Origin of the sequence: Ulvibacter sp. MAR_2010_11 (assembly GCF_002813135.1) — a bacterium.
Classification (GTDB): domain Bacteria; phylum Bacteroidota; class Bacteroidia; order Flavobacteriales; family Flavobacteriaceae; genus Altibacter.
The window spans coordinates 57,501-518,873 of record NZ_PHTY01000001.1 but is presented as its reverse complement, the minus strand read 5'-3'; the positions used below and the strand labels follow the sequence as shown (position 1 = coordinate 518,873).

Sequence of the window (461,373 nt, the reverse complement as noted above, 5' to 3'; positions counted from 1 at the left end):
GACGATGCGGTGAAATTCAATCTGGCGGTTTCCTTGCATTCGGCCATTCAGGAAAAACGGGAACAAATCATGCCGTTTGCAAAAAGTTTTCATCTTACAGACTTACAAGAGTCGTTGGAATATTGGTACGAAAAGACCAACCGCAAGATTACTTACGAATATGTGGTATGGGAAGGTATCAACGACAGTAAAGAGGATATCGATGCCCTGGTGCGGTTTTGCAACTATATACCCTGTAAGGTCAATATTATAGAGTACAATCCCATCGATGACGGACAGTTTCAGCAAGCATCCAACTATGCCATTCAAAATTACATCACTGCTCTGGAAAAAAACAGAACCCCTGTGACAGTTCGCAGAAGCAGAGGTAAGGACATTGATGCAGCCTGTGGACAGTTAGCCAACAAACACTAAAAAAAAAGCGGCTAGTAGCCGCTTTTAATTTATAGAGTAAGAAACTTATTACTTCTTTACAATTTTGTAAGATCGCTTTTGTCCGTCAATTATAACACTCGCAATATAAACACCACTTGTAAGTGCCGAGATATTTACAGCTTCAGTAGTACCGCTCAATTTTCTTGAAAGAACTTGTTGCCCAAGAACATTGTATAACTGAACACCATCCATTGGAAGGTTCGCTCTTAGGTTTAATTGATTGTTGGCATCTACAAAATAAGTAAATCCTTTAAATACATTGTCATTTACACCCAATGTAGTTGCTTCTACAATGAAGTCATCCATTTGAAATACAAATGAGTCCTGAGCTACATAATGTATCGCAATATAAATAGGCATTCCATCATACGCAGAAAGGTCGTAAGTATACTCAGTATACACATCAACTGGTGCCTGAAGTTCTCCTCCACTAAGATTAACTGTAAAATCTCCTTCAGCAGTACCGGTAGTAGATAATAACACCTCAAATCTTTCTAAACCAAAATCCGCTGTTAGCGATTTTGCATAGAACGTAAAAGAAGATCCGGCTGCCCCACTAAGATCGATTTGTGGAGTAATTATATAATCGTCATTCAATAGACTTGTCGCTGCAAACATGTATAATCCTTTTTCTCCTGTACGTACCTGCCAGGCTGTATCTCCCGAAGCATCCGGTGTTGTCATTGATGGATTAAAGACAATTGCAGTACCTACATAAGCTTCATTAGTAAAGTCATAATTTGTTGAGCCATACGTTGGCGAAGCATCGTTATCAATTTGTGACCATGTCCCGATAGCGGCAATTTCAAAATCGGAATAGGATTCAAAACTGTCTTCCCAAACAGTTACTTGCGAATTCATAGCAAAAGCAGCAAAGAAGGCTGCCAATAAAGTAATTTTTTTCATAGTTTTTTTTAAGATTAATAATTTAAAATTTACAAGAAGCGAATTTAAAGAATGAGAACTAAAAATCATTATTTATTTACGGTTTTAAGTTAATTTTGGGAATTACATGAAAATAGTCTCACAAATAAAATTACCCATAGAGTACGAAATGGAACTTTTCGAGAAAAAGTTTACCGTTTCCATGTCTTCCAAAGTTTCCCTCCTCAACCGTATAACGCATTATGTTGTAAACCGAAAAGGAAAACAAATGCGGCCCATGTTTGTGTTCCTTATCGCCAAAATGACCAATCACGGAGAAGTAAATGACCGCACCTATCGCGGAGCTTCAGTGATTGAGTTAATACATACTGCCACCCTCGTACACGATGATGTAGTTGACGACAGCAATCGGAGGCGGGGCTTTTTCAGTATCAACGCTCTTTGGAAAAATAAAATTGCGGTGTTGGTGGGCGACTATTTGCTTTCGAGAGGGTTGCTACTTTCCATCGATAACGGCGATTTCGATTTGCTAAAAATTATTTCGGTGGCAGTGCGTGAGATGAGTGAAGGTGAATTGCTTCAAATTGAAAAGGCCCGAAAACTCGATATCACCGAAGAAGTCTACTTTGAAATCATACAGAAGAAAACCGCTACTTTAATCGCTGCCTGTTGTGCCATGGGGGCACAATCGGTAAATGCTTCAAAAGAAGAAGTTGAAAACTTGCGAAGATTTGGAGAATTGATAGGCATTGCTTTTCAGATTAAAGATGACCTTTTCGATTATGGAAAGGAAAAAATTGGCAAGCCAACGGGAATCGATATCAAGGAGCAAAAAATGACGCTTCCGTTAATTTATGCGCTCAATCACGCTTCGGCCAAAGAGAAATCCTGGCTTATAAATTCTGTCAAAAACTACAATAGGGATAAAAAACGAGTGCAGGAAGTAATAGATTTTGTGAAGAAAACCGGCGGACTCGAATACGCGGTGACCAAAATGAAATCCTATCAGGAAGAGGCATTGCAGTTGCTTCAGTCGTATCCGCCCTCAACCTACAAAGATTCTTTAGAGTTGATGGTAAATTATGTGATCGACCGAAAAAAATAAAGAGACCTTTTCAGAAAAAACAACCCCAAAACTTTTTTACCTTCAGGCAACTATTTTATAACAAGCTGCGTCTATAGAAATGGAAGCATGTGTAAAGCGAAGTGCATTTGAAAATTATATCGTTACATAAAAACTATACGAAACTTATTGCCAAGGCGGGAAAAGGGAACAGACGTGCACAACAGGAGTTGTTCGAACTGTTTTCACCAAAGATGCTAAGTGTTTGCAGACAGTATGTAAAGAGTAATGATATTGCTGAAGAGGTGATGCTCACCGGATTTTTAAAAGTATTCACCTACCTGCATTCGTATAAGGCGCAAGGCAGTTTTGAAGGCTGGATTAGAAGAATTATGGTGAACGAGTCGATTTCGGAATTGCGGAGGAATAAGAAATTCGACTTTAAGGACGAAGCCGAAATTGAGAATTCCATTGAGCACGTGGCTTATATCGAAACCGAATTGGAGGTGGAAGAAATTCAGAAAATGATCGATTCCCTTCCCGATGGCTACAAAACAGTTTTTGTGCTGTATGCCGTTGAGGGATACAAGCACAGTGAGATAGCCGAATTGCTCCAAATAAGTGAGAGCACGTCCAAATCGCAGTTGTTTAAAGCCCGAAAAATGCTTCAGGCGAAAGTGAAACAAAATAATATAAGTTATGGCACCCATTAAGTTAGAAGAAAATATTAGAGAAAAGCTGCAGGAACGGGAGTTACAACCTTCAAAAGGAGCGTGGAACACCTTGCAGAACAGATTGGATGGTGAAGAAACAAAGGGAGGCAGTAAAGTGATGTGGTATGCCATCGCGGCGAGTATTGCGGCACTGTTAATCATTGGAGCGTTGGTTTTTAGTCCTTCCGAAATTGAATCGAACGAAGTAATCGCTACCGAAAATATTTCGGAAGAAGCAGAATCACAGACAAATCCTGAAACTAGTCCTCAGGAAATTCCTTCCGAAGCAATTGCCTTGGAAGAAGATACCTCTGAAGCAACGGTTTCAGATAAAAAGGTCCCTACCGAAATACAACAAGTTCAGAAAAAACAACAAACTAAGTATAAAGAAGACATAGCTGTAAATACACCTCTTAAACAAAAAGCTGAAGTGGCAAATACAGCTATTGAGAAACAGCAAGGAATCTCTTTTGAAGACAGTAAAGTAGAAGAAGTTGTCGCAAAGTTGAAGGAAATTCAAAAAACAAATCAAACCATTACAGTCGGAGAAGTGGATGCACTTTTGGCCGTAGCACAACGCGAAATTCAAAACCAACGAATCCTTACTGCCGGTACACAAAAAGTAGATGCGACTGCATTATTACTGGATGTAGAACTGGAGTTAGAGCGTAGTTTCAGAGACAAGGTATTTGATGTGCTGGGTGACGGATTTCAAAAAATACGCACCGCTGTAACCGAAAGAAACAATTAATTTATTCATTCATCAATCTGTTCCCGAATCCCGGGAACCTAAAAATCACTAACATTATGAAATTAGTTACATTTTGCATCGCTGCGGTGCTCTGGGCACTTGCTATGTCTTATTCGATGGCACAGGAGACCTCCACCGGCGAAATTGAAGTATTAAAAAACGCAAAGGAAAGCATTGTAAACGAAGAAAAGGATGCACTTAAGCGGGAGGTGGAAACAATTAACCTACGCCTGGAAAACAATGAGATTACCATTGTCGAAGCCGAAAGGTTAAAACAGGAAGCCGCCGAAAAACGTGCGTTAAACATCGAAAATCGTCTGGCGATTATCGATAATAAAGTGGCGCTTTTGGAACGCAATGCCAACGATTCTTTGGCTGAAAATAATGATAAACTAACCATTTCCATCTTTGGAAAAGGTAATATTCTGGACATAAACTACGACGATGACAAGGTAAATTACGACCGACGTACCTACAGCGACTTTGTATTTGCTGTTGGATTAAACAATGTGATTACTCAAGGGGAATCGTTGGGAGATTCCGACTTTAAAATTGGTGGAAGTCGTTTTGCCGAAATTGGCTGGGCCTGGAAAACCCGCGTTTTTAAGGAAAGCAATTGGCTGCGTATAAAGTATGGTTTCTCGTTTCAGTTTAACGGATTAAAGCCAACGGACAATCGTTATTTTGTGGATACCGGAGCTCAAACCCAATTGATGGAATATCCTCTGGATCTGGACAAATCGAAGTTTAGAATGGACAATCTGGTATTTCCCGTGCATTTCGAATTTGGACCTTCCAGAAAGATGGAACAAAAGGATTATTTTCGATATTCCACCTATAATCAAATTAAGGTTGGACTGGGAGGATATGCCGGTTTTAACCTGGGAGCCCGACAGAAACTTAAATTTACAGAAGACGGAGAAGATGTGAAACAAAAGTTGAAAGCCGATTACAACGTAAACAAATTTGTATACGGGGTGAGTGGTTATATTGGATGGCGCGAAACCGCTTTGTATGTAAAGTATGATTTAAATCCTATTTTTAAGGACAATCCGGTAGATATGCGCAATATTTCGCTGGGACTGCGTTTCGACATGGACTAACACTCCCTGTATAATGATAGTAAAAAAGGTTTCAAGTTATGAGGCCTTTTTTTGTTTTCTGAAGAGTGAAACCCTTAAATTTGTGTATCTTTTTTTTCTGAAAAAAATTCCGATTGATTTCAAAAACCACCATAGATAATGTGTTCGAAACTGCCCGAGTAGAGGAGGTTATTGGGGATTTTGTACATCTTAAAAAATCGGGTAGCAACTACAAAGGTCTCAGCCCTTTTAGTGACGAACGCACTCCCAGTTTTATGGTTTCGCCCGTAAAGCAAATTTGGAAGGATTTTTCCAGCGGAAAAGGAGGGAATGTGGTGGCTTTCTTAATGGAGCACGAACATTTTACCTACCCTGAAGCCATAAAATACTTGGCGAAAAAGTACGGTGTCGAGATTGAAGAAACAGAGCAATCGACCGAACAAAAGGAACTGGCCAACGAACGGGAGAGTCATTATTTGGTAAGCGAATTTGCCAAAGACTATTTTCACAATACACTTTTAAAAACTGAAGAAGGCAAAGCCATTGGGCTCAGCTATTTTAAAGAGCGAGGTTTTACCGATGAAATTATCAAAAAGTTCGAGTTGGGCTATTCCCCCAATGCCTGGGATGCCTTTACCGGTCATGCGGTAAAAAAGGGCTATACGCTCGATTATCTCGAAAAAACGGGGCTCACCATTGTAAAGGAAGAAAAGCAGTTTGACCGATTTAAAGGACGGGTGATGTTTCCTATTGTGAGTTTAAGCGGTAGGACGTTGGGTTTTGGAGGTCGAATTTTAACGAGCGATAAAAAAGCGGCAAAATACCTTAATTCGCCCGAAAGTGATATCTATCATAAGAGCAAGGTGTTGTACGGTATTTTTCATGCCAAACAAAGCATTGCAAAAGAAGACAACTGTTATCTGGTGGAAGGATATACAGACGTAATACAAATGTACCAGGCCGGAATTCACAATGTGGTTTCCTCTTCGGGGACAGCGTTAACGCCCGAACAGATTCGCTTAATTAACCGTCTTACCAAGAACATTACCTTATTATTTGACGGCGATGCGGCCGGAGTAAGGGCTTCCTTGCGTGGAGTAGATCTTATTCTGGAGCAAGGGATGAATGTCAAGATTTGCACCTTCCCTGCAGGCGAGGATCCGGATAGTTTCGCGAAAAACAATTCGCTGGAAGAGATCACTGTGTATCTGGAAGAAAACTCCGGGGACTTTATCAACTTTAAGGCTTCGCTATTGGCTTCGGAGGCTAAGAATGATCCGGTAAAGAAGGCGGATACCATTCGGGATATGGTAGTGAGTATTTCTAAAATCCCGGATGTGATTAAACGAGAAGTTTATATTCAGGAGTGTTCCCGGATTATGGACATAAGTGAAGAAGTGTTGTTTAACACGCTGGCGCAAATACTTCAGAAGGAAAAAAGAGATGCCTCCAAGAAACCGCAAACCACTAGACAGGAGTTTGAAGTAATTCCATCGGAAAAACATACTTCCGAGAAGGTTGATGTGCAATACGAATTGGAGCGAAAAATCATCGAATTACTGTTGTTGTATGGTACGGTTGAAGAAGATTTTGAAGATTTAATACTCGAGGCCGATGAAAAAGGTGGAATTGCCTTTAAACCTGAAATTGTAAAAGCAAAGGTCTTCGAAAAGATTTATTTGGACCTGCAAGAAGATGAAATTGAATTTGCAAATGAAAGTTTTAAGGAGGTCTATTTTGAAATTATCAATAAATTAAATCAGGATTCCGACTTTCAAATCAATACCCTTATAAACGAATTGGATGCCTCAGTGGCTGAAACAATTTCAGACATATTAATGGAGGAAGAAAAATATCAGTTACACAACTGGGAGGGGAAGGAAATATATGTAAAGGAAAAGAATCAAACCATACCCCAAATTGTTAGTGAAACAATTTTGAATTTAAGAAGACATCTGGTGTCTCAAAAAATTATGGAACTGGCAGTCGAGCTGAAGGATGACACTACAGAAGAGAAGAGTACGGTGCTTGAAAATATAAGAGATTACAATACCCTACGCACAGTACTTTCAGAAAAATTAAACAGGGTGCTCTAATTACCCGAATTGAAACATTCTTGACTGATGTATTAAATCGGCCAGATTATCCACTTTCAATTTTTTCAGCAAACGAGTTTTATACGTACTTACCGTTTTTTCGTTAATGTTAAGTGCATTTGCAATGTCTTTATTGCGTTTTCCGCTGGAAAGCAAATTCAATACCTCAATTTCGCGTGAAGATAATTTTTTATATCGGCTAATAGCGCTGGTCTCACCCACATTCCTGCTGGTGAAAGTAGAAGTCAATTCTTCGTTTAAGAAAATGCCTCCTTTGGAGATTTGTTTTAATGCTTTTAAGAAAACTTTGGTTGATGCCGTTTTGGGCACATATCCTGCGGCTCCCGATTTGATAGAACGCAGAGCGTAAATTTCTTCAGGATGGGTAGAAAATATAAGCACCCTCATTTTAGGAAATTCGGTTTTAATACTTCGAAGCGCATTAATTCCGTTTATGTGCGGCATATCGATTTCCATGATAAGGATATCGGGTTCGCTCTCTTCTAAACATTTATATAATTCGTCGCCATTATTTGCCTTACCAATAATGGTGTAGTTGGCGTTTTTCTTCAGCATACACGCAATACCTTTGCGCGTAACCGGGTGATGATCTGCAATAAAGATTTTCTTCATTTTATAGTCTTTTACTATGCGAAAGACACTTAAAACAACTCCAATGCTAAAAGTGTGAGGTTTTTGTAATATTTATACTACAAATCAAATCTAAAAAAAAGATAAATCACTTAAGATTAAATTCGTTCAACTTCAAGAAAACTCGTTAAATAACTGTTATTCTCTGAATGCAGGAGGGATTTCACATACAGGAATGGGTACCATTTTATGTTGGTTGGCTTTATTGAGCTTTAAATAGAGGTCAAAAACCGTTCTTTTGCGCCCGGAAAAGTCATTATTCGATTTTCCTTCTGCTTGCATTTGCATGGCCCATTCCAACTCATCGTAGCTGGCACCAATTTGATCTTCATCGGTCCTGCTATCACCAAAAAGTCCGTCGGTTGGTGCCGCTTTTAAAATAGATGCAGGCACCTTCAAAAAACGTCCAATTTCATAGACTTCACTTTTTAGCAGAGAAGCGATTGGGCTAAGATCCACACCGCCATCGCCGTATTTTGTAAAAAAGCCCACCCCGAAATCTTCAACTTTATTCCCGGTTCCGGCAACCAAATATCTGTGAAGCCCGGCGAAGTAGTACAAGGTTGTCATACGTAATCTCGCTCGTGTATTGGCCAAACTTAAGTCTAAAAACCGATCGTCTTCGGTAGAAGGAGCTTGTTTTTTGAATTCTTCAAAAACCGGGGTGAGATCCACACACACATCACTTACGTTGGCGAATTGTTTTTTTAATAGTGCAATATGTTCTCGGCCACGTGTCACCTGACTTTCGGCCTGATGTATTGGCATTTCGACACAAAGCGTTCTCATTCCCGTTTTAGCACATAGAAAAGATGTCACAGCCGAATCAATTCCGCCGCTCACACCAACCACAAAACCATCCATATTGGCTTTTACAGCATACTCTTTTAACCAATTGACAATGTGATTTGCTACTTTTTCGGTTTGCATTTTGCTACGTTTAAACGATAATAATAATACCTTTGCATCGCAAAAGTAAGCTAAAAGTAAAATTTAAAAAAGGGAATGACGTTAAACACTAGCCAAACCACTGTTGTGATGAAAATCTACCTTGTACTGCTCGTAAGTCTGTTGCTATTGTCATGTGATTCGAAATCGGATGTCGAAAAAGAAATCGAAGCCATTCCCATGGAAGTAACAATAGATCGTTTCGACAAAGTTTTTGGTGCGGCATCTGTTGAAAACTTGCAGGAATTAAAACAACAATATCCTGTATTTTTCCCGGCGCAATATCCCGACAGTCTTTGGATAGCTAGACTTCAGGATACTTTGCAAAAAGAGTTGCATGCGGAAGTGGTAAAACAATTTCCCGATAATTCGCAGCTTGAAGATGGGCTTACCTCCCTGTTTAAACATATAAAATTCTACTTTCCGCTTTTTACCACACCTATTGTATATACCACAACTTCCGATGTGGATTATAGGAACAAAGTGCTGCTGAGCGACAATAAACTGGTCATTGCATTAGATACTTATTTAGGTTCCGAACATCCCTTTTACGATGGTATTCAAAACTATACAGTTAAGACGATGAATGCATCGCAAATTATGCCGGACGTAGCTTCGGAATATGCAAGACGTCTCGTTTCAAAGCCTGCAGATAGAACGCTTTTAGCGCAAATGATCTACTATGGAAAAGAATTATATCTCAAAGATCTTTGGTTGCCCGAAACCAGTGATGCCGATAAGATAGGTTTCACCGAAGCGGAATATCTTTGGGCGCAGGACAATTCACTGGACATGTGGCGTTATTTTGTGGAGAACGAACTTTTATACAGCACCGATACCAAATTACCTCCCAGATTTATTAATCCGGCACCGTTTTCCAAATTTTATCTCGAAATTGACAACGAATCTCCCGGAATGACCGGGCGCTTCCTGGGGTGGCAGATAGTGCGTTCCTATATGGAAAATAATACTGTGAGTGTGCAACAGTTGATGATGTTGGACGCAGACGAAATATTTAAAAATTCAAAATACAAACCAAAGAAATAATGGCCGAACATACTTCCGAAATTAATATCAAAGTAGCGCTCGACGCGAATAAAATTCCTGAAAAACTGCAATGGTCTGCCAAGGATGGCGGCGTAGCCAATGAAGAAGCCAAAGCCGTTTTCTTATCGGTTTGGGATCACAATAGTAAGGAGGCACTGCGTATTGATCTTTGGACCAAAGACATGCCGCTGGACGAGATGAAAATCTTCTTTCATCAAACACTTAGTGCGATGGCCGATACTTTTCAACGTGCTACAAACGATGATAAAATGAGCGCTACCATGCGCGATTTTTGTGATTATTTTGCTGAAAAATTGGAGCTGAAAAAATAGTGAAGTAGGGGTTATTTACTCTTTCTGAAGCACCGGCAGCAACTTTTACGAAGCGTTTAAATCCTGATTAACGCTGTCTATGTATTGAAGCAATTCATCTCGGCCTTCACTGCTACTTGCCGAAGTCACAAAATAGGAAGGCATTTCTTCCCAGGTTTCCAGCATTTTCTGAGCATACGCTTCGATATTCCGAAGCAAGGCATTGGGTTTTAATTTGTCGGCTTTGGTGAAAACAATGGAAAACGGCACCTGATTTTCTCCCATCCACTGCATAAATTCCAAATCGATAGGCTGAGGTTCGTGGCGACAATCTACCAGGACAAAAGCCAGCACCATTTGTTCTCTTTTATTGAAATAATCGGTTATAAATTTCTGGAAGGTTTTCTTGGCACTTTTGGATACTCTGGCATAGCCATAACCCGGTAAATCGACCAGATACCAGTTTTTATTTACCAAAAAATGATTTATTAACTGTGTTTTTCCGGGGCGTCCACTGGTTTTAGCCAGATTTTTGCGTTGCATCAACATATTGATGAGCGAAGATTTTCCAACGTTAGAGCGCCCAATAAAGGCATATTCTGGGAATCTGTCTTTGGGGCATTTGGCAACATCGCTGTTGCTCATGATAAATTCTGCCGATTTGATTTGCATGGTAAATAATTAAAACTTTCGCTCTTGCAGCCAGGCGTAAAGCAAATCGTTAAATTCGTTAGGATGTTCCATCATTGCTGCATGCCCGCATTTGGCAATCCAGAATAAATCGGAATCGGGTAGTAATTCATGAAATTCTTTGGCAACGGCCGGAGGTGTAACATTATCGTCTTCTCCCCAAATAATACAGGTAGGGGTATTCATATGAGGAAGATCCTTCGACATATTGTGTCGAATGGCACTTTTGGCAATGGCAAGAGTTCTAATTAATTTGGTTCTGTCGTTGACAGTGGCGTACACTTCATCGACAATTTCTTTGGTTGCTATTTTTGGGTCGTAAAAAACATTTTCTGCCTTTTTCTGAATATAATCGTAATCTCCGCGCTTCGGATAACTTTCACCCATGGCGCTCTCATACAGACCCGAACTTCCCGTAATAACAAGTGCTTTTATTTTTTCAGGGTACAATTTTGTGCAAAGCAGGCCAATGTGTCCTCCCAATGAATTTCCCAACAAAATAACATCTTTATAGCCTATGTGATCAATAAATTCTGAAACGTATTTTGCAAAGTTCTTTACATTGGTTTTTAGCAAAGACATCTTGTAGATAGGCAATTCAGGGATTACAACTTTATAGCCTTTAGGTGGAAAAAAACCGGTCACTCCGTCAAAATTACTCAGACCTCCCATAAGTCCGTGTAACACAATTATTGGGGTACCTTCCCCTAATTCTACGTAGCTGAATTTACCTTCTTTCTTTAATTTATTCGTCATTCCGGTTAATGCTGTTAACAAAGGCAAAAGTAAACAAATTTATTTCACTGATTCAATTTTAAATGGGCTTCAAAAAATTGCAAATACAATCTCATACGTTTAGTGGGTGGTAAAACTTATCAACAATGTGGTAAAATGTGGTAAAATGTGGGAAAAGTTCTCTATATTTGAATTTAAAATTTACCAAAACAACACCCTTAATGCTCAACCTAATAGGGACATACGAGTGCAAAGCAGATGTAAAAGGAAGGCTCATGATGCCCGCTCCTCTTAAGAAGCAACTTACTCCGGTTATGGCAGACGGCTTTGTGATAAAACGCGCCGTATTTCAGCCGTGTTTGGAAATGTATCCTATGGACGAGTGGAATGCTTTAATGCAGAAAATGGGGCAGCTCAATCGTTTCAATCGCAAGAACAACGATTTTATAAGACGTTTTACGGCAGGCTTAAAAACGGTGGAGTTGGATGCAACAGGTAGATTACTAATCCCAAAGGACCTCTTGTCTTTCGCGGGTATATCTAAAGAAATTGTAATCTCTTCGGCCATAAATATCGTAGAGATTTGGGATAAAAATAAATACGAACAAGCAATAAATGATGCTGCAAACGATTTTGCAGATTTGGCTGAAGAAGTAATGGGAGACGCAAGTGATGCTGCTAATGGAATATCATAGACCGGTATTATTGGAAGAAACGGTTGATGGCCTTAACATCCACCCCGATGGGGTTTATGTGGATGTCACTTTTGGCGGCGGGGGTCACTCGAAAGAAATATTAAACAGACTTAGTGAAAAAGGGAAATTAATTGCATTCGATCAAGACAAAGATGCGCTTAGGAATGTTATCGACGACAATAGGTTTTTATTGGTTAATGAAAACTTCAGATTTCTTAAGCGCTTCTTACGTTTTTACGGACACAAGCTTGTAGACGGAATTTTAGGCGACTTTGGTGTTTCTTCACATCAATTCGATATCGCCGAACGCGGATTTTCAACGCGTTTTGAAGCAGATTTAGACATGCGTATGAATCAGGGTAGTGCTTTTTCAGCCTACGATGTGGTGAATAAATACGAAGAAGCTCAACTGCGAGGTGTGTTGTTTCAGTACGGCGAATTACGTGCTGCTGCGGGAATGGCCAGAGTAATTGTTGATGCTCGTGCGCAGGAGCCCATCAAATCCAGTGATCAATTAAAAAAAGCATTGGGAAGATTTCTTCCGAAGCACAGAGAGAATAAAATTCTGGCGCAAATCTATCAGGCTATTCGTATTGAAGTGAATCAGGAATTGGAAGCATTAAAGGAATTTTTAATTCAAACTGAAGACGTGCTTCGACCCGGAGGTAGACTTAGTTTGATCTCGTATCACTCTTTGGAAGATCGTTTGGTAAAGCGATTTATGCGCAACGGTTTGTTTGAAGGGGAGGTCGAAAAAGATGTTTTTGGAAGGGCTGAAGTTCCGTTTAAACCCGTTGGGAAGTTTATAATTCCTTCAGAAAAAGAAATTAAAGAAAATAGCAGGGCTCGCAGTGCAAAGCTGCGAATTGCCGAAAAATTATAGTAAATAATTCGAATCTGCGCTCCACAAATAGTAGTTGAGCGGAGCCGAAACGATAAAAATGAAGAAGAATTTTTACAACCTCATAAAAGGTAAATTTTTGGTGAGCGACGACGCTTTTAAAAACTGGCGTCTCATTATTTTCTTGTCGGTGCTCGCCTTGATTATGATAGCAAGTTCACACAGTGCCGATAAAAAAGTACATCGCATTGCGCAGTTGAACAACGAGGTGAAAGAGTTAAAGAGCGAGTATGTAGATATACGAATGCAGCTCATGCAAACCAAAATGGAAAGCAAAATAATTGCGGCAATGGCGAAACGAGGATTAGAAATATCGGTCACGCCGCCTCAAAAAATCAAAATCACAACAAAAAAGTAACGCGGTGGCAGTAGAAGAAAAGAACATATTAAACCGCCTGTATTTTGTCGCCGGATGTATGTTCATCTTTGCGATAGCCATTACCGTGAAACTGGTAAATATTCAGTTTGTTGACGGCGATAAATACAGGGAGCTCGCGTTAAAAAATACAACCAAGAACTTTGTAATTCCCGCAAACAGAGGGAATGTCTACGCCGATGACGGAAGTCTTTTGGCAACTTCAGTGCCCAAATACGATATCCGATTTGACGCTGTGACGGTTTCTTCCGAAAACTTTAAAGAAAATTTAGTCCCGCTTTCCAATGCTTTGTCTAAAGCCTTCGGCAAACCCAGTTCGTATTATCAGAATAGTTTCAGAAAAGCTCGCGCCAATAAAGACCGCTATATGTCGGTTGTGAAAAATTTAGGCTATTCAGATTATATAAAAGTGAAAAACATGCCACTTTTCAAGCTAGGGCCTTATAAAGGCGGAATCATAGTCGAACAGCGCACTGTAAGAGAGCACCCCATGGGGAAAATAGCTGAAAGGACTGTTGGGAATCAGCGAAAGGACAAGCCCGGGTACTATTCGGTCGGACTGGAAGGTGCTTTCGACGAATTTTTAAGAGGCAAGGAGGGGCGTAGACTGAAACAAAAAATTGCAAAAGGACAGTGGAAGCCCGTATACGACGACAACGAAATTGAACCCCTGGACGGTTACGACATTGTTTCTACCATCAATGTAAACATTCAGGATATTGCCCATCATGCTTTGTTAAAGCAATTGGAGTACTACGAGGCCGAACACGGGACCGTAATTGTGATGGAAGTAGCCACCGGTGAAATTAAGGCTGTTTCCAATTTGGGGCGTACAAGTGACGGGACGTATTACGAGAAATTAAACTACGCCATTGGCGAATCCCACGAGCCCGGATCAACCTTTAAGGTTATGGCGTTGATGGCTGCTTTGGAAGACAAGGTTATCGACACCAGCACGGTGGTAGACACCGGAAAAGGCGTAAAAGTATTTTACAAACGTAAGATTTATGATTCGCATCGGGGTGGTTTCGGAAAGATTTCGGCGGCTAAAGCATTGGAAGTTTCTTCCAACATTGGCTTGGCTACGCTGATCGATGAAAACTATTCGAAAAATCCGAATAAATTAATTGACCGTCTAAAAAGCTGGCATCTCACCGAACAAACCGGAGTGGCCATTAAAGGCGAAGGAGTTCCTTTTATTCCCGAGCCCGGACATTCAAAATGGAGTAAAAATGCCTTACCGTCCATGGCCTATGGCTATAACCTGAGACTTACACCGCTTCAAACTCTCAATTTTTACAATGCCATTGCCAATGATGGGGTGATGGTGAAGCCCAGATTTATAAAAGAAGTAAGGGCGATGAATAAAAAAGTGGACGTGTACGATACAGAGGTTACCAATCCGAGGATCTGCTCCGATAAAACCATAAAGGAAATACAGGAAATCTTAAAGAATGTAGTACAACGTGGCACCGGAAAATCGTTGTATTCACCAGATTTCTCCATGGCGGGAAAAACAGGAACGGCTCAAACCGAATATTGGATGGCCGACTGGGCGTCGAACCGACGCTATGTTTCGTCGTTTGCGGGGTATTTTCCTGCCGATAACCCCAAGTACTCCTGTATTGTGGTAATACATAAACCCAGTATTAAAAAAGGCTATTACGGAGCAGATGTTTCGGGTCCTGTTTTTAAAAGAATCGCGCAAAAAATATTTACGGATGCACCTCTACTAATTGAAGTTGCCAACGTAGATGCCGAAGACCCCTCAATGAAAAAGGATTTTGATGGCTATTATGCCAAAGCACAAACCCGCTTTCAAAAAATGCCCAATGTTGCCGGAATGGCAGGAATGGACGCAGTCTCCCTCCTGGAAAATTTAGGTTTAAAAGTGAAAATTGTTGGAAACGGCAGTGTTACATCTCAATCTATTCCATCGGGAGAACCTATTAAAAAGGGCTCACAAATAGTATTACAATTATCATGATAGTATTAAAAGACATACTGTACAAGGTAACTATCGAAAAGGTGATAGGAAATACTTCTGTGGCAATTCGGAATATAGAATTCGATTCCAGAAAAGTAAGTCTGGACGATGTCTTTATCGCAATTCACGGAACAGTTTCAGACGGACACGACTTTATAAAAAAGGCTGCAGATCAAGGTGCCATCGCCATTATTTGTGAAACACTTCCCGATGCTATTATCAACGGGATTACCTACGTGCAGGTAGAGGACTCACATCGTGCCCTGGCAATTATGGCAGCCAATTACTACGAGAACCCTTCCGAAGCACTTAAGTTGGTAGGTGTTACAGGCACCAACGGAAAAACTACAGTCACTTCCTTGTTGTATAGTTTATTTAAGTCGGCCGGATACGAAGCAGGCTTGCTTTCCACCGTAAAGATAATGGTGGGAGACACACAATATGCCGCTACACATACTACTCCCGATTCGCTAACTATTAACAGGTATTTACGCGAAATGGTTGATACCGGTGTGAGTTTTTGTTTTATGGAAGTGAGTTCTCACGGAATCCATCAAAAGCGTACCGAAGGCTTGCATTTTGCGGGTGGAATTTTCACCAACCTGTCACACGATCATTTAGATTATCACAAAGATTTTGCAGAGTACCGGGATGTAAAAAAATTATTCTTCGACCGTTTGCCGAAAACGGCTTTTGCACTTGTGAATACAGACGATAAGAACGGCGTAGTGATGCTTCAGAATACGCAGGCTAAAAAATACACCTACGCTTTGAAATCGTATGCCGATTACAAGGCGCAGATTCTTGAAAATCAGTTTACGGGTTTGTTGCTGAAAATTAACAATCAGGAATTATGGGTAAAACTAATCGGAAATTTCAATGCCTATAACCTTTTGGCAATTTATGCTACCGCCGAATTACTCGGGTTGGAAACCTTGGAAGTGCTTCAGTTAATGAGTGTTTTGGAGAGTGTGGATGGGAGATTTCAATATTCAGTTTCAGAAAAAAATATAACCGCCATAGTTGATTACGCACATACGCCCGATGCCTTAAAAAATGTGTTGGAAACTATCAATAGTATTCGCACCGGGAACGAGGAATTGATCACGGTGGTTGGCTGTGGTGGCGACAGAGACACCACCAAGCGACCTAAAATGGGCAACATTGCTGCGAGTCTTAGCACGAAAGTGATTTTTACCAGCGACAACCCCAGAAGTGAAGACCCCAACACCATCATAGAACAAATCGAGGCCGGTGTTCCGGCAGAGCATTTTAAGAAAACCCTTTCCATAGCCGATAGAAAACAAGCCATAAAAACTGCCTGTCAGATGGCTTCAGGAGGAGATATCATTTTGGTGGCCGGGAAAGGTCATGAAACCTATCAGGAAATAAAAGGAGAGCGCTTCGACTTTGATGATTTTAAAATTGTAAACCAACTAATTAACGCCCTAAATAAATAGTATATGCTGTATTATTTGTTCGAATATCTAGAGAAAACGTATCAATTGCCGGGGGCGAGTCTGTTTCAGTTTATCACTTTCAGAGCGTCATTGGCAGTAATCTTGTCTCTAATTATTGCAACGGTTTACGGAAAGAAAATAATTAAATACCTGCAAAGAAAACAACTTGGAGAAACCATTAGAGATTTAGGACTTGAGGGGCAGAACGAAAAGGCCGGAACTCCCACCATGGGCGGAATTATTATCATTCTTGCCACAATTATCCCGGTCTTGCTCTTTGCAAAGTTGGAAAACATTTATGTGATTTTACTTTTGGTAACCACGCTGTGGATGGGTACTATCGGGTTTATAGACGATTATTTAAAGAAGTTTAAAAACGATAAGGCGGGATTGCCGGGTAAGTTTAAAGTGATTGGTCAGGTGGGGTTGGGAATTATAGTGGGTGCAACCATGTTTTTTCATCCGGATATTACGGTAAAACGTGAAAAAGTAAATCCGAAGCACGATTCCGAATTAATCACCCAAAGTTCACCAAGAGAATTCTATCCCGAAGAAAAAACATTATTAACAACCATTCCTTTTGTCAAGGAAAACGAATTTAATTACGAACGATTAATAGCCTGGGCAGGTGATGATTATAAAAAATATGCCTGGCTTATTTTCATTCCCATTGTCATCTTTATTATTACGGCGGTTTCTAATGGTGCCAATCTAACCGATGGTATCGATGGTCTGGCTGCAGGAACTTCGGCGATTATTGCGATTACACTCGCCATCTTCGCATGGGTTTCGGGGAATGTGGTGTTTTCAGACTATCTCAATATTATGTACATCCCCAACACGGGCGAGATGACCATTTTTATAACAGCCTTTGTGGGAGCGCTCATCGGATTTCTATGGTACAATGCCTTTCCGGCACAGGTATTTATGGGCGATACAGGGAGTTTGACTATTGGAGGTATCATAGCCGTGATCGCAATTGCGATTCGGAAGGAATGGCTTATCCCTATTCTCTGCGGAATTTTCCTTATGGAAAACCTCTCGGTCGTGATGCAGGTAAGCTGGTTTAAATACACCAAAAAGAAATTTGGGGAAGGCCGAAGGATTTTCAGAATGTCACCCTTGCACCATCACTATCAAATAAAAGGATTTCACGAAAGTAAGATAGTAACACGGTTTTGGATCGTGGGAATTTTTCTCGCGATTTTAACAATAGTCACTCTAAAAATAAGATAGAAGTGGCAGAACGACTGGTCATATTGGGCGCGGGGGAAAGCGGAGTGGGAACGGCCATTCTAGGAAAAAAGAAGGGGTTTGAAGTGTTTGTGTCAGACTTCGGAAAAGTAAAAGAGCATTACAAACAAGTTCTTATACATAATGAGATTGAATGGGAAGAAGGCGGTCATACCGAAGCGAAGGTGCTTTCAGCAACTATAGTTATGAAAAGCCCCGGAATTAAAGATACGGCTGCAATGGTTGTTAAGCTGAAGGCGAAAGGTATTCCTGTAATTTCTGAAATTGAATTTGCTTCAAAATATACAAAGGCAATCATAGTAGGGATTACGGGAAGCAATGGAAAAACCACCACAGCAACACTTACGTACGAATTGCTTCGACAAGGCGGATTGAATGTGGCTTTGGGCGGAAATATAGGAAAGAGTTTTGCCGAAGAAGTCGCCGAAGACGTGTACGAAAATTTCGTACTGGAATTGAGCAGCTTTCAGCTGGACGGCATCGAAACTTTTAGACCGCACATAGCAGTATTAACCAATTTAAGCCCGGACCATTTGGATCGATACGATTACAATTATGAGAATTATATCGCTTCAAAATTCCGGATTGCAATGAATCAGACGCCCGAGGATTATTTCATTTACGACGCAGACGATGCGGAAATAAACAAATGGCTTCAGCAGCATCCCATACAATCACAATTACTCCCTTTTTCATTAAAAAAGGAACTGAAAAAAGGAGCATTTATAAAAGACAACAACATAATACTAACAATAGATAATACAAATCTCACTATGCCAATCGCAACACTAGGATTACAAGGACAGCACAATTTAAAGAACGCAATGGCCGCCTCGACGGTAGCCACCCTGCTAAAAATCAGGAAAACCACCATCAGGGAATGCATGGAAAGCTTCCAAGGTGTAGAGCATCGCTTGGAAAGAGTGCTTAAAATTAACAAAGTGCTTTATATAAACGATTCCAAGGCAACCAATGTCAATGCGACGTTTTATGCCTTAGACAGCATGGAAACTCCAACAGTTTGGATTGTTGGAGGCGAAGACAAGGGTAACGATTATAGTGAGTTGTTGCCGTTGGTAAACGAAAAGGTAAAGGCCATTATTTGTCTGGGGGTCGACAATCAAAAAATTATAAATGCCTTTGGTAATGTAGTCGACATTATGGTGGAAACCCAATCGATGCAAGATGCTGTTCAGGTGGCATATAGAATGGCAAGTCGAGGAGAAACTGTGCTGTTGTCTCCGGCTTGTGCAAGTTTTGATCTTTTTGAAAACTACGAAGATCGCGGACGTCAATTTAAAGATGCCGTTCGGAATTTATAAAAATGAAATGATTCATGCAGCAAATATTTAAGCATATACAAGGTGATAAAACCATTTGGGCGGTAGTAGGCCTGCTCGCCTTGTTTTCCTTTTTACCCGTCTACAGCGCCAGTAGTAATCTGGCCTATTTGTACGGGGACGGAAGCACATTGCCTTTCTTGCTGAAACATTTTGCACACTTATTATTGGGCTTCACCATTTTATACGGAGTACATAAAATTCCCTATCATTATTTTAGGGGTCTGTCCATTATCGCACTGCCGGTAGTCGTTTTGTTGTTGATTATCACTTTGGCCGAGGGAACCACCATAGACGGTGCCAACGCCAGTCGTTGGATACGGGTTCCTTTTGTGGGCGTGACTTTTCAAACTTCTAATCTCGCAGGTGTTGTTTTATTAACCTATGTAGCCCGATATCTTTCCAGAATAAAGGATAAAACGGTCACTTTTAAAGAGACCCTATTGCCCTTGTGGTTACCGGTGTTTTTGGTCTTGGCATTAATTTTACCTGCGAATTTATCGACAACGGCTATCATTTTTACCATGGTGGTAGTATTGGTATTTATAGGGGGCTATCCTTTTAAATACCTCTTGATTGTGTTGGGAGCGGGACTGCTTTTACTAACAATGTTCGTGCTTACAGCCAAGGCTTTTCCGGGAGTTTTTCCGAACAGGGTAGATACCTGGATGAGTAGGATTGAGAATTTCTCAAACGGAGAAGACACCGAAGCCGATTATCAGATTGAAAAGGCAAAAATAGCGATCGCTTCCGGCGGAATTACAGGTCTGGGCCCGGGAAAAAGTATTCAGAAGAATTTCCTGCCGCAATCGTCATCCGATTTTATCTACGCCATTATCGTGGAAGAATTCGGGATGCTGGGCGGCTTGTTTTTACTATTCCTATACCTCTTGTTGTTATTTCGTCTGGTCATTGTTGCCTATAAAGCAACTTCCATGTTTGGAAAATTACTGGTAATTGGCGTAGGTCTACCCATAGTGTTTCAGGCGCTCATTAATATGGGAGTGGCGGTGGAATTGTTTCCGGTAACCGGAAAAACCTTGCCGTTAATTAGTAGTGGAGGTAGTGCCATTTGGATGACCTGTTTGGCGCTGGGAATGATTTTAAGCGTTAGCGCCAAAAGAGAGGTTGTAATAGCTGAAGAAAAAGAACAAAACCCTTTAGATGTATTAAGTGAGGCTATTTAGAGAATAGATAAAAGAGAATAGAGAAAAGAGAAAAGAGAAAAGAGAAAAGAGAAAAGAGAAAAAATGGAGGATATGAAATATAAAAACTATTTGGAATTACTGGAGTCGGTCTTACTTCTTTTTTCTAGCAGTGGAACGGTCTTTTTTCTTAATAGTGATATTTAACTAAGAAATGAAAAATTTACAGAGGACATACAAATTCATAATAAGCGGAGGAGGAACCGGAGGTCATATCTACCCGGCGGTCGCGATTGCGAACGAATTAAAAGTGCGCTATCCCGATGCTGCTTTTTTGTTTGTTGGGGCTCAGGACCGAATGGAAATGGAAAAGGTGCCTCAGGCCGGATATGCGATCGAAGGACTTTGGATTTCCGGATTGCAGCGAAAGCTTTCGCTTAAAAATTTAGCCTTTCCGTTAAAACTTGTTTCCAGTTTGTTAAAGTCGAAAGCAATTCTTAAAAAATTTAAACCCGATGTAGCCATAGGAACCGGCGGATATGCGAGTGCGCCTTTGCTACGTGTTGCTTCAAAGCAAAATGTTCCATGTCTCATTCAGGAGCAGAACAGTCATGCGGGCATTACCAATAAATGGTTGGCAGGGAACGTGAAGAAAATCTGCGTGGCTTACGAAGGAATGGAACGGTTTTTCCCTTCTGAAAAAGTGGTGCTAACCGGAAATCCGGTGCGGCAAGATTTATTGGACGTGACTACTAAGCGAGCTGAAGCAATTCAATTTTTCAATCTGAAGGCGAATAAGAAGACCCTTTTGGTATTGGGCGGAAGTCTGGGCGCAAAAAAAATAAATGAACTAATTGAAAAGTCATTACCGTTTTTTGAAGGAAAAGAGGTTCAGGTGATATGGCAATGCGGGAAATATTATGAGGCGGAGTATTCCGGGAAAGGAAGTGATAGCGTACAGGTACATACGTTTTTAAATAGAATGGATTTGGCCTATGCTGCAGCCGACTTTATCATCTCCAGAGCCGGTGCCTTGTCGGTTTCTGAACTTTGTTTGGTAGGGAAACCGGTACTGTTTATTCCGTCGCCCAATGTGGCCGAAGACCACCAAACCAAGAACGCCATGGCAATTTCAGAAAAAAATGCAGCGTTATTATTAAAGGAAAGCGAATTGGAAAGCAGGTTTGAAACTGAGTTCTCTGCCTTATTGGCTTCAGAAGAACAACAAAAAACCCTTTCAGAAAATATCAAAAAACTGGCACGACCCAACGCTACCAAAGCCATCGTAGCCGAAATTGAAAAATTATTGAAATCGAATTAATGAAAGAAATCCGGGACATACAATCTTTTTACTTTGTAGGCATTGGCGGCATTGGCATGAGCGCTCTGGCACGCTATTGCAAGCTGTTGGGGAAGGATGTTTTCGGATACGACAAAACACCCAGTGAACTAACCGATGCCTTGCAGCAAGAGGGGATTGGGGTTACGTTTACAGATTCGGTTTCGGAAATTCCTGAATTATTCCGGAATAAAGAAAAATCGTTAATCGTGTATACACCTGCCATTCCCAGAGCAAGTAGTATTCTGACTCATTTTCAGACCGAAAACTATTCCGTAGTAAAAAGAGCGGCGCTGTTAGGAGAAGTAACCCGAAATACGTTGTGTTTGGCGGTTGCAGGAACACACGGCAAAACAACTACTTCGGCAATTCTGGGACACCTTATGGCGGCCTGTAATATGCCGGTAACAGCATTTTTAGGTGGAATCGCCGAAAATTACAATTCAAATTTTATAAGTAAAGGCACCGAAATTACTGTAGTGGAAGCAGATGAATTTGACAGATCGTTCTTAACACTTCGCCCGGATATTGCCTGTGTGACCTCCATGGATGCAGATCATTTGGACATTTACGGAGACTCTGCTACTATTGAAGACGCCTTTAGAAGTTTTGCAAATTTATTGCCCAATAAACAGCATTTACTCTTTAAAAAGGGATTGCCTTTAGAAGGACAAACAGTGGCTGTGGATGAGGAAGCCGATTTCGAAGCACGGAATGTCCGAATCCATGACGGCAGCTATATTTTTGATTTGAAAACACCTCATGAAACCATAAAAGACCTTGTTTTTAATCTCCCCGGACATCACAACCTACATAATGCGGTAACAGCTTTGGGCATGGCCATTCTTTCCGGTATCCCAACACCCGGTCTGCCCGAAGCTTTACAAAATTTTAAGGGAGTGCAACGTAGATTCTCCTATCGAATTAAAACCGATGATTTGGTGGTGATAGACGATTACGCGCACCATCCTACCGAGATTGACGCCCTGTATCAGGCGGTGAGTGAAATGTATCCCAACGACAAGAAATTAATTGTTTTTCAGCCGCATTTGTTCAGCAGAACCAGAGACTTTGGAAGCGGTTTTGCCCGAAGTCTGTCGCAGTTTGACGAGGTGCTGTTATTGGAAATTTATCCGGCACGCGAAGAACCAATTCAAGGAATCACTTCCAAGTGGTTGTTAGATCAGGTTTCCCGGGAAAGTAAGGCTTTGATTTCAAAAGAAGCATTAGTGCAAAAAATGAAGGCATCGGGCGCCCGCATTCAATTGTTGGTAGGCGCGGGCGATATTGGTGCAGAAGTGCAAAAAATAACTAAAAAATTGAGCGATGAAGATTAATTGGGGACTCATAAAATTTTTGGTGCTAAGCGGATTTATCGTGTTTCTTTTCAGCTTTACAAAACGCCGAAATGACATCCGGAAAATCACGAAAATTGAGGTTGAATTTATCGATGAAAGCGACCCGTTTATCACGGTTAGCACGGTTAATAAATTGTTAATACAAAATACTGATAGCGCTACCAGTATCGATAAAGAAACTTTAGTTTTGAAAGAGATGGAGGATAGGCTCTTAAAAAACCCTATGATCCGTGATGCTGAAGTGTTTGTAACGGTTGATGGCGCCTTAGGTGCAAAAATAGAGCAACGTAAACCAATTGGACGCGTCGCTGCTTCGCCTAATTATTATTTAGACGCCGATGGCAAAAAGATGCCATTGTCGTGGGTTTATTCGGCAAGAGTGCCATTAATTACAGGAACATCCAATTCCAATTTTGAAGAAGTAACGCCCCTACTTTTAAAAATTAACAAGGATCCCTTTATGAAAAACAGTGTGGTGGGATTGCATGTAAAACGGGATGGAACCATCGATTTGAAATTGAGAAAACACGATTTGTTAGTACAATTTGGCAAACCTGAAAACATGGAGAAGAAGTTTCAGAATTTTAAGGCCTTTTATAAGAAAACAAAGGAAGACAGTACACTCACAATTTACAGTTTTGTGAATTTGGAGTTTGAAAATCAGGTAGTAGCTACAAAAAAATAAGGAATGGAAAAAGACAACATTGCTGTAGGATTAGACATTGGAACCACAAAGATCGTTGCCATGATCGGCAAGAAGAATGAGTACGGGAAGGTCGAGATTTTGGGCATTGGTAAATCCAAAAGTCTGGGGGTGCATCGGGGTGTTGTTAATAATATTACACAAACCATTCAGTCTATACAGCAGGCTGTGCAGGATGCCGAAACCTCTTCAGGGATGAAAATCCAGGATGTGGTGGTAGGGATTGCAGGTCAGCATATACGAAGCCTTCAGCACAGCGATTATATCACCCGCAGCAACAGCGACGAGGTGATCGACGAAGAAGATATAGACCGACTGTGTAATCAGGTGCATAAGCTGGTGATGCTTCCGGGGGAAGAAATAATTCATGTGTTGCCACAGGATTTTAAAGTGGATGGGCAGGCTGAAATTAAAGAGCCTATCGGAATGTACGGCGGAAGACTGGAGGCAAATTTTCACGTAGTGGTAGGACAGGTTTCGTCTATCCGAAACATTGGAAGATGTGTAAAAAGTTCGGGACTGGAGCTTTCCGGAATTACGTTGGAGCCTTTGGCTTCGGCGAATGCGGTTTTGAGTCAGGAGGAAAAAGAGGCAGGAGTGGCGTTGATCGATATAGGAGGGGGAACCACAGATCTCGCCATTTTTAAAGACGGAATTATACGGCATACGGCTGTGATTCCTTTCGGTGGAAATGTAATTACAGAAGACATCAAGGAAGGCTGTTCCATTATTGAAAAGCAGGCCGAGTTGCTAAAAATAAAATTCGGTTCGGCATGGCCGGGAGAAAATAAAGACAACGAAATCGTTTCAATTCCGGGTTTACGTGGAAGAGAACCGAAGGAGATTACACTGAAGAATTTGTCGAAAATTATTCACGCACGCGTCGTGGAGATCATCGAACAGGTGTATTTGGAAATAAAAAATTACGGTCACGAGGAGCAAAAAAAGAAACTGATTGCAGGGATTGTGTTAACAGGCGGTGGCGCTCAGTTACAACACATCAAGCAATTGACCGAATACATTACGGGAATGGATACGCGTATTGGGTATCCCAACGAGCATTTGGCGGGCGATACCAATACCGAAACCACCAGCCCGATGTTTGCAACGGCGGTAGGATTGGTGTTAAACAGTTTACAAAGTAAATCGAAAACACCACAACCCAAGTCGTTTGCCGAAATGGAAGCCTCGAAAGATGATAAGGATACAACAGTTGCCCAAACTGAAGACGAAGAAACAGACGATACTCCAAAAGAGCGAAGACGCTTTTTTGACAAATGGGCCGAGAAGTTTAAAGAATTTTTAGACAACGCGGAGTAGCATTCGGGACAACCGAAGATTGAAAAAAATAAATTATAAAACCTCACAAAAACAACAATATGAGCAGCAACACAGAATTTGACAACATTTCTTTCGATCTGCCAAAAAATCAATCCAATGTGATCAAGGTCATTGGTGTTGGGGGAGGCGGAAGCAATGCTATAAACCATATGTTTAGTCAGGGCATAAAAGGTGTAGATTTTGTTATTTGCAACACCGATGCCCAGGCCCTGGAGAACAGCCCGGTACCGATTAAAATACAGTTAGGCGTTTCGCTAACTGAGGGATTGGGAGCAGGAGCAAACCCAAAGATTGGGGAGCAATCTGCCGTGGAGAGTTTGGAAGAAATTAAAAACATGCTTACCTCAAATACCAAAATGATTTTTATCACGGCCGGTATGGGAGGTGGAACCGGAACGGGAGCTGCGCCTATCATTGCTAAGATGGCGAAGGAGATGGACATTCTTACCGTGGGAATTGTTACGATTCCGTTTCAGTTTGAAGGAAAATTACGAAACGACCAGGCGCATATTGGGGTTGAAAACCTGCGCCAGAATGTAGATTCATTGGTAGTGATAAATAACAACAAACTACGCGAGGTATACGGAAATCTTGGCTTTAAAGCAGGATTCTCAAAGGCCGATGAGGTGTTGGCAACAGCGGCGCGTGGTATTGCAGAAGTAATTACACATCACTACACACAAAATATTGACCTTCGGGATGCAAAAACGGTGTTGTCCAATAGTGGTACCGCCATTATGGGAAGCGCCAATGCAACAGGAGGTAACAGAGCTCAGGAGGCCATTAGTAAGGCTTTGGACTCACCATTGTTAAACGACAACAAGATTCGGGGGGCGAAAAATGTGTTGTTATTAATTGTTTCGGGAAGTGAAGAGATTACCATCGATGAGATTGGTGAAATTAGTGATTACATTCAGGATGAGGCGGGTCACAGTGCCAATATCATCATGGGAGTTGGCGAAGACGAATCTTTGGAAGCGGCTATTGCTATTACGGTAATCGCTACCGGTTTCAATGCCGAGCAACAGAATGAAATTGTAAATACCGAATCTAAAAAGATCATTCATACCCTCGAAGACGAACAACGTGCCGAGCAGGTTTTAACCGCCAAGGCTACTGCAAGTCCGGTGGAACTGCCTGCAAAGGCAAAGCCTGAAGTAAAGGCGGCTACACCGGCTCCGGTTATAAAGCATACTTTGTTTGAAGAGGAAGAACCGGCACCTCAAAAGGAATTTCCTTTTGAAGGCTATATAGAAACCTCCCAGCTTATTAAAAATCTGGATGTAAAATACGAGGTGATCGATATTTTGCATTTGGCCGAATTCGAGCAGGTTTTCATCAACGAGATCGATGTAAACGAGTTTGTGATTTTAAAACCGAAGTCGGAACCAAAAAAAGAAGCAGATTTTGTGATCAAAGAAGTAGCTTTTGAAGCCGAAGAGGAAGATTCGGAAGAAGAGGAAACTGCTTCGGAAATAGTTCAGGATAACGACGATCAGATTTTGATGTTCGATTTACCGTTGCACGCGCCTTCAGAAAAGAAACCACAGCCAAAACAACAGCAAGAGCAAAAGCAAGAGGAACCGGAAATTATGACTTCCCGCATTGAGGAAATTGAGGTAAAAGATCATGTAGAGGTTGTTCCAATTACTGAAGTTTCGGGGGAAGGCATTAAGAGATACAGCCTGGACGATTACCAGGAAATGGAATCCATGTTGAATGCGGCAAAGCCTGTTAAGAAAACGGAGGAAATAGCCGATGAGGAGATCGTTTTTGAGAAGAAGACCATCGATGCACCTGCAGCGCCCGAAACCGACTCGAACGAACCTGCCGATCCGTTGAATGCACCGATTTCTAAAATATTACGCGATCGCAGTGAGGAGCGTAAAAAGACCATGAAGGACTTTAATTACAAGTTTAGAAACAGTGCGTCCAAGATTGAAGATATAGAAAAGCAACCTGCGTACAAGCGGATGGGAATTGATTTGGACGATACCAAAAAGAGCGACACCAATTTGTCCCGCACTTCGGTGAATACCGATGACGATGACGATATCGAATTGCGTTCCAACAATTCGTTTTTACACGATAATGTAGACTAATCCAAACTGTAACACTTTTACATCCGGATGTTTTTTCTGAAAGCATTCGGATTTTTTTTAGGGGACTTCTGCTTTTGCAATAAGGGTAGATTGTCTATCTTCGCAGTCTCATTAAAAATGTTGCATGAGTTTACAAACGCAGATAATGGATGCCATGAAAATGGCGATGAAAGAAAAGAACACGATTGCTTTACAAGCCTTACGTGCGGTGAAATCGGCCATCCTTTTGGCGCAGACTGAAACCGGTGCCAGGGAAGAAATAGCTGAGGCAGACGAATTGAAGTTATTGCAAAAGTTGGTAAAGCAGCGGAAGGACAGTGCTGCAATTTATACCGAGCAGGGGCGAGCCGATCTGGCCGAACCTGAATTGGCGGAAGCAGCGGTGATAGAGCAATTTTTACCGGCTCAGTTAAGCGAGGCAGAAGTTGCAAAAGTAGTAGATGAAATCATTGCCCAAACCGGTGCCTCTTCCATGAAGGACATGGGGAAGGTAATGGGAATGGCAAACAGCAAACTAGCCGGCAAGGCCGATGGAAAGACGATTTCTACGGTGGTGAAGGCTAGACTATCTTAATAGTGATTTTATAATATAGAAGAGATTCCGTGTCAAGCACGGAATGACAAGGCCGCGTGGCGCAACTGAATAGCGCATCAGATTTCGGCTCTGAGGGTTGGGGGTTTGAATCCCTCCGCGGTCACTACACTCACTAAGTCCTGCAACGAAAGTTGCAGGACTTTTTGTTTTCCGCAGCAGTGGAAGCGAAGCTTCAGCATTGCGGAGGAAAACAAAAAGTTCAACGCCGTAGGTGATGCAGACTTAGTATTTGCTAAGGGGAGCGTAGTAGGGATCTGCAATCCCTCTTTCCGCAGCAATGGAAGCGAAGCTTCAGCATTGCGGAGGAAAACAAAAAGTGCAACGCCGTAGGTGATGCAGACTTAGTATTTGCTAAGGGGAGCGTAGTAGGGATCTGCAATCCCTCTTTCCGCAGCAATGGAAGCGAAGCTTCAGCATTGCGGAGGAAAACAAAAAGGCGCCACGCTAGAGGCGTGGCAGACTTGGTATTTGCAAAGGGGAGCGTAGTAGGGAACTACAATCCCTCTTCCGCAGCAATGGAAGCGAAGCTTCAGCATTGCGGAGGAAAACAAAAAGTGCATCGCCGCAGGTGCTGCGACTTAGTAATTGCAAAGGGGAGCGCAGTAGGGAACTACAATCCCTCTTAATTAAGAAATGGAAGCTACGCTTCCAAATTTCGGAGGAAAACAAAAAGTGCATCGCCGTAGGTGATGCAGACTTAGTATTTGCTAAGGGGAGCGTAGTAGGGAACTACAATCCCTCTTCCGCAGCAATGGAAGCGAAGCTTCAGCATTGCGGAGGAAAACAAAAAGGCGCCACGCTAGAGGCGTGGCAGACTTAGTAATTGCAAAGGCGACCGCCGAGAGAAATCCAATCCCGATCCCGCTTCAAAATTTCGGAGGAAAGCAAAAAGGGCATCGTCGAAGGTGCTACGGACTAGATAGTTATAACAGCATTAGCTCTCAATTAGAATTAACAACTATTGTGGAAAACCGTAATAATCTTCATAATCGATTATTTAAATTGCCAATTGGGAATAAACCGAAAAGCCAGCCATAATCTGAAGTAGGTAAAATCTAATTTAAATAAGGATGAAAAGAGTATTATTAACAATTGCTATCTCATTTTCCTTTAGTCAGTTTCTATCGTCGCAAATTAATGCAACAACCCTCGATGGAGATAAAGTTCTATTAAATGAAAATGGAACTTGGACGTATGTTGAAAATGACACTCATGATGCTACAGAAAATACTGAGTTGAGTTCAGATTGTTCAAGCTACATTAGCACCGAAACTGATAAAATGACTGGAAAATCTTCAACAGGAGCGAATGAAAAATTAATAATATCAGAAGATGGTGGAAAAACTGGATTTGGTATTCTTATGTTAAATAGTTCTAGTTCAAAGTCGTTAATATTATCTATTCAAGCCGTTGGCGCTGGAAGTTGTGTTGATGATGACAATAAAATAAATATTCTTTTTCGTGATGGTTCTCGACTTGAACTCGTAAATGATGGAAAGTTCAATTGCGATGCGAAAATGACTTTATATTTTGGCGGAGTATTTGGCAAGAAAAAACAATTGGAGGAGCTAGCTGCAAAAGAAATCGAAACCATGCGCGTTTGGACATCAAAAAGTTACGTTGAAAGGGATTTTTCATCTGCCCAAAGCAAACAATTTATGAAAACAATAAGTTGTTTAATCGCGGCATGAAAACAACTCGTAATATTAGCTGTATAAGAAGTTCTAAGAGCACTGCGATTAGAGCAATTTTTAAATTAAAAATTATTTTTAACCTACATAAACAACCAACTGCAAATTGTATGTTAAAATTTAATATCTTAGCGTAGTTTAGTTTACTAAATTCTCTCCCCTTTTAATTTTAAGCCCGCATTTAATTAATAAAAAACGCACTTTAGTTAATGATATAATTATTTAGGCTTAATACTGAAAATTTAAATATGACGACAGAAATAATTCTACTTATAGCGCTGATAATTTTACAAGTTGTAAATCTGATTGTTTTTTTATTCAAAAAAATGAAACTTGATTTTGATATTGAGGGTCACTTCGGTGAAACAAAAAATTCCCTCGTGAAATTTGATTCATCATTAGAAAAAACTGATAAATCAATGAAAGATGAATTTCAAAGAAATAGAGAAGAATCCAATTCGTTGTCAAAAAATCAAAGAGAAGAATTATCTAAATCTTTAGATGCTTTTAAAGAAGGGTTTGAAACAAACACCAAAAGACTTAATGACTTTTTAAAAGATAGATTTGATGCATTTAGCAAGCAACAAACTGAAATTAATCAAGAATCCGAAAAAAGGATTAAAGAAGTAAAAGAAACAGTTGAAAATCAACTTAAAGAAATTAGAGAAGATAATGCAAAACAGCTCAATGAAGTTAGAAAGACGGTAGATGAGAAGTTGCAAAAAACTTTAAATGAGCGCTTAACTCAATCATTCGAAACAGTTGGAAAACAATTAAAATCTGTTCAAGAGGGTTTAGGAGAAATGAAAAATCTAGCATCCGATGTTGGAGGATTAAAAAAAGTACTCAGCAATGTAAAAATGCGTGGAGGAATTGGAGAAGTTCAACTTGCTATGCTTTTAGAACAAATACTTGCACCAGACCAATATGAATCAAACGTAAAAACAAAAAAAGGTAGTTCTGCCACAGTGGAATTTGCTATAAAATTACCAGGGAAAAATGAAGATGATTCGGTTGTTTGGCTTCCAGTAGATGCTAAATTTCCTAAAGATGTATATGAAAAGCTACAAGAGGCCTATGAAGATGGAGATTTGGACAAAATTCAATATGCTCAAAAAGAATTAGAAAATACAATTAAAAAAATGGCTAAAGACATTAGCGAAAAATACATTGACCCACCAAATACAACAGATTTTGGAATTATGTTTTTACCATTTGAAGGGATTTATGCAGAAGTAGTAAGAAAGGCATCTTTACTTGAAATCTTGCAAAGAGATTATAAGATTATAGTAACGGGTCCTACAACATTAGCAGCCATATTAAACAGCCTACAAATGGGATTCAAAACTCTCGCGATACAAAAAAGGAGTAGCGAAGTTTGGCACGTTTTAGGTGCTGTTAAAAAGGAATTTGAAAATTTCGGGGATATGATGTCTAGAGCTCAAAACAACATAAGAACAGGTTTAAATCAATTGGACGATGTAATGGGTAAAAGGACAAGAGCTATTCAGAGAAAATTAAAGAATGTTGAGATATTGGATGAGATTAGTACAACCGAAGTATTTCCTGAGTTAAAAGAAGGAGTGATTGACTTTGATGCTGAAAACGAAATTAATTCTAATAATTAAGACTGCGATTAAGTTTAATAATTTGGCTTATGTATAACCGTATAATGTTGGCTTATTTTCAGTTCTAAGTTTCATATAATTTAATGCCAAGAAAAATCGAACTATGACTACAATAGGATTTAATTTTACATCTTCAGACATATATTTTGTGGTGGTTAATGGAACTACAAATGCACCAAATTTTAAATTAAAAAACAAAATTATTCTTCCTGCGAATCATACTATTCCAGAATTGGTAGAATGGTTTGAGAGTGAATTAACGGCAATACTAAATAATGTAAATCCTGATAGAGTAAGCTACAGGCTAACAATAAATAATGTGACAAATAACTATGTTCATTGCGTTTATTATGCTCAAAGTATTTTGAATTTACTTTGTCATCGAAGGCAAATTTCAATTTGTCATACTTCGCCAGCGTCGGTTAAACCAAATAAATTTAATCAACCAAATGGAACTAATCTTGAAACCTATGTGGACAATGTTTTGGGAACACACCCACCTCATTGGAATAAAAATATGAGAAATAGCGCATTAGTTGCAATGCTTCAATTATAAATTATGGATATTGGAAAATTCACAACTATCGGTTTTATAGGAGGCGGAAATTTTGGAAAAGTTTTTCGTGCAAAGGATAATTTATTAGATGTTGAAAGAGCTATCAAATTAATTAGCGTTCAAAATCCTCAGCAATTTATTGATGCGATTAACGAAGCACAAATTTTGGAAAAATGCAGACATCCTAATATTGTTGATGTCAAGGAAATTGATATACACCAAATTCAAAATAATCCAGTTCCTTGTATCGCAATGGAATATTTATCAAAAGGTAGTGCACAAGGGTTTTTAGAAAAAAACTTTGTTACAGTTAAAAAGGCAATTAAAATCGTTTCCGATGTTTTATTTGGACTTGAACACGCTCACAACGAAGGTATTTATCATAGAGATATAAAACCCGCCAATATTCTTTTTGCTGACAATTTAAGCGCAAAACTTTCAGATTTTGGATTGGCTTATGGATTGGCCAATCAACCATTTAATTTTGCTGGATATAATTCACATTTACCACCAGAAGTTTTAGAAGGAGTTGTTCAAGATGCATTAAGTGATATTTATTCCTTAGGCATTACTTTCTACAGACTTATAAATAATTTACCACATTTAAGTGTGCCTTACAACAATGACGCAGAATGGTTGGATGCTGTTAAACGTGAAAAATTTCCAAAAAGAGAATTTGAACAACATATTCCAAGTTCAATACTTCGAGTTGTACGCAAATCGATGAAACCAAATCGGAATGATAGATATAATACTTGTTTAGAATTTAGGCAAGCATTACAAAAAATTCCATTAGCAATAAATTGGACATTTATAGCTGACGGAAATTGGAAAGGAAAATGTGGGAATGACCAATATGAGTTGAAAAGATATAATAAAAGAACTGGATTTTTCATTGATTTCTTTAAAAATGGTAGAAAGGACAACAATCATTGTTGTTCACGAATACCAGACGAATCAACAGCAAAAAAGGAGTTTTTTAAAATAATTCAAGAAACGACAATGAGGATATAAGTACTAAAGCCAACAATGGCTATAAGTAATTGTTTATAATCACCAACTACAATTCCCCCGTTAATTTCTTTCCCAAATCCCTTTCGTATTAGTAACATATTTATAGTATCTTGTCACCTCCTTTTGCCAAAACAGTAGCAACTAACTTTACGAGTGGAACTAACTGAAATTTTAGGATATATAGGAGCCTTACTAATAGGTGTTGTTTTAGGACTTATTGGCGGCGGCGGCTCCATACTTACCGTTCCCATCTTTGTTTATTTATTGTACATCAACCCGGTTACCGCAACTGCCTATTCACTTTTTGTGGTGGGGATCTCGGCTTTGGTGGGGGCGTTCCAAAACATGAAACGCGGGCTGGTCGATTTTAAAACTGCCTTTGTTTTTTCGGTGCCGGCCTTTATCGCCGTTTACATTACCCGAAAATTTATCGTGCCCGCCATCCCCGATCAGTTGTACGCCATAGGCGATTTTAATATTACCAAGGATGTGACCATTATGGTGTTTTTTGCCATCATCATGGCACTGGCGGCCTATTCCATGTTACGATCCAATAGCATCAAAGAAGAGGGTACTAAATGCTCTCCTTACAGCCTGCCGCTTATTATTGTGGAAGGCTTTGGTGTGGGAATGCTCACCGGGATCGTAGGCGCCGGCGGCGGCTTTCTTATTATTCCTGCCCTGGTTTTGCTCGCCAAATTGCCTATGAAAAAGGCAGTGGCCACCTCCTTGTTGATCATCGCAATTAAGTCGTTGATAGGTTTTATTGGGGATGTGCAGAACATGGACATCGACTGGACCTTCCTGCTTAGCTTTTCTTCCCTTTCGATTGTTGGAATTTTTATTGGAACCTCCATGAATAGGTTTATCGATGGTCAAAAATTAAAAAAGGGTTTTGGCTGGTTCGTACTGCTTATGGCAGTGTATATTATTGTGAAGGAGATAACTTCCTAAGGGTGAAGGGTGAAGGGTGAAGAGTGAAGTGTGAAGTGTGAAGTGTGAAGTGTGAAGGGTGAAGGGTGAAGGAATCGGTTAATTAGCGGATTAGCGAATTGGCAAATCAACGAATCAACGAATTGGGGAAAGAGGGAAGAGCCAATAGCGAAAAGCCAAGAGCCTAAAGCCTATAGCCAAGCTCCAACTATCTAATAATCCAATAATCTAACAACCCGCCCGAACTTACCATTCAGGCAGGTCTAATTCTAACAATCAATCTAACCATTCCGAACAATACCCAAGGCGGGTCTAAGAATCTAATAATCTAATTATCCAGATATCCAACGATCTATCGAGCTAGTTCGAGGATCTTCTCCACCGTACTCTTATTATTCACTCCCAGGCCTTCTTTTTGATGCACCAATTCGCCCGCTTCATTAAAAACGCTGATGATGTTTGAATGGGAAAAGTCCATGGGCGATATCTTCTTATAGTTTACGGCAAGGACGGCTGCAAATTCACGGGTATCGGCTTCGGAGCCTCGTAGAAATACCCATTGCGGAGTGTCCATCTCATTTTCGATGGCGAACTTTTTTAGACGCTCGGGCGTATCGGTTTCGGGATCTATACTCACCAGAATGTATTTTATGTTCCCTTTTTTTTCCTTCGGAATTTGGGCTTCAATAGCTCTCATGTCGGCAACCAATCTGGGACATGCGGCCTGACACGAAGTATAGATCATGACCATGACCAGCACATTTCCCTGTAACGATTTCAGTTCGATATCCTCATTGTTCTGAGTAGTCCAAACCGAAGGGAGGTTGTAAATGGAAAGATCACTAATAACGGTATCTTTGTTCACTACTTCCGAAATATCCTGCGACTCCTTATTGTTGCAAGCTCCCACAAGGAGCGCAATTACAAAGATGTATACTATACTTTTTTTCATATAACTATTTTTTCTGAACGCTTTAAGGTTCAATTTCAATATCATTTGCACATCGGAAGCCTAGATTTTTGATCGCGTAATTGGCTTTTATACTTCCTCTGAAGGCGTAGCGCATAAAGGCTGCATAATTCATCAAATCGGTAGCACCTACCGCCGCACTTCCGCAGAACAAATTGGCATCCTTGTCTACATCCTTCCTCGATTCCCCCGAAAGCAACACCGAATTGAAGTCGGAAGTCCATTCCCAAACCAGTCCGTGTAAATCGTAGATCCCCCAATAGTTTTTAAAGGTGGAACCGATAGGTTGTTGCAAATTGTGTCGGGTTTCGTACCATCCCAGGATGTATTGGTTATACGATTTGTTTTTTCGTGCGTCGGGGACATTTTCATCGGCCATCGCGGCAAATTCCCATTCGTCCATACTAGGAAGCCTTTTTCCCTGACATTCACAATATTTTTTTGCGGCAAACCAGGAAACATTGGTTACCGGGGCATTTGGCAATAATTGCCCGTAATTTTCATCGCCTTGCCATCCTAGTAGATAATTCCCGTCGGCAAACAAACGCTTTACTTTGGATTTTTTCCATTGGGGAAACTCTTTTACAAACTTGAGATATTCTTGATTGGTAACGGGATAAACATCCATATAAAACGATTCAACCTGTACCAAAGAGGTATCGACACCATAGAGCGGAAGATAATTTCCACCTTCCACTACTACCATGTTTTCAGGCTGCGGGGATGCTGTGTGTGAGATACAAACAACTAGAAGTACGAATATATGGATGCTTAGATTTTTCAATTTTTCCTGTTTTATTAATGGCTGTTTCTGCGGCTTTTTACCATGGCCGGAGTCACTTCTTTCTTAGAATTTCCCCAACTGTTATAGATATAGGTAAGCACATTGGCAACTTCATCGTCGTTTAAGCTTTGGCGTGTCATCACACTCTTGTACTTTTCTCCGTTCACCGTAATTTCTCCGGTTAGTCCGTTTAGAATAATATCGATGGCGCGGTTTGCGTCAGCATTCAAGTAATCTGAATTTGCCAAAGGAGGGAAGGCCTTGGGAACACCTTGACCGGCAGCCTGATGACAGGCAAGACAGGTTTGTGAATAGGTAGCTTTCCCAAACTGCATCATTTCTTCAAAGGATCTTGCCGGAATTTCGGACTCAGCGATTTCTGTACTTTTTGGCATTCCCTGAATTCCACCACCTTCCGGCTGATAAATTCCTTCTTCCTGTATTCCCGAGTAGATCTTTAAATTTTCTTCTCCCTGTACATTCAGCATTCCCAAAGCTCCCTTATTAAAGGCTCTGAAAATGGAATGGTCTACAAGAATAAAGGTCCCCGGAACATCCACTCTAAACTCAACAATCGCAGCGCCACCGGCGGGAATAAGCGTAGTCTGTACGTTTTCGTTGATCAAATCTCCGCCTTCCACATGTACTTTGTCGAAGATCTCTCCAATAACGTGAAACGATGAGACCAGATTTGGTCCGCCATTTCCAACGAACAGACGCACTGTTTCACCCACATTGGCCGTAATGGCATTGTCGCCCGTTAGTCCGTCTACCTTCCCGTTAAATACCACATAATCTGCATCTTCATCTACTGCTTTTTGCATATCGAAGGGTTGTAATCCTCTTTCTCCATTTTCACCGGCGGTATAAAAATCGCCCTGCATAATGTAATACTCTTTGTCTACTCTGGAGAGCCCGCCTTCGGGTTCAACCAAGATAAGTCCGTACATACCATTTGCAATGTGCATCCCAACGGGTGCGGTTGCACAGTGATACACATACAAGCCGGGATTTATTACTTTAAAGGAAAATTTCGCTTCGTGTCCCGGGGCTACAAAGGAAGAAGTTGCACCACCTCCCGGTCCCGTGACCGCGTGTAGATCTATGTTGTGCGGCAATTTGTTATTGGGGTGATTTTTTAAATGAAATTCTACTTCATCGCCAACGCGGGTTCTAATAAAGCTTCCCGGAACTGTGCCGCCAAATGTCCAAAACACATAGCGGACGCCATCGGTAATTTCACTTTCCTCTTCCAGGATCTCCATATTCACAATTAGCTTTTTTGCTTTTCGTTTGCCTACCGGAGTGGGAACGAAAGGCGGGGAGGTCAATTCGGCAATCATTTCTCGCGTTGCCGGAATGTCTTCGGCGTCGTCATAGGTTTTCGGATCCTGATCATTGACGCATGAGGTAACCATGCCCAGCGCTAAAAGGATTGCCAGGAACGGTAAGACTGAATTTTGGTTAGATTTTACTTTCATAGATAAAACATTTAAAGGTTTATTGGTTTTTTTCTGAACTGAACAAAACAGGATGGATGGTTACCATAAGCCAGGCCCAGTTGTTTGTGTTGTCATCAAAATTGTTTTTTATAATTCGCATGCCTTCCGAAGCAAATAGGTGAGAATACCCTGCCTGGAATGTTATTTCCTTACTAAAATCGTACGAATACACCATGTCGATTTCGGTGCCCAGTTGTTTCGATGTGCCTGTGGAAATTTCAGCAGCGCCCGAAAAATTATGAAGCGCAATGTCCAACTTCGATTTTTGATTGACCGGAACTTTAAATCTTGCATATAGGTCGATGAGCCCCACATTGTTTAAATGATTTCCAACATAGAAATAATCCATATAGCCGTTAAACTTATGATTAGTTCCAAATTGAGGGGTAAATGCGTTATTTGTAGCGTCGTTTGGACTTCCAAGATCGTTTCCGCTAATAATCTCTCCGCCTAGGATGGCTGTAGTTTCCTTGAATAGTGTATACCCTGCTTCAAGTCCGCCCAAATAAGCATCGAGGTTATTGTCTGCTATATCTGTCCCAAATTGATAAAATGCGTTGGCCGACAAGGAAAACTTTCCTTTTTTATATGTTAGATGAGTGCCCGCCGTATTGCCATAACGGGTTTCGTTTTTCGATGGGTCTTCTTCGTCCAAGTACTGAAGACCGGAATTTAGGAACAGTACACTTGCGGAAATTGTTTCCCAGTCTTTATGCATCCATAAATAGAAAAGACTCTTATAGGTATTGGTAGTTAAAACATGGCCGGTTAGTTTTTCGCTATCCTGATTAAAAGCGTAGCCTATATCGGTTTTAAATGTGTCTTTGGTATAGCGAATCAGAGCCAGATCGTGACTTCGCGCCTGTTGTGCCCAGCCTACATTTCCAAAGATCCTGTGATCGTCGTATACTACTTCCTGCCGACCAATTTTCAAGGCAAATTCCGGTGAAAACTGTAGCATTCCCCAGGCTTCATGCAATGAGATTCCATTGTTATCGCTTGTGTTTAGTTGAGGCACATCACCCCAAACTCTCACGTCCTGCAGACTGATTCGAAATTTTAATTTTTCTGTGGTGTATTCCGAATTCAAGCGGGTGCGTTGTGAGACAAAAGTGGCGGGATCCTCGTTGTTGGGAAAGAGTGATTTAAAGCCATGTCTGTATTCAAAGCGGGGTCGGAGCTCCGTATCGAGAAGGAACTGTGCCTTTATTGAAGCAATCTCAGCAAACAAAAGAAACAACAATATGAAATTTACTTTTTTCAAAAGCGTCAATTAGTGATTAGCGACTACAAATGTTGAACTTTATGCCACTTTATTCTATGACATTTATCATATGCAATTAGAAAACATCTTGCTTTTTATAAAGAATTTCAGCACCGTATTTTAATCGATAAGGTTCTGCGTTATGTCTTTTTATTTTTTTAAATTTTATTTTTTCCTACACAATCAAAATTGTGTATTTTCACTTTTCAGAATTGTACTAAAAAATGAAGAAGATTTTAGGAATAGGATCGCGTATCGATCACCCCGAATACGGCAAAGGCGTTGTTACCAACGTAACTGCAACCATGTATTGGGTAACCTTTATTGAAAACGGATTGGAAACCATAGCCGTGGATTCCGATTTTGAAGTGATTGATGCCGCCGAAGATGAGGTGGACAGCGTAAGTTTTTATGAGGTAGAGAAAAGTCTGCGTGACATCCTGAAAAAATGGAGCGATGTAAGCGAATTAGTTCCTCTTGCCGATAAATACAAGGGCGGCACCATGGTGTTGCAACCAAAGGATGTGAGTCTCTCCAACAAGGAAATTCCCATAGATACCTTCTTTCATAAAATTGTGATGCTGCGCGACAGACTACGCGTAATGGAGCAAAAGATCAATTCGAGTAATTCGCTGGACGATCAGGACAAGGTAGACTTACAACAGTATATTACACGTTGTTACGGAAGTCTTACTACTTTTAACGTGCTGTTTAAAAACAACTCTCAGCATTTTAAGGGTGAAAGTGCAAAAGATTAATATATTTAAATAACAAAAGAACATACAAATTCATGGAGCAAATACAACCACAACAACACATTAGCGTAGCGGGACTTACCGACGAAAAAAGAGTAGCATTCTATAGAAAAACATACACCCATCTTGCCTTGGCGGTGTTGTTATTTATTTTGGTAGAAATGATCTTCTTCCAGATTCCTGCTTTGTTGCAATTTGCACTGTCTTTAACACAGGGGTGGTTATGGTTGGTGATGCTTGGCGGATTTATGTTGGTGACCAATTACGCCGAAAAAATGGCGTTGAACAGCCACGATATCAACAAACAATACCTCGCGCTGCTGCTCTTTGTAATTGCCGAAGCGTTTATTTTTATTCCCTTGATATTTATTGCAATGTCCATCGCGGCCGACGGCGGAATGGAGATTTTAAATCAGGCTGCTATCATGACATTGTCCTTATTTTCGGGACTTTCGGCGATAGTTTTGCTTACCAAAAAGGATTTTTCGTTCCTAAAATCCATGCTTGCGATTGGCTTCTTTATTGCTTTGGGATTAATCGTTGCAGGAGTATTGTTTGGCTTCAATCTGGGATTGTGGTTTAGTGTGGGGATGATCATTCTGGCTTCCGGCGCTATTTTGTACCAAACCTCCAATATGGTGCATAAATACAGCGAAGACCAGTATGTGGCTGCTTCATTAGGCTTATTTGCTTCGTTGATGTTATTGTTCTGGTATATTTTAAGCATCCTTTCGAGAGATTAAATAGTTTTTACCGGCGTACTAAAACAGGGTTTTAAAGCGTTTATAGTCAGTGAGATAGTTACCGACCATTAAATTATTGCTATATTCCCATCCCAAATCTGAATGATGCTACTATTACAACCCGATGAAAATGCCACCTGGTTAGCACCTTACGCCTATACAATTGTGCTGCTGGGCTTTGCTTTCTTCTTGTTCAGAGTATTCGAGAATTGGTATGCTTCGTTTTATGACAAACCGCTTTACAGGCATTATTTTGTATACAAACGCCTTTCAGCCTCACAATTAAAAGTATTGGAGGAGGAATTTATGTTTTACAGAAAATTATCTCCAAGACACAAAAAGCAGTTTCAGCATCGCCTCCTATGGTTTCTAAAGAACAAAAAATTTGTAGCAAGAGAAAATCTGGAGGTAACCGAACGTATGAAGGTATTGGTTTCGGCAGTGGGTTGTATGCTGGCCTTCGGAAGAAAAAATTACGAATATCCACTTATCGAATTCATTTTGCTCTATCCGAAAGAGTTTTACAGTGCGCTCAATGACTCCTATCACAAAGGCGAATTCAATCCTCGGGAAAGAGCGTTAGTCTTATCCTGGAAAGATTTTGAAGAGGGGTATAAAATAACGGATGACAACCTGAATTTGGGAATACACGAATTTATGCACGCCATGCAGTTGGAAGCCATTCAGAGTAGAGATATCGATTCTTCCCGTTTTGGGAAACAGTTTCAGAAAATATTACAACACCTTACCACAAAGGAGGTAAAAGACAAGCTGGATGAAACAAAGTACTTTAGAGCGTACGCATTTACCAATCAGTATGAATTTATGGCGGTCTTAACCGAATATTTTATTGAATCTCCCTCCGAATTTAAATCCCACTTCCCAACGCTGTACGATCACACCCAAAAACTGCTCAATTTCAGATTTGCGGGCTATTAAAAAAGGCTTATCCGCTAGCGGACAAACCTTTGTAAACTGATCGTTATTTGATTGAAATTTATTTCTTTTTAATGATAATCTTTTGCGTCGCTTTTGTCCGATTGTACTTAGCTACCAGAAAGTACATGCCTTCAGCATATCCCGAAGCATCCCATATTTTAGTTTCGTTTAAAGAGATGGTATCTACAAGTGAGCCTGCATTATTGTACACCTCTATAGTGTCGTAGAAGGTAGTGGCAGGGGTATTTATTACAAATTTGTTTCCTACGGTAGGCGTGACAAAAATAGTGGTCATTTCATTTTCGGGAACCGATAAGGGAATATCCTCTCTAATCACAATGGCATTGGGGGTAAGCAGAATTCCCGGTTCTACAAAGTTTTCAATAAAATTAAAATTACTGTCATAGCGTCTTACCGAACCGTCACTACCAACACCAATTAAAATATCACCATTCGGAAAAAAGTCAAAACCTTCACAGCCGTTCACCCCGGTGATCAAGTCGCTCACAAAAGTACCTGTGGCATCAAAGCGTTTTACAATTCCGCTGTTGTAGTTAAAAACAATTAGATTGCCGTCGGCTTCGAACCAGATATTGGTGGGGCCTTGTAATCCTGTGCTAATAAAGAGTCCGAGATCTGCGCCTGTGGTGCCATCAAATTTTCGAATGGAAGAACCGCCATAGGAAGAAACGTATAAATCGCCCGCACTGTCCCAGTCAATACCAATACTTTGCGGGACTCCAACTTCTGTAAATTCGTCCACAAAGGTTCCGTCCAGATCATAGCGCAACACCTTATTGATAGTATTGCTCCATTGCAGTACATACAGCAATCCGTCCGGGCCCACTTTCATACGTGTTGGTCCGCCGGTTCCTTCCGCAAAGTTTTCAATAAAATCGCCAGTTGCCCAGTGATGCTTGGAAATAATTCCCGCGGCCGACAAATTTGAGATAAGCACTGCTTCTTCGCTGTCCAGAAAAACAATGTCCTGTGGCCACACAATGCCGTCGTCTACACTTATTAAAGCGCCTTCGTAGTTACCGGTTGCATTAAATTTTGCAATCTGCCAGGGTCCGTTGTTAAAATTTGCTGCGTCACTTACATATATCGCCAGATCCTGAGAGAAAATAACCGTGCTCAATAGTAAAGAGAAGCAGGTTAACATTGTAGTTACATTTTTCATAGTATTAGAATTTAGTTATTACCAAGCACTAAATTCTACATTATCTTCCAAAGAGGGGTTTACTTTTATAATAGCTAACTCATTTACAGGTAACTATTCGTCGGCAAGCCTTTCCTTGTATTCTGAAGGGGTACAACTATATTTATTTTTAAAAGCCTTATAAAAGGTTGCCTTATTGTTGAAGCCCACATCAAAATAGATGTTTTTAATATATTCGTCACTTTGTGAACGCAGCAGCTGTTCGGCCTCCCGAAGTCGATATTCATTGACGAAGCTGTTGAAATTTTTACCCGATTTTTTATTGATAACCTTAGACAGCAGATGCGTGGAATACCCAACCTGATCGGCCAGATGTACCAGCCGTAATTCGTTGTCGGTATAGGGTTTTTGTTTCGCCATATACTGTGTAAGATTTTCGAAAAATTCGTTTAGAAGCGAGGCTTCAAAAGATTCATCCTTATTTTTTATAGGCAAAAAAACATGTGCAAAGAGTTCTCCATCGAAAATTTTAGGCTGTTTCATTATAAAATACCCAATGGTATAGATAGAAATACTCATCATCATCGAAATCATATAATCCCATTGTGAGTTGAAAAATGAAAAATTTACAAGCACATAGTAGGAAACATAGGCAAGTATAAAGAGCATATACAGGGTAATAAGTACTTTGGCCCATTTGTGACGTACTTTCCCGAATTCTGAAGTGAGCTCCTTGTGCTTTGCAATCAATAAAAGTATGAGTATAGCATAACCTACCATATGTGCTACAATAAGCCAATACGCATTTACAAGAGGCTGCATTGGGATACTCATTGTAGTAATTCCCGCATATTTTAACCAAAGAATCACGGTTGGTATCATCAATACCATTGAGGGTATAAAGTGCAATGCAAACCATTTAGGGATGGTGTGTTTGTACAAATTCAGAAAGTACAGATATAACAGCGGACCGGTAGCATAATAGCATACAGGAGGAAATTGAATTAGAAACGGATACCGCTGATCGTAATGGGTCCAATACAAAACATATTGAAACAGAATAAGGGAAAAGGCGAGGATTAAAAAGGCAATAGGGTAGTTTTTCCTAATGCCGGAGGTCATTAAAATTACGAACAGGAACAACCCCATGGCTACTGCCAGCAAGAATATCGAGGTCCAGGTATCTAAAGATGGTTCCATAAAAGAAATAGTAAAACTATGTATTAGGAACTGTTAGAAGGTAAGTTATTATAATAATTAACCTTCAGGGGTAAAAATAGCTACGAATTGGCCAGCTTTTTTAAATCTGCAATGGTTTGAGACGGATTCGAAGCACTAAAAACATAACTCCCCGCGACTAAAACATCGGCACCGGCTGTCACAAGTTGAGCCGCATTTTTATTGGTGACACCGCCATCGATTTCAATTTTTGTGGAGGCGCCTCTTTCGGTAATCATGGCTTTAAGCTGTCGCACCTTGGCGTAGGTGTTTTCAATAAAACTCTGCCCGCCAAATCCCGGGTTTACACTCATCAAGCACACCAAATCGATATCCTGAATGGTATCTCGCAGTAATTCTACACTAGTATGCGGATTTAAAGCGACTCCCGCCTGCATGCCTTCGGCTTTAATAGCCTGTAAAGTTCTGTGTAAATGAGTGGAAGCTTCATAATGAACTGTAAGTACATTCGTCCCCAAGGCAGCAAAAGTCTTGATATAACGATCGGGCTCAACAATCATGAGATGTACATCCAGGGTTTTTGAAGCATGTTTTGCAATACTCTTTATTACCGGCATCCCAAAAGATATATTAGGAACGAAAACACCGTCCATAACATCCAGATGAAACCAATCTGCATCGCTGTTATTAACCATTTCAACATCGCGTTGTAAATTGCCGAAATCGGCTGCTAGAATAGAAGGGGCAATAAGAATTTTACTCATGGAGCGTATAAAAAAGGATTAATTAGTCGGGTTATTTTACTGGAAAAAGGAGTCTTTGTATTAAAAAAATCTAAATACTTTTTGATTGCAGTCAAATCGGATTTTGTTTTTACAACATTAAAACTTGAGCTATAGCCTGCAAAAATAGGAAAATTTATGTCGTGGTTTATAAGGGTTTCGATATTATGATGTCTACGGTCCTCAATAATCGTGTTATACAGTTCATTTATTTCCTTTTTGTCTCCCTCGAGTACCTGGAAAAAATTTCCGAAGCCATATAAAAGAATTCCGGTGATTCCCTTTCTGCAATTATTAAGCTGTGTAGTTTCAAAGACAGCGTTGATGTCTTCCTCTGTGAAACCGGTACTTAATTGACTTACATAGCAGATGGTATGATTCATAATTTTGCTTTTCATCAACAAGATACAAAAAAGTAGTTAGCTGTATATTCGGAGAATATTTGTAAAAATTGACAAGAAAAAACCTCCGGTAATCAGCCGGAGGTCATTCATCAATCAAAAAACGAACAGTTATTTTTAACTGTTTGTAACGGTTATCGGGTTACCCCAAATATGTTTTTAAGATTTTACTTCTGGACGTATGCTTTAAACGTCTAATAGCCTTTTCTTTAATTTGTCGCACGCGTTCACGAGTAAGGTCGAAAGTTTCGCCAATCTCTTCCAAAGTCATAGGATGTTGATCTCCTAAACCAAAGTACAAGCGAATTACATCGGCCTCACGAGGCGTCAATGTTTCCAAAGCGCGCTCAATTTCGGTACGAAGCGATTCGTGTAATAAGGCACGATCCGGATTTGGAGATTCACCACTTCGCAATACATCGTAAAGGTTAGAATCTTCACCTTCCACCAAAGGTGCATCCATTGAGACGTGACGTCCCGAATTTTTCATGGACTCCTTCACATCGTTGATAGTCATGTCCAATTCCTTTGCAATTTCTTCGGCAGAGGGCGGACGTTCGTGTGCTTGCTCTAAAAACGCAAAGGTTTTATTTATTTTATTGATACTTCCAATCTTATTCAGCGGCAAACGTACAATACGAGACTGCTCCGCCAATGCCTGCAAGATAGACTGTCGAATCCACCAAACGGCGTACGAAATAAATTTAAAACCACGGGTTTCATCAAAACGTTGTGCAGCTTTGATTAATCCTAAATTCCCTTCATTAATTAAATCGGGCAATGTTAATCCCTGGTTTTGGTATTGCTTTGCTACCGAAACAACGAAACGCAGGTTTGCCTTGGTTAGTTTTTCCAAAGCGCGTTGATCACCCGCTTTTATACGTTGTGCCAACTCTACTTCTTCGTCTGCGGTAATTAAGTCAACTTTTCCAATTTCCTGGAGGTACTTGTCTAAAGAAGCTGTTTCCCTGTTGGTAACTTGCTTCGTAATTTTAAGTTGTCTCATTAAGGTTTGTCCTTTATTCTAAGTTAAAATTTGCTTGTGCATTTAGTTATACGTAAAAAAGCACTTAAATGTTACAAAGGATTGCTTTTATTTTCAATGATGCTATCTTTTTCAATGGTTTTAAGAGAATCATGCACTATTATTTCACGTTGCTGCGGTTCTTTAACCAAACTGTCAATAACACTTTTACGCGTAGTCTCAATTTGGATGCCATCCTTACTATTAAAATATACATAGGTAGTAACCGAATCCTTTTGTTTGGTTTTTGCAGGTTTTAAAGAATGAACCACTTTTTTTTCTGAATTCACAGGCTTACTTTTTTCTGAAAGCTTTAAAGTAGTAGTCGCTTTTGTTTCTGAAGATAGGTTTTGCTTTGAAAAGTTATCCTGAATTTCTTCGGAAGGAAATTCTGAAGCCTCTATATTCGAGATTTCTTCAGGGATATTTACCAGATCCTCATCATTCTCGACATTTCCAACTCCCTCTGAAGTATTTTCCTGAGTTTCTAAAGTTGTAGTAGTGACCAAATTTTCATTGGGACTCCCGGGCGTATCCTCCATAAGCGGAACTGCAATTGTAAGTAACAACAGGGTAACCAAGCCAACACCTCCAAATAGGAAATACAAAAAGCGTCTACGTTTTTTTTCGTTCGCATCCAGGCTTGCATTAATTTTGTCCCATAATCCATCATTGGGCGTCTTTGTGGCTTCTCTTAATTTTTGCGCTACAAGAGCACCAATGTCTTTTTTCTTTTCCATTAGGCTTTCATTTTAATTGCGGGGCTGTTTAACTGCATTATCTTATCTCTAAGTATCATTTTTGCTCTGTGATAATTAGATTTGGAGGTGCTCTCAGAAATTTTCAACATTTCAGCCACCTCTCTATGCGAATAATCGTCCATTTGATACAGGTTGAAGACCCAGCGGTATTGATCGGGTAGTTCCTGGATAAGCTTCAAAATAATATCTAATGGCAGGTCTGCCGGTTCAATTTCAAGAGTAGGATCTTCCAAAAGGTTGTCATTAATTTCTACCGGTATTGCCTTTTGTTTCTTGTATTTGTCGATGGCTTTATAGATGGTGATACGTTTCATCCAGCCTTCAAAAGATCCTGTACTTTTATATTTTTTAATCGTACTGAAAATGGTGACAAAGGCATCGTGCAAATTGTCTTCGGCATCGGCTTCATTTCTGCAGTATTTCAAGGAAAGTAAGAACAACGAATCCTTATAACGAAGGAATAGCTCGTTTTGGGCTTCCCGGTTATTTTCTTTACAGGCATTTATAAGTGCGTCCAGTTTCAAATAGCGTATACCTCTTTATAAATATTTTGACTAATTACACGATATGGCTTCAATGTCGAAGGAAATAATTCCAAGCAAATCGCCTGCGGTCAATGTTTCGATTCGTACAAATATAGACTGCGGATTCACAATATTGGTATACTGCTCTGCCGAAATTTCATGGGCATTGTTTTGAGCATCCATTTCGGTTTCAAAATAAGTTAACCGCACTGCCGAAGTACCGTCGTGATTTCCGGGAATACCGTTGCATACCGAAAACTCCTGCAATTCGAAATTTGCAAAGCCGGGGTTGGCTTCCTCTTCGCACACCTTATAAATTCCTGTATCACAATTAAAACTGCAATCTTTCTTTATTAGGGCCTTTTTGTCCCCAACACCTATTTCCAAAGTTTCATCATTTAGAAATAGTACTTTCCAGTCCTCGTTCCAAAAGTTTTCCAGAGTATCATCGGCCACTAGAGTCGTATTAAGATGCAGCTCATACCCAATATGAAAACTCACCCAGGTGCCAAAATAGATACGGTTTTCGGTGTGATATTGAATGGTTCCGTTTGGATTCATTGTAAAGTAATCTCCCTCAAACGGATTGGGAGAACCGGGTAGTGGATGCACTTTCCAAGCACAATTAATAACCGTATTGTCACAATAGCCCTTTTCTTCTTCCTTGATACAATTGTCTATGGCCTCCTTTAGTTCATCATTGTTGTTAATCTCTAACAGGTCTCCACTTGCAAATGTTCCTGTAATGGGATAATTAAGACTTATAGAATACGAATCGGGTAAATTTCCCAGTATTTCACTGAAAGCTTCATCGCTTGTGACCGAAACCACCTCGATATACTCGGTGTTTTCATCAAAAATAAAGAACGCAAAAGGATAGTTGAAATCGATACAGTTGATAGGGTCATAGGTAAAGTCATCCGAAATACGCTCCATAAACACATATAATTCTGAAGCCACCTCAATGGTATCGGTATTGATGCGTGCTTCGGATATAGGTTCATTGTCACAAGAGAAAAATATAAAAGAGAGAAATACGAATGCGAGAATCCTTTTCATTGCAGTTTTATTAAAGTTATATACCATATAGTCTGAATATAGCGAAAAGGCTGCGTTCTTCGCATAAAAAAACGCCTTCATTACTGAAGGCGTTCTATATTTCAATTAATTTGTTTGGAATTAATCTCTCTTTTTATCTCTGTCACGGCTGCGATTGTCACGTCCGCGATTGTCTCTACCTCCGCTACGTTTATCGTCGCGTGGTGGTCTTTCTACATATCCTTCCGGCTTTGGAAGTAATGCCTTACGAGATACCTTGTCCTTACGCGTTCTTGCATCTACACCAAAGTACTTCACATCAAAAACATCGCCCATGTTCACAACATCGCTCACATTTTCGGTACGTTCCCATGCCAATTCAGAAACGTGTAATAACACTTCATTTCCGGGAGCATCCATATACTCTACAACTGCACCAAAATCTAACATTTTGATAACTTTCACTTCGTATACACTTCCTACTACAGGCTTGAAAGTAAGAGAATCTATCTTCGCAAGTACGGCATCAATTCCTGCCTGATTGGTTCCTAGAATTTCAACAATTCCTTCTTCCGTTACAGGATCTTCATTGATCACAATGGTAGTTTTGGTAGTTTTCTGTAATTCCTGAATAACTTTTCCACCGGGTCCAATCAAGGCTCCAATAAATTCATTCGGAATTGTAACTGTTACCATCTTCGGTGCATGTGGTTTCACATCGGCATTTGGTACCGCTATTGTTTCCACTAGTTTTCCTAAGATATGCAATCTACCTGCAGACGCTTGTTTTAAAGCGTTTACTAAGATTTCATAGGAAAGACCTTTTACTTTGATGTCCATTTGGCAAGCGGTAATACCGTCTGCCGTTCCGGTTACTTTAAAGTCCATATCTCCCAAGTGATCTTCATCACCAAGGATATCACTAAGTACGGCGTACTTTCCGGAATCACCATCTGAAATTAATCCCATGGCAATACCTGAAACCGGCTTAATTAATTGAACTCCGGCATCCATAAGTGCCATAGTCCCCGAACATACTGTTGCCATAGAAGACGAACCATTAGACTCTAATACTTCCGCAACTACACGTACAGTATAAGGGCAATCTGCAGGAATCATTCCTTTTAAAGCACGTTGTGCCAAGTTACCATGTCCTACTTCTCTTCTTGATGTTCCGCGAATTGGTCGGGCTTCACCGGTTGAGAAAGGAGGGAAGTTATAGTGTAAATAGAAAGTTTCTTCTCCTTCAAAGGATGGCATATCAATTTGGTTTGCTTCTCTTGAAGTTCCCAAGGTTACTGTTGCCAATGCCTGAGTTTCTCCTCTTGTAAAGATGGCCGAACCATGTGTAGAAGGTAAATAATCAACTTCACACCAAATATCACGCACCTCATCGGTCTTACGTCCATCAAGACGTAATCCTTCGTTTAAGGTAAGATCACGAATCGCAGCTTTTTCAGCCTTGCCGTAGTATTTAGAAACTAAACCTCCAATATCTTCCAATTCTTCTTCCGAAAAACTAGCTTTTATTTCTTCTTTTATTTCTGAAAAGGCAGCGCTTCTTTCATGCTTAGCAGATCCTGCTTTTGCAATAGCGTACACCTTGTCGTAAGCCATTTTATGAATCTTCTTAGCCAAATCTTCATCCTCTCTTTCGGCCGGATATTCACGAACTTCTTTTTTTCCGAAAGCTTCTGCAAGCCTTATTTGTGCAGCACACTGAACTTTAATATGATCATGGGCAAATTTAATTGCTTCCACCATTTCTTCTTCCGAAATTTCTTTCATCTCACCCTCAACCATCATTACTGAATCTGCCGAAGCACCAATCATCATATCGATATCCGATTCCAACAATTGAGCTCTGGTTGGGTTGATTACAAATTTTCCATCAATACGGCCTACTCTGGCTTCAGAAATAGCACATTCAAATGGAAAATCTGAAAGTTGTATTGCAGCAGAGGCTGCCAATCCTGCCATAGCATCGGGCATTACCTCGTCGTCATGAGACATCAATTGAATCATAACCTGTGTTTCGGAGTGATAGTCTTTTGGGAAAAGGGGACGCAATACACGGTCCACCAAACGCATGGTCAATACTTCGCCGTCGCTTGGTCGTGCTTCTCTTTTGAAGAAACCACCCGGATAACGACCCGAAGCTGCAAATTTTTCACGGTAATCTACCGTTAGGGGTAAGAAATCTAAATCTTTCTGCTCGTAGTTTGAAACTACGGTGCATAGCAACATACATTTTCCGGATTGAACCACTACAGAACCATGGGCCTGTTTGGCTAATTTTCCGGTTTCGATGGTGATTTCTCTACCATCACCAAGGTCTATGACCTCTTTAAATACTTTAGGTATCATTGTTTTTCATTTTTGCCCATACAGTATGAGCGTTTACATTTGGTCAACAACCGTCAATCGGTTGTAAGTTGTGTTGTTGTGTGTGTGGTTTGACCAATGAAAAACCTAAGGGTAGCTTTTCTATGTGTTTCTGAAGCAAAAAAACTTCAAAAAATAATAATAAAAATAAATAATAAAGGGGCGTAATCGCCCCTTTGATAAAATTACTTACGTAATCCTAATTCTTTAACGATAGCACGGTATCTCAAGATATCTTTTTTCATTAGATAGTCTAAAAGAGAACGACGCTTTCCTACCAGTTTTACCAAAGAACGCTCTGTGTTGTAGTCCTTGTGGTTTGCTTTAAGGTGTTTGGTTAAATGTTCGATGCGATATGTGAATAACGCAATCTGTCCTTCCGCCGAACCAGTGTCAGTCTTAGACTTTCCGTGTTTTGCGAAGATTTTTTGTTTTTCTTCAGGTGCTAAATACATGCCAATATTATTTAAATGATTTTTATGTACCAATTACCACTTTGATAATCGAGCGGCAAAAGTACAAAATCTATTTAAAATAAGTACTTTACAATTTGGATTTATTGCTAAAAAGATAAGAAATTAAACTTTTTGACGTTTGTAGTATCATAGTAACACAAACATCAAAACAAACTTATGAAACTCTTAGTAAAGAAATTTGCCCTATTTTCTTGTTTGGCAGCAAGTATTTTAATTAGTAGTTGTAGTAATACCGACGACAGTGGTGACGTGGCAGTAGATTATTCTGCCGAAAACTCCACCCGAGCCGCACAGGCCGACAACGTGATTGAGAATACGCTCAATATCATGGAAAACGGTTATGTTGAAGCGGAAGAAGGCAGATCGATTGCCAATTCGTTTTTCCCCGCATGTACCGTAATCACAATTATTCCCAATGGAGAAGGAGGAACCATCATCCTTGATTTTGGAACCGGTTGTACGCTAAATAATGGTAGCGTAGTTACCGGAAAGATTAATCTGGAATACGGTGGAATTGTTAGCGGAACTCGAACCATTACCTATACTTTTGAAGAATTTACGTATAACGGACATGGAGTTACAGGGGGTGGTGAGATTGTGAGAGAGATTGAAAATGCTAACGGATTTCCGGCCTCTACGGTAAATGAAACCATTACGGTACATTTCTCGAATACAGAAATAACCGCAACCCGAGTTGGTTTACGAATGGCCGAATGGATTGAAGGAGTTGGCAGTGGCACATGGGAAGACAATGTGTACCGTATTACCGGAAACTGGGAAACTACTTTTTCTAACGGATTCAGTCGAAGCGGCGAAGTAACCGAACCTTTAATCCGAAAATTATCCTGTGTCTATTTGGTGAGTGGAACACTGGATATCACACAGCAAAGTATTACCGGAACCCTCGATTTTGGAGATGGAACCTGTGACAATGTTGCGACCTTTATTTTTAACGGTCAGGAATACACCATTATTCTGGGACTATAAATTATAATGGACATATACTAAAAAAGCCGCTCAACTGAGCGGCTTTTTTTATGCTGTTTTTTCTCTTAAAGGCCTGTTGAGGACCAAATCGAGGTATAAATTCAGTTTGCGTTTTAAATCTCTTCTATGAGTAATAAAATCTAAAAAGCCGTGATCTAATACAAATTCGGCGGTTTGAAAACCTTCTGGCAATTCTTTTCCTGTAGTATCTCGCACCACACGAGGTCCCGCAAAACCAATTAAGGCACCGGGTTCGCTAATATTAATATCACCTAACATGGCAAAAGAGGCTGTTGTACCTCCGGTAGTTGGATCTGTACACAATGAAATATACGGGATACCTGCATCCGACAATTGGGCTAGTTTCGCACTGGTCTTGGCCAATTGCATTAAGGACAGGGCTGCTTCCATCATTCGGGCACCACCACTTTTGGAGATGATAAGGAACGGAATCTTCTTTTTTAAAGAATAATCGGCAGCGCGGGCAATTTTTTCACCTACAACACTACCCATAGAACCTCCAATAAAGCGGAAATCCATACAGGCGACTACCAGGTCTTCTCCCATAGATTTCCCAACTGCAGTGCGTACCGCATCCTTCAATCCGGTTTTTTCCTGCGCTTCCTTTAAACGATCGGTGTATTTTTTACTGTCTTCAAAGTTGAGCGGATCTTTAGAGGTTAACCCTTTGTCCAATTCCTTGAATTTATTGTCATCGAATAAAATTTCGAAGTATTCTTTACTGCCAATCCGAACATGGTAACCATCTTCCGGACTCACATAGAAATTAGCTTCCAGTTCTTCCGAATCGACAATTTTTCCTGTTGGGGATTTGTACCAGAGTCCTTTGGGGACATCCTTTTTATCTTCAGTTGGGGTCTGAATTCCTTTTTTTGTTCGTTTAAACCAAGACATATTTTTTTCGGTTGAGGGAGTTTTTAAGTGTATTGAAAAATCCCGGTTATAGGGTATTTACATTGTTCAGGTCGTGAAAGGCCTGTTCCAATCGTTTTTTAAAGGTCATCTCGCCTTCGCGCATCCATTTGCGAGGGTCGTAGTGTTTTTTATTAGGTACATCGGCACCATCGGGATTTCCTATTTGTGTTCTAAGATACTCAATATTATTTGTCATATAGTCACGAATTCCTTCAGTAAATGCAAATTGAAGGTCGGTATCGATGTTCATTTTAATAATACCATATCCAATCGCCTCTCTAATTTCGGCTAAGGTAGAACCGCTTCCGCCGTGAAAAACAAAGTCGATAGGATTGTGACCTGTTTTGAATTTTTTCTGAACAAATTCCTGAGAGTTTTTTAGGATAACCGGAGTTAATTTTACATTTCCGGGTTTGTAGACCCCGTGTACATTTCCGAAGGCAGCCGCAACCGTAAATTGGTCGCTAACCTTCATCAATTCCTCATAGGCATAGGCAACTTCTTCAGGTTGGGTATATAATTTTGAAGAGTCTACGTCACTATTATCAACGCCGTCTTCTTCGCCACCGGTAATACCCAATTCAATTTCCAGCGTCATACCCATCTTACTCATACGTTCCAAATAGCGCTTGGAGATTTCAATATTTTCTTCGATGGGTTCTTCGGAAAGGTCCAGCATATGAGAGCTGTATAAAGGTACTCCTGTTTGTTTGAAATGTTTTTCTCCCGCGTCCAGTAAACCATCAATCCATGGCAATAAACTTTTGGCACAATGGTCTGTATGAAGAATCACCGTTGCTCCGTAAACTTTGGCCAATTCGTGTATGTGTAAGGCACCTGTAATTCCTCCTGCAATCGCTGCGCGCTGCCCCTCGTTAGAAAGTCCTTTTCCGGCATTAAAATGTGCGCCACCATTCGAAAACTGAATGATAACCGGCGCCTTTAAGGCAGCAGCAGTTTCCATTACCGTATTCACGCTGTTGGAACCAACCACATTAACGGCAGGCATTGCAAATCCTTTTTCCTTGGCGAATTTGTGTATTTTCTGAACTTCTCTTCCCGTTGCAACGCCGGGCATGATAGAATGACTCATAGATTTGTAAGGTTTAATATGCGCCAATTAACGCTTTTGGAGGCGCTAATGGTAAGATTTCTTTTTTGTATCCGTTTTCGTAAACGCAATAGCAAAAATAACAAATTTTAATGGTTTAGAAAGGATAGTTGATTCCTATATTATAGACTGCATTAGGAAAATTATAATCTTTAAACCAACGTTCTCCAACCGGTCTGCCCGGGTCGTGGGTTTTAAATCCAATATCGAAGCGAAATACAAAGAATCCGAAATCGTATCGCAATCCAAATCCGGATGCAACTGCAATTTCCTTTAAATCCTGAATCCCGTCAAATCTTGAAGCGGGATCCTCAATATTGTCGAAAACGTTCCAAATATTTCCGGCATCTACAAAAAATGCCCCTTTTAAGGCTCCCAAAATAGTATATCTGTATTCGCCATTCAAAGCGATTTTAAAATTGGCTTCATTAAAGTCGAAGATTCCACCACTGCTTCCGGGTCCCAGGTCGTATGCACGCCATCCACGATTGTCATTGGTTCCTCCGGCAAAGTAGCTTCGGGTGAAGGGAACACTATTGCTATTGCCGTAGGGGACGGCTAATCCACCAAAGACTCTAAATGCTAGCACATTTTTATCGTTCAGTTCCCAGTGTTTTATGTATTCACTTTCCAGTTTAGCATACTGTGAGAAAACCACTCCAAAGGTTTTATAATTTCCATTGGCGTCTTTTGGTAAGCCTGCGATACCTGCAATTCCTGAAAGAACATTACCGGCAATTTCTGCCTTCCAACGAAATCTGGAAAAAGTATTATCCTGTAAGCCCTCTCTGGTATCGCGTGTCCAGATAAAATTGGAAGCGAAAATAAGATTGTTTTCCGTTAGACGGAATCGACGCTCGGAGATACTCAACACCTCATCATAAAAATCTGAATTCTGGTTTGTAGGATCCAGAAAATCATCGATAAACTGATTGGCTTCATCCGGAATTTCCAGCACCGGATTTGCAGGATCGCTAAACGTATAGCCAACATCTTGTGCGATTTCATTAAGACGATCATAAGAGCTGGGATACACATTAAAATAGTTATCCACATCCAAATTACGTACATACTGAATGTTCATAAGGTCTAACTGATTGCGTCGAATCTTTGACGGCTTCCAGCGATAATTAAATATGGCATTCACGGTTTGTCTATCCAACCCTATATTATTCTGAGCACTGGCACCAATACTAAAACTGGTGAAGGGCGACATATACTTTGGAATAAACTTGTCTGTGTTTATCGGAAAAAGAATTCTTGGAAAGGAAAGTTTTATATCGCCTCCAAGCTCTGAGGTATTAAAAAAACTACTGCTGCCATCTCCGGCATCCTTAGAGGAACCCACACTTCCTCTCCCCGAAAGCTCTAATGTTTCTGCACCTCTAAAAACGTTTCTAATTAATAGTGTAGAACTAAAGCCCATCCCAAATTGCTGTATTGGGGAAGGGAAGGGGATGACATCGAAATCTACTCCCAGGGTATATTTTTTCTGAGGGGTGAGTAAAATTGTGGCAATAAGACCTGTTCCGGTCGTATCTGCAGGATCTTCCTGATAGGAGATGTTTGGGTATTTAAAAATACGCAAATCACTTATTTGAGTATAGGTCAAAGTCCTGTCGATATCCTTAAATATTTTATTGGGGGATATTGAAATTGCGTCGGTTATGGCTTTGGGGTTAAATTTAAGGGCGTCGTAGCTGTACAATTTGTAACCATTGTGCGAAGCCGAGTCTTTAAATTGTTCGTTGCGTCTGGTAAATGAATAATCTGTAACCACACGAACTTCATTGATGGTATGTATTTTAAAGGGTTCGGTGTGGCTACTGTCTTCTTCGCTAATTTTCCGATCGGGAATTATGTAAGTAATATTGGCTTTGTGTCCCGTGTTTACGGTATCTGCTTCAAAACCTACGTAGTCCTGATCGAAATAATACAATCCCGAATTTCGAAACTGAATAGTCAATCGGTCGCGTTCATTCACAAAATCATTGGCGGCATACTGTTTGCCGGACTTGATAAATGTACTGGTTCTGGTAGCTTTGAATAAGGAATCAACCACCGGAGAACTAATATTTTCACTGATACTATCTACAAAATAGGGCTGATAACGCTGCACATTGTAGGTAATTGAAGCTCTTTTGGGCCTCTTCTCGTTTTTATTGATGGTGTAATCGGCTTTGGTATTAAAATACCCGAAACTCGAATAGTAGCGTTTCAAACGGTCGAGCGATTTGTTTATTCGTGATTCACTAATTACAACCGGTTCGTCTCCCGATTTCTTAAGCCATTTATTTAATCCCACATAACTATAGCCCAATTCGTCTACCTGCTTTTGAGAGAGAAAACGTACCAGGCGTTCTTCTCGTTTAGGATTTTTATGTAACCATTTCTGGAAGGTTGAATCGGGTTGAGGATCTGCGAGATTGTAAATATGAATACCTATTGGAATTCCTAATACCTTGGTGTTGGGTTTTTGAGCTAACTGACTGTATACCTTTGTGTCTTTGCTTTTTACACTATCTACGATTATTGTATTATCAGTAAGTAAAAATTTATCGTCTGCAACGCGTTTCACTGCGTCACAAGATAAAAGAAAGATAGTTAATCCTAAAATTAATGATATTTTTGTGAGGCTTTGGGTCAATCGTATAGGTTTACTTAAGTTCAAAAATAGGATAATTTTGGTAAGTAAAAGTCAAATAAAATTAATAACGAGTTTACAGCAAAAAAAGTACCGCGATAAAACAGGATTATTTGTTGCTGAAGGTCCAAAAGTTATTGCCGAATTGCAAACAGCAGGTCTTAAACTGTACGCTCATTTTTCAACCGAATTTACAAACACCGCTTCAGAAAAAGAAGTGAGGATATCTGAAGCCGAGCTTCAAAAGATTAGCTTTTTAAAATCTCCCAATACTTCCCTGGCTATTTTTGAAATCCCAAAACAAAAAGAGATTCAAACCAACGGCCTGCAGATTGCCTTAGATGCAGTTAGGGATCCTGGCAATTTGGGAACCATTATTCGATTATGTGATTGGTTTGGAGTTACGCAACTCATTTGTTCACCGGATACGGCAGATTGTTTTAATCCGAAGGTAATTCAAGCGACTATGGGTTCTATAGTAAGAATTCAAATTGTGTATTGCAGCCTTTCGGAATATATAAAGAACTCCCCGCTACCGGTCTACGGTGCCTGTATGGAAGGAACAAATGTATATAGTGCAAAATATCCCGAAGAAGCGCTAATCGTGATGGGAAACGAAGCCAATGGCATTTCGAAGGAAATTATGGGGTTATTGCATGAAAAAATTACGATTCCTCAATTTGGAGTGCGGCAGGATACCGAAAGCCTGAATGTGGCCACTGCAACTGCAATTCTGTTAAGCGAATTCAGAAGGTTTACTGAAAGGTAAAGTTTACGAAAATACCCCGAGTTGATAATTGGTCGATGTTACTTGTCCATGGACTGTTAGGGTCTTCATCTCTAACCAACTCGTCGCTCATGGCAAAAACACCACGTACGGAAGGTGTGAATTTGAAATAATACAGATATATATCAATACCAAATCCCAACTCGTAATAGCTGGTGCCGTTCGTCATTCTAAATTTCCCAGAAGAATTATCATCCGGATTTTTTTGATCACTGGATAGGTTTAACGAGGTGGAAACACCGCCTACGATAAAGGGGCGAATGTTATTAAGGCGCTTGGTCGATAATTTTATTAGTAAAGGAACATGGATGTAAGTAGATTTCACCTCTCTTAGAAAATCCCTTTGCTCTTCGAAATTTGGAAAGGTTAAATTACGCTGAGTGTAATACAATCCGGGCTCAAGACGAAGATTTACATATTCGTTAATTCGCATGTCTCCAACCAGTCCTACATTAAAACCCGATTGTGCTTCAACAAGCACATCGGTGTTCGCATCTGTATCTTGATTGATATAATCAATTTTAAAATCATAGCTGTTAAAGCCTAAAAAATAACCCCAAGTAAGAAAACGTTTGTCAAAATCTTCCAAATTAGCCAACCGTTCTTTGCTGAACAGCTGTGCGTGAGCACTTTGCGCAAACACTAATATTGCTAATACAAATAGTATCTTCTTCATAATTATTTTGTAGCTGTATAAATAGTAGCCACCCCGAATGTTTGTGGTTTATTTTTCACCTCTATAAACCCGATTTTTCTTAAAATATTGTTGAGCGTTTCTCCGTAAGGGAAAACAGAAGCACTTTCACATAAATATTTGTAGGCGACTTTGTCTTTTGAAAAAATTCTGCCTATTAACGGAAGCAATCCTTTCGTATAAAAGTAATATCCTTGCTTGAACGGAAATTTTTTCGGAATTGAAGTCTCCAAAATTATAAATAGCCCGCCCGGAGCAAGTACTCTATAAATTTCAGAAAGTCCCTTTTCCAGATTTTCAAAGTTTCTAATTCCGAAGGAAACAGTTATTACTTCAAAAGAACCATCGACAAAGTCTAATGCTTCGGAGTCACCTTTTATAAACTCAATCTTATCATTTAATGGTGTGCCTGTTACTTTTTTCCGCGCCATTTCCAACATTCCTTCCGATAAATCCAACCCTACAATTCGCGAAGCGTTTATTTTTTCAGCAAACTGAATGGCAAGGTCCCCCGTTCCTGTAGCGATATCAAGTATCGAATTTGGATGTCTTTCCGCCACCATTTTTAACACCTTTTTGCGCCAGGAGGTATCTGTTCCCAACGAAATCACACGGTTAAGTCCGTCGTAATTCCCCGAAATAGTATCGAACATTTTCTCAACTTGTTTCTTTTTGTTGAGGTCGGAATCTTTATAGGGTGTTATTTTTTCAGTCATAGCAAATAGCGTGCAAAGCTACCAATTTTTTGCAATTTCAATGTAATTGAAGCCGAAATAGATTTTCTGAAGCTTTTCACTAATTTTATTAAATTTCAATACCTTTGCCCTACTTATTGCTTACAAATAGTTATGACAAGCGTATAGGAGATGGCCGACTTCGTTTTTAAAATGAATCTCCTATTTATTCCATCTCATTTAAAAAAACAATAAGAAACAAACGATGAAAATTATTATTGCCGGTGCCGGCGAAGTTGGATTTCATTTAGCAAAACTCCTTTCTTTCGAGTCCCAGGATATTACACTCATAGATACAAACAGAGATTCTTTGGCCTATGCCGATACGCATTTGGATATTCGGGTGGTTAGGGGTGATGCAACCTCTATTTCTGTATTGAAAGACTCCAAAGTGGCGGGAACCGATCTTGTGATCGCAGTAACCTCCAGTGAAACGACCAATATTACTGTCTGTGTATTGTCCAAACAATTAGGAGCCAAACGAACCATTGCCCGTATTTCGAATACCGAATTTATAGACAATAAGGAAGAGGTGGGATTTACAAAATTTGGAATAGACGAACTAATTTCTCCCGAATCTCTGGCGGCAAACGAAATTGAATTACTTCTTAATCAAAGTGCCTTTAACGATACTTATGAGTTTGAAAGCGGCGCATTAACCATGATTGGCTTGTCCTTGTCGCGTACTGCGGCTTTTGTGGGTAAAACGGTTCGGGAAGTTGGATTTCAGTACCCCGAATTAAAATATGTCCCCATTGCAATACAGCGTTATGGAACACAATACACTCTAATTCCGCGAGGAGACACTCAATTTAAGGAAGGAGATCAGGTCTATTTTATAACCACCAAAGCGGGAGTTGAGCATATTTATAAGCTTACCGGGAAAGTACGGCAGGAAATCAAGAACGTAATGATCTTGGGTGGAAGTAACATTGGACGTAAAACCGCTCGTGACCTTTGTGAAAGTAGCTTTAGAGTAAAACTCATTGAAAGCGATAAAAATAAGGCCTTCGAAATAGCCGATGAGATTCCCAGTTGTTTGGTAATAAACGGGGACGGACGCAATGTCGATTTACTTATGGAGGAATCCATTCAAGATATGGATGCCTTTATTTCGGTAACAGGAAACAGTGAAACCAATATTATGTCTTGTTTGGTTGCCAAATCGAAAGGTGTAAAAAAAGCAATTGCGCTGGTTGAGAACATGGATTACTTTCAGTTATCGCATTCCATTGGTATAGATACCCTTATCAACAAAAAACTACTGGCGGCAAACAATATTTTTCGCTATGTGAGAAAGGGAGAAGTCGTTGCAATGACCAAATTAAACAATATGAATGCCGAACTCCTTGAGTTTATTGTTTCTCCTACATCCAAGGTCTGCGATTCTCTAATTAAAGAAATTGAATTTCCCCGCTCTGCCATCATTGGTGGAGTTGTAAGAAACGGCGAAGGTTTAATTGCTTTGGGTGATTTCAGAATAAAAAGCGGGGATCGTATTGTAGTGTGTTGCTTGCCGCAATCCATTTCCAAGGTTGAAAAACTTTTTGTGTAATGCGCGCTATCTCTACCATTAATTTTAAGATTATTTTTCACCTTATGGGCTTATTGCTCACGGTTAACGGTGCATTTATGCTGTTGGCTGCCGCGGTGAGTTTTCTCTATAATGATGGGGTGGTGTATGAAATGTTTATGTCCGGCGTAGTAACTCTTGTGATTGGAGGAGCTATTATGCTGGTTACCCGAAATCATCGTAAAGAAATACAAAAAAGAGAAGGGTATATTATTGTTACTTTTGGATGGATTTTTATGTCCTTGGCAGGAACTTTTCCTTATGTGTTTACCGGAGCAATTCCGAGTTTTACGGATGCCTTTTTTGAAACCATGAGTGGATACACCACAACCGGAGCCACAATTTTAAACGATATTGAAATAATACCTAAAGGGGTATTGTTTTGGCGCAGTATCACCCATTGGATTGGTGGGATGGGGATTATTGTATTGGCAATTGCCATTCTGCCTTTACTGGGAATTGGAGGCATGCAGTTATTTGCTGCCGAAGCTCCCGGCCCCGGAGGCGATAAGTTACATCCAAGAATTACTGATACGGCCAAAAGGTTATGGTTAATCTATGTAGGATACACTCTTGCCGAAACCTTGCTCTTAAAATTGGCAGGGATGAGCTTTTTCGACGCTATAAATCACTCTTTAAGTACTTTGAGTACCGGAGGATTTTCAACAAAGAATGCCAGTGTCGCGCATTGGAATGACCGACCCCTCATACAATATATCATTATTGTTTTTATGTTTTTGGCAGGGACAAATTTTGTACTTAGTTACTTTGCTTTTAAAACCAAATTCAGAAAGATTTTCAGGGATGAAGAATTTCGACTTTACTCCTTGTCGATCATTATATTTACTGTAGTTGCGGCGCTTATTATTTATTTTCAAGCCGATATGTCTGCTTCAACCATTGCACACCCTATGGTGTATGGAGAATTTGAAAGTGCCGTAAGACATGGTTTATTTCAGGTATTGACAGTGGTGACCACCACAGGGTTTATAAGTGCCGATTTCACGCTATGGACGCCCTTTTTAACGCTATTCTTCTTCGGTTTGATGTTTCTGGGGGGGTCTTCCGGATCTACAGCCGGGGGTGTAAAAATTGTACGTCACCTCATCATGATAAAGAACGGGATTCTCGAGTTTAAACGCACCCTACATCCGCATGCTATTTTACCCGTTCGTTATAATAATAAAGCGGTACAACAACCTATTGTATTCAATATTCTGGGCTTTTTTATTCTGTATATGTTATCCTTTATCGTTGGTGTTTTGGTGTTCTCGTGGATGGGCTTAGATTTTAGTACGGCCCTGGGAGGTGCAGCGGCTACGCTTGGGAATGTGGGTCCGGCCCTGGGAGATTTGGGACCTGTAAATACTTATGCAAATCTGCCGATGATGGCAAAATGGTGGGCTACTTTTTTAATGCTAATTGGTCGTTTGGAACTCTTTACCGTACTTATTCTATTAACGCCATTCTTCTGGCGAAACAGGTAGATTACAGCACCACTTTAATTTGTTTGGCAAGTGTTTTTGCTCTTGCTGTAACTTCCGAAATGTCTTTCTCTAAGGAATCGTATGTAACCACAACGCCCATTCTTCGGTAGGGACGGGAAGTAGGTTTGCCAAATATTCTGAAATCGCTTTTTACAGCTCCCGAAACCTTTTCAATACCTTCGTAGGTAGGATTTTCAGAATGGCCTTCAGCCAAAATAACAGCTGAAGCACCTTTGCGCTCCAGTGTAATTTCAGGAATAGGAAGACTTAAAACAGCGCGTAAATGCAATTCAAATTCATTAAAATTTTGAGTATTGGCCAGCGTCACCATTCCCGTGTCGTGCGGTCTAGGAGATAATTCGGAAAAATAAACACCCTCATCGCCTACAAAAAATTCGACACCCCAGATACCTGCACCTCCAAGGGAAGCCGTGACTTTATCGGCCATATGCTTTGCTTCCTTTATAGCCGCGTCCTCCATAATTGCAGGTTGCCAGCTTTCCATATAATCACCGCGTTCTTGTCTGTGACCAATAGGAGGACAAAATAGGGTAGGACCGTTGTTTTGTGTTAAGGTGAGTAAGGTAATTTCGTAGTTGAAATTAATAAAAGCTTCCACAATTACTTCGGCAACATCGCCTCGAGACCCTTCCTGAGAATAGTTCCATGCCTTTTCGATATCTGCTTCGGAAGAAATTGTACTTTGACCTTTTCCGCTGGAAGACATAAGAGGTTTTACCACGCAGGGAATTCCAATTTCAGCAACAGCTTTTTTTAACGAAGTGGCCGAGGTTGCATACCTGTAGTTTGCAGTTTTCAGTCCTAATTCTTTGGCTGCCAAATCCCGAATCGCTTTTCGATTCATGGTAAAGTTGGCTGCTTTGGCTGAAGGCACTACCGTAATTCCCAACTTTTCGTAATTGTATAATTTTTCGGTGCGAATAGCCTCGATTTCGGGAACAATAAAATCGGGTTTATGTTTTAGTACAATGGCATCAAGCGCATCACCATCCAACATATTAATTACTTCATAGCCATGAGCCACTTGCATGGCAGGTGCGTTTTTATAGCTGTCAACAGCTATGACGGTTTGGCCAATGCGCTGCGCAGCGATCACAAATTCTTTCCCTAATTCGCCGCTGCCCAGAAGTAAAATTGTTGCCATTTTTGAGAATTTATGCGGTCAATGCTGCTTTAATTCGGCGCATCGCCTCTTTAATATCTGCCTCGGAAGCTGCATACGAGATTCTTATACAGTTTGCATCTCCAAAGGCTTCGCCCGTAACAGTAGCAACGGTTGCTTCTTCCAGGAGGTACAAAGAAAAGTCGGAAGCCGAATTAATTTGTTTCCCGCGAAGGGTTTTTCCGAAGTAATAGGTAATATCGGGAAATACATAAAATGCACCTTCAGGTTCGTTGGTTTTAAATCCGGGGATTTCTGCAAGCAGATTTAAAATAAGGGTACGTCTTTCTTTAAACGCATCGACCATATACTGAATCTTACTCGGTGGATTTTCCAAGGCGGTAATCGTAGCACGTTGGGCGATACAGTTAGTTCCGCTGGTAATTTGTCCCTGCATTTTATTACAAGCACGCGCGATCCACTCGGGACCACCAATGTATCCAATACGCCAGCCGGTCATTGCATAGGCTTTCGACACTCCGTTTACTGTGACGGTTTGGTCATACATATCGGGGAATTGTGCCATAGAAGCATGATTGCCCGTAAAATTGATGTGTTCGTAAATTTCGTCACTAATCACAATAATATTGGGGTATTTCACCAATACATCGGCCAATGCCCTTAGTTCTTCCTTGCTGTACACCGAACCACTTGGGTTACAAGGAGAACTGTAAATCATCATTTTTGTTTTGGGGGTAATAGCTGCCTCCAATGCTTCAGGGGTTACCTTAAAATCCGATTCGATTGAGGAAGGAATTTCAACAGGAACTCCACCTGCCAATTTGCTGATATCTGCATAACTCACCCAATACGGAGCAGGTAAGAGCACTTCATCGCCATCATTCAGTAATACCATCGCCAAATTCGCCAGGGACTGCTTTGCACCGGTAGATACCACAATTTGAGAAGGGGTATAGGTAAGTCCGTTATCCCGTTTAAATTTGGTGATAATGGCATTTTTTAAATCCCCGTAACCATCGACCGGGCTATAGGCATGGAAATTATCCTTTATCGCCTGAATAGCGGAATCTTTTACAAATTCGGGGACCGTAAAATCGGGTTCTCCCAAGCTTAAACCAATAATATCTTTGCCTTCTTCGCGCAGTTCTCGCGCTTTCGCTGCCATAGCAAGCGTGGCCGAAGTTGCCATTTCGTTAACACGATTCGAAAGTTTTGGGTTCATAGGTATTATGCGGGAACTACAGGTTTTAGCCCCATTTCTCTAAGATGTTTAAAATGTGCGATAATCGCTTTGCGGGTAGTTTTGTATTCGTTATACGGTAAATTGAATTCGCGTGCCGTCTGTTTTACGATTTCTGAAATCTTTGTATAATGCACGTGACTGATATTTGGAAAGATATGATGCTCCACCTGGTGATTTAAACCTCCGGTAAACCAATTCATGATTTTATTTTTTGTCGAAAAATTTACAGTGGTGAACAACTGGTGTATTGCCCAGGTATTTTTCATCGTTCCTGAAGGATCGGGAAGTACCATATCGGCTTCTTCTACCACGTGTGCCAATTGAAAGACCACACTTAATATCATCCCTGCTACATAGTGCATTATAAAAAACCCAATTAAAATTTTCCACCAGGCTATTTCAAAAAAGAGAATTGGAATTGCAATCCAAACTCCAAAATAGATAAGCTTTGTGATAATTAATATACTCCATTGTGCTACGGGTTTCGGGAACTTCCCAAAAGATAGTTTTCTGGAGAGATAGCGCTTCGTTTGCTGGAAGTCGGTAGTAAGAGCCCAATTAAAAGTGAGCAGCCCGTATAAAAATACACCGTAGTAGTGTTGAAATTTATGGAATTTATACCATTTTGCGTGCTTCGAAAATCGAAGAATTCTTCCAGCTTCCAAGTCCTCATCGTGGCCATGAATATTCGTATAGGTATGGTGAAGGACATTGTGCTGCACTTGCCAGTTGTATACATTCCCGGCCAGAATGTACATACTGCTCCCCATAACTTTATTGATCCATTTTTTGGAAGAATAGGCGCCGTGATTGGCATCGTGCATTACATTCATGCCTACTCCTGCCATTCCAACACCCATTACGATTGTGAGCAGCAGTTGTGCCCACCATGGAAAGTCCAGCGTTAGAATAAGGAAGTAAGGGGAAAGGAACAACGAAAACATAATAACGGTCTTGAGATGTAATCTCCAGTTGCCGTTACGTGATATTTCATTATCCTTAAAATAATTGTTTACACGCTTGTTGAGGGTTCTAAAAAACTTGGCTGAGTCAATTCTTGAGAAGGTAATCTGTGTGTTGCTCAAAATGTGTTTTGTTTAAAATGCGGATTTCACGTTTAGGAAAACGCAAAAATACGCATCTTAAGTCTAAATTTGCCTTTGAAAATCATAAATTTATTAAGGAACCGCTATTTTAGCTGTTCAAAACTCATAATGGAATCACTTCTCGACTATTTCCCGCATCTATCTGATATTCAGAAACAACAGTTTGCACAATTGCAAGAATTATACAAGGATTGGAACTTGAAAATTAACGTTGTTTCCCGTAAAGACATCGACGAATTGTATTTAAGACATGTCCTTCACTCTCTGGGAATAGCCAAAATAGTTCAATTTCAACCCAAAGCTAAGATTTTAGATGTTGGTACCGGTGGCGGATTTCCGGGAATTCCATTGGCAATACTATTTCCGGAAACACATTTTCATTTGGTAGATAGTATTGGTAAGAAAATTAAGGTAGTTGAAGAGGTTAGCCGTGGTTTGGACCTTCAGAATGTAAAAATTACCAATGCAAGAGTAGAAACACTGTCCGGTCAATACGATTTTATTATAAGCAGAGCCGTCGCGCAAATGGACACCTTTGTGCACTGGGTGGATAAAAGGGTTGCGAAGAAAAGCATTCACAATCTTAAAAACGGTATTTTGTATTTAAAGGGAGGCGATTTAACTGAAGAACTTTCCTCTTTTCCAAAGGCAACTATTTTCCCATTGCAAGATTATTTCAGCGAGGCATTTTTTGAAACAAAAAGTGTGGTACACCTTCCGTTGAAGTACAAGGGATAATAATCAATAAAAAACTCCGACGATTTCGTCGGAGTTTTTAGAAAAAAAGTAGTTATGAATTAGTTGGATATTACTAATCTTTCAACTTTCACAGCATTATCGATTGTAATTTTTACAAGATAAGTTCCTGTTTGTAATCTTGAAACTTCTATTTGATCACTGTTTGAAGAAACAGTTTTTGAAGCCACTTCTTGCCCCAGTAAATTATAAATGGTTACTGTTGCGTTTTCAGCATTTGCGATGTTTAAAATGGCGCTTGCCGGATTAGGATACAATACAATTCTTTCTAATGCACTTTCTCCTGTACCAAGAATATCACCCGATGAGAAATATCCTGAATCTCCCGATCCGTAATTTCCATTAGAGCTGTACATCACTTCATTAGCTGTATCGTATAAAACAATGGATCCTCCACCGTTATTACCCGAATCATATACGCTAAATCTGTAACAATCGGTTGTGAATTCGAATGTTTCATTGATCGTTTCATTGTTTCCGTAAGGTCCTCCGCTGTAAACAGTAGCACCGGCAGAATTTACAATGTCCCAAGTACACTGACTTCCTTGGCTTCCGGTGTTTAAAATCATGGTTACAGTTCCAACAGCCGCAGGTGCGTTGTCAAAGGTTCCGCTCACGGAATTATTTGAATTATTATCGTCGTTTTCCAAAGTGACTTCCACTGTATTTACAGGCTGTGTGGTATAGGAAACAGCCGGTAATTCAACAGTTTCATTCTGCAAAGAAGTTAGGTTACCGGTCCAATTGTATGTTTGAGTAGCACCACCATTTACAGAATAGTTAATGGCAAGGGCCGTCAATGGATCAGCTCCCACATTTTGAATATTTACCTTAGGCGTAATATCAAAACCACATTGCACATCAATGTCGTCTACATACCTTGCGTAAACGTCATTTGCGTTTGCAAACCCTGTATAGGTTGGAAAGGCACCGGCTCCACTTGGAATTTCACTTTGTGTTTCACTTACAAAGGCAACAATTTCCATATCTGCCAATTCGGTTGGCACGTTGTTATACATAGCAGGAATAGTATACGTAAATGTCTGGTCAATAAATGATCCTGTAGTAGTAGGAGATATAGAAACTCCCCATTGCCCTGTAATAAGTTTTACCAATCTATGCATATGTACATACTCGTTACCCATATTTCCACCGGTTTGTGGTCCTAATGTATTATTTTGAAGTAAGGCCACATTCAACATGTTTGTTGCTTGCGGGCTGTTTCCTGTGTAATACGCTTCCACATGAACAGTAAGTTCATTGGTAGAAACATCGATTTCGGCTTCAACCGCAACATTTACATAGGATCCTTGTCCCAATGTTGTATTGGCGGCACCGGTCCATGACCCTCTTCCCATTACAGGAGTGCTCCCGGAAAAAATATGACGATTAACCATCCCTGAAGGGTAGCTGTTTGCGCCAAAATAACTTCGGATACCTTCTCCGTCCGGAGTTCTAAAATCAGGCTCATTGCCACTCGGAACAGCAAAGCCACCTGCATGTATATTAATTAAAAATACATTACCGGGGTTGTTGTCCTGTATTGCTTTTGCGATGGCATGACCATCAGGGCACCATACACAATGTAATCCTGTAAATTCTTCCAGGACTACTTTTTTATTTTCGGGTGTCGTACTTACAATTGTTTGACCATACGAAAAGGTCGCCAAAAGCAAAAATATTAGGGAGGTGGGTAATTTTTTCAGCATTTTATCTAAATTTTAGTGAATGTTATAATTTTTTTGAAATGTTTCAGTTTTTTTTGAAAAATAAATCATTATAGTGGCTAAATATACAAAGATGTTGTTAATATACAAGGCTGAGTAAGCTGCTGGAATGCGATTGGACATGGTAAATTTTAACTTTCATTTGTAAAAGCTTTTTATCAGTGCTATCCCATTAAAATAATAGGATTTCAGAAAAAAAATAAAATTATTGAATTATTGTTGAATTTTCGCTAAAAACGCAATAAACTCTTTAAAATAAAGGGGTTAAGACTGCTTAAAATTTAAAATATTATTGTGAAGATGTCAATAAAAATGTATTTTAGCCGAATATGAATCAACCAACTTGGTTAAACAAAAATGCTTTATTAATTTAAATTTTATAAAATGAAAAAAAATTTACTAGTGCTATCCCTATTATGTAGTGTGTTTGTAATGAATGCACAATTCACTGTAGAAGATTTGGCGGGAAATCCCATTGTGGAAGGTGATATTGTTGCGTATAATTCATTAGATTTTGAACATGCAGCGTTAGAATTTTTCGTTAACAATACCTCTGCTACCGAAGAGATTAATATGAGAATTGAATTTGTAAGCGCCACCAACGCAGACGGTTCACAAATGGAATTGTGTTTTGGAGAATGCTACACAGGAATTGCGATAGGTACAGTTTACCCTATTGGTTTGGATATGATTATAGCTCCGGGAGGACAAACCGGACCAGGTAACCATATGTATAACGCAGATCCGGGTGATGGATCCAGTCAGTTAGATTATGTGTTTCGTTTCTTTCAAGTAGATGCAGGTGGAAATGAAATTGGAACTCCAATGTCTATGACCTACCGTTATGATCCTCTTTTAGGCGTAAACGATGTTGAACCGTTGCAGGTTGCTATTGTTTCAACGATTGTTGCCAACGAATTGGTTGTTAATGCTCAGGAAGACTTAGATGTTGTTATCTACGATTTACAAGGACGAAAAGTACTCGCTCAAAGTATTAGTGTTGGACAACAGGCTATAAATGTTTCAGGATTAAGATCTCAATTGTATCTGGTTCAGTTTAGCAACAACAAGGGAGTTTCTCAAACTTCGAAAATTGTAGTTAGATAAAAAAGTAAACTCATAAAAAAACCCGATAACTCTTCGTTATCGGGTTTTTTTATACTACTATTTTAGTTAAAATGTAACCACCAAATTGGCACTTACCCCTGTGTTTTCCGGAACAAATCTACATACTCCGCCTACACAAATCAATCCTCCTCTTTGGCGTCCGTAATTGAGTCCGAGACGAGCACTTCCTTTTGAATAGCTTCCTCCTATATTGTAGTAATGGATTTCTCCTTCACCTCCGTAATTCCATGAATCTGCCACATAGAGTCCTAAACGCGAATTAAAATTGTATTCTATCACACCGGCTGCCCAGTTTTTTCTGTCTTGTTTGCTCCATAGGTGCTGTCCTACAACACGTAATGATTTACCTCCATCAAATTGATAGGTGCCTTCTAAAACACCTATTTTGGCCTTTATGTCACCTTGTACTGCCACAGGACCACCCAAAGTCACACCTTTATCTACAATAACATCCTGAAAGGTAACCACCGAGCTGAAAGCGGGAGTCCATCTCTTTTTAATTTCGGCACTCCAGTCCCGATACAATCTGGGTCCTTTGCCTATAAATTTTGCTTCGTACCAACGATTAGGAATATTATATTCGGCATCTAATCCGGCCCAGTACGAAAAATTAAGCGCCAACTTTGTTCCATATTTTCCACCAATGGCAGTTCCTTTTTCAAAACTGTAAAACAAATCGGTTTGGGAACCTACTTCCCCCGATCTTTGATCAAAACTTTCTATAATGAGCCTAGGTTGTGCATTGTACACATAAATATTGGTTAACAGGTAATCCTGTTGCTTGGTCAACGCAGGTACATAATTTATGATCTGTTCGTTGAAAACGTTTCCTTCTGCCAATCGGTCACTATAGAAACTAAAATTTTCTAAGCGTCTGAAGGTGCTGTTTACCCCAATCCCTTTTTTTGCAAATCCAAGATTTACCTGCAACGCAGTTCCATCGTATAATTTATTAGAGACGAGCGCTCCTTCGTTTGCAATTACATCGGGATCCTTGGTAATGGCTTCAACGCCACCGTAGAAATTATCCCAAACAAAGTCCAACCGTCCGCCATAAGCATTTACAGAGCTCGGAATGGCTTCGTTCGTTCCTCGATCCTGGTACCTTCCTACATAACTGGCTCCTAATTTTACGTCTACAGCTTCAATTGCAAGTGCAGAGCTTAAATCGAAGTTTGCATCCACTCCTTGGATTACCCCTTCAGAAACCCCAAATCCATTGCGTTGCTGACCGTAAACTCCGGTAAGTTCAACGTCCTTTGTGGCTTGAAAATTAATTCGAATCCCCTTTAAGGCATTATTAATTCCTAATTGTCTGTCCTCCCATGAGCGTAGAATAAGTCCGCTGCCAAACTGCTCATAAAAATAACCTCCGGTAATATCGAGGGTTTCATTTTTAAAATTTAGGTAATAGGTTCCAATACCGTTTCCATCGTCGTAAATTGGAGAATATCCAAGCAGTGAAGACGGTAAATACGCTTCGTATTGAATCCCGGCTGTGAATTTTCCTAAACTGTAGTTTAAGTGTACATAGTTGTTTGCTCTGAATTGGTCTTCAGGGGCTACAAAATTAATTCCATCGTCGTCTAAGAGCCATTGCGAATTCGATTCCAATCCGCCAAAAAAGTATCCGTTGTCTTGTGAGTAGGTAAGCCCACTATAAAAAATAGTGACGCAAATAATTAAATATTTCATTCAAATAGGTTTGGTTGGTTAACTGGAATTATTTAGAATATTCCTTTATTTTTTGGTATAGTTCAGATTCGGCACCCGCAGTATAGCCGGAATGTCTATAGACAATCTGATTGTCTTTTATCAATAAGGTAAGCGGCACAGTAGCTGCTCCCAATGCGCGTTTTAGATCGTTGTTAGAATCGAGTAAGATAGTATAATCCCATCCTTTTCCATTAATTAACGGCTTTACACGTTTTACGGTACGGCTGTCATCCACTGATACAGCAATTAACTGAACATTGGTTTCATCTTGCCATACGTCATACACTTCACTAATTGCATCTAATTCCTTTAAGCAGGGTACACACCAGGTAGCCCAAAGAGAAACTACAACTACATTGTCTTGGTTGGTCGCATCTTTAATATTAATGGTGCTTCCGTCCATGGTAGTAAGATTAATATTAGGTAAATCGTTCTGTGCAAATGCATTGAGCGTAAGTAAAAAAGAGAGGATTACTACAATTTTATTCATGATATTGGGTTTATTGATTAGGCAATAATAGTTAATTTTCTTTGAAAAGAAAGCGATAAATTTCTATAAGTCAATTTTTTCACTTCTAAATACATATTCTTTTAAAAAACTAGTATTATTGCATATACAATTTAAATGCCAGAATAATGAAAACCTACCATTTTACTAGACTTTCCCTTGTTTTAATTATATTTACTTCTCTTTTTTCTTGTAGTAAATCTGAAGAAAATGTACCCTTGGAAGGAGGGGGGAATTTTGCCAATTTGATCATTTCAAGTGACTCTCCCGATAATGTATTAGTATTGAACGAAACCATTAATTTGATGGTCACAGGTGATGATGGAGTGGAGTATACCAATGAGGCTACTTTTTATGTAAATCAAACTGAAATATCAGGGTCGAGTCATATTTTTGATGCAGAAGGTTCCTATGAAGTTTATGCTTCTTATTTGGGGATAAACAGTAATACTTTAAGTTACGAGGTAATCGATGCCGCCGAACGCACCATTTTTGTTGATAATTCGAAAGCGTTAAGAAATCAAACCATCACCTTTTCTATGGTAGATTCAGATGGGAACGATGTTACGCCTGAAGCAACCTTCTTTGTAAACGAGACCGCTATTTCGGGAAGTACCTTTGTTTCTGCTTCCGAAGGAAATTTTACAGTCTACGCACAATACGAAGTTTCCGGAAATACTCAAAACACAGCTTCAAAGTCGTTTGAAGTATTTATTCCGGTACGCAAAACCGTTTTAGAAGATTATACAGGGACCTGGTGTGGTTATTGCCCAAGTGTTGCTGCTGCTATTGTGGAGGCTCATGCCGCCTCAAGCAATTTGGCCATTGTCGCAATTCATGAAACCGCAAATAGTAGCCCCGATCCTTATCATTTTCCTCAGGTAGATTTGTTACAAGCCGAATTTGGTGTCAACGGACTTCCGGCTGCACGAATTAACAGAACGACTACCTGGAGTAATCCCTATGATGTGAATGATGCAATTGTCACCGCAGGTGAAGCAACCAATTTGGCCATTGCAATCGATTCTCAACTCAACGGAAGTACACTTTCAGTCGATGTAAAAGTGATTTATGAAGCAGGTTCTATTCAAGGTGATAAGTTGGTTTTATACCTTACGGAAGACGGTTTGATTCACGACCAGGTGAATTATTATGACACCGACCCTTCCAGTCCTTTTTTCAATCAGGGGAATCCAATTCCCGATTTTGTGCACAATGAGGTGTTGCGCTTGTCGTTAACCAATATTTTCGGGGATGAGATTACTGCCACCAATGCATTCGATACCTACACCAAGAATTTTAGCATTGCCATTCCTTCCGATTACAATACGGCAAACCTAAACCTAATTGCCATGGTTGTAAGCGCCGATAATACGGCACGGAATGCACAATTTGCCGATGTGAATGAAGACAAAGAATTTGAATAAGATAATTTGAAAGTATAAAAAAACCCAAAGCATTTGCTTTGGGTTTTTTTATGGAATTACCTTAGGTTTATCCTAAAAACGGATACTTATAATCTGTTGGTGTAACAAAGGTTTCCTTTACCATTCTAGGTGAAATCCATCGGTATAGGTTTAATTTGCTTCCGGCCTTGTCGTTGGTTCCGCTGGCGCGAGCTCCTCCAAAAGGTTGTTGTCCAACTACCGCCCCTGTAGGCTTGTCGTTGATGTAAAAGTTTCCGGCAGCATTTTCCAAAATCCGAACCGCTTTTTCCAAAGCATAGCGATCCTCGCTAAATACAGCTCCGGTTAAAGCATATTCTCCTGTTTCATCAACCAGATGTAATGTTTTTTCCCAGTCTTTGTCTTCAAAGACATAAATGGTTACAACGGGACCAAAAAGCTCGGTACACATGGTGGTGTACTTCGGATCTGTAGTAACAATAACCGTTGGCTCAATAAAGTAGCCAACCTTTTTGTTATAACCTCCTCCAATAATAATTTCGGCTTTCTTGTCTTTCTTGGCCTGATCAATATATTTGGCAAGCTTGTTAAAAGACCCCTCATGAATAACTGCAGTGATGAAATTCCCCATATCTTCCGGGGAGCCCATTTTAAAGGTGCCTACATCGGCAATGAGGTTCTTCTTTACCTTTTCCCAAATGCTTTTAGAAATATAACATCTACTGGCTGCACTACACTTCTGCCCCTGGAATTCGAATGCACCACGAGCAATAGCCGTAGCTACTTGTTGCGGATTGGAAGTTTTATGTGCAACGATAAAATCTTTTCCACCTGTTTCCCCAACAATACGAGGATAGGTTTTATACGTATGTATGTTGGTTCCTATTTTTTGCCAGATATCCTTAAATACGTGCGTAGAGCCGGTAAAATGAATCCCACTGAAATCGGGACTCGCCAATACTGTGTCGGTAATCATAACCGGATCACCCATCACCATATTGATAACACCTGCAGGAACCCCTGCTTCTTTAAATACGTCTAGAATTACTTTTGCAGAATACACCTGACTGTCACTTGGCTTCCAAACCACAACATTCCCCATTAATGCAGCACTGGCGGGTAAGTTTCCGGCGATGGCTGTAAAGTTAAAAGGGGTAATTGCATAGATAAATCCTTCCAGAGGGCGATATTCCAATCGGTTCCAGGCACCCGAAGTGGATTCAGGTTGTTCGGCATAGATTTCAGTCATAAACTGAACATTGAATCTCAAAAAGTCGATCAATTCGCAGGCTGCATCAATTTCAGCCTGATAAATATTTTTTGACTGCCCCAACATGGTGGCGGCATTAATACGAGCGCGATACGGACCAGCAAGCAGCTCGGCTGCACGAAGAAAAATAGCAGCACGTTGCTCCCATGGCGTGGTTGCCCATGATTTGCGAGCTTCCAATGCACTCGAAATGGCATCGGTAATGTTTTTCTTTTCGGCCTTGTGATAGGTGCCTAAAATATGTTTGTGATCGTGAGGCGGCGACATGGTAGCCGTCTTGCCTGTTTTTATATTTTTTCCGTTGATGTACAAAGGCACTTCTACGGTACTGTCGTACATTTTTTTATAGGTAGCCGAAACTTCTGTGCGCTCGGGTGATCCGGGCGCATAATCCTTAACGGGTTCATTAATGGCAACGGGTACTTCAAAAAATCCTTTTCCCATGGGTTACTAGGTTTTAGTGTAATTAATATGTAAGAATACCTTTTTGAAAGCTTCGGTATTCGGAGGTTGCAAAGGTACAAATTTAGAAGTACTCTACCCCAAAAACGGCACGACAAAAACAGGAAACCAATTTAAGTTGAAAATTTTTCAGAAACAATTACAGTTATTTTTTATACTGATCTACTCTTTGTAAGTTTCCACTTCGATTAGAGACAATATTTTTATGTGTACCGTAACGTTTTTTCCGAAGTCAACTACGAACTTTATACTCACTTCCAACAGAGATGAATCCCCCGGAAGGAGTACATTGGCGCCGCATATTTATAGCCTGCAGGGTATCGATTTGCTTTTTCCAAAAGATGAGGTTGCCGGAGGCACCTGGATTGGGGCGAGTAGTAGAAAACGAATAGTTTGTTTAATGAACGGGGGGTTTACAGCCCACCAGCGAGAAGCGTCGTATAGAATGAGTAGAGGAATCATTGTCACCAATTTGTTGACTGCTGAAGATGCAGTGTCGAAAATCGAGTCCTTTGATTTTACGGGGATTGAACCTTTTACCATTATTTTGGTGGACTGGGAAAAGGAGCTTCGATTGTATGAATTGGTTTGGGATGGTGAGCAGCACCATTTAGCTGAAAAACCGCTGGCACCGCAAATTTGGTCGTCATCTTTGCTGTATACTGAAGATACTAAGCGCAAAAGAGAGCAATGGTTTTCACAGTTTTTATTCGAAACTGTAAATCCTTCCGAAGCAGAAATCCTTCATTTTCATAAAACAGCCGGTGAAGGAAATATAGCTTCCAACCTGATTATGAACAGAGACTTTGTAAAAACCAAGAGCCTAACTCAAATTGTAAAAAACGATACCATTGCCATGCGGTACGAAGATTTACAAACCAATACCGTTACAACTCAAACTCTTCAATAAAAAAAGCTACTAATTAATAGCGAAAGGGGCACTTAGTTTGAAAGAGGGAATAGCAACTCGAAATTTTCGGGTGGTAGCAAAGTTCACCATGGCGTAATATCCTTTCATCGCGCCAAATGGAGAAAGTAACAGACATCCGCTGCTGTAGGAATGTTTTTCGCCCGATTGCAAAACCGGTTTTTTGCCAATTACACCTTCGCCTTCCACAATTTCTTCATCGTTTAGGGAGTCTTTAATTTTCCAGTGTCTATCGGTAAGTTGAACGGCATCTTTACTCTGATTTTCTATGGTAACGGTATATCCAAACGCATAATGCATTTTATAGTTTTTATAAAATGTGCCTTCAAAAGTGGTTTCTACCGAAACCTTAATGCCTTGTGTTACTTGTTGTACCATTTTAATAGGCTGCGGCAGATATTGCAAAAAACACCAAGGCCGCAAATGTTGAACTTATCCAAAAAACGATGTTTAAAAATACAAATTTTATTATTGTAATCAAACGGTTCTGCTTGTAGAAGTTACGCAAGGCTTTGTAGAAGTAAAATGGCCCTATAAGTGCAAATACAATCCCGCTGAAAACACCGTCATTGAGAAAAGTATCCGGTATAAGGCAGATAAGAAAAGCTAAAAACAAAAAACTAAAAATATGGAAGATAAAAATCATGTGTTCCATATAGGTGTATTTCGATTTCGAATAGATGAGCCAAAAGAAAAATGCAAAAAACGGCGCAAAGAAAAAGAGGAAAAAAGGTGTTTTTCCCATCATATAGTTTAAAAAGCCGAAGGGATCATCAGCTATCCGGTCGAAGGCACTATTTTTATTGTAAACCCACCTGTTAAAAGAGGTATTTCTATGTTTTAAACTGTCAAGGGCGACATCTGCATTTTTGATGTCATGCAATTTATAAAAATCACGATACATAGAAAACCGTTCTACGAGTCGGTTGCTCCAGTCCAAAGTGTCTAAATCTGTTTCTGAAATATATTCGAACACTTTTTCTGTCTTCTTTGGCGTTTCGGCAATGGTATCACTGTTTATTTTAAAGGTATTTCCCGAAATTACCAATGTGTCTAAGGAGCCATTTCCGTTGGGAAATGTCAAATTCTTATTTTGAAGAGAGTCCAAAGAAACAGGATTGCCATTATTATTTAAATTTAAAAAAGGGCTTTTCCCCGATGAAAAAGTGGTTATCAATCCTTGTAGTAAAAAGTAAATTATAGAAACACTCAAAAAAAACCGAAAGGGATTGGCATATTTAAGACGCTTACCGCCTACATAGTTGAAAGTGATTGTTCCGGGTTTAAAGAGTAAATCCTTTACCGTATAACGCAGACGGGAGTCATAGACTAAAATACTCCCCACAAATTCACTGATAAAATCTCGTACCGAAAGCTGTTTGCTGGTATTTAGCTGAGAACAATACGAACAATACCGATCGCTTAAATCCAGTGACTGACCACAATTAAGACATTCGGTTTGTCTGTATTTAAAGGCTTTACGACTGTTGCTTTTTACGGGTTTGTTAGTTTCCATCCTCCCGTAAAGATACTATGTTTTTCAGATTAATTATTGGTAATTTCTTTTGAAGTACCCACCCCAATTCCAATAATCCTGTCGTAGCGCCCGCCTAAATCCCGATAATATACCAACACGGTATATTCATTCTCTGTTTGCCAATAATTACCATCGATTGCTCCTTCATCTATAGAACCATCGCGGTCTACCAGCACATATTTATAATCGTAATATCCTTGTTTAAAAAGTCTGGAATTTCTATAGGTATCACTGGATGAGTCGTATTCCATATAGGTAGTCCCGTCGATGGTCCAATTATTGAAATTGCCGTAAATATGAATTTCCTTATTGCCGATGTCTTCAAAATACTGCAGATTAAAATGCAAACGAACGTATTCGGCTTCGATATTTGGGTTTTGGGCATCGATATTGCGAATCACAAAGTTTCCGTTAATATCGGGATTATAGGTGTAAGGCCTGTCTCTTCTGGATGAGTTGGTATATAAAAAATTTTCATACACATCAGCCAGCTCCACTCTTCTAATTCCGTAGGTGGCTGAGCGCACATCTTTATTATCGAAACTTAAAAACTCGTTTCCACCCCAAAATGCAGCTTCTTTGTCGTAGCGGTAAATTAACTCACTGCCAATGGTATATTGGGGCTTTAAATTTGTGATGGCCGTTTTCAGGTTGCTGTTTTGTAATATCAAAGTTTTAACCGTCTGTTTCGGATTGATTAGCAATAACGTAGGCGAGTTAATCTTAAACTGGACTACTTGCCTTTCTTCGATATAATTAAGATCCCGGGAGCGTTTTATTTCAACATCTACTCCAACAACTTTTTCTAATACCATAAATTTTCTTGAGAAGACCACCTCATTGTCATCGTTGTAAATGCTCAACAGGTAATTACCGCTTTTGGTAAGTCCACGGGTTTCCCTGTTCGGGATACTTAACGTATAGTGTGAAAAAATTTGAAGGGTGTTTAATGAATTTTCATAGGATTCAATGCGAACTTCATCAAATCCGTTTAAGTATTCGCCTTTTGAAAGATCGCTGGGCGTCCAATCAAAATTATAATGTGTAATAGTATAATAATAGTCTTCTTCGTTCCCGTTCAAGGCATCAAAAGAGAGTTGTAATCGCTCTCCTAAGTTAATTATGGGCAACTGACTTTGAGACGTAGTCCCGCTAAACTGAATGGTACTTATGTATTCTGGGGCAACACGTTCCTGTACCTGTCCCTGGACAAAGAGTACGCAGCCAAGAAGTAGTACAAAAGCAATTAAATTTTTAAACATACAGATAATTTTGTGGAGTTAAAGATAAACAATTTTTATGCCCAACTTTTATATGAAATGAACCACGCGGGATTTAACTGAAAATTATATCCAATTATTATGTGGTGCTACATTAAATTTATAAATTTGCACTCCCGAAATCTGTTCGGAAATAAAAAGAAATTTTTAATACAATCATCCTATGTCCAAAGACATTAAGATTAAAAAAGGTCTTACAATTAGGTTGAAGGGAGAAGCAGACAAAACGCTGTCCAATGCACCGCGATCAAGAACCTTCTCAATTAGACCTTCTAACTTCCATTTAATCACTCCCAAAATGGTAGTGAAAGAAGGAGCCAAATTACAAGCCGGAGATGTGGTGTTCTATTCAAAAGCCAACGAAGCAATTAAATTTGTTTCGCCTGTTAGCGGAACACTTACTAAAATTGAAAGAGGAGCCAAGCGTGTCATTACCGAAATTATTATTGAGGGCGATCAGCAGGATACTTTTAAAGATTTTGGCGTTGTAAATCCCGGCAGCATGCAACGAGAAGAGGTAAAAGCACATCTTTTGGCAAGTGGATGCTGGTCTTTTATAAAACAACGTCCTTACGATGTTATCGCCAATCCCGAAATGCTTCCCAAAGCAATTTTTATTTCGGCATATACTACAGCGCCTTTGGCAGCAGATTGTGATTTCGCTTTGCGCGGAAAAGAAAAGCAATTACAGGCGGCGGTTACGGCATTGAGCAAGTTAACCGATGGTGCTGTACATGTTTCGGTAGGAAACAATGGGGTTTCGCCTTTTGAAGGTCTGGCGGATATTACCATCCATAAAGTTTCCGGACCACACCCGGCAGGAAATGTAGGGGTGCAAATCGCCAAAATTAATCCTGTGAACAAAGGAGAATCTGTTTGGACGGTTGCAGCTCAGGACTTGGTAATAATAGGAGAGCTGTTGTTAACCGGAAAGTTTAAAGCCGATCGTGTAATTGCTTTGGCGGGTGCTTCGGTAAAAACACCAAAATACTATACCACCAAAATTGGATCTGAAGTTGCGACGTTTATCTATGATTCGGGTCTTTCCGAAGAAAACGTACGGGTAATAAGCGGCGATGTTTTAACAGGTTCTAAAATTTCGGTAAAAGGATATTTGGGCTATTACGCATCTACGGTTACCGTAATTCCCGAAGGGGACGATTACGATTTTATGGGATGGAATAAACCTGTTTTTAATAAAATATCTACTTCAAGAGCCATGACTTTTTCTTGGATGCTTCCGAAGAAAAAATACAATTTGGATACCAATACCAACGGAGAACACCGTGCTTTTGTAGTAACAGGAAATTATGAAGAAGTTTTCCCAATGGATATTTACCCACTGCAAATTCTAAAAGCCTGTATGGTTGAAGATTTAGACGCAATGGAAGCCCTTGGGATGTACGAAGTTGCCCCCGAAGATTTTGCACTTACCGAATTTATATGTGTGTCTAAACAACCACATCAGGAGATTATTCGAAAAGGTCTCGATTTAATGTATAAAGAAATAGGATAACGCTATGGGATTGAAACAAAAATTACATACGCTAAAAGAAAAATACAAAGGGACCAAGATGGCTCCGGCCTTTAATGCCTTGCACACCTTTTTATATCTGCCTAATGAAACCACCCATTCGGGAGGACACGTACGAGCGGCGGACGATTTAAAGCGTACCATGAATACGGTAATCATGGCACTTATTCCTTGTCTTATTTTCGGAATATTTAACGCAGGTTATCAGCACAACTTGCAGGTAATGCCCGAAATCACCAGAGCCATGGGCTTTTTTAGCGGGGAGTTCTGGAATATGGACAACTTTAGCATTGGCGCCTGGAAAGTACTTCCCATCGTACTTATTTCTTACGGAGTTGGTCTTGGGGTAGAATTTTTATTCGCAGTAATTAAAGGCCACGAGGTGGAAGAAGGATATTTGGTAACCGGTATGCTGGTTCCTTTAATTGTTCCTATAGACATCCCACTTTGGATGCTAACCATTGCTGTTATTTTTGGAGTAGTGATAGGAAAAGAAGTGTTTGGTGGTACCGGGATGAACATACTAAACCCCGCCTTGACGATTCGGGCTTTCTTATTCTTCGCTTATCCTACCTGGATGAGTGGTGACAAAGTTTGGGTTCACGGTGCAGTAGATACCGTGGGTCAACCCGATGCTATTACAGGTGAAACTATATTGGGAAGTCTGGCTCAAAGTCAGCCCGCCGGATACGATGTAATGGATATGTTTTTAGGGTTTATTCCCGGATCTATTGGGGAAACATCGACACTTTTAATACTGTTAGGAGGACTGTTCTTAATTTTTACAAAAATTGGAAGTTGGAGAATCATGCTATCTGCTGTCTTGGGAGCTCTGGCCATGGGACTTATCTTTAACGGTGTTACCGATGCAGGATGGATTACCGACACTAGTAAATTCTTTGCATTGATGGATGTCGACTTCTGGCAACATTTAATAATTGGAGGATTGGCCTTCGGTATAGTTTATATGGCTACCGATCCGGTTACGGCTTCACAAACCAATAAGGGAAAATGGATTTACGGTTTCCTTATAGGGTTTATTTCCGTTTTAATTAGAGTCTTTAACCCGGCCTACCCCGAAGGAGTAATGTTGGCGATATTACTAATGAATGTCTTTGCGCCAACCATAGATCATTATGTGTTGCAAGGAAACATTAAGAAAAGAATGAAACGTCTAAAAGTTAAAAAAGCGTAAGCATGGCAATTAACACAGATAAAAATAGTTACACCATCCTTTTTGCCATCATTATGGTGCTGGTTGTTGGGACGCTTCTGGCAGGATTTGCCAGCGGTCTAAAACCTTTGGTAAAGGCGAATGAGCGTTACGAAAAGCAGCAAAACATTTTGTACGCGATGGGGGTGAACAATAATGAAGGTCCCAACGATGTTGAATTTATTCCAACAAATATTGTTGAAGCCGAATTTGACAAGTATATCACCAAACAAATCGTGATAGAAGGAGACAAGGTTACCGAAGATAATCAAGCCTTTCTAATCGATCTTAAAAAGGAAGAGTCGAAGGCAAAAGATAAGAGTTATACCAGACGCTTACCCCTGTTTATTGGACAAAAGGACGGGAAAGACGTATATGTGATTCCGGTGCGAGGTAAAGGACTATGGGATGCTATCTGGGGCTTTGTGGCTGTCGATAAATCAATGACTGTTCAAGGAGTGTATTTTGATCATAAAGGTGAAACTCCCGGTCTAGGGGCAGAAATTAAGCAACGTTATTTTATGGACGATTTCACAGGCGAAAAGTTCTTAAACGGTGAAGCTTTCGAAGGAATTAAAGTAGCGAAAGGAAATAACGATCCGAAAAACACCGATACTTCAGACAATGAAGTGGATGCTCTTGCGGGAGCCACGATTACCGGAGATGGTGTTTCAGCTATGCTGAAAAAAGATATTAGAATGTACGTGCCTTACTTTAAAAAATTAAACCAATAAGCGATGGGACTATTATCAAAGAAAGACAGTAAATTAATATTAGACCCGTTAGCCGATAACAATCCTATTACTATTCAGGTTTTGGGAATCTGTTCGGCCTTAGCAATTACAGCGCAATTGAAGCCTTCCATTGTTATGGCAGTATCGGTAGTTTTTGTACTCGGTATTGGTAACGTGGTTATTTCCTTGATGCGAAATATCATTCCGTCAAAAATTAGAATTATAGTGCAATTAATCGTAGTTGCAACATTGGTAATTATAGTAGATCAGGTACTGAAAGCATTTGCCTACGAATTGAGTAAGGAACTATCGGTATTTATCGGTTTAATTATTACCAACTGTATCATCATGGGACGTTTTGAAGCATTTGCCTTGGGTAACGGCCCCTGGAGATCTTTTCTCGACGGAATTGGGAACGCTGCCGGTTACGGAGTAATCCTTATTATAGTAGGATTCTTTAGAGAATTGTTAGGATCGGGAACCCTATTCGGATTTAAAGTATTGGGTGATCCTGTTGAAAAATCGGGGCTATATGCCATTGGTTACGAAAACAACGGATTTATGGTATTACCTCCTATGGCATTGATCGTTGTGGGATTGATTATCTGGGTACAACGCAGTAAGAATAAAGCACTAATCGAAGAACATTAAAAACAGGTCTAAGGTAAAAGGTGTTGGGTAAATGATAAAACTCAAAACCCCGAACCCATAACCAAAAAATATATGGAACACATAGAATTATTTTTTAAGTCGGTTTTTGTAGACAACATGGTATTTGCCTATTTCTTAGGGATGTGCTCGTATCTGGCTGTTTCCAAAAAAGTGAGCACCGCTGTAGGTCTTGGAGCAGCCGTAATCTTTGTATTAACGGTCACCGTGCCTCTTAACTGGTTGTTGGATCAATACATTCTACGTGAAGGTGCCTTGGTATGGTTAGGTGAAGGATACGCAGATTACGATCTAAGTTTCCTTTCGTTTATTCTCTTCATTGCAACCATCGCAACCATGGTGCAATTGGTAGAGATAATTGTTGAAAAATTTTCACCTTCCTTATACAATTCATTGGGTATATTTTTACCATTAATCGCGGTGAACTGTGCAATTTTAGGAGGGTCTCTTTTTATGCAGTCTCGTGATATTGAAAGTTTAACCTTGGCACTTAACTACGGATTTAGCTCCGGAATTGGTTGGTTCCTCGCCATTGTAGCTATTGCGGCTATTCGTGAAAAGATTAGATATAGCAATGTACCGGCTCCGTTACGCGGATTGGGAATTACATTTATTATCACAGGATTGATGGCCATTGGTTTTATGAGTTTTGGTGGTATGTTGACAGGAGGAGACGAACCGGTGGAAGCTTCAGAAATTCAAGCAGCACAGGTAGAAACCGATTCAGAAAATACAAAAGAAAATATAGCATCGAACGAAACTGTTGAGGTTTCAGAAATAACACAACAATAATATGTTTTTAGCAGCAAGCACCCTCGGAGTCGTAATTGCAACGGTAGTGGCGTTTTTGGTTTTAACCCTGCTTTTAGTGGCGTTATTACTATTTACAAAACAAAAATTATCACCTTCAGGTCCGGTAAAGATTACTATCAACGACGAAAAAGTTATCGAAGTTGCCTCGGGAGGGACCTTACTTTCTACCCTGGGAAGTCAGAAAATATTTTTACCATCAGCCTGTGGGGGTGGTGGAACCTGTATTCAATGCGAATGTCATGTCTTAGAAGGTGGAGGGGAAGCCTTACCTACCGAAACGCCTCATTTTACCCGAAAGGAATTAAAAGAAGGAGCACGTCTATCCTGTCAGGTAAAAGTAAAACAGGATATGAATATTCATATTCCTGAAGAAGTCTTCGGAATTAAAAAATGGGAAGCTACCGTAGTGAGAAATTACAATGTGGCATCGTTTATCAAAGAATTTGTAGTGGAGATTCCTGAAGATATGAACTACAAGGCCGGTGGATATATTCAAATTGAAATTCCGCCGTGTGAAGTTAAATTCTCCGACATGGACATTACGGCGCATCCCGAAGAACATGAAACGCCGGATAAATTCCAGGCAGAGTGGGATAAATTCGGATTGTGGCCATTGGTTATGAAAAATAACGAAACGGTAGAAAGAGCGTACTCCATGGCTTCATATCCTGCCGAAGGACGTGAAATTATGCTGAATGTACGTGTGGCAACTCCGCCGTGGGATCGTGCTAAAAATCAGTGGATGAGCGTAAACCCCGGGATTGCTTCTTCGTATATTTTCAATGCGAAAAAGGGCGACAAAGTTACTATTTCCGGGCCTTATGGGGAGTTCTTTATAAATCCTTCCGAATCGGAAATGCTATATGTGGGTGGAGGAGCAGGAATGGCACCTATGCGTTCACATTTGTATCATTTGTTCAGAACCCTTCAAACCGGAAGAAAAGTAACCTATTGGTACGGTGGACGTTCCAAGCGCGAATTGTTTTATATAGATCACTTCAGAAATCTGGAAAAGGATTTCCCAAATTTTAAGTTCTATATGGCACTTTCTGAGCCCTTACCCGAAGATAACTGGAAAGTAAAAAAAGACATCAATGCCGAAGGAGATGGGTTTGTAGGATTTATACATCAGGTAGTAATAGACAATTATTTAAATCACCACGAATCTCCGGAAGACATCGAATTGTACTTCTGTGGACCTCCTTTAATGAATCAGGCCGTGCAGAAAATGGGTGAAGATTTTGGCATTCCCGATGAGAATATCCGCTTCGATGATTTCGGAGGATAATTAAATCTAACTCAAAGATTTTAAGCCGTTTCAATTCATGAAACGGCTTTTTTATAGGCAAAAGTTAAAATAATCTGCATTTTGTCGATAAAAATTGTGTAATATCTCTAAAACCCTACTTTTGATATAGATACACATACCACAAGTGCTTGAATTATCCCCAATAATAGCATACTTATGAAAAAAATTACACTCCCCCTTCTGTCATTGTTCTTTTTTCTTTGTGCCACAGTTCAACTTTCGGCTCAGATAAAAGAAACAAAATCTGCCACCACCCCTACCATCAATTTAGAAAAATTGGTTAAGCATCCAGGCAACGATTACGTTGTTACTGCAGAGCATACCAGTACTATTAGTGGCATTCATCATATGTATTTAAGACAGGCTATTAACGGACTTGAAGTTTTTGGCACAGAATCTAGTCTTCATAGAGCTGCCAATGGTAAATTAATCGCGTCGCATAACAATTTTGTGGGCGATATTCAGAGTACTTTAGTGTCGGCTACCGCTAATCTTTCAGCCGAACAGGCTATTGCATCTGTCGCTCAACAAATGGGGTATACTCTCTCAAATATAGAGCGATTAAAAAACTATGGTGGAATAAATCAAAAGTCTGAATTTAATACTGCAGGAATTTCAGCAACAAATATTCCGGTAAAACTCATGTATTATTATCGTGAAGGAATAGGAACCACGCTGGTTTGGGAGATTTCAGTGGAAGAGATAGCTTCGGCAGATTGGTGGAATTTCAGAGTAGACGCTTCCACAGGTACTATCATTGACAAGGATAACTTAACAATTTCTTGTATTTCAGAAGAATTCCATAGTAAACATGCTCATAATTCAGCAACAAAGAACACCACTAACATAGTAAACGAATCTCCGGTATATTTTTCAGTAGCAGATGAGCCTTCATCGGTTATTATTGGAAGCTACAATGTCATTGCAATGCCATTGGAATCTCCAAATCACGGTTCCAGAACCATGGTTGCGAACCCTGATAATGCAATTGCGTCGCCTTATGGTTGGCATGATACCAATGGAGTATCGGGAGCAGAATCGCAATACACCATAGGAAATAATGTAGACGCCTACGACGATACCTCAAGTACTATAAGTGGACAAGGTTCAGGAGTAAATTCGGAACGTGCTTTTGGTGGACCAACGCTAAACTTCAACTATCCTTTTAATCCCGACGTTACTGTTGGTGATGGAAGTATTGATGCGGCTGTAACCAATCTGTTTTATTGGAATAATATTATTCATGATGTTACCTATCAATACGGTTTTAATCCGGCTTCCGGGAATTTTCAATTAAATACCTATGGAAATGGAGGAATTGGAAACGATTCAGTAAGAGGTGAAGCTCAGGACGGGTCAGGTACGTGTAATGCAAACTTTGCCACTCCTACAGATGGTAACAGACCACGAATGCAAATGTATGTATGTAATTCCAGAGACGGAGATTTTGATAACGGAGTGGTTGTTCATGAATACGGTCATGGAATTTCAACCCGTTTAACAGGAGGTGCAGGAACGTCTTCTTGTTTAAATAACCAGGAACAAATGGGTGAAGGATGGAGCGATTTCTATGGTTTAATGCTTACTATGGAACCGGGAGATCAAGGAACTGATGTAAGAGGAATTGGAACCTGGTTGGTAGGCGAGGGTGCCGGAGGTCCCGGAATTAGAACCTACCCTTATAGTACCAATTTTGGTGCTAATCCGCTTACCTATGCCGATATTAATGCGGAAGCAATTCCGCACGGAACAGGATCGGTATGGGCGACAATGCTTTGGGAAATGACATGGGAATTAATTGGCGAACATGGTTACAGCCCCGATTTATATACGTTTACGGGAAATGTAAATACGGACGCCGGAAATATTATGGCGTTGGCCCTGGTGACCGAAGGCTTAAAATTACAACCCTGTAGTCCGGGTTTTATAGACGGTAGGAATGCAATTTTACAAGCAGATACGAATATTTACGGTGGCGCCAATCACTGTGCCATTTGGAGAGCATTTGCAAGACGCGGACTCGGTAGCAGTGCAAGTCAGGGTAGTACAAACAACGTAGACGATGGAGCACAAGCTTTCGACTTACCTTCCAATATTGCTGGTTTCGAAAATTCTATCGATAGTGCCTGTTTAAACGGCGGAGTTTTAACCGGACTTACAGGTGGATTCCCCGCAGGAGGCACATATGCAGGCCCCGGTGTTTCTAATACCGGTGGAAATACCTATAGTTTTAATCCGCTAACAGCGGGAATAGGAAGTCATAATATCACGTATACAGTGAACGATTTTTGCAATTCGAATTCAAGTACTGTATTTACTGAAGTTATAAATGTACAAGATGATACTTTGGCATTAATCTGCCCTGCCGATATCATAGCAGAATCAGACTCCAGTTCTGTCTGTAGCGCACAAGTGGTATATGCTTATCCAAATCCTTCAGGAGATCTCTGTAACAGAACTCCCACCGATGTGAGTCAGAATACAAATCCTACCATCAACTCAGGATTGGATTGTACCGATACTGCCTCGGGGCATTTGCGAAGATTTAATCTTTCAACTTTAGGCGTTACCCGTGATTATACCATTGACGGTATCGATGTAGGAATTAATAATAATGCGGCCGGAATTGCTAACATTACTGTTAATATTTATATAAATAGTCAGTTAAACGGAACACCCATCACTTCTTTGGCAGTTCCTTTATCTGTAGGGATTACACCTTACGCATCGGTATCTTCTATTGTGCCGGCTGGATCCGGATTTACCCATACTGTACCAATGAATGTATTTTTACCTGCGGGGACCATTTTTATAGTGGAAGTATTATCACCCTCTTCAAGAAACAATTTAATAGCTTATAACAGTGCAGGTTCAGGCAACCCGGCTAATGAAACAGCCGTAGGGTATCTCAATTGTGTGGGCGGCAACTATATTGCGCCTAGTGCTGCAGGATATGGATATCTAGCGGTCTTAATTGAAGTATCAGGGCAGGAAAGTAACGAGTATACAACTACACAAACAGCAGGTCTGGCGACCGGGTCTGTATTTAGTGCAGGGACAACTACCAATACTTTTATGACTTCAAGAATGAGTGGCGGTAGCAGTAGTTGTTCGTTCGACGTTACGGTAATTGGCAAAACAACCATTTATTCGGGTGGTGTTTGGAGTCCGGTTTCTCCGGGAGCCGGTTCTAATGCAAGATTCAGTCAAAATTATAATACCTCAAGTGGAGATATTACGGCTTGCTCGTGTGAAATTGACGGCGGAAGAACAGTAACGGTTGCTGCAGGCGATTTTCTGGATATTTACGGAACTATTACCGTGAATGGCAACCTCGTTGTTGAACATACCGGAAGTGTTCGTCAAACCGACGGATTAGCACCGGTAAATAACAATAGCAATGGCATTGATGTTGAACTCACCACACCGGTATTACAAACCCGCGATTTTATGGTAATGGGGAGCCCAATGACCGCCGAAACACGCAATGGCGTCTTTACTAATGCATTTTTGGTACTCAATCACACTCCCGGTAATTTTATTCCCCACCCGGCGGTACCTGCCGGTGGCACCAATTTTGCCGATGACGATGGCAACTTCTGGAATGCCTATGGTGGTGGAATAAATGTAGGGGAAGGATATATTGTACGACCTCAATCGGGGTATACAGACCCGGCAAATACAACCTACGATATGACCTATTCCCTGGGAACACTGAATAACGGAGATGTGGTTCGTCCGGTAATTTTTAATGGATTGGGAACAAACCCCGACGGGACACCCAACGTGTTTTCGAATCCGTATCCTTCAGCGATTTCCGCTTCACAATTTATTTCAGCAAATCCGTTGGTAACCAGAGTCTATTTCTGGGAGCATTTAACGCCGCCATTACCATCAACTCCGGGTGCAGGAAGCATCAACTTTAGTATGGATGATATTTCGATGTACATCGACGGAGGCGCCTTACCTGCAGCCAGTGACCCGGGAACAAGTACAACACCTAATGGTGTAATTTCCACCGGTCAGGGCTTCGGAATTAAAGCTTTTGGTGCGGGAAATGTCACTTTTACAAACAGTATGCGTCTCACTACAGGAAATACAACCCTTAGAACTCCTTTAGAAATTGAAAGTATTTTACTGAAAGTGAGAAACGAGCAATACAATATTGGTAGTCATGCGCTGGTAGCTTTCAATCCATTAGCAACACCTAATCTGGATCCTAACTACGATGCAGACAGGTTGGCAACAACAATTTCACTGTATTCGCATTTGGAAGATGGTTCAGAGCAATTGGGGATTCAGAGTAGGGAAGTTTTTGACAGTAGTATAAAAGTATCTATGGGCTTTGCGAGTCAGGTGGATGCAGATACAGCGTTTACCATTTCAATCGCCAATTTGGAAGGAGCGGCTATAAGTAATGCCACGGTATATTTGATAGACAATCAGGAAAATAGCATACATAATTTAAGCGACGGTAATTATGAGTTCAGAAGTGCTAAGGGAACATTTAACCAACGCTTTACGCTGCTATTCGAGTGGGAAGAGATTTTAGGAAATCAGGATGCGTTGTTGGATAATATTGCTTTGTATCCCAATCCTACAACCAATATTTTACACATATTTTCACCTCAAATGCAGGTTGAAAGTGTTGTGGTGTACGATGTGCAGGGAAGAAAGGTACAAGAGAAGTCCTTTACTTCTCAAGGGCAATATCAAATAGATATGTCTATTCTCGATTCGGCCTTGTATTTTGTGAAGGTGAAGACAGAAAACGGTTCTGTTACCAAACGAATCATCAAAGAATAAATTCCTAACATAGTAATTATTTGCCGCCTTTCGTTTTTATGGAAGGCGGTTTTTTTTATTTCTGAAACGTTTACACAATTCTTCTTAGTAATTTTGCTGTTTGGAATTTTTACGAAGAATGAACGAAGAACTTACCTCACAAGAATTACATAACCTGGCGATGAATATTGTTGGCAAGGACTTGGAAGCAAACGGATTTGAATTTTTAGGAGTGAATTCGAAACTGAAAAAGGATCCGCAGTTTGTCGCCTTGAAGGATAAAGTCCTTCACTTTGTTATTGTTCGCGCGATTTCTTATCCCGAAGATGCAAATGTGTACGACCCTGTTTTTATGCAGACTATCAAACAACACGCCCAGAAATTTGAGGCTAAAACCTATTATGCAGGCGTTGGCTTGGGCCACGGAAGTGATTATGCCAAACCGGTTATAAAAGATGAAGACTACACAATGGTCTATAACGGATTACAAGAAATACTATGAAAAAACTGATTTTTATTTTTTTGGGATGCGTACTTATTTCCTGCGGGAAAGAGGAGAAAGAAGTGTTCTCGCTCCACGGAGATGCCTTTGGCACGACCTATAGCATTCAGTATTATTCGAATAAACTAATTGATGCCGAACGCGGAATAGATTCTGTAATTCACGCTGTGAACAAGTCGGTTAGCACCTATATGCCCAACAGCGATATTTCAAAAATAAACCAAGGAGATAGCACGGTGGTGGTCGATTCGATTTTTAAACAAGTTTTTCGTATTTCTGAAACGGTTTATACAAATTCACAAGGCTATTTTGACCCTACCATAGGAGTGCTGCGAAATGCCTATGGATTTGGAGATACCAAACCTTTGAAGAAAATGGATAGTATCACTTTGGATTCGCTAATGCAATATGTTGGCTTCCGAAAGGTGTCTCTTTTGAAGGATGGTAGAGTTGCCAAAACACACCCCGAAATATACTTCGATTTTAATGCAGTTGCCAAGGGCTACGGAATTGATTGTCTTGGCAGGTATCTGGAATCTCAAGGAATTACAGATTATTTAATCGAATTGGGAGGTGAAGTATTGGCCAAAGGATCAAATCTTTTGAAACATAAGCCATGGATTGTTGGGATTGAAAACGTTGACTCAAATTTAAGCAACCGAAGCTACGAGGCAACCATTCAATTAGAAAACAGGGCTATGGCGTCTTCGGGGAATTATCGGAAATTCAGAATTGACAGTCTCACAGGAAAGAAATATGTTCACACACTAAATCCATTAACCGGCTCAGCCGATCAGAGCGATGTTACCAGTGCCACGGTGGTTGCCGCAACCTGCGGTGAAGCCGATGCTTATGCAACTGCTTTAATGGCGCTGGGCTTGGAAAAATCGAAATTACTACTGAAGGAAACTGCAGGTATTGAGGCCTATCTCACCTTTATGGATTCGATGCATAAGCCGCAGGTATACATGACTGAAAACTTCAGGAAATTACTGGTCGATTCACTTGGTACAAACGGGAAGTAACTCACCTTTGGCAAGTCGGTAACGATCGATATCTGCTGCCGACAAGGACTTTGTATAATCCACTGCCTCCACTTTAAAGCCAACGCTTGCTAATTTCTCGAAATAATCGATTCCATACACTCGCACATGATCGTACTGCCCGAAAATTCGGGCGCGTTCCTTGGGATCGGTAATGGAATCGTCTTCGAAAGTCACGGAGCGTTCGGCATCGTAAGGAACTTGTAGAATAGCTGTACCTCCCGGGGTCAACACCCTGTATAATTCTTGCATAGCCTTGGTATCATCGGGGATATGTTCCAATACGTGGTTGCAAATAATAAAATCGTAGCTATTATCTTCAAAAGGAAGGTTACAAATATCTGCCTTTATATCGGCGATCGGAGAATTGAGATCGGTTGTAGTATAATCTAAATGCTTCATCTTTCGGAAGCGGCTGTAAAAGGCCTGTTCGGGTGCAAAATGCAACACCTTGTGCCTTTCAGAAAAAAAAGAAGTCTCATTTTTCAGAAACAACCAGAACAATCTGTGACGTTCCAATGAAAGTGTTCCGGGAGATAATACATTCTCACGTACTTTTTCGTAGCCGTAGGGTAAAAACTTTCGGTACGACTTTCCGTCAATGGGATCGGTGTATTTAGTGCCTCTAAGAAAAAAAGCGACTATAGGTCGTACCACAAAGCTCATTCTGATTAAAAAAGTTCGGGGAAATAAATTTAGAAAAAATTTAAAGAGTTTTTGCATTGTGAAATCAATTACAATACAAGTTCCTTCTGCCTGAATTCATTTTCTTCATCACTTTCAATTCCCAGTGCATCGTAGATATATCCGAAGGTTGAAAGCAGTTCGGGTTTTCCGTTTACCAAAGCCACATTATGTTCAAAATGCGCACTGGGTTTACGGTCCAGGGTAAGAATGGTCCAACCGTCTTCCAGTTGTTCAATTTTTCGCGTCCCCATATTAATCATGGGTTCAATTGCCACAGTCATTCCTTCAATAAACTTCTTGCCTTGTCCGCGACGTCCGTAATTGGGCATTTCGGGATCCTCGTGCATTTTTCTGCCCAAGCCGTGTCCAACCAATTCTCTCACGACCCCGTAACCATGTGCTTCACAATACTGTTGAATGGCATAACCAACGTCTCCGTTTCGGTTTCCTGCCTTAAATTCACGAATCCCTACATAGAGCGATTCCTTTGTAATTTGAATTAGTTTTTTAACAGCGGGAGCAACTTCGCCCACTTCGAAGGTATAAGCGTGATCCCCGTAAAAGCCGTTTTTTATAGCGCCACAATCTATCGAGATGATATCTCCTTCTTTTAATGGGATGTTATTAGGAAAGCCATGAACCACTTGTGCATTGGGACTCATACAGAGTGTGTTCGGAAAATCGTACAATCCCAAAAAGCCCGGAATGGCACCCAAATCACGAACATGCTCTTCTGCCAACTTATCTAAATAAAGTGTGGTAACGCCCGGTTTCACTTCCTTTGCGAGTATCCCCAATGTTTTGGATACAATTAGGGCTGCTTCGCGCATTAACTCTATTTCTTCGCTTGTTTTAGGTATAATCATTGCTGTTTTTTAAAAGGAAAACCATCCTCTTTTTCTTTTTTTATACGTTGAATCATCGGGTTTTTCTTCGCCAATCATATCCAGATAAATTTCTCCCCAACTTTTAAGTCCACCAATATTGCGATCGTCAATAAAGAAGTCGGCGTTAATCTTTCTACTGTATTTAGGATCAAATTCTTCTTCAGGAAAACTTTTATTCACGGCATAGAAAACAATTCCATTGTCTTTGCAAAATGCAACTGCTTCGTCTAATGCCTTTCCGTTTCTATACGTCCATAAAATCAACCGATGCCCTTTTTCCTGCAGTTTTTTCAAAGTATCAAAAGCAAAAAGTACCGGCTTACCAATCTTGGGATATTCATCTTCTACAATAGTACCGTCAAAGTCTATCGCTATGGTATAAGTCTCGTGAATCATACGTCATTTAAAAGCGCAAAAATACAAAGAATATTGGCATTTTTAAAGTTAAATGCCTGGAAGAACCAATCAATGCAATAAGTAAATCGCTACAGTAGTGAACTTCTTGTCATCACATCAGGTTTCTCAATTCCCATTAAATTAAGGATGGTAGGGGCGATATCTCCCAAAACTCCTTCCTTAATCGATTTAAAATCGTCGTCTACAAGAATGAGCGGCACCGGATTGGTGGTATGTGCCGTGTTGGGAGATCCGTCAGGATTTCTCATGGTTTCACTGTTTCCGTGATCGGCCAAAATAAGAACGCTATATCCGTTGGCTTTAGCAGCTTCAACAATGGCTTCACTACATTTATCAACCGTTTCGCAGGCTTTTATGGCGGCTTCAAAAACACCGGTATGACCTACCATATCGGGATTCGCAAAATTCAAGCAAATAAAATCGGCTGTTTGACCATTGATTTCCGGTAGAATTTTATCGCGAACCTCGTAGGCGCTCATTTCGGGTTTTAAATCGTAGGTAGCAACTTTTGGAGAAGAGCATAGGATTCGTTTTTCACCTTCGAAAGCAGCTTCCCTCCCGCCGTTAAAAAAGAAGGTAACATGTGGGTATTTCTCGGTTTCGGCGATACGAATTTGCGTTTTTCCATGTTGTTCCAACACCTCGCCTAAGGGATTAATTACATTGTCTTTATTATAAACCACCTTAATTCCTCGAAATGAGTCGTCGTAATTGGTAAGCGTGACATAGTACAAGGGCAGGGTTTTCATTCCGAAGCCTTCGTAATTATTTTGTGTCAATACCTCGGTGAGTTGGCGGCCTCTGTCGGTTCTGAAATTGATAAAGATAACCACATCATTTTCTGAAATAGTGCCTACCGGACTACCGTTTTCAGTCATGACAATGGGTTCTATAAATTCGTCGGTGATTCCGTTGGAATAGCTATCTTGAATACTTTGCACTATATTTTCTGAAGAGGTTCCCTTTCCAAAGCGAAGTAAATCGTATACTCTTTTAACCCGTTCCCAGCGTTTGTCTCTGTCCATGGCATAATACCTGCCAATAACCGAAGCAATTTTCCCTGTGGTTTTTGAAAGATGTTGTTGTAAATCGGCAATGTGATGCACCCCCGATTTTGGATCGACGTCGCGTCCGTCGGTAAACGCATGCACAAAGACATTGGTCAACCCGAAATTATGTGTTGCAGTTAGTAAGCCCTTTAAATGACTTATATGCGAATGCACCCCCCCATTGGAAACCAATCCCAGAAAATGCACTTTTTTATTGTTGTCTTTAGCGTATTGAAAAGCGGCTTTTAGCGTTGGTTCGTCTTTTAATGTGTTGTTTGCAACAGCTAAGTTTACCTTTGCCAAGTCCTGATACACGATTCGTCCCGCGCCTAAATTCATGTGCCCTACCTCACTGTTTCCCATCTGCCCTTCGGGCAAACCAACGTTCATTCCATGGGTTAACAATTGTGAATTCGGGTACTTTTTATACAAGGAATCGATAAAGGGAGTATAGGCTTGGGCTATCGCCGAAACGGAAGGATCCTGGGTAATTCCCCAACCGTCAAGGATTAACAAAAGGACTTTTTTATGCATGGGGCAAAGATAAAAACAAAATCCCGCAAGGCGGGATTTAATAAAGGATTAAATACAATTTTAACCTCCGTATTTTTTGATTGCGGCCTTAATATGTTCTATTCTATTTTCGGGATCCGGATGCGTACTTTGAAACTCGGGGGCTCTACTTGGGCCCGCTGCAGCTTTTAAAATTTTCATAACGTCGATCATTTCATAGGGGTCGTAACCGGCTTTTATCATAAATCGAACGCCTAGATCGTCACTTTCCAATTCGTCATCCCGTCCGTTCCCCAATAACACATTTTGACCAATTCCGGCAACAATTCCACCGGCATCGGCTCCCACCGAGGCTCCTTGAGATATGGTTTGCCAAAACTCACTATTGGCAATGCGTTCTGCCGAATGCCTGCCTAAAACATGACCTACTTCATGACCTAATACTCCGGCCAACTGATCTTCGTTCTCTAGTTTTGATAGCAGGGCGTAGGTGATAAATATTTGTCCGCCGGGCAACGCAAAAGCATTGATGGTTTCGGCATCTGCAAGTAGGTGAAAATCGTATTGATAGGGTGTTTCTCTCGCTACTGTATTATCCACCAGTTTTTTTCCAACCATGTCTACATAGGCCTGCATACGCTCGTCCGGGTATAGGCCGCCGTATTCCTGTGCCATTTGCGGTGCACTTTGAAGTCCGATGGCAATTTCCTCTTCAGTTGTCAAGGAAATAGTTTGTTGCTTCTTGGTATAAGGATTTTCTTCGGTATTTGCACATTTCTTAAAAAATGCAAATGCGATGATGGCAAGCCCTATAAAAATTCGGATTTTCCAGCTACTTCTTCTCATAATTCAGCAGTTAATTCCTTAAAGTTACTAAAGTAATTCGGGATTAATATCTAAAATATTTTCAGAACGATATTGAGCGATAAATGCTTCCGAAAAATGCTCGGCTCCTTCTATTTTTTCTTCTAACAAAATTTGTTGTACATCCAATTCCTTGTATGCCTGAAGCATTGGTTTTGATACCGGTGCATAACTAAAGTGCCAGGGCTCATATTTAAAACCTTTTCTATTAGCATTGTTGGTATAAACTTCAAAAAAACCAAAAGCATTGGCGTTTTCATGCAACCAGTCTTTTAATTTACAGAAAGGCCCGTCTCCATGAAAATGTTGAGGTTGCAGCACACTCTCCGGGCGAGGCGCATTCGCATCAATTAGATCCAGGTCGGTTCCCCAATGGTGTCTGGAAGTACCCGGAATTGTCGAATACTCTATTATTTTTTTTATGGCGTCCATGGGAGTTGCACCCAGACCGGTAAAGCGTTTGTACTTACCTTCAAAAATTTCTTTTTGCCGTTCAAAACTTCGATAAGCCGATACAACTTCAATTCGAATCCCATGTTGTGCAGCTTCGGTGCTCATGTTTTGTAAGGCTGTTTTGGCGTCTTTGTGCATTTTTGAAGTATAGGTAGCTCCAATAATATCGGGATTACCCTTTCCAATTAGCTGGTCACGACTATAGGTTTGTAGTAATGTGTTCATGGAAAAACCCGGAAGGACAGCCGCCGAAACTCCCAGAATTGCAGTAGTTTTTATAAAATCTTTTCTTTTCATAGCCAAAAATAGGGAGTTATTAAAAGTACAATTATTTTAGAAACCTTTTGCCAAATCGGTTCCGGATTCTACTTCGAAAGGTTCATCATTAGGCTCAAAAACTCTTGCGCTTAAATTGCCTTGTAAGATTATCTCTTCTTTGCGCACTCTTAACCAGCTTCCTTCGCGTAGTCCTATTACCGGAACGCTATTTTGAGTGTGATATTCTTTTATTCGGGTTTCGCGTGTTTCCCCCATATGCTTGCTGGTAGTATCCGGGTCGAGGTAATGCGGATTCAAATTAAATGGAATTACGCCTAGCGTTTTAAAGGAGGGAGGATACACAATGGGCATATCGTTGGTGGTTTGCATGGTGACACCGGAAATATTACTACCGGCACTGGTGCCCAAATAAGGGAGACCATTAAAAATAGCTTCTCGCAAGGGTTGCATTAATTTGAAATTATACAACTGCGATACCAGTAAAAAAGTATTACCCCCACCTGTAAATACACCTTTGGCATCTTTGAGGGCTGCTTCGGTAGTAGGATAGGTATGAATACCCACCAGTTTTTTGCCGATTTTAGCAAATGCTTCGGAAGCTTTTTGTGTGTAGTCATCGTGTGAAATGCCTCCGGGGCGTGCATAAGGAATAAAGAGTACTTCTTCGGTTTCAGAAAACAATTGAGCAATTTCATCCAAAAGATAATCGAGATAGTTTCCGCCGAAAACGGTGGAGGTACTGGCGATAATGAGGTTTTTCATAGCGTATTTCAATTTGTAAATTTAACAAATACTCTGCTAACCTTAAGATTTTAGTAAGAAAACAAACTGTACTTTTAAGGTATGTATAAATTACTACTTCTTGTTGTACTTATATTACTTCCCATTAGTGTTTTCTCACAAGAAATTGAGCGTGTGAAGATTCAAGGGCTAATTACGGCTCCTCAAGGGGAAGATGTGGAAGGAGTGAGTGTGTATAATATTTCGGCACAAACCGGAACTATTACCAATGCTGAAGGTGCCTTCGAAATTGAAGTTGCCGAAAATGACCGAATTCAAATTACAGCTCTGCAGTTTCAGAGCTTTACGGTGATTATTGACCGAGGCGTCGTAGCAGTAAAAAGAGCCACCATCTATCTCAACCCGGCCGTAAATCAGTTAAAAGAAATAACCGTGCGACCCTACGATCTTTCCGGGAATATTGTTGCCGATGTAAACAGAATTGATACCTACGACTATCGTAAACAATGGGATTTATCGTATGAAACGATGGAATTCAGATATGAGTTTTCGGACGATGCGCTTACATCAATTAAAGGAAATAAGGCCGAAGAAGCTTTTTATAACGGACAAAAACAGGCGAGCCTAGATTTTGTGGGTTTGACCAGTTTGTTGTTTTCGGGTAAAAGGAAAAATAAATCTCAGGAAGCAGTCCAACGGAAAGCGCTTTTAAGAGCCACGCGAGAAAGATTTAGCAATGATTACATCACAAAAACCTTCGAAATTCCCGAAGATAAGGTCAACGACTTTTTTTATTTTATAGAAGATAAAGCTATTGAAACCAGACTGTTGAAAACAGAGAATGAATTACTTATGATAGATTTTTTAGCACAGCAAAGTGTCATTTACAAACAACAACTTGGGAAAAATTAAAATTGTACTTTTTTATGGCTTTTTGTGTCTAGCTTCTACAATCGGGGCACAGGAGCAATTGCTTCACGGTAACATTACAAACGACAAGGAGGTAGAAGGTATTCATATTATGAATAAAACCACCCAATACAACAGCGTTACCGACGAAAACGGAAATTTTAGTATAATCGTAAACAAGCAGGATACCATTTATATTTCGTCGGTGAATTATGTTCCGGACCGAATTGTAATTTCGGAAGAAATCTACGAAAAAGGCTTGCTTATAATTACACTCGAAGAGCTGGTAAACCAGTTGGATGAAGTGTATTTGGGGCCCAATCTAACCGGAAATATTGTAACCGATTTAAAAAATATTAAAACCGAAAAGCCTCTCAATTTTGATGATGTGGGTATTGAAGGATTTAAAGGTGAACCCGAGGAAAAAATAGTTCCCATGGTGCCATATGTTGGTCTGGCAACGGCTGTCGATCTTGAGGCAATGTATAAGCATCTAAGCGGATATTTCCGAAAACTGCGTCTAAAGCGGGAATGGGAAGGTGAGAATAGGATCGTTGCTCAAATCATCAATAAATACACAGACCGTTTTTTTGAAGAAGCCTTTCACATTCCGAATAATAGACTCTACGATTTTTTGCTGTTTTGTATTGAAACAACCGATTTGAAAAAAGATTTCGAAAATGAAAATTATGCGCTGGTGCTTCAAATATTTCAGGAACAGGGCGAAATATATGTCGAACGTTTTTCAGAAAAAGAGGAATGATAATTGTAACATTGCTCCAAAAATAACGTCAAACACACTTTGAAAATCTCCGAAATTCATGAATTTATTAAGAATTGCAACGCTACTACTTCTTTTTACCATAGTTACAGCAGCTTCAGCACATAAGTTTTATGTGAGTATTACCAAAATTGAATACGTACAAGAAAAGCAATCGGTTCAAATTATCACCAAAATATTTATAGACGATTTGGAGGACGTCTTGCAACAACGCTACAAACCAACCATTTCTTTAGCCACTCAAAATGAAACTGCCGAAGATCTGGCTTATATGAAACAATACATACTTCAGAAATTGCAAATTGAGGTAAATGGAAAGCCTGCAACTCCTAAATTTATTGGAAGCGAATACGAAACGGACGTTGTCAAAGTCTATCTCGAAATTACCGGCGTGCAAAATTTAAAAACATTGGAAATTGAAAATTATCTGTTACTCGATATGTTCGATGAGCAACAAAATATTGTCCACTTAAAAACTTCAAAAAGCAGGCGAAGTCTTGTCCTGGATAAAGACAATCCTAAAGGAGTGTTAAACTTCGATTAATCGATTAAATAAATACTTATTAGACCTATTTTTAGCAACTCTAAATTAATTAAACCAGACTACATATCATGAAATTAGTAAAGTACCTATCCTTAGTAACGTTGTTCCTCGTTACGGGAATGAGTTATGCACAGGATGAAAGTGAAACTCCAAAACGTGAACCGGGACATTATAACAACAATCGTTTTAAGCAATTGTATGAAGAGTTTTCTACTCCCAATATGTTCAGAACAGCAAGTGGTGCTCCCGGACCAAATTATTACCAGCAGCAGGCAGATTATGTGATGGACATCGAGCTGGATGATAAAAACAAAATTATTACTGGGTTTGAAACTATTACCTATTCTAATAATTCACCCGATGTATTAGAATATCTATGGGTGCAATTGGATCAGAATGTACGTGCCAAGGATTCGAAATCTCCTTTAATTGAACCCAGTGGGGCTGTTCCTGCCGATATGGCCAGCAGATTTGTAGGCCAATACATGGGATCACCCTTTGATGGAGGTTTTAACATTCAGGAAGTAAAAGATACAAAAGGCGCAAGTCTTCCCTATACCATCAACCAAACCATGATGCGGGTAGAAATGCCCAAAAATTTAAATCCGGGTGAAAAATTCTCATTTTCCATAAAATGGTGGTACAATATTCCAGATCATACCATTGACCGTGCCCGAAGTGGGTATGAAGTATTTGAGGACGGAAACCGTGGTTATGTAATTGCACAGTTCTATCCAAGAATGGCGGTGTACAACGATGTAGAAGGCTGGCAAAATAGTCAGTTTTGGGGTCGCGATGAGTTTGCATTGCCCTTCGGAAATTTTGAGGTGAATATTACTGTGCCTGCAGATCATATATTGGATGCTACAGGTGAACTTCAGAACAGGAAAGAAGTTTTTACAAAAGAAATGATGAATCGTTATGAGCAAGCGAAGAAGTCGTACGACAAGCCTGTTCTTATAGTTACTCAAGCGGAAGCGGAAGCCGCTTCCAAAGGCTTTTCAACGGCAAAGAAAACATGGAAACTCAAGGCCGAAATGGTACGTGATTTTGGTTTTGCAACCTCACGAAGATTTATTTGGGACATGATGGCCGTGAAGATTGGGAATCGAGATGTGATGGCAGTATCTGTCTATCCGCCGGAAGGGAATCCGCTTTGGGAAGAATACTCTACCAAAGTTGTGGCGAGCACCTTGAAAACTTATAGCCGAATGGCATTCGATTATCCTTATCACAAGGCGATATCAGTACATGCCAAGAATCAGGGGATGGAATATCCTATGATTTGCTGGAATTACGGAAGACCGGAAAAAGATGGGACTTACAGTGATCGTACCAAATACGGCATGATGAGTGTGATTATTCATGAAGTGGGACATAACTATTTTCCAATGATTGTAAATAGTGATGAGCGCCAATGGACCTGGATGGATGAAGGATTAAATACCTTTGTGCAATACGTTGCCGAACAAGATTTTGGTGAGTGGTATCCCGATGCTATTGCACCTAATAAAAAATATCCTTCACGTCGCGGCCCTGCCAAAGAGATTGTAGATTATATGGCCGGGGATCAGAAAACACTGGCGCCAATTATGACCAAGGGTTTAAATACCTATAATTTTGGAGCAAACGCCTATTCTAAACCGGCAACCGGATTGAATATTCTGCGTGAAACCATTATGGGACGGGATTTATTCGATTACGCTTTTAAAACCTATTCGCAACGCTGGATGTTTAAACATCCTACCCCTGAGGATTTTTTCAGAACCATGGAAGATGCTTCGGCTGTAGATTTGGATTGGTTTTGGAGAGAATGGTTTTATACCACCGACTATGTAGATATTGGAGTTAAGGAAGTTAAGAAGTTCTATGTAACTTCAAAAATGAACAAGCAGGTAAGAGAAATGATAGCCGCTCGCGGGATGAAAGAAAGTGATCTACCGCCTTTGGTGTATCTGGTGGAAGAGGGTAGTGAAGATTTCGAGGAAGGCATGCGTACTTCAACTTTGAACGATGTGAAGACACTTCAGGAGTACATTATGGATAATATTCCGGCCGAAGACAGAGCAAAACTTAAAAATCCGAAGTACTTCTACGAAATAACCTTCGAAAAACCGGGAGGCATTCCAATGCCCATTATAGCCGAATTTACCTATAGTGACGGTAGTACCGAAAGAATTACCTATCCTCCTCAGATATGGAGAAAGAATGACGAATCGGTTGGAAAGGTAATTGCTTCAGAAAAGGAAATTACAAAGATCGTTGTGGATCCGGATGAAGAAACAGCAGACATTGACGTTACCAACAACACCTGGCCAAAACGGAAACAGTTAGGAGAGTTTGAAAGTTTCAAAGAGAACGTAAAAGGGCAATAGCCTGACAATAATTTTAGAAAAGCCCTGTTACTTTAATGGGGCTTTTTTATTTTAGGCTCTAAACTTCCTTATATTTGCAGTATGATAGCAACTAATTTCTTTCTATTTATAAGCGGTGCAGAGATAGCATTTATTCTCTTCGTAGTGCTTATGGTTTTTGGAGCCGACAAGGTTCCTGAAATTGCTCGTGGGCTAGGGAAAGGAATGCGACAGATTAAAGATGCTACCAACGATATAAAAAGTGAAATCTCTAAAAGTGCCGAAAAGCAAGGTATAGATTTAGATATTACCAAGGATGTTAGAAACGAAATAGACAAGGTTAAAGAAGATGTAGAAGATTCGATAGGTCCCGTAAAAAGAAAGTTCTAAATGTTAGAAGTCCTTAAAGAATGGGATCGTGAGTTGTTTATTTTTCTGAATAGTTTAGGAATTGAACAATACGATGGATTTTGGCTCTTTGTCACTCAAATAAAATCCTGGATTCCACTTTTTGCTTTCCTGGTTTTTCTTATTTTTTATTATTGCCGTGGGAAACAAGGATTTATAGTTTTTGGTTTTCTATTGCTTACATTTAGTGTAACCCTTTTTGTCACCGATTTCACCAAAGAACTGGTTGGAAGATTACGACCCAATAATGTGGAGGCCTTTGCCGAATTGATACGTGCGCTTCAAAAGCCAACCACCTTTAGTTTCTTTTCCGGTCACGCTTCTTCAAGTTTTTCAATCACAACATTTGTAGTTCTGGTGTTGCGAAAACATACAAAATGGATCTATTTTGTGTATCTCTGGCCTTTGATTTTTATTATGAGCCGAATTTATGTGGGGGTACATTACCCCAGTGATCTATTTGTTGGGGCGCTGGTGGGAACAACTTTTGCAGTTGTATTTTATAGGTTCTATAGCCACCTAACTGCCTATCTGTTCAGACGTACGGTAACCGACATGGAAAAAGGCTCGGAAAATTAATTCCCGAACCTTTAGGATATGTAATTACTTACATGAAAAAAAGCGGTAACAAAACCCTCCCCAAAGCTGCTTACGTCTTGAAGAGGGCTTTGCTTTATTTCTTAATGATTTCCACACTATTCAAAGATACAGCGCAACTATGAAAAATTTGAGTGTCAAAACCCTGTAATTGTAACCTTATTATTCCTGAACCATTTCAAGGAAAATGCGGTATTCCTAGGGATGATTGTATCATAAACCGTGAGGTGAAACAACCCAATTTAATAGGGGATTTCCCCCTATTTAGCGAGACGTCAAATTGTTAAAAGGCTGATAATAAATAAGTTAAGATGTAGTTATAGTTTTGGAAAATTGTACGGTCTAATTTTATAAAGATTTAATACCTAATTTTACATAAACCATAAAATCAGTGTATTATGAAATCAAAAGCCCTATTCCCCTTAGCACCTTTTGCATTAGTTGTTTTTATTGTAATAGTTTTTTCCTGCGATCCACAGGTTCCACCTCCTCAACAAGTGATTAGTTATCAGGATGCTAATGTGTTGGAAGAAAATTTTAAAACTACCAGAGCTGCTATTATTAATGACTCTCTTGGATATGAGGATACCAGAGAGTTTTGGTTTTCTTTAGATTCGCTGAAGAAGTATATCGAATATGTCGAGTATGAAGCACGTCAGCAGGGAATTGAACAGCTGGGACTCCGTGTTTATTTTGCCTCATATCCGCAGAATAGCAATTACCCCGATCCCGGATTTGCTACTGTGCTCTTTGTCCCAACAAAGCAGGTCGAGCCGTCCCCAATAAGACAAGGCTTTTTCCCTATGGTTCCAATAAATGAGAATATCCAAACAATTGATGCATTTAATTTTGGGCATGGAGGGAAACCTCCAACAGATTTGTAATCATGGAGATAAAGTACCTGTTATATATAATAACCTTATTAGAGTTGCTTGCAGCCATAATGGCTACAATCCATTTTAAAAAATACAGAGCTTCTTACGAAAAGTATTTCTTGTTTTTTATGTGGTATACTTTTCTGGTAGACTTAACAGGGGGCCTCATTGGCGATGTATTTTTAATGAATAATGCATGGTTATACAATGCTTTTATTATTACCAGTTTTCTATTTTATTTTAATTGGTATTATACCATATTAAGACGTTCAAATTTTAAAAAGGCGGTTATTGCTTTTACGATTATTTTTTCTGTTGTCGCTTTGTTTAATTTGTTTTTTGTAAGCTGGAAAGCATACCATAGCTATACATTTTTTACGGGAGCGGCATTTTTATTAGTGCTTACACTATTTCATTTTCATCAATTGTTAAACAGTAATGAAGTATTAATAGTTAAGCATAAACTTAGCTTCTGGATATCGACGGGATTGTTGCTTTTTTACATGGGGATGATACCTCTAATTTATTTGCTGAAGTATATAGGAATTGAACATTTAAGTTACCTATTTATATTAATAAGCCTGAATGTTATTCTATACGGCTGTTATACCATCGGATTTATATGGACGAAAAAGAAATACAATCATTTTTAATAATCTTTTCAGTAATAGCACTTGGTTTGGCACTTACTGTGATTGTGCTATTTGCGGTATTTCAGAAACGGAAAAATAAACTTATCCAGGAGCAACAGGAAGCGGAAAGACGATTTCAGGAAGAGATAATTGAAACACAAATAGAAATTAAGGAAGATACCTTACGGAATGTAAGTTGGGAATTGCACGACAACATTGGTCAATTACTTACGCTTGCTAAAATACAATTACAAAATTCTAAGGGCAGCCCGGAAGCCATTGAAGAAGCCGTTGCAACTATTGGTACAAGTTTAAACGAGTTACGCAACCTCTCCCGACTCATCAACCCAAATACGCTGAGCAACCTTACATTGGTGGAAGCGTTACAACAAGAAATAGAACGATTTAATCGTTTAAAGTACCTGGAAGCCTCAATAGAATACACAGACACCTACTTCTTTATCGATAATAAGAAAGAGATTATTATCTTTAGAATGCTTCAGGAGTTTTTTACAAATACAGTGAAACATTCAAAAGCTTCCAAGATTATGGTAGACGTTGCTTATAGCAACAAAATATTATATATAAATGCTCAAGATGATGGAGTTGGTTTCGACACTTCTCAAATTTCAACCAAAAGAGGTATTGGCTTAAACAACATTAAAAACAGAGCCAAGCTTATAGGAGCCGATGTAAAAATTACCTCTGAGCTCGGAAAAGGTACCCGACTTTCCCTCACCTATAAAATTGATTAATCATGAAGTATTCCGTAGTAGTAGTCGACGATCATAACCTTCTTTCACAAGCCATTGGAGGATTAATTGAAGATTTTGAACAATTTAAAGTGCTGTATCTGTGTAATAACGGACAGGAATTAATCGAAAAACTAAAAATCCCGAAGAATATTCCTAATGTGGTCCTCATGGACGTAAATATGCCCATTCTTAACGGAATTGAAGCCACCGAATACCTTAGGGAACATTTTCCCGATGTAAAAGTGCTGGCACTTTCCATTGAAGAAGATGATAATACCATTTTAAAAATGCTTCGGGCAGGGGCAAAGGGCTATTTAATGAAGGATGTAAAAAAATCGGAATTGGAAAATGCATTGCTGGAAGTCCTTAGTAAAGGATATTACCATACCAACACGGTTTCCAAACTATTGGTAGATTCCTTAATTCCCAAAGAAACCTCGGTTTCTTCCTTAAAAGAACGCGAAATAGAATTTATTAAACATGCCTGCACCGAAAAAACCTATAAGGAAATTGCAGACGACATGTGTCTTAGCTATAAAACCATCGAAGGTTATCGCAATGTGCTGTTCGAAAAACTAAACCTGAGAAATCGCACGGGATTGGTGATCTACGCTATTAAAAACAAAATATTTGTACCGTAAATTAGCGAACTCGGGATATGGTCAAACCATCTCTAATGGGCAACACCACTGTTTCCAACAAGGGGTGATCATTAAGCAATTTGTTGTATACAAGCAATGCTTTGGTATCTAAGTCGTCTTCTTGAACAGCTTCAATTACCTTGCCGCTCCACAATACGTTGTCACTTAAAATCACAGCTCCTTTGGATAGCTTCGGAAGGACAATTTCCAGATAATTGGGATAATTGTTTTTGTCGGCATCAATAAAAACCAAATCGAAGGTTTTGGATAGCTTCGGAATAATCTCCAAAGCATCTCCCGTATGCTGAAAAATTTGCTTTCCGTAAGGCGATTTGTCAAAATACTTCCGCTGAAAATCGTACAGCTCTTCGTTAATATCTATGGTATGTAACTCACCTGAAGCTTGCATTCCTTCGGCCAAACACAATGCAGAATAGCCGGTATACGTGCCTATTTCGAGAATATTTTTAGGATGTATTAATTTCGAAAGCATGCTCAACACGCGTCCCTGAAAGTGCCCACTCAACATTCGGGGTTGCAGTACTTTTTGCCAGGTTTCACGATTTAGTTCCTGCAACAATTCAGGTTCCTGCTGTGTATGCGCGACAACATATTCGTCTAATTTTTTCGGAAGAAAATCCATTAGCCTAAAATTCTATCTACCAGTTTTTTCTTGGCCGCTTTATCGTCCCCACACAACCACTGAATGACATTGTCATGCCAAATAGCGTCACATTCCTCCTCATTTAAGATTTTACGTTCCATCGCTAAATCCAATATCTTTCCGGGGTAGGAAGATTGTTGTAGACTTTCCATTTCTCCCAAAGGATACGGATCGTCAAGTCCCATTAAAACCTGCTTCACACCCTGATTTTTCACTAATAATTCTAACGAACCGGTATCGTGCACCAGCGTGTCGAAAAAGATGTTTTTATGTCCCACACTTTTCCGTGGATGTGTTTTTCCTTCAAAAAGATCGGGTCGCCCGTCAAATCCCTGTATTCTTCGACCCAGATTTATCTGCGCCAATTGCCCACCGTGTGCAAAACAGGTTCGCATGTTCGGGTATTTGTCGGCATAACCGTTCAGCGTTAAAAAATGATAGGCATCTGCACATTGCGCCAACATCCAGATTAGGTGAAAACGCCAGGAAGTATTTTCAAGTTTTATAAATTTTTCACCATCGTAGGGATGAATTTCAACCGCCAAATTATATTTATCGGCCAGTTCGAATATAGGTTCGTTTTCTTCGTCAAAAATACAGCGCCAGGTGCCAATGGTGTCCATATAATGAGTGGGCAGACACAGCAATTGCAAGCCTAAAACTTCTACACAACGCTCGATTTCCCACTGAGCGCCACGCACAAATCCGGGATGTACCACAAAACCGCAGGTGAATTTTGAAGGATGCTCTTTCTGTACCTTGGCGTTGAAATCGTTCTGAAACCGCAACGCCTGCTTCATTTCTTCCACCCGCAAACCGTTTCCGTATAATTGCGACAAATTTAAAACCACCGCATGGTCTATCTTAAATCGCTCCATCCACTCCAGTTTCTCATCTAAGAAGAAACTGGAATCGGTTACAGGCCTACTCCAATCCTTTTGCAACATGAACTTTCGGTCCTTGTCTACCCAAAAAATGCCCTTGTCCTTCATAAAACTCGGGATTTCTTCGGGATAAGGTAGTAAATGTGAATGGCCGTTGATGCGAAGTTTAGGTTTCATAGTCTTCCGGTCGTGCTCCGGTATCTTTTTATAACTGATTCATTATTTTTTTGGGCGAGCCCCGCCTGTGGCGGGTCGGGCTTTTCGCTGTATTCCCCAACTCGGTTGGGGGATGCCGCTTCAATCCCTCACGCAAACTGTTGGATAAAGTTACAAACTTTTAGTTCGTCCACCGTCTACGGGCAGATTTATTCCGTTGATGTAACTCGCAGCCTCACTTGCCAAAAAGGCAACCGCATTGGCAATTTCACCGGGTTGTGCAAATCTACGGGCCGGTACAAGACCTTTCATAAAGGCACTTGCCTCTTTCTCGGTCTTGCTCATTTTTTTGGCCGCATTGGCAACAATATCGTCCAATCGGTCGGTTGCTGTAAAGCCGGGAAGTACATTGTTAACGGTAATTCCAAAAGGTCCCAACTCGTTGGCCAGGGTTTTGCTCCAGCTGGCAACGGCACCGCGAATGGTATTGCTCACCCCCAAACCGTCAATAGGCTGCTTCACCGAAGTAGAAATAATATTGATAATCCTTCCGTAGTCATCCTGTTTCATTCCCGGAACAACAGCCTGCACCAAGATCTGATTGCACACCAAATGCTGTGAAAAAGCTTTGGTAAATTCGGTGACATCGGCTTCAAAAATAGAACCTCCTTTCGGACCTCCCGTGTTATTCAGCAAAATATGAAATACCTTTCCTTCGGCTGCCTTTGTCACCTTTTCGCGCAGCGATTCCGGATCGTTGAAATCGGCTACCAGATAATTGTGTTTTTGTCCGTCCTGGAACGGTAATTCCAACAAAGTCTCCTTAAGTTTTTCCGCATTTCTTGCAACCAATGTGATGGTGGCTCCCATTTCGGCTAATTGTATGGCGGAAGCTTTTCCAATTCCCGCGGTACTTCCGCAGATTAATGCATTTTTATTTTTTAAGTCTAAATTCATATCAGTGTCAGGTCGAGCGCAGTCGAGACCTATTTTTGTTTTCTACTAACCCCTCGACTGCGCTCGGGGAGATATGCTACTCGTATTTTTCTTTCAACTTTTGCTGCTCACTGCTCACTGCTCACTGCTCACTACTCACTGCTCACTCATACTTAATACACACATTCTTCGCTTCGGTGAAAAATCGCAGTGCCTCAAATCCGCCCTCACGTCCTACACCACTGTCTTTCATCCCGCCAAATGGGGTGCGCAAGTCTCTGTTCAGCCAGGTATTTACCCATACTATTCCTGCTTCTATTTTTTTGCTCATTCGCATCGTCCGATTTAAATCGGCGGTCCAAAGCGTAGCCGACAAGCCATATTTCACTCCGTTTGCCATTTGCAGGGCTTCTTCTTCGGTTGTAAAGGGCATGATTGTAACCACAGGACCAAAAATCTCCTCCTGATTCACACGGCATTGATCGTCATAGACTTCAATAATTGTTGGCTCCAAATAGTATCCTTTTTCAAAACCGGCAACTTTTACCGGTTTTCCACCACTTAGAATTTTTCCACCTTCTTTTTCCGCAAGAGCGATGTAGGACTGTACTTTCTCCAGATGTGGCTTTGAAACCAACGCTCCCATATCGGTTTTTGCATCAAAGGGATCACCTATTTTTAGTTGCTCCACCTTGGTTATAAAATCCTTTTTAAATTTTTCGTAGATGCTCTGCTCAACAAAGATTCTACTTCCGCAAAGACAAATTTGCCCCTGATTGGCGAAGGAAGATTTCACTGTTATCGCGAGCATTTTATCGTAATCGCAATCGGCAAAGATGAGGTTTGGGTTTTTTCCCCCTAATTCCAACGACAGTTTTTTGAACATAGGAGCGGCCGTTCGTGCAATGTGTTCTCCTGTAGCTGTGCCTCCGGTAAAAGAGATTGCTTTTATGTTGGGATGAGCCACAATGGCCTGTCCCGCCGAAGGACCGGTCCCATGTACTATGTTTAACACGCCTTTCGGTAAACCGGCTTCGGTACAAATTTCTCCTAAAAGAAAGGCTGTCATGGGTGTAACTTCACTGGGTTTTGCAACCACAGTATTTCCTGCCGCAATCGCCGGAGCTATTTTCCAGGTAAATAAATAAAGCGGTAGATTCCAAGGGGAAATACAACCCACCACACCAAGTGGCTGTCGCAGGGTAAAATTCATGGTGCCCAAACCGATGCTTTCATGTGCCTCACTGGCAAACTGTGTGATGGCATTCCCAAAGAACCGAAAATTACTGGAAGCTCGGGGAATATCTACCGCCAATGCCAAACTCAGGGGTTTGCCATTGTCCCTGGCTTCTGCCTCGGCTAAGGGTAGTAACCTCTTTTCGATTAGGGTTGCAATCTTCAATAATATCTTGCTCCGCTCTTCAATTGAAGTATTGGACCATCCGGGAAATGCGGCTTTTGCCGCTTCGTATGCCTTGGCAATATCTTTGGCATTCGAATTTGCAATAGTGGAATACACCTCCCCTGTAGCGGGATTGTAATTATCCAGCCATTTCCTTGAAAGGGGTTCGCAATAGTTGCCGTCAATATAATTGATAATTTTTTGCATAGTTTGTATTACTTTTCTTCAGGCGTGGCAAATATTTTTTTAAACGCATCGTAGACTGCCAAATGCAGTGCATCACCGTGGTTCGAATCTTGTAGAAAATTAAAATATAATGCAGTATTTTCAACCTTAAGCTGCGTTAATTTATTCTTTAACTGATACGCCATTCGTTCCATATTCGGTCCTTCCTTACCAACAGCAATGTAAATAGACTTGGCACCCTTATACGACTTTGGCTTGAATTGTAACAAAGTTTCATCATCCCACCATAGACTCGGACTCACGATGATATAATTGTCGAACATCTCGGGTTTTTTGAATAAAATTTCGGTAGCCAGAAGTCCGCCTAAAGATTGACCAATCAGTGTTTTTTCATTGGTGATATGGTAATTTTTTTGAATAAATGTTTGCACCTCGGTTTCGAGGAAGTGTATAAAATTTTCGGATTCGCCACTCAAGGGGAACTCGAGTTTATCTCTTGTACTGTTGGAAGGAAAGGTAAAATCTCTTTTCCTGTTAACATTTACAATTCCAACAACGATACTTTCAGGAATCATATTGATCCAGGAAAAGGAGCCAAATTGCACCAAGCCGGCTATATGAATAAAATCTTCATCGGCTGAGCCGTCCAAGAGGTAGATTACCGGATACTTTTTATTTGCATCGTTACCATAGCTTATAGGTAAATAGATATTGAGCGAACGATCTTCAGAAAGGGTTTCGGAGTAAAAACGAACCGTTTCACCAATGCAAAAATTTGTTTTGGAAATAGCTTTTTCAGCATTGTTTTGCGCAAACAGGCTGCTTCCCAAAAGAAAAATACTAAAGACTATTATTTGAATGCTTCTTTTCACTGTAGCATAGTATTAATTTAGTTCTTTTTCAGTCATATCAATTATTAATATTTTTCACAGCTCACAGCTCACAGCTCACAGCTCACAGCTCACAGCTCACTACTCACTACTCACAGGCTTATAAGCCATTGCTTTTATTTCAACTACCAAATTGGGGTGAGGTAATTGGTGTACTGCCACTGTAGTACGTGTAGGGCCGGTCTCCTTATTAAAATATTCGGCATAGACCTCATTGTAGCCGGCGAAATCGTTCATATTTACCAAAAAACTGGTAATATCTACTACATCGGCCATGGTGGCACCTTCGGTTGCGAGATAGTCTTTTAAATTTTCGAGTACCGCTCTGGTTTGTTCTTTAACATCTAAGCGCATGGTTCCCATATCGTCTACTTGATGTACTCCTGCAAACGTATTATCGGGCAATCTCGAACTGGTTCCGCTTACAAATATAAAATCACCTACTCTTTTTACGTGAGGATATGCGCCCCTTGGGGTTGCTTTTCCTGCTACTAATCTGCCTTCCATATTACTTCTAATTTTAGTACTCTACAATTATTTTAAATTCCTAACTACCGCATCGTCATGGAGAATTTCGTTGGTCACTCCTCTTACCACGGCTAATTTTTCTTTTAGGCTTAGACTTTCCGGAAGTTTATTGTCCTCCAGTAAATTTAAGATTGCCTTGTCCTGTGCCCTCCCTTTTTTCATGGCTTCCTCGTACGAAATAGCATCATTAAAGGTAACCAAAGAATATTTAGAGTAATATTCCTCGGGGAATTCGGCTTCGAATGCAGTTTCCAATTTTCTTTTTTTCTGAAATAATTCGCTAGCAGTGTGTTCCTTCATCTCATGAAAATTATCCACTGCCAAATCGGCTATCGCATCGGTATCTTTTTTGCGCAACACTTCATATTCAGCAAAAAGGTCATTCCAGTTAATCGCTCCGTTTGCTTCATAGGAATCTAAAATTTTATCGAACACAACCACATCTTCGAAAGAAGCATTCATTCCTTGTCCGTAAAAAGGAACAATGGCGTGAGCAGCATCTCCTAGCAATAAAGTTTTTCCGTAGCAACTCCAGGGAGAACATTTAATTGTTCCCAATGGACCTGTTGGATTTGCAAAAAATTCTTCGGCCAGATTCGGCATCAATTCCACAGCATCAGGAAACTCCTTACTAAAATACTCCATCACCATTTCGGGCGTGGTGAGATTATCAAAGCAATAATCGCTATTGGAATACGGAAGAAATAAGGTTACCGTAAAACTACCATCCAGATTGGGTAATGCTATAAGCATGTCCTCACCCCGTGGCCAGATGTGCAGGGCACCTTTATCGGTGCGATACCCGTTGTTATTGGCTGCCGGAATTTCGAGTTCTTTATATCCATGTGTGAGCCATTGTTGTGAAAAACTGAACAAAAATTTTCTGTGTTCGAACATACTCTTCCGAACTGTAGAACCTGCGCCATCGGTTCCCAAAACAATATCGGCACTTACTGTTTTCTCAGTTCCCGATGTGTAATCTTTAAACAAAGCCGAAGCTTCTTCCAAATTCACACTTTCACAGCCGTGATTAAAAATGAGCTCCACATTGTCCATGGCTTCGGCAGCATCTATTAAAAGCATATTCAGTCCCGGGCGGGAAATAGAATTGATATACTCATCTTTTCTTCCGCTGTATTTACTTAAAAATGTATTCCCCGCCTTGTCGTGAATCATTCGACCATACATGGGAATACACAATTTTTTTGCTTCCAATTCTACTCCTGCCAGTCGCAATCCTTTAAGTCCCCGATTACTTAACGCCAAATTGATAGATCGTCCTGCATCCTGCGTTACTTTCCGTAAATCGGGGCGTTTTTCCACCAATGTGACCTTGTAGCCTCGTTGCGCCATGCGCAGCGTGAGTAAACTTCCACACAGTCCGGCGCCAATTATAAGTACGTGTTCTTTTTTCATTATTGAAGGACTTGTTTTAGTTTTTCTGAAAATCTAAATACATCTTCAAAACTATTGTATAATGGGGCAGGAGCAACCCGAATCACATCGGGTTCGCGCCAGTCGCTTATCACTCCTGAAGCGGTTAGTCGCGTATGTACTTCCTTGTTAGCTTGTTTCACCTGTATAGATAACTGGCATCCTCGTTCTTCCGGATTTCGTGGCGTGATGATGTTAATTCTGTCATCATTCATAGCATCGATAAGAAATTCGAGATAGCCTGTGAGTTTTACGGTTTTTTTCCGAAGGTTTTCAAATCCTGCCCTTTCAAAAGTATCCAAGGAAGCACGTATGGCTGCCATGGAAAGAATAGGCGGATTGCTCAATTGCCAACCTTCGGCACCCGGCAAGGCATCAAACTCATGACGCATATTAAATCGGGTTTGCTTGTTGTGTCCCCACCATCCAGTAAATCGCTTAAGATTTGTGTTGTTGGCATGGCGCTCGTGTACAAAACAGCCACCCAGACTTCCGGGACCGCTATTTAAGTACTTATAGCTGCACCAAACTGCAAAATCGGGCCCGGTTTCGTGTAAATTAGGTTGGATATTCCCAACCCCGTGTGCCAAATCGAAGCCAACCATACAACCGTATTTATGACCCAGTTCTGTAATTTTTTTTAATGGAAAGGATTGTCCGCTGTAATAATTAGTACTCCCAATCATAATCAACGCAACCGAATCTCCCTCTTGTGTCATTAATTCTTCCAAATCTTCGAAACGACACAATTCTTCTCCTTTTCGCGGTTTCCATAACAGTAATCCTTCTTTGGGGTCGAAGCCGTGAAATTTCAACTGACTCTCAACTGCATATTTATCACTCGGAAAAGCATCGCTTTCCACGATAATTTTAAACTTGGTTTTTGTGGGTTGGTAAAACGAAACCATCATTAAATGCAAATTGGTGGTAAGCGTATTCATTACCACTACCTCATTAGGTTTGGCCCCAACAAGTTGCGCCATATTTTGGGCGAGAAATTCGTGATACGGCAGCCATGGGTGGTCCCCTTCAACATGGCCTTCCACGCCAAGTGTAGCCCAATCTTTCAGTTCGTTTTGTATATACTGTGCGGTAATTTTAGGTTGTAATCCTAAGGAATTTCCGCAGAGGTAGATTAATTCATTTCCCGACGCATCTTTTGGAATGTGAAAATCGTTTCTGAAATCGGCTACAGTATCTTCAGCATCACAGCGTTTGGCGAATTCTAAATTATTTTGAAACATAGGTTTGGATTCATTTTTTCAGCGCCTAACAAAAATAGGAATTAAAATTTGAAGTTTTTGTGAAAAGCTCTGTTGTGATTATTTGACAGTTCCTTGTATATTTGGTAAAATGTTTATACCATGAAGAGAATCCTACTTCTCATCTTATTTTTAATTTTCACTTCAAGTTCATTCACACAATCGATCGCAAGACAATGGAATGAAGAAGTTTTAAACGGAATAAGAAACGATTTTGCCCGCCCTACAGTTCATGCACGTAATTTGTTTCATTCTTCGGTGCTTATGTACGATGTATGGTCTGTTTTTGACGGTTCGGCCGATACTTTTTTCTTAGGCAAAACAGTCGGTAATTATACCTGTCCTTTTTCGGGTTTCTCGCCTACCGAATCTATTTCCGAATCACGCCAAAAGGCGATGAGTTTTGCTGTCTACAGATTGATGATGCATCGGTTTAAAAACTCACCAAGAAAAGAACTCATTTTGCCGCGGATTGAAGCTTTAATGGAAAATTTGGGATACAACACTGCCAATACTGCTACCAACTATGATACTGGTGATGCAGCGGCGTTGGGAAATTATGCCGCAGCTCAAATGATTGCATTTGGTATGCAGGATGGTGCCAATGAAGGGAATGATTACGAGTATCAGTTTTACAATCCAATTAACGAACCTTTAAACACGGACGTTTCGGGAAACCCCGATATTACAGACCCCAACCATTGGCAACCGCTAAAAGTAGAGGCCTGGGTGGATCAAAGTGGAAATACCATACCAGGTGGTCAGCCGCCCTTTCTGGGTCCGGAATGGGGTGCGGTTACTCCTTTCTCACTCAAAGAAGAGGATAAAACTACCTATTCAGTTTCCGGTCATAATTTTGATGTGTATCACGATCCCGGAAATCCATGGTATATTCAAGAAGGAATGGGCATAGACGATCCTTATAAATGGGGCTTCGCACTGGTGGCCGCCTGGGGTTCGCATTTAGACCCCGCCGACACTACAATGATAGATATCTCGCCTCGAAGTCTGGGGAATTTCCCCTTCGAAGATTTTCCCACAAACTTTGATGGGTTTAAAAGCTTTTATGATTTCCAAAATGGAGGGACTCCCGATAACGGCAGAGATGTAAATCCGGTTACAGGATTGCCCTATGAAGAACAATTGGTGAAAAGAGGTGATTACACACGTGTTTTGGCCGAATTTTGGGCAGACGGTCCCGAAAGTGAAACGCCTCCGGGGCATTGGTTTACAATTTTAAACTATGTAAGCGATCATCCGCAGCTTCAAAAGAAATTTAAAGGAGAGGGTCGCGTTATGGACGATTTGGAATGGGATGTAAAATCGTATTTTATTTTGGGAGGAACCATGCACGATGTGGCTGTAACCGCATGGGGTATTAAGGGGTATTACGATTATGTTCGACCTATTAGTGCTATCCGTTATATGGCAGATCGAGGGCAATCGTCCGATCCAACCGAACCCAGTTACAATCCGCATGGGTTGCCATTGATTCCCGGATATATAGAAGTGATAAAGGCAGGTGATCCGCTGGTAGGTGCGTTTGAAGAAAATTTGGGAAAAATGAAATTGTATACATGGAGAGGCCCGGATAGAATCATCGATCCAAGTATTGATATAGCCGGAGTAGGTTGGATTATAGCTAACGAGTGGTTTCCGTACCAGCGACCTTCGTTTGTGACTCCTCCCTTTGCAGGGTATATTTCGGGACACTCTACATTTTCCAGAGCTGCCTCCGAAGTTTTAACACTGTTAACCGGAGACGAGTATTTTCCCGGAGGAATGGGAACTTTTGATATCCCGAAGGATGAGTTTTTGAAGTTTGAAAAAGGGCCTTCTACAAACTTTCAATTGCAGTGGGCTACCTATAGAGATGCGAGCGATCAAACCAGTTTGTCGCGTATCTGGGGAGGAATTCACCCTCCAATAGATGACATCCCCGGACGTATTCTAGGTGAGGAAATTGGTTTGGAAGCCTTTACTTTTGCTGAAACCTACTTCACCAAAAAAATTGGAATGGAAGGGGTATTGTATCCTAATCCGGCGAACGAGCAGTTAACTGTTTTTTATGAAACAGAAGTACCAACCAATTTATATATATATGATATTTTACGCAGAATCGTGATTGCGTCCCCGGCAACGTTCGATGCAGATCATCGATTTACCGTCGATGTTTCAGCCTTGAGTCAGGGAATGTATTTTGTGGTTCTCCAACAGAAGGATAAAAATATCTGGGTTCAAAAATTGATGAAAGACTAGTTATTTGACCGAAATATCAGTAAAATACAATTTAAAATTCCCTGTACTGTCTCTACGCGTCTTTGCCAGAGTAAGCTCCGAAAAGGTTTCGTAATCTTCCCATGTTGTTACCACTGAAGGCAGGCTGTCATTTCGTTTTCTAAATACCCACTCCTTTATGGTAAAAGTGTCCGTATAATAGAAATCGTAGGCGTCGCCGGGAGTATAACCGCCTTCGTTGCTATAAACTATGGTTAGCTGATGCATTGTGTCTTTAGAGATGGGCGCAATTGCTTTTTCTCTTTCCGAAAAAGTGGTGCCCTTATCCCAGACCAATTTAAAAGGAGCCAGTAGCCAATACGAATCGTTTATAAAGATGGCATCTGCCTGTTGGGATAAAGAATCCAGCGAGGCACGATTAAACGCAAGGGTGTCTTCTTTTGTAATTAAGGTAACGTCATTGGTCTTAGGAAGCCACATCCAGGATCGTTCATAATGATTTTCACCTCGATCTACATTAAAGGTAAATTTTAATTCTGAAATAGTTGACCAATGCTGTATGCCGTTCTTATGAGCGATGGCTTCAGCGGTAGTGAGATTTTTTTCTGAATCGACATCGGCTGCTTCCGAGGTTTTTGTTTCGTTTTTGCAGCCAATAATTAATGACAAAAAGGGTAATAGGATGAGGACTTTATACATAGCTGATGGTTTTCAGTAAAAGTACAGAAACTATTTCTGCTTCGATAATTTTTGTAAATTTAAGCTATGGATCGACACAAAGAATATTCGAATGGAGAGGTAACGGTTCTTTGGAAGCCGGAAGTATGTATACACTCTGCCAAGTGCGTGGGGAATCTTCCCGAAGTTTTTAAGCCGAAGGACAAGCCCTGGATTCAGGTGGACAATGCGAACACAGATGCCATCATGGGCACTGTTAAAAAATGCCCAAGCGGTGCTTTGAGCTATTATATGAATGCTGCCGGAAAACCAAATATCGTGCAGGAAACTGTTTCAGAAAACGTAAAGATTGAAGTATTAAAAAACGGACCCTTGATGGTTCACGGCAAGCTTTCTGTGACGCATGATGACGGACGTATTGAGGAGAAACCGCGTGCTACAGCGTTTTGCCGATGCGGAAGAAGTGGAAATAAACCATTTTGTGACGGCACACATAAAACTTAATGATGGATGTAAGCATTTCAGAAAATAAAGACAAGAAACGATTTGAAACTAAGGTTGAAGGAAAAACAGCTTTCATTGAATACATTCGAGCGCAGGAAAGTGTTTATTTAACCCATACCGAAGTTCCTAAAGAATTGGAAGGAAAAGGAATCGCCTCCTCAATGGTCAAACAAGTTCTCATACAAATAAAGGAAGAAGGAAATAAACTGGTGCCTCTTTGTCCTTTTGTGGCAGCATATGTAAAAAGACATCCGGAGTGGAAGGAAATTTTAGCAAAAGGCTATAATGTATAAACGCCCTTTTAAACTAAACTAAAAGGGCGTTTACTTTGCTGCAGATTAAAAACTAATCTACAGCATCTTCAACATCATCAGCGACATCTTCAATTTTATCACCAACAGATTCTTTTTCGCGACAACTGGTAAAACTGGTGGCAAGTAAACCTGCTGCAAAGAGTACCAAAATTACTTTTTTCATAATAAATTGCTTTAAGTGTTTATTTTACGTTTTTCACGGCTTACGTCCTGTTGCCAATCGGTATAGAATACCAATAATAGCTAAGACCAATAGAATATGGATAAGACTTCCAACGGCATCGCCGAATCCGAAATATCCAATAAGCCAGCCAACTAGTAAGATGACAACGATTAACCAAATTAAATCTCTCATAATGAATGGTTTTTATAATTAGTAGTTCTAAAGTATCAACTTTTAATAAATTTGATGAAAAGTTTAACCATAATTAACCTCAAGTGTTAAAATTGTATCAAACTCATATTGCAAGTGTTTATGTTAAGTAAAAAATTAGTATGATGGATGTAAATAAAGCTTTCGAAATTAATAAAGACACCTGGAACAAACGCGTTGCTATACATGCTGCCAGCAATTTTTATAATTTGGAGAAATTTAAAAAAGGAGTCACTTCCTTACATAGCTATGAACTGGAAGCACTAGGTGCAATTACAGGAAAATCCGTATTGCATTTGCAATGCCATTTTGGACAGGATACGTTAAGCTTGAGTAGAATGGGAGCCAAATGTACGGGAGTAGATATTTCGGAAGTAGCAATCTCCTTGGCCGGAAAATTAAATACCGAATTACATCTCGATGCCCGCTTTGTATGTTGCAATGTGCTCGACACTTCTTTATATATAGAAGAAACTTTCGATATTGTAATTACCAGTTACGGTACCATTGGATGGTTGCCCGATTTGAAACCCTGGGCCCAAATGATTTCTGAACGCTTAAAACCCGGCGGCATGTTTTATATTGTCGAATTTCATCCTATTGCCTGGATGTTCGATTATACAGTTTCCCCCCCACAATTAAAGTACGGTTATCAGCAAAAGGATGCAATTTATGAAGAATACGAAGGAAGTTATGCCGATAAAAATGCCAAAATAACCAGTAAGGAATACGGCTGGAATCATGGTCTGGGTGAAATAATTACTTCGTTAAGTGACGCCGGTCTGCAAATTGATTTCTTACAAGAACACGATGCGTCGCCCTATAATATCTTTCCCGGATTAGAAGAAAATCCAAATGGATTGTTCGAACTTCCCTTCAAACAATATCCTCTAATCTTTGAAATTAAGGCAGTAAAACCTTTGCAATAATTAATGCCCGGCTGTTTCTTTTAGCAACTCCGGAAATTTCTCCTGAAATTTTCGCAATCTGGGAATGGACACATTTTGAATGTATGGGTTGTTCGGATTTAGTTTTTCGTAATCCTGGTGATATCCTTCGGCATCCCAAAATTTTTGAAAGGGAAGCACCTGTGCCGCTACTTTCTGATTTCCCAAAGCTTCATTTAACAACGCAATTTTCTTATCAATTATGCTTTTTTCTTCATTGGTTTGATAAAAGATAATCGAACGATATTGAGATCCTCTGTCCGGGCCTTGTCCGTTTACCTGAGTCACATTCTGGGACCCGAAATACACATCGACCAGTGTTGCAAAACTTACAATCTTTGGGTCGTAAATTACCTCAACAGCCTCTGCGTGACCTGTCCGGCCTGTATTGCTGCTTTCATACGTAGGGTTTTGAGTGTGTCCTCCGCTATATCCTGAAATCACTTCTTTTACACCTTTTACACTTTCGTAAACAGCTTCCACACACCAGAAACAGCCGCTAGCGAAATAGGCACGTTTCATACCGTTAATGGATTCAACCTCAATGGGCGCAATTTCCTTTTGGGCCATTGCTTCTTCTACCTTATTTTTTTCATTGGAAGGTTTACAGGATCCCGATAAGGTGACCAATATGACAGATATAAATAAGAGGATGTGATTTTTCATAATTTGAATTTTTAAGGCTGTCGAAAAAGAGTCGAAATCCTTTCAGGGAAGCTAACAAAAAAAGCCCTCACATGGTGTGAAGGCTTTGTTATAATTTTTGGGAAGTCTTTATTTTACTTTGGCAAAAAGCTTCTCCATTTTTTCTTTTTCTTCAGTGGCCAATTCCGGGTCTACCAAAATTCGTCCGCTGTGCTCATCGGTAATAATTTTTTTACGCGATGCAATTTCCATCTGTACTTGAGGTGGAATGGTAAAAAAGGAACCTCCCGAAGCACCACGCTCAACCGCTACAACCGCAAGACCATTTTTTACATTGGTTCTAATACGTTTGTATGCTTTTACCAAGCGCTCTTCGATTTGCTTTTCGAAATCTTCCGATTTCTTTATAAGTGCTTTTTCTTCTTTTTCGGTTTCTGAAAGGATTTCGTCCAACTCACCTTGCTTGTGCTTTAAGTGATCCTGACGCTCTGTTAATCGTCCTTTAGTTTCGTCGATAACAACTTTCTTCTGCTCGATCTGTGCTTTAAATTCTTTGATGTGTTTTTCGGCCAATTGAATTTCTAATTCTTGAAATTCAACCTCCTTACTTAGTGAATTGTATTCACGGTTGTTACGAACATTGTCTTGCTGAGTAGTGTATTTTTTGATAAGACCTTTGGCCTCTTCAATAAGGTTTTTCTTTCCCTTAATCTCATCTTCAATCACCCCAAGATCTGTTTTCAATTTTTCAAGACGCGTATTCATTCCTGCTACTTCATCTTCTAAATCTTCAACTTCCAATGGAAGCTCTCCACGTACATTTCGAATTTCGTCAATGCGTGAATCGATTAATTGTAAATCGAATAGTGCTCTTAACTTCTCTTCTACAGTATGTTCTGTTTTTGTTGCCATATTTTAAAAATAGCTAATAGGATTGGTATTTATTTCTGATTTAACGACTCTAGCTGCCGATAAAGCAGGTGCAAAATTAGTGATTTTTTTGTTAAGCACGGCAACTAATAAGTCTTTTGTGTATTGTTCACTTTCGTAATGCCCGATATCGGCCAAAAGAATCGATTTTTCGGCCTTAAAAAAGTCGTGGTATTTAAAGTCGGCGCTTACAAAAACATCGGCTCCCGCTTGTTTGGCAGCTTCTATAGCAAAACTTCCACTTCCTCCCAAAACGGCTACTTTTTTTATGTTTTTATTCAGGAAGGCAGAATGCCTTATACTCTGTGTATTCATGGTCTTTTTAAGATGCTGTAAAAAAGCTTTTTCAGAGAGAGGAGTTTGTAATTCCCCAACCATTCCCATGCCAATATGCTGATTGGTATTTTCGAGAGTTGTAATCTCGTAGGCGACTTCTTCATAGGGATGCGACTGTGATAGCGCTTTCAGTACAGCCTTCTCTAAGTGCTTCTGAAATGTAACTCCAATTTGTATTTCTTCTTCAAAATGAGTCATGCCTCGCTCCCCGATTTTTGGGTTGGAAGCTTCATTTCCGTGGAAACTGCCTGTTCCTTTAAGTGAAAAACTACAATTGGAATAATTGCCAATTTCCCCCGCACCTACTGCAAACAGTGCCTCGCGTACTTTTTCGGCTTCGGTGACAGGCACGAAAGTGATTAACTTTTTTATGGTTCCCTTTTGTGGAAGAAGAATGTGCTTATTGGTAAGATTTAGTTTTTCACAAATCATAGCATTTACGCCATTCCATGAGTTGTCCAATGCTGTGTGAATCGCAAACAATGCGATATCGTTTTTAATGGCTTTTTCTACTACACGCTCTACATAGGTTTTTCCGGTAATTTTTTTTAATCCTGAAAAAACAATGGGGTGAAAACTAAAAATTAAGTTACAATTGGTCGAAATGGCTTCATCTACAACACTTTCCAAGGTGTCTAATGTCACCAAAATACCTGTGACATCAACTTCAGAATTACCAACTAAAAGTCCGGTGTTGTCAAAATCTTCAGCATAGCTCAGTGGAGCAAAATCTTCCAGTAGCTGTACAACTTCTTTTACCTTCATATAAATTAATTTTGGTAAAGATAAGATTATGATTGTTAGTTGAAAACTAATTAGTTTCAGTTATTATTTCTGAAATAATACCAAAGCGATTTACGTTTTGTTGGGAATTAGTACTTTCGTTGCATGAAGTTACTACGCAAACTCCTTTTTCCTTTTGCAATTTTATACGGAGGAATTACCGCCTTGCGAAATTATGCCTACAATAAGGGTTGGTTGGAAAGCCGCACCTATAAAATACCAATCATCTGTGTGGGGAATTTATCGACAGGAGGAACCGGTAAATCTCCCATGATACAGTATTTGGCTTCTTTTTTAATGGATGAATACAAGGTGGCAGTTTTGAGTAGGGGTTACAAGCGTAAAACAAAGGGTTATCGTGAGGTTTCACTAAACAGTAGCGCTTGGGAAGTAGGAGATGAACCGCTTCAAATGAAACAGAATTTTCCCGAAAGTATTGTAGCCGTTTGTGCCGATAGGAGAGAAGGCATTGAAAAATTGCAAAAACGAGCAGATATAATATTGTTGGATGACGCCTTTCAGCACCGAAAAGTGAAGGCATCGACCACTATTCTTTTAACTTCTTTTCCCGATCTATACATTGAAGATTATATGCTGCCAACCGGAAATTTACGTGAATTCCGAAGCGGCGCCGACAGAGCAGATATTATTGTGGTTACCAAATGCCCTGAAGGAGTGGCATATGCGAAATTGCAGGAAATTCAGTTTCGGATGGATTTGAAGCCGCATCAAAAAATCTATTTTTCCCGGATAGGATACGATGATTCTATTTATGGTAAAGCTGAAATTCAATCTTTGGACTACCTAAGAAACAAACCGTTTACGCTGGTAACCGGAATTGCAAATCCGAAGCCTCTGGTAGATTTTCTTACGCGAAAACAGTTTGTATTTACGCACGAAAAATTTCCCGATCACCACGATTTTAGCGATGCTACTATTGAGAAGTTAAAGAAAAAGGAAATCGTACTTACAACCGAAAAGGACTATATGCGGCTACAGCCGAAATTGGAAAAGTTCGCATTGTATTATTTGCCTATAAAAACGGTGATTTTAAATGAGCAGGAGGAATTCTTTGTGGAAACCATTTTTGATGCTATAGACAAGCACCGCTACAATTAACTATCTACCGGAGATTTTCTTCCTGCAAGCGTTCGGAAGATTTTTTCGAAAAACTCTTCAGTTTTAAATGGCTTCGGAATAATTTCATTAAATCCGGCGCGATAGAAATCGTCCAGATTTTCATCTATGGTGACTGCCGTAAGGGCTATAATTGGGAGTTTTTTGTTGAATTCACGAATCTTCTGAGTGGCTTCAATTCCGCTTATTCCCGGCATGTGAATATCCATTAAAATTACATCGAAGTTATGTTCTTTCACCAACTCGATAGCTTCCATCCCATTGTCGGCCACCATACATACCATTTTATTCTTTTCGAGGATCTTTTTAGTAATCATTTGGTTGATTTTATTGTCTTCAACCACCAAAACACGTCTGTTTTCAAGCGCGTCATAATCGATCTCGTAGGTTATATTATTTGAATTTATACTATCCGAGCTGTCTTCCGAAACTTCAAAATTGATGTTAAACCAGAACTTGGAACCTTTGCCCAACTGACTTTCCAGTTGAATCTTGCTTCCCATTAATTCCAGAAGGTTTTTCACAATGGAAAGTCCCAGACCGGTTCCGCCAAATTTTCTGTTAATTTGAAGCGATGCTTGAGAGAAAGTTTCAAAAATACTTTTTTGCTTCTTTTTGGAAATTCCAACTCCATTGTCTTCAATTTCAAAATGAAGTGATACTTTATTTCCCTTTTGATCAATTTTTCCAATGCGAACAAAAACATCACCGTTTTGAGTAAACTTGACTGAGTTTCCAATTAAATTGATAAGCACCTGAGACAGCTTTAAAGGATCCCCCACAAGTTTATCGGGAATGGATTCGTCGTACTCCAAATGCAGGTTGTTCTTGCGATCGTCTGCAGATTTTTTTAGGGCAATAAGCACATCGTTGATACGTTTTTTCAACGAGAAGTTAGTTTTTTCTATTTCAACCTTATTGGCTTCCAGCTTGTTAAGGTCCAGTATGTTGTTAATAAGCGAAAGCAGGTATTCCCCCGAAAATTTTAACGAATTTAAATGCTCCTTTTGGTGTGCCAACGGATTCTCTTCCATTAATAGATGGGTAAGACCGGTTACGGCGTACAACGGAGTTCGCAGTTCATGTGTAATTGTAGATAAGAACTGTGCTTTTGCCAAAGATGCTTTTTCTGCCTTTTCTTTTGCGAGTAAAAGTTCGTTGTTTTTGTCCTGCAGCAATTCGTTTGCTTTTGCTCGTAAATTGTTGTTTTTGTAAAGAGAAAGCGTTAAAAGTGACAAAATTACTATGAGTGCGATACTCAGGCCTGTTGTCATCTTACCGAAGTTAATCGATTTTTGTTTTTTATCGAGATCGTCTTTCTGAGCAAGGATAATATTGGTTAGGTCACCCACACTTGTTTCGGCATCTACCCCCTTTGAAATTGCATTGAGATAAACCTGATAAATAGAATCGTTTCTGCGTTCATAAATTTCGAGATTTGCTTCTGCCTTAATGTAATCATTTTGTTTCAAGGCTATGTAGGAAGCAATTTTATAACTGTCTATTTTAAGTTTTGTATACCCATTTGCATCACTAAGCGCTATTGCATTTTCTAATGAAAGCTTGGCCTGCGACATCGGGTTGTAGGAAACATCACCTGGCTGTAAATATAACAAAGCTTCCGCTCTGTGGAGGTGCGAATTGGCTTCAGAAAAAGGAAGCTTATTTGTTTGAAAAAAGGGAATAGCAGCGTCGAAATAGTTCACCGCGATTTTGTAATTCTTCTTTTTTAATTCCAGATTCCCCAATGCCAGCACAACATTGGCTTGATTTTTTTCATCACTTCGTTTGGTAAAAACCTTATCAGATTCTTTTAGAAATTTTTCAGAATTAGCAAAGTCGCCTGTTTGAGTTAAAATAATACCGTACAGATAGTAGGCAATCGCTAATTTTTCCTCTTCATCTTTTTGACCGAGGATAAAAATTGCCTTATTGGCTTCGGAAGCCGCCTTATCAAAATTTTGAAGGGAATAGTTCAATTGGGCAACACTTAAAAGGATTTCCGCCTTCAGCATCATATCGGTAGAAGTGGAAAGAAATTTATTTGCTTTGTTCAGGTTGACGATGGCCGTCTCAAAATCCTGATTCTTTAGAGCTGCTCCTGCTGTAGTTTGATATTTTTTGACAAGCGCAATCGTATCCTGTTTTGCACTCTGTGACAAAAGGTTGTGAGACAGGAACAAACAGCAGAATACGGGGAGTAATATGTTGTATTTTAATGAGATACTAGTCATTAATCTTATGTACTTCAGCGATAAATATAGTCATTTCCTCGATACCGAAGATTATTTTTGTGGAAATTGTAGGATTAAATCTACAATTCTTGAGGAATAACCTGTTTCATTGTCATACCAGCCAATAATTTTCACCATTTTTCCTATTACCGAAGTCATTTCAGCATCAAAAATACAGGAGTGTGTATTCCCTACAATATCGATAGAAACTATTGGGTCTTCGGTGTACTGTAAAATGTTTTTTAAGTTTGTTTCTGATGCTAATTTAAAGGCGTTATTAATAGCTTCAATAGTCACCTCATTTTTTACATTTATTGTCATGTCGGTTAGCGAACCATTGGGCACCGGAACACGAATACCACATCCACCAATGGCCGAAGCCAATTCCGGGAATATTTTGGTGAGGGCTTTTGCAGCCCCTGTTGTAGTAGGAACAATAGATTGTCCGGCAGCCCGTGCCCTACGTAAGTCTCTATGCGGTTGATCGTGCAGACTTTGATCTGTTGTATACGAATGTACAGTGGTAATATAGGCTTGCTCCACCCCACATAAATCGTTGATGATCTTAAGCATGGGAGCGGCATTATTTGTGGTGCAAGAAGCATTAGAAATGATGGTATCTTCGGCACTTAAAATCGAATCGTTTACGCCCAGAACCACTGTTTTTATATTGTCGTCTACCGATGGAACTGATAAAATCACCTTTTTACCGCCATTTTTAATATGGTTTTCAAGCTGCATCCGGGTTTTAAATTTCCCGGAACACTCAATGACAATGTCTACATTTCTCCAGTTAATTTTTTCTATATTTCGTTCCGAAGAGAAACGAACCGATTTCCCTGCAACGCTAATCTCATTTTCGGAATAGGAAATTTCTTCCCTCAATATTCCGTGAATACTGTCGTATTTCAACAAATGACTTAGGGTTTTTGTGTCTGAAATATCATTTACCGCAACAACTTCTATTGAAGGGTGATGCAACAACAGCCTAAAGAGTGTGCGACCAATTCGCCCGAAGCCGTTAATTCCAATTTTTATGCTCTTTTCCATTGACTGAAGCTAGGTAAGATGCTTTTGCGCTTTATAAGACGACCGAACCAAGGCACCACTTTCAACATGACGGAAGCCCATTTCGTATCCAATTTTTTCAAAGCGTGCAAATTGATCGGGGTGGATAAATTCCTTTACGGGAAGATGTCTTTTTGAGGGTTGTAAATATTGGCCCAGCGTTACGATATTTAAACCTACTTTCCGAAGATCTTCCATAGTTTGTAATACCTCTGCTTCGGTTTCGCCAAGTCCCAACATGATGCCACTTTTAGTACGCTCAATCCCTTGATCTTTTAAATACCGAAGTACTTCGAGGCTGCGTTCGTATTTCGCCTGAATACGTACTTCGCGTGTCAATCGCTTTACCGTTTCCATATTATGTGAAACCACTTCGGGTTTTACTGCAATGATTCGGTCAATATTTCGGGTGACACCTTGAAAATCGGGAATTAGTGTTTCCAAAGTTGTTTCGGGATTCATTCGTCGGATAGCTTTTATAGTTTCAGCCCAAAGAATAGAACCCATGTCTTTTAAATCGTCTCTATCTACCGATGTAATCACCGCGTGCTTAATTTCCATGAGTTTGATGGAGCGTGCTACTTTTTCGGGTTCATCCCAATCCACTGTTTCAGGTCTTCCTGTTTTAACGCCGCAAAAACCGCAGGATCTTGTACAGGTATTTCCTAAAATCATAAAGGTGGCGGTACCTTCGGTCCAGCATTCACCCATATTGGGGCAGCTTCCGGAGGTGCAAATGGTATGTAATTTGTATTTATCGACCAATCCGCGTAACTCGGTGTATTTTTTACCGGTAGGCAGCTTTACCCTTAGCCATTTTGGTTTGGGTGCAGGTTTTTGAATGTCTATAATTTCTGAATTCATAAGCTGGACAAAGATACTAAGATTCCCTCTAAAAATTGCATTATAAGGTGGTGAGATACCAAATACTAAAAGCAATTAATATCACGATAGAGACTATACTATATCCCTTCATAAATTTTGAAGGCCTCGCTGCTTCGGGCGTATGCTTGCCGGTGAGCAGTTTATAACTGATAATAGCGTAAAACGGAGCTGTTAAAAAGGATAGGATGGTAGCAACTTTTATAAGCAGTCCCATTTCAGATATAAAAAAGAAAAAGATAGCCAAAGTACCGAATACCAAAATTAAAAGCCACAACAAATATCCGCGTTTAAATAGTTTCCCCGAAAGAATTTCGGTGGTGCTCTGCATCACGCGGGGTGAGGCATCCAGTGTTGTGAGAGTAGTACTAAACATTGTGGTTAAGGCGGCAATCCCAATAATTATTTTGGCTCCGTCACCCAAACTGAAGGTGTACATCGAAATTAACTGATTTGCAAATGTACCGGCTTCCGAAGAAAACCCATCGCCGCTTCCATACATCACCAAAGCGCCCAAGGCCAGAAAACCTATCGCCAGAACGATAGTGGTAAAAAATCCCACATTAAAATCGAAACGAGATTGTCGCACAGTAATGGTTGGATCCAGCTTCTTTTTTTCTACGGTCCAAATAGATTGCCAGATAGAAATATCGAGGGGGGCGGGCATCCAGCCCATAAAGGCAATTAAAAAAGCTACGGAAAGCGCATCGGTTGGAATCACCTGTGTAAATGTAACTACCATCTCGGGTTGAATAGCCAAACCAACGGCAATAAGCGTACTAATAGTTAGACATAACACTATAATTTTCATCAGGGAATCGAGAATTTTATAGCGTCCAATAATTAGAATCGCAAAGCAGATGGCCGTGATTATCGCTGTCCAAAGTACTATAGATCCGCTTTCGAAGAGTGAAGCGGCAATTCCTGCCGTTACAATAGTTACGGCAGTTTGTATGGTAAACATGGTGGCGAATGAAATTACGAAATAGGCAATCAAAACACCTTTTCCTAATTTTTCATAACCCTTAAGCAAACTCTCGCCGGTAGCCGAAGCATATCGCGGTCCAAATTCGAAGAAGGGATACTTTACAGCATTGATGAGTAACAAAGCCCACAACAACCCAAATCCGAAATCGGCTCCCGCTCGTGTAGACTGTACCAAATGTGAGACCCCAATGGCCGCTCCGGCAAAAAGAAAGCCGGGGCCTAATTTTTGCACCGCGCGTATCACGGGGTATGATTTTGTGTGATAATTTCGGCTAAAAGTTTCTTGGCGCGTAACAAGCGTACTTTTACGTTGTTAAGTGGTTCTTGTAGCGATTCGGAGATTTCGTTATAGCTCATTTCCTGAAAATAGCGCAGATTGATTACTTCCTGATAATGGGGTTTTAGTTCCTTTATAAATTGCAGTAGTTCGGCTAAATTTTGTTCGGTAATAAGTTTGTCTTCAGGTGTTGGATTGTGATCGGCAATTTTTTTGATGTGTTCCTCACTGGCATCGGTAGTTTGGGCGTAAATAGACGCATTTTTCTTTCGGGTTTTGTCTATTTGGATGTTTTTTGAAATTGCAACGAGCCAGGTTCCAAAGGTGTAATTTTCATCGAAAGTTTCAATTTTATCGAAGGCTTTCGAAAAGGTTTCGATCGCGATGTCCTCGGCTTCGTATTCGTCTTTTACGCGTTTAATTTGAAATCCATAGACTTCATTCCAAAAATAATCCAGCAAAAAACTGAAAGCACTTTGTTTGCCTTTTTTCGCCTTCTGAATTTGATGCAGAATTTCTTCCTTAGTTATTTCCAACGCGTCGATTTTGATGTGCTACCGGAAATAAAGATACTCAATTGTGCGAATACTAAAAACAGTTCTAAAAATGGAATCCAGGCAATAATATCATTCTCTTTTAATTTTTTTGCCGATTTCCCTACAATGATCCATTGCGCAGCAAATCTTATCACAATAAGCAATAACGGTAGTCTCCAATCTAAAAATACTAAACACAAAATTGCAAGGGGCCAAAACAGAAAATTGGTTAGGTAGTACAGCGCTAACAGTAATCGATGTTGGGTTTTGTATAATTTAGCGGTAGTAATATGTCTTTTCTTCTGAAGCATCCAGGTCTTCCAGGTTTTTTTAGGTAAAGAATAAGTAAAAGCATTTTCAGCAACACAAATTGCCGTATTGTTTTTGGTTGCCACTTCATTTACAAATAAATCGTCGTCCCCTGAAGCAACTTTTATATGCGACATAAAGCCGTTGGTGCTATGATACAAATCGCCTGTGTAGGCGAGGTTTCGACCAACGCCCATATACGGGATTCCGCATTGAGCGTACGAAAAATACTGAACCGCAGTCATTAGGGTTTCAAAACGAATTAGTCTATTAAGAAATGAAGTTCCCTTTTCATAAGCTCCGTATCCTAATATAAGTTGTTTATCTTCTGTAAAGTGAGTTGCCATTTCTTGAAGCCACACGTCGCTTGCCGGACGGCAATCGGCATCGGTAAAGACCATTCGCATGTGTTTAGCCTTTTTAATACCCAGTGTAAGTGCATACTTTTTATTGGCCCAAAAAGCTTCGTTATTTTCAACATTTACAATTTTAATGCGTGCATCGGTTTCGGCAAATTGCTCCATTACCTCCAAAGTATCGTCGTAGGAGGCGTCATTAATTAGAATTATCTCAAAATAAGGATAGTTTTGCTTCAACCAAAGCGGAATGTGTTTTCTTAGATTTTCGGCTTCGTTCTTTGCACAGACCAATAAGGAAACCGGGAAAGCGGTTGAGGTATTTTTTTCAAAAGCATTAAAAAAAGAAAATTTGGAAAATAAGAAGTAGTACAGACAGTTTATTACAACAACTGCAGCAAATACGTAAAGTAGCACCATAGGCTGCTCGAGAATTTATGTTATAGATGAGGTTCTTCGGTACAAGATTCAAACTGGTCGGGCGTTTTTCCGCAGAACCCACACGCTTCACCATCCTTGTTTAAAAACGGACTCTGACTTGCGCATGTTCCGGCAAACTTTCCGTCTTTTTTACCCCAAATCTTAATTGCAATTCCTGCGACTGCAAGCAGCAAAACAATAAATGTGATTATAAAAAGTCCCATACCTTTATTTTGAAGTACAAAAATACAATCTTTCTTGGTGATGTGGAGGTAATTTGACTATTTTTAGCATTAATTTTTGAACAATTAAGATATGAATTATATAAAACGATTTCTGTGTATTTGTGCTGTATTGGCAGTTGTTTCAGCTTGTAAGAACGATGCAAAAGACACAAATGCCGAGACTATGGAAACTAAGGCCGACACAGTAGCACCTAAGGTGAAAAAAATTCCTACCGAAGCCGAAAAAGCCCAAACCAAAAGTGTGATGAGTAAGGTGATGGTAACTCCCGAATTGAAGACTTTTGCGAGTTTTTTAGTTTCCGCGGGAATGACAGATATTTTGATGAAAGAGCAGGGGCCATATACAGTTTTGGCACCTACCACCGCGGCTTTCGATGCCATGGAAAAAGCCAAGCGGGAAAGTTTCTTAAATCCTAAGAACAAGGAAGCTTTGGTTGCCATGTTGAAAATGCACATTGTGGAAGGAAATCACGATTCGGTTTCTCTGGTTCAAAATATTAAAACGAACGGTGGAAGTTATGTACTAACTACCATATCCGGAGCGACCTTAAAAGTAACAAAGAAAGGTAGTGATATTGTTGTTACCGGTATTAATGGCGAAAAAGGAATTGTTGGGAAGAGTGATATTAAAGCGAACAACGGCGTAGTGCATACTTTGGACACTGTGTTTTTAGCCGATTAAAACACATTCACTTCGGGCTCAATGTAGATCCCGAATTTTTCTTTTACCGCCTTCTGAATTTTTATGGCGAGCTCCCAAATTTCATTTCCGGTGGCATCACCGTGATTTACAAGCACCAACGCCTGATTTTTATGCACTCCCGCATCGCCAAAGCGCTGTCCTTTAAATCCCGCCTGTTCTATTAACCAGGCAGCGGGAATTTTAAATTCGGTCGCTGAAACTTCATAAAAGGGAGCATCCGGATATTGCAGTCGGAAGCTTTTAAAAGTCTCACCATCAACTACAGGATTTTTGAAAAAACTTCCGCTATTCCCCAATTCTTTCGGGTCGGGTAGTTTGGATTGTCGAATGGCAATTACCGCTTCCGAAATATCTTTAATGGTAGGGATATCGATGTGCTTTGCCGCTAGATGATCTTTTATCGCCCCGTAGGAGGTATGCAAAATATGTTTCCACTTTGAGAGGGTAAAGGTCACGGAAGTGATAATATATTTCCCTTTAATTTCGGATTTAAAAATTGAGTTTCTGTAGTCGAATTTACATTCCTCCTTACTGAAAGTTCGTTCCTGTTGTGTTTCAATAGCAACAGCAGTACAACTCTTAAAAACATCTTTAAGTTCGACGCCATAGGCACCAATATTCTGAATAGGAGCAGTACCTACATTTCCGGGGATGAGCGATAAATTTTCAACTCCTCCATAATCGTGTTCGATGCAGTATTGCACAAATTCATGCCAGTTCTCGCCGGCCATTACCTGCATGGTAATGAAATCGTCATCTTCGGAAACCACCGAAATACCTTTTAAATTGATATACAAGACAAAGGCGTGAACATCTTTGGTGAGCAGCATATTGCTTCCTCCACCTAAAATAAATAGGGGTTTGTTTTTTGCTTCGGCAAGTGCTTCTTTTAATTCGGGAACCGTTTGTATTTCAGCAAACAAATCGGCTTTACAATCAATTCCGAAGGTATTGAATAATTTAAGTGATTTGTTGTGTTCAATTTGCATTAATCGCGGTATTGTTCCAGAGCAACTTTTAAGATTTCAACGGCCCTAATCAAACTCTCTTTTTTAAGGACATAGGCGATACGCACCTGATTTAAACCAACCCCGGGACTGGAATAGAATCCGGCTGCCGGAGCAACCATCACCGTTTCGCCGTTGTGATCGAATTTTTCCAGAAGCCACTGTGCAAAGGCGTCACTATTTTTAACTGGAAGTTCTACAATACAGTAAAACGCTCCTTTTGGCATCCCAACTTTTACACCTGGAATGGCTTGTAAATGTTTAATTAATGTATCGCGACGCTCCTGATACTCGGAAATAACCTCGTCGAAATAGCTTTGAGGCGTTTCCAAAGCAGCTTCACTGGCAATTTGCGCAAAGGTTGGCGGGCTTAAACGTGCCTGGGCAAATTTTAGAGCCGTATGCATTACCTCTTTGTTTTTAGAAACAAGACACCCTATTCGCGCTCCACACATACTGTAGCGTTTCGAAACCGAATCGATAATAATACCGTATTCGCCCATCCCTTCCTCTTGAAGGATAGAATAGTGTTCGAAGCCATCGTAGGTGAATTCGCGATACACTTCATCGGATACCAAAAATAAATCGTGTTTTTTAACGATGGAAGCGAGGGTTTTAATTTCTTCTTTTGAATAAAGGTAGCCTGTGGGATTTCCGGGATTACAAATAAGGATGGCCCTGGTTTTCGGGGTAATTAATTTTTCGAATTCTGAAATAGGAGGTAAGGCGAAGTTGTTTTCAATTTTTGAAATAACGGGAACAATAGTAACACCCGACGCCGTTGCAAAACCGTTGTAATTGGCGTAAAAAGGCTCAGGGATGATTATTTCGTCACCCACATCGGCGATACTTCCCATTGCAAAAAGGAGTGCTTCACTTCCACCGGTGGTTACTATAATATCGTTGGCTTCAACGATTATTTCATTATTTTTATAGTAGTTCGCTATTTTCTTTCGGTAGTCTTCCGAACCTTCCGATCGTGAATAGGCCAGTACTTCGAGACTATGAGTTGCAACTGCATCCATGGCAATTTGCGGTGTCTTAATGTCCGGTTGACCAATATTTAAATGATAAACGGTTTTGTTCTGCTTATATGCTTTTTCGGCATAGGGAACCAACTTTCTAATAGGTGATTCCGGCATGTTTTTTCCTTTATTCGAAACTGAAGGCATGGCTAATATATTAGGAAACAAAGTTGCGAAATATATTTTATAAATCCATACTGTATTGCGCTACTTTGGGCAATTTTTTATATCTTCAATTCCATTGAAAAAGAATTTTAAAATATTGAAGATTGCCCTACTACTGGGAGTATTTTTAGGGGGTATAGCCACTGCATTTTCTCAAAGTGGATTTTTCCTTCCGGAAAATAAAGTAAAAGATCGTGTTGCATTCGAATTAGTCAATAACCTTGTGGTAATCCCTGTGGAGGTGAATGGCACAAAGCTTTCATTTTTATTGGATACAGGTGTAAACGCCACGATTCTGTTTGGAGTGTCGCAGGATGATTCGTTGGAATTAAGGAATACAAGGCCGTTGAAAATTAGAGGATTGGGAGATGGCGGGAGTATTGATGCTCTGCGTAGTAAAAACAACACTGTAAAGATTGGAGATGCTGTAGATAATGATCATACGATATATGTAATTTTTGAACAAGCATTAAACCTGTCACCGCGAATGGGACTTCCTGTACACGGCATACTGGGATATGATTTCTTTAAAAAATTTATTGTAAGAACAGATTATATTGGAAAGCGAATTGTCTTTTATAATCCTGAAAAATACACCCCTAAAATTTGTAGTAATTGTGAAGTTTTTAATCTCACAATGCATGAAAACAAACCGTATGTGGATATTACAATTTCTTCAGAAACATTTCCAAAAAAGGCAACATTATTAATCGACAGCGGCTCCAGTGATGCCTTATGGCTTTTTGATGAAACAGGCATTATAACAGAATCCCCGAAAAACTATTTTGAAGATTTTTTAGGACTGGGTCTAAGTGGAAATATCTTCGGAAAAAGATCCCGACTCAAAGAAGCGAGTTTAGGTGACTTTAAGCTTCGCGATGTTCATGTGGCATTCCCAAACAAAAACGCTACAGACAGTATCAGTTTTTACAAAGAACGCAATGGAAGCTTGGGTGGCGAAATTCTAAAACGTTTTAGCGTGATTATGGACTATCCCAACCAGAGAATGATTCTCAAAAAGAATGGTAATTTCAACGATTCTTTCCACTATAACATGAGCGGTATAACCGTAGAACACGATGGTTTGGTAGTAGTAAAGGATGAAAAAGATAAATTCAACAACCTTATTAATACACAGGATGTCAATGAAACAAATGGTGCTGTTCGTATTTATACCCAAAAAGTATACAGCTTTTTTCTCGCACCAAAATTTGTAGTAGCCGATGTGAGAGGAGAGTCGCCGGCAGCATTGGCCGGAATTGAAAAGGGAGATGAAATTATTAGTATAAACAATACGCTTGCCTATAGATACAAACTATACGAATTGGTCGAACTTTTTAGCTCGAAAGAAGGAAGAAATATTTCATTGATAATTGAACGAAACGGCATTCAATCTAAGGTGCGATTTACTCTTAAAAAAATTATATAAAAAAAATCCGTGTTATCGAAAGACAACACGGATTCTATTTATTTGTTATAATCGTTATCCGGTTTTCTCCAAAACGCTTTTTCCTTCCTCCAGCACTTCACCTTTAATTTTAAGCGCCTTAATTGGTTCATCTGCGTTCGAATATACTGTGATTGTCTTTCTAATAGGTCCAACACGATTTGTATCATACTTAACCTCAATTGAGCTTGACGCACCCGGTGCAACGGGACCATCCGGTTTTTTGGGTACTGTACATCCACAACTTGATTTCACATCTGTAATTATCAATGGAGCATTCCCGGTATTTGTAAATTCAAATACACGAACACCGTCACTACCTTTTGCAATGTTTCCGTAATCTACGGTATCGGTCTTAAAGCTAATCTTGGCCTGCGCTGCAGCGGCAAAGCTAATCAACGATATACACGCTATAAGCACTAATTTTTTCATAATTTCTAACATTTTAGAATAGCTAATGTAAGTATCTTTCTTACAAACTGCAAAATAAGTTATTCACTTTCGTAATCTTGCAGATATAACTACTTTTGTAGATTATAGTTCAAAAATCAGACCAAAAATGGCTTTAGAGGCAAAATATAACTCTCAAATAGTTGAAAATAAGTGGTATAGCTACTGGATGGAGCATAACTATTTCCACAGTGAAGTAGACGAACGAGAGCCGTATACCATCGTAATACCCCCTCCAAATGTTACCGGGGTCTTACATATGGGACATATGCTGAACAATACACTTCAGGATGTGTTAATTCGTCGTGCCCGATTAAAAGGATACAATGCATGCTGGGTACCGGGAACCGACCACGCCTCAATTGCTACCGAAGCTAAGGTGGTTGCAAAATTGAAGGAGGATGGTATCGCGAAGGAAGATCTATCACGGGAAGTGTTTTTGGAACACGCCTGGGATTGGACCCATAAACACGGTGGAATTATCCTGGAGCAACTTAAAAAATTAGGTGCTTCCTGCGATTGGGAACGCACTAAATTTACTATGGATGACGATATGTCAGCATCTGTTATCAAGGTGTTTGTCGATTTATACAAAAAAGGAAACATTTACAGAGGCTATCGCATGGTAAATTGGGATCCTCAGGCAAAGACCACCTTGTCTGACGAGGAGGTAATTTATCAGGAAAAACAAGGAAATCTCTATTATTTAAATTATAAAATTGAAGACAGTGATGCTTTTGTAACCATTGCTACAACACGCCCTGAAACAATTTTAGGTGATACTGCCATATGTATCAACCCTGCAGATGAGCGTTTCAGACATTTAAAAGGGAAAAAAGCGATTGTTCCTGTTTGCAATCGCGTGATTCCAATAATTGAGGACGAATATGTTGACATCGAGTTTGGAACAGGGTGTTTAAAGGTAACTCCTGCTCACGACGAAAATGATAAAATGCTTGGAGATAAGCATGGTTTGGAAGTAATCGATATTTTAAATGATGATGCGACTTTAAATAGTTTTGGACTGCATTACAAAGGCAAAGACCGATTTGTAGCCAGAAAAGAAATTGTAAAGGAACTGGAGTCGATGGGTGTTTTAATCAAAACCGAATTACACACCAATAAAGTTGGAACCAGCGAACGCACCGGAGCCATTATTGAACCTAAATTAAGCGATCAATGGTTCTTAAAAATGAAAGAACTGGCGCAGCCTGCCCTTGATGCCGTACTAGAGAAAGAGGTCCAACTTGTACCCGAAAAGTTTGTAAACACCTATCGCCATTGGATGGAAAATGTTCGGGATTGGAATATTTCTCGTCAGTTGTGGTGGGGACAGCAAATTCCGGCCTATTATTTCGGCGACGGAAAAGAAGATTTTGTAGTTGCTGAAACTTTAGAGGAAGCTGTTCTGGAAGCTCGGAAAAAATCGGGAAATTCAAACTTGGAAGCTGTCGATCTAACACAGGATCCCGATGCGCTTGACACATGGTTTTCTTCGTGGTTATGGCCAATTAGTGTCTTTGGAGGTATTCTGGAACCCGATAACAAGGAAGTAAATTATTACTATCCAACAAACGATTTGGTTACGGCTCCCGAGATTCTATTTTTTTGGGTGGCTCGTATGATTATTGCCGGGTACGAATACCGGAACGAAAAACCATTTACCAATGTGTATCTCACTGGAATAGTGCGGGATAAACAGCGTAGAAAGATGAGTAAGTCTTTGGGAAATTCACCGGATCCTATCGAATTGATAGAAAAATACGGTGCCGATGGCGTACGGGTTGGAATGCTGTTAAGTTCGCCTGCCGGAAATGATCTTATGTTCGATGAAGATTTGTGCAAGCAGGGAAGCGGTTTTGTTACCAAAATTTGGAACGCCTATCGTTTAATTGACGGCTGGGAGGTTTCTGAAGCTAAGGGTGAAACCGATACAGCTTCCGTGGCAATAGCTTGGTATCGGAACACATTTCAGAAGAGTTTGGCTGAAATTGAAAATCATTTCAGCAAATACCGAATTAGTGATGCCTTAATGGCCACGTATAAATTGGTGTGGGACGATTTCTGTTCCTGGTTTCTGGAAATGGTAAAACCTGCTTATGGCGAGCCTATTTCGGCTAAAACCTACGCTGAAGTTATTTCGATATTGGAAGATAACTTAAAGATACTGCATCCGTTCGTTCCTTTTATTTCGGAAGAAATTTGGCAACATATTTCAGGAAGAAATACAAACGAAGCTTTGATAATTAGTGCTTGGCCGGAAATAACTTCCTATGATGAAAAATTAATTGCTTCGTTCGATTTTGCTTCTGAGGTAATTGCGGGGATTAGAACCATTCGGAAAGAGAAGAATATTTCGTTTAAGGATTCTATAGACCTTTCGGTTATTAATAATGATAGGGTTTCAGCAGATTTTGATACTGTAATTTGTAAGCTCGGAAATGTTTCAAAACTGGAATATAGTTCCGAAGCAGTTGAAGGCGCTTTGACATTCAGAGTAAAATCCAACGAATATTTTATTCCTATTAAGGGCGCTATAGACATCGATGAAGAAATTGCAAAACTTAGTGAAGAATTGAATTATACACAAGGATTTTTGAAGAGTGTACAAGGAAAGCTTCGCAATGAACGCTTTGTGAGTGGAGCGCCGGAGCAAGTGGTTGCTATGGAAAAACAAAAGGAAGCCGACGCCATTGCTAAAATCGAAACGCTTAAAGCAAGTTTAGCTAATTTAAAGTGAGCAGTGAGCCGTGAGCAGTGAAGGGTGAAAAGGAATTAGGGAATAGGGAAAAGGGAATAGCGAAAAGGGAAAAATATTTTACTTACAGCTTACCGCATTCAACTTTCAAATCCCAAATCCCAAATCCCAAATCGTAACTTCCGAAGGGTGAGTGGTGAATTGGGACGAATAATATAATTTTGCTCACAGCTCACAGCTCACAGCTCACAGCTCACAGCTCACAGCTCACAGCCACTCCTCACTTTCGATACAAAAAGTATTGTTTTACCGCTTCTATGTACAACTCTTTAGCTTCGTCGGTGGTTAGTCCACGGGTTTGGAAAAGGGCGTTGGTTTTAAAGGCTGAAACTAAAGGATTGCTACTGTTACTCCTGGGACTGTCCTGGGAGTTGGTGGCACGTTTATAATAGGCATATAATTTAAGTAGCACATCTGCAGGAAAGGGATCTGTATGATTGTTAATGCTGTCTACAGCATTTCTAAAGGCGATATCTAATTCTTCAGAAGTCATTTTGATGCAATACTGGTAATCCCTCCTTTAACCATTTGATTGAGCTTTACATCTATTGTGCAATCCAAAGGTAAAAATACATCCACACGAGATCCGAATTTAATAAATCCACTGTCTTCAGCCTGTTTAACCTCCTCACCTTCTTTGGCGTAATTTACAATCCGCTTCGCCAATGCACCGGCAATTTGACGGTGTAAGATGTCTCCAAAGGTATTGTTGTTAACGACCACAGTTGTCCGTTCATTTTCTTCGCTCGATTTGGGGTGCCAGGCAACCAAATATTTCCCCGGATGGTATTTGCTATACACTACTTTTCCACCAACAGGATAGCGAGTTACATGCACATTTATTGGCGACATAAAAACGGATACCTGAATGCGTTTCTCGTTGAAATATTCCTTTTCAAAAACCTCTTCTATCACGACCACCTTTCCATCTACGGGAGATACAAGCTGTGATTCACTGGCAGTAAAGTTTCTTTTTGGATTTCTGAAAAATTGTAGTACCAACACCAAAAGGACGATAAAAATAATAATGACTCCTCCTTTAAGCATTGTATTCACTACAAAAAAATCTACCAAAAGACTCAGTATCACAATAATGAAAAAAGTGATGAGTATAATTTTGTGTCCTTCTCTATGAAACATAATCCATAATTTCTAAAAATGCATAAATAAAGGGAGCAGAGTAAATAATACTGTCCAATCTGTCGTACAGCCCTCCATGTCCCGGCATTAAAATACCACTATCTTTTACCCCTGCCTGGCGTTTAAACCTGGACTGGATTAAATCCCCTACAGTACCAAAAGCAGTAATGATAACGGCCATTGCTATCCAGGAATTTAAAGTAAAAAGTTGTGTATACTTAAAGATAAAAAAACCTGCACATACAGAGCCGGCTAAACCTCCTAAAAATCCTTCTACTGTTTTTTTAGGGGAAATTCGCTCCAGCAATTTGTGTTTCCCGAAATTCTTTCCAATTAAATAGGCAAAACTGTCATTAGACCATACTAAGATAAATATTCCTATGATAATTTCAGGAACAAATTCTTCGTTGCTAAATGGAATGAGGGTAATGAAAACAAATCCACTAATGATATAAAGTATGATTGTAACGTATTTCTTCTTTTCAAACATCGGAATTTTGTTAACCCAAAGAATATCTTTCAGTAAAAACAGATTGACAAAACCGGAAAGTATTAGGAACAAATACACAGCATCAATATCAAAAACGCGATAGCTTAAAAAATACATTCCCGCCGCTAACAATACATAAGCCAGATAGCTTTTTAAGTGTACTAATTTTAAAAATTCATAGACGGTAATAAGACCCAGAAGAAAGAAGAGTCCCATAAACCATTCGCGCGAGGCAAACATTGAAATGATGATTATCGAAATGTATAATGCACCCGATAGAGATCGCACAATAATTTCCTTCATAGATTATAGGTCTTCCAGTAGCAGCAAATATAGGTTTTTTGTGCTACTTCCATAACTCATGAAGTCCTTTTCTTTTTCGGTTTCGAAGTCTTGAATGGTGGTAATGTTACTTGGAATATGGCTTCTGCTCTGGTTTTTTATATTGCGAAGCCCTTCACTAATGTTGTCCACTAACTGACTGGTAGTCGCAAAAATCACAAAATTAGAAGGCAACTCTTTTAGTTTCTTTTCTTTTATTTGATTGGAGCAAAGTAAAATGGATCCATTATTGGCAACCAACGATTCACAAGTGGAAAGAAAGAAGGTTGCAGTTGTTTTTTTGATGAAATTTAAATTGTAACCCTCAAAGCGAGAAATTAATTGATCGTTAATGCAAAAGACATCTTGCTCGTACCAATCGTTCTCCAGTAAAATATTGTCAAATGCATCCAGAACTTCATCCAAATTCTCACAGTATAAAAATTTTCCACCATTCTTGTTGAAATTAAAGGTGAATTTTTCGTCGGTGGGTAACTTCTCTTCTGGGTAATATTTGCTCTGGTCAGATTTGGATTTTTCTTCTGACTTATAATTAGGATTTAAAAGTCTTTTAAACAGACTCATGTATAAGTTTTTTGAGGAGTGTTAAAACGTTATTCATCAAATATATAAAATCTAAACTGAAGTTCTGTCACCGAAAAACTAAAGTTTACAAGTTAAACGCAAATGGCGACACTATGTTGTAGCCACTTTTTCTTCTTCAGTTTTGTCGAAAGGTCGGTTGCCAAAAATTCGCTGAAGGTTATCCTTAAAAATAACTTCTTTCTCCAGCAATTCATTGGCAAGCAAAGTGAGTTTGTCTTTATTTTTTTCTAACAATTCAATGGCTCTTTGATACTGTGCTTCAATCATCCTGGATATTTCTCGGTCGATCATTTCAGCAGTTTTTTCACTATACGGCTTTGTAAAACCATATTCATTTTGTCCGGAAGAATCGTAATAGGTGAGATTTCCAATTTCTTCGTTTAAACCATAAATAGTTACCATGGCACGAGCCTGCTTCGTTACTTTTTCCAGATCGCTCAAAGCTCCCGTTGATATTTTTCCGAAGATTACTTTTTCGGCAGCACGTCCTCCCATTGTAGCACACATCTCATCCAACATTTGCTCGGGACGTACAATAAGACGCTCTTCCGGTAAATACCAGGCTGCACCCAATGACTGTCCGCGAGGCACAATGGTTACTTTAACCAAAGGTGCCGCGTGCTCCAGCATCCAACTTACAGTGGCATGCCCTGCTTCGTGAAACGCAATGGCTTTCTTCTCGTCGGGAGTTATAATTTTATTTTTCTTTTCGAGACCTCCCACAATTCGGTCAACTGCATCGAGGAAATCCTGCTTGTCTACAAATTTCTTTTCTTGTCTTGCAGCAATTAGGGCTGCTTCATTACAAACGTTTGCAATGTCTGCACCCGAGAAACCCGGCGTTTGTTTTGCGAGAAAATCAAGATCCAAAGAATCGTCAATTTTAATAGGACGAAGGTGTACTTCAAATATTTCTTTTCGCTCCCTCACATCGGGTAAGTCAACATAAATCTGTCTGTCGAAACGTCCTGCGCGCATCAAAGCTTTGTCCAATACATCGGCACGGTTGGTAGCAGCCAGTACAATTACATTGGTATTGGTGCCAAAACCGTCCATTTCGGTAAGTAATTGATTTAAAGTGTTTTCACGCTCATCGTTCGATCCTGAAAAGTTATTCTTTCCTCTGGCGCGTCCAATGGCATCAATTTCATCGATAAAAATAATGGCCGGCGATTTTTCTTTGGCTTGTTTAAACAAGTCACGTACTCGAGATGCTCCCACACCCACAAACATTTCAACAAAATCTGACCCCGAAAGTGAAAAGAAAGGCACTTTGGCTTCTCCCGCAACGGCTTTCGCCAATAAGGTCTTTCCGGTTCCCGGAGGTCCTACCAATAATGCTCCTTTTGGGATTTTACCTCCCAAGGCAGTATATTTTCCCGGTGTTCTCAAAAAATCTACAATTTCCTGTACTTCTTCTTTCGCACCTTCCAATCCGGCAACATCTTTAAAAGAAGTTTTAACATCGGTTTTTTCGTCGAATAGCTTGGCTTTCGACTTTCCAATATTAAAAATTTGTCCTCCGGCACCGCCACCGGCTCCCGATGACATCCTCCGCATAATAAATATCCAGATTCCGATAATCACAATAAAGGGCAGTAGCGTAAGGAGTAATTCTCCCCACATATTGCTGTCTGTATTCCAAACAATTTTCGTGTTTATACCGCTATCGGCCTTGATCTGGTTGATATCGTTTTCAAAATTTTGAAGATCACCAAATTCAAATTCGTAGGTAGGATCGTTCGCCCCGGCAGGGAAAATAGAATTTCCATTCTTCTTCGAGTGAACTTCTTTGGTTCTCGCTTCCGGTGTTAGGTAGACCTTGGCAATTTTTTTATTGACGATCTCTATCTTATCTACATCACCATCCTTTAAAAACTTTTGAAATTCAGATTGTGTAGTTTTAGCAGGTTGTGACCAGCTATTACCACCAAAAAATTGTATACCTAAAAATACAAGTATGATTGCGGCATATATCCAATAAGCATTGAATTTAGGTTTTTTTATTTCGGGTTTTTTATTTTCTTCGGCCATGTGGCTTGGTCTGTTTTTTTAATAAGTTGTTTCTATTTTTACTGATTTGGCATCACCCCATAATCCTTCGATATCGTAAAACTCACGGATGTGTTTCTGGAAAACGTGAACTACCACGTGAACATAGTCCATAAGTATCCATTCGGCATTATCACTTCCTTCGACATGCCACGGTTTTTCCTTGATGGATTTGCTCACTATTTTTTGAATTGAATTTACGATGGCATTTACCTGTGTGTTCGAGGTACCATCGCATATAATAAAATAGTCACATACTGTATTCTCTATATCTCTAAGATCCAGAATCTCAATGTTCTGTCCCTTAACTTCTTCAATTCCTGTTATAATTTGTGTTACAAGTTGATCTGTCCCGACTTCTTTTTTCGACATTAATAGTATTTATTTGCACAAAGTTATTACTTTTTTGTTTCTTGAAACGCTTTGTGAACGTATTAGTAATACAATCTTTTACCAATTGAAAATAATCAAACTTAATGCCATTGATTCCACCAACACCTACCTAAAAGAATTAGGCAAGGATTTGATGTTGGAGGATGGTGTTATTGTTATAACCAAAAAGCAGACAAAAGGAAGGGGGCAGATGGGGGCACACTGGCAATCAAAATCGGGAGAAAGCCTTACTTTTAGTATGTTTAAGCGGTTTAGTAGCTTGCCAATTGAGCACCAAGCCGGTATTACTTTTGCAGTAGCGCTAGGGGTGAAATCGGCACTTAAAAAGTTGCAAATTCCCGGAATTTCGGTGAAATGGCCTAACGACATTATGTCATACCAAAAAAAGCTGGCAGGAATTCTTATTGAAAATCAGTTTAAAAGCAATGTTATTTCCTCGTCGGTGATTGGAATTGGCCTGAATGTAAATGAAACAAAATTTGAAAACTTACCACAGGCAACTTCTATGCGATTAAATACGGGTGTAGTCTATAACCTGGATGAAGTGTTGACAGAAGTTTCAGAAGCGGTGATGATCGAATTACAACGTGTTGAAGGTGGTGATTTTTTAAAGTTGAAAAGTGATTATGAAAAAGTACTCTTCAGAAAGAATAAGGTTTCTGTTTTTGAAAATGAAGCGGGACAACAGTTTAACGGAATAATTAAAGGGATTTCCGAAGAAGGTTTCATTTTAATTGAAGCCGAAAACGAGACACTTCAGCAGTTCCGTTTAAAAGAAATAAAAATGCTTTTTTAGGAGTTTTCCAGATTGGTGGCCAACGTTTCTAAGAATTTGGTGATAGGGCCTTTAATCATCATCGCCATCATAGGATTAAAATCGCCTTCAAACTGAAGCTCTGCCTGTGAAGAATTTTCATCGATGGGCTCAATATTTCCTACCAATGTAAATGGAATTTTATCACTTATAGCTCCTAAAGTAATTTGAGTTGGAGCATTAATTTCTTTTACTTCCAGTGCAATTTCGGGCATTCCTTTTAATGCAAATACAAAGGCATCTTCTCTAATAACTTCGAACTTACTGATGTTTTCGGGCATTAATTGTTCAAAGTTTTCAACCTTACTTAGAAAATCACAAAGATCTTGAGCCGATTTCTGAACCGTTATTTTTTTACTTTTTAATTCCATGATTTGGGTTTCAAAATGTTTTTTGGGTATACTTGACAACAATTATGCCTCGTTTGCCTTCTTTACTTCTTTGGGATTCCAGTTGCCGGGATCCTTTCGCCATTGTGACAAGAGTTTTGCCTCTCCTCCCGAAATATATCTGAATTTTTCAGCCTGTTTTAAAAGGTTGTCGTAATTACTAAGTGTATTTAGCGTAACATCGGCCTTTTTAAAATTTTCTTCAGCCACTGCAAAACCATACGTAAAAATAGCCATCATGCCTTTTACATTTACATCGGCCTCACGCAAAGCCTCCACTGCCAGCAAGCTGCTCATTCCGGTACTTATTAAATCTTCCACCACTACAACTGTTTGGTGGGGCTCTATATATCCTTCAATTTTATTTTGTCTTCCGTGTTTTTTGGCTTCCGGTCTCACATAACAAAACGGCAGATTTAGGTAATCTGCTACCAGAGCACCTATCCCAATGGCGCCTGTTGCCACACCCGCGATTGCATCGGGTTTTCCGTAAATTTCTTCAATTTGAGCCGCCATCTGCTCACGAATAAAGTTGCGAATGGCTGGATATGAAAGGGTTACGCGGTTATCGCAGTAGATGGGAGATTTCCATCCCGATGCCCAAGTGAAAGGGTTTTGCGGTTGTAATTTAATTGCATTAATTTGCAATAATAATTCAGCCGTTTTTTGAGCTGTTTCTTTGTTTAAAATCATAGTGCAAATGTATAAAGTTTTTGTCAATGATATTCCTATAATCCTGTCGACAGAGAAAAAAATAGGGAAACAGTACACGGCCATCCCATTAAAACTTGCCAAGTTCAAAAAGTTGATCAATAAGATTAACAATGGGGAGTTGGTGTATGTGAATTTGTATCACAAAAACCCCGAAAAGCTGGAACAATTTCTTCGCAAAAAGCTCCCGGTTGTAGAAGCCGGTGGCGGAATGGTTTTTAACGATAAACGGGAAATACTCTTTATACGCCGAAACAAAAAGTGGGATTTGCCTAAAGGGAAGGTTGAAAAAGGTGAAACCTACGAGGAAGCGGCCCTACGTGAAACCATCGAAGAAACCGGAGTGAAGGATCTAACTATTAAACGGTTTATTACCAAAACCTACCATGTCTTTAAGCGGAATGAAAAGTTTAAGCTGAAAGTTACGTATTGGTATGAGATGCATTCTAACTACGACGGACCATTAATTCCGGAGCCCTCTGAAGGCATTAAAAAAGTCCGTTGGAAAGATTTTGAAAAAACACAAAAAGCGCTGCAGGATTCTTATGAAAACATAAAGTTGCTTTTCCCGAAGGAATATCTAACCACCCACCCTAATGATAGGATATCGCAGATGTGATGTTTCGTAATACGGCGATTGTTTGTGTATCCAGTCTAATTGTGCATACCAATTTGCCGCAAAATCGGGTTCTGTCGCTATTTTTGTTTCTAATTGTGCCTTTATCGTCGGATTTTCAATTAAGAACGTTTCGGCCATATCTTCCCACACATAGGGAGAAAAACCCTCCTTTTGTTGTAAAATAGTATCGAAAAAATTCCAGTTAAAGAAGGAGTCGGGTGCCGAAGGTTCGAGCGTTTCCAACAAATACCGAACTCCGTCTTGTTGAGTATTTACAACAATGTCTCCTTTTTTTACAACAACTTCTTCAGTCGTGGTGGTAACTTCGGTATTGTAGTGTAAATAATGCCCTTCGTAAGGGGAAGACACCGTTTCGAAATCTTTAATTCGATAAACCTGTGCAGTGATCGTTGTATCCTTCCGGATTGTTTCAAAACGAATTCTATTCAGTTTTAATCGTTCAACTACATGCCAATAGCCCTTCGGAATTATATATTTTTCAGGAATGGTCACCGAAGCGGAAGGTGTAAAGTAATTACTATAATTTACGTCTTTGGTAAAAGGTTTGTTTCGATCGTATTTTAGGCGATTGGCTCCCGTAATAGAACTGGGTATCATTTCCCCTTCATATCCTTTAAAAGAAATCACTGAGCTTTGTGTGCTATCTATCTTCCAGCTTAGCGGATATTCGGTTCCGGGTTTGTAATGCGTGAGCTCATTTTTCCGAAGCTCTTTGATCACTTCAGCATCAGCATCGGTAATTTCAATAAAGCTTTTCATAAGTTCGTAAGTGCCCTCTACACGTTGTTTATAGGGCTTAAGCATGTGTGTTTCCACCATCATCCCAAGGGTATTGTATAATGCGGCATAGCCTGTAGAATATCTGGGGCCATCCAAAAATTGGGAAAAACCGCTTTCCGGAGTTCGGTTAAAAACGTTAACATAGGGTGTAATGTCCCATTTCTTTTGCTGAAGGGAATCTTCCAGTTTTGGCATCAAGGAAGTATGCAGGTAATTTCCCAAATCCCCACCTAATTTGTTGTGTTGCGTAAAAAGATGTGTGAGCGTATACTGGTAATCGGCTCCGTTGCTTACATGATTGTCTATAAACAGGTCGGGATTCACGGTTCTGAACAAATCGGTAAAGGCTTTTGCATTTTTTGTATCGGTTTTAATAAAGTCTCTGTTGAGGTCGTAATTTCTGGCATTGCCTCTAAATCCATAAGCAACAGGTCCATTTTGATTTGTGCGTGTTGTACTGTTTCGTTGCAATGCGCCTCCAATATTATAAATAGGAATTACAGCGATGATTGTGTTTTTTGGTGCCGGTATTTTTCCTTCGGCCAAATCCCGAAGCAGCATCATGGAAGCATCAATACCATCACTTTCCCCGGGATGAATTCCATTATTGATAAGGAGTATATTTTTTTTAGACTCTGCAAATTCCGACTCGAAGGTTCTTTCTGGATTGAAAGTTACTAAATGCAAGGGTTCACCACTGTCTGTTTTGTCCATGGTATACATGGCAACAGAATTGTATTTCTCAGCAAGATTTGTGTAGTAAGTGACTATTTCTTCATAGGTAGCGGTTTCGGTGCCATTGGATTTTTCAAAAACCGTGGTGGTGTCAAATTCTTCCGACTTTACATTTTTACTACAGGAAACAGTAAAGGAAATAAAAATTAATAAAACTATTTGTTTCACATTCCTAAAGGTAATTGTATGCAACATATACAGGATATATAGGGTAAAAGAGTATTAAAAGGCGAAAGATTTAACACAAAAAAGATTGTTTTAAAGTTCGCTTTCATATATTTGTTAGACAATATTAAACTTTAAAAATACAAATTATGAAAAAAATTACATTATTAGTTTCTTGTATACTAGTGTCCGGGTTTGGTTTTTCCCAGACTACTATGACAGAAATTTATGGGGAATCAGACCCTGTAATCGTTTCAACACAAACAATTGAAAGAGCTCCATGTAATCAAAACGTAGCTTCAAATGCTTTGGAAAATGGTCTATTTTTTGGCGGAGCCACTAACCAAGCTTTGGCGATTGACATTGATGTGCCTGCGGATATGACTTTTTCGATTGAAGAAATTATTCCAACATTTGCAGATGAGCAAACCACCATGCAATTTGTTTTTTATACAGATTTAGCGGGTTTACCGGATACAGTAATAGAAACTGTAGTTGATTTTACTGTTACCGATGACGTTATTACCGGTAATAACTTTGGATTCGATTTTCACCAGTATACTGTATTGTTAGATACTCCTTTCGCATTGGAAGGTGGTCCGGCAGGTACTAAATATTGGATGGAAATTATTTGTGATGCTGTTGCTTGGGAGTCTACTTCTGCAAGTGCTACAGGTCTTCCGGGTGCTTTTAAAAATGATAATACTGCTCAAGTATGGACAATTGGAACTACAGACTATGTTTACGAATTAAACGGTGATTGTTCTCCAACTTTAGGCGTTGGTGAAACTTTGGCTGAAGTTGCTGTAATTTATCCTAACCCTGTTTCAAATACTCTTACTATCCAAGTACCTGCAACTGTTGAAATTCAACAAGCGGTGCTTTATGATATATTAGGTAAAAATACAGGTGTTCAATTGGTAAACGGTACTATGAATACTTCAAGTCTTGCTCGTGGAGTTTACATGTTGAACATTAAATCTTCTGCCGGTGACCTTACACAAAAAATTGTGAAGCAGTAATTCTGTCGAACAAAATAACAATAAAAAAAGCCTCGCAATTTGCGAGGCTTTTTTGTTTTTATCATAGCGTCCTATTCTTTAGAAATAGCACATAAAAAAAGCAGACTCTTAAGAATCTGCTTTTGTCAAATTGAACTTGATTCAGTTTCTAAAAAATGTTTTCCTCAGTTTTAAAGGATTCTGAATTAAATTCAGGATGACAAATTTTACAGAAGGGCTTTTATCCATTCATTGAGATTAAAAACTCTTCGTTGTTTCGGGTTTGTTTTACACGGTCGTTTATAAACTCCATGGCTTCCACAGGATTCATATCGGCCAGATACTTACGCATTACCCACATTCTTTGTATAGTGGCTTCATCAAGCAGTAAATCGTCTCTACGTGTACTTGAAGAGGTAAGGTCGATGGCAGGGAAAATTCTGCGGTTAGAGATCTTTCTATCCAACTGAAGCTCCATGTTACCGGTTCCTTTAAATTCTTCAAAAATAACCTCGTCCATTTTCGATCCGGTTTCAGTAAGTGCCGTAGCAATGATACTTAAGGATCCTCCATTTTCAATGTTACGGGCAGCACCAAAGAAACGCTTAGGTTTGTGCAATGCGTTGGCATCCACCCCTCCACTTAATATTTTTCCACTTGCGGGTTGTACGGTGTTGTAGGCGCGGGCCAAACGTGTAATTGAATCTAAAAGAATCACTACATCGTGACCACATTCTACCAATCGCTTTGCCTTATCGATAACCAGGTTCGCAACACGAACATGTTCGGTAGCTTCCTTGTCGAAAGTAGAAGCAACAACTTCACCACTTACGTTTCGTTGCATGTCGGTAACTTCTTCCGGGCGTTCATCAATTAAAAGAATAATTTGATATACTTCCGGGTGGTTAGCGGCTATTGCGTTTGCGATGTCTTTTAAAAGCATCGTTTTACCGGTTTTAGGCTGAGACACAATCATACCTCGTTGTCCTTTTCCAATTGGAGCGAACAAATCGATGATTCGGGTGGATATAGTGCTTTGCTTTCCGGCTATATTAAATTTTTCGGTTGGAAATAAAGGTGTTAAATGTTCAAAAGAAACACGGTCTCTCACCACGTTCGGATTTAAACCGTTTATTTTGTTCACTTTAATAAGTGGAAAATACTTTTCACCTTCCTTTGGAGGTCTTACTTCTCCCAATACTGTATCTCCGGTTTTAAGTCCGAAGAGTCGTATCTGCGATTGCGACACGTAAATATCATCGGGAGATGAAAGGTAATTGTAGTCACTGGAGCGCAAGAAACCGTAGCCATCCTGCATAATGTCTAATACACCTTCACTTTCAATAATACTGTCGAACTCAAAATCGGGTTCTTTGTATCGGTTTCTATTGTCCTTGTTGCCGTTATTTCGGTTTTCTTTCGGACTGTTGTGCGGAGTACTATGTTTATTGCCGTCTTTCTGTCGGTTGTGATCTTTTTGATGTTTCGGCTTACTTTCAGCTACATTCCCTTCTTTGTCGGACGACGATTTTTTGTCATCTTCTTTTGGCTTTTTCGCTTCCTGAGGTCGGGGTGTGTTTTTCTGATTTCGATTGTCGGTACGCGGAGGTCGTTGTCGGTTGTCTCGTTGTTGCGGTTTTTTATCGTCCTTTTCTGTCTTCACAGGTTGTTCAGATGTCACTTTTTCGGGAGTTGATCTCTCTGAAGTAGTTTTCTCTGAAGTTGTTTTCTCGGCATTTACTTTGGCTGCAGGAGCTTCAGGAATTACTGCTTTGATCGCTTTTGGATTGGCAGCTTGATAATCGAGGATTTGATAGACAAGGTCTAATTTTTTTAAGCTTTTGTATTTTGGAACACCTAAAGCATTGGCTATTTCCTGAAGTTCAGGTAATAGTTTTGTTTTTAATTCTGAAATTTCAAACATTTAAAAAATGTATAAGTTTAAATTGATACTAGATAATTTTCTGGGTAGGTAATTAGTTGAAAATTTTATCGAAGACTAAGTAACCGTTGTTGAAGTGGTTACGAATTGATACTGCAAGTATACAACAATAAATTAAATTTTGCATTTAATTTTTTTAAAAAGAAACGCTATTTTTGCATCCAATAAGAAGCTACTTTCATGCTACAGCGTATTCAAACAGTGTATTTAATCCTATCGATTCTCCTAATGGGAGGGTTGTATTTGTGGTTTCCTACCCTGCGTGATGCTTCAGGTGTTGCGGTGCTTCTGCCTAGTGACCCTTTGGCATTCTTACTTATTTTTGGGGCTATGGGTCTTATTATTATTTCAATTTTAAGTTATAAAAAGCGGCAATTACAATTTGTATTAAACCGTTTGTCGATCATATTAATCTTTGTATTACTGGGAGTTTTCGTGTACAAGTCGCTAAATGTATCCGGAGAGACTTTGGTCTCAGAGAAGGGTATTGGGGTGCTTTTTCCCGTCATTTCTATCGTTTTTTTAGTGCTGGCCAATAAGGCCATTAAAAGGGACGAGGATCTCGTAAAATCTGTTGACAGGTTACGTTAAACTACATCTTAGTATATTTTAGTGCGAAGCCCTCAAAGAATGCCATCTTTGGGGGTTTTTTCGTTTTTTTTGATAGTGAAGGGTGAAGGGTGAAAGGTGAAAGGTAAAATGGATTAGCGAAATAGCGAATTGACAAATTGTTGAAGAAAAGTTAGAAAAGAATAAAGAATAAAGAATAAAGAATAAAGAATAATTTAGTTTTACTCACTACTCACTACTCACTACTCACTACTCACTACTCACTACTCACTACTCACTACTCACTACTCACTACTCACTACTCACTACTCACTACTCACTACTCACTACTCACTACTCACTACTCACTACTCACTACTCACTACTCACTACTCACCGCTCACCACTTTATATTTAATTTTTAGTCATGAACAGTGAATAGAGTTTATTTCTTAAACTCAATCACCTCCAGATTCTGAATTTTCTCACCATCAATCTCAAATCGTAGCATGGTGCGTACCTGTTGAAATCCGTGTTTTCCAACCGCGCCGGGATTCATGTGTAGTAGCCCGGTTTTTTTGTCATTCATAACCTTAAGGATGTGCGAATGCCCGGTGATAAAGAGGCGCGGCGGATTGGCATAAAGTGTTTCCCGTATCTTCGGACTGTATTTTCCCGGATAACCCCCAATATGTGTAATCCAAACATCAACTCCTTCACAAAAAAACCGATTGTGCAAGGGAAATTCATTTCGTGCCTTGGCATCGTCTATATTGCCGTAAACGGCACGTAAGGGTTTTAGCTTCTTAATGTTGTCGGTCACGGCAAGATCACCAATATCTCCTGCATGCCAAACCTCATCGGCCTGCCCAACATACTGCAGAATTTTTTCATCTATATAACTGTGGGTATCGCTTAGGAGAAGAATTTTTGTCACTTTTTTAAATTTTTGTTATTACAAATGTAATTGTTCTTTGGCGTTTCTTTTTTAAAGCCGGCACCCGTTTTTTAAAGAATAATTTATGAGGCTGAACCCTGAATCGTAAATCGTAAATCGTAATTTTGTGTTTTTAAAACCAAAGTGTGCGATATTTTATTGAAATAGCCTACAACGGAAAAAATTATCACGGCTGGCAAATTCAACCCGATGCTGTTAGTGTTCAGGAGGTGCTTGAACAAACACTATCCACCTTGCTTAGGAAAGACATTAAGGTCACCGGAGCTGGAAGAACCGATACTGGAGTACATGCCAAACAACTCTTTGCGCATTTTGATGAGGAAGTGATTGAAGATATTCCGGACTTGATGTACAGGCTTAATTCGTTTCTTCCGAAGGATATTTCGGTACAGCATATTTTTGAAGTAAAAAAAGAGGCTCATGCACGTTTTGATGCGGTTTCCCGTACATACGAGTACATAATTAGTTTTAAAAAAGATCCTTTTCTCGACGAATTCTCCTATTATATTCATCATAAACCGAATGTCGATATAATGAATGAGGCAGCAAATTCGTTATTAAACTATAAAGATTTTCAATGCTTTTCACGTTCTAAAACCGACGTAAAAACGTATTATTGTAAGGTGCAAAAAGCAATTTGGACTGAAAGAGATTCACAATTGATTTTCACCATTGTGGCCGATCGGTTCTTGCGAAATATGGTTCGTGCCGTTGTAGGAACCCTGTTAGAAGTAGGCTTTGAAAAAATTTCACTTTCACAATTTCACGAAATTATTGAAAGTAAAGACAGAAATAAAGCAGGAGCATCTGCTCCCGCTCATGGATTGTACCTTACTGAGGTTACCTATCCGGAACATATAAAAATTAATTCATAAAAAAGAAGTAGTCCCTGCAGTTGTAAATAGATGAAAGAGTCCGGTAATGCATTCGATTTTAAATTGTTTAAGCGTCTTTTGGCGTTTACCAATAAGTACAAGCTCATTTTTTATTTTGTAGGTTTCGCCGCCATCGCCATGTCCGGCTTGGCTATTTTAAGACCGTATCTGCTTCAGCGCACCATAGATGAATCTGTAGTGCCTCAGGATGGGGAAAGTCTGGTGTACTTTATCTCCCTGATGTTTGCGGTTTTATTATTGGAGGTGATTTTTCAGTTTGCCTTTATCTTTTATGCCAACTGGCTGGGGCAAAGTGTTATCAAGGATATGCGTGTTAAACTCTTCAAACTTATGACGAGCTTTAAGATGCAATATTTCGACAAGAGTGCAGTGGGACGCCTTACAACCAGAGCGGTAAACGATATAGAAACCATTTCGTCCATCTTTAGTGAAGGTCTCTTTATGATAATAAGTGACCTCTTAAAAATGGTGGTTATTGCAGGCTTTATGCTGTGGCAAAGTTGGGAATTATCGCTTATTGTTTTTGCAATTTTACCTTTGATACTCTATGCTACGCGTGTCTTTCAACGCGCTATGAAGATAGCTTTTGAAGACGTTCGAAATCAGGTAGCCAATTTAAATTCGTTTGTTCAGGAGCGTATCACGGGGATGAAAATCGTACAGATCTTTACGCGGGAAGAAACCGAATTCAAACACTTTAAAGAAATAAATGAGGAACATAAAAAGGCATGGGTGAAAACCGTTTGGTATAACTCTATCTTTTTTCCCATTGCTGAAATGTCCTCTTCCGTGGCCATAGGATTGCTTGTTTGGTACGGCGGACTCAATGCGGCGGAAGGCGGCGGGATTACCCTGGGACTCATTGTAGCCTTTATCGAATTGGCACAAATGCTTTTCAGACCACTACGCCAAATTGCCGATAAGTTTAATACACTGCAAATGGGCATGGTCGCTGCAAACAGGGTTTTTGCAATATTAGACACCAAATCACACATTGCCAATGAAGGACAAGTAACTTTGGAACAAACAAACGGATTCATTGAATTTAAAAACGTTCGATTTGGGTATATCGAGAATGAAGAAGTTATAAAAGATATTTCATTTACGGTGCAACCGGGAGAGACCGTCGCCATTGTAGGAGCTACAGGCGCGGGTAAATCGACTATTATTAATTTGTTGAACAGGTTTTACGAAATAAACAGTGGCGCAATACTTATTGACGGTACCGAAATAAAGGACTACACATTAAGCTCTCTCCGCAGTCATATTGCTATAGTGTTGCAGGATGTTTTCTTGTTTGCAGATACTATATTAAACAATATTACGCTTCAAAACCCCGATATTTCTGAAGAAGAGGTTATTACTGCCGCCAAAGAAATTGGAGTACATAAGTTTATTAAAACACTTCCGGACGGATATCATTACAATGTAAAGGAACGCGGAACCATGCTGTCTTCGGGGCAACGACAGTTGATTGCCTTTTTGCGAGCTTATGTAACCAAGCCCAGTATTTTGGTTTTAGATGAAGCAACGTCTTCGGTTGACTCTTATTCCGAAGAAATGATTCAGACTGCCACCGAAAAAATCACCCGAGGAAGAACTTCTATCGTAATTGCGCATCGTTTAGCCACAATTAAAAAGGCCGATACTATTTTGGTGATGGATGCGGGTAAAATTGTAGAGACAGGAACTCATAAACAATTGCTTAAGAAGCAAGATGGTTACTATCGCAAACTCTATGAAGTCCAGTTTATGACCGAAGAAGCGGTGTAAGATACATTTTGAGCGGCTCTTTGCGCTTCAATTACCTCTTTAAATGCTCCCGAATTATACATAATTACTCCGGCAATTACCGAAGTGATCACAAAGAAAATTCCCAGAATTAAGAAAAAGAGCAGCGTTCGTAATAGTATCCCCTCCATTGATAAACCGTACAAATGCTTAAGGCAATACCCCGAATAAATTATTTGCATTGGAATTAAAAATAACGCCATCGATCCAATAGAAACACCGAAAAAAGCACAACCAATCGTGATAACGGAACTAATAATCGAAATTTGAGAAAGAATATAAGTAAAGACTACCAATAGCTCTGCATAGTTGAATTTTTTATTTCTCCAAAACACCAACTTTGCTAAGAAGGCATATAATGGGACATACAACATCATAATCAACGATTGGTATTCGTTGATAAATTCCAGATTTTTCTTTGAAAATTCTTCGGTTCCTTTGGTAGTTACAGAAGATAGATCGAGTACCTCTGGGAAGAATTTATTGAGTAGAAAAATTTGCAATCCCGATAGCGTTAGTGCAATGGCAAAGTACCCAATAACATTGACATATTTTTTACGAACACCTTGCAGATATCCCCCAATAACATCATTTGGGCGGGAGAAGAGGGCAATAAAGGTTTGTAAAAACTTATTGTCGTAATTCAAGAATTGCGCACTGAAATCGGTTAGCAGATTTCTAAAATTGATGCGCTTCCTTATTATTTTTCCACCACAATTCGGGCAAAAGAAATGGCTTTCTAAAAGGGGAGTGCGACAATTTTTACAATCCATAGAGTTAATAGGTCAGATCTTTTTCAAGCTGTTTTTGCAATTCGGAGAGGTCTTCAAACAAAACGAAGTCCCCATCTTTTAGATAGGAAATTTGTCCGTTTTCTTCGGAAACTACCAAGCAAACTGCATCAGTTTTTTCGGTGATACCAACTGCGGCACGATGACGCAAACCAAAGCGTAACGGAATACTTCGGTCATTGGAAACCGGTAAAATTACACGTGTGGCGGTAATCATATTCTCTTCGATAATCATAGCGCCATCGTGTAACGGACTGTTTTTAAAAAAAATACTTTCAATAATGGGCATATTAACCTCCATCTGCATCTCGTCTCCGGTGTTTTTTACAAAATCCAAACTGTTGTTGCGCTGGAACACAATAAGGGCCCCTGTTTTGGTATTTCCCATTCGTCGGCAGGCATCGATGACAACCTTTACATTGGTTCGTGTCCCGCCTTCACTGGAGAGCAATTTAAATTGTCTTAAAAATTTCTTTCGGGCGCTAAAATTTGTAGACCCGAGCATCAACAAAAATTTTCGGATTTCCTGCTGAAAAACTACGATTAGGGCAAACATTCCAACACCGAGAAAGCCTCCAAGAATTTTACTGAAAAGTTCCATTCCCAGTAGTTCGGTAAGCTTCCAGATACCGTAAATAATAACAATACCTACAAAGATATTAATAGCGACAGTACCTTTTACCAAGCGATAAATGTAGTACATCAGGAATGCCACAAGGAGCACGTCTATTACATCAATAATCTTTATTTCAGTAAAATCTAAGAATTCCAATTTGTCCGGGCTTTTTGTAAATGTAGTTTAAAATTATAGAAAATTATGCTTCGTTTTTAAGGTTTTGGAGTAATGCAATACACTCATTTGCTTCTTTTACATCGTGAACGCGAAGCAAAGAAACACCTTTATAAAGAGCAATGCTATTTAGTACTGTTGTGCCGTTAAGTGCATTGGTGGCTGTGGTTTCAAGCGTTTTATAAATCAGTGATTTTCTGGAAAGCCCTGCCAAAATTGGAGTATTCAGCTGCTGAAACAATTCCAAATGATTCAGTAGTTCGAAGCTTTGAGACCGGGTTTTGGCGAAGCCAAAACCCGGATCGACTACAATATCATTAATACCCGCTTTTCTCGCTACCGCAATTCTTTCTGAAAAATAATTCAGCACTTCGGTCACCACGTTTTTATAATTTGTGTGTTGTGTCATATCCTGTGGTGTACCTCGAATATGCATTAAAATATAAGGAACCTTTAGTGTGGCAACGGTGGGGATCATTTCAGAATCTAATACACCTCCCGAAATATCATTCACTATTGCGGCTCCCGCTTCAACTGCTTTTTTGGCGACCTTACTTCTATAGGTATCGATAGATAGTACGGCTTCAGGAAATTTTTTAAGTATTGCTTCAATAGCCGGCTGGATGCGTTCCAGTTCTTTAGTTTCTGAAATGTCTTCGGCACCGGGACGCGAGCTGTAACCACCAATGTCCAAAAACGTAGCGCCGTCGCTAAGCATCTGCTCTGCCTGCACTAAAATGTTGTCTCTTGAAGTTGTTTTTCCGCCGTCGTAAAACGAATCGGGGGTCACATTAATAATCCCCATCACCTTAGGGACGGAAAGGTCGATAAGTCTACCTTTACAATTGAGTGTTTGCAATTTTTTAAATTGATTTATTTACCCGAAATTTACGCAAAATAGTAGAAACGAAATGTCGGATACTTCAAAACAATACAATGCCGTAATTGAAACCTGTAGAGCATTGTTTATCAATAAAATGAAAGACTACGGAAGTGCCTGGCGCATTTTACGACTTCCGTCTTTAACCGATCAGATCTTTATAAAGGCTCAGCGCATTAGAGGCCTTCAGCAGAATGCCGAACGAAAAGTGGATGAAGGAGCCATAAGCGAGTTTATCGGAATCATCAATTATTCGGTCATGGCATTGATTCAACTGGAAAAAGGGGTTGTAGAACAGCCGGACCTTTCCCTTGAAGAATCTATTGAATTATACGACAAGCAGATTGCCATCACCAAACAACTTATGATGGATAAAAATCACGATTATGGCGAGGCATGGCGCGATATGCGGGTGAGTTCGCTAACCGATTTAATTCTTCAGAAATTATTGCGGGTTAAACAAATTGAAGACAATCAAGGAAAAACATTGGTAAGCGAAGGCATTGATGCCAATTATCAGGATATGATTAATTATGCGGTTTTCGCCTTAATACATTTAAAAGAAACAGAATGAAAGTACTCGTTGGAATCTCAAGAATATTTGTTGGAATATTATTTCTCATTAGCGGATTAATAAAACTAAACGATCCCGTTGGCTTTTCGTTTAAACTGAAGGATTACTTCGCACCCGATGTACTCGATATGGAATTTCTGGTTCCCTACGCCTTAGTCATTGCCATCTTTGTAGTAATTTATGAAGTGTTATTGGGCGTCATGATCATTATTGGATATGCCAAAAAGTTCACACTTTGGAGCTTATTGCTAATGATTGTTTTCTTTACATTTCTTACTTTTTATTCGGCCTACTTTAACAAGGTTACCGATTGTGGATGCTTCGGAGATGCGTTAAAATTAACTCCCTGGGAATCGTTTACCAAAGACGTGATATTACTGGTCTTGATTCTTATTCTTTTCTTCGGAAAAAAGTACATTCAACCTTTCTTTACCAGCGGAACCCGTAGCCTTATTGTATTTGCTTCGTTTGTAGGCTGTTTGGGAATAACCTATTATGTGCTTCAGCACTTGCCAATTATCGACTTCCGGGCTTATAAAATAGGTTCAAATATTTCTGAAGGGATGACAGTTCCGGAGGGAGCTCCCATTCCAATTTTCGAATATAACTGGAAGTTTAAAGTAAACGGAGAAGAAAAGATTATCACTACAAACGGCGATTATCCAACTCAGGATGGGGAATTTATAAGTGTGGAGACCAAAGAGATTCAGGCCGGTTATGAACCGCCGGTGCATGATTTTAGCATAGAACGCGACGGAGAAGATTACACCACAGCGCTTTTAAATGAAGATAAATTGATTGTAATAATTGTCTACAATCTTGCAATGTCCGAAAAAGAAGGGTTTGCAGCAGTTAAAGAAGTTACAAACGAGGCGTTAAAAAAGGGATATAAGGTAATAGGCATGTCGGCTTCTTCACAGGAAGTGATGGATGGAGTCGCCAGAGAAAACCAATTTAATTTTAACTTCTATTTCTGTGATGAAACTACGTTAAAAACAATTGTACGCAGCAACCCCGGAATTTTGGAACTGCGAAAAGGCACCATCACACAAAAAGTGCATTATAACGATGCAAAAGATTTAAAACTTAACTAAGGTGACAGGATATCTGCTGCAAAAATTGGGCTATGCCTTGCTTACGTTATTTGGAGTAGTTACAGTTATTTTTTTGTTGTTTACCATTCTTCCCGGAGATCCTGCGCGTATGATGCTGGGTCAAAATGAAAATGCCGAACAAATTGCGGTGGTCAAGAAAAAGTATGGCTTCGATAAACCCATCGGACTCCAATATTTGTATTATCTAAACGATTTGTCACCACTTTCTTTTCACAGTGCCAACAGTGATGACTACACCTATCTTTCGGAAAATAAATACAAAGCGACACCGCTGTTTACCATGGGAGAGACACATGTGGTTGTAAAAGTTCCTTATTTGCGGGAATCTTTTCAGAAAAACGGTAAAAAAGTGAGCTCCGTAATCGCCGAAACTCTTCCTAATACCTTTGTTCTGGCAGTTTCAGCCATTACAATTGCGATGATTTTAGGGGTGCTGTTAGGAATTATTTCGGTGCTTTTTAAAGACGGATGGATAGACAGAGCCATTCAGCTAATTAGCACGCTGGGAATGAGCGTGCCGTCTTTTTTTAGTGCGATTATCTTTGCCTGGATCTTCGGATTTCTATTGCATGAATACACAGGTTTAAACATGACAGGAAGCCTCTATGAAGTTGACGATTTTGGCGAAGGAGCCTATATTCAATGGAAAAATTTACTACTTCCGGCCATAGTTTTGGGAATACGTCCGCTCGCGGTTGTGAGTCAGTTAATGCGTAACTCTTTACTGGAAGTTTTGCAACAGGATTATATTCGTACTGCCAAGGCCAAAGGCTTGTCGTTTTATACCATAATAAAAAAACACGCTCTTAAAAATTCGCTGAATCCGGTGGTAACTGCAATTTCGGGGTGGTTTGCCTCCATGCTTGCCGGAGCGGTCTTTGTGGAATATATTTTTGGATGGAATGGCTTGGGAAAAGAAATAGTTGACGCCTTAAACACCCTCGATCTGCCCATAATAATGGGCGCTGTATTGGTGATTGCCACTTTGTTTATACTAATCAATATCTTTGTAGACGTAATTTACGGATGGCTGGATCCTAAAATTAGCAGGAAGTAGCAATAGCCAATAATCTAAGTATCCAAAATACTAAAATACTAAGTTATGAGAAAGAAAATTGTTGCCGGTAATTGGAAGATGTATAATGACCTTTCGGAAACCACTATTCTTTTAGCCGCACTGAAAGAACAGGTGTTTCCTGAAGATGTAAATGTTATGGTGGCACCGGCCTTTACAAATTTACAGTATGCCAGTGATACCTTACGCGAACATCCTGTCACTGTTGCCGCGCAAAACATGCATCAGTCTGAAAAAGGTGCGTTTACCGGAGAAGTTTCGGCTGTTATGCTGAAAAGCATCGGGGTTGAAACCGTTATTTTGGGTCATAGCGAACGTCGTGCCTATTTTAATGAAAACAGCGCACTGCTAGCTGAAAAGGTTAATTCGGCCTTAAGCAACAATATGACTGCTATTTTTTGTTTTGGCGAAGAGTTGGTCGATAGAAAGGCAGGAAAGCACTTTGATGTAGTCCGCGAACAATTGGAGGACGGCTTGTTTCATATTTCCGAAAAAGACTGGAAACACATTATTTTGGCTTACGAACCGGTTTGGGCAATAGGCACCGGAGAAACAGCTTCTCCCGAACAAGCTCAGGAAATACATCAATTTATTCGTAAAACCATTTCAGAAAACTATTCAGAAGCCATTGCAGAAAATGTTTCTATTTTATACGGAGGAAGCGTAAAACCCGCCAACGCCGAGGAAATATTTGGTCAAAAGGATGTAGATGGCGGACTCATAGGCGGCGCCTCTCTGGATGCCGAAAGTTTTATTGCAATTGTAAACGCTTTTTAATGTCGCAAGTCTATTTAGAATATCAGTTTACTGTGAAACCGCTTCAGCCGGGCACCGAAATATTAATAGCACAATTGGGTTTTTCCGGATTTGAAAGTTTTGTGGAAACAGAAGAGGGGGTAACAGCTTATATTCAGAAGGATGAATGGCATGAGGATATTTTAGAAGGAATTCAAATACTCACTTCGGAAGAATTTACAATTCAGTTTACCTTTTCAGAAATAGAACAGGTAAATTGGAACGAAGAATGGGAAAAGAACTTTGAAGCCATCGAAGTTGACGGTACCTGTGTGGTGCGGGCGCCTTTTCATCCCAAGAGGAATGTGGCGTATGAGATAATTATAGAGCCTAAAATGTCTTTCGGGACGGGGCATCACGAAACTACTTTTTTGATGCTTCAGTATCTCTTGGAGCACAATTTCAACGATAAAGCGGTATTAGACATGGGCTGCGGCACGGCTGTGCTGGCAATTTTAGCTGAAATGCGAGGCGCTAAATCTATTGACGCCATAGATATTGATACCTGGTGCGTTGAAAATTCGGAAGAAAATGTGGCGCGGAACAACTGTATGGGAATTACAGTGCATTTAGGAGATGCTTCAATCATTCCGAAGCACAAGTATAATGTGGTAATTGCGAACATCAACCGGAACATTTTGTTAGGGGATATGGCAACATACCGTGATAGTTTATTACCTAACGGAACCCTATTTTTAAGCGGATTTTACGAAGAAGATTTGCCAATCATTTGTGAAAGTTGCAATAATTTGGGTTTTACCTTCGTTGATAACAAGAAGAAAAATAACTGGATTGCAGCAAAATTTGTAATTTAGAGTTTTACGATTTGTTATGAGTACCAAAGAAAAAATACAGGAAGATGTATTGTACGCCGAAAAGGAAGACAGGCAGAATGAGATTGTCCTTTACAACGACGATGTAAACACCTTCGACCACGTAATTAATACACTTATCTACGCCTGTGAGCACACGCCGGAGCAGGCCGAACAATGTTCTATCATTGTACATTACAAAGGAAAATGTACCGTAAAAACAGGGTCTTACGACGAATTGGAGCCACGTTGCAGTATGCTGTTGGATGCAGGGCTGAGTGCCGAGCTAGTGTAAGAAATCAACCACTAAATTTGCCTACAGATACGATGTAGCATACTTTTAGCTCATAAAATCTTTTTGAAGCTGTATTTTTTAAAATCCGTTATGATAATTGCGTAATAATATTTTATATTTGCACCCTCTTACGCGGCAATGTCCAAAATAAGAAAATCAAGGCCTCGTGGCGCAACTGAATAGCGCACTTGATTACGGCTCAAGAGGTTACAGGTTTGAATCCTGTCGAGGTCACGAATAAATCAAAAAAGCAAGCTAAAAAACATAGCTTGCTTTTGTTTTTTAGCGCTTTTTTGATTTTCAAAGCGGAGCTTTGTCAGGACGGCCGCAGGCAATCCTGTTTGATTTTCAGCGCGGAGCGCTAAGGATCACGAAGTAATCCATCAACTCTTCTAAATTGAGACTATAGCTTGCTTTTGTTTTTTAGCGCTTTTTTGATTTTCAAAGCGGAGCTTTGTCAGGACGGCCGCAGGCAATCCTGTTTGATTTTCAGCGCGGAGCGCTAAGGATCACGAAGTAATCCATCAACTCTTCTAAATTGAGACTATAGCTTGCTTTTGTTTTTTAGCGCTTTTTTGATTTTCAAAGCGGAGCTTTGTCAGGACGGCCGCAGGCAATCCTGTTTGATTTTCAGCGCGGAGCGCTAAGGATCACGAAGTAATCCATCAACTCTTCTAAATTGAGACTATAGCTTGCTTTTGTTTTTTAGCGCTTTTTTGATTTTCAAAGCGGAGCTTTGTCAGGACGGCCGCAGGCAATCCTATTTGATTTTCAAAATGGAGTTTTACGAGGAAGCACGGAGCGATTTCACAAAAAAAAACCGAAACAATTGTCTCACTTGCTTTTATTGGTTAACTTTCGTCATGGTTGCAATAGAACAGTACATACGGGACATTCCCGATTTTCCGAAGCAGGGTGTTGTTTTTAAAGACATTACTCCCTTATTGGCCAGTGCTGAAGCAACCGCATTTTGCCTTTCAGAATTATTAAAATTTATTGAAGGGCAAAGAATAGATAAAGTTGTGGGAATCGAGTCCCGAGGATTCTTTTTTGCAACCTTGTTAGCCAATGAACTGCAGGCAGGATTTGTGCCCATCCGTAAACCGGGAAAACTTCCCTATAATACCCTGAAACAGCCCTATACTCTCGAATACGGGATGGATGCGCTGGAAATTCACGAAGATGCTATACAAAAAGGAGACAAGGTACTTATGCACGACGATGTGTTGGCAACCGGCGGGACGGCTCGTGCAGCCTGCAAACTCATAGAAAAACTGGGAGGTGAAATTGTACAATGCAATTTCCTGATTGAATTGTCTTTTTTGAAAGGCGCAGAAAAGCTTAATAAATATGAGCTTCGGGCAATGCTAACCTATTAGTCCAACGAATTTTTTGTCACCCATAATTTAAAGGCAAATAAGGCCATCTGAAACTTAGAGGCCTTGGCTAGATCTACACCCTTTTTAGTGAAACTGGGAAGAACAGCCTTGTTGATTTTTGCCAGGACTTTAAAAAACGATTTCTTCATTCTATAAATTTACAAATAAAAAAGTCTCGTAAAACGAGACTTTTCTTGAGAACAAATTTTTGGCTATTGTAAATTCAGTCGAATGGGTTTTATAGGCTTGCCATCCGATTTTATGTTTGAAACCGATTCGGAGCCGTTTTCGTTTTTCATTTTAATTTTAATGGAAATAATATCACCATCACTATTTCGCTTAACGTTTTTATAGCTGAACGTAATATTCCTTTTGGCCAAACCATTTTTTAAATCCTCCAGTTCACTATCTGTTGTATTGCTGGTAATACGTATATTTCCTCGTCTGTTTCGGTCTCTGTCTACATAAAGTACATCATCAACATCTCCCGCTACAACTACATCACCTAGATCTTCTACATCAGAAGAACTTGCAATGGCATATTTGCGATCTACCATAGCTTTTGCCCGCTCTTCTTTTCTAATTTCCATACGTTTTTTGGCCAATTGGGCACGTTCTTCAGCTCTCGCTACTCGTTTGTCGGTTTCCTCCAAACTCAATTTGCTGTCTTTTTTACGCTGCTCTATTCTTTCCACTCGCGCTTTGGTTCGCTCTGCCGCACGAACGTCTCGTTCGGCCCGGCGTTTTTCGATGTTTTCACTTCCAAATCCGATAGAGCCATCGTCGGTAAGATAGATGTAGAAATCATCAATTGGACCGTCCTCACTTACAGAATAATTTCCGTTGGTTCCTTTGTTGTCGCTATAAGTTACCGAAATTGCTGTAAGTTCCCCATTCGCGTTAAATTGTAAATTACTGTAATTAAAGTTGACGTTGTGTTCTTCTTTCAACGTCTTTTTATGAATTTTAAGATCGGCTTCGGTGGTGTTTTTTGTAATCCGAATATAGATATCGTACACCGGTTGGGTGTTTTTTGAAATTATTGAAGCTAAGCTTTTTTCTTTTTCTGAAGCAGAAGGTGTTACCATTACCGGTAACTCTTCTTCGTCTTTTGGCTGGACAACAGCTTCAGTTTTATCGCTTTCGGCAACAGTTTTTTCTGAAACTAAAGGAATAGCATCGGTGGAAACCGCATCGGTTTCTGCAGGGATAATTTCCGAAGTCGTAGTTTTAAACTTTACAACTTCATTTACATTGAAACTCCAAAGAAATACCGCCAGTAAAGGCAAAATAATGCCGAGTTTCCATACATTGACTTTTTTTGAGGTGCTTTTGTTTAACATAATGATTCGTTTTTTGATGAATGATTGATAAAAATTATTAGTCAGCGCCGGAACAGTGGAGGGTGATGAAGCCCTAACCAGCGCCAATTGATATGCTTTTTTGGAAGGTACCTGAGCTGCAGTTTTGTTATCGGCAATAAACTCAAGATTCTCTTCAATACTATTCTTATAGAGCCATGCAAACGGATTCACCCATTGCAAAATACCGAGCAGGTTTGCAAACAGGATGTCCAGCGTATGCCATTGGTGCGTATGAATTTGCTCGTGTTTCAAAATCATTTTCAACTCATCCTCGCTGTGTAAAGTAGGGTTATACACAATGTATTTAAAGAAGGAAAAAGGAGAAATGTTTTGGGGTACCCTAACGTGAATTGCTCCCTCAATCCTTTCAGAAACAGAGCTGCGAATTATATTTATCAGGAAAATAAGTTGATATATAAATCGGATGAATAGCACAAGCACTCCCAAAAGGTATATCGTAAGTAAAATCTCCCACCAATAGATGGCTACAGCTTCATTTTGCTGAATGATATGTGTAAGAGGAACCGATTCGGTAATTTCCAAGGGCTCTATTACAGGAGCTTCAACATAGATAACTTTATTAAATTCGACCCAGGGGAGGAAGAAGGCAGTTATTCCGCCTAAAATAAGAAACTGACGCTTGGCCGAAAAGAGCGTGTTATTTTGAACAAATAAATAGTATACAAGATAAAACAGCATTATGATTCCGGCAGATTTCCCTAAATAAATAAGTAGTTCCATATTATTTTTGATTTTCTATAATGTCTAAAATCTCTCGTAATTCTTTGGCGCTTATTTTTTCATCTTTCGCAAAAAAGGAGACCATGCTTTTATAGTTGTTGTCGAAATAGCGCTTCATTGCCAAATTCATAAAGGTTTTCGTATAGGCTTCTTTGCTTACCAAAGGATAATACTGGTGGGTTTTTCCATAGGCGATGTAGGACACATAGCCTTTTTCTTCCAAATTTCGAACGATGGTTGACACCGTATTGTAATGATTTTCACCCTGAAGTTGGACTACAATTTCTTTTACAAAGGCTTTTTCTAATGTCCAAAGCGCTTGCATTACTTCTTCTTCTTTGTTTGTAAGCTGTTCCATAGCAATTTTATTATTCTTTATATAATTCACCATTAATATAAATGGTTCCCCCAAGTTCTTCGATGGTATATCCAAACCAGCCCTTTTTATTCTTTTTCCATGTTTCCTTGTGTTTCTGCGTTGTGACCACGGTATCCAGTGTAATCCCGTCTCTCTGAAACATCATACGCTTCCAATATTGAGAGGTATACACAAATATGCTATCACGTTTTAAATACTGAATACTGTCAATCTCCATCTTAATAACAAGCGTAGTGTCAATAATTGACCAATCTCTTAGAGCGTATTCACGTTGTGTTTCTCTGGAAATTTCTTCTCCGCTTTCGTCATATATAATAAGGTCTTCGGGGAGTCTGTCCATATAGCCATCAATGTCTTTGTGAATAGTTGCATTAATCCCTGCAGCCAAATCGGTTTCTATTTGTTTTTTGATAGCTTCTTTTTCGGCCAAAGACAGATTCAAATTCTCAGATTTTTTACAACCCGAAAGGAGTAAGATAATTCCGCTGGCAAAAACTAGTATTTTGTTCATATACATTATTTAATATCAAACATAAAACTATTTTTATAGTTATACAACTATACTTGTAGTTATTTAACTGGATTTTTAGTTTTTTATTGTCTGAAGCTTGTTTTCTGGAAAAAATTTGGTTCGTGTATGGAAAATCAAATTACTATCTTCGTGGCTTAATTTTTTTTATGAGCATACTTTACATTTTTTTGGGTTTACTATTATTGGTAGTAGGGGGCGAGTTTTTAGTGAGATCCTCCGTTGCGCTTTCTTTTAAGCTCAAATTGTCAAAAATGGTAATTGGTTTAACGGTTGTTTCCTTTGCAACTTCGGCACCCGAATTATTAGTAAGTGTGCAGGCCGCATTAGATGGATTTAGTGATATTGCATTGGGAAATGTTATTGGTTCAAATATTGCAAATATTGGTTTGGTGTTGGGAATCACATCTATTATAACGCCTTTGGCAATCGATAAGGATTTTTATAAATTCAATTGGCCGGTGATGATGTTCCTATCGGTTGTTTTTTATTTCCTGCTCAAAAGCGGACAGCAAATCGATAGAATGGAAGGAGGCGTTTTGTTTTTACTTCTTTTTGTCTATTTGTTTTTTCTACTTCGAAGAGCGAAAAATGCTCCCGAAACCAAACCAACCGATGATAGCATCGATGAAGGTCTCTCTAAAGCCACTAATTTTAGAATTGTTATATGGTTGCTTCTAGGTGGTATTGCACTTTATTTTGGAAGTGAGCTACTGGTGAAAGGGGCTGTTGATATGGCAACTGCCCTTGGTGTGAGCGAGCGGGTAATTGCAGTAACCATGATTGCAGTTGGTACCAGTGTGCCTGAATTGGCAGCTTCAGTGATTGCTGCTCTCAAGAAGGAGAAGGCCATATCGCTTGGAAATTTAATAGGCTCTAATATTTTTAATATTGCGTCGGTATTGGGAATTACGGCGCTTATTCAGCCTATTGCTCTAAAAAGTGAATTGGTGCTAACCAATGATATCTTTTGGATGCTCGGTTTTGCTGCTATTCTTATTCCATTAGCCTTTATTCCAAAACGTTTTGAAATTGGACGTACAAAAGGACTTATTATGGTAGCGGCCTATGCAGTCTTTATCGGGATGGCTTTTTTAGGATAATTCCGTCTACTTCGACTATAATTCATTTATAATTTTAATATTTTAACTAACCCCTATCAAAACAGGGGGTGTTCGGCATATATATACTATTTGAACACATAATTGAAGATAAAATAGGGGGTTATAAACAACAAACATGAAATTATTAATAACTTAACATAAAAAAATAGGGGGTGATTTCAAAAAAGATATATTTTTGCACTGTTTAAATCTATCTAATCACTTTTAAAGTCTTTTTTTATGTCAACATTACGTTTTCAAGCGCTTAAAGAAACCTTAAACCGAGTTCCAGTTAAAGTGGAAGAACCCGAAAGGCGTTCCGCTATTTTTGGTAAAAATGTATTCAACGAGGCAGCTATGCGTCAATATCTTACCAAAGATTCTTTCAATAGTGTTATGGATGCTATTGAAAACGGATCGAAAATCGCCAGACCTTATGCAGACCATATTTCTACCGGAATGAAGGAATGGGCAATTGCAAAAGGGGCCACGCATTACACACATTGGTTTCAACCCCTTACCGGAGCTACAGCCGAAAAGCACGATGCTTTTTTTGAGACTTTGAGTAACGGACAAGCAATTGAAAAATTTGGAGGCGGACAACTTGTGCAGCAAGAGCCTGATGCATCAAGTTTTCCAAACGGGGGTATTAGAAATACCTTTGAAGCCCGAGGCTATACGGCCTGGGATCCAACATCGCCTGCATTTTTATACGGTACCACACTTTGTATCCCTACGGTATTCGTAGCATATACTGGTGAGGCCTTAGATTATAAAACACCGTTATTACGTGCGCTTCAAACGATTGATACAGCTGCAACAGCTGTTGCAAAGTATTTTGACAAAAATGTCACTAAGGTGATTGCAACCTTAGGTTGGGAGCAAGAATATTTCTTGATTGACAAAGCCTTGGTATCTGCACGCCCGGATATCGCTATAGCAGGAAGAACTCTATTGGGACATGCTTCGGCAAAAGGTCAGCAGTTAGACGATCATTACTTTGGGTCTATTCCGGTTCGTGTACTAAATTATATGCGTGATTTGGAAACCGAATGTATGTATTTGGGAATTCCGGTGAAAACACGTCATAACGAAGTAGCTCCCAATCAGTTTGAGTTGGCGCCTATTTTTGAAGAAACCAATTTGGCAGTAGACCACAACTCCTTATTAATGGATGTAATGGACAAGGTTGCAGATCGGCATAATTTTAAAGTACTCTTCCACGAGAAACCTTTTAAAGGAGTAAACGGAAGCGGGAAGCATAATAACTGGTCTCTGGCTACTAACACCGGTATTAATCTTTTGGGACCCGGGAGTACGCCTATGAAAAACCTTCAATTCCTGACCTTCTTTATTAATACGTTGAAGGCGGTAAATGAATATGAAGAATTAATACGAGCCTCTATAGCAAGTGCAAGTAACGATCATCGTTTGGGTGCGAACGAGGCTCCACCGGCAATCATTTCGGCTTTTATTGGTAGCCAGCTAACCGAAGTGCTGGATGAATTGGAAAAAGTAACCAATGGAAAGTTATCTCCACAGGAGAAGACAGATCTTAAACTAAATGTGGTTGGCAAGATTCCGGAAATTCTTCTGGATAATACCGATCGAAACCGTACTTCTCCATTTGCCTTTACAGGAAACAAATTTGAATTACGCGCTGTAGGTTCGAAGGCCAATTGTGCAAATCCGATGACTGTGTTAAACGCCATTGTAGCAAGACAACTAATGGATTTTAAAGTAAAAGTTGATGCACTTATCAAGGATAAGAAGATGAAAAAGGACGATGCCATCTTCAACGTACTAAGAGAATATATTAAGGACTCTAAGAGAATTCGTTTTGAAGGAGACGGATATGGCGAAGCCTGGGAGAAGGAAGCTAAAAAGCGAGGCTTGAGTAATCATAAAACCACTCCCGAAGCTTTAAAGGCCAAGGTTTCAAAAAAGGCAATCGACCTGTTTGAAGGACTTGGTATTATGAGTAAGGTAGAAATGGAAGCTCGTTATGAAATTGAAACTGAAGAATATGCACTACGTATTCAGATTGAAGGAAGAATTTTAGGAGATATTGCAAGAAATCATGTAATTCCTACAGCAATTCGTTATCAAAATGTTCTCATAGAAAACGTTCAGGGCCTAAAAGAAATCTACGGAAAAGACTTTAAAAAGCTTGCTGGTGAGCAAATGGCTTTAATCGAACAAATCTCCGGTCACATTGCAAATATCAACAAAGGAATCACCGATATGATTAACGAACGCAAGAAGGCAAATACAATTATGGATGCCGAAAAGCGAGCGGCTACCTACTGTAACAAGGTTAAACCGTATTTTGATGAGATTCGATATCACTGTGATAAACTGGAGTTGTTAGTCGATGATGAGATCTGGCCTCTAACGAAATACCGTGAATTACTGTTCACCAAGTAAATTTAACAAAATTTTAACATATTGAGTAAAGGTCGTTTTTTGTGTCATTAAACGACCTTTTTTGTATGTAAGTCGATTCCTACTAAATACATTAACCAGAAAATTCCTACAAGTGCTTCATTCCCAATTAAATACGTGTATCCACGTATGTTTTTATATGATTTTATTTTCGATATTTGACCTATAGTTCAATTCAATGTAAAACAAAGGTTGGACTTTTTACTCCTCATTTTTTACCATACCTGATTAAGCTATTATAGTCATATACGTATGACTTGTTGTATGGTGTTTTTTTTGAAATTTTAAGTATTCCCACATGAAAAAAGAGCAATGTTGTTCTTTTTAAATGAAGTGCGTTTAAAGGACGCAGATGTAACGTAATAAGATCATTTGCATAATGATTTAGTAACGCGTACAAGTGGGAAAGTAATTTTTCACCAACTAATTTTGATAAAAATTTTATTAACCAATATTAATCTTTAAATCTTTTAAATTATGAAAAAAGTAGTTTTGAGCGCTTTAGCGCTAATGATCGCAACCGTAGGGTTTGCACAATTCAATGACAGTGATGTACTTCAAATTGGAATTTTAAACAATTCTGATGTTGACCAAACCGGATTATTAAACGACGCTGACTTGATTCAATTTGGAATCTTAAATGATTCTGATGTTGACCAAGTTGGAGCTTTTAATGGTTCTGCTACATTACAAATTGGATTAGCTAATGAATCTGATGTTACTCAAACAGGCATTGGAAACGGTTCTTTAGTTATACAACTAGGTGCCGGGAACGATTCTGATGTTGATCAATTGGGTATTGGAAATGGTTCAATTGTAGCTCAGGTTGGATTGTTAAACGAATCTGATGTTACCCAAGTTGGTTTCTTTAATGGTTCTGCTGTAGTTCAATTAGGAGCTTTCAACGATAGTGATGTACTTCAAATTGGAGCATTTAACGGTAGTGGAGTATTACAGTTAGGGATTGCGAACGATTCTGATGTTGTTCAGTTTGGTTTAGGTAACGGTAGCTTAGTTGGACAATTTGGTATCTTAAACACTTCCAATGTACTTCAAGTTGGAGCATTCAACGGTAGTATTGTTGGACAGTTTGGTTTAGGTCATAACAGTAATGTTGTGCAATTCGGACTTGGAAACACTTCTAGTGTAACTCAGTCTAACTAAAACAAGTTTTAAACAGCGCTTTCGGTAAGAAAGGACTGTTTAAATTTAAAAAGGTAATTAGTATAGAAGTGCGGAAACGTGCTTCTATACTAAACTTTTAAACAAGAATATCAATTTAGTAATTCAAAAATGAAGATTTTAGTCACTATATGTACCGCACTTTTAGTATTGCTCCTTAGCAATAGTATAACAGCACAGACATATAATAATGGTGCCAATCGAACTTTTGATCCTCAAAACAGAGCGCAAGCTGTTCAGCTTAGCCTGTTATCTTCCCAAGTTATTGCTCCTAATAACAACTTAAGCGTATCTGCCGCTAATAATATTTATATCCTTCAAGTCGGAAACTATAACAATATTGTTTCAAATACACATTCCCTTAAAAGTGACATTAATTTAGTGCAGCATGGCAATAGTAATGAAATGCTTCTAAATGTTACTTCAAAAATAATTGATGAGGATGTGATTCAGTTCGGTAATAATAACAAATTTATTGACTTAAGCTCAAGAGCTACCACATTCCATTCGGCTGCCGTATTGCAAAAAGGAACTAATCAAAATTTAATCTGGTACGGAAGTAATTCTATTTCAGAAAAAATGGTCGTTACCATGCAGGGTAAAAATCAAACGATTTTTGTTCGAAACATTAAAAGATAAACTATTATTTTGCTTACAATTAAAACATATATAACCTTCATAGGATGTCTGTTCTGTATTATATCGACAGGGTTTTCACAAATCTACAATACCGAGATTGAAGCTACAATAAATCTTGAAAAGAATACCGAATTTATTGAGATCACCGGTTCGGCATATAATAAAACGGAAGTTAGTCACAGTTTGAGATATGTTCTTTCAGTTATAAAAAATAATCCGCTAAATTCAAATAGATCTAAAAACGACCAGAGTGGTCGCTTGGTTTTAAAGGGAGGTGAAAAACAAAACTTATCAAAAACCACCATTAATGCCAATGAAACCGATAGAATTATTATTCTCTTGTTGGTTTACAACTCGAATGATAAATTGCTTGGGAAAGACAGAATTGTAATTAACGGTACTGCTGAAGACAAAGCTGCGGAAGAGCAAAAAATAATTTTAGAGCGGGGAATTTCACCAGACGGAACTCATAGAAACGATGATGGAGTAGTATTAACAGGAATAGTAATTGAAGATACTAAGACTAAACCCGGGAGAGATTTTTACAAACTTTTTTCTCAATTATATATTTCATATAATATTAATGGAGATAAAATTGTCGCTATAAAAGAGACATTGGCCTTGGCAAATAACACTAAAATTGAGATTTTAGTTGATAATAACAGTGTTTTGGAGTTTTTTGTAAGACCCCAAAACGATTTCTTGAAGGCAATGGCAGATGAGTCTATTAGAAGAGTAGCACTTTATCTTCAGCAATTGAAAGAAGAAAAAAATTATGTCAAACGATTTTAAAAATGAAAATATGAAATCTATCATTCTGTTTCTTTTCTTAGCGGCAACATCCTACGGGTTTGGACAACAATTGGTATACACTCCCAAGAATCCAGCTTTTGGTGGAGATCCATTTAATTATACATGGTTGTTAAATTCGGCTAATGCACAAAATTCGTTTGAAGATCCAAACAGTGAATTTGGTAATTTGGGAGATTTTGGCTCATTAAACGATAGCTTAAATAACCAATTATTGCAAAATCAATTTGGAAACCAAACTCCTCAAGTTGGTACTTCCACAAATGGTAATCTTGAATATGAAGTATTCGAATCTAATGAAGGGTTGATTATAAATATTCTAGATATAACAACAGGAGAGCAAACTCAAATACTTATTCCTAATTAGAACTACTCTATGGTAAAATTCTCAAAAATAGTATTGATCTTTTGTATGCCTTTCCTTTTAGGGAGCTGTGGTGCCTATTTCAATCAACCGCTGGGAAATCAAGAGGCCAGAATATCGGAATACACGAATCAGACAAAAAAATTATTAGACCTTCCGGCTCCTGCCAAACGAATTGAGGTGGGGGTTTATAATTTTAAAGATCAAACAGGTCAATATAAAAATATAGAAAACGGTAGTACCTTTAGTACTGCTGTAACTCAAGGAGCAACTACCATACTTATTAAAGCACTCGAAGATTCTAAGTGGTTTGTTCCCATAGAACGGGAAAATCTTCAGAACCTGCTCAACGAGCGTAATATTATTCGAACCACCAGAGACGAATACAGAGCAAACCCTAACGATCCTCCTCAGAAGTTAAATCCCCTGTTATTTGCCGGGATGCTTTTGGAAGGCGGTGTAATTTCATACGATTCGAATATATTGTCGGGGGGTGCCGGAGCCCGTTATTTTGGTGTTGGAGCTTCTACTCAATATCGCCAGGACAGGATTACGGTATATCTTAGAGCTGTTTCTACATCAACAGGGGCAGTTATTAAAACAGTGAATGTTTCTAAAACCATTCTTTCACAAGCAGTAGATGTTGGAATTTTCAGATATGTCAACTTTCAACGCCTCCTGGAGGTTGAAACGGGATACACTAAAAATGAACCTACCCAAATGGCCGTACAGGAAGCTATTGAAAAGGCGGTTGAAGTTCTTATTTACGAGGGAATCAAAGACGGTATTTGGTCCACAAACGAAGGAGAAGAGAAAGATAAAGAGTTAGTGGAACAATATTTACTCGAAAAGGAGTTGGAAGAGTCTACTACTCTTTATGAACGGAAATATTTGAAACACGATTATAGACATACAGCCAATGTTAATTTTGGATTGGCTTTGGTAGATGGTGACTACAATACAGGGTATTATGATTTCAAAGCGGGATTAGGTTATAAATACAGAATATTACCGGCTTTGAGTTTGGGAGCCGATTTGCAAATATTTAAATTAAATTCGACTGCCGAAACCAATCATTGGTGGATAAGCGAAAGCCTGAATCTGGAATACAATATACTACCTCACGATAAACTATCGCCCTTTTTATATGCCGGACCGGGAGTGTTACTTTTTGCAGACGATTCTCCGAGTTTATATTTGCAACGATGGGATGCATTTTTTAATCTGAAATTTGGTGCCGGTGTGGAATATGCAGTCTCGGACAGAGTTTCTTTTGTCTTAAATGGCGAATGGAATGCAACATTTAATGATAAAATTGACAACCTCCCCCAGGGTAGAAGAGATGATTACTATTATACGTTCGGACTCGGACTAAACTATCATTTCGGATCCAAAAAAACTAAATTAAAAACTAACCAATAATACAGCAATGATGAAAGGAAGTAGAACATATGTTAAACTCGTAGGAGTGCTCTTGATTCTTTTATTTTCTTGTAATGAAGATAGAATTGGTGAAAACGAATATGGAATTATAAAAGGTACCGTTGTAGCGGTAGGAAGTAATACGCCGCTGGAAAACGTAAAAATATCGACTCAGCCCGCATCAAGTACTGTATTTACAGATAGTGCCGGGAAATTTAGAATAGAAAATGTTCCTGTAGGAGAATATGCAGTCGAAGCACGAGTAGATGGTTATTTGGCCGATTATGAAGCGACCACGGTTGTAGGTAATGCCGAAGTGACTGTTGTGTTCGAATTGGAGATTTCTACAGCAAATAACAGACCGCCAACAGCTCCCGTACTAACGGCACCTTCCGAAAACGAAGTGTTACAAAGCATTGAAGCGGTTTTCGAATGGACCTCAACAGATCCTGAAGAAGACCCGATTACCTTTACACTTGAACTTCGAAATGACCAGAATGAAGATGTATTATTATTTGAAGATATCACCGAGCCTACCTTCACCTATTCTCCCTTATTACTTGGCGCGAAATATTTTTGGCAGGTAAGTGCGACAGATGATATTAATCCTGCGGTGCTAAGTCCGGTAGGTACATTCGAAGTAATTTCTGCTCCGGTCGATAACAGATTCTTGTTTGTAAGAAATATCGATGGTAACAATGTAATTTTCTCTGCCGATGAAAATGGAGACGAATTTCAATTAACTTCCCAGAACCAAAATAGCTACAGACCAAGAAGAAATGTGGCAGCCAATCGAATTGCCTATTTCCAGGCAGATGGAGCCAATATAGATATTTATACCATGAAACGAGATGGTTCAGACAAGGTTAGGGTAACCTCGACGGTGAAGCCGCAAGGTTTTAATTTGAATGAAATTAACTTCTCATGGCCTGCAGGAAGTGATAAGATTTACTTCCCACGCTTTGACAGATTGTATAGTATTAATGTAAACGGTCTGGGATTACATCAGGAGTACCGCACACCGGATGGTTCGTTCATTTCAGATGTGGATGTTAGTGAAAACGACGATTTAATAGCCTTGAAAACCAACAACCCCAATGGCTACGATATCACAATCTACACCATCAATTTTGCAGGGGTAGTTCAGGATACAATTTTAACAGGTGTTCCGGGTGCTGCCGGCGGATTAACATTGTCGGTAACCAATCAGAAGTTAGTTTATTCTTACGATGTTTCCGGTTTTGAAGGAATCACATACAGACGACTAGACTCCCGATTATTCGTATACGATTTCGTAACGGCTATCAGTACCGATGTTTCTCAGGAAAAACCTAATGGGACAAACGATTTAGAGCCGATATTCTCTCCTAATGAGGCGTTTATTATTTTTACGAATACTTCCAACGATGGAATTTCTCAGAAAAATGTCTTTAGACTGGAAATAGACACAATGGAAGATGATTCGAGAGAAATGTTATATGAAAATGCGTTTATGCCAGATTGGGAATAAGTCATAACTTTTTATAAATACAGAAAAGCTCACCTTTGTGAGCTTTTTTTTATTGCGTACTTTTGTAATCTAAATTTTTTCCATGAGTCAGGAAATTTCCAAACGATATGCACAAAGAGGTGTTTCGGCAGGTAAAGAAGATGTCCACAATGCTATTATAAATGTAGACAAAGGCCTGTTTCCTCAAGCTTTTTGTAAAATTGTGCCCGATTATCTTTCGGGAGATAAAGATTATTGTTTGGTGATGCACGCCGATGGGGCCGGCACCAAATCGGCTTTGGCTTATATGTATTGGAAAGAAACCGGCAATGTTTCAGTTTGGAAAGGGATTGCCCAGGATGCGCTCATAATGAATATAGATGATTTGTTGTGCGTGGGAGCAGTGGACAACATCATGCTTTCTTCAACCATAGGACGTAACAAAAACCTTATACCGGGTGAAGTAATTTCGGCTATTATTAATGGAACTGAAGAGCTTATTGGCGACTTAGCCAAATTTGGAGTTCAAATTCATTCCACAGGAGGCGAAACAGCCGATGTGGGAGATTTGGTAAGAACTATCATTGTAGATTCTACTGTAACGGCCCGTATAAAACGCAGTGAAGTTATAGACAATGCCAATATCAATGCAGGAGATGTTATTGTTGGATTGGCGTCATTTGGGCAAGCGACCTATGAAACCGAATACAACGGTGGCATGGGAAGCAACGGATTAACTTCGGCACGGCATGATGTTTTTGGAAAGTATTTGGCAACAAAATTCCCTGAAAGTTATGATCATTCAGTTCCCGGTGATTTGGTCTATTCAGGGTCGAAAAAACTTACAGATAGTATTGAAAACAGTCCGTTGGATGCCGGTAAACTAGTGCTTTCGCCTACCCGAACCTATGCGCCTGTTATAAAGGAAATACTTTCAAAATACAGCAACAAGGAGATTCACGGGATGGTGCATTGTAGCGGGGGAGCGCAGACCAAAATTCTACATTTTGTAGAAAATCTGCACATTGTAAAAGATAATTTATTTGAAGTTCCACCGCTCTTTAAATTAATTCAGCAGGAAAGTAAGACCGACTGGAAAGAGATGTATCAGGTGTTTAATATGGGACATCGAATGGAACTATATGTCCCCGAAGCCATAGCACAAGATCTCATCGCTATTTCAAAATCATTTAATGTCGATGCTAAAATCGTGGGGCGCGTGTTGTCTTCAGAAAAGAAGCAACTTACTATAAAATCTGAGTTCGGGGAATTTAAATATTAATGTATAACGTCCAAATATCGACTTATCACAAATTTTGCTATTCCTAGCGTACATAAACAGCTGGAATAATTCAGAATTCATTTGAACAATCAGCTATTTTTGTTCCGTGAAATTATCGTAAATTTGCACCTGCCTACGCAAATAGATTGGCGATTCAACGAAATATGTTAGAGAAACTTCAGATTGTAAAACAACGCTTTGATGAGGTGAGTGATTTAATCATTCAACCCGATGTTATTACCGATCAAAAAAGATACATTCAGCTTAATAAAGAATACAAGGATCTTCGCTTATTGATGGACAAAAGGGAAGAATACATTACCCTTACCAACAGTATGGAAGAGGCCGAGGAAATTATTTCGGACGGAAGCGATGCCGAAATGGTAGAAATGGCCAAAATGGAAATGGACACGGCAAAAGTTCGTATTCCAAAACTGGAAGACGAAATTAAATTTTTACTCGTGCCTAAAGACCCGGAGGATGCCAAAAATGCCGTTATGGAAATCCGCGCCGGAACAGGGGGAGACGAGGCGAGTATTTTTGCGGGCGATTTATTTAGAATGTATTCCAAATACTGTGAAAGCAAAGGTTGGAAGACGAGTGTGGTCGATTTTAGTGAAGGAACTAGTGGTGGCTTTAAAGAAATTCAATTTGAAATTGAAGGGGAAGATGTATACGGAACTTTAAAATTTGAAGCAGGAGTGCATCGTGTTCAGCGTGTACCTCAAACCGAAACACAAGGACGTGTTCACACCAGTGCTGCTACAGTTATGGTGTTTCCTGAAGCGGAAGAATTCGATGTAGAAATCGATCCGAAGGAAGTTCGGGTAGATTTTTTCTGTTCCTCAGGGCCCGGAGGTCAGTCGGTAAATACTACTTATTCGGCGGTGCGTCTAACCCACCTTCCAACAGGTTTGGTCGCTCAATGTCAGGATCAAAAATCGCAACATAAAAACAAGGAAAAAGCCTTTAAAGTTTTGCGTTCCCGTTTGTACGATATGGAATTAGCCAAAAAACAGGCCGAAGACTCTATAAAACGTGGTTCCATGGTGACCAGTGGTGATAGAAGTGCGAAGATTAGAACCTATAACTATCCGCAAGGTCGTGTTACCGAACATAGAATTGGCCTAACACTCTACGATTTAAGTAATATTATCGATGGTGATATTCAAAAAATTATTGATGGCTTGCAATTGGTAAGCAACACCGAAAAGTTAAAAGAATCCGGGGAGACATTTTAATATAGAGAATTAGTGAATCAGCAGATTAGCGAATTAAGGAGGTTAGCAAGAATCAAAAGCAGACCAAATTATTGAATAATTATGCAAAGAATCAAATCTAAGCTACCTAGAACCGAAAACCAATGACCCAGAACCAGAACCTCCTTATACAACAAATACACAAAAAGAAATCCTTCTTATGTATTGGATTGGATGTGGATCTGAATAAAATTCCAAAACACTTACTTTTAGAGGAAGATCCAATATTTTCTTTTAATAGGGCGATTATTGATGCAACCCATCATTTGGCGGTTGCCTACAAACCCAACACGGCTTTTTACGAGGCGTATGGTATAAAGGGGTGGGAAGCACTTCGGAAAACAATTAATTATCTCAATAAAAAGTATCCCGAAATTTTTACCATTGCCGATGCCAAACGAGGTGATATTGGCAATACTTCAAGTATGTATGCCAAGGCTTTTTTTGAAGATTTAGGATTCGACTCGGTTACGGTAGCTCCCTATATGGGGAAAGATTCGGTAGAGCCTTTTCTGGCTTTCGAAGACAAGCATACCATACTGCTGGCTCTTACATCCAATGAAGGAGCTTTCGATTTTCAAACCAAAGAAATCAACGGCAAGGAAGTTTATAAAACAGTTTTGGAAACGTCTAAAGACTGGAAGAATGCACAAAATCTCATGTATGTTATTGGCGCAACCAAGGCAGAATATCTGGTTGAAGTCCGAAAAATAGTCCCTGATAGTTTCTTATTGGTTCCGGGGGTAGGGGCACAGGGTGGAAGTTTAGCTGAAGTTTGTAAATACGGTATGAACAGTAATGTAGGGCTGTTAATTAATTCTTCCCGCGGAATTATCTACGCTTCCAAGGACCCAAATTTTGCGGAAACTGCAGCTACTGAAGCCGAAAAATTGCAAAAGCAAATGCAAGTTATTTTAGATGCAGATTAAAGATCAGCTAAATAGAACGCTTACCTTTTCAAAAACACCCAAACGGATAGTCTCCTTAGTTCCTTCCCAAACCGAATTGTTAGTCGATTTGGGTCTAAAACCTAATTTAGTTGGAATTACCAAGTTTTGTGTACATCCTGAAACGCTACGGAAAGAAATTACTGTTGTAGGGGGCACCAAACAGGTTCATTTTGATAAAATAGAAGCGCTGCAACCCGATGTTATTATTTGCAATAAGGAAGAAAATACAGAAGAAATTGTTTCAACCCTGGAGAAAATTGCTCCTGTTTGGGTAAGTGATATTATCACGATCGAGGATAGTTTGGAAATGATAACCAGGCTCGGCACGATTTTCAACGTTCAGAAAACAGCTCTAGAGTTGGTTGCTGAAATTGTTGCAGCACAAGAAGATTTTTTAAAATTTATGATTCTTAAACCATCTAAGAAAGCTGTCTATATTATTTGGAAGAATCCATATATGGCGGCAGGGCAGAGTACTTTTATCAATTGCTTATTAGCCTTAAATAATTTTGAGAATTGTGCAATCGAATTTTCTTCAAGATATCCCGAAATACCTCCGAATTTTTTAAAAGAAGCGGATATTGTGTTGCTGTCTTCCGAACCTTATCCCTTTAAAGAGGAGGATGTATTCGAATTGCAAAAGCAACTCAATGTTGAAGTTCGTTTGGTAGATGGTGAATATTTTAGCTGGTATGGCTCAAGGTTAAAAAATGCTTTCGCCTATTTTAAAACCCTGCATTAATTATTTATTTGTCTCCATACTTCAATGTGTAGTACTGTATTTCTTCAAAAACTTTGGCAGCCTGTCTGTGCAATTTGTCACTTTTCGACTTGTTTGTCAATGCTGTTCTATAGGATTTTTTCATAAGCTGAGCGTATCGTTCTTTTAATCGTTCCAGCCTTGTTTTTCTTTTAAACCATGCGTGCATTTTCTTCTTCATTTTGTGCTATAAAATTAAGAGGAAAAGCAAGAATTAAGTACTAAGGTTAGGTTAATTCTATCATAATTATAGTGGTGAAAACCCGACTGGTGTTAAATGCTTAACGTTTTCTTAGTCCTGAAGGGCAAATACTTGTTTTAACAGGTTAGTGGTTCTGGAGGATAGTTTGGTTCTTATGTTTTTTTCTTCAACTCCTATCATGGTATAGACACCTTTTAAGGCTTCATTGGTCACATAATCTGTAAGATCCGGGTTGACTTTGTTTACAAATGGAATAGAATTGTATTTGGTAATAATATTACTCCAAACCTGATCGGCTCCTACTTTTGCAAACGAATTTTGTATCACAGGATTAAATTTTGAGTACAAGGCCTGATTGGTTTTTCCTTGTAAATAAGAAGTAGCAGCAGTGTCGTTCCCTAATAAAATGTTTTTGGCATCGGTAAAGGTAATTTGCTTAACGGCATCCACAAAGATGGGAGTTGCCCCTTTTACAGCGTCTTCGGCCGCTCTATTTAAAACTTTTAGTCCTTCATCGGCCAAACTGCTAAGGCCAATATCACGTAATGTTTGATCTACTTTTTGTAGTTCTTGCGGCAGTAAAATTTTGACCAACTGATTCTTATAAAAACCATCCGTTTGGGTAAGTTTAGTTACTTGCTTGTCAATACCAAAGTCTAACGCCTGACGTAAACCATTGGCTATCATGGTGGGATCCATACCTTGTCCGGTGGGTAAGGTGTTTACTACCTGTTGTAATTCGGCACAGGAAACAGCTACAAAGCAAAGGCAAATAAGGGATAATTTTCTTAAAATCATGGTGTAAGGATTAAATCAATGGTCTTCAAAGATAACTGAAACAGGAACAAAATCTAGATGTAATGTTTACTTGTTTGTCGAAATAGTATTGACAAGATTCATGCCGCTATTTCTAGTACGTTTTTCGTAAATTTGCATTCTATTTTAATTACCTTTCTGAATGCAACAAATAACACCTTATATTCCAAAGCATAAAGTCCGAATTGTAACCGCTGCCTCCTTATTCGACGGGCATGATGCCGCTATCAATATCATGCGACGTATTATTCAGTCTACCGGTGTGGAAGTGATCCACCTGGGTCACGACCGAAGCGTTGAAGAAGTTGTTAATACTGCAATTCAGGAAGATGCCAATGCCATAGCTATGACATCTTACCAAGGTGGTCATAACGAGTATTTTAAGTATATGTACGACCTTTTAAAGGAAAAAGGTGCGGAGCATATTAAAATTTTCGGCGGTGGCGGTGGTGTGATCTTACCTTCAGAAATTAAGGAATTGATGGATTACGGGATTACCCGAATCTATTCCCCGGATGATGGACGCGAACTTGGTTTACAAGGAATGATAAACGATCTGGTAAAAACTTCAGATTACGCGATTGGCGACCAATTAAATGGTGAAATCGATCAGCTTTCAAAAAAGGTTCCAGGTGCTATTGCTCGAATAATTTCTTCAGCAGAAAACTTTCCGGAAGTTGCAAAGGAAACCCTTCAGAAAATTCATAAAAAAAACGAAAAAGCAAGTACTCCGGTACTGGGAATAACGGGAACCGGTGGCGCCGGGAAGTCCTCTCTTGTCGATGAACTTGTACGCAGATTTTTAATTGATTTTCCTAAAAAAACCATCGGACTTATTTCCGTGGATCCTTCCAAGCGGAAGACAGGAGGGGCGTTGTTAGGCGATCGTATTCGAATGAATGCCATCAACTCACCGCGAGTCTATATGCGCAGTTTAGCAACCCGACAAAGTAATTTGGCACTTTCTAAATATGTTTCGGAAGCCATTGAAGTATTAAAGGCAGCCGAATATGATATAATTATTCTGGAAACCTCCGGAATTGGTCAGAGTGATACCGAAATTTTGGAACACAGCGACGTTTCATTGTATGTAATGACTCCCGAATTTGGAGCCGCAACTCAGTTGGAAAAGATCGATATGCTCGATTTTGCAGATTTGGTAGCGATAAATAAATTCGACAAACGCGGTTCGTTGGATGCATTACGCGACGTAAAAAAGCAATATATGCGTAACCATCAATTGTGGGATACACCACAGGATGAGTTGCCGGTCTTCGGAACGATCGCTTCCCAATTCAACGATCCCGGAATGAACAAGCTGTACAAGGCTGTGATGGATGAAATTGTTGAAAAAACCGGCTCCGATTTAAATAGCAGTTATACGATTTCGGAAGAGATGTCGGAAAAGATTTTTGTAATCCCTCCGGCACGTACCAGATATCTTTCTGAAATTTCAGAAAACAACAGAGGCTACGATAAACGCGCCAACGAACAATCTGAAGTTGCGCAAAAGCTTTACGGAATTTATAAAACAATCGAATCTGTTGCCAACGCCGAGTTGAAATTATCGAAATACGGAATCGATGAGGAGAGTATTCAAAAGGCTACGACCGATAAAAATAAGGATTTCCTCAAATTATTGGTTGCGGAGTTTGATCGTGTAAAACTGGGATTGGATCCTTACAATTGGGAAGTAATTACCGGCTGGGACGATAAAGTCAACAAATACAAATCGCCCGTCTACACCTTCAAGGTGCGGGGCAAAGAAATAAATATCGATACTCATACCGAGTCCCTGTCACATTCACAAATCCCAAAGGTTGCATTACCAAAATACCAGGCCTGGGGGGACATCTTGCGATGGACATTACAGGAAAATGTCCCGGGAGAATTTCCTTTTACTGCAGGATTGTATCCTTTTAAGCGTACCGGGGAAGATCCGGCGCGTATGTTTGCGGGGGAAGGTGGTCCCGAACGCACCAACAGGCGTTTCCACTATGTGAGTCTGGGATTACCGGCCAAACGATTATCTACTGCTTTCGACAGTGTGACACTCTACGGAAACGACCCCGACCATCGACCCGATATCTACGGAAAGATTGGAAATGCAGGCGTTTCTATCTGTTGTTTGGACGACGCGAAAAAGTTGTATTCCGGTTTCGATTTGAGTCATGCCATGACTTCGGTGAGTATGACTATTAATGGTCCGGCGCCTATGCTACTCGGATTTTTTATGAATGCAGCCATCGATCAGAATTGTGAAAAATATATTATAGAAAAGGGACTTCAAAAAGAAATAGAAGCCAAAATTGAGAAAATTTACAAAGCCAAAGGTGTCGACCGTCCTGAATACCAGGGAGAATTACCTGAAAGTAACAATAGATTGGGCTTGATGCTACTTGGTGTAACCGGAGATGAGGTCTTGCCAGCAGATGTGTATCAGAAAATCAAGTTTGAAACCTTAGAGCAGGTTCGCGGTACGGTGCAAGCCGATATTTTAAAGGAAGATCAGGCGCAGAACACCTGTATTTTTTCAACCGAATTTGCCCTGCGATTAATGGGCGATGTGCAGGAATATTTTATCGAGAAAAAGGTGCGTAATTTCTATTCGGTTTCTATTAGTGGCTATCACATTGCCGAAGCAGGCGCCAACCCAATTACCCAATTGGCGTTTACCTTGTCTAACGGATTTACATACGTGGAGTATTATCTTTCCCGAGGGATGGATATTAACGATTTCGGTCCTAATTTATCGTTTTTCTTCAGTAATGGAATCGATCCCGAATATTCGGTGATAGGCCGTGTAGCACGTAAAATATGGGCAAAAGCATTAAAGGAAAAATACGGTGCAAATCCGAGAGCACAAATGCTGAAGTATCATATTCAAACTTCGGGACGATCGTTACACGCCCAGGAGATCGATTTTAATGACATAAGAACTACGCTGCAAGCCTTGTATGCTATTTACGATAATTGCAATTCGTTACACACCAATGCATACGATGAGGCCATTACAACGCCAACCGAAGAAAGTGTGCGCCGCGCTATGGCGATTCAGCTGATCATCAACAAAGAACTTGGATTGGCGAAAAATGAGAATCCAATTCAGGGTTCTTTTATTATTGAAGAACTAACCGATCTGGTAGAAGAAGCTGTTTTAAAGGAATTCGACAGTATTACCGAAAGAGGAGGTGTTTTGGGAGCTATGGAAACCATGTATCAACGCAGCAAGATTCAGGAAGAGAGTCTGTATTACGAAACGTTGAAGCACAACGGAGAATTTCCGATTATTGGTGTAAACACTTTTTTAAGTAGTAAGGGTTCGCCTACCGTTTTACCTGCGGAAGTGATTCGCGCCACCGAAGAAGAAAAGTTATATCAGATAGAAACGCTGGAAAATTTACATAAAGGCAATGCCTCCCGAACCGAAGCAGCCATCAAGAAAATCCAACAAGCTGCCATTCACAATGAGAATATGTTTGAGCAGTTGATGGAAGCTACAAAGGTGTGTTCTTTGGGTCAAATTACTTCCGCCTTGTTTGAGGTAGGTGGGCAGTATAGAAGAAATATGTAAGCAGATCGCCAAATTTTTCAATTGAAATGAAGAAAAATTTGTGCAGGCTGCTTATCCCGATGAGCGAAGCGAGATCGGGATCTCAATCTGGTATTGCGACGTATTAATGCCAAATTTTTCAAATGAAATGAAGAAAAATTTGTGCAGGCTGCTTATCCCGATGAGCGAAGCGAGATCGGGATCTCAATTTGGTAGTGTGACGCATTTATGTCAAATTTTTCAAATGAAATGAAGAAAAATTTGTGCAGGCTGCTTATCCCGATGAGCGAAGCGAGATCGGGATTTTATCAATGTATTTGTGATGTTTAAATGAAGTAAGAACTCCTTACAACGTCAGCATCCAGGTGCGCTGCAGTTTTCTGAATTTTTTTAATTCTCCTCTAAGAATAGGAAGAAATTCCTTCCCGTTGCTATTTGCTTTTTCAAGACGTTCACAGTTTCGGTACAACGAATTAGCAAGTCTGTTTACCGAAGCAGCATATTTATATTTTTCTTCTGAAAAAGTTTCCCGCTCGGCTTTTAAGATTTCCGGAGCCAAAGAAACGGATTGTTGAACAATGTCTCCTGTGAAATAAATATGGGTATCTTCCTCTCCATTCGTATTCAAGGGAGCCAAATCATGAACCATATAAGAAGAAATATGTCGCGAAAGCGTAAAGATTTCCATAGCCTTCTTGTAGATAGGCGAATGCGGAAAACTATGCGAAATATGTGGTATCATTATTCTAGTATGTGTGGGGTTTCACAAAACACCCAAATTTAAGCACAACGACACATTTTTAACTTTAGAAATTAAAGTAATTATGTATATTCGCTTTAGAAATTAATTTTTTTAGTTAAATTATCATTAAAATGAATATTGATTCACTTAGTTGGAAAATTTTGCATTGCTTACAGGAGAATGCACGCCAGTCCAATGCGGCAATTGGAAGGCAGGTAGGTATTAGTTCCCCGGCTGTAAGTGAGCGTATTAAAAAGATGGAAGATGCCGGAATTATCAACAGTTATAAGACGGCAGTTTCCCCTTTTGAAACAGGATATCAATTAAAGGCAATTATCACTCTTCGTGCGTTTATGGGAAAATTGCGACCGTTTTTAGAAAAGGTAAAAACCTACGACGAGGTACTCAATTGTTATAGGATTACCGGCAATGAAAATATTGTTATGGAAGTAGTGCTAAAAAATCAAAAACATTTGGAAACTTTTATTGATCAACTTATAAGTTATGGGGAAACAAAAACACAGATTGTATTGTCCCATGTGGTTTCCAATAATCCCATAAAACCTATCAAATAACTTTATTTTTTTATAATGAGATGCGGGACATCCTCCAGCTTCCAATCTATAACCAATCCCCCTGCAAGGGATTGTGCAATTTCTTTGCCGTATAACAATTCACATAAATACAAGGCAGCTTCAAAACTCTTTGCGCCTCCGGCTGACGTTATGTATTTATCGTCGTGTACAAAAAGAACATCTTTTCTGATATCTAAACCGGGAAACATGCTGCGCATAGCATCGATATCACTTGGGAAGGTCGTAGAAACAGTTCCTTCTAAAAGTCCGGCTTTTGCTAAAACAAAGGCCCCGTCACAATGGGAAGTCACAAATTGAGCTTCTATAGCTACCTTTTTTACAAATTGCAGCATGGCATCGTCGTTTAAATCGGTGTCCATATGATGTTCGGCACTGGGAACAACCAGAATGTCTATTTTAGGGAGACTGTCTGTGGTATAATTGAAATCGGGCAACAGCCGTAGTCCTTCGAAAGTTCTTACAGCGGCATCGGTATTTGCAACTGTAAACACATTCATGGCTTTGATATTTTCTCTGAAAACAGTATGCTGAAAAATATCGTAAGGCGCAGTAAGTTCGGTATTATAAACACCGTCCATAATTAAAAATGCCACATTGTATCGCGACGAATCCAGCTTCGGAAATGTCTTCTCAACAAATGTGTTTTCTGTAGGACCCTGAGGAGTTTCCTTTTTTGCTTCAGAAGGATTTCCACATGCAATCATTCCGAAGAAAATAAAATAGAGTATATATTTCATAAATTAATTTTTGTACATGTAAGTCGGTCTAAATCTCATGGGTATTAAATTTAGGTGATTTTTTCAGCAATTTGTACAACCATAATGTAAGCAAGGCAATTAGGCTCAAAAATGCGAACAATATATACCATGTATTATCGAAGCCAATTGTATCTACCAGGTTCATTCCTCCGTTATGCCCGAAGATGTGCGCAAAAGAAAAACTCATGCTGTACAATCCCATGTAGCTTCCTTTTCTGCCCTTGGGCGCCATTTCTAATGCCAAGGCGTTCGAGAAGGGAGAGCCTATCATTTCACCCAGGGTCATTAGTAACATCCCAACCACCAGAATTCCGCTCCAGCTGGTTAGATTTAGTACAATAAAACTAATTGCGATAAAGACGATTCCCCAAAAAGTAGCCATTGTCTTGGTTAATTTCTTTCGTTCCAGCCATGTTATTAATGGCATTTCAAAAATTACAATCACTGCTCCATTGATAAACAACAACCAGCCAATTAAATCCTCAGTTAAGAAATGTGCCTTTTCGTAATACAAAGGCATTACCGAAAAGTACTGAACAAAAGTGGTCCCGTTAGCAATCATTATTATAATGAACAACACAAACAACCCATTTAGGTAGGGAGGAACACCTTCTTTTTTATTAATCGTAATATCCGGTTCGGGATCTTTCGATTTTTTTGGTTTTAACCAAATGAATAACCCGAATGAGGCAAGCATACAAGTAAGTCCATCTATCCAAAATAGGGAGGTATAACTGATGGTTGCAATAATAATCCCTCCAATAAGCGGTCCTATCGAAAATCCAAGATTAATAGCGAGTCGAATAAGGGTAATACTTCTGGTCTTATTCCCGGGTTTACTATAGGTGTCTGCTGCCACAAAAATGGCAGGACGGTAGGCATCCGCCACCAAAATCAATGAAAAAATCGCCGCACAAAAACCGTAAAAGGTATCTATAAACTGAAGGAATATAAATCCTACGCCCCCGAGAAATAAACTTAGGATTATTACCTTATAAAATCCTATAGTGTCTGTCAATTTACCTCCAATCCAGGTTCCGGTTAGGGATCCCAGTCCGAAGCACGTCATTATCCATCCTACCTGAGGAAGCGTAAACCCCTTCGCGTTCACCAGATAAAGTGATAGAAAGGGAATTACCATGGCGCCTGCACGGTTAATAAATGTTACGAGGGAAAGCAACCAGATCTCCCGGGAGAGCCCTTTAAAATTGCTTATATAGTTGGTATATAGTTTTCGCATTGGTTTAGTCACAAATGTAAAACGTCCCGCTGGAAGGCGGGACGTTTTTATATTGAATTAATTTATTTCAGTATAATTAGTACATACATCGCCTGTGTTTCGAAGGTGAATCGACACAATTCTGTAGGGTCATATATGTTCTTTTTTTCATGTTCTTTGAATGAGTGAAGCAAATGTAATAAAAAATTTGAATGGATTGCAAAGATTTTTATTTAGTCATAAAAGTTATATTTACTCAAATTTAAGTTTATGAAACGTCTTACAATTCTATTCCTTTTTCTGGCTATTTGCTCAACCTATGCGCAAAGTGAGCGAAAAATTATAAAAGAAATCAAGAAACATCAGGTTTCAGAAAATAATGAATTTAAAAATCCTGAAACCACTATTCTGGAACCGAAAGATTTCAAAAGCTTTAAGGGACTAGAGTTTTATCCCATCGATTTGAAATACAGAGTTACTGCAAAATTTGTTCGTACTCCCAACGAAACTCCTTTTCTAATGCCAACCACAACTGAAAGATTACCCGAATACGTTAAATACGGGGAGGCTCATTTTAGCCTTGAGGGGAAAGAACTCGTTTTGGAACTTTACCAAAGTACAACCCCTTCAGAGGACCCTAAATATGTGGATTATTTGTTTTTACCTATTACCGATTTAACAAGTGGTGACGGTTCGTATGGTGGAGGTCGTTTCTTAGACGTATGGATTCCCGATGGAGATAGCCTTGTATTGGATTTCAATAAATTGTACAATCCGTATTGCGCTTATAACAAAAGGTATTCGTGTCCTATTCCGCCAAAGCAAAACGATTTATTGGTTCGTATTGAAGCCGGGGTAAAGGAATTTGAGCACCATTAAAAAAATTTCACAACCCACATCCCAAAAAAGACAGCTGCAAAGCCAACTACAAAACTTGCAAGGGTATACAAAGCAAAAGACATAAAATCTCCCGATTTTAAGAAGAGATGATTTTCATAGGCAAATGCCGAAAACGTAGTAAAGCCTCCACAAAAACCGGTTGCAAGAAATACCATGGTATTTTGGGAAATGGCATTGGTTTTAAGTGCCAAGCCTAAAATAATTCCAATTAGCAAACTTCCAATAATGTTCACTGCAAAAGTTCCGTATGGGAATCCGTTTTGGGTGCTGTTTAAATAATTGCTCATTGCATAGCGGAGGGAACTTCCCAGTCCGCCACCCAAAAAAACCAAAAGCAACTGTTTCATCAATTAATTTTCAGGATTCACTGGAGGTATAATAGGGATGTATATCTCGGTCACCCAATCGGCCGGATTCGGAACTTCTCCCGGATCGGTTGAATATACTTCGAACATATTTGCATTTAGATCTGCCTGTAAATTGTTTTCAGCCAGGTACATCTTTGCTTTTTCATACGCCTTTGAAAGATGGTCGTATTTACCCTTTAAAGTTGTTTTAAGTGTTGTAGTTGGTTCCATAAAACCACATAGCACCGGACTTCCGGAAGGTGTAATTACTCTTTCTTTTACAGGAATTGCTGCTGTAAAAATTACAGTACCGTTGGCTTCATCTATCTGATTGTAGATGGTGAATGGCATCCCTGCCATATTCAATTTATTTTCATCCATATATCCGGCAACCTGTCCCATCATGGAACCCATTTTTTCACCAATCTCATTCATCTTCGAAGCGGTTGTATTGTACATATAATAACCACCTCCGTATTGTGTGACACCATCCACATTGATTGTAAAGCTTTCCATTTCGGCTTTTACAACGGCATCAATATCATTTAGGCCTTGTTGAAACATTTGCTTTATTCCGGTTTCCATATCGTCCTCCTGAAATGCCATAAATACCTTTTCCATAAAAGACTGTTCTCCCTTCATACCCCAGGTAACCTTAGTTTGACCGGGGGTTTCGGTTTCTTCAAAACGCCAGTAAACATCGCTTTCGCTATCGCCAATCGGGGTGTTAAAAGTTATTTTCTGATCTATTTCTTTATTCGGAATAACACGTATCGTTTTCATGGAACCGTTTCCTACTTCCATATGGTCACTACTCCAGGAGTAGGAAGCGCCTTCGCCTTCGGTTTTTTCAGCATAATTAATAACAATAGCCGAATCAATCTTCATCCATGGACCCCATTCCTGCCAATTTTTATAATCCTTAATGTTATTGAAGATTACAGGAGCCGGAGCATCCATGACTTTACTTTCAGAAGCATCGAAACTACCATCCTTTGTACCAAAATAGATGGCTCCGCCAATTATGGCGATGAGGATTAGAAACAAAAGATATTTTAAGATTTTCATAGGGATAGCTGTTGTTGGTTATTTGTGCTAAGATAATCATTTTTAACATTTAATATTTTGTTACATTTGCTGAAAACCAATAAAACTTAAAAATGAAGAATACTTTTTTTATAGCTGTGGCTATGAGTGGGTTACTTTTTATGTCTTGTGCAGATGATAAGAATAAAAAAGACACTCAAGATGTTGCTAACGTAGAAGCTGCCGAGTTTGATTATAACGTGACTCAGTTTGCCGATGTTAAAATTTTACGATATCAAATTCCGAGTTGGGATAACCTTACTTTGAAAGAACAAAAACTGGTGTATTACCTTACTCAAGCAGGTTTGGCCGGAAGAGACATTATGTGGGACCAGAATTATCGTCATAACTTGACCATCAGGAAGGCACTGGAGAATGTTTATACTTCGTATCAAGGGGATAAAACCACAACCGACTGGAAAAATTTTGAAACCTATTTGAAACGAGTGTGGTTCTCTAACGGAATTCACCATCATTATTCGAATGACAAACTAAAACCCGAATTTTCTTCAGACTATTTGAAGACTTTATTAACTGAAACAAGCACTGTTCTTGAAGGAGAAGCTTTCGACGTAATTTTTAATGACGCCGATATGAAGAAGGTAAATCAGGCGAAAGGAATAGACAATGTGGCACAATCTGCCGTGAATTTCTACGGACCTGATGTGACCAATAAGGATGTGGAAACTTTTTATGCAAACAAGAAGTCACCAAACCCTGAAAAGCCACTTTCTTACGGACTTAATTCTCAATTGGTAAAAGAGAACGGCGTGTTGAAAGAACGTGTTTATAAATCGGGAGGATTATATGGTGCCGCTATCGATAAGATCGTGGAGTGGTTGGAAAAGGCAAAAGGTGTTGCTGAAAATCAGGCGCAAGGAGATGCTTTGGGCTTGTTAATTCAATATTACAAAACAGGAGATCTTCAAACCTGGGACGATTATAATGTTGCGTGGACTTCAGCTACCGAAGGAAATATAGATTATATCAATAGTTTTATCGAAGTGTATAACGACCCGCTGGGATACAGAGGTTCTTACGAAACAATTGTACAGATAAAGGATTTCGATATGTCACAAAAAATGGCAGTATTGTCTGAAAATGCGCAGTGGTTTGAAGACAACTCACCTTTGATGGAAGAACACAAAAAAGACACTGTTGTAGGCGTTACTTACAAGGTGGTACATGTTGCCGGTGAGGCGGGAGATGCTTCTCCAAGTACTCCAATTGGAGTAAACCTGCCAAACGCAAACTGGATTCGTGCAGCGGTTGGAAGTAAGTCGGTTTCTCTTGGAAACATTATCGAAGCCTACAACAATGCTGCGAGCTCAGGTCGTTTAAAGGAATTTGTTCACGACGAAGAAGAATTGGCTCTGGAAGAAAAATACGGTCAGATAGGAGACAAGTTACATACCGCCTTACATGAAGTAATAGGTCATGCATCGGGACAATTAAATCCGGGTGTTGGTGAAACCAAAGAAACATTAAAGACGTATGCGTCCACTTTGGAAGAAGGACGTGCCGATCTTGTTGGATTGTACTATTTATACAACCCGAAATTACAGGAATTAGGTTTGGTTGACGACTGGAAAAAAGTGGGAATGGCTGCGTATGATGGCTATATCCGAAATGGATTGATGACTCAATTAATTCGTTTGAATTTAGGTGATAATGTTGAAGAATCGCACATGCGTAACCGTCAATGGGTTTCTGCCTGGGCTTTTGAAAAAGGCAAAGCAGACAATGTAATTGAAAAAATTACGCGTGATGGAAAAACCTATTACAACATCAACGATTACGATAAATTACATGAATTATTCGGACAATTACTACGTGAGACACAACGTATTAAATCGGAAGGTGATTATGCAGCAGTAGAAGCTTTGGTTGAAGGTTACGGCGTAAAAGTAGATCAAGCTTTACATGCTGAAGTATTGGAACGCAACAAGCAATTTACAGCTGCACCTTATAGCGGATTTGTAAATCCGTTGCTAGTGCCAAAGATGAACGACGAAGGAGATATTGTAGGTTTTACAGTTGAACAACCTGCAACTTTCGAGGAGCAGATGTTGATGTACGCGAAGGAATACAGCAATCTTCCTACGAAGAATTAACTAAGTAAATAGCTCTAATAAAAAAAGGCAGACCGGTTACGGTCTGCCTTTTTTATTGGCGTTCAAATAACTATTCGCAATTAAGGCTGCCGTTGAGGTTGTAGTTAGGTCCTACCAGTTCAGTGCCCTCAGCAAGACGCATGGAGGCATTAAAGGAAAAGTCATTGCCATTCCATGTCCCTGACCCACTTTCCGATACATAGGTTTTATCAGTTGTGCCATCGTAAACAATTACAATTGGACAATCATTACAGTTGTTGGTTTGAAAATATTCAGGAGTAAAATTGAAGTCCCCGGAAACATTAGTCCAATATACACTCAATGTTATCCCAACATTACTAATGGTCAATGTGCCTTCAGTGTCGCATGATGTCTGTCCGGTAAACGTGCCTAAAGATTCAAAAGTGTAAGTGCCTTCTCCGGTATTTCCTCCTTGGCCACCACATTCCGGACCGTCATTTTCTATACAGATAGCTAAATTTTGTCCACCACCAAGAGAAGTAAATTCTCCGGTTGTTACTTCTCCGTTTTCCCAATTGACCGTATAAGTATAATTAGTGTTCTTGTTTAAAACAAATTTAGCCGATGAACAATCTACAACAGTAATATATTCCCCATTAAGGTCTAAGATTCGAATGGTATTACAAAACACCTCAGATGTTTCATTATCTGCGTTGGTAGGAATACTCAAATACTGTGAATAGAAGGCGGCACATAAAGCGTCGTCATAATAGTGCTGATTTAACGGGCTTAAAGTAATACCGTTGATTGTTACTGAAGCCACACAGCTTTCATTGTGAGAAAATAGTACGGTCGATTTGTTCAATTCTGAATATCCGCCGTCCGGAGCTGTTTCTACAACAGGTATAATTGAACCCCCTGCGGATAACGGCTTTCCGTCTTTATAGGTTCCACTGAACGAAAAATTTTCGGAAGCAGTATTTAAAGATCCTGAAAAATTAGTAGTGCCTTCAAAAAGTCCGTCACTGGAAGTCACAGAAATTTCATATTCCGAATCTTCACTTTGAGCACTCCCTCTAATAGTACCTGAAACAGATTCCAGCTTGAAAGTACCGTTCGTTTCAATAGTAATTATTCCTTCAAACGGGTTGCTTATATCCGGGGTACTCATGGTCCCGGAGAATACATACTGCAAGGTTTCTGAAGGATTATCATTTCCGCCATCCTTTGAACATGCAACGAGTAGTAGACAGCATACTATGGTTACTATTATATTTTTTTTCATAATTGTTTTATAAATTTTATTTGATTTTTATTTTAGTAAAGCTGGTAAGTAAGACATACGTCTTCAGACACCGTAAAATTACCACTCCAGTTATAGCCATTGCAGTTGGCTGTAAAAGAGTAATTTCCAACGGCTAGGTTATTAAAATTACCGCCGGCACTGGAATTAGAACAATTTGGTGTACTTCCATAATACCCGGTTATGGTCGAGCCGCCCACACCCGAAACTGTTACTGAAATAGGACCGCAACCCAAATCGGTGTTAGTCCAGAAGATTACATCTCCTGTATTACTTCCACCACCTCCGCCTCCGGAGCTGGTTAGTTCTTGTCGCAGGCATCCGTTTTCTGTAATGGTGATAGATCCGGACCAATTCTGACTGGAACAGGAAGCTGTAAAACTATATACACCCGGGTTTAGATTATTAAAATTTCCGCCCGAACCGGTATCAGTACAATTAGGAGCCGACCCGAAAAAACCGTTAATCGTAGTACTTCCTACCCCTGAAAGGTTTACTGTAATGGGGCCGCAACCAAAGTCACTATTTACCCAAAAGATCGCATCCCCTGTGGCATTACCACCGCCACCTCCGCCACCGATGAGTGGTAAATTTTCGACAAGGATTACCTTACAATCTTGTGCTTCCAGATTGATGATGCCTTCTCGTACCGGGCTACCACCGTTACCTACAGCTCTAACAGTATGATTGCCGGAGGCAAAGATACTACCCACTGCATTTGGGTTTCCACATTCCAATCCGCCGGGGAAATAAAAGCTTAATCGGCCAACAAATTCACCATCTACGTAGATATCGAATTCATTATTCATGTCAATTTCAGAACCAACATCAAGCTGTCCTTTTTCTCTTCCACCGTAATAATACTGGCAACTACCATTGTCTGAAACCGCGTCGGAGTTGTAACTGTAGCTTAACGGATCTGTACAGCCCGTGATATCGTTCTCCTCTTTTTCACAAGAAACAAAAAGGGATGTAAGTAATAAAAGTGTAAATAATGGTTGTAATTTTTTCATAAGTATTGTGATGATGTTTAAAGATCAATGATAGGGACAAATTATTTCCCTCGAAATACTCCTTTATAAGTATTTCAATTCTGGAAAAAGCGAAGCAATTGTCAAGGATTACTTATGGAGACACAACCAATAAACACTGAAGGTGATTTTGCAGCAGTCGAAGCTTTAGTTGAAGGCTACCGTGTAAAAGTGGATCAAACGTTACACCCTGAAGTAATGGAAAGTAATAAGCAATTTACAGCGGATTTGTACATCCGGTAATAGTACCCAAGATGAACAATAAATGAGATATTGTAGGGTTTAATGTTGAACAACCTGCAACTTTCGAGGAGCAGATATGGATGTACGCGAAGGAAAACACCAACCTTCCTGCGAAGAATTAATATACCTCTAAGAGGTCTCATTAAAAAAAGGCTGCCAAAGGGCAGCCTTTTTATTACAACAATGTAATAGGCTTATTTTACACGTGCTTGAAATTCGGAAATTACATCGGAGTATGACCGTAATACACGATCCCAAACTTTATATAATTCATCACTTTTCACACTAGTAAGCGCCGAACCGGAAGCTTCACTAATAAGTTTAGCTTTAAAGACCAGGGGGTTTGAAGAAGACTCTTTTACAATAATTCTGGTTCTTACCGTATTCTGTTGAAAGGTCTTTAAGGACCAAGCAGTACGAAGATATCCCGTATCCTTATCGGTCATTTCAATAACATCAATATAACCAAGAACAATTTGATTAATTAATTTCCATGCGGTTTCCTTATCCATCGAATTAACAACCAGCTCAATATCGATATTGGCAATATCTGTTTGAATCGAAGCATCATAGGAATCATCTCGTTTCATTTCGAAATACTTTGATTTTTCCCAAATGGAGGTCTTGTTATTACAAATTTCAAGTTGTTCTTCTAAGTATCCCACTTTTCGTATAGAAATGTTTACACAAGCATTTCTTTCAACATTGATTTCTGTATTGCCTTTGGCAATCATTCTTCCATTCACCCAAATTTCTGCATCAGATTGGGAAACACCAATGGCTACTTTTTTTCCGCCTACTACTTCTGAAAATGCTTCGGTAGTTGTGAATGTTAAAAAACAAAGAGTCAATAGAAGTGTTAGTAGTGTTAATTTTTTTTCCATTTTTTAAAAGTTTAGTTAGTTAAATTTCTTTACTTATTTGGATTGAAATTTATAATTGTAATAATCTTCTTTGAGGCTTTAAAATACCCCCCTTTGCTCCTCACCCAAGGGGGAAATTTATTCAAACAAACTACAATCACAATCTGTTCCTACTACTGTAAAATTGATGTAATTATTGCGGCTATTCAATACCCGGTAAGGGGTATTTATTAAAGAAGCCTCTATAAAAGAGGCTTCAATAAACTTGGTTAGTTAATAATTAGTTCAAGAATGAACTAAAGCGTTAATTGAAATTGAAGGCATTGATTTTCAGTAATTGTGAAAGAACCCTGCCAGGTATATCCACTGCAACTAGCATCATAGTTATAATTCCCCGGGTTAAGATCATTAAAGTTTCCACCCGCCGATGAATTATCACAGCTTGGCGCTGAACCAAAATATCCTGATATTGTTGAACTTCCAACCCCTGATACGTTTACAGAAATATTTCCACAACCAAAGTCTTGGTTAATCCAAAATTTCACATCACCTGTAGTTCCACCCCCACCACCACCGGAGCCCGGAAGTAAAAGTTGTTTCAAACATGTATCAGCCTCAATTGTTACGGTTCCGGACCAATTTGTGTCTGAGCATGAGGCTGTATAAGAATAGACTCCGGGATCTAGATCGCTAAAATTTGCACCACCACTGGCTCCACAATCCGGAGTTGATCCATAGTATCCTGTGATGGTATTGCTACCAACGCCTTCCAGATTTACATTAATTGGGCCACAACCAAGGTCTTCATTTACATAAAATATTAGAGCACCTGTATCATTCCCATTGCCTCCACCACCTGAACCGCCACCTCCGGAATCTGAACAGTCAACCCCATATCCGGTAACTATTACATCGATGGAACCATTGGCATCCAGATTTGCTTCTAAAACAAATTGAACCCCATTTATTGCTATAGTACAAGTATTTGGCGGTATATCTCCCAGATTATGAGCAAACAACGTAATATAATTGAAGCCATTATTAGTAAAGTCGTAGTCCACGGTAATAGGATTGCTGGGTCCATCTAATACTTCTTGATTGATAATGGTGTTGCCATTGGCAATAATGGAAATAATATCGCCATCAATTTGCCCGTGATCCCAAACTTCAATGGTAGTTATCCTACTGGAAATTTCTATACAGCCTAAATAGTTATTTGGTCTTCCTGAAGTGGATGCCGGAATAATAGAGGTCTCATTTACTTCTATTTCCGGTTCACTGGTTTCTTCTTCTTTCTCGCAAGAAAAATTTGCAAGGATAAGGGTAATCAAAATAAGGAGCTTTAATTTTTTCATAATTGAATATCTTATATTAGTTGTTGTAAAAATAGCTTTGCACACACTCAAAAAAAATACCCGATAAAGGGTATATTTTTTAAAATGATGACCTTTGTGAAGGCGTTTTTATTGCTCTTTTTTTTTGAACTAATGTAGCGGGAGTTCTATTATGACCGTAGTTCCTTTTCCCGGGGTACTGTCGATTTCGAAAGATCCGTTTAAATGCTCTATACGTTTTTCTATACTTGAAAGCCCCATTCCTTTTTTGGTATCAATTAATTGTGGTATGAAACCAACACCTTTATCTTCAATAATGATGGTAAGCATCATTTTATGTTGAGTGAGAGAAATATTTGCCTCCGCAGCCTGAGAGTGCTTAATAATGTTTGTGACCAATTCTTGAATTATTCTGAAAATCGTAACTTCAGTGGTCGTATCGAAATTATGAGTTACTCCAAAATCCTGAACTTCGATTTTTAATTTACCATGTGCTGAAGCATTCTTTGCCAAAGAATATATGGCAGGTAGTAACCCTTCTTTTGCCATGACGCCACTGTTCTTTAAATGTGATATAGAACGAACCTCGGCATAGGCCTGATCAATTAAAGAGCTCGTCTTGTTAAAAAGCTCTTCCATTTTAAGAATTTGATCTTTGTTATTGGCAAGATGATTGAACTGCAATTTTGCTGCTGAAAGCGTTGCGCCAAGGCTATCGTGCAAATCCATAGCGAGACGTTTACGTTCTTTCTCTTGCCCTTCAATCATGGCGTCAATTGTAGTAAGTTCTTGTTCTTTAAGAAGTTTTTCCTTTTTTTGAATTTCAATTTCTTTCTCCCGTTCAACAATACGTTGTTTAAGTTTGATTCTGGTAAAAATATAATAAGCAATAAAGCCCATTAGAATTAAGAGTCCGGAAAAAGCAACAAGGACGATTTTATTCTCTCTCTTTTTAATTTCAATTTCTTGATCAAAAACCATATGTTGTTTTAATATGTTTTCATGGTTGATGATACTATCTGTACTCCTTTCTTTTTCAAATTCTATTTCTTGAATTCTTTTATTCGTTTCAACAAGTTTAAGACTATCCAAGAGTTTAATAGATTCTTCATGGTGGTATAAAGCTTTATTGTAGTCATTTAAGGCTTTGTAGCCTGTATAAAGAAAGTAGTTTGCCCTATTTTGTAATTGTATACTTTTTACTTTTTGGGCTGTCTCTAATGCTTTTTTAGCAAACTTTATTAGTTGTGGGTATTTTTTTTGTGTGTAGTATAATTGGGCAATAGCAATTAGAATATTGGATTGGGAGTAATAATCATCCAGTTCTTCACTAATAGCAAGACTTTGTGTAAAATAATTCAAGGCTTTGTCATATTCCTTTCTTTTGGTATAATTAAGACCAATATTTTGAAGCGTGATGGATTCTCCCACCTTATCATTTAATTCTAAGTTTAACTCCAGACTTTTTACATAGTAAGATAAGGCCTCATCAACTTTAAATTTATCATTATAAATATTTCCAATATTGACAAGTGCTCGAGATTCTGCACTTTTATCTTTAATGGCAACGGCTATTTGCAAACTTCTGTTATAATAGTCTAAGGCTTTGTCAAAATTCCAAAGTGTTTTATAGACACGTCCAATATTATTAAGGGATGTTGTAATTCCGCCTGGATCATTGAAGTTTTCGTACAGTTTTAAAGCTTTTTGGTAAGACTCTATGGCTTTAATATTATCTCCATAGACCGTGTATACATTTCCTTTTAATATATATACATCTGCCTGTTGAGTAGCCAGTTGTCTTTCGATAGTGAAATTGTCTAATTTCTCAATCAATTGTAAAGCACTATCGGGTTTTTTATATTGATATTCATTAAATATTAAGGTGCTGAGTGCATTTGCTCTAACTGTATCTGCAAGCGAGGTGTTTTTCCAAACTCTAAATAAGGAATCCTTTTGCGTTTGACTGTGCACGTTAATTCCAAACAGCATTGTAACTATAACTACGATCTTTATTTTCATGGGTTATTCAAAATCATATTTTTTTTCGATGGCATAGCGTAACAATTCTCCTTTTCCTGAAAGCCCTAGTTTGTGAATCATGTTCTTTCGATGCTTTTCTACCGTAGAAACAGCCGTAAAGCGAATATTCGCAATCTCACTTGTAGATTTACCTTCTCCAATCAATTTTAAGATTTCTTGTTCACTTTTAGAAAGGATAGGTTTTGAATTACTAAACAATGCTCCTTCTTTTATGGAATCAATATTTAATGAAGCATCAAAAAATTCATTTCCATTGGCAACCGTTTCAATAGCCTTTAAAACTTCTTCTAAAGGGGAGTTTTTTAGAAGATATCCCGAAACTCCAGCTTCAAGCATCTGACTTACGGCATCTTCTTGATCGAACATAGAAAACGCAATTACCTTAGTGTTTGGAAATTGCTTTTTAATGAGTTTTGTAGCAACGATTCCATCCATTTTTGGCATTTTAATATCTGTAAGAACAACTTTAGGCTGTTTTTTTTGTACTATTTCCCAAAGTGCTTCTCCATCATTTGCTACCCCAACGATTTCGATATGTTCTTCATATTTTAAAAGAAGGGTAATACCATCAACGAGCGATTGATGATCTTCAGCAATAGCTAATGTTATCATTATGAGATTTCAATTAAGATGCTTATTTCATTGTTGAAGATATTTTCCACTTTTTAGGCTTTTCCTTGATTTTTAATAGGTTGTTCGGCTGCTGTTAATTATAAGCCACTAAAGATATTAAAACAAGAATAAAGAGTGGTTCAATAAAACCGATTCGCAGAAATTACACATGTGATTTCTTTGATGCAATTTATAATTTTCTTATAAACTTAAAATACCCTTTACCGGGTATTCTTTAATCTTAAATATAGTCTTCGAAAATAATAAGAGTCCAAAAGTGGATTTTAATCGGCAAGAAAAACGATAGGAAGTGATTTACCCCTTTAAATAAGACTTTATAGCTATTAATGCTAACACAAAAACAATAAACCCTATCAAAACCCAAAAACTGCCCTTGTAATGTTTCTTATGCAATTTTTTATCTTTTCGGTAGCTGAAAATCATTAAAATTACAAACCCGATAAGAAAACATATCGCGAAAATTAATTGGGAGGTGCTAAACATAAATTGTAGATTTACGAAGACAAAAGTACAATCTTAAAACCACACTATGAAAAACAAAATTGCGGCTGTTAGAGAATTTCACGATGCCTTCAAATTGGGAAGCAGAGAGACGCCCAAGGCCGACCTGGGTGAACCAAAAAATTTGTTGCGATACAAGTTAATGAGGGAGGAAAATGAAGAATATCTTGAGGCCGCTAATAACAACGATCTTGTGGAAGTTGCCGATGCTTTGGGCGATATGTTGTATATTTTGTGTGGAACAATTATTGAGCACGGCATGCAGCACAAAATTGAAGAAGTCTTTACTGAAATTCAGCGCAGTAATATGAGTAAGTTGGGTGCCGACGGAAAACCAATCTACAGAGAAGACGGCAAGGTATTAAAAGGCCCAAATTATTTTAAACCCAACATTCAGGCAATCCTCGATAAATAAATATATAGAGTTGCTTTTTTGAAAGTATCGTGCAATAGTTAGGAAATTCGCTTAGTTATACTTCGTAACGCCATCCAAAAGGATCTTCGCTTCGATTGTACTGGATATCCATCAATTCCTTCTTAAATCGGGTAGCATATCCGTTTTCCTGCTTTTCAAGATCAAATACCTTCTCTTTATATCCGAAAGCACTCACCGGACTAATTACTGCGGCTGTTCCCGATCCGAAAATTTCTTTTAGTGAACCGTCCTTTGCAGCGGCAACGAGCTCAGTCACACTCAAAGGGCGTTCTTCGACCGTTATCCCGTCATGTTTTGCTAATGCAATCACACTTTTTCGAGTAACTCCGTCTAATATACGATCCCCGGTTGGTGCCGTTATTAAAGTGTCGTTTATTCTGAAAAAGACATTCATGGTTCCTGCCTCTTCCAAATATTCATGCTCATTGGCATCTGTCCAAATTACTTGTTGGAAACCCTTTTCACGCGCCAGATTGGTTGGATAGAATTGAGCGCCGTAGTTACCGGCTGCCTTTGCAAATCCAACGCCTCCATTGGCGGAACGGCTGTATTTTTCGGCTATAAGAACACGTACATCTCCCGAGTAATAGGCATTCACAGGAGAGAGTAAAATAATGAATTTGTATTCATTTGAAGGTGATGCCGAAACACCCACTTCGGTAGCCATTGCAAACGGTCGCAAATAAAGTGAATTACCAACACCCGGCTTCACCCAGGCACTGTCCAATTCGAGTAATTTATGCAAGGCCTCAAAAAATAGATCTTTCGGAAATTCAGGTATCGCCATTCGTTTGGACGATTTATTAATTCTGATAAGGTTATCTTCCGGCCGAAACAAGAATACTTTACCATTATCATCCTTAAAGGCTTTCATTCCTTCAAAAACTGCCTGTCCGTAGTGAAATACTTTGGCAGCCGGTGAGATTGTTAAAGGGCCGTATGGTCTAATAATTGGATTTTGCCATTCACCGTTTTTAAAATCACATTCGAACATATGATCTGAAAAGGATTTCCCAAAAACCAGGTTATTAAAATCAACTTCATGAATCCGGGTCGACGCTATTTTTTTAATGGAAACTTTGTCTTGGGTGATACTGCTCATAGGAGGGATTGTTTAGCTTACAAAATTATATAAAATTTACTCCATATAAAACCGAAAAAAGTAATAAAATTGCAGTATCTTATATATTCAATGATTTTTGAAATATTTACTATGAAAAAACTATTTATTATCGCAGCCCTTACATTACTAATTGCAGGATGTAACGAAGATAAGAAAAAGGAAAATACAATGGACGCCAACGCTGTTGCCTATCAGTCGTTTGGTGATAAAATTTCGGACGAAGGAGTGCTTTCAAAGGCTGAAATTATTGAAAAATACAAAGGCCTACAAGCAGGCGATACTGTTACGGTTAAATTTACTTCGGAAGTAAAAGAGGTATGCCAAAATAAAGGTTGTTGGATGCGAATGGATATGGGAGAGGAAGAGGCCATGGTGAAATTTAAGGATTATGGATTTTTTATGCCGAAAGATATTGCGGGGCAATCGGTTATAGTTGAAGGAGTTGCCTTTGTTGAAGAAGTAAGTGTCGAAGAACAGCGTCATTACGCCGAAGATGCCGGAAAATCCAAAAAGGAAATCGAGGCGATTACCGAACCTAAAAGAACCCTTTCTTTTATCTCTTCGGGAGTTTTACTTCCTGATACTAATTTAGGCGAGCCCGAAAAACAATAAGTTTTGAAACGTGAGATTCGTATTACCGGAGATGGATCGGTTACCATTCATCTTCCGGAATGGAACGAACAATATCACTCTATCCACGGTGCCATCGCCGAAGCACAACACGTTTTTATTAAAAACGGATTGCATTTTTATGCGGCTCAAAATCCCGGGCAACCGGTTTCAATATTGGAAATAGGCTTCGGAACAGGGTTGAATGCTTTTCTCACTTTATTGGAAGCAGAAAAGTTATCGCTATCTATAAATTATACAGGAACCGAAGCTTATCCTGTAGCACCGTCCGAAATAGTCCAATTAAATTATGCCGAAAATCTAAATGCTTCGGCACACCATTTTAATAAGCTTCACGAAGTTCCATGGGAAACCACTTCAGAAATAATTAAGCAATTTAATCTCACAAAACAGAAGCTGTATTTTTCAGAAATCAACGTCTTTAAACACTACGACCTAATTTATTTTGATGCTTTCGGAGCCCGTGTGCAACCCGAATTGTGGACCGAAGCTATTTTTCAAAAGATGTTTGATGCATTAAAGGAAAATGGGGTTTTGGTAACGTATTCGGCTAAAGGAAGTGTGCGACGTGCCATGCAAGCTGTAGGGTTTACCGTTGAGCGATTGCCCGGACCTCCGGGAAAGCGAGAAATGTTACGCGCTTTAAAGCGGGATTAATTAATTTTGCATTGCTGCTTTTCGATTTTTTTTTAGAGTCATAATATTCCGTTAAACCTTAAGCCGGTTTGTATTTCAAATTGTATCTTCTGGTAAAAATTGAGCATGAGAATTTTAATTACCGGGGCTACAGGTTTGATTGGAAAAGCATTGAGTGAAAAATGCCTCAGAGAAGGAGTAGAAGTACACTATCTAACTACCCATAAGAAAAAGTTGGAACACACCTCCAATTACAAGGGGTTTTATTGGAATCCGCAAAAGCAGGAGATTGACACTGCGGCATTTGAAGGAGTTTCGGTAATTATTAACCTTGCAGGAGCATCTATTTCAAAACGTTGGACCAACGCATACAAAAAAGTTATTCTTGAAAGCAGAGTAGAATCGGCGAATCTTCTATACAGTACACTTACCTCGATGAAGCATGACGTGAAGCATTTTATTTCGGCGAGTGGAGTAGGAATTTATCCGGCTTCAAAAACAAAACTTTACACTGAAGAAAATATAGAAGTTGGTGACACTTTTTTGGCCGAGGTTGTAGTTGCATGGGAAGCTGCAGCCGATCAATTTAAAACATTGGGAATGGAAGTCTCTAAAGTAAGAACGGGGCTGGTATTAGCTTCCAACGAAGGAGCGTTACCGCAAATTGCAAAACCTATCAAGATGGGTTTGGGAGCAGTATTAGGTAGCGGTGAGCAATGGCAATCCTGGATTCATATTGAGGATATCGTAGAAATTTACTATCACATACTGCAAAACGAACTCGAAGGAATTTACAACGGAGTTGCACCTAACCCTGTCACGCACAAAAAATTGACAAAGCACATTGCATTGCGATTAAACAAGACAATTTGGCTTCCTAAAATTCCGGGTTTTTTGCTAAAAATTGGTCTGGGAGAAATGGCAACTTTGGTATTGGACGGGCAACTGGTAAGTTCGCATAAGATAGAAGAAAACCGGTATATCTTTCGCCATGCCAAAATAGAAACTGCATTAGAAGATTTGTTGTAAAAAAGTATGGGGCGGCCAACGGCCGCCCCATACTTTTTAAATAGATTAAGCAATTTTATTTTGAAGCGACCAAACGAATGGTGATTTCAACATCATCGTTAATAAATTTATCTCCTAAATTATCAAATACCGATTTAGATCCAAAATTTACATCCCATTTGGTTCTGTCAATTACAAATGGCTCGCTGATAAGTTTTACCATTGTACCATCGCTTGAAATTGTAGCAGGAAATTCGATAGCGTGAGTTTTATCTTTGATAGTAAGATTACCACTCACGTATGTTTTTCCTTCTTTTTCGGATGTTCCTGTCATTTCGAAAGTGGCAGTTGGATACTGATTTACATTAAAGAAGTCACCCTCTTTACCGGCAACAGTTCCTTTTAAGTGTGCTTCTAAGCTTTCTTTCGACTTCCCATCCAAATCAAGATCTGTAATGGTGTTCATATTGATTATAAAAGTTCCGGCTTCTACATTTCCTTCTTTCACTGCAAGGGTTCCCGATGCAAGTTGAACGGTACCGTGATGTGTTCCGGTTGGCTTTTCACCTTTCCAGGTTATTTGAGAATCTTCAAGATTAACACTATAATTTACAGCCTCGGCCGTTGCTTCGGCAACTTCTTGTGCAGCACCCGCCATGGCATCATTTCCTTTTTCTTTACATGCAACAAATGCGATAAATACAAATGCCGTCAATATACTTTTCAAAACAATTTTTTTCATTTTTAATTACGTTATATGGTTAAAGAGGCAAAAGTACCTATACCATTTACCAATCTATCTTAATTATATACTAAATAATACTGTGACATTTTGACATTTTATAAGAAATGGCAGTACTTTTGCTCCCCACAGAATTAAACAGAAAAGAATCTCATTTATGAGCAGAAAAGATAAAAATAAGGAAGTTGCTGTAGAAGAAAAAGTTCAGACAAAGGAGCAGGCAACATCAGATATAAAATCTAAAAAGGAAAAAGTAGATCCGGTAAAGCAATTGCAAATGGAGTTGGAAGGAGAAAAGGATCGCTACTTGCGTTTGTTTGCCGAATTTGAAAACTATAAAAAGCGTACCGGTCGCGAGCGCATCGAATTATTTAAGACTGCCGGACAGGACGTAATCGTGGCATTACTACCAATCATGGACGATTTCGATAGAGCGTTGAAAGAGATTGAAAAAGCAGAAGATGACAATCTTTTTAAAGGAGTGGAATTAATAAGCAATAAGTTTCGCGAGACAATGCGCGCAAAGGGTCTGGAAGTGATTGGAACACAACAGGGAGATATTTTTAATGCCGATTTGCATGAAGCGATTACTCAAATTCCGGCACCAAGCGAGGATCTTAAAGGGAAGATTATAGATGTGATTGAAAAGGGATACACATTGGGCGAAAAAATAATTCGCTATCCTAAAGTGGTTATAGGACAATAATATGAAGCAAGATTATTACGAAATATTAGGTATCTCTAAGGGTGCTTCGGCAGCTGAAATTAAAAAGGCCTACCGGAAAAAAGCAATTGAATATCATCCTGATAAGAATCCGGGAGATGCCAAGGCTGAAGAAATGTTTAAAAAGGCAGCCGAAGCTTATGAGGTCTTAAGCGATCCCGATAAAAAGGCCCGTTACGATCAATTTGGCCATCAGGCTTTCGAAGGCGGTGGCTTTGGCGGCGGCGGCGGAATGAACATGGACGATATTTTTAGTCAGTTTGGTGATATTTTCGGTGGAAGTTTTGGTGGTGGTAACTTTGGAGGTTTCAGTGGTTTTAGCGGAGGTGGAAGACGTACTATAAAGGGAAGCAATTTGCGTATTCGGGTGCAACTTTCATTAGAAGAAATTGCAAATGGGGTAGAGAAAAAAATTAAAGTTAAACGTAAAAAGGTTGCTCAAGGAACTACCTATACTACCTGTGGCACCTGTAATGGTCAAGGACAGGTTACGCGTATTCAAAACACCATTTTGGGACGCATGCAAACTTCTGCGACCTGCAGCACTTGTGGTGGTAGTGGACAAATTATAGATAAAAAACCGGCCAATGCCGATGCGCAAGGAATGTTGGCAACCGAGGAAACGGTTTCAATAAAAATTCCGGCAGGGGTTGTAGACGGGATGCAATTAAAAGTAACCGGAAAAGGAAACGATGCCCCCGGAAATGGAATCCCGGGAGATCTGTTGGTGGCTATTGAGGAAAAACCTCACCCTTCATTACAACGGGAAGGGGATAATTTACACTACGATTTATACGTTAGTTTTTCGGAAGCGGCATTGGGAACTTCAAAAGAAATAGACACCGTTACCGGAAAAGTTCGGATTAAAATTGAATCGGGCACTCAGGGTGGAAAAATTTTAAGATTACGCAATAAAGGAATCCCCAGTATCAATGGATACGGTACGGGAGACCTTTTAGTACACATAAATGTTTGGACTCCGAAATCGTTGAGTAAAGAACAAAAAGAGTTCTTCGAAAAAATGGCAAATGATGACCATTTTCAACCCAAACCGGAAAAAGAAGACAAGTCGTTTTTCGAAAAAGTGAAGGACATGTTTTCTTAAGAAAAAGTTAATATTCAAATAAATTTAATTATATTTGGTAATCACTATTTCTTAATAGTGATAATTTTTCTTTTTCATAGCAATTTTTTTCCCACCCTCTTTGTTGTTTATCGAGGGTGGGTTTTGTTTTTAGCCATTTTATCATTTTTTGTAACAATACCTCTCCTTACCATACCAACTGTTTAAAATACTCTTAATAGTTCGGGCACTTCATGTGCAAATCAATATCTTTACTAACTCTTATTTTTTACTATGGAAAAACTCTTAGTGGCTCAAAATGTTTCCAAATACTTTGGTGATTATAAAGCGTTAAACAATGTATCAATTGAAGTACCTAAAGGAAGCATTTTTGGACTTTTAGGCCCTAACGGAGCAGGAAAAACTACCCTTATTCGAGTTATCAATCAAATAACGATGCCCGACTCCGGAATGATCTTTTTGGATGGTAAGCCGCTGCACCCCAATGATATACAGCATATAGGCTATTTGCCGGAAGAACGAGGTTTGTACAAGACAATGAAGGTGGGAGAACAATGCCTTTATCTGGCGCAGTTAAAAGGGCTTTCCAAGCAAGAAGCGAGAATCCGACTTAAGTACTGGTTTGACCGATTGGAAATAGGGGATTGGTGGAACAAAAAAATTCAGGAATTGTCCAAAGGAATGGCACAAAAAATTCAATTTGTGGTTACTGTATTACACCAACCTAAGCTACTCATCTTCGACGAACCCTTTAGTGGCTTCGATCCTATTAATGCTAATCTTATAAAGGATGAAATTTTAAACTTGAGAGATGAGGGAGCCACGGTAATTTTTTCAACCCACAGAATGGAATCTGTCGAGGAAATGTGTGACCATATTGCTCTTATCCATAAGGCAAATAAAATTTTAGACGGAAAACTGAACGATATAAAACGTGCCTATAAAACCAATACCTTCGAAGTAGGAATTAACACTGCAGATCAGGACAAGGTTGCCCGGGCCTTACAAGAACGATTTGAGGTAATTCCCACTTCCTTCAAAAGTATAAATGACGAACTTCAATACAGAATAAAAATTCCCGAAACGGCTTCAGCAAACGACCTGGTAAATTATTTGGCCACACAAGGGCAGCTTACTCACTTCGTTGAGATAATTCCTTCAGCAAATGACATTTTTATAGAAACCGTTCAAAAAAATTAAGCCATGAATCACCTTTCTTTAATTATTAAAAGAGAATACCTAAACAAGGTTCGCAATAAATCGTTTATTATCATGACGTTTTTGAGTCCGTTACTCATGGTGGGAATCTTTTCATTGGTAGCTTATTTATCGGAGCTTAATAATGATAAAATACGTGTTATTTCGGTGCTAGACGAGAGTGGGATGTTCGCTAATCAGTTTGACGATTCTCCGAGTATTCAATACAATCTGCTATCAGACATTTCTCTTGAAGCAGCCAAAGAACTTTCAGAAAAACAAAGCGATTACGGCTTGCTTTATATTCCAAAGACAGCTACTATTGAAGGACTTTCCACGGCAATAACATTTTATTCGGAAGACTCTCCTTCATTGATGGTAATGGACGATATTGAAGATGTAATTGCCGAAAAGGTAAATACACTTCGACTCAAGGAGGCAGGTATCGATGCTCAAACCATTAAAGACTTGCGTATAAGAATAAGTGCAAATTTGGAAACTTTTAAGGGGGAAGAAACCTCAAAATTGGGTTCAGGATTGAAATTGGCATTTGGAGGTGCAGCCGGTTACCTGCTCTTTATGTTTATCATTATATACGGGAACATGATTATGCGCAGTGTGATTGAAGAAAAAACAAGCCGCATTATTGAAGTCATTATTTCTTCGGTAAAACCAATGAAACTTCTGTTAGGAAAAATATTTGGAACCACCCTGGCGGGAATTACTCAATTTCTGGCTTGGGTTATTTTATTAGGGGTATTAAGTATGATTGTTACTTCAATATTTGGCATAGACCCTTCTGCCATGCAATCTCCCCAGCAGCAAATGCTCGAAAACAGCGGTGTTGGCGCCGAAAATATAATGCAGGAAGTTTTTGTTGAAATAGGGAAACTCCCCATTGCCAATCTCATAATCATGTTCATTTTATTTTTCATAGGAGGATATTTACTATATGCTTCTTTGTATGCAGCCATTGGTGCGGCAGTAGATAGTGAGACCGACACTCAGCAGTTTATGCTTCCAATTTTACTACCTTTAATTTTGGCGGTATATGTTGGATTTTTCACAGTAATTGACAATCCGCATGGAACTGTCTCCCAAGTTTTTTCGTACATACCGTTAACCTCACCGGTTGTAATGTTAATGAGAATTCCGTTTGGTGTTCCAGTTTGGCAACAAATACTTTCAGTTGCAATTTTATTTGCTACATTTATCGGAACGGTTTGGTTTGCGGCAAAAATTTACCGCGTTGGTATTTTAATGTACGGCAAAAAGCCCAGCTATAGAGAGATAATTAAATGGCTTAAGTACTAAAAAAAGTGCAAGAGGAAAACGTAAAAGAAAAGATTTCTGAAGTTGTGAAAGATGATATTTGGGGAGGTATAAAGGATTTTCTCGAATTAGGCGTTCACTTTGGAGAAGGAGATAAGCAGATTGACATCACTGTTGGTTTATTGTTGCTTATAGCGGTATCTTTTATTGTTGCCAGTTTTCTGCTTAAATGGATCCGGATACTCTTCACCCGGAAAATGGAGACTACTGACAAGTTAAAATTTATAAGCGTATTCAAGTTTATAAAATATGTCACTTATATCATCGTTGTTTTCTCGGTACTTAGTTTAGGGGGAATTAACATAACGCCTTTTTTAGCCGCATCGGCCGCCTTATTAGTGGGATTGGGTTTGGCGTTACAAGAACTGTTTCAGGATATAATTGCGGGAATTTTTATAATAATAGACAAGTCGCTCTTGGTAGGTGATGTTATTGAAATTGAAGGGAAAGTTGGTCGCGTGATGGAGATTAAACTTCGCACTACCAGAGCATTAACAAGAGATGACAAAATTATTATCATCCCAAATCACAAATTTATTACCGACACAATTTATAATTACACCCAAAACCATCGAACCACAAGAGAATTGGTACGAGTGGGTGTTGCCTATGGCAGTGATACTAAAAAGGTGGAAAAACTGTTATTAGAAAGTGTTGCATCACAAAAAGGAGTTTTAAAAACTCCAAAACCATTCGTTTTGTTCGAAGATTTTGGTGATTCGGCACTCGTGTTTAGTATTTGTTTTTTTATAACCGATAGTTTTGTCGATCCCCGTATTAAAAGTGAAATACGTTTTCGAATTGATACTCTTTTTCGTGATAATAACATTACCATTCCATTTCCTCAAAGGGACGTTCATTTATTTACAAACCAAACAAATACAGATCTTTCGGCTAACTTGGCAGAGGATTGATCAGGAGAAATTTTTATGAAAAAGCATTTTAGAGTATGTATTGTTCTTTTCTTGTTTGCTATTACTCTCACGGCCCAAACTACAGATTTGGCCAGGATAGAGTATTTACACATTCCTTTTGCAAAATCAGATAACTCTATAAATCGCTTTAGGGCGCTTGTTCAGGTTCCCATTCCGTTGTATGGCGAGTCCAAACAGTTTATAGTAGTTGGATTAGAATATCGTTATGTTGATATCAATATTGAAGATCCGGTTCCATTCGACCCCAATGTTATAAGCAGCGTACAGCAAATAGATGCCTATTTGGGTTATACCTTCAAGTTGGAAAACGACTGGAGAATTGGTTTTAAGGGAGGTGTGAAATTGCAATCTAATTTTAAAGATAATATCGTAAATGATGACATCATCTATGAAGGTGCTGTGTATTTTATTAAAGATAAAAAGGGCGATTCAATCCCGCATCCCTCGCGTTTAATCTTAGGACTAACCTATTCAACTACGCCGGGGCGAAACTATCCCTTACCGCTTTTTAATTATTTCAGAGAGTTTCATCCCAACTGGACATATACCATTGGTGTTCCAAAATCGAATGTCCGTCATTATCTGAATAACAATCATAAGGATGCAATTCAGGCTTTTGCAACCTTGGACAATTTCTTCGGAAATATCCAACAAAATATTACGCTTCCAAATAACCCGATTTTGGCCGAAAATGTATCCATGACAATGGCAATTACAGGAATTGGGTACGAACATTTTTTTACAGAACACTTACTTTTGTATACGTACGCGGCACATTCAATATATAATGAATTTCGTCTGCGCGACAAAAACAGAGAAACTGCTTATATTATTAATGATAAGAACACTTTTTATATTAGAGGTGGCTTAAAATTTAAATTCTAATAATGCCAAGAATATTAATTATTGAAGATGAAGCTGCAATTCGCCGGGTACTGGTAAAGATTCTCACTGAAGAAAGCGATACCTACGAAGTTACCGAGGCAGAAGACGGTCTTGCCGGAATAGAACTGGTTAAAAAAGAAGATTTCGACCTCATGCTTTGCGATATTAAAATGCCCAAAATGGATGGGGTAGAAGTACTGGAAGCCGTTAAAAAAATAAAACCTGAAATCCCAATAGTAATGATATCCGGTCACGGAGATCTGGACACTGCTGTTAATACAATGCGATTAGGTGCTTTCGATTATATTTCGAAGCCACCCGACTTAAACCGATTGCTCAATACCGTCCGAATAGCATTAGACCGAAAAGAATTGGTGGTTGAAAATACTCGGCTGAAAAAAAAGGTCAGTAAAAACTACGAAATGATTGGGGAATCCAAAGCGATTGCTCACATTAAAGAAATGATAGAGAAAGTTGCTCCTACCGAAGCACGAGTACTTATAACCGGCCCCAACGGGACAGGGAAAGAATTAGTAGCCCACTGGTTACATCAAAAAAGTGACCGATCTAATGGAACTATGATTGAAGTGAATTGTGCCGCAATCCCGAGTGAATTAATTGAAAGTGAATTATTCGGACACGTGAAAGGGGCGTTTACTTCAGCCAATAAGGATCGTGCGGGTAAATTTGAAGCTGCAAATGGAGGTACTATTTTTCTCGACGAAGTAGGCGATATGAGCCTTTCTGCTCAGGCTAAAGTATTGCGAGCTTTACAGGAAAACAAAGTGCAGCGTGTGGGAAGTGATAGAGATATTAAAGTAGATGTACGTGTTGTAGCGGCGACTAACAAAGACCTGAAGCAGGAAATAGAAGAGGGTAGATTTAGAGAAGATCTGTATCACAGACTGGCTGTTATTCTAATCAAAGTCCCGGCTCTCAATGAAAGAAGGGAAGATATCCCGTTGTTGGTGGATTATTTCACCAAGAAAATTACAGAGGAACACGGAACAGCCGCTAAAAAGTTTTCGAGTAAGGCATTACATCTTTTGCAAGAATACGATTGGACGGGTAATATTCGCGAATTACGGAATGTGGTGGAACGCTTAATAATTCTTGGCGGAAACGAAGTTAGTGAAGAAGATGTAAAACTTTTCGCAACAAAATAAACTACGTATGGATTCAATAAATACTTCTAATAGTAAGATTAACGGTACAGTAAAAATTTCGGAGTTGCCCACACGTGTCAATTCAGAACTTTCAAAAGATCAGTTGGAAGATGAATTGCAAATAACCCGTCGTAAACTCGGAGAATTACAAGATACCTTATACGCACACGGAAAATATGCCGTGCTTGTATGTTTACAAGGAATGGATACAGCCGGAAAAGACAGCTTGATTCGTGAAGTATTTAAAGATTTTAATGCGCGCGGCGTAGTAGTTCATAGTTTTAAAGTCCCAACCGAATTGGAACGGAAGCACGACTATTTATGGCGTCATTATATTGCACTGCCTGCGAGAGGAAAATTTGGAGTTTTTAACCGTACACATTATGAAAATCTACTGGTTACCCGAGTACATCCTAATTATATTTTGGGCGAACTTTTACCCAATGTGAATAGTCCCGAAGATATTAACACCAAATTTTGGGACAAACGCTTCGAACAAATCAATGCTTTCGAGAAGACCATTGCGCAAAACGGGACACTTATTTATAAATTTTTCCTGAATCTTTCCAAGGAAGAACAAAAAAACCGATTGTTACGACGGTTGGATAAACCTAATAAAAACTGGAAGTTTTCACCGGGGGATCTGGAAGAACGTAAACTATGGGATAAATATATGGTGTGCTATGAAGACATTCTCAATCGAACTTCAAAGCCTCATGCTCCATGGTATGTTATTCCGGCAGACGATAAGCCATCCGCCCGTCTTATGGTAGCATCCATTCTATTAGACGAGCTTAAAAAGTATAACGATATTAAAGAACCGGAGCTGGATGAAGATATTAAAGCTAAAATTTCAGAATATAGAAAACAGTTGGAACATGAATAAATTGATGAATTTAAGAACCCTATTCCTAATAGTAATTACACTTGGTATTACTTCCGAAATACAATCCCAAAAGGTGAATGTTGAAGATTCTTTAATGATGCGTGCCATTTACGATGCCGCATTATTAGAGGGGAAGAGCTACTCCTGGTTGGATTATTTGTCTAACGAAATTGGCGGAAGACTCTCAGGATCATTACAAGCCGAACAAGCCGTTAGCTATACCGAAGCTCAGTTAAACGAACTTGGACTCGACAAGGTCTGGCTGCAGCCGGTAATGGTTCCCAAATGGACCCGTGGGGTAAAAGAATATGCCTTTATTGAAACGGCTCCCGGGATAAGTTCAACCACAGATATTTGTGCCTTAGGAGGCTCTGTGGCGACACCGGACAGCGGACTAAAAGCAGAGGTTGTTGAAGTTTCGGGGATTGAGGATTTGGAACGTCTAGGCAGGGCAAAGATTGAAGGTAAAATTGTGTTTTACAATCGGCCGATGAAAGCTAACGTTATAAATACTTTTGAAGCGTACGGCGGTTGCGTGGATCAACGCTATGCAGGCGCTATGGAGGCAGCTAAATTTGGCGCCGTTGGTGTCATTGTCCGCTCCATGAACCTGCGTCAGGATGACTTTCCTCATACGGGCTCTATGACCTACGGTGATACTCCGGTTAACGAACGTATTCCGGCTTGTGCGATTAGCACAAATGGGGCAGACTATTTAAGCAGTGCTTTAAAGTTGAAATCGGATTTGCTGTTTTATTTTAAACAGAATTGCAAGACGTATGACGATGTGCAATCTTACAATGTTATCGGAGAAATAACAGGTTCTGTATATCCAAAGAGATATATGGTTGTTGGCGGACATTTAGATTCCTGGGACTTGGGAGACGGATCACACGACGATGGTGCGGGATGTGTACAATCTATGGAAGTACTTCGATTGCTGAAAAAAGTAAATTACAAGCCAAAACACAGTATAAGGGTTGTATTATTTATGAACGAAGAGAACGGACTTCGCGGCGGAACCAAATACGCTGAAGAAGCAAAGCTGAAAGGAGAAAAACATGTTTTTGCACTGGAAAGTGATGCAGGAGGATTCACGCCTAGAGGATTTTCAATTGACGCAAACAAAGCAAACTTCGAACAGATAGTAAATTGGAAGGCCTTGTTTGAACCTTACTTAATGCATTCGTTCGAGTTGGGCGGAAGTGGTGCAGATATTGGTCCGTTGAAGGAAGAAGGAATGGTGTTGGCTGGATTACGACCCGATTCACAACGATATTTTGATTATCATCACGCCGCAAATGATACGTTTGACGCAGTAAACAAACGCGAACTCGAATTAGGTGCAGCTGCAATGACAGGCTTTATTTATTTAATGGATAAGTATGGTACAAAGACCGAGGTATCATCGATTAAAAAATAATTTTTCGTCTACAAGTAAATGATTTTTTAACCGAAATAATTCTCCTTTAAAATTCCCTTTATTTTACAATAGTTTACTCCAAATATCGCTAATATTTACTAACGATAATTAGTAAATTATTATCGGGGGATACTTTTACGGTTCATTTTTCTGAAACAAGTTGTATCTTTAATTTAATGAAAAGATTTGTTGTGAAACGAAAAATTCAAATACCATTTTCCTCTTGCAATTTACTAGTGTTGTTCCTTTTTTGTTTCTTAAATGCAGGAGCGCAAACCGGTACAGAAAGCACTCTACCCGATTTTCGGGTGGAACGTTATGAGAACGGTCGCATTCGTTTTGTCCTGGCCGAAGTGAATGAAGCATTGCATTTGTCACAGGATTCTATCGAAGCCTTTAAGGCTCACGCCATTGATTTTGCAAAGCAAGGCGAACCCGAAATTGCTTCAGAGTATATTCTAAAATATATAAGTGCCACGACCGATTTGTCGATATTAAACGACCATCTTTTTCAGAATATAAAGGATTCGACTGCCTATCAGAAAATAAAACAACAATACACTCCAAAGGTTTCGTTTTTATCAATTTTGTACCTATATGCCGGGCTTTTGGGCTTTTATATTTTTGTGCTACTGAATTTAAAAAAAGGTGTCGACCGCATAGGAAATTTGTTGATTAGCCTCTTTATTTTATTCCATTCCTTATTTATTTTACACCTTAGTTTGTATGTGATAAATTACCAATATCATTTACCACATACACTTTTCATATCTACTACCTTCTCATTTTTATACGGACCGCTCCTTTATTTTTATTTTAAACGAATCAACTTTAATTACAAGTTTAAGGTATGGGACGCGCTGCATTTAGTACCATCGATTATGCTGTTAATTTACATCATGCCGTATTATCTTATGTCGGCCAATGAAAAGTTTAATGTCATATTCGATAAAGAAGGATTTCTCTTGCCCGGAGCATATACTATAATTATTGTAAAGATAATTTCACTTGCAGTTTATGCCTTCTTGATTTTTAAAATGTACAGACAAAACGTCAACAATCAAAAGGCAGTTGAGCATAGGGAAGAAGAAAAAAATAAAATTTTATGGCAGCGAAATATGATGTCAATCAATGTGATGTATCTTTTTTCGTATATAGTTTATGCCGGAATTATTACGAGGGTCATCACCATCCCCTGGTTAATTCACCTTCAAATTATGGTGATGGTGCTTGTGGTATTCTATGTGGCTTATATTTCGCATGAACAACCTGAGATATTTAAGGGAATCGTCAAGTTAATGGATCCAACCGATTTGTTTAAGTATAAGAAATCCGGACTCACTCCAAGCTTTTCACATGACCTTCGGGAGAAGTTGGTTTATCTTTTGGAAGAGGAAAAAATATACAGGCTTAATTCTATTAATTTAGACATGTTAGCAGAAAAAATGGATACAACAAGGCACAATGCCTCCCAGGTAATCAATGAACACTTTGGCTTAAATTTCTTTGAATTGATAAATCATTATCGAATCACTGAAGCTTCAGAGATTCTAAAAAATCAAACCGATAAAAAGATGAGTATTATTGAGGTAGCGTACGAAGTTGGCTTCAATAATAAAGTTACTTTCAACAAAAGTTTTAAGAAATTTCACTCGGTAACTCCTTCTCAATATATAGGTTCACTTCAGTCCTAAACTCAAATTGCGTTTGTAAGGAAGGTAAAAGATTATAGGCTTTACCCTAATGCACTGCTTTCTTATCGATATTTGGAGATAGTTAAATGAATGCTTGTTGTTTACCTGTTTCTTCCAACAAACTTTGTCTTTATACACGGAGGATGTATCATAAATAACTTTTGGTAAACTTCAGGTTATTATTCGCAGCACTTATTAATAAGTAGGTTATGTGTTAGTTGATGGACCGTCTGTAAAGCAACTTACAGACGGTTTTTTCAATTCTTAAGAACACTTTCATATCGCTCAATCCATTGCTTCGGACTTACCTTACCAACCAATTCCCCTAGTAGTTCAAACGGTATTTTATTCATATTTTTAAATCGGACGCAGCTTTTACCCATATCGAGTTTTCCTGAAACATGTTTAGGATATTCGGAAGAAAACCATTCCATTAATTTCGGGTCGCTGTAAATGCCCATATGATAAAAACCGATGTGATTTTTTTGAGATGCTACATTTATAAAAGGAAGTGGTAGTGCAGGGTCGCAATGATATCCCTCCGGATAAATTGTATGTGGTACCACATATCCTATCATACCGTAACTCATCATTTCTTCAAAACCCTTGGGCAAATTTTTCAGAATCACTTTACGCAGTTTTGAGATGACTTCTTTGCGGTCTTCAGGCAGTGCATCAATGTATTCGTCGGGTGTTTTGGCGTGAGATTGCATGGGTAGAAATTTAGAATTTAAATATAAGAAAGTTTTATGCTTTTTTCGGTTTTGTGTTTTTTACCTTAGCACCTTGTTTTAAAATTGCGCCTTGCTTTCAAAATACACCAACGAATTTAAGTACAATATCTCCCTAGCGACACCTGTTATTCTTGGGATGCTTGGGCATACTGTAGTAGCTTTGGTAGATAATATCATGGTAGGGCAAATGGGGACTGCCGAACTGGCTGCAGTTTCTTTGGGAAATAGCTTTATGTTTATCGCAATGTCCCTGGGAATAGGTTTTTCGACAGCCATTACTCCCTTAGTCGCCGAAGCAGACGGAGAAGGTAATTTCGAAGCCGGAAAGTCTTCTTTTAAACACGGATTATTTCTCTGTACTGTTCTTGGAATTATGTTGGTGTCGATGGTTTTTATTGCGAAACCACTCATGCATGTGATGAAGCAACCACCCGAAGTGGTCGATTTAGCAATGCCTTACCTAAATCTGGTTGCAATTTCCTTAATTCCACTGATCATTTTTCAAGCATTTAAGCAGTTTAGCGATGGCCTATCCCTAACACGCTTCCCAATGTATGCAACCATTGCGGCAAACATTGTAAATGTCATCCTCAATTATATGTTTATTTTCGGAAAATGGGGTGCTCCCGAATTAGGTGTGGTAGGTGCTGCCATTGGGACCTTGGCTTCGCGAGTAATTATGGTGGTTTATCTGTGGTATCTGCTTGCAAGACACAATAAATCGAGATACTACGTGCTTCATATCAAGATATTCACGCTTACCAAAGCTATGATTAAAAAAGTGCTGGGTCTTGGATTCCCCTCGGCCATGCAAATGTTTTTTGAAGTGGCTGTTTTTACTGCTGCTATTTGGCTTTCAGGGATTCTTGGAAAAAACCCTCAGGCTGCCAATCAAATTGCCCTCAACCTATCGTCTATGACCTTTATGGTTGCGATGGGCTTTAGTGTCACTGCAATGATCCGTGTGGGCAACCAAAAGGGAATGAATCGCTTTACCGAATTACGCCGTATTGCAAATTCCATCTTCTTGCTAACCACTATAATGGCCGTGGCATTTGCTATTTTATTCATGATCTTTAATGTTGCGTTTCCAAAGTTGTATCTGGATATGGACGATCCGCTTAATCTTTTAGACAACGCAGAAGTGGTCACAATTGCTTCCCAATTAATGATAATTGCCGCAGTATTTCAAATTAGTGATGCTATTCAGGTAGTGGCGTTGGGTGCGCTTAGAGGCATGCAGGATGTAAAAATTCCCACCTTAATTACCTTTGTTGCGTATTGGTTAGTGGGATTTCCTATTTCGTACTATCTAAGTATGCACAGCGATTACGGAAGTTCGGGAATTTGGATTGGGCTTTTGGCCGGCCTAACCGTTTCGGCAGTATTCCTTTTCATTAGATTTAATTATCTTTCGAAACGTTTGATACTCACAGAATCGAATACCAACGAATAAATTTTCTCATATGGATTTTCCGAAATACTTACTTGGCGATAATACAGATTACCCAACGGCTATCTTTGTAATACATACCGAATTCCCCAGATTCATTATCAATCTTGAAAACGATGAGGTGGAATGGTTGGAAGAATTCGATGCACACGATGAAAAGGAACTCGAAGCGGAAACCGAAAATTATATCAAAGAGGCAACCGATTTCTACGATCGGGAAATAGCGCGCTACGAAAATGATTGAAGAATTACTGAAATACGATTCGCAACTCTTTGTCTTCCTTAATTCCTGGGGAAATGAATCCTGGGACACCTTTTGGTTGATCGTGACTTCAAAATGGGCTTCCATCCCTTTGTATGCCGCTTTACTTTATTTGGTGTACAAACATTTTGGGATCAAGGGAACTCTAATTATTATGGTTACTGTGGCGCTTATGATCACGGCAACCGATCAGTTAGCGAATCTTTTTAAACACGGAATTCAACGTCCGAGGCCCTGTCAAGTAGAAAGTTTAAAAAGTGTGATACGCTTTGTGGCCGAAGGTTGTGGTCGCTATGGTTATTTTTCGGCACATGCTGCAAGTTCCATGGCAACGGCTGTTTTTTTGGGTCTTTTACTGAAACAATGGTATAAATATCTGCCGTTTTTACTTCTATTCTGGGCTGTTCTATTAGGCTATAGCCGAATTTATGTGGGCGTGCATTATCCTTTAGACGTTATAACGGGAATGTGTTTTGGCGGAATTCTGGGATGGATCTTTTACAATGTACAAGCCAAGGTTCAAAAGAGATTCAATAATGCTTACTTAAGGTAGAACCCACTTTTCCAAATACTATTTAATTGCCATTTAACGGATTCCGTATCAAGTACGGAATGACAAAAAGATGTGCTAGAATTATTTTTCTTGAAATGAGAAATCGTAATATATAGAGTGCGAAGTGCTACTTTTTTTCAACCAAGTACAAATCGCGCCACAATCGTGTTTTGTGAGACCGGTCCTCCTTGCCTTTGGCGTTCATGTCGTATCTCGTAACGTGCTCAATTTTATATGCTGAAAAAGTACGCTTAAAAAGTTCGGTCTCTTCTTCTGTGACTAATACTCCGAAGCGTGCTTCAGTTGGAATGGTTAAATCATCCTCTTTTTTTAGAACTTCGATAGTGTTTCCGTAGTCCCAGATAAGTTCGGGCGTAAAAAAAGTAAATTCGTATACCTTCAAACCTGTTTCAGCCTGCCAGGTATTTAATTGGGAAAGCCCCTTGTATTCATCGTTAATAGTTAAGGCTTTCGCCATGGGCATTCCGAAGCAAGTAATTGATGCAATAAAAGCGATAGTTGCATAAAACACGGGACGTATGTTTCTTCGGAAAAGATTTCGGAATATAACCACGCCCAGACTTACCAAAGCAACAGATAATACTACAAACCAAATCCACTTTCCGGCGAGGGCATCTTTCAGAAAAATATAGCCCAATACCGGAAAAACACATCCTATGGTGGCAATGATCGAGAAGTTAAAATACACAGGAAAGGTTTCTCGCTTGTCTTTTATTTCGGAAAACCTTCTAAACAAATATTCGATGTAAAATGCGGTGTTCAATGCCAAGGGAATAAGCACAGGTAGGAGATACCGCGATTTCTTTTCAGGAATTAAAGACAGCAACACCACCGAAGCCATCGTCCATAAAAAAGTAAAGAGATAGGCCTTCTTATCGATTACTCTGTTTTTTAAATACGGATAGAGCAAGCCAATAAATGCCGGGATGGTCCAAACCCCGCTTTGGGTAAAAAAGCTCCAGTAATAGTAAAACGGACGCACATTATAGCCTGTCCAGTTTTCGGTTTCCTTCTTGGTAATCGCAGCTGCAGCTTCGGGATCGAATGCATAAGTGTACCAATGCCACCATCCGGAAACGACCAAAGCAACAATTAAAAATACCAGCAATGGCAGCAATCGTGATTTCAGGTTTTTATACTTGTAGACAATTCCAAAAGCAATCAAAAAGGGGAGGAGTAAGGCGTAAAACGAAACCGGACCTTTACTCATAAATGAAAATCCGAAGAAAACCGCAGCAATTAGGGCATGTTGGTATTTTTTCTCACGCTGCGTAAAGAATAAATACAACTGAAAAATAGTCACCATCATAAAGGCGTGGGTAAAAATGTCCCACTGTCCGTTACGACCTGCAAATACTACATAGAAGGAGGTTGCCAGAATCAAGGATCCTATAAAAGCCAAGGTTTTATTTTGGGTGAGTTTTATCGAAAATTTATAAGAAAACAACACCAATAAAAGTGTTACCAAGGCCGCAGGAAGGCGTAAGGCAGTCAAACTTTTTAATCCGAATACAGCGGCCGATAGCGCCGTTAACCAGGTGGGCAAAGGAGGTTTTTGATAACGTGCTTCTCCGTTAAGTGTTGTCAACAGCCAGTTGCCATCGTTGAGCATTTCACGGGCAGTTGTAAAATTACGAGCCTCCATGATATTTACATACAAGGTATCCAGATTCACAAAGAAAATGGCGATGCAGGTAAGTATCAGAAGGAGGACGTAATTGTTTTTAAGTTGCTCCATTGCGCTGTTTTTTCCAAATAAAGATATTCCGAACATAAATTATCAACCCGGCAATATGCCCCACAAAAAGCACAGGATCTTCCCGGAAAATAGCATAGGTTAAGATTAGAGAAGCTCCAATCACGCTCATACGCCAAAACCCAACCGGCAGTTGTGATGTTTTTGTTTTTTCGGAATACATCCACTGGTATATAAAACGCAATGTAAAAAGGATTTGCGAGATAATTCCTAAGAGCATTAGCCACAACGGAATTGCTTCATTTTTAAATAATTTGTCGACATCGTATTCCCCGTTATTATAGCCGTAGAAAACAATTATCACAGGAAAGATTAGTAAAAACCACTGTATAATTTTAGGCGATTTTTGCCATTCTCCCTGCAATTGCAGATTTCTAACATAAATAAAATACGTTAACGCCTGCCCCAACATAATGGCGAAATCGTCTCGTAAATAGCCGTACACAAAAAGTAAGAATGACGCCAGTAAGCTGAGTTTCCAGAAAAGAGATGGGGTGACAATTTTTTTGCTTTTTTCGGAAAGAATCCATTGTACAATAAGCCGCCCCGAAAAGAGTATCTGGGCTAGAAATCCGATGCCGTAAATAAGCCAGTTGCTCATCCTTTGCTTTTAACCTCGTAGTTGATGTACTTCTTCTTCATCCAAAGGTAGGCAAAGCAGTCCATCAACGGACCGATTAGCCTGTTCCACAAACCGAATTTTGCGGTTCCCGCGACACGTGGAAAATGCTGTACGGGTACCTGTAAAATTTTTCCATCCTGAAGCAAAATCATTGCCGGTAAAAAGCGATGTAATCCCTTAAACATTGGAATTTGTTTGGCGTAGCAGGTTTGAATCACTTTCAACGGACAGCCCGTATCATCCATGCCATCATGTGTAAAGGCGCGTCGAATACCATTGGCAATTTTTGAAGACATGTTTTTTACAAAGGAATCCTTTCGGTTGGCACGTACTCCGGTGACCAACGCGTAATCATTACTATGCGCTAACAGCAAATTAAAATCTTCGGGGGCAGTTTGTAAGTCGGAATCGATATATCCCACCAACTCACTCTCAACATGGTCAAAACCTGCTTTAATTGCTGCGCTCAAGCCTCTGTTTTCTTTAAAATTGAGAAAGTGAAAAGCTTCGTTTCTATGGCAAATGGCTTCGATTAACTCCTGACTTTTATCTTTGGAACCATCATTCACAAACAAGATGGCTGTTTTTTTGGTTGCAATTTTTGTATAGGCCAACAGTTCTTTTTCAACACGCTCCAAATTTTCCTCCTCGTTATAGACCGGCACAATAATGGTAAACTCGTACATTTTTTACGGTAAAGGTTTTTGCAAAAGTAATTTTTTTTAGGTTAGGAGCGGAAGGATTAAAAGTTTATGTGTTTCGATTGGCTTCTCTTTTATGAACTTTTTGAAGAATTGGTTTTGTACACTTCGAATTTGATTACTTTTGAAATTGAAAACCGAAAGGAATGAAAATACTTGTAACAGGCGCTGCCGGTTTTATTGGTTCACATACTGCCGAAAGATTGGTCTCTTTGGGACATGACGTTGTGGCGATTGATAATTTTTCGGATTACTACGATGTTGCTTTAAAGCAATTAAATGCCGAAACCCTCGCAAAAAAAGGGATTAAAGTGCAAAAAGCAGACCTGCGTACCGATGATTTGAGTAAAATAATTGGCGAGGATCTTTCCTATATATTTCACTTTGCCGCACAACCGGGAATTTCGACTTCCAGTACGTTTGAAGATTATTTCAGCAATAATTTCTTCGGAACACAACGCTTATTAGACGCCATTGATAAGCTACCAAACAAGCCTTTTTTTGTAAACATAGCCACTTCATCTATATACGGATTAAACGCAACCTTTACCGAGGAGCAGGCTCCCTTACCCGCGTCCTGGTATGGCGTCACAAAGCTGGCAGCAGAGCAATTGGTTCTGGCCTATTCACGCAGGGAACTGTTGCAAAGTTGTTCGTTGCGATTGTATTCGGTCTATGGCCCGCGGGAACGCCCCGATAAATTGTACACCCGTCTAATCGACTGCGGATTAAATGACAAACCGTTTCCGCTGTACGATGGTAGTCTGGACCATTTACGCAGCTTTACCTATGTACAAGATATTGTAGACGGAATTGTAAGTGTAATTGGTAAAGAAGGTGTTTGCAACGGTGAAATTTTCAATTTAGGCACCGAAGAAGAAAACACAACCGCTACAGGAATTGCGACTGTTGAAGAAATCCTTCAGAAAAAAATAAAAATGGAGCACAAACCCGCGCGTCCGGGTGATCAGTCCCGCACCTGTGCGAATATAGGGAAGGCGAGAAGACTGTTAGATTACAATCCACAAACTTCATTAAAAATAGGGTTGGAAGCCCAGGTGGAATGGTTTAGAGAGAATTTTTAAGTAAAAGAATCTTTTCTGCCGCTTCAAACGGAGTTGTAGCATTTGCGTCCAGGGCTTTTAATTGCTTTTCCAGCTCCTTTTTTAGAAGTGGATTACCAAAAAATTCACTTTTTAAGGTGCTTTCTATGGTTTGAAGCAGCCAGAACTTATTTTGTTCCTTTCTTTTTTCAGAAAAATAAGTATTCTCCTTTGTCAACGAAACATAGTCTTCAATAAGTTCCCAAACGGCATCAACTCCTTCATTTTGCAATGCGCTACAGCTAATTGTTTTTGGAGTCCAGTTACTGTCTTTTGGAGGGTAGAGGTGTAATGCCCTGTTAAATTCGGTTTTGGCGAGCTTGGCAGCTTTTACATTTTCTCCGTCTGCCTTGTTAATTACAATGGCGTCTGCCATTTCAATAATTCCACGTTTAATTCCTTGTAATTCATCGCCCGCTCCGGCCAATTGCAGTAATAAAAAGAAATCGGTCATTGAATGTACCGCAGTTTCACTTTGTCCCACACCAACAGTTTCAATAATTATGATATCGAAACCCGCTGCTTCACATAGTAGAATTGCTTCTCTGGTTTTACGGGCCACACCTCCCAGAGAGGTACCGCTGGCGGAAGGTCGTATAAAAGCATTTTCTTCCTTTACAAGGGCTTCCATTCGGGTTTTATCGCCCAGAATACTGCCTCGACTAATGGTACTGCTTGGATCTACCGCAAGTACGGCTACTTTTTTCTTTTGTTGTACCAATAAGGTTCCAAAAGCCTCAATAAAGGTACTTTTTCCAACTCCGGGAACACCGGTAATACCAATGCGAACCGATTTGTTGGCATACGGCAGACAGGCTTCAATAAGCTGTTTAGCCTGAGCCTGATGCTTTGCTGCGGTGCTTTCAATCAAGGTAATCCCCCTGCTTAGAGCCGATTTGTCCCCCGCCAGAATTCCGTTGACCAATTGAGCGATTGAAGGCGTTTTTTTTCGGTTTTCTTTTAACTGTTGCGCCGCAGCGTCGCTCACCGATTTAGGGGCTTGCACACCCTTCTTTTCAGACAAGGCACCGGTATGTTTTCGTTTTTGTGTCACACCCGAAATTTATAACAATTTTATGAATATCAACTTTTATACACCATAATTAGATAGTATATTGATGGTTCTTAACGCAAAATACAATACTATGAAAACTTTATATGAAGGAGTATCGACAACAGTAGGTGGGAGGGCAGGTCATGCTACCACCGATGACGGAAAATTAGATCTCAAATTATCGGTTCCAAAGGCTATGGGAGGTGATGACGGACCCGGTACGAACTCCGAACAATTATTTGGTTGTGCGTATTCGGCTTGTTTTGGCAGTGCTATTGCAGTAATCGCCAAAAAGAAACGAATTGAACTAAGTGATGATTTTAGTGTTACTGCCACTATTGGGTTTTGTGAAGATGAAGACGGGGCTTTTTTGGAAGCTACCTTAGATTGCTATATTCCGGGTGTTGATGTAGAAACCGGAGAAGATATTATTAAAAAAGCTCATAAAATTTGTCCGTTTTCGAAGGCAACCCGGGACAATATTACTGTTAATTTGAATCTACTTTTAGATGAATAACAATTAGTGTAAGCACAAAAAAGCGCAGATTACTGCGCTTTTTTTATGCTAATAACTTTAGAATCATGAGATGAGTCTTTCGCCTTATCGGATTCGACTTTAAAATGACTCACCAAGTGTTGTCTCGCCTGTTTGATATACCACTGAATTTTTTTGTGATTATTTTCCAGCATATCCAAAACCTCTTTCGGCAGTTTTTGATTATCCAACAGTTCTTTTGTTTTAACAACCAGCGTTTTATCCCATCCAATACAATTTAGAATAAGTTCTTCCGGATTGTAGTTTACCAGGGCTTCTTTAATTTCCTTCCAGTTTCTGTCTGTGTGTCCTTTTTCCGAAAAGGGTACCGAAGGAGTAATATGTCTGCTTGAAAGCTCATTGGAAATGTCGAAAGCCATACGGTTTCTTTCAGTAGCCATATAACCCAGGAAGCGTTTTAAATGTGTTTCCTGTGCGTCTTCTGAAGCGTTATAATATACTTTTTCTGCAGCGAAAGCAGCTTGTAGCAAGTGGTTCAATTTATCGAAATCTGAAGTAGTATTTTTCATAAAGCCCACAGTTTTACTATGTACTCAAATATACTTCAACCTAAAATTTTAAACAGGGACTTTAATACAACCTTAAGCTAAAGTTTCGTTAATATTCGATCTGAAAGCTATTTTAAAATTCAGATAAGGCAATACATTACACTTCAATAACAAGTCTATAAAGGAATGGAAAAAGATATGTAATTAAGACAAATGTTTCTCAACCTCCAGAATATAGCCTTCAATTTTGGCGCATTGTCTTTCTAGGACCGCTAAAACAGAATCCGGAAGTTCTTTGCGCTCGATCAATTCGTGATAGCGTTTAACATTGTTTCTGTCGCGGGACAGACAATACCCTATGGCTGCTTGGAGCGTAAGAACTTGTGCAGGGGTTTTGGAATGATCCAGACTTATTTTTTCCACATCTTCTTTAAGAGGCTCAATATCTCTGGAGTGTAGTTCATTTGAGATATCATGGCTCATTCGGTTGCGCTCTACAGACATATAATTCAAGAATCGCTTCAGTTCTGTCTTTTGCGCTTCCATTGCCGCATTGTAATACAGTTTTTCAGCTTCAAAGCTGGCAACTAAAAGGCGGTTCAGTTTATCAAAATCGGCATACTTTCTCATAGCGTACTTAAAATTCGGTCAAAATTAATGTAATTCCGCCTAATTTATTTTTACTTTATTAAAAATTTATTAAAAATGTAACGGGATTTGAAACACCCGAAAATTTTTATCGTCTTTAGAACGAACAGCAACCAAAAAACCATCAAGAATTGTCTGATACACTACTTGTTGAGCAATGTAAACAAAACAACCGTAAAGCACAAATGGCTTTGTACAAACGGTACTGTGACGGTATGTTTATTATTGCACAAAGGTATGTAAAGGATACTGCAGCGGCAGAAGATGCCATGCAAGAAGCGTTTGTAAAGGCGTTTCAAAAATTACACCAGTTTAAAGGGGACGTCACCTTTGGGTCCTGGTTAAAGCGGATAGTGATTAATACGTGTTTGGATGTCATCAAGGCAAGAAAAATGGAATTGTATTCCATCAATGAGGAGGTGATGCATATTTCGGAGGAAGGAACCGATTGGGAAGTTTCAGATGAAACTACTTATTCTGAAATTCTCAACGCGATTGAAAAGCTACCCGAAAATTATAAAACAGTGGTACAATTATTTTTACTGGAAGGATATGACCATCAGGAAATTTCACAAGTATTAGATATTTCCGAAAGCGCCTCCCGTACGAATTTGCACCGCGGAAAAATACAATTACAAGAACAATTAAAACATTTGCAATATGGCACGGGATATTAGAAAAATGATGCAGGAACCACCAAAGGAGTTTCAGAAACTCCCGAAGGGACACGAAGCGCGTTTTGAAGCAAGATTAAATAAGGTATTTTCTCCCGGTGATAGAACCGCCGAGAAAAAACGAGACACCTTCTTTTTCTTAAGAGTGGCAGCTATGATAGTGGTTGTCCTGAGCGCGGGATATCTGGGGTATCAGAAACTAACCGAAGAAACTACAAATGCTTTGGTGGAAACTCCTGTAAAGCCGGATGAAAACGTAAATGAGAATGTGGCACAAATCACGTTGGGTGATATTTCACCGGACCTTAAGAAGGTGGAAGAATTCTACCTAACAGGAATTAACGTGCAGATGGCTTCTTTACAAACCACCGATGAAAACAAAGAAATTGTTACCGGTTATATGCAAAGGCTGGCCGAATTAGATGCCGAATATTCTCGCCTGAATAAAGAATTAAATGAAGTGGGACCTACCGAGGCGTCCATCACCGCCTTGATAGATAATTTGAAATTACGTTTGGATTTGCTGTTCAAACTTAAAAACAAATTAAAGGAACTTAAAAATCAAAACAATGAACAACTTAACAGTATTGAGGCATAACATCACATGTGGTGTGCTGCTTATTATGACTTCTGTGCTATTTGCACAAACAAAACGTACGGAAAGCTTCAATGTGAATAACGATGTTTTGGTATCGGTGAATACCAGCTTTACCAATGTCGTATTCGAGACATGGAATAAAAATTCGGTTGAAGTGGAAGCCTATGTGGATGGAGAAAAGCTATCCCAGAAAGAAAAAGAAGAGCTTTTTAAAGACTGGAAATTCGACATATTAGGAAACAGCAAGAAGATTGTTGTCACCTCCAATGTGGGAAACAATTGGAAGAATTATTCCTATAATATGGATTTTGTAATGCCGCATGATGCTTTAAAAGCGTTGGAAGGAATACATGAAATGCCCGTGATGAAGAATTTACAGAACATGCACTTGGACATTAAGGTGCCTAAAGTTCCCAAACTGGAAAAACTGCCTAAATGGCCGTTTGGGAATCAGGAGCCCTCTGTAATTTCGGGAGATGGATCGTTTAATTATAATTTTAATTCGAACACTTCTATCAATTTCGATTCAAACAAATATAAAAAGAACAAGCAGGCGTATGTAAACGAGTTGAACAAAAAGTACAATTCGAATGCGACTGTGGGTCAGGTAGACAAATGGTTGGAAGAGGTAGAGGCCTGGTCTAAAAACGTCGAAGAAGTGATGGGTAAATGGGGAGAAAACTTCGGAAAGGAATTCGATATGAAGTTTGGACCCGAATTTGAAAAGGAGATGGAGCAATGGGGTGAAGAATTTGGTAAAAGAATGGAGCAATGGGGTGAAGAATATGGAAAGAAAATGGAACAATGGAGTGAGGAACACGAAAAAAATGCCGAAAAATGGTCTAATGAATTCGAAAAAAATTTCAATGTGTATTACAACGACGGCAATGAGTCCGGCAAATCGAAAGTAAACAGAACCATTATCATAAGAATGCCTAAAGGCACTAAGACCGAAGTAGATGTACGTCACGGCGAATTGAAAATGGCCGATGCTTACAATATGAAGGCAACGCTCAACTATTCTACATTAACAGCAAACAGCATTGATGGGGGTAAAACCCTCATCAATGCTTCCTATGCTCCCGTTATCGTGAATAACTGGCAGGATGGTGCTTTATATCTTAAGTTTGTGAACGATTGTACCATTAACAATGTGAAGAACATTCAGCTGAATGCCAATTCGAGCGATGTGGTGCTTAATTCCATTCAAAATTCGGCAAATCTCACGGGTTCCTTCGGAAATTTATTTATCAATGCCGTGTCCAATGATTTTACGAATATTAATATCGTACTGGAGAACACCGATGTTTCCATTAAACTACCCACAACTGCCTTCTCATTCTCTTACAACGGAAAGAAATCCACCTTGCAATATCCTAGGTCTTTGCAGTTAAATACTTCAAAAGACAACGGGAAAGTAATGGTAAAAGGTTTCAATAAATCAAATACCGGAAGTAAGGCTGTTACCATAAATGCTGCCTATAGCAATGTAAAAATGCAATAAAAAAAATCATTCCGGTCGACCAAAAGCCTTCCGAAATGATTTCTCTTCAACTAAATACAAATCTATTTACGCGTCGCTGTTTAATTTTTTCGTAAAATAGAAACCTGCAAAAAGCCCGATTCCCGCCATTAAAAAGATAGTTCCCGGATAGGCAACATCTTCATCTACCCCCAGGTTGTAATTCATAATAGCAGCAATAAAGATTCCTATTCCAATGCCCATACACAAAAGAGCAAGATTGATAATGATTACCTTCCACATTGGGGTTACCTTACGATCTTTCCCGTAAAAAATAGAGGCGTCTGCGCCTTTTTCTATTAAGGCAAGGCGTTCCTTATTTCTTGCTGAAATAAATAAATAATAGATTCCGAATAGTACTCCGAAAATAATAGGTATTACAATTACTTCTGATCCCATAATGTTTGATTTTTATTGATTGATTTTATTGTTCGTTTTCCAGTATGACGTACTTTTAAAGATACAGGTTACACATTTTTACAATTTATTTTTTTATGATGAAGCTGTAACCTATAAGAACGAATCGTCGTCTTACATACTAATGAGTGCGAACACTGACCAATATTTCATCGATAAAACGATACAAGGCGATACACAGGCGTATGGAACGCTGGTAGAGCGGTATCAGGACTTTGTGTTCACCATTGCCTTGCGAATTGTGAAACATCGGGAGGAAGCCGAAGAAATAGCGCAGGACACGTTTATAAAGGCCTTCGAATCGCTCGCAAGTTTTCGGGGGGAATCGAAGTTTTCAAGTTGGTTGTACAGTATCGCATACCGAAAAGCGCTGGATTGTATTCGAAAGAATAAAAAACACCGGGCTTCAGAGTTTCTGGATGAGATAGGGGAGCATAATTTTGAAACGATTGAAAATGCGCTGTCCTATTTGGAAGAAAAGGAAAGAAAGGAAGTAATTCAGAATTGTATTTTACAATTGGCTGAAGACGATGCAGCAATCATTACGTTCTATTATTTTGAAGACCAATCTGTAAAAGAAATAGCAGAAATAACCGGACTTTCAGAAGATAATATTAAAATAAAATTATACCGAAGCCGAAAAAAATTGTTTACTTTACTGAAACAATTTGTGCTTCCTGAAATAACAAATAGCAATGGACAAGCCATCTGAAAAAATAGAATCCTTTACCCGAAAGCTGGTAAAAGAAGCCGGAGTATCAAAACCTTCTATCGATTTTAAAAGTCGAGTAATGGAGGCCGTTATTCAACAAAGCCAAATACAAAAGGTATATCAGCCCTTGTTGTCGAAACAAGTGTTAGGGCTTTTTGTAGTAGTCATCGTGGTGGGGGTGGCTGTCTTGTATTTTATGACATTCGAAAACTCTACACTCCTGGAACGCTTAGATCTGGGTCGAAATCTCAATATTTCAATTCCGGAAATGAAAACCTCTAAAATGTTAACCTATGCCGTAGGTTGTTTTGCCCTATTTTTAGTGCAAATTCCTTTTTTGAAAAAGTACCTGGAGAAGCAACATCGTTAGTTTACTTTCTTCGCAAGAATATTGCAACCACTGCCGAAATTACAATACCACCTACCAAGGATCCTATGGCAGCTTGCATCATATAATTGTTGATGTTAAAATAATCATTTGCCTTTTTAATTGTCATATTATTATTCGTCACCGAATAATCGATTACATTATTAAAGTATTCCGGGGTAATGTAATTATGAGTAATATACTGTCCCAAAGGAGAGAGCAAGGCGACAAAAATACTCATCACCACGCCCGATAAAAAGGCCTGCTTCCAGCTGATCTTTTTATGGTAATAGCGTCGGCGTTTTTCGCGAAGGGCAAGCACATACATCAATACCAAAAAGGGCAGAAAAAATAGGGTGAGCCAGAAATGGTCGGCTATATCTTCATCGTGCCATCCCAATGTTTTTTCTAGCAACATCCAGCAAAGGGTTAGAGCGGTAACAATGATGGCCCATTTAAGTTCAATTGTAATTTTTTTCATCTTTTCATATCTCAATGTTCCCGAAGATAGTAAAAAATAAAAAACCCCTTACTATTTATTGTAAGGGGTCCAAATCAAATTAAAATAACCTAATTTACTATAACTAATCTTTGATTATTTTAAAGGTTTCAACAGAATTCTCTGAAGTTACTTTTACAAAATACATGCCGGTGGTTAGGCTTGAAAAATCAATTTCAGAAGTCGTTGCTCCTATGTTTTTTGTTATTACTAAGGCCCCGGACATCGAGTATACTGAAGCTTCGGTCATTTCTACTTTCGAAGAAATTTGTAATACATTTTGTACAGGATTAGGATACAAAACAGTGTTGTTTATCGTTTGATCTGATATTCCCAAAACAATCTCCTCACAACTTATAGAGAGTTGAAAATTTCCTGCAGCACTGCTGTTATAACCTTCTACCATGATGATATAGGTAGACGTACCATCCGATTCGAAACTAAGTTCGGGATTATTGTCGCATGAACTGTCGTTAAATGTTATTTGATTCGTCAATGTACAATCTGAATATACACGTACCGTAGTTGGGAAGTTGGTTTCCGGCCCACAAGCGTTTAGGGTAATAGTCTCCTGTACACCGTTCCCTGTGTATGAGTAATATACATCGGGTGAACCATTTCCGCCTGTATTGGTTCCGAAAATAGTAGAATTAGTAACAGTAGTACCACACACCAAGGCTTCAGCATCCACACATACATCGTTTAAAGGCACTGTTGGCATTTGTAATCTAAATGTAAACAAATCACCCCAGGGTCCAATATTAGGGTCATATCCCCAACCTGTGATATATTGCCCGTTTGGAGACATAGCGTTTGGTGCATATACAGGACTGGCTGCCATCTCATATCCAAGAGTTCCGGTTACAAACTCACCGAATTCTTGTAAACCTCCTGCAGAAGTCCAAATAAAAGGTACGTTCGGATCCCATGGTCCAATTTGAAAATAACCGATCACAATACTTCCGTCGTGATTTATTGCGGTTACGTGTCCTTGTCCGTTGGGTGCAAGTGTTCCTAACAAAATTGCACCTGTAGCTTCACTCCATATATACGGTTCATTATTTGTAACCCAGTCGCTTCTTCCACCAATCCAATTACCGTCTGCTGAAATAGCAGTAACTTCACTTAGTTGATTATTTTCGTCGGTTGGATCTCCATTAGGATCCAGTAATAAGTATTCATTTGGAAGATAATCTCCATTAGTATCTTTTCTCCATACAGCCGATTTCCACGGACCATTAAAGTCCTGCCATCCGCCTATAACACTACCGTCATGGCTCACAGCTTGAGCTCTTGTTCCACGATTAGTTTCTGAAAATAAACTACCTAGGTTTACAATCCCTGTGGCTGCAGTCCAAACACATGCATTGGTGGTAAGTCCGATTTCATTCGGGTTTGGTTCCACCCATGCGCTCCCCACGACGGTAGAACCGTCGCCCGAAACATTATATCCACTACTTAATCCACCATCTACAGGATAATCAAAATGACCAAGGGTTGTCCAGGTATCGGTAGGTACATCGTACATAGACATTACAGAGTAGGTATTAGACTCACTCTGCTTTCTAAACATAACACCTTGTGAGCCAATTATATAACCTGTTCCATTACTTGTGTAAAGCACTTCATAAAGAGCTTCAGTGAATGTGCTGGTTCCAAAATTATCAATCGGCCAAGTTTCTCCACCATCCTCAGATCCAAAGATTAACTCGGGAGTCCCTACGATAGTAAGATTATTTTCATCCTTCCAGGCAACATCGCGTAATATCGCTCCTGCTTGCGCTACCAGATAAGGTTGCCATGTAGCACCCCCATCGACAGTTTTGTAAGCATAATTATTGCCATCGTTGTCATAATAAGTGGTGACAATACCAATCATTTCATTATAAAAATCAATCCCTATTAAAAATTCGGGAGTACCTGTAAATATGGTCGTCCAAGTGGCACCATTGTCAACAGATTTTTGAATTTGACCACTATTTGTAACTAGAAAATAAGTATTTCCTGAAACATAGGTAATTTGATAGGGTACACTGGTCAAACCGGTGCCTTCTGTCCAATTTTGTCCCCCATCGTTTGTCCAATACACAGCAGAACCCGTATTGGTTTGTGCAGTAATTACTCCATTGTTTTCATCTTTAAATGCCATCTCTCTGTAAAAAAAGACATCAGGAATTGGGGTTTGTTGCTGCCATGTAGCACCACCATCGGTAGTTTTTGCAAAATACCCTCCAAATCCTGCAACATAACCTGTATAGAGGGTTGGAAAGCTTATTCCTTCAAGACCTTGACCTGCACCAGACCAAATCTCTGTCCAGGTAGTTCCACCATCGGTCGTTTTTATAACGATTCCATCACCGTTATATGTTGATGATTCACCTGCTGCAAAGGCGATATCATTTTGATTTTCAGGAAATTCAATTCCTCTAAAAATATAATTAAATCCCGTATTTAGTTTCTCCCATTCGGTTGGGGTATTAAGTGTAAAATACTCCGATCCTGAGATGGTATTTCCATCTGCCGAAAATCTAGCCATTCCTCCATGTCCAAGCCCCGGAGCTACTCCACCAATGTTGACAAAGGTATCATTGTCTGCATCCCATAAAGAATAGGGACCCGATTGCCCTTCATATCCGGCAACAATACCATCATTCGAAACGCCGGTTGTTTCAAAAAATGTTGGCTTTACCACAAACTGGGCAAGTAAACTACCTGTGCCAATCGCACAAGCTAAAAGCGTAAATAAAATAGTTTTTTTCATTTTAGTAAATTTTAATCGATTTAAAGAATTCATATTTAATGGTAACGGAGCGCAAAGTAATTTGGAAGTACCGTATAAAAAAGAGAATACCTTTTCGATTTCACGAATTTTGAAAGGATAAAAAAAGACTAACTAATTGAAAATCAACTGGTAAAAATAAAATTTGTAGAATTTGAAAAAAGGAAGAGATGTTCGTAGTTACCCTAATTTTTTAACTCTTTTTCGAGGGATTTCAGTTTTTTTTCGGAGCGAATCACGTCGCGAATCAACAAAAATATTGATAGAAGTATACTGCAAATTAAGACAATTTGCAGCGGCATATTTTTAGCGTGTAGCCGTTCAATTTCGTTCGCTCTTCCTTCTGCTAAATTGAGAAGTGATTGGTTAATAGATTTTCTTTCTGAAAGTTTCGTTTCTCGTTGAAGGTCTAAAAATTTAGTTCTGTAAAGATTATAATTTTCCCAATCCCCCAGTGCCAAATAATTATTCGAAAGTCCGTAGTACAATCCTCTATAGAGGACAAGATCTCCCACGTTTTCCGAAATTGACAATGCATTTTGAATAATTGTATTGGATGCCTCATATTTACCTTCCCGTGTTTTCACTTCTGCCAGTCCTTTTTGACCAAAGGCAATCAAGCTGAGGGCATTAATACGTTCGGCATATTCTACAGATTTTAGAAAACTTGATTCTGCTGCTTCAATTTTATTCAGTGTGAGTAAACAATTTCCCTTATTATAGTAACAAATGCTCACATTTCCATTCATAATAGGGTTTCGAACCGTATTGAGATAGGCTTCAATAGCCTTGTCGAAATATTTTAACGCCACATCACAACTCATCTGTTCCCTGTAAATAAATCCTCTAAGTATGGAATTATATCCCAGCAGATTCTGAATAGAATCTTGTTGAGGATATTTCTGGATTAAAGCGAGCGACTCATCCAGATAATCTATTGCCTTGTCATAAATTTTCAGATCGTTGTATTGCGCGCCTATTCTATTGAGAACGGTCATTTTTTGAGTTTCACTTTCAATTAAGGGAATAAATTTTTCTGCTTGAAGTACATATTCCAGAGATTTTTCATTGTCTCTCTTCGAAGTATAGGCTGTGGAGATTATAAGTAGGCCTCTCACCTTTAGTTTTACAGCAGTAGTATCGTTATCAACAATTAGCAGCGCTTTTTCTATGGCTGCATCAGGATCTTCATAAATCAAGTTGTTTGCTTGAGTTAATATACTATCTCCATTTTTTTGGGCAAAGACAGACTGCCCTGCGAATAGCACTGCAATCAGGATGTAGAGAAGAAAGTATTTACTCCGCATGCTCGTAAGGTTTAACTTGTTTGGAACTATGCTTTTGTGACTTCAGAATGTCGATAAATACTGTAGGAGGTATGCCGGTAACCGATTTAAAAACCGTTGCAAAACTACTGTGCGAAGAGAATCCGCTTTCTTCTGCCAAATAACTAATCTTATACTGAAGATATTTGCGATTGCTTTTTAATTTATCGATGATATAGTTAATGCGCAACTCGTTGATGTAGCTGTTAAAATTCTTATCCTTATGGGTATTAATAATTTCTGAAAGGTATTTTGTATTGGTGTCAAACTGAGAAGCCAGCTGCGCAAGAGACATGTCCTGTTTTGTAAAATGCACCGAGTTTTCGAATTTGTCTAACTTCTGAATAAGGATTTCTTCGGTTTCCTTTGGAATGTTTAAACTTTTCGAAACTTCTTTTTTTGGAAGGTGACTGTTTGACTCACTGTCATTTATTTCTGCTTTTTGACGCTTTTCGAAGTATTTGATAAAATCCTGATATTGTCGGGTACGCGATTTATATCGTATTTTCAGCCCCAGCCAAGCCAAAAGTATGAGCGCCAACACACCTCCTAATAACGCTGAATTTCGTTTGTAGGTATAACTAACCTGGTCACGTTTTGACGTATGATTTTCGTTGGTATAATTAAAAACCGAATTGACTGCATTTTCTTCATCTATCTCAACAGTATTGGCAAGCTCGTTACCGATTTTTTTATACGCATAGAAATTTTCTGAATCTTCCAGAGCCAAATAATTAACGGCAAGCTTTTCTACAATTTCATATTGATACACTTTATTCGATATACTTTCAGAAATTGCCATCGCTTCCTTCAGTGTAGTAATTGCAATAGGATATTCTTTTCTTAAAAAGTATACTTCTCCCAATTGATTGAGTACAACCATCTTTTGAAAATCGTTTGGATAGGCTTCATCAGCGTTGTTAAGCACCAAATTTAATTGTGCAAAGGCAGCGTCCAGAGGCATTGCTTTTAGATACAACTCAGATTGTAAAATTTGTGTTTGATTTACTAAGGTTGGCTTCGGAATTTTTTCGAAGAAAGATTTTGCTTCTTTAAGATGATTGAGGGCATCATCATAATTTTCCTGCTCGATATTTTTATTGGCAAGAAGCAATGACTTGCCGCCGTCTAAATAAAAGTTATATCTGCCTATTTCTTCCTCCGTTAAAACCGCCTCGGTAAATTCATAGTATTTTTCGGCAGCAACATCAAGCCCTAACAGATTGAGCATGTGAATACCAAAGGCATTCACTTCCACCTGCATCTCTTTATTTTGGGTAGCTTCAGCTCTTTTTTTTGCTTCAAGTGTTGCATTTACGGCTTGTTCGTATTCGCCACTTACATAAAAGACCCTGCCCTGCAGAAGAAATGCTTTTATAATTTCGGAAGGATCTTCAGAATTCTGAATAACATGCTCTACTATCTTTTGCGTTTGTTGCGGTTGTGAATAAAGCATATGGGTAGCATCGATCAGCATTTCATCGAAATCACTATTCTTCTGTGCCGAAGCAGTGGCACAAACAAGAAGTACTATCCAAAAAAAACGAAGGGGATACATCACTTTTTCTATAAAAGTAGCAAATTTTGATTTTAAATGCTACACGCTATCTCCTAACAAAGTTACGGTTTTAAGTGGCTTTTCGCGAACTTGTAGCAGGGATTAAAAAGAAAAAACCCCGAAATAATAGTACTCCGGGGTTCTAATTTTAGGTTAAAAGGTCTATTCATCTACCAAAACCCACTCGCCTTTATCCAATAACGGAATGGCTTGTTTAAACTTTAAGGTTTTGTTTTCACCGCTCATCACGTGCTTTATAGTAACCTTGTCATTACGCCCAATTTTAGGTCGGTCGCGTACTATGGTTTCGGTTATTTGCTGTCGCTGTGTATTTCCGGCGGCTCTCGATTGGGCAGCACGCTCATCCATATTAGGAATCTCGTCTTTCTGCTCGTTCAATTTCTCCTTCGGTTTTACACTGCGGGCTTCTTGAATTTGCTGCTGATTTTCCTGTGGTAATTCACCTTTAAACAAGAAGGAAATCACATCCTTATTCACCTTTTCGATCATCGCCTTAAATAATTCAAAAGCTTCAAATTTGTAGATCAATAAAGGGTCTTTTTGTTCGTGAACTGCCAGCTGTACCGATTGCTTTAATTCGTCCATCTTACGCAAATGCGTTTTCCAGGAGTCGTCGATAATGGCAAGGGTGATGTTCTTTTCAAAATCCTGAACCAGTTGCTTTCCTTCGGTGTTGTAGGCTTTTTCAAGATCGGTTGCGACATTCAGCGTTTTAATTCCGTCTGTAAACGGTACTAAAATTCGCTTGTACTTGTCTTTTTGAGTTTCGTATACATTCTTAATGATTGGGAAGGCTGTTTCGGCACTGCGAACCATTTTATCCTGATAATGACGATAGGCCGCCTTATATACTTTTCCGGCAATTTCCTGAACGTCCATCTTTTCAAATTCTGCTTCGGAAACAGGAGAACTCATAGAAAAGAAGCGAATTAATTCGAATTCGAAATTCTTGTAATCCTGTGCCAGTTTATTGCTTTCGGCAATCACTTCCGAAGTATCGTAAATCATATTTGCGATATCAACCCGAAGGCGTTCTCCAAATAGAGCATGGTACCGACGCTTGTAGACTACTTCACGCTGTGCGTTCATCACATCGTCATATTCCAGCAATCTCTTTCTAATACCAAAGTTGTTTTCTTCAACTTTTTTCTGTGCCCGCTCGATCGATTTTGAGATCATGGAATGCTGAATCACTTCGCCTTCTTTCAAGCCCATACGGTCCATCATTTTGGCGATACGCTCACTTCCGAAGAGACGCATTAAATTATCTTCCAGCGATACATAAAATTGAGAACTTCCGGGATCCCCTTGACGTCCCGAACGACCACGCAACTGTCTGTCTACACGTCGGGAATCATGGCGTTCTGTACCTACAATGGCCAAACCACCTGCTTTTTTTACTGCTTCGCTTAACTTGATATCGGTACCACGACCTGCCATGTTGGTGGCAATGGTGACCATCCCGCTATTTCCGGCCTCGGCTACAATATCCGCTTCTTTTTTATGCATTTTGGCGTTCAAGACATTATGCGAAATATTTCGAATACTCAACATCCTACTTAATAATTCTGAAATTTCTACCGAAGTAGTACCAATTAGCACCGGTCTTCCCGCTTGCGAGAGTTCGGTAACCTCATCGATTACCGCATTGTATTTTTCACGTTTTGTCTTGTAAATTTTATCCTGTCTGTCGTCACGCGCAATAGGACGGTTGGTTGGAATTTCAACCACATCCAATTTATAGATTTCCCAAAGCTCACCGGCTTCGGTAACAGCCGTACCTGTCATTCCGGACAGCTTTTTGTACATTCTAAAGTAATTCTGAAGTGTAATTGTGGCAAAAGTCTGGGTAACTGCTTCAATCTTTACATTTTCCTTGGCTTCTATAGCTTGATGCAAACCGTCACTGTAACGACGTCCGTCCATGATACGACCGGTTTGTTCGTCTACAATAAGGACTTTGTTTTCCATCACCACATATTGGGTGTCTTTTTCGAACAAGCTGTACGCTTTTAACAACTGACTTAACGTATGTATACGTTCACTTTTTACGCCAAATTCACGGAAGAGTTCTTCCTTTTTTTCGGCAGCTTCGGCAGGAGTAAGATCTTCGGCGTCAATTTTGGCTATTTCTATACCAATTTCGGGCATCACGAAGAATTCGGGATCTTCTTTTCCTGAAAGGAATTCAACTCCTTTGTCGGTCAATTCAATCTGATTGTTTTTCTCTTCAATTACAAAATACAGCTCGGCATCTACCTTCGGCATCTCGCGATTGTTGTCTTGCATATAATGGTTTTCGGTCTTCTGAAGGATTTGTTTTACACCTTCTTCAGATAAAAACTTGATAAGAGCCTTATTTTTGGGTAACCCGCGGTATACACGCAGTAATTGGAAACCACCTTCTTTGGTGTCACCCTCTTTAATTAAGCGTTTGGCTTCGGCCAGTACTCCGGTGAGATATTTTCGCTGTACTTCTACAATGCTTTCAATTTTGGGCTTTAGTTCGTTAAATTCGTGGCGATCCCCTTCAGGAACAGGTCCGGAAATAATCAAGGGAGTACGTGCATCATCGATTAAAACACTATCCACCTCATCCACAATGGCGTAGTGGTGTGGGCGTTGTACAAGATCTAAAGGAGCATGCGCCATATTATCACGCAGGTAATCGAAGCCAAATTCGTTGTTGGTTCCGTAGGTAATATCGGCATTGTATGCTTTTCTTCGTTCTTCCGAATTGGGGCGATGATTGTCGATACATTCCACACTCATACCATGAAATTCGAAGATAGGTGCCATCCATGCGCTGTCTCGTTTCGCGAGGTAATCGTTTACGGTAACCAAATGTACTCCGTTACCGGCAAGGGCGTTAAGATAAACAGGCAGCGTTGCCACCAAAGTTTTTCCTTCCCCGGTATGCATCTCGGCTGCTTTCCCTTGATGTAACGCAACTCCGCCAATAAGCTGAACATCGTAGTGCACCATGTCCCATGTAATTTCTTTTCCGGCGGCATCCCATGAATTTTTCCAGATGGCTTTTTCGCCTTCGAGCGTTACATAGTCTTTAGCGCCCGAAATTTCACGGTCGAAAGGAGAGGCGGTGACTTCGAGGGTTTCGTTATTTTTAAATCGTTTTGCTGTTTCTTTTACAACGGCAAAGGCTTCGGGAAGAATTTCATCGAGCGTTTTCTTTTCAACTTCGTAGCGATCTTTCTGTAAGGCATCAATCCTGTTGTAAATATCTTCTTTCAGATCGATATCCTCCATGGTTTCGGCCTCCGCTTCAAGCGCATCAATTTGAGATTGAATGTCTTTCTGATCTTGCTTTATTTTTGCTTTAAAGGCGTCGGTCTTGGAACGTAGTTCATCCAGACTCAATTTTTCGAAAGCAGCTTCGTATTTTTTTATTTCATTAACAAACGGTTGGATATCACCTATATCTTTTTTGGATTTGTCACCTACAAAAACTTTTAATACACTATCTAATAATCCCATGATTTTATATTGTAAATATTGCTCGAATAACAAGGTGCAACACCGGGTTTTGAGTGTTACAAAAAAACTTCAAAAAAACCACTTTAACAAGAAGTTCTTGTATTTAAATGGCTTGTATTTCAAGCAAAAAAAAAGCCTCGCATGGAGACTTTTAATTAGTATTCTTTATTGTTTAGTATTCATCTTCATTCCACAGATAATCTTCATCTGTTGGATAATCGGGCCAAATTTCTTCGATCGAATCGTAAGAATCTCCTTCATCTTCAATGGCTTGTAGATTTTCAACTACTTCCAGCGGGGCTCCGGTTCTAATTGCATAATCAATTAGTTCGTCTTTTGTTGCCGGCCAAGGGGCATCACTTAAATAGGATGCTAATTCTAGTGTCCAGTACATAGCACTTAGGGTTTTAATTTTGTGCAAAAATAATTTTTTAGATTAAAAAGTCAAGAAAAATCGTAATTATTTATGCTATATTTTCAAGAACGTATATAAAATGCTGAAAATCAATAGTTTAAAAAAACATGTTTTCTAAAATTATTTGAGTTTTTCTGGAACCCATTTAATCTCTTCAGCGTGTAAGTCGTAGGACAATTTCCGTGCCAGCACAAACAGGTAGTCCGAAAGTCGGTTTAAATACATCAAAACATACTCGTTTATAGGTGCTACTTCGTGTAAATGGCTTGCCAAACGCTCGGCACGACGGCATACACAGCGTGCAATGTGACAATATGACACGGTTGGGTGGCCTCCGGGCAAGACAAAGTGTGTCATTGGAGGTAAAGATGCATTCATGGTGTCCATTTCGGTTTCGAGGAAGGTGATATTGGCTTCTGAAATTTTTGGAATGTTTAATCGTTCTTTCCCGCTTTTAAGTACTGCCTTTTCCGGATCGGTAGCTAAAATGGCACCAAGTGTAAAAAGACGATCTTGGATATGCATTAGCGTTTCTTTGTAATGTCCGTCAATTTCTTGATCGCGAATAAGACCCAAATGCGAATTAAGTTCGTCTACCGTTCCATAGCTTTCAATGCGAATGTGGTGCTTTGGAACCCGTGTCCCACCAAAAAGGGCAGTAGTGCCTTTGTCTCCGGTTTTAGTGTAGATTTTCATCTTCTGGATTTTTCTTCTTTTCGTAATAATTACTTCTGAAACTTCGCGTTCTGCGTTTACGTAGCGTGCTCGAATTGTGTTTGTTCCAAAAGTATAGAGCAGCGAGTAATATTATTCCGCCGACAATTAGTACAACTGGATTGGATAGACTAATTTCCATAGTCCGAAGATACTTGATACGCATCAAATCCCAAAAAACAATCAAAGAAAATAATACTTAAAAGTTTAGTCTTTTTTTAACCACAAAGCTCGCAACGATAAATGCATAAAGTAGGAAGATTAATAAGTTCTATAGCAATGACCCTTAATATATTTCCTTCACTTCTTACACATCACCGCTCACCGCTCACTGCTCACTTCTTTCTGGTATCAGTTTCAACCATGCCATCTCTCAATCTAATCACACGGTGAGCGTGTTGCGCAACTTCTTCTTCGTGGGTTACAATAATAACAGTGTTTCCGGCCCTGTGAATTTCATCAAACAAATTCATAATTTCCAAAGAGGTGATCGAGTCGAGGTTTCCTGTAGGTTCATCGGCAAGAATAATGGAAGGCTTGTTTACCAAAGCTCTCCCAACAGCCACACGTTGGCGTTGTCCACCCGATAACTGATTGGGTTTGTGGTCCATACGGTCAGCCAGTCCTACGTCTTTTAAAACCTCTTCGGCGCGTTGCGTACGAACGCTTTTAGATGCACCCGCATAGACCATTGGTAAGGCAACATTCTCCAAAGCGGTAGTTCTGGGAAGCAAATTAAAGGTTTGAAATACAAAACCAATCTCTTTGTTCCTTATTTCTGCAAGCTGATCGTCACTCATGTCGCTCACATCATGACCACTCAATTCGTAGGTGCCGGAAGTTGGAGTGTCCAGGCAGCCCAATAAATTCATAAGTGTAGATTTTCCCGATCCCGAAGGTCCCATTAAGGCAACGTATTCTCCTTTTTCAATATCCAGATCAATTCCTTTTAAAACTTTAACAACTTCTTGCCCTAGTGGAAAGTCTCTGGTGATATTTCTAATTTTAATGACTAAACTCATAGTGGGATGGGGTCGGTTTTAAATCTTTTGCAAGATACTATTTTTACCATAAGACGCAGCGGGTGTGCTGTTGTTACAAACGAATTGTAAAATGTTCTTTTCTTTGTTCCTTTCTGAAGAATACAATGCCCCAATAAAAAGTATCAATACTCACGGTCACTTTGGGATGTTGTATAATTTCCTGCCAGGCTTCGGTCATAGCGGCGCTCCAATAAATATCATCAAAAACCAAAACCGAATTGTTCGCGACAAATTTCAGTAAGTTTTCAAAATACTCAAGTGTTTTTGCCTTGTCGTGATTTCCGTCTATAAAAATAAGATCATACTTTTCTGAATGGATTTCAGTAAAAAAAGTATCGAAAGTAACAGTGTGCATTTCAATGTTATTCATTGAAAAGTCGTCAAAAAAGCGTTTTACCGTTTTGCCGGTATTGGGGCAACCTTCTACGGTTTGCACCTTGACTGAAGGATTTCCCAAAGCCATTGCCGCCGTGGCTAACCCTAGTGATGTTCCTAACTCCAAACATTTTTCAGCTTTAAAATAACGAACCAGCCTAAACAGCAGTTGCTGTCTTTTTACTGAAATTCCCGCATGTTTGGCAATATGTGACACCTTTCTTGTATTCGATTTAAAAACGCGGGAACCTGCTCCAAAGTCGGTTACTTCAATGGTTTCAGAGGATTTGAGCAGTTGTTTTCTGAAGTTTTTCAAGATTTTATATTCCGGGTAAACAGTGGAATCGTAAAAGCATTTGGTGACCAGGTTGTAGACAAAAGGTGAGTGGACCCCGTGTTGATTGGTGGATCTTGCCAAAAATTTGATATACGATTTTAGTTGATGCATCTTAATTTATTTCCCCATCCTTAAAAAGGAGGGACAGGGTGGTCCTTTACCCCTCAGTCCTTCGGACAAGTCCCCTTGAAAAGGAGAGCAGAAGGTTTTTTATCATTACTAACAGCTCACTGTTCACCGTTCACTCTTCACGATTCTACTCCTCCAACTTCGCCGATAGTTCAAACCATCGCTCAGTTTTTGTTTCTACGGCATCGATAATGTCTTGCAAATTTCTGGATTGCTTGTCAATTTCATCACCGCTCCATTTTTCGGTGGCAAATTTGTTTTGAAGCAGTTCTCTTTCAGTTTCCAGCTTGGCAATTTCCTTTTCAAGCTTCTGAAATTCCTTTTGTTCGCTATAACTTAATTTCGCCTTATTGGAATCTTCTTTCCAGTTGCTTTTCTGCTTTGTTTCTGAACCGGATTCTGCTCTTTTTTCGGCAACAGCACTGTCTTCGTACACTCTGAAATCGGAGTAATTCCCCGGAAAATCCTGTACTTCTCCTTCTCCCCGAAACACAAACAAATGATCCACGATCTTATCCATAAAATAGCGGTCGTGAGAAACCACTATTAAACAACCGGGAAAGTCCAGTAAAAAACTTTCGAGCACATTTAAAGTGACAATATCGAGGTCGTTGGTTGGCTCATCGAGAATAAGAAAGTTGGGGTTTTTAATTAGCACGGTGCATAAATACAAGCGTTTGCGTTCCCCACCACTTAGTTTTTCTACAAAATCGTATTGTTTTTTACGGTCAAAAAGAAAGCGTTCCAGCAGCTGCTGTGCCGAAATTTGTCGGCCTTTTTTCAACGGAATATAATCCCCGAATTCCCGGACCACATCTATTACTTTTTGTCCTTCCTTGATCGAAATTCCTTTTTGGGTGTAATAGCCAAATTTCACGGTATCTCCAATCACCACTTTCCCCGAATCGGGTTTGATAGCGCCGGTGATTATATTTAAAAAAGTAGATTTTCCCGTGCCGTTTTTGCCTATAATTCCTATCCTTTCCCCTCGAAGAAAGTGGTAATCGAATTTTTGAAAGAGTTCTTTCCCGTCATAAGCCTTAGATACGTTATGGAGTTCGACTACCTTGGTGCCCAAACGTTCCATGTTCAATTCCAATTGCACTTCATGGTCGTTGCGACGCTGATGTGCGCGCGATTTTATTTCGTGAAAATCGTCTATTCTTGACTTACTTTTGGTAGTTCTTGCCTTGGGTTGGCGGCGCATCCAGTCTAATTCCTTTTTATAGAGTTGTTTTGCCTTTTCGGTTTCGGTAAGCTGATTTTCAATTCGGGCGTCACGCTTTTCCAGATAGTAGCTGTAATTTCCCTTATAGCTGTATAAATTTCCTTCGTCCAGTTCGACTATTTCATTACAAACCCGCTCCAAAAAATAACGATCGTGCGTTACCATAAAAAGGGTCATGTTTTCTTTTGCGAAAAGATTTTCGAGCCATTCGATCATTTCCAGGTCCAGATGGTTGGTAGGCTCATCCATAATAAGCAAATCGGGTTGATTGAGTAATGCATTCGCAAGGGCGAGTCTCTTTTTTTGTCCGCCGCTCATGTTGGCAACCTTTTGAGAAAGATCGTCCAGCTTCAACTTAAAGAGGATTTGCTTGTAGCGCGTTTCGAAATCCCAGGCATGATGGGCATCCATTTTTTCGAAGGCAGCCTGAAAAGCTTCAGCGTTTTCGGGATTTTGCACTGCTTTTTCGTAATTGGCAATAATTTTCAGGATGGGATTGTCCGAATCGAAAATCGCTTCTTCGACTGTAAGTGATGCGTTTAACTTGGGGTCCTGGGATAAAAATGAAACCTTCAGATTTTTACGATAGACCACTTCGCCTTCATCCGGGGCGTCTTCCCCGGAGAGGATATTTAAAAGAGATGTTTTTCCTGTACCGTTTTTAGCGATAAACCCGATTTTTTGCCCGGCATTTATTCCGAAGGAAATCCCGGTAAACAAGACCCTTTCGCCATACGATTTCGAAACATTTTCAACAGACAGATAGTTCACTATTCAATTTTTTGCAAAATAAGTAGTTTTTACCCACTTAAAGTGAAATATGTTTTATTATTAATTTGGTTGCGTTATATTTGTTCACATACAACCCTGCCTTCTATGAGATCTACCTTACTGTTTCTATTTCTACTTATTGCAGTTTGTTTTTCTTCCTGTGTTTCCACCAAACAATTAACCTACCTACAAGAAGATGCTTCACAGACGGATAGTTTGGTTTCAATTCGAAAAAAACAAGAACCGTATCGATTGCAGGTAAACGACCTATTAAGCATTCGGGTAAAAGCTTTGGACCAGGAAACAGTAGGGATATTTAATCCGATAAATGATGCAAACCCAAATGCCACAGGAGAAGAAAGATTGTATTATGATGGCTTTGTAGTAGACCCACATGGAAATATTAGAGTGCCGAGTTTAGGGGAAATTCCCGTTTTGGGATTGACAGTTGAAGAAGTTCGAAAAGATATTGAAGAACGGTTATTGCGTGATTATTTTAAGGCAGAAGCCAATATATTTATTACCGTGAAACTTGCTGGTATTCGATATACAATAAATGGTGAAATCGGCGGGCCGGGGTCTCGTATTATTTACAGAGACCAGGTGAGTATCATGGAAGCTATTGCCAATAGTGGCGATATTACTATTACAGGGGATCGAAAAAATGTTGTTATAATACGGCAATATCCAGCAGGACAGAAGGTACATCATATAGACTTAACTACCATTAATGCTACAAACTCACCTTACTATTATATACAACCTAATGATTTAATCTTAATAAATCCGTTACCGCAAAAAGCACTGGGGACAGGAACAACCGGGCTGCAATCGTTTACCACGATCTTAACAGTTATTACTGCATTAACAACCACTATTTTACTTTTTATACGATTATAATGAGTCAGGAATTTGATATAAATGAAGTACACTCCACCTTTGACTTTAAAGGGTTTCTTATAAAGGTATTAAGTTATTGGCCCTTATTTCTTGTGTCTTTGCTAATTGCTTTTGGGATTGCATATTATATCAACGTACGAAAATTGCCCATCTATCAGATGGAAAATATGATTTCCATTAAGGACGATCAGAATCCCTTTTTTACTACCAATACAAGTCTTACCTTTAATTGGGGAGGAACTACAGATAAGGTAAATACTGCAGTAATCACATTAAAATCGAGAACCCATAACGAAAAAGTTGTGGAGCGCCTGCAGTATTATCTCAACTATTTTAAGGATGGTAAGTACCAGCAGGAAGATGCTTATATGCAAACTCCGTTTATTGTAGAAGTAGATACAACACTGCCACAGATTATCAACAAACAACTAATAGTAGTTTTTAAAGATTCGGTAACATTTACACTGAGTCGGCAATTTGAAGCAGGACAAAAAGCCCTTCAAAATTATAGCACCAAAGAAATGAGTTATTTATTTCTTGAAGCGCAAAATTTTAAGAAAGAGTATAAAATAGGTGAACGAATTACGCTCCCCTTTTTCAATGCCACGTTTGTCCCCAATCCGGAAGTTCCCGTTAGAATTAACAAACCTTATTATTTGAGTTTTTCCAATTATAACGGGGTCGTAAAAAGGTATCTTTCCATAAGTGTTCAGCCTGAATCGGATGGGTCATCGGTACTGCGACTTCGATTAACCGGAGTTAACAAAAGGAGGTTGGTCGATTACTTGAATACTTCAGTTGGTGTACTTAGCGAGGACATGTTGGAACGAAAGAATCTGTTCGCCACTAAAACCATAGCTTTTATTGATAGTAGCTTAACTGAGAAATCGGCAGAATTATCCAGTGTTGAAGACGAATTAAACCGTTTTCGGGATAAGAATGCAATATTCGATTTAAACAGCGAAGGACAGGAAATTAATACAAGACTGAATGGGCTCGATTTGCAAAAGGAAGCCATAGAACGTGAAATTAATTATTATAATATTCTCGAAGATTATTTGATAAGCAGATCAGATTATCGTGAGGTGCCTGCACCCTCGGTCGCTGGAATATCGGAAGGAAGTATTGTATCCGGCGTAGGCCGTATCATTACCTTAGCAGAGCAACGAAATAAACTGCAATATTCCTATAAAGAAGGCGCTCCTGTTTTTGCAGATATTGACCGTCAAATTGATGCTGTCAAAGTTGTACTTTTAGAAAACATCAGTTCGTCCAAGGGATTAAAAAAACAGGAACAGACGAGAATAAATAGGGACATAGCCCAGTATGAATATGAAATTAAAAAATTACCCAAAGAACAACAGGAGTTACTTAAAATTGAGCGTCGCTATAATTTAAGTCAGGGAACATATAATTTGTTTTTGGCCAAAAGAAGCGAAGCAGGGTTGGTAAAAGCGGCAAATGTTAGTGATGTACTCGTAATCGATTCGGCCAAAGATACGGGCGACGCCAAAGTTGGACCCAATACCCAGCTGAATTATCTATTGGCCGCATTTTTCGGATTTTTAATTCCGTTTGTTTTGACCTTCCTGCGCGTTTTCTTTGATACCAAAATCCACACCATCAAGGATATTGAACGCCTTTCAAAGATTCCAATTTTGGGTGTTATTGGTAAAATCAAATTGGAAAATAATCTGGCGGTACTGGACAAGCCTAAGTCGGCAATAGCAGAATCTTTCAGGGCACTGCGTTCCAGCCTGCAGTTTATTTACAGAAAACAAGGAATTCAAGGCGCCAAAACAGTGCTTATAACCTCTTCGGTAAGTGGGGAAGGAAAAACATTTTGTTCTATTAACATCGCTTCGGTATTTGCCTTAAGTGAGAAGCGCACTGTATTAGTGGGGCTGGATCTTCGGAAACCAAAAATATTCGGTGATTTTAATATAGACAATAGTAAAGGTGTTGTGAATTATCTTATCAACGATATGACGCTGGAGAATATCACGCAAAAATCGCACGTCGAGCATTTAGATATTATCACTTCGGGTCCCATTCCGCCTAACCCTTCAGAGTTATTGATGAGTGAGCGAATGGAAGAGTTAATAGAAAACTTAAAAAAGGAATACGATTATATCATTCTGGATTCTCCGCCTCTCGGTTTGGTTTCAGATTCATTGGCATTGTCCAAATTTGCAGATGCCACTATTTATATGGTGCGCCAAAACTATACGAAAAGAGGCATGTTCGCGCTTATTAATGAAAAGTATAGAACCGGGGAAGTTAAAAACATAAGCTTTGTCCTTAACTTTTTTGAAGATAAGGCAAAATACGGCTATGGTTACGGATACGGTTATGGATATGGCTACGGGTACGGCTATGGAGCCTATGGAAATGGATATCATGAAGATGAAAGAAAATTAACGTTCATTCAGAAGGTGAAGAAATTTTTCAGTAAAAATAAATAGGCCTTTTTTTTCTAACCTGAAGAATAATTACAATGGTATGCTTACAAGACGACAGCTTGTACTGAAGCGCATTTTCGACTTATCTTTTTCGATACTTATACTTCCTTTTGCAATTATTCCATTAATTTTGCTGACTGTATTGGCAACGCTAAGTACCGGTAGTAATGGTTTCTTTGTACAACAACGTATTGGGCAACACGGGAAACCCTTCGCCTTGTATAAAATCCGTTCTTTAAAGGGTTCTCATCATGTGGATGTTTTGGAAATAAAGCAAAGTGAAACAAAATTCGGCAGCTGGCTACGACGCACAAAATTGGACGAATTGCCTCAAGTGTTTAATGTACTGCTGGGTGATATGAGTTGGGTGGGACCTCGACCCGATATATCCGGATATGCAGATAAGCTTGAAGGTGATGATAAAATTATTTTGTCAATTAAACCCGGAATTACCGGACCTGCAACATTAACATACAGGAATGAAGATAATTTGTTAGTGCAACAATCCAATCCAAAGGAATACAACGATATCGTAATCTGGCCGGATAAAGTCGCTATTAACAAGGCGTATATTCAGAATTGGAGTTTGGTGGGAGATGTGAAGTATATTATTCGCTCTGTTTTTGGGAGTTCGTGGTGAGTAGTTAATGGTGAAGGGTGAGAGGTGAAGAGTGAACAATGACGAGTGATTTGTGATAAATTTTAATTTTGCTTACAGCTTAAAACTTTAAAAAATTTAATTAAAAATGACAAAAGACCCCATTATTGCCATCATCGGACTTGGATACGTTGGACTTCCATTGGCGGTGGCATTCGCTTCAAAATATAAAGTTATTGGCTTCGATATCAATGAAAAAAGGGTTTCCGAACTTAACAACGGAAAAGATCATACCCTGGAAATAGAAAGTGATGATCTGAAAAAATCTTTGATAGTTACCGAAACTTCCGGTCTTGTTATTTCCGATAAAATTTCAGATCTGGCCGAAGCACATGTTTTTATTGTAACAGTTCCTACACCAACCGATAAATACAATCAGCCGGTTCTAACACCTTTAGTGAAAGCGAGTGAAACTGTTGGGAGTATTTTAAAGCAAGGAGACGTCGTTATTTACGAATCTACTGTCTATCCCGGCGTGACCGAAGATATTTGTGTTCCTATTTTGGAAGCGAAGTCTGGCCTTACATTCAATTCCCATTTTTACGCAGGTTATTCCCCCGAAAGAATCAATCCGGGTGATAAGGAACATACCGTGACTAAGATTTTAAAAGTGACATCGGGGTCTACTCCCGAAGCAGCTACTTATATCGACAAGTTGTACGCTTCCGTAATTACTGCCGGAACTCATTTGGCACCTTCCATAAAAGTTGCTGAAGCTGCCAAAGTAATTGAAAACTCCCAGCGTGATATCAACATTGCCTTTGTAAACGAACTTTCCAAAATTTTCAGATTACTCGATATAGATACCCAGGCCGTATTAGAAGCAGCCGGAACAAAATGGAACTTTTTAAAATTTTCACCGGGTCTGGTGGGCGGACATTGTATTGGAGTCGACCCCTATTACCTGGCTCAAAAAGCAACGGAGGAAGGATATAATCCCGAAATTATACTGGCCGGACGGCGTATGAACGACGGTATGGGGAGTTATGTGGCGCATGAAGTGGTAAAGCTGATGATTCAAAAAGACATTAGAGTGAAAAACGGCAATGTGCTAGTGTTGGGAATTACATTTAAAGAAAATTGTCCGGACATTCGAAACAGTAAGGTAATCGATGTGATTTCAGAATTGAAAAAATACAACCTGAATGTCGATGTGTACGATCCCTGGGCAAATAAAGATGAGGTACAACACGAGTTCGGAATTTCTTTGTGTTCAGAAAAAAATAATCTGAAACCCAAGTACGATGCAGTTATCCTGACCGTTGCGCATGAGGCATTCAGAGATTTTAAAATAAATTCTTATACTGCCGATACTTCAGTAGTGTTCGATGTAAAATCGTTTCTTCCGAAGGATCAGATTGATGGAAGGTTGTAAGGTGAGTTGTGAGAAGTGAGACGTGAGATGTGAGATGTGAGTAGTGAGTAGTGAGTCGTGAAGAGTGAGTAGTGAGAGGTGAGAGGTGAGCGGGGAGAAGTGGAATTTGGAATTTGGAATTTGAAATTTGAAAATAGAGAATTAATCAACATGAATTCGAACAGATATCATCAACAAGATTTATCACAATACAGTTTCCTGGTAACCGGAGGCGCCGGGTTTATTGGCTCCAATCTGGTGGCTTATTTGCTGAAATACGGCGCGAAGAAAGTGAGGGTGCTGGACAATCTGGCATCAGGTTCCTTGCAAAATATAGCCGAGTTTAAAAATAATCCGGCCTTCGAATTTATGGAAGGGGATATTCGAAAATTGGAAGACTGTATGGCAGCAGTTGATGGGATGGACTTTGTTTCCCACCAGGCGGCCTTGGGATCGGTACCCAGGTCCATCAACGACCCTATTACTTCGAACGATGTGAACGTAAACGGATTTCTAAACATGCTTCAGGCGCAGAATCAGTCTCAATCTGTAAAGCGAATGGTATACGCTGCTTCCAGCTCTACCTATGGCGATAGTAAAAGTTTGCCTAAAATTGAAGATACCATTGGAAAACCGCTTTCACCCTATGCGGTGACAAAACTGGTGAACGAACTCTATGCCGATGTGTTCCATAAAACCTATGGCACAGAAACCATTGGCCTGCGTTATTTTAATGTCTTTGGGCCAAAACAAAGCCCTACCGGGGCCTATGCGGCGGTGATTCCGTTGTTTATGCAGGCGTTAAAGGATGATAAAGCGCCTACCATTAACGGAGACGGCGAACAAACACGTGACTTTACCTTTGTGGAGAATGCGGTACAGGCAAATGTATGTGCCTTTTTTGCTTCAGAAAATGCTGTAAATGAAGTATTTAATGTGGCCTATGGAGACCGGATAAGTTTAAATGAATTGTGGAAGGAACTCAAAAATATTTCAGGAAAGGAACTAAAAGCCAATTACGGACCCCCACGAAAAGGCGATGTCCGGGATTCGTTGGCCAATATTGATAAGGCCCGAAAGCTGTTAGGTTATAATCCTGGCTTTTCAGTAGCTAAAGGGTTAAAAATTACATGGGAGGAGTTTGGGAGATAGTTTTGGCTAATGTCAGTTCGAGTATTTTTTGTGAAGCGTTATAAAGCAAAAAATGTATCCTTTGTCAGTTCGAGTGTTTTTTGTGGAGCGTAGTGAAGCAAAAAATGTATCCTTTGTCAGTTCGAGTGTTTTTTGTGGAGCGTAGTGAAACAAAAAATGTATCGAGAACAAATTTGTATCGAGATACATGCTTTTGTGCTTACAAGGTTCTCGACCTGCCCGTCCGCAGGCGGGTACAATCCCGAAGTCTTAGATCACTCTACCTGACAGTCATTCTAAATTATACAATTTATAATGCATTTATTATTGTTTAAATCTCGTTAATTAATACAAATTACTTTGTATGATGCATCAAACCATAATTAGTATCTTAGCCAAAACTTGAAATTCCCAACTCTTACGCATTCTTATGGACCTGGAAACCAAAATTTACCAAAAAGAGAACAACCTACATATTTGGAAACTTGCCAAAGAAAGTATTTCCGATATTTATAGTTCACGGTTTCTAGCTAAACAACTCGCCATACGAGATATTAAATCACAATACCGGCAATCATACTTTGGATTATTTTGGGCGGTAGTGACTCCTATAGCCACAGCATTGATTTGGATATTTCTTAATAGTTCTGGCACATTACGCATTTCTGATACGGGAATTCCATATCCTGTTTATGCTTTGTCAGGAACACTTCTTTGGTCCATTATCACTGAATCTATCAATTCACCGATGAGCAATACCAATTCAGCGCGCTCAATCCTTTCCAAAATTAATTTCCCAAAGGAGGCATTAATCACCTCGGGCGTTTATAAGCTGCTTTTTAATAGCAGTATAAAAATTGTGCTTCTTATTGTCTTTGTGTTTGTATTTGGCATAGGTTTTCACTGGACGCTTTTTCTTTTCCCTTTTATTATAATTGCCGCGATACTTTTCGGTACTACCATAGGATTATTTTTAACACCACTGGGAATGTTGTATACCGATGTAAAACGGATGATTGCCTTTGTTTTAAGTTTTCTAATGTATGCCACACCTGTAGTATATTCAATTCCAAAAGAAGGGGTAATAAAAATTCTAATGGACATCAACCCCTTAACACCAATCATTCTTACTGCTCGTGACTCGATTGTAGGTGGAGATTTTGCCTTTTTAAACTACTTTCTATTAATTATAGGAATTTTTATACCGTTGTTTTTTGTGGCCTTACTGTTCTATAGAATCTCTATTCCTATTTTGGTAGAACGTATGAATGCATAACCCTAAATAAGGGGTAGTGAATAGACGTAAAATATATTAAAATAAAATATATGATTGTAATATCTGCTGGGATGCAAAAATCAGGAAGTGCATATATATATAACTTGATTAATGACGCCATTATATCGACCGGGTATCCGGATGCAAGAAAAGTAAAAGATAAGTATAGACTAAATAAAATAATGAAATGGCACAATAATAATATTGGTCCTTTGGAGAAAAAGATTCTTATAAAATTAGTGCTTATTAGTTTAAAAGAAGGAAAGTTTGTTGTTAAAACTCATTCAGGTCCCTCAAAATTTCATAACATATTACTCAGTCTAGGGATTGTTAAGACAGTATATATTTATAGGGATCCAAGGGATGCATTATTGTCAGCCCAAGAACATGGAAAAAAAATAATTGAAAATGGAGACAATCATACTTTTGCTCAAATGGTAGGTTTTAATGACGCTTTTGATAATGTGAAGAGTTGGACAAATATATTTAAATCCTATAAAAAGAACGATGGTGCATTACTTGTTAGATATGAAGATTTAATGGATCATCCCCTCGTAGAAATGCAAAAAATTTGTCGATATCTAAATTTAAATGTGACTGAAGAAATTATAGAAAAGATATTAGTTAAATACGATAGAAAAAACCCCGATGCAAATATGACCGGATTGCACTTTAATAAAGGAGTAACATATAGATATCGTAATGAATTAACTGAAAAACAAATTGATAGATTTAGTAAAGAAATGGGAATCGTTTTAGAAGAAATGGGTTATGAAAAATAACTTAAGCCTTACATGGAAACCTAGATGAACAATTAAAAATTCTATAATTTAAAAATTGAATGGTAAGAAAGTAAAACCTAAATAATAACAAATTGAGCCAATAGCTTTTTATTAACCACAAATTGCCAATGACAAACGAAGTTCTGATAAAAGTAGAAAACCTTTCCAAAAAATTCTGTAAAGACCTTAAAACCAGCTTATGGTATGGGGTGAAAGATTTAGCTTCCGGAATGAGTAGCAACCGCAGTGAGCGGGAACTACGTCCTAAGGAGTTTTGGGCGGTGAAGGATATTAGTTTTGAGCTTCGACGGGGGGAATGTCTGGGATTGATAGGCCATAATGGTGCGGGAAAATCTACTTTGTTGAAAATACTGAATGGTCTCATAAATCCCGATGCGGGAAAAGTGACAATTAAGGGGCGTGTTGGAGCGTTAATTGAGCTGGGTGCCGGATTTAATCCTATTCTTAGTGGCAGGGAAAACATTTATAATAACGGCGCTATCCTCGGGTTCACACGCAAGGAAATTAATGAAAAGGTTGAAGAGATTATCGATTTTGCAGAAATACGAGAATTTATAGATATGCCTGTCCAAAATTACAGCAGTGGGATGAAGGTGCGATTGGGTTTTGCAGTGGCAGCACAAATGGAACCGGATGTGTTGATAATTGATGAGGTATTGGCAGTGGGGGATCTAGGCTTTAGAATTAAATGTTTAAACAGAATAGGTGAACTACTAAATAATTGTGCCGTAATATTTGTTTCTCACTCAATGACACAAGTTTCTCGGGTTTGCACCAATGCCTTGTTGCTTCAAAAAGGAAAAATACTGGTAAGTAACACACCTGTTTCAGAAACGATAGCCAGATACTATCAGCTATTTGATGTGGAGGCTGAACGTATTCTTGGAAAAGAAAACATTACCCTTAATGATGTCACGGCGTACATAAACGATGAAAAGTATTCATTAGAATCGCTATTAAATCAAGGAGATAAATTGAAATTAGTTTTTGATTGTTCTTGGTTGGTTAATGTTTCAAAGATAAAATGTAAAATATTTTTTATAAATGCCGACACAAGAAATGTATTGGATATCGCCTCTGAAATGGATCAAGATGACTTGGTTGTTAATAATGATAGAAGCATTTTAACTGTAGAGACGATGCCTTTATTCTTAAACGGAGGTACTTACACAATTACATTGGTAGTTCAAAATGCGGAAACCGATGAACGCCTTTACAGACATGACAACATAATAACCATAACCATTCTTTCTGAATATTATAGCTGGAGTGATGTCGTCGGAAAAGGGGATTGGAGTATTAATTAATTTTACACTATGAAAAAAAGAACAATGGTCATTGGCCTAGGTCCTGATTATAATTACGATATTAACAATCATGAGGTATGGAGTAACAACAATACCAAATATGCCAGTAACCATGGTGCTAGCTTTATTTCCAGAACTTTAATAGATTATTTTAATGCCGATTTTATTGATAATTTTTCAGATATAAATAATTATCGAGAAAAATATGATCTATGTGTTATCGCATTCGCGACACATATCACAGAAAGAAGAGATGTATCCAGATATGCTGATTTTATAAAAGCATTACGGATAAAAACGGTAGCTTTTTCCCTTGGAATTCAGGATTATTCAGCATCATCATATGCAGTAAGTACTATTCACCCATCATTGAGAGAGTTACTCGACTATGTAATAGCCTCTTCGGGGCAAATAGGTGTGCGAGGTCCTCATACCGCTTCTGTTTTAATTAAGGCAGGCTATAGACCTGAAAACATTATCAGATTTGGTTGTCCCACAATATTCAGCCCCTTAAATAGAAATTTAAAAATTCAGAAGAAAGAAGATTTTAAAAAACCCATGATTGTGTTTCACCGTACCATGGCGGAGTTAAACAAAGAGCTGCTAGGAGGAGCACCATTATTGGGTCAGGATTTTTTGGATGAATTAGTATTTAGGGAAGATGTAAATGAGGATCATAACCTAAAAAAAATAGAGTTAAAAAAATACGAAGCTCATAAAAATGGCGCTTACACCCTTAGGAAGATAAAAGAAAACGGAATTTTTGTTAGGGAATATAACGATTGGCTTGAAGAAATTAAAAAAAGTGATTTTGTTTTGGGAGCAAGGTTGCACGGTTGCCTAGCAGCGATAAGTTTAGGCATCCCTGCTGTAATGATTGCCAGAGATATACGTGTACAAGAAATTGCAGAATTTTATAAGATACCCTGTATCAAATACGAAAATGTGGGTAATTTAACCATAAAGGAAATTTATAAAGACGCTGATTTTACGGCATTTAATGAATTATATCCTCACCGATATGACAACTTCTTAAAATTAATGGATGATTTGCAAATTGTTGATCATCTTTCGTTTAATGCTGATGTGCCGGAAAACTACTGGTTTTCAAAAGCAGACGTAAATGCAGATGTACACATCATTTATGATGAGCTAAATGACCTTTCACAAAGAATTAATCAAATAGATTCCAAGCTTGAGAAAACCAATAAAAAGGTGAGTAAATTAATCACTTTAATTAAAAAATTACCGGGTCTAAATGTTATAAAAGGATTGCTCAAATAACCTAATATGTTAAACGTAACCAAAACCTTTTTACCGCCTCAGGAAGAATATAACGCTATTCTTAAACGAGCATGGGATAAAGGTTGGATTACCAACCGCGGTACTTTAGTAAAGGAATTAGAGGAGAAACTAAAGGAACACTTAGGAGTTATTAATTTGTTAGCAACCACAAATGGCACCTTACCACTGCAAATTGCCATAAAGGCATTGGGATTAACCGGGGAGATCATAACCACTCCTTTTAGTTATGTTGCCACTACAAGTAGTATTGTTTGGGAGGGTTGTACACCCGTATTTGTAGATATTCACCCGGAATATCTTACCATCGATGAAAAGAAAATCGAAACCGCCATCACCTCACAAACAAGCGCTATTATGGCAACACACGTATTTGGGAATCCTTGTGCTGTCGAAGCGATAGAAGTTATTGCTAAAAAACATAATCTAAAAGTTATTTATGATGCCGCACATTGCTTTGGAGTCACCTATAAAGGCAAGAGTATTTTTGAGTATGGAGATGTGAGCACCTGTAGCTTTCATGCTACCAAGTTGTTTCATACAGGCGAAGGTGGTGCCTTATTTACTAAGGATAAGGAGTTGTTTGATACACTTTTTTACCTCCATAATTTTGGGCATATGGGGAAGGAAAATTTTCAAGGTATTGGCATTAATGCCAAAATGAGTGAGCTTCAGGCTGCCATGGGATTAGCTGTTTTACCATACGTTGAACGTATTAAAAAAAATAGAGAAAGAGTCGCTGCAATATATTCAGAAGAGTTGGAGTCACTGCAACAATTAAAAGTGCGTAAAGAGGCCATATGGAATTTTGCCTACTTTCCTGTCATTTTTCCAACTGAAAAAACACTGTTGCAAGTTCGAGAGAATTTAAACAAATCCAATATTTATCCCAGACGCTATTTTTATCCATGCTTGACTAACTTGCCTTATATTCAAAATGCAGACAGTCCTATTTCACAGGATATATCGAAACGGATTCTTTGCTTACCCATATATGATGATATTTCGACAACCGAGGTTTTACAAATTTGCAACATCATAAAACGATCGAAATGAAAATAGCAATAATGCAACCTTACTTTTTGCCGTATTTGGGCTATTTTCAGTTACTAAATGCAGTTAAAAAATTTGTTGTTTATGACAATATTCAATATTCCAAAAAAGGCTGGATAAACCGAAACAGAATTTTGAGTAACGGTGTGGATAGTATGTTTACCATACCACTGGAAAAAAGCTCCGATTATCTTGATGTTAATCAACGAAGTATAAGTGAACAGTTCATAAAAGTTGAGAGAGATAAAATTTTGAGGCGTATTCGCAATGAGTATAAAAATGCGCCCTCTTTTGAAAGTGTAATGCCTTTAGTGGAGCGGGTCTTTAACTATCCTGAATTGAACTTATTTGAATATATTTATTATTCAATTAAAGAAATTTCAAATTATTTGGAAATTACAACGCAATTGCAGATTTCGTCAAAAATTAATATTGACCATAATCTAAAATCACAAAAGAAGGTTCTTGAAATATGCAAAGCATTGCATGCCCAGGAATATATAAACCCGATAGGTGGTTTAGAGCTTTACAGTAAAAAGGAGTTTTTGGATTCAGGCATAAAGCTGATGTTTATGAAAACCAATTCAATTTCGTACCAACAGTTTAACAATGAATTCCTTCCAAATCTGTCCATTATAGATGTTTTAATGTTTAATTCGAAAGAAGAAATTCAAAAAATGCTACAAGAATATGAACTCATCTAAAGATAATTCCATAGGAGGTTTTTTTGAACTTGAATTAGACCAAGGAAACCATTACCATCAAAATGCAGTTCATCTAAATCTAGGCAGAAACTGTTTAGAATATATTATTCGAAGTACAAATTATAAAACTATTTACGTCCCGCAATATACTTGCAGTGCCTTGTTTGACATCTTGGACCATTTAGATATAAAAGTGAAACGCTATCCACTAAAAGATAATTTGGAAGTTGATTTGAACTTCAGTATGATTAATGGAGACGCTCTTTTTATGTATACCAATTACTTTGGTTTAAAAGACAATTACATCCTTTCTATCTCAAAACGAATAAAAAATTTGATAATAGATAATTGTCAGGCATTTTTTTCAAAACCTTTATCAAAAGTAGATAGCTTTTATTCCCCCAGAAAATTTTTTGGTGTTTCGGATGGAGCCTATTTGGTAACAGAAAAAGTGTATCAGTGTATGCTGGAGACAGATGTTTCTTCAGGCAGGCTTAGACACTTAACCGGGAGAATCGAACAGGGCCCGCAAACTGCCTTTGATGATTTTCAACTCCATGAATTATCACTTGAAAAGGAAGGGTTAAAAAAAATGTCAAACTTAACAAGTACAATACTTCAATCTATAAATTATGAAAAGGCGGGGGACAAAAGAAATATTAATTATAGACTTCTTCATAAAAAATTAGGAGCTTCCAATATGGTTAAATTAGACTTCGATCTAAGCTTAAAGCCTATGGTGTACCCTTTTATGTCGGAAAAAGAAGATTTGAGATCTAAATTAATTCGAAATAAAGTTTTTGTCGCCACATACTGGCCAAATATCTTAGAAGAGTGTGCAATTGACTCCATAGAATTTAATTTTGCTAAAAACATCATACCTTTACCGGTAGACCAACGTTATGGGGAAAAGGAGATGGAATTTATCGCGACATTAATTCTAGAATAATTATGACTGAAATGTATGATAATTCTGAACGTACCGATTTTTTTAAAAAGGATGCTAGTTTAGAATCTGCATTATCGGATCTGAATAATCTAATCGACGGTATAGAATGTCCTATTAAAAGTGATGAGGATCAAAGCCCAATTGTTCTAATTATGGGGTGTGCCAGGTCCGGCTCCACACTTTTACTGCAATGGCTCGCTGCTTCCGGCTTATTTTCGTATCCTTCAAATTTAATAGCCAGATTTTACAAGAATCCTTATTTGGGTATCCGCACCCAGCAGGCTCTTTTAGAGTTTGACACGTTAAATCAGTTGGGATTTAAAGAAACCAAACTTGACTTTTCTTCATCTTTAGGAAAAACTAATGGAGCATTGGGTCCGAGCGAATATTGGTATTTTTGGAGAACATTCTTTGAATTTGAGGATGATGTCCAGATAATTCCAAAGGAACGGTTGGCCGCCATAGACGGTACTACTTTAATAAAAAAGCTCATGGCATTTGAACAGCTCACGGGCAAACCCTTAGTATTAAAGGGCATGTTGTTAAATTGGCACATACCGTATTTATATAGTTTAAACCGGAATTTTTTATTTGTGAATGTAAGCAGAGACCCCTATTTAAACGCCCAGTCACTATTAATTGCCAGAGATAAGTTTTTTGGAGATAGAAGTAAATGGTATTCATTTAAACCGGCAGAATACAAAGAGCTCAAAGATAAAAGTCCTCTTACACAAGTCGCGGGTCAGGTAATATATACCAGAAAGGCCATTGCTGAAGGGCTTTCCAAATTACCGGAGGAAAATGTTATAAATGTTGAATATGCAGACTTTTGTACAAATCCAAAAGCGTTTTTGGATGTTTTGGCACATAAATTTAATAAGTTGGGAGGTAACATTGAATGCCAAAAGGTGAATCAAAATGTATTAAAATCGTTTGAAGAAAGAAGAGATAGTAAACTTTCTCATTCTGAGGCAAAATTTTTAAGAGAAGAACTTCTAAGGTTATCAAATTATTGATTTTCTAAAACAAAAAGGATTGAAACCTATCGTATCTGTATGTGTACAAACATACAATCATGCTCCATACATCAAAGAATGCTTGAACAGCATTTTGATGCAAGAAACGACCTTTCCATTCGAAATAGTCTTGGGGGAAGATGACAGCAGTGACGGTACGCGCGAGATTTGTAAAGCATATGCAGAAAATTATCCAGACAAAATAAAGTTGTTTCTCCGTAGCCGTAAAGATGTAATCTATATCAATGGAAATGCCACCGGACGTTTTAATATGGTTGAAAACCTTAAGGCTTCTACTGGTGATTATATCGCGTTATGCGAAGGGGATGATTACTGGAAGGATTCACTAAAACTTCAGAAACAAGTAGAGTTCTTAGAAGCCAATCCACAGTTGATTCTCTGCCACCATTGGCAAAAGTTGACGATTCAAGTAGAAGCTACTTTTAAAGAGATAGAGGCCCCAAAAGAAGGATACGGCTATTTTCCATATGAAACGGACGTCCAATCTATTTTCGAAAATAAGATGCGCGTTAAATCACGTACTTTAATGTTTAGAAATATAATTGACCCCAACGAAATTTTACGCAATTTTCCTAAGGCCGCATTCGGGGATGTACCTTTAAGTTTCGTACTTGGTAAATACGGAAGATTTGGATTTATAGATGAAGAGATGGCTGTGTATCGTCAAACAAATAAGGGAGCGTCAACAGCAGGTTTAAAATTACTGGGTATTAAAACTTTTAGAATTCAACATTATAAAAACTGGATTCAAATTTGGGATTATGCAGACAAATTTTACCATTTTAAGTATCATAAAGAAGCAACGGAAACCGTTTTCGAGTTTTATAAAATCATCTTAGTGAACTGTCCAAGTACATTCAGTTCATTTATTAAAGTATTATATTACAATATGGTTGAACGGAAATTGCCCTTTCACCGTAAGTTAGTTATTACAAAAAGGATTATTTATTATTACGGAAAGAAGTTTAAGGATAAACTTAAAAGAAAATTGAAAACTTTATGAGGGAAGAAAAATTAATATTTATTATCTCCCAACCACGCGCAGGCTCCACTTTTTTGCAGCGTTTATTATCGAATAATGAGCTGGTAAACACAGCAAGTGAGCCTTGGATTTTACTGCATTGTGCCACTATTTTAAAACCGGAATTACTCAATGCAACCTATAGTAGCACACTTACAGACTGGGCATTTAATGAGTATAAAAAGAGATTTGTAAATTTCGATTTTCAAAAAGTTGAAAAGGAGTATATACTCTCCTTATACCAGCCATTAGCTCAAGAGTATACCTATATAATTGATAAAACCCCAAGGTATTGGGAATTAATTAATGAAATTCCAATACTGTTTCCCAAGGCTAAAATTATTGTTCTCAAGCGTAATCCGGATGCTGTATTAACTTCCATGATTAGAACCTGGCAGTTGCAAAGCGTAAAAGACCTTAGTCGCTTTCAAAGAGACTTATTAATAGCTCCAAGAGAGATTCAAGGCTTTCTAGATAAAAACAGTAAGAACGAGAATGTACTTGAGGTTAGATATGAAGATTTAAAACAGAATACAGCCGATCAAACCGAAGCCATATACAATTGGCTTGCTCTTCCGTTTAATCAAGGAGTACTCGATGTAGAAAAAAACGATAAAACGAAGGGAGTCTTCGGAGATCCATACCAAAATAGTAATGACACCTACAAAAAAATGTCTTCAATAAATTCAGAAATGAATCTTTCAACAAAACAGAATAAATTTGTAAAAGCGTATCTTAACTTTCTTGGTAAGCCTTTTTTGAGCAGATATGGCTATACTTGCAAAGGAGATAAAAAAGTTGGAATTTCCTTTGCTTTTGAATATTTTAAAACTTTGCGCCATAAAGATCACCATTGGAAAAATGAGAAAGTTAATCCCATAAAAAGTAGATTCTTGGAATTATTTGATAGGATATGAAAAAGCTAGTAAAAAGAATAGCAAGACAAGCGGGATATAAAATTTCAAGAATTGACACAAAATCTCCTGTAAAACAATCAGTTGAAAAGTCTAATCCATTTTCTACTCAAGAAGCGTTGTACCGTTGCCAAAAGAGAAATTTAAAAATAAAGACTGTTATCGACGTGGGTGCTTCAGATGGTCGTTGGTCTGGAAACTGTATGCGCTTCTTTCCCGATGCTCATTATTTTTTGGTAGAAGCGCAAAACGGACATCTAGAAGGACTAAAACATTTTGAATCCTCTAATGAAAATGTATCTTTTGTTTTGGCTGCAGCAGGTAAAGAAAATGGCACCATATACTTTAACAATTCAGAACTTTTTGGAGGGATTGCTTCCGAAACTCCTTTTGAAAAAAATTCAATTGAAGTACCTGTAATCTCATTGGATGTCGAAATAGAAAAAAGAGACTTACAACCGCCTTTTCTTTTAAAACTTGACACCCATGGTTTTGAAGTTCCTATTTTGGAAGGAGCCAAAAAAGTAATCTCTCACGCTAATTTAATTATTATTGAAGCGTATAATTTTAATATAGAATCAAATAGCCTTTGCTTTTGGGAGCTGTGTGAGTATATGGGAGACCTAGGCTTTCGTCCTTTGGAAGTAGTCGATTTAATGGCAAGGGAATATGACCAAGCATTCTGGCAAATGGATATCTTTTTTATTAAAAAAGATGATCCAATGTTTAATTATATCCAATACCGTTAATGCAAGAGAACTTTCCAAAGATATCGGTAGTAACGCCCAATTACAATCAAGGTGAATATATTGAGGAAACCATAAAGTCTGTATTTACTCAATCCTATCCCAATCTAGAGTACATTATCATTGATGGAGGTAGTACCGATCAATCTATATCCATTATTAAAAATTATGAGGCCGAGCTTCACTATTGGGAAAGTGAAAATGATCAAGGGATGTATCATGCTATTAATAAAGGATTTTCAATGGCTACGGGAGATATTATGTGTTGGATTAATAGTGACGATGTATTATGGGAAGGAGCTTTGTTCTACGTCGCAAAAGTTTTTTTAAAACACCCGAAGGTTTGCTGGCTTCAAGGATATCCTTCAGTAATTGATGAAGAAGGGAAACTGCTTTTTCAACGAAAACCGGTTGCAACAAAGGACCATTTTTATAGTTTACGATTTATCAAAGATTTTTCTTTTATTCAACAAGAATCTACTTTTTGGAGGAAATCACTTTGGGAAAAAGCTGGAGGACAATTAGATACAAACTTTGGTTTAGCAGCAGACTTTGAACTTTGGTTGCGATTTTTTAAATATGAATCTTTGTATTGTTCTAAAAAGCAGCTCGCAGCATTTAGAAAAAGAAAAGGTCAAAAATCGGGAGACGGAAAAAAATATCTAGAAGAAGCAAACCTTGCCGTAAACCAACATCTGAAAAAAATGACTCCAGTGGAAAAGATTAGATTAAAGGGGTCAAAATTTATTAATAAAACAGGCGAGTCAGGAACCGTTAAATGGATAGAAAGTTTATGATATCATTCTCCATCATAATACCAACTTTTAATTCTGAATCAACCCTAGAAATGTCTCTAGCAAGTATTGCCAATCAAACCTTTAAAGATATTGAGGTTTTGATTATGGACGGTGCTTCCACTGATGGAACTGCAAAGACAGCTTCGTCATTTAAAAAAACTATTCCCATGCTATCAATCTATAGTGAAATAGACGAAGGTATCTACGACGCTATGAACAAAGGCATTGGTAAATCGAGTGGGGAATGGTTGTATTTTATGGGTAGTGATGATCGTTTGCATGGTGTTGATATTCTTCAAAAACTCTACGAAATACTTTCTCAAACAACTACCCATGTTGTGTATGGAAATGTAGAAATAGCAGGTGATACAGGTTGGGCAAAAGATGGAACCTTATATGACGGTTCCTTCGACCTGCCAAAATTACTCAATAGAAATATTTGCCATCAGGCAATTTTATATAGATCCAGTTTTATAAAAGACAAAATTGGTTATTTCAACACACGTTACAATGTATTATCCGATTGGGATTTTAATCTTAGATGTTGGGCTAAATCACCATTTCATTACGTAGATTTAACCATTGCTTATTTTGCTGCTGGAGGTGCTTCTACACATGGGATAGACGAAGAGTTCTCTAAAGATAGGATTGATAATATTTTAAGATATTTTAAGATTGGGCTTTTCAATAAGTTGGTAAATACAACAAATTTTGAATGTTTTTATGATGTCAAAAAGAAACAACGTATTCATGCGCCGTTTCAGTATTATTTAAGAAATGTGTTAAATAAGTAACAAGAAAATTATATTAATTTTGAAAAATCTTCTAAAGAAATTTGTAAGAAAAAAAGTAAAATCACTTTATGAGAATCGTATTGGTTCTTACTTTTTCAAGCAAAAAGGTCACTGTCCCTGTTGTGAACAGGATGTGTTGTTTATTTCTAGGCATCAATGGTTGAGGGATTTTTTTATTTGCAACAATTGCGGTTCCATTCCAAGAGAGAGAGCGTTAATGCTCACAATTAAGAATGAATATCCGCAATGGAAACAATTAAAGATACACGAATCTTCCCCGGGGAATAGCGGCCATAGCAGGCTTCTTAAAAAAGAAAGTCTGTCGTATCTTGAAACACAATTTTTCTATGGCAAAGAAGCGGGTGCAATAATAAACAGCATACGGAACGAAGATTTGGAGCAACAAACGTTTAAAGACGAAAGTTTCGACCTTGTTATAACCTCAGATGTAATGGAGCATATATATGACCCTGAGAAAGCCTTTAAAGAGATCCACAGAACACTCAAAACCGGTGGGGCACATATTTTTTCGGTGCCATTAATTAACAGATTCAAGCCTACACAGCGTTGGGCAACCAAAGGGGAAAACGGAGAACCTATTTTCCTTTTTGACCCCGAATGGCACGGTAACCCTATTGACAAGAAGGGTTCCCCTGTGACCATGCATTGGGGATATGACATAATTGATTTTATACACAGACATACAGGGGCAGAATGTGAAATAGTGTATTACGACGATTTAGATTATGGAATTAGAGCAGAATATAGAGAAATTATTGTTGCCAAAAAACCAAAACAATGAGTAAGCGAAGAGCCATAGCCTTTGTGTTGCCACAATTTCATCCTATACCGGAGAATGACCAGTGGTGGGGAAAAGGATTTACAGAATGGACCAATGTTACCAAGGCACGTCCTTTGTTCGAAGGCCACTACCAACCACAATTACCCGCCGATTTGGGATTCTACGATCTACGCTTACCGGAAGCAAGAGAAGCGCAAGCAAGCTTAGCAAAAGAGCACAATATTTTTGGATTTTGTTATTATCACTATTGGTTTAATGGAAAAAGGTTGCTACATAAACCGCTCGACGATATGTTACATTTGGGTACTCCAAATATGCCATTTATGTACTGTTGGGCAAACGAGAATTGGACAAGAAGATGGGATGGACAAGAAAATGATATTTTAATTGAACAAACATACTCCAAAGAGGACGATAAAGAACATATAATATGGCTATGTGAACAGGTGTTCAATGATAAAAGATATATCACAGTGAATGGTGCACCGGTCTTTATGATATATCGCCACAATCTGTTTCCGGACATAAGAGAGACTATTGCCTTATGGCGTACCATAGCAGTTGAAGAATATGGTTTTCCAGATCTTTACCTATGTATGACAGAAAGTTTTAACACCCAGGACGATCCTACTGCCTTTGGGTTTGATGCCTCCGTAGAGTTTTCTGCACACGCGATACTAGGACATGAGTGTACCCCTAAGCGGAAGAGATTATTCTTAAAAAGGCCAAAAAATAATTTAGTGTTCAAGGATTTTAAAAAAGGAGTAAAGGTCTCAATTTCAAGAGCACAACCAGAATATAAATTCTTTAGATCTGTAACACCCGCTTGGGACAATACGGCAAGAAAAGGGGTTAATGGCGTGGTAGCCTTAGGAAGCAGCCCCGAGCTATATAAAAAATGGCTTAAGGAAGCAGTCTCAAAATCTACAGTTTATAGTGCCGATGAGAACTTTATTTTTATTAATGCAATGAATGAATGGGCAGAAGGAAATCACTTAGAACCATGCATAAAATATGGACTATCGTATTTAGAGGCTACCAAGAATATTTTAGATAATTATAAGTAAAGATGGTTTCAATTATAGTCCCAAATTATAATCATGAGCCGTATCTAAGGAAGCGTTTGGATTCTATTTTTAGTCAAACCTACGGAGATTTCGAAGTGATTCTATTGGACGACTGTTCGACAGATAACAGCGTGTCCATCTTGCAAGAATATGCAGAAAGACCTCAGGTGTCTCACTTCATCATCAATAAAGAGAACTCAGGAGGTCCCTTTAAACAATGGAAAAAGGGAATAGAGTTATCAAAGAGTGATTATATATGGATTGCAGAGAGTGATGATTATAGTGACACATCATTTCTTGAAAGATTGATTCCATTTTTTAAAAAGGGAATAGGTATCGTGTTTTCAGGCTTGACTATTGTTGAACAGAACAACAGTAAAGATTATGTAGCGCTCGAAGAAGGCTTTCATAAAGGCACACATCTTCTTAGTGCAGAAATGATAACTGGTAATTTGTTTATTAATGCGAACTGTGTTTTATTTAATAAGAAGTACATAAGTAAGAGTCAATTAACCAAAATATGTGATTTTAAAATTTGTGGCGATTGGTCTTTGTGGAATCATATACTTACAAAGTCAAATGTATATTTTGTAAAAGAACCTCTATCTTTCTATAGGAAGCATCAAAGCGCAACTACAGAAAATTTATACAATAATCAATTATTTTATAAAGAAGCAATAAAAGTAGCTAAAGTATGTATCAATTTCTTAGGGAACTATTACCATCATAATGCTAGAGCGATTCGTTTTTATGGTGAGCTGGTAAGGTCTTCAAAGTTATCTGAAGCGATAAAGGCAGAACTGTTGAAACTAATAAATGCTACTTTTAAGCCGAATTTCTATATCAATCTATTCCGAAGGATTGTAAGAAAACTAAAAAGTGCTCGCTAATGGATGTGTGTACTTCTAGAATATGATATATTTAATAAAAGGAAATAACATTGCAAGCACCCGTCCTTTATTTGATCTTTAATAGACCTTTGGAAACGAAGGAGAGCTTTGCCGTGCTTCGAAAGGTGCAACCCAAAAAGCTATACATAGCAGCCGATGGTCCACGTAGTCGTGTAGAGGGTGAGGAAGCGGTATGTAACGAGGTGCAACAATATGTGGTAGACCATATCGACTGGGATTGTGAGTTAAAGACGTTGTTTAGAGAGGATAATTTAGGTTGTCAAAAAGCAGTACAAGGTGCTATAGATTGGTTTTTTAATGAGGAAGAAATGGGTATTGTTCTCGAAGATGACTTAATTCCGGATATAAGTTTTTTTGATTATGCTAGTAAGCTATTAGTTAAATACCAATACAACACAAAAATATTTTCGATAAATGGCTGCAACTTGGGTTATGAGAATCGAGAGATTCCATATGGTCTAACTCGTTATTTTAATATGTGGGGGTGGGCAACTTGGAGACGATCTAATGAATTAGTTAAAAAATCCTGGTTTACCGTAGATTTAAATAAAGATTTTGCGCATGGCTCCCCTCTCTTAAATTCCTTAAAACTTGAAACGAATTGGCCACAAGAGGAATGGTTTTCCCTATGGAGAGGTCATTTTAAGAATACGCTTAACGGCAAGAAAGACACGTGGGATTATCAATGGGTTTACACTTGTTTAAAAAACGATTTATATGCTATTAGGCCCAATGTTAATTTGGTTAATAATATAGGGTTTAATGCAAACGCTACACATACAAAGAAAATGGATGGGTTAAGTTCAAACTCATTTGTGGTATCTGCTATGAATTTGGATAAAAAAAGAGATTTTACACCTGAAATAGATCCCAAATATGAAATTAAATATGTAGCAGAAAAGTGGCAAAATCTTAAAATTGATTATAGTCTCCTTTTAAAAAAGTTGCGAAAAAAATTTCTTTCTTTACGAATTCTATAATCCTGTACATCTCTTTCCAGCGTATTAAAATGCCCTAATTTTTTCTCGATACTGGTGCCGCCGGTCTTAAAATTATGGATGAATATAAACTGTCCTTCCTTAGAAATCATAAACTAATTGTTAACTACTTATTGAAAAATGACTTTTATGAAGCCGCTGTAGGCAATGACAATCAGCTATAAAAAGTTATATTTACGTACTATTTATATCAAAATCCTGCGGTCTAAAGGTACGCTTCTTTATCTATGCCAAAGTTATCTATAATAACAGTTAATTTCAATAATGCGGAAGGATTAAATCGAACCATCCAAAGCGTCGCGGAACAAGATTTCTCCGATCTGGAATATATTGTGGTTGATGGAAACTCTTCCGACGACAGTGTTGCGATTATCAAAAAACACGAATCTGTCGTATCACAATGGATTAGCGAACCCGATACGGGGGTATATCACGCCATGAATAAGGGAATTGGGATGGCAACCGGCGACTACCTACTCTTTTTAAACAGCGGAGATCACTTTTATAAAGTTGGTGTTTTATCAAAAATTGAAAAATATCTTACCGCCGAAGACCTACTGCTTTTCGATATTCACGTTACAGGCCAGGGCAAGGATTTTATTAAAAAACATCCGGACAGCCTTCGGTTTTCCTATTTGTTTGAAGAGACATTTGCACATCAGGCGGTTATTATAAAACGAAGCCTGTTTGAAAGTGTGGGTTTGTATGACGAATCCTATACAATTGTATCGGACTGGAAGTTCTTTATCCATGCTGTGAAACAAGGAGCCAGTTATAAAACAATTCACGAAGTATTGACTACCTATTATCTCGACGGAATGAGCGCTACCGCCGAAGGAACTTTTAAAAGAAGAGCCGAACGAGAAACCATTCTTACAACCGAGTTTCCACAGTTCTACGAAGATTACAAAGAACGGGAGCTGCTTAAAATGAACCGGTTTAAGGCGCTGGCAGAGCTGGAAAAATCGAAGGCCGGCCGCAAAATCACGTCAGGAGTATTGAGATTGTTATTGCGAATTTTTAGAAATAAAAGCGTAAAAGACCTGTAATGATCCCAAAAACCCTACATTATTGTTGGTTCGGAAAGGGTGAAAAGCCCAAAGTGTTTACGCAATGTCTGGAAAGCTGGAAGCAATTTTGTCCCGACTTTGAAATTAAGGAATGGAACGAGGCTACTTCAAAGAAATTTGCAAATCCTTTTTATAAAAACGCACTTCGGAAAAAGCAGTATGCCTTTGCAGCCGATTGTATTAGGGTTAATGCCTTGATGGAAATGGGAGGCATCTATTTGGATACCGATATGTTGTTGGTAAAACCTATCGAACCTTTGCTTGCGTTCGCTTTTTTTACCGGCTATGAAATAGAAAATCGTCCTGCCTATGGTTTCTTTGGAGCACGTCCCGGGCATCCTTTACTGAAAGCGATGGCCGATTTTTATACCAAAGCCGAATTCGATCAATTTTCACCTCCTGTAATAACCCATACTTTTAAAAATATAGTTGTTGAGGCAAATTTGGGTAAGAACGACAAGATCTTCCCGCCCGAATATTTTTATCCGTTGCCGTATCAAAACAAGGAGGACAATTTTTCAGCATTTGTTAGCGAAAATACCTACGCCGTGCACCTTTGGGATCATTCATGGAAACCCAAAAAAGAGGAAACCCTTGGTTCTTTGTTGAGTAATTTAGCAACAGTAGTGACAGATTATGTGTGCTACGGTTATTCCTATTCCTATTTTAAACGGTATTTTAGAGAATTTGCAAGAAAATTGTATCATCGTATTTTTAAAAAGAACCCAACTTGAAAGTCTTACAAATCACATCCTCTTCCAAAGGCGGTGCAGGCATTGCCGCCCTACGCTTGCATAAGGCACTCAGGGAACAGGGGATTGCATCGGCTTTCCTTTCAAAAGATCTTACAATTAATTTTCAAGGAGAAGAAGTGGAGGACGCTTTTTTTGCCTATAAGCGACCTACTTTTGGCCAAAAACTGCTTAGAAAAATACAAGGCCGTATTGCACCTACACCTTTTCAAAAGACAGCTTCAGTTTGGAATAGCATAAAGGGCAATGCTATTTTTGAAAATGTGTCATTGCCGCATAGTGTGTATCAATTGCAGGACCACCCACTACTAAAAGAGGCCGATGTATTGAATTTACACTGGATTTCGGGAATCGTGGATTATGCCGACTTCTTTTCAGCAATACAAAAACCAATTGTCTGGACACTGCACGATATGAATCCGTTTTCAGGCTTATTTCATTATAAAAGTGATGGATCGAACAATGAAACCACTATTTCAGCCTTTGACCAAAGAATACAAGAATACAAACGAAAATATTTACGGAAAATACAAAAAGGGGCAATAATTTCACCATCCCAATGGTTGCTGGAGGAGGCAACTCAAAGTGGTTTTTTTGATCACTTTTCTATAAAAAAATGCATCCCTAATGCCATCGATTTGCAAACCTTTTCGGTGCAGGATGCTTCTCAACTTAGGAGTAAACACAGTATCCCGGCCGATGCCTTTGTAGTGCTTTTTATTTCCCATTCGCTGGAGATTGAACGCAAGGGATTCCGGTTACTTCTGGAGGCTTTGACTTTTTTGTCTCATCTCCCCATAACAATCCTTACTGTTGGGAAAGACGAGCTGAAAAGCCCAGTCACTGGCATAAAAATTATATCTTTAGGGAAAATTAGTTCCCCACGGGAAATGGCTTCCTCTTACGCAATGGCAGACGTTTTTGTACTGCCCAGCAAAGAAGACAATTTGCCCAACGTGATGTTGGAATCTTTCGCCGGCGGCACTCCGGTGATAAGCTTTGGAATTGGTGGGATGAAAGAACACGTAAAGAAAGGCACAACCGGTATTTTGGCCGAAACAATTTCGGGAGAAGCTTTGGCAAAGGCGATTCAGCAGTATTATAACTCACGAAAAGAATACCGTTCAGAAACAATTCGAGAATATGCCGAAGCACATTTCAGTTTTAAGAAGCAAGCAATAGCATACCACGAAGTATACAAAAAGCTGTTATCATAATATAAACTAGTAAAAGCATAATGAAAGTAGCATTTATCACAGGAGTAACAGGACAGGACGGAGCTTATTTAAGTGAGTTTTTATTGAAAAAGGGATACATCGTTCACGGACTAAAAAGAAGATCCTCTTTGTTTAATACAGACCGGATTGATCATTTATATCAGGATCCGCATATTTCAAGTCGGAATTTTGTCTTGCACTACGGAGATATGACCGACAGCACTAATTTAATTCGCTTGATCAACGAAATTCAGCCGGACGAAATCTACAATCTCGCTGCCATGAGTCATGTACATGTTTCGTTTCAAATTCCGGAATACACGGCAAACGCCGACGGAATTGGCTCTTTACGAATTTTGGAAGCCGTTCGTTTTTTAGGCTTGGAAAAAAAGACGAAAATATATCAGGCCTCCACATCTGAACTCTACGGAAAAGTACAGGAAGTACCTCAAACCGAAACTACCCCCTTTTATCCGCGGAGCCCGTACGGAGTTGCCAAACTTTATGCCTATTGGGCTACGGTGAATTATCGTGAGGCCTATAATATGTTTGCCTGTAACGGAATTTTGTTCAATCACGAATCTCCCATTCGAGGAGAAACCTTTGTGACCCGAAAAATCACCAGAGCTGCCTCCCGAATTGCCTTGGGTTTGCAGGACACCTTGTATATTGGTAATTTGGACGCAAAACGAGACTGGGGACACGCCAAGGATTATGTGCGTATGATGTGGATGATCTTACAGGCCGATGAACCCGAAGATTGGGTGATCGCCACCGGGAAGACTACCTCGGTTCGCGATTTTATTTCCATGGCGTTCGCTCAAGTAGGAATAAGCCTTGAGTTTAAAGGGAAGGGAGATGATGAAAAAGGATATGTAAAAGCATGTAGTGATGCCCGTTTCCAAATAGAAATAGGGAAAGAGATTATAAGAGTGGATGCCAACTATTTTAGACCCACCGAAGTGGATTTATTGATTGGTGATGCAAGCAAGGCTAAGAATAAATTGGGCTGGGAGCCTAAATACAGTCTGCAGGAATTGGTGGTCGAAATGATGGCCCATGATGTAAAACTGATGCAAAAAGATCAGTATTTACAGCAAGGCGGATTTACAACCCATAACTATTTCGAGTAAGGAGATGAACAAGGATGCTAAAATTTATGTGGCAGGTCATAGAGGCTTGGTAGGAAGTGCAATTCTAAGGGGTTTGCAAAAGGAAGGCTATACAAATTTGTTGACACAAACCCACAAGGATCTCGATTTAACCAATTGTGAAGCTGTGGCATCTTTTTTTGCTTCCGAAAAGCCATTATATGTTTTTTTGGCTGCTGCCAAAGTAGGAGGAATTGCGGCCAATAATACGTATCGCGCCGATTTTATCTATGAAAACCTGATGATCCAGAACAATGTAATTCATCAAAGTTATATGCACGGGGTGACAAAACTCCTTTTTTTGGGGAGCACCTGCATTTATCCTAAAAATGCGCCGCAGCCATTGCGAGAAGATTATTTGCTGACTGATGTGTTGGAATACACCAACGAACCCTACGCCATTGCCAAGATCGCCGGAATTAAGATGTGCGAGAGCTACAATTTGCAATACGGAACTAATTTTATATCGGCCATGCCCACCAATTTGTATGGGCCCAATGATAACTTCGATTTGGAAAAGGCACATGTGTTGCCGGCTTTGCTTCGGAAAATACATTTGGGAAAGGCATGGGAAGAAGAGAATTGGGAGGCCATCAGGAAGGATTTGAATCGGTTGCCAATTAAAGGAGTAGACGGAAATGCTCCGGCGGATGATATTGAAAGAACCTTGAATAGCTTCGGAATTTCAAAAAATAAAGAGTCGGTTGTAGTTGAAATATGGGGTACCGGTACTCCCATGCGAGAATTTTTATGGGTGGAAGATATGGCCGAAGCCTGTTTGTTTATGATGCAACACGCTAATTTTAGTGATTGCATTTCAGATCAAAAAGAAGTACGCAATACCCATGTAAATATTGGAACGGGAAGCGACAGTAGTATAGCCGATCTCGCCACTTTGCTGAAGAAAACTATTGGATTCAAAGGAAAATTTGAGTTTAACGCTAATAAACCCGACGGCACCATGCGAAAAGTAACCGATGTTTCCAAGATCAACGCCATGGGCTGGAAGGCAAAAGTTACATTGGAAGACGGAGTGGCGAAGATGTATAAATGGTATCTAAATCAATAGCATGATTGTTCCTTTTCTCTCCATAATCACAGTGAATTTCAATAACGCCGAAGGGCTGGAGAGGACCATTACTTCGGTGGTTTCACAAAGCTTTACCGATTATGAATACTTAATTATCGATGGGGGTTCTACCGACAATAGTATAGCGGTTGTAGAAAATTTTAAGAAGGAAATCACGCATTGGGTAAGCGAACGAGATACGGGAGTTTTCAATGCCATGAACAAAGGAATTGCCGCTTCAAAGGGGCAATATCTACTTTTTTTAAACGGCGGGGATGTTTTCACTTCCAAAAATGTGTTGAAGCGTTTTATTGAACACCCAAAATTTGGTGGCGATATCATTTACGGAGATTACCAATTTGAAAACGGTGAAAAACGATATCCCGATGTGTTACCTCCCGACTATTTTATGCGAACTTCCCTTCCGCATCAAAGCACTTTGTTTAAAAGAACAGTATTTGAAACCATGGGGCACTACGACGAAAAATACAAAATAGGTGCCGACAGAGCGTTTTATATTAAATGTCAGGTAGCGGGGAATATAGAATTTAGGCATGTTCCCGTGGCTTTGTCCCTCTTCGATCTGTCGGGAATGAGTAACGATGATCAATTTTCGAAGGAGAAAGAGGCAGAAGATATGTTGTTGCAAAAAGAAGGATACGGCGAAAAATACGAATTGTATAAGGCAAACATAGAAGTCGAACGTCGATTAAAAGTTGCAGAGAGAAATTCGTTTTCGGGAATATTAAAACGAATTGGTAAAAGAATTGAAAGCTTATGGAAACACCCCTCGTAAGTGTCATAATACCAACCTACAATCGGCCTGCGTATTTAAAAGAGGCTTTGGATAGTGTGGTCGATCAAACCTTTACTAATTTTGAAATACTGGTTGTGGATGATGGCTCAAATGTGAATTATGCTGAAGACATTTGCAAAAACTACCTGAAATGTACCTATTTGTACAAACCCAATGGGGGTTTATCTTCCGCAAGAAATTTTGGTGTTCGCAATGCAAAAGGGAGTTTGATTGCGTTTCTGGATGATGACGATTTTTGGAGAACTGATAAACTGGAAAAGCAAGTAAAAGTTCTTCAGCAAAATAAAGCCGTAAATCTGGTTCATGCCGCCGCTGCTGTAGTTGATATTAAAAGCAACCCAACCGGTAAAATTATAGGGGCCTCAAAAGAAAAGGCGACTAATAGGTCGGGTAAAGTATTTTGGAATGCACTTGGGACCTGGGTCGTAAAATCACCCACGCCCTTAATTCGGAAGGAAGTGTTTACCCCGGACTTGTATTTTGATGAATCGCTAAAAGTAGGGGAAGATGTTGATTTTTATCAGCGACTTTTCTACAGACACAAAATTGAATATATAGACGAACCCTTGGCTTTCTATAGAGATTTTGGCGCCGATAACCGACTGTCAACACAACGGAAAAAATACATAGGGATTGAACAGAAGATGATTGATAATTTTAAAAAGATGGGAATTTACAATCCTCTTGTGTTGTACAAAATTCGTGTTCGCCTATTAAAACAGGCCATTCGCAACTGGAATTTGGCGTATCCAGATAATTCAATCAAAATAAATACCTTTAACCTATATCTACGACCCGGTTATTATTTGAAACATTGTTTTAAACCCGATTTATGCGAATAGGCTTAAACCCTCAAAAGAATAAAAAGGACGAATCGACGGAGTTTTACCATCAGGTGGTGGTTCCCGTCTATATTCCCAATGAAGAGGGTTATTTTGAGCACGGGTTCACTATTTTGAAACACTGTCTTGAATCGCTGTTTCGAACATGTCATCCTAAATCGTTTCTTACCATAGTGAACAATGGAAGTCATCCCGGAGTTGAAGCATATCTGGAGATGCTTTACAAGGATGGGAAAATTCATGAATTAATTCATACAGGTAATATTGGAAAGATAAACGCTGTTTTTAAAGGTATTTCGGGGCATGCCTTCCCACTTGTCACGGTTACCGATGCGGACGTCCTGTTTTTAAATGGTTGGCAAAAAGCAACCTATGAAGTTTTTAATGAATTTCCCAAAACAGGCTTCGTTTCTCCCACTCCGTTGCCAAAATTGCTGAAATACCATACTTACGATACTATTGTTTCAAACTTATTTTCAAAGAAGCTTCAGTTTACAAATCCTATAAATCCTGAGGCATTGCAAGCTTTTGCCACAAGTATTGGTAATAAAGAATTCTATAAACAAGCCCATCTCAACAAAATTCTCACATTAAAAGGCAAATCTGTCACCGCTGCCGTTGGGGGTGGACATTTTGTTGCCACGTTCCGACAGGAAGTTTTTGCCAACCTAAGAGAACGATATTCTCCGTATAAGCTGGGTGGAGAGAGTGTACGAGTATTTTTAGATCAACCGGTGGCAAATAAAGGCTATTGGCGACTTTCAACCGAAACAAACTTTGCCTTTCATATGGGCAATGTAGCAGAACCCTGGATGCAGGAACGTTTGGCAAATGTCATTGCTGAAAACGATATTCAGGTTGAAATGCCAAATTTGAAGAAGATGGCAACACCGGGACCTGCACATCTATTTAAGAGACTCCTTTTTGAAAAATTCCTTGTTAGAGGGCCAATCTGGAGGCGATTTTTACGCTACAAAGGATTGACGAAAACTGAAGCCAACGAATATTAACCTTGCGAATGAAGCACACCCCTATCTTAATTACAGGTTCTCATCGTTCTGGCTCTACCTGGATTGGAAGGGTAATCGAAAGTTCAAAAAGGGTAAGATATGTGCACGAACCTTTCAATATTCAAAACAAAAGAGGCTTTTCTCCTTTGCAATTTTGGTTCGAGTATATTTCAGAAAAAAGCGATTTAAATCATAAAAAGCAAGTTTTTAACTATCTGCAAGCCTTTTATGCGGTTTCACCAAAATATTTTTTTCTAAATCTTCTGAAAGTTAAAGCTCCAGGAGACGGTTATCGTCTTTTAAAAGACACCTACAAACGAGCAATTGGCCGAACCTTGTTAAAGGATCCCATTGCACTATTATCTGCCGAGTGGATTTACCGGCAAACCCAATGCGATGTTATTATCTCCATACGCCATCCGGCCGCCTTTGTGGCAAGTATCAAAGTAAAGGACTGGGACTTCAATTTCAATCATTTTTTGGAGCAGCCTGCCTTGATGGAAGATTATTTGGAAACCTTTTCTGCCGAAATTAAAGAATATGCAATGCACACACATGATATTGTCGATCAGGCCATTCTTTTGTGGAATATATTGTATTCGGTTGTTTCAAAGTACAAAGAAAAATATGGCGAGAGGTGGTATTTTGTGCGTCACGAAGATCTTTCAGAAAACCCTATCCTTGAGTTTGAAAAAGTTTTCCACTACCTGCAACTGGATTTTACTACAGCGGTTAAGGACAAGATTTTAGATACTACAACCAGGCTGGTTTCTACCGAGCACAAACGCGATTCAAAATCAAATAAATTTACATGGAAGCAACGCTTGACACTTTTAGAAATAAGTAAGGTTAAAGAGAAAACATTCCCGCTTTGGCAACGGTTTTATTCCGAAGCCGATTGGGGTTAAAATTGTGGACATGTTGTTTATAATAAATTGGTCCTATCCCTTATTTGACTGATAGTTCTTCCATTTTAAATGTTAACTTTGAGAATATTAATACATTTCTATTTTGACAACAATTGCTGAAATTGGCCAGGCCCACGATGGAAGTTTAGGGATGCTGCATGCGTATATAGACGCGGTGGCTAAAACCGGAGCCAACGCCATCAAATTTCAAACCCATATTGCCGAAGCCGAAAGCAGTATCCATGAACCTTTCAGGGTGCATTTTTCCAAACAGGATGCCACGCGTTTCGATTATTGGAAACGAATGGAATTTACACCTTTACAATGGATTGAAATTGGAAAACACTGCAAGGAAGCAGGACTCACCTTTGTAAGCAGCCCTTTCAGTAATGCCGCAGTAGATGTATTGGAAGCAGCAGCTGTTGAAATTTATAAAATAGGCAGTGGAGAAGTGAGTAATTTTTTGTTGCTGAAAAAGGTTGTCGATACCGGAAAACCCCTTATTATTTCCAGCGGAATGAGTTCGTTTGAAGAATTGGATAGCACCGTCTCTTTTCTGAAAAAACACAATGCTCAATTTTCAATTCTGCAATGCACCACAAGTTATCCAACACAACCGAAAGATTTTGGATTGAACGTGATAGCTCAGTTGAAGGAGCGTTACAATGTTCCTGTTGGATTTTCAGACCACTCAGGAGAAGTAGCTTCCGGCATAGCCGCCGTGGCCTTAGGTGCCGAAATTTTGGAGTTTCATGTGGTGTTCGATAAAGCACAATTTGGTCCCGATGTTTCATCTTCTCTTACGATGGCACAAACTTCCGAATTGGTTAATGGTGCAAATGCGGTTTTTGAAGCGCTACAACATCCAATCGATAAAAATGATATAACTCGCTTTACTGAGTTGAAAAATATATTTGAGAAATCCCTAGCAGTAAACAAAGCATTGCCAAAAGGACATAAACTCAGCTTCGAAGACCTGGAAGCGAAAAAGCCCAAAGGCTTCGGACTCGATGCTTCAAAATTTGAATCGGTTATCGGGAAAAAGCTTTCTAAAGACCTTGGGCAGTGGGATTTTTTAACTGAAGAAGACATAAGCTAGTATGACACAAAAACGCAAAATATGCGCTGTAATCACTGCCCGCCCATCCTATAGCAGGGTGAAAACTGCCTTACAAGCCATCAAAGAACATCCTAATCTGGAACTGCAATTGGTAGTAGCAGGATCTGCCTTGCTGGATCGCTATGGCAACGCCGTAAATTTTATTGAAAAGGACGGATTTACCATCAACGACAAGGTGTTTATGGTGCTGGAAGGCGAAAATAAAACCGCCATGGCCAAAACTACCGGTCTGGGAGTGATGGAACTTGCCAACGTATTTTATAACCTGCAACCCGATGCGGTGTTAACCATAGCCGATCGCTTCGAAACCATTGCAACCTCTATAGCGGCAGCCTATCAAAACATTCCATTGATTCATTTACAAGGGGGTGAGGTCACCGGAAACATAGACGAAAAAGTGCGTCACGCCAATACCAAACTGGCCGATATCCATTTTGTCACTTCCGAAGATGCCAAACAACGCGTGGAACGCATGGGTGAAGATGCAGCTTTTGTGTTTAATACCGGCTGCCCGTCCATCGACATTGCAGCACAGGTACTTGCGGCACCGCAATTGGATTTCGATCCCATTGAAAAATACGGGGGTGTAGGAGGACCGGTTTCCGCAAAAGAACCCTACCTGGTTGTGATGCAGCATCCGGTAACTACCGAGTATCACGAAGCCAAGCAGGATGTTTTAAAAACGTTAAGAGCCATCGATGCGTTGAAAATACCCACCTTTTGGTTTTGGCCCAATGTAGATGCCGGAGCAGACGGCACCTCGAATGGAATTCGTTCCTATCGTGAAAAATACAATCCGCAACACATTCATTTCTTTAAGAATATGGAACCCTTCGATTTCCTTAAATTACTTGCAAACAGTTCATGTTTGGTGGGAAACAGCAGTGTAGGAATTCGTGAATGCTCCTTTTTAGGTGTTCCTGTGGTGAATATAGGGACACGCCAGAACAGAAGATTACGTGGTGCCAACGTCACAGATGTGAATTACGAAGAAGCAGAAATAAAACAAGCAGTTCAGGATCAAATAGCGAAACCTAAAAACACAAAAAGCACCATCTACGGAAAGGGAGATAGTGGAAAACGAATCGCAGATATACTGGCAACGGTCGAACTGCGCTATCATAAAACCATCAGCTACTGATGAAAATTTTAGGTCTCATACCGGCAAGAGGCGGCAGCAAAGGCATACCCGATAAGAATAAAAAACTCTTGGGCGGAAAACCGTTGTTGCAATACACCATGGAGGCAGCACTGGCGTCCAAACATTTAGATAAGGTGGTGTTTTCTTCCGAAGATGCAGCGTTAATCGATTTGGCAAAATCTATGGGAGTGGAAGTCCCTTTTGTGCGTCCCGCACACTTGTCAGGAGACACCTCAGGTTCCCTCGAAGTGGTACAACACGCACTCAATTTTTTTCTTGATACTGGGGAAAGCTTCGATGCGGTGTGTTTGCTTCAGGTAACGACGCCTTTTAGAACTGCTTCAGATATAGATTCAGCCATAGAGAAATTTATTTCAGAAAGAAATGACGCCCTAATTTCAGTACAAAAAGTACCCCATCAATACAATCCGCATTGGGTATTTACGCTTTCAGAAAAGGGTGATTTACAACTTGCTTCAGGTGATATTGAAATCATTAAAAGAAGACAAGATTTACCCGAAGCATTTATCCGTGACGGGGCAATTTATATTACGAAGACTGATGTTTTACTAAAAGAACATTCCTTTTTTGGGCAAAGTCTGTCGTATTTTGAAACAAACGCAGCTCGTCATGTAAATATCGATACCCCGGAAGATTGGGAACGCGCTGAGCAACTCTGTAAAAAGCTGTATTTTTAAGAAATGAATAGCCCTGAAAAAATATCTGTTGTAGTTCCGGTGTATTACGGAGAAAAAACGTTGGATGAAATGTCACAACGCCTCATTTCAACTTGTAATAAGCTGCAATTATCGTATGAAATAATCTATGTAAACGACGCAAGCCCGGATGCTTCCTGGGAAGTCATCAGGAAACTGAACTCGAACAATCCGAATATCCGGGGTGTAAATTTCAGTAAAAATTTCGGGCAGCATTATGCCATAAGTGCCGGTTTGGCTGAAGCAACCGGAGATTGGGTAGTGGTGATGGATTGTGATTTACAGGATGTCCCCGAAGAGATTGAAAAGTTATATACAAAAGGAAAAGAAGGATTCGATGTGGTTTTGGCGCGACGAAAACGTCGGAAGGATGGCTTCCTTAAAAAATTCTTTTCCAGATTGTTCTATGGTTTTCTCAGCTACTTGTCAGGAGCTCGTTACGATGCTTCGGTGGCTAATTTCGGACTCTACCGCAAATCGGTGATACAAACCATCAATAGTCTCCCCGAGAAGAATCGTTATTTTCCTTCCATGGTAAAATGGGTAGGCTATAAACAAACCGCAATCGATGTGGAACATTCCAAACGGGAAGAGGGTTCGTCGAGCTATACCTTTAAAAAACTGTTTAACCTCTCGTTGGATATTATTTTATCGTATTCGGACAAGCCACTACGGCTTACCATTAAACTGGGGCTGTTCATTACCTTTTTTGCTTTGGTTTTTTCCGGTGTTATGTTGTACAAATGGTATCATGGAGAGATAGAGGTGTTGGGATATACTTCCCTCATTCTGTCTATCTGGTTTCTTTCGGGCATTATCATCCTTATTTTGGGTGTGGTAGGATTGTATATAGGAAAGATTTTTGAGAACGTAAAAGACCGACCTACGTACATTATAAAGGAAAAGATATGAAGATTGCATTATTTGTTTCAGGACAAAAAGGGCTTAGCGTGATACAATCGATTCCTTCCGAATTTAAAAGTTCGGTAGAAACGGTAATTATTGGAACGGACAAAAGTATCGCTAACGATTATTCTGAAGCACTTACTTCCCTGTGTTCAGAAAAGGGATTAAATCACACGTTTGACGATTCCACAAATACAGATTGTGATTATCTTTTTGCCATAGGTTGGCGGAAGTTAATTCCGCTTCAATCAAATGAAACATTAATAGTACTTCACGATTCTATTTTGCCCAAATACCGGGGTTTTAATCCGTTGGTGACGGCACTTATTAATGGTGATAAGGAAATAGGGGTGACTGCAATATTTGGTGAGGAGAGTTACGATACCGGGGCCATTATCGATGTAGAAAAACTTACCGTAACCTATCCGATTAAAATAGCCGAAGCCATTTCAATAATAAGTGAGTGTTATTCAACACTTTTTAACCGGGTTTTGAAAAACATTTTTGAAAATTCAATTACCTCCGTTTCCCAAAATGAATCAGATGCAACCTACAGCCTATGGCGTGACAAAGAAGACTATCGAATTAACTGGCAATGGTCTTCCGAAAGGATTCAACGAATGATTCATGCGGTAAGTGAGCCTTATGACAGCGCAAAAGCTGTTGTAAATGGAAAAATGTACCGCATTGTCGATTGCACCGTAGTTCCCGATGTGGTGATAGAATACCGTGATGTTGGGAAAGTAATTTTTAAGGTTGAAGAAAAACCGGTAGTCGTCTGCGGTGAAGGATTGCTGCGTTTGGATTTAATTTTAAATGAAGACGGCATGGTAGAAAAATTTACAAATCAATTTAGATTGCGATTTAGCTGATGCATATTCCTTTTAACAAACCCTATTTATCGGGCAACGAATTACGTTACATTGAAGACGCGGTTTCCAGAGGGAAAATCTCGGGGGATGGTTATTATACCAAAAAATGCCACAGTTTTTTTCAGGAAAAATTTAATTTTAAAAAGGTGTTACTCACTACCAGTTGCACCGATGCGCTCGAAATGGCTGCTTTGTTACTGGAAATTCAGCCGGGCGATGAGGTTATCATGCCCTCATATACCTTTGTTTCTACAGCAAATGCCTTCGAACTGAGAGGGGCTGTGATCCGGTTTGTGGACTCCAGAGCCGATCATCCCGGAATGGACGAATCTAAAATTGAAGCCTTAATTACCCCTCAAACCAAAGCGATTGTAGTCGTGCATTATGCCGGGGTCGCCTGCGATATGGATGTGATAATGGACTTGGCTTCAAAGCACAACATTTTTGTGGTTGAAGATGCGGCTCAGGCAATTGCCAGCACTTACAAAGGAAGAGTATTAGGGAGTATTGGTCATTTAGGAGCCTTTTCCTTTCACGAAACAAAAAATATACAGTGTGGGGAAGGTGGATTATTGGCGATAAACGACGACCGATTTGTAAAACGCTCTGAGATTATTTGGGAAAAAGGAACCAACAGAAGTGCTTTTTTTAGAGGCGAAATCGATAAATACGGGTGGGTAGACATAGGTTCTTCCTTTTTGCCAAGTGAACTCAATGCGGCCTATTTATTTGCACAGTTGGAAATGTTGGATGCGATTCAGGCTAAGCGAATGGAAATTTGCAAGCAGTATAGAGCTTCCCTAACTTCTTGGGCGGCAACCCACCAAATTGCATTGCCTCAGCTACCCGATTATGCTACCAACAATGGTCATATGTTCTACCTTATATGCAAAGATGAAAAGCAACGCCGGGGTATTATTCAGCATTTAAAGGAAGCGGACATCCTTTCGGTTTTTCATTATTTAAGTCTGCATAAGAGTCCGTATTTCACAGAGAAACACGATGGGAGATTACTTCCGCAGAGCAATCGCTATTCTGAAACGCTCTTACGTTTGCCGCTTTATTATGAATTAGATCCGCAACGAGTTATAGACACCTTGATAGCCTATGAATAGCAAGCTTCAAAAATCCATTGTCAATGTTTTTAGAATCCTTGTGGTTGGCTATGCGATGCTTGCGGTTTTCTATTTTTTGAAGCGTCCTGCAGGCTCAGGAGATGAAGCTCTTTTTATAAGCGACTTGCAGTTCATTGAAGCTGAAGGATGGATTGCAGCTATCAAAAAAGGGATTTCGATTCCGTATATGTTACTTGCCTATCCTTTCTCACAGTTTTTAGAATCTTTTATTGCTCTTCGTTTGGTGAATGTGTTGTTATTTTTGGGATTGGCAGCGTATTTCTATAAAATTAGAAGTGTAAAACTGACTAATTTTTACTTCCTTCTTTTGTTTTTTTACAGTACGGTTGGTTACTTTTTATTCGGGATTAACGATACACTTTTTGCGGTCACCCTGGTAATTTTCTTTTCTGAAGTGTATTTTATCATACGATCAGACAAAAAAGAAAATATGGCACTGCTCCTGGTCGCTTTATTATTAGCATTGTTCACGCGTGCCTTATTTATTGTTTTTATTCCGGCGGTATTGGTAGCACTGTATTTTCTCTTCCGAAGTAAAAATTATAACCCAAAATCACTGTGGCTTCCGGTAGCTGTCTTGGTGCTATTGTTGTGTATTAATATTCCCTCTCTTCAGGAAAACGGAAACCTCTCTTACGATATGAAAGATCCGCCAGCCGGAGTCGAGGCAAACTGGGCACAGCGACAGTATCATGCGCAGCTACTCGTAAATGAAGGGAAGCTCAATAATTACAATCACCCTACCTGGACCGAAACGGATGCCTATCTTGAGAAAAATGGGAAAGAATCGTTGCCGGACGACCTGATCTCCGGGATGACCTTCGATATTGGGCTTACACTAAAAGAATTTTGTAAAGATCTTTTTTATATTGGTATGTTCAGTACACGACAATTGGGTCTTATTTTGCCACTAATATTGTTCCTTGGGTTTCGGGAAATTTTTAAAAACCGAAAAATTACACCCGAAAGTTACATTCCGTTAATAACGCTTCTAATGATGTTGATTTTTGCACTCATCATTATTTCCTATGTAGAATTGCGTTGGTTGGGAAGTATTTTTATCATGGCTATATTGTATTATTCCATTTCAGAAAAAGAAAAGAAAATATCCGTGCAACTTTCCCTTGTCAATTACATTTTTATCAGCGGAATTTGTTTGTACGGAATGTACGGATTCATTCAAAAACTAATTTAATTGAAGGCTTTAAAAAAAATATTCATTCTCATTCCTGATGGTGTAGGCATTAAAAACTACCTGTATTCCGATGTGTTTAAGAATTCTGAAGCCTCCCTAACCTTGTTCCATAATTTTGACGACGATACCCTCTCACAAATTGAGAGGGAAGTTACTATCGATTCGAAAATTGCCATCCCTACTTATAAAGAAAGTATTCGTGAAAAGTTCCTGCGAGAACTCATCAATATTGCACGTCTACACTACAACGCTAAAAAGGTTAAAAATCCAACCATCCTCAAATTTGGAAAAAACAATCATAAAAGTCTGAAGTTAAAAGTATTCTATGCTCTGGTAAATACAGCGTCCAAATTTGTAACATCCTACGAGGCGATTCTGAAATTGGAAGCTAAGTACGATCGTTCGCTTCGGAAAAATTCTTTTTACCGGAAGGTTTCAGAAATACTGAAAACACAACAACCCGATCTTGTTTTTTGCACCCACCAGCGTGCGTTAAAAGCGCCCACTGTGTTTGCAGCGGCATCCGATTTAAACATCAAAACGGCAACAGTAATTTACTCCTGGGACAATCTTCCCAAGGCGCGACTCGCGTTACAATCGGATGCTTATTTTGTCTGGTCCAAGCATATGGAACGGGAGTTACAATTATTTTATCCCGAAATTCCTTCCGAAAAAATAAAGGTAACCGGAACACCGCAATTCGAATTTTATAAGAATCCTGAAAATATTATTGAAAAAGAGACTTTTTATAATCAATACGGACTGAATCCCGCGAAAAAACTTATTTGTTTTTCAGGAGACGACATTCGGACTTCCCCATACGATCCACACTATTTAAACGATCTGGCTGAAGCTCTTTCACAAAGCGGATTGGACAAAATCTGTCAGATTATTTTTAGAAGATGTCCGGTAGATGTTTCGGGGCGTTACGATTGGGTGCTGAAGAAATTTCCGGAGCTTATTGTAGATATGCCTCCGTTATGGAATTTTAACTCAAAAATCTGGTCGGCGGTCTATCCTACCTTTGAAGATGTAAAATTGTTGGTGAGTCTCGCCTTTTATGCCGATGCGGTTGTAAATGTAGGTTCTACTATGGCATTCGATTTCGGGATGTTCAACAAACCCTGTTTGTTTATCAATTACGACCATAAAGAAGATACAAATTGGTCTGTTGACACCATTTATAAATACCAGCATTTTCGTAGTATGCCTTCATCAAAAGCCGTATTTTGGCTGAACAATCGGTCGGAAATATCCCAAACGGTTGGTCGTGCACTTTCCCAACCCCAAACCGAAATTGCAGCATGGTTTAAGGTGGTTGTCGATTTTCATGAAAGCGCTTCCGAAAACATTAAAAAAGAACTCAATCAATGCATCTAGTCTTTATTTCTCACGAATATCCTCTTTGGTCGCCGGGTGGTGTGGGAAGTTTTTTGCAGACATTTGGGAGAGCTCTGGTGCAAAAGGGTCATAGGGTTTCTATAGTTGGAGCAGGAAATAGCAGTGCCGAAGAAGTTTTGGAAGATAAAGGGGTGAATTTGTACCGATTGCCAAGAAAAAAAGGATTTATCCTTGCTTTTTTGCACAACGGAATTCAGTTGAACAAAAAGCTGAAACAACTTCACAAAGAACATCCAATCGATATTATTGAATCGGCCGAATTGGGTTTGGCTTTATTGTCCGGTTCACATCCTGCAAAAAAGGTAATTCGTTTGCATGGCGGGCATCATTTTTTTGCTGAAGCTGAAAAAAGAGGCATCAATTGGCGCAAAGGGTTGCTGGAAAAGCGTTCTTTCAAAAAGGCCGATGCGTTTATTGCGGTTTCAAACTATGTAAAAAGCCACACCGAAACCTATTTGAGTTATCATAACAAACCGGTGGAAATTATAAATCATCCATTGGACACATCCACACCTATTCCTCAAGTTGCTGTGAAGGAGAATCACATTTTGTTTGCAGGTACGGTATGCGAAAAGAAAGGAGTGCGACAGCTTATAGAAGCGTTTAAAATCGTCCGGGGACAGTATCCGCTTATGGTTTTGGATATTTTTGGAAGGGATTGGTTCTTCCCAAATGGCGATTCTTATATTGAAATGTTGAAATCGACCTATAACGGCTCTTATTTTGAGAATGTAGTTTTCCACGGGAGTATTCCCAAAGACGAATTGAATACTCGTTATGCCGAAGCTGCCTTTTGTGTATTTCCTTCGCATATGGAAACTCAGGGCTTGGTCACACTCGAAGCTATGTTATTACAAAAACCGGTAATCTTCTCTCAATACGGACCCGGTCCCGAAACCATTGCACCTATGCAAACAGGGCTGCTTTGCGATGTCTATAGGCCCGCAGATATTGCCGAAAAAATGATTTGGTGTATCCAACATCCCGAAGAAGCAAAAAAACTGGGCATAAAGGCAGCAGAAACGGTTAGAACCCATTACGATATAAACACTATTTTAGAGAAGAATCTCACATTTTATTCAAAGTTGCTTCAATGAAACTGGTTGTAATAACACATACTCCACACTTTCAAGAAAAAGACGCATTGTTCGCCTATGGGCCCTATGTGCGGGAGATGAATCTTTGGATACGTTATGCAGATACTGTCGAAATTGTCACCCCAATTGCAACTATAGAGAGGAGCCCAATACATGAGCGATATGAAAAGGAATCGGTTGAGATTTCCAGAATACCGGCAATTTCGTTTGTTTCGGTATCAAGAACCCTTCAGACGTTGGTAAAGTTGCCTGTAGTAAAATGGAAACTATTTTCGGCCATGCGGAGGGCAGACCATATTCACCTGCGATGTCCTGGAACGATTGGATTGGTAGGGTGTTTTCTTCAGATTTTTTTTCCGAAGAAACCCAAAACCGCCAAGTACGCCGGAAACTGGGATCCGAATTCTAAACAGCCTTTTAGTTATAGGCTTCAGAAATGGATTTTGTCAAATACATTTTTAACCCGAAACATGCAGGTACTGGTCTACGGGGATTGGCCAAAACAGTCTAAGAATATCAAACCTTTCTTTACCGCTTCCTATCCAAAAAGTAAAATCGGAAATTTGGCAACCAAAAATTTCGAAGGGCCATTTCGTTTTTTATTTGTGGGCAGTCTGGCTCCCGGAAAGCGACCTTTATACGCCGTTCAATTACTGCATGAATTGCATAGAAAAGGTGTGAAATGTTTTTTGGATATGTACGGAGAAGGTGCCGAAGGAGATGCTTTAGAAAATTATATCGGACAGCATAATTTATCTGAAAGCGTCAAATTACATGGGAACAAATCATCCGATCAAGTAGAAACCGCCTATAAGCAGAGTGAGTTTTTGATATTACCTTCCAAATCGGAAGGCTGGCCGAAGGTCATTGCCGAAGCTATGTTCTGGGGTGTGATTCCAATTGCTACCCCAATTTCCTGTGTTGCCTGGATGCTGGAGGAAGGACAACGAGGGATCTTGCTTACTAAAACCATAGAGCGTGATTCCGAAATGATTTTTAATCATCTAAAAGATGCTTCAAAGCTTCAGGAAATGTCGAGACAGGCACAGATATGGTCTCAACACTACAGCTTGGACGATTTTGAGGCTGCCATTAAAAAGTTGTTAGTATGAGAGTAGTACAACTTATAGATTCTTTGTCGGCCGGAGGCGCAGAGCGTATTGCAGTGACGCTAGCCAATAGCTTAAGTACGCGAATAGAAGGCTCTTATCTATGTGTAAGCCGCAAAGAAGGAATTTTAAAGTCCAAGTTGCATCCCAATGTTTCTTATCTGTTTTTAGACAAAAGAGGTACTTTGGATTTCTCGGCATTGTTGCGATTTCGACGTTTTGTCAAACAAAATAAAATTGATATTATTCATGCACACACCACTTCCTATTTTTTTGCGACTCTGTTAAAGATACTTACCCCTACCGTAAAACTAATATGGCACGAACATCACGGGAATAGAGTTACAACCAAACGAATTCACAACAAGTCGCTATATCTGTGTTCGTATTTCTTCGGTGCCATCATTGCAGTGAATGAGGCCTTGAGTAAATGGTGTAAAAAGGAGTTGACAACAAAAAAAGTAGTATTTGTTCCCAATTTTGTGGAAAGTTTTGATAATTCAGACGAAATAGCTAACCATGACAAACTAATAGTTTGTTTGGCCAATTTAAGGGTGCCCAAAAATCATCTCAATTTACTGAAGGCATTTAAAATAGTACATGAAAAATTCCCGGATTGGAAACTACAGTTGGTTGGAAACGATTTTAATGATGCCTATTCAGAGGGGGTTAAAAACTATATTTCAGAAAATAATTTAGAAACTGCTGTCGAAGTTATGGGTGGCATTTCAGATACTGAAGTGGTTTTAAGAAAAGCTTCAATAGGTGTATTGTCATCGGACAGCGAAGGCCTGCCCATGGCGTTATTGGAGTATGGTGCTTCGGGTTTGGTAGTTGTAACAACCAAAGTGGGGGAGTGTGAGAAAGTAATTAGTACATTTGGAAAAACGGTGCCTTCCAATAATTCCAATGCGCTTTCCGAAGCCTTACTGCATTACATTGAAGATAAGAATGCAAGACTGAGAGATGCACAAAGATTTAGAGAACATATTTTATCCACTTATTCCGGAAATGCTATTTTACCACAGTTAATTGAAATTTATAAAAATTGATACGTGTCAAGCCCATAAAAAAAATTACCTATGTTCAGCTGCTGCTGCTGCATATTGCTATGGCATATGTAATTTATTTATTTGAAGCAACTTCTAAATTTTTTCTGTTAGCGGCGGTTGCGTATTTTTTAGTGAGGATATTTTCAAACCGTAACCGAAAGGACGAGGTGCTTTTAGGAGCAGCCTATGTCATGGGGTTTGAAGTATTTTCGAGAATGACGGGTGGTGCCTTCAATTACGAATTTGCCAAGTATACCGTAATTGCCTTTTTGGTTTTGGGGATGTTTTTTAACGGATTTAGACGTAAATCCTGGCCCTACATTTTCTATATACTTTTTTTGGTGCCGGGAGTGCTTTTTTCAGCGATAAACCTTAATTACGAAACCAATTTTTTAAATGCAATTAGTTTTAATCTCAGTGGTCCTTTGTGTTTGGCGATTTCAGCCTTGTACTGCTATAACCGAAGGATGCCGGCGGAACGGCTAAACGAAATTCTGTTGGCTGCATTGTTGCCGATTTTATCAATGACTGCTTATCTCTATGTGTATACACCAAATATCAGGGATGTATTAAGTGGCACCCAGTCCAACTTTGAAGCATCAGGAGGATTTGGTCCCAATCAGGTGTCAACTCTGCTAGGACTTGGAATGTTTATTCTTTTTTCTAGATTACTCCTTATAAAAAGTCGTTTTATAAATTTAATAGATATAACGCTTTTGGCATTTGTTGCGTATCGGGCAATTGTAACATTTTCAAGAGGAGGGGTGATTACAGCCGGAATTTGTGCCCTTTTGTTTTTTGCGTACTACTTTTATAAGGCAAATTTAAAAGAGAAGGGATCTTTAATTCCTAAGTCGGTAATAATATTTGGAGTTATAGTAGTAACATGGGTGTTTACTTCCATTTCTACTTTCGGATTAATCAATAAAAGATATTCAAATCAGGATGCCGCAGGAAGAGAAAAGGCCGATGTAACAACGGGTCGAGCGGAGCTGGTAACCGGAGAATTAGAAACGTTTATGGAACGTCCTTTTACAGGAATAGGTGTTGGAAAAATAAGGGAATATCGAAAAGAGAAAACCGGAAGATTGGTTGCAACACATAGTGAAGTGAGCAGGACATTGTCTGAGCATGGAGTTTTTGGTTTTTTTGCCCTTTTAGTTTTAATGATAGCTCCCTGGGTTTTTAGGATGAACAACAGGTCCAATATTTATTTCTTTTCATTCTTTGTTTTTTGGTTGTTAACCATCAATCATTCCTCCATGCGTATTGCCGCACCTGCTTTTATATACGGCCTCTGTTTAATTTCAATTATCGATGCAAAGAAAAAGCCTGCTATACATAGGAAATAAACTCTCTAAAAAAGGAAGCACAATTACTTCCATAGAAACATTGGGTGCCTTTTTAACCAAGGAAGGCTATTGTGTTTATACAGCTTCTTCCAAACAGAACAAGTTATTGAGATTTTTCCATATGCTTTTTTCCACATTGCGATATTCAAGAAAGGTATCGGTAGTTTTAATAGACACCTACAGTACTCAAAACTTTTACTATGCAGTTGCCGTGGCAGGATTATGCAGAGCTTTAAAACTTCCATACATTCCTATTTTAAGAGGGGGTGATCTTCCAAAGCGATTACAAGGAAGTAAGAAAAAATGTAATGCATTATTTAATGGTGCTACAACAAATGTTGCACCTTCTTTGTACTTGCAGGAAGCTTTTTTAAGCGAAGGGTATTCCAATCTCACATATATTCCAAATACTATCGAAATTGATAACTACCCTTTTTTACTTCGGAAAAAGGTGCTGCCTAAGTTGCTATGGGTACGTTCTTTTGCTGAAATTTATAATCCGCAGCTTGCAATTGAAGTACTTTCATTTTTAAAGGAAAAGGGATTAGAAGCCTCGTTATGCATGGTGGGGCCCGAAAAGGATGGAAGTATGGAAAAATGTAAATTGAAAGCCAAGGCCTTGGACCTGGATGTAACTTTCACCGGAATGTTATCCAAACAGGAATGGATTGCACTTTCAAAAAACTACGATATTTTTATAAATACGACCAATTTCGACAATACGCCTGTAAGTGTGATAGAGGCTATGGCCCTCGGACTTCCGGTAGTTTCAACCAATGTGGGCGGGATTCCTTATTTAATTGAAAATGAAAAGGATGGATTGCTCGTTCCACCCGATAATACCGAAGCGCTCGCAAATGCTATTTTAAAAGTGATTGCAGACGAAACTCTCACTGTAAGTTTGGCTGAAAATGCAAGAAGCAAGGTGGAAGCTTTCGATTGGAAGAAAGTAAAACATAGTTGGTTAAGACTTTTAAACAACTAAAAATATACCTACTTTTAACAAAACTAACCCAAGTCGTACATGTCGAGTATCCATTTTGATATTTCCGAACGTAAAATTTTACTGCGTCTATTAGACATTGCCTGTGTGCTGGGGTTGTTGTATTTAGTTGGCCTTATTTTTAATTTCGATTACTTTAAAATCAATGCCGATCACTGGGTTTGGTCTATCGTTTTAGGAATTTACCTTACCATTTTTGCTACGATATTCGAATTGTATAATCTTCAAAAAGCCAGCAAATTTGAAGTTGTCGTACAAAATATAATTCTCACCTCTTCGGTAACTGTGTTGTTTTATCTGCTTACACCTTTTTATACGCCAACATTACCGTCCAATCGATTGCAGATTATTTATTTTTACATCTCGGTCAATCTGGCATTATTTCTATGGCGGTATGCCTATATCGTTTTAATTTCGGCGCCGCGATTCTTTAAAAAAGTGTTGCTTATTGCCAATGGGCGTGATATAGATGGTATTATTACTTCACTACAGAAGTCGGATCCCAACTACAGAGTGATTGGCTATATCAATACCGAAAAGACATCATTTTCGTCCTTGTTCCATGAGAATATACGGGACTTCGGATTGCAAAATATAACAGAGACCATCGAAGAACATTCTATCTCTGAAATTGTGGTGGCAACACCGGATTCTTCAGGGATGACGCTAACGCTGTACAATCAATTAATAGGCTTGCTGGAAAAGGGTGTGGCAATAAGAGAATACACTCAGGTATATGAAGAAATAACACGACGCGTGCCTGTACAGCACGTCGATAAAGACTTTTACAGGTATTTTCCTTTTAGCCGAAGCAATCAGAATAAATTATATCTCTTTTTTCACCGAGTCCTGGATTTACTTTTTTCTCTCATCGGACTACTCTTTGGACTGGTTATTTTTCCGCTTATTATTATTGGAAATCTTTTTGCCAACCGAGGCCCTTTGTTTTATTCTCAGATACGAGTGGGTCGCAACGGAAAACATTTCAGAATATACAAACTGCGAAGTATGGTCATCGACGCCGAAAAGGACGGCGCTCAATTTGCCGAAAAAAAGGATGTGCGTATTACCAAATTCGGACGATTTTTACGTAGATCCCGTTTCGATGAAATTCCGCAGTTCATCAATGTTATAAAGGGAGATATGAGCGTTATTGGTCCCAGACCCGAACGCCCGGTTTTTGTAAAGGAGCTTTCAGATAAGATTCCTTTTTACGAAGTACGGCATCTGGTAAAACCCGGCGTTACCGGATGGGCACAGGTAAACGCTAAATACGGTACAACCCGGGAAGATGCGCTGGAAAAACTACAATACGACTTGTACTATATAAAAAGAAGGAGTCTCTTTCTGGATATTAGTATTGTAATTAAAACCCTCAGCACCATTATTTTTTATCGGGGTCAATAGGAAGGGCTTGTCTTTTCAGATAATAAATCACATAGATATAACGCACACCTAATGCCAGGAACATAGGGGTGAATGCCTTTGCAAACACCTGTACTCCGGTAATCCAGTGAATGGTCATTAGAACAAGCAAAACTAACAGCAAGAAAACATAACGTTGCACCCACATGGGTGGTTGTCTCTTTACTGCAAAAAACGCCAAAATAATATTTAATGGAAAAGCCCACAGCAGGTTGTAATTATTTGCGGTTGCTGTGTGATCTGTCGCAACCCATAAGAGTAACAAAAACACACCTATTAGGCCTGTAATTAGAGAAATAGAGACATCCAAGTAACGACTGCGAAACTTGTTTTTATAATCTCTAAATGTTGCTATGATAATAAATACCCCTAGCAATCCGAAGAAAAACAACGGACTTGCAAAAAAGTTTTGTTCTTCCTTTGTTGGTGAATTTTGAAATAAGGTTTGAGATTTTTTTACCAGGGGAGTTTTACCACCTCGTTGTTGTAAAGTTGCAGTGGCGGCTTCTTCAAAAACATAATCGGGTAAAAATTGATATTCCCAGGCCGTTGCTTTTTTATCTACCACGGCCCCAATGGCCACATCCATCCCTAAACTTCCCCATGAGTTCCAGTAGACATTTTTCTGAATAAGTTCTCTAAAAGTATAGTCTTCCGGGACGCTTGCATCATTGTATTTCAAATCTGCGCCTAAAACCGAAACGAGTACATCTCTAATTTTTGTGGCGCAATTGTCGAAAAAGAAATCGTATTTATAAAATTTATTTTCCGGCTTCGCATTGTTCTGAAGAAATTCAAAAACATTCTTCTTTTGGTAATACGTCAAATTCAATTCTTGCTCCTTTATCCATCTGTTTTGGGCCTTGTAGGTTTCAAAAAAGGGTTCGTACAGACTTACATCGAGTTTATACAGCAATTTACCTTGTGCAAATTTGGTATAGAAATTCGGCGTGTCAAAATCGTATACTCCGTAATTGAAAACCAAGTCCAAGCCCGTAGTCTCATCCTTAACGCGGTAAGCACTATGACCAAATTTATCATATAGTTGCGCTCCCGGACCAATGGTAAGGATACTTACTTCAGCCTCTTCTGAAATAGGAATATACTGTGCTTTTAGCTCGATTGAAACAAATAGAAGAAATAACGAAAAAAGTAAAAGGATTTTTTTCACCGGATATGTTTTATGAATGTGAAAGAATTTTTGGCTTTCAATTTTCCTGAAGCGTTTGCATTACCTAAAAATACTCCAGTCTAAAGTAACGGAAAAAACATTACTGTACAATGCGGCACTTTGGTCTCCAATATCGGTTAAGGCGTAATCTACCTGAATGCCTTTGTATTTAAATCCGACCCCAATATTAGGCTGAAACCCTACAGATTCACTGCCGTCCAGTTGTTTTATATTCTGAAAATTCCCCAAACCGCCACGAACAAAAACCATGTCTATATAGCCAAATTCTAATCCCAAGGCGGGATCGATACTGGTAAATGAGGATGAAATAATATCGTTGGTTTCGGCAAACCTGAAGTTGAGGTCTACTTCGGCTACCAATGAAAAATCGTAGTGGTATACAAACTTTCTGGACATTCCCAGTTGTAATTTCGGGATGGTGATCTCGGTGGTTTCAGGTAGTTCCTGATTTTGTCCGTCAACCGCTCCTGCTATTTCCGCGAATTTTTCTTCATCGATGGACCAGGCATTAAAAGTTGTGGTAATGTCTCGTGCCATAAGCCCAAACTTCCAGTCGCCCGTTTCAAATTGTAAGGCAGCATCCAGTCCAAACCCCCAGGAAGAAGCAAAATCTCCAATCACACGGCGAATTACCTTGGCATTTATACCCACATTTAATCCATCCAGTGGTAAACGGCGCGCATAAGAAAAGGTAACCCCATAATCGGCTGTGGAAAAGAGACTAATTCGGTTGTAATCAATATTCCCCTGGTCGTCTATAAGTTGGGTAGTATTTAAGATATCATCTACACCAAAACGAATTACAGAGAGTCCCACGGCACTGCGGTCGTCCAATGGCATGGCAAAACCTACATAATCGTAGTTGGCAATATTCGCGAAATAGGAAGCATGCATTAAAGAAAGTTGTTTGTCTTCTAAGTTTACCAATCCTGCAGGATTCCAATAACCCGAATTGACATCGTCTGTAGAAGCCACAACTGCATTCGCCATTCCAAAAGCAGCTGCATCAACACCAATATTCATAAATTCGTTGGAATATTTTCTAACGGTTTGTGCAGAAACAGTAATTGAAACAATACATACTAAGGCAAAGAATGCGTTCTTTTTCAAGCTTATAATTTTGAACAAATATCTCACTATTTTACAGAATACTAAACTATATTTTTATACACATATTGTGCAATTATGCCTTTAGACGTAAATACTTTGCTATTTTTACGGTATTGTCCATTTAAATTTAATAGTTACCCGACTACTCGGGCAATTACTATGATTAAACAGATTCCTAACATTATAACTTCGCTCAATTTGTTGTGCGGTTGTGTGGCTATTTTATTTGCCGTTTCAGGCGATTTGATTACAACATCTATTTTTGTGTTCTCCGGTATTTTTTTCGATTTCTTCGACGGACTCGCGGCCAGATTATTAAAAGCGCAAAGTGCTTTGGGATTACAGTTGGATTCTCTGGCCGATATGATTACCAGTGGGGTGGCACCGGCTGTTGTAATGTTACAAATGTTGAGTTTGGCTTCTACCGGCACCTATATTGAGTTGTATTCTGAAAATACTGAATCCATGGCTTGGATTGCTGCAAATTTTAGTCTGCTGCCATTCACGGGATTGCTCATCGCCGTTGCTTCAGGGTACCGCCTGGCAAAATTTAATATCGATACAAGGCAAACAAATAGTTTTATCGGGTTGCCAACTCCGGCTAATGCAATGCTAATTTTAAGTTTGCCGTTAATCTTGCAGTATCAAAATTCTGAATTGGTTGAGAGTATCGTCCTAAATAAGTGGATACTTATAGGGTTAACAGTGGTAAGCTGTATTTTGTTGAACATAGAAGTATCGCTCTTCTCTTTAAAATTTAAAACATGGGACTTTAAAAGCAATGCAATTAGGTATGTGTTCTTGCTAATAAGTGTAGTGTGTATTGTTTTACTGAAATTTATAGCGATACCCGCACTGCTACTGCTGTATATTCTGATGTCGCTCTTTTGGAAAAATAAATAATGTGTAAAAGATTGAGCGGAAAGGCTGCGCAAAACGCAGACTTGTTTGAGCTCTATAGTTGTCTAGACCTTTCGACTGCGCTCAAGGAGACAACTATAAGCGAGTAGCGAAAGCTTGGTCCGCCTCCGGCGGATACACCCAAAAATTAAAACTCCAGTTTCTTTTTTCGAAGTTCGAAATTCTGTCCCAAATACACTTTTCGCACCATTTCATCGGCTGCGAGCTCTTCGGGAACACCATGCTTTAGGATACTTCCCTCGAACATTAGATAGGTGCGATCGGTAATAGCAAGGGTTTCCTGGACGTTGTGATCGGTAATAAGAATCCCGATGTTTTTTTGTTTGAGTTGCGCCACAATTCGCTGAATGTCTTCCACTGCCACCGGATCCACCCCTGCAAAAGGCTCATCGAGCAGAATAAAATGCGGGTCGGTAGCAAGCGCTCTGGCAATTTCGGTCCGACGGCGTTCTCCTCCACTCAATAGATCTCCACGACTTTTGCGAATATGCCCGAGTCCGAACTCTTCAATGAGCGTTTCCATTTTCTGGTTTTGCTCTTTTTTGGAGAGCTTGGTCAATTGAAGCACACTTAAAATATTGTCTTCCACGCTTAACTTACGAAAGACCGAAGCTTCCTGTGCAAGATACCCGATTCCGTTTTGTGCACGTTTGTACATGGGATATTTGGTGATTTCGGTGCCTTCCAGAAAGATTCTTCCGCCATTGGGTTTAATGAGTCCCACAATCATATAAAAGGAGGTAGTTTTTCCGGCACCGTTAGGTCCCAGAAGCCCCACGATCTCCCCCTGATTTACCTCCACGGTAATTCCCTTTACCACGGGGCGGCCTTTATACGATTTTATAAGTCCTTCGGCTTTTAGCTTCATTTGGAATTTACTTGAGTTGCAATAACGATAAAAATACTATTTAATTTTGAGTAGCATCCAAAGCCTCCCAATATTCAAAGGCTCTTCGCAGATGGGGAACAACGATTGTTCCGCCAATTAACAATGAAATGCTCAGCGCTTCGACTACTTCTTCTTTAGATATCTTCAGTTTATGACATTCTTCCAGATGGTAACGTACGCAGTCGTCACAGCGGAGTACCATAGAATTCCCAAGTCCCAGCAATTCTTTAGTTTTTTTTGGTAACACACCTTCCATATAGGCGTTGGTATCCAGATTGAAAATACGTTTGATAATTTTATTATTATCGTCCAACAGCTTTTCGTTCATTTTAGAACGATAGGCATTAAATTCTTCTACTATGTTATTTTGCATTTGCTTGTGCTTTTGCTTTTTTGTTTTGTCTGCGAATTACACCTTTCGAAATAAAGATACTCACTTCGTACAAGATAAGTACAGGGATGGCAACGATAATCTGACTTGCGATATCGGGTGGGGTGATTACAGCTGAAATAATTAGAACGATGACTAACGCAAATTTCCTGTACTTTTTGAGCATTTCCGGAGTAACGACACCAATTTTGGTCAAGAAATAGATGATGATGGGCAATTCGAAAATAAGTCCGCTGGCCAACACCGAAGCTCTTACCAATCCAATGTAACTACTTAAATCGAAATCGTTAAACACCTGTGAGCTCACCTGATAGCTTCCCAGGAAGTTGATGGATAGTGGCGTTACCACATAATACCCGAATAATACTCCGATGAAAAATAATAGGGATGCCGCGATAATAAATCCGCGACTTGTCTTGCGCTCGTTGTCTTTTAATCCCGGGCTTACAAACTTCCAGAATTCCCAGATAACAAATGGGAAGGCGACAATAAATCCGGCGGTAATTGACGTCCAGATATGTGCCGAAAACTGTCCGGCCATGGTTCGGCTTTGAATACGGAAGGGAAGTTCGGTAAAACAGAAACTGTCTTCAAGGCCTAAATATTTCGCTGCTTTACAGAGAAGCTTATAGGTCGGGAAATCGGCTTTCTTAGGACCGAATAATAGCACATCGAAAATAAAATCTTTGGCGATAAAGGCAATTACGCCTAATAACACTATGGCAATGGTAGAACGAATTAAATGCCAGCGCAGCTCTTCCAGATGGTCGAGAAAAGACATTTCATTTACGGCACGCGCAATTTTCTTTCTGCTTGACATTAAATGATACCTTCTTTGGTTAGGTTATGAATATGCACCACGCCGCTGTAACGTCCCTTGTCTTGAGCCAGTAATTGGGTAATTCCATGGGTGTCCATAAGTTCCATGGCTTCTACTGCCATGGCGTCGTTTGCAATTATTTTTGGGTTTTTAGACATAATATCTTTTGCAGTAAGACCGGCGAAGGTATCTACCCGAGTTAACATTCGACGTAAATCACCATCGGTGATGATTCCCACTATTTTATCGTTTTCGACAACAGCGGTTACCCCCAGCATTTTTTCGGAGATTTCTACAATTACTTTTTTAACGTCTGTATCGGGGTGTACCTGTGGTTTTTCGTTAAGTGAAGTAAGGTTGCTTACACGTAAATAGAGTTTTTTCCCCAAGGATCCTCCCGGATGGAATTTCGCAAAATCCTTACTTGAAAATCCCCGTAAATCCAATAAGCACATCGCCAGCGCATCTCCAATAACAAGTTGTGCGGTGGTGCTGGTAGTAGGCGCAAGGTTATTTGGGCAGGCTTCTTTTTCGACATAGGCATTCAAAACAAAATCGGCCTGGATTCCCAAAAATGAATCTTTATGAGAAGTAATTCCAATTAATTTATTTCCAATGGCTTTAATGAGGGGTACAAGCACTTTAATTTCGGGTGTGTTTCCGCTTTTAGAGATACATATTACAGTATCGTTTTGCTGAATGGTTCCCAGATCTCCGTGAATTGCGTCGGCAGCATGCATAAAAATTGCAGGAGTGCCTGTAGAATTTAAAGTTGCAACAATTTTTGTGGCAATATTGGCGCTTTTTCCAATTCCGGTGACGATGACACGCCCTTTAGATTGATATATATAACTAACAGCATCGGCAAATTCGGCATCCACTAATTCGGAAAGGTGCATGATTGCTTTACTTTCGGTTATAATGGTCTGTTTTGCAACTGAAATGATTCGGGTTTGTTCATTCAAAATTTTACGCTTTTAATAGTTTGCAACTGTTTCAGAAATTAGTATATTTAGATTGCGAACGGAAAAGTACTATTTTTTTGCACTGTTCGTATAAACTTAAGATACAGTTTTACCATATAGGTTGCAAAATTACAATTGTTCCCCTGTTTACACAATTATAATAGGAAAACCTTGACAATTTAAACTTAAATGACATAGCAGCGTGACGGAGATCGATTTATACGCAGCACTCAAGAAATTTTTTGGATTCACTAAATTTAAAGGACTTCAGGAGGACGTTGTTAAAAGTGTGCTCTCAAAGGAGAATACATTTGTAATAATGCCTACAGGGGGCGGGAAATCCTTATGCTATCAACTTCCTGCCTTAATTAATGAAGGTACAGCCATTGTTGTCTCTCCATTAATCGCCTTGATGAAAAATCAGGTGGATGCCTTACGGTCTCTTTCTTCGGAAGATGGTATCGCCCATGTATTAAATTCTTCTTTGAATAAAACTGAAGTCAAAAAAGTAAAGGATGATATCTCGAAGGGAATCACCAAATTGCTCTATGTGGCTCCCGAATCACTCACCAAAGAAGAGAATGTCGCTTTTTTGAAATCGGTTATCATATCTTTTGTGGCTATCGACGAGGCGCATTGTATAAGTGAATGGGGGCATGACTTCAGACCCGAATACAGAAACCTGAGAAGTATAATTAAACGTCTTGGGGATGATATTCCTATTATCGGCTTAACCGCAACGGCCACTCCAAAAGTACAGGAAGATATTTTAAAGAATCTGGGTATTCAGGATGCCAATACTTTTAAGGCTTCTTTTAACAGACCTAATTTGTATTATGAAATCAGGCCTAAAACCAAGAATGTAGACAGTGATATTACCCGATTTGTGAAACAAAATGAGGGCAAGAGCGGTATTATTTACTGCTTAAGCAGGAAGCGAGTAGAAGAGTTGTCTCAAACGCTTCAGGTAAACGGAATAAAAGCAGTTCCCTATCATGCCGGATTGGATGCCAAAACACGTGTAAAACATCAGGACATGTTCTTGATGGAAGATGCCGATGTGGTGGTCGCAACTATTGCATTTGGAATGGGGATAGATAAACCCGATGTGCGTTTTGTGATTCATAATGACATTCCGAAGAGTATAGAAAGTTACTATCAGGAGACAGGACGGGCAGGAAGAGATGGGGGTGAGGGTCATTGTCTGGCTTTCTACGGATATAAAGACATTGAAAAACTTGAAAAGTTTATGAGTGGAAAACCTGTCGCCGAACAGGAGATAGGGCATGCTCTATTACAAGAAGTTGTCGCTTTTGCCGAAACATCAATTTCAAGAAGGAAATTTATTCTGCATTATTTCGGGGAAGAATTCGATAACGAAACGGGAGATGGAGGCGATATGGATGACAATATGAGGCATCCCAAAAAGAAGCATGAGGCGCAAAAGGAAGCCGAAACTGTACTTAGAGTCGTTCAGAAAACAAATGAGCAGTACAAGAGCAAGGAGGTGGTAAATGTATTGGTTGGAAAAATAAATGCACTTATCAAATCTCATCGTACCGATGCACAGGAATATTTTGGAGTGGGTGCAGATGAAACACCTTCCTTTTGGATGGCTTTGTTACGACAATTATTGGTAGCAGGATTTCTTAAAAAGGATATTGAGACTTACGGTATCATAAAAATTACCAAAAGGGGCAGAGAATTTATAAAATCCCCGACCTCCTTTATGATGACCGAAGATCACTCCTTTACTGAAGCGAACGACGATTCTATTGTGGTTGCCCAAAAAGGTGGAGGAACGGCCGATGAGAATCTGTTTAGACTCTTAAAAGCAGAACGTAAAAAGGTGGCCGACAAGTTGAACCTACCGCCCTTTGTGATATTTCAGGATCCTTCTTTGGAAGATATGGCACTTAAATACCCCATCACTCTGGAGGAACTTTCCAATGTACACGGAGTAGGAGAGGGCAAGGCTAAAAAATACGGAGTTTCGTTTGTAAAACTCATCAATGACTATGTGGAAGAAAACGATATCCTGCGCCCCGATGATTTTGTTGTAAAATCTACTGGAACAAATAGCGCCTTAAAATTGTATATCATTCAGAGTGTAGATAGAAAGCTTCCATTAGACGATATTGCATCAGCAAAAGGTCTGGAAATGCCGGATTTTATAAAGGAAATGGAGGCCATCGTTTACAGTGGAACCAAACTCAACATCGATTACTGGATCGATGATATTTTGGATGAAGATCAGCAAGAGGAAATCCACGACTATTTTCTGGAAGCTCAGAGCGATAAAATTGAAGACGCTATGGAAGAGTTCGACGGAGACTATGATCTGGAAGAACTCCGGTTATATCGCATCAAATTTATAAGTGAGGTCGCCAACTAACCCAATTAGTATTAAGAGAATCTTAAAGTCTTTTCTTCCTAAACTTTTTTCAATTTCAATCCGTACCTTTGCAGCTTCATAAAAAAACAGAAACATGCAAGACGGTATTTACGCAAAATTTATCACCGAAAAAGGTGACATAGTAATAAAACTTACTCACGACAAAACTCCCGGAACCGTAGGGAACTTTGTCGCTTTGGCAGAAGGTAATTTAGAAAATAAAGCAAAAGCTCAGGGGACTCCGTACTACGACGGATTGACATTTCACCGTGTTATCCCCGATTTTATGGTACAGGGAGGTGATCCTAACGGAACAGGATCCGGAGGTCCGGGTTATAATTTCGATGATGAGTTCCATCCCGAATTGAAGCACGATGTTCCCGGAGTGTTGTCCATGGCAAATGCCGGAAAAGGCACCAATGGAAGTCAGTTTTTTATCACACACGTACCTACACCCTGGTTGGACAACAACCACACTGTTTTTGGGCATGTAGTGGAAGGACAGGATGTTGTTGACGCTATAGCGCAAGGGGATACCATGAAAAAGGTGGAAATTATCAGACAGGGAAAAGAGGCCGAAAAATGGAATGCGGTTGAGAATTTCAGACAATTTACAGGGGCGAAGGCTGCGCGTGAAGAAGCGGCTAAAAAATCTCAGGAAGAATTACTAACCTCTATTTCGGAAGGATTTGAAACTACCGAAAGCGGACTTAGATATCAAATCATTCAAAAAGGCAGCGGTGTACAGGCCGAAAAGGGTAAAACCGTAGGTGTACATTACAAAGGAATGCTCGCCGATGGAGGTGAATTCGACAACTCCTATAAACGAGGAAACCCCATTGAATTTCCGTTAGGAATGGGCAACGTGATTGAAGGATGGGACGAAGGAATTCAGTTATTGAAAGTGGGTGACAAAGCTCGCTTTGTGATTCCATCGCATTTGGCCTATGGGGCTCAAGGCGCAGGGGGAGTGATTCCTCCCAATGCTACCTTGGTGTTCGACGTCGAGTTGATGCATGTAAAATAAATAGTGCAAATATATACTTGAAAAACGCTCCGGGAAATCGGGGCGTTTCGTATTTTTATGCCATGGAATTGGAAAAACTAAAATACCCCATTGGCAAGTTTGATTGCCCTTCAAATATTACGCATGAAAAATTAGAAGCCTGGATTTCTATTCTGGAACATTTTCCTAACCGTCTGTCAAATTTGGTTAGTTCTCTTTCCGAAGCACAATTAAACACTCCGTATCGCCCTGAAGGTTGGACAGTAAAGCAGGTAATTCACCATATCTACGACAGTCACCACAACAGTTATACTCGTTTTAAGTGGACCCTAACCGAAGATACACCTATCATAAAGGCGTATAATGAAAAGAAATGGGCCGAATTGTACGATTATAAGGCTGCTCCCATTGATATGTCTCTCCTTTCCATAACTGCATTGCATGCCAAATTGGTTTTTCTGTTGAAAGGACTTACCTATGTAGAATTTCAGAAAGAATTTATTCATCCCGACGGGCACAGAAATATCTCCTTGGCCGAAGCAACCGGTATTTACGCATGGCATAGTAATCACCATTACGCTCATATTGAAAACCTGATGCTTAGGGAAGGATGGAAATAGTTTTTAGTTAAAAGCTAAAAGTCAAAAGTCAAAAGTTGAAGGTTGAATGGAAATGAAATTGACTAAACTTCACTAATCACTAATCACTCCTCACGACCCACCTTTCCACTTTATATTACATCCAATGCTGGGTTTTTGATCTTTTCGCTGCGGATTGTTATTTAGTACATTGTCGAGTGCTTCGCGTAAATCTCTTCCGTTTACCGGAATTCCGTTTCCGGGACGAGAATTATCCAGTTGTCCGCGATAAATAAGCTTTAAAGCATCGTCGAACAAATAAAAGTCGGGAGTGCATGCCGCATCATATGCTTTTGCTACTTCCTGTGTTTCATCGTATAGGTATGGGAAAGTATAGTTTTCCTTTCGGGCAACGTCCCACATCTTATCAGGGCCATCTTCGGGATAGTTTTCAACATCGTTACTGTTTATTGCGACAAAACCAAACCCGTTAATGCGATAATCGTTTGCTAATCGTACAATTTCTTCATTTACATGTTTAACAAAGGGGCAATGGTTGCAAATAAACATGACGACCGTTCCCTTTTCGCCTTTAATACTTTGTAGTGACACCATTTTATTGGTGCGGGTATCGAGTAAATTAAAATCGGGCGCTTTGGTGCCTAACGGAATCATATTTGAAGGAGTACGGGCCATAGAGGGTTTTATTTATTAGTGCCAAACGGGGTACTAAAGTTACAACTTCATAAAGAATATATAAAGTTTTGTGAATGTCTTTCTTCTCTCGTAACTTTATATAAAATACTAACCTATGAAAAATTCGTATTCGTCCTTGTCGGTTGCAATTGAAGCCCTTCAGAAAGAGGGGTATACTGCCGATTTCAATCTGATAGAAAAAGGCGTAGAATGTAAAAAATACAAAACCCAATGGGAAGCAGGAGAATTGGAAGTAACCGGTTTTTACCGTTTTGAAGGGATGACCGACCCTGGCGATAATACAATTTTATATTTAATAGAAACCAATGATGGAAAAAAGGGACTCTTGGTAGATGCATATGGTGCCGATACCGGACCTGTTTCATCTGAAATGATTCAAAAACTGAAAATGCATCATGACGAATAACCTTAGCTGGAATGACTTCGAAAAGGTGGACATGAGGGTAGGCACTATAATCGAGGTAAATGATTTTCCCGAAGCGAGAAATCCATCTTATCAATTAAAAATAGACTTCGGTCCCGAATTGGGCCTTAAAAAGTCCTCGGCACAAATAACCGCATTGTATCAAAAAGACGAATTGGTTGGTAAGCAGGTAATTGCCGTGGTTAACTTTCCGAAGAAACAAATAGGTCCTTTTATGAGCGAGTGTTTGGTTTTGGGTGCTGTTGAAGGAAAAAGCGTAACTCTGTTGCAACCGGGAAAAACAGTTGAAAACGGATTGCGCATTTTATAATATTTCCGTGGTTTTATAAACTGTCAAACTCAACAAATTCGTATTCGGGCGAAGCTTCTATAAGTTGTCTTAAAATAGCCGCATGTCCGTTGCCAAAAATCAGTACAATTCTGTCATCCGGACCATCAGTAATACGTTTTAAATTTCTAAAAATTCGTAAATTTCTATTATACCAATAGGCTGCCAACACGTCTGCCCCTTGATATTCGCCCAAATCAAAATCCCCCACCAAATATGCGCCATAGCCATATTGATGACTTTCACGGCTGTTCATATGTTTGAAATACTCTAACAAACTGGAGTTTTTAATGGCTACATCCTCGTAGCCCAACCAATCCATAAAGTACTTTTGTACAGGATCATCACTTTGCCAATCATAGTCTTTCCAAAGTGCTTTTGCGAAGATAGAATCCCTCTCGGCTATATCGTCGGTAAAAGCGTTTGCATCGATTGCATAAATGGTATCTAGGTTCATTTCCTTGGCAATTCGCATTGTTAGCTGATGTCCTTCGCTGCGGCCTAGTTTAAGATCCCCGTTTTTATAAGCTTTCAATTCATCATTTTCTTTTTGAGCATACGAGGCCGGGGATTCGACTGCAATTTTAGTGGGTTTAAATCTTTTAATATAATCCACTAATTCTCGTACTTGTTTCTGGCGTTCGGTGCTTAAAATGGCCATTTTATTTTCTTCAGCGGTTTTATAGGCATCCAGTCCTGGATAATCGAAATGAAAAGTCCCAACAACAAGAACTTGTGCTTTTTCTTTTGGAAAGAAGGACGACGGACTTTTAAATTCATATGTTTTGTTTACTTCAGGTTCAGAATTTCTTGAATCTGAAGGAGCATATTTTTTATCGCTGCACGCGAATAGACCAATAGTGATCATCACCAGAATATGTTTTTTCATGGGTTGGGCTTTGAAAGTTTAATGAAAGGAGGAGTAAAGTTGTTATTTGTTACACCTAGCCTTTAATATTTGTAATTAAAATGTGAAGTCAGTCGTATTGGAAATATTATGCTAATTCAATAAAATCGCGGTTCGTTACTATTCTTTTTTAGTTCTAATATTGAAACTAGGCGCGATATAATCTTTCGGAAGATACCCTGAAGGTATGGTAGTAGTATTCCCATCCCTAGCGGCACGATAATGCGGGGAGAGTATTTCAATTCCGTTTTCATTACAAACATCCTGAATGTTTTGATGCAAGTTTGAGTAGATAACTGCCTGCTTATTAGGTTCCTTGGTGTATGCGTTAATTTGATAAGAGACATAAAAGTCGTCCAGACTGGTTTGCAATACAAAAGGAGTTGGCTCAGGGAGTATCATTTCGGTTCTTTTAGCAGCTTCAATTAGCGTCTCGTGCATCTGCTTCCAGGGAACATCATAACCTATTGTAACAGTTGAATGAATAATCAGGCCTTTTTCAGGAGCGTCACTACTGTAATTTATGGTGTGACTATTCATTACAGTGGAATTGGGGATGGAAATAATTTCATTCTTAATAGTACGCACCCGTGTTACCAAGGTCGATTTTTCTATAACATCTCCAAATACATCTCCAATTTTTACTCTATCACCTATTTTGAACAAACGCATATAGGTGAGTACCAATCCTGCTATAATATTGGACAAAGATCCGGCCGATCCGAAGGTGAACAAAAATCCGAGGAATACCGAAACTCCTTTAAAAACCGGAGAGTCACTTCCCGGTAAATACGGGAAAATTACCACGATCATAAAAGCAATTACCATGATACGCACCAGTTGGTAAGTAGGCGTAGCCCAATCGGGATAAAAGCCGGGAATTGTAAGGTTCCCTTTTTCAATTTCATTTTTTAGAAATCGAAGCGCCTTCAGCACATAGCGGAACACAAAAATAATGACCGCTATTGTAATCAAGTTGGGGAGAAAATTCCAAAAGGCGAGGAGTATCTTTTTTACAGGATTAAATACGTATCCAAACAGAGTATCGGCAAAGTTCTGAGTCCACGGAAAAATTCCAAAAAGGATTGGTAAAGCAATATATATAGCCAAAAGAATGGTAAACCATTTAAGTACCTTATTCGCCAAAAGGAGTGCCGTTACTTGTCTGGCAGCATCGAAGAAGGTATAGTTTTTAAACTTTATACCCTTGATTCGTTTGTTTTCCTGTTCTTTAATTTTAAGCGCTGTCCATACAAATAATTTCGAAATATATTTTATAAGCAATGCTATGACCAGAATTACCAGAATTGCCAACCCAATTTGTTTAGCTATGGAGAAAAGGGTTGTTTCTTCTTTGTATTTTGTTACAGCGTTCCCAACAATTTCTTTATACGATTTTGCCAATTTAAAGCTGGTGGTGTCATTCCATAGGGCATCATTTTCAGAAACGCTGATAATAATTGTTTCCTGATACACCAAATCAAAGGTGGTTTCAACTTCCACAACCTTCAAAGAATCTGCTGCAAAGCCAATAGTGTTTGGTAATGTTTGAATACGTCGGGTTACCGCTTCGGCACGCTCCTTAGGTGAAAAACTGCCTAATTTGGTATGAATTAAAAAGAGTGTATCGTTAAAAAATCCAAGAACAGGATGGCCTTTTACCGATTTACGAAGCGCCTCAATTTGCTGCTTTTTTTCGGAAATTAATCGCGCTTCATTCTCATTTAATCTCTTAAGTTGTTCTTCCAGCTCAAGTCGTTTTTCGCCATCCGAACTACTAAGTGCAACAATTTGCTGCTCTAATTTTACTTTTTCAATGGAATCTGAAATACGAAGAGTTTCGAGTTCTTTGAGTTTCTTGTTGTAATTCTTAACAACCGAAACCGAAGTAGAATCGGCAGCATCAGATATACTATCATTTTGAGCATTTCCCAGATGAGAAATTAATACAACTAAAATGCTTAAAGAAAGTAATTTTATTCGGTTCATAGTTGAAATTTAAAATTCGGCTAAAGTAGTTAATCGGATGATATCGACTTAAAAATTAAGCATTTATTAACAGTAGTCGATTTTGCAGACCTGCCAATATTTTTGAGTTCAGAAACCTTTAGCTACCTCTAATGCAAAGAATATAAAAAAATAAAATATATAAATTTGTGATTTACCAAAATTTTACGAACCCCTTAACCCCAAAACTATTCGTTTTGTAGAAAAGCGGAAGGTGTTCAGTTTCGTATCGTGACAAAGCTGATGATTTTTGTGTACATTGCCCAAATCCACTTGTGTGTAATCTATGAGAATTATCAAGCAAAATTTATGGACGTTGATCATTTTAATTATTGGTTGTATTGCCATAATATTAGTTGACCGAAATCAGAAGCAAAACCAACTTCAAAAACAAACGCTCATACTTGAGGAATCCCATAATCAAGTTATTAGCAAATTCTCAATTGCAATAGATAAATTTGCTGCAGTTGTAAGTGGCATGAGATCCTATATGAATTTGTCAAATGAAATTCCCTCGGCAGAGGAACTTCAACACTTCGTTCAAAATCAATTGAATGATCTTAATTCTAAAGATTCGATTGTAGTGTCTTATATAGATACCAATCATATTTTTCAATATTCTTTTTCAAGATATCACATGAATCCGGTAGATTTGGTGGGTAAGTCTGTTTCAGTCTTTCGAAGTGAAGAACAATTAGAAGTTCTTAACACTCTGATGTTAGACGACAAATTAACATTATTTCCACCTATCAATTTAGTAGAAGGCTGGGTTGGATTACCCATAAATTTTAGGATTCATCGAGAGGGCAGGACACTGGGTTATCTGGCACCTATAATTAGTTTCGAAAGTATTATGCACGAATTGTATGAAGATGAATCGAGCAAGGATTTTGTCTTCAAATTTAAATTTAATGACATGTTCGATTTCGACAGAACCCAGGTATACGACGGCACATTGGTCTACAGTCAACAAGAAGATCCGGAGCACTATGCAAATTACGAACTGGAGCATACCGACTTTATTTACACCAATCTTTTTAAGTATGGTAGTACTATTGAGATTGGAACAGCATACAAAGAAAAGGTTGTTGCAAATAGCAATTTTATTTACATCCTTTGGATTGGACATTTTATTCTAACCTTATTGTTTTTTCTTTTAAATAAACAAATGCTTCGATCGAGGCTTTTAAATCGGAAAATGAAAGAGACGAATGCACTATTAATGATAAATAGGGAGGAGACAGCTCGACAAAATGTAGAATTGACGAAACTAAATGTGACGAAGAATAAATTGTTTTCAATTGTAGGTCATGACGTAAAACAACCTTTAAATTCCATTAAAGGACTTTTGCATTTATTAGAAGATGAAGAAATAGAGGATGCCGGTCTTAAAAACATTATTACCGACCTCAAAGATTCCACTCAAAGTACTGTAAATCTTTTAGACAATCTGTTGCGATGGTCTTCAACTCAAACAGGATCTCTGGACTTCAATCCTACTAAATTTCACATCAATAGCTTAATATCTGAGCAATTCTCGATTTTAAAGCAGCAAGCGTCGAATAAAATGATTGATTTAAAATTGGATTTGGACAAAGATTTAGAGTTATGGGCCGATAAGGATATGTTGGGCTCTGCAATTAGAAATCTAATTTCAAATGCAATAAAATATAGCTATGAAAAAGGCTTAGTCCTTGTTTCCACTAAGGTTCAAAAAGAGTTCTTAATCATCGAAATTGAAGATAATGGTACAGGAATGAAGCAAAAAGAATTAGATAAATTCTTTGAACTTCAGGCGCAGGTAAGTAAAATGGGAACTTCGGGTGAATCGGGTACAGGACTGGGTTTACTGCTTAGTCAGGAATTTGTAAAAAAGCATAAAGGAGAAATTTTAGTAAAAACTACGTTGAAAAAAGGCACCAAATTCTCGATAGTACTTCCTTTATAATGTATAATTAGACATCACTGTCCAACGTATCGGTTACCACATAGTACCGAGGATCGTCTACAGCCTCTTCAATCACTGTTTCGAAGGCCGGATTCCACTTCAGTAAAAGCGTTTTACAATCCGGACTAAGGTGTGTAAGTTTTACTTGCTTTCCGCTGTCCAGATATTTGTTGGCAATATTCCGAAGTGCCTCCACACCACTGTGATCGCTTACTTTAGATTCGATAAAATCTATCTCAATTTTATCCGGGTCAGTACTAAAATCGAACTTCGAATTGAAGTTTTGTACACTTCCAAAGAATAGCGGTCCCCAAATTTCGTACACTTTGGTACCGTCTTCTTTTATACGTTTCCGCGCTCTAATCATGGTTGCATTTTTCCAGGCAAATACCAAGGCGCTCATGATGACTCCAGCAATTACCGCAATCGCCAAATCCTGCCAAACCGTGATGGCCGAAACTGCGATCAATACAATGGCATCAGACAATGGAATTTTATGTAATATTCTGAAACTACTCCATGCAAAAGTCCCGATTACTACCATAAACATCACTCCCACTAGGGCAGCGATGGGAATTTGTTCTATCAAGGGTGCGCCAAATAATACAAAACACAATAACGCAACAGCCGCAACAGCTCCAGAAAGTCTTCCGCGTCCACCGGAATTGATATTGATAATAGACTGCCCGATCATGGCACAACCGCCCATTCCGCCAAATAGACCATTCAGAATATTGGCACCTCCCTGAGCTACACATTCCCGGTTTCCGCTTCCTCGGGTTTCGGTCATTTCATCAATTAAATTCAGTGTCATTAACGATTCAATTAAACCTACAGCAGCAAGTATTACCGCGGTTGAGAGTATGATATCCCAATTTCCTTGCAGCGTATAAAGCAATGTAAAAATCTGATCCTGGAAAGTTGGAAGTCCGCCCTGTAATCCGTCACCACCACCATCTTTAATGAAGGTACCCACCGTACTTACATCCAAACCTCCAAAAATAGTAATACTGGCTACTATAACAATAGCCGTTAAAGCTGCAGGTACCTTTTTTGTAAGCTTCGGAAGTCCGAACATAATTGCCATGGTGAGTCCCACCAGACCTAACATAATCCAAAGGTTTGCTCCCTGCATAAACTGCCAGGTTCCGTCTACATTTTCTTTAAAAAGGCCCAATTGGGATAGGAAAATTACAATTGCCAAACCGTTTACAAAGCCCATCATAACCGGGTGCGGAATTAATCTCACAAATTTTCCCAAGCGAAACACGCCTGCTAATATTTGAATTCCACCCACAAAAAGAAGGGTGATAAACAACCATTGCAATCCCAGATTCTCAACCGGGGTTGACAGGGCATCACCTACCTCATTCCCTTTCATGATAAGATGTACCATCACCACTGCCATTGCTCCCGTAGCTCCACTAATCATTCCGGGGCGCCCGCCAAACAGGGCAGTAACAATTCCCATCATAAAGGCTCCGTACAGTCCTACCAGAGGGTCAATTCCGGCTACAAAGGCAAAAGCCACTGCTTCGGGCACTAAGGCCAGAGCAACAGTGAGACCGGATAGGATATCGTTTTTAGGATTTTGAGTAAAGTTCTTGATGGTTCGTTGTAACAACATAGGTTCCGCTTAAAAAGCGGCAAAGATAGGGTTTTAAAAACGAAAAACGCCTGCATGAACAGGCGCCTCTAAACTTTAAATTTTATGGTTAACAAGAGGATTCAAACATTACATTTCATCTCCAAAGAAAATCGCATTCATAAGCAATTTGTTGGTGCCGTACCAAAATGCCCTGAAATTGGTATTGTCTGTAAAGTAAAGCACATGACCTCGCCCCAAACGTCCCGACTTAAATGCTGAAGAGTTTTCTAACAATTTTAGGTTGGGCTGTGAAATGTAACCGCTTAGTAGGGGGCTAGTCGTATATTGAATAGGATTGTTATAGCTATTTACATCGGGTTTTAAGAAAAGTGTGGAGTTTCTAAATACCGGTAATGATGTAGACGAATACCCAAATGAAATGGGATGGGAGCGGTCTAATTTTGTTTCAAAGATGGCACCACCAATTACCTGTGCTCCGCGATAATCGCCCATTTGTTCGAAACTAATGTTTGTCGCTGTATCTTTTTTGGTTTCAAATTCCATTTTGAGCAATTCGTTATCATTAAACCAGTTTCCTGCATTTTTGTAACCGATTAATGTTCCTCCTTGTTGAACCCAGTTTTTAAGATTTTCCGCATCCTTTTTCTCCAACGCATTTCCCCAACTGTTAGGAAGAATGATATCGGTATATCTGCTTAAATCGGTGCGGCCAAAATTCCTTGAATCTATTTTAGTAAGTAACATGTCGAAGCGTTGATCAAACAAATGCCAGATCTCTCCCGCATCGTACGGATTAATTCCATCACCAATCACCATGGCTACTTTTGGAAGTTCAAGCATTCTAAATTCGCTACTTCCCAAATCAATTCCGCTGGTCAAACCCGTGGTAACACTATAGATGGTCACATTAGATTGATTGGCAACTTCCTTTAAAAAGGCCGAAAGTTCGGTATGGTTGAGCGACTGATTTTGCACCGGTATTAAAATAGTACCGTAATCGTATTGTGTTCCGTTTATTTCAAACTGTTTCATCGCTACTTTGGCGCGTAATCCTCTTTTTAGAATTGTATTCAGCGCTTTTGGAGCGTAGTAGTCGTGCCATTCCAATAGGTAGGCATAGTTCGACGGACTTGGTGCAGTGATCGATTTCTTCTGCAGATTGGTAACTTCAGCTCCTGCCCGTGCCATCGTAGCGGCTTCACTATAATCCAAATTAAAGGCCAACGGAAAGGTCCAGGCGCTTATATCATAAAATAAACTGTCCTGAAATTTTGTACGCTTTTCGAACATTGCGTTTATAAGTCGGTGTTGTTTTTGATTCTTCGGAATGATATAACTGTTTCCTTTTCTGAATTGCTTGCCGTCACTTGAAAAATCTTCCTTTACTTCGTGAAACTTAATTTTATGGCGCTGTAAAATTTCTGCCAAATGATACACTTTCGAAGCGTCTTTAGCATCTCCAAAGACTATGGCTCCTCCTGCCGAAGCTTCTTTTCGGGCATCGTTGTAAAATTCACGTTGGTAGTCTAGGATTTCTTGTCGCATACCCACAGCAGCTTCCAAAGTAGAAAGTGCTGCTGTAAATTGATTGCGAATGGTAAACGGAAAGGTGAGTATTCCATTATCACTTTCCTGCGCGTGACCTCTGGACGAAGCTTGTTCGAAAAGAATTCCGATGCCGCCGTTGATGTCGGGGAAGGTAGAACCCTTTCCATAGTAAAAATCGTCGAAATCTTCTTCGGTATAGTAAAAACTACCAACCTTATCGAGTGCCTTGGCGTGGTATTTTCCAATGGCTGCTGTAAGCTGTTGATTCTTTTTGGGTGTTAACGGATGTGTTCTGGAGGGTATTCCGGGCTGAAAGAAAAAACTGGAATTGGTACCCATTTCGTGGTGATCGGTTAAAATATTGGGATACCAGTCGTGAAATGTTGCAATCCGCGCACGGCTTTCAGGAAGTTGTACCGGAAGCCAGTCCCGATTCATATCGAACCAGTAATGATTGGTACGACCTCCGGGCCAAACCTCGCTGTACTCACGGTCGTTGGGATCCGGATTTATATTTTTTGCCTTATGAATGTTTGCCCACGCGGCAAAACGTTGGAGTCCGTCGGGGTTAAAAGACGGATCGAAAAGGATGATCGTATTGTTCAGTAATTCGTCAATTTTAGGACCTTGAGCTGCCGCTAAATAATAGGCTACTGCAAGTCCGGCGTTGGCGCCACTGGGCTCGTTCCCGTGAATTGAAAATCCTTGATAGACTACAATGGGCATCGAAGAAGTATTTAAGGAACTTGCATTGGCTTCGGTAAGACCCATATGATCTTTTTTAATGTTTTCAATATTAGAATGATTTGCAGGAGAGCTAATGGTGAGTAACAAAAGCGGACGTCCTTCAAAAGTAGTTCCTCGGTTTTCAATAGATATTCTAGCACTGGCTTCCGCCAAAGCGTACATATATTGTACAAGTTTGTCGTGTGTCACATGCCATTCACCTACTTCATGTCCTAAAATACTTTTAGGAGTAGGAATATTCTGATTGTAGGTTACATCGCCAGGTAAATAATAGTTTAAATCTACGTTGTAGTCTTGGGCAGGAATTGTAAATGAGACGAAAAATAGTAGGAGAAAAGATAGCTGCTTCATAGTTTGCTGTTAGGAAAAGTTTAAAGATAAAAAAACCGCTTCGAAACATCGAAGCGGTTTTTATAAAATATGTTACTATTTATTAAATATCGTCAAATTCAACGTCGGTGAAATTCGAAGTAGCAGGTTCGTCTGTATCTGCATCTACTTGTGCAGTGGCTTCGGAAGTAGTGTCATCGTCTTTTTTGAAATCGGATTGGTGACGTTCACTAATTACTTCTTCACCTTTTTCATCGATGATGTACTGTATCATTTCATTTACATTATCCTGAAACTCGGAAAAATCTTCCTTGTACAAATAAATCTTATGCTTCTTGTAATGGAAGGATCCGTCGTCGTTTGTAAACTTTTTACTTTCGGTAATTGTAAGGTAATAATCACCTGCTTTGGTAGATCTTACGTCAAAAAAATAAGTGCGTCTTCCTGCACGCATCACTTTCGAGAATATTTCTTCTTTCTCCATCATGTACTGATCACTCATAATTGTCAATTTTGTTAAGGTTCTGCCAAAAATCCAAAAAATTTATAAATATGCCAAAGTAAACTTTACATTTCTTTTTCCAGAAGTTGCTTTGCATACAACTCTTTGTAATACCCTTCTTTGCTCACAAGCTCATTATGAGTGCCTTGTTGGATGATTTGACCCTCTTCCAAAACAATAATTTTGTTGGCATTTTTTGCTGAAGATACCCTGTGACTTACAATGATAGTTGTCTTGTTCTGTGAGATTTTATGCAGGTTTTGTAGGATTTCTTCTTCGGTTTCGGTGTCTACTGCCGAAAGACAATCGTCGAACAATAAGATTTGCGGATCTTTAATTATGGCACGGGCAATGGATACTCGTTGCTTTTGTCCACCACTCAAGGTGATTCCGCGCTCTCCAAGAATAGTGTCATAGCCTTTGCTGAAGCCTACAATGTTGCGATGCACCGAAGCATTTTTGGCGGCTTCAAAAACTTCCTTGTCTGTAGCATCTTCTTTCCCGAATTTTATGTTATTCCTGATGGTATCACTAAACAAGAATGCATCCTGCGGTACGTAGCCTATACTGCCTCGCAAACTTTCCAGATTCAGCCGGGTGATAGGCTTGTTGTCAATGCACAATTGTCCTTCCTCCACATCGTAGAGTCGACCAATTAGTTCTAAAATGGTGGATTTCCCCGATCCTGTATTTCCAACGATGGCCAGGGTTTCGCCCGATTTTACTTCGAAGGAAACATTTTTTAAGGCGGTGATTTGCGTATCGGGATAAGTATAGGTTAGATTGTTAAATGTGATGGTACCATGTACCGGAGTGGCTTCTTCCACCTTGTTTATTATGGAAGGTTGTTCTTTCAGAAATTCATTGATCCGCTTTTGGGATGCCTCGGCCTGTTGTACCATGGAGGTTACCCATCCTACTACAGCAACCGGCCAGGTAAGCATGTTCACGTAGATTAAAAACTCTACAACGGTTCCCAAATCGTCGATGGTTCCGTCAATAAATTGCTTTCCCCCAATATAGATTACCATCAAATTGCTAATTCCAATAAGTAGTACCATTAAGGGGAAGAACAAAGCTTGAACTTTTACGAGATCTATATTCTTTTGCTTACTCGTCTCCGAAAGTGATACAAATCCGTCGTTGGTTCTGGGTTCAATTCCGTAGGCTTTAATTACTGAAATTCCGCTAAAACTTTCCTGAGTATAGGTAGTGAGCTTAGACAAATACTGTTGTACCACTGTACTGCGCTTATGAATGGCCACACTTAATCTGTACACAGCAATCGATAAGATGGGTAGCGGGGCGATGGCATATAGCGTTAATAATGGGGCTTTGTAAAACATATAACTTATCACCACAATAAATAACGTAATGGTAGTAGTGCTATACATAATTGCCGGACCAACATACATCCGTACTTTCGAAACATCTTCGCTTATTCGGTTCATCAAGTCTCCGGTTCGGTTTTGCTTGTAAAAACTTAAAGATAATTTCTCGTATTGCTGAAATATTTCATTTTTAAGATCAAACTCAATATAACGGGAAACCACGATGAAAGTTTGCCGCATTAGGAAGGTGAAAAATGCAGCAAGAATAGTGGTTCCTAGAATCCAGAGAATATTTATAAGTAGTTCCGACTTTACAAATGCCAGGTCGGTTATTTCTCCATTGATATATTTTTCGACAACATCTACCGAATCTCCAATGAATTTTGGAGCCAATAATGCGAAGATTCTGGCAATAATGGTTATAAATAACCCTAAAAGTAACCTGCCTCTGTATTTAAGAAAGTAGTGGTTAAGGTGCTGGAGCTCTTTCATTTAAAGAAATACTATTTATTAACAAATTCCTATTTTAACAACAATTATTTTGTAAGATTGTTACATAACAACTACTTTTGCGCGTCCTTTTTAAGGATAGTTTAAAAATAAAAATTTTATGGTGACGGAAGTAGTAAAAGCTAATGAACTTCAAAAAATAGACCCGGTATTCGGACAAATGTCCTTCGACAATCACGAGCAGGTTGTTTTTTGCAACGACAAAGATACAGGATTAAAAGCAATTATTGGAATACACAATACGGTTTTGGGACCTGCCTTGGGAGGTACCAGAATGTGGCAATACAATAGTGAATGGGATGCGTTGAACGACGTTTTGCGACTATCTCGCGGAATGACATTTAAGAGCGCCATTACAGGGTTAAACCTGGGAGGTGGAAAAGCAGTAATTATAGGGAATGCCAAAACGCAAAAAACACCCGAATTGATGCTGAAATTTGGTGAGTTCGTACACTCTTTAAGCGGAAAATATATCACTGCAGAAGATGTTGGAATGGAAACTGCCGATATGGACCTGGTTCGAACCGTGACACCTTATGTTACCGGTATTTCCGAATCTAAAGGAGGCGCCGGAAATCCTTCCCCTATCACCGCATACGGAGTTTTTATGGGGATGAAGGCAGCAGCCAAATACACCTATGGAAGTGATGTTCTTGAAGATAAGGTTATCTATGTGGAAGGGATAGGAAATGTTGGTGAAGCCCTGGTTGAAAATCTTACCAACGAAGGTGCAAAGGTGTATATAGCCGATATCAATCAGGAGCGATTGGAACATGTGAGAGATAAATACAGTGTCGAAATTTACGGTGGCAGCAATTTGTACGCCGAACAGATGGATATTTATGCTCCCTGTGCTTTGGGAGCCACGGTTAACGATACAACTATCAATCAATTAAAAGCAAAGATCATTGCCGGTGCAGCGAACAATCAGTTGGCCGATGAGCAAAGACATGGCCTAATGTTGCGTGAGAAAGGGATTGTGTATGCGCCCGATTTCCTAATCAATGCCGGGGGAATTATTAATGTGTATGCCGAATTGGAGAACTACGGACGTCAGGAAATTATTCGCAAGACAGAGAATATTTATAACACGACCCTAGAGATTCTTACCAATGCCGAAGCACATGATATCACAACTCAGCAGGCTGCTTTAAATATTGCAATGGCAAGAATTGAGGCAAAAAAAAATAAGAGATAAATTTTACATATAAATAGTATATTTGCAACGCACAAGTACCATCTTGTGCGTTGCTATTTATAAATGTTCTTTATATAACTATGCTTACAAGAAGACATATTAGGGTAAAAGTGTTACAATCCATTTACGCCTATAACCAAAGCGAATATCAAGATCTTGATAAGCAGGAAAAGTTCTTATGGTATAGCATCGATCAGATGCACGATTTATACCTGTTGATGCTTCAACTTTTAGTTGCAATGCGCGATCACGCCGAAGACTATTTGGAAAAATCGCAGCAAAAGCATCTTGCCACCGCACTGGAGAAGAATCCCAGTAGAGCCTTTGTAGACAATCAACTTATCGATTTAATAGCAAAGGATTCCGGCCTTTCACAAGTCATAAAAAATAAAAAACTCAATTACTGGAAGGAAGACGACGAATACGTTCGTATTTTGTTCAAGTCGTTACTCGAGCAGGAATGGTATACCGAATATCTTGCGAATGCCAACTCTAATTTTAATGACGACCGAAGCTTTGTTATTAAATTGTATAAGGAAGTTATTGCACCCAATGATAAGTTGTATGAATATTTGGAGGACAAACGCCTTACCTGGATAGATGATTTTCCAATTGTGAACACCGCACTGGTAAAAATACTTTCAAAGGTTTCAAAAAAGAACTGCAGCGCCACCCTTATTCCCGAATTGTATAAAAACGAAGAGGATCGGGATTTTGCACTGCAATTGTTCCGAAAAGTTATTCTGAATGAAGATAAACTCAACAAGGAAATTGAAGGAAAAACTCCCAACTGGGATAAAGAGCGAATTGCCGAATTGGATATGATTATTTTAAAGATGGGTATTTCAGAATTTCTGAATTTTCCGTCTATCCCGGTACGAGCTACCATTAATGAATACCTAGAGGTTTCTAAAGAATACTCTACTCCCAAGAGCAGTCTGTTTATTAACGGAATACTCGATAAACTGGTGAAGGACTTTTCCGAAGCCAATAAAATAAAGAAAATTGGGCGCGGACTTACATAAAAGCAAAAAAATAAGTAATTTAGCCACGCTTAAAACCTAAAATTTTTAATTCTATGAAAAAATCAATTTTATTTCTTGCAGTTATAGCTGTTTTTGCATTTACTTCTTGTAAAGATAACGCTGCAGACAAAGTAAACGAAGACAATGTTGCAGCTGCAGCAGATCGTGACGCCAATTCAGCAGGAGTTCCTGTAATGACTTTTGATGAAGTTGAATACGACTTTGGTACCATCGAGCAAAATGCACCGCAAGAGCATGTTTTTAAATTTACAAACACTGGAACTGCTCCATTGGTAATTGTAGATGCAAAAAGTAGCTGTGGATGTACTGTTCCTGAATATACCAAGGCACCTGTTGCTCCGGGAGAAAAAGGAGAAATGTTGGTAAAATTCAACGGTAGCGGAAAAAATCAGGTTAGTAAAACAGTGACCATCACTGCAAATACTGCAGCAGGTACTGAAACTATCAAGATAAAAGCCTTTGTAAATGCACCGGAAGGAGCAGCTGTACAAGGTCAACCGGTAATCAAAACCCAATAAGAAAGTATGGGTGGAGATATGCAATCATTTCTAGGGCCTTTATTGCTCTTTGCTGTATTTATTATTTTCTTTATTGTGTTACCACAACGTAGAAAATTAAAGCAGGAAAAGAACTTTGACAAGAGCCTTAAAAAAGGAGATAAAATAGTCACAAAAAGTGGAATGCATGGAAAACTATTGGAGATTAACGATGATGGTACCTGTGTTATAGAAACCGGCGCCGGGAAAGTTAAATTTGAACGCTCCGCACTTTCTATGGAAATGACCACAAAGGCAAATGCTCCTGCAAAATAGTTGCTGCATCTGTTTAAAAAATAAAAAACCTTCAGGATTCCTGAAGGTTTTTTTTATTTAATATAAGTGGGGGTTATTTCTCTTTGGCCACCAATTGCGCAATATTCACAATTACTTCAATTGCCTTTTGCATACTTTCTACCGGGACATATTCGTACCTACCGTGAAAATTATGCCCACCGGCAAAAATATTGGGACATGGCAGTCCTTTGAAACTAAGCTGAGATCCGTCGGTACCTCCTCTAATGGGTTTTATTAAGGGTTCGATTCCGGCCATTTTCATGGCTACTTCGGCTATATCCACTATATGCATAACGGGTTCAATCTTTTCCCGCATATTAAAATACTGATCTTTTATTTCAACCGAAACGACTTCTCTTTCATATTGTTCGTTTAACTCCTCGGCCAGTTGTACCATCATGGCTTTACGAGCTTCAAAATGCTTTTTGTCGTGGTCTCTAATAATGTATTGCAACTTTGTCCCGTCTACCTCACCATTTATACTGTATAGGTGGAAAAACCCTTGTCGGTCTTCGGTATGTTCGGGAGTTTCCATTCGCGGCAACGAATTGATATAATCTGTTGCGATGTACATACTGTTTACCATTTTCCCTTTGGCGTATCCGGGATGTACAATTTTACCTTTTACGGTCACCACAGCACCGGCGGCATTGAAATTTTCGTACTCCAATTCTCCAACCTGACTTCCGTCCATGGTATAGGCCCACTCCGCTCCAAATTTGTCAACATCGAACTTATGCGCGCCCCGGCCAATTTCTTCATCGGGTGTAAAACCAACCCGAATGGTCCCGTGTTTTATTTCGGGATGCTGAATAAGATATTCCATGGCCGAAATAATTTCAGCAATTCCTGCCTTATCGTCGGCTCCTAACAAGGTCGTTCCGTCCGTCGTGATTAAAGTCTTTCCTTTGTACAATAACAAATCATCGAAATCGTCCGGGGAAAGCACTATATCTTCCGCAGCATTTAAAACTATATCCTTGCCATCGTAATTTTCAATAATTTGTGGTTTTACATTGGCACCTGTAAAATCGGGGGTGGTATCAAAATGTGAAATAAAGCCAATAACCGGGACATCGTGAGCTACATTTGAAGGAAGCGTAGCCATAATGTAGGCGTTATCGTCGATGGTGACATCCTGCATTCCAATTCGCGTTAATTCAATGACTAAAGCTTTGGCAAGATCCCATTGTTTGGCACTACTGGGGGTGGTATCACTTTCCGGATCGCTTTCGGTATCTATGGTTACATAGCTGATAAATCGGTCAATGAGGTGTTGTTTTTCAATCATAATTCTTCAATTTCACTACAAATTAAAACATATTCAAATTAACTATTACACAGTTTAATACTATTTTTACAAAAGATTTTTGAAGCGCATGTACAAAGCAATTATTCGTCCTATTCTGTATCTTTTCGATCCCGAAAAAATTCATCACTTTACCTTTTCCTTAATTCGTTTGCTGTGTAACCTGGGATTTGGAGGACTCTTCCGAGGCATGTATGCTGTTAAAAACACCAAATTAGAACGAAATCTATTCGGATTACAATTTCCGAATCCCGTGGGACTGGCAGCAGGTTTCGACAAGGATGCAAAACTGTACAAAGAACTGTCCACTTTCGGCTTTGGATTTATTGAAATTGGTACAGTAACGCCCAAACCACAGCCGGGAAATCCGAAAAAAAGATTATTCCGACTCGAAAGTGATTCGGCATTGATCAATCGCATGGGATTTAATAATGGTGGTGTTGCCGAAGCGGTGGAATGCTTAAAGGCAAATCCGAAAGGAAAAGGACATGTACTCATAGGAGGTAACATCGGTAAAAATAAGGTGACGCCTAATGAAGAGGCTGTAAACGATTATGTGATTTGTTTTGAAGCCCTTTTCGATTATGTGGATTACTTTGTTGTAAACGTAAGTTCACCCAATACGCCCAATCTCAGAGAGCTTCAGGATAAGGCACCGTTGACTGCCTTGTTGAATACACTTCAGCAAAAAAACAATGCAAAGACAAAACGCAAACCCATCTTATTGAAAATTGCGCCCGATCTTACCAATGAGCAATTGCTGGATATTATCGATATCGTTTCAGAAACAAAAATAGACGGCGTGATTGCTACTAATACTACTATTTCCAGAGAAGGGCTCACTTCCGAAAAGAAGGAAGAAACAGGAGGCTTAAGCGGAAAACCACTTACACATCGTTCCACCGAAGTAATCAGATTTCTGTCACAAAAGAGTAACAAAGCCTTCCCAATTATTGGAGTGGGAGGAATTCACAGTGCAGCAGACGCACTCGAAAAAATGGAAGCCGGGGCAAGTCTGGTGCAATTGTATACAGGTTTTATCTATGAAGGTCCTGCCTTGATTGGCGCGATCAATAAAGCGCTACTGAAACAAATCTAAATGCTCGAAAGCCTCTATTTATTTGTACTTGCAACACTGGCATTGGCCTTGTCTCCGGGACCCGATAATATTTATGTACTTACACAATCACTGGTCAACGGAAGCAAAAGCGGAATTGCAACAACCGCAGGGCTTATAAGTGGATGCATCGTGCATACTACTTTACTGGCGTTTGGAGTTTCTGCCTTGATTACCGCTTCCGAAACTATATTTTACGCAATAAAAGTTTTGGGCGCGCTTTACCTCTTGTATTTGGCCTATTCGGTGTTTAAAAGTGATGCAACGGTTTCTTTTTCTGAAAATGCTCCCAAAAAGTCGAATTGGGAGTTGTTTAAAATAGGCGTCTTTATGAATCTGGTAAATCCGAAGGTGATGATCTTCTTTCTGGCCTTTTTTCCTGCTTTTTTATGGGATCCTTCCGGAAATACCGTGTTTCAGTTTTATGCGTTGGGAATAACGTTTATGATTGTTTCGTTTATAACCTTTAGCACCATTGCGCTATTGGCCGGCAGTATTTCAAGGTTTTTAAACCAACGGAAATGGGTTGGAGTAGTTTTGAAATGGCTTCAGATAGTTGTTTTTATTGGAATTGCCGTTTATATTTTAATTCCATAAAAATCACTTGAATTTTCAGATTTAAGGATTCCTTCCTTCCTAGGAATTTATATCTTTACCTTAATGCAAAATGTAAAACTTATAGAATGTCCCAGAGATGCCATGCAGGGCATTAAGGACTGGATTCCCACCGAAGAAAAGGTACAATACATACAGTCACTTTTGCGCTGTGGGTTCGATACCATCGACTTCGGAAGTTTTGTATCTCCCAAAGCAATTCCACAGATGCAGGATACAGCTAAAGTCTTGTCGCAGTTGGATCTTTCAGAAACCACCAGTAAGTTATTAGCTATTGTCGCAAACGTTCGCGGTGCCGAAGAGGCAGTGCAACATTCTCAGATTAATTATTTGGGCTATCCTTTTTCCATTTCTGAAAACTTTCAGATGCGGAACACCCACAAAACCATTGCACAATCCATCGAAATACTCAAAGAAATCCTACAGCTTGCCGAAGCAAATAATAAAGAAGTTGTCGCTTATTTGTCCATGGGTTTTGGAAATCCCTATGGCGATCCCTGGAATGTGGAGATAGTAGGTGAGTGGACCGAAAAATTATCCGGGATGGGCGTGAAAATATTATCATTAAGCGATACGGTGGGAAGTTCCACGCCCGATATTATTACCTATTTATTTTCAAACCTAATCCCAAAGTATTCTCATATAGAATTCGGGGCACATTTACATACAACGCCTACCGCCTGGCATGAAAAGATAGACGCTGCTTACAAGGCAGGTTGCCGAAGATTTGACGGTGCCATCCAAGGATTTGGAGGCTGTCCCATGGCCAAGGATGAGTTAACAGGGAATATGCCCACCGAAAAAATGCTGAGCTACTTCACCACCGAAAAGGTAGAAAGCGGAGTGCAGCCCATGGCGTTTGAGAGCGCGCACAATCAGGCTACTAAAATATTCACCAAATACCATTAACATGAAGCAACATCTACTTCTTACATTTTTAATAGGTCTCCTTCTAATTGGCTGTAAGCCCAAACAGAAGGTTACCCAAAGCAAAAAAGACGACGGATTTATAACTGTCAAGCTCATCCAGGTAAACGATGTGTACGAGGTTGCTCCGTTAAATAATGGGAAGTATGGCGGAATGGCCCGTGTGGCTCATGTACGGGATTCTATTGCAAAAGTAAATCCGAATACCTTACTTTTTATGGCGGGAGATTTTTTGAATCCGTCACTCATAGGAACCCTTAAATACGAGGGAGAACGCATCGCCGGGAAACAAATGATCGAGGTGATGAATGCCATGAATTTCGATTTGGTAACCTTCGGAAATCACGAATTTGATGTGGGAGAAGAAGCGCTTCAGAAGCGATTGAATGAATCTAACTTTCCATGGACTTCGGCCAATGTTCGCCATGTAACCGAAGATGGGACAATTCCCTTTTCCCTTCAGAAGGACATAGGAAATGTACCTGTAAAAGACACCTATTCCCTTGCGTTAACCGATGCTGACGGAACACAGCTAAACTTAGGCTTCTTTAGTGTCACCATTGATTCCAATCCGCAGGACTTTGTGTACTACGGAGATGTTTTTTCGGAAGCAGGGCGGGCGTATGGTGTTTTAAAATCCAAAAGCGATGTGGTAATCGGATTGACACATCTTACCCTTGCGCAGGACAAACAGCTTTCAAAGCAGCTTCCGGAGCTCAAATTTATCATGGGCGGACACGAACACAACAATATGTTGGTTCCCACCGAAACTGCTACTATTGTTAAAGCCGATGCCAATGCCAAAACCATATATATTCATACACTTACCTATAACACTTCAACCAAAGAGTTGAAAATAGATTCTCAACTTTTTCCAATTGACGATCGCATTGCTTCCAAGCCTGAGGTAAAAGCCATTGTGGATCGATGGAATGCCATTCTGGACAATAATATCAAGCAAGTGATTTCAGATCCCAATGAGGTGATTTATTATGCGAATCCGCCGTTGGATGGTACCGATAGTGCCAATCGCGGTGTACAAACCAATTTGGGTGACATTCTTACGCATGCCATGGCCTTGTCGTTTAATGAAAACGTAGACGCGGCTCTAGTCAACGGAGGTTCAATTAGATTGGATGATGTTTTGGAGGGGGATGTAACCAGCCTGGATATTTTCAGGGTGCTACCCTTTGGAGGCAGTGTGGTAAAAGCGGATGTTACGGGCGACTTATTGATAAGAGTTTTGGATTATGGCAAAGCCAGGGGAGGTACGGGAGCTTATTTGCAGCGTTATAATTTTAGGGAAGGCACACGGGGACGCTGGATGATCGGCGGAGTACCTATTCAGCAGGAGGAAACATATACAGTGGCTTTTAGTGATTTTTTACTGAAAGGTTACGATATTCCGTTTTTAACACCTGAAAATGAAGGCGTTTTAAAAGTATACGAGCCTTTAAAAACTGAACCCGCCTATGATATTAGGAAAGCTGTAATTTTATATTTGAAATCCCTAAAGAAGTAACCGATGAAAAAAGTAATAAAACTTATCTTGATACTTGCACTCCTTGCATTTATCGCCATCCAGTTTATACGCCCTGAACGAAATAATGACGGGTACGAATCTGTTATGGCTTTCGAAAATGAAACCAAACCTTCGGTACAGGTTGCTGCTATTTTAAAGGAAAACTGCTACGATTGTCATAGTAATCACACCCAATATCCCTGGTATGCCGAAATAGCACCCTTTTCCTTTTATCTGGAGGATCATATACGACACGGAAGAGGAGAGTTTAATGTTTCGGCCTGGGCCGACTACTCCGTGAAGAAGAAAGATCATAAGCTCGAAGAAGTCATTGAAAAAGTGCAGGAAGGGGTAATGCCCTTGGATTCGTATACCTGGATTCACGGGGATTTGGACGAAGACGAAAAAATTCTTTTAATTCAATGGGCAACGGTGGCACGACTGCAATACAAGGGGCAGTTAAATATAATGTCTAAATAATTCTAAATTAGACTGCTGGAAAATTCTTTGCATTTTTATTTAAATTAAATCTAAATAAGCTTGGAAGATTCTATTTTTGATTTTATTTTTGCGGCTGAAAAACTAATCTATTTATATTCAGTCTAAATAAAAATACATGAAAAAACTAGCTATCCTATCAGCTTTATTTATTACATCTTTTTCTTTTGCTCAGACGGCACAAGATTCTACCGCAATCAACGATCTTCAACAAAATTCGGCACAGCGCATTCTTTCCGGAAACTACGGAAAAGCGGTGACCATTGGTGCTTATGGCGAGATTACTTACAATCAGCCGGAAGGCGACAACGGCGAACTGGATGTTCAGCGTTTGGTGTTGCTTTTGGGTTATAAATTCGACGAAAAAACACAGTTTGTTTCCGAAATAGAAATTGAACACGTAGAAGAAGTTTTTGTGGAGCAGGCTTTTATAAACTATGCCGTAAGTGACAACGTAAACCTTCGCGGAGGATTGATGTTGATTCCCATGGGAATTATCAACGAATACCACGAACCGACCACCTTTAACGGGACAGAAAGACCCGGAGTAGACAGCAACATTATTCCCACAACATGGAGAGAAATTGGTGTAGGGGTAAGCGGGCGTTTTCCGGAAGCATCTTTGGGATATCAGGCCTATATTTTCAACGGCTTTAAATCGGCTACCGCCGATGGAGAAGGTGGTGCAAACGGTGCTCTAAGCGGAAGCAGTGGTTTACGCGGCGGACGCCAAAAAGGAATTCAGTCTACCGTAGATACGCCAAATATTTCCGCAAAATTAGATTACTACGGTATCCCCGGTCTCCGTTTCGGATTGGCGGGATATTTCGGAAAGACCCAGGCCGAAGATGAAATTGAAGACCTGGACGGAAGTAGTATTGGCGTTAGTATGGTTGGTTTCGACGTGCGTTATGCCTTCCGAAAATTCACTGCTCGCGGCGAATTTATTTATGCTTCCTTAAACGATACCGAAGATTACAACAACCTTACCGGTAAAGATTTGGGAAGTGCCTTGATGGGTTACTATGGAGAAGTGGCCTACAATTTGTTACCACTTTCCGCAAAACAAAAATTATTCGCTTTTGCGCGATATGAGAACTACGATACTCATGCCAAAACGGACGGTATTTTGGTAGCCAACGATGCCTATAATCGCACCGATATCACAACCGGTTTAAGCTATCATATTGCTCCCGGCGTTGTGGTTAAAGGAGATTATCAGTTTAAAGACAATAAAGTAGAAGGCGGCGATGTTGCCGACCAATTAAACTTTGGAATTGGAGTATGGTTTTAAACAACCATAAGTGTTAGTTAGCCAAGAAGCCTCCTGTTTTTACAGGAGGTTTTGGTCTTTTTTTTATTTTGAATCATTTAAGTTAAATACCTTTGCAGCATGTTGAAGCAACTATTTTTTATTTTGATACTAACGGTAGTCTCTACTGCATTTACAATTCCATCAGCGGTATTGAAAAAAGCAGATAAGGAAATCATGAAGTTTTACGAAATTGAAAAAATTCAAAAGGAAATAATTGCTGTTCCGAAGGATATCAATTCACTTACCGCATCTGAGTTTGGCGACGGAAACCTATTTAAAATTAGGAGTAACGGACAATTTTTAGGCTACGGCTATATAGGAAACGCCCCCAGTAAAACTGCCACCTTTGATTATCTGGTGTTGTTCGATACCAATTTAATTATCACCAAAAGCAAGGTATTAATATATCGTGAAGAATACGGTGGCGAGATTAGCAGTCGACGTTGGTTACAGCAGTTTGATGGTGTCTCTCCGGCTTCAAAAGAACTGAAATACAACGACGATATCATTCCAATAAGCGGTGCCACTATCTCGGTGCGCTCTATGACCAAAGCCATGAACGAATTGTTGCAAAGTATTGCCATGCTTCAAAAACGAAACGTATTGTAATGCAACTACACGGCCTTCTTCAAACCTTTCCGAAGCATGTAAAAATATTTATTGCGGCCTTTGTTGTGGTGTTAAGTATAGGCTATATCACCGGCTTATTATTTGTACGACAAACCGAATCGGATACCCCTAGTGGGATTGAAGAAAATTATTTGGGGAATGAAGCAGAAGAAGACGTAAGTGTTATGAAATTTGAAAAAGGCGAGCGTGAAATGCTCACCATTTTACACACCCATATATTATCGATTTCCTTTATATTTTTCTTGCTGGGTGGCTTGATTGCCATCACGTCACTCCCGGTAAAACTCAAGGCTTTTTTAATGATCGAGCCCTTCTTTTCGATCCTCTTCACCTTTGGAGGAATTTATTTGATGTGGAAAGGAATTTTATGGATGAAATATGTGGTAATGGTTTCGGGAACCCTCATGACGATCTCTTTTATAATAGGAGCCGGAGCGGTTTTGATTCAGTTATTTAAAAAACAATAAATCTCAACTAATTGTAGTATATTTGCACGCAATTAAACAGTAACCACTTTCGGTACTTCGGAAGTTAATTTTAATTGCAATGACTGCACACAACGACAAAATTCTTGGAGAAGGCTTAACTTACGACGACGTACTTTTAGTGCCTGCCTATTCTGAAGTATTACCCCGCGAAGTTTCCATAGAAACCAAATTCAGCCGAAATATCACCCTCAATGTTCCCATTGTTTCCGCCGCGATGGATACCGTCACCGAAAGCGCTATGGCTATTGCGATGGCTCGTGAAGGTGGCATTGGTGTTTTGCATAAAAACATGTCCATCGAGCAACAGGCTGCTGAGGTTCGGAAAGTAAAACGTGCCGAAAGCGGGATGATACAGGATCCGGTGACCTTACCAAAAACAGCCACCGTTGGAGATGCTCAAAGCACCATGCGCGAATACAGCATTGGAGGAATTCCTATTACCGACAGTAAGGGCAAACTTATTGGAATTGTCACCAACAGAGATTTACGCTTCGAAAAGAATCCAAAACGCCCCTTAAGTGAGGTGATGACTTCCGAAAATTTGGTGACCGTAGCCCAGGGAACTTCCTTGGAACAGGCTGAACTCATACTTCAGAAAAACAAAATAGAAAAACTTCCTGTCGTTAACGAAAAAGGGATGCTTTTAGGCTTAATTACCTTCCGTGATATCACAAAACTCACTCAAAAGCCAACGGCAAATAAGGATAAATTTGGTCGTCTACGTGTTGCCGCTGCCTTAGGAGTAACGGGAGATGCCGTAGAGCGCGCCGAAGCTTTGGTCAATGCACAGGTTGATGCTGTCATCATCGATACAGCACACGGTCATACCAAAGGAGTAGTAAGTGTATTAAAGGCCGTTAAAAAGAAATTCCCCGAACTGGATGTGGTTGTTGGAAACATTGCAACAGCCGAAGCCGCTAAATATTTGGTAAAGGCCGGAGCCGATGCGGTTAAGGTAGGGATAGGACCGGGTTCAATCTGTACTACCCGTGTTGTTGCAGGCGTTGGATTTCCGCAGTTTTCAGCAGTGATAGAAGTTGCTGCTGCCATAAAAGGTAGTGGCGTTCCTGTAATTGCAGATGGCGGAATTAGATATACTGGTGATATTCCCAAAGCTATTGCGGCAGGAGCCGACAGCGTGATGTTGGGTTCCTTACTGGCCGGAACCAAAGAATCTCCCGGAGAAACCATCATTTACGAAGGCCGAAAGTTTAAATCGTATAGAGGAATGGGCTCCGTCGAGGCTATGAAGCAAGGTTCTAAAGACCGATATTTTCAGGATGTAGAAGACGATATTAAAAAATTAGTACCTGAAGGAATTGTAGGTCGTGTACCGTACAAAGGAGATTTGGTGGAAAGTATGACTCAGTTTATTGGCGGTTTACGCGCCGGAATGGGATACTGCGGCTCCAAAGATATTGAAACATTGAAAGAGACCGGAAAGTTCATTAAAATTACAGCTTCGGGGATACACGAAAGTCATCCGCACGATGTAACCATAACAAAAGAAGCCCCAAATTATTCGAGATAACGCGCTCTTTTCAAAGGCTGATATAACGCAGAAACACAGTATATAAAAAGAACCCAAATTTAGAATGAATTGGTTTTTATTAATCATAGCGGGACTATTTGAAGTGGCATTTGCGTTTTGTCTTGGAAAAGCTAAAGATGCAACAGGGATTGACACCACGTATTGGTATATCGGGTTTTTGATTTGTTTAGCAATTAGCATGTTACTTCTAATAAAAGTTACACAGCATCTACCAATAGGCACTGCTTATGCAGTATGGACAGGAATCGGTGCTGTGGGAACAGTGCTTGTTGGAATATTGGTATTTAAAGAGCCCGCTACATTTTGGAGATTATTTTTTATCACAACTTTGATAATTTCTATAGTAGGACTTAAATTAGTTTCGCACTGATTTAAAAATGAATTCAACCATAAGGAAAACCTTCAAACAACCACCTGTAAAAATCATCACAGCTTCAATCCGCAGGAAGTTATCATAACAAAAGAAGCACCAAATTATTTGAGATAATTGGTGCTTCCTAAAAGCTTTTATACCTTAAAATTATTCTTTTTTCTCTTCAATGGAGATGCCGAGATCTGCCAAAACTTTTATGGTAAGATCGTAATTGTGATCTACATAGACTACCCGTTCGTCCAGTTCCAAAACCTGCGTAAACGCTTCGGCTTTGGCAATTTTTTCCAGTGAAACTCCTATTTTTTGATACAAGGGACGCACCAATTCATCTCGTCTTATATTCAGCAATTTTGTACCGTTTTGTTGAAACAGATTTACTTCATCTTCGGCTTTTAAAATCTCATCCTGTTTTGTCTTTTTCTGAGCTATGGTAAGACCCTGCTCTTCTGCAGTATAGGCAGTCACCAAGGCGTTGTACACCTCCATTTTTTTGTTGAAATCTACATCCAATTGCTTTCCGTAGTCTTCTATTTGCTTCTGAAGCGCAGGTAATTCGGGCATTTTCGATAAAACGAAATCGACATCGATCGTTCCCACTTTAGATTGGGAAAATGCTGTAACAGAAATAAATAAGAATACTAATTTTACTAGTTTCATAATTTTTTAAATTTTAATGAGGGCACAAAATTAAGGTAATTTTCTTATTCTGAAGGAATTCTATATTGAAATTAAGCAGGCCTGTAAATCGCTCAGGATTCTTGCAACGGAATTTTAATAACAGTGCGTACTCCGGGCAAATGTTTTCTGTTCCGGACAGTAAATTCGAAGTTATCGCCATTTAAGGTGATCGGGCATACAAGAATGTGTTCAACATTTATTTTGAAAATGTAGAAACAAAAATTAATTCACCACGACGGGAAAAGTGCGCAAAGATTTATTAAAGAATAGTTTTATCGTTTAAAAAAGATATAATCGGTGCTTACAGGCATCACTCCGTTTTGCTTTAATTCACTCATTAATTGTCCTCTGTGATAGGTGCTGTGATTGATTATATGATACAATATATCATGAACAGTGTTCTGATATGTTTCACCCTTTGTATTTGTGTACTGAATAAGATCATTGAGATTTTTATTTTTTAAAATTTCAAGACTATCGGCAAGATGCTCTTTATTCAAAGGACTAAGTACTTCAATTGGATAGTTATCCCAAACACCTCGAGAAGTAGTTTTGCCCATAATTCGACTGTTCCAAACTGAATGCGCATTTAAAATATGACAAATAAGCGTTTGTGCATGTTCGGTATACGCGGCGGGGAGATTCTCAATACAATCAATTAACCGTTTGTTGCTTTCAAAATTGTACTGAAATTTATCTTTAAAAAAATCTTTCATACGTCTGTATAAACTTGTCCTCGATGTGGTTTTAAAGTTTCTCGTAAGGAATTCATGAATTCCTTTTCTACCACCAGGTAAGCAATGTGATGCAACTCAGATAATTTTTCAACCCCGGTAAGGGAGTGTTGCAAATTCTCGGTTGCGGCAAACTCCCCTAAATGCTTTGCGTGGTGAGTAGCAATAGGCTCGGCATTAGGACCTCGGAAGTCCCATATTAGTTTTATGCGCTCCGTCATTTGCTTTCGGTTTCCGAAACTCCATTTTCGGTAAAATTATTAAAATCCCGTAGGTGGTTCATAGGTCGTTTTTTAAAAAGGCAAACACTACTGCAAGTTACATATTTTTTGATTTAAAGTATCGACACAACAAGGCACTAATCCCTTAGTGAAAACGTTATTCTAAACACACTTGCGTAACGATAGCTTTTTGTTATTTTTGCCAAAATCTTATTTAATTCAAGTTATAAAATGTATAAAAATTTATCATTTCTTTTTTTCGGGTTTCTTTTTACAATTTCCGCGATAGCGCAACATAAAAAAGATATTTTACTAACGGTGAATGATAAGCCGGTCTACACTTCAGAATTCAAACGTGTGTACAAGAAAAACCTTGATCTTGTAAAAGACGAGTCTCAAAAAAATGTAGAGAGTTATTTGGACCTTTTTATCGATTATAAACTTAAAATTGCTGAAGCCTATGCCCAAAAGCTTCATAAGGATGCTACTTACAAAAAGGAATTCTCCCAATATGAGGAGCAATTGTCCCGTAATTATTTATTTGAAGATAAGGTAACCGAAGACCTTGCTAGAGAGGCGTATGAGCGTGGCTTAGAAGAAATTGATGCATCGCATATTCTGGTTTTATCCGGTTATGACGATCTGCCTCAAGATACGCTGAAAGCCTACAACAAAATTAAGCGTATTCGTGACAGAGCTTTAAAGGGCGAAGATTTTACAGCCTTGGCGAAGGAAACTTCGGAAGAGCCTTCAGCAAATGATCGCGGCGGAAAATTAGGCTATTTTTCAGTTTTTTATCTTGTATATCCATTCGAAACAGAGGCGTATAAGACTCCGGTCGGCGAAATTTCTGATATTGTGAGAACCCAATTCGGATACCATATTATTAAAGTACATGACCGAAGAAAAAGAGCTCCTCATATTTCGGTTTCACATATTATGATTTCAGACAAACCCGATTCTACCGGCACCTTCGACCCGGAAGAGCGAATCAATGAAATTTACGCCCTAATTCAGCAAGGAGAGTCATTTGAAAGTTTGGCGAAACAATATTCCGATGATAAAGCTACAGGAAAAGTGGGTGGTCGTCTCCCTAAATTTACCAAAGGCGATTTGCGAACCATCGAGTTTGAAGAAGCAGCCTACCAACTTACAAAGCCGGGCGAATTGTCCAAACCCATAAAGTCAAGCTTTGGATGGCACATTATTCGAATGGAGGAAATCCATCCCATGCAAACCTATGTCGAGCAAATGGAAACCTTGTTGCGAAGAGTCCAGGATCCGGCACGCTCCAAAGTAGTTACGAATAAAGTAAATAAAAAAATCAAGGAAAAGTACCGCTTTACACAAAAGGGAGATTTTAAAACTTTCTTTATGGGATATCTTGGAGATGAGGTGTTACAACGAAAATGGAAGATGGATACTTTAACATCCGCACAAGATAAGGTGATTTTTACCATTGGCGATCGGGAATTGAATTACTCGGATTTTGCCAATTATATTTCAGAGCGTCAATTAAAGGCCGATGTTTATAAAACAAAAGAAGGTTTAATTAGTGGTATCTACGACGAATTTGAAACCTTAGAGCTGAAGAATTACTTCAAATATAGATTGGAATTCGAAAGTGAAGAATATGCCGCTGTTGTTTCGGAATACCGCGATGGTTTGCTCATTTTTGAAGTTATGAACAAAAATGTTTGGAACAAGGCTAAAAACGATACAATTGGCCTAATGAAATATTACAATACGAGGAAGGATCAATACATGTGGAAAGATCGTGTGGATGCTGTAGTTGTTTCAACTTCGAGCAACACAATTGCAAAGCAAGTTCGGGCGTTATTAACTGAAGGTAAGACAGGAGAAGAGATTAAACAACAATTCAATACAGATGCTTCTGTAAATGTGATTGTTTCGGATGGTATCTTCGAAATAGGGCAAAACGTGCTGCCCGAAAACTTTGAAGCGGTTAAAGGTATTTCCCCGGTTTATGAGGTAGACCAATCGTTTAAAATTATCAATGTTCGGAAACTAATACCTCCTTCCGAAAAAACCTTTGAAGAGGTAAGGGGTAAAGTGTTGAGTGATTACCAGAATTATCTGGAAAAAACATGGATGCAGGAGTTGCACGAAAAACACAAAGTAGAAGTGAATAAAAAGGAATTAAAAAAAGTAATTAAAGAACTAAATTCTTAATGCGAAAACTAATTGTCTTCTTTTTTTGTGGTGGGTTTTTGGTTTCATGCGATTATTTTACGCGGGATTCCGAAAAGGTTCCTATTGCAAGGGCGAACGACAGTTATTTGTATGAAGAAGATATCAAAGCGTTAATTTCTGAAACTACTTCGGAAGAGGACAGCACCCTAATTGTCAATAACTACATCAATCGCTGGGCAACTCAAAAGCTGCTAATTAATCAGGCGAGAATTAACCTTTCTGAAGAGAAACTTGCAGCCTACGACAAATTGGTTCAGGAATATAAAAACGACCTGTACACCGAAGCCTATAAGAGTGCGGTCGTCTCTCAGCAATTAGACAGTACTGTTTCAAAAAGTGATCTTTTGGAATTTTACGAGCTGAACAAGAATAATTTTAAACTCAACGACGAGCTGCTTAAAGTGAGATACATTCACGTAGCTGAAAACTATACAAACCTGGCTAAAGCAAGACAGTTATTGGATCGGTTTAACCAAAAAGACAAAACCGAATTAAACACGCTTAGTATTCAGTTTAAGGAATTCAATTTTAACGATTCTATTTGGGTAAAAAAGGAAGCCCTTTTAAACACTCTCCCGGTTATAAGTGCGAATAGTGAACAAGTGTTAAAAAAATCTAATTTTACACAATTACAAGATTCATTAGGAGTATATTTGGTGAAAATTCAGGATATTCTAAAACCTAATGATATCGCACCCCTTTCGCATATCGAACCTACCATAAAACAGATTATTCTCAATAAACGGAAGCTGGAATTAATAAAAAAACTGGAAACAGATATTACAAAAGATGCTATTAAAAATAAGAACTTTGAAATCTATACAAAAAACTAGTCTTCTTGCCTTACTATTCCTGGTAAGTATTGCACTCACTGCACAGGAAGTGGTGGTTGTAGACAGTACCGGTGTTGCGAAAAGTAACAACCAGTTAATGGAAACCGTAGTAACTACAGATACTGTATTGCCGTTTAAAAGGTATAAAGCCGAAGGCGTAAGTGCCGTGGTAGGGGAATATGTTGTTTTAGACAGTGATATCGATAAAAGTTATTTGGAACTTGACTCTCAAGGTATTTCTACCGATGGTATCACCAGATGTCAGCTGTTTGGAAAACTACTGGAAGATAAATTGTATGCGCATCATGCAAAAATAGACAGTATCATGGTGCCCGATGCCGAAATAAACTCGCAAATCGAGCAGCAATTACAATATATGATCAGTGAGCTGGGAAGTGAAGAGAAGGTTGCCAGTTATTATCGAAAAGACGATATAGCTGAATTGCGAAAAGACCTGTTTGAAGTCAACAAAACTTTACGCTTGGCAAGTGAAATGCAACGGACTGTTGTTGAGAACGTAGAAGTTACTCCCGAAGAAGTTCGTGAGTTTTTCTATTCAATTCCCGATGAGGATCGTCCGGTATTTAGTGCCGAAGTTGAGGTGGCTCAAATTGTGATAGAGCCCGAAATTACCGAAGAAGCCAAACAAAGAGTTATAGCACGATTAAATCAGTTTCGCGCCGATGTAATGGACAACGATGCCAGCTTCGCCACCAAGGCAGTATTGTACTCCAAAGATCCGGGTTCGGCATCTAAGGGAGGATTAATTACCGGAATAAGAAGAAATTCCTCGTTTGCCAAAGAATTTAAAGATCAGGCGTTTTCTCTTTTGGAAGGGGAAGTGAGTGAACCGTTCGAAACCGAATTCGGTTGGCATATTTTATATGTTGAAAAAATTAGAGGTCAGGAAGTAGATGTGCGTCACGTTCTCTTATTTCCGGAAGTCTCACAGACCACCATCGATGAAGCCAGAGAGAAAGTAGATAAACTGAGACAGCAAATTACAAGCGGAGAAATTACCTTTGCCGAAGCTGCAAGTACCTATTCCGATGAGGTAGAAACACGAAACAACGGCGGACAATTAGTAAACCCCGTTACCGGAGATACTCGTTTCGACCTAACCAAAATGGATCCTACCCTCAGTGCACAAGTTTACAACTTAAAGGAGGGTGAAATTTCAAAGGTATATACAGACAGAGACCGTACCGGAAAAAGTAATTTTAAAATTCTAACGGTTACCAATCGCTACGAAGAACATCCTTCCGATTATGTAAAAGATTACGAAAAAATTAAAGAATTAGCCCTAAAAGAAAAGCAAATTAAAGCAATAGGTATTTGGCAGGAGAAAAAAATAAAAGAAACTTACGTTAATGTAAATGACGACTATAAGGAGTGTGAATTTACCAATAATTGGCTTAAAAAATAAATAACAGAATACCTATGTCAGACGTAGCAGCAGTAACACAATTAGTATCAAAACACGAAGCCCTACGGCAGGAAATTAAGAAAGTAATTGTGGGTCAGGATGAGGTAGTAGAACAGGTGCTGCTTTCTATCTTTTCGGGCGGACATGCCTTACTTATAGGTGTTCCGGGATTGGCAAAGACCTTACTGGTAAATACAGTGGCCGAAGCCTTAGGGCTTAAATTTAAACGCATTCAGTTTACTCCAGATTTGATGCCGAGTGATATTTTGGGTTCCGAAATTTTAGACCAGAATCGTGAATTCAAATTTATTAAAGGCCCCATCTTCGCTAATATTATTTTGGCAGATGAAATTAACCGTACACCTCCTAAAACTCAGGCAGCCTTGTTGGAAGCTATGCAGGAACGCGCAGTTACTGTAGCCGGAAATCATTATAAGTTGGATTTGCCCTACTTTGTGTTGGCGACCCAAAACCCTATCGAACAGGAAGGGACGTATCCGTTACCGGAAGCACAGTTGGACCGTTTTATGTTCGCTATCAATCTGGATTACCCGTCTTTTTCGGAAGAAGTGGAAGTGGTAAAAACAACAACCTCAGGAGATACCGCAACAGTCAATCCGTTGTTTACTTCCGAAGAAATTATCAGGTACCAACAACTTATTCGAAGAGTCCCTGTAGCCGATAATGTTGTAGAATACGCAGTAACATTAGTGGGTAAAACCAGACCTAAGAGTCAGGCAGCCCCCGAAATAGTTAAAAATTATATCGACTGGGGAGCAGGTCCCAGAGCATCTCAAAACCTGATATTAGGTGCTAAATCTCATGCAGCCTTGCATGGAAAATTTTCACCGGATATTGCGGATGTACAAAAAGTGGCAACCGGAATACTACGCCACAGACTTATAAAAAACTACAAAGCCGAAGCCGAAGGGCTTAGTATCGAAGAAATTATTAAGAGCTTGTTTTAATTTTAGTAACTTCATCTGCTGTAAAACTATTCAGTAAATGAATATCAGCAATAAAAAGCGAAATATAGGTTTAGACCTGGCCCGAACCACGGCTATTTTGTTAGTACTCTTTGCGCACACCCTCTGGATTAGCGATCACTACCCCAAAGTTATTGAAGCTGCCATGCGTCTTAGTGGCACAATAGGAGTGGAGGTATTTTTTATAATCAGCGGATTTCTAATCGGGAAAATTATACTCAGAGAAATTAATGCCCCCGATTATTCCTTTCAGAATGTAAAGACATTCCTTTTTCGACGGTGGTTCAGAACCTTTCCTAATTATTATTTCCTCTTGCTGGTCAATGTAGGTGTTTGGTTCTTCGTCTATGGCGAACTCCCCGAAAAACTCTACAAATACTTTATTTACATTCAAAATTTTTCTGAACCCTCTCTGCCTTTTTACAGAGTGTCCTGGAGTTTGGCGGTAGAACAATTTTCCTATATAATTGGTCCTGTATTGATGTTATTGGGAGTGAAATTTTTTCCGAAGAAAAACAGAGATGCATTATATCTTATAGTAACCATTTTTATCATTCTGTGTTTTACAGCCACCAAAATACATTTCTATTATAACCATACACTTACCGATATCGTAGACTGGAATGAAAATATTAGAAAGGTACTTATTTACAGATTGGATGTAGTCTACTATGGATTTTTGCTCCGCTATGTGTATAATAAAAGGATGGAACTGCTCTTAAAATACAAAATGCAGCTGCTTTGGCTGGGACTTTTTATCATTGTTATTTTACATATTTTCAGAACCTTTATTGGTATCACAGTGCAGGACGATCCGTTTTTTATGATTGTACTGTATTTGCCACTTAATTCGTTCGCAATAGCCTGTTTAATTCCCCATCTCACCGTAATGGAGATTCAGTCTAAAATTTGGAGCAAATTCTTAACGACCATCAGTCTTATTTCCTATTCTCTTTATTTACTGCATTATACCATCATTTTACATACCATGAAGGTGATTTTCCCTTCGGAAGCATTAAGAGGTTTCGAACTTTGGGCCTACACCTTTTTATATTGGGGTATCACCATTCTACTTTCTTACCTCTTGTATGTGTATTTTGAAAAACCTGTCACCGATTTGCGGGATTCCCCAAAACTAAAACGGTTATTAGGAAGAAATTAAATTTAGAATTTAATAATATCTACTATAGATAATTGAATAATTGATAATTTAATTCAATAAATATTGATATTTAACAGATTATAAGCAATGAAACAGGTATTTTGTTAAACATTTTTAAATTGCTGTAAAATTTTGTAATTTTGCGTTCCGCACCGAAGCAGGACTTAGGTGTACTATTCTTAAACAAAAAAATAACACTATGGCTTTCGACATTGACATGATAAAAAAGGTCTACTCTCAAATGGCAGAACGAGTAGATAAAGCGCGTGAAGTAGTGGGTAAACCCCTCACACTTTCCGAAAAAATACTATACAATCACTTATGGGACGGAATGCCTAACAAAGCTTTTACCCGAGGTAAGGATTATGTCGATTTCGCGCCGGACCGAATTGCATGTCAGGATGCTACAGCCCAAATGGCCCTGTTGCAGTTTATGCAGGCAGGAAAGACCAAAGTAGCCGTGCCTACCACCGTGCATTGTGATCACTTAATTCAGGCGAAACAAGGCGCAGCGCTAGATTTGAAACGCGCCAATGAAACCAGTAATGAGGTATTTGATTTTCTGGAATCTGTTTCCAATAAATACGGAATTGGCTTCTGGAAGCCGGGAGCAGGGATTATTCACCAAGTGGTATTAGAAAATTACGCCTTCCCCGGCGGAATGATGATTGGAACCGATTCGCATACAGTAAATGCAGGAGGTTTGGGAATGGTTGCCGTAGGAGTAGGGGGAGCTGATGCTGTGGACGTAATGGCGGGAATGCCATGGGAATTGAAATTTCCGAAATTGATTGGAGTAAAATTAACAGGAGAACTCAGCGGCTGGACGGCGTCCAAGGATGTTATTTTAAAAGTAGCCGGAATTCTTACAGTAAAAGGAGGAACCGGAGCCATCGTCGAATACTTCGGACCGGGAGCTAAGAACCTTTCTTGTACAGGAAAAGGAACAATTTGTAATATGGGTGCCGAAATTGGTGCGACCACTTCAACGTTTGGATATGACGACGCCATGGAGCGTTTCTTACGTGCGACCGATAGAGCCGAAATTGCCGATGAAGCCAATAAAATAAGACCTTATCTTACAGGTGACGATGAGGTTTACGCAAATCCTGAAGCCTATTTCGATCAGGTAATTGAAATCAACCTATCCGAACTACGCCCACATCTTAACGGACCTTTTACACCCGATTTGGCAACTCCGGTTGGACAATTGGGAGAAAAAGCAAAAGCAAACGACTGGCCTATAAAAGTAGACTGGGGACTTATTGGTTCTTGTACAAACTCTTCTTACGAGGATCTTACGCGTGCCGCTTCTATCGCACAACAGGCAATCGATAAAAAATTAAAGCCGAAAAGTGACTTCGGAATCAATCCGGGATCGGAACAAATTCGCTTTACAGCCGAACGCGACGGATTATTGGATGTGTTCGAAAACTTAGGCGCCACCGTATTTACAAATGCCTGCGGACCTTGTATTGGTCAGTGGGACCGAAGCGATCGTAAGGGAGATGAAAAAAATACCATTGTACATTCCTTTAACCGAAACTTTTCAAAAAGAGCCGATGGAAACCCAAATACCCATGCCTTTGTAGGTTCCCCCGAAATGGTGGCTGCAATTGCGATCTCCGGGAGATTAGATTTCGATCCTATGAACGATAGCTTATTAAACGAAGATGGTGAAATGGTAAAACTGGACATCCCCAGAGGTATCGAATTACCACCCAAAGGTTTTGAAGTAGAAGATGCCGGTTATTTGGAGCCCGTGGCAGATGGTAGTAGAATAAGCGTGAAAGTGAGCACTACTTCCGAAAGACTTCAATTACTCGAGCCCTTCGTTCCTATTAAAGATTCCGAGCTTATGGGCGCCAAATTGCTAATTAAAGCCTTTGGAAAATGTACAACCGATCATATCTCCATGGCGGGTCCATGGTTGCGATACAGAGGTCATTTGGACAATATAGCCAACAATACACTCATCGGTGCGGTGAATGCCTTTAACAAGAAAACGAATTTTGTAAAAAATCAGTTGGATGGTGAGTACGGCGGAGTACCCGATGTACAACGCGAATACAAGAAGGCGGGAATTAAAACCATTGTGGTGGGAGATCATAACTACGGAGAAGGTTCTTCCCGTGAACACGCAGCCATGCAACCCCGATTTTTAGGTGTAGCAGCCGTGTTGGTGAAATCGTTTGCACGTATCCATGAAACTAATTTAAAGAAGCAGGGAATGTTAGGCCTTACATTTGCCAACGAAGCCGATTACGATAAGATTCAGGAGGATGATACCTTTAACTTTGTCGATATAGCTTCTTTTGCGCCCAATAAGCCCTTAACTATCGAGGTGGTGCATAAGGACGGTACTAAAGACACCATCATGGCAAACCATACCTATAATGAGGCACAAATTCTATGGTATCGAGAAGGTTCTGCTTTGAATCTTATCAAGATTCAAAATGCTTCATAAGTAGCACACTATTTTATAAAAGATAAACTCCTGTTCTGCAGGAGTTTTTTTATTCCGGAAAATGAGCTTCAATGTATTTTTTCAGAATGGCAATATCCTCTTTCGAAGTTAAATCGGGTACGTGTTCCTTTCTGGGAATACCCAAAACCGATCTCGGATTCTCTTTTACCATATTCAGAATAGCGGTTGGCAGCTCCTTTTCGTCCCGTTGAGGATGTAACGGACAATCTTTTAGATACCAATACATTTGTGAACCGTTCAGCTTCCATAAATTCATGCTCACTCTCAGTTTTCCGGTGCGATCTTTAAAGTTGGAAACTTCATCAGCTCCTGGTTTTTCAATGATATCCAATAAATAATTTTCAGAATCCAAACTTACCAATGCAAACGATGTTACTCGCTCTGCCGAAAAATCAAGTCCGCCGCGATCGTAACTTATAAAAGCATTTGAAGCAGTTGATTTTTGAAGGTCACTCAAGGCCGATACCGAATATAAATTATCTGCATTACACACCGAAAATATTTCCTTTTGTAATTCTAAGAACTGTTCCATTGCCTGAAGGACAGCATCGGCAGTGCCCAAGGGTTTTACTCGATTTGTAGGGATGGCTTGTGTTGCGAATGAAATGTTCAATTCTCTAAACGAAGCATTGTTTTCGTAATAAGTGATAAAGCCTTGAGAATTCTTGCCAATTACTAAAATAATGTCGCGATACCCGGCTTTTTGGGCATTTAGAAGTAAGTAATCTAAAAAGGGTCTGTTGTCTTTCCCAAACTGAATAAGCGCCTTGCTTCCTGAATTTGATTCATTTGTAGCGAGAGGGGCATCGACCGACTTTTTCATTCTGGAAGAGGCTCCTGCTGCAAGTATGACGAGTGTATGTTCCATATTATAGTTCAAGTGAGCCCTTGGCAACCGAAACCGGATAGGCCGCTTTCGCACCTGCCTTCAATAATGCATTGCAAATGTGTAATTCCTTCTCTTTTGGTGCAAGTACTACAATGCTTCCGCCGCCTCCGGAGCCTACTATTTTGGCACCGTAGGCTCCCGCCTGCAAAGCCGCTTCAATCATTGCGTCAATTTTTGGGACCGTAGTATGTAATTTATCTTTTAAAACTGTATGATGTTGGGTCATTAACTCACCTAATTTCTTCAAATTCAGATTTGCTTTTTCAAATTCTAATAAGGCTTTTTGCGTGAGCATGTGATTTCGCACCGCTGCATAAAAATAAGTTTGTAATTCTTCGGGGATGAAAATTGCGTATGCAGGGACTTCAGCAAGTCGCACCTTTGAAAGCTCGAAGGTCTCAATGTGATTTTGCACATATTCAATGGCTTTTAGCGCCTTTTCTTTTGCTTCGGAAAGCACACCCAAGGTCCTCTTTTGCACGCCCGAGTCGGCTAAAATCATTCCTTCCAATTCGGTTCCTATTTTCTGAAGATTGAAGTCATCACCTGTTTCAATATAGACAATATCTCCAATGCTTATGGTGTACTGATCCATTTTTCCACCGGGTTCTCCATGTTCGAGAACTTCAGCCTCATGCGCTAATTTCGCAATGAATTGATCTGTTATGGATTGATTTGCACCAAAGGCTTTCAGTAAAAAATGAATCCATGCCACAACTAAGGCAGAAGAACTGGAAACACCCGAATTTATTGGGATATTCCCCGAAATAGAAATGTTGTATCCTCGACCGGGAATACAACCAACTCGTTTAACTACCCGCAAGGCGGAGGCAAAATAATCTCTGGCATGTAATGCTTCCAATGTTTCGGTAATTGGAATAATTCGCTCTTCTTGAATGTCGGGAAGGAGGATTCTGAATTTTTTTTCTGAATTGACTTCGGCTTTTAGATGAATATGTCTGTTAATGGCACATGCAATTACAGGAAGCCCCAAATAATCCTGATGATCCCCAAACAGACAAATCCTGCCGGGCGTTTGAATATGTATGAATTCTTTTTCCGAAGCAATCACAACCTAGTAGGTGTCTTTTATCCAGTTGTAGGGCTGTCTTTTTACCCAGTTACCACGAGTAAAATCGGGGAAATCCTGTGGTTCTCCGTTGTTTGCAATAGAAGTTTCAGAAAGAGGGGTAATAGCACTCCAGGCCGCTGCATCGTACACATCTAAAGGAGGTGCAATATTGCGTTTGGCCGATTCCACAAAGGCGTGAATTACAAAGAAGTCCATCCCTCCATGACCCGCTCCCATAGCCTTTTCACCATATTTTTGCCATAACGGATGGTCGTAGCGTTCCAACCAAGCCGTTGCTTCGTCCCAATTATGGGGTTTTGCAGCCTTGTCTTCAATATAAATTCGGTTTCCATCCACTTCCCAGATACCTTCATTGCCCTGCACTCTGAAGCCCAACGAATAGGGGCGAGGTGAGTTACAATCGTGGGTTACAATAATGGTTTCGCCGTTGGCTGTTTCAATCATAGAAGTAATAATGTCACCTTGTTTAAATTTTAGTTTGGCGTTGGGGTGATTTTCGCCTCCGTTTTTTACAATATAGTTGTGCAATCCTACCCCTTTTGAAGCCATGGAAGTCATAGAAACAAAACGGTTTCCACGGTTTATATTGCACATGGTAGCGATTGGACCTACCCCATGCGTTGGATACACATCGGCATTGCGAAGTAAAGAATGTTGCGTCCTCCACGCCGATTCGGAAATTCCTTTTTCACCAAATTCCACACCTTTTCCGTAGGCAGTCTTACCGTCGTTGAATTTTACAAATCGTAAATCATGCTGATAACCACATCTGAAGTGTAATAACTCACCAAAAACATTTTGGCGCACCATGTTAAGCACCGCCATGATGTCTCGTCGATAGCATACATTTTCAAGAATCATCAGGTGAGACCCGGTCTGTTCGTGCAAATTAACCAAGTCCCAGCACTCTTCCATGGTATTGGCGGCAGATACTTCGAGACCTGTGTATTTTCCCGCAATCATTGCGTCTTTTGCCATTCGGGCATGCCACAACCATGGAGTTGAAATGATAACGGCGTCTATTTCGGGAAGGGCTAATAAATTTTTATAAGCAAGTTCACTATCGCTAAACACCTTCGGCTTTTTTTGCCCGGCTTTTGAAATCATTTCAAGAGCGATGGCGTTTCGTCTCTCGTCGATATCGCATATCGCCACCACATGTACGTCGTCCCGAAGCAGTACATTGTTTAAATGATTGGTGCCTCTTAAACCCACGCCAATAAGACCAACATTCAATATTTCCTTAGTCGAATTACTTGCTGCGCCAAAAGAAAGGTGAGGGGCAAGTACTATTCCGGTACCTAGAATGGCTGTTTTTTTTACAAAATCTCTTCTTGAGCTCATGGTTGGGATAAATTGGTTTCAAACAAATTTAGAAAAATAAATAGGGTATTTGTTGAAATAACAAACTAAAAAACCACCTTGTAAGGAAGGTGGTTCTTTTAATATTTCAGCAGAAATATGTTACCGAACCTGATGAATTGTAAAGTAACTATCTTGATCGGCTCCCAAAAGATTTACAGAGCCCAGTGCAATATCGCCTTCTATTTGAAAACTTATGGTATCGTTGGTTGACAATTGCAATAGAGTTTGTGAACTTCGTACCGGAGGTGTAACATTAACACCCAATACGCCAACATTTGCAAAGCTGTTTCGGCTTTCTACAGTCCCATTTTTTAAAATTCTCACTCCAAAATTCGTAGCAATACCTATACTGCTGCCGGCTTCAATATGTACGTTCACCGCATAAATGCCATCTTGTTTGGCGGTAAACATATAGGTGGTTGTATTGAATTCGTTATTCACATCGAAATGCAGATCGTTAAAAGGGATGGTTTGCACCCCACTAAGCAGGGATAAGTTTACGGCGCCAGTGGTAGAGAAAGTGCCTTTAATGGTTGTTGGTAAGGCTGCTGTCACAAGGCTTTTAGTAGGGATACTCTTTACATAGTTACCATTCACTACAAGGACAGAATCCTTTACATCGTTAACTAGCGCTTCCTCCGGGATGAGTCTAATTTTTAGATTTCCGTTAATATCAAGACTTGCACTTGGGAAAGTTGTTCCTATTCCTACTTGAGAAAAAGTAGCTGTTGAAAAGAACATTAGCAGGTAAATAATTTTCAAATTCATAACGCACTGAGTTAGGGTTACTAAATTCGGGGAGAACTTAAATGTAATAAAAAAATCTATAAAATGCTAATAAAACCGATAAAAAGCCTAAAAACACAATAGTTACATATGAAAAATGTTAAAAAAATAATTGATGGTTTCTTTTGTTAGTGTTGTGTTACGTTGTTTATTTACATTATATTCAGTCAGAAAAAAAATTTAAATAAAAATGCACTTTTTACGAAAGAATTGGGGAAATATAGGGCTGTTATTGGTTATTGCCTTGTTTTTGATACCTCAAACCGGCGTCCCAATTAGAGTGGCGTTACAACGAATTATTTCTTTTAGCCCTTCTGAAGTTGCCCAAGAAGACAGAAAAATAGTAAAGAATTACAACTGGAATCTTATAAATGAAGCTGGAGATACAGTAAATTTTGCGCAATCTGAAGGGAAAGTGAGTGTCATTAATTTTTGGGCTACCTGGTGTCCGCCCTGTATTGCTGAAATGCCATCCTTTCAGAAATTGTTTGATACCTATGGCAATACGGTAGATTTTTATTTTGTCACCTCCGAGAAACCTGAAGTTGTACAAAAATTTCTACAGAAAAAGGAATACAACTTTCCGGTGTATTTTGAGCCCCAACAGGCACCGCAACCGCTTCAAACAACCGCTTTGCCCACCACCTATCTTATTTCGAAAAGTGGAGCCATTGTCATTGAAAAGGAGGGTGCAGCCGACTGGAATTCAGAAAAGGTAAAAAGGTTAATTGACGAATTACTATCAGAATAACCCATTGCGATTTCTTCTCCATACATAAAATTCACCGGTTCCTTTATTAAAAAACTGGTTAAATGTGCTGGTCAATCAAAATTTGATTGCCATCCGGATCGATCAATACAACACTGGCCGGCCCGGTTGTGTTTTCGTCGGCTTCCTGTTCTAACCTCAGTTTTTTACTTTTTAAATGATCCTGAATTTTCCGTACATCGTCAAAATTTTCAAGAGTTTTTGCATTTTCGTCCCACCCAGGATTGAAGGTTAGAATATTCTTGTCGAACATACCCTGAAACAATCCAATTAAGGCATTTCCATTTTTCATAATGAGGTAATTCATTTTTACATCTCCTGCAAAAACGATAAATCCCAGATGTTCGTAAAATGTTCGCGATGCCATGAGATCTTTGACTGACAAACTAATAGAAAAGGCTCCTAATTTCATATTTCTTTATTTTAAGTTCATTCAAAAATATAGAATTCACAATAATTTTATTCTCTCCAGTTTTGAAGTCGGTCGAGATATAAATACGATTCCACATATTTTCTATGTTCGGGACTCGTCATTTTTTCAACTAATTTCAATGCCGAAATATAACTCGCCAGATTTCCGTTGGAAGAGCTGTATTTACCATCTTCAACATAGGTTACCAGCGAATCGTTTTGTACGAGCAGATTTGGATACTCTTTCTGAAGGTCCACTCCACCGCCAATCCAGGTCACGATTTTCTTGCCGTCTGCAATTCCCGAAGCTCCAATTAATTGAGCCCCTGCACAATTGCTAACCGTATAGGATGTCTCTTTGTCCTTTTCCCTGATAAATGCTACAATTTTGTCGTTGTGAACCTGGGCGTACATATCGTAAGCGCTGGGGACGAAGAGGACATCTAATTTCGGACAATCTTCGAAGGTATAATCGGCAAGGAAGGTGAGCCCTTCTTCAGAAACTATTGGGTTTTTAGTTTCAGCGATGGTTATTACATTAAAAAGTTGTACCCCATCTTCGGTCGGCTTTGTAAAAACATCGGCTGTAGCGGTAACTTCTGTTGTCAGCACGCCCTCGTATAGTAAAAGACCAATTGTGGGTAAATTTGTTTTAAGAGACTTTTTATGAGGGGTTAGGGTGTCTTTTGCGATGGTTGGGTCTGTTGCGATATCAGATTTTGAGGTGTTGGAATTGCAGCTGCTTAGAAGCACTACAGACACCCACACCAATAAAGTTCTCTTATAAATTAAACATTTCATTTTTTTAAATTTATTACTCATGAATTTTAATCCAATCTACGGTATTCGAGTCTGAAAATTGAATTACCATAGTTCTGGTGTGCAATGTCCAAAACCCCAGTTGTTTCTTGTCGATGGTATAGTATAGTACATTTTCATTGATGCGATCCGGCTCTCCAAGTAACACCAATATCTCCTCTTTGTTCAAAGATCTCACGGTATCGTTGTAAACAACATCATTGAGCATTTTGTCTCTGTAAATATAATTATCACCCTCTTTTGCCTGCCATTTAGTATGGTCAAAAACCATCCCCTCCTCAAGCAAATTGTTGTTTTCTTTGGCGTCGTTTTTACAGGCATAACAACAAACCAAAAGGGATACTATAAAAATTCGTTTGTTCAAAATAGTATACATTATTTCGGTTTTAGGTTATTTCAATCTTTCAAGCCTCCCTTTACGCTTCACAATATTTTTATAGTCCCATTGGATTTTAACCGACTTGTTAATCCAACGTTTCAGGTCAGCAAGATGTATTTGATCGGCCGAAGTATAGACAATGGAAGCATCCTTAAATTTTCCCGTTCCGGGCTTTAGAGTTTCTTCCTCAAAACTTGCACCGCTCCAGAACATCAAACGTATTCCGGCTTTTATTTTACTATAACCAACAATTGGATTAGCATCCAAAAACCACACAGGATGGCGATGCCATATTTTGTTTTCGGCTTCGGGAAGATGAGTGTGGATTTCCTCCGCCAAAATATCACAGATGGCTTTTTCATCACTCAAAAACGCCTGATTGTATTGCTGAGTATCCTTATTCATAGGCTATTTATAAAATTCCACCTATTAGACTTTTAGCATTCCGCGAAAACCTCTGGCCGCATAGTATGATTCTGCTCCGTTGTGGTAGATAAAGATAGTGTCAAAACGGAAATCCCCAAAAATAGCCCCACCCAATTTTCGGATATTGGTAGGTGTTTTCAACCAACTCGATGTTTTTGTATCGAAATTGCCGAATTGTTGCAATGCTCTGTATTGTTCTTCGGTTAAAATTTCAACACCCATAGCAGTAGCCATATCCATTGCGCTGTTTTTGGGCTTGTGTGCCTTCCTGGACTCTAAAGCCTCCCGGTCGTAACAAAGACTTCTGCGTCCATTCGGACTTTCACTTACACAATCATAAAAAATGTATTCACCTGTTTTATTGTCGATCCCCATCACATCCGGCTCGCCTCCGGTGCTTTCCATTTGATAAAGAGACCATAGTTTTTCTGGATTGGCTTCCAGTTTGGATTGCACTTTAGACCATTCCATATTCTTGTGGCGATGCATGTTTGCTTCAAATCGGGATTTTAAAATTCCAAGAAGGTCATCAATTTGTGGGGAAGACAGTTCCTTTTTAGTTTTCATAACTATTATTTATTTTCCAAGCGTTCGATCATTTTTTTCATCTCAGCAATCTCTTTTTCCTGAGCTTTGATAATCTCTTCGGCTAATTTTTTAACTTCAGGGTCTTTCAATTCGGCTCTGGTACTTGTAAGAACTGCAATAGAATGATGGGGTATCATTGCCTTCATCCACTTAAGGTCGCTTATAGGAATTTGTTGACGCACCAAATAGGTGGAAATTGCCATTAAAAAAAGGCTTCCCACAACTATTGCCGTGTTTTTCACCTTGTTGAGGTACATCTTTTTCATAAACAAAAACATGATAATTGACATCCCGCCAATCCCTATAAAGGTCATGTACATTCTCGTCCAACTAAAATACACATGACTCATTTCATACGTGTTAAAATACATGGTGATGTACATTGAAACTGCGGAACAAATCAACATCAAGATAAATGTAGTGTAATTCGATTTTTTCATTTCTTTTCAATTGTTTAGTTGTTTGTATCGATGAGGCAATGAAAAGGAATGACACGAGAAAAGTACCCGGGTGCTGCCCGGAATGGTATCATATTTTTACGATCCTTAATACACAGTAAAAAATATCGCACCAAATGAATTGGATCTTCCAGCCTTCAATGTTAAAATTAACGGATATAAAATTAATTTAAAAACAATATCTGCTGAATTCAAAATAAAAAAGGTCACAATTCTATACTTAGGTGTATTTTAATCGAGGATCCCTTTTTTGTAAACCTCCAAAGCTCTTTTTCTGGCAAATGTATGTTCAACCATAGGTTCAGGGTAGGAATCGGTAGCTAATTCAGGAATCCACTTTTTTATGTAGCGTTGTTCCTTGTCGAATTTTTTTAATTGTGCCGTAGGGTTGAATATCCTAAAATAGGGTGCTGCATCGCAACCCGTACCTGCAGCCCATTGCCAATTGCCGTTGTTTGAGGATAATTCGTAATCCAGCAACTTCGAAGCAAAATAAGCCTCTCCCCATTTCCAGTCGATCAAGAGATGCTTACATAGAAAGCCGGCGGTGATCATCCGTACACGGTTATGCATATACCCGGTTGCATTTAATTGACGCATACCTGCATCCACCATTGGATATCCGGTGTTACCATCACACCATTTTTTAAAATCATTTTCATTGTTTAACCACTCAATGTTATTGTATTTGGCTTTAAAATTTTCAGTGACGACTTTGGGAAAATGAAACAGTATCTGCATAAAAAACTCGCGCCAGATTAATTCTTTCAGAAATATCGAATCAGACTTTTTCAATTGGGCTATGATGGTTCTTATTCCCACCGTTCCGAAACGTAAATGCGCACTGAGGTAACTTGTGGCGTCCAAATGTGGGAAGTCACGATTTTTAGAATACGCATTAACCTGAGACAGGTCATAATCCTGCACTTTTATAGTAGACGGTTTAAAACCTAAATCGTCCAAAGTAGGGAAAGAATGTATTTCCTGATAAAAGTTTTTATAAGCAGGTGCTCCCAACGGATTTTTTGGTGAATAGATTTCCAGCCATTTATTGGCGTAGGGGGTAAAGACTGTATAGGGGGTCCCGTCATTTTTTAAGACATCATTTTCTTCATGAATCACTTGATCCTTGTAAGAAAGAAATTCAATCTCATTGTCTGCCAAAAGCTTTGCAACCTCATTATCGCGCTTTCGGGCATACGGCTCATAATCCTTGTTCACAAAAACACTATTTATAGAGTAGGTTGCAATAAGTTTTTTCCATATTTCGATAGGAGTTCCCTTCAAACAGAGTATGGAAGAATTGTGTGCTTTTAACTTTTGGTCAATGTTATGTAGATTGTCGTAAATAAAAGTAACTCTGGCATCATTTACGGGGAGTTCATTCAGAATAAATTCATCGAAAATAAAGATTGGCAAGATGCTCACACCGCTTTTCAGTGCTTCGTGGAGCGCAGTATTGTCGTCGAGTCTAAGGTCTCTTCTGAACCAAAAAATAGAAATGCTATCCATAGATTAATTCATTATTAGAATGTAGGCGTTGAGCGAAGTGGCAATTAAAATCCAAATAAAATAGGGAAGTATAAATACAGATTTTAACCGAAGCTCTTTATTATAATGAAAAAGGAAATAAGTAATTAGTAGGGTAAGCAAAGTAATAACAATAAGTCCGGCCAGCATAGCATGGAAGTAAAAGAAGACAGGATTCCAAAGTGCATTTAAGATCCATTGAAATGCGAACAATGAGATTATTTTTTTTCGATTGGTATTTTCTACAATTAAATAGGCCATATAAATGGCAAAACAAATCATAATAAAAGTCCAAGCTGCTCCGAACACCCATCCGGGTGGGGTCCAGGGAGCTTTCTCCAAATTTTGATACCATAGGGAAGCAACGCCGCTTCTTGTAAACAATCCGCCAATAGCCAGGGCTGAAAAATTTAAAACCAAAAAAAGCAGTATTCTTTTAATCATTTTATGTTACCAATTTCTTTAGCATTCCCTTAAAAATAAATCCGTGAAAAGGCAACACCATAAACCAATAAGCCCTTCCCAATAAACCCAGGGGCCGGAACGTGGCAGTTTGAATAAGTTTCCCCGAGTCCAATTTAAACTCAAGCCATGCCTCTCCCGGAAGTTTCATTTCGGCAAACAGCAATAATCTGCCTTCTTCTTTATTTGCATATAATACACGCCAAAAATCCAAGGCGTCACCAATTTGAATTGAATTTCGATTGGTACGGCCTCGTCTTAGTCCTACTCCCCCAAAAAACTTATCCAAGTGCCCGCGTATTTTCCAGAGCCAATTTCCGTAATACCATCCCGTTTTTCCACCGATACTCCATATTTTATTGACACACTTTTCTCGGCTTTCGTAAACCATACTGCGGCTATCTTTGAAACATCCGTATTTTGGCACTTCAATAAAATCGGATATATTAATCGCCATCCCGCTGCTAACGTACGCGTCTTTCCAGCTGGAGACGATTTCGTTATTTTCAATTTTGCTGAAGGCTTTTTTCAAAGATTCCTCGTAACTTAATGGGGTTATGTTTAGAATGGATGCCAGATCATTGTTTCTGCAAATCACTTCAATTTTCATACTATTTACGAGAGAAGCGGCAAGTTTATAGGAAGTTGAAGTCACAAAATACAACCAGTACGAAGACAGTTTTGGTGTCATCACCGGAACTATTAAAATGGTTCTTTTTAGATTTCTCACCTTGCCGAAATTCAGGAGCATATCCTTGTAGGATAAAATATCCGGGCCGCCAATATCAAAATTTTGATTGAATGTTTTTGGGTTGAACAACGTTTTGGAAAGAAAGGAAATTACATCTGAGATTCCTATAGGTTGGCATTTTGTTTTGAGCCATTTTGGGGTAATCATTATGGGAAGCTTTTCGACTAAATCCCTAATTATTTCGAAAGATGCACTCCCGGAGCCAATAATAATTCCCGCTCTTAAGGTGGTAAAATTATAAGGTCCTTTTTTAAGCTCATCTTCTACGTTTTTTCTGGAGGCCAGATGTTCAGAGAGGTTGTCTTCGTTTACAATTCCGCTTAAATAAATTACATGCTGCACCTTTGTTTCTGAAATGGCTTTTCTGAAATTTGTGGCCGATTGCTGTTCGAGGGTTTTATAATCGCTTGAAGCAGACATGGAATGCACTAGATAATAGGCTCCGTCTATGTCCTTAGGAATAGCATCTAATGTGGTTTCATCCAATAAATCCAGCTGTATTGTTGTAATTTTATCTTTTAAAGATTCGGGAGGATAAAATCTATTAATATCACGAACACAACAAATTACTTCATGCCCTGCTTCCACCAAAGAGGGTAATAATCGCTTGCCAATATATCCGGTGGCTCCTGTTAAAAGTATTTTCATATAAATTATAGTACAATTATGCCTTTATCTAAACAAAGTAATTTTTTGTAAGCTACGATTTCATTTATAGATTTATCCTTATTAATGGTTAAATAATTGAGTGAGTACTTTCGATCTATATTCGAAAATTTCATTCAGTTTTCTCTTTATAAAAAGTTGATTTGCAATGCTTCCCAGAATTCCGTAAGGAGGCTGATAGCTAACGATATCTCTCATTAAGGTTCCTTCGGGTACCGATTCTAAAAAATGTTGATGATGCCATAGTTTATAAGGTCCTACGCGTTGTTCATCTACAAAATATTCACGCGGTTTTACATGTGTTATCTCTGTGACCCAAGTAGTTTTTATACCTAAAATGGGAGCGACTATATAACTCACAATCATGCCACTGTACATGGTCTCCGGTAGGTTTTCAGATGTGATATCGAAACCCATTTTTTTTGGCGTGATTTTTTTAAGATTTTCTGGGCGCGAAATAAAGTCCCATAATTTTTCAACAGGTTGATGCACCAACTGTTGTTTGTAAAATTGATAAAACCCCATTCTAATTGCTTTCTTTTAAAAGTTCAATTTGTTTAAGGATTTCATTTGCATCGAATATTTTACGATCACTCAATTTTCGATTGGTAGTGGAAAGTTTGTGAGCTTCCTCCAATAATTTGCGGTATTGAATTTCTAATTTTTCAATTTTAGTTTTTTTCTTAAACAGTTTAAACATAGTAATTTATTTTATTGATGAAAAGCCGCCATCTACATGAATAATTTGACCGGTAATCCAGGAAGATTTTGGCGACAATAAGTAAGCTGCAGCTTCGGCAACATCCTCGGATTTCCCCACTCTTTTTAAGGGGTTAAGGTCGGACTGGGCGGCTAATTTTTCCGGACTATTCAGTAATCTTTCGGCTAAGGGAGTATTGGTAAGAGAGGGTGCAATAGCATTTACTCTAATACTCGGCGCAAACTCGGCGGCCAGTGCCCGTGTCAACCCTTCAATTGCACCTTTTGATGCTGAAACTTGTGAATGAAAATTAAAACCTTGTTGGACTGCCACTGTAGAAAATAATACGATGGAAGCGTCTTCACTTTTTTTTAATTTTGGTAAAAGGAGTTGAATTATTTTGATTGCACCGGTTACCTGTAGTTTAAAATCTTCAATAAAACTATCTTCTGAAAAACGGTGAAAGGGTTTCAAATTAATACTTCCGGGGCAATAGACCAAACCGTGAAGTGCTTCAGGGAAAAGTGCAAGGTCTAAAGAGTCACTTAATACATTAAATTTATGATAGGAAACATTTTCATTTTCTTCTTGCGGGGTATTTTTATTAAAAGTGGATATAATCGTAGCGTCTTTATCTTTGAGTACTTTTACAAGCGCTTTCCCGATTCCAGAGGAACCCCCTATAACTACATAATTTCTCATTTTTTTATTTTCGATTTGTTTTCCGAAATTGAATCAATAACAATATCGATTCCAAAGTGTTATAGCCCACATTTCACTGCGCATGGTTGTCCTATTTTGGGTTTAGAGGGTGGGAAAGGGACAGAAATGAACTGCTAGACGATGATTTTTTCTATTAGCTAAAGGTAACTTATTTTTTGCATTTTTGTTCTATTGCTTTTGTTACATTTCTCTTAAAAAACGACGTGGTTGCAAAGTATTTCCTTCCGAAATTGTTAGGCCCCTAATAAAGGTAAGTGCTTGATTTTGTGATATGTTAATGCTATTGCAATACAATGTCTTAATTCGATTTCCGGAAGCTTTTCAGATACATTAAAAACAATTGCTCTGTTTCCTTCAAATTGTAAGCACCGACCATGATTATATATAAAAGCTCTACTCAGGACAGGTTGTGTGCAATTGCTTTTACCCACTTTATTTTTACAGCCGATAGTATTTCGAGTTCTAATCTTATTTCGGGCAGTAATTCAAATTCGTTTTTCAAGTAAAAGTGCAACGGCGATTTGTATAATTCTCCATTTCTCTTTTTATCACTGCTTTTATCAATTACCCAACCATTTAGTTCTGTTTCTGTCTCCTTTGCTAAATTTAGAATTTTAGAACCAAATCCTTTCCCTTGAATCTCAGAATCCAGTATGATTGCAAACCACTTTTCATTTTCTCGAAGAAAGTGAAAATACCAACCCTTAATCATCTTATTATCATCGATTAATAAGATATGCGATTGATTTGAGAGACTTTCTAAATACTTTTCAAATGCCGATAAATTCGCATGGTTTAACTTTTCAGGGTACTCATTGTTCCATAAATTATGAATCTCTTCTTTTTGAGATTTCGTCAGAGCTTTGGTGTTAATGAATTCCATTATTTTCAGTTCGGGCGTGTTAGCTTAGGATTAGAAGTATTGGTTAAGTTGTATTTTTTTCGGCTTAATAAAGGTAAAAATATTTTCTTCAATTAGGAACTAACGGATAATCTGTATCTGTTATAGTATTAAAATTTTATATTTACGAATTATGGATTAATGAAGGAATCTATTTTAAAACAGATACATTCTATTATGAAGAAATTAGTAGTTGTCTTTTTGCTATTAAGTACAATTCCAATTGTTGCACAGGATTATAAACCTTTGTTGGATTATTATAACGAATGGCATCTTAGATATTGTTTTGTCGACTGCTCAACCGATATTTATTACACCAACGGAGATACCATTGTAGATAACACGAGTTATAAAATATTGGATGGATACCATTATATTTCCAGAACCTTTTTGCTTCGGGAAGAAGTGGCTGAACAGAAGGTGTATTTACGGCTCGTACCGCCGGGAGGTGATAGTGAATATCTACTCTATGATTTTAGTCTGAAGGTTGGTGATTCCATGGATATGAAGAATCCGTTGACGCCCTTTCCCGAAAATGCAGGTTATTATCGGTTAGATTCAATAATTCCCAGACCCTTGGTAGACGGGAACGATTACAGGCATTACTATTTTTCGCCTACGCCATCGAATCCGGCAGGAACAAACAATGCTATTTGGGTAGAAGGAGCCGGCTCACTTTCACTTATTAATGCTCCCAGTGGGGATCCCAGTGTAAATAGTGTGGGTAGATTGGGTTGTATGTATAAAAGCAGTATTCCGTTTTATACAGATTTCGATATTATGGATACTTGTGAACCCACCATCGTACTGAATGTGGATGATATTGAAAACCCTTTTACTAATGTGAAGTTAATAAGTAATCTTACAACGGGAACCTATCAAATTATCAACACAGAAAACGTCTCTATAATTAAAGTATACGACATTATTGGAAAGGAACACGCTGCATTGACCAATAGAGGGAACAATTCCGTTACTTTAGATTTATCACACTACAAGTCCGGAATATATCTTGTATCGGCTTATTCTAGCGAGTTTGAGCGTAAGATAATCCTCAAGATTGTAGTGCATTAACCACAGAATTTTTAGAAAGTTTTTTTTTAATCTCGTAAAATCTTCTCCATTTTACGACCTCTTGCCAATTCGTCTACCAGCTTGTCCAAATAGCGTACTTGCTTGGTTAACTCATTTTCAATGTCTTCAATCCTGTATCCGCAAATTACTCCGGTAATTAGTTTCGCATTTGGATTCAATGTTGCATTTTGAAAAAACGCTTCAAAGGTTGCCTTTTCTTTTATAAGTACTTCCAGCTTTTTTTTATCATATCCGGTGAGCCATTCAATAACCTGATTTAATTCATCTATTGACCTCCCTTTTTTCTCAACTTTGGTGATGTAGTGTGGATACACCGAGGCAAAGGTCATTTTTGCAATCCGTTCATCGTGATGACTTGTTGTGCTCATATCTTCTGTTTCTACTTATGATTTTATAAAAATAATCTTTTTTATAAGTATTGCAATAGCAGCGATCCATTTAGCAGCCTGATTTTAGATAAAACCTAACCTTATAACTTATTTATTCTTTTTTAGCAGATGTAGGTATAACTGTTCCACTTTTTCTCTGGCCCATGGTGTCTTTCGCAAAAATTTCAGACTTGACTTGATGGAAGGGTCAGAGTTGAAACAATTGATTTTAATTTTCATTCCAAGTTTCTCCCATCCGTATTCTGCAACTAATTTTTCAAGTATAACTATCAATTTCACCCCGTGCAACGGGTTGTTTGGTTGTGTATTACCTAATGGATTCGAATCTTTCATGGTGAATAAAATCTTATGTATCTATGGCTTTAAAAAAGTCGGTCAACTTAGAAGAATCGAGTTTCCCATCAGTACGAACGCTACTGCACAGATCCAGTCCAAACGGCTTGACAGTTTCAATGGCGACCCTTACGTTGTCTTTATTCAGGCCTCCGGCAAGGAATAATGGTATTGGAATTGCTTGCCTGATTTCACGACTTAACTCCCAGTTGTGAATTCTCCCGGTTCCTCCTAATTCCTTAACTGCAAGATTCGGGTTTCCACTATCCAACAGAATTGCATCCACGAACTTTGAAACCTGTATGGCTTCTTTTACGGAATCATCATCAATTACATGAATTACTTGTACCAGTTTTACGCCGGGCAGTTCCTTGCGAAGTAACTCATAGTCTCGTTGTTCCAAAGCATCTACAATTTGAATGGTCGAAGTGTACACACGTTTGTAATGTGAAATAATCTCATTCGATTTTGTTTCGCTTGTCAACAAGAAAGTTGAAATAGGGGGCGGAACTGTTTTTGCAATTTGATAGATTAATTCGTCTTCAATAATTCCGGGTCCACTGGGCATATTCCCTACTAATCCCAATGCCGAAGCGCCATGTGCTATGGCCATTCTCGCTTCTTCAATACTGCTGATGCAACAAATTTTTACTCTGGGTGTTGTCATTTAGTCTTAAATTCCTTTTGTATTATTTCTGAATTCGGCCGTAATAAATTAAATCTACTATTTCACCGGAGGTTGTGATGTAGTCCATTCTAATGGTTCCTTCTTTTTCGAAACCGCATTTTTCGGCTAAATGTTGCGCTGCCTTGTTTGAATGATGTGTTCTTAGATATATTTTTTTGAATTCAAAATGCTTAAAACAATACTCAATAAATAGTTTTATAGCTTCTGATGTGAGTCCTTTACCGGCAAATTTCTCGTCGGTATAACATCCAACCTCCGTTTTTGGGATTGTCCAATCTACGTTCTTCAGATCAAAGAATGCAACAAATTCATTGGTTACATTATCGACCAGAAGATATGGGAAATACTGCTTTGCTTGTCTTTTTTCAATAATTTCAGCCAAAAAAATACGCGTGGCATCAAGATCCTTTGTTTTTGAAACGGTACCAGTAAAAAAATCTTCCAGTCTTTTCCTATTTCTTTCAACCAAGTTAAAATATGGTACTAAGTCGTCAAGCTCCAGAGGCCTTATCGTATAGTTTTCAAAATGTATCATTTGGTCTAATAATGAAAATTCAAAGTTAAGAATACATTTCTTTCATTTATAATGAATATGCCTTGTTATTTTAATAGGATAGCAATCTTTTTTACTATTTCTATTACCAAATTTTGAGCAATGAAAACGCAATAAGGGATTGCAAGGAATAGACCGAATACAGAGTACATTCTGGATCTTATCTATACATAATGACGTCTAAATTTTAAGTTTGTTACGTTCATTTTTTAGAAAATGATGAATTCAAAAATGGCTTTCTTAGAACTATGGTAAATCATAGTACAGTTTGAATAATTTTTCGGGGAGTTCAAAAACGACTTCCGAAAGAAATAAATGATGCTCATACCTAGCTTAGTAACGGTTTTAGACTAATTCAGATTACTCCATTTTAAATACACATTTGCTACTGAAGAATGCACTTCATTGTTCAACATATCGGCAAACGCTTCATCCGTCATTTCTTCTTGATGCTTTTCCAAAGCCTTCCAAAGTTTTTTCAACACTTCTTTTCCGCCCGCATTGTAAATATCCTTTGCAGCCGAATGTAATTTGGACTGATACCAACCATAATTTTTAGGCCCCATTCCCAAGGATGCGTACAACCTTTCAAAATCTTCCAGACTCGTGTATTGATATTCGGCCGCACCGGCTCCCACAACCATATTCGGAAAAGTTTCCAAGGCAGGTAGCAGATCCGGCCTATTTTCGGCTATATAAGTGTGTAGCATGATGTTTACAAACAATTCACCCATCCAATTGCGATGCATTTTTAAACCTGCCTGACCGTGGTAAGAATGTCCCATCTCGTGCAGTGCCAGCAGATCGAAAAATGGCATCATGCTGTGGCCACCATCAGGCTTGCCATAAGCTTGATCAATCTGAGCAACCAACGGCTCGGGAAGTTTGTCCAATGGAGGCAAAAAACTTTGCCAGAAGGGATTGTCTTCGGCTGCCATGGCTAATCGCTGCATGTCGATATTATGCGGAAAACCATAGGTGTCGTGCAAAGGTTTTGCAGCAATCGCTCTCCAGTGCTGCGGTGCTAGAATATACAATGTTATCTCAGGGGTGAAGTGTACCTCTTCCTGAAAATAATTGCCTGCATCTTCCATAAATTCGGCAATACTTTTGGCTCTTGCTTGAAAGCCATCACTGAACAAATAAGTTTGAGTAAATCCTTTTAACTTTTCCAGTTGTAAGGGGTAGGTGTTCGACTTTTCAGTAGGCTGTGTAAAAGCGGCAATATGGCAAAATAGTAATGCCCAAGTGATTCGAATTGTGTTTTTTAATAGCCCATTTCGTGAATGTGTTGTCATGATTTTTTTAACAAAGGTATACCGCACCCGGGTGGTCGGCATAGTAAAAAATCGACATTTTAGTTGGGCAGATCTTTTTGCATCCGAATGGGAGTGGATAGGAGTTGCTGTTCTATAACTGAAGGATTTACTCCCGCAAAGGTTTTAAAGTCCTTGATCATGTGCATTTGATCGTAATATCCCACATCGTAGGCAATTTGTGTCCACGTATGTTCCGGACAAAATTCATGTAACCTGTAGGCTTTCGAAAATTTCAGAATACGGGCGTATAATTTAGGGTTCATTCCAATTCTTTCTTTGCACTTTCTTTCAAACTGTTTCAAACTGAGACAAGAAAGGGATGCTGTTTTTTCAATACGCATATTGCCGCTATTGTTAAACAGCATACGCAAGGCCAAATCTAAAGGCATCTTTTCCTTGAAATTCGATAACCGATTTAGCAGAAACTTCTCTACAATATTTTTACCCTCTTCCAAATTGGGAGTGTGCTGCAGTTGTTCATTAACACTTCTCATTTCGGAACCAAATAAATCGGTGGCGTCGTATGCTTCATCGAACATTTCATGCATGGGAATACCCAAAATGCGATACATGGCACCCGGAAGAAAATCGACACGTATAGCACTTAATTGATGATGTACTTTGATGTTCACCCTCGAAAACTGCGGACCTACCAGCACGGAAAGAGGTTGCTTTTCGAAACCTCCGCTCTCTATTCGTCCCATCGATACGGGATTATTACAGTAAAAGATCAAAGATTGAAAGGGAGTTGGTGGATATGGAGTTACCACATCACTCATTAATTCAGGCAGTACAATGTTTACAGTAGCTATGTTTAAAACATATTCCTGTAATGCCGGATGCGGTATGTATATTTTTACATCCAATGTAAGTAATGTTTTCTCTCAGAAAGGTAGTCTTTAGTTATGGAATCCTAAGTTTTTTATTTGAAACCTAATTTTAATTACTGAAAAAGAACCGCAGCTTTTAAGTGATGTTGGTAGGTTTCAGCTAATGTCTACACGAACATTCGTTATGTTCTTCGAGATAGGCAAATGTTTCCAAGGATAGTTTTTCCAGGACTGAAATATCAATATCAGCAAGCTTTTTTACATAGATACACGCTTTGCTAATTTTACATTTGCCAAGATTTTCCAGTAAGAGTTTGCTTTTTTCTGTATTCGAGTGAACGTAGAGTGAAAACTGTGCTTTCCGTGGCGAGAAGGCTATTAAAGGGGCATCCCCTTCGTGACCACTGGCATATTTATAATGATAACTCCCAAACCCGATGATTGTGGGACCCCACATTTTTGGGTCACAACCGGACCATTTACTCATTAGTTTTATTAACTCGTAACTGTCTGTTTTCTTTTGTTCATTGTCTACGAATGAATTAATAAATTCAGATATATCGGCTTCTCTTTCGGTGGTTTTATTCTTAGCCATTTTTTCGGTTGTTGTTGATTTTTTGCCCTGTTGATTTCAGAAATACCGACCAACAGTCGCGGCTTAGACTTTTCAATCCTGCCTTCTAACAGTAGAGAATGGCCGGGCTGTTCGTTACCCTTTCAGAAAGTTAAGATACTACTTTTAGGGGAGAAAAATAAACTCCAATTACCGATAAAAGCAAATGATGTGATGTTATGGTTTGTGGTTCCTTTTATTCGAATGCTTTTAATTCCAGATTAACTTTACTGCTTTTGCAGTTTCGCCACTTCAATCGGGATGAATGGTGGTAGGCGACTTGCTGTGCATTCTCCCGGAACTACTGCATCCTTGTAAAGACCGTTTTCAGGGAAAGCTGTTGTATTTTTACCAGGCTGTCTAACGGAATGAAGGCAACAGTAATTTCCGCTTCGGTTTCATTTTCTTTCACGGTTACTTTTAAAAGTCTGTCTTCATTCCATCCAAAGTCCCCTCTGGTCGAATTTTCCGATCGTACAAATTTCATACCATCGCGCAATCCCGCATTGTAGGCCTTTCCGTTTTTAGCAACTCCGGAGATTAGCGACGTCTTCTTTGTGGTAATTAGGTCGAACCCGGGATCAAATACGTGAAAATCGATCTCAGCAATTTCCACACTTTCGCTTACTTCCAATGGCAAAGAATGTGGAAGCAAAATAGATGCTCCACCTACAATATATTTTTCAAAATCTGCTGCTGCGTGAATGCCAAATTCTTCAGAGAATAGATGAAACTCTTGTTCAGAAATTTTTCCTCCTTTATTTTGGGCAAACCGGTATAATGCTTTAATGAATCCGGACAAGGATTCTTTTTCTTTCGAATTTTGTAGCTCGGCTTCCCATTTAAGTGCGATAAGGGCGCCTCGCCAGTATGCCAATTTTTTGTATTCCGAATAGAATTTTCCTTCTTTGATGGTCGCAATAATTTCGGCAGATGTAACATTTTTTAGCTGACTGTCGCCAATATTTTGAATTTCTTTGTTGATGAGTTCAATATATTTTTCGATAGAAAGTAGCCCTGCCTCCAAAAGAATTTTTTTGGCAAAATACGTTGTAAAACCTTCCGTGAACCATTCGTAAATAGTACCGTAATAATCGGCGGTATGCGTTATTTTTATCTTTTCCGGCAGCCAGTTGTGAAACATCTCGTGAGAAAGGATAATATTCAGTTCGTCTGCATCGATATCGGCCTTAACAAAGCACACAAATTGATTTTTAACCGCTGTGCCGGCTATTATTTCTTTGCGCTCATTTATAACTACGCGATAAAAAGGATATTCATAATCGCCAAACCAATCGCGCTGTAGCGTTACAATTTTTTCAACCCCATTAAAAATATCTTGGGAAGCGATGCCGAAATTTCCCTTCACAACAACCAACACAGGTTTCTCCTTTACATTGAACGTATAATGCTCGCCTCCTCCGCCTATTCGGGATGATATCAACTCGTTGTAACTGGCATTAATTTTAAGACCTTTAGGATCTGCTCCAATTGACGAATGCAGTACCCGTATTTTGCATCCAGCAATTGTATAAAGAAATCCCGTTTTTGTTGATCATCCCCAATGTGCAACATCCATTGACAGCCGGCAATGCTAAAGTAATCTGCCTCAATTACAGGTGCAAAAGCATAGCCTTCCAGCTCTAAAGGATTATAGGAAATTATATAATTAATAGATATGTCTCCATCCGAATTCGGGAATACCATACGGTCCAAATCGCTCCCTCCGGGTTTAATAATTGTACCGGCTGTCCCCGGTGAATGAACTTATAAATTGGTGAATATTTGGGGTGCCATAAATGTCTGTAGGTAATTTTATACTCATACTATCTTTTTCTGCTTTGAAGGTCACAGAAATCTTAAAATTAGTTCTGTCAACCAATGGGATAGATTCTATAGCATAGTTTACTTCCTTTTGTGCAAGAATAGAAAGACCATTTAACAGAAGAAATAGGAGGACGAGAAATAAGATGTTACTGTGTATCATTGTTTTTTTTGTGACAAAACAATAAGAAGGCAGAAAAACAAAGAAATTAGGTCAATTTAATTTTCATGATACCAGTTTTTATTACATACAATAAGGGTCTGGGTTATAACTCTTCAAGCATACCTTGCGGCAGGCGGTCTTCATAGTGTACCCCTTGTGGAAAAGAAATACGATCAATTAGTATCTTGAAAGTTAATGATTTTTTTAAGCGAGTAACGTAGCTATCATTTTATGAGGCAGGAAGTTGGCAGAAATTAAATCAAATTTTGTGATACACGTTGGGGTTAAACTTTTCCATATAAATTTCAGGCTTCGGAAGATTTACAAAACCATATTTTTCATAAAGCCATTCGGCGGTACTTGTCAATAAAATCCAGCGCCTTAAATTTTGTAGTTCCTCATGACCCATAATTATTTCCATCAACCATTTACTCAATCCAAGGCCTCTATATTTTTTCAAAATAAAAATGTCTCCCAGATATGCAATGGTTGAAAAGTCGGAAATAACCCGTGCGTATCCAATTTGTTTTTCTTCATCGTATAATCCGAAATTTAATGAATTATGAATTGATTTTTTTACCGTTTCGTAAGGAATTCCATTACTCCAACCAGATTCATTACACAAAAATTCATGAATCAATTCGATGTCCAATTTATTCCTGTCTGTCGAAAGCAGATAGTGATCTTTATATAAATCTAAATTTTTCAAAACGCTTCTTACTTATTGTTGTATTTAATTTGAATCATGGTCTTCAAATCTGTTTTTCGGCAGTAAGGAGACTGTTAGCCGGCCGGGCATTTGGATTGTTTTTCAGACAACCTAAAATGGATTTTATGCCACAAGCCCACTATTCCCCCGCAATTAAACACTGCAGCTAGCGATTATATTAAGAGTCGGTTATTCATCGGCGAATACTTCATAATGGGCTACCTTTTCAGGAAAATCAATTAAAAAGTCTTTGTCTTCTGCATAATACTTGGCTTTTTCAATATCAGAACCTGCAAAATTCTTGATCACTTCAAAATTTTCCCAAAAGGTTATCAGTTTGAAACAGGCCAATTCGTTATGGATACTACTCATAAATGTGAGTTTGATAAATCCGTCGGTCTTTTTGTAGTCCGGAATGGCTCGAATTTTCATAAATTCGGTATACGCTTCTAGATGCTCAAGCTTAGTTCTTCCTTCCCAAATTCTTGCTATCATAACAATTTCGTTTTTAAATTTAATCTAGGTTCTATCTTACTTGTTGGTGGAATTAATATTCGAAACCATAAATATTCAACTCTGTTTCCGGCAATGTTATCCTATAGGTAATTGATATTTTGTATCGCTGTCTCTATGTTCGCTCGTAAAATTAAAACAAAAACATTATTAATATCTTATCCGGTTTTGGTTTTTATTATACTAATAGCTCAAAATCTATTTTTTCAATCTCTGTTCCATTTATTATTATAGATAAATTATGTTTTCCCGCATAGAATTTTCGAGTTGTGATTATTTTGAAGGGTTGTTTTCTAATAATTTTGGTAGTTGATTGCTTCGGATACTTTTTTTCACCAATCAAAAAGACCTTTTTGGATAAGGAGCCATTCGCCTTTTGGTAATACAATCCATATTCTAAGCGTAGTTTTGATGTGGCATTATCTGTATTAGTTAGACTCAACGAAAATCGTAAGTCAGATCCAATTTTTACAGAATAAGTGTGAATTTTAAAATCTGTAATTCTTATGTGCTCAATATGTCCAAAACCAAACAATTGCATCACCTCTGGCACTCCTTGTTTTAATAGTGTTCTACAGGCGTGTTTTATGATTTTGTCTGTTTCTTTCGATTCACCTTTCCATTTTCTTGCTATTTCAATGACTACTTCTGGATTATCTTTCGAAATGTCATTTAAATTATTCGCAACGCTTCGTCTTACCGATTCCGATTCGTCGTTTTTTAAATTTTCTAGAATTAAAATAATCGGATCTGGATTTTTCTTTAAGGATGGAAGTGCCATTGCCCATGGAAGTCTTGGTCTACAACCTTCCGAAGCAAGTCGTCTAACCTCTGGGTTTGGATGATTGGACCAATTAAACATTAGATGAATCATAAATGACTCATATTTAAGTATAAAAGGTCTCACGGCAAATTCACAACTAACAAATTGAGTGATGGATTCAAAAGATTTTACGGATGCTTCATACTCTTCCAATCCGTAGGTTTCTATAAAATCTGGTAAGAATAAAAATTCCACTTCTCCGGACGTAACCCCTTGATTTCGTAACTCGTCGATGAGTTTCAGTAAAATATTGACATTCCGCCCAAAGTCGTCTGTCAAATAATTTATAAGTACATGGGTGATGTGTTTCATTCTTTGTTTTAACTCTTTTTCGGCCCAATGGATATCGATAATATCTTTTCAAATTGCATTGGCGTCAAAATCTGGAAGGATTAATTGCATCGATGACGTTAATCTCTCAAAGAAAATTGGATTGTATTTATTATTTAATAATTCTCCCATAACATTTTTATAATAGCCCATCTGAATTTCAAATGGGCTCATGTTGAATTCTAACAACCGCTTGAATGATTTACATTCGATTAACGTAGTTTTCTAATACTTTGCCGCCAAAGATTTTAATGAGATTTTGGGCAATATCTATATTTAAAGCCTGTTCAAAGCCCCATAGGTTCATTTTTACGATTTCTTCGCTTTCGGCGGTAAAATAACTGTCCCATTGTAAAATAGTTTGATTGCCAAGGTTTTCCAGTGTAACGATACCTAGGGATTGTTGTAAACCCAGTATGTTGGGTTCGTGGGCCAAGGAAGCGAAACCTGTATTGCGCTCATACCATGTATTAGTTTCACTATGGGTGGTCACATCACCTCCTTCTTCCATGGGAAAAAAGTAACATACATAGTCTGTGCATTTATTTTCATTGTCATAGATGGCCTCTAACTTTTTTAATCCAGAACTATATTCTGGCATTCGCTCCAATTTTCCTACCAGTTCCCAAACTTCAGAAACAGGAGCATGAAGCTCTAATCTAATTCTGTTTCTAAAGGGACTTTTACAAAATCGATTGCCTTAGGTGGAATGATTCTACTTTTTTTTACCGATTTTGGCGTGTGTGTGTTTGCTTCCATAACTCCATTTTTTTGATTACCACAACTCATAAATGCTATTGCTGTGATAATAATTAATAATTGCTTCATTTTAGATTAATTTTATATTTGAGAGGCAAAAATAAATGGGGTGAGTGACAACCCTATGTCAACTTTGTGCAGTTAGATTATCTAAATATTGTAATAGATTGAATTCTTCTTGAAAATCAAAGATTTGAGAAGTTGTAATAGTCGTTACAATTCTATCCAATCTGAATTCTCTAATCGCATTTCTTAATCTACAGTGTGCAACAACAATCCAAGCTTTTTGAGTTAAATAAAGCCCCAAGGCTTCTATGTCTCGTTCGGAAACTTCATTTTTATACAAAGAATGGTAATGGATTTTAACAACAGTGTTGTTTGAAATTGCTTTTTGAATTATTGACAAAGAATTGCTTTTAAAATTTTCACTTAAAGAGGAGGAGGAAATTTTGTTTTCAAGCTTTGTAATATTGTCTTTGTCAAAATTTCTTAATATGGACTTGATTCTTAAAAGCAACGAGTTGAAATCTTTTTTAAGAAAGGTATCACCTTGATTTAGAATAAATTTTTCGGAGATACTCAAAGCATTTGCCTCTTCTTTGGTAATCATAATAGGAGGAAGGGAATAACCATCAACTATAAAGTACCCGCTTCCGTTTAATGAACCAATAGGAACTCCGGACTCTTGAAGGGTTTTTATATCTCGATAAACGGTTCGTAAACTGATTTCAAATCTATCTGAAATTTCGCGAGCAGTTACGCTTTGTTTTGATTGTAACTGGATTAAAACCGAGGTAATGCGGGTTAGCCGATTCATTGTTTAATACAACTTTTGTAGGGATAAAAATGCATAAAAAAGCGCAAACCAAACGGTTTGCGCACATATCGCTATTCTTGAATATGCTTTTAGGCATATTTTGTGCTCCGCATAAGATATATCGCTATAAGCTTATAAGAGTTGTTAAAATTCTAAGTCGACAATTAAATCAAACTCATCATAAATAGCTTTATCTTTTAAACCATCAAAGAAACTTGACGACCCGAATCTTACACCAAATTTGGTTCTATCAATTTTTAAAGAAGCATTTGCCTTATTTGCATGAACCGATAAATTGAATGTAATAGATTCTGTTATCTCTTTTATTGTTATATCACCTGTTACTTTATAGGTGTTTTTATTGATAGATTTTATGTTCTTAAAAACTAACGATGCAGTTGGATGTTTTTCTATTCCAAAAAAATCATCAGATTTGAGATGGCCTTCTAGATTTCCTTTCGATTCACCCTCTAAATCGGTATTGGTGATTGTAGACATGTCTATAAAAAACTCTCCATCTGTCAATTTACCTTCATTGAAGCTTAAATATCCAGATTTAATATCTATCGTTCCTTGATGAGAACCCGTGACTTTGTGGCCTTTCCAAACAATTTTGCTTTTTTCCACTTTAATTTCTTTTTTGCTATCATTGGTTGTAAATGATACTCCTACAAATGCAACTATCGCAATAGCCCCTAATTTTTTAATTGAATTTTTCATCTTTGTCTTTATTAAGTTTGTGGTCTTTAAATTATACTGCGTAATAAAATTTTTCTTTAATAATCTTTCCGTCTTTCCAGTTTTGAACAGCAACTTGAGTGTAATTTCTAATGCCCCAATCTTGGTGAGTATAATCGAAATGCCATTCTACCATTGTTGTATTTTCTCCAATTGCTACCTTTATGGGTTGAGCACTTCTAAATTCTGAAATCTGAGCAAAAAACTCCTGTTCTCTTTGTCGGTTGGCTGTTTTCCCTTTAACTGTAGGATTTTCATTTTCTTGCATTACAATATCCTCATGATAGAATTGATCAAAGGCTTCTATCGCTTTTCCTTCGGATATCATATGATTCATCATGCTAATTTTTTCTAAAAGTGTATTCATTTTTTTTGTTTTAAATATTATAGAACAAATGTCTAAAACAACGTACCTATAGAAAGTGAAGTAGAATATGAAATGATATTAAACTAGATTAACATCTATTGTTAGTGAAGAAGTTGGCTTTTTATTTTACTTAAGAACTCTTTGGTAATTCCTAAATAAGAAGCGATCATATATTGTGGAACTCGCTGCTCTATTTTCGGATAGGTCTGACGGAAAATTAGATAGCGATCTTTAGCTGATAGGCTAAAATTTCTAATAATTCTTTTTTGGGAAGCTACGAATGATCGTTCTATAATCTTCTTAAAGAGGCGTTCAAATTTGGGGATTTCTTCATATATTTTTTCTAAATTATCATAAGTAAATTGAACCACTTGGGTGTTCTCCAAACATTGAACGTTAAAATCGGCCGGGCTCTGAGAAATAAAGCTTCCCAAGTCTGATGTCCACCAATCTTCAACAGAAAACATAATGATGTGTTCTTGTCCTTCCAAATCTATATAATAAGTTTTTGTACAGCCAGAAATTATGAAGTTAGTCGTTCTGCATATATCGCCATGTTGGACTATGAATTGATCTTTGATATAGTTTCGAATAACTAATTTCGATAGCAGAAGATTCTCTTCTTCAGAAGTTAAGCTTATGTATGCGTTAATGTATTCAAAAAAAGGTTTAAAATTCATTTAATATGTGTTTAGGTACACCAAGTGTTAAGATTATAGATTCGATACGTGGAATCTAAGATAGTGATTAGGGACGAACCACATAATTAAAAGAATATTTTCGGAAATGAAAAAAAGGCATTACAAACCATACAGGCATATGTACATAGGTAATTTTGGTTGGATTTTATTTCATTATGTCGGAAAAATAATCTGAAATCTTCTGTCGATGTAATTGTAAATTATGTAGGCAGAGAGACTCAGATCACTAGCGGTCATTTCAAGCATATGTAGATGGGACATTTGATTTTGACCCGCCGGATAATTACAGCTACCGGCAACTTAACCCCATCATATCCATCAACTATTTCGAATGAAATCTAAAAAAACTTTTTTATGAAGTTCAAGATCCATATTGGCAGAGAGTGCCACTCGGGCAATATAATCCTTGTCGCCTTCCTTAGTGGTCCCTTGAGTTGATGTTGCAGGTATGGTCCAGTAACATCCTTTTAGCTGCCCGTAGCTCACGCAATATTTACTTTCATTGGGGATTTTGGAAATCATTAAATTGATTAATTTATAATTTAGCGCTCTTTTATAAGTTTCTTTTTCTTCGGCCGTATTCCCCTTTGTGGGTAGATCTAAAGAAAACACTGATGGAGTAAATCCTTGTTTTGCCAGTTCTTCTGAAACAAAATTGATTTTCGCCTCGGGCAATGTTTGCTTGATAAAGTTTACAAATTCGCGGGTGTTCTTATAAGCATCCAAAATTCGTTGATTCATACTGGGCAATGATTCCGCCAAAATTTCCAATTGAAGCGCCGTAGCCTCATTATCACAAAGTCTTAGATGTAAATTTATCTTCTCCATCAAGGCTTCTGTTTTTTCATTGCTTACAACATAGCCGGCAGTACATTGACCACCGCTGGGAAACTTTGAGCCACTCACATAGGAGATGGTTCTAACAGTCGAGAGAATTTCACCTTCGCCCAAAAAGTGAACATTAGGACAAAAGGTTTGATCTAAAATAAAAACGGGATCGACAGCAACTTCACCCTTATTTGTTTTGCGTTCTTTGCGCAACGTATCTTTTAATTTTATTAAATCCGGAACTTCTACCCGAGGGTTGGTTGGAATTTCGGCGATGATGTATGGGATGGCATCTTCCTTGGCAATTTCAGTCAAAACCCTTTCGATACTCTGCACCATATCATTATCTCCATCCACAGGTAAATCCATCACTTCCACATTGTCGATACAAGCCGCAACACGTCTTGCCTGATCATTAGTCCCTCCGTAACAATTGGGCGGTACAACAAATTTGATGCGCTTTCCTTTATGTCTTTCCAGGGCATCGTGAATTAGCCCCATCATAATCGCGTATTGAATCGATAGTCCGCTGGAACCAACCAGTGGCTTCGTATTTGAACCGGTTATAGCTTTAATTGCATCTAACACCAATGTTATGTTTCTTTCTGAAGAATCTTCTTTGGTGTTATCAGATGGCTTGTCAATAAGCAACCTCAAAGCCGTAAGACAATCGGCCGGTGTCATCGCAATGGTTTCTCTTCTTCGCACATGCTGAATTTCGGAACTATAACTTTCATTTTGTTTCCCATTAACGATTATAATACTTCCCAAATGAGAAGGCGTATTTATATAAAAATCAATTTTTGGATGGAGTTGTGTCTCTGCAATTTCATTATGCTTTGATATAAAAATTGTGCTGCCGTCAAAGGCTGAAATGTCGGAAGCCGATTCAACTTTCTTTAAATCAAAGTTGTAACCATACACCCTTCTTATGATTTCAGCATCGAAAAATGGAGGTACTTCACCATCGTATACGATTTGGGTGTTTTTATTATCCAATAAATTTTTTCTGAGAACTGCCAGAATAGGAGTGGTTTGTGATGAAAAACTGATTACATTTCCCGGTTTTAGGTTATTTAGCTTTGCTATCACCCATTCCAGTACACAGGACAATGGATGGCCTAAGCGAATATAGTCGTACGCAGTGGGTAATTGCTCAAGTGCTGATGTTTCAGAATTATTGTTTTCAAATAAGATTTCAAACTGCTCTAAAAATTGAATTTTGGACAATTCTTCGTTGTAAATATCCAGTCTGTAAGTTGTTAAACGCAACCACTCCTCCGGCATATTTGCTAATACATCTTTAATGTAATTTTGTATTTTATTGGCCTCCATAATTTCTACCTTTTAGTAGGCCGCAAGATACAATAATTAGAATTTTTTAAAGCGGCACCAACCTTTTTAAAACCCCATTCCAGCCATTTTTTTATCCGGCTTTTACTCCGAAATTTAGAAGGTTTTCGTTTTCAACTTTTCATTACCTGGATTTTTCAAACGTCGATTTAATTTAAATTAGGAATTTCCAAAAACAAAAAGACCATCAGGATACCTGATGGCCTAATGATGATGCCTATCTATTACGTTACACTAATTCACTTAGATCAAAACTGAAAGTAGATAAACTGCTCACCATTGCTTTGTGCTATAAAAAGCAATACCAACATCACGCCCCAGACTACACCAATTAAGGGTTGTCTTTTTATTGCCTGGGATTCCAAAGTCCTGTTTCGCATCACCCAATGAGAGATAAACATGAGACCAATTACAATAAAGGTTATATAAATATCGAGATACTGTATGACCATGGTACCTCCTGAGTTAAATGAAAACATCGATGCCAGTATCGAAATTGCCGCCTGAAAATCGCTGGCTCTAAAAAAGACCCATGCGATGTTAACACATATAAATGTTAGCAGCGCCAGTGCAATTCCGGTAAATCTGTTGATTTTTATGCTAATATTGTTTTTCAGGATTCGTTCCACTATAAGATAGAAACCGTGCAAGGCACCCCAGGCGACGAATGTCCATGCTGCACCGTGCCATAATCCGCCCAAAAGCATAGTAATCATTAGGAAAACATAGGTTCTTACCAAACCTTTCTGATTACCTCCCATGGGGATGTAAAGGTAGTCCCTTAACCAGGTAGATAACGAAATATGCCATCTTCTCCATAAGTCGGAAAAGCCAATCGAGGCATAAGGGTACAAGAAGTTGTGGGGCAGAAAAAACCCTAACATCATAGCAATCCCGATTGCACTTGTAGAATAGCCGGCAAAGTCGAAGAATATTTGTCCCGAGAACGCCAGCACTCCGCTCCACGCATCAATGCTTGCTAATCCATAAGGGGTTTTGAAAACAGTATCGGCTGTTGGTGCCAATAAGGTATCGGCCAATACCACTTTTTGGAAGAGTCCCAAAGTAAGGAGGAATGCTCCCCAAATAAATTGATCTCTGGTGGCCTTCTTAGGTTTTTTGAACTGGTTTAAAAGTCCCTTTGCTCTCACAATTGGCCCGGCAACTAATTGCGGGAAAAACGTAACATACAAGGCGAAATCCAGGAAGCTTTTTGCCGGTTTTATTTTTTTGTTGTAAATATCAATGGTATAAGACATTGTTTGGAAAGTGTAGAAAGAAATTCCCATCGGCAATAAAATATCGGGTTTTGCCGGATTATAATTAATTCCAAGACTATTTACAAGTAGGCTAAAGTTTTCAAGAAGGAATCCTCCATATTTAAAGAAGGCTAGAAACCCAAGATTAACTACCATACTTAACAGCAACCACATTTTGCGTTTTGAGGCTGAATCCTCCTTATGAAGCCTGTTTCCGGTTGTCCAGTCTACCATAGTAGAAATCCATAGCAGTACTATTAAAGGTGGGTTCCATAATCCGTAGAAGATGTAACTTGTCCCAAGTAGCATTGTTTTTTTGCCTTTCCAGGTTATAGGAGAGTAATAAAGCGCAAGAACTGCGATAAAAAATACGATGAATCCGATCGAATTAAATAACATGATGATGAATATTTTAAATAGTGATTAAAGGAGGTTGTCTTTTTTCAGTTGGTTGACAAAATCTATGGTAAAAGATTTTGCATCGGGAGTTGCAAGGTGTGACCACTCAGGAAGCTCATATTTATTCATAAAAGGGTAATCTTCGAAGTGATAAGCAGGAGCATTCACGGCTTTTACCAGGGCATCCCAATAGGATGCTCTTGGGTAGACAGTCCTTTCGATTTCTCTCACTTTATTTTGCGACGGACATCTCACCAGGATGACCTTTCCGCCCCTTTCTTTGAATTTTGCTAACAATTGTGCCGACTTGTCAATGATGTGTCTTCGGTTGCCCTCTATCATTTCCAAAGTGACGTTCGGATCTTTTGGCGGTTCAAATATAAACGACCAAAAGTCGGTGATTTCGCTCACATAGTTTTCGTCTGTGGTAACTTGAGGCATAAGATTGACATTTCGGTTATCATCAACCTGATAAAGAATAGGGAATGGTGGGGGACCCGGAATTCGTGCCGGAGTGGGAATTCGTTGAATAAGGGATCTTAAATCCAGTTCATTATAAAAATTCTCGTTAGAGGCAGTTAAGAATGAAAAGGCTTTTTGCGGACCATTTTTCGAAATAAAATGATTGAAACTTTCAGCATGGGTTTGATCGTGATAGTGGTTTACCCATTTTTGAATTCTGGCATACGGGAGTACATCCATCGATTGTGGGACCCAGTAAAGAGGAGGTGTTACCCCAATTATTAGTGTTCCGTTAAAGTCGCTGTTCTCTACTACATCTTCGAGCACGGGTAACACGGTTGATCCTGCAGCGGCAATATTTACCGGCTTCTTTCCGCTGACTTTTTCCCATTCATCCAACTGGAAGTTGAACATCACTCTCGAGGAGCCGATAATTACGACGTCATCATTTTTTAGCTTGTCAAGTTTTGCTCTATGGTGAACCCATAAATCCTGGTCGTCATTAGGGGCAACCTGATATTGCATCGTGCGACAATAAATTTCCCATGTAGTTAGGGAAACGATTGCAAAGCCTATTGCAATCAATAAAGTACTTAGCTTCATTTTTGCTATTTCCTGTGTTTTCATATTGTTGATCTTAAAGTGAATTTTAACGGCGCAAAATTGAGGAGAATAGAATGTTTGCGCTTATAATGTACTTTAAGAAAAAACATTAAAGTGCTTTAAGAGAAATTCTTAAGATAGATTAAGATTTTGCAATTTTCTTTCTAATAGTACTTAGAAATTCGGGTGTTACCCCTAAATACGAAGCGATTTGTACGCTCGAAATTCTATGTAAGAGTTCAGGTCTTTTTTGAGCAAAACAAAGATAGCGTTCTTCGGCAGTGGAGCTAACATACTGTAAAATACGTTGCTGTTGGCTGGCTAATGCATTTTGTGTAAGAATTCTGAATATATGGCTGAAAGTAGGGTAGTCTTCAAACAATTGAAGGAGTTCATCGATTGTTGTATATAGAATAATTGAATTTTCGAGAGCTTCTATATATAGTTTACTGGGCTCTCTTTTGAACAGGCTGTATAAATCGGAAATCCACCAATCTTCAGTGGAAAATTGCAGGTTATGTTCTTTCCCGTTTTTGTCCACCATAAACATTCGGAAGCACCCACTTACCACAAAACTATTGTTTACACATATATCTCCTTCTTGTAGCAGATAGTGTCGCTTTCGTATTCTCCGTTCTTTAAAAAGGACCTTAACAGCTGCTTCTTCCTCTTTATTTAGCGGAATATGACGATTGAAATAATCTATAAGTATGCTCGTGCAGTCACTCATACATTAATGATTGTCTTATCCTATCAATTGGTAAGATCAAATATAACAATAGAATGCATACAATTTTCTAATATGTGACGCAAAACCAATCTGAATCCTACGATAATTCGTTGGATTCTTAAAGTGACTACATTTCAGGCATGTTGCCTGGCTGAAAATTAATCTTAATTTTTTGGTTTGGTTTTTTTCGGTTTTTCTCCGGGTAATCCCTTTTCATTAATGGCCATCGCGGTACATACTCCGTCTTGAATATCCATAATAAACTCAATTGTATGAGTTGGCTGCGCTCGCTTATTGGTAGTCCAATCATCCGAACTCTCTAAAGTTCCATCAGCCCATGTCCAAATTATCTTTCCTCTTCCGTTTGGGCAATCATCAACGGGTATAATGCTTACACCATCCACAACAGGGTAAACAGTTGTAAGATCTGCGCATCTTTTTGTAAAACTCATATCCTGCATATTCACTTTTCCTGTGCCTAAGCCTTTATTTGTTGTTGCCACACCATCGGTAGTTGCTCCCGCACTTGAGACTTTATTATAAATTACAGGGGTGCTCTTGTCCATTTCTTTGGTTATTGTCAATGGCTTGTGTTGTCTTTTTCCGCTTGGCAACCCACTGGCGGCATCTCTGGGGCTCACTACTTCAGTGACGGTGTTGTCTGATAAATTTACAGTGAACTCGGACTTAGCCTTGTAATAATCGTATCCTTTTTTCCCGGATGCCTGAGCAACCTTATCCTCTTGTGTTGCTTTTGTATCATATTCAAAAGCAACTGAAAATCCGGTTTCGGTAGGGATTACTCGACACTTTATATTTTTTTGTAAGTCGTATCCCACAGATTTTGCGGCTACTTCTTGAGCTGCCAATTGACATGAGATAGTTGAAATAGCAACGAGAGCTATTGTAATGATGGTAGTTTTCATAATTTCTAAGGTTTAAATTATTTAGTTAACTAGTAATGAGTACTATATGAGCAAAAAGTGTGCCCCATTTTTCATTTATTAATAATTTAAAAATGTATATATAAGTTTAGAATGCCTGGTCATTTTCCATTGCAACTATTGCCTTAGGTGCGAAGATTGGGGGGTCAAGGTTTTTTGAAGATTACACTATTGATGACAATCGCTATGCGAATAAAGGGCAATTGTTTCATGAGGATTTTATTTCACCTGGATACCATTTTTATATTGAAGTACTTCTTCTAACTTTCCATTATCTCCATATAAAAACCATGTGCCATTCCCTTCTTTAAGAGTGCCTTTGTCGCGTGGAGTGCCGTCTTTATGAAATGAAGACACTATTTCCCACCGAAATCCTTGATGGTCCTCAGGGTTATATTTATAAATTGCCGATTCTATCACTTGTCCGTTATCATAATACCAGCTTGCTTTTCCGGCTCTTTTACCTTCAATATATTCTGCTTCATATTCTTTTACACCATTTTTATGGAATGTCATGTGTACCCCATTACCATTTTTTAAAATTTGTGTCCCATCTGAAAGGAATTGATCTAAAAAACCTGTTCGCTTTCCGTTCATCCACGTTTCAACAAGTTTGGGTCCGCCACTTTCATAAAAGAAAATTTGTTGGCCGTGTCTTAGGCCATTCTGCCAATGGGTCATAGAAGTTGTTGTACCATTCTCTCCATATTCGTAAGTGATATCGGTATTCCGAGTTAAATATTTGGTGAATAGCCGATTTAAGGTGTTTTTAAACCAATCCTGGTCATAAGCAATAGGTTTTACCGGAATTTGTATCAAATCTCGTGAGATGGATTTCATAAGCCCTTCCGCTCCCGGTTTGTTATATAATGGAATGTTGTCAAATGCTGAAGCATACACCTTTACTTTCTTGTTCACGTCATTTTTATGATGTGATTCTCCTACATAGTATGCCTTGTAGGTTGCAGCGGCTTTGACATAAAGTGTGGTGGAATGTTTATCGACCTGTTGCAATAAGCGTATAAAGGTGCCATTGTCAAAATGTTTTAGGTTATCTATGTTAAACGTATATTCTTGTACATACATTCCTGAATCGACAACCGAATTCCACGGGTCTGAAGCATTGGCAATCTGAATTGCTGTTGGATGGTTAGAATGTGTGAGTTTAATCGACACCACACGATTATTGAAGGTGACACTGCAAACCTTTTGCTGATTTGAAGAGGTGTTTGTTCCTTCAACCATAAAGGTTCCATAATCATATAAAAGCCCTTTTATTTGAACTTCAAGCTCATTGGTGGTTTGAGAAAATCCTAAAGAACTTATTAAAACTATAAAAATTACGATTTGCTTCATTTTACTATTTTTTCAATATCTTAAAAGTAGTATTTTTTGTATAAATCCGGTTTTTGTATATAGTTTAAAACTACTACAAGCCAAAACTTGATCAATTTTATTTTAGAATATTGATAAGCCGGATCTTGTAGTAAACTCTTCAAGAAACCGCATTCCTTTATATGAATTTCCTTTTTCATTCAACTTAGGGCTCCAAACCGCAATTGAATATTGATTGGGATGTACGGCTACAATTCCTCCACCCACGCCGCTCTTTCCGGGAACTCCCACTTTAAAAGCGAAATCCCCCGATTCGTCGTAAAAGCCGCAGGTTAGCATTAGGGCATTTATTCTTTTAGTTTGACTTTTGGTTAAAATCTGATTGTTGTCAACTATATTTTTTCCGTCGTTAGCTAAGAATAGAAACAAGGCCGAAAGTTCTTTGCAATTCATCTCAAGAGAGCAAAGGTCAAAATAGAAATCTAAAACCTCTGAAGGATCATTTTCTATATTTCCAAAGGACTTTATAAAATTACATAAGGCAGTGTTTCGAAATCCTACGGTTTTTTCTGATGCGGCTATTTTTCTCGAATAATTTAATTCTGAATTGCTAGAAAGACTTCTAACAAAAGCTAAGAAATCTTCCTTTGGGTTTTCCAAATTACTAATAAGAATATCCGAAATGACGATGGCTCCGGCATTTATAAATGGGTTTCTGGGGATCCCATTATCGGTTTCGAGCTGGACAAGTGAATTAAAGGAGGTTCCCGAAGGTTCAACCCCAACTCTTTCCCACAAGTTTTCACCCACAATGCGATAGGCCAGACACAATGAAAGTACTTTCGCTATACTCTGAATAGAGAATTTATCGTAACAATTCCCAATGCCAAAATCAACGCGGTCAAGTGTCGAAATATGTATTCCAAAATTTTCCGGATTAACATTGGCTAATTCAGGAATATAAGATGCCAATTGCCCATTATCTTCGATCGGTTTAATTTTCAGGTAAATCTCTTGAATTATTTCTTTAAAATTCACTTAGTTGGGTTTAGGTTTATACTCTGCGAGCTTATCAAAATCCGTTTTTCCAAAACAGCTAGGTTCGCGTTTGCCTCGGTTTTAATTGTGATTGTAGTCGACGATAATAAGGCGGTTATTTCTTTTTTCAGAAAGTTAAGATACTACTTTTATGCAGTACGCATACATAAATAGATGCATAGGTACCCTATTTAGGATACAGGGTTTTTGTGTGCCTTGTACAAACAATCGGTCACTTTGGCAAAATCCTCCTGATCATCTGCAAGAACCATCAAAACATCATTGGGCTGCAACTGAGTGGAGCCCCCCGGCCGAATAAATTCGTCGTTTCTTCGAATCATCACAATAAAGGCAGATTTTGGAAAATTCAAATCAACAATTCTTTTGTTTACCGCGTAAAACTGTGGTAGTATTTCAAATTCCTGCATGGATGATTTTGGAAGTTCTAAAAATAATTTATCCATTTCGGATATCTTTTTAGATTTTTCGGGTAAGGCAACTTTCAACCATTTTGCGACCAATGATAAAGTTGTTCCTTGAATGAGAACCGAGGTGACAGATATGAAAAACACAATATTGAAGATCATATTGGCCTTGTCGATCCCGGCCAATAGGGGATAGGTTGCAAATACAATTGGTACTGCACCCCGCAAACCAACCCATGAAATGTAAAATCTTCTTTTTAGCTTCATTTTGAAAAACATCAAGCTGAGTAGAACACTTACCGGTCTGGCAATAAGTATTAAAAATAACGAGATGATTATTCCAATTCCGAAATAGGGAATTATTTGCGAAGGAAAAACAAGTAAGCCCAACGTAAGGAAAAGTACGATCTGCATCAACCAGGCCAAGCCGTCGTACATTTTTAAAATGGTTTTCTTATGAATCAATTCTTGATTTCCCAAATACACAGCACAGATGTAGATAGCGAGAAATCCATTACCTCCCACAAAATCGGTAGCGGAAAAAGTAATGAACATAAGGGCAATGACCAACACCGGATAGAGCCCTTCAAAATCAAGTTTTATTTTATTGATTATAAATTTGCTTAGTTTACCAAAGGCAATACCAAAGATTGCACCAAGAAACATTTGTTGTAAAAACAAAGGAACGATCGATGCCAAACTTTGATCCTGATTGATAACCAGGGTTAAAAACGCAATGGTTAGCACATACGCCATGGGGTCGTTACTTCCGCTTTCTAGTTCTAATGTGGGCCGTAGATTGGTTTTAAGGGCCAGACTTTTTGAGCGTAAAATTGAAAATACGGCTGCCGCATCTGTAGAGGAAACAATGGAACCCAGCAGCATACTTTCATAAATGGTAAAGTCGGTTATAAAATACACAAAGGTTCCAAGAGACAGTGCGGTTAATAAAACTCCCAGGGTCGATAGTACAAGCCCTTCTCGTAAAATTGGTTTTATTGACCTCCAATTGGTGTCAAGCCCCCCTGAAAACAGAATAAAGTTAAGAGAAACAATACCTATGAATTGCGCAATTTTCGGATTGTCGAAATTTATACCCCCAATCCCATCAGACCCTGCTAACATTCCAATCGCCAAGAAGAGTAATAAGGTGGGTACGCCAAATTTATAGGAAGTCTTACCCACGATAATACTTACAAAAAGCAATAAGGACCCAACTAATACTATATTTTCAATGGTTAAGTTCATCGTGTATTTTATCCGTATTCCGTGTGCAAAGTTACACTTTATCGTTAGAAAAGCCGGGTAATGCTTTTATCGTTTCGGGGCTCCACGAAACCGTAAAATTGTTAGGTTTTTGAGGCCGATTTTGAAACTCGGTTGTCACCTGCCATTCCAAAGTCTATATTCAAAATAAACTGAAGTAACTCTCTTCACTCGGCTTTAGATTGAACCCGATCCCCAAAGGCGTTTGTCCTATCTGTTTCATTTGCGTAATTCCTAAGCGCCAGTTCTAAATCTTTTGTTTCCCAATCTTTTATGGGTTGATCAATATAGCTACGTCTTCTGAAGCACTATGCGGCGTCTCAGGATGTTTCTCGTTGCAGCACAAAAGTAATGCTGCCGTATAGCTGATTAATGCTATTTTATACATACCGGTTGAATTTAAATTTATTTGTCCATACGCCCCATTATAGTTGATACGGCCATCTTAATTACAATTGGGACAGCACAGATCATGGGTTAATCGTACTTAGTGTATTTTGTGAGATTTAGTATTGTAACGATATAATCAGTAATGCTATAGCGTCCTAAATGACCCAAGAATTATTTATCTGAAATGGAAATTTCCTTCAATGTAGATTGAAAATGCGTGATTTTCCATTTTCCATCAGATTTCCTCCAAATTTTCGTGACGTATTCCAGTATTTTAATTTGACTATCTTTTTGATACTCTAGGGTACGAATGGTGTAACCCGTTTCATTTGTAAGGGGATAAATATCCAAATTGTCGATAGTAGCTTTTTTGAAAGGTCTTGGAATAGAATTACAAAACTTCTGTATTACAGCTTTAGAGGGCACTTTATTGCCATTTGCAATGAATGTGATGTCCGATTCCATAGAGTCTACTACTTCTTGGCAATCACCATTCTTAAACGCGAGTTGCTCTTTGTTGGTAGCTTCCTGGAGCTCAGATTTTATCGATTCCATATCTGAAGTTTGGCCATACATGCGTTCCGTAGTATTGAGAAAGAGTATTATTCCGACTATGATAATTTTAAAAGTTTTCATATCTTCTACTTTTAGATTGGACATTGGTTGTCGTATGTACCTGAGTACTATATCTCACTAATTTGAGAACGTGTTAGAACCTAAATTAATCATTTTTTTAAGAACTCATACCGGAATGGTTTTTCACATACTACAAATAAGTGAGTCAGGGGCTGTCGTTGGTGCCGAAGCTTCAGGTGGTATTACAGCATGAATGTCTATCTTAATTTAAGATATTCGTCTTATTGTACAAGGGGTTTGAATCCACCATAGACCATTCTCCGGGCGTCGAAGATCAATTTTTCAGGATTGATTAAAGGTGTGACTAATTCGGTCATTCTTGGATCTGTGGGGACTTTTTTGTTGGCTGCATCCCGGATCTCCTTAGAAGGAAAAACAACCCATCCAAAAACTATTGCCTCATCTTCTTTTGCATCAATAGTTTCTATAAAGGATCTCGTGCCTTCCAAAGATAAATCATCACCTATGTATTCGAAGTAGGCAATAGCGCCGTACTCTTTCCAAATTTCGGACACTTGTTCAGCGACCCTTTTGTATTTGTTCAAATATATTCGAGGAATTGGAAGCACGAAGCCATCTATGTAGTTTGTCATAGTGTTATCTTTTGGAAATTAATATTAGGAAAGCTAAAAAACATGTCGATATGTTCATCGATTGCATCGCCAAATGTGTATAATAAAATTCCGTTTGGACTGAGTAAATTGCAGAGTTTTTTCAAAACAGAGGCATGGGATTTAACAGGTAAGTGAAAAATACTATCCCATGCAACAACTAGATCAAATGTATCAGTCGTCTCCCATTTAGTAATATCAGCGAGCATAAAATTCACTTCATGATGTTTATTTCTAGCCAATTCGAGCATGTTATGTGAAATGTCTATTGCCGTTAGATTAAAACCGGAATCTAATATTTTGTTTATTATTCTGCCGCCACTGCCACAGCCAACATCCAGTGCCTTGGCTTTGGAAGTGCAAAATTGAATGGCTCTTTCGACCATCGAAAGGCCATAAGTAGAATTGAGCATTTCGTCATTCCATTTACCGGCAATTTTGTCGTAGCTCTTCGATAATTCGGTATTGTTCATTTGATTTTGGTCTGTTTTTCAGATGTAGAAATAGTAGATCTACAAAAGAGTCACGCGCAACAACAAAAATTGCCGGGATTCTCAAATATGTTTAGTCTCGGTATCTCTAAAATGTTCTACTTTTTAGATATAATTTTCTTAATCAACGAAAATAATAAAGGAATCAATGTAATTATTATAAGACAAAGAAAGATAAGTCCGTAGTTGTTTTTTACCCATTCAATCTCTCCAACAAAAAAGCCAAGCAACAAGAATAAGGATATCCACGAAACGGCCCCAATAATCGTTTTCTCAATGAATAAACTCTTCTCCACTTTGACAATTCCCGCAAAAAATGGAATATATGTTCTGATAATGGGAAAAAAACGACCAAATACTATTGCGTTTCCACCGTGTTTGTCATAGAATACTTGTGTACGAGGTAAATTATTTATTATATATTTTTTTATAATAAAATTATCACTTTGTCTGATCCTATTTCCAAGCACCTTTCCAACTGAATAGTTTAAAACATTCCCTAGAACTGCCGCAATTATAAGGACTACAAGTAAAATCCAAACATTTAATTCGGTAGAAGCTGCAACTACCCCTGCTGAAAATAGTAAACCATCTCCGGGCAAAAAAGGAAAAATTATTAAGCCCGTTTCCAGCAGGATAATCATAAAAAGAAAAATATAAGCGAATAAAACATTTTGTGCTACTATACCTAATAGAGCATCATCGGTGTGCAATATTATTTCAATCCATCCATCCATTATTTTCGAATTATTTAATTATTATGCGGGTCATTTTCTAAGCTGTTCCCAATGCTCACAACTAAGGTCCTACGACTTCGCTCAGCACAGGTTGGCACTCCTCCCACCCAAATTTCCGCCTAATAATATTCCGACAGGAAATAACTAATCTGTTTTGATTTATTGATTAGAAAGTTAAGATAAAGTTTTAAACTAAAAACATAATTAAAATTGCCCTCAGCATAGGGTATGTAAGTGTAGGGTTTTTATTCCTTTTTCAGGTATTTTTTACCGTTTTTGTATACCGAGATAACGGTTCGGATGTTTTTAATATCCTCTAAAGGGTTTTGGGAGAGTATGACTAAGTTGGCTTTTTTATTAATTGAAATTGAGCCGTGAGTGTCTTCGATTCCTATTGCTCTAGCATTGTTTAGAGTTGCAGCTTTTAAAGCATCCAAATTTGAAAGGCCGCATTCAGTCAAAAAGATGATTTCATCTTGAACCCATTTTATGGTTGTATTGAAATCTGTTCCAGCCGCAATAGTAACTCCATTTTGGTAGGCTGCTTTGGTAATTCGTTTCGCCCAGTCATCCATAGCAAGAGGGTCTATTGTTTTGGCAGCAGCTTTTAAATGTGCCGTTGGGTTCACTTGTTCTACTACAGCATTTTTTTGTTCTTGAGCACGAATAATGGGCTTCCAAGAAGACAATGTGGGTTCAAAAATGGTCTCATTCAGCTTCATCGTTTTAAATAATGACAAAAACTCCGGAGCTGTCGCGTCTGTATTCTTGAAATCTTGAAGTTTTATATGATTTTTTATGGCATCGTTAAAAGAAATTGGCAGATTGGATTGTGTTTCGAAAATCATTCCAACCCCATGTGATAAAACATCCACGCCTGCGGTTACCGCATCGCTCGGCTTACTCGGGAATACACTGGAATGACTCCACATTTGTAAGCCTTGGGTATGGGCTTCATTACTAATTTTGTTTAATAATGGCGGTGTGATATTGGAATACACTTTTATTCCGGTTGCCCCCACCTCTTTCACTTCAGACACTACTTGTTGGAGGTTTGTTTCCTCAGTGATCATTCTCATCCATGGTGCTTCTCCCGGTTGATATCCGGAAGCTGCAAATTTGGTTCGTGGATCTTCCAGAAAGGTCGGTCCAAAAAAGTTCGCCGAGTAGTAGATATCCGGTCCATCCAAAGTTCCATTTTCGATCTCCTTCATCAGCGATTGGTACATTCGCGCATCGCCTCCCATATCACGAACCGTTGTAATGCCTGAATAAAGTAGTGCTGTTAAAATTTCGATGCGGTTTTTGGGTCTAAAAAGATGTACGTGAGAATCTATGAGTCCTGGAATTACATAGTTTCCCTTAAGATCAATAATTTGTCCTATATTTTTTAAGCTTGTTGAATCACTTGGTTGAATCGATTTAATTTTTTCACCCTCAATAATGATGGTCATTTCTTCCATCTGTAGGGAATTTTCAACATCAATTATTGTGACATTTGTCAGCGCAATTCCATTATTTGAATTTGTCTGAGAAAGTGTTCTATTACCTATAGTTAATAGTGCTAGAATGAATATAATATTCTTTATATTTTTCATATCGAATAAATAGTAGTGACCCTATCAAATGTATGTCAGTCTCTGCCGCTTAAACGGCTGGACTTCGCAATAATGTGAGATTCTAAGATAGTGATTTTGTGTGACAAACATGTATTTAGCTCGAATTCAGCCCTTCTGTTGCAGCCGATGTTGTAGTAACTAATTTACTTCAGGATGTTATTAACCTTTCGAGTTTAGAAGAGGTTTAAATCCCCCTTAGACTGTTATAACCGGGTCAAAACTAGTTTTTAAAGTTTGATTAAAGTCGCTTAGATTGATATTTCAGGGAACAAGTTATAAGTTGTTCGTTCGATCTTTTTTGTTCTTAAAAAAGTTCGCAGTGTAGATATAAGTGATATTGTGAGCTGTATTATGTTATGAATTAATTTTCTTTTTCACCCTCAATTGTGGTTTACAGAACACAGCATACTCAAATTAAACCGGCAATTCTCCCACATACTCAACGCCATATTTCCGGCATGCATTGGCAATGGTAGTATCGTCTATTGGAGCTTCAAACAAAGGCAAGCTAATCGCACGATAAAATTCCACGTGCAGCGGCGTTGTGAGGATGAGGTAACGTACGGTCTCAGACTCGATACGGAAACCGTGTATCGTGCCTCCCGGAATGTGTACAAAGGAACCCTTGGTAGCTCGAACGCCGGGATTATCGTTCAAAAAAAATGATATTTCGCCTTCGAGGATATAGAAAGACTCTACATCGTTGTCGTGTTTATGAAGCGGCACGCTCACACCCCGCATTGACTGTTCTTCAACAAGACCAAATGCTCCTCCGGTAAGTGCTCCTGTGGCTAAGAAGTGGGTTGATGTCTTCCCCATCCAACGCAACTCACTCTCATTATGCGTGTAAATGTATGCCTCGGTTGCCATACTCATAACCCTTGTAGTTTAAACTAAATTTGCAAAAATTCCCGGATCCACCCGGGAGGATTTATTGTTGTATTTTACCTACTTAAATTTACGAAATTTTTAATACGACTCATAAATTCAATGTTAGAATTTGTAATGATTCCTGTTTTTTAAGTTTCCATATTATTTGCGATGACTACCCTTCGATCCTTTTTGTTGAAAGAGGAGGGGAGACATTGTTTACCAATCCTTATCTAAAAATTCAATATCACCTTTATCCCCGGCTTTCTCAAAAGCGGTAAATGCTCGTTTTCATTCTATTTAGTCATTTCAATATATGACAATGCCGGCAGTTTGGTTAAAAAGAAAATTCAGCTTTATTTTTTTTAATTCGTAAGCTCATAGAGCCATAGTTAAAACTCTTATTGCCGGCATCTTCAGAAAGTTGTAAGCTTAACTTTTTTACTTTCGTAATGTCCAGATTATTGTTTATAACGTAAGAAATAGTAGGCTCAGCATTCTTAAAAAAGCTCTTATCTATTTTTCGATATCCCATAAGTTCCAAAACCGGTGTCAGATCATTTAATTCCTTCTGTGTGATTTCCAGATCAATCGAAATAATGTTTTTATATAGTTTACTGTTATTTGCCGAATCCTTTGATAGAAATTGCTTCATGCCAACTTCTACCGAATCACCCAAACCCCAGTTTCGATAGCTTTCCACCGAGTAGGAGCTCAACATGGGAATAAGGTTGTTATGCTGCTTTTTACTGAGGTAGTCATGGTGATTGTAAACGACTTCAGTTAATGTAAAATCCGGACCCGTAACATCATATCGAACGAGGGAATCGTTTGAAACCCTTTGCCATTGCTCTTCCAATAATTTTCCTTGTCCGGGTCTTCTGCTTTGAAAAATAAGATAAGCGGTTCCCCGCTGAGAAGCAAAATAACCCCTATTGGGATTGAAATGAATGAAATCGGTTTCACCTTGCAGGTAGTAGCTTAACACCAGTGGAGAAGCCAACATGGTATCGTAGGTGCTGGGGGCTAAGATATTTGAGATATAGTCGTTCGCGACCAGTTTTTCAAAGGAAGTTGAATCCAGGATAATTTCAATGTGGCTAAAATCGGATTTTATACTGTGTCTACAACTGGTATAACCAGTGATTAAAATAGTATAGATGATTGTCAACTTTAGTATTTTCTGCAGACGTACTGATTTCATAGCAAACGTGTTCTTTAATACTTAGTTACGCGGTTTTACGCCTAATTTAATAAACAATCTCGAACCAATGAGAATTCCTTCGAAATTTCTAAATAGGTATCAGCCAAGACAATTAATAAAACACGATGTTGGCAAATGGTTTTTATACTGAATAGGCGCCTGAAGAATACGTCAGTTCATAACTATGAGTGTAGATTTCAAAAACAATTCCAAAGGGATCTTCCACATAAACCATTTTATATGGTTTTTCATTTGGATAATATTCTCGTATTGGCATTCTCTGTTTGCCCCCTGCTTCCACAATTCTTTTGGTCAAATTTTCAATATCCGGGTCTTGAACACAAAAGTGAAAGAGTCCGGTATTAAATGGATTGAATTCAGGGGCTTTTTTTACTCCGTGTGGGAAAGAAAATAATTCTATACCAATACCGTCTGAAGTGGACATATGGGCGATTTCGAATTCTTCCCAATTCGTTCCAAAAACATCAATACACATTTGTCCAATAGCGGTATCATGTTCTTTTTTTATGATAGACGGAGGCATTATTACATACCATCCCATAATATCCTGATAGAATTTTACTGCTTGATTTATTTCCGGAACAGTTATTCCAATGTGTGAAAAAGATTTAGGATATTTAATTTCATTCATATGATGTCTTTGTAATTTGTATACAGCGTTTATGTATAAGAATAGTACGGCATTAATTGCCGGTATTTTCAGCAGGAAAATCTTAAGTTAGCGAATCGAGACTACTCATTATGTAAGCACTAAACTACTTATAATTTTTCAACCTTGTTAAACTTAGTTTTTGCTTCTGTATTTTATTAAGGTTCGTCTTTCACACAATACCTCAAGTAAATTAATACTAAAATCGAAAGTATCACTAAACCACTAACAAAGTTTAAAAGTGAAAATTAAAATTATCATTAATATTCTAGTCATATTTGAATATCCTGCATCTTCTAAGCAGAACATAAGGGCGTTGTATACCCCTTATCGGATTATATACTTTTATGTGTAACGTATTTGAATGTATAAAATCCTTCCGGTGCTGTAATTGGTCTATTTTGAGTTGCACCAGAACCTGATTGTGCTTCTATGTAGTATTCGATCTCTATCTCTTTTTCCTTGGCTGGAAATTCCGCAAACCAATGATTCGGGTTAGTATCCATTGTCATTTTCTGTTTTACCCACGATTCCTCACCTTTCACCCTCCATTTCAGGAATACTTCCTCAACAGTTAAATTGGCATTATTATAATCTATAATCGTGGCATTAAGCACAGCACTTTGGTTAATGTTAACTTCAGGCAAGACTTTTTTAACAGAAATAAAAACCATATTCTCATCCCATATTGATTTTATTCTGCAGTGTATGGCATCTTCGTATAACCATCCCGTTTCTACTCCTAACTCTTCAAAACCCTCAAAATGATACTTAGTTTTAACCGGTTGATCTTTAAGCACATATTCATATCCTTTAATTGAATACCCGGGCATTACAGATCTCCACGTTTCCAAAGCTAAAGAATCTTCCTCAATACCAAAGAGCGGTACGTAAACATTTTTATTTAGTATTAGAGAGTTGGTGTAAGCAGTAAGATAAGCTGCTTCATCATCAGTATAATAAGGAGCTACTTTAATTCTTTTAATTGTGTAAGGACGATTATAGATAGTTTTCAGATGTGATAATTCATTTTGAACAATATTCTCGTAAATACTATATAATTCATGGTTTTTTGGTGGTTCAGCAACTAAAATAGTTTCTTCGTCAATCAATTTCAGCAAACAATCAATATGTTGAATACCAATTTTGTCAAAATTTGAAATAATGTTATAGTTTGACAGTCCTAATAGTGAGTCGTTCAATTGAAAAAATTCTTTATCGCTTATTCCGTTGAATCTGTTTTCTGTTAAAAGGACACAAGTAGAAAATGCCGTACCCATACCATCGGTGATTACATTTCCCCCTGTATTTGTAAATGGTAATTCCAAAACATCAAAACCAAGTTTATTCCCAAGGTAAACAATAGCAGTATCTACGATGGTACTTCTGTATATTTGGCCATTGTCTTTCTTTTGAAATTCTAGAGAATCATTGCATTTTAGGTCTGTTCCAGGACAGGCGTATTTATACTGTCCATCCGTAATTTTAAATGCTCCCGTTCCCGTAAAAACTGCACTTGGTCCCCAATCTCTTGGCTGAAGTTCCTCCTCAGTCTTTAGATGCAAGAAATTCACATTTTGTAAATTTATTCCCCACTTTACAAGCCATTTTTCCGCATGTGCCTGTCCTGCCTGTCCATCCACAATTGGAAAAATACGGGTGTCATTTGACAATTCAATAATTAGTTCTTTAGGAATAACTGGAGGCCAAACAAAATACACACCTTGGGCCGGTTCCCATTCGGCTACTTGTCTATTTTTTGCAATTTGGTAGTAATTATTACTTTGGTATTGTCTATTGAAACTTTCTTTTTTACATGAACCCAAGAGAATAATTAATACTAAAAAAATCCCACTTCTTTTCATTGTTATTGTTTTAAGTTTATACTGTAACTAAGTCTTTAACAATATTGTGTCGCCTAAATTTCTCTCAAGTTTTTTCTCTTAGTTCAACACGGTTATTAACTCCATAATATAATCCTGCTGATACAGCTAAAGAATCTGTTATTTCCCAACCCATGGCATACGACGATTTCTTACCTTTCAAAACGCTCATATGATGTGAATGAAATTCAATTTTCATGGACATTGATTTAAAAAGTAGAACATGTGTCGAATCAGTAAATATTCGTCGTTGCCTTAATGCTTCAAGATATTTGCTGTAATCATTTATATTGGTATAAATTCCTCCAGCTTCAATTAAATGATTTAAATAGTATTCTTCATTAGATTTCCAGTTTCCTATCCTATCATTTTCATAACATACAGCCATTTTAGGAATTTTTCCAAAATTTTTTGAACTCACTATGATGTGCGGGGTTTAAAAATCACCAACGTTTCCACTAGTACAAGTCACAAACATTTAATTTACACTTCGTCGCGGACTTTTCAAGAGCCGCCGAAATATCCTGACCGATGAAACTTCATTCACTCATCCCATCTGTTGGTAGCCGATTTTATTTATCAATCCTCTTTTGTATCACACCGTTCTTAATCACCGTATTTATGTCCAAGCAATTACTAATAGATGCCAAAGGGTTCGCATTCAGTAGAATTAAATCAGCAAGTTTTCCCGGCTCAATAGAACCTAGACTATCTTGAACATGCATCATTCTTGCAGCATTAAGTGTTCCCATTTTGATGATGTCTCGTGGCGCGATTCCACCCATTTCAAGTATTTGCATTTCTTCGTGCAGGCTGTATCCGTGAAAATTGAAGGAATTACCAGCATCAGTACCAAGTGTAATGTTCATTCCAAGATCAAGAAGTCTTTGAATATCCTCCACTTTTGATAAGAATAAGCTCTCCATGGAAATTTCATCCAGACCATATTCCAACTTGGTTAGCGCGGCCATTTTTTGTGCGCGTCCAATCGCTTGAGGGGTAAGAAGTTTTTTTAATTCGACTGCCGGATATGCTTCAATTATTGAAGGTGTCTTAAGCCATTCAGGATTCAATGGATAGATGAACGATTTATCAATCATAAGTGTCGTTACAATTGAACCCTCCCGGTCCAATAGTTTATTGATCGCTGAAATATGTTCATCGTTCTCCCAATCAATCTCAATTCCTACGAAATGAACAATATTTTGAGCACCACCCTTTACAGCCATCAAAAATTCCTCATTGTCACTTACGTGCGCAAAAACTTCCAATCCGTATTTAGCTGCTTCTGAAACTGTCTTGTTAATAAAATCTTGCGGCATTCGCTCAACAAAGGGTGGAGCAGGCCCATCTTCAATCGTCAGCTTTATTCCAAGAATAGGATACTTGGCCACTTCTTTAACTATTTCAGCAATTTGAGCTGTATCCTTAAGAAAGAATACCGTCTCACCTTCTTTCCAGTTACTACTGGCATAAGTTTTTACCGGGTGCCGTCCTTCCATAGTAAAATGCTGGCTGGTATGAAATACTCGTGGCGCAGGTATGGAGTCTTGGTTTCCTATAGATCGAAGTGTGGCATAATAATCATTCGTGCAAGTACTCCCGCCGGGCACAAAAACGGAAGTAACTCCATAATGGATCAGTTTAGGAAAGTCTTCTTGAAAGCTTGTTGTATGAACATGGCAATCGAATAATCCGGGTATCAGGTACTTGCCGGTGCCGTCAATGACGTTTTCAATTTGATGAGTAGTCAACGTATTAATTTCAACTATTTTTCCCTTGTTAATATAAACGGATACTCCCTCCTGAATAGGACTTCCCGTTCCATCAATAAGGTTGACATTGCTGATGCCCAAGTCGTATTTTGCTGTTTGTTTTGAACAGCTTAGGATAAGAAGGCTCAGGAATAGAATTATTAAATTTTTCAAAAGCATGAGAACGATCACCAACAGTTTTTTGCGTGATTTTGTTGGGTGATTTAGCAACTAATTTAGCAAATAAAAACCGAATAGAAAATACGCGAGGCACGAACGAAACGAACTTTTGCAAGTAATTTTCAGAAATAGGCGAGAACAAGTAATTATTTATAGCCGGTATTGTGTGCTGTTTTTAGTGAGTTTTTTGTTTATAGGGATTGATATAAAGGCGTACTGATATATCTCAGCCCGGAATCAACAATTAGGGTTACTACAGTTTTTCCAGGACCAAGTCTCTCCGCTATTTTCAGGGATGCGCAAATGTTGGCTCCGGTAGAAGTACCTGCAAAAATTCCTTCTTCTTTAGCAACTCTTCTAGCCATACTCATAGCATCTTCGGTTGTAACAGTTAAAATCTCGTTTACTATTTCCGGTTGCCATAACGGAGGAATAAAACCGATGCCAATACCTTCAATTTTGTGTGAGCCGGAAGGTCGACCAGACAAGACTGCAGACTCATCTGGTTCTACGGCAAATGTTTGTATTTTATCGTTATGCTTTAAAAGCGCTTTAGTTACACCATGGATGGAATGTGCCGTACTTACTGTATGAACAAAAGCATCTACACTTCCTTTAGATTGTTCCCATATTTCATCGCCAAGCGAATAATAACCCTTCTCTGCATCACGATTGTTTAATTGATCTGCCCACCAGTGATTTTCTTGCTCACTAAACTTCCTTGATGTATCAATCATCTCTTTAATGAGACGTTCAGTTATTTTTTTATTATCACTTAATACGTCTGTAATGGTAGCTCCAAAAGCCTTCATCGTAATTCTCTTTTCATTGCTGAAAGCATCAGAAAAGACTGCATGAAAATTATAACCAAGGGATGCGCATACAAATGCGAGTGATATACCTGTTGTTCCGGCCGTATATTCTACAATAGTACTTCCCTTTTTTATAAACCCTTTTCTTTCGGCTTCTTCAATTACTGCTTTGGCCATTCTGTCCTTCATGCTTCCTGTTGGATTGGCACTTTCTAATTTTGCTATAATTCGGGCAGAATTAGGGGGGACTATATTTTTTAATTCTATCATTGGGGTACACCCTATGGCATCTTTAATGTTGGTATTTCCGGAGGTCATATATTTTAATTTAAGAATTATTAAAAAAACCACCTTATAGAAAGCGGCAGGATCAAATAGCACAAAAGGGTTTGGATATAATTTCGGTAGTATAGGCACGACACTCGTAGTGTTCGTCGATGCTAAAGAGTAGGCGGACAAGTTGGATGTAGGAGCTTCTCACCGAATTCATTCCAATTAATAATAAGGTTAAATGTAGCAATAAATATCAAGTTTACGATTCAGACCTGCTGAATTATAGCCGGTGTTGTAGCCAATTATATTACATTCCTTTTCCAATGATATTATGGCAAATGTCAATCCACCATGGCCATTTTCCCATGGGAGCAATAGCTAACGTATAAAAGGTAATCCCGCTTAATGTAAATAGATACGATTTATATACTTTATTCTCCCTTTTGTAATCCAAGAATATCATATAAAGTAATGGTAATAAAGTCGTCAAAACGAAACAAATATAAACCGTTTGTAAATAGGTAATAGGAGGGTTGCCATCGTAGATATTTAACATAGGAAAAAAAACTAATCGGGCCGTGGCTGGTAATAAAATCCAAAATACTGTTGAAATTAACCATCGGGCATGTACATTGATATTTCTAGCACTCCATACTCCTACGATTACACATATACTAAAACCGGCAAGCGCGCATAAATCAGCAAAAGAAAATCCATATTTAAGCACGTCTGGAAGAAACTCGTTTACTACCTGATGCGGCATCACTTGAGCTGCTGAAAAAACTACAGCACCTGCTAAAAAGATGCCTATAATCCCCAATTTTTTATGATAGATAGGAGGTTTATTATGAATTAACCAAGGCTGTAATATTACAAGAATATACCAGGCAGTAGCTGATAAACCATGCATATGTTGTCGCCATGGAGCTTCACTGAATTTACTCCAATATGACAAATAAAATCCAGCGATTGTTAGTACAAATGGTATTAATAACCATAAATGCGCTTTGGGGAACACTTTGATTTTTAATTTCTTGTCCATAAGTCATTATAATAAATTGGTTACAACGCGCTTGTAAAAGATGGGTAGCGGTTTTGTGTGCGCTGATTTTTGAAGGAAAATCAGATGTAACAAAACTGCACCTGACGTTGGGTAATACTAATTTAGCAAATTTTTTTATACGAAGTTAGCTATCGTATTTCCATTCTAATATATGCATAGTTTCAATTCCAAATTCCTTAAGCATCATCTCGAATAATTTTTTGTGACAATTTTTTCACGGATTTTAGTATTGATTTTAATATGAAAGTCTCGGAATTTGATTAGAATATTGTCTCCATACAACGCATGTAATCTTTTGGCTTTTGAATATAATTTCGTCCTTGCTTGAATATCTCAAAATAGTCTTTTTCAAATTGATCAAGTGATGTGAATATTATTTCTCCCCATTGGTCGGCCCTAATTACATACCCTTGATAAGCATCCATTCTTTGAAAAGTACTTTGGTCTTTAAAATTTTTGACTACGCCAACTTGACAAAGATTTGCAAAAAGTTCATCCAGCCACTTTCTTTGTGATTTTCTACCGGTATGAAAAGATTGATACAAATCTCCAAGTTCATGAATAGGCAAGGCATCTCTGTAAAATAAATCCAAATTTATCTCACTTCCGTGATATTTTTTCAGGGTATCGAGTTCCGTAATTGAAGCATTTTTTAAGGTTTCCTCCTGTAAGTGAGCCATAACTGATTTTTCCAATCCAAGCACCATGTTCCCATCGTAATAAGCTTGTGGCATTCCCGGAGGAGGTGCAAATGCATTTTTTTTCCGGTTTTTATTACCAATGAAAAGAACAGCAAATTTTAGATGCTAATCAAATATTTTATCAAAGTATTCTTTTGCTGACTCAATGTTTCCGATAGTATTTTGTAGATGCTCTGGTTTCGATTGTGTGGAATAGGTTTCGAATTTGTCAGTTGCATTAATTTCAAATAATCCTTCATGTTTAGATAGATCAATCCATTCAGAATCTCTCTGTTTACAACAAACATAGAAGTAGTACAAGTAGATAAAACGTTATCATGTTATTGAAGTTCTTGTGAAAGCTAAAGGCCTTGTGTATGGTTTGTTGCGTAGTTTAAGCACTAGATTATGCAAAAAAACCAAATAGAAAATCCCTGAGCCACGAGCGAAACGAACTGGCGAGCGCAATTTTCGTAAGTTGGCGAGCACTACCCATTAAATATAAACACTGTTACGCTTTCTTCTTGCTTTATAGATTTTTGTTAAATAAACAATGTGTTCTTAAAATAGCGATATCGTCTTTAAACTCCATTCCTATTTCAGCTCTGTTGTACGCTTTTATGGAATGTTGCATTGCAGCTTCTTTTAATTCTGGATTAGAAATAGTCTCTATTGATGTCAATGCTTTCTGTAATCTCAACATCACCTCAATATTAACTGCACCGTCCCTCGCAATTGGTCTAAAAGCATCGTCAAAGAAATCTTGAATCGAGATTTTAGGCACTTCTACTCGATCATATTCCACTGTTTCATCAGTGTTATTTTCTATTTCTTGCCATAAAAAAAACAACCTTTCGTGGCTACCTAGAATTTGGATTGCCGTTCCAGGGTCATTAATGCCAGGGGATAAGGCTCTACTTGCAATTTCAGTCAATGATATTAATCCAAATCTAGGATCTTCGCTGAATAATCTAGTGTGACCTATATGAATTGACTCGTTTATACTTTTTTGGATCTCATTAATATCCAAATTATGGGCTGAGCTTAGGTGTGCAATGGCAAAATTTTTATGGACAAACTTGCCCGGAAGACAATTAAGTTGAATTCTAAATTCCTTTTCTTCTGCCAACATTTGTAAAGACTCCAAATTGATATGTTGAACATATCCAATAGTATTTGCGAAGATTACTTTACCAGCATCGAATTTATCTTTTATCGGAAGAGCTTTTAGATAAGGATGTTTTATATAGGTGGATAAGGACTTGGAAGCAACTGTTTCTACTTGCTGTATTGTGTGCTCTAAACGTCCTAATCTTGAAATTCTCCCTACCCACTTTAAAAAGGTAAGTATAACAACTACAAACAATAATAAAGTCAACAAAAACAGAATAAATCTACCTGCTTTTTCATAATATCCATTATCAAGTGCTATCGTCGCAACTATACTAAAGATGAAGGCTCCTATAAAAATAGACAGTGCATTCTGTGATACATCATCCGTGACTACGATTTTGAAAGATCTTGGGGTTGCTGTACCACTTGCCGACGAGAATGCGGAGAGCATGGATGCAACAGCAAATATTGAAATGACCAACATGCTGGCTGAAATGGTATCTAAGAGGCCTTCGATTGATTCGGTATCAATATTGGGAACAAGGTCATTGATTCCAATTCCATCGGCTTGATGAGCTGCTAAAGCACCAGCAACCGAGAACAAACAAAATAGTAGCGGTCTAAACCATAGCTGACCGCGCAGCCTATTATAATAAATTGTAAACTTTTTTTTCATTTGATTTTCCCTTGATTTATTTGATGGAATACACCCGGTAAGAAAAGTGCGATTCATTAGAAGCACAAATCTTCCGGCTTTAATTGTTTTTTAAAAGTAGGGAGAATTTAAAGATAACCAAGTCTTGAGCAATTTTTATATATGATTTTGTGTGGGGTTAGTATTCTCAAAAAATAAAGGTTGTCACAAACCATATTTACGAACTTTTTTGTTAAAAAATTTGATAATTCTTCAAGCTTACGGCCTCTCAGTTTTTCCTAATCATTCTCCCTTTACGTTGACTTAAAGGCCGCATATCTGTCCAAGCTTTTTTAATGTATTTCACACAAGGATAGAGGGTTCCATGGATTTTTGTTGGCTTCCAATTTTTTGGCAAAGCGAGTTCTTTTGGCCAAATGGAATACTGCTCTTCATGATTTATAACTACGAAGTACTCCGTATTTTCAGGTAAATTCATTTTTTGAATACTTAAAGGCCGCATATCGGTCCAAACTTCTTCTATGTAATCTTGACATTTGGCTTGATTTCCAAGTATCTCTGTCTCCTGCCAACCCTTGGGAGGATTTTTATTGACCGGCCAAATCGAATATTGTTCCTCGTGATTTACTACAACTTTATATTCATCTTGCTTCTGTGCCAAAGCAGACTTCGGTCCGATAATAAAAATTATCACTAAGAATGTGAAATAGTATGAAAATGTGTTCATTTTAAAATGGATTAATGTTCAGTATTAAAATAACAATAAATCTTGAAATAGCTTTATTTTTTACATTATTCATATAATGGCCATTGTTGTGCAACGTCTTCTTATTAATAGTCCGGAATATTCAATCCAAGAATAATATCTCTATTTGCAGAGAATATCCCATTATTATTTTCTAATTCTATTATTCCTGAGCCACCTCTTTTGTCTATTGACTTTCTTTCCTCATTGGTTAGCATAGGGTCATCATCGAACAGATAATTATCCACATAATAGGGATTTTTACCGGGCTCCTTTATGTATAGATGAATGTGTTCTGGCTCTCTTCCGTCGGGATATGGTGCCGGTCTGAATGTATAAAATTCAAACTTTCCATCGGAACCTGTTTTCATCCATCCCCGAAATTTTCCGTGCCTTTTCTCCCAACCGACCGGGTTTTCGCTGGGTTCGTAAAATCCTTTACGATTCGTTTGATAAACATAGAGAATCACGTTGTCCGCCGGTGTTTTACCATCAGGCTTCAAAACGGTTCCAGTAATTTTGATTTTTGGATCGGTCGTGTTAAATCCATTTATTGTTACAGTCGGTTCTGGGTCGATATTCAAGACTTTATAGTCTAAAGCCGCATCACAATCCTCACATGGACCTCCAATTAGTCTATTACTAACCTTTTCAGTTTGACCTTTACAAGAAGAAATGATAAAAACCAAAAAGAGTATTCCTAAAATATTTTTCATTGTTTTCTATTTTAATGGTGCCCAACCAATTTGTCTAAGGGTTATATGTTGTTGCAACACCTTATGAATTCATTTTTCGTTCTTGTAATCTCGAATGAGTCTTTCTTCCCTCTCTAACTATAATTTCAATAATCTTTGTAATATCATTTTTCGAAGTCCTGAAATTAACAATACAATCTCTTAAACTATACATTTCATTTACAATAGCATTTGATAAAAATAACTCTCCGCCGGTCTGTAACTCATTCACTAATTCTTCATTAAGTCTATTTAGATAATCCTTACTTTCTTTGCATTTGAGTGGAATATATTTAAAAGTACATTTGTATCAAACGGAATTTGAGTGGCGTGTCACTTCGCAAAGTTGGTTCAGGGAGACCTCCGAAAGTTCTTTTTGCATGTAAAACCACAAAAAGCGCAGTTACGTTAGAATCAACTTGACAGAATAATCCAAAGCATATGGCACATACTTATTGTTAGTGGTTTTTATTTTTCAAGTTACTTAAAATTTTTCCATATGTTAACGATCGCCATAACCATTCTAGTGGGCCGTATTGAAATTTTGCTAACCAAACTTTACTCATAATTACTTGACACGCATATATAATAAGTCCAAGCAGTAAATAACGAGAAGGCCCATATTCTGCTCCAAGCGCAAGACCGGTATTGTAAAATATCAATGTACAAATAACACTTTGAAATATGTAATTGGTCAATGCCATTCTTCCAACCGGAACAAATAGCGACATTCCTTTTTTAAATTGATCACTCTGCCAGAATATCGCGGTTAAAGCAATATATCCTAAACTTAATGGTAGTATACCGAAGGTCTCGGATAGGGACAATTTCCAGGATTCGGTATAAAAGTTTGATGCATAAATGAAATTTAGTACAAGGCCTATAAGTACACCCCATAAAGCAATTTTTTTTAAATCCGGCTTAAGCTCTACTAATCTTTCGTGAAGCTTTCTTCTGCCAAATAAATATCCAATTAAAAAACTTCCAAATATTTTATAGATCATGCCATGACCAATTACGTATTCAAATTGACCAAACCACATGCTTAGATTTAATTGTAAGATATCAATCCAACTACCATTTGTCCATACATCTACTCTATTACTTTCTGTAAACCCATATTTTTCAAATAGTTGATTTTGAATCTGTAAAAATAGGTCTCCCGTTGTTCCAAAAGTCAACTTTATTCCCAGCGGAACAAGAAACATAATAATTGCGATAAAGAGGATAGTCCTACCGGAAAGCCCTGACATTGGAATTAGTAACATTCCACAGCAGGCATAAAATAGTAAAATGTCATTATGCCAAAAGAAAATGGCATGAATTACTCCCATTAAGGCTAATAATGTCATTCTCCACAAAAAGAATCTTATAAAATTCTGATTTTTTGACCTTGACCTCTCTATAATTATTGAAAATCCTATTCCAAATAATATAGAAAATATCGTGTAAAATTTACCTTCTATCAACATCAGTTCTAGGAAATCAAGGATCTTATCTAATCTAGATAATCCGATATTGTTAAGTTGATGATCCGCCAAATATAGAAAGAGTGAGTAGCTTACCATATTGGCTAGAATAATACCTAAAAGCGCCACGCCTCGAAGGGCATCTAGAAATTCAATTCTATTTTTTGGTAATATAGGATTGTTCCCTTTATGCATTTTGTTATAATTGCCACTAATGTGTGCAGCTATGGTCCTTTAACATGCTCAGAACAGGACGGGGTACGCCTCCCGCCCGAGCGCCCACCCGAACCATGCAGGCAATTACCTATCCGGTACTGGCGGACTATGACGAAGCCGCTTGGTCAATATTTTCGGTTAGATAAATGTAGGTTATTTGTTCAACATATCATCTAATAGGCAAAATTAGCTTTACAGATATCGGTGATGCTGGTAGTCTATCTCAAGAGTTCATACTCTGATATTGGAAAATCGCTTAGTTTCCATTTCTTTTTATAATCTGATGGGCTCATTTTTTCTAATATACCTATCAAGATATTTCTAACTTCATTGATGTAATTATTCACAGTACAGGTACCACTCATCAAAAGTTCAAAATTTGTTCTAGTTGAATTGTATTCAGACCATTCGGGATACTTCCTTAATTCAAACCGCAATTTATTAGTTTCTAATTTATTTAAGATCAATTGACATTCTTCAGGCTCTAAAACAAAGACAATTGTGCTGCTTTGTGAATGTTTTATTTGTACAGCCGATTTCGCAAGTTCTTTGAGTGAATCGTGTAAATAGGAGTATGACAATGTAAATTGAGAATTTCCATTCCCAATGGTTACATTGGCCCAACCGGCTCCAAAAAGTTCGTAGTCTAAGGTTATCATGGTGAATTGCCGTCAACGGTTTCATATAATGTTTGTGGCGACTTGCGGCTGAGATTCGGACGGAACCAAATTTGCGGAGCAAATGTTGAAAGCCGCGCAACAGGGTGCGAATCAGCAGCCCGCCCGAACGTACCCGCCAGAATAAACTGTCGGGCTGGCATCCGCTACCGGCGTGGCAGCGTGCTTTTCCCAGCAATGGCAATGCCACTTGCTTTTTTTTTAAGTTAAAGATATTGATTTTCTAAATGAGAAGCATCAAGCTTACTACAGACAAAACCGTTAGCGTTGTGTGTTGTTGTGAGCAGTTTAAATCTATCCGATGTTTAATCAGCTAAAATACTTTACTAGTACTTAATGCTCCATATCTAATTTCAGAAAATTGACTGCGTTGTTATAAAGGATGTCTCTTTTTTGTTCGTTCGTTAAAAAATCAGCTTCTTCAATAGCTTCGATTCCTTTCCCAATCATTTCAGGCCAGCGCATCTGATCGGACCCATACATCAATCGTTTTCCGAGTCCGGCTTCGATGAGTCGTTTCAGGTAGTCGTAAAAAGCACTTTGTGGAATAATCCAAGTTATCGTAGATAAATCTCCATATAGTTGTGGATACTGGTACATCATGGCAATCATTTCATCTAGATAAGGATATCCGGAATTCTCCACGAATAGCCGCAGTTTCGGGTGGCTTACCAACACTGCTTCAAGTAAAAGAGGGCTACCGGCAGAAGCACGAAAGCTGGGCAATGGAGGACCAATTCCCTCGGTGTGAATCAGAACCGGAACATCAAATTCTTCCGCCAATGCAAAATAAGGGTCTAGCCGGGGATCATTGGGAGCCATCCCTATAAGTTGTGATCCGATCTCACCAATTCCCCCCATTCGTTTAGCCTTTAGCTCCTTTCTTAGTTCCTCTAGAGAAGAATTAGCCGGATCGAGAATAAATGAGGATAAAATGAAGCGACCGGGTGCTGCATTTGCCCACTCTTGGAGCTCATTCACATTAACATCACTTAGAAACCCTTTGACAATGTTATAGCGATCCATTGCTTCGAGCGTCTTTATAAGATTATTAGATGAATCTGCTGTTGCCTGTCCCTTTCTAACGCATGGTTGAGGCAGACAAGGAGCTGGAGCACCAGCAGGTAAGTCTAATGGCGCACCAATATGCATATGCATGTCGATAATAGGAAGTCGGTCTTGACCCAACAAAGTACCTGACAATAGGCTAAAAAGCAAAAAGAACGTTAGGAGTTTAAATGGTTTCATAATAGTTGATTTTGATTAAAAAATCGATAGGCATGAATTTTATTGGATGTGAACACAGACAGTTTAATTGTGCCCAATGGTCAAGTTCATGAGCATTAGCGGATTAAAAAGCTGCTACTTTCTAATAACAAGATACTTAATTAAAAGCAAAACGGTTTAAATTAAGATCCAAACCGCTATTGCTCTTATGCATTGTTAGCTACTGGTTTTTTATAAGTACTATTTAATAATATGGTCTATTTTTTTTATTAATAATTCTGCTACCAATTCTGATGAAGCTGGGTTTTGACCCGTAATTAAATTTCCATCTTGAATAGCATAAGATGCCCAATCTTCTTTTTTAGAGTAGATTCCTCCGTTTTTTTTCAACATATCTTCTACTAAAAATGGCACAACATTAGTAAGTCCCACCGCTTCTTCTTCAGTATTTGTAAATCCTGTTACTTTTTTATCTTTTACCAATGGATTTCCATTTGCACCTTTCACTTTTTTTAGCGCTGCGGGTGCGTGACAGACAAAGGCAATGGGCTTTTCTTGACTATTAAATTTTTCAATTAAAGCAATAGAAGTCTTGTCGTTTGACAAGTCCCATAACGGACCATGTCCTCCAGGATAAAAGACAGCATCAAAATCGTCCGGATTCATATCTGCCAACACTTTTGTGTTTGCAATTCTTTCTTTTGCTTCAGCATCCTTATCAAAACGTTCTGTATATTCAGTTGCAGCATCTGGCGAATCACTACTAGGATCTATGGGTGCAGCCCCTCCCTTGGGTGTTGCAATTGTAATAGTTGCACCTTTGTCTAATAATGTGTAATATGGATTTGCAAATTCTTCAACCCAAAATCCTGTTTTTTTTCCAGTATCTCCTAATTTATCGTGAGATGTAAGAACGAATAATATTTTCATTTGTCTATGTTTTTGTAATTCAATTTTTTCATCTGAAACTTTTTCAGATGGTGGTTCTTTGTGTGTGTCTTTAAAACTTGATGCTGTAATGACAGTAAACATTAATATTACGATTTTTAATCTTTTCATATTTAAAATTAAAAAGCCATTTTAACAATTTCCTTTTTTTTTCAAATTTCTCCAGGTGATTATTCGGAGAATCTGAAATTTGCACTTCAATTATTTCAAAAATTCGGTTAAAATCTTTGTAAAGTTTGTCATAAGCTAAAATAGCTTCTTTCTTTTACGCGTCACATCAATGATTGCCTCTTGCCGAGCGTATTCCATTTCTTGCAAAAATTGAGAGTTTGACCTTAGAATGTTCAGATAAAATAACTGATAATCCTATTTCCAAACTAATAAATGGTCGGTTACAATTTCTACCACTGTATTCAAACGTTTATGTTGCACAACGGTCGCGGCGATCATTAGTTGCTTGGTTTAGCACTTAACTTTGTAAGTGCATCCCAAACTGAAAATCTACGAAAACAAGCTATTACTTATAACCATTGTTGGCGTATCGTACATTTATTTAATTATTGTAGTTTTCAATGTTTCTGTCTTCGCGTATGTCGCCTATGTGGTAATATGCGACTATTTTTTCAATCAGATTATTTTTTACATAATACCATTCACTTACGTCCAAACTAAAATCTTTTCCTTGATTGGCAGTATATCGAACACAAGCCCTATTCGATTCATAAATTGCATCGTGTATTTCAAAATATTGTCCAATGAATTTATCTTCATTCTCTTTAACCAAGTCAAGATATGTCTTCTTTCCGTTTATAGTGCCAAAGGGACTTATATGTGTGAAATTTGCCGAAATAGGGAGGTTGAGATAATCTCCTTTTTCCCATTTTTTAAACCATTGTTTTACCACTTTATTTAAGTCCATTTTTTCTTTTTGTTAGCCAACTGTTAAATTCTATTGATTTGCTTTCGTATGCATTCCCACGCTCGCAGCTATGACCCTTCAACAAGCTCGGGATAGGTAAGGGCGGGCAATGGTGAAGCCGCTTTTCATTTAGTTAGATTAAAAATATAGTTTTTTATGATGATAAAGAATCTGATTCGACATTGCTAGCCATTTTCGATATGAGTTGTTGCGTATAGTTTTTATATTCTTATCTACTTCATTTGCCAATTCGTAAAAACTTGTTTTAATTTTCTAACTCCAATACTTGTAATTACTCCGAATGCAGATGCCAAATAATTGAACCCAATGTCTACCATATCGAAAATGCGATAGGATAAAAAATACTGAATACATTCATCCAATAATCCGATAGTTCCAGCTCCCAAAATTGAAGTCAGGACTGGTATTTTGACATTCACACCATTGCGCTTTCTTTCAATCAATGCTTCATAAATTAAAATTGAGAGTAGCCCATATTCAATCATATGGGAGCGCTCAGAAGTAGTGATATCCATTCGTAACAAAGCCATGCCATAAACTGCAATCACTCCAGCATAAATCCAATTTTCTAATCTATTTCTGGAACTTTTCCATCCGCTAATTATGAATGTGATGAATAATAGAAGGAATAAGTAAAATAAACCCTGTTCTATTATTCGCCGTTCAACCATTAAATCCAGAAGTTGACCTCCCAGAAACAGCGTGGCGTAGATCGCAATTAAAACCACTAATGCCGAAATCCATAATTTCCGTTCCTTTCTTGATGTGATTTTAATTTTTTTCTTCATTTGAAAAGATAAAGTGAAATTAACAATTAATGTATGCTTTATCAAATTACTCGCAACGGTCTCGCTTAACACAAGTATCGGGTAGGGAAGTGCAGACTTGTCAACGTGAGGGCTGTTTCATTATTAGTTGATCATTTTATTGTTTTTAGTTCAAGTCCGAGCTATTCTTGATAACCGCTGTTGGGGGTAGTTATATCTTAAGAAGTTTATCAAATTAGTTTATAAGTTATTGGAATTAATTGTTAAAGAACAATTTGAAACATTTAATATATTTAATTACTGTTTTTCAACAAACTCTTTAAACTGTACCATCCATTTCTCTGCCGGTTTTGTATACATACTCGGAAAAAGAATTGCAATAAGTTTTGGCATTATCCAATTAATTCTCGTGTATTCAAATTCGTAATTATACCTTGTTTTTTCACCACCTAATTTCACGAATTCACATTTCATTGTGTTGTCCATTTGTTTATGATAATAGCTTGATTCGAATGATTCGGGTAATTGATTATTGACTATAGTTTCAGTTAAAACCATATCTTTTTTACCATACTTGTAGAATATTTCAGATTTCGCTCCTGGCCGACCTGGCTCACCACTTATCAATTCTTTTTTTATAAACCCATCTTGATATTCTCCAAGATATTTAGGATCTGCGAAGTATTTTACAACTTCTTCCCTTGATTTGTTTATATCTATATAGCCTTTGATCTTCATGACTGCAGTATTTTCTAATACAATTGCCGCCAACACTCGGAGCCTTGGGAAAGTCGTTTAGTTAAATTTATCAGATAGAAAGATAGTTAAATTGAAGTAAATAGCAACGGTTTGTATTTCAGCCCCGCTTATTTATAGGCGATGTTGTACGGTTTACGACTTTAAGAGAATAGATTTTCTAGACCAATTAATAAGTTCATTCTTGTCATTTAGAATTTTTTCTGGAATAGAAGAATATGGCATTTTTGAGTGTTTTTCAGATCCTATTTCGGCTAAATCGGATTCCAGTTTTTCGTCAACTTTCAAAAAACACTCACCCATAGAATCTACCATAGCAAACATTTTCCCATCTGAAAAGACACCATTACCTCCAAACATTTTTTTGGAACTAATGTTGCCCAATGATTTTAGGGAAGAAACTAAGAATTCTGCTTTTTCATTCGACTGATTTGAGAGTTTATCACCTTTTGTTCCCATATTCTTTGATTTTAAGTATTGCGTGCAACATGTTTGTATAAAGTTTGTCGCGTCTGGCGTAGCGTGCGGCTTGAAGCTGCGAACCAGACTAACGTTTTTCTTTCTCCAAATAAATTGAGCCGCGTTCAAATCAGAAAGGCAAGCGAGTTCAGATCTTTTCGGAAGTAGAATTTACCGCTATTTATTCAAATTATTAAAATATTTCTGCGCTTAGGCGTAAATTTTATGCGGTGTCAGCACCAATTGGTTTTATTTCTTTTCTTCTCGTAAAATTTTCTCCATTTTTCGACCTCTTGCCAATTCATCAATCAGCTTTTCCATTTGTCTACATTGTTTATACAATTCAAATTCATCCTCTATTTCTTCAATTCGATAACCACAAACGACTCCTTTAATTAAGTGTGCGTTTGGATTTATTTTAGCTTTTTGAAAAAATGTTCCAAAAGTTGCTTTTTCATCAATAAGTGTTTTTAAAGCAACTTGATCAAAACCGGTGAACCATTTAATTACTTGATTGAGTTCTTCTTTAGTTCTACCATTTTTCTCCAATCTATTCAGGTAAAGTGGATAAATGGTTGCAAATATCATATTGGCAACCTTTTCATTTTTTTCGGCTGTAACTTTCATTTTTATTTTGAATTGATTGGTGTTAACTGTCTCGTATAATGTTTGTGGTGACTTGCGGCTGAGATTCGGACGGAATAACAAGCAAACCCCGAACGTACCCCGCCAGAATAAACTGTCGGGCTGGCATCCGGTAAGGGCGAGGAATGGTAAAGCCGCTTTGATTAATATTTAAATTAATTAAATATAAGTAAAATTGTGCGATTTTTCATTCACCTAACTATCATAGTAATGCAGCTATTGGTGAAGTTGTGTGCAGGCTTTTGCTTAATTAAAATTTACTTCTTACCTTTTTGTCAGTTATAAATTGCCTAAAATAAATCGTAAAAGTTGTATCTTTTAATTCTGCTTCTATCCAATTTTTCACATCATCTTCAGTTAGCTGACTCTTGTAACAATCTAAAGATTTGAACAATTTCCTTCTGTCTTCTTCCCTATATTTTATGTGAACATTCATATAATCTTTGTCAACATAATTTAATGAGGTCATTTGTCCCTGTGGAATGGATACTTCTTTTTCTTTTGGCCATGTTAGGAAAAATAGTGGATACTTTTCATACCACCCTTCTTTTAAAATTACCTCGGTAACTAAGTCCCCGATACCTTTATGGTCCACATGCCCAGTATCACCATCGGGACCAAAAGTTAAAATTACATCAGGGTTGACTTCTTGAACAATTTGAGTTACCTTTTCTTTAATTTGCGCGGTTTGGTCAAAATATTCTCCCAGACCGCTTAATAAACCAAAGCCATCGTGAAGTTCAAGAAAAATGGGGTTATCAATACCTAGAACCTTACATGCACATATTGACTCATTTTTTCGAACAAGTGCTAAAGTGTCTCCTGCCGGAATTCCTGCATGCTCTTCTACACCATATCTCCCGTCAGCAGCAATCACTAAATAGACTTTCTTTCCTTCGGCAGCATATTTAGCAAGAATTTGCCCAAATGCAGCTTCATCATCAGGATGTGCTAGAATAGCCATAATAGTGTTAGGGTCTTTTTTGGTGTCAACTGCCTTATGATTGTTACAAGAAATAAACCCTATCAAAAAACTAAGTAAAAAGAATTTTTGCATATCATTTGATATTTTATGGTTATAAACAACGTTTTACAGCTACCTGAAGGGCGGGATTTTTACCACAAAACTTGATTTGAAAAACTACTGTTTCATTAACTGCAAAACTGTCTTTGGTATACGAAAGCCCGCCTCTTGAGTATGTTCTGTTAGCGGTTCGTGTTATTTCTGACACCAAGATCAGAATGCTTCTAATATGCAATTGTTTCGCCCAGTCCTGCATATAAATAGTCGGTTTTGTAAACATCCTGTAAGAGTTTAAAAGCAAGATGTCCTGTGCAATGTGCTGGTGCAACGCGATCAACTCTCAACTCGTATTTAAGCATATTAACTAACTGAGTAGTTTGGTTTCTGTCAAATGGCAGCATATGAAAACCACCGTAAACCAAATCAATTTCGTCTGCTGTTTCACTTTGTGTTTGTCTTACAATGTTTTCAACACCCGTATGGGAGCACCCTACAATCAAAACTTGTCCTTTGTCTGTTTTCATTGAAAGAGAAAGTTCTGGTAGGTTGGTATTTTTGCAAGCGTCTTGCTTATGTTCAAATTGTCCTTCTACAAAACTTTTTCCGGGATAGCAGGAAAAATACCCCATAAACTGAGAACTAGTTGCAACTATATTTAGTCCCGGTAAAATTTCTTTTGAAGTTTTTACAAATTCAATGTTGGCGTTCCAAAACCGGCCTGATTGGTTGATTGAAAATTTTGTACTGCCACCGTCAAAGTATTGCATGTAAGTTGGCAAGGTGTCTTTTACATTTGGCTCTTGTCCCGTTGCGTCATAAGAAACTGGTGCTCCCCAAAAAATGTCATAAGGAAAATAGATTTTTACATTCGGATTGAGCTGTAACAAATAATCAAGACCGTTCAAGTGGTCAAAGTGCCCATGAGAAATTACAACGATGTCAACTTTTGTAAGGTCAATTCCGAGTTTAATTGTGTTCTTTTTGAAAATGTCGGCATTACTGCCTGCGTCAAATAAAATAGTCTTGCCTTGATATTTTGTTATGCAGGAAAACCCAAAATCTTTAGTTAGAGATGTGTCTTTACCAAATGCGTCATAAAGGTTAGTAATTGTGCCTTCCCTGACTTCAAGAATTTGATCGTTAGACAGCTTGGTGAATGAAGTAAGCAACACAAGCAGAAGAAAACTGTAGAGTATATTTTTTTTCATACTGTCAAGTTTGTGATTGAATGTTTAATTCTACAAATTTATTCTTCGTCTGTTTGTTTCTTGCAGTCAGGTTCAAATTAGTACTGTCTCCAAGCAGGTCCGCTAACGTGTTTGTATTTGGTTAGTTAGATTGGTTAGAACTAAGTTAGTAAAAGAAAACGAACCATACGAAAATCCTTGGGATTTTCCGTGTACACAGAATGGGCAATAAGCTATCCACCTTGTTGGCTGCGGTTTTTCATTAATTGAGTTCTCGTACCATTATATTCATAATAAAACTATCGATTCCAATTTTAAGATTAAAATCTCCAACCTTATAAAAATCATTTTCTTTATAAAAATTAATCGCTTTATCATTGGAATGAAGAACTGACAGCCACATTTTATCACACTTCAGCTCTTTAACTTTCTCAAGCATCCTATTCCAAAGTCCGAGTCCAATCCTTTTTGAGTGAAAATCGTTTAAAACATAAATATTACGAAGCTTGCAAACTGTCTTTCCTTGTACTAATTTCGAATCAATAAGATTCTCAATTTTAGCATATCCAACCGGAAATTCATAAAAATAGGCAATCCAGAAATAAACATTAGGATTTTCTAAAGAGGACCTAATTTCGCTAATGGAGAAGTTAGTATCGCCATAGTCTTTTACATCTTTTTCCCTTCTGAATAATTTCCCAAATGTTTCAGCCCAAGTAATTCTACCTAATAATGCAAGAATTTCGAGATCATTTTCATTCGCTTGTTTGATTTCTATAAATTCCATTTGATTTTTAATTACTGCCAACCGTTTTGTTTATGAGTCCGTAGCGAGAAATCCGTTTGGATGTCGAAGTGTCGAATCAACACGATTTAAAGTTGGTGATTTCCTTGAAGGATGTAACAAACTAAAAATTATATTCGTTGTTGACAGTTGTTTTCATTCAATAATCTTTTTTATTCTAAATGGGTAACCATTAGGTTCCCAAATAGTAATCCTACTGTCTGAGTCATCGGAAAATGTTATTTTTATGGTTTTATCAGCCAGGACAAATACGCGTTCGCCTGTTTGAGTAAGAACATAATCGACATTCTCAATTTGAAGTATTAAATTTTTGTTGTCTTTGGTAAAAATTATGTTATTGTTTCTCCATTGATATTCGCCCAAAAATGAATCTACCCAACTTATATCTGATTCTGTTGGATTAAGTATTTCCGGCTTAACATACTCCCATTGATACTCATTATTCACGGCTCGTTGGATATAGTCGAAAAAACCAAAGCTGTTGTCACTATTAGTCATCACTACAATTCCTTGATTTTTTTCAATAGAGCCATACATAATACAGTTAAAACCCTGATTACTTCCGTAATGCATAAAAACAATATCTTCTCCCCAATTCCAAAGGGAGAAAACATATCTTGCTATATTCTTTTTAAAGATGGTTTGAGCCATTTCTTTTGATACAAGTGTATTTGTTCCTTTATGATAATCATCAAGCAATGTTATCATGAATTGGGCTAAATCTGTAGGTGTTGTCCAAATGCCACCAGCCGCCTGATAGGGAAACAGCCGATATGGATAGGGCTCCAATTCGATTGTATAGCCTATTGCTTTTCGTTTCATTAGATTGGTAGGGATTGGCTGTTTGAAAGAGGAATTTTCCATCCCAACTGGGTCGAAAACAAGTTGGTCAATTATTTGGTCGAATTCTTCATTTCTTACATCCATTAATAGTTTTTGAATGATGGAATAACCAGGATTAGAATACTCCGTTTTACTTCCTGGTTCATAAGTTACCGATGTTTGAGGATCTACCGAAGGTTTTTCTCCAGCGAGCATTTGGTTTATAGTTGGTACTGTTTCTTCAGGTAAATAACTGCCCCATAAGTCATTTTTTATTCCCGCATTGTGACTTATAAGCCTTTTGAGTGTGACTTTTTCGTTTTCAGTTAAATTCGTCTCAGGAATTTTCCATTCTTTCAATTTCAGATTTACATTCTCGTCCAAATTCAGATGGCCTTTTTCAACCAAATTCAATGCAGCAATTGCTGTTATTGGCTTGCTTAATGAAGCTCCAGTAAAAACAGTTTCTGAAGTGATTGGTAAAGAATCTTCGAGATTGGCATAGCCATAATGTTTGGTCCAAGCTATTTCTCCATTTTCCACAAAAGCAATGCTCATTCCCGGAATGTTATCTTGTTTCATCATCTCGGGAATTGTCATTCTTTGGACATTTCCCGCAATGGAATACATTGGGATTAAATTTTTCTGGATATTTTGAGCGTGGATAGAATCTGCACTGCTTCTATAATAAGCGGAATCTCTGGTCATTTCTCTTGAACCGTTGCAAGAAACTATTAGCAAAATGAGGTTTAAATAAAGGATCTTTTTTAACATGAAATTAGTTTTGCTTAAAGACTCTGTAATGTCGATTTTGTTACAGTCGTTGAAACTACTGCCAACGGTATGCAGCTAAAAGAAGTGGCGGTTTTGGAACACTAAACTGTCTAAACGCACAATGTTTATTAGTTGCACAACTGTTCATATTCGCACTTTCAGCGCCATTTTTTTAGGTGCTGTTGTGTGTAGTTTTTTACTCCTTTTTTTCAAACCAAAGATTTCGAACCCTACCATCAATGTCAGTTACCCGCAAGCCATTGACAATATTATTTTCATCTCTGGAAAAATGAACATTTCTAAAATATCGGTCTTTACTTTCGGTTTTATCTGCTGTAATTGCATCAAATACAATTCGTCTGTGTTTGGGAGAATCGGCAATTAGTTGATTGTTTTCAATTGTAAATGAGTAGCTAACATTTAATTCAGGGGAATAATAAATACCGGTATATTCAGCTATGTTCACACTAGGCATTATCGTGTCTGCAATTATTTTCGGGCATGTTATGTCATTTCCTGGCATTTTCAATACTACATATTGTCCTGCTTTATCAAATTCAAATTCCACTGGAGTATTGGGTATTAAAAAAGTAGTTTCGTTTACTGCGACCATTAAATCTGATCCTTGGGGATTCAATGCATATAGCTGTTTGTCCTTTATTTCAAACTCTGCTTTAAAAATTTTAGCATCGTAAGAGCCTTCATATTTTTTCAAAACTTCTATAGGAAGTTCAATCTGATTTGAGTAATCAGCAATCGACTTCTCATTAATTGGACGTATAAAATCTATGATGGTCTCAGCCAATTTGATAGGTTCATTACCATAGAGGTTACTTAAGAGGACAACATCTATTTTTTCTTTAGGATAATATGACATAAACGATGTATAACCGGCACCATCACCCGTATGAAAAATTTGGTCTATCGTTCCATCTTTCGATTTAAAGACATAAAGGCCCATAGCGTATGGGGAATTGGATGCTTCCTCTAATACCCACATATAATTTTGTTCGTGCAGATATACTTGCCATTTCATTAAGTCTCCAAGAGTTGAATATATTCCGGTGGCACCATAGTCTATCCATTTCATTCCCATAGTTTGGGCATATCCATCTTCTTTTTTTTCGTAAGGTATTGCTCTATCGGGAATTATAAGGCTATAATCGTCCCCCAAAATAGTTTCATTCATATTAAGAGGCTCAAAAACATTTTTATTAAGCCACTCAGAAAATTTTAGATTGGAAATATTTTCAACAATTGTTGCAAGGAGTATATATCCAGAATTACTGTAGCCGAAACTTGAACCGGGTTCAAAATTCAATTCTTTTTGTGCATAAATTAGGTTGAGCGCATTTTTTTGGGTTAAAAGCGCATCATAAAAATCGTCTTGTAATAACCGAAGCCTATTGGTACTTCTTAATCCAGATGAATGATGTAATAGTTGGTCGATAGTAATGACAGTACCAAAATCATGTAATTGTGGAAGATATTTGAGAATATTATCTTGGTATGATAATTTACCCTCGCGTTCTAGTTGGGATATGGCAAATGCAGTAAATTGTTTAGTTAATGAGGCTATATGAAAACGTGTTTTTGATGATATTGCAATCTTTTTTTCTAAATCGGAAGAGCCATAGCATTTAATTAAAATAGTTGAATCGTCCTGTGAGATTCCTACTATCATTCCAGGTTGATTTAACGTGTCAAATTTCTCAAAAAGACTGTCTACTTTTTTTTCTAAATCACTAGAATTAGTTTGAGCAATAGCGTTTAATGTGACCAAAAATAAAACTGTAAATACTGTTGATTTCAATATTTTAATTAGATAATTATTTTTCATGGTTCTTATCGTTAAGTTCAACAATATTGCACACAACGCTCGCAGCTATGGCCCTTCGACTTCGCTCAGGACAGGTCGGTGCGCCTGCGACAGCTTCGGCTGGGAGCTGTCTCTCAGACAGCGAGGAAGCGTCCCGTACCGAACGTGCCCCGCCAGAATCAACTGTCGGGCTGGCATCCGGTACTGGCGGGTACTGGCAAAGCCGCTTGGTTAATTTTATCGGTTAGATAAATGTAAGTAAAATTGTGCGACTTTTCATTAACCTAACCAACTTAGCACTGCAGTTATAGGTGATGTTAGCCCGCGTTATTTAAATCAAATTTTCTATTTAATGCTATCAGTAATTCTGAATCAACAGCATTTCTGAAATTATAAGGTTGATCATCCACTGTAAGTTCATAATTAATTGAAGCGATTTGTAGCTTTTCTTTACTGTCAAACTCCAAATTGATTTCAATAACTGTTTCCTTTTTTACGAAATCTTCTAAATCAGGGTCATATACTTCAAATTCAATCCATTTTAGATCAACTTGGGTAACTTTTTTCCCCGCTAATGTTTTTAACTTGCTGACACCATCATCTTTGATAGTTTTATAGTTGTCAAACTCATACAATTCATTAAATTTTCCAGTTATAATATTAAACATATTAAACTCACTTTTCCACCCGAAGGTTATTGCTCCATTTGGAAATACAAGTTCAATTCCGCCATTTATTATCCAATAGGAATCTTTTTCAAAGTCAAAATAGAAATCACTTATTTGGTAAAGATTGGATTCTTTAAGATATCCAGAATTTACTATTCGTTCAATTTCAAATTCGATATTTTGTTTATTGTCAGTCATTTAATGCAGGCTAAGGGTTTTGTACTTAAAAAGTAGCGGGTTTTTAAGCACTAACTTTTCTATTTATAATTGACCTATATTTTATTGATTATATTTGGTTTAAGCATCAAAACCGCTATTTTTTATATACGTTGTTAGCAGTAGTGTATTATTTGCGGAATCAGACAATTGTCGCTGTATTACTTCAACTTCATCAACAAATAAGAAAACGTCAACGCATCAGATTTTGCCCTTTGTTCGCTGGTAGAACTCCCTGCATGACCACCTTCGGTATTTTCATAATAAAAAGTTTTATAACCCATATCATTCATTTTAGCAACCATCTTTCGGGCATGACCAGGATGCACTCTATCATCACGTGTAGAGGTAGTGAAGAATACTTCTGGATAGTCCATTCCTTTTTTAAGATTATGATAGGGTGAATATTTTTTTATGTACTCCCATTCTTCAGGGATATCAGGATCTCCGAATTCGCCCATCCAGCTGGCACCTGCCAAAAGTTTGTTATAGCGCTGCATGTCTAACAATGGCATTTGAGAAACTACTGCATTGTATAAATCTGGTCGTTGTGTAAAAGCCACCCCTACCAACAAACCGCCATTACTTCCTCCCATAATACCTAAATGCCTTGGTGTGGTTACTTTTTTAGTAATTAGATCTTCAGATACTGCGTATAAATCGTCAAAAACATTTTGTCGTTTTTCCTTTATTCCATCTTGATGCCATTTTGGACCAAATTCTCCACCACCACGGATATTAGCCAATACAAAAACACCGCCTTTTTCTAACCATGATACGCCAAATGATGCCCAGTAAAAAGGGGATAGGGAAATCTCAAAACCCCCATAAGCATATACTAATGTAGGGTTAGTTCCTTCATATTCAACATCTTTAGCAGCTACCATAAAATAAGGAACCATCGTGCCATCTTTTGATTTTGCTTTGTATTGTTTTACTTCATATTTACTAGCATCAAAAAATGCTGGTAATGATTTGTAGGCCTTAAACGTGTTGTTATTTGCATCAGCTGAATACAAAGTTGTTGGAGTTATAAAGTCTGTAAACTCAAAAAAATATTTATCTGAAATGTAATCGGTTCCTAAAATATAAATACTACCAAAATTAGGGGTGTTTACTTTTTTACTTGTCCAATTACCATTAGTGAATGAATAGATATACAAGTTGCCTGTAACATCTGTCAATAGGTTAACAAGTAATTTGTTTTTGGTTGTTGAAACCCCTTCAATACTCGAAAATGCATCAGGCCCCACAATCACTTTAATATCTTTCTTCCCTTTTAATAATTCGGTAAAATTGAGACTTAAAAGCGTACCAGTTTTATAGGTTTTTAAATTGACTGTCCAATCTGATTTTAATTGAATAATAAATTGATTATTTAAAATACCATTTGTGCTAGCATCATCCGGAATGTCTAGTTTTATGATTTCATTGTTCATCCAAACCAAGTTTTGGCGAGAGAATGTAGTTAAATCTCTGTAAACTAATATAAACGCTTCTGAGCCATCACGTAAAATACCTCCCCATGTACTTACATCGGAAGTTTCCCCCTCATAAATAAGCTGTGCATTTTTTAACGAAGTACCTCGTTTCCATAATTTTACTTGTCTTGGATAACCCGAAGTAGTCATGGTGCCTTCTCCAAAATCCGAATCAACAATCAGCGTATTTTCATCTACATAACTGGCAGAACCCTTTGATTCCTCTATTGAAAATCCATTTGTTAAAAATTGCTTTGTATTCACATCAAATTCTTTGACTACTACGGCATCGCCACCACCATTTGACAAATGAACTAAAAAACGATTATAATCAGGATATAAACCCTCGCTACCTTTAAAAACCCACTTTATATTATCGGTTTCTGAAAGTTTATCTATATCAAGTAAGGTTTCCCAAACAGGCTCTCCACTTGTATAATCTTCAAGTGGAGACCTTCTCCAAATACCTCTTACATGGTCTTTATCTTGCCAGAAATTATAAGCGTAGTTTCCACGAATAGATGGATATGCAATATTTTCATTAGAATTATAGATAGCTAAATTTTTATCATAAATATTTTGATAGTCTTTCTCGGCATTTAGGTCTTCAAAAGAGGTTTTGTTTTGGGTGTTTACAAACTCCAATGCTTTTTCACCTTCAACCTCTTCAAGCCATAAGTATTTGTCTTCCTGCGCTTGAATGATGTGGTTAATTCCTATTAGCGCGATGAGTACTAAAATGTATTTTTTCATGGTTAGTTGGTTTTATAGAATGTCACTATTTTTTATCTATCTGTAATTTTATTTTAATTACTGCTAACGCTCGCAGCTATGGCCCTTCGACACGCTCAGGACAGGTCGGTGCGCCTGCGGCAGCCTCGGCAGGGAGCTGTCTTTCAGACAGCGTGTAAGCGTCCCGCCCGAACGTTCCCCGCCAGAATAAACTGTCGGGCTGGCATCCGGTACGGGCGGGCAATGGCAAAGCCGTATTCGTATTTTTGGGTTTTATAAATGTATGCTTTTTGTATGACATTTCATTCTAGTATTCATCTAACCGCTGAATAGTTAGCCTGTGTTGTGCTTTCGTTATTATTTACTTTTCAATTCTATCTCAATGTATTTAATTAAATCATTGCTCGTTTTTAGCAATTCTTTGTTATTTTCCAACATTTGTTTATTAGTTGAGGCACTCCATCCTGCACTTTGCTTTAATACTCTATATGCTGGTGAGTCAGTATCACTAAAAAACACTTTTGCGTAATCAAAAGGTTCTTCATCAACTTTCCAAAACCAAAAATCGGTTAAACCTGGACCGTAAAATACAGCTCTAAATTCTCTTCTACTTTCTTGATTTTGATATATACTTTTGTCAAGAAATTGGTAATATTCGATAATATCATCAACCAATTTTTCATTAGATAAAGCATAAATCCTACCAGAATTTAGCATTTCCTCATAAGTTGTTTTTCTGGGATTAATATCTCTAATATAAGCTCCATAATAATTCATTACTTCTTTTATTTCATTATCTGACAATGATTTTTTGAATATAATGATTTTAGCATTGGTCAAATAAACATCTTGTTTCTTATAAATTTCAATATTTTCCAAATACCGTTTATTGTCACTTTTTAAGTCTTGAATAAGTTTTTGCAATGTCGCCGTTTCTTCTGATTGAATTCGTTTTTCATTGTTCCAATCATTTATGGCTAGAGCAATTAAAATTCCAATAACAACAAGTATTATTTCTCCAATTGCATAAAGCAGATATTTACTGAATTTATTTTCAGTCAATAAATTTTGTCGGATTTTCCGGAAGAATTTTATCATTAGAGGTTAGTTTCTCTAAAGATATGATTTTAATTGAATTAGGTATGTCAAATAATGAAGCACAACGGTTAAGGCTAACATTTGCTTCGCCAGTTCGCTTCGCTCGTGTCGGCGGGGATGCTACTTTTGTGAGTGTGCTTCAGAAGCAGCTGTCACCCTGAGTGATCTTCGAAGAGGATTGTATCGAAGGGAGCTTCGTGCGACTCGGATGGACGAACAAAAGTAGTTTCGCTTATTTGTCGGAACCTCTTTGGTTTTTTAAATGTAATAATTTCTATTCAGTTAATCATCTACAGCTGAATAGTTAGCCTGTGTTAGCGGTAGTTTTTTCTTAAAGTACCCGCACGCCTTTTATTTGTTATTCCTGTAGATATCAATAAAAACAAAAGGACAATGAAACTTACAAAAAAAGCAATTGCTTGGTTAAGTGACCCTACAAAGTCAGTAAGTGGTTTAATAAATTCGAGCTTAATCAGGAGCGTAGTAATATAGTCGTTAATAATAAATACTGAACTGGATGCCAATATTGGCCATCCATCTCTTCTATCCTTTAAGAAAAAAAGTAGGCCTACAAAGAAAGTAATATACATTCCATAACCGATTAGCTCGGGAGCGACGGCAAGCAGCAAAAAGAAAATACTTATACCCAGCATTAATACAACTGTACTAATGAGAAAGGCAGCATGAATTTTTCTTCTTTTTTTCAGAATAAATGCCAATAAAATTATCAGCCCTAATTCAATCGAACCTAATACATTTTGTACAATCATAAAGTCTCCTTCACCTGAAACGAACCCTTTGTGAGCCGAATGAATGGCTAATAGTACTGCTTGTGCAAAAAATAAAGGGCCAAAAAATAAAATGGAGAGTCCAACCCTCTTGTGTTTTTGGCTTTGTTTATTTCCAATTAGAGTGAGCTGATATAGCATTAAAAACAGCCAACTGAAATTCACTATTAAGTGGAATATTTGGTAGGGTTTAGGTTTTGCATCCGTTCCAAAGAAGATATTCCAAAAACCGGAAATTGTTAATATGATTGTAATAAATATGAGCAGGTATTCAAAAATATAATTTTTAAAATTTTTCATTTCTATTAGTATGGTGCATTAAAATTACTGCTAACGTTTAGTATATGAAAAGTAGGCAATTTAGAAGCAAAAAACTTTCGGTTAAGCACGAACTTCGATACGAGCCAAAAGCCTTGAATTTATTACTGTTTCGCCTATTTTTTATATACGGTGTTATGCCTAGTTATTCATTTTCGAAAACCTGGTTACCTCTATAAAATGTTTTTAACAATTTTGTTTTATGTATTTCCGTAGGGTCAATTGAAAACAGGTTTTTGTCCAACAAAATAAAATCAGCCCATTTCCCTATTTCTAATGATCCTGCCTCTTTTTCCTTAAACTGGGCATAAGCACCCCCAATTGTATATGCTGCTATTGTTTCGGATAAATCCAAGCATTCATTTTCAGAGATGATTTGCTCATTATTTGAATCAATCTCTTTACGTGTTATGGCTTTTTGTATTGCTTCGAATGGATTTAATGTAGTTATAGGATAATCACTTCCAACTGAAAGTAGGACACCTTGGTTCGAAAATGATTTAAATGGATGCATTTGTTGAACTCTGTTTTTACCAATTATAGAAGGTAATAATTCTGTGTAATAAGTTGAATTATCCATCCACCAGAGTTGCATATTAGCAATAACGCCTAGTTTTCGGAATCTTGGAATATCGTCTGGGTGAGGCAGGTTGGCATGTGCTATTTGATGTCTTCCAAAGTTATTTCCATTCACATGTATCGCATATTCAATTCCGTCTAACGATGCTCTTATAGCCCTGTCCCCGGTAGAATGAAAATGCAGTTGAAAACCCGCTGAATCAAGTTTTTGTATGATAATGTTTAATTGAAGAGAATCATACAACAATGTTCCCCTTTCCACTGAATTTAAATAAGGTTCTAACACGGCTGCAGTTTGAGATTCTAACGTGCCATCAATGAATAACTTTACGGTTTTAGTCTTTATATTTTTAGACTGATATTTCTTACTTAATGATAATAAGTCTGATAGTCTTTCATCCAATGAAAGATTGCTATTAGTTATCAGATAAGGCAATCCAAAGGAGACATTGAAAGATTTTATCAACCCCAGTGAATCTGCAGAATGATAGAGCTTCAATAGATTAACGTCAAAAGATGAGGGATCCTGAACACTGACAATACCGTTTTCAGCCAACACTTCTGCCACCCGTGAAAATGTATATTTTATATCAGCTTCCAGATAATTTGGCCTCGGAGCTATATGTGTAACTAACTCCCTAGCATCCTCTTTTAGCCATCCAGTAGGTTCACCAGTAATTTTATCTTTTACAATCCAGTCAACATGGTCTTTGTAAATAGTTTCTTTATTAATATTAGCTAATTGCAATGCTCTTGAATTAACCCATATATTGTGATAACCAATGTCAAAAAAGAAAGCCGGTTTATCAGGAATGAGTGAATCGAGCAAGCTCTTATTTGGTCCCATCTCTCCAAACAGTTCTGGATAATAACCTGCTCCTGTTATCCATGTATTCTTTTTTTGTTTGATTACGCCATCCTGAATCTTCCTTATTGTTCCTTCAAGAGAATTTGATTGTATTTTACAATATAGCTCTTCATCCAACACTGCCTGTAATATGTGGCAATGCAAATCATAAAGTGCAGGCATTATAAACTTACCTTCACCATCTATTATTTTAGTAAGCTCTGTTTGATATTTTTTTGCTTCCAGAAGTGAGCCTACATAGATAATTTTCCCATCTTTTATTGCCATTGCTTCTGCCCAGCTTTTTGCAGCATCTACAGTATAAATTTCAGCATTCACAATTAATATATCTGCAGAAGTTCCAACACTTTTTACAGCTTGTCCATATGCAGTCCCCGAAATAAATAGAGCTATAAAAATAAATTTTACTTTCATCGTAATTAATTATGGGGTCGTTTTAATTGGGCATAACGTGTTTGTGTATGATTAGTGGTGTGTTTAAGCACCTAATTTAGCAAATAAATACCAGATAGAAACTCCGCGAGGATTTTCGTAAGTAGGCGAGAACTAGCATTAAATTATATAAGGTGTTGTGCATAAGTTTTGGCCGATAATATTTTTTCCATTTCCACTTCGGGATAGTCCACTCCATATATTGATAAAGTTACATTTTCCTTAATTTTGTATCCTCTTTTCTTATAAAATTCGATTGCAGATGGAGTAGATGTTAGTTTTAACTTTTTTATGTTATTACATAAAGCATATTTTTCTAAATAATCTAATAATTTTGTCCCTATGCCAATATTTCTAATAGAATAATTCACATAAAATCCGAGTATAAAATTCTCTTTTAAGGCTATCGTTCCAATTGTTTTATTGTCCTCGATAGCACAAAAAATTAGTCTGTCGTTCAATTGTTTTTTTATTTCAGACTTTGCATTGTATTTTTTCCAAGCGACTATTTGCTCAGGAGAATAATTATTTGGGTTATAATCCGTTACTTTTTGAATTAGGTCGCTAATTTCATCTATATCTTTATTAACTGCTTTTCTGATTATCATAATTTAGCAATGTATTTTTTTACTTATGCACAACATTTTACTTGTATGGTTCGTGTCATACAGCACTAAGATAGCAAAAAGGGATCTACATAAGAGAATTTCGACAGAATTTCGTGTATGGACTTTAAACGTCCAAGGTATGCGCTGTACGAGGTGTTGGCTAGCGTAATGGATTCTAAAAATTACAATTATTATAGGATGTGACAAACTTTACCTATTGCAAGTGAGTACCACATAAAAAGTAGAAATAAAATTATTTTTAAAAATAAAAGGTATTACGAAACCAAGCTATTACTTCAGGTATGTGCTTGTTTGAGGAAAACAAATTAAAGCTAGAAAGAGGTAGATTAACCCTAGAACCGGGTGAACCGAACGCAGATGTAGCGAACCTACAACGACCTTTGTTTAAGCTCAAAACAGCAATTTTTTATATACTATGTTGTAAGCCGTTATTTTAATTGTTCAATTGTTTGTTCATATATTCCGCAATTACTTTTTCGTTTGAATCTTTGCTGTTTGAAAGTGAATTGATTATATTTTTCCGTTCATTTTCTGATTTATTTTGGCTCAACTTTTCCTTAGCTTGGATTTCTGTTACATTTATTTCAAAAGCTACAATTCCGTTTGTCATTTTTGTTTTAAAATCTTGCGGTAATTTATTCCATTGTTGTTTATATTCAACTTCATAATTTTCAATTGTACTTTCAAGTAATTGATTTACTTTTTCATGCTCGTTAATGATTTTCCCTTGTCCGTAAGTGTGTACTGAAATATAATTCCAAGTAGGCACATTTAATTCTTTATCATAATTTTTTGGGGAAATGTATGCGTGAGGTTCGCAGAAAATAACTAAAATATTACATTTCTCAATATCTTTCCATTGTTCGTTTGCTTTGGCGAAGTGAGAGGTTAAAATAATGGAGTCATTGTATTCAGAAATTAGAAAGGGCAAATGAGTCGCAACTGGCAGATTGTTTTTAGTGGTGATTATTGTCCCAAAACTAAATCGCTTTAAAAAGTCAATTATTTGATTCTTATCTGTCTGTATGTTGTTTTTCGGAATGTACATATTTTGCTCTGAGGTTTTTTTTAATGGCTTACGATCTCGTATAAAAACCGTTGCGTAGTTTGGCAACTAATTTAGTAAACAAAAACGTGTCAGAGAAAATTGCTTCGCCAGTTCGCTCTGCTCGTGTCCGCAGGAATTTTCGAAAGTAAGCTTGCACTAGCAATTAATTATACACGTTGTTGTGCTTTCGTTAATAAAAATAACATTGGTTTATTCTATTTTTTCTAATATTTTATCAATTTCTCTTTTAGCATCCGTTAATTGATTTTGATACCAACGCATATGTACAAAATGGTGATACATGTTATCCAAGAGTTCCGAATGCTGCGAATCACTCATGTTTTCCTGAATTCCAACTCGTCGTTCATGGTTGTATCTTCTGCTTAGATAATCCCATCTGACATCACTGATTTTACCATTATCAATTAATCTTGCATAGGTTGTATTATAAAGTTTGATAAGTGAACCCGTAATATCTTTATCTTTATAGGAATTTATTTCATTCCCTGCAATAGCCGATTGAAAGGAACCAGAAATTGGATAAAATGTACGCTGGCTCGTAAAGTATATTTTAAATAACGAATCAATTGCAGTTACGTTCTCATTATCGAATTTTGGAAATTCCGAGTTTAAGAGATCAAATACATCAAGCTTTGGTTCCTGAAGTTGTATAACAAGATCAATATACTCTTTGTCCTTCTTCAAGTCAGTTTTAATTCCTTGTAGAAATTCCTTTTCGGCATAATTTTGCTTCCGATTTAGATTCCAATTATTAATACTCAAAGCAATCAAAATCCCAATAACAACAAGCACAATTTCGCCAATGGCGTACTTTAAATACTTTCCAGTCTTTCCTTCGGAAAGTAAGTTCTGTCTAATTTTCCGAAAGAATTTTATCATTAGAGGTTCGTTTCTTTAAAGATATGATATTAATTGAATTAGGTAGTTTCAATAATGAAACACAACGGTCTCGTATAACCGTCTGTTGGGGTTATACATTGTTGTGCCTGCCTGCCGGCAGGCAGGCTTTCGTTATTTATTAATCTAGTTCGTTGTTTAATAACTCCAAAATTTCAAGAATTCGATTACGTACCACTTGAGATTGTACGTTTGCAGCATAATTAACTGAAACAGCAACAGAGATAACTCCTTCAAGTTCCTTTTTATTTAAAATCTCACTTGATTTTAATGCTTTGCTTGATTTTGGTTTATAAAATGGATTTACATTAGTTCCCTCCAAGATCCATTTCAGATTTTGTTCGTCATTCCACCATTTATAAAATCCATCACGAAGTATTCCAAGATCACTGTACAAAGGAATAACTGATTCCCACATCTTTGTGAACCAGATTCTTTCAATTACTTGTATATCTAATACCTCAGTTGGCCAAGTAGTTAGTAATTGGTTCAATTTTTCATTCTTAATCAAAAGAATATTGCCAGAATTAATTAGGTTATTCTCTATAGGTTTAAATGCAGGACTACCAATCATTACGTTTAATTGAGAATTAAGACTATCTGTATCCACATCATTTGGTTCATCAATATATTGCAGTACTTTAGTGGCCGTTTCAATTATTCTTTTCCGATGATTAATTTTTTGTTCTAATTGTAAAAGATTGGCAATGTATTCATCTTTTAATTGTCTTAATATTTGTTGTTCTTTTATATTATCCTTTCTGATTTCATTCCAGTTATTTACTTGTAACGCAAGTAAAATACCGATCATTACAAGAACTATTTCACCAACGGCGTATTTCAAATACTTTCCAGTTTTATTTTTTTCCATAAGGTCGTAGCGAATTTTTCTGAAGAATTTTATCATTGTTTAGCGGTTTCTAATAATGAAGCTCAACGGCCCTGTATAGCCGTCATTTACGTTTGGCGGCTGGTTTGGCAGAACAAAATTTGCGGAGCAAATGTTGGAAGCAGCGCTCTACGCTGCGTGCGATTTAGCCGCAAGAGGAGTCGCCTCTGCGATTTTTCGGAACCTATTAATTTTATTTAAAAGTAGGAATATTAATTCAATTACTCATCGAGTAATTGCGGTTATACTGTGTTCTTCCTGCCTGCCGGCAGGCAGGCCTTCGTTATTCTTTAATTTCTTTTTCTAATAACTCTTTGATTTCTCTAATTAAATCTAAACCCAATTTTTGACGTATTAAAACAGATCTATTTTGAAATATTATATTTTCGGTTGTATTTTCAAACTCTATTAAGTCTAACAAATGTCTATTATCAATATCAAAACCGGATCTTGGAAGTGGATCATTTGTGAGGACTGAAATTGTCGCTACTTCATCAAGATTTAACCAACTTCCTCGCTTATGCATAATATCATAGAATTTATCTATTTGATCTTCCACATTTCTTTCTTTGTCTTTAATATTTATTAAAACAGAATTCCATGATGACAATCTATTCCTAAGGTTTGTGTTTTTAAGAATGTCTAATTTCCCAGAATTTAAAAGGTCATTCAAATACCCATTCTTTGGAAAATATACTGATAAAGCCGCTAGAGCATTAATTGCTCTATCGAACTCAATTTCTGTCTTAGGCCGTGGTTTATTGCCGGTATGATTTAAAATAGTAGTTTGTAATGCAATAGATTTTTCAGTTCTGGTTATAATACTATCTAGGGTAATATAATTATAGTCAAAATCCAACTTTAAATTTATTAAAGCCCGATGCTCTTCTTTATTCTGAACGCGTTGTTGATTCCAGTTATTGATTTGTAGCGCAAAGAGAATACCAATAACCACAAGTATAATTTCACCTAAAGCATACTTAAAATACTTTCCGGTTTTATTTTCCATGAGTAAGTTTTGGCGAATTTTTCTGAAGAATTTAATCATTAGAGGTTAGTTTTTCTAAAGATAGGCTAATAAATGAATTTGGGATTTTAGATAATGTACCACAACGCTCGCAGCTATGGCCCTTCGACATGCTCAGGACTTGTTGGTGATCCGTCCGGAAAGGGCGGGCAATGGCAAAGTCGCTATGGTTATTTTGCAGAAAGTTAAGATATTATTTTATAGTAGGAAATTTAATTCTAGGAACTTACATAGCACTGCAGCTATAGGTGATGTTGGCGGTTCGTTGTTTTAGTTTTTTCGTTTGTAATATAATTGTGTTAATCCTGTGTCAAATGTTTTTGCATTAACAAATTTAAGTGTTTGTTCTGGTCTTCCATCTTTAAATAGCCTTGTTCCATTGCCTAGCAATATTGGGATGATCGAAATAATAAACTCATCAATCAAGTCATTCTTTAAAAGTTCATTTATTATTTCTGCTCCGCCGTCGCAGTAAATATTTTTCCCATTTTCTGATTTTAGTTGTAAAACTAATTCAGTTAAATCTCCTGTGTAGAATTTTGTTTTACCAACTTTAGTTCTTGGTTTTCTTGTAATAACGTAGACATTTCTTTCTCCATTATCGTAGTGAGAAGATCCTATTTCTTTAACCACCCAATCATAAGTTCTTCTGCCTAGGATAATGGTATCTATAGTTTGGGTAAATTTTTCATATCCATAGTCTTCCCCTTCTTTTTCTACTAGTTTTAGAAAGCTTAGATCATCATTAGGTTTGGCAATGTACCCATCTAAACTTGTTGCAATGTAAATTATTAGTTTTCGCATTCTGTAATTAGTTGATTTTTTTAAAGTTTTCAATTCTAACGCTCGCAGCTATGGCCCTTCGACTTCGCTCAGGACAGGTCGGTGCGCCTGCGGCAGCCTTGGCAAGAACAACGGGCGGAGCCCGGTTGGAAGCGTCAGCGTGCGTTTCGGAGCAATGGCAAAGCCGCTTGGTTAATTTTTCGGTTAGCTAAAAATAGTCTTTTTTGTAAGAATCACAATACTATTAACCAACTTAGCACTGCAGCTATAGGTGATGTTGTGGTACGTTATTAGTAAGCTATTCTAGATGTCTCTATAAATGAAACATAATAATTCAATTCGCGCTCGATATTCTTTTTAATTTGATCAAATCGATTTTGCGCCTGTAATTCAGACTCTCCATGAATAGTCTTATTACTCTTAATTACAATTTTATCGTTAAGTATTTGTTTGTATAATTTTGATATTTGAACTGAATCTTTACCCGTATCAACTAATCTCGTATACTTTGATAATTCATTATTATCGAAAAAATAATTTTCATTTACCGTCTTAGATTTGTCATTGTATTTTTTGGATTTAGCGATAGTCAATATCACGGTGTCTTTATGAGTAACTGTTGAACTATAGTTTCCTATTTTTTTTCTAAAGAATAAAAACGTTTTTCGATAAATTGATCCATTCGCTATTGATTCTTGAGTATTATTTTTGGTAAATAAATCAGAAATGTTTTGAGTGATTTTGAAATTTTCCAATATTTCAATTTCTCGGTTTTGAGAAAAACTATTTATGCTTAATAGCAAGCAAATTATAATGCTGTATCGAATTTTCAATTTTGATTTTTTAATGTACCACAACGCTCGCAGCTATGGCCCTTCGACTTCGCTCAGGACAGGTCGGTGCGCCTGCGGCAGCCTCGGCTAGAGAAACGGGCGAAGCCCGGTTGGAAGCGTCAGCGTGCGTTTCGGAGCAATGGCAAAGCCGCTTGGTTTATTTTTCGGTTAAATAAAAATAGTCTTTTTTGTAAGAATCGCAATACTATTTACCAGTTAGCACTGCAGTTATAGGTGATGTTATATGCTGGCCGTTTATTTCGGCTTAATAAATCCAAACACTTGAAGAAACAAAAGAATTCCGAAAGTGATTCCGCAAATAGTCAAAATAGTGATTGGAATAGTCAGATTTGGGATATTTTGTTGGTCTGGAGCGAGTTTATAGTGTAAACAGTAAAAAGTACAAATAATGAATCCCACAAAGCTTAAAAAAGTCAGTAAGAGGACAATGTTCTTTTTCATTTTAAAGTTGCTAGCATATAACGGTCGCAGCTATGGCCCTTCGACTTCGCTCAGGACAGGTCGGTGCGCCTGCGGCAGCTTCGGCTAGAGAAACGGGCGGAGCCCGGTTGGAAGCATCAGCGTGCGATTCAGCAGCGTTGGATGCGCCGTTTTTTTAAATTTTTCGGAAGTTAAGATAGTTAATTTGTGGGAAAGCCAATCAATTTACTCAACTGTAGCAATTACTTATAGCCGTTGTTGCCAGCAGTTATTTTTATTCATATATCGTCTAAAAACTTAAAAATCTTTTTGTATGAGTCATTTAATTCAGTTTCGTTTGGACTATGCAAACCATCAGGATTATAATCTACAAAATCTTTTTCGTCGTTGAGTAGTTCAACGAATTCTACGAATGTTTCAGGGGGAATTTGGTCGTCTTTTCCTCCGTGCCAAATAAATATTGGTGGGTCATTTTTGTCGAGATATGTTATTGGTTCGTAAACTGCTATTTTTTCTTTTGATTCATAACTTTCCGATGGGAAAAGGGCATTACCAGCTTTACTAAATAATTCATAATCATGGTCAACAAAAATCTTTTCCACAATGTCCAATCCATCAACAGGTCCAGAAAAGTTGATTACTCCAGTTATTTTTATTCCGCTATTTAGTTTATTTGGATATTCAGAGTTGTTTTGAGATACACCAACATTAGTTGCAATTTGAGCTCCAGCGGAAAAACCTGTCACAATAATGTTATTCAAGTTCAAACCGTAGTCGTTATTGTTTGCTTTCAGAAAATTTAAAGCGTTCGTTAAATCCGTAGTTGCCATTGGAATTCCTCTTTTTAATCGGTAATTCATATTTATAACATTTAACCCTTTTTTTAAATAAGGCTCGATGTATCTTTCTTCTTCTCTTTTGTCGCTTAAATAATAGGCTCCTCCGTGTAGGAAAACAATTGTGTAATTATTCTTTCCATAGGATTTTGCTTCTTTGGAAAGATAGATGTCCATATTCTGTTCGGAATCAGTTCCATACGCTACATCTTTTTCTATTTGGTAGGTAGCCGAAATTTGTTCCGCTGTTTTATCTGGAACCGAAGTCAAATCTTTCGAACAAGATGTAAGCATCAGTAAAGAAATGATGGTCAAGAGTACAGCTGTTTTTTTCATTTAGTCCGGTTTTTTTTAATTGCTGGCAACGCTCGCAGCTATGGCCCTTCGACTTCGCTCAGGACAGGTCGGTGCGCCTGCGGCAGCCTCGGCTAGAGAAACGGGCGGAGCCCGGTTCGAAGCGCCAGCGTGCGTTTCGGAGCACTGGCGAAGCCGCTTTGGTTATTTTTCAGAAAGTTAAGATATTATTTTGAAGTAGGAAATTTAATTCTTTTAACCAACAAAGCACTGCAGCTATAGGTGATGTTGGCTAACGTTTTAATCAGTCAGAGAGTCTAATAAATTGTTTTGTTTTTTATTCCATTCAGAATTTCTTTCATTTTCCGATATTGAGTTGTGTTCAATTACTTTTTCAATTTTTGTTTTAAAATGATTAAAAGCAATATCAGATTGTTCTAAATTCGCATAAAAATCGGTGTGAAACATAATGCCATATATTCCGATGGTAATGGAATAAGGAGCAATCGAACCTTCTTTCTCTAAAGTAATTCTAGCTCCAAATGTATTTTCTTCATCTCGAATAATCACTCCGTTCTCAGATCCGGTGGTACCTATCGAAGAACCTTTGTCAAAAGTTTTCCAAATATAATTCATTAGTAGTTTTCAAAAATGTTTGCCAACGGTTAGGCTATGATTTCGTTGTGGGAAACGTCGAAGACTTTTCCACTTATGAAATCAGGCCGTTTGATGGTTCCTATTTTTTGTTTTTTGCATACAGCCACAATGAATTATAGTCATTGTTGTGCTTACGTTATTTTATTTCTTCCTCTATTAAATTTTGTATTTTGACAATTGTAGCTAATCCGATATTTAGTCTATTAATTCCAGAAGCAAGATTGTCACGATTTAGTTTTAATATATTCTGTGCTTTTGACGGATTTAACAATATTTTGTAGTCTTTTAATTCGACAGATTTTTTAAATTCAAATTCAACCATTTCGTCAAATAGAATAGGTAACCAATGAGTATTAAAAGTCAATTCAATATCGTTAGTCGACTTTACCATATGTGAAGCTTCATCATCGTAATATTTTCCAAGTAAAAAGCGTAGTTTTTTGTTTGAAATTTTATCAAGCCCTTTCGATTTTAATACCTCGTAGGCATTTGTAAGAGGCTGAAATCGGTCAAACATAATGATGTTGCCAAGCCATACTTTTATACTATCTTCAGTTTTATCAGATACTTTAGAACGTAGAACTTTTTCAGATGAAGTTATAGCTAAACTAAAGTCATTTACGATTTGTTTTAAAGCCAGTTTGTCGTTATTTAAATTTTCTTCAATTTGGGCAAGTATCTCCTTTTCAAATTCTCTATTCTTTCTTTCTTCATTCAGATTGTTTAATTGTAATGCAATCAAGATACCAATAACAACAAGTATTATTTCTCCAATCGCATAAATTAAATACTTGCTGAATTTGTTTTCAGAGAGTAAATTTTGACGAATTTTTCTAAAAAATTTTATCATAGGTTATTTGTTGGACATAATTAAGCACAACGGTCTCGTATAACCGTCAGTTACGGGATTAAAGTTAATGACTTTCGGTTAAGAACTGACGTTAGCAATTCCGAGTGGATTCGCTTGAGCCTGCCCTGAGCGCAGTCGAAGGGTAGTCGAATCCGCCGTAATTGCGGTTATACATTGTTAGCAAAAGTTTTTTATTCTTCATTTAAAAAGTCAGTCACAATATTGTTTTTATCAGATTCCATTTCACAAGTCCAACTGTCAATAAACCATCTTCCATTTTCATAATGTAGTTGAATACTATTTAATCCTCTAATATTAGATTCCGTATTTGGGTCAGTTCGTATTTCAAATGCACTCCAAACTTGGGCAATATTTCCATATTTGCTTACTGTTCTTTTAAGTTCCTTTTCGTAAAAATCCTCTTTCGGTGATAATCCTATTGGTATATATTCCGCCTCAAGAGTATGTGATTCCGCTTTTCCATTTTCATCCAATCTTGTGATTACAGCAGTTTCTGAATGAATAAATTTATCTCTTTCGAATTCCCAAGGGTCACTACTCGAACCTGAAACAACATCATAATATGCATTAATTATTGCATCTATTGATTTCACATCTTTCGCATATTTTTCTTCGTTCGTTTGTCCGAAAATTGAATTACAAGTAAAAATTATGCTTAGTGATGTTAGAATTATTTTGTTCATTTCGGTTGGTATTAAATTTTTGCTAACGCTCGCAGCTATGGCCCTTCGACTTCGCTCAGGACAGGTCGGTGCGCCTGCGGCAGCCTCGGCTAGAGAAACGGGCGAAGCCCGGTTGGAAGCGTCAGCGTGCGTTTCGGAGCAATGGCAAAGCCGCTTTGGTTATTTTTCAGAAAGTTAAGATATTATTTTGAAGTAGGAAACTTAATTCTTTTAACCATCTTAGCACTGCAGTTATAGGTGATGTTGCCATTAGTTATTTTAACTCAATTGTCAATTTTTTTATTTGTTCAATCAGTTCTGAATTTGGTTTTGCTATTCTTCCAGAATCCGTCTCTTTCACTAAATTTATTAGAGCATACCCAATTTCTTTAAGTCTATCCATCTTGCTTCCCGGTTTCGGTGACCAGACGGTTCCCGTTTTCAATGGGTGAGCGTCTGCAACCGAAAAGTAGTAATTAACTCCATCATTTCCCATAATTTCTTTGTCAGGATATTTTCGATTTTTTATGGCTTGTTTAAATAACTCTTTAAAGAGTAATACATCGGGTTTTGATATCTCAACTTTTTTCTTTTGTACTTGAATTTTGTTCTTATTCTTTTCAGTATACCAGATACTCTTTTCCATTTTATGATGAACGATAAAATAAACTTCATTCTCTTTGGCAATAGAGACAACTTCTTCTGGTGAAAAGGAAGGAATTATTAAAAAGCGAACTTCTGGATAGTCAGACATTCCATTCATTAAAATTTTTCTGACGTGGGAGTAGTATTCAAAAAGGAAGTCATAATCATCAAATATACTTTCAACTGGTTCCAAATTGTCATTCTGAGCATTGACCACAGGAATACAAAATAAAAACCCGAATATTATTATTAGCAGTTTGATTTTCATAATTAATGGCAACGTTTTTGTATATGGTTTGTTGCGTCTTTTAAGCACCTAATTTAGCAAATACAAACCGAATAGAAAATCCGCGAGACACGAGCACGAAGTGCGAACTGGCGCCAGCAATTTTCGTAAGTAGGCTAGAACTAGCAATAAATTATATACGGTGTTGTGAGTAGTTATTTAGAAATTTTTAAGAATGTTTTGGCATTATTATATAAAATCATTCTTTTTTCATCCTCACTTAAAAAATCCAAAGAATTTATGAATTCAATTGATTTAGAAATAGCACCAGGCCAAACCATTTGATCAGTACCAAACATAACTCGATCTAGTACATTGGCTTTTTGAGCTAATTTAAGTAGTCTAACTCCATAATCTTTAATAATAGGATCAACCCATAAAATAACGCCTAAATCGATATACAAATGGCTGTACATTTTCATCATTCTTACCGAATTTTCAAAGTATACTTCTCCACCATGCATTAAATAAAGTTGTAATTTCGGAAATTTAACAAGTACATCTTCAACAAGATATGGGTCTCCTAATGTGATTCTAAAATTTGGACAGCATCTGTAAGGGGTCATTGGTGGGCCACCACCAGTATGATAAGCAACTGGGATCTCGTATTTCTCACAAATCTCAAGATAAGGTGAGTAAATAGGATCATTTAACGGACGTCCATAATAGACACCGGAGACTTCGCCAAATACTTTTATTTTCCCTTCCTTTATTAGAAGTTCAAACCTGTCTATTGGAATTAGCTGTTCACTATCCATATATCCGGGAATAAACCTTGAATCTGCTTTAACATATTTCTCTATACTCTCTATAGAACCACTTACAACAGCATACTCTATTTGATGCTTGTCCATAAGAGCAATTGTCTTCTTTAAATGTTCATCAGCAGTTTTAGGGGATTCAATTCCTGTTGGATGCACTCGACCTCCCCAATAATCTGCATCAGTGTAACTGTGAAGATGTACATCTATTATTTGAGCTTTGACTGATACTAAAATAAAAAGGGAAATAACGGTCAGATTAATTTTTTTATATTTCTTCATCTATTTGGTTTTAATTACTCACAACGCTCGCAGCTATGGCCCTTCGACTTCGCTCAGGACAGGTCGGTGCGCCTGCGGCAGCCTTGGCAAGAACAACGGGCGGAGCCCGGTTGGAAGCGTCAGCATGCGTTTCGGAGCGATTGCAAAGCCGCTAGTTTATATTTTTCGGTTAGCTAAATGTAAGTAAAATTGTGCGATTTTTCATTAACCTAACCAACTTAGCAATGCAGCTATAGGTGATGTTGGCGGTAGTTGTTCCTATTTTTTTGTCAGCTTATATCTCAAATGTGTCGTCAAGTCAGATGGTATTACTTCCAAAATTTCAAGGTTATACTTGTTTTTGTCGATTCCGTCAAATAATCTAATTCCACTACCCAAGAAAACTGGTGCTATGTGAATAAAAAATTCATCAACAAGTCCTGCATTAAGAAATTGTTGAATAGTATTCGCACCACCTTGTATTCTAATGTCTTTTCCCTGAGCTGATTGTTTTGCTTTTTCCAACGCACTTTCTATTCCGTCATTGATGAAATAAAAAGTTGTTGTACCTTTTTGAACCCAGGGTTCTCTTTTTTCGTGAGTGAGTACATAAACATCTGCTTCGTATAAATCTTCTGCCCAAACGACTTCGCCTTCTTCAAACATTCGTTTTCCCATGATGTAAGAGCCAGTCCGTGCAAACACTTCGTCAATTAATTTACTGTCCGTACCATATTCTTCACCGCCTTGCATTTTGATGTGTTTCCAAAATGCTTTTTGAATAAACATCCACTGGTGTAGTTTTCCTGAAACGCCACCCATTGGATTTTTTGGGCTTCTATTGTCACCTGCAAAAAAACCATCAAGTGAAATTCCGCTGTCGAAGATGATTTTACTCATAAAGCTTTTTTATTGTTCGTTTTTATGAATTTATGTTTTTATTTTTTTTCAATTACCGCCAACGCTCGCAGCTATGGTGCGGTGCGCCTGCGGCAGCCTCGGCTAGAGAAACGGGCGAAGCCCGGTTGGAAGCGTCAGCGTGCGTTTCGGAGCAATGGCAAAGCCGCTAGTTTATATTTTTCGGTTAGTTAAAAGTACATTATTTGTTTGACTTTTCGTTCTATCTACAAAGTTAGCATTGCAGTTATAGGTGATGTTGTGCTTAGTTTTTTAATCGGTCATCTTTGATTTTATTCATATACACAAAAACCAAAACTATAAGAACGACCCATCTTGAAAATCCAATTCCGAAATGCATCCAACCGTAGAAAGATATAAATTCACTTGAACTCCCGCTTTGTATATAAGCATTATGCTCTGCGTAAAGTCCAGAAAGTTTATTCGTAATTGGATTTAGAAAGATTGCAATAAGAGCAAGAATTATGAATGTCTTTTTTGGAAAATTTCTCAAATAAATTCCCTCCGAATCTGACTTAGCTTTGATTCTTTTTAGAATTAAAAATGTTGTTGAAATATACGCGATGAATGTAATTGATGGAATTGAGTATTGAAGGAAACTATATGACAATCTTAATTCAGATTCTACAAAGTATATTAGATGAGTAAAAAGATATAGTAGAGAATCAATTGCTGTTATAAAGACAAATCCGAAAATTATCCAAATTATAAGTAAAACATTCTCTTTGTTCATTCAGTTCGTAAATTAAGCACAACGTGTTATATGTTTTATTTTATAGCTTTTATCCCGGACAGGCCATCGGATAAAAACGGATTTCCATGATCCTTATCCCGGGACATCGATAACAACGTAGTGTCTAACGGACTCCTTATTGCCTGTAAATACCGCTGCGCCACATGCGTGTAAATCATCGTCGTCTCCGGCCTGCTATGCCCCAACAACACCTGTATATACCGCAAATCGGTGCCATTCTCCAACAAATGCGTCGCGTAACTATGCCGCAACGTATGCGGCGTCACCAACTTAGTGATCCCGGCTAATTTACAACTTTGTTTTAAAAAAGTGCGTATCGTCCCCGCACTGTATTTTCCGCCATTCGGATTTTCAATAAAAAATACCTTCGGTTGATACGTCATATAATAATTTTGAAACAACGGAATAAAACTATCTGCCAAAATCACCATCCGGTCACTGCGGCCTTTGCTGTTTTTAATATGTAACTGCTTCCGCTCAAAATCAAAACAATTCAATTTCAAATTAATTGCCTCCCCTACGCGTAACCCCGAAGAATACAATAATGCCAATGCCGTTCTATGCTTCAAATTTCGGGTTACCCGCAAAATTTCTATCACTTCTTCCTTGCTCAAAACAGTAGGAAGCTTATGGTCCTTTCGTGGCCTGTTCAGTTTTTCCGGGTCTATAGCGCAGGCAGGATAGAAAAAAGCGAATTGCTTTATGGCGCCCACCAACTGCCGATGTGTACTTATGGCGTAATTCAGGGTTTTTACAGCCCATTCTATATACAAACGCACATCATTTTCAGTAAGATCTGCGGTGGGTTTGTTCCCTGTAAATTGTAAAAATTCCTGTACAAATCCCCCGTAAACGGCAACCGTACTCTCACTGTAACGCTTTCCCTGTAAATACTTGATGTAGTTTTGATACACCAAAACATTGTGGGGCTTTAAAGCAGGAAGTATCTGCCCCGGTTGTCGCACAAAACGTCTTTTTCTACGCTTTTTACTTTCGAACGCTTCCAAATCGGGAACGTAGTTTTCGGCTTTTAAATACTTTACAAGAGCTGCCAGAACCATCGCGGTATTGCGAACATAAAAACACCGGTGGGTCTGACTCCATCGTATGCCATCAAATTTTTTGAGGTACTCTTTCAATTCAAAATTAAAGGAAAATCGAATGCCAACGGCACTAATACCCCTGTGAACAAAGGGCTCTAAGGTTATTTTCATCGGTATAGTTTTAGTTATTTCAAAAAACTATAAACCGGGGAGTGAATGTTTAAAAATAAGACAATTGAAGGAAGAAATCAAACGACAACCCGTTTCTTTTTTTCGAATTTTTCAGTAAAAACTAAAACGGTTAGCAACATACTCAAGGCATACATAGTATCTTCAATAGGAATCGTTACAATGCGAATGCCCAAATTTTCAGCGTCATTATACCAAACAACCGGTGCTTCCGGTCCGCTTCCGGTTAAAATTCCGTTGACAATAAAAAAGGGTAGTAGAATCACTATAAAAGTAGGGAAGAAGCTGCTTAAAAGCTTCCTGTTTGTGTTGTAAACCCAGCCCAGCAGCAAAATGGTATAGCTGAAATTTATTAGGGTGTACCAGCGGTCGTAGGTGTACCAAAGCGTTAGAATTAATAGGGTAAGCAGACTTATATAAATGACATTGGTTGTTTTTTCTGAAAAGCTAAACTTCGGAAAAAAATACTGCAAGGCATAATGTGTAAAGATGCAGGCATAGGGGATGCATATAAAAAAGAGCCATTCTTCAATCGGAAGGTTAAAAAGGTATAATCCCGAAACATACGCCTCGTTAAACCCCCAAATGCCTTGTTGCGTGAAAATAATGTCCCAGGTTATAAACACGCCCATCATAATAGCGATGGCCGGGAAAAGTGATTTCCACTTACGGTAGAATTTAAGTTTTGGATGAAAGCTGAAAAGAAACGGAATAAGGAAAGAGCCTATATTTAAATAAAGGTACAGATACTTCATTCCTTATTTTTTGAAATATTTTAACGGCGGAAACAACATTCCGAAGCATTCGCCTTCCTCTTTCCCCAAGTGTTTATGATGCATTTTATGCGCACGTCTAATTCCGCGTGCGTACCAATGGTCTGCATTTCTGAATAACTTAAAACGTTGATGGATAAAAATATCGTGAACCATAAAATAGGCGACGCCATATACAAAAATACCCAGTCCAATAGGAAGCCCGGCCCAGAAGCCATAGTACTGCCATCCAATAAAGCAGCCAATACTCACCGCTGCATAAAAGAGGAAGAAAAAGTCGTTGCGCTCCCACCAGCTGCCGTGATCCTTATGGTGATGATCTTTGTGTAACTTCCACAAAAAACCATGCATGATATACTTATGACTAAACCACGCCATAAATTCCATCACACAAAAGGTGGTTACAAAAATTACTATCCAAAAAAATATGTTCATTGTTTTTAAAAGCTATAGGCAATAAGCTATACGCTTCATACCTAAAATTTCTCTAATTACTAATTCCTAATTCCTAATTCCTTTTCACTGCTCACCGCTCACAATTTACGATTGTAGATTTGAGATTTGGGATTTAAGTTTTAAATTTTAAGTAAAGCGAATCAAACTGCTGTCCCCTTTTCCCTCTTGGCTTTTCCCTCTTGGCTATTCTCTCTTCACCGCTCACTGTTCACTATTTTATATGCTTTATGCCCTAAATTCCTCTCTTTTTTCTTTTTTCTCTTCTCTAATCACCCTTCACCCTTCACCCTTCACTACCTAACCATCTTCAACTGAAACTTCACATAACTCCGTGTAAGCAGTCCGAATTTTTCGTAATTGGGAACCCGAATACGTGTGTTTTTAATGTCAATAGCAGGGGTGCGACGCAACTTTTTCAGCAGGCGTCGGTAATACCGATACGCCATAAAAACACCGAATTTAGCTTCCGAGGGTAATAATAAAATACCCTGATACCCCTTTTTAAAATCTTCTTCAATATCGTCAATAATAACCATTTTGGAAGCCTCGTCCAGTGCATTCAGATTGGTGTTTGGGAAATAGGTTCTACTCAAGCCTTCAAAATCTTCTTTCAAATCCCGTAAAAAATTCACCTTCTGAAATGCCGACCCCAAACTCATGGCGGCGTCTTTTAATTGTTCAAATTTTTCAGCATCACCTTTCACAAATACTTTCAGGCACATTAGCCCCACCACATCGGCAGAGCCGTATATGTATTCTTGATAATCGGCCTTGGTCGAATACACTTTTTTGGTAAGGTCAAAGCGCATACTTTGCATAAACGAATTGATTAAATGACGATCAATTCCGTAGGTGTGCACGCTATGCTGAAAAGAATTCAGGATGGGATTCAGACTTATTTTTTCTGAAAGCGCGTATTCCAAATCCTGCTCGAAACGATCAAACAGGGTCTCTTTATCATACTCGTGAAACGAATCTACAATCTCATCGGCAAATCGCACAAACCCATAAATATTATAGATATCCTGCCGTATGCCGGGCGCGAGCATTCGCGTGGCAAGCGAGAAGGAAGTACTGTAGGTATGGGTTACCTTTTTGCTGCATGTTTTAGATACTATGTCGAATAATTCCTTCACAATTTTAGTTTTCTTTGGTTATAAGTCCGGCTACAAGTTTCCCCGAAATAAGTGAGGGTGGCACTCCCGGCCCCGGGACGGTCAACTGACCGGTAAAAAATAGGTTTTTCACCCTTTTGCTTTTTAGTTTTGGCCGTAAAAAAGCAGTTTGAAAGAGCGTGTTTGCCAGTCCGTAAGCGTTTCCTTTATACGAATTGTAATCGGCTACAAAATCGTTTATACAAAACGATTTCTTAAATATAACGTATTTTTTAGCTTCCTGGTTGGTGATTTTTTCAAATCGGGTCATAATTTTTTCGAAGTATTCTTCTCGAACTTCAGGAATATCGACAAGCCCCGGCGCCAATGGGATTAGAAATATACCTGCCTCCTTGCCTTCAGGCGCTGCAGAAACATCTGTTATAGATGGGAAACTGGCATAGAAGAGCGGGTCTTCAGGCCACTGCGGACTATCGTAAATTTCCTTGGAATGTGCTTCAAAATCTACATCGAAGAAAAGCGTATGATGCGTTACGTGCTCCATTTTTTTGCTGAAGCCTACATAAAAGAGCAGGGCAGAGGGGGCGAAGACTTTAGCATTCCAATACTTTTCAGAATATTGTCTGTGCCTTTTATCCAAAAGCGTTTCGGTATGATGGTAATCGGCACCGCTTAGCACAACATCGGCAGCGATTAATTGCTTATTGGAAAAAATTCCTATGGCTTTTTTGTCTTCCACCACAATTTTCTCTACGATTTCACCTGTTTTAATAACTACTCCCAATTCTTCGGCCAGACTTTTCATTCCTTCTATCACTGTATACATACCGTTTGTTGGATGAAATGTCCCCAACCCGAAGTCGGCATAGTTCATAAAACTGTAAAAAGCAGGTGTGTTGGAAGGTTTGGCTCCCAAAAATAGTACTGGGAATTCAAGAATTGCGACAAGCTTTGGATTGCTAAATTCCTTGCGAACTTCCTTGCGAATAGTGCTGAAGAACTGACCTATTTTACTGAGTGATTCCCAGGTCATAAGTTCCAAAGGGGAAACTCCCGGCCTATAGACCAGATCTTTGATGGCAATCTCATAGTTATCCTGCGCCTCATTGATAAACTGTCGCAGTTTTTGTGCACTACCGGGTGCCTCTTCTTCAAAGGCAATACAAATTTTTTCGAGGGTATCTTCAATAGTAATACAATCGTTCTTGCCAAAGTAGACGCTATAGGCCGGATTCAGTTTTACAAGCTCATAATAATCGGAAGGTTTTTTATTGAAATCGGAAAAGAAACGTTCAAACACATCCGGCATCCAGTACCAGGTAGGTCCTATATCGAAAGTGAAGCCGTCTTGTATAAATTGTCGGGCTCTTCCTCCAACAGTGTCGTTCTTTTCGTAAATGGTGACAGTATTACCGGCTTTGGCCAAATAACAGGACGCGGCTAGTGAAGCAAATCCCGAACCGATAATAGCAATGTCTTTCATAATATGTTTAACGATTTTGTAAAAATAATAAACAAAATTGAATTTTGTTACTTTTTATGAATTTGTTAGGTTTCCAGGGTAGTAACAAATTCAGAAATGCCTGAAAAAGTACGGACACCTTCCGGAAATTTTGTTGAATTGATTCCCTTAGCCTGCGCTCCCATAATCCACAGAGTACAAGGTTTGACCGCTTGTATTGTTTTTTTAAAATTATCGGCATACGCTTCGAGGGACTCCCCGTGGGGTGCCACTGTAAAATAGGAAAGAAAAATTATGTTGTCATGATGCTTAAGGACATACTGTAGACTTTCCAGCGGAATGTTATTCCCCAGATAAATAGTTTTATATCCTGCCGAAAGTATTTCGTAGTTGCAATATAGAAGTCCTATTTCATGAATTTCGTTAAGCGGAAGGTAGAGCACAAAGGTTTTGTCGTGCTCCTTTCTGAAATCTTTATGAAGGGTTTCAATACTCACAATCACCTTTTGTTTTATCAATTCTGAAATAAAATGCTCGTGAGCAGGATCGATACTTCCGGTTTGCCAGAGTATGCCAATTTCTGAAAGTAGCGGCAAAAATACTTCTGTAAAAATTTCGCTGAAGGATTTGTTTTCAGATAACATTTCAAAAGTTGAATGAAACAACCCTGCGTCGAAATCGAACATGGCCGATTTAAAATTCTTGATCGCAATAAGTTCTTGAGCAGTTTCAGATTCCTCTTCTATAAGAGCTTGTATTTGGGCGTTAGAGAGCTCTGCAATTTTGGAGATTTTATGCCCCTTTTTATAGAGCAAATTTACATTCAGCAATCGTTTCAGGCTTTCTACGCCGTAATATCGAATATTGGTGCTGGTTCGTTCGGGTGATAATAGCTTATATCTCTTTTCCCAAATTCGAATGGTATGCGCCTTTATGGAACTAAGATTCTCAAGATCTTTTATACTAAATTGTGTTTTAACGCTCATATCCTGCATTCAATTTGTCAGGAAAAATACTAAAAAGAATGCGAAATGTTTAGGAAAGATATAAAATTCTTGAACAAAAAAAAGTCATCTTTAAAAGATGACTTTTGTACCCGGAATGGGACTTGAACCCACACGTAACTAGTACACACGGCCCTCAACCGTGCCTGTCTACCAATTCCAGCACCCGGGTATTTCTTAATTTGAGCTTGCCAAATGTAACTAAGACAACCGTAAAACAAAAAAAAAGCTAAACCAAGGGTTTAACTTTTTTTGGTGACCTGGCTGGGGCTTCTCTCGGCTTCCCGCCAGAATGACTCTGTCGGGCTGGCGCTCGAGATAAACTTCTCGCCCCTTTTGTAAAAGGAACTTGCCATTCTGTGACCTGGCTGGGGCTCGAACCCAGGACCACCTCCTTAAAAGGGAGGTGCTCTACCAACTGAGCTACCAGGTCTTCCTTGAATGCCTGCCTCCCTCTCGGTAGGCGGGTGCAAATATACTATCCTTTTATTTATTTTTCAAAGCTTAATTAAATTAAATTTGAAAAAAAAAGGAATCTCTTTAACTATCAGTATTTTTGAATAATTCTACGATAAATCAAAGCATGAAAATTGTACTTTTTGGATATATGGGAAGTGGAAAATCTTCGGTTGGAAAGCAATTGGCCTCCACATTAAATTACAATTGTATCGATTTAGATTCCGAAATTGAAAAGAGAGAAGACAAAACCATTTCAGAAGTCTTTAATGAAAAAGGAGAAATCTATTTCAGAAATATCGAAAAGGAGATACTGCAGGATTTAATTTCCTCTCCCGAAAAATTAGTAATAGCTACCGGAGGAGGGACGCCCTGTTACGGGGATACCACCACCTTCCTCTCAACACAACCCAATGTAATCACCATCTACCTTCAAACCTCTTTGGAGGTGCTCACCACAAGACTCTATTCGGAAAAGGCGCACAGACCGCTCATCGCTCATTTGCAAACAGAGGCAGTTCTAAAAGATTTTATTCGAAAGCATTTGTTCGAACGTTCGCATTACTACACACAAGCTACCTTTACAGTAAACACAGGCGAAGCCGGCGTACAGGAAATCGTTGCTAAAATTATAGTTCTGTTATTCTAAAACAGCGCGATCGTTGTTTTTTTCAAAAATAACCGCCACATTTTCATTCAAGGAAGTAGAAAGAGAAATTCCTTTGAAATCGGCTTTAATAGGAAATTTTTTATGATTACGATCTACCAAAACCGCCGTCTTAAATTGCTTTAATGGTACTTGTAGAAAATGCTTCACACCATAAATTAACGTAGTGCCCGAGTGCAAGACATCATCAACCAGCAACAACGATTTGTTCTGATACTCTTTTGGTTCCAAAGAGGTTTTTATAGGATTGGTGGGCTTCTTCTTATCGATTATTACTTCACATAAAATAACTTTTAACGGAGATACTTTTTCAACCACAGTCTTCAATTTTTTTGCGAATAAAAAGCCATTCTCTTTGATTCCGGCTATAATCACTTCCTTTTCATTTACATTGGTTTCATAAATCTGATACGCAATGCGTCTTATTTTGTGATCAATCTGCTTTTTGTCTAAAATAACTGTGCTGGTTTGGGTCATGGAGAAAAAGTTTTATCAAAGATAGTAAATACCGCGTTTAAGAATCGTCTGTGTCTTTAAAATCGTCAATATCTCGTCTGTCTTTTTTGGTGGGACGGCCAGCTCCTTTTTTCCGATAGTACTCCTTCGAATATTTTAAAAGCTCCTGGTTTGCAAACGCTTCCTTGGGTGTAGTGTCTTTTCGATACATATCTACAAGCTTGGCTCCCAGTCTGCTTTCGGGCAAATCCAGGACATCCAGCGTATAATCAATCTGATCCTTTCTCACCTGTATCGAATCGCCGGGATATACTTCCCGGGACGGCTTCACCACTTCATTACGTACTCTTACAGCTCCTTTCCTACATGCGGCAGTCGCTATGCTTCTGGTTTTGTAATAACGAATACACCACAGATATTTATCAACTCTCATACAATTAACATTAATTCTACGTTAATCTAGTAAGCAAAAATAGAGGAAAATTGTATCTTGCGGCCTCAAAAAAAGAAGAATGAAGAAAGCATATTTTTTGGTGTCAACCCTAATCTTGACATTTCTTGCAGTTGTTTCGTGTAAAAAAGATGATGGAGTTGAGTCAATTCCGCCTAGAGATAGAGGGGAAGAAGCTATCGCCGCGACCACGCAAATTGAAGGATTTTTAGCGACACATTTTTACAATTACGAAGAGTTTGAAAATCCGCCTGCAGATTTCGATTATATTATTCGTTTCGATAGTCTTATTGGTGCTAATGCAAATAAAATTCCATTGATAGATCAGGTGCAATCCAAAATTGTAAAGGATCGAATAAACGACGATGTTACCTATACCTTGTATTATTTGGAAGCAAAACAAGGCGGCGGAAGACGTATTCAATTTCCGGATGTGGGAACCATGTCTTTTGAAGGAAGATTGTTGGATAATTCTTTATTCGACGGCTCTATAAACCCTGTACGCTTCGATCTTACTCAAATTATTGACGGCCTGCAGGATGGTCTTATCGAATTTAATACTGCTGCTGGAGATGCCATCGAAAACCCCGATGGAACCGTTTATTTCGAAGATTTTAGCTCGGGAGCGGTGTTTATTCCTTCCGGACTGGCATACTTCTCGAATCCTCCCCCGGGAGACATAGGAGTGTATGCACAACTCGCGTTTACATTTAGATTGTACAAGGCCGAAATTGGCGATCAGGATGGCGATGGCGTGCCTTCGATTATGGAAGATTTAAACGGTAACGGACGGGAAGAAGATGATGACACCGACGATGATTTTAGTCCCAACTATGCCGATGTGGATGACGATAACGATGGAAGGCTTACCAAAGATGAAATAGAATTAAATACCTATACTATTAATTCGGGCGATGCGGAACCTGTTTTAGGTCCCAATGAAGTTGAAATATCCAGAGAAGAAGATGAAACCACAGGAGTGATCACAATAAACACCATAAACTTCCCGGATGAAGACAATGATGGTATCCCGGATTATTTAGACGAAGACAATTAACAATAAGTTCATACAATTAAAAAAGCCTTCAGTAGTAAACTGAAGGCTTTTTTGATTTGGATACTGCCTGCAAATAGCAAGCGCAAAAAAAGATTTACTTGCGTGCAATCACTTTAAGTGCCGCTTTCACGATTGCGTCGGCATTTAGACCATATTTATCCATTAGCTCCTCCGGAGTACCGGATTCACCAAAGGTGTCTTGAGTAGCTACAAATTCTTGTGGAGTTGGGGTATTTTCGGCTAAAACTCTGGAAACACTTTCACCTAAACCTCCCAAAAAGTTGTGTTCTTCGGCGGTGACAATGCATCCTGTTTTTGTAACGCTTTTTATAATGGCTTTATTGTCTAAAGGCTTGATGGTGTGAATGTTGATTACTTCGGCAGAGATTCCTTTTGCATGCAATGCTTCTGCGGCCAGAAGGGCCTCCCATACCAAATGGCCCGTTGCAACGATGGTCACATCCGTTCCGTCCTGTAAATGCACCGCCTTTCCAATTTCAAAAGTTTGATCTGTCGCAGTGAAATTGGCAACCTTTGGCCTTCCAAATCTTAAATAAACAGGGCCTTTATGTTTAGCGATCGCAATAGTAGCAGCTTTGGTTTGGTTATAATCGCAGGTATTAATAACCGTCATTCCGGGTAGCATTTTCATCAATCCCAAATCTTCCAATATCTGGTGTGTTGCCCCGTCTTCGCCCAAAGTCACCCCTGCGTGCGAAGCACAAATTTTTACGTTCTTACCGCTGTAGGCAATGCTCTGTCTTATTTGGTCGTACACCCTTCCGGTTGAAAAATTCGCAAAAGTTCCTGTAAACGGAATTTTTCCTCCAATAGTTATTCCTGCTGCAATTCCCATCATATTGGCTTCTGCAATTCCTACCTGAAAGAATCGCTCCGGATGATTGTCTTTAAATTCATCCATCTTCAACGAACCGGTAAGATCGGCGCAAAGAGCAACCACGTTTTCATTTGTTTTTCCAAGTTCAGTGAGTCCTGCTCCAAAACCGGAACGCGTGTCTTTTTTACCGCTGTCTGTATATTTTTTCATTAATGTTTGTTGAGAATTAATAATCGCCTAATGTTACCGGGTTTTGATCCAATCCAACCGCTAATTGATCGTCATTGGGAGCTTTGCCATGCCAATCGTGCGTATGCATCATAAAATCGACGCCGTTCCCCATAATAGTATGTAGTAAAACACAAACAGGTTTTCCCTTCCCGGTTTTTTCCTTTGCCTGTTTCATTCCTGAAATAACAGCCTCCAGACTGTTTCCTTCCTTTATTTCCATGACATCCCAACCAAAGGCTTCAAATTTTGCCTTTACATTACCCATGGGCAGCACATTGTCTGTAGCCCCGTCAATTTGTTGTCCGTTGAGGTCAATCGTCACAATTAGATTGTCAACCTTGTTCCCGGCTGCATACATAATCGCTTCCCAATTCTGCCCTTCCTGCAATTCTCCGTCACCACAAAGAGTATAGATAAGATGCTTGTCTTTATTCAACTTTTTAGCTTCGGCAGCACCAATAGATACCGAAATACCCTGTCCCAAAGATCCGGATGCAATCCGTACTCCGGGCAGCCCTTCATGTGTTGTAGGATGTCCTTGCAAACGAGAATTCAGCAATCGGAATGTATTTAATTCTTCTACAGGAAAATAGCCCGAACGCGCTAAAACACTGTAAAAAACCGGAGAGATATGTCCATTGGACAAGAAGAAGATGTCTTCACCTTTTCCATTCATATCGAACCCATCTTTTCGTTCCATAAGGACTTGAAAAAGGGCTACAAAAAATTCAGTACATCCCAGTGAACCACCCGGATGACCCGAATTTACCTTGTGTACCTGTCTAAGAATGTCCCTGCGAACTTGTATTACTAAATCGTTGAGGTATTTAAAATCTGGCATGTCTAATTGTAAATTTATGCCGCAAAAGTAAGGGAATTAATAGGGTGGTACAAGTTGAAATTACGGCAGTTATTAACGAATTCCATTTTTTAGTTAACAGAATGGATATTGTAATTAATAATACTGAAAGGTCTTCTTAAAATGAACAGATTTGAACTTCGTTAGTTGGGTTTTGGAAATTAATTACTGTTATCTTTGCCCTTTCAGAAAAAAACCGAATGCAATTTACATTAGAAGCTACAGATACAGGCAGCCAGGCCAGAGCAGGAACCATGATTTTGGACCACGGTACGGTTGAAACCCCCATCTTTATGCCCGTTGGCACCGTTGGCACCGTAAAGGGTGTGCATCAGCGCGAATTGGAAACAGAAATCAAGCCCGATATCATCCTTGGAAATACATACCATTTGTTCCTTCGTCCGCAAATAGATATTCTTGAAAAAGCAGGCGGCCTGCATAAGTTTATGAATTGGAAGCATCCCATTCTAACCGATAGTGGCGGCTATCAGGTGTATTCCCTTTCAGCAAACCGGAAAATTAAGGAAGAAGGAGTTAAATTTAAATCGCATATCGATGGAAGTTACCATGTGTTTACGCCCGAAAATGTAATGGAAATTCAGCGTAGCATTGGCGCCGATATCATTATGGCATTCGATGAATGCACTCCGTATCCTTGCGAGTATAATTATGCCAAACGTTCCATGCACATGACGCACCGCTGGTTGGACCGTTGTATTGCTCATTTGGAAAAAACACCTTACAAATACGACTTCTCACAAACGTTCTTTCCAATTGTTCAGGGAAGTACCTATAAAGAGCTGCGGAAACAATCTGCCGAATATATAGCTTCAGTTGGAGCCGAAGGGAATGCCATTGGCGGACTTTCAGTAGGCGAACCTGCCGAAGAAATGTACGAAATGACAAGCGTCGTCACCGAAATACTTCCCAAAGACAAACCGCGTTATCTAATGGGAGTAGGAACACCCATCAATATTCTGGAAAACATCGCCTTGGGTATCGATATGTTCGATTGCGTAATGCCAACCCGAAACGGAAGAAACGGAATGCTCTTTACCGCCCACGGAACCATAAACATAAAAAACAAGAAGTGGGAAGCCGATTTTTCGGCATTGGACGAGATGAACATCACCTGGGTTGACACCGCGTACAGCAAAGCCTATGTTCGCCATTTGTTTACCGTAAATGAAATGCTGGGAAGGCAAATTGCAACCATTCACAATCTCGGATTTTATATGTGGTTGGTACGTGAAGCCAGAAAACATATCTTAGCAGGAGACTTTGCAACCTGGAAGACAACAATGGTTAAACAAATGGACAAACGCCTGTAAAAAATGCTCAGCATCCTCGACAGATACATATTGCGTAAGTATTTGGGAACATTCGTCCTCCTGTTGCTGCTGTTTATACCTATTGGAATTACCGTCAATCTTGCTGAAAAAATTGATAAGATACTGGCAAACGAAGTCCCTTTTATTGAAGTTGCCAAATACTATCTCGACTTTACCGTTTATTTCGCCAATTTATTGTTTCCCCTGTTTTTGTTTCTTTCGGTAATTTGGTTCACGTCAAAACTTGCCAATAACACCGAAGTAATTGCATTCTTAAGCAGCGGGGTTTCCTATTATCGCTTTTTACGCCCTTATATGATTGGTGCAACCATCGTGTGTATTGGCGCCTTAATTATGGGAATGTATCTGGCGCCCATGGCGAGTAAGGGCTTTAATGAATTTACTTTTCAGTATTTAAAAAATAACAAACAAGCCAGGCAGCAGAGCAATGTGTACAGACAAATTAACGATAACGATTATATCTACGTAAGCTACTTCAACGTGCATGAGAAATCGGGAAATAATTTCACCCTCGAACACTTTGAGGGGAATAAAATGATATATAAAATCGACTCTAAACGTATCTTATATAACGAAAAAGACAGCACCTACACCCTCTATAATTATACAAAGAGAATAATAGGTGAACACGAAGACATTTTACAAAGTGAGGTAAAGTTGGATACTACTTTTTCATTCGAACTGGAAGACCTCACCCCTGTGGAATACATTGCGGAGACCCTCAATTTTACCGAACTTAATTCTTTTATTAAACGTGAAAGGGAACGGGGATCTACCTATATAAATCGGTACGAAGTAGTACGTTATAAACGTTGGAGTTTGCCGGTTTCAGCCTATATCTTAACCATCATCGCTGTTGCCGTATCGTCGATGAAGCGTCGTGGTGGTATGGGCGTAAACCTCGCCATTGGTATTGGAATTGGAATGGTATTTATCTTTTTCGATAAAATTTTCGGGACCATGGCCGAACAGAGTAGTTTTTCGCCTTTTGTCGCTACCTGGTTTCCTAACATTATCTTTGGTATCTTAGCTATATACCTGCTTCGCAATGCAAAACGCTAAACTTTTTAACTACCTCCACCTTCATTTTATCATTTTTATTTGGGGGTTTACTGCCGTGTTGGGAGCGCTTATCTCTATCGATGCCATTCCACTGGTATGGTATCGCATGCTGTTGGCTTCCGGATTTATTTTCTTGTTTGTAAAAGCCCGAAAAATACCGCTTCGGTTTCCTAAAAAAGTACTCCTCGGATTTTTCGGTGCGGGATTGGTAATTGCTTTACACTGGCTGGCCTTTTTTGGAGCAATTAAAGTGTCTAATGTTTCGGTTACATTGGCAATTATGTCTACCGGTGCTTTTTTTGCATCCCTACTGGAACCTTTGCTATACAAGCGAAAAATTATTGGGTACGAAGTGTTTTTCGGACTCATTGTGGTCGCAGGGCTCTATATTATTTTTAATGTGGAGACTGAATATGTTTGGGGAATAATCCTCGCCTTAACCTCTTCTTTTCTAGGGGCCTTGTTTTCTGTTATAAACGGAAAGTTTGCTATAAAATACCCTGCTTCGGCTATTTCATTTTACGAACTGCTCTCAGGAATGCTATGTATTACGATCTATTTAACCTTCACCGGCAGCTTTACGGCCTCGTTTTTTATACTTTCAGCAAACGATTGGATATTTTTATTGTTATTGGCTTCAGTTTGCACAGCCTACGCTTTTATAGCATCGGTGCACGTTATGAAATGGATAAGTCCGTATACCGTAATGCTTTCCATCAATATGGAACCGGTCTACGGAATAATATTGGCCTTATTAATTTTAGGAGATTCAGAAAACATGAGTCCGCAATTCTATTACGGAGCGGCAATAATACTAGTTACAGTAATAGCCAATGGTATTATTAAAATGAAACTGGAAAGAAAAAAAAGGCGATTACCCCTTACCTAAAAACAAAGTTTTATCTTTGTAAACTGGACCAAAAAATACTTCAAGGAGTTACCTATGGAATATCTTGATTTTGAATTACCTATAAAAGAATTGCAAGAGCAATACGAAAAGGCTTGTCAGATTGGTGAAGAGAGCGATGTAGATGTGACCAATACCTGTAAGCAGATTGAGAAAAAACTCAACGAAACCAAAAAGGAAATCTATAAAAATTTAACGCCATGGCAACGTGTGCAGTTATCTCGTCATCCCAATCGTCCCTATACAATGGATTATATCAAAGCCATTTGTGGGGATTCTTTTTTGGAAATGCATGGAGACCGCAATTTTAAAGATGACAAAGCAATGGTCGGTGGCCTTGGAAAGATTGGTGATCAAAGTTATATGTTCGTGGGACAGCAAAAAGGATACAATACCAAAACGCGCCAGTATCGCAATTTTGGAATGGCCAATCCTGAAGGCTATCGAAAAGCATTACGGCTTATGAAATCTGCCGAAAAGTTTGGAGTGCCTGTAGTGACCCTGGTGGACACCCCGGGTGCCTTTCCCGGACTCGAAGCAGAAGAACGCGGACAAGGAGAAGCCATTGCCCGAAATATTCTGGAAATGACCCGTTTAAAAGTGCCAATCATTGTCGTGATTATTGGTGAAGGAGCCAGCGGTGGTGCCCTGGGAATTGGAGTAGGGGACACTGTCCTCATGCTGGAAAACACATGGTATTCGGTAATTTCACCCGAAAGTTGTTCGTCTATCTTATGGCGAAGCTGGGAATTTAAAGAACAGGCAGCTGAAGCTCTAAAACTTACCGCAACCGATATGAAAAAGCTAACCCTCATAGACGAGATCGTAAAAGAACCTCTTGGAGGAGCGCATAGTGATCGAGATACAACCTTTATAACAGTCGCAAAATCTATCGAAAAAGCATATGCGAAATTAAAAGACTTATCACCAAAAGATTTGGTCAACGAACGCATGGAAAAATATTCAAAAATGGGAGTATTCAAATCTTGATTTCAGCAATACCAACCCTTTCAAAAATCTGAAGGCTCCGCTTCAGATTTTTTTGTACCTTATTAACAATAAATTAAAGTTGTCAACAGTTCAATTGTTAATGACTAGTGAACATAGAAATTCCTTTTCTCTTCGCTTCTCTTAACATTTTATTTACATTCGCCTAATGGAAAAATTGAAACCTCACACTTCATATTCGGCGCGCCCGTCACAGGTAATTTCGCTCGAAAAAGGAAAACTCCCGCCGCAAGCGACTGATTTAGAAGAGGTTGTACTGGGAGCCATGATGATCGACAAAAAAGGAGTCGATGAGGTAATCGATATTCTACACAGTGAAGTTTTCTACAAGGAAGCCCATCAACACATATTTGAGGCCATTCACACACTATTCGAAAATAGTGAGCCGGTGGACTTATTAACCGTTTCGTCCCAATTAAAGAAGGACCTAAAGCTGGATCGCGTTGGAGGCGAATATTATTTGGTTCAATTAACCCAAAAAGTGTCCTCTTCGGCGCATATCGAATTCCATGCACGCATCATTCTTCAGAAATACATTCAGCGAAGTTTGATAAAAATTTCGAACGAAATTATTGAAGATTCCTACGACGAAACCACCGATGTTTTCGATTTGCTGGACAATGCCGAATCGAAATTATACGATATTACACAAGGGAACATAAAACGTTCTTCCGAGACAGCACAAAGTTTGGTGATACAAGCCAAAAAACGTATTGAAGAAATAGCAAACAAAGAAGGCCTTTCAGGAATTCCTTCAGGTTTTACCAAAGTCGATAAGTTAACTTCAGGCTGGCAACCCAGTGATTTGGTGATTATCGCAGCTCGTCCCGGTATGGGTAAAACCGCTTTAACACTCTCTATGGCACGTAACGTTGCGGTAGAACACAATATTCCCGTTGCTTTTTTCTCTTTGGAAATGTCTTCGGTTCAATTAATAACCCGTTTAATTTCTTCCGAAACCGGTCTAAGTTCCGAAAAACTGCGAACCGGAAATCTTGAAAAACACGAATGGGAACAGTTGAATGTAAAAGTGAAAGGGCTAGAAAAAGCGCCGCTTTTTATTGATGATACTCCTTCACTTTCCATCTTCGATTTAAGAGCCAAAGCTCGTCGACTTTCATCACAGCACGGTATCAAGCTTATCATGATCGATTATTTGCAGTTAATGACCGCCGGTGGAAGTCAGAAAGGTGGAAACAGAGAACAGGAAATTTCAACCATCTCTAGAAACCTGAAAGCCCTGGCAAAAGAATTAAACGTACCGGTAATCGCGCTTTCGCAATTATCAAGAGCCGTAGAAACCCGAGGTGGAAGCAAGCGACCATTGTTGTCCGATCTTCGTGAATCGGGAGCCATCGAACAGGATGCCGATATTGTTTCGTTTATCTACCGTCCCGAATATTACAAAATTGAAGAGTGGGATGACGAAGAACGAACCCCAACCGCCGGGCAGGCCGAGTTTATTGTTGCCAAGCACCGTAATGGTGGTCTGGATGAAATTAAACTGAAGTTTGTGGGGCATTTGGGACGCTTCGAAAATTTGGAAACCTTCGATTTCCCAACCGAAATCCATTCCAGAATGAACGATGCCGCAAACGACGATACTTTTAAAACTAGTCATTTACCCTCTCCGGGAGAAGCTTTTGGCAGTTCCATGAACGACGATTTATCTTCTGCCGATGGTAACGATGATGTGCCGTTTTAAAAAACCCCGATATTGCTACCGGGGCTTTCCTACTAACCATCAATCATGAATCCTAGTTTTAACAAATCAGGCTTCAAACTTTTCAATTCTTTTTTGCTTTATTTTTTAAAAACGGATCGAAGGAAAAACCTACATTAAAATAACCTGTGGCTTTTTGATCGTTTTCATAAATATAGTCTTTGTTGGGTTCCCCTTTTTCAGTCAATCGGTTGCCAATAAAGTTTGTGATTCCTCCTTTTACGGTAGCCACAAGACTGTTTGATATTTTGTGTTCATAAATGAGACCACTGTTAATTTCCAACTGACTGTATTCGAAAGTATCCGGGAAGTTGGGGGCATCCACATTAACATAAAATCCGTTACCACCAAACGTACTTCCAATAGAAAATCTGCCCTTTTCACCAATTGGTCTGCGAATTAACAGTCGCTGAGGCAATATAAAATCAAGTTCCCATTGAGAGTTTTTAAATCGGTGCGTAAAACTGAAAACCGGGAAGAACGGAATTTGGGCTGTCGGGTCAATTATTACAATTCCCCCCAGAGTTAAAGATGTGCGTTCGGTTCTTTTCAGAATAAAAGAAAGGCCAATCATTCCTTTTACTCGCTCCAATCCCTCATCGTTTCCATCTACAATCACGCTGGCATTGTAGATTACAGGTTTTTTAAAAAGGTTCGAAAAGTAAGTAGAACTCAATGCTCCCGACATATTGTGGAAATGTACAATGTCGTTTTGCTGATAATTTGAAACACCCGAGACATTGTTAAGCTCACTGAATTCAAACTCGTTGTAGGCGTATTTTACGGATCCGGTTATCGACCATAGTCGAGTTTTAAAAATGGGTATATTTGCTGCGGCATTAAATGTTTTTTGGTTACTTATCTCGCCTTCCTGAAATGGCATGTCAAATAGCTTGGAATCAAATTCTCTGGAAAAAGAATGTCCGTATTCAAAATTGAGTACTCTGCTTTGGGGAAAATCAGCCTTTATAACTTTGGTTGCCTCTTTTTTGAATTCTGTTTCGGTTTCCTGGGCATGTAAACAAGAAGTTATTGTTAACATACAAAAGGCTAATTTCAAGTTGGTTTTAATCATTTTTTAATTGTCTTTTTCAATTTTTTTAATGCTTTTTATTATGCTAATAGAATCTTTTCTTACGGTTTTTAGCACTATAAATCTTATGATGACGAGAATAGTAACAGAACTCCTAATCCTATAAATAGTGCCGGACTATTCAACAGCGTGCATTGATTTGCTAATAACTTCGAGTTGTTCTTTCTTTAATACAAGTGTTCTATGTGGAAATGGAATTTCAATCCCCTCTACAACAAAGCGCTTCTTAATACTTTCCAGTAAATCACACTTCATTATAAAGGCAGTAGGGAAGTCTGATGCCCATGCCCATGCCCTAAGGGTCACTTGCGATTCGTCTAATTTAATTACTCGTGTAATTACTTTAGGAACATTGTGATGCCTTTCATAATAAGTACGATTGTCAAGAATGTTGGGGTGATTTTCACATTCCTGCTGCATGATATTCTTTGCCAAATCAATGTCGCTATCGTAGGAAATGCCAATTTCAATCCAATGACAGCATTTTCGCTCTCCCAGGTCATAATTAATGACCTTTTCTTTATTGATAATCGAATTGGGAATCACGATCATTTTATTTTCGTAATTTCTAATAACAGTGTGGCGCAAGGTGATATCGGTAACCGTTCCTACCATTGTTTCTGAAATTTTAACCACATCGTTTATTTTGAAAGGCTTAAATGCAATGATAAATACACCACCCACCAAATTTGCCAAAGCTTCCTGCGATGCTACCCCGGCAACCACGGCAAGAATTCCGGCGCCTCCTAATGCTGTTTGAGCAATACCGCGAAGCGAAGGAAAAGCAAGAATAGCCAATAATGCTCCAATAAAATACACCGCAAAAATGGCTAGATACCGAAGAAATTTATAGCTGGTGGGATCTCCGCCTTCAACAATTGTTTTCTTCCTTATAGCTCTCGCAAATAAAGTTTGCACAACAGAAGCGCCTATAATAGTAATGATAAGTACAAAGCCCAAATAGGCAATAAGGAAGAAATTATTTTGAGCTTCAGTATATAGATTTTCGTCTATGAATATGAAGCTTATAGCTGAAATACCAAGAGTTACCCATAGTGTTCTAAAAATTCTTCGAATTAAATGAATCGTTTCAGGTTCTTCATTCGGATACTTCCTTTTTGCTTTTTTTGCAAGCCAGTTGTGTAAAAGATTGGTAATCAGAACCAGCAAGGCAACTATACCAATAACAACACAGGCGTATACAATGGCAGCTTTGTGAGTTGTAAAAAAATCGGACATATTAGGCTGAAACTTTTTGTGTTATTGTATAATTATAGGGTAAACGTTCGCAGAAATCTGCAATCATTTGTACAGATATCATTTTTAAATTGACATCGAGTGCAAAACATATTTTTCCATGAAAATTCGAATCGAATAGTGATTCAATAAACAAAGCGATTCGTTCTCGCTCTGTACTATCAAAATCCCTGTCAACGATTACCGTTAGAGAATTATCCGACTTCATACTAAATGACACCATAGTTTCGAATTTTTAGGGTTATTGATGAGCCGAAATTGTTTCCAGCACTTCAGCTTTTGTAGGCACTTTTGCTATTTTTTTGGTTATTACCCCTTTCCAAATATCTATTACAACAAACATGATGGGGACTATAATAACCGTAAACAACAAGGAACTTATTAATCCACCTATCAAAACTAAGGCAAGACCGTTTTTCCATTCAGACCCCGCTCCGGTTGCAAAAGCAATTGGAATCATCGCAATTACCATGGCAATTGTTGTCATTAAAATAGGTCGTAATCTGGAAACTCCCGCCTTTTCAACAGCTTCCCGGCTATTGAGTCCTTGCTCTTTGTATTGATTAGCAGCATCTACAATTAAAATTGCATTCTTTATAACAAGTCCAACCAGCATAATTAACCCTAAAAAGGTAAAAACTCCTAGACTTTCTTTAAATAAAGCTAGGATTAGGAAAGCTCCAATTAGGGCTGTAGGTACCGAAAACATTACAACTAAGGGATAGGCATACGATTCGTACAGGGCTACCATTATAAGATACACCAGCACAATCGACATTAATAAGGCCAATCCCAAACTGGCAAAAGCCTCTGTCTGACTCTCAAGATCACCACCCATTTCGTAGCTTACACCCTCAGGGAGTTTCATTTGAGTTAATGCGGTTTCCACTTCGGTTGAAACAGTACCAACCGGTCTTCCCAGCACCTGCGCTCCTATAGATATGGAAGATTTTTTGTTATTCCGTTCCAGTTTGGTAGGGCCGGTAGATTGTTGCACATCGGCAAATTGTTGTAATTCAATTAATTCAGACTTGGTATTTAAAAATGTAAGTTTTTTAATATCATCGATGTTTTTTCGGTCAAACTGATCCAATTTCACATTGATATCGTATTCGTTTTCTCCGTCTCTGAATTTATATTGGGTATTACCTGCAAATGCATTTTGCATGGTATTTCCCACATCACTCATGGTTAACTTGAGAACAGCCATCTTATCTCGATCTACGGTGATGGCAATTTCAGGATTTCCTCCTTCCACCGAAAGCTCCTCTTCTCGAGTGCCGGGTACCTTGTCGATTACAATTTTCATTTCTTCGGCAACCTCAATCAGTTCGTCAATATTATTTCCGGTTAAAATAACCTGAATGGGGCCGGCAGTGCTTCCTCCAACCATTCCAACTGCAGCGGTTTTGAATTTTACACCCGGAATTTTTTGGGATAGCTCTTCTTTTACCTGAAGCGCAAATTTTTCAGAAGTAATTGTGCGTTCATCAGGGCTAATCATCTTGGCATTAATTTGAGCTAAATTTGAAGAATTTCCGCCGGAACCCGAACCGGTGCCAACTGTTGTAAATACCGATGAAACCACCACCTCTTGCAATAAGTATTCTTCAACCTGAAGCGTCGCCAAATTGGTTTCTTCAATAGTGCTTTCTTTGGGTAATTCCAATTCGACAATAAATTCGCCATTATCACCACTTTTAACAAATTCAGTTCCAATAAAACCGAAGCCGAGCAAACTAAAAGAGCCAACAATCATTACCAACAATACCAACGAAGTCCAGCGCTTGTGTTTCAACGTATAAGCCAGTGCGTCTTTGTAGAACTGATTGATACCGTCAAGCCCCTTTTCAAACCAAATAAGAGGTTTGTGTAATACCTTGCTCGGTTGTAATTCCATCACCGATGAAAACCTAGATGCAAGTAGTGGTGTTAATGTAAAGGAAACCAATAGGCTTACCGCCGTTGCAAATGCAACGACAATCGAAAACTGTTTTAACAAATCGGCGATAAGCCCTGTAACAAAGGTTATGGGTAAGAACACTGCTATCAACACCAAAGTAATGGACATTACCGATAAACCAATTTCTTTCCAGCTCGCAATCGCTGCTTCAAATCGGTTTTTACCGCGTTCCATATGGCTGTGAATATTTTCGAGGACCACAATACTGTCATCTACCAGAATTCCTACTACCAATGATAGTCCTAACAAGGTCATTAGATTTAAGGTATATCCCAGTAAATTCATCAATATAAAAGTAGTAATGATGGAAACCGGAATAGAAACCATAACAATAACGGCATCACGCCAACTATGAAGGAAGAATAGCATAATGAGTGCTACCAATCCTACTGCAAGACCCAAGTCAAAAATCACCGAGTTTGCTGCTTCCAATGTAAAAACAGAACTGTCTTGGGCAATATCAATCTTAAGGTCTTTATCGTCATTTGCAGTTTCAATTTTTTTGATGGCAGTGATTACATCCTCAGCAACCTGAACCGTATTACCATCACTTTGCTTTGAAATTGTAAGTCCGATACTGCTTATTCCATTAATCCGCGAAATGGTACTTACTTCCTTGGTAGTATCATATACTTCAGCTATGTCTTTTATTTTAATAGTAGAGCCTTCCTCACTACTGCTTACTGTGAGATTTTTAATTTCTTCGACATTTTGAAATTTACCCGATAAGCGTACAATTACCTGTTGCGAATTATCTTTGATGCTTCCGGTGGGAAAATCAAGATTTGCAGTTCCAATTGCCTGACTTACTTGCAAGATGCTGAGACCATACACTTTTAATTTGTCACGGTCCACATTGATGCGAATTTCCCGTTCGTTTCCGCCAACCATGGTTACACGCGCAACACCGTCTACCCGGGAAAGGGTTTCTTTCAGATTATTTTCCACAAGATCATTAAAATCTACAGGGTTCATACTGGAAGAAACCCCCAATCGCATAATAGGTAATTCGTCAAAGGAGAATTTTTCTACGCTTGGCTGATTTACTTGATCTGGTAAATCACCAACTATATTATTCACTTTTCGTTGAGCATCCGATAGGACTGCATCTACATCGGCATTGTATTGTAATTCTACATTTACCAGCGACAAACCTTCTTGAGAAGTGGAAGTAATTTCCTTAACTCCTTCCAGTCCCGCTACCGCATCTTCAATTTTGGTAGTCACCGAGTTTTCAACCTCCCCGGGAGAGGCTCCCGGATAAACTGTACTTATTGATAAAACCGGCGAAGTGATTTTGGGCAGAAGTTCATACCCCAAACTGGTATAACTTATAACTCCTATAAGTCCCAATATGGTAAAAACCACAACGGCAAGCGTTGGCCGTTTTACTGCTAATTCTGTAATAGACATAGATTGTTATTTTGTGATTTTTACTTTGGTATTATCCTTTAAATTGATAATTCCTTTAGTGACAACCAGGTCGCCGGCCGATAAACCGGAAAGCACTACAACGTCACCGTTGATTGTTGCCCCCGTTTTAATAGTTGTAAGAAACGCTACGTTGTCTTTCACTATATATATCTGTGGATTTTGTAAACTTCCTGCAATGGATTCCCTTGGAATTACCAAGGCACTTTGTTTTGCAGATGCGACAGCATCGAAATGTACCTCTCCAAACATTCCTGCGCGTAATTTTTCCTCCTGAATATTTTTTACCTCAAGAGTAACTTTGTATTTACGCGATGCATCACCCTTTACACTTATATTGCTCACTTTTCCTGAAAACTCTTTTAAGGGGAAAACATCGGTTTTAATTTTTACTTCCTGTCCTTCTCTTATTTTTGAAAGCTCACTCTCTGAAACATTCACGATTAGTTTTAACTTATCCACCTGAACTATTTCAGCGATTTCATTCCCAGGCATTACAAAACTGGTCTCTTCGACCATCAAAGTGTTTATAATTCCATCAATTGGTGATTTTACGGTTGTAAAGCTTAACTGCTGATTTATTTGAGCTATGTTCGTCTGTGCGTTCTCCATTTGAAGTCGCATATCTTCCAGTTGAGTTTTACTTACAGCTCCCGCTTTTTCCAATCGAATATAACGTTCTACATCTTTTTCAGCCTTTGCAAAACTAGAACGTGCCGAGGATAACTGAGCTCCCAGAGAGACTGCATCAATCTTAGCAATAATCTGCCCTTTATTTACCTTATCTCCTTCTTCAAATCTTAAATATTCAATACTCCCTTGCGATTCGGCTACCAATGTTACTTCTTCCCAGCCTCTAAATTCTCCGGTTGCTGTTAATGCATCGGTAAGGGATTTTTGTGATACTGTGACCACTTGAACAGGAACCGCAAAATCCTGCTCTTTTATATTTGCCTGTTCATTTAACTCCTGCTTGTTGGTAAATAATGTATAAGCAATTCCTATAACAGCAAGGAGCGTAATTAGTATGAATATGGTTTTTGTTTTCATTTGTTTTGCCCGTAAATTCGGGTGGCTTTAATTAAGATATTTAGTTTTGTGTAATGAGTTTTGAGAGCTGCCCGTTGGCTTTTAAAAGTGTGAGTTCGGCTACTTTCGATTGTAATAAGGCGTTTAGATAATTGGATTGAGCTTGTTGCAACGCAAATTCTGCATCTAACAATTCGGTCAAATCTGCCACTCCTTCGTTATATGATAATTTTATCCCAGCGTAGTTTTCTTTGGCTAGTTCCATATTCGATTGCTGACTTTCAATTTGTGTGTTACTCAACAGCAATTGTTCCTTGGCATCTTCGTATGCCTTCTGAATACTATTATTCAAATTAATTTTATCTTCTTCCAGTTTTTTCGTTGTCAGCTGTTTTTGTTGGAGTTGCTTACTACGTTGAAAGCCATCGAAAATTGGAATCGATGCGGTCAAACCCCAGTTGCCGTTCCACTGATCTTGATAGTCGGGACTACTAACAGTCAACTCGTTACTGTTTCCTTGATAGTTATAATTGAAGTAAGCACTTAGGGTAGGCAGGTAGCGGGATTTCACTTGTTTTTCATCAAGTAAAGCCAAGTCCAATTGTTGTTCCATTTGTTGAAACTGAATGTTCGAAGCTACGTTTAAACCTTCCTCAATAGGGTAGGGAGCGCGATCTTCCAGCTTTTCAGTTAATGTAACACTTGTGCTGATAGGAATATTAAGATATAAGTTCAATAAGCGAACTTGTTCGTTTCTGGTAAATCGGACGTCTTCAATTTGGGTGTTGAGGTTGGATCTGTTTACAATCAACTGATTTAAATCAAGTTTGCGAATAATACCTTCCTCATACTTTGCATCTGAAAGTTCGACCAAACTGTTGGTACGATTGTAATTTTCCTGAAGCAGCTGAATTTGTTTTTCCGTAACCTGAATTTGAATGTATACTTGAACCACGTTGATAATTAAATCTTCGGTCGTCTGAAGCGTTTGTAATTCCTGTAAGGTCTCGAGCGCTTTTGCTGCACGAACCGAATTGAATAATTGAAAATCCAGTAACTGTTGCTGCACGTTAACACCCGCTGTGAGGTTGTATCTGTTTCCAAAAGCTACATCTACGGTTGTTCCCGGTTCACCACCAAAAAACTCACCCGGGAGTTGTTGTGTAGCCAGCGAAAAATTGTCGCTAAATTGTCCGCTACCACTAATTTGTGGAAGCGCTCTTCCTTTTACTTCAGCAATTTGTGCCTGAACTATTTGCTCGTCTATTTTTGCTTTATTAAGATTTGTGTTGTTCTCTATGGCAATATTGACCGCTTCTTCCAATGTCAACGATATTGATTCTTCTTGTGAAAATGCACACGAAACGAAAAGTGTATAGGAAATAACGAAAAGAAGTAATTTAATTCTAGTATTCATTAGTTAGTTATGTAAATATTAGTTAGTTCAAAAATAAAAGAACCTGAATCATTAAAAAAAATGCCTATCTCTTATTCCAATTGTCAATCAGCTTTATACTTTCTTTCATAAAATAATCCATAAAGAGGGTTAGCTCTTTTATTTTAGCATTGTATTCTTTTGTCTTCGGCGATCGGTTCAATAAAATCTCTTTCATTACTTCATTATAACCTGAAAGCCCGGAGATGTCTTTTCGAAAAGAACTTTTCCATTGATCCAATTTCGAAAAGAAATAGCGCTTTCTATCCCCTGTTTTGGTTTTATAACCTATCCTGTCAAGGGATAGTAAGCTGTTAATGGCATTGCTGGTGGCACTCTTACTAAGCTGAAGCGTCTCTCTTATCTCGTCAAAAGTAAGTTCGGTCTCATTGGCTACAGTCAACAAAGAATTTACTCGTGCCGAAGCAGGGGGTAACCCCATCTGCTCCTGGATTACTCCAAAACTTTCTACAAGTTCTTGCTGTTTATGTGTAAGTTGAATCTTCATAATTTCCTTGCAAAGATATAAAGTTTTTTTAGTTCTGCAAGAAAAGAACCAGAAAAAATATCTAAACTTTTCAAATTGCCTTGTTGTTGCACTTTCAAATCACAGTCCTTTTTAATTCAGACGAATGATAGAATAATTATAAGGAAGCGACTCGCAATAAGCTTCGATACTATGAAAAGGTAACTCCTGTAAATCCCGATCGATCGAAAAATAGATATGAGCACTTGACGTTGGATCAAACAACGATTCAATAATTAAATTAATCCGCTCCCTTTCAGTAATATTGAATTCCTGGGCAAGTTGCACGGTCAATGACTCATCCGATTTAATTTTAAATGATACCATAGCAGTTGAAATTTTATACAGCCAAGACGAAAATGGTTTTTCTTTGTTACACTTGCAGGACGTAAAAGAATTAATTTAAAGGAATTTCTCACTTTTACACAGCCGTTTAGTTCAATTTTATCCCGGCCACGGCCAATTTGGCTTAAAATTTGAGTTAATTCCTGCAAAAGCGGGAATCTTTATTTTAATAAGTCCCTTATCTTTTCTTACATTTAAACTATGATTTTAAGAGCTATAATTTTCCTTATTGTTTGTCTATTCAGCTTGCAAAGCTTTGCTTCCTATATTTTAATCCCCATGGATGCCGAAGGGCAGAAAGAGCATTTAAAGGCCTACGGAATTACCTATTGGACTTTGGAAAGACAGGCAAAAGTAAAGTGGCTGTTGAATTACAGAGGGGGATCGTTTCTCTTGCCCGATTCCGAAGAAATAAGAAAAGAGTGTCAGATACGCGGAGTTTCTTTTGAAATCCTTTCCGACGCAAAAACCGAACAGATTTTGGAAGAAATAAGCAGTCCCTCTCAAAATATGGAAGCAGTTTCGCTGGAAAAAGCCCCGAGAATTGCTGTGTATTCTCCAAAAGGGAACTTACCCTGGGACGACGCAGTTACCATGGTCCTTTCCTATGCCGAAATCCCATACGATGTGATTTACGATGAAGAAGTGATGGGCGACCAACTGCTTCTTTACGATTGGCTGCATTTACACCATGAAGATTTTACGGGACAATACGGAAAGTTCTACAGAGCCTACAGATCTGCTCCCTGGTATATTGAAGAAAAAAAGAACGCCGAAGCACTTGCAGCTAAAATGGGCTACGCAAAAGTTTCGGAAGCCAAAAGAGATGTGGCCTTAAAAATTAGAGATTACGTGATTGGCGGCGGATTTATGTTTGCCATGTGCAGTGCTACCGATAGTTTCGATATTGCGTTGGCGGCAGAAGGAGTAGACATTTGTGAAGCCATGTTCGACGGAGACCCTAGCGAGCCGGGTTATCAAAGCAAAATAGATTACACAAGAACCTTCGCCTTTAAAAATTTCACATTGGAACGAAGTCCGATGGTCTATGAATTTTCATCCATTGACACCACAAACGACCGAAGAATCATGAAGGAAACAGATTATTTTTCGTTGATGGACTATTCGGCAAAATGGGATCCCATTCCTTGTATGCTGGTTCAAAATCACACTTCCTTGGTAAAAGGATTTATGGGACAAACCACCGCCTATAACAGCGACCAGATAAAGTCTAATGTGTTGGTAATGGGTGAACACAAAGGGACGGGTGAAGCGCGCTATATCCACGGAATAAAAGGCAAAGGCTTCTTTACATTTTATGGAGGGCACGATCCCGAAGATTATCAGCATAGGGTAGGAGATGCCAAAACCGAACTTGCCTTACATCCCAATTCTCCGGGATACCGTCTTATTTTAAATAACGTATTGTTTCCGGCGGCAAAAAAGAAGAAGCAGAAGACCTAATTTTTTTTCTGAAGTATCTTGTAGTATTCTTTAGGAGGTAGCACCGTTATTTCGACCCTCCGATTGATTTGTTTGTTTTCGGGAGTGTCGTTTTCTACTCTGGGCTTAGTTTCGCCCAAAGCCTTAATTTCATAATCGTACAAAGCTTCATAGCCTAATAGACCTCTAATTCGGTCTACAACCGAATAACACCTGTTTTCAGAAAGTTTCATATTGTAATCATCGGCACCATCGCTATCGGTATGTCCTTCCACTAAGATTGTAGCTTTGTCAACCTGTTGTATGGTTTTGGTGAGAGAATCGAGCGTTTTATGAGCCGATTCTATCAGCGTAAATTCGGCTACGTCAAAAAGTACATCGGCGTTGATTGTGAGTTTAATCACACTGTTAATCGCGCCAATCGCATCAATATCGGCTCCCGCGCTTTTGCTTTTACATACCTCTTTCAAATCGGTAATACGCAAATAATTAAAAACGATTTCGGTAGAAATATTTTGATCGGACAACTCGATACTCGATTTTCCTCCTGCAATTTTTCCGGCGTACAGCCAGGTAACACCATCCTCCGAAATTTCGACTTTGGCAGCTTCTCTTGAGGGACCTACTTCAAAGATATAGAGATCCTTTCCTGGTAAATTCATAAAACCGTTGTCGGTAAACGCCACGGTAAGACAGCCGTTACAGCCTAAAGAAACAAAGTTGGGCTCGCTGTAGCGTGTGTAATTAGGTTCGTGCAAAGCTTGCGTCTCATCGGTATATTTCTGAAGCGGTCCGGGATCACCCAATCTAAAAGAAACCACACTGTCGGCAAATGAAATTTTTCCCAAAGGGAGATATACAGATTCGTATCGGTCAATTCGATATAACTTCCCAACTCCTTTCTGGGCATATAAAAAACCACCAAAGAAAATTAAAAGACATACTATGAAAACGGCATTGAGTTTCACACAAAAATTTTAACTAAGATACACATTCCGAAAAATACAACGGTAAAAACGTGTCTTTCTGATATTTACAATAAAAAAAGCCCACTCTTTTGGAGTGGGCTTTCAGCGAAATAATAGGATTAGATATTGTCTTATTTAACTTTCTTTACGATAGCTTCAAAAGCTTCCGGGTGATTCATTGCTAAATCGGCAAGAACTTTTCGGTTCAATTCGATATCATTAGCTTTCAATTTCCCCATAAACTGAGAATAAGACATTCCATGCTGGCGTGCACCCGCATTAATACGGGTGATCCATAAGGATCTAAAGTTTCTCTTTTTAGCGCGACGGTCTCTGTATGCATACGACATTGCTTTTTCAACAGCATTCTTAGCAACAGTCCATACATTTTTACGTCTTCCAAAGTAACCTTTGGCTTGCTTCATCACCTTTTTTCTTCTGGCTCTTGAAGCAACTGAATTTACTGATCTTGGCATAATTTACTTGTTTTTTGTAGCAGGCGGTTTAACTTGTAAACACTTTTATTGCACTACTCCAGGGTTATTAATTCGTGTTAACCGGTTATCCAATTACTTCAATCGAAGCATTTGTTTAACATTACTCTCATCGGCCGCATGTACAACTGTATCATGGGTCAATGCAAGCTTACGTTTTTTAGACTTCTTTGTTAAGATGTGACTTTTAAACGCATGCTTTCTTTTAATCTTACCGGTACCCGTTAGCTTAAAACGCTTCTTGGCACTGGATTTTGTTTTTTGTTTCGGCATGTTTCCTACTTTTTATTTATTACTTCGCTTTATTACTATCTTTCACTTCAATTCTAACACTCAGGTTGCTGAGCGAAGTAGAAGCACTATTTTTTCTTAGGTGCAATGAACATTATCATTCGCTTTCCTTCCAATTTTGGCATTTGCTCTACCTTTCCGTAATCTTCTAATTCCTGAGCTAATTTTAATAATAAAATTTCACCCTGATCTTTATAGATTATCGAACGTCCTTTAAAAAAGACATACGCTTTTAATTTGGCACCGTCCTTTAAAAACTTCTCGGCGTGCTTCTTTTTAAATTCGTAATCATGGTCGTCTGTATTAGGTCCAAAGCGAATCTCTTTAATGATTACCTTGGTTGCCTTAGACTTCATCGCCTTCTCACGCTTCTTTTGCTCGTAGACGAATTTTTTATAATCCATAACCTTGCAAACCGGTGGACTTGCATTAGGAGAGATTTCAACAAGATCTAATTCCTGCTCGTCGGCAATTTCTAATGCTCTTTTGATAGGATAAACGCCAATTTCAACGTTTTCACCAACCAGACGGACTTCTTCGGCACGTATCCTTCTATTGATATTGTGCTGATCTTCTTTAATCACCCTTGCCGGGCCCTTACTTCTTTTTCTTCGAATTGCTATGGCTATTGTATATTTAAGTTAAACATTAAACTCTATTGAGTTCTTTTTAATTTCTTCTTGTATCATTTTTGAGAAAGCTGCAACACTCATTGTGCCTAAATCGCCTTCACTATGTCTCCGTACAGAAACCGTACCATCTTTTTCTTCCTGCTCTCCAACTATCAGCATATACGGTAGTTTGTTCATTTCTGCCTCCCGTATTTTCTTTCCAATAGTCTCGTTCCTATTGTCTACAAGGGCGCGAATTTCGTCATTTTCAAGCAAATCTAAAACTTTTTGAGCGTATTTTTCATATTTTTCGCTCAATGACAAGATGCCTACTTGTTCCGGCATCAACCAAAGTGGAAAATTACCACCTGTATGCTCCAGCAAGATAGCAATAAATCGCTCCATACTGCCAAAAGGTGCACGATGAATCATTACCGGACGATGCATATCATTATCACTTCCTTTATATTCCAGTTCAAACCGCTCAGGTAGAGTGTAGTCCACTTGTATGGTACCTAATTGCCAACTTCTTCCTAAGGCATCTTTTACCATAAAATCCAGTTTGGGTCCATAAAATGCAGCCTCACCTTCTTCCACCACATAAGTAAGACCTTTATCTTTTACAGCACTTAGAATTGCCGCTTCAGCTTTTTCCCATACATCTAGGCTACCTATATATTTTTCCGGTTTATTGGGGTCTCTCAATGAAACTTGAGTTGTGAAATTGTCAAATCCTAACGATCCGAAAACATACAAAACCAAATCGATTACTTTTTTGAACTCTTCATCCAATTGGTCCGGAGTACAGAAAATATGCGCATCATCCTGCGTAAAACCGCGAACTCTTGTTAAACCGTGTAATTCGCCACTTTGCTCATAACGATATACGGTTCCAAATTCGGCAAAACGCTTCGGTAAATCTTTATAGGACCAGGGTTTACTGTTGTATATCTCACAGTGATGCGGGCAGTTCATGGGTTTCAGCATAAACTCTTCCCCTTCATTGGGAGTTTTTATTACCTGAAAACTATCCTCGCCGTATTTGGCAAAGTGACCTGAGGTTACGTATAATTCCTTCGACCCAATATGAGGAGTCACCACCATTTCATAGCCTGCCTTTTTCTGAGCTTTTTTTAGAAAATTTTCCAATCGCTCGCGTAGCGCTGCACCCTTGGGAAGCCATAGGGGAAGTCCTTGTCCAACTTTAGGCGAAAAAGTAAATAGCTCCAATTCCTTACCTAACTTTCTATGGTCTCGTTTTTTGGCCTCTTCGAGTAATTCCAGATATTCGGTAAGATCCTTCTGCTTCGGAAAACTAATGCCGTAAATTCTTGTAAGCTGTTTGTTCTTTTCATCACCACGCCAGTAGGCACCGGCTATGCTCATTAACTTAACAGCCTTTACCAAACCTGTGTTCGGCAAATGTCCGCCACGACACAAATCGGTAAAAGTATCGTGATCACAAAAAGTGATGGTTCCGTCTTCCAGATTTTCAATAAGTTCCACCTTGTATTCGTTCCCTTGCTTTTTATAGTAATCAAGCGCTTCAGCTTTGGTGGCTTCTCGTATGGAAAACTCGTGCTTTCCTCGTGCTATTTCCAACATCTTCTTTTCGATGGTTTCCAGATCTTTTTCCGAAATGTTGGCATCTCCAAAATCTACGTCGTAATAAAAGCCGTTATCTATGGCCGGGCCAATGGTTAATTTTATACCGGGGTACAGTTCCTCCAGTGCCTGTGCCAGGATATGAGCGGAAGAATGCCAGAAGGCTTTCTTTCCCTCATCGTTATTCCATGTATACAACACCAAACTTCCGTCTGTTGTCAAAGGAGTAGCAGTCTCAACCGTTTCATTATTAAAAGAGGCCGAAATCACATTTCTGGCAAACCCTTCACTAATGTTTTTGGCAACGTCCAAAGGAGTGGCTCCGGCCTCAAACTGCTTTACACTTCCATCCGGTAAGGTAATCGCTATCATAGAATAAAAATTTAGGGTGCAAAGATACTACGAGTTTCTGCGTTTTACAATAATGAGGTAAGGGATTTTAAATTGCTTTTTTTATTGCAAATATTTGGGCGCTCCCTCCATATCCGCCTCAGGCGGAGAAGGAGGGCGGGCTATCCGCTGTATCCCCCAAACGAGTTGGGGGGATGCCGCTGCTATCCCTGGCGCAAAAAATAGAGTATATATATAGGTAAAAGGGGCGTTGTAATTTTTTTTAATGGCTAAGTTGAATCATTTCAAATACTTACTAAAATGAAGGAAAATAACTTCAAAAAAAGAGGTGTTTAAATTTGTGAGAATGAAAAACAGGGCTATCTTTGCACCCGCTTTAGAGAACAACTAGTGTGTTCAAAAAAGTTGCAAAAACAACGATCTGAATTTTTTTTGAAATTAATTTTAAAAAGTATTGCAGGTTAAAAAAACTGTTGTACATTTGCACCCGCTAAAACAACGAGTGACTATAAAACACGAGTTAGGATTAGGCGAGAATAATAAGAAATTTGATATCCTTTTAGTTTTTTCTTTTCTTTTTAAGGAGAGTTCACAGAGAGGTAAGTTCATTGGAATATTGAAATTGACAGCGTATGGATTACAGATGGAAACGTTTGTGATCTATATTGAATAACTAAACTAAGATAAAGACACTTGAGATTTTTTTGAGGAGAACTTTTTGGTTAATCGTATATAGCAATATTTAAGATTTAACGATGAAGAGTTTGATCCTGGCTCAGGATGAACGCTAGCGGCAGGCCTAACACATGCAAGTCGAGGGGTAACGGGGTGCTTGCACCGCCGACGACCGGCGCACGGGTGCGTAACGCGTATGCAATCTACCTTATACTGGAGTATAGCCCAGAGAAATTTGGATTAATCCTTCATAGCCTATGATCGTGGCATCACGTTCATAGTAAAGGTTACGGTATAAGATGAGCATGCGTCCTATTAGTTTGTTGGTGAGGTAACGGCTCACCAAGACTACGAT

The 461,373-nt window shown here is 38.7% G+C and carries 451 protein-coding genes, 4 tRNA genes and 1 rRNA gene (2 of these 456 running past the window's edge); 205 read left to right on the top strand and 251 right to left on the bottom strand.

The features are described 5' to 3' along the window. Positions 1 to 414: the 3' portion of a 23S rRNA (adenine(2503)-C(2))-methyltransferase RlmN gene (gene rlmN, locus ATE92_RS02525; RefSeq protein ID WP_100802201.1), read on the top strand. 627 nt of this gene lie to the left of the window's left edge; the window shows 414 of its 1,041 coding nt (coding positions 628-1,041); its start codon lies beyond the left edge, outside the window; it ends in the stop codon at positions 412 to 414. A 48-nt stretch (positions 415 to 462) separates the two neighbouring features. Here rlmN and ATE92_RS02520 read toward each other — a convergent pair whose 3' ends face one another. Continuing rightward, entirely contained in the window at positions 463 to 1,341 is an 879-nt protein-coding gene (locus ATE92_RS02520) for a T9SS-dependent choice-of-anchor J family protein (RefSeq protein WP_198515590.1), read from the bottom strand. A 106-nt stretch (positions 1,342 to 1,447) separates the two neighbouring features. Between ATE92_RS02520 and ATE92_RS02515 the strand changes: the two genes are divergently transcribed. The 5 genes from ATE92_RS02515 to dnaG all read left to right on the top strand — a co-directional run bounded on the left by ATE92_RS02515 (position 1,448) and on the right by dnaG (position 7,025). Further along, complete coding sequence (locus tag ATE92_RS02515; RefSeq protein WP_100802199.1) at positions 1,448 to 2,425, top strand: polyprenyl synthetase family protein; 978 nt, start codon at positions 1,448 to 1,450, stop codon at positions 2,423 to 2,425. 107 nt (positions 2,426 to 2,532) lie between these two features. Then, a complete protein-coding gene (locus ATE92_RS02510; protein ID WP_100802198.1) occupies positions 2,533 to 3,096 on the top strand; it encodes an RNA polymerase sigma factor in 564 nt (187 codons plus the stop codon). Further along, positions 3,083 to 3,847 carry a hypothetical protein gene (locus ATE92_RS02505; protein WP_100802197.1) on the top strand — a complete coding sequence of 255 codons (765 nt, stop codon included), beginning with the start codon at positions 3,083 to 3,085 and terminating at the stop codon, positions 3,845 to 3,847. Before ATE92_RS02510 ends, ATE92_RS02505 begins: the two co-directional genes overlap by 14 nt. Positions 3,848 to 3,903: 56 nt before the next feature. Further along, positions 3,904 to 4,950, top strand: coding sequence for a hypothetical protein (locus ATE92_RS02500; RefSeq protein ID WP_100802196.1), 1,047 nt, complete (start codon positions 3,904 to 3,906; stop codon positions 4,948 to 4,950). Between the two features lie 113 nt (positions 4,951 to 5,063). Next, positions 5,064 to 7,025 carry a DNA primase gene (dnaG, locus tag ATE92_RS02495; protein WP_100802195.1) on the top strand — a complete coding sequence of 654 codons (1,962 nt, stop codon included), beginning with the start codon at positions 5,064 to 5,066 and terminating at the stop codon, positions 7,023 to 7,025. Here the strand turns inward: dnaG and ATE92_RS02490 are convergent, their stop codons facing one another. Next, positions 7,026 to 7,658, bottom strand: a complete 633-nt coding sequence (locus tag ATE92_RS02490) for a response regulator transcription factor (protein ID WP_100802194.1) — start codon at positions 7,656 to 7,658, stop codon at positions 7,026 to 7,028. A gap of 156 nt (positions 7,659 to 7,814) precedes the next feature. Continuing rightward, positions 7,815 to 8,606: an NAD(+) synthase gene (nadE, locus tag ATE92_RS02485; protein ID WP_100802193.1), complete on the bottom strand. Its 792-nt coding sequence runs from the start codon at positions 8,604 to 8,606 to the stop codon at positions 7,815 to 7,817. 108 nt (positions 8,607 to 8,714) lie between these two features. On the opposite strand from nadE, the gene gldB reads away from it, so the two are divergent. Both gldB and gldC read left to right on the top strand, forming a co-directional pair. Beyond that, entirely contained in the window at positions 8,715 to 9,671 is a 957-nt protein-coding gene (gene gldB / locus ATE92_RS02480) for a gliding motility lipoprotein GldB (protein WP_100804329.1), read from the top strand. After that, positions 9,671 to 10,003, top strand: a complete 333-nt coding sequence (gene gldC, locus ATE92_RS02475; protein ID WP_198515589.1) for a gliding motility protein GldC — start codon at positions 9,671 to 9,673, stop codon at positions 10,001 to 10,003. The genes gldB and gldC overlap by 1 nt, the downstream gene beginning before the upstream one ends. A gap of 45 nt (positions 10,004 to 10,048) precedes the next feature. On the opposite strand, the gene yihA is transcribed toward gldC, so the two are convergent. After that, complete coding sequence (yihA, locus tag ATE92_RS02470; protein ID WP_100802191.1) at positions 10,049 to 10,654, bottom strand: ribosome biogenesis GTP-binding protein YihA/YsxC; 606 nt, start codon at positions 10,652 to 10,654, stop codon at positions 10,049 to 10,051. 9 nt (positions 10,655 to 10,663) lie between these two features. Then, on the bottom strand, positions 10,664 to 11,428 hold the full coding sequence (locus tag ATE92_RS02465) for an alpha/beta fold hydrolase (protein WP_100802190.1): 765 nt from the start codon (positions 11,426 to 11,428) through the stop codon (positions 10,664 to 10,666). A gap of 200 nt (positions 11,429 to 11,628) precedes the next feature. Here ATE92_RS02465 and mraZ point away from each other — a divergent pair, with 200 nt between their 5' ends. From mraZ to ATE92_RS02360, 20 genes are all read left to right on the top strand, one after another. Then, a complete protein-coding gene (gene mraZ / locus ATE92_RS02460; protein ID WP_100802189.1) occupies positions 11,629 to 12,102 on the top strand; it encodes a division/cell wall cluster transcriptional repressor MraZ in 474 nt (157 codons plus the stop codon). Then, positions 12,089 to 12,985: a 16S rRNA (cytosine(1402)-N(4))-methyltransferase RsmH gene (rsmH, locus tag ATE92_RS02455; RefSeq protein WP_100804328.1), complete on the top strand. Its 897-nt coding sequence runs from the start codon at positions 12,089 to 12,091 to the stop codon at positions 12,983 to 12,985. The genes mraZ and rsmH overlap by 14 nt, the downstream gene beginning before the upstream one ends. Before the next feature lie 58 nt (positions 12,986 to 13,043). Beyond that, positions 13,044 to 13,361, top strand: coding sequence for an FtsL-like putative cell division protein (locus ATE92_RS02450; protein ID WP_100804327.1), 318 nt, complete (start codon positions 13,044 to 13,046; stop codon positions 13,359 to 13,361). 4 nt (positions 13,362 to 13,365) lie between these two features. Next, a complete protein-coding gene (locus ATE92_RS02445; protein ID WP_100802188.1) occupies positions 13,366 to 15,366 on the top strand; it encodes a penicillin-binding protein in 2,001 nt (666 codons plus the stop codon). Continuing rightward, positions 15,363 to 16,826 carry a UDP-N-acetylmuramoyl-L-alanyl-D-glutamate--2,6-diaminopimelate ligase gene (locus ATE92_RS02440; protein WP_100802187.1) on the top strand — a complete coding sequence of 488 codons (1,464 nt, stop codon included), beginning with the start codon at positions 15,363 to 15,365 and terminating at the stop codon, positions 16,824 to 16,826. The genes ATE92_RS02445 and ATE92_RS02440 overlap by 4 nt, the downstream gene beginning before the upstream one ends. A 3-nt stretch (positions 16,827 to 16,829) precedes the next feature. Further along, on the top strand, positions 16,830 to 18,062 hold the full coding sequence (gene mraY, locus ATE92_RS02435; RefSeq protein ID WP_100802186.1) for a phospho-N-acetylmuramoyl-pentapeptide-transferase: 1,233 nt from the start codon (positions 16,830 to 16,832) through the stop codon (positions 18,060 to 18,062). 2 nt (positions 18,063 to 18,064) lie between these two features. Continuing rightward, entirely contained in the window at positions 18,065 to 19,402 is a 1,338-nt protein-coding gene (gene murD / locus ATE92_RS02430; protein WP_100802185.1) for a UDP-N-acetylmuramoyl-L-alanine--D-glutamate ligase, read from the top strand. A 14-nt stretch (positions 19,403 to 19,416) separates the two neighbouring features. Beyond that, positions 19,417 to 20,607, top strand: a complete 1,191-nt coding sequence (locus ATE92_RS02425) for an FtsW/RodA/SpoVE family cell cycle protein (protein ID WP_100802184.1) — start codon at positions 19,417 to 19,419, stop codon at positions 20,605 to 20,607. 172 nt (positions 20,608 to 20,779) lie between these two features. Next, entirely contained in the window at positions 20,780 to 21,886 is a 1,107-nt protein-coding gene (gene murG / locus ATE92_RS02420) for an undecaprenyldiphospho-muramoylpentapeptide beta-N-acetylglucosaminyltransferase (RefSeq protein WP_100802183.1), read from the top strand. Further along, a complete protein-coding gene (gene murC / locus ATE92_RS02415) occupies positions 21,886 to 23,241 on the top strand; it encodes a UDP-N-acetylmuramate--L-alanine ligase (protein ID WP_100802182.1) in 1,356 nt (451 codons plus the stop codon). Before murG ends, murC begins: the two co-directional genes overlap by 1 nt. Continuing rightward, positions 23,231 to 23,947 (top strand): cell division protein FtsQ/DivIB, encoded by a 717-nt coding sequence (locus ATE92_RS02410; protein WP_100802181.1) that lies wholly within the window; start codon positions 23,231 to 23,233, stop codon positions 23,945 to 23,947. The genes murC and ATE92_RS02410 overlap by 11 nt, the downstream gene beginning before the upstream one ends. A 3-nt stretch (positions 23,948 to 23,950) precedes the next feature. Next, entirely contained in the window at positions 23,951 to 25,285 is a 1,335-nt protein-coding gene (ftsA, locus tag ATE92_RS02405) for a cell division protein FtsA (RefSeq protein ID WP_100802180.1), read from the top strand. A 59-nt stretch (positions 25,286 to 25,344) separates the two neighbouring features. Continuing rightward, positions 25,345 to 27,408 (top strand): cell division protein FtsZ, encoded by a 2,064-nt coding sequence (gene ftsZ, locus ATE92_RS02400; protein ID WP_100802179.1) that lies wholly within the window; start codon positions 25,345 to 25,347, stop codon positions 27,406 to 27,408. 124 nt (positions 27,409 to 27,532) lie between these two features. Next, complete coding sequence (locus ATE92_RS02395; protein ID WP_100802178.1) at positions 27,533 to 27,982, top strand: GatB/YqeY domain-containing protein; 450 nt, start codon at positions 27,533 to 27,535, stop codon at positions 27,980 to 27,982. 50 nt (positions 27,983 to 28,032) lie between these two features. Beyond that, positions 28,033 to 28,106 (top strand) — tRNA-Arg (locus ATE92_RS02390). Positions 28,107 to 29,073: 967 nt separating this feature from the next. Beyond that, on the top strand, positions 29,074 to 29,694 hold the full coding sequence (locus tag ATE92_RS02380) for a hypothetical protein (RefSeq protein ID WP_100802176.1): 621 nt from the start codon (positions 29,074 to 29,076) through the stop codon (positions 29,692 to 29,694). A 248-nt stretch (positions 29,695 to 29,942) separates the two neighbouring features. Continuing rightward, entirely contained in the window at positions 29,943 to 31,322 is a 1,380-nt protein-coding gene (locus ATE92_RS02375) for a DNA recombination protein RmuC (RefSeq protein WP_198515588.1), read from the top strand. Between the two features lie 103 nt (positions 31,323 to 31,425). Then, positions 31,426 to 31,878 carry a hypothetical protein gene (locus ATE92_RS02370; protein WP_100802175.1) on the top strand — a complete coding sequence of 151 codons (453 nt, stop codon included), beginning with the start codon at positions 31,426 to 31,428 and terminating at the stop codon, positions 31,876 to 31,878. A gap of 3 nt (positions 31,879 to 31,881) precedes the next feature. Then, complete coding sequence (locus tag ATE92_RS02365) at positions 31,882 to 32,892, top strand: serine/threonine-protein kinase (protein WP_100802174.1); 1,011 nt, start codon at positions 31,882 to 31,884, stop codon at positions 32,890 to 32,892. Positions 32,893 to 33,045: 153 nt separating this feature from the next. Next, complete coding sequence (locus ATE92_RS02360) at positions 33,046 to 33,846, top strand: sulfite exporter TauE/SafE family protein (RefSeq protein ID WP_100802173.1); 801 nt, start codon at positions 33,046 to 33,048, stop codon at positions 33,844 to 33,846. Between the two features lie 331 nt (positions 33,847 to 34,177). Here ATE92_RS02360 and ATE92_RS02355 read toward each other — a convergent pair whose 3' ends face one another. The 4 genes from ATE92_RS02355 to ATE92_RS02340 are packed head-to-tail and all read right to left on the bottom strand — an operon-like array spanning position 34,178 to position 38,345. Further along, complete coding sequence (locus ATE92_RS02355; RefSeq protein ID WP_100804325.1) at positions 34,178 to 34,777, bottom strand: SCO family protein; 600 nt, start codon at positions 34,775 to 34,777, stop codon at positions 34,178 to 34,180. Positions 34,778 to 34,799: 22 nt separating this feature from the next. Next, positions 34,800 to 35,579 (bottom strand): formylglycine-generating enzyme family protein, encoded by a 780-nt coding sequence (locus tag ATE92_RS02350; RefSeq protein WP_369819654.1) that lies wholly within the window; start codon positions 35,577 to 35,579, stop codon positions 34,800 to 34,802. Positions 35,580 to 35,593: 14 nt separating this feature from the next. Then, on the bottom strand, positions 35,594 to 37,060 hold the full coding sequence (nirK, locus tag ATE92_RS02345; protein WP_100802171.1) for a copper-containing nitrite reductase: 1,467 nt from the start codon (positions 37,058 to 37,060) through the stop codon (positions 35,594 to 35,596). Between the two features lie 19 nt (positions 37,061 to 37,079). Then, a complete protein-coding gene (locus tag ATE92_RS02340) occupies positions 37,080 to 38,345 on the bottom strand; it encodes an alginate export family protein (protein WP_232729102.1) in 1,266 nt (421 codons plus the stop codon). A 224-nt stretch (positions 38,346 to 38,569) separates the two neighbouring features. Here ATE92_RS02340 and ATE92_RS02335 point away from each other — a divergent pair, with 224 nt between their 5' ends. The 3 genes from ATE92_RS02335 to ATE92_RS02325 all read left to right on the top strand — a co-directional run bounded on the left by ATE92_RS02335 (position 38,570) and on the right by ATE92_RS02325 (position 40,782). Then, on the top strand, positions 38,570 to 39,103 hold the full coding sequence (locus ATE92_RS02335) for a hypothetical protein (RefSeq protein WP_100802170.1): 534 nt from the start codon (positions 38,570 to 38,572) through the stop codon (positions 39,101 to 39,103). Positions 39,104 to 39,135: 32 nt separating this feature from the next. Beyond that, positions 39,136 to 39,843, top strand: a complete 708-nt coding sequence (locus tag ATE92_RS02330) for a Bax inhibitor-1 family protein (protein WP_100802169.1) — start codon at positions 39,136 to 39,138, stop codon at positions 39,841 to 39,843. A 102-nt stretch (positions 39,844 to 39,945) separates the two neighbouring features. Continuing rightward, entirely contained in the window at positions 39,946 to 40,782 is an 837-nt protein-coding gene (locus tag ATE92_RS02325) for a zinc-dependent peptidase (protein ID WP_100802168.1), read from the top strand. A 58-nt stretch (positions 40,783 to 40,840) separates the two neighbouring features. Here the strand turns inward: ATE92_RS02325 and ATE92_RS02320 are convergent, their stop codons facing one another. From ATE92_RS02320 to rpsO, 10 genes are all read right to left on the bottom strand, one after another. Beyond that, the gene (locus tag ATE92_RS02320; RefSeq protein ID WP_100802167.1) at positions 40,841 to 41,965 is read right to left on the bottom strand and encodes a T9SS type A sorting domain-containing protein; all 1,125 of its coding nucleotides are present in this window, start codon (positions 41,963 to 41,965) and stop codon (positions 40,841 to 40,843) included. Positions 41,966 to 42,058: 93 nt separating this feature from the next. Beyond that, entirely contained in the window at positions 42,059 to 43,144 is a 1,086-nt protein-coding gene (locus ATE92_RS02315) for a helix-turn-helix domain-containing protein (RefSeq protein ID WP_100802166.1), read from the bottom strand. A gap of 80 nt (positions 43,145 to 43,224) precedes the next feature. Continuing rightward, on the bottom strand, positions 43,225 to 43,887 hold the full coding sequence (rpe, locus tag ATE92_RS02310; protein ID WP_100802165.1) for a ribulose-phosphate 3-epimerase: 663 nt from the start codon (positions 43,885 to 43,887) through the stop codon (positions 43,225 to 43,227). Beyond that, the gene (locus ATE92_RS02305; RefSeq protein ID WP_157809534.1) at positions 43,884 to 44,288 is read right to left on the bottom strand and encodes a BLUF domain-containing protein; all 405 of its coding nucleotides are present in this window, start codon (positions 44,286 to 44,288) and stop codon (positions 43,884 to 43,886) included. Before ATE92_RS02305 ends, rpe begins: the two co-directional genes overlap by 4 nt. Positions 44,289 to 44,448: 160 nt before the next feature. Then, the gene (locus ATE92_RS02300; RefSeq protein WP_100802163.1) at positions 44,449 to 45,312 is read right to left on the bottom strand and encodes an RNA polymerase sigma factor RpoD/SigA; all 864 of its coding nucleotides are present in this window, start codon (positions 45,310 to 45,312) and stop codon (positions 44,449 to 44,451) included. Between the two features lie 71 nt (positions 45,313 to 45,383). Continuing rightward, entirely contained in the window at positions 45,384 to 46,070 is a 687-nt protein-coding gene (locus ATE92_RS02295; protein ID WP_100802162.1) for a hypothetical protein, read from the bottom strand. Then, positions 46,070 to 46,615 carry an RNA polymerase sigma factor gene (locus tag ATE92_RS02290; RefSeq protein ID WP_100802161.1) on the bottom strand — a complete coding sequence of 182 codons (546 nt, stop codon included), beginning with the start codon at positions 46,613 to 46,615 and terminating at the stop codon, positions 46,070 to 46,072. The genes ATE92_RS02295 and ATE92_RS02290 overlap by 1 nt, the downstream gene beginning before the upstream one ends. A 30-nt stretch (positions 46,616 to 46,645) precedes the next feature. Continuing rightward, on the bottom strand, positions 46,646 to 47,674 hold the full coding sequence (locus tag ATE92_RS02285; RefSeq protein ID WP_157809533.1) for a hypothetical protein: 1,029 nt from the start codon (positions 47,672 to 47,674) through the stop codon (positions 46,646 to 46,648). Positions 47,675 to 47,794: 120 nt separating this feature from the next. Then, complete coding sequence (locus ATE92_RS02280) at positions 47,795 to 50,020, bottom strand: polyribonucleotide nucleotidyltransferase (protein ID WP_100802159.1); 2,226 nt, start codon at positions 50,018 to 50,020, stop codon at positions 47,795 to 47,797. A 203-nt stretch (positions 50,021 to 50,223) separates the two neighbouring features. Continuing rightward, positions 50,224 to 50,493 carry a 30S ribosomal protein S15 gene (rpsO, locus tag ATE92_RS02275; protein WP_100804323.1) on the bottom strand — a complete coding sequence of 90 codons (270 nt, stop codon included), beginning with the start codon at positions 50,491 to 50,493 and terminating at the stop codon, positions 50,224 to 50,226. 177 nt (positions 50,494 to 50,670) lie between these two features. Between rpsO and ATE92_RS02270 the strand changes: the two genes are divergently transcribed. Then, positions 50,671 to 51,501 (top strand): hypothetical protein, encoded by an 831-nt coding sequence (locus ATE92_RS02270; RefSeq protein WP_100802158.1) that lies wholly within the window; start codon positions 50,671 to 50,673, stop codon positions 51,499 to 51,501. Positions 51,502 to 51,549: 48 nt separating this feature from the next. On the opposite strand, the gene accD is transcribed toward ATE92_RS02270, so the two are convergent. The 3 genes from accD to ATE92_RS02255 all read right to left on the bottom strand — a co-directional run bounded on the left by accD (position 51,550) and on the right by ATE92_RS02255 (position 56,195). Continuing rightward, on the bottom strand, positions 51,550 to 52,416 hold the full coding sequence (gene accD / locus ATE92_RS02265; protein WP_100802157.1) for an acetyl-CoA carboxylase, carboxyltransferase subunit beta: 867 nt from the start codon (positions 52,414 to 52,416) through the stop codon (positions 51,550 to 51,552). 46 nt (positions 52,417 to 52,462) lie between these two features. Beyond that, a complete protein-coding gene (gene fbaA / locus ATE92_RS02260; RefSeq protein ID WP_100802156.1) occupies positions 52,463 to 53,530 on the bottom strand; it encodes a class II fructose-bisphosphate aldolase in 1,068 nt (355 codons plus the stop codon). A gap of 115 nt (positions 53,531 to 53,645) precedes the next feature. Continuing rightward, the gene (locus ATE92_RS02255) at positions 53,646 to 56,195 is read right to left on the bottom strand and encodes a BamA/TamA family outer membrane protein (protein WP_100802155.1); all 2,550 of its coding nucleotides are present in this window, start codon (positions 56,193 to 56,195) and stop codon (positions 53,646 to 53,648) included. Positions 56,196 to 56,232: 37 nt separating this feature from the next. Here ATE92_RS02255 and ATE92_RS02250 point away from each other — a divergent pair, with 37 nt between their 5' ends. Then, on the top strand, positions 56,233 to 56,961 hold the full coding sequence (locus tag ATE92_RS02250) for an RNA methyltransferase (protein ID WP_198515587.1): 729 nt from the start codon (positions 56,233 to 56,235) through the stop codon (positions 56,959 to 56,961). Here ATE92_RS02250 and ATE92_RS02245 read toward each other — a convergent pair. Both ATE92_RS02245 and ubiE read right to left on the bottom strand, forming a co-directional pair. Further along, a complete protein-coding gene (locus ATE92_RS02245; RefSeq protein ID WP_100802154.1) occupies positions 56,948 to 57,655 on the bottom strand; it encodes a porin family protein in 708 nt (235 codons plus the stop codon). The two genes, ATE92_RS02250 and ATE92_RS02245, sit on opposite strands and share 14 nt — an antisense overlap. Before the next feature lie 2 nt (positions 57,656 to 57,657). Then, on the bottom strand, positions 57,658 to 58,389 hold the full coding sequence (ubiE, locus tag ATE92_RS02240) for a bifunctional demethylmenaquinone methyltransferase/2-methoxy-6-polyprenyl-1,4-benzoquinol methylase UbiE (protein ID WP_100802153.1): 732 nt from the start codon (positions 58,387 to 58,389) through the stop codon (positions 57,658 to 57,660). Positions 58,390 to 58,612: 223 nt separating this feature from the next. Between ubiE and trkA the strand changes: the two genes are divergently transcribed. Beyond that, complete coding sequence (gene trkA / locus ATE92_RS02235) at positions 58,613 to 59,962, top strand: Trk system potassium transporter TrkA (protein ID WP_100802152.1); 1,350 nt, start codon at positions 58,613 to 58,615, stop codon at positions 59,960 to 59,962. Then, on the top strand, positions 59,962 to 61,467 hold the full coding sequence (locus tag ATE92_RS02230) for a TrkH family potassium uptake protein (RefSeq protein ID WP_100802151.1): 1,506 nt from the start codon (positions 59,962 to 59,964) through the stop codon (positions 61,465 to 61,467). The genes trkA and ATE92_RS02230 overlap by 1 nt, the downstream gene beginning before the upstream one ends. 1 nt (position 61,468) lies before the next feature. On the opposite strand, the gene purT is transcribed toward ATE92_RS02230, so the two are convergent. The 3 genes from purT to ATE92_RS02215 are packed head-to-tail and all read right to left on the bottom strand — an operon-like array spanning position 61,469 to position 64,939. Then, on the bottom strand, positions 61,469 to 62,632 hold the full coding sequence (gene purT / locus ATE92_RS02225; protein ID WP_100802150.1) for a formate-dependent phosphoribosylglycinamide formyltransferase: 1,164 nt from the start codon (positions 62,630 to 62,632) through the stop codon (positions 61,469 to 61,471). Between the two features lie 10 nt (positions 62,633 to 62,642). Continuing rightward, positions 62,643 to 63,833: a pyridoxal phosphate-dependent aminotransferase gene (locus ATE92_RS02220; RefSeq protein WP_100802149.1), complete on the bottom strand. Its 1,191-nt coding sequence runs from the start codon at positions 63,831 to 63,833 to the stop codon at positions 62,643 to 62,645. 5 nt (positions 63,834 to 63,838) lie between these two features. Further along, the gene (locus ATE92_RS02215; protein WP_100802148.1) at positions 63,839 to 64,939 is read right to left on the bottom strand and encodes an acyl-CoA desaturase; all 1,101 of its coding nucleotides are present in this window, start codon (positions 64,937 to 64,939) and stop codon (positions 63,839 to 63,841) included. A 129-nt stretch (positions 64,940 to 65,068) separates the two neighbouring features. Between ATE92_RS02215 and rsmG the strand changes: the two genes are divergently transcribed. Continuing rightward, positions 65,069 to 65,698, top strand: a complete 630-nt coding sequence (rsmG, locus tag ATE92_RS02210) for a 16S rRNA (guanine(527)-N(7))-methyltransferase RsmG (protein WP_100802147.1) — start codon at positions 65,069 to 65,071, stop codon at positions 65,696 to 65,698. 59 nt (positions 65,699 to 65,757) lie between these two features. On the opposite strand, the gene ATE92_RS02205 is transcribed toward rsmG, so the two are convergent. Further along, positions 65,758 to 67,425, bottom strand: coding sequence for an Omp28-related outer membrane protein (locus ATE92_RS02205; RefSeq protein ID WP_100802146.1), 1,668 nt, complete (start codon positions 67,423 to 67,425; stop codon positions 65,758 to 65,760). 402 nt (positions 67,426 to 67,827) lie between these two features. On the opposite strand from ATE92_RS02205, the gene ATE92_RS02200 reads away from it, so the two are divergent. Then, complete coding sequence (locus ATE92_RS02200) at positions 67,828 to 68,550, top strand: T9SS type A sorting domain-containing protein (RefSeq protein WP_100802145.1); 723 nt, start codon at positions 67,828 to 67,830, stop codon at positions 68,548 to 68,550. Between the two features lie 66 nt (positions 68,551 to 68,616). On the opposite strand, the gene ATE92_RS02195 is transcribed toward ATE92_RS02200, so the two are convergent. Together ATE92_RS02195 and ATE92_RS02190 are read right to left on the bottom strand one after the other, a co-directional pair. Continuing rightward, the gene (locus tag ATE92_RS02195) at positions 68,617 to 70,266 is read right to left on the bottom strand and encodes a DUF6029 family protein (protein ID WP_100802144.1); all 1,650 of its coding nucleotides are present in this window, start codon (positions 70,264 to 70,266) and stop codon (positions 68,617 to 68,619) included. Between the two features lie 28 nt (positions 70,267 to 70,294). Beyond that, entirely contained in the window at positions 70,295 to 70,777 is a 483-nt protein-coding gene (locus tag ATE92_RS02190; RefSeq protein WP_100802143.1) for a TlpA disulfide reductase family protein, read from the bottom strand. Positions 70,778 to 70,923: 146 nt separating this feature from the next. Between ATE92_RS02190 and ATE92_RS02185 the strand changes: the two genes are divergently transcribed. After that, positions 70,924 to 72,222, top strand: coding sequence for an Omp28-related outer membrane protein (locus ATE92_RS02185; protein WP_100802142.1), 1,299 nt, complete (start codon positions 70,924 to 70,926; stop codon positions 72,220 to 72,222). A 67-nt stretch (positions 72,223 to 72,289) separates the two neighbouring features. Here the strand turns inward: ATE92_RS02185 and pruA are convergent, their stop codons facing one another. Further along, positions 72,290 to 73,915, bottom strand: coding sequence for an L-glutamate gamma-semialdehyde dehydrogenase (gene pruA / locus ATE92_RS02180; protein WP_100802141.1), 1,626 nt, complete (start codon positions 73,913 to 73,915; stop codon positions 72,290 to 72,292). Positions 73,916 to 74,138: 223 nt separating this feature from the next. Between pruA and ATE92_RS02175 the strand changes: the two genes are divergently transcribed. Continuing rightward, the gene (locus ATE92_RS02175; RefSeq protein ID WP_100802140.1) at positions 74,139 to 74,843 is read left to right on the top strand and encodes an NRDE family protein; all 705 of its coding nucleotides are present in this window, start codon (positions 74,139 to 74,141) and stop codon (positions 74,841 to 74,843) included. 9 nt (positions 74,844 to 74,852) lie between these two features. Here the strand turns inward: ATE92_RS02175 and apaG are convergent, their stop codons facing one another. The 3 genes from apaG to ATE92_RS02160 are packed head-to-tail and all read right to left on the bottom strand — an operon-like array spanning position 74,853 to position 77,660. Further along, the gene (gene apaG, locus ATE92_RS02170; protein WP_100802139.1) at positions 74,853 to 75,239 is read right to left on the bottom strand and encodes a Co2+/Mg2+ efflux protein ApaG; all 387 of its coding nucleotides are present in this window, start codon (positions 75,237 to 75,239) and stop codon (positions 74,853 to 74,855) included. 1 nt (position 75,240) lies between these two features. Further along, positions 75,241 to 76,377: a DUF3667 domain-containing protein gene (locus ATE92_RS02165; RefSeq protein ID WP_100802138.1), complete on the bottom strand. Its 1,137-nt coding sequence runs from the start codon at positions 76,375 to 76,377 to the stop codon at positions 75,241 to 75,243. Positions 76,378 to 76,406: 29 nt separating this feature from the next. Continuing rightward, entirely contained in the window at positions 76,407 to 77,660 is a 1,254-nt protein-coding gene (locus ATE92_RS02160; RefSeq protein WP_100802137.1) for a DUF5103 domain-containing protein, read from the bottom strand. 181 nt (positions 77,661 to 77,841) lie between these two features. On the opposite strand from ATE92_RS02160, the gene ATE92_RS02155 reads away from it, so the two are divergent. The 9 genes from ATE92_RS02155 (at position 77,842) to ATE92_RS02115 (ending at position 90,262) form a co-directional block, all read left to right on the top strand. Beyond that, on the top strand, positions 77,842 to 79,194 hold the full coding sequence (locus ATE92_RS02155; protein ID WP_100802136.1) for a Na(+)-translocating NADH-quinone reductase subunit A: 1,353 nt from the start codon (positions 77,842 to 77,844) through the stop codon (positions 79,192 to 79,194). A gap of 4 nt (positions 79,195 to 79,198) precedes the next feature. Beyond that, complete coding sequence (locus ATE92_RS02150; RefSeq protein ID WP_100802135.1) at positions 79,199 to 80,407, top strand: NADH:ubiquinone reductase (Na(+)-transporting) subunit B; 1,209 nt, start codon at positions 79,199 to 79,201, stop codon at positions 80,405 to 80,407. A gap of 2 nt (positions 80,408 to 80,409) precedes the next feature. Further along, positions 80,410 to 81,159 carry a Na(+)-translocating NADH-quinone reductase subunit C gene (locus ATE92_RS02145; RefSeq protein ID WP_100802134.1) on the top strand — a complete coding sequence of 250 codons (750 nt, stop codon included), beginning with the start codon at positions 80,410 to 80,412 and terminating at the stop codon, positions 81,157 to 81,159. A 3-nt stretch (positions 81,160 to 81,162) separates the two neighbouring features. Beyond that, on the top strand, positions 81,163 to 81,810 hold the full coding sequence (locus ATE92_RS02140; RefSeq protein WP_100802133.1) for an NADH:ubiquinone reductase (Na(+)-transporting) subunit D: 648 nt from the start codon (positions 81,163 to 81,165) through the stop codon (positions 81,808 to 81,810). 72 nt (positions 81,811 to 81,882) lie between these two features. Continuing rightward, positions 81,883 to 82,620 carry an NADH:ubiquinone reductase (Na(+)-transporting) subunit E gene (gene nqrE / locus ATE92_RS02135; RefSeq protein ID WP_100802132.1) on the top strand — a complete coding sequence of 246 codons (738 nt, stop codon included), beginning with the start codon at positions 81,883 to 81,885 and terminating at the stop codon, positions 82,618 to 82,620. A gap of 1 nt (position 82,621) precedes the next feature. Then, a complete protein-coding gene (gene nqrF / locus ATE92_RS02130) occupies positions 82,622 to 83,929 on the top strand; it encodes an NADH:ubiquinone reductase (Na(+)-transporting) subunit F (protein ID WP_100802131.1) in 1,308 nt (435 codons plus the stop codon). A gap of 177 nt (positions 83,930 to 84,106) precedes the next feature. Then, positions 84,107 to 88,756, top strand: a complete 4,650-nt coding sequence (locus tag ATE92_RS02125) for a M36 family metallopeptidase (protein WP_100802130.1) — start codon at positions 84,107 to 84,109, stop codon at positions 88,754 to 88,756. 118 nt (positions 88,757 to 88,874) lie between these two features. Continuing rightward, positions 88,875 to 89,237 carry a Na(+)-translocating NADH-quinone reductase subunit F gene (locus ATE92_RS02120; protein ID WP_100802129.1) on the top strand — a complete coding sequence of 121 codons (363 nt, stop codon included), beginning with the start codon at positions 88,875 to 88,877 and terminating at the stop codon, positions 89,235 to 89,237. After that, positions 89,234 to 90,262: an FAD:protein FMN transferase gene (locus tag ATE92_RS02115; protein WP_100802128.1), complete on the top strand. Its 1,029-nt coding sequence runs from the start codon at positions 89,234 to 89,236 to the stop codon at positions 90,260 to 90,262. Before ATE92_RS02120 ends, ATE92_RS02115 begins: the two co-directional genes overlap by 4 nt. On the opposite strand, the gene ATE92_RS02110 is transcribed toward ATE92_RS02115, so the two are convergent. The 7 genes from ATE92_RS02110 to pepE form a co-directional block, all read right to left on the bottom strand. Continuing rightward, positions 90,239 to 91,003, bottom strand: a complete 765-nt coding sequence (locus ATE92_RS02110) for a class I SAM-dependent methyltransferase (RefSeq protein WP_100802127.1) — start codon at positions 91,001 to 91,003, stop codon at positions 90,239 to 90,241. The two genes, ATE92_RS02115 and ATE92_RS02110, sit on opposite strands and share 24 nt — an antisense overlap. Before the next feature lie 11 nt (positions 91,004 to 91,014). Further along, entirely contained in the window at positions 91,015 to 91,833 is an 819-nt protein-coding gene (gene map, locus ATE92_RS02105; protein WP_100802126.1) for a type I methionyl aminopeptidase, read from the bottom strand. 9 nt (positions 91,834 to 91,842) lie between these two features. Then, the gene (locus tag ATE92_RS02100) at positions 91,843 to 92,250 is read right to left on the bottom strand and encodes a BT0820 family HAD-type phosphatase (RefSeq protein ID WP_100802125.1); all 408 of its coding nucleotides are present in this window, start codon (positions 92,248 to 92,250) and stop codon (positions 91,843 to 91,845) included. 89 nt (positions 92,251 to 92,339) lie between these two features. Beyond that, the gene (gene gpmI, locus ATE92_RS02095; protein WP_100802124.1) at positions 92,340 to 93,854 is read right to left on the bottom strand and encodes a 2,3-bisphosphoglycerate-independent phosphoglycerate mutase; all 1,515 of its coding nucleotides are present in this window, start codon (positions 93,852 to 93,854) and stop codon (positions 92,340 to 92,342) included. Between the two features lie 60 nt (positions 93,855 to 93,914). Next, entirely contained in the window at positions 93,915 to 94,679 is a 765-nt protein-coding gene (locus ATE92_RS02090; protein WP_100802123.1) for a M48 family metalloprotease, read from the bottom strand. Positions 94,680 to 94,706: 27 nt separating this feature from the next. Further along, entirely contained in the window at positions 94,707 to 95,447 is a 741-nt protein-coding gene (locus ATE92_RS02085) for a M15 family metallopeptidase (protein WP_100802122.1), read from the bottom strand. Positions 95,448 to 95,483: 36 nt separating this feature from the next. Then, positions 95,484 to 96,191: a dipeptidase PepE gene (gene pepE, locus ATE92_RS02080; protein WP_100802121.1), complete on the bottom strand. Its 708-nt coding sequence runs from the start codon at positions 96,189 to 96,191 to the stop codon at positions 95,484 to 95,486. Between the two features lie 81 nt (positions 96,192 to 96,272). Here pepE and ATE92_RS02075 point away from each other — a divergent pair, with 81 nt between their 5' ends. The 10 genes from ATE92_RS02075 to ATE92_RS02030 all read left to right on the top strand — a co-directional run bounded on the left by ATE92_RS02075 (position 96,273) and on the right by ATE92_RS02030 (position 104,666). Next, a complete protein-coding gene (locus ATE92_RS02075; RefSeq protein ID WP_100802120.1) occupies positions 96,273 to 97,082 on the top strand; it encodes a carboxypeptidase-like regulatory domain-containing protein in 810 nt (269 codons plus the stop codon). Continuing rightward, positions 97,069 to 97,842, top strand: a complete 774-nt coding sequence (locus tag ATE92_RS02070; protein ID WP_100802119.1) for a carboxypeptidase-like regulatory domain-containing protein — start codon at positions 97,069 to 97,071, stop codon at positions 97,840 to 97,842. Before ATE92_RS02075 ends, ATE92_RS02070 begins: the two co-directional genes overlap by 14 nt. A gap of 58 nt (positions 97,843 to 97,900) precedes the next feature. Beyond that, positions 97,901 to 98,404 carry a DUF6702 family protein gene (locus ATE92_RS02065; protein WP_100802118.1) on the top strand — a complete coding sequence of 168 codons (504 nt, stop codon included), beginning with the start codon at positions 97,901 to 97,903 and terminating at the stop codon, positions 98,402 to 98,404. 68 nt (positions 98,405 to 98,472) lie between these two features. Next, positions 98,473 to 100,779, top strand: a complete 2,307-nt coding sequence (locus tag ATE92_RS02060; RefSeq protein ID WP_100802117.1) for a M1 family metallopeptidase — start codon at positions 98,473 to 98,475, stop codon at positions 100,777 to 100,779. Between the two features lie 81 nt (positions 100,780 to 100,860). Then, a complete protein-coding gene (locus ATE92_RS02055; RefSeq protein ID WP_100802116.1) occupies positions 100,861 to 101,148 on the top strand; it encodes a twin-arginine translocase TatA/TatE family subunit in 288 nt (95 codons plus the stop codon). Continuing rightward, complete coding sequence (locus ATE92_RS02050) at positions 101,149 to 101,745, top strand: phosphatase PAP2 family protein (RefSeq protein WP_100802115.1); 597 nt, start codon at positions 101,149 to 101,151, stop codon at positions 101,743 to 101,745. Positions 101,746 to 102,161: 416 nt separating this feature from the next. Continuing rightward, complete coding sequence (locus ATE92_RS02045; RefSeq protein WP_100802114.1) at positions 102,162 to 102,647, top strand: hypothetical protein; 486 nt, start codon at positions 102,162 to 102,164, stop codon at positions 102,645 to 102,647. Positions 102,648 to 102,649: 2 nt separating this feature from the next. Then, positions 102,650 to 103,291, top strand: coding sequence for a hypothetical protein (locus ATE92_RS02040; RefSeq protein WP_100802113.1), 642 nt, complete (start codon positions 102,650 to 102,652; stop codon positions 103,289 to 103,291). Continuing rightward, positions 103,261 to 104,025, top strand: a complete 765-nt coding sequence (locus tag ATE92_RS02035; protein ID WP_100802112.1) for a sensor histidine kinase — start codon at positions 103,261 to 103,263, stop codon at positions 104,023 to 104,025. The genes ATE92_RS02040 and ATE92_RS02035 overlap by 31 nt, the downstream gene beginning before the upstream one ends. Positions 104,026 to 104,027: 2 nt before the next feature. Next, entirely contained in the window at positions 104,028 to 104,666 is a 639-nt protein-coding gene (locus tag ATE92_RS02030) for a response regulator transcription factor (protein WP_100802111.1), read from the top strand. Position 104,667: 1 nt separating this feature from the next. Here ATE92_RS02030 and ATE92_RS02025 read toward each other — a convergent pair whose 3' ends face one another. From ATE92_RS02025 to kynU, 8 genes are all read right to left on the bottom strand, one after another. Then, complete coding sequence (locus ATE92_RS02025) at positions 104,668 to 105,309, bottom strand: O-methyltransferase (RefSeq protein ID WP_100802110.1); 642 nt, start codon at positions 105,307 to 105,309, stop codon at positions 104,668 to 104,670. Beyond that, positions 105,309 to 106,391, bottom strand: coding sequence for an amidohydrolase family protein (locus ATE92_RS02020; protein WP_100802109.1), 1,083 nt, complete (start codon positions 106,389 to 106,391; stop codon positions 105,309 to 105,311). The genes ATE92_RS02025 and ATE92_RS02020 overlap by 1 nt, the downstream gene beginning before the upstream one ends. Positions 106,392 to 106,541: 150 nt before the next feature. Then, positions 106,542 to 107,327, bottom strand: coding sequence for an SDR family oxidoreductase (locus ATE92_RS02015; protein ID WP_100802108.1), 786 nt, complete (start codon positions 107,325 to 107,327; stop codon positions 106,542 to 106,544). Positions 107,328 to 107,469: 142 nt separating this feature from the next. Beyond that, positions 107,470 to 108,915 carry an aldehyde dehydrogenase gene (locus ATE92_RS02010; RefSeq protein WP_100802107.1) on the bottom strand — a complete coding sequence of 482 codons (1,446 nt, stop codon included), beginning with the start codon at positions 108,913 to 108,915 and terminating at the stop codon, positions 107,470 to 107,472. 8 nt (positions 108,916 to 108,923) lie between these two features. Continuing rightward, positions 108,924 to 109,766, bottom strand: coding sequence for an alpha/beta hydrolase (locus tag ATE92_RS02005; RefSeq protein ID WP_232729101.1), 843 nt, complete (start codon positions 109,764 to 109,766; stop codon positions 108,924 to 108,926). A gap of 99 nt (positions 109,767 to 109,865) precedes the next feature. After that, the gene (locus ATE92_RS02000; protein ID WP_100802106.1) at positions 109,866 to 110,291 is read right to left on the bottom strand and encodes a RidA family protein; all 426 of its coding nucleotides are present in this window, start codon (positions 110,289 to 110,291) and stop codon (positions 109,866 to 109,868) included. A gap of 27 nt (positions 110,292 to 110,318) precedes the next feature. Then, positions 110,319 to 111,728: an FAD-dependent oxidoreductase gene (locus tag ATE92_RS01995; protein WP_369819650.1), complete on the bottom strand. Its 1,410-nt coding sequence runs from the start codon at positions 111,726 to 111,728 to the stop codon at positions 110,319 to 110,321. Further along, entirely contained in the window at positions 111,728 to 112,990 is a 1,263-nt protein-coding gene (kynU, locus tag ATE92_RS01990; protein ID WP_100802104.1) for a kynureninase, read from the bottom strand. Before kynU ends, ATE92_RS01995 begins: the two co-directional genes overlap by 1 nt. 120 nt (positions 112,991 to 113,110) lie before the next feature. On the opposite strand from kynU, the gene ATE92_RS01985 reads away from it, so the two are divergent. Further along, a complete protein-coding gene (locus tag ATE92_RS01985) occupies positions 113,111 to 115,267 on the top strand; it encodes a T9SS type A sorting domain-containing protein (RefSeq protein ID WP_100802103.1) in 2,157 nt (718 codons plus the stop codon). Here the strand turns inward: ATE92_RS01985 and ATE92_RS01980 are convergent, their stop codons facing one another. Beyond that, positions 115,268 to 115,945, bottom strand: a complete 678-nt coding sequence (locus ATE92_RS01980; RefSeq protein WP_100802102.1) for a hypothetical protein — start codon at positions 115,943 to 115,945, stop codon at positions 115,268 to 115,270. It lies immediately after the preceding gene. 66 nt (positions 115,946 to 116,011) lie between these two features. Between ATE92_RS01980 and ATE92_RS01975 the strand changes: the two genes are divergently transcribed. After that, positions 116,012 to 116,428 carry a (4Fe-4S)-binding protein gene (locus ATE92_RS01975; protein ID WP_100802101.1) on the top strand — a complete coding sequence of 139 codons (417 nt, stop codon included), beginning with the start codon at positions 116,012 to 116,014 and terminating at the stop codon, positions 116,426 to 116,428. Further along, entirely contained in the window at positions 116,428 to 116,721 is a 294-nt protein-coding gene (locus ATE92_RS01970; RefSeq protein ID WP_232729100.1) for a GNAT family N-acetyltransferase, read from the top strand. Before ATE92_RS01975 ends, ATE92_RS01970 begins: the two co-directional genes overlap by 1 nt. A gap of 52 nt (positions 116,722 to 116,773) precedes the next feature. Here the strand turns inward: ATE92_RS01970 and ATE92_RS14205 are convergent, their stop codons facing one another. Beyond that, complete coding sequence (locus ATE92_RS14205; protein ID WP_255396922.1) at positions 116,774 to 116,905, bottom strand: hypothetical protein; 132 nt, start codon at positions 116,903 to 116,905, stop codon at positions 116,774 to 116,776. A gap of 33 nt (positions 116,906 to 116,938) precedes the next feature. Beyond that, the gene (locus tag ATE92_RS13945) at positions 116,939 to 117,097 is read right to left on the bottom strand and encodes a lmo0937 family membrane protein (RefSeq protein ID WP_157809532.1); all 159 of its coding nucleotides are present in this window, start codon (positions 117,095 to 117,097) and stop codon (positions 116,939 to 116,941) included. Positions 117,098 to 117,240: 143 nt separating this feature from the next. On the opposite strand from ATE92_RS13945, the gene ATE92_RS01965 reads away from it, so the two are divergent. Then, positions 117,241 to 118,044, top strand: coding sequence for a class I SAM-dependent methyltransferase (locus tag ATE92_RS01965; RefSeq protein WP_100804319.1), 804 nt, complete (start codon positions 117,241 to 117,243; stop codon positions 118,042 to 118,044). On the opposite strand, the gene msrA is transcribed toward ATE92_RS01965, so the two are convergent. The 3 genes from msrA to ATE92_RS01950 form a co-directional block, all read right to left on the bottom strand. Beyond that, positions 118,045 to 118,728 carry a peptide-methionine (S)-S-oxide reductase MsrA gene (msrA, locus tag ATE92_RS01960; RefSeq protein WP_100802100.1) on the bottom strand — a complete coding sequence of 228 codons (684 nt, stop codon included), beginning with the start codon at positions 118,726 to 118,728 and terminating at the stop codon, positions 118,045 to 118,047. 108 nt (positions 118,729 to 118,836) lie between these two features. Further along, complete coding sequence (locus ATE92_RS01955) at positions 118,837 to 119,619, bottom strand: zinc ribbon domain-containing protein (RefSeq protein WP_100802099.1); 783 nt, start codon at positions 119,617 to 119,619, stop codon at positions 118,837 to 118,839. A gap of 3 nt (positions 119,620 to 119,622) precedes the next feature. Then, positions 119,623 to 120,738: a Nif3-like dinuclear metal center hexameric protein gene (locus ATE92_RS01950; protein WP_100802098.1), complete on the bottom strand. Its 1,116-nt coding sequence runs from the start codon at positions 120,736 to 120,738 to the stop codon at positions 119,623 to 119,625. A 123-nt stretch (positions 120,739 to 120,861) separates the two neighbouring features. Here ATE92_RS01950 and lpxK point away from each other — a divergent pair, with 123 nt between their 5' ends. Then, positions 120,862 to 121,875, top strand: a complete 1,014-nt coding sequence (gene lpxK / locus ATE92_RS01945) for a tetraacyldisaccharide 4'-kinase (RefSeq protein ID WP_100802097.1) — start codon at positions 120,862 to 120,864, stop codon at positions 121,873 to 121,875. On the opposite strand, the gene ATE92_RS01940 is transcribed toward lpxK, so the two are convergent. Genes ATE92_RS01940 through ATE92_RS01910 form a run of 7 tightly spaced genes read right to left on the bottom strand, consistent with a single transcriptional unit; the run spans position 121,872 to position 129,186 of the window. Beyond that, complete coding sequence (locus tag ATE92_RS01940; protein WP_232729099.1) at positions 121,872 to 124,127, bottom strand: response regulator; 2,256 nt, start codon at positions 124,125 to 124,127, stop codon at positions 121,872 to 121,874. The two genes, lpxK and ATE92_RS01940, sit on opposite strands and share 4 nt — an antisense overlap. Before the next feature lie 51 nt (positions 124,128 to 124,178). Further along, complete coding sequence (gene gap, locus ATE92_RS01935) at positions 124,179 to 125,177, bottom strand: type I glyceraldehyde-3-phosphate dehydrogenase (protein ID WP_100802096.1); 999 nt, start codon at positions 125,175 to 125,177, stop codon at positions 124,179 to 124,181. A 9-nt stretch (positions 125,178 to 125,186) separates the two neighbouring features. Then, entirely contained in the window at positions 125,187 to 126,059 is an 873-nt protein-coding gene (lipA, locus tag ATE92_RS01930) for a lipoyl synthase (protein ID WP_100802095.1), read from the bottom strand. A 40-nt stretch (positions 126,060 to 126,099) separates the two neighbouring features. Beyond that, positions 126,100 to 127,305, bottom strand: a complete 1,206-nt coding sequence (locus tag ATE92_RS01925) for an NRAMP family divalent metal transporter (protein WP_100804317.1) — start codon at positions 127,303 to 127,305, stop codon at positions 126,100 to 126,102. Further along, positions 127,305 to 127,877 (bottom strand): RNA polymerase sigma factor, encoded by a 573-nt coding sequence (locus ATE92_RS01920; protein ID WP_100802094.1) that lies wholly within the window; start codon positions 127,875 to 127,877, stop codon positions 127,305 to 127,307. Before ATE92_RS01920 ends, ATE92_RS01925 begins: the two co-directional genes overlap by 1 nt. Next, on the bottom strand, positions 127,868 to 128,962 hold the full coding sequence (locus ATE92_RS01915; RefSeq protein ID WP_100802093.1) for a glycosyltransferase: 1,095 nt from the start codon (positions 128,960 to 128,962) through the stop codon (positions 127,868 to 127,870). Before ATE92_RS01915 ends, ATE92_RS01920 begins: the two co-directional genes overlap by 10 nt. A gap of 20 nt (positions 128,963 to 128,982) precedes the next feature. Next, on the bottom strand, positions 128,983 to 129,186 hold the full coding sequence (locus ATE92_RS01910; protein WP_100802092.1) for a membrane or secreted protein: 204 nt from the start codon (positions 129,184 to 129,186) through the stop codon (positions 128,983 to 128,985). 91 nt (positions 129,187 to 129,277) lie between these two features. Here ATE92_RS01910 and ATE92_RS01905 point away from each other — a divergent pair, with 91 nt between their 5' ends. Next, complete coding sequence (locus ATE92_RS01905) at positions 129,278 to 129,889, top strand: fasciclin domain-containing protein (protein ID WP_100802091.1); 612 nt, start codon at positions 129,278 to 129,280, stop codon at positions 129,887 to 129,889. Here the strand turns inward: ATE92_RS01905 and murB are convergent. Both murB and ATE92_RS01895 read right to left on the bottom strand, forming a co-directional pair. After that, a complete protein-coding gene (murB, locus tag ATE92_RS01900; RefSeq protein WP_100802090.1) occupies positions 129,886 to 130,899 on the bottom strand; it encodes a UDP-N-acetylmuramate dehydrogenase in 1,014 nt (337 codons plus the stop codon). The two genes, ATE92_RS01905 and murB, sit on opposite strands and share 4 nt — an antisense overlap. Next, the gene (locus ATE92_RS01895) at positions 130,899 to 132,089 is read right to left on the bottom strand and encodes a pyridoxal phosphate-dependent aminotransferase (protein WP_100802089.1); all 1,191 of its coding nucleotides are present in this window, start codon (positions 132,087 to 132,089) and stop codon (positions 130,899 to 130,901) included. Before ATE92_RS01895 ends, murB begins: the two co-directional genes overlap by 1 nt. A 115-nt stretch (positions 132,090 to 132,204) precedes the next feature. Here ATE92_RS01895 and ATE92_RS01890 point away from each other — a divergent pair, with 115 nt between their 5' ends. Further along, positions 132,205 to 133,536, top strand: a complete 1,332-nt coding sequence (locus tag ATE92_RS01890) for an aspartyl protease family protein (protein WP_157809531.1) — start codon at positions 132,205 to 132,207, stop codon at positions 133,534 to 133,536. Between the two features lie 54 nt (positions 133,537 to 133,590). Here ATE92_RS01890 and ATE92_RS01885 read toward each other — a convergent pair whose 3' ends face one another. Further along, positions 133,591 to 133,986, bottom strand: coding sequence for a DUF1573 domain-containing protein (locus ATE92_RS01885; protein WP_100804316.1), 396 nt, complete (start codon positions 133,984 to 133,986; stop codon positions 133,591 to 133,593). A gap of 127 nt (positions 133,987 to 134,113) precedes the next feature. Between ATE92_RS01885 and ATE92_RS01880 the strand changes: the two genes are divergently transcribed. Then, a complete protein-coding gene (locus ATE92_RS01880) occupies positions 134,114 to 136,744 on the top strand; it encodes a valine--tRNA ligase (RefSeq protein ID WP_100802087.1) in 2,631 nt (876 codons plus the stop codon). A gap of 238 nt (positions 136,745 to 136,982) precedes the next feature. On the opposite strand, the gene ATE92_RS01875 is transcribed toward ATE92_RS01880, so the two are convergent. The 6 genes from ATE92_RS01875 to rsfS all read right to left on the bottom strand — a co-directional run bounded on the left by ATE92_RS01875 (position 136,983) and on the right by rsfS (position 141,743). Next, entirely contained in the window at positions 136,983 to 137,255 is a 273-nt protein-coding gene (locus ATE92_RS01875) for an acyl-CoA-binding protein (protein WP_100802086.1), read from the bottom strand. Then, positions 137,252 to 137,902 (bottom strand): phosphatidylserine decarboxylase family protein, encoded by a 651-nt coding sequence (locus ATE92_RS01870; protein WP_100802085.1) that lies wholly within the window; start codon positions 137,900 to 137,902, stop codon positions 137,252 to 137,254. Before ATE92_RS01870 ends, ATE92_RS01875 begins: the two co-directional genes overlap by 4 nt. Continuing rightward, the gene (locus ATE92_RS01865) at positions 137,892 to 138,695 is read right to left on the bottom strand and encodes a phosphatidate cytidylyltransferase (protein WP_100802084.1); all 804 of its coding nucleotides are present in this window, start codon (positions 138,693 to 138,695) and stop codon (positions 137,892 to 137,894) included. The genes ATE92_RS01870 and ATE92_RS01865 overlap by 11 nt, the downstream gene beginning before the upstream one ends. A 3-nt stretch (positions 138,696 to 138,698) precedes the next feature. After that, positions 138,699 to 139,298 carry an LUD domain-containing protein gene (locus tag ATE92_RS01860; protein WP_100802083.1) on the bottom strand — a complete coding sequence of 200 codons (600 nt, stop codon included), beginning with the start codon at positions 139,296 to 139,298 and terminating at the stop codon, positions 138,699 to 138,701. 111 nt (positions 139,299 to 139,409) lie between these two features. After that, positions 139,410 to 141,353, bottom strand: a complete 1,944-nt coding sequence (gene ftsH / locus ATE92_RS01855) for an ATP-dependent zinc metalloprotease FtsH (protein WP_100802082.1) — start codon at positions 141,351 to 141,353, stop codon at positions 139,410 to 139,412. An 18-nt stretch (positions 141,354 to 141,371) separates the two neighbouring features. Next, positions 141,372 to 141,743, bottom strand: coding sequence for a ribosome silencing factor (rsfS, locus tag ATE92_RS01850; RefSeq protein ID WP_100802081.1), 372 nt, complete (start codon positions 141,741 to 141,743; stop codon positions 141,372 to 141,374). An 85-nt stretch (positions 141,744 to 141,828) separates the two neighbouring features. On the opposite strand from rsfS, the gene ATE92_RS01845 reads away from it, so the two are divergent. Further along, a complete protein-coding gene (locus ATE92_RS01845) occupies positions 141,829 to 142,560 on the top strand; it encodes a biotin--[acetyl-CoA-carboxylase] ligase (RefSeq protein ID WP_157809530.1) in 732 nt (243 codons plus the stop codon). Here the strand turns inward: ATE92_RS01845 and ATE92_RS01840 are convergent. Beyond that, positions 142,557 to 142,949 (bottom strand): orotate phosphoribosyltransferase, encoded by a 393-nt coding sequence (locus tag ATE92_RS01840; RefSeq protein WP_100802079.1) that lies wholly within the window; start codon positions 142,947 to 142,949, stop codon positions 142,557 to 142,559. The two genes, ATE92_RS01845 and ATE92_RS01840, sit on opposite strands and share 4 nt — an antisense overlap. A 42-nt stretch (positions 142,950 to 142,991) precedes the next feature. Then, entirely contained in the window at positions 142,992 to 143,660 is a 669-nt protein-coding gene (gene pyrE, locus ATE92_RS01835) for an orotate phosphoribosyltransferase (RefSeq protein WP_100802078.1), read from the bottom strand. Between the two features lie 7 nt (positions 143,661 to 143,667). Between pyrE and ATE92_RS01830 the strand changes: the two genes are divergently transcribed. Further along, positions 143,668 to 144,297, top strand: a complete 630-nt coding sequence (locus ATE92_RS01830; RefSeq protein WP_100802077.1) for an NUDIX hydrolase — start codon at positions 143,668 to 143,670, stop codon at positions 144,295 to 144,297. Here the strand turns inward: ATE92_RS01830 and ATE92_RS01825 are convergent. After that, the gene (locus ATE92_RS01825) at positions 144,259 to 146,028 is read right to left on the bottom strand and encodes a M14 family metallopeptidase (protein ID WP_157809529.1); all 1,770 of its coding nucleotides are present in this window, start codon (positions 146,026 to 146,028) and stop codon (positions 144,259 to 144,261) included. The two genes, ATE92_RS01830 and ATE92_RS01825, sit on opposite strands and share 39 nt — an antisense overlap. Before the next feature lie 119 nt (positions 146,029 to 146,147). On the opposite strand from ATE92_RS01825, the gene ATE92_RS01820 reads away from it, so the two are divergent. Next, positions 146,148 to 147,020 (top strand): T9SS type A sorting domain-containing protein, encoded by an 873-nt coding sequence (locus ATE92_RS01820; protein WP_100802076.1) that lies wholly within the window; start codon positions 146,148 to 146,150, stop codon positions 147,018 to 147,020. A 220-nt stretch (positions 147,021 to 147,240) separates the two neighbouring features. Here ATE92_RS01820 and rho read toward each other — a convergent pair whose 3' ends face one another. Next, positions 147,241 to 148,923 carry a transcription termination factor Rho gene (gene rho, locus ATE92_RS01815; RefSeq protein ID WP_100802075.1) on the bottom strand — a complete coding sequence of 561 codons (1,683 nt, stop codon included), beginning with the start codon at positions 148,921 to 148,923 and terminating at the stop codon, positions 147,241 to 147,243. Between the two features lie 198 nt (positions 148,924 to 149,121). Between rho and ATE92_RS01810 the strand changes: the two genes are divergently transcribed. Next, entirely contained in the window at positions 149,122 to 149,532 is a 411-nt protein-coding gene (locus ATE92_RS01810) for a DUF4293 domain-containing protein (protein ID WP_100802074.1), read from the top strand. A gap of 403 nt (positions 149,533 to 149,935) precedes the next feature. On the opposite strand, the gene ATE92_RS01805 is transcribed toward ATE92_RS01810, so the two are convergent. After that, on the bottom strand, positions 149,936 to 150,427 hold the full coding sequence (locus ATE92_RS01805; RefSeq protein ID WP_100802073.1) for a metallophosphoesterase: 492 nt from the start codon (positions 150,425 to 150,427) through the stop codon (positions 149,936 to 149,938). A gap of 146 nt (positions 150,428 to 150,573) precedes the next feature. On the opposite strand from ATE92_RS01805, the gene truA reads away from it, so the two are divergent. Together truA and ATE92_RS01795 are read left to right on the top strand one after the other, a co-directional pair. Continuing rightward, positions 150,574 to 151,323 (top strand): tRNA pseudouridine(38-40) synthase TruA, encoded by a 750-nt coding sequence (gene truA, locus ATE92_RS01800; RefSeq protein ID WP_100802072.1) that lies wholly within the window; start codon positions 150,574 to 150,576, stop codon positions 151,321 to 151,323. A 30-nt stretch (positions 151,324 to 151,353) separates the two neighbouring features. Beyond that, complete coding sequence (locus tag ATE92_RS01795; RefSeq protein ID WP_100802071.1) at positions 151,354 to 153,117, top strand: ABC transporter ATP-binding protein; 1,764 nt, start codon at positions 151,354 to 151,356, stop codon at positions 153,115 to 153,117. Here ATE92_RS01795 and ATE92_RS01790 read toward each other — a convergent pair. The 3 genes from ATE92_RS01790 to folP are packed head-to-tail and all read right to left on the bottom strand — an operon-like array spanning position 153,081 to position 155,575. Next, positions 153,081 to 153,908, bottom strand: a complete 828-nt coding sequence (locus tag ATE92_RS01790) for a DUF3667 domain-containing protein (RefSeq protein ID WP_100802070.1) — start codon at positions 153,906 to 153,908, stop codon at positions 153,081 to 153,083. The two genes, ATE92_RS01795 and ATE92_RS01790, sit on opposite strands and share 37 nt — an antisense overlap. Before the next feature lie 4 nt (positions 153,909 to 153,912). Continuing rightward, positions 153,913 to 154,698 carry a diadenylate cyclase gene (locus tag ATE92_RS01785; RefSeq protein WP_232729098.1) on the bottom strand — a complete coding sequence of 262 codons (786 nt, stop codon included), beginning with the start codon at positions 154,696 to 154,698 and terminating at the stop codon, positions 153,913 to 153,915. A gap of 43 nt (positions 154,699 to 154,741) precedes the next feature. Then, entirely contained in the window at positions 154,742 to 155,575 is an 834-nt protein-coding gene (gene folP / locus ATE92_RS01780) for a dihydropteroate synthase (RefSeq protein ID WP_232729097.1), read from the bottom strand. A 52-nt stretch (positions 155,576 to 155,627) separates the two neighbouring features. On the opposite strand from folP, the gene ATE92_RS01775 reads away from it, so the two are divergent. The 8 genes from ATE92_RS01775 to ATE92_RS01740 all read left to right on the top strand — a co-directional run bounded on the left by ATE92_RS01775 (position 155,628) and on the right by ATE92_RS01740 (position 161,641). Beyond that, positions 155,628 to 156,170, top strand: a complete 543-nt coding sequence (locus ATE92_RS01775; RefSeq protein ID WP_100802068.1) for a DUF1599 domain-containing protein — start codon at positions 155,628 to 155,630, stop codon at positions 156,168 to 156,170. Next, the gene (locus ATE92_RS01770) at positions 156,167 to 157,264 is read left to right on the top strand and encodes a BT_3928 family protein (protein ID WP_100802067.1); all 1,098 of its coding nucleotides are present in this window, start codon (positions 156,167 to 156,169) and stop codon (positions 157,262 to 157,264) included. Before ATE92_RS01775 ends, ATE92_RS01770 begins: the two co-directional genes overlap by 4 nt. 1 nt (position 157,265) lies before the next feature. Further along, complete coding sequence (locus ATE92_RS01765; RefSeq protein ID WP_100802066.1) at positions 157,266 to 158,342, top strand: ABC transporter permease; 1,077 nt, start codon at positions 157,266 to 157,268, stop codon at positions 158,340 to 158,342. 45 nt (positions 158,343 to 158,387) lie between these two features. Beyond that, the gene (gene tpiA, locus ATE92_RS01760) at positions 158,388 to 159,137 is read left to right on the top strand and encodes a triose-phosphate isomerase (RefSeq protein ID WP_100802065.1); all 750 of its coding nucleotides are present in this window, start codon (positions 158,388 to 158,390) and stop codon (positions 159,135 to 159,137) included. Then, positions 159,137 to 159,970 (top strand): 50S ribosomal protein L11 methyltransferase, encoded by an 834-nt coding sequence (prmA, locus tag ATE92_RS01755; protein ID WP_100802064.1) that lies wholly within the window; start codon positions 159,137 to 159,139, stop codon positions 159,968 to 159,970. Before tpiA ends, prmA begins: the two co-directional genes overlap by 1 nt. A 16-nt stretch (positions 159,971 to 159,986) precedes the next feature. Continuing rightward, on the top strand, positions 159,987 to 160,262 hold the full coding sequence (locus tag ATE92_RS01750; protein ID WP_100802063.1) for an ATP-dependent Clp protease adaptor ClpS: 276 nt from the start codon (positions 159,987 to 159,989) through the stop codon (positions 160,260 to 160,262). Between the two features lie 160 nt (positions 160,263 to 160,422). Continuing rightward, positions 160,423 to 160,496: transfer RNA gene (locus ATE92_RS01745), tRNA-Arg, on the top strand. Positions 160,497 to 161,125: 629 nt separating this feature from the next. Further along, entirely contained in the window at positions 161,126 to 161,641 is a 516-nt protein-coding gene (locus tag ATE92_RS01740) for an adenine phosphoribosyltransferase (RefSeq protein ID WP_100804313.1), read from the top strand. Here the strand turns inward: ATE92_RS01740 and ATE92_RS01735 are convergent. The 4 genes from ATE92_RS01735 to ATE92_RS01720 form a co-directional block, all read right to left on the bottom strand. Then, positions 161,638 to 161,790, bottom strand: a complete 153-nt coding sequence (locus ATE92_RS01735; RefSeq protein ID WP_100802062.1) for an SsrA-binding protein — start codon at positions 161,788 to 161,790, stop codon at positions 161,638 to 161,640. The genes ATE92_RS01740 and ATE92_RS01735 overlap by 4 nt on opposite strands. Positions 161,791 to 161,853: 63 nt before the next feature. Then, positions 161,854 to 163,746 carry a M56 family metallopeptidase gene (locus ATE92_RS01730; protein ID WP_100802061.1) on the bottom strand — a complete coding sequence of 631 codons (1,893 nt, stop codon included), beginning with the start codon at positions 163,744 to 163,746 and terminating at the stop codon, positions 161,854 to 161,856. Between the two features lies 1 nt (position 163,747). Then, entirely contained in the window at positions 163,748 to 164,104 is a 357-nt protein-coding gene (locus ATE92_RS01725) for a BlaI/MecI/CopY family transcriptional regulator (protein ID WP_100804312.1), read from the bottom strand. 10 nt (positions 164,105 to 164,114) lie between these two features. Further along, positions 164,115 to 164,636, bottom strand: coding sequence for a hypothetical protein (locus tag ATE92_RS01720; protein WP_100802060.1), 522 nt, complete (start codon positions 164,634 to 164,636; stop codon positions 164,115 to 164,117). 167 nt (positions 164,637 to 164,803) lie between these two features. Between ATE92_RS01720 and ATE92_RS01715 the strand changes: the two genes are divergently transcribed. The 12 genes from ATE92_RS01715 (at position 164,804) to ATE92_RS01660 (ending at position 178,341) form a co-directional block, all read left to right on the top strand. Then, complete coding sequence (locus ATE92_RS01715) at positions 164,804 to 165,757, top strand: calcium/sodium antiporter (protein ID WP_100804311.1); 954 nt, start codon at positions 164,804 to 164,806, stop codon at positions 165,755 to 165,757. Between the two features lie 240 nt (positions 165,758 to 165,997). Further along, positions 165,998 to 168,184, top strand: a complete 2,187-nt coding sequence (locus ATE92_RS01710) for a glutamine synthetase III (protein ID WP_100802059.1) — start codon at positions 165,998 to 166,000, stop codon at positions 168,182 to 168,184. Between the two features lie 510 nt (positions 168,185 to 168,694). After that, a complete protein-coding gene (locus ATE92_RS01705) occupies positions 168,695 to 169,366 on the top strand; it encodes a hypothetical protein (RefSeq protein ID WP_157809528.1) in 672 nt (223 codons plus the stop codon). 129 nt (positions 169,367 to 169,495) lie between these two features. Beyond that, positions 169,496 to 170,023, top strand: coding sequence for a hypothetical protein (locus ATE92_RS01700; RefSeq protein ID WP_100802057.1), 528 nt, complete (start codon positions 169,496 to 169,498; stop codon positions 170,021 to 170,023). Between the two features lie 9 nt (positions 170,024 to 170,032). Then, positions 170,033 to 170,815: a CsgE family curli-type amyloid fiber assembly protein gene (locus tag ATE92_RS01695; protein WP_157809527.1), complete on the top strand. Its 783-nt coding sequence runs from the start codon at positions 170,033 to 170,035 to the stop codon at positions 170,813 to 170,815. A 10-nt stretch (positions 170,816 to 170,825) separates the two neighbouring features. After that, positions 170,826 to 171,200 carry a curli assembly protein CsgF gene (locus ATE92_RS01690; RefSeq protein WP_100804310.1) on the top strand — a complete coding sequence of 125 codons (375 nt, stop codon included), beginning with the start codon at positions 170,826 to 170,828 and terminating at the stop codon, positions 171,198 to 171,200. Positions 171,201 to 171,245: 45 nt separating this feature from the next. Beyond that, entirely contained in the window at positions 171,246 to 172,619 is a 1,374-nt protein-coding gene (locus ATE92_RS01685) for a CsgG/HfaB family protein (protein ID WP_232729096.1), read from the top strand. Between the two features lie 7 nt (positions 172,620 to 172,626). Beyond that, the gene (locus ATE92_RS01680; RefSeq protein WP_100802054.1) at positions 172,627 to 174,129 is read left to right on the top strand and encodes a carboxypeptidase-like regulatory domain-containing protein; all 1,503 of its coding nucleotides are present in this window, start codon (positions 172,627 to 172,629) and stop codon (positions 174,127 to 174,129) included. Between the two features lie 82 nt (positions 174,130 to 174,211). After that, positions 174,212 to 175,390 (top strand): AIR synthase related protein, encoded by a 1,179-nt coding sequence (locus tag ATE92_RS01675; protein ID WP_100802053.1) that lies wholly within the window; start codon positions 174,212 to 174,214, stop codon positions 175,388 to 175,390. 164 nt (positions 175,391 to 175,554) lie between these two features. Then, complete coding sequence (gene prfA / locus ATE92_RS01670; RefSeq protein ID WP_100804309.1) at positions 175,555 to 176,631, top strand: peptide chain release factor 1; 1,077 nt, start codon at positions 175,555 to 175,557, stop codon at positions 176,629 to 176,631. Between the two features lie 122 nt (positions 176,632 to 176,753). Next, positions 176,754 to 177,578, top strand: a complete 825-nt coding sequence (pyrF, locus tag ATE92_RS01665; protein ID WP_100802052.1) for an orotidine-5'-phosphate decarboxylase — start codon at positions 176,754 to 176,756, stop codon at positions 177,576 to 177,578. Continuing rightward, complete coding sequence (locus ATE92_RS01660) at positions 177,568 to 178,341, top strand: ABC transporter substrate-binding protein (RefSeq protein ID WP_100802051.1); 774 nt, start codon at positions 177,568 to 177,570, stop codon at positions 178,339 to 178,341. Before pyrF ends, ATE92_RS01660 begins: the two co-directional genes overlap by 11 nt. 4 nt (positions 178,342 to 178,345) lie before the next feature. On the opposite strand, the gene ATE92_RS01655 is transcribed toward ATE92_RS01660, so the two are convergent. Both ATE92_RS01655 and ATE92_RS01650 read right to left on the bottom strand, forming a co-directional pair. Beyond that, positions 178,346 to 178,540, bottom strand: a complete 195-nt coding sequence (locus tag ATE92_RS01655; RefSeq protein ID WP_100802050.1) for a Lacal_2735 family protein — start codon at positions 178,538 to 178,540, stop codon at positions 178,346 to 178,348. 111 nt (positions 178,541 to 178,651) lie between these two features. After that, entirely contained in the window at positions 178,652 to 179,359 is a 708-nt protein-coding gene (locus ATE92_RS01650; RefSeq protein ID WP_100802049.1) for a DUF4197 domain-containing protein, read from the bottom strand. A 160-nt stretch (positions 179,360 to 179,519) separates the two neighbouring features. On the opposite strand from ATE92_RS01650, the gene ATE92_RS01645 reads away from it, so the two are divergent. Then, positions 179,520 to 182,951 carry a methylmalonyl-CoA mutase family protein gene (locus ATE92_RS01645; protein ID WP_100802048.1) on the top strand — a complete coding sequence of 1,144 codons (3,432 nt, stop codon included), beginning with the start codon at positions 179,520 to 179,522 and terminating at the stop codon, positions 182,949 to 182,951. 325 nt (positions 182,952 to 183,276) lie between these two features. Here ATE92_RS01645 and ATE92_RS01640 read toward each other — a convergent pair whose 3' ends face one another. Continuing rightward, complete coding sequence (locus tag ATE92_RS01640) at positions 183,277 to 183,672, bottom strand: hypothetical protein (RefSeq protein ID WP_100802047.1); 396 nt, start codon at positions 183,670 to 183,672, stop codon at positions 183,277 to 183,279. A gap of 131 nt (positions 183,673 to 183,803) precedes the next feature. On the opposite strand from ATE92_RS01640, the gene ATE92_RS01635 reads away from it, so the two are divergent. Next, positions 183,804 to 184,247, top strand: a complete 444-nt coding sequence (locus ATE92_RS01635; protein WP_100802046.1) for an Lrp/AsnC family transcriptional regulator — start codon at positions 183,804 to 183,806, stop codon at positions 184,245 to 184,247. A gap of 2 nt (positions 184,248 to 184,249) precedes the next feature. Here ATE92_RS01635 and ATE92_RS01630 read toward each other — a convergent pair whose 3' ends face one another. Beyond that, a complete protein-coding gene (locus ATE92_RS01630) occupies positions 184,250 to 185,005 on the bottom strand; it encodes a DJ-1/PfpI family protein (RefSeq protein ID WP_100802045.1) in 756 nt (251 codons plus the stop codon). Positions 185,006 to 185,033: 28 nt separating this feature from the next. Beyond that, positions 185,034 to 186,266 (bottom strand): MFS transporter, encoded by a 1,233-nt coding sequence (locus ATE92_RS01625; RefSeq protein WP_100802044.1) that lies wholly within the window; start codon positions 186,264 to 186,266, stop codon positions 185,034 to 185,036. A 249-nt stretch (positions 186,267 to 186,515) separates the two neighbouring features. On the opposite strand from ATE92_RS01625, the gene ATE92_RS01620 reads away from it, so the two are divergent. Then, positions 186,516 to 187,124, top strand: coding sequence for a DUF1684 domain-containing protein (locus ATE92_RS01620; protein ID WP_100802043.1), 609 nt, complete (start codon positions 186,516 to 186,518; stop codon positions 187,122 to 187,124). Here the strand turns inward: ATE92_RS01620 and crcB are convergent. Further along, entirely contained in the window at positions 187,121 to 187,492 is a 372-nt protein-coding gene (crcB, locus tag ATE92_RS01615; protein WP_100802042.1) for a fluoride efflux transporter CrcB, read from the bottom strand. The genes ATE92_RS01620 and crcB overlap by 4 nt on opposite strands. 3 nt (positions 187,493 to 187,495) lie before the next feature. Further along, positions 187,496 to 188,560, bottom strand: a complete 1,065-nt coding sequence (locus ATE92_RS01610) for a GyrI-like domain-containing protein (protein ID WP_100802041.1) — start codon at positions 188,558 to 188,560, stop codon at positions 187,496 to 187,498. A 92-nt stretch (positions 188,561 to 188,652) separates the two neighbouring features. Here ATE92_RS01610 and ATE92_RS01605 point away from each other — a divergent pair, with 92 nt between their 5' ends. Continuing rightward, entirely contained in the window at positions 188,653 to 190,692 is a 2,040-nt protein-coding gene (locus ATE92_RS01605; protein ID WP_100802040.1) for a dihydrofolate reductase, read from the top strand. A 70-nt stretch (positions 190,693 to 190,762) separates the two neighbouring features. Here the strand turns inward: ATE92_RS01605 and ATE92_RS01600 are convergent, their stop codons facing one another. Continuing rightward, complete coding sequence (locus ATE92_RS01600) at positions 190,763 to 191,938, bottom strand: hypothetical protein (RefSeq protein WP_100802039.1); 1,176 nt, start codon at positions 191,936 to 191,938, stop codon at positions 190,763 to 190,765. A 32-nt stretch (positions 191,939 to 191,970) separates the two neighbouring features. Next, entirely contained in the window at positions 191,971 to 192,969 is a 999-nt protein-coding gene (locus ATE92_RS01595; RefSeq protein ID WP_100802038.1) for a hypothetical protein, read from the bottom strand. A gap of 114 nt (positions 192,970 to 193,083) precedes the next feature. Here ATE92_RS01595 and ATE92_RS13940 point away from each other — a divergent pair, with 114 nt between their 5' ends. Then, on the top strand, positions 193,084 to 193,230 hold the full coding sequence (locus ATE92_RS13940) for a hypothetical protein (protein WP_157809526.1): 147 nt from the start codon (positions 193,084 to 193,086) through the stop codon (positions 193,228 to 193,230). 194 nt (positions 193,231 to 193,424) lie between these two features. Here the strand turns inward: ATE92_RS13940 and ATE92_RS01590 are convergent, their stop codons facing one another. From ATE92_RS01590 to ATE92_RS01575, 4 genes are all read right to left on the bottom strand, one after another. Continuing rightward, entirely contained in the window at positions 193,425 to 194,114 is a 690-nt protein-coding gene (locus ATE92_RS01590; RefSeq protein ID WP_100802037.1) for a hypothetical protein, read from the bottom strand. A 275-nt stretch (positions 194,115 to 194,389) separates the two neighbouring features. Further along, a complete protein-coding gene (locus ATE92_RS01585) occupies positions 194,390 to 195,448 on the bottom strand; it encodes a hypothetical protein (protein ID WP_100802036.1) in 1,059 nt (352 codons plus the stop codon). 129 nt (positions 195,449 to 195,577) lie between these two features. Continuing rightward, on the bottom strand, positions 195,578 to 197,449 hold the full coding sequence (locus ATE92_RS01580; protein ID WP_100802035.1) for a tetratricopeptide repeat protein: 1,872 nt from the start codon (positions 197,447 to 197,449) through the stop codon (positions 195,578 to 195,580). Positions 197,450 to 197,452: 3 nt separating this feature from the next. Then, the gene (locus ATE92_RS01575; protein ID WP_100802034.1) at positions 197,453 to 198,082 is read right to left on the bottom strand and encodes a response regulator transcription factor; all 630 of its coding nucleotides are present in this window, start codon (positions 198,080 to 198,082) and stop codon (positions 197,453 to 197,455) included. 550 nt (positions 198,083 to 198,632) lie between these two features. Here ATE92_RS01575 and ATE92_RS01565 point away from each other — a divergent pair. After that, positions 198,633 to 199,019: a nucleoside triphosphate pyrophosphohydrolase family protein gene (locus tag ATE92_RS01565; protein ID WP_100802032.1), complete on the top strand. Its 387-nt coding sequence runs from the start codon at positions 198,633 to 198,635 to the stop codon at positions 199,017 to 199,019. A gap of 55 nt (positions 199,020 to 199,074) precedes the next feature. On the opposite strand, the gene ATE92_RS01560 is transcribed toward ATE92_RS01565, so the two are convergent. Continuing rightward, positions 199,075 to 200,142 (bottom strand): branched-chain amino acid aminotransferase, encoded by a 1,068-nt coding sequence (locus ATE92_RS01560; RefSeq protein ID WP_100802031.1) that lies wholly within the window; start codon positions 200,140 to 200,142, stop codon positions 199,075 to 199,077. A gap of 111 nt (positions 200,143 to 200,253) precedes the next feature. Here ATE92_RS01560 and ATE92_RS01555 point away from each other — a divergent pair, with 111 nt between their 5' ends. The 3 genes from ATE92_RS01555 to ATE92_RS01545 all read left to right on the top strand — a co-directional run bounded on the left by ATE92_RS01555 (position 200,254) and on the right by ATE92_RS01545 (position 202,458). Then, the gene (locus ATE92_RS01555) at positions 200,254 to 200,775 is read left to right on the top strand and encodes a DUF4920 domain-containing protein (RefSeq protein ID WP_100802030.1); all 522 of its coding nucleotides are present in this window, start codon (positions 200,254 to 200,256) and stop codon (positions 200,773 to 200,775) included. 3 nt (positions 200,776 to 200,778) lie between these two features. Beyond that, a complete protein-coding gene (gene mnmD / locus ATE92_RS01550) occupies positions 200,779 to 201,450 on the top strand; it encodes a tRNA (5-methylaminomethyl-2-thiouridine)(34)-methyltransferase MnmD (RefSeq protein WP_100802029.1) in 672 nt (223 codons plus the stop codon). Positions 201,451 to 201,555: 105 nt separating this feature from the next. Further along, the gene (locus ATE92_RS01545; RefSeq protein WP_100802028.1) at positions 201,556 to 202,458 is read left to right on the top strand and encodes a TIGR01777 family oxidoreductase; all 903 of its coding nucleotides are present in this window, start codon (positions 201,556 to 201,558) and stop codon (positions 202,456 to 202,458) included. 55 nt (positions 202,459 to 202,513) lie between these two features. Here ATE92_RS01545 and ATE92_RS01540 read toward each other — a convergent pair whose 3' ends face one another. Further along, complete coding sequence (locus tag ATE92_RS01540; RefSeq protein ID WP_100802027.1) at positions 202,514 to 203,179, bottom strand: YceI family protein; 666 nt, start codon at positions 203,177 to 203,179, stop codon at positions 202,514 to 202,516. A 157-nt stretch (positions 203,180 to 203,336) separates the two neighbouring features. On the opposite strand from ATE92_RS01540, the gene ATE92_RS01535 reads away from it, so the two are divergent. The 10 genes from ATE92_RS01535 to ATE92_RS01490 all read left to right on the top strand — a co-directional run bounded on the left by ATE92_RS01535 (position 203,337) and on the right by ATE92_RS01490 (position 214,505). After that, complete coding sequence (locus ATE92_RS01535; protein WP_100802026.1) at positions 203,337 to 203,885, top strand: nucleotide exchange factor GrpE; 549 nt, start codon at positions 203,337 to 203,339, stop codon at positions 203,883 to 203,885. A 1-nt stretch (position 203,886) separates the two neighbouring features. Next, positions 203,887 to 205,008 carry a molecular chaperone DnaJ gene (dnaJ, locus tag ATE92_RS01530; protein WP_100802025.1) on the top strand — a complete coding sequence of 374 codons (1,122 nt, stop codon included), beginning with the start codon at positions 203,887 to 203,889 and terminating at the stop codon, positions 205,006 to 205,008. Between the two features lie 252 nt (positions 205,009 to 205,260). Beyond that, positions 205,261 to 206,187: an ABC transporter ATP-binding protein gene (locus ATE92_RS01525; RefSeq protein WP_100802024.1), complete on the top strand. Its 927-nt coding sequence runs from the start codon at positions 205,261 to 205,263 to the stop codon at positions 206,185 to 206,187. A gap of 3 nt (positions 206,188 to 206,190) precedes the next feature. Further along, the gene (locus ATE92_RS01520; protein WP_100802023.1) at positions 206,191 to 207,498 is read left to right on the top strand and encodes an ABC transporter permease; all 1,308 of its coding nucleotides are present in this window, start codon (positions 206,191 to 206,193) and stop codon (positions 207,496 to 207,498) included. A gap of 5 nt (positions 207,499 to 207,503) precedes the next feature. Then, entirely contained in the window at positions 207,504 to 208,430 is a 927-nt protein-coding gene (locus tag ATE92_RS01515; RefSeq protein WP_100802022.1) for a mechanosensitive ion channel family protein, read from the top strand. Between the two features lie 15 nt (positions 208,431 to 208,445). After that, positions 208,446 to 209,336 (top strand): DUF6268 family outer membrane beta-barrel protein, encoded by an 891-nt coding sequence (locus tag ATE92_RS01510; protein WP_100802021.1) that lies wholly within the window; start codon positions 208,446 to 208,448, stop codon positions 209,334 to 209,336. Positions 209,337 to 209,338: 2 nt separating this feature from the next. Beyond that, a complete protein-coding gene (locus ATE92_RS01505) occupies positions 209,339 to 210,502 on the top strand; it encodes a sigma-54 dependent transcriptional regulator (protein ID WP_100802020.1) in 1,164 nt (387 codons plus the stop codon). A gap of 7 nt (positions 210,503 to 210,509) precedes the next feature. Next, the gene (locus ATE92_RS01500) at positions 210,510 to 211,388 is read left to right on the top strand and encodes a PPK2 family polyphosphate kinase (protein ID WP_100802019.1); all 879 of its coding nucleotides are present in this window, start codon (positions 210,510 to 210,512) and stop codon (positions 211,386 to 211,388) included. Beyond that, entirely contained in the window at positions 211,381 to 212,811 is a 1,431-nt protein-coding gene (locus tag ATE92_RS01495) for a M20/M25/M40 family metallo-hydrolase (protein ID WP_369819731.1), read from the top strand. The genes ATE92_RS01500 and ATE92_RS01495 overlap by 8 nt, the downstream gene beginning before the upstream one ends. A 176-nt stretch (positions 212,812 to 212,987) precedes the next feature. Next, on the top strand, positions 212,988 to 214,505 hold the full coding sequence (locus tag ATE92_RS01490; protein WP_100802018.1) for a helix-turn-helix domain-containing protein: 1,518 nt from the start codon (positions 212,988 to 212,990) through the stop codon (positions 214,503 to 214,505). Positions 214,506 to 214,762: 257 nt separating this feature from the next. Here the strand turns inward: ATE92_RS01490 and ATE92_RS01485 are convergent, their stop codons facing one another. Further along, positions 214,763 to 215,218 (bottom strand): DUF1801 domain-containing protein, encoded by a 456-nt coding sequence (locus ATE92_RS01485; RefSeq protein ID WP_100802017.1) that lies wholly within the window; start codon positions 215,216 to 215,218, stop codon positions 214,763 to 214,765. 91 nt (positions 215,219 to 215,309) lie between these two features. On the opposite strand from ATE92_RS01485, the gene ATE92_RS01480 reads away from it, so the two are divergent. From ATE92_RS01480 to ATE92_RS01470, 3 genes are read left to right on the top strand one after another with little or no spacing between them, the layout of a single operon-like run. Further along, positions 215,310 to 216,695, top strand: coding sequence for an MATE family efflux transporter (locus tag ATE92_RS01480; protein ID WP_232729095.1), 1,386 nt, complete (start codon positions 215,310 to 215,312; stop codon positions 216,693 to 216,695). A 10-nt stretch (positions 216,696 to 216,705) separates the two neighbouring features. Further along, positions 216,706 to 216,936, top strand: a complete 231-nt coding sequence (locus tag ATE92_RS01475) for a hypothetical protein (protein WP_100802016.1) — start codon at positions 216,706 to 216,708, stop codon at positions 216,934 to 216,936. Then, positions 216,929 to 217,507 (top strand): phosphatase PAP2 family protein, encoded by a 579-nt coding sequence (locus ATE92_RS01470; RefSeq protein WP_100802015.1) that lies wholly within the window; start codon positions 216,929 to 216,931, stop codon positions 217,505 to 217,507. The genes ATE92_RS01475 and ATE92_RS01470 overlap by 8 nt, the downstream gene beginning before the upstream one ends. A gap of 127 nt (positions 217,508 to 217,634) precedes the next feature. Here ATE92_RS01470 and ATE92_RS01465 read toward each other — a convergent pair whose 3' ends face one another. The 3 genes from ATE92_RS01465 to ATE92_RS01455 are packed head-to-tail and all read right to left on the bottom strand — an operon-like array spanning position 217,635 to position 220,592. Continuing rightward, positions 217,635 to 219,266, bottom strand: coding sequence for a glycosyltransferase family 39 protein (locus ATE92_RS01465; protein ID WP_232729094.1), 1,632 nt, complete (start codon positions 219,264 to 219,266; stop codon positions 217,635 to 217,637). Next, positions 219,253 to 219,885, bottom strand: coding sequence for a lipid-A-disaccharide synthase N-terminal domain-containing protein (locus ATE92_RS01460; RefSeq protein WP_100802014.1), 633 nt, complete (start codon positions 219,883 to 219,885; stop codon positions 219,253 to 219,255). The genes ATE92_RS01465 and ATE92_RS01460 overlap by 14 nt, the downstream gene beginning before the upstream one ends. Next, complete coding sequence (locus ATE92_RS01455; RefSeq protein WP_100802013.1) at positions 219,882 to 220,592, bottom strand: glycosyltransferase family 2 protein; 711 nt, start codon at positions 220,590 to 220,592, stop codon at positions 219,882 to 219,884. Before ATE92_RS01455 ends, ATE92_RS01460 begins: the two co-directional genes overlap by 4 nt. A 161-nt stretch (positions 220,593 to 220,753) precedes the next feature. Here ATE92_RS01455 and ATE92_RS01450 point away from each other — a divergent pair, with 161 nt between their 5' ends. Then, the gene (locus tag ATE92_RS01450; protein ID WP_100802012.1) at positions 220,754 to 221,692 is read left to right on the top strand and encodes an NAD(P)-dependent oxidoreductase; all 939 of its coding nucleotides are present in this window, start codon (positions 220,754 to 220,756) and stop codon (positions 221,690 to 221,692) included. Here the strand turns inward: ATE92_RS01450 and meaB are convergent. Further along, complete coding sequence (gene meaB / locus ATE92_RS01445) at positions 221,676 to 222,764, bottom strand: methylmalonyl Co-A mutase-associated GTPase MeaB (protein ID WP_100802011.1); 1,089 nt, start codon at positions 222,762 to 222,764, stop codon at positions 221,676 to 221,678. The genes ATE92_RS01450 and meaB overlap by 17 nt on opposite strands. Before the next feature lie 91 nt (positions 222,765 to 222,855). Here meaB and ATE92_RS01440 point away from each other — a divergent pair, with 91 nt between their 5' ends. After that, positions 222,856 to 223,281: an organic hydroperoxide resistance protein gene (locus tag ATE92_RS01440; RefSeq protein ID WP_100804305.1), complete on the top strand. Its 426-nt coding sequence runs from the start codon at positions 222,856 to 222,858 to the stop codon at positions 223,279 to 223,281. A gap of 29 nt (positions 223,282 to 223,310) precedes the next feature. On the opposite strand, the gene ATE92_RS01435 is transcribed toward ATE92_RS01440, so the two are convergent. Beyond that, positions 223,311 to 223,829 (bottom strand): DUF2383 domain-containing protein, encoded by a 519-nt coding sequence (locus tag ATE92_RS01435; protein ID WP_100802010.1) that lies wholly within the window; start codon positions 223,827 to 223,829, stop codon positions 223,311 to 223,313. Positions 223,830 to 224,012: 183 nt separating this feature from the next. Next, complete coding sequence (locus tag ATE92_RS01430) at positions 224,013 to 224,438, bottom strand: hypothetical protein (protein ID WP_100802009.1); 426 nt, start codon at positions 224,436 to 224,438, stop codon at positions 224,013 to 224,015. 149 nt (positions 224,439 to 224,587) lie between these two features. On the opposite strand from ATE92_RS01430, the gene ATE92_RS01425 reads away from it, so the two are divergent. From ATE92_RS01425 to ATE92_RS01415, 3 genes are read left to right on the top strand one after another with little or no spacing between them, the layout of a single operon-like run. Beyond that, a complete protein-coding gene (locus ATE92_RS01425; protein WP_100802008.1) occupies positions 224,588 to 225,133 on the top strand; it encodes an RNA polymerase sigma factor in 546 nt (181 codons plus the stop codon). Next, on the top strand, positions 225,117 to 225,728 hold the full coding sequence (locus tag ATE92_RS01420) for a hypothetical protein (RefSeq protein WP_100802007.1): 612 nt from the start codon (positions 225,117 to 225,119) through the stop codon (positions 225,726 to 225,728). Before ATE92_RS01425 ends, ATE92_RS01420 begins: the two co-directional genes overlap by 17 nt. After that, complete coding sequence (locus tag ATE92_RS01415) at positions 225,700 to 227,232, top strand: hypothetical protein (protein ID WP_157809525.1); 1,533 nt, start codon at positions 225,700 to 225,702, stop codon at positions 227,230 to 227,232. The genes ATE92_RS01420 and ATE92_RS01415 overlap by 29 nt, the downstream gene beginning before the upstream one ends. Before the next feature lie 66 nt (positions 227,233 to 227,298). On the opposite strand, the gene ATE92_RS01410 is transcribed toward ATE92_RS01415, so the two are convergent. Then, the gene (locus tag ATE92_RS01410; protein WP_100802005.1) at positions 227,299 to 227,649 is read right to left on the bottom strand and encodes a DUF6249 domain-containing protein; all 351 of its coding nucleotides are present in this window, start codon (positions 227,647 to 227,649) and stop codon (positions 227,299 to 227,301) included. Positions 227,650 to 227,791: 142 nt separating this feature from the next. On the opposite strand from ATE92_RS01410, the gene ATE92_RS01405 reads away from it, so the two are divergent. Together ATE92_RS01405 and ATE92_RS01400 are read left to right on the top strand one after the other, a co-directional pair. Continuing rightward, positions 227,792 to 228,379 (top strand): RNA polymerase sigma factor, encoded by a 588-nt coding sequence (locus tag ATE92_RS01405; RefSeq protein ID WP_100804304.1) that lies wholly within the window; start codon positions 227,792 to 227,794, stop codon positions 228,377 to 228,379. Further along, entirely contained in the window at positions 228,363 to 228,749 is a 387-nt protein-coding gene (locus ATE92_RS01400; RefSeq protein ID WP_100802004.1) for a hypothetical protein, read from the top strand. The genes ATE92_RS01405 and ATE92_RS01400 overlap by 17 nt, the downstream gene beginning before the upstream one ends. A 1-nt stretch (position 228,750) precedes the next feature. On the opposite strand, the gene ATE92_RS01395 is transcribed toward ATE92_RS01400, so the two are convergent. The 10 genes from ATE92_RS01395 to ATE92_RS01345 form a co-directional block, all read right to left on the bottom strand. Beyond that, entirely contained in the window at positions 228,751 to 229,227 is a 477-nt protein-coding gene (locus ATE92_RS01395; RefSeq protein WP_100802003.1) for a DUF4199 domain-containing protein, read from the bottom strand. A gap of 103 nt (positions 229,228 to 229,330) precedes the next feature. Next, positions 229,331 to 232,006 (bottom strand): YCF48-related protein, encoded by a 2,676-nt coding sequence (locus ATE92_RS01390; RefSeq protein ID WP_198515585.1) that lies wholly within the window; start codon positions 232,004 to 232,006, stop codon positions 229,331 to 229,333. Between the two features lie 203 nt (positions 232,007 to 232,209). After that, positions 232,210 to 233,331: a tetratricopeptide repeat protein gene (locus ATE92_RS01385; protein ID WP_100802001.1), complete on the bottom strand. Its 1,122-nt coding sequence runs from the start codon at positions 233,329 to 233,331 to the stop codon at positions 232,210 to 232,212. Beyond that, complete coding sequence (locus ATE92_RS01380; RefSeq protein ID WP_100802000.1) at positions 233,321 to 234,907, bottom strand: helix-turn-helix domain-containing protein; 1,587 nt, start codon at positions 234,905 to 234,907, stop codon at positions 233,321 to 233,323. Before ATE92_RS01380 ends, ATE92_RS01385 begins: the two co-directional genes overlap by 11 nt. A 162-nt stretch (positions 234,908 to 235,069) precedes the next feature. Further along, complete coding sequence (secA, locus tag ATE92_RS01375; RefSeq protein WP_100801999.1) at positions 235,070 to 238,423, bottom strand: preprotein translocase subunit SecA; 3,354 nt, start codon at positions 238,421 to 238,423, stop codon at positions 235,070 to 235,072. A gap of 172 nt (positions 238,424 to 238,595) precedes the next feature. Next, positions 238,596 to 238,817 (bottom strand): DUF2795 domain-containing protein, encoded by a 222-nt coding sequence (locus tag ATE92_RS01370; protein WP_008272287.1) that lies wholly within the window; start codon positions 238,815 to 238,817, stop codon positions 238,596 to 238,598. Between the two features lie 141 nt (positions 238,818 to 238,958). Next, positions 238,959 to 239,534 (bottom strand): cob(I)yrinic acid a,c-diamide adenosyltransferase, encoded by a 576-nt coding sequence (locus ATE92_RS01365; protein ID WP_100801998.1) that lies wholly within the window; start codon positions 239,532 to 239,534, stop codon positions 238,959 to 238,961. Between the two features lie 353 nt (positions 239,535 to 239,887). Further along, positions 239,888 to 240,574, bottom strand: a complete 687-nt coding sequence (locus ATE92_RS01355) for an ABC transporter ATP-binding protein (protein ID WP_100801996.1) — start codon at positions 240,572 to 240,574, stop codon at positions 239,888 to 239,890. A 73-nt stretch (positions 240,575 to 240,647) separates the two neighbouring features. Continuing rightward, on the bottom strand, positions 240,648 to 241,418 hold the full coding sequence (locus ATE92_RS01350) for an O-methyltransferase (protein WP_100801995.1): 771 nt from the start codon (positions 241,416 to 241,418) through the stop codon (positions 240,648 to 240,650). A gap of 145 nt (positions 241,419 to 241,563) precedes the next feature. Then, positions 241,564 to 243,435 (bottom strand): ABC-F family ATP-binding cassette domain-containing protein, encoded by a 1,872-nt coding sequence (locus ATE92_RS01345; protein ID WP_100801994.1) that lies wholly within the window; start codon positions 243,433 to 243,435, stop codon positions 241,564 to 241,566. A gap of 105 nt (positions 243,436 to 243,540) precedes the next feature. On the opposite strand from ATE92_RS01345, the gene ATE92_RS01340 reads away from it, so the two are divergent. The 45 genes from ATE92_RS01340 (at position 243,541) to ATE92_RS01120 (ending at position 290,764) form a co-directional block, all read left to right on the top strand. Next, on the top strand, positions 243,541 to 244,335 hold the full coding sequence (locus ATE92_RS01340; RefSeq protein ID WP_100801993.1) for a polysaccharide biosynthesis/export family protein: 795 nt from the start codon (positions 243,541 to 243,543) through the stop codon (positions 244,333 to 244,335). Continuing rightward, complete coding sequence (locus ATE92_RS01335; RefSeq protein WP_100801992.1) at positions 244,335 to 246,800, top strand: tyrosine-protein kinase; 2,466 nt, start codon at positions 244,335 to 244,337, stop codon at positions 246,798 to 246,800. The genes ATE92_RS01340 and ATE92_RS01335 overlap by 1 nt, the downstream gene beginning before the upstream one ends. 37 nt (positions 246,801 to 246,837) lie before the next feature. Next, positions 246,838 to 247,437 carry a sugar transferase gene (locus ATE92_RS01330; protein WP_100801991.1) on the top strand — a complete coding sequence of 200 codons (600 nt, stop codon included), beginning with the start codon at positions 246,838 to 246,840 and terminating at the stop codon, positions 247,435 to 247,437. Positions 247,438 to 247,543: 106 nt separating this feature from the next. Next, positions 247,544 to 248,830 carry a nucleotide sugar dehydrogenase gene (locus ATE92_RS01325; protein WP_100801990.1) on the top strand — a complete coding sequence of 429 codons (1,287 nt, stop codon included), beginning with the start codon at positions 247,544 to 247,546 and terminating at the stop codon, positions 248,828 to 248,830. 150 nt (positions 248,831 to 248,980) lie between these two features. Then, entirely contained in the window at positions 248,981 to 249,961 is a 981-nt protein-coding gene (locus ATE92_RS01320; RefSeq protein ID WP_100801989.1) for an SDR family oxidoreductase, read from the top strand. Positions 249,962 to 250,370: 409 nt separating this feature from the next. Then, positions 250,371 to 251,216, top strand: a complete 846-nt coding sequence (locus ATE92_RS01315; protein WP_100801988.1) for an ABC transporter permease — start codon at positions 250,371 to 250,373, stop codon at positions 251,214 to 251,216. Between the two features lie 50 nt (positions 251,217 to 251,266). Beyond that, positions 251,267 to 251,998 carry a sulfotransferase domain-containing protein gene (locus ATE92_RS01310; RefSeq protein ID WP_100801987.1) on the top strand — a complete coding sequence of 244 codons (732 nt, stop codon included), beginning with the start codon at positions 251,267 to 251,269 and terminating at the stop codon, positions 251,996 to 251,998. 128 nt (positions 251,999 to 252,126) lie between these two features. Next, positions 252,127 to 253,326 (top strand): ABC transporter ATP-binding protein, encoded by a 1,200-nt coding sequence (locus tag ATE92_RS01305; protein ID WP_100801986.1) that lies wholly within the window; start codon positions 252,127 to 252,129, stop codon positions 253,324 to 253,326. 9 nt (positions 253,327 to 253,335) lie between these two features. Continuing rightward, a complete protein-coding gene (locus ATE92_RS01300) occupies positions 253,336 to 254,610 on the top strand; it encodes a polysaccharide pyruvyl transferase family protein (RefSeq protein ID WP_100801985.1) in 1,275 nt (424 codons plus the stop codon). A gap of 6 nt (positions 254,611 to 254,616) precedes the next feature. Then, positions 254,617 to 255,684 carry a DegT/DnrJ/EryC1/StrS aminotransferase family protein gene (locus ATE92_RS01295; protein ID WP_100801984.1) on the top strand — a complete coding sequence of 356 codons (1,068 nt, stop codon included), beginning with the start codon at positions 254,617 to 254,619 and terminating at the stop codon, positions 255,682 to 255,684. Further along, entirely contained in the window at positions 255,681 to 256,385 is a 705-nt protein-coding gene (locus ATE92_RS01290; protein WP_100801983.1) for a WbqC family protein, read from the top strand. The genes ATE92_RS01295 and ATE92_RS01290 overlap by 4 nt, the downstream gene beginning before the upstream one ends. Next, complete coding sequence (locus ATE92_RS01285) at positions 256,372 to 257,334, top strand: hypothetical protein (protein ID WP_100801982.1); 963 nt, start codon at positions 256,372 to 256,374, stop codon at positions 257,332 to 257,334. The genes ATE92_RS01290 and ATE92_RS01285 overlap by 14 nt, the downstream gene beginning before the upstream one ends. A gap of 2 nt (positions 257,335 to 257,336) precedes the next feature. Further along, positions 257,337 to 258,350: a sulfotransferase gene (locus ATE92_RS01280; RefSeq protein WP_100801981.1), complete on the top strand. Its 1,014-nt coding sequence runs from the start codon at positions 257,337 to 257,339 to the stop codon at positions 258,348 to 258,350. 19 nt (positions 258,351 to 258,369) lie between these two features. Next, the gene (locus ATE92_RS01275; RefSeq protein WP_157809523.1) at positions 258,370 to 259,374 is read left to right on the top strand and encodes a glycosyltransferase; all 1,005 of its coding nucleotides are present in this window, start codon (positions 258,370 to 258,372) and stop codon (positions 259,372 to 259,374) included. After that, on the top strand, positions 259,371 to 260,309 hold the full coding sequence (locus ATE92_RS01270) for a sulfotransferase (protein WP_100801979.1): 939 nt from the start codon (positions 259,371 to 259,373) through the stop codon (positions 260,307 to 260,309). The genes ATE92_RS01275 and ATE92_RS01270 overlap by 4 nt, the downstream gene beginning before the upstream one ends. Continuing rightward, positions 260,306 to 261,055, top strand: coding sequence for an FkbM family methyltransferase (locus tag ATE92_RS01265; protein WP_100801978.1), 750 nt, complete (start codon positions 260,306 to 260,308; stop codon positions 261,053 to 261,055). Before ATE92_RS01270 ends, ATE92_RS01265 begins: the two co-directional genes overlap by 4 nt. Continuing rightward, positions 261,055 to 261,849, top strand: a complete 795-nt coding sequence (locus tag ATE92_RS01260; RefSeq protein ID WP_100801977.1) for a glycosyltransferase family 2 protein — start codon at positions 261,055 to 261,057, stop codon at positions 261,847 to 261,849. Before ATE92_RS01265 ends, ATE92_RS01260 begins: the two co-directional genes overlap by 1 nt. Continuing rightward, on the top strand, positions 261,831 to 262,643 hold the full coding sequence (locus ATE92_RS01255) for a glycosyltransferase family 2 protein (protein WP_100801976.1): 813 nt from the start codon (positions 261,831 to 261,833) through the stop codon (positions 262,641 to 262,643). Before ATE92_RS01260 ends, ATE92_RS01255 begins: the two co-directional genes overlap by 19 nt. 217 nt (positions 262,644 to 262,860) lie before the next feature. Next, complete coding sequence (locus ATE92_RS01250) at positions 262,861 to 263,445, top strand: class I SAM-dependent methyltransferase (protein ID WP_198515584.1); 585 nt, start codon at positions 262,861 to 262,863, stop codon at positions 263,443 to 263,445. Continuing rightward, positions 263,442 to 264,512, top strand: a complete 1,071-nt coding sequence (locus ATE92_RS01245; RefSeq protein WP_100801975.1) for a glycoside hydrolase family 99-like domain-containing protein — start codon at positions 263,442 to 263,444, stop codon at positions 264,510 to 264,512. The genes ATE92_RS01250 and ATE92_RS01245 overlap by 4 nt, the downstream gene beginning before the upstream one ends. A 2-nt stretch (positions 264,513 to 264,514) precedes the next feature. Then, entirely contained in the window at positions 264,515 to 265,402 is an 888-nt protein-coding gene (locus ATE92_RS01240) for a glycosyltransferase family 2 protein (RefSeq protein WP_100801974.1), read from the top strand. 89 nt (positions 265,403 to 265,491) lie between these two features. Further along, positions 265,492 to 266,403: a nucleotide-diphospho-sugar transferase gene (locus ATE92_RS01235; RefSeq protein ID WP_100801973.1), complete on the top strand. Its 912-nt coding sequence runs from the start codon at positions 265,492 to 265,494 to the stop codon at positions 266,401 to 266,403. Between the two features lie 245 nt (positions 266,404 to 266,648). Beyond that, positions 266,649 to 267,470: a glycosyltransferase family 2 protein gene (locus tag ATE92_RS01230; RefSeq protein WP_100801972.1), complete on the top strand. Its 822-nt coding sequence runs from the start codon at positions 266,649 to 266,651 to the stop codon at positions 267,468 to 267,470. Next, positions 267,470 to 268,225: a glycosyltransferase gene (locus ATE92_RS01225; protein WP_100801971.1), complete on the top strand. Its 756-nt coding sequence runs from the start codon at positions 267,470 to 267,472 to the stop codon at positions 268,223 to 268,225. Before ATE92_RS01230 ends, ATE92_RS01225 begins: the two co-directional genes overlap by 1 nt. Beyond that, entirely contained in the window at positions 268,222 to 269,460 is a 1,239-nt protein-coding gene (locus tag ATE92_RS01220) for a glycosyltransferase (protein WP_100801970.1), read from the top strand. Before ATE92_RS01225 ends, ATE92_RS01220 begins: the two co-directional genes overlap by 4 nt. Before the next feature lie 20 nt (positions 269,461 to 269,480). Continuing rightward, on the top strand, positions 269,481 to 270,593 hold the full coding sequence (gene gmd, locus ATE92_RS01215) for a GDP-mannose 4,6-dehydratase (protein ID WP_100801969.1): 1,113 nt from the start codon (positions 269,481 to 269,483) through the stop codon (positions 270,591 to 270,593). Positions 270,594 to 270,597: 4 nt separating this feature from the next. Beyond that, positions 270,598 to 271,680 carry a GDP-L-fucose synthase gene (locus ATE92_RS01210; protein ID WP_100801968.1) on the top strand — a complete coding sequence of 361 codons (1,083 nt, stop codon included), beginning with the start codon at positions 270,598 to 270,600 and terminating at the stop codon, positions 271,678 to 271,680. Position 271,681: 1 nt separating this feature from the next. Continuing rightward, a complete protein-coding gene (locus tag ATE92_RS01205) occupies positions 271,682 to 272,476 on the top strand; it encodes a glycosyltransferase family 2 protein (RefSeq protein ID WP_100801967.1) in 795 nt (264 codons plus the stop codon). Continuing rightward, on the top strand, positions 272,458 to 273,339 hold the full coding sequence (locus ATE92_RS01200) for a glycosyltransferase family 2 protein (RefSeq protein ID WP_100801966.1): 882 nt from the start codon (positions 272,458 to 272,460) through the stop codon (positions 273,337 to 273,339). The genes ATE92_RS01205 and ATE92_RS01200 overlap by 19 nt, the downstream gene beginning before the upstream one ends. Next, positions 273,330 to 274,349, top strand: a complete 1,020-nt coding sequence (locus ATE92_RS01195; protein WP_100801965.1) for a glycosyltransferase — start codon at positions 273,330 to 273,332, stop codon at positions 274,347 to 274,349. Before ATE92_RS01200 ends, ATE92_RS01195 begins: the two co-directional genes overlap by 10 nt. 8 nt (positions 274,350 to 274,357) lie before the next feature. Next, positions 274,358 to 275,257, top strand: coding sequence for a sulfotransferase (locus ATE92_RS01190; protein WP_100801964.1), 900 nt, complete (start codon positions 274,358 to 274,360; stop codon positions 275,255 to 275,257). A gap of 103 nt (positions 275,258 to 275,360) precedes the next feature. Next, positions 275,361 to 276,356 carry an N-acetylneuraminate synthase family protein gene (locus ATE92_RS01185; protein WP_232729092.1) on the top strand — a complete coding sequence of 332 codons (996 nt, stop codon included), beginning with the start codon at positions 275,361 to 275,363 and terminating at the stop codon, positions 276,354 to 276,356. Between the two features lies 1 nt (position 276,357). Then, positions 276,358 to 277,518, top strand: a complete 1,161-nt coding sequence (neuC, locus tag ATE92_RS01180; RefSeq protein ID WP_100801963.1) for a UDP-N-acetylglucosamine 2-epimerase — start codon at positions 276,358 to 276,360, stop codon at positions 277,516 to 277,518. Further along, on the top strand, positions 277,518 to 278,216 hold the full coding sequence (locus ATE92_RS01175) for a cytidylyltransferase domain-containing protein (RefSeq protein WP_100801962.1): 699 nt from the start codon (positions 277,518 to 277,520) through the stop codon (positions 278,214 to 278,216). Before neuC ends, ATE92_RS01175 begins: the two co-directional genes overlap by 1 nt. A 3-nt stretch (positions 278,217 to 278,219) precedes the next feature. After that, a complete protein-coding gene (locus tag ATE92_RS01170) occupies positions 278,220 to 279,146 on the top strand; it encodes a glycosyltransferase family 2 protein (protein ID WP_100801961.1) in 927 nt (308 codons plus the stop codon). Continuing rightward, positions 279,143 to 280,012, top strand: coding sequence for a methionyl-tRNA formyltransferase (locus ATE92_RS01165; RefSeq protein ID WP_100801960.1), 870 nt, complete (start codon positions 279,143 to 279,145; stop codon positions 280,010 to 280,012). Before ATE92_RS01170 ends, ATE92_RS01165 begins: the two co-directional genes overlap by 4 nt. Further along, on the top strand, positions 280,012 to 281,127 hold the full coding sequence (gene rffA, locus ATE92_RS01160) for a dTDP-4-amino-4,6-dideoxygalactose transaminase (protein WP_100801959.1): 1,116 nt from the start codon (positions 280,012 to 280,014) through the stop codon (positions 281,125 to 281,127). The genes ATE92_RS01165 and rffA overlap by 1 nt, the downstream gene beginning before the upstream one ends. After that, entirely contained in the window at positions 281,120 to 282,343 is a 1,224-nt protein-coding gene (locus tag ATE92_RS01155; RefSeq protein WP_100801958.1) for a hypothetical protein, read from the top strand. Before rffA ends, ATE92_RS01155 begins: the two co-directional genes overlap by 8 nt. Next, positions 282,344 to 283,723: a hypothetical protein gene (locus ATE92_RS01150; RefSeq protein WP_100801957.1), complete on the top strand. Its 1,380-nt coding sequence runs from the start codon at positions 282,344 to 282,346 to the stop codon at positions 283,721 to 283,723. Beyond that, positions 283,714 to 284,841, top strand: coding sequence for a glycosyltransferase family 4 protein (locus ATE92_RS01145; RefSeq protein WP_100801956.1), 1,128 nt, complete (start codon positions 283,714 to 283,716; stop codon positions 284,839 to 284,841). The genes ATE92_RS01150 and ATE92_RS01145 overlap by 10 nt, the downstream gene beginning before the upstream one ends. Then, the gene (locus ATE92_RS01140) at positions 284,838 to 285,953 is read left to right on the top strand and encodes a glycosyltransferase family 4 protein (protein ID WP_100801955.1); all 1,116 of its coding nucleotides are present in this window, start codon (positions 284,838 to 284,840) and stop codon (positions 285,951 to 285,953) included. The genes ATE92_RS01145 and ATE92_RS01140 overlap by 4 nt, the downstream gene beginning before the upstream one ends. Continuing rightward, positions 285,950 to 287,002, top strand: a complete 1,053-nt coding sequence (locus ATE92_RS01135) for a glycosyltransferase (RefSeq protein ID WP_100801954.1) — start codon at positions 285,950 to 285,952, stop codon at positions 287,000 to 287,002. The genes ATE92_RS01140 and ATE92_RS01135 overlap by 4 nt, the downstream gene beginning before the upstream one ends. Continuing rightward, the gene (locus ATE92_RS01130) at positions 286,999 to 288,354 is read left to right on the top strand and encodes an O-antigen ligase (RefSeq protein WP_232729091.1); all 1,356 of its coding nucleotides are present in this window, start codon (positions 286,999 to 287,001) and stop codon (positions 288,352 to 288,354) included. Before ATE92_RS01135 ends, ATE92_RS01130 begins: the two co-directional genes overlap by 4 nt. Next, positions 288,320 to 289,339 (top strand): glycosyltransferase family 4 protein, encoded by a 1,020-nt coding sequence (locus tag ATE92_RS01125; protein WP_100801953.1) that lies wholly within the window; start codon positions 288,320 to 288,322, stop codon positions 289,337 to 289,339. The genes ATE92_RS01130 and ATE92_RS01125 overlap by 35 nt, the downstream gene beginning before the upstream one ends. Before the next feature lie 39 nt (positions 289,340 to 289,378). Further along, positions 289,379 to 290,764 carry a sugar transferase gene (locus ATE92_RS01120; protein WP_100801952.1) on the top strand — a complete coding sequence of 462 codons (1,386 nt, stop codon included), beginning with the start codon at positions 289,379 to 289,381 and terminating at the stop codon, positions 290,762 to 290,764. Here ATE92_RS01120 and ATE92_RS01115 read toward each other — a convergent pair. Continuing rightward, positions 290,742 to 291,953, bottom strand: a complete 1,212-nt coding sequence (locus ATE92_RS01115; protein WP_232729090.1) for a DUF4105 domain-containing protein — start codon at positions 291,951 to 291,953, stop codon at positions 290,742 to 290,744. The genes ATE92_RS01120 and ATE92_RS01115 overlap by 23 nt on opposite strands. Positions 291,954 to 292,013: 60 nt before the next feature. Further along, positions 292,014 to 292,997 (bottom strand): PorV/PorQ family protein, encoded by a 984-nt coding sequence (locus ATE92_RS01110; RefSeq protein ID WP_232729171.1) that lies wholly within the window; start codon positions 292,995 to 292,997, stop codon positions 292,014 to 292,016. A 246-nt stretch (positions 292,998 to 293,243) separates the two neighbouring features. Between ATE92_RS01110 and ATE92_RS01105 the strand changes: the two genes are divergently transcribed. Beyond that, a complete protein-coding gene (locus ATE92_RS01105) occupies positions 293,244 to 293,987 on the top strand; it encodes a phosphatidylcholine/phosphatidylserine synthase (RefSeq protein ID WP_100801950.1) in 744 nt (247 codons plus the stop codon). A 145-nt stretch (positions 293,988 to 294,132) separates the two neighbouring features. Here ATE92_RS01105 and lptB read toward each other — a convergent pair whose 3' ends face one another. Genes lptB through ATE92_RS01085 form a run of 4 tightly spaced genes read right to left on the bottom strand, consistent with a single transcriptional unit; the run spans position 294,133 to position 297,004 of the window. Beyond that, a complete protein-coding gene (gene lptB / locus ATE92_RS01100) occupies positions 294,133 to 294,873 on the bottom strand; it encodes an LPS export ABC transporter ATP-binding protein (RefSeq protein ID WP_100801949.1) in 741 nt (246 codons plus the stop codon). Between the two features lie 40 nt (positions 294,874 to 294,913). Beyond that, positions 294,914 to 295,267, bottom strand: a complete 354-nt coding sequence (locus ATE92_RS01095; RefSeq protein WP_100801948.1) for a carboxymuconolactone decarboxylase family protein — start codon at positions 295,265 to 295,267, stop codon at positions 294,914 to 294,916. Next, on the bottom strand, positions 295,257 to 296,105 hold the full coding sequence (gene tatC / locus ATE92_RS01090; RefSeq protein ID WP_232729089.1) for a twin-arginine translocase subunit TatC: 849 nt from the start codon (positions 296,103 to 296,105) through the stop codon (positions 295,257 to 295,259). The genes ATE92_RS01095 and tatC overlap by 11 nt, the downstream gene beginning before the upstream one ends. Continuing rightward, the gene (locus ATE92_RS01085) at positions 296,105 to 297,004 is read right to left on the bottom strand and encodes an SIS domain-containing protein (RefSeq protein WP_369819730.1); all 900 of its coding nucleotides are present in this window, start codon (positions 297,002 to 297,004) and stop codon (positions 296,105 to 296,107) included. Before ATE92_RS01085 ends, tatC begins: the two co-directional genes overlap by 1 nt. 268 nt (positions 297,005 to 297,272) lie before the next feature. Between ATE92_RS01085 and recQ the strand changes: the two genes are divergently transcribed. The 3 genes from recQ (at position 297,273) to ATE92_RS01070 (ending at position 301,091) form a co-directional block, all read left to right on the top strand. Further along, on the top strand, positions 297,273 to 299,465 hold the full coding sequence (recQ, locus tag ATE92_RS01080; protein ID WP_100801946.1) for a DNA helicase RecQ: 2,193 nt from the start codon (positions 297,273 to 297,275) through the stop codon (positions 299,463 to 299,465). 94 nt (positions 299,466 to 299,559) lie between these two features. After that, positions 299,560 to 300,492 carry a peptidylprolyl isomerase gene (locus tag ATE92_RS01075; RefSeq protein ID WP_100801945.1) on the top strand — a complete coding sequence of 311 codons (933 nt, stop codon included), beginning with the start codon at positions 299,560 to 299,562 and terminating at the stop codon, positions 300,490 to 300,492. A 62-nt stretch (positions 300,493 to 300,554) separates the two neighbouring features. Next, complete coding sequence (locus ATE92_RS01070) at positions 300,555 to 301,091, top strand: YfiT family bacillithiol transferase (protein WP_100801944.1); 537 nt, start codon at positions 300,555 to 300,557, stop codon at positions 301,089 to 301,091. A 90-nt stretch (positions 301,092 to 301,181) separates the two neighbouring features. On the opposite strand, the gene ATE92_RS01065 is transcribed toward ATE92_RS01070, so the two are convergent. Beyond that, positions 301,182 to 301,745, bottom strand: coding sequence for a thioredoxin family protein (locus tag ATE92_RS01065; protein WP_100801943.1), 564 nt, complete (start codon positions 301,743 to 301,745; stop codon positions 301,182 to 301,184). A 115-nt stretch (positions 301,746 to 301,860) separates the two neighbouring features. On the opposite strand from ATE92_RS01065, the gene ATE92_RS01060 reads away from it, so the two are divergent. Then, the gene (locus ATE92_RS01060) at positions 301,861 to 302,172 is read left to right on the top strand and encodes a phosphoribosylpyrophosphate synthetase (protein ID WP_100801942.1); all 312 of its coding nucleotides are present in this window, start codon (positions 301,861 to 301,863) and stop codon (positions 302,170 to 302,172) included. After that, positions 302,162 to 302,500 carry a tRNA-binding protein gene (locus tag ATE92_RS01055; RefSeq protein WP_100801941.1) on the top strand — a complete coding sequence of 113 codons (339 nt, stop codon included), beginning with the start codon at positions 302,162 to 302,164 and terminating at the stop codon, positions 302,498 to 302,500. Before ATE92_RS01060 ends, ATE92_RS01055 begins: the two co-directional genes overlap by 11 nt. Positions 302,501 to 302,513: 13 nt before the next feature. Here the strand turns inward: ATE92_RS01055 and ATE92_RS01050 are convergent, their stop codons facing one another. Next, on the bottom strand, positions 302,514 to 303,407 hold the full coding sequence (locus ATE92_RS01050; protein WP_198515583.1) for a DUF5694 domain-containing protein: 894 nt from the start codon (positions 303,405 to 303,407) through the stop codon (positions 302,514 to 302,516). 138 nt (positions 303,408 to 303,545) lie between these two features. Next, complete coding sequence (locus ATE92_RS01045; protein WP_100801940.1) at positions 303,546 to 305,414, bottom strand: mechanosensitive ion channel domain-containing protein; 1,869 nt, start codon at positions 305,412 to 305,414, stop codon at positions 303,546 to 303,548. A 304-nt stretch (positions 305,415 to 305,718) separates the two neighbouring features. Between ATE92_RS01045 and ATE92_RS01040 the strand changes: the two genes are divergently transcribed. Next, positions 305,719 to 307,380 (top strand): sensor histidine kinase KdpD, encoded by a 1,662-nt coding sequence (locus tag ATE92_RS01040; RefSeq protein ID WP_100801939.1) that lies wholly within the window; start codon positions 305,719 to 305,721, stop codon positions 307,378 to 307,380. A 7-nt stretch (positions 307,381 to 307,387) separates the two neighbouring features. On the opposite strand, the gene ATE92_RS01035 is transcribed toward ATE92_RS01040, so the two are convergent. The 4 genes from ATE92_RS01035 to ATE92_RS01020 all read right to left on the bottom strand — a co-directional run bounded on the left by ATE92_RS01035 (position 307,388) and on the right by ATE92_RS01020 (position 313,939). Beyond that, a complete protein-coding gene (locus ATE92_RS01035; RefSeq protein WP_100801938.1) occupies positions 307,388 to 309,007 on the bottom strand; it encodes a SulP family inorganic anion transporter in 1,620 nt (539 codons plus the stop codon). Between the two features lie 108 nt (positions 309,008 to 309,115). Continuing rightward, a complete protein-coding gene (locus tag ATE92_RS01030) occupies positions 309,116 to 311,635 on the bottom strand; it encodes a M14 family zinc carboxypeptidase (protein ID WP_100801937.1) in 2,520 nt (839 codons plus the stop codon). An 82-nt stretch (positions 311,636 to 311,717) separates the two neighbouring features. Further along, the gene (locus ATE92_RS01025) at positions 311,718 to 312,116 is read right to left on the bottom strand and encodes a PUR family DNA/RNA-binding protein (protein WP_100801936.1); all 399 of its coding nucleotides are present in this window, start codon (positions 312,114 to 312,116) and stop codon (positions 311,718 to 311,720) included. Positions 312,117 to 312,181: 65 nt separating this feature from the next. Further along, positions 312,182 to 313,939: an ABC transporter ATP-binding protein gene (locus ATE92_RS01020; protein ID WP_100801935.1), complete on the bottom strand. Its 1,758-nt coding sequence runs from the start codon at positions 313,937 to 313,939 to the stop codon at positions 312,182 to 312,184. Between the two features lie 118 nt (positions 313,940 to 314,057). Between ATE92_RS01020 and ATE92_RS01015 the strand changes: the two genes are divergently transcribed. The 4 genes from ATE92_RS01015 to yajC all read left to right on the top strand — a co-directional run bounded on the left by ATE92_RS01015 (position 314,058) and on the right by yajC (position 317,013). Further along, positions 314,058 to 315,155: a Glu/Leu/Phe/Val dehydrogenase gene (locus tag ATE92_RS01015; RefSeq protein ID WP_100801934.1), complete on the top strand. Its 1,098-nt coding sequence runs from the start codon at positions 314,058 to 314,060 to the stop codon at positions 315,153 to 315,155. An 80-nt stretch (positions 315,156 to 315,235) separates the two neighbouring features. Further along, complete coding sequence (nusB, locus tag ATE92_RS01010) at positions 315,236 to 316,180, top strand: transcription antitermination factor NusB (RefSeq protein WP_100801933.1); 945 nt, start codon at positions 315,236 to 315,238, stop codon at positions 316,178 to 316,180. 53 nt (positions 316,181 to 316,233) lie between these two features. Then, positions 316,234 to 316,719 (top strand): DUF1573 domain-containing protein, encoded by a 486-nt coding sequence (locus ATE92_RS01005; protein ID WP_100801932.1) that lies wholly within the window; start codon positions 316,234 to 316,236, stop codon positions 316,717 to 316,719. Between the two features lie 18 nt (positions 316,720 to 316,737). After that, the gene (yajC, locus tag ATE92_RS01000) at positions 316,738 to 317,013 is read left to right on the top strand and encodes a preprotein translocase subunit YajC (RefSeq protein ID WP_232729088.1); all 276 of its coding nucleotides are present in this window, start codon (positions 316,738 to 316,740) and stop codon (positions 317,011 to 317,013) included. Between the two features lie 73 nt (positions 317,014 to 317,086). Here the strand turns inward: yajC and pepT are convergent, their stop codons facing one another. Beyond that, positions 317,087 to 318,325 (bottom strand): peptidase T, encoded by a 1,239-nt coding sequence (pepT, locus tag ATE92_RS00995; protein ID WP_100801930.1) that lies wholly within the window; start codon positions 318,323 to 318,325, stop codon positions 317,087 to 317,089. Positions 318,326 to 318,413: 88 nt separating this feature from the next. Between pepT and ATE92_RS00990 the strand changes: the two genes are divergently transcribed. The 10 genes from ATE92_RS00990 to ATE92_RS00945 all read left to right on the top strand — a co-directional run bounded on the left by ATE92_RS00990 (position 318,414) and on the right by ATE92_RS00945 (position 327,377). Next, complete coding sequence (locus ATE92_RS00990; RefSeq protein ID WP_100801929.1) at positions 318,414 to 319,442, top strand: quinone-dependent dihydroorotate dehydrogenase; 1,029 nt, start codon at positions 318,414 to 318,416, stop codon at positions 319,440 to 319,442. Continuing rightward, positions 319,443 to 320,057 carry a LysE family translocator gene (locus ATE92_RS00985; protein WP_100801928.1) on the top strand — a complete coding sequence of 205 codons (615 nt, stop codon included), beginning with the start codon at positions 319,443 to 319,445 and terminating at the stop codon, positions 320,055 to 320,057. A 63-nt stretch (positions 320,058 to 320,120) separates the two neighbouring features. Continuing rightward, complete coding sequence (locus ATE92_RS00980) at positions 320,121 to 320,984, top strand: hydroxymethylglutaryl-CoA lyase (protein ID WP_100801927.1); 864 nt, start codon at positions 320,121 to 320,123, stop codon at positions 320,982 to 320,984. A 1-nt stretch (position 320,985) separates the two neighbouring features. After that, on the top strand, positions 320,986 to 322,524 hold the full coding sequence (locus ATE92_RS00975; protein ID WP_100801926.1) for a bifunctional UDP-sugar hydrolase/5'-nucleotidase: 1,539 nt from the start codon (positions 320,986 to 320,988) through the stop codon (positions 322,522 to 322,524). Between the two features lie 3 nt (positions 322,525 to 322,527). Continuing rightward, positions 322,528 to 323,004, top strand: a complete 477-nt coding sequence (locus tag ATE92_RS00970; protein WP_100801925.1) for a heme-binding domain-containing protein — start codon at positions 322,528 to 322,530, stop codon at positions 323,002 to 323,004. A gap of 136 nt (positions 323,005 to 323,140) precedes the next feature. Next, positions 323,141 to 324,316 carry a hypothetical protein gene (locus ATE92_RS00965; protein ID WP_100801924.1) on the top strand — a complete coding sequence of 392 codons (1,176 nt, stop codon included), beginning with the start codon at positions 323,141 to 323,143 and terminating at the stop codon, positions 324,314 to 324,316. A gap of 99 nt (positions 324,317 to 324,415) precedes the next feature. After that, entirely contained in the window at positions 324,416 to 324,946 is a 531-nt protein-coding gene (locus tag ATE92_RS00960; RefSeq protein ID WP_100801923.1) for an FMN-binding protein, read from the top strand. After that, positions 324,946 to 325,434: a hypothetical protein gene (locus ATE92_RS00955; protein ID WP_100801922.1), complete on the top strand. Its 489-nt coding sequence runs from the start codon at positions 324,946 to 324,948 to the stop codon at positions 325,432 to 325,434. Before ATE92_RS00960 ends, ATE92_RS00955 begins: the two co-directional genes overlap by 1 nt. Positions 325,435 to 325,513: 79 nt before the next feature. Beyond that, positions 325,514 to 326,986, top strand: a complete 1,473-nt coding sequence (gene guaB, locus ATE92_RS00950; RefSeq protein WP_100801921.1) for an IMP dehydrogenase — start codon at positions 325,514 to 325,516, stop codon at positions 326,984 to 326,986. Positions 326,987 to 327,050: 64 nt separating this feature from the next. Continuing rightward, positions 327,051 to 327,377 (top strand): multidrug efflux SMR transporter, encoded by a 327-nt coding sequence (locus ATE92_RS00945; protein ID WP_100801920.1) that lies wholly within the window; start codon positions 327,051 to 327,053, stop codon positions 327,375 to 327,377. Between the two features lie 150 nt (positions 327,378 to 327,527). On the opposite strand, the gene ATE92_RS00940 is transcribed toward ATE92_RS00945, so the two are convergent. The 3 genes from ATE92_RS00940 to ATE92_RS00930 form a co-directional block, all read right to left on the bottom strand. Beyond that, a complete protein-coding gene (locus tag ATE92_RS00940) occupies positions 327,528 to 328,037 on the bottom strand; it encodes an OmpH family outer membrane protein (protein ID WP_100801919.1) in 510 nt (169 codons plus the stop codon). Between the two features lie 293 nt (positions 328,038 to 328,330). Continuing rightward, positions 328,331 to 328,774: a DinB family protein gene (locus ATE92_RS00935; protein ID WP_100801918.1), complete on the bottom strand. Its 444-nt coding sequence runs from the start codon at positions 328,772 to 328,774 to the stop codon at positions 328,331 to 328,333. Then, complete coding sequence (locus tag ATE92_RS00930; RefSeq protein ID WP_100801917.1) at positions 328,771 to 329,013, bottom strand: hypothetical protein; 243 nt, start codon at positions 329,011 to 329,013, stop codon at positions 328,771 to 328,773. Before ATE92_RS00930 ends, ATE92_RS00935 begins: the two co-directional genes overlap by 4 nt. 231 nt (positions 329,014 to 329,244) lie before the next feature. Between ATE92_RS00930 and ATE92_RS00925 the strand changes: the two genes are divergently transcribed. The 6 genes from ATE92_RS00925 (at position 329,245) to ATE92_RS00900 (ending at position 338,101) form a co-directional block, all read left to right on the top strand. Continuing rightward, complete coding sequence (locus ATE92_RS00925) at positions 329,245 to 331,206, top strand: peptidylprolyl isomerase (protein WP_100801916.1); 1,962 nt, start codon at positions 329,245 to 329,247, stop codon at positions 331,204 to 331,206. Further along, positions 331,206 to 332,060: a peptidylprolyl isomerase gene (locus ATE92_RS00920; RefSeq protein WP_100801915.1), complete on the top strand. Its 855-nt coding sequence runs from the start codon at positions 331,206 to 331,208 to the stop codon at positions 332,058 to 332,060. Before ATE92_RS00925 ends, ATE92_RS00920 begins: the two co-directional genes overlap by 1 nt. Beyond that, complete coding sequence (locus ATE92_RS00915; RefSeq protein WP_369819643.1) at positions 332,038 to 333,486, top strand: peptidylprolyl isomerase; 1,449 nt, start codon at positions 332,038 to 332,040, stop codon at positions 333,484 to 333,486. Before ATE92_RS00920 ends, ATE92_RS00915 begins: the two co-directional genes overlap by 23 nt. A gap of 14 nt (positions 333,487 to 333,500) precedes the next feature. Beyond that, the gene (locus ATE92_RS00910) at positions 333,501 to 334,454 is read left to right on the top strand and encodes a MoxR family ATPase (protein ID WP_100801913.1); all 954 of its coding nucleotides are present in this window, start codon (positions 333,501 to 333,503) and stop codon (positions 334,452 to 334,454) included. A 37-nt stretch (positions 334,455 to 334,491) separates the two neighbouring features. Beyond that, complete coding sequence (locus ATE92_RS00905) at positions 334,492 to 335,634, top strand: acyltransferase (protein WP_100801912.1); 1,143 nt, start codon at positions 334,492 to 334,494, stop codon at positions 335,632 to 335,634. Positions 335,635 to 335,833: 199 nt separating this feature from the next. Further along, positions 335,834 to 338,101 carry an aconitate hydratase gene (locus ATE92_RS00900; RefSeq protein WP_100801911.1) on the top strand — a complete coding sequence of 756 codons (2,268 nt, stop codon included), beginning with the start codon at positions 335,834 to 335,836 and terminating at the stop codon, positions 338,099 to 338,101. Positions 338,102 to 338,150: 49 nt separating this feature from the next. On the opposite strand, the gene ATE92_RS00895 is transcribed toward ATE92_RS00900, so the two are convergent. From ATE92_RS00895 to ATE92_RS00880, 4 genes are all read right to left on the bottom strand, one after another. Then, a complete protein-coding gene (locus tag ATE92_RS00895; protein ID WP_100801910.1) occupies positions 338,151 to 338,990 on the bottom strand; it encodes a sugar phosphate nucleotidyltransferase in 840 nt (279 codons plus the stop codon). A gap of 1 nt (position 338,991) precedes the next feature. After that, complete coding sequence (locus ATE92_RS00890) at positions 338,992 to 340,083, bottom strand: mevalonate kinase (protein WP_232729087.1); 1,092 nt, start codon at positions 340,081 to 340,083, stop codon at positions 338,992 to 338,994. Between the two features lie 3 nt (positions 340,084 to 340,086). Beyond that, on the bottom strand, positions 340,087 to 341,448 hold the full coding sequence (locus ATE92_RS00885; RefSeq protein ID WP_100801909.1) for a Gfo/Idh/MocA family protein: 1,362 nt from the start codon (positions 341,446 to 341,448) through the stop codon (positions 340,087 to 340,089). A 120-nt stretch (positions 341,449 to 341,568) separates the two neighbouring features. Further along, a complete protein-coding gene (locus ATE92_RS00880) occupies positions 341,569 to 342,237 on the bottom strand; it encodes a hypothetical protein (protein WP_100801908.1) in 669 nt (222 codons plus the stop codon). A gap of 208 nt (positions 342,238 to 342,445) precedes the next feature. Between ATE92_RS00880 and ATE92_RS00875 the strand changes: the two genes are divergently transcribed. After that, the gene (locus ATE92_RS00875) at positions 342,446 to 343,006 is read left to right on the top strand and encodes a TlpA disulfide reductase family protein (RefSeq protein WP_100801907.1); all 561 of its coding nucleotides are present in this window, start codon (positions 342,446 to 342,448) and stop codon (positions 343,004 to 343,006) included. Positions 343,007 to 343,064: 58 nt separating this feature from the next. Here the strand turns inward: ATE92_RS00875 and ATE92_RS00870 are convergent, their stop codons facing one another. The 13 genes from ATE92_RS00870 to ATE92_RS00810 all read right to left on the bottom strand — a co-directional run bounded on the left by ATE92_RS00870 (position 343,065) and on the right by ATE92_RS00810 (position 351,820). Continuing rightward, positions 343,065 to 343,436: a VOC family protein gene (locus tag ATE92_RS00870; protein ID WP_100801906.1), complete on the bottom strand. Its 372-nt coding sequence runs from the start codon at positions 343,434 to 343,436 to the stop codon at positions 343,065 to 343,067. A gap of 47 nt (positions 343,437 to 343,483) precedes the next feature. After that, the gene (locus tag ATE92_RS00865) at positions 343,484 to 344,236 is read right to left on the bottom strand and encodes a DJ-1/PfpI family protein (RefSeq protein WP_100804297.1); all 753 of its coding nucleotides are present in this window, start codon (positions 344,234 to 344,236) and stop codon (positions 343,484 to 343,486) included. A 13-nt stretch (positions 344,237 to 344,249) separates the two neighbouring features. Further along, positions 344,250 to 344,630: a hypothetical protein gene (locus tag ATE92_RS00860; protein WP_100801905.1), complete on the bottom strand. Its 381-nt coding sequence runs from the start codon at positions 344,628 to 344,630 to the stop codon at positions 344,250 to 344,252. A 15-nt stretch (positions 344,631 to 344,645) separates the two neighbouring features. Beyond that, positions 344,646 to 345,038, bottom strand: a complete 393-nt coding sequence (locus ATE92_RS00855) for a DUF1801 domain-containing protein (RefSeq protein ID WP_100801904.1) — start codon at positions 345,036 to 345,038, stop codon at positions 344,646 to 344,648. Between the two features lie 24 nt (positions 345,039 to 345,062). Next, entirely contained in the window at positions 345,063 to 345,626 is a 564-nt protein-coding gene (locus ATE92_RS00850) for a DUF4256 domain-containing protein (RefSeq protein WP_100801903.1), read from the bottom strand. A gap of 5 nt (positions 345,627 to 345,631) precedes the next feature. Next, positions 345,632 to 346,087, bottom strand: a complete 456-nt coding sequence (locus ATE92_RS00845; protein ID WP_198515582.1) for a DUF305 domain-containing protein — start codon at positions 346,085 to 346,087, stop codon at positions 345,632 to 345,634. A gap of 249 nt (positions 346,088 to 346,336) precedes the next feature. Then, the gene (locus ATE92_RS00840) at positions 346,337 to 347,617 is read right to left on the bottom strand and encodes a deoxyribodipyrimidine photo-lyase (RefSeq protein ID WP_100801901.1); all 1,281 of its coding nucleotides are present in this window, start codon (positions 347,615 to 347,617) and stop codon (positions 346,337 to 346,339) included. Positions 347,618 to 347,620: 3 nt separating this feature from the next. After that, positions 347,621 to 348,079 (bottom strand): TspO/MBR family protein, encoded by a 459-nt coding sequence (locus ATE92_RS00835; RefSeq protein WP_100801900.1) that lies wholly within the window; start codon positions 348,077 to 348,079, stop codon positions 347,621 to 347,623. A 1-nt stretch (position 348,080) separates the two neighbouring features. Beyond that, positions 348,081 to 349,496: an SDR family oxidoreductase gene (locus ATE92_RS00830; protein ID WP_100801899.1), complete on the bottom strand. Its 1,416-nt coding sequence runs from the start codon at positions 349,494 to 349,496 to the stop codon at positions 348,081 to 348,083. Between the two features lie 81 nt (positions 349,497 to 349,577). Further along, positions 349,578 to 350,039 carry an SRPBCC family protein gene (locus ATE92_RS00825; protein ID WP_100801898.1) on the bottom strand — a complete coding sequence of 154 codons (462 nt, stop codon included), beginning with the start codon at positions 350,037 to 350,039 and terminating at the stop codon, positions 349,578 to 349,580. A 1-nt stretch (position 350,040) separates the two neighbouring features. Next, entirely contained in the window at positions 350,041 to 350,214 is a 174-nt protein-coding gene (locus ATE92_RS13935) for a Lacal_2735 family protein (RefSeq protein WP_157809520.1), read from the bottom strand. A gap of 6 nt (positions 350,215 to 350,220) precedes the next feature. Then, on the bottom strand, positions 350,221 to 350,916 hold the full coding sequence (locus ATE92_RS00820; protein WP_100801897.1) for an SDR family NAD(P)-dependent oxidoreductase: 696 nt from the start codon (positions 350,914 to 350,916) through the stop codon (positions 350,221 to 350,223). 418 nt (positions 350,917 to 351,334) lie between these two features. Continuing rightward, complete coding sequence (locus tag ATE92_RS00810; RefSeq protein ID WP_100801895.1) at positions 351,335 to 351,820, bottom strand: GNAT family N-acetyltransferase; 486 nt, start codon at positions 351,818 to 351,820, stop codon at positions 351,335 to 351,337. A 195-nt stretch (positions 351,821 to 352,015) separates the two neighbouring features. Here ATE92_RS00810 and ATE92_RS00805 point away from each other — a divergent pair, with 195 nt between their 5' ends. Next, entirely contained in the window at positions 352,016 to 352,912 is an 897-nt protein-coding gene (locus ATE92_RS00805) for a T9SS type A sorting domain-containing protein (protein ID WP_157809519.1), read from the top strand. 26 nt (positions 352,913 to 352,938) lie between these two features. On the opposite strand, the gene ATE92_RS00800 is transcribed toward ATE92_RS00805, so the two are convergent. The 45 genes from ATE92_RS00800 to ATE92_RS00580 all read right to left on the bottom strand — a co-directional run bounded on the left by ATE92_RS00800 (position 352,939) and on the right by ATE92_RS00580 (position 394,828). Continuing rightward, complete coding sequence (locus ATE92_RS00800) at positions 352,939 to 353,301, bottom strand: DUF2200 domain-containing protein (protein WP_100801893.1); 363 nt, start codon at positions 353,299 to 353,301, stop codon at positions 352,939 to 352,941. A 108-nt stretch (positions 353,302 to 353,409) separates the two neighbouring features. Beyond that, the gene (locus tag ATE92_RS00795) at positions 353,410 to 353,655 is read right to left on the bottom strand and encodes a VF530 family DNA-binding protein (RefSeq protein WP_100801892.1); all 246 of its coding nucleotides are present in this window, start codon (positions 353,653 to 353,655) and stop codon (positions 353,410 to 353,412) included. Between the two features lie 13 nt (positions 353,656 to 353,668). After that, the gene (locus ATE92_RS00790) at positions 353,669 to 354,322 is read right to left on the bottom strand and encodes a phosphoribosylanthranilate isomerase (protein ID WP_100801891.1); all 654 of its coding nucleotides are present in this window, start codon (positions 354,320 to 354,322) and stop codon (positions 353,669 to 353,671) included. Between the two features lie 22 nt (positions 354,323 to 354,344). Further along, positions 354,345 to 354,878 carry a GNAT family N-acetyltransferase gene (locus tag ATE92_RS00785; protein WP_100801890.1) on the bottom strand — a complete coding sequence of 178 codons (534 nt, stop codon included), beginning with the start codon at positions 354,876 to 354,878 and terminating at the stop codon, positions 354,345 to 354,347. 368 nt (positions 354,879 to 355,246) lie between these two features. Beyond that, positions 355,247 to 356,194, bottom strand: coding sequence for a hypothetical protein (locus ATE92_RS00780; RefSeq protein WP_157809518.1), 948 nt, complete (start codon positions 356,192 to 356,194; stop codon positions 355,247 to 355,249). A 59-nt stretch (positions 356,195 to 356,253) separates the two neighbouring features. Further along, the gene (locus ATE92_RS00775) at positions 356,254 to 357,081 is read right to left on the bottom strand and encodes a helix-turn-helix domain-containing protein (protein ID WP_100801888.1); all 828 of its coding nucleotides are present in this window, start codon (positions 357,079 to 357,081) and stop codon (positions 356,254 to 356,256) included. Between the two features lie 124 nt (positions 357,082 to 357,205). Continuing rightward, positions 357,206 to 357,640 (bottom strand): DUF1801 domain-containing protein, encoded by a 435-nt coding sequence (locus ATE92_RS00770; protein ID WP_100801887.1) that lies wholly within the window; start codon positions 357,638 to 357,640, stop codon positions 357,206 to 357,208. A 319-nt stretch (positions 357,641 to 357,959) separates the two neighbouring features. Beyond that, positions 357,960 to 359,102: a hypothetical protein gene (locus tag ATE92_RS00765; protein WP_100801886.1), complete on the bottom strand. Its 1,143-nt coding sequence runs from the start codon at positions 359,100 to 359,102 to the stop codon at positions 357,960 to 357,962. Beyond that, positions 359,099 to 359,365 carry a hypothetical protein gene (locus tag ATE92_RS00760; protein WP_100801885.1) on the bottom strand — a complete coding sequence of 89 codons (267 nt, stop codon included), beginning with the start codon at positions 359,363 to 359,365 and terminating at the stop codon, positions 359,099 to 359,101. The genes ATE92_RS00765 and ATE92_RS00760 overlap by 4 nt, the downstream gene beginning before the upstream one ends. Before the next feature lie 25 nt (positions 359,366 to 359,390). Further along, the gene (locus ATE92_RS00755) at positions 359,391 to 359,645 is read right to left on the bottom strand and encodes a hypothetical protein (protein WP_100801884.1); all 255 of its coding nucleotides are present in this window, start codon (positions 359,643 to 359,645) and stop codon (positions 359,391 to 359,393) included. Between the two features lie 259 nt (positions 359,646 to 359,904). After that, positions 359,905 to 360,354 (bottom strand): GNAT family N-acetyltransferase, encoded by a 450-nt coding sequence (locus ATE92_RS00750; protein WP_100801883.1) that lies wholly within the window; start codon positions 360,352 to 360,354, stop codon positions 359,905 to 359,907. 189 nt (positions 360,355 to 360,543) lie between these two features. After that, positions 360,544 to 360,849, bottom strand: a complete 306-nt coding sequence (locus ATE92_RS00745) for an antibiotic biosynthesis monooxygenase (protein ID WP_100801882.1) — start codon at positions 360,847 to 360,849, stop codon at positions 360,544 to 360,546. Positions 360,850 to 361,045: 196 nt separating this feature from the next. Then, positions 361,046 to 362,002 (bottom strand): DNA alkylation repair protein, encoded by a 957-nt coding sequence (locus ATE92_RS00740; protein WP_232729086.1) that lies wholly within the window; start codon positions 362,000 to 362,002, stop codon positions 361,046 to 361,048. 220 nt (positions 362,003 to 362,222) lie between these two features. Beyond that, positions 362,223 to 362,621 (bottom strand): hypothetical protein, encoded by a 399-nt coding sequence (locus ATE92_RS00735; protein WP_100801881.1) that lies wholly within the window; start codon positions 362,619 to 362,621, stop codon positions 362,223 to 362,225. 53 nt (positions 362,622 to 362,674) lie between these two features. Continuing rightward, a complete protein-coding gene (locus ATE92_RS13930) occupies positions 362,675 to 362,848 on the bottom strand; it encodes a hypothetical protein (RefSeq protein ID WP_157809516.1) in 174 nt (57 codons plus the stop codon). A 58-nt stretch (positions 362,849 to 362,906) separates the two neighbouring features. Continuing rightward, complete coding sequence (locus ATE92_RS00730) at positions 362,907 to 363,596, bottom strand: YafY family protein (protein ID WP_100801880.1); 690 nt, start codon at positions 363,594 to 363,596, stop codon at positions 362,907 to 362,909. A 144-nt stretch (positions 363,597 to 363,740) separates the two neighbouring features. Next, positions 363,741 to 364,316: a YceI family protein gene (locus tag ATE92_RS00725; protein WP_100801879.1), complete on the bottom strand. Its 576-nt coding sequence runs from the start codon at positions 364,314 to 364,316 to the stop codon at positions 363,741 to 363,743. Between the two features lie 31 nt (positions 364,317 to 364,347). Then, the gene (locus ATE92_RS00720; RefSeq protein ID WP_100801878.1) at positions 364,348 to 364,701 is read right to left on the bottom strand and encodes a nuclear transport factor 2 family protein; all 354 of its coding nucleotides are present in this window, start codon (positions 364,699 to 364,701) and stop codon (positions 364,348 to 364,350) included. Between the two features lie 101 nt (positions 364,702 to 364,802). Further along, a complete protein-coding gene (locus ATE92_RS00715) occupies positions 364,803 to 365,381 on the bottom strand; it encodes a Crp/Fnr family transcriptional regulator (protein ID WP_100801877.1) in 579 nt (192 codons plus the stop codon). A 339-nt stretch (positions 365,382 to 365,720) separates the two neighbouring features. Beyond that, a complete protein-coding gene (locus ATE92_RS00710; protein WP_100801876.1) occupies positions 365,721 to 367,565 on the bottom strand; it encodes a PLP-dependent transferase in 1,845 nt (614 codons plus the stop codon). 266 nt (positions 367,566 to 367,831) lie between these two features. Continuing rightward, the gene (locus ATE92_RS00705) at positions 367,832 to 369,151 is read right to left on the bottom strand and encodes an MBOAT family protein (protein WP_232729085.1); all 1,320 of its coding nucleotides are present in this window, start codon (positions 369,149 to 369,151) and stop codon (positions 367,832 to 367,834) included. Positions 369,152 to 369,265: 114 nt separating this feature from the next. Next, entirely contained in the window at positions 369,266 to 370,330 is a 1,065-nt protein-coding gene (locus tag ATE92_RS00700; RefSeq protein ID WP_100801874.1) for a hypothetical protein, read from the bottom strand. 118 nt (positions 370,331 to 370,448) lie between these two features. Continuing rightward, positions 370,449 to 371,036 carry a Crp/Fnr family transcriptional regulator gene (locus tag ATE92_RS00695; RefSeq protein ID WP_100801873.1) on the bottom strand — a complete coding sequence of 196 codons (588 nt, stop codon included), beginning with the start codon at positions 371,034 to 371,036 and terminating at the stop codon, positions 370,449 to 370,451. A 164-nt stretch (positions 371,037 to 371,200) separates the two neighbouring features. Continuing rightward, entirely contained in the window at positions 371,201 to 371,962 is a 762-nt protein-coding gene (locus tag ATE92_RS00690; protein WP_100801872.1) for a type VI secretion system tube protein Hcp, read from the bottom strand. A 237-nt stretch (positions 371,963 to 372,199) separates the two neighbouring features. After that, the gene (locus ATE92_RS00685; protein ID WP_100801871.1) at positions 372,200 to 373,336 is read right to left on the bottom strand and encodes a toxin-antitoxin system YwqK family antitoxin; all 1,137 of its coding nucleotides are present in this window, start codon (positions 373,334 to 373,336) and stop codon (positions 372,200 to 372,202) included. A gap of 102 nt (positions 373,337 to 373,438) precedes the next feature. Continuing rightward, positions 373,439 to 374,353, bottom strand: coding sequence for a glutaminase (locus ATE92_RS00680; protein ID WP_100801870.1), 915 nt, complete (start codon positions 374,351 to 374,353; stop codon positions 373,439 to 373,441). A gap of 191 nt (positions 374,354 to 374,544) precedes the next feature. After that, positions 374,545 to 376,026, bottom strand: coding sequence for a potassium/proton antiporter (locus ATE92_RS00675; protein ID WP_100801869.1), 1,482 nt, complete (start codon positions 376,024 to 376,026; stop codon positions 374,545 to 374,547). Between the two features lie 579 nt (positions 376,027 to 376,605). Further along, positions 376,606 to 376,989: a DUF4440 domain-containing protein gene (locus ATE92_RS00670; protein ID WP_157809515.1), complete on the bottom strand. Its 384-nt coding sequence runs from the start codon at positions 376,987 to 376,989 to the stop codon at positions 376,606 to 376,608. 302 nt (positions 376,990 to 377,291) lie between these two features. Continuing rightward, on the bottom strand, positions 377,292 to 377,663 hold the full coding sequence (locus tag ATE92_RS00665) for a DUF1428 domain-containing protein (RefSeq protein WP_100801867.1): 372 nt from the start codon (positions 377,661 to 377,663) through the stop codon (positions 377,292 to 377,294). Next, positions 377,660 to 378,154 (bottom strand): trans-aconitate 2-methyltransferase, encoded by a 495-nt coding sequence (locus ATE92_RS00660; RefSeq protein ID WP_100801866.1) that lies wholly within the window; start codon positions 378,152 to 378,154, stop codon positions 377,660 to 377,662. The genes ATE92_RS00665 and ATE92_RS00660 overlap by 4 nt, the downstream gene beginning before the upstream one ends. A 116-nt stretch (positions 378,155 to 378,270) precedes the next feature. Next, entirely contained in the window at positions 378,271 to 378,909 is a 639-nt protein-coding gene (locus ATE92_RS00655) for a VTT domain-containing protein (protein ID WP_100801865.1), read from the bottom strand. 245 nt (positions 378,910 to 379,154) lie between these two features. Then, on the bottom strand, positions 379,155 to 380,507 hold the full coding sequence (locus tag ATE92_RS00650; protein ID WP_100801864.1) for an amidohydrolase family protein: 1,353 nt from the start codon (positions 380,505 to 380,507) through the stop codon (positions 379,155 to 379,157). 435 nt (positions 380,508 to 380,942) lie between these two features. Next, the gene (locus tag ATE92_RS00645) at positions 380,943 to 381,404 is read right to left on the bottom strand and encodes a cupin domain-containing protein (RefSeq protein WP_100801863.1); all 462 of its coding nucleotides are present in this window, start codon (positions 381,402 to 381,404) and stop codon (positions 380,943 to 380,945) included. A 331-nt stretch (positions 381,405 to 381,735) separates the two neighbouring features. After that, the gene (locus ATE92_RS00640; RefSeq protein WP_100801862.1) at positions 381,736 to 382,602 is read right to left on the bottom strand and encodes a DUF5829 family protein; all 867 of its coding nucleotides are present in this window, start codon (positions 382,600 to 382,602) and stop codon (positions 381,736 to 381,738) included. Between the two features lie 142 nt (positions 382,603 to 382,744). Then, complete coding sequence (locus tag ATE92_RS00635) at positions 382,745 to 383,254, bottom strand: lactoylglutathione lyase family protein (protein ID WP_100801861.1); 510 nt, start codon at positions 383,252 to 383,254, stop codon at positions 382,745 to 382,747. Between the two features lie 353 nt (positions 383,255 to 383,607). After that, the gene (locus tag ATE92_RS00625; RefSeq protein ID WP_100801860.1) at positions 383,608 to 385,137 is read right to left on the bottom strand and encodes an agmatine deiminase family protein; all 1,530 of its coding nucleotides are present in this window, start codon (positions 385,135 to 385,137) and stop codon (positions 383,608 to 383,610) included. Between the two features lie 64 nt (positions 385,138 to 385,201). Then, on the bottom strand, positions 385,202 to 385,576 hold the full coding sequence (locus ATE92_RS00620) for a hypothetical protein (protein WP_100801859.1): 375 nt from the start codon (positions 385,574 to 385,576) through the stop codon (positions 385,202 to 385,204). Positions 385,577 to 385,727: 151 nt separating this feature from the next. Further along, positions 385,728 to 387,140, bottom strand: coding sequence for an amidohydrolase family protein (locus ATE92_RS00615; RefSeq protein WP_100801858.1), 1,413 nt, complete (start codon positions 387,138 to 387,140; stop codon positions 385,728 to 385,730). A gap of 140 nt (positions 387,141 to 387,280) precedes the next feature. After that, a complete protein-coding gene (locus ATE92_RS00610) occupies positions 387,281 to 388,219 on the bottom strand; it encodes a PLP-dependent cysteine synthase family protein (RefSeq protein ID WP_100804296.1) in 939 nt (312 codons plus the stop codon). Between the two features lie 262 nt (positions 388,220 to 388,481). Next, on the bottom strand, positions 388,482 to 389,216 hold the full coding sequence (locus tag ATE92_RS00605; protein WP_100801857.1) for a hypothetical protein: 735 nt from the start codon (positions 389,214 to 389,216) through the stop codon (positions 388,482 to 388,484). Between the two features lie 281 nt (positions 389,217 to 389,497). Beyond that, on the bottom strand, positions 389,498 to 389,971 hold the full coding sequence (locus tag ATE92_RS00600; RefSeq protein ID WP_100801856.1) for a hypothetical protein: 474 nt from the start codon (positions 389,969 to 389,971) through the stop codon (positions 389,498 to 389,500). Positions 389,972 to 390,446: 475 nt separating this feature from the next. Continuing rightward, on the bottom strand, positions 390,447 to 391,706 hold the full coding sequence (locus tag ATE92_RS00595; protein WP_100804295.1) for a DUF2254 domain-containing protein: 1,260 nt from the start codon (positions 391,704 to 391,706) through the stop codon (positions 390,447 to 390,449). A gap of 247 nt (positions 391,707 to 391,953) precedes the next feature. Further along, entirely contained in the window at positions 391,954 to 392,412 is a 459-nt protein-coding gene (locus tag ATE92_RS00590) for an MbtH family NRPS accessory protein (RefSeq protein ID WP_100801855.1), read from the bottom strand. Between the two features lie 104 nt (positions 392,413 to 392,516). After that, entirely contained in the window at positions 392,517 to 393,146 is a 630-nt protein-coding gene (locus ATE92_RS00585; RefSeq protein WP_100801854.1) for an intradiol ring-cleavage dioxygenase, read from the bottom strand. 476 nt (positions 393,147 to 393,622) lie between these two features. Then, the gene (locus tag ATE92_RS00580; protein WP_100801853.1) at positions 393,623 to 394,828 is read right to left on the bottom strand and encodes a DUF418 domain-containing protein; all 1,206 of its coding nucleotides are present in this window, start codon (positions 394,826 to 394,828) and stop codon (positions 393,623 to 393,625) included. Between the two features lie 44 nt (positions 394,829 to 394,872). Here ATE92_RS00580 and ATE92_RS14200 point away from each other — a divergent pair, with 44 nt between their 5' ends. Further along, a complete protein-coding gene (locus ATE92_RS14200; protein ID WP_255396919.1) occupies positions 394,873 to 394,995 on the top strand; it encodes a hypothetical protein in 123 nt (40 codons plus the stop codon). A gap of 72 nt (positions 394,996 to 395,067) precedes the next feature. Here ATE92_RS14200 and ATE92_RS00575 read toward each other — a convergent pair whose 3' ends face one another. From ATE92_RS00575 to ATE92_RS00365, 40 genes are all read right to left on the bottom strand, one after another. Further along, positions 395,068 to 395,508 carry a hypothetical protein gene (locus ATE92_RS00575; RefSeq protein WP_100801852.1) on the bottom strand — a complete coding sequence of 147 codons (441 nt, stop codon included), beginning with the start codon at positions 395,506 to 395,508 and terminating at the stop codon, positions 395,068 to 395,070. 351 nt (positions 395,509 to 395,859) lie between these two features. Next, on the bottom strand, positions 395,860 to 396,774 hold the full coding sequence (locus ATE92_RS00570; RefSeq protein WP_100801851.1) for an amidohydrolase family protein: 915 nt from the start codon (positions 396,772 to 396,774) through the stop codon (positions 395,860 to 395,862). Positions 396,775 to 396,993: 219 nt separating this feature from the next. Next, positions 396,994 to 397,812, bottom strand: a complete 819-nt coding sequence (locus tag ATE92_RS00565) for a type 1 glutamine amidotransferase domain-containing protein (protein ID WP_198515580.1) — start codon at positions 397,810 to 397,812, stop codon at positions 396,994 to 396,996. 442 nt (positions 397,813 to 398,254) lie between these two features. Further along, on the bottom strand, positions 398,255 to 398,620 hold the full coding sequence (locus ATE92_RS00560; RefSeq protein ID WP_100801850.1) for a nuclear transport factor 2 family protein: 366 nt from the start codon (positions 398,618 to 398,620) through the stop codon (positions 398,255 to 398,257). Positions 398,621 to 398,853: 233 nt separating this feature from the next. After that, positions 398,854 to 399,429, bottom strand: a complete 576-nt coding sequence (locus ATE92_RS00555; protein ID WP_100801849.1) for a VanZ family protein — start codon at positions 399,427 to 399,429, stop codon at positions 398,854 to 398,856. 276 nt (positions 399,430 to 399,705) lie between these two features. After that, on the bottom strand, positions 399,706 to 400,146 hold the full coding sequence (locus ATE92_RS00550; RefSeq protein WP_157809514.1) for an SRPBCC family protein: 441 nt from the start codon (positions 400,144 to 400,146) through the stop codon (positions 399,706 to 399,708). Positions 400,147 to 400,299: 153 nt separating this feature from the next. Further along, a complete protein-coding gene (locus tag ATE92_RS00545; RefSeq protein WP_100801847.1) occupies positions 400,300 to 400,623 on the bottom strand; it encodes a TfoX/Sxy family protein in 324 nt (107 codons plus the stop codon). Between the two features lie 249 nt (positions 400,624 to 400,872). Continuing rightward, complete coding sequence (locus tag ATE92_RS00540; RefSeq protein WP_100801846.1) at positions 400,873 to 401,250, bottom strand: DUF2200 domain-containing protein; 378 nt, start codon at positions 401,248 to 401,250, stop codon at positions 400,873 to 400,875. A gap of 268 nt (positions 401,251 to 401,518) precedes the next feature. Continuing rightward, positions 401,519 to 402,325 (bottom strand): PIG-L deacetylase family protein, encoded by an 807-nt coding sequence (locus tag ATE92_RS00535; protein WP_100801845.1) that lies wholly within the window; start codon positions 402,323 to 402,325, stop codon positions 401,519 to 401,521. A 191-nt stretch (positions 402,326 to 402,516) separates the two neighbouring features. Beyond that, entirely contained in the window at positions 402,517 to 403,500 is a 984-nt protein-coding gene (locus ATE92_RS00525) for an MBL fold metallo-hydrolase (RefSeq protein ID WP_100801843.1), read from the bottom strand. Between the two features lie 241 nt (positions 403,501 to 403,741). Next, positions 403,742 to 404,287 carry an N-acetyltransferase gene (locus tag ATE92_RS00520; protein ID WP_100801842.1) on the bottom strand — a complete coding sequence of 182 codons (546 nt, stop codon included), beginning with the start codon at positions 404,285 to 404,287 and terminating at the stop codon, positions 403,742 to 403,744. Between the two features lie 132 nt (positions 404,288 to 404,419). Continuing rightward, the gene (locus ATE92_RS00515) at positions 404,420 to 405,880 is read right to left on the bottom strand and encodes a serine hydrolase (protein WP_100801841.1); all 1,461 of its coding nucleotides are present in this window, start codon (positions 405,878 to 405,880) and stop codon (positions 404,420 to 404,422) included. A 196-nt stretch (positions 405,881 to 406,076) separates the two neighbouring features. Continuing rightward, a complete protein-coding gene (locus ATE92_RS00510; RefSeq protein ID WP_100801840.1) occupies positions 406,077 to 407,720 on the bottom strand; it encodes a serine hydrolase in 1,644 nt (547 codons plus the stop codon). A 296-nt stretch (positions 407,721 to 408,016) separates the two neighbouring features. After that, positions 408,017 to 408,565 carry a hypothetical protein gene (locus ATE92_RS00505; RefSeq protein WP_100801839.1) on the bottom strand — a complete coding sequence of 183 codons (549 nt, stop codon included), beginning with the start codon at positions 408,563 to 408,565 and terminating at the stop codon, positions 408,017 to 408,019. Positions 408,566 to 408,744: 179 nt separating this feature from the next. Next, positions 408,745 to 410,817 carry a prolyl oligopeptidase family protein gene (locus ATE92_RS00500; RefSeq protein ID WP_100801838.1) on the bottom strand — a complete coding sequence of 691 codons (2,073 nt, stop codon included), beginning with the start codon at positions 410,815 to 410,817 and terminating at the stop codon, positions 408,745 to 408,747. A 336-nt stretch (positions 410,818 to 411,153) separates the two neighbouring features. Beyond that, entirely contained in the window at positions 411,154 to 411,894 is a 741-nt protein-coding gene (locus ATE92_RS00495; RefSeq protein WP_100801837.1) for a DUF6090 family protein, read from the bottom strand. Between the two features lie 314 nt (positions 411,895 to 412,208). After that, on the bottom strand, positions 412,209 to 412,982 hold the full coding sequence (locus tag ATE92_RS00490; RefSeq protein WP_100801836.1) for a hypothetical protein: 774 nt from the start codon (positions 412,980 to 412,982) through the stop codon (positions 412,209 to 412,211). Positions 412,983 to 413,145: 163 nt separating this feature from the next. Continuing rightward, positions 413,146 to 414,861 (bottom strand): amidohydrolase, encoded by a 1,716-nt coding sequence (locus tag ATE92_RS00485; protein ID WP_100801835.1) that lies wholly within the window; start codon positions 414,859 to 414,861, stop codon positions 413,146 to 413,148. Between the two features lie 143 nt (positions 414,862 to 415,004). Then, entirely contained in the window at positions 415,005 to 415,487 is a 483-nt protein-coding gene (locus ATE92_RS00480) for a GNAT family N-acetyltransferase (protein WP_100801834.1), read from the bottom strand. A 454-nt stretch (positions 415,488 to 415,941) separates the two neighbouring features. Further along, positions 415,942 to 416,622: an FMN-binding negative transcriptional regulator gene (locus ATE92_RS00475; RefSeq protein WP_232729084.1), complete on the bottom strand. Its 681-nt coding sequence runs from the start codon at positions 416,620 to 416,622 to the stop codon at positions 415,942 to 415,944. 144 nt (positions 416,623 to 416,766) lie between these two features. Next, positions 416,767 to 417,456 carry a DUF6090 family protein gene (locus tag ATE92_RS00470; RefSeq protein ID WP_100801833.1) on the bottom strand — a complete coding sequence of 230 codons (690 nt, stop codon included), beginning with the start codon at positions 417,454 to 417,456 and terminating at the stop codon, positions 416,767 to 416,769. Positions 417,457 to 417,595: 139 nt separating this feature from the next. Next, a complete protein-coding gene (locus ATE92_RS00465) occupies positions 417,596 to 418,345 on the bottom strand; it encodes a DUF6090 family protein (protein WP_157809513.1) in 750 nt (249 codons plus the stop codon). Positions 418,346 to 418,646: 301 nt separating this feature from the next. Then, a complete protein-coding gene (locus ATE92_RS00460; RefSeq protein ID WP_198515579.1) occupies positions 418,647 to 419,372 on the bottom strand; it encodes a DUF6090 family protein in 726 nt (241 codons plus the stop codon). Positions 419,373 to 419,660: 288 nt separating this feature from the next. After that, positions 419,661 to 420,194, bottom strand: coding sequence for a dihydrofolate reductase family protein (locus ATE92_RS00455; RefSeq protein ID WP_100801830.1), 534 nt, complete (start codon positions 420,192 to 420,194; stop codon positions 419,661 to 419,663). Between the two features lie 269 nt (positions 420,195 to 420,463). After that, a complete protein-coding gene (locus ATE92_RS00445) occupies positions 420,464 to 420,928 on the bottom strand; it encodes a hypothetical protein (protein WP_232729083.1) in 465 nt (154 codons plus the stop codon). A 797-nt stretch (positions 420,929 to 421,725) separates the two neighbouring features. After that, on the bottom strand, positions 421,726 to 422,619 hold the full coding sequence (locus tag ATE92_RS00440; RefSeq protein ID WP_100801827.1) for an alpha/beta hydrolase: 894 nt from the start codon (positions 422,617 to 422,619) through the stop codon (positions 421,726 to 421,728). Positions 422,620 to 422,877: 258 nt separating this feature from the next. Continuing rightward, entirely contained in the window at positions 422,878 to 423,213 is a 336-nt protein-coding gene (locus ATE92_RS00435; protein WP_100801826.1) for a hypothetical protein, read from the bottom strand. A gap of 157 nt (positions 423,214 to 423,370) precedes the next feature. Next, complete coding sequence (locus ATE92_RS00430) at positions 423,371 to 424,084, bottom strand: DUF6090 family protein (RefSeq protein WP_100801825.1); 714 nt, start codon at positions 424,082 to 424,084, stop codon at positions 423,371 to 423,373. Positions 424,085 to 424,275: 191 nt separating this feature from the next. Then, complete coding sequence (locus tag ATE92_RS00425) at positions 424,276 to 424,788, bottom strand: hypothetical protein (RefSeq protein ID WP_100801824.1); 513 nt, start codon at positions 424,786 to 424,788, stop codon at positions 424,276 to 424,278. A gap of 253 nt (positions 424,789 to 425,041) precedes the next feature. Next, positions 425,042 to 425,680: a hypothetical protein gene (locus tag ATE92_RS00420; protein WP_157809511.1), complete on the bottom strand. Its 639-nt coding sequence runs from the start codon at positions 425,678 to 425,680 to the stop codon at positions 425,042 to 425,044. A 173-nt stretch (positions 425,681 to 425,853) separates the two neighbouring features. Continuing rightward, on the bottom strand, positions 425,854 to 426,741 hold the full coding sequence (locus tag ATE92_RS00415) for an amidohydrolase family protein (protein ID WP_100801822.1): 888 nt from the start codon (positions 426,739 to 426,741) through the stop codon (positions 425,854 to 425,856). Between the two features lie 258 nt (positions 426,742 to 426,999). Then, positions 427,000 to 427,620 (bottom strand): dihydrofolate reductase family protein, encoded by a 621-nt coding sequence (locus tag ATE92_RS00410; protein WP_100801821.1) that lies wholly within the window; start codon positions 427,618 to 427,620, stop codon positions 427,000 to 427,002. 786 nt (positions 427,621 to 428,406) lie between these two features. Next, positions 428,407 to 429,606, bottom strand: coding sequence for a tyrosine-type recombinase/integrase (locus ATE92_RS00400; RefSeq protein WP_100801819.1), 1,200 nt, complete (start codon positions 429,604 to 429,606; stop codon positions 428,407 to 428,409). A 77-nt stretch (positions 429,607 to 429,683) separates the two neighbouring features. Then, complete coding sequence (locus ATE92_RS00395; RefSeq protein WP_100801818.1) at positions 429,684 to 430,379, bottom strand: lycopene cyclase domain-containing protein; 696 nt, start codon at positions 430,377 to 430,379, stop codon at positions 429,684 to 429,686. 3 nt (positions 430,380 to 430,382) lie between these two features. Then, positions 430,383 to 430,832: a sterol desaturase family protein gene (locus tag ATE92_RS00390; RefSeq protein ID WP_100801817.1), complete on the bottom strand. Its 450-nt coding sequence runs from the start codon at positions 430,830 to 430,832 to the stop codon at positions 430,383 to 430,385. A gap of 314 nt (positions 430,833 to 431,146) precedes the next feature. After that, positions 431,147 to 431,989 carry a phytoene/squalene synthase family protein gene (locus ATE92_RS00385; protein WP_100801816.1) on the bottom strand — a complete coding sequence of 281 codons (843 nt, stop codon included), beginning with the start codon at positions 431,987 to 431,989 and terminating at the stop codon, positions 431,147 to 431,149. 4 nt (positions 431,990 to 431,993) lie between these two features. After that, the gene (locus ATE92_RS00380; protein ID WP_369819642.1) at positions 431,994 to 433,451 is read right to left on the bottom strand and encodes a phytoene desaturase family protein; all 1,458 of its coding nucleotides are present in this window, start codon (positions 433,449 to 433,451) and stop codon (positions 431,994 to 431,996) included. Between the two features lie 65 nt (positions 433,452 to 433,516). Next, positions 433,517 to 434,416: a MerR family transcriptional regulator gene (locus tag ATE92_RS00375; RefSeq protein ID WP_100804292.1), complete on the bottom strand. Its 900-nt coding sequence runs from the start codon at positions 434,414 to 434,416 to the stop codon at positions 433,517 to 433,519. A gap of 107 nt (positions 434,417 to 434,523) precedes the next feature. After that, a tRNA-Leu gene (locus ATE92_RS00370) sits at positions 434,524 to 434,606 on the bottom strand. 188 nt (positions 434,607 to 434,794) lie between these two features. Beyond that, positions 434,795 to 434,867 (bottom strand) — tRNA-Lys (locus tag ATE92_RS00365). Positions 434,868 to 435,017: 150 nt separating this feature from the next. Here ATE92_RS00365 and ATE92_RS00360 point away from each other — a divergent pair. Continuing rightward, positions 435,018 to 435,539, top strand: coding sequence for a shikimate kinase (locus tag ATE92_RS00360; protein WP_100801814.1), 522 nt, complete (start codon positions 435,018 to 435,020; stop codon positions 435,537 to 435,539). Here ATE92_RS00360 and ATE92_RS00355 read toward each other — a convergent pair. Together ATE92_RS00355 and ATE92_RS00350 are read right to left on the bottom strand one after the other, a co-directional pair. Next, entirely contained in the window at positions 435,531 to 436,034 is a 504-nt protein-coding gene (locus tag ATE92_RS00355) for a phosphoribosyltransferase family protein (RefSeq protein WP_100801813.1), read from the bottom strand. The two genes, ATE92_RS00360 and ATE92_RS00355, sit on opposite strands and share 9 nt — an antisense overlap. A gap of 37 nt (positions 436,035 to 436,071) precedes the next feature. Beyond that, a complete protein-coding gene (locus ATE92_RS00350; RefSeq protein WP_100801812.1) occupies positions 436,072 to 436,446 on the bottom strand; it encodes an RNA-binding S4 domain-containing protein in 375 nt (124 codons plus the stop codon). A 79-nt stretch (positions 436,447 to 436,525) separates the two neighbouring features. Between ATE92_RS00350 and ATE92_RS00345 the strand changes: the two genes are divergently transcribed. Then, positions 436,526 to 437,521 carry an FKBP-type peptidyl-prolyl cis-trans isomerase gene (locus ATE92_RS00345; protein ID WP_100801811.1) on the top strand — a complete coding sequence of 332 codons (996 nt, stop codon included), beginning with the start codon at positions 436,526 to 436,528 and terminating at the stop codon, positions 437,519 to 437,521. 94 nt (positions 437,522 to 437,615) lie between these two features. Here ATE92_RS00345 and ATE92_RS00340 read toward each other — a convergent pair whose 3' ends face one another. Beyond that, positions 437,616 to 438,569 carry a transketolase family protein gene (locus tag ATE92_RS00340; protein ID WP_100801810.1) on the bottom strand — a complete coding sequence of 318 codons (954 nt, stop codon included), beginning with the start codon at positions 438,567 to 438,569 and terminating at the stop codon, positions 437,616 to 437,618. Between the two features lie 16 nt (positions 438,570 to 438,585). Then, positions 438,586 to 439,431, bottom strand: coding sequence for a transketolase (locus ATE92_RS00335; protein WP_100801809.1), 846 nt, complete (start codon positions 439,429 to 439,431; stop codon positions 438,586 to 438,588). A gap of 218 nt (positions 439,432 to 439,649) precedes the next feature. Between ATE92_RS00335 and tgt the strand changes: the two genes are divergently transcribed. From tgt to dnaB, 5 genes are all read left to right on the top strand, one after another. Beyond that, entirely contained in the window at positions 439,650 to 440,780 is a 1,131-nt protein-coding gene (gene tgt, locus ATE92_RS00330; protein WP_100801808.1) for a tRNA guanosine(34) transglycosylase Tgt, read from the top strand. A gap of 3 nt (positions 440,781 to 440,783) precedes the next feature. Then, positions 440,784 to 441,863 carry an LptF/LptG family permease gene (locus ATE92_RS00325; protein ID WP_100801807.1) on the top strand — a complete coding sequence of 360 codons (1,080 nt, stop codon included), beginning with the start codon at positions 440,784 to 440,786 and terminating at the stop codon, positions 441,861 to 441,863. Further along, positions 441,850 to 442,752 carry a DMT family transporter gene (locus ATE92_RS00320; RefSeq protein WP_100801806.1) on the top strand — a complete coding sequence of 301 codons (903 nt, stop codon included), beginning with the start codon at positions 441,850 to 441,852 and terminating at the stop codon, positions 442,750 to 442,752. The genes ATE92_RS00325 and ATE92_RS00320 overlap by 14 nt, the downstream gene beginning before the upstream one ends. A gap of 54 nt (positions 442,753 to 442,806) precedes the next feature. Continuing rightward, complete coding sequence (locus ATE92_RS00315; RefSeq protein ID WP_100801805.1) at positions 442,807 to 443,760, top strand: acetyl-CoA carboxylase carboxyltransferase subunit alpha; 954 nt, start codon at positions 442,807 to 442,809, stop codon at positions 443,758 to 443,760. A 166-nt stretch (positions 443,761 to 443,926) separates the two neighbouring features. Then, the gene (gene dnaB / locus ATE92_RS00310; RefSeq protein ID WP_100801804.1) at positions 443,927 to 445,483 is read left to right on the top strand and encodes a replicative DNA helicase; all 1,557 of its coding nucleotides are present in this window, start codon (positions 443,927 to 443,929) and stop codon (positions 445,481 to 445,483) included. Positions 445,484 to 445,565: 82 nt separating this feature from the next. Here the strand turns inward: dnaB and ATE92_RS00305 are convergent, their stop codons facing one another. From ATE92_RS00305 to ATE92_RS00275, 7 genes are all read right to left on the bottom strand, one after another. Further along, positions 445,566 to 446,543: a hypothetical protein gene (locus ATE92_RS00305; RefSeq protein WP_232729082.1), complete on the bottom strand. Its 978-nt coding sequence runs from the start codon at positions 446,541 to 446,543 to the stop codon at positions 445,566 to 445,568. A gap of 168 nt (positions 446,544 to 446,711) precedes the next feature. Next, positions 446,712 to 447,833, bottom strand: coding sequence for a mechanosensitive ion channel family protein (locus ATE92_RS00300; RefSeq protein WP_100801802.1), 1,122 nt, complete (start codon positions 447,831 to 447,833; stop codon positions 446,712 to 446,714). A 1-nt stretch (position 447,834) separates the two neighbouring features. Further along, on the bottom strand, positions 447,835 to 448,074 hold the full coding sequence (locus tag ATE92_RS00295) for a hypothetical protein (protein WP_157809510.1): 240 nt from the start codon (positions 448,072 to 448,074) through the stop codon (positions 447,835 to 447,837). Positions 448,075 to 448,092: 18 nt separating this feature from the next. Then, the gene (locus ATE92_RS00290; RefSeq protein ID WP_100801800.1) at positions 448,093 to 451,227 is read right to left on the bottom strand and encodes an efflux RND transporter permease subunit; all 3,135 of its coding nucleotides are present in this window, start codon (positions 451,225 to 451,227) and stop codon (positions 448,093 to 448,095) included. A gap of 6 nt (positions 451,228 to 451,233) precedes the next feature. Continuing rightward, entirely contained in the window at positions 451,234 to 452,295 is a 1,062-nt protein-coding gene (locus tag ATE92_RS00285; RefSeq protein WP_100801799.1) for an efflux RND transporter periplasmic adaptor subunit, read from the bottom strand. Between the two features lie 40 nt (positions 452,296 to 452,335). Then, complete coding sequence (locus ATE92_RS00280) at positions 452,336 to 453,691, bottom strand: TolC family protein (protein ID WP_100801798.1); 1,356 nt, start codon at positions 453,689 to 453,691, stop codon at positions 452,336 to 452,338. A gap of 64 nt (positions 453,692 to 453,755) precedes the next feature. Continuing rightward, positions 453,756 to 454,217, bottom strand: coding sequence for a GbsR/MarR family transcriptional regulator (locus tag ATE92_RS00275; RefSeq protein ID WP_100801797.1), 462 nt, complete (start codon positions 454,215 to 454,217; stop codon positions 453,756 to 453,758). 642 nt (positions 454,218 to 454,859) lie between these two features. On the opposite strand from ATE92_RS00275, the gene ATE92_RS00270 reads away from it, so the two are divergent. Continuing rightward, complete coding sequence (locus ATE92_RS00270; protein ID WP_100804291.1) at positions 454,860 to 456,044, top strand: asparagine synthetase B; 1,185 nt, start codon at positions 454,860 to 454,862, stop codon at positions 456,042 to 456,044. On the opposite strand, the gene ATE92_RS00265 is transcribed toward ATE92_RS00270, so the two are convergent. The 5 genes from ATE92_RS00265 to thrS form a co-directional block, all read right to left on the bottom strand. Further along, on the bottom strand, positions 456,041 to 456,991 hold the full coding sequence (locus ATE92_RS00265) for an OmpA family protein (RefSeq protein ID WP_100801796.1): 951 nt from the start codon (positions 456,989 to 456,991) through the stop codon (positions 456,041 to 456,043). The two genes, ATE92_RS00270 and ATE92_RS00265, sit on opposite strands and share 4 nt — an antisense overlap. 131 nt (positions 456,992 to 457,122) lie before the next feature. After that, positions 457,123 to 457,467 carry a 50S ribosomal protein L20 gene (gene rplT, locus ATE92_RS00260; RefSeq protein WP_100801795.1) on the bottom strand — a complete coding sequence of 115 codons (345 nt, stop codon included), beginning with the start codon at positions 457,465 to 457,467 and terminating at the stop codon, positions 457,123 to 457,125. 93 nt (positions 457,468 to 457,560) lie between these two features. Beyond that, positions 457,561 to 457,758 carry a 50S ribosomal protein L35 gene (gene rpmI / locus ATE92_RS00255; protein WP_100801794.1) on the bottom strand — a complete coding sequence of 66 codons (198 nt, stop codon included), beginning with the start codon at positions 457,756 to 457,758 and terminating at the stop codon, positions 457,561 to 457,563. An 86-nt stretch (positions 457,759 to 457,844) separates the two neighbouring features. Next, positions 457,845 to 458,360, bottom strand: a complete 516-nt coding sequence (infC, locus tag ATE92_RS00250; protein ID WP_232729081.1) for a translation initiation factor IF-3 — start codon at positions 458,358 to 458,360, stop codon at positions 457,845 to 457,847. A gap of 57 nt (positions 458,361 to 458,417) precedes the next feature. Beyond that, complete coding sequence (thrS, locus tag ATE92_RS00245; RefSeq protein WP_100801792.1) at positions 458,418 to 460,364, bottom strand: threonine--tRNA ligase; 1,947 nt, start codon at positions 460,362 to 460,364, stop codon at positions 458,418 to 458,420. Between the two features lie 731 nt (positions 460,365 to 461,095). Between thrS and ATE92_RS00235 the strand changes: the two genes are divergently transcribed. Continuing rightward, a 16S ribosomal RNA gene (locus tag ATE92_RS00235) occupies positions 461,096 to 461,373 on the top strand (it continues 1,240 nt past the right edge of the window).

Coding starts and splice junctions, on each gene's coding strand:
- ATE92_RS02520 (WP_198515590.1), bottom strand. CDS start 1,341: ATGAAAAAAATTACTTTATTGGCAGCCTTCTTTGCTGCTTTTGCTATG.
- ATE92_RS02515 (WP_100802199.1), top strand. CDS start 1,448: ATGAAAATAGTCTCACAAATAAAATTACCCATAGAGTACGAAATGGAA.
- ATE92_RS02505 (WP_100802197.1), top strand. CDS start 3,083: ATGGCACCCATTAAGTTAGAAGAAAATATTAGAGAAAAGCTGCAGGAA.
- ATE92_RS02500 (WP_100802196.1), top strand. CDS start 3,904: ATGAAATTAGTTACATTTTGCATCGCTGCGGTGCTCTGGGCACTTGCT.
- ATE92_RS02490 (WP_100802194.1), bottom strand. CDS start 7,658: ATGAAGAAAATCTTTATTGCAGATCATCACCCGGTTACGCGCAAAGGT.
- nadE (WP_100802193.1), bottom strand. CDS start 8,606: ATGCAAACCGAAAAAGTAGCAAATCACATTGTCAATTGGTTAAAAGAG.
- gldB (WP_100804329.1), top strand. CDS start 8,715: ATGAAAATCTACCTTGTACTGCTCGTAAGTCTGTTGCTATTGTCATGT.
- gldC (WP_198515589.1), top strand. CDS start 9,671: ATGGCCGAACATACTTCCGAAATTAATATCAAAGTAGCGCTCGACGCG.
- yihA (WP_100802191.1), bottom strand. CDS start 10,654: ATGCAAATCAAATCGGCAGAATTTATCATGAGCAACAGCGATGTTGCC.
- ATE92_RS02465 (WP_100802190.1), bottom strand. CDS start 11,428: ATGACGAATAAATTAAAGAAAGAAGGTAAATTCAGCTACGTAGAATTA.
- mraZ (WP_100802189.1), top strand. CDS start 11,629: ATGCTCAACCTAATAGGGACATACGAGTGCAAAGCAGATGTAAAAGGA.
- rsmH (WP_100804328.1), top strand. CDS start 12,089: ATGGAATATCATAGACCGGTATTATTGGAAGAAACGGTTGATGGCCTT.
- ATE92_RS02450 (WP_100804327.1), top strand. CDS start 13,044: ATGAAGAAGAATTTTTACAACCTCATAAAAGGTAAATTTTTGGTGAGC.
- ATE92_RS02440 (WP_100802187.1), top strand. CDS start 15,363: ATGATAGTATTAAAAGACATACTGTACAAGGTAACTATCGAAAAGGTG.
- mraY (WP_100802186.1), top strand. CDS start 16,830: ATGCTGTATTATTTGTTCGAATATCTAGAGAAAACGTATCAATTGCCG.
- ATE92_RS02425 (WP_100802184.1), top strand. CDS start 19,417: ATGCAGCAAATATTTAAGCATATACAAGGTGATAAAACCATTTGGGCG.
- murG (WP_100802183.1), top strand. CDS start 20,780: ATGAAAAATTTACAGAGGACATACAAATTCATAATAAGCGGAGGAGGA.
- murC (WP_100802182.1), top strand. CDS start 21,886: ATGAAAGAAATCCGGGACATACAATCTTTTTACTTTGTAGGCATTGGC.
- ATE92_RS02410 (WP_100802181.1), top strand. CDS start 23,231: ATGAAGATTAATTGGGGACTCATAAAATTTTTGGTGCTAAGCGGATTT.
- ftsA (WP_100802180.1), top strand. CDS start 23,951: ATGGAAAAAGACAACATTGCTGTAGGATTAGACATTGGAACCACAAAG.
- ftsZ (WP_100802179.1), top strand. CDS start 25,345: ATGAGCAGCAACACAGAATTTGACAACATTTCTTTCGATCTGCCAAAA.
- ATE92_RS02395 (WP_100802178.1), top strand. CDS start 27,533: ATGAGTTTACAAACGCAGATAATGGATGCCATGAAAATGGCGATGAAA.
- ATE92_RS02380 (WP_100802176.1), top strand. CDS start 29,074: ATGAAAAGAGTATTATTAACAATTGCTATCTCATTTTCCTTTAGTCAG.
- ATE92_RS02375 (WP_198515588.1), top strand. CDS start 29,943: ATGACGACAGAAATAATTCTACTTATAGCGCTGATAATTTTACAAGTT.
- ATE92_RS02370 (WP_100802175.1), top strand. CDS start 31,426: ATGACTACAATAGGATTTAATTTTACATCTTCAGACATATATTTTGTG.
- ATE92_RS02365 (WP_100802174.1), top strand. CDS start 31,882: ATGGATATTGGAAAATTCACAACTATCGGTTTTATAGGAGGCGGAAAT.
- ATE92_RS02355 (WP_100804325.1), bottom strand. CDS start 34,777: ATGAAAAAAAGTATAGTATACATCTTTGTAATTGCGCTCCTTGTGGGA.
- nirK (WP_100802171.1), bottom strand. CDS start 37,060: ATGAAAGTAAAATCTAACCAAAATTCAGTCTTACCGTTCCTGGCAATC.
- ATE92_RS02335 (WP_100802170.1), top strand. CDS start 38,570: ATGAAGAAGATTTTAGGAATAGGATCGCGTATCGATCACCCCGAATAC.
- ATE92_RS02330 (WP_100802169.1), top strand. CDS start 39,136: ATGGAGCAAATACAACCACAACAACACATTAGCGTAGCGGGACTTACC.
- ATE92_RS02325 (WP_100802168.1), top strand. CDS start 39,946: ATGATGCTACTATTACAACCCGATGAAAATGCCACCTGGTTAGCACCT.
- ATE92_RS02320 (WP_100802167.1), bottom strand. CDS start 41,965: ATGAAAAATGTAACTACAATGTTAACCTGCTTCTCTTTACTATTGAGC.
- ATE92_RS02315 (WP_100802166.1), bottom strand. CDS start 43,144: ATGGAACCATCTTTAGATACCTGGACCTCGATATTCTTGCTGGCAGTA.
- rpe (WP_100802165.1), bottom strand. CDS start 43,887: ATGAGTAAAATTCTTATTGCCCCTTCTATTCTAGCAGCCGATTTCGGC.
- ATE92_RS02305 (WP_157809534.1), bottom strand. CDS start 44,288: ATGAATCATACCATCTGCTATGTAAGTCAATTAAGTACCGGTTTCACA.
- ATE92_RS02300 (WP_100802163.1), bottom strand. CDS start 45,312: ATGAGACAACTTAAAATTACGAAGCAAGTTACCAACAGGGAAACAGCT.
- ATE92_RS02295 (WP_100802162.1), bottom strand. CDS start 46,070: ATGGAAAAGAAAAAAGACATTGGTGCTCTTGTAGCGCAAAAATTAAGA.
- ATE92_RS02285 (WP_157809533.1), bottom strand. CDS start 47,674: ATGAAAAGGATTCTCGCATTCGTATTTCTCTCTTTTATATTTTTCTCT.
- ATE92_RS02280 (WP_100802159.1), bottom strand. CDS start 50,020: ATGATACCTAAAGTATTTAAAGAGGTCATAGACCTTGGTGATGGTAGA.
- rpsO (WP_100804323.1), bottom strand. CDS start 50,493: ATGTATTTAGCACCTGAAGAAAAACAAAAAATCTTCGCAAAACACGGA.
- ATE92_RS02270 (WP_100802158.1), top strand. CDS start 50,671: ATGAAACTCTTAGTAAAGAAATTTGCCCTATTTTCTTGTTTGGCAGCA.
- accD (WP_100802157.1), bottom strand. CDS start 52,416: ATGTCTTGGTTTAAACGAACAAAAAAAGGAATTCAGACCCCAACTGAA.
- fbaA (WP_100802156.1), bottom strand. CDS start 53,530: ATGAGTCATTCTATCATGCCCGGCGTTGCAACGGGAAGAGAAGTTCAG.
- ATE92_RS02245 (WP_100802154.1), bottom strand. CDS start 57,655: ATGAAGAAGATACTATTTGTATTAGCAATATTAGTGTTTGCGCAAAGT.
- ubiE (WP_100802153.1), bottom strand. CDS start 58,389: ATGACTGAAAAAATAACACCCTATAAAGATTCCGACCTCAACAAAAAG.
- trkA (WP_100802152.1), top strand. CDS start 58,613: ATGAAAATTATTATTGCCGGTGCCGGCGAAGTTGGATTTCATTTAGCA.
- ATE92_RS02230 (WP_100802151.1), top strand. CDS start 59,962: ATGCGCGCTATCTCTACCATTAATTTTAAGATTATTTTTCACCTTATG.
- purT (WP_100802150.1), bottom strand. CDS start 62,632: ATGGCAACAATTTTACTTCTGGGCAGCGGCGAATTAGGGAAAGAATTT.
- ATE92_RS02220 (WP_100802149.1), bottom strand. CDS start 63,833: ATGAACCCAAAACTTTCGAATCGTGTTAACGAAATGGCAACTTCGGCC.
- rsmG (WP_100802147.1), top strand. CDS start 65,069: ATGGAATCACTTCTCGACTATTTCCCGCATCTATCTGATATTCAGAAA.
- ATE92_RS02205 (WP_100802146.1), bottom strand. CDS start 67,425: ATGCTGAAAAAATTACCCACCTCCCTAATATTTTTGCTTTTGGCGACC.
- ATE92_RS02200 (WP_100802145.1), top strand. CDS start 67,828: ATGAAAAAAAATTTACTAGTGCTATCCCTATTATGTAGTGTGTTTGTA.
- ATE92_RS02195 (WP_100802144.1), bottom strand. CDS start 70,266: ATGAAATATTTAATTATTTGCGTCACTATTTTTTATAGTGGGCTTACC.
- ATE92_RS02190 (WP_100802143.1), bottom strand. CDS start 70,777: ATGAATAAAATTGTAGTAATCCTCTCTTTTTTACTTACGCTCAATGCA.
- ATE92_RS02185 (WP_100802142.1), top strand. CDS start 70,924: ATGAAAACCTACCATTTTACTAGACTTTCCCTTGTTTTAATTATATTT.
- pruA (WP_100802141.1), bottom strand. CDS start 73,915: ATGGGAAAAGGATTTTTTGAAGTACCCGTTGCCATTAATGAACCCGTT.
- ATE92_RS02175 (WP_100802140.1), top strand. CDS start 74,139: ATGTGTACCGTAACGTTTTTTCCGAAGTCAACTACGAACTTTATACTC.
- apaG (WP_100802139.1), bottom strand. CDS start 75,239: ATGGTACAACAAGTAACACAAGGCATTAAGGTTTCGGTAGAAACCACT.
- ATE92_RS02165 (WP_100802138.1), bottom strand. CDS start 76,377: ATGGAAACTAACAAACCCGTAAAAAGCAACAGTCGTAAAGCCTTTAAA.
- ATE92_RS02160 (WP_100802137.1), bottom strand. CDS start 77,660: ATGTTTAAAAATTTAATTGCTTTTGTACTACTTCTTGGCTGCGTACTC.
- ATE92_RS02155 (WP_100802136.1), top strand. CDS start 77,842: ATGTCCAAAGACATTAAGATTAAAAAAGGTCTTACAATTAGGTTGAAG.
- ATE92_RS02150 (WP_100802135.1), top strand. CDS start 79,199: ATGGGATTGAAACAAAAATTACATACGCTAAAAGAAAAATACAAAGGG.
- ATE92_RS02145 (WP_100802134.1), top strand. CDS start 80,410: ATGGCAATTAACACAGATAAAAATAGTTACACCATCCTTTTTGCCATC.
- ATE92_RS02140 (WP_100802133.1), top strand. CDS start 81,163: ATGGGACTATTATCAAAGAAAGACAGTAAATTAATATTAGACCCGTTA.
- nqrE (WP_100802132.1), top strand. CDS start 81,883: ATGGAACACATAGAATTATTTTTTAAGTCGGTTTTTGTAGACAACATG.
- nqrF (WP_100802131.1), top strand. CDS start 82,622: ATGTTTTTAGCAGCAAGCACCCTCGGAGTCGTAATTGCAACGGTAGTG.
- ATE92_RS02125 (WP_100802130.1), top strand. CDS start 84,107: ATGAAAAAAATTACACTCCCCCTTCTGTCATTGTTCTTTTTTCTTTGT.
- ATE92_RS02120 (WP_100802129.1), top strand. CDS start 88,875: ATGAACGAAGAACTTACCTCACAAGAATTACATAACCTGGCGATGAAT.
- ATE92_RS02115 (WP_100802128.1), top strand. CDS start 89,234: ATGAAAAAACTGATTTTTATTTTTTTGGGATGCGTACTTATTTCCTGC.
- ATE92_RS02110 (WP_100802127.1), bottom strand. CDS start 91,003: ATGCAAAAACTCTTTAAATTTTTTCTAAATTTATTTCCCCGAACTTTT.
- map (WP_100802126.1), bottom strand. CDS start 91,833: ATGATTATACCTAAAACAAGCGAAGAAATAGAGTTAATGCGCGAAGCA.
- ATE92_RS02100 (WP_100802125.1), bottom strand. CDS start 92,250: ATGATTCACGAGACTTATACCATAGCGATAGACTTTGACGGTACTATT.
- gpmI (WP_100802124.1), bottom strand. CDS start 93,854: ATGCATAAAAAAGTCCTTTTGTTAATCCTTGACGGTTGGGGAATTACC.
- ATE92_RS02090 (WP_100802123.1), bottom strand. CDS start 94,679: ATGAGAAGAAGTAGCTGGAAAATCCGAATTTTTATAGGGCTTGCCATC.
- ATE92_RS02085 (WP_100802122.1), bottom strand. CDS start 95,447: ATGAAAAGAAAAGATTTTATAAAAACTACTGCAATTCTGGGAGTTTCG.
- pepE (WP_100802121.1), bottom strand. CDS start 96,191: ATGAAAAACCTCATTATCGCCAGTACCTCCACCGTTTTCGGCGGAAAC.
- ATE92_RS02075 (WP_100802120.1), top strand. CDS start 96,273: ATGTATAAATTACTACTTCTTGTTGTACTTATATTACTTCCCATTAGT.
- ATE92_RS02065 (WP_100802118.1), top strand. CDS start 97,901: ATGAATTTATTAAGAATTGCAACGCTACTACTTCTTTTTACCATAGTT.
- ATE92_RS02060 (WP_100802117.1), top strand. CDS start 98,473: ATGAAATTAGTAAAGTACCTATCCTTAGTAACGTTGTTCCTCGTTACG.
- ATE92_RS02055 (WP_100802116.1), top strand. CDS start 100,861: ATGATAGCAACTAATTTCTTTCTATTTATAAGCGGTGCAGAGATAGCA.
- ATE92_RS02050 (WP_100802115.1), top strand. CDS start 101,149: ATGTTAGAAGTCCTTAAAGAATGGGATCGTGAGTTGTTTATTTTTCTG.
- ATE92_RS02045 (WP_100802114.1), top strand. CDS start 102,162: ATGAAATCAAAAGCCCTATTCCCCTTAGCACCTTTTGCATTAGTTGTT.
- ATE92_RS02040 (WP_100802113.1), top strand. CDS start 102,650: ATGGAGATAAAGTACCTGTTATATATAATAACCTTATTAGAGTTGCTT.
- ATE92_RS02035 (WP_100802112.1), top strand. CDS start 103,261: ATGGACGAAAAAGAAATACAATCATTTTTAATAATCTTTTCAGTAATA.
- ATE92_RS02030 (WP_100802111.1), top strand. CDS start 104,028: ATGAAGTATTCCGTAGTAGTAGTCGACGATCATAACCTTCTTTCACAA.
- ATE92_RS02025 (WP_100802110.1), bottom strand. CDS start 105,309: ATGGATTTTCTTCCGAAAAAATTAGACGAATATGTTGTCGCGCATACA.
- ATE92_RS02020 (WP_100802109.1), bottom strand. CDS start 106,391: ATGAAACCTAAACTTCGCATCAACGGCCATTCACATTTACTACCTTAT.
- ATE92_RS02015 (WP_100802108.1), bottom strand. CDS start 107,327: ATGAATTTAGACTTAAAAAATAAAAATGCATTAATCTGCGGAAGTACC.
- ATE92_RS02010 (WP_100802107.1), bottom strand. CDS start 108,915: ATGCAAAAAATTATCAATTATATTGACGGCAACTATTGCGAACCCCTT.
- ATE92_RS02000 (WP_100802106.1), bottom strand. CDS start 110,291: ATGGAAGGCAGATTAGTAGCAGGAAAAGCAACCCCAAGGGGCGCATAT.
- ATE92_RS01995 (WP_369819650.1), bottom strand. CDS start 111,728: ATGAAAAAAGAACACGTACTTATAATTGGCGCCGGACTGTGTGGAAGT.
- kynU (WP_100802104.1), bottom strand. CDS start 112,990: ATGTTTCAAAATAATTTAGAATTCGCCAAACGCTGTGATGCTGAAGAT.
- ATE92_RS01985 (WP_100802103.1), top strand. CDS start 113,111: ATGAAGAGAATCCTACTTCTCATCTTATTTTTAATTTTCACTTCAAGT.
- ATE92_RS01980 (WP_100802102.1), bottom strand. CDS start 115,945: ATGTATAAAGTCCTCATCCTATTACCCTTTTTGTCATTAATTATTGGC.
- ATE92_RS01975 (WP_100802101.1), top strand. CDS start 116,012: ATGGATCGACACAAAGAATATTCGAATGGAGAGGTAACGGTTCTTTGG.
- ATE92_RS01970 (WP_232729100.1), top strand. CDS start 116,428: ATGATGGATGTAAGCATTTCAGAAAATAAAGACAAGAAACGATTTGAA.
- ATE92_RS14205 (WP_255396922.1), bottom strand. CDS start 116,905: ATGAAAAAAGTAATTTTGGTACTCTTTGCAGCAGGTTTACTTGCCACC.
- ATE92_RS13945 (WP_157809532.1), bottom strand. CDS start 117,097: ATGAGAGATTTAATTTGGTTAATCGTTGTCATCTTACTAGTTGGCTGG.
- ATE92_RS01965 (WP_100804319.1), top strand. CDS start 117,241: ATGGATGTAAATAAAGCTTTCGAAATTAATAAAGACACCTGGAACAAA.
- msrA (WP_100802100.1), bottom strand. CDS start 118,728: ATGAAAAATCACATCCTCTTATTTATATCTGTCATATTGGTCACCTTA.
- ATE92_RS01955 (WP_100802099.1), bottom strand. CDS start 119,619: ATGGCAACAAAAACAGAACATACTGTAGAAGAGAAGTTAAGAGCACTA.
- ATE92_RS01950 (WP_100802098.1), bottom strand. CDS start 120,738: ATGAAGGTAAAAGAAGTTGTACAGCTACTGGAAGATTTTGCTCCACTG.
- lpxK (WP_100802097.1), top strand. CDS start 120,862: ATGAAGTTACTACGCAAACTCCTTTTTCCTTTTGCAATTTTATACGGA.
- ATE92_RS01940 (WP_232729099.1), bottom strand. CDS start 124,127: ATGACTAGTATCTCATTAAAATACAACATATTACTCCCCGTATTCTGC.
- gap (WP_100802096.1), bottom strand. CDS start 125,177: ATGGAAAAGAGCATAAAAATTGGAATTAACGGCTTCGGGCGAATTGGT.
- lipA (WP_100802095.1), bottom strand. CDS start 126,059: ATGAATTCAGAAATTATAGACATTCAAAAACCTGCACCCAAACCAAAA.
- ATE92_RS01915 (WP_100802093.1), bottom strand. CDS start 128,962: ATGGTGCTACTTTACGTATTTGCTGCAGTTGTTGTAATAAACTGTCTG.
- ATE92_RS01910 (WP_100802092.1), bottom strand. CDS start 129,186: ATGGGACTTTTTATAATCACATTTATTGTTTTGCTGCTTGCAGTCGCA.
- ATE92_RS01905 (WP_100802091.1), top strand. CDS start 129,278: ATGAATTATATAAAACGATTTCTGTGTATTTGTGCTGTATTGGCAGTT.
- murB (WP_100802090.1), bottom strand. CDS start 130,899: ATGCAAATTGAACACAACAAATCACTTAAATTATTCAATACCTTCGGA.
- ATE92_RS01895 (WP_100802089.1), bottom strand. CDS start 132,089: ATGCCTTCAGTTTCGAATAAAGGAAAAAACATGCCGGAATCACCTATT.
- ATE92_RS01885 (WP_100804316.1), bottom strand. CDS start 133,986: ATGAAAAAATTAGTGCTTATAGCGTGTATATCGTTGATTAGCTTTGCC.
- ATE92_RS01880 (WP_100802087.1), top strand. CDS start 134,114: ATGGCTTTAGAGGCAAAATATAACTCTCAAATAGTTGAAAATAAGTGG.
- ATE92_RS01875 (WP_100802086.1), bottom strand. CDS start 137,255: ATGACTTCTGAAGAATTAGATATCGCCTTTAGAAATGCTGTAGACAGC.
- ATE92_RS01870 (WP_100802085.1), bottom strand. CDS start 137,902: ATGTTTCATAGAGAAGGACACAAAATTATACTCATCACTTTTTTCATT.
- ATE92_RS01865 (WP_100802084.1), bottom strand. CDS start 138,695: ATGAAGGAAATTATTGTGCGATCTCTATCGGGTGCATTATACATTTCG.
- ATE92_RS01860 (WP_100802083.1), bottom strand. CDS start 139,298: ATGAGTCTGTTTAAAAGACTTTTAAATCCTAATTATAAGTCAGAAGAA.
- ftsH (WP_100802082.1), bottom strand. CDS start 141,353: ATGGCCGAAGAAAATAAAAAACCCGAAATAAAAAAACCTAAATTCAAT.
- rsfS (WP_100802081.1), bottom strand. CDS start 141,743: ATGTCGAAAAAAGAAGTCGGGACAGATCAACTTGTAACACAAATTATA.
- ATE92_RS01840 (WP_100802079.1), bottom strand. CDS start 142,949: ATGGAATTAAAAAGTAAAAAAATAACGGTTCAGAAATCGGCTCAAGAT.
- pyrE (WP_100802078.1), bottom strand. CDS start 143,660: ATGATTTTAAACAAAGAAACAGCTCAAAAAACGGCTGAATTATTATTG.
- ATE92_RS01830 (WP_100802077.1), top strand. CDS start 143,668: ATGTATAAAGTTTTTGTCAATGATATTCCTATAATCCTGTCGACAGAG.
- ATE92_RS01825 (WP_157809529.1), bottom strand. CDS start 146,028: ATGTTGCATACAATTACCTTTAGGAATGTGAAACAAATAGTTTTATTA.
- ATE92_RS01820 (WP_100802076.1), top strand. CDS start 146,148: ATGAAAAAAATTACATTATTAGTTTCTTGTATACTAGTGTCCGGGTTT.
- rho (WP_100802075.1), bottom strand. CDS start 148,923: ATGTTTGAAATTTCAGAATTAAAAACAAAACTATTACCTGAACTTCAG.
- ATE92_RS01810 (WP_100802074.1), top strand. CDS start 149,122: ATGCTACAGCGTATTCAAACAGTGTATTTAATCCTATCGATTCTCCTA.
- ATE92_RS01795 (WP_100802071.1), top strand. CDS start 151,354: ATGAAAGAGTCCGGTAATGCATTCGATTTTAAATTGTTTAAGCGTCTT.
- ATE92_RS01790 (WP_100802070.1), bottom strand. CDS start 153,908: ATGGATTGTAAAAATTGTCGCACTCCCCTTTTAGAAAGCCATTTCTTT.
- ATE92_RS01775 (WP_100802068.1), top strand. CDS start 155,628: ATGTCGGATACTTCAAAACAATACAATGCCGTAATTGAAACCTGTAGA.
- ATE92_RS01770 (WP_100802067.1), top strand. CDS start 156,167: ATGAAAGTACTCGTTGGAATCTCAAGAATATTTGTTGGAATATTATTT.
- tpiA (WP_100802065.1), top strand. CDS start 158,388: ATGAGAAAGAAAATTGTTGCCGGTAATTGGAAGATGTATAATGACCTT.
- prmA (WP_100802064.1), top strand. CDS start 159,137: ATGTCGCAAGTCTATTTAGAATATCAGTTTACTGTGAAACCGCTTCAG.
- ATE92_RS01750 (WP_100802063.1), top strand. CDS start 159,987: ATGAGTACCAAAGAAAAAATACAGGAAGATGTATTGTACGCCGAAAAG.
- ATE92_RS01740 (WP_100804313.1), top strand. CDS start 161,126: ATGGTTGCAATAGAACAGTACATACGGGACATTCCCGATTTTCCGAAG.
- ATE92_RS01735 (WP_100802062.1), bottom strand. CDS start 161,790: ATGAAGAAATCGTTTTTTAAAGTCCTGGCAAAAATCAACAAGGCTGTT.
- ATE92_RS01730 (WP_100802061.1), bottom strand. CDS start 163,746: ATGGAACTACTTATTTATTTAGGGAAATCTGCCGGAATCATAATGCTG.
- ATE92_RS01725 (WP_100804312.1), bottom strand. CDS start 164,104: ATGGAACAGCTTACAAACAAAGAAGAAGAAGTAATGCAAGCGCTTTGG.
- ATE92_RS01720 (WP_100802060.1), bottom strand. CDS start 164,636: ATGAACAAAATACTAGTTTTTGCCAGCGGAATTATCTTACTCCTTTCG.
- ATE92_RS01715 (WP_100804311.1), top strand. CDS start 164,804: ATGAGCATACTTTACATTTTTTTGGGTTTACTATTATTGGTAGTAGGG.
- ATE92_RS01710 (WP_100802059.1), top strand. CDS start 165,998: ATGTCAACATTACGTTTTCAAGCGCTTAAAGAAACCTTAAACCGAGTT.
- ATE92_RS01700 (WP_100802057.1), top strand. CDS start 169,496: ATGAAGATTTTAGTCACTATATGTACCGCACTTTTAGTATTGCTCCTT.
- ATE92_RS01690 (WP_100804310.1), top strand. CDS start 170,826: ATGAAATCTATCATTCTGTTTCTTTTCTTAGCGGCAACATCCTACGGG.
- ATE92_RS01685 (WP_232729096.1), top strand. CDS start 171,246: ATGCCTTTCCTTTTAGGGAGCTGTGGTGCCTATTTCAATCAACCGCTG.
- ATE92_RS01680 (WP_100802054.1), top strand. CDS start 172,627: ATGATGAAAGGAAGTAGAACATATGTTAAACTCGTAGGAGTGCTCTTG.
- ATE92_RS01675 (WP_100802053.1), top strand. CDS start 174,212: ATGAGTCAGGAAATTTCCAAACGATATGCACAAAGAGGTGTTTCGGCA.
- prfA (WP_100804309.1), top strand. CDS start 175,555: ATGTTAGAGAAACTTCAGATTGTAAAACAACGCTTTGATGAGGTGAGT.
- pyrF (WP_100802052.1), top strand. CDS start 176,754: ATGACCCAGAACCAGAACCTCCTTATACAACAAATACACAAAAAGAAA.
- ATE92_RS01660 (WP_100802051.1), top strand. CDS start 177,568: ATGCAGATTAAAGATCAGCTAAATAGAACGCTTACCTTTTCAAAAACA.
- ATE92_RS01655 (WP_100802050.1), bottom strand. CDS start 178,540: ATGAAGAAGAAAATGCACGCATGGTTTAAAAGAAAAACAAGGCTGGAA.
- ATE92_RS01650 (WP_100802049.1), bottom strand. CDS start 179,359: ATGATTTTAAGAAAATTATCCCTTATTTGCCTTTGCTTTGTAGCTGTT.
- ATE92_RS01645 (WP_100802048.1), top strand. CDS start 179,520: ATGCAACAAATAACACCTTATATTCCAAAGCATAAAGTCCGAATTGTA.
- ATE92_RS01640 (WP_100802047.1), bottom strand. CDS start 183,672: ATGATACCACATATTTCGCATAGTTTTCCGCATTCGCCTATCTACAAG.
- ATE92_RS01635 (WP_100802046.1), top strand. CDS start 183,804: ATGAATATTGATTCACTTAGTTGGAAAATTTTGCATTGCTTACAGGAG.
- ATE92_RS01630 (WP_100802045.1), bottom strand. CDS start 185,005: ATGAAATATATACTCTATTTTATTTTCTTCGGAATGATTGCATGTGGA.
- ATE92_RS01625 (WP_100802044.1), bottom strand. CDS start 186,266: ATGCGAAAACTATATACCAACTATATAAGCAATTTTAAAGGGCTCTCC.
- ATE92_RS01620 (WP_100802043.1), top strand. CDS start 186,516: ATGAAACGTCTTACAATTCTATTCCTTTTTCTGGCTATTTGCTCAACC.
- crcB (WP_100802042.1), bottom strand. CDS start 187,492: ATGAAACAGTTGCTTTTGGTTTTTTTGGGTGGCGGACTGGGAAGTTCC.
- ATE92_RS01610 (WP_100802041.1), bottom strand. CDS start 188,560: ATGAAAATCTTAAAATATCTTTTGTTTCTAATCCTCATCGCCATAATT.
- ATE92_RS01605 (WP_100802040.1), top strand. CDS start 188,653: ATGAAGAATACTTTTTTTATAGCTGTGGCTATGAGTGGGTTACTTTTT.
- ATE92_RS01600 (WP_100802039.1), bottom strand. CDS start 191,938: ATGAAAAAAAATATAATAGTAACCATAGTATGCTGTCTACTACTCGTT.
- ATE92_RS01595 (WP_100802038.1), bottom strand. CDS start 192,969: ATGAAAAAATTACAACCATTATTTACACTTTTATTACTTACATCCCTT.
- ATE92_RS13940 (WP_157809526.1), top strand. CDS start 193,084: ATGGAGACACAACCAATAAACACTGAAGGTGATTTTGCAGCAGTCGAA.
- ATE92_RS01590 (WP_100802037.1), bottom strand. CDS start 194,114: ATGGAAAAAAAATTAACACTACTAACACTTCTATTGACTCTTTGTTTT.
- ATE92_RS01585 (WP_100802036.1), bottom strand. CDS start 195,448: ATGAAAAAATTAAAGCTCCTTATTTTGATTACCCTTATCCTTGCAAAT.
- ATE92_RS01580 (WP_100802035.1), bottom strand. CDS start 197,449: ATGAAAATAAAGATCGTAGTTATAGTTACAATGCTGTTTGGAATTAAC.
- ATE92_RS01575 (WP_100802034.1), bottom strand. CDS start 198,082: ATGATAACATTAGCTATTGCTGAAGATCATCAATCGCTCGTTGATGGT.
- ATE92_RS01565 (WP_100802032.1), top strand. CDS start 198,633: ATGAAAAACAAAATTGCGGCTGTTAGAGAATTTCACGATGCCTTCAAA.
- ATE92_RS01560 (WP_100802031.1), bottom strand. CDS start 200,142: ATGAGCAGTATCACCCAAGACAAAGTTTCCATTAAAAAAATAGCGTCG.
- ATE92_RS01555 (WP_100802030.1), top strand. CDS start 200,254: ATGAAAAAACTATTTATTATCGCAGCCCTTACATTACTAATTGCAGGA.
- ATE92_RS01545 (WP_100802028.1), top strand. CDS start 201,556: ATGAGAATTTTAATTACCGGGGCTACAGGTTTGATTGGAAAAGCATTG.
- ATE92_RS01540 (WP_100802027.1), bottom strand. CDS start 203,179: ATGAAAAAAATTGTTTTGAAAAGTATATTGACGGCATTTGTATTTATC.
- ATE92_RS01535 (WP_100802026.1), top strand. CDS start 203,337: ATGAGCAGAAAAGATAAAAATAAGGAAGTTGCTGTAGAAGAAAAAGTT.
- dnaJ (WP_100802025.1), top strand. CDS start 203,887: ATGAAGCAAGATTATTACGAAATATTAGGTATCTCTAAGGGTGCTTCG.
- ATE92_RS01525 (WP_100802024.1), top strand. CDS start 205,261: ATGGAAAAACTCTTAGTGGCTCAAAATGTTTCCAAATACTTTGGTGAT.
- ATE92_RS01520 (WP_100802023.1), top strand. CDS start 206,191: ATGAATCACCTTTCTTTAATTATTAAAAGAGAATACCTAAACAAGGTT.
- ATE92_RS01510 (WP_100802021.1), top strand. CDS start 208,446: ATGAAAAAGCATTTTAGAGTATGTATTGTTCTTTTCTTGTTTGCTATT.
- ATE92_RS01505 (WP_100802020.1), top strand. CDS start 209,339: ATGCCAAGAATATTAATTATTGAAGATGAAGCTGCAATTCGCCGGGTA.
- ATE92_RS01500 (WP_100802019.1), top strand. CDS start 210,510: ATGGATTCAATAAATACTTCTAATAGTAAGATTAACGGTACAGTAAAA.
- ATE92_RS01495 (WP_369819731.1), top strand. CDS start 211,381: ATGAATAAATTGATGAATTTAAGAACCCTATTCCTAATAGTAATTACA.
- ATE92_RS01490 (WP_100802018.1), top strand. CDS start 212,988: ATGAAAAGATTTGTTGTGAAACGAAAAATTCAAATACCATTTTCCTCT.
- ATE92_RS01485 (WP_100802017.1), bottom strand. CDS start 215,218: ATGCAATCTCACGCCAAAACACCCGACGAATACATTGATGCACTGCCT.
- ATE92_RS01475 (WP_100802016.1), top strand. CDS start 216,706: ATGGATTTTCCGAAATACTTACTTGGCGATAATACAGATTACCCAACG.
- ATE92_RS01470 (WP_100802015.1), top strand. CDS start 216,929: ATGATTGAAGAATTACTGAAATACGATTCGCAACTCTTTGTCTTCCTT.
- ATE92_RS01465 (WP_232729094.1), bottom strand. CDS start 219,266: ATGGAGCAACTTAAAAACAATTACGTCCTCCTTCTGATACTTACCTGC.
- ATE92_RS01460 (WP_100802014.1), bottom strand. CDS start 219,885: ATGAGCAACTGGCTTATTTACGGCATCGGATTTCTAGCCCAGATACTC.
- ATE92_RS01455 (WP_100802013.1), bottom strand. CDS start 220,592: ATGTACGAGTTTACCATTATTGTGCCGGTCTATAACGAGGAGGAAAAT.
- ATE92_RS01450 (WP_100802012.1), top strand. CDS start 220,754: ATGAAAATACTTGTAACAGGCGCTGCCGGTTTTATTGGTTCACATACT.
- ATE92_RS01440 (WP_100804305.1), top strand. CDS start 222,856: ATGAAAACTTTATATGAAGGAGTATCGACAACAGTAGGTGGGAGGGCA.
- ATE92_RS01435 (WP_100802010.1), bottom strand. CDS start 223,829: ATGAAAAATACTACTTCAGATTTCGATAAATTGAACCACTTGCTACAA.
- ATE92_RS01430 (WP_100802009.1), bottom strand. CDS start 224,438: ATGAGAAAGTATGCCGATTTTGATAAACTGAACCGCCTTTTAGTTGCC.
- ATE92_RS01420 (WP_100802007.1), top strand. CDS start 225,117: ATGGCACGGGATATTAGAAAAATGATGCAGGAACCACCAAAGGAGTTT.
- ATE92_RS01415 (WP_157809525.1), top strand. CDS start 225,700: ATGAACAACTTAACAGTATTGAGGCATAACATCACATGTGGTGTGCTG.
- ATE92_RS01410 (WP_100802005.1), bottom strand. CDS start 227,649: ATGGGATCAGAAGTAATTGTAATACCTATTATTTTCGGAGTACTATTC.
- ATE92_RS01405 (WP_100804304.1), top strand. CDS start 227,792: ATGAGTGCGAACACTGACCAATATTTCATCGATAAAACGATACAAGGC.
- ATE92_RS01400 (WP_100802004.1), top strand. CDS start 228,363: ATGGACAAGCCATCTGAAAAAATAGAATCCTTTACCCGAAAGCTGGTA.
- ATE92_RS01395 (WP_100802003.1), bottom strand. CDS start 229,227: ATGAAAAAAATTACAATTGAACTTAAATGGGCCATCATTGTTACCGCT.
- ATE92_RS01390 (WP_198515585.1), bottom strand. CDS start 232,006: ATGAAAAAAACTATTTTATTTACGCTTTTAGCTTGTGCGATTGGCACA.
- ATE92_RS01385 (WP_100802001.1), bottom strand. CDS start 233,331: ATGCGGAGTAAATACTTTCTTCTCTACATCCTGATTGCAGTGCTATTC.
- ATE92_RS01380 (WP_100802000.1), bottom strand. CDS start 234,907: ATGTATCCCCTTCGTTTTTTTTGGATAGTACTTCTTGTTTGTGCCACT.
- secA (WP_100801999.1), bottom strand. CDS start 238,423: ATGGGATTATTAGATAGTGTATTAAAAGTTTTTGTAGGTGACAAATCC.
- ATE92_RS01370 (WP_008272287.1), bottom strand. CDS start 238,817: ATGTACTGGACACTAGAATTAGCATCCTATTTAAGTGATGCCCCTTGG.
- ATE92_RS01365 (WP_100801998.1), bottom strand. CDS start 239,534: ATGAAAATCTACACTAAAACCGGAGACAAAGGCACTACTGCCCTTTTT.
- ATE92_RS01355 (WP_100801996.1), bottom strand. CDS start 240,574: ATGAGTTTAGTCATTAAAATTAGAAATATCACCAGAGACTTTCCACTA.
- ATE92_RS01350 (WP_100801995.1), bottom strand. CDS start 241,418: ATGCATCAACTAAAATCGTATATCAAATTTTTGGCAAGATCCACCAAT.
- ATE92_RS01340 (WP_100801993.1), top strand. CDS start 243,541: ATGAGATCTACCTTACTGTTTCTATTTCTACTTATTGCAGTTTGTTTT.
- ATE92_RS01335 (WP_100801992.1), top strand. CDS start 244,335: ATGAGTCAGGAATTTGATATAAATGAAGTACACTCCACCTTTGACTTT.
- ATE92_RS01330 (WP_100801991.1), top strand. CDS start 246,838: ATGCTTACAAGACGACAGCTTGTACTGAAGCGCATTTTCGACTTATCT.
- ATE92_RS01325 (WP_100801990.1), top strand. CDS start 247,544: ATGACAAAAGACCCCATTATTGCCATCATCGGACTTGGATACGTTGGA.
- ATE92_RS01320 (WP_100801989.1), top strand. CDS start 248,981: ATGAATTCGAACAGATATCATCAACAAGATTTATCACAATACAGTTTC.
- ATE92_RS01315 (WP_100801988.1), top strand. CDS start 250,371: ATGGACCTGGAAACCAAAATTTACCAAAAAGAGAACAACCTACATATT.
- ATE92_RS01310 (WP_100801987.1), top strand. CDS start 251,267: ATGATTGTAATATCTGCTGGGATGCAAAAATCAGGAAGTGCATATATA.
- ATE92_RS01305 (WP_100801986.1), top strand. CDS start 252,127: ATGACAAACGAAGTTCTGATAAAAGTAGAAAACCTTTCCAAAAAATTC.
- ATE92_RS01300 (WP_100801985.1), top strand. CDS start 253,336: ATGAAAAAAAGAACAATGGTCATTGGCCTAGGTCCTGATTATAATTAC.
- ATE92_RS01295 (WP_100801984.1), top strand. CDS start 254,617: ATGTTAAACGTAACCAAAACCTTTTTACCGCCTCAGGAAGAATATAAC.
- ATE92_RS01290 (WP_100801983.1), top strand. CDS start 255,681: ATGAAAATAGCAATAATGCAACCTTACTTTTTGCCGTATTTGGGCTAT.
- ATE92_RS01285 (WP_100801982.1), top strand. CDS start 256,372: ATGAACTCATCTAAAGATAATTCCATAGGAGGTTTTTTTGAACTTGAA.
- ATE92_RS01280 (WP_100801981.1), top strand. CDS start 257,337: ATGACTGAAATGTATGATAATTCTGAACGTACCGATTTTTTTAAAAAG.
- ATE92_RS01270 (WP_100801979.1), top strand. CDS start 259,371: ATGAGGGAAGAAAAATTAATATTTATTATCTCCCAACCACGCGCAGGC.
- ATE92_RS01265 (WP_100801978.1), top strand. CDS start 260,306: ATGAAAAAGCTAGTAAAAAGAATAGCAAGACAAGCGGGATATAAAATT.
- ATE92_RS01260 (WP_100801977.1), top strand. CDS start 261,055: ATGCAAGAGAACTTTCCAAAGATATCGGTAGTAACGCCCAATTACAAT.
- ATE92_RS01255 (WP_100801976.1), top strand. CDS start 261,831: ATGGATAGAAAGTTTATGATATCATTCTCCATCATAATACCAACTTTT.
- ATE92_RS01250 (WP_198515584.1), top strand. CDS start 262,861: ATGCTCACAATTAAGAATGAATATCCGCAATGGAAACAATTAAAGATA.
- ATE92_RS01245 (WP_100801975.1), top strand. CDS start 263,442: ATGAGTAAGCGAAGAGCCATAGCCTTTGTGTTGCCACAATTTCATCCT.
- ATE92_RS01240 (WP_100801974.1), top strand. CDS start 264,515: ATGGTTTCAATTATAGTCCCAAATTATAATCATGAGCCGTATCTAAGG.
- ATE92_RS01230 (WP_100801972.1), top strand. CDS start 266,649: ATGCCAAAGTTATCTATAATAACAGTTAATTTCAATAATGCGGAAGGA.
- ATE92_RS01225 (WP_100801971.1), top strand. CDS start 267,470: ATGATCCCAAAAACCCTACATTATTGTTGGTTCGGAAAGGGTGAAAAG.
- gmd (WP_100801969.1), top strand. CDS start 269,481: ATGAAAGTAGCATTTATCACAGGAGTAACAGGACAGGACGGAGCTTAT.
- ATE92_RS01210 (WP_100801968.1), top strand. CDS start 270,598: ATGAACAAGGATGCTAAAATTTATGTGGCAGGTCATAGAGGCTTGGTA.
- ATE92_RS01205 (WP_100801967.1), top strand. CDS start 271,682: ATGATTGTTCCTTTTCTCTCCATAATCACAGTGAATTTCAATAACGCC.
- ATE92_RS01200 (WP_100801966.1), top strand. CDS start 272,458: ATGGAAACACCCCTCGTAAGTGTCATAATACCAACCTACAATCGGCCT.
- ATE92_RS01195 (WP_100801965.1), top strand. CDS start 273,330: ATGCGAATAGGCTTAAACCCTCAAAAGAATAAAAAGGACGAATCGACG.
- ATE92_RS01190 (WP_100801964.1), top strand. CDS start 274,358: ATGAAGCACACCCCTATCTTAATTACAGGTTCTCATCGTTCTGGCTCT.
- neuC (WP_100801963.1), top strand. CDS start 276,358: ATGACACAAAAACGCAAAATATGCGCTGTAATCACTGCCCGCCCATCC.
- ATE92_RS01175 (WP_100801962.1), top strand. CDS start 277,518: ATGAAAATTTTAGGTCTCATACCGGCAAGAGGCGGCAGCAAAGGCATA.
- ATE92_RS01170 (WP_100801961.1), top strand. CDS start 278,220: ATGAATAGCCCTGAAAAAATATCTGTTGTAGTTCCGGTGTATTACGGA.
- ATE92_RS01165 (WP_100801960.1), top strand. CDS start 279,143: ATGAAGATTGCATTATTTGTTTCAGGACAAAAAGGGCTTAGCGTGATA.
- rffA (WP_100801959.1), top strand. CDS start 280,012: ATGCATATTCCTTTTAACAAACCCTATTTATCGGGCAACGAATTACGT.
- ATE92_RS01155 (WP_100801958.1), top strand. CDS start 281,120: ATGAATAGCAAGCTTCAAAAATCCATTGTCAATGTTTTTAGAATCCTT.
- ATE92_RS01145 (WP_100801956.1), top strand. CDS start 283,714: ATGCATCTAGTCTTTATTTCTCACGAATATCCTCTTTGGTCGCCGGGT.
- ATE92_RS01140 (WP_100801955.1), top strand. CDS start 284,838: ATGAAACTGGTTGTAATAACACATACTCCACACTTTCAAGAAAAAGAC.
- ATE92_RS01135 (WP_100801954.1), top strand. CDS start 285,950: ATGAGAGTAGTACAACTTATAGATTCTTTGTCGGCCGGAGGCGCAGAG.
- ATE92_RS01125 (WP_100801953.1), top strand. CDS start 288,320: ATGCAAAGAAAAAGCCTGCTATACATAGGAAATAAACTCTCTAAAAAA.
- ATE92_RS01120 (WP_100801952.1), top strand. CDS start 289,379: ATGTCGAGTATCCATTTTGATATTTCCGAACGTAAAATTTTACTGCGT.
- ATE92_RS01110 (WP_232729171.1), bottom strand. CDS start 292,997: ATGAATATTGGTGTTGATGCAGCTGCTTTTGGAATGGCGAATGCAGTT.
- ATE92_RS01105 (WP_100801950.1), top strand. CDS start 293,244: ATGATTAAACAGATTCCTAACATTATAACTTCGCTCAATTTGTTGTGC.
- lptB (WP_100801949.1), bottom strand. CDS start 294,873: ATGAAGCTAAAAGCCGAAGGACTTATAAAATCGTATAAAGGCCGCCCC.
- ATE92_RS01095 (WP_100801948.1), bottom strand. CDS start 295,267: ATGCAAAATAACATAGTAGAAGAATTTAATGCCTATCGTTCTAAAATG.
- tatC (WP_232729089.1), bottom strand. CDS start 296,105: ATGTCAAGCAGAAAGAAAATTGCGCGTGCCGTAAATGAAATGTCTTTT.
- ATE92_RS01085 (WP_369819730.1), bottom strand. CDS start 297,004: ATGCACCTTTCCGAATTAGTGGATGCCGAATTTGCCGATGCTGTTAGT.
- ATE92_RS01075 (WP_100801945.1), top strand. CDS start 299,560: ATGCAAGACGGTATTTACGCAAAATTTATCACCGAAAAAGGTGACATA.
- ATE92_RS01070 (WP_100801944.1), top strand. CDS start 300,555: ATGGAATTGGAAAAACTAAAATACCCCATTGGCAAGTTTGATTGCCCT.
- ATE92_RS01065 (WP_100801943.1), bottom strand. CDS start 301,745: ATGGCCCGTACTCCTTCAAATATGATTCCGTTAGGCACCAAAGCGCCC.
- ATE92_RS01060 (WP_100801942.1), top strand. CDS start 301,861: ATGAAAAATTCGTATTCGTCCTTGTCGGTTGCAATTGAAGCCCTTCAG.
- ATE92_RS01055 (WP_100801941.1), top strand. CDS start 302,162: ATGACGAATAACCTTAGCTGGAATGACTTCGAAAAGGTGGACATGAGG.
- ATE92_RS01050 (WP_198515583.1), bottom strand. CDS start 303,407: ATGAAAAAACATATTCTGGTGATGATCACTATTGGTCTATTCGCGTGC.
- ATE92_RS01045 (WP_100801940.1), bottom strand. CDS start 305,414: ATGAACCGAATAAAATTACTTTCTTTAAGCATTTTAGTTGTATTAATT.
- ATE92_RS01040 (WP_100801939.1), top strand. CDS start 305,719: ATGAGAATTATCAAGCAAAATTTATGGACGTTGATCATTTTAATTATT.
- ATE92_RS01035 (WP_100801938.1), bottom strand. CDS start 309,007: ATGTTGTTACAACGAACCATCAAGAACTTTACTCAAAATCCTAAAAAC.
- ATE92_RS01030 (WP_100801937.1), bottom strand. CDS start 311,635: ATGAAGCAGCTATCTTTTCTCCTACTATTTTTCGTCTCATTTACAATT.
- ATE92_RS01025 (WP_100801936.1), bottom strand. CDS start 312,116: ATGAGTGATCAGTACATGATGGAGAAAGAAGAAATATTCTCGAAAGTG.
- ATE92_RS01020 (WP_100801935.1), bottom strand. CDS start 313,939: ATGAAAGAGCTCCAGCACCTTAACCACTACTTTCTTAAATACAGAGGC.
- ATE92_RS01015 (WP_100801934.1), top strand. CDS start 314,058: ATGGTGACGGAAGTAGTAAAAGCTAATGAACTTCAAAAAATAGACCCG.
- nusB (WP_100801933.1), top strand. CDS start 315,236: ATGCTTACAAGAAGACATATTAGGGTAAAAGTGTTACAATCCATTTAC.
- ATE92_RS01005 (WP_100801932.1), top strand. CDS start 316,234: ATGAAAAAATCAATTTTATTTCTTGCAGTTATAGCTGTTTTTGCATTT.
- yajC (WP_232729088.1), top strand. CDS start 316,738: ATGCAATCATTTCTAGGGCCTTTATTGCTCTTTGCTGTATTTATTATT.
- pepT (WP_100801930.1), bottom strand. CDS start 318,325: ATGATTGAAAAACAACACCTCATTGACCGATTTATCAGCTATGTAACC.
- ATE92_RS00990 (WP_100801929.1), top strand. CDS start 318,414: ATGTACAAAGCAATTATTCGTCCTATTCTGTATCTTTTCGATCCCGAA.
- ATE92_RS00985 (WP_100801928.1), top strand. CDS start 319,443: ATGCTCGAAAGCCTCTATTTATTTGTACTTGCAACACTGGCATTGGCC.
- ATE92_RS00980 (WP_100801927.1), top strand. CDS start 320,121: ATGCAAAATGTAAAACTTATAGAATGTCCCAGAGATGCCATGCAGGGC.
- ATE92_RS00975 (WP_100801926.1), top strand. CDS start 320,986: ATGAAGCAACATCTACTTCTTACATTTTTAATAGGTCTCCTTCTAATT.
- ATE92_RS00970 (WP_100801925.1), top strand. CDS start 322,528: ATGAAAAAAGTAATAAAACTTATCTTGATACTTGCACTCCTTGCATTT.
- ATE92_RS00965 (WP_100801924.1), top strand. CDS start 323,141: ATGAAAAAACTAGCTATCCTATCAGCTTTATTTATTACATCTTTTTCT.
- ATE92_RS00960 (WP_100801923.1), top strand. CDS start 324,416: ATGTTGAAGCAACTATTTTTTATTTTGATACTAACGGTAGTCTCTACT.
- ATE92_RS00955 (WP_100801922.1), top strand. CDS start 324,946: ATGCAACTACACGGCCTTCTTCAAACCTTTCCGAAGCATGTAAAAATA.
- guaB (WP_100801921.1), top strand. CDS start 325,514: ATGACTGCACACAACGACAAAATTCTTGGAGAAGGCTTAACTTACGAC.
- ATE92_RS00945 (WP_100801920.1), top strand. CDS start 327,051: ATGAATTGGTTTTTATTAATCATAGCGGGACTATTTGAAGTGGCATTT.
- ATE92_RS00940 (WP_100801919.1), bottom strand. CDS start 328,037: ATGAAACTAGTAAAATTAGTATTCTTATTTATTTCTGTTACAGCATTT.
- ATE92_RS00935 (WP_100801918.1), bottom strand. CDS start 328,774: ATGAAAGATTTTTTTAAAGATAAATTTCAGTACAATTTTGAAAGCAAC.
- ATE92_RS00930 (WP_100801917.1), bottom strand. CDS start 329,013: ATGACGGAGCGCATAAAACTAATATGGGACTTCCGAGGTCCTAATGCC.
- ATE92_RS00925 (WP_100801916.1), top strand. CDS start 329,245: ATGTATAAAAATTTATCATTTCTTTTTTTCGGGTTTCTTTTTACAATT.
- ATE92_RS00920 (WP_100801915.1), top strand. CDS start 331,206: ATGCGAAAACTAATTGTCTTCTTTTTTTGTGGTGGGTTTTTGGTTTCA.
- ATE92_RS00910 (WP_100801913.1), top strand. CDS start 333,501: ATGTCAGACGTAGCAGCAGTAACACAATTAGTATCAAAACACGAAGCC.
- ATE92_RS00905 (WP_100801912.1), top strand. CDS start 334,492: ATGAATATCAGCAATAAAAAGCGAAATATAGGTTTAGACCTGGCCCGA.
- ATE92_RS00900 (WP_100801911.1), top strand. CDS start 335,834: ATGGCTTTCGACATTGACATGATAAAAAAGGTCTACTCTCAAATGGCA.
- ATE92_RS00895 (WP_100801910.1), bottom strand. CDS start 338,990: ATGGAACATACACTCGTCATACTTGCAGCAGGAGCCTCTTCCAGAATG.
- ATE92_RS00885 (WP_100801909.1), bottom strand. CDS start 341,448: ATGAGCTCAAGAAGAGATTTTGTAAAAAAAACAGCCATTCTAGGTACC.
- ATE92_RS00880 (WP_100801908.1), bottom strand. CDS start 342,237: ATGAATTTGAAAATTATTTACCTGCTAATGTTCTTTTCAACAGCTACT.
- ATE92_RS00875 (WP_100801907.1), top strand. CDS start 342,446: ATGCACTTTTTACGAAAGAATTGGGGAAATATAGGGCTGTTATTGGTT.
- ATE92_RS00870 (WP_100801906.1), bottom strand. CDS start 343,436: ATGAAATTAGGAGCCTTTTCTATTAGTTTGTCAGTCAAAGATCTCATG.
- ATE92_RS00865 (WP_100804297.1), bottom strand. CDS start 344,236: ATGAAATGTTTAATTTATAAGAGAACTTTATTGGTGTGGGTGTCTGTA.
- ATE92_RS00860 (WP_100801905.1), bottom strand. CDS start 344,630: ATGTATACTATTTTGAACAAACGAATTTTTATAGTATCCCTTTTGGTT.
- ATE92_RS00855 (WP_100801904.1), bottom strand. CDS start 345,038: ATGAATAAGGATACTCAGCAATACAATCAGGCGTTTTTGAGTGATGAA.
- ATE92_RS00850 (WP_100801903.1), bottom strand. CDS start 345,626: ATGAAAACTAAAAAGGAACTGTCTTCCCCACAAATTGATGACCTTCTT.
- ATE92_RS00845 (WP_198515582.1), bottom strand. CDS start 346,087: ATGAAAAAATCGAATTACACTACATTTATCTTGATGTTGATTTGTTCC.
- ATE92_RS00840 (WP_100801901.1), bottom strand. CDS start 347,617: ATGGATAGCATTTCTATTTTTTGGTTCAGAAGAGACCTTAGACTCGAC.
- ATE92_RS00835 (WP_100801900.1), bottom strand. CDS start 348,079: ATGATTAAAAGAATACTGCTTTTTTTGGTTTTAAATTTTTCAGCCCTG.
- ATE92_RS00830 (WP_100801899.1), bottom strand. CDS start 349,496: ATGAAAATACTTTTAACAGGAGCCACCGGATATATTGGCAAGCGATTA.
- ATE92_RS00825 (WP_100801898.1), bottom strand. CDS start 350,039: ATGGGGTTTTATCAATTTTACAAACAACAGTTGGTGCATCAACCTGTT.
- ATE92_RS13935 (WP_157809520.1), bottom strand. CDS start 350,214: ATGTTTAAACTGTTTAAGAAAAAAACTAAAATTGAAAAATTAGAAATT.
- ATE92_RS00820 (WP_100801897.1), bottom strand. CDS start 350,916: ATGAGAAATTATGTAGTTATAGGGGGTTCCTCTGGAATCGGGAAAGCG.
- ATE92_RS00810 (WP_100801895.1), bottom strand. CDS start 351,820: ATGGAATTCATTAACACCAAAGCTCTGACGAAATCTCAAAAAGAAGAG.
- ATE92_RS00805 (WP_157809519.1), top strand. CDS start 352,016: ATGAAGAAATTAGTAGTTGTCTTTTTGCTATTAAGTACAATTCCAATT.
- ATE92_RS00800 (WP_100801893.1), bottom strand. CDS start 353,301: ATGAGCACAACAAGTCATCACGATGAACGGATTGCAAAAATGACCTTT.
- ATE92_RS00795 (WP_100801892.1), bottom strand. CDS start 353,655: ATGAAAGATTCGAATCCATTAGGTAATACACAACCAAACAACCCGTTG.
- ATE92_RS00790 (WP_100801891.1), bottom strand. CDS start 354,322: ATGACAACACCCAGAGTAAAAATTTGTTGCATCAGCAGTATTGAAGAA.
- ATE92_RS00785 (WP_100801890.1), bottom strand. CDS start 354,878: ATGATACATTTTGAAAACTATACGATAAGGCCTCTGGAGCTTGACGAC.
- ATE92_RS00780 (WP_157809518.1), bottom strand. CDS start 356,194: ATGACAACACATTCACGAAATGGGCTATTAAAAAACACAATTCGAATC.
- ATE92_RS00770 (WP_100801887.1), bottom strand. CDS start 357,640: ATGGCTAAGAATAAAACCACCGAAAGAGAAGCCGATATATCTGAATTT.
- ATE92_RS00760 (WP_100801885.1), bottom strand. CDS start 359,365: ATGGTATTCCCGAATTCGGATGGAGACATATCTATTAATTATATAATT.
- ATE92_RS00755 (WP_100801884.1), bottom strand. CDS start 359,645: ATGATACACAGTAACATCTTATTTCTCGTCCTCCTATTTCTTCTGTTA.
- ATE92_RS00745 (WP_100801882.1), bottom strand. CDS start 360,849: ATGATAGCAAGAATTTGGGAAGGAAGAACTAAGCTTGAGCATCTAGAA.
- ATE92_RS00740 (WP_232729086.1), bottom strand. CDS start 362,002: ATGAAACACATCACCCATGTACTTATAAATTATTTGACAGACGACTTT.
- ATE92_RS00735 (WP_100801881.1), bottom strand. CDS start 362,621: ATGCCAGAATATAGTTCTGGATTAAAAAAGTTAGAGGCCATCTATGAC.
- ATE92_RS13930 (WP_157809516.1), bottom strand. CDS start 362,848: ATGAAGCAATTATTAATTATTATCACAGCAATAGCATTTATGAGTTGT.
- ATE92_RS00730 (WP_100801880.1), bottom strand. CDS start 363,596: ATGAATCGGCTAACCCGCATTACCTCGGTTTTAATCCAGTTACAATCA.
- ATE92_RS00725 (WP_100801879.1), bottom strand. CDS start 364,316: ATGAAAAATTCAATTAAAAAATTAGGGGCTATTGCGATAGTTGCATTT.
- ATE92_RS00720 (WP_100801878.1), bottom strand. CDS start 364,701: ATGAATACACTTTTAGAAAAAATTAGCATGATGAATCATATGATATCC.
- ATE92_RS00715 (WP_100801877.1), bottom strand. CDS start 365,381: ATGAATTTTAAACCTTTTTTTGAATACATTAACGCATACATAAGCTTA.
- ATE92_RS00710 (WP_100801876.1), bottom strand. CDS start 367,565: ATGGAGGCCAATAAAATACAAAATTACATTAAAGATGTATTAGCAAAT.
- ATE92_RS00705 (WP_232729085.1), bottom strand. CDS start 369,151: ATGCTACTTGGGACAAGTTACATCTTCTACGGATTATGGAACCCACCT.
- ATE92_RS00700 (WP_100801874.1), bottom strand. CDS start 370,330: ATGAAAACACAGGAAATAGCAAAAATGAAGCTAAGTACTTTATTGATT.
- ATE92_RS00695 (WP_100801873.1), bottom strand. CDS start 371,036: ATGAGTGACTGCACGAGCATACTTATAGATTATTTCAATCGTCATATT.
- ATE92_RS00690 (WP_100801872.1), bottom strand. CDS start 371,962: ATGAAAACTACCATCATTACAATAGCTCTCGTTGCTATTTCAACTATC.
- ATE92_RS00685 (WP_100801871.1), bottom strand. CDS start 373,336: ATGAAGCAAATCGTAATTTTTATAGTTTTAATAAGTTCTTTAGGATTT.
- ATE92_RS00675 (WP_100801869.1), bottom strand. CDS start 376,026: ATGAACTTAACCATTGAAAATATAGTATTAGTTGGGTCCTTATTGCTT.
- ATE92_RS00670 (WP_157809515.1), bottom strand. CDS start 376,989: ATGGAATCGATAAAATCTGAGCTCCAGGAAGCTACCAACAAAGAGCAA.
- ATE92_RS00665 (WP_100801867.1), bottom strand. CDS start 377,663: ATGACAAACTACATAGATGGCTTCGTGCTTCCAATTCCTCGAATATAT.
- ATE92_RS00660 (WP_100801866.1), bottom strand. CDS start 378,154: ATGAACAATACCGAATTATCGAAGAGCTACGACAAAATTGCCGGTAAA.
- ATE92_RS00655 (WP_100801865.1), bottom strand. CDS start 378,909: ATGGATGGATGGATTGAAATAATATTGCACACCGATGATGCTCTATTA.
- ATE92_RS00650 (WP_100801864.1), bottom strand. CDS start 380,507: ATGAAAAATATAAAGAATATTATATTCATTCTAGCACTATTAACTATA.
- ATE92_RS00645 (WP_100801863.1), bottom strand. CDS start 381,404: ATGAGTATGGCAACCGAGGCATACATTTACACGCATAATGAGAGTGAG.
- ATE92_RS00640 (WP_100801862.1), bottom strand. CDS start 382,602: ATGAAATCAGTACGTCTGCAGAAAATACTAAAGTTGACAATCATCTAT.
- ATE92_RS00635 (WP_100801861.1), bottom strand. CDS start 383,254: ATGAATGAAATTAAATATCCTAAATCTTTTTCACACATTGGAATAACT.
- ATE92_RS00625 (WP_100801860.1), bottom strand. CDS start 385,137: ATGAAAAGAAGTGGGATTTTTTTAGTATTAATTATTCTCTTGGGTTCA.
- ATE92_RS00610 (WP_100804296.1), bottom strand. CDS start 388,219: ATGACCTCCGGAAATACCAACATTAAAGATGCCATAGGGTGTACCCCA.
- ATE92_RS00605 (WP_100801857.1), bottom strand. CDS start 389,216: ATGGACAAGAAATTAAAAATCAAAGTGTTCCCCAAAGCGCATTTATGG.
- ATE92_RS00600 (WP_100801856.1), bottom strand. CDS start 389,971: ATGCCACAAGCTTATTACGATGGGAACATGGTGCTTGGATTGGAAAAA.
- ATE92_RS00595 (WP_100804295.1), bottom strand. CDS start 391,706: ATGAAAAAAAAGTTTACAATTTATTATAATAGGCTGCGCGGTCAGCTA.
- ATE92_RS00590 (WP_100801855.1), bottom strand. CDS start 392,412: ATGAACACATTTTCATACTATTTCACATTCTTAGTGATAATTTTTATT.
- ATE92_RS00585 (WP_100801854.1), bottom strand. CDS start 393,146: ATGAAAAATATTTTAGGAATACTCTTTTTGGTTTTTATCATTTCTTCT.
- ATE92_RS00580 (WP_100801853.1), bottom strand. CDS start 394,828: ATGCATAAAGGGAACAATCCTATATTACCAAAAAATAGAATTGAATTT.
- ATE92_RS14200 (WP_255396919.1), top strand. CDS start 394,873: ATGCTCAGAACAGGACGGGGTACGCCTCCCGCCCGAGCGCCCACCCGA.
- ATE92_RS00575 (WP_100801852.1), bottom strand. CDS start 395,508: ATGATAACCTTAGACTACGAACTTTTTGGAGCCGGTTGGGCCAATGTA.
- ATE92_RS00570 (WP_100801851.1), bottom strand. CDS start 396,774: ATGAAACCATTTAAACTCCTAACGTTCTTTTTGCTTTTTAGCCTATTG.
- ATE92_RS00565 (WP_198515580.1), bottom strand. CDS start 397,812: ATGAAAAGATTAAAAATCGTAATATTAATGTTTACTGTCATTACAGCA.
- ATE92_RS00560 (WP_100801850.1), bottom strand. CDS start 398,620: ATGGACTTAAATAAAGTGGTAAAACAATGGTTTAAAAAATGGGAAAAA.
- ATE92_RS00555 (WP_100801849.1), bottom strand. CDS start 399,429: ATGAAGAAAAAAATTAAAATCACATCAAGAAAGGAACGGAAATTATGG.
- ATE92_RS00550 (WP_157809514.1), bottom strand. CDS start 400,146: ATGAAGATCAAAGGCTATATAGATATAAACAAATCAAGGGAAGAAGTT.
- ATE92_RS00545 (WP_100801847.1), bottom strand. CDS start 400,623: ATGGGAACAAAAGGTGATAAACTCTCAAATCAGTCGAATGAAAAAGCA.
- ATE92_RS00540 (WP_100801846.1), bottom strand. CDS start 401,250: ATGAAAGTTACAGCCGAAAAAAATGAAAAGGTTGCCAATATGATATTT.
- ATE92_RS00535 (WP_100801845.1), bottom strand. CDS start 402,325: ATGCAAAAATTCTTTTTACTTAGTTTTTTGATAGGGTTTATTTCTTGT.
- ATE92_RS00525 (WP_100801843.1), bottom strand. CDS start 403,500: ATGAAAAAAAATATACTCTACAGTTTTCTTCTGCTTGTGTTGCTTACT.
- ATE92_RS00515 (WP_100801841.1), bottom strand. CDS start 405,880: ATGTTAAAAAAGATCCTTTATTTAAACCTCATTTTGCTAATAGTTTCT.
- ATE92_RS00510 (WP_100801840.1), bottom strand. CDS start 407,720: ATGAAAAATAATTATCTAATTAAAATATTGAAATCAACAGTATTTACA.
- ATE92_RS00505 (WP_100801839.1), bottom strand. CDS start 408,565: ATGACTGACAATAAACAAAATATCGAATTTGAAATTGAACGAATAGTA.
- ATE92_RS00500 (WP_100801838.1), bottom strand. CDS start 410,817: ATGAAAAAATACATTTTAGTACTCATCGCGCTAATAGGAATTAACCAC.
- ATE92_RS00495 (WP_100801837.1), bottom strand. CDS start 411,894: ATGATAAAATTCTTCCGGAAAATCCGACAAAATTTATTGACTGAAAAT.
- ATE92_RS00490 (WP_100801836.1), bottom strand. CDS start 412,982: ATGAAAAATTTTAAAAATTATATTTTTGAATACCTGCTCATATTTATT.
- ATE92_RS00485 (WP_100801835.1), bottom strand. CDS start 414,861: ATGAAAGTAAAATTTATTTTTATAGCTCTATTTATTTCGGGGACTGCA.
- ATE92_RS00480 (WP_100801834.1), bottom strand. CDS start 415,487: ATGATAATCAGAAAAGCAGTTAATAAAGATATAGATGAAATTAGCGAC.
- ATE92_RS00470 (WP_100801833.1), bottom strand. CDS start 417,456: ATGATAAAATTCTTTCGGAAAATTAGACAGAACTTACTTTCCGAAGGA.
- ATE92_RS00465 (WP_157809513.1), bottom strand. CDS start 418,345: ATGGAAAAAAATAAAACTGGAAAGTATTTGAAATACGCCGTTGGTGAA.
- ATE92_RS00460 (WP_198515579.1), bottom strand. CDS start 419,372: ATGGAAAATAAAACCGGAAAGTATTTTAAGTATGCTTTAGGTGAAATT.
- ATE92_RS00455 (WP_100801830.1), bottom strand. CDS start 420,194: ATGCGAAAACTAATAATTTACATTGCAACAAGTTTAGATGGGTACATT.
- ATE92_RS00440 (WP_100801827.1), bottom strand. CDS start 422,619: ATGAAAAAAACAGCTGTACTCTTGACCATCATTTCTTTACTGATGCTT.
- ATE92_RS00435 (WP_100801826.1), bottom strand. CDS start 423,213: ATGAATTATATTTGGAAAACTTTTGACAAAGGTTCTTCGATAGGTACC.
- ATE92_RS00430 (WP_100801825.1), bottom strand. CDS start 424,084: ATGATAAAATTTTTTAGAAAAATTCGTCAAAATTTACTCTCTGAAAAC.
- ATE92_RS00425 (WP_100801824.1), bottom strand. CDS start 424,788: ATGAACAAAATAATTCTAACATCACTAAGCATAATTTTTACTTGTAAT.
- ATE92_RS00420 (WP_157809511.1), bottom strand. CDS start 425,680: ATGAAAATCAAACTGCTAATAATAATATTCGGGTTTTTATTTTGTATT.
- ATE92_RS00415 (WP_100801822.1), bottom strand. CDS start 426,741: ATGAAGAAATATAAAAAAATTAATCTGACCGTTATTTCCCTTTTTATT.
- ATE92_RS00410 (WP_100801821.1), bottom strand. CDS start 427,620: ATGAGTAAAATCATCTTCGACAGCGGAATTTCACTTGATGGTTTTTTT.
- ATE92_RS00400 (WP_100801819.1), bottom strand. CDS start 429,606: ATGAAAATAACCTTAGAGCCCTTTGTTCACAGGGGTATTAGTGCCGTT.
- ATE92_RS00395 (WP_100801818.1), bottom strand. CDS start 430,379: ATGAAGTATCTGTACCTTTATTTAAATATAGGCTCTTTCCTTATTCCG.
- ATE92_RS00390 (WP_100801817.1), bottom strand. CDS start 430,832: ATGAACATATTTTTTTGGATAGTAATTTTTGTAACCACCTTTTGTGTG.
- ATE92_RS00380 (WP_369819642.1), bottom strand. CDS start 433,451: ATGAAAGACATTGCTATTATCGGTTCGGGATTTGCTTCACTAGCCGCG.
- ATE92_RS00375 (WP_100804292.1), bottom strand. CDS start 434,416: ATGAGCGTTAAAACACAATTTAGTATAAAAGATCTTGAGAATCTTAGT.
- ATE92_RS00360 (WP_100801814.1), top strand. CDS start 435,018: ATGAAAATTGTACTTTTTGGATATATGGGAAGTGGAAAATCTTCGGTT.
- ATE92_RS00355 (WP_100801813.1), bottom strand. CDS start 436,034: ATGACCCAAACCAGCACAGTTATTTTAGACAAAAAGCAGATTGATCAC.
- ATE92_RS00350 (WP_100801812.1), bottom strand. CDS start 436,446: ATGAGAGTTGATAAATATCTGTGGTGTATTCGTTATTACAAAACCAGA.
- ATE92_RS00345 (WP_100801811.1), top strand. CDS start 436,526: ATGAAGAAAGCATATTTTTTGGTGTCAACCCTAATCTTGACATTTCTT.
- ATE92_RS00340 (WP_100801810.1), bottom strand. CDS start 438,569: ATGAAAAAATATACAGACAGCGGTAAAAAAGACACGCGTTCCGGTTTT.
- ATE92_RS00335 (WP_100801809.1), bottom strand. CDS start 439,431: ATGCCAGATTTTAAATACCTCAACGATTTAGTAATACAAGTTCGCAGG.
- tgt (WP_100801808.1), top strand. CDS start 439,650: ATGCAATTTACATTAGAAGCTACAGATACAGGCAGCCAGGCCAGAGCA.
- ATE92_RS00325 (WP_100801807.1), top strand. CDS start 440,784: ATGCTCAGCATCCTCGACAGATACATATTGCGTAAGTATTTGGGAACA.
- ATE92_RS00320 (WP_100801806.1), top strand. CDS start 441,850: ATGCAAAACGCTAAACTTTTTAACTACCTCCACCTTCATTTTATCATT.
- ATE92_RS00315 (WP_100801805.1), top strand. CDS start 442,807: ATGGAATATCTTGATTTTGAATTACCTATAAAAGAATTGCAAGAGCAA.
- dnaB (WP_100801804.1), top strand. CDS start 443,927: ATGGAAAAATTGAAACCTCACACTTCATATTCGGCGCGCCCGTCACAG.
- ATE92_RS00305 (WP_232729082.1), bottom strand. CDS start 446,543: ATGTTAACAATAACTTCTTGTTTACATGCCCAGGAAACCGAAACAGAA.
- ATE92_RS00300 (WP_100801802.1), bottom strand. CDS start 447,833: ATGTCCGATTTTTTTACAACTCACAAAGCTGCCATTGTATACGCCTGT.
- ATE92_RS00295 (WP_157809510.1), bottom strand. CDS start 448,074: ATGGTGTCATTTAGTATGAAGTCGGATAATTCTCTAACGGTAATCGTT.
- ATE92_RS00290 (WP_100801800.1), bottom strand. CDS start 451,227: ATGTCTATTACAGAATTAGCAGTAAAACGGCCAACGCTTGCCGTTGTG.
- ATE92_RS00285 (WP_100801799.1), bottom strand. CDS start 452,295: ATGAAAACAAAAACCATATTCATACTAATTACGCTCCTTGCTGTTATA.
- ATE92_RS00280 (WP_100801798.1), bottom strand. CDS start 453,691: ATGAATACTAGAATTAAATTACTTCTTTTCGTTATTTCCTATACACTT.
- ATE92_RS00275 (WP_100801797.1), bottom strand. CDS start 454,217: ATGAAGATTCAACTTACACATAAACAGCAAGAACTTGTAGAAAGTTTT.
- ATE92_RS00270 (WP_100804291.1), top strand. CDS start 454,860: ATGGATGCCGAAGGGCAGAAAGAGCATTTAAAGGCCTACGGAATTACC.
- rplT (WP_100801795.1), bottom strand. CDS start 457,467: ATGCCAAGATCAGTAAATTCAGTTGCTTCAAGAGCCAGAAGAAAAAAG.
- rpmI (WP_100801794.1), bottom strand. CDS start 457,758: ATGCCGAAACAAAAAACAAAATCCAGTGCCAAGAAGCGTTTTAAGCTA.
- thrS (WP_100801792.1), bottom strand. CDS start 460,364: ATGATAGCGATTACCTTACCGGATGGAAGTGTAAAGCAGTTTGAGGCC.